Annotated in this window: 290 protein-coding genes, 2 tRNA genes, 12 pseudogenes and 2 riboswitches (1 of these 306 cut by a window edge); of the genes and pseudogenes, 152 read left to right on the forward strand and 152 right to left on the reverse strand. The window is 58.0% G+C overall.

Features of this window, described 5'->3' with window-relative positions; all coding sequences use genetic code 11:
* From KW848_RS12850 to KW848_RS32435, 3 genes and pseudogenes are all read left to right on the forward strand, one after another.
* Positions 1-733: the 3' portion of a GTP-binding protein gene (locus tag KW848_RS12850; protein WP_218537046.1), read on the forward strand. Its footprint begins 491 nt before the window's first position; the window shows 733 of its 1,224 coding nt (coding positions 492-1,224); its start codon lies beyond the left edge, outside the window; it ends in the stop codon at positions 731-733.
* Between the two features lie 470 nt (positions 734-1,203).
* A pseudogene (locus tag KW848_RS32430) lies at positions 1,204-1,824 on the forward strand (PAS domain-containing protein); the annotation flags it as partial.
* Positions 1,825-1,854: 30 nt separating this feature from the next.
* Positions 1,855-2,109: pseudogene (locus KW848_RS32435) on the forward strand (methyl-accepting chemotaxis protein); the annotation flags it as partial.
* Between the two features lie 169 nt (positions 2,110-2,278).
* Here KW848_RS32435 and KW848_RS12860 read toward each other — a convergent pair.
* The 5 genes from KW848_RS12860 to KW848_RS12880 form a co-directional block, all read right to left on the reverse strand.
* Positions 2,279-3,598, reverse strand: a complete 1,320-nt coding sequence (locus KW848_RS12860) for an outer membrane protein transport protein (RefSeq protein WP_218537048.1) — start codon at positions 3,596-3,598, stop codon at positions 2,279-2,281.
* A gap of 157 nt (positions 3,599-3,755) precedes the next feature.
* Positions 3,756-5,657: an acyl-CoA synthetase gene (locus KW848_RS12865; RefSeq protein WP_218537049.1), complete on the reverse strand. Its 1,902-nt coding sequence runs from the start codon at positions 5,655-5,657 to the stop codon at positions 3,756-3,758.
* Positions 5,658-6,614 carry a fumarylacetoacetate hydrolase family protein gene (locus KW848_RS12870; protein WP_218537050.1) on the reverse strand — a complete coding sequence of 319 codons (957 nt, stop codon included), beginning with the start codon at positions 6,612-6,614 and terminating at the stop codon, positions 5,658-5,660. It lies immediately after the preceding gene.
* 175 nt (positions 6,615-6,789) lie between these two features.
* Positions 6,790-7,881, reverse strand: coding sequence for a VOC family protein (locus KW848_RS12875; RefSeq protein ID WP_218537051.1), 1,092 nt, complete (start codon positions 7,879-7,881; stop codon positions 6,790-6,792).
* 85 nt (positions 7,882-7,966) lie between these two features.
* Positions 7,967-8,581, reverse strand: coding sequence for a TetR/AcrR family transcriptional regulator (locus KW848_RS12880; protein ID WP_218537052.1), 615 nt, complete (start codon positions 8,579-8,581; stop codon positions 7,967-7,969).
* A gap of 227 nt (positions 8,582-8,808) precedes the next feature.
* Between KW848_RS12880 and KW848_RS12885 the strand changes: the two are divergent.
* Positions 8,809-9,030: pseudogene (locus KW848_RS12885) on the forward strand (2,4-dienoyl-CoA reductase); the annotation flags it as partial.
* A gap of 100 nt (positions 9,031-9,130) precedes the next feature.
* Here KW848_RS12885 and KW848_RS12890 read toward each other — a convergent pair.
* Both KW848_RS12890 and KW848_RS12895 read right to left on the reverse strand, forming a co-directional pair.
* Entirely contained in the window at positions 9,131-9,775 is a 645-nt protein-coding gene (locus KW848_RS12890; protein ID WP_111449593.1) for a TetR/AcrR family transcriptional regulator, read from the reverse strand.
* 2 nt (positions 9,776-9,777) lie between these two features.
* The gene (locus tag KW848_RS12895; protein WP_218537053.1) at positions 9,778-11,436 is read right to left on the reverse strand and encodes a bifunctional 3-(3-hydroxy-phenyl)propionate/3-hydroxycinnamic acid hydroxylase; all 1,659 of its coding nucleotides are present in this window, start codon (positions 11,434-11,436) and stop codon (positions 9,778-9,780) included.
* Positions 11,437-11,829: 393 nt separating this feature from the next.
* Between KW848_RS12895 and KW848_RS12900 the strand changes: the two genes are divergently transcribed.
* From KW848_RS12900 to KW848_RS12920, 5 genes are all read left to right on the forward strand, one after another.
* A complete protein-coding gene (locus KW848_RS12900; RefSeq protein ID WP_218537054.1) occupies positions 11,830-14,727 on the forward strand; it encodes an AAA family ATPase in 2,898 nt (965 codons plus the stop codon).
* 217 nt (positions 14,728-14,944) lie between these two features.
* Complete coding sequence (locus KW848_RS12905; RefSeq protein ID WP_134104383.1) at positions 14,945-15,160, forward strand: hypothetical protein; 216 nt, start codon at positions 14,945-14,947, stop codon at positions 15,158-15,160.
* Between the two features lie 117 nt (positions 15,161-15,277).
* The gene (locus tag KW848_RS12910; RefSeq protein WP_218537244.1) at positions 15,278-16,792 is read left to right on the forward strand and encodes an efflux transporter outer membrane subunit; all 1,515 of its coding nucleotides are present in this window, start codon (positions 15,278-15,280) and stop codon (positions 16,790-16,792) included.
* A 30-nt stretch (positions 16,793-16,822) separates the two neighbouring features.
* Complete coding sequence (locus KW848_RS12915) at positions 16,823-17,935, forward strand: efflux RND transporter periplasmic adaptor subunit (protein ID WP_218537055.1); 1,113 nt, start codon at positions 16,823-16,825, stop codon at positions 17,933-17,935.
* Positions 17,932-21,030: an efflux RND transporter permease subunit gene (locus tag KW848_RS12920; protein WP_218537056.1), complete on the forward strand. Its 3,099-nt coding sequence runs from the start codon at positions 17,932-17,934 to the stop codon at positions 21,028-21,030. The genes KW848_RS12915 and KW848_RS12920 overlap by 4 nt, the downstream gene beginning before the upstream one ends.
* Before the next feature lie 71 nt (positions 21,031-21,101).
* Here KW848_RS12920 and KW848_RS12925 read toward each other — a convergent pair whose 3' ends face one another.
* Together KW848_RS12925 and KW848_RS12930 are read right to left on the reverse strand one after the other, a co-directional pair.
* Positions 21,102-21,974, reverse strand: coding sequence for a DNA/RNA non-specific endonuclease (locus KW848_RS12925; RefSeq protein ID WP_218537057.1), 873 nt, complete (start codon positions 21,972-21,974; stop codon positions 21,102-21,104).
* Between the two features lie 238 nt (positions 21,975-22,212).
* Positions 22,213-22,446: pseudogene (locus tag KW848_RS12930) on the reverse strand (helix-turn-helix domain-containing protein); the annotation flags it as partial.
* 49 nt (positions 22,447-22,495) lie between these two features.
* On the opposite strand from KW848_RS12930, the pseudogene KW848_RS12935 reads away from it, so the two are divergent.
* Positions 22,496-22,600: pseudogene (locus tag KW848_RS12935) on the forward strand (CoA ester lyase); the annotation flags it as partial.
* Between the two features lie 84 nt (positions 22,601-22,684).
* Here KW848_RS12935 and KW848_RS12940 read toward each other — a convergent pair.
* Entirely contained in the window at positions 22,685-23,116 is a 432-nt protein-coding gene (locus tag KW848_RS12940) for a general stress protein (protein ID WP_218537058.1), read from the reverse strand.
* Between the two features lie 264 nt (positions 23,117-23,380).
* Here KW848_RS12940 and KW848_RS12945 point away from each other — a divergent pair, with 264 nt between their 5' ends.
* Complete coding sequence (locus tag KW848_RS12945; protein WP_111449600.1) at positions 23,381-23,938, forward strand: ATP-dependent Clp protease proteolytic subunit; 558 nt, start codon at positions 23,381-23,383, stop codon at positions 23,936-23,938.
* Positions 23,939-24,336: 398 nt separating this feature from the next.
* Positions 24,337-24,585, forward strand: a complete 249-nt coding sequence (locus KW848_RS12950; protein ID WP_008154408.1) for a DUF6555 family protein — start codon at positions 24,337-24,339, stop codon at positions 24,583-24,585.
* Positions 24,586-24,770: 185 nt separating this feature from the next.
* On the opposite strand, the pseudogene KW848_RS12955 reads toward KW848_RS12950, so the two are convergent.
* The 3 genes and pseudogenes from KW848_RS12955 to gabP all read right to left on the reverse strand — a co-directional run.
* A pseudogene (locus tag KW848_RS12955) lies at positions 24,771-25,064 on the reverse strand (PLP-dependent transferase); the annotation flags it as partial.
* A 217-nt stretch (positions 25,065-25,281) separates the two neighbouring features.
* Positions 25,282-26,373: a GlxA family transcriptional regulator gene (locus tag KW848_RS12960; RefSeq protein ID WP_218537059.1), complete on the reverse strand. Its 1,092-nt coding sequence runs from the start codon at positions 26,371-26,373 to the stop codon at positions 25,282-25,284.
* Between the two features lie 111 nt (positions 26,374-26,484).
* On the reverse strand, positions 26,485-27,891 hold the full coding sequence (gabP, locus tag KW848_RS12965) for a GABA permease (protein ID WP_192408174.1): 1,407 nt from the start codon (positions 27,889-27,891) through the stop codon (positions 26,485-26,487).
* 478 nt (positions 27,892-28,369) lie between these two features.
* On the opposite strand from gabP, the gene KW848_RS12970 reads away from it, so the two are divergent.
* Positions 28,370-29,875: a methyl-accepting chemotaxis protein gene (locus tag KW848_RS12970; RefSeq protein ID WP_375154716.1), complete on the forward strand. Its 1,506-nt coding sequence runs from the start codon at positions 28,370-28,372 to the stop codon at positions 29,873-29,875.
* 119 nt (positions 29,876-29,994) lie between these two features.
* On the opposite strand, the gene KW848_RS12975 is transcribed toward KW848_RS12970, so the two are convergent.
* Entirely contained in the window at positions 29,995-30,759 is a 765-nt protein-coding gene (locus KW848_RS12975; RefSeq protein WP_192408170.1) for an SDR family NAD(P)-dependent oxidoreductase, read from the reverse strand.
* Between the two features lie 215 nt (positions 30,760-30,974).
* Here KW848_RS12975 and KW848_RS12980 point away from each other — a divergent pair, with 215 nt between their 5' ends.
* Positions 30,975-31,919 carry a helix-turn-helix domain-containing protein gene (locus KW848_RS12980; protein WP_218537060.1) on the forward strand — a complete coding sequence of 315 codons (945 nt, stop codon included), beginning with the start codon at positions 30,975-30,977 and terminating at the stop codon, positions 31,917-31,919.
* Between the two features lie 56 nt (positions 31,920-31,975).
* Here KW848_RS12980 and KW848_RS12985 read toward each other — a convergent pair whose 3' ends face one another.
* Positions 31,976-32,884: a LysR family transcriptional regulator gene (locus tag KW848_RS12985; RefSeq protein ID WP_218537061.1), complete on the reverse strand. Its 909-nt coding sequence runs from the start codon at positions 32,882-32,884 to the stop codon at positions 31,976-31,978.
* Between the two features lie 144 nt (positions 32,885-33,028).
* On the opposite strand from KW848_RS12985, the gene KW848_RS12990 reads away from it, so the two are divergent.
* From KW848_RS12990 to KW848_RS13000, 3 genes are all read left to right on the forward strand, one after another.
* Positions 33,029-33,598, forward strand: coding sequence for an NADPH-dependent FMN reductase (locus KW848_RS12990; RefSeq protein ID WP_218537062.1), 570 nt, complete (start codon positions 33,029-33,031; stop codon positions 33,596-33,598).
* A 130-nt stretch (positions 33,599-33,728) separates the two neighbouring features.
* Complete coding sequence (locus KW848_RS12995; RefSeq protein ID WP_111449634.1) at positions 33,729-34,466, forward strand: SDR family oxidoreductase; 738 nt, start codon at positions 33,729-33,731, stop codon at positions 34,464-34,466.
* A gap of 121 nt (positions 34,467-34,587) precedes the next feature.
* Positions 34,588-34,860 carry an Atu4866 domain-containing protein gene (locus tag KW848_RS13000; protein ID WP_218537063.1) on the forward strand — a complete coding sequence of 91 codons (273 nt, stop codon included), beginning with the start codon at positions 34,588-34,590 and terminating at the stop codon, positions 34,858-34,860.
* 128 nt (positions 34,861-34,988) lie between these two features.
* Here KW848_RS13000 and KW848_RS13005 read toward each other — a convergent pair whose 3' ends face one another.
* The gene (locus KW848_RS13005; RefSeq protein ID WP_218537064.1) at positions 34,989-35,921 is read right to left on the reverse strand and encodes an AraC family transcriptional regulator; all 933 of its coding nucleotides are present in this window, start codon (positions 35,919-35,921) and stop codon (positions 34,989-34,991) included.
* A gap of 585 nt (positions 35,922-36,506) precedes the next feature.
* Between KW848_RS13005 and KW848_RS13010 the strand changes: the two genes are divergently transcribed.
* The 4 genes from KW848_RS13010 (at position 36,507) to KW848_RS13025 (ending at position 40,438) form a co-directional block, all read left to right on the forward strand.
* Positions 36,507-37,856, forward strand: coding sequence for an MFS transporter (locus KW848_RS13010; protein WP_218537065.1), 1,350 nt, complete (start codon positions 36,507-36,509; stop codon positions 37,854-37,856).
* Positions 37,857-37,954: 98 nt separating this feature from the next.
* On the forward strand, positions 37,955-38,647 hold the full coding sequence (locus KW848_RS13015; RefSeq protein ID WP_192408156.1) for a fumarylacetoacetate hydrolase family protein: 693 nt from the start codon (positions 37,955-37,957) through the stop codon (positions 38,645-38,647).
* A 42-nt stretch (positions 38,648-38,689) separates the two neighbouring features.
* On the forward strand, positions 38,690-39,448 hold the full coding sequence (locus tag KW848_RS13020; protein ID WP_218537066.1) for an SDR family oxidoreductase: 759 nt from the start codon (positions 38,690-38,692) through the stop codon (positions 39,446-39,448).
* 33 nt (positions 39,449-39,481) lie between these two features.
* The gene (locus KW848_RS13025; RefSeq protein ID WP_111449640.1) at positions 39,482-40,438 is read left to right on the forward strand and encodes a 2-hydroxyacid dehydrogenase; all 957 of its coding nucleotides are present in this window, start codon (positions 39,482-39,484) and stop codon (positions 40,436-40,438) included.
* A gap of 246 nt (positions 40,439-40,684) precedes the next feature.
* Here the strand turns inward: KW848_RS13025 and KW848_RS13030 are convergent, their stop codons facing one another.
* The 7 genes from KW848_RS13030 to KW848_RS13055 form a co-directional block, all read right to left on the reverse strand.
* Positions 40,685-41,818 carry a diguanylate cyclase gene (locus tag KW848_RS13030; protein WP_218537067.1) on the reverse strand — a complete coding sequence of 378 codons (1,134 nt, stop codon included), beginning with the start codon at positions 41,816-41,818 and terminating at the stop codon, positions 40,685-40,687.
* A 188-nt stretch (positions 41,819-42,006) separates the two neighbouring features.
* The gene (locus KW848_RS13035; protein WP_218537068.1) at positions 42,007-42,339 is read right to left on the reverse strand and encodes a hypothetical protein; all 333 of its coding nucleotides are present in this window, start codon (positions 42,337-42,339) and stop codon (positions 42,007-42,009) included.
* Between the two features lie 642 nt (positions 42,340-42,981).
* Positions 42,982-44,448: a glycosyltransferase family 39 protein gene (locus KW848_RS13040; protein WP_256365152.1), complete on the reverse strand. Its 1,467-nt coding sequence runs from the start codon at positions 44,446-44,448 to the stop codon at positions 42,982-42,984.
* Between the two features lie 236 nt (positions 44,449-44,684).
* Positions 44,685-44,978, reverse strand: a complete 294-nt coding sequence (locus KW848_RS13045) for a lipid-A-disaccharide synthase N-terminal domain-containing protein (RefSeq protein ID WP_218537069.1) — start codon at positions 44,976-44,978, stop codon at positions 44,685-44,687.
* A 1-nt stretch (position 44,979) separates the two neighbouring features.
* Entirely contained in the window at positions 44,980-45,723 is a 744-nt protein-coding gene (locus KW848_RS13050) for a glycosyltransferase family 2 protein (RefSeq protein ID WP_218537070.1), read from the reverse strand.
* A gap of 34 nt (positions 45,724-45,757) precedes the next feature.
* Positions 45,758-45,901: a hypothetical protein gene (locus KW848_RS32440; protein WP_256365153.1), complete on the reverse strand. Its 144-nt coding sequence runs from the start codon at positions 45,899-45,901 to the stop codon at positions 45,758-45,760.
* A 62-nt stretch (positions 45,902-45,963) separates the two neighbouring features.
* Positions 45,964-46,347 carry a GDP-mannose 4,6-dehydratase gene (locus KW848_RS13055; protein ID WP_256365154.1) on the reverse strand — a complete coding sequence of 128 codons (384 nt, stop codon included), beginning with the start codon at positions 46,345-46,347 and terminating at the stop codon, positions 45,964-45,966.
* Positions 46,348-46,783: 436 nt separating this feature from the next.
* Between KW848_RS13055 and KW848_RS13060 the strand changes: the two genes are divergently transcribed.
* The 4 genes from KW848_RS13060 (at position 46,784) to KW848_RS13075 (ending at position 50,106) form a co-directional block, all read left to right on the forward strand.
* Entirely contained in the window at positions 46,784-47,548 is a 765-nt protein-coding gene (locus KW848_RS13060; protein WP_218537071.1) for a hypothetical protein, read from the forward strand.
* A gap of 28 nt (positions 47,549-47,576) precedes the next feature.
* The gene (locus tag KW848_RS13065; RefSeq protein WP_218537072.1) at positions 47,577-48,014 is read left to right on the forward strand and encodes a hypothetical protein; all 438 of its coding nucleotides are present in this window, start codon (positions 47,577-47,579) and stop codon (positions 48,012-48,014) included.
* A gap of 95 nt (positions 48,015-48,109) precedes the next feature.
* Positions 48,110-48,775, forward strand: coding sequence for a response regulator (locus tag KW848_RS13070; protein ID WP_218537073.1), 666 nt, complete (start codon positions 48,110-48,112; stop codon positions 48,773-48,775).
* Positions 48,751-50,106, forward strand: coding sequence for an ATP-binding protein (locus KW848_RS13075; protein WP_218537074.1), 1,356 nt, complete (start codon positions 48,751-48,753; stop codon positions 50,104-50,106). The genes KW848_RS13070 and KW848_RS13075 overlap by 25 nt, the downstream gene beginning before the upstream one ends.
* A gap of 261 nt (positions 50,107-50,367) precedes the next feature.
* Here KW848_RS13075 and KW848_RS13080 read toward each other — a convergent pair whose 3' ends face one another.
* The 3 genes from KW848_RS13080 to KW848_RS13090 all read right to left on the reverse strand — a co-directional run bounded on the left by KW848_RS13080 (position 50,368) and on the right by KW848_RS13090 (position 52,441).
* The gene (locus tag KW848_RS13080) at positions 50,368-50,583 is read right to left on the reverse strand and encodes a hypothetical protein (RefSeq protein ID WP_008154187.1); all 216 of its coding nucleotides are present in this window, start codon (positions 50,581-50,583) and stop codon (positions 50,368-50,370) included.
* 246 nt (positions 50,584-50,829) lie between these two features.
* Positions 50,830-51,867, reverse strand: coding sequence for a polysaccharide deacetylase family protein (locus KW848_RS13085; protein ID WP_218537075.1), 1,038 nt, complete (start codon positions 51,865-51,867; stop codon positions 50,830-50,832).
* A 13-nt stretch (positions 51,868-51,880) separates the two neighbouring features.
* Entirely contained in the window at positions 51,881-52,441 is a 561-nt protein-coding gene (locus KW848_RS13090; protein WP_218537076.1) for an ester cyclase, read from the reverse strand.
* A gap of 306 nt (positions 52,442-52,747) precedes the next feature.
* On the opposite strand from KW848_RS13090, the gene KW848_RS13095 reads away from it, so the two are divergent.
* Positions 52,748-53,671 (forward strand): LysR family transcriptional regulator, encoded by a 924-nt coding sequence (locus KW848_RS13095; RefSeq protein ID WP_218537077.1) that lies wholly within the window; start codon positions 52,748-52,750, stop codon positions 53,669-53,671.
* Positions 53,672-53,997: 326 nt separating this feature from the next.
* Here KW848_RS13095 and KW848_RS13100 read toward each other — a convergent pair whose 3' ends face one another.
* From KW848_RS13100 to KW848_RS13110, 3 genes are all read right to left on the reverse strand, one after another.
* Positions 53,998-55,224 (reverse strand): carbohydrate porin, encoded by a 1,227-nt coding sequence (locus KW848_RS13100; protein WP_218537078.1) that lies wholly within the window; start codon positions 55,222-55,224, stop codon positions 53,998-54,000.
* A 229-nt stretch (positions 55,225-55,453) separates the two neighbouring features.
* Positions 55,454-57,118: a glucose-6-phosphate isomerase gene (gene pgi, locus KW848_RS13105; RefSeq protein WP_218537079.1), complete on the reverse strand. Its 1,665-nt coding sequence runs from the start codon at positions 57,116-57,118 to the stop codon at positions 55,454-55,456.
* A 412-nt stretch (positions 57,119-57,530) separates the two neighbouring features.
* Positions 57,531-58,541, reverse strand: coding sequence for a LacI family DNA-binding transcriptional regulator (locus tag KW848_RS13110; protein WP_008006387.1), 1,011 nt, complete (start codon positions 58,539-58,541; stop codon positions 57,531-57,533).
* Positions 58,542-59,058: 517 nt separating this feature from the next.
* Between KW848_RS13110 and KW848_RS13115 the strand changes: the two genes are divergently transcribed.
* The 5 genes from KW848_RS13115 to KW848_RS13135 all read left to right on the forward strand — a co-directional run bounded on the left by KW848_RS13115 (position 59,059) and on the right by KW848_RS13135 (position 64,471).
* Positions 59,059-60,618, forward strand: coding sequence for a sugar ABC transporter ATP-binding protein (locus KW848_RS13115; protein WP_218537080.1), 1,560 nt, complete (start codon positions 59,059-59,061; stop codon positions 60,616-60,618).
* Positions 60,615-61,637, forward strand: coding sequence for a ribose ABC transporter permease (locus tag KW848_RS13120; protein ID WP_111449654.1), 1,023 nt, complete (start codon positions 60,615-60,617; stop codon positions 61,635-61,637). The genes KW848_RS13115 and KW848_RS13120 overlap by 4 nt, the downstream gene beginning before the upstream one ends.
* A gap of 43 nt (positions 61,638-61,680) precedes the next feature.
* Positions 61,681-62,607, forward strand: a complete 927-nt coding sequence (locus KW848_RS13125) for an ABC transporter substrate-binding protein (RefSeq protein ID WP_218537081.1) — start codon at positions 61,681-61,683, stop codon at positions 62,605-62,607.
* Positions 62,608-62,763: 156 nt separating this feature from the next.
* On the forward strand, positions 62,764-63,402 hold the full coding sequence (locus KW848_RS13130) for a nucleoside triphosphate hydrolase (RefSeq protein ID WP_008145810.1): 639 nt from the start codon (positions 62,764-62,766) through the stop codon (positions 63,400-63,402).
* A 130-nt stretch (positions 63,403-63,532) separates the two neighbouring features.
* A complete protein-coding gene (locus KW848_RS13135; RefSeq protein ID WP_218537082.1) occupies positions 63,533-64,471 on the forward strand; it encodes a carbohydrate kinase in 939 nt (312 codons plus the stop codon).
* 518 nt (positions 64,472-64,989) lie between these two features.
* Here KW848_RS13135 and KW848_RS13140 read toward each other — a convergent pair.
* The 3 genes from KW848_RS13140 to KW848_RS13150 form a co-directional block, all read right to left on the reverse strand.
* A complete protein-coding gene (locus KW848_RS13140) occupies positions 64,990-66,360 on the reverse strand; it encodes an MFS family transporter (RefSeq protein ID WP_218537083.1) in 1,371 nt (456 codons plus the stop codon).
* Between the two features lie 214 nt (positions 66,361-66,574).
* Entirely contained in the window at positions 66,575-67,414 is an 840-nt protein-coding gene (locus KW848_RS13145; protein ID WP_218537084.1) for a MaoC family dehydratase N-terminal domain-containing protein, read from the reverse strand.
* Positions 67,411-68,577: a CaiB/BaiF CoA-transferase family protein gene (locus KW848_RS13150; protein ID WP_218537085.1), complete on the reverse strand. Its 1,167-nt coding sequence runs from the start codon at positions 68,575-68,577 to the stop codon at positions 67,411-67,413. The genes KW848_RS13145 and KW848_RS13150 overlap by 4 nt, the downstream gene beginning before the upstream one ends.
* A 162-nt stretch (positions 68,578-68,739) precedes the next feature.
* Between KW848_RS13150 and KW848_RS13155 the strand changes: the two genes are divergently transcribed.
* Positions 68,740-69,636, forward strand: coding sequence for a LysR substrate-binding domain-containing protein (locus tag KW848_RS13155; protein ID WP_218537086.1), 897 nt, complete (start codon positions 68,740-68,742; stop codon positions 69,634-69,636).
* 25 nt (positions 69,637-69,661) lie between these two features.
* Here KW848_RS13155 and ripC read toward each other — a convergent pair whose 3' ends face one another.
* Entirely contained in the window at positions 69,662-70,498 is an 837-nt protein-coding gene (gene ripC / locus KW848_RS13160) for an itaconate degradation C-C-lyase RipC (RefSeq protein WP_218537087.1), read from the reverse strand.
* A gap of 130 nt (positions 70,499-70,628) precedes the next feature.
* Between ripC and KW848_RS13165 the strand changes: the two genes are divergently transcribed.
* Positions 70,629-71,510, forward strand: a complete 882-nt coding sequence (locus KW848_RS13165) for a LysR family transcriptional regulator (protein WP_218537088.1) — start codon at positions 70,629-70,631, stop codon at positions 71,508-71,510.
* A 315-nt stretch (positions 71,511-71,825) separates the two neighbouring features.
* On the opposite strand, the pseudogene KW848_RS13170 reads toward KW848_RS13165, so the two are convergent.
* Positions 71,826-71,942: pseudogene (locus KW848_RS13170) on the reverse strand (AraC family transcriptional regulator); the annotation flags it as partial.
* 249 nt (positions 71,943-72,191) lie between these two features.
* Between KW848_RS13170 and KW848_RS13175 the strand changes: the two are divergent.
* Positions 72,192-73,325 carry a lactonase family protein gene (locus KW848_RS13175; RefSeq protein WP_218537089.1) on the forward strand — a complete coding sequence of 378 codons (1,134 nt, stop codon included), beginning with the start codon at positions 72,192-72,194 and terminating at the stop codon, positions 73,323-73,325.
* A gap of 33 nt (positions 73,326-73,358) precedes the next feature.
* Here KW848_RS13175 and KW848_RS31815 read toward each other — a convergent pair.
* Positions 73,359-73,529 (reverse strand): annotated as a pseudogene (locus KW848_RS31815) (alkene reductase); the annotation flags it as partial.
* Between the two features lie 101 nt (positions 73,530-73,630).
* Here KW848_RS31815 and KW848_RS32445 point away from each other — a divergent pair.
* The gene (locus tag KW848_RS32445) at positions 73,631-73,948 is read left to right on the forward strand and encodes an SDR family NAD(P)-dependent oxidoreductase (protein WP_218537090.1); all 318 of its coding nucleotides are present in this window, start codon (positions 73,631-73,633) and stop codon (positions 73,946-73,948) included.
* 256 nt (positions 73,949-74,204) lie between these two features.
* Here KW848_RS32445 and KW848_RS13185 read toward each other — a convergent pair whose 3' ends face one another.
* Entirely contained in the window at positions 74,205-75,323 is a 1,119-nt protein-coding gene (locus tag KW848_RS13185) for an NADH:flavin oxidoreductase (protein WP_218537091.1), read from the reverse strand.
* A gap of 102 nt (positions 75,324-75,425) precedes the next feature.
* Here KW848_RS13185 and KW848_RS13190 point away from each other — a divergent pair, with 102 nt between their 5' ends.
* A complete protein-coding gene (locus tag KW848_RS13190; protein WP_218537092.1) occupies positions 75,426-75,809 on the forward strand; it encodes a helix-turn-helix domain-containing protein in 384 nt (127 codons plus the stop codon).
* 197 nt (positions 75,810-76,006) lie between these two features.
* Here KW848_RS13190 and KW848_RS13195 read toward each other — a convergent pair whose 3' ends face one another.
* The 6 genes from KW848_RS13195 to KW848_RS13220 form a co-directional block, all read right to left on the reverse strand.
* On the reverse strand, positions 76,007-77,302 hold the full coding sequence (locus KW848_RS13195) for an OprD family porin (protein ID WP_218537093.1): 1,296 nt from the start codon (positions 77,300-77,302) through the stop codon (positions 76,007-76,009).
* A 285-nt stretch (positions 77,303-77,587) separates the two neighbouring features.
* Positions 77,588-78,283: a DUF4286 family protein gene (locus tag KW848_RS13200; RefSeq protein ID WP_086946326.1), complete on the reverse strand. Its 696-nt coding sequence runs from the start codon at positions 78,281-78,283 to the stop codon at positions 77,588-77,590.
* 21 nt (positions 78,284-78,304) lie between these two features.
* Positions 78,305-79,198 carry a fumarylacetoacetate hydrolase family protein gene (locus KW848_RS13205; RefSeq protein ID WP_218537094.1) on the reverse strand — a complete coding sequence of 298 codons (894 nt, stop codon included), beginning with the start codon at positions 79,196-79,198 and terminating at the stop codon, positions 78,305-78,307.
* 3 nt (positions 79,199-79,201) lie between these two features.
* Complete coding sequence (locus tag KW848_RS13210) at positions 79,202-80,002, reverse strand: 2-keto-4-pentenoate hydratase (RefSeq protein ID WP_218537095.1); 801 nt, start codon at positions 80,000-80,002, stop codon at positions 79,202-79,204.
* Positions 79,999-80,805: an IclR family transcriptional regulator gene (locus tag KW848_RS13215; RefSeq protein WP_218537096.1), complete on the reverse strand. Its 807-nt coding sequence runs from the start codon at positions 80,803-80,805 to the stop codon at positions 79,999-80,001. The genes KW848_RS13210 and KW848_RS13215 overlap by 4 nt, the downstream gene beginning before the upstream one ends.
* A 280-nt stretch (positions 80,806-81,085) precedes the next feature.
* A complete protein-coding gene (locus tag KW848_RS13220) occupies positions 81,086-82,264 on the reverse strand; it encodes a fumarylacetoacetate hydrolase family protein (protein ID WP_218537097.1) in 1,179 nt (392 codons plus the stop codon).
* Between the two features lie 120 nt (positions 82,265-82,384).
* On the opposite strand from KW848_RS13220, the gene KW848_RS13225 reads away from it, so the two are divergent.
* The 7 genes from KW848_RS13225 (at position 82,385) to KW848_RS13255 (ending at position 91,527) form a co-directional block, all read left to right on the forward strand.
* Positions 82,385-83,371, forward strand: a complete 987-nt coding sequence (locus KW848_RS13225) for a LysR family transcriptional regulator (RefSeq protein ID WP_218537098.1) — start codon at positions 82,385-82,387, stop codon at positions 83,369-83,371.
* Between the two features lie 123 nt (positions 83,372-83,494).
* On the forward strand, positions 83,495-85,042 hold the full coding sequence (locus KW848_RS13230) for a UxaA family hydrolase (protein ID WP_218537099.1): 1,548 nt from the start codon (positions 83,495-83,497) through the stop codon (positions 85,040-85,042).
* Positions 85,043-85,101: 59 nt separating this feature from the next.
* Positions 85,102-86,682: an aldehyde dehydrogenase (NADP(+)) gene (locus KW848_RS13235; protein ID WP_218537100.1), complete on the forward strand. Its 1,581-nt coding sequence runs from the start codon at positions 85,102-85,104 to the stop codon at positions 86,680-86,682.
* 274 nt (positions 86,683-86,956) lie between these two features.
* Positions 86,957-88,384, forward strand: a complete 1,428-nt coding sequence (locus KW848_RS13240) for an MFS transporter (protein WP_218537101.1) — start codon at positions 86,957-86,959, stop codon at positions 88,382-88,384.
* 151 nt (positions 88,385-88,535) lie between these two features.
* Entirely contained in the window at positions 88,536-89,360 is an 825-nt protein-coding gene (locus KW848_RS13245; protein ID WP_134104523.1) for a shikimate dehydrogenase, read from the forward strand.
* A 307-nt stretch (positions 89,361-89,667) separates the two neighbouring features.
* On the forward strand, positions 89,668-90,675 hold the full coding sequence (locus KW848_RS13250) for a Gfo/Idh/MocA family protein (protein WP_218537102.1): 1,008 nt from the start codon (positions 89,668-89,670) through the stop codon (positions 90,673-90,675).
* A gap of 45 nt (positions 90,676-90,720) precedes the next feature.
* Entirely contained in the window at positions 90,721-91,527 is an 807-nt protein-coding gene (locus KW848_RS13255) for an IclR family transcriptional regulator (RefSeq protein ID WP_134104519.1), read from the forward strand.
* 172 nt (positions 91,528-91,699) lie between these two features.
* Here KW848_RS13255 and KW848_RS13260 read toward each other — a convergent pair whose 3' ends face one another.
* Entirely contained in the window at positions 91,700-92,509 is an 810-nt protein-coding gene (locus tag KW848_RS13260) for a sugar phosphate isomerase/epimerase (protein ID WP_134104517.1), read from the reverse strand.
* A gap of 274 nt (positions 92,510-92,783) precedes the next feature.
* Between KW848_RS13260 and KW848_RS13265 the strand changes: the two genes are divergently transcribed.
* Positions 92,784-93,575: an SDR family NAD(P)-dependent oxidoreductase gene (locus KW848_RS13265; protein ID WP_057400026.1), complete on the forward strand. Its 792-nt coding sequence runs from the start codon at positions 92,784-92,786 to the stop codon at positions 93,573-93,575.
* 625 nt (positions 93,576-94,200) lie between these two features.
* On the opposite strand, the gene KW848_RS13270 is transcribed toward KW848_RS13265, so the two are convergent.
* From KW848_RS13270 to KW848_RS13300, 7 genes are all read right to left on the reverse strand, one after another.
* Positions 94,201-94,455 carry a hypothetical protein gene (locus KW848_RS13270; RefSeq protein WP_218537103.1) on the reverse strand — a complete coding sequence of 85 codons (255 nt, stop codon included), beginning with the start codon at positions 94,453-94,455 and terminating at the stop codon, positions 94,201-94,203.
* A gap of 331 nt (positions 94,456-94,786) precedes the next feature.
* Positions 94,787-96,115 carry an LLM class flavin-dependent oxidoreductase gene (locus tag KW848_RS13275; protein ID WP_134104513.1) on the reverse strand — a complete coding sequence of 443 codons (1,329 nt, stop codon included), beginning with the start codon at positions 96,113-96,115 and terminating at the stop codon, positions 94,787-94,789.
* Positions 96,116-96,151: 36 nt separating this feature from the next.
* Positions 96,152-97,057 carry an ABC transporter substrate-binding protein gene (locus KW848_RS13280; protein ID WP_218537104.1) on the reverse strand — a complete coding sequence of 302 codons (906 nt, stop codon included), beginning with the start codon at positions 97,055-97,057 and terminating at the stop codon, positions 96,152-96,154.
* Positions 97,058-97,106: 49 nt separating this feature from the next.
* On the reverse strand, positions 97,107-97,790 hold the full coding sequence (locus KW848_RS13285) for an ABC transporter permease (protein WP_218537105.1): 684 nt from the start codon (positions 97,788-97,790) through the stop codon (positions 97,107-97,109).
* The gene (locus tag KW848_RS13290) at positions 97,790-98,419 is read right to left on the reverse strand and encodes an ABC transporter permease (protein ID WP_218537106.1); all 630 of its coding nucleotides are present in this window, start codon (positions 98,417-98,419) and stop codon (positions 97,790-97,792) included. The genes KW848_RS13285 and KW848_RS13290 overlap by 1 nt, the downstream gene beginning before the upstream one ends.
* Positions 98,416-99,447, reverse strand: coding sequence for an ABC transporter ATP-binding protein (locus KW848_RS13295; RefSeq protein WP_218537107.1), 1,032 nt, complete (start codon positions 99,445-99,447; stop codon positions 98,416-98,418). The genes KW848_RS13290 and KW848_RS13295 overlap by 4 nt, the downstream gene beginning before the upstream one ends.
* Before the next feature lie 30 nt (positions 99,448-99,477).
* Complete coding sequence (locus KW848_RS13300) at positions 99,478-100,422, reverse strand: fatty acid desaturase (protein WP_218537108.1); 945 nt, start codon at positions 100,420-100,422, stop codon at positions 99,478-99,480.
* A 617-nt stretch (positions 100,423-101,039) separates the two neighbouring features.
* Here KW848_RS13300 and KW848_RS13305 point away from each other — a divergent pair.
* From KW848_RS13305 to KW848_RS13315, 4 genes and pseudogenes are all read left to right on the forward strand, one after another.
* Positions 101,040-102,458, forward strand: a complete 1,419-nt coding sequence (locus KW848_RS13305) for a sugar porter family MFS transporter (RefSeq protein WP_218537109.1) — start codon at positions 101,040-101,042, stop codon at positions 102,456-102,458.
* A 320-nt stretch (positions 102,459-102,778) separates the two neighbouring features.
* On the forward strand, positions 102,779-103,687 hold the full coding sequence (locus tag KW848_RS13310) for an AraC family transcriptional regulator (RefSeq protein WP_256365156.1): 909 nt from the start codon (positions 102,779-102,781) through the stop codon (positions 103,685-103,687).
* A complete protein-coding gene (locus KW848_RS31820; RefSeq protein ID WP_309140069.1) occupies positions 103,688-103,795 on the forward strand; it encodes a helix-turn-helix domain-containing protein in 108 nt (35 codons plus the stop codon).
* A 199-nt stretch (positions 103,796-103,994) separates the two neighbouring features.
* A pseudogene (locus KW848_RS13315) lies at positions 103,995-104,335 on the forward strand (TetR/AcrR family transcriptional regulator); the annotation flags it as partial.
* A 141-nt stretch (positions 104,336-104,476) separates the two neighbouring features.
* Here the strand turns inward: KW848_RS13315 and KW848_RS13320 are convergent.
* The 3 genes from KW848_RS13320 to KW848_RS13330 form a co-directional block, all read right to left on the reverse strand.
* Positions 104,477-104,818: a hypothetical protein gene (locus tag KW848_RS13320; protein ID WP_218537110.1), complete on the reverse strand. Its 342-nt coding sequence runs from the start codon at positions 104,816-104,818 to the stop codon at positions 104,477-104,479.
* A gap of 217 nt (positions 104,819-105,035) precedes the next feature.
* Positions 105,036-105,326, reverse strand: a complete 291-nt coding sequence (locus KW848_RS13325; RefSeq protein ID WP_218537111.1) for a hypothetical protein — start codon at positions 105,324-105,326, stop codon at positions 105,036-105,038.
* Between the two features lie 673 nt (positions 105,327-105,999).
* Positions 106,000-106,914 (reverse strand): AraC family transcriptional regulator N-terminal domain-containing protein, encoded by a 915-nt coding sequence (locus tag KW848_RS13330; RefSeq protein WP_375154714.1) that lies wholly within the window; start codon positions 106,912-106,914, stop codon positions 106,000-106,002.
* Between the two features lie 160 nt (positions 106,915-107,074).
* On the opposite strand from KW848_RS13330, the gene KW848_RS13335 reads away from it, so the two are divergent.
* The 3 genes from KW848_RS13335 to KW848_RS13345 all read left to right on the forward strand — a co-directional run bounded on the left by KW848_RS13335 (position 107,075) and on the right by KW848_RS13345 (position 110,489).
* Entirely contained in the window at positions 107,075-108,145 is a 1,071-nt protein-coding gene (locus KW848_RS13335; protein WP_218537112.1) for an NAD(P)-dependent alcohol dehydrogenase, read from the forward strand.
* Between the two features lie 75 nt (positions 108,146-108,220).
* Positions 108,221-109,192, forward strand: coding sequence for an alpha/beta hydrolase (locus KW848_RS13340; RefSeq protein WP_256365169.1), 972 nt, complete (start codon positions 108,221-108,223; stop codon positions 109,190-109,192).
* An 88-nt stretch (positions 109,193-109,280) separates the two neighbouring features.
* A complete protein-coding gene (locus KW848_RS13345; RefSeq protein ID WP_218537114.1) occupies positions 109,281-110,489 on the forward strand; it encodes an MFS transporter in 1,209 nt (402 codons plus the stop codon).
* A 235-nt stretch (positions 110,490-110,724) separates the two neighbouring features.
* Here KW848_RS13345 and KW848_RS13350 read toward each other — a convergent pair whose 3' ends face one another.
* A complete protein-coding gene (locus KW848_RS13350; RefSeq protein ID WP_218537115.1) occupies positions 110,725-111,165 on the reverse strand; it encodes a hotdog fold domain-containing protein in 441 nt (146 codons plus the stop codon).
* A 144-nt stretch (positions 111,166-111,309) separates the two neighbouring features.
* On the opposite strand from KW848_RS13350, the gene KW848_RS13355 reads away from it, so the two are divergent.
* Positions 111,310-111,930, forward strand: a complete 621-nt coding sequence (locus tag KW848_RS13355; protein ID WP_218537116.1) for a TetR/AcrR family transcriptional regulator — start codon at positions 111,310-111,312, stop codon at positions 111,928-111,930.
* Positions 111,931-112,203: 273 nt separating this feature from the next.
* On the opposite strand, the gene KW848_RS13360 is transcribed toward KW848_RS13355, so the two are convergent.
* The gene (locus KW848_RS13360) at positions 112,204-112,953 is read right to left on the reverse strand and encodes an SDR family oxidoreductase (RefSeq protein WP_134099886.1); all 750 of its coding nucleotides are present in this window, start codon (positions 112,951-112,953) and stop codon (positions 112,204-112,206) included.
* 103 nt (positions 112,954-113,056) lie between these two features.
* Positions 113,057-114,055 carry an NAD(P)-dependent alcohol dehydrogenase gene (locus tag KW848_RS13365; RefSeq protein ID WP_218537117.1) on the reverse strand — a complete coding sequence of 333 codons (999 nt, stop codon included), beginning with the start codon at positions 114,053-114,055 and terminating at the stop codon, positions 113,057-113,059.
* A 27-nt stretch (positions 114,056-114,082) separates the two neighbouring features.
* Here KW848_RS13365 and KW848_RS13370 point away from each other — a divergent pair, with 27 nt between their 5' ends.
* Entirely contained in the window at positions 114,083-115,117 is a 1,035-nt protein-coding gene (locus KW848_RS13370) for an AraC family transcriptional regulator (RefSeq protein ID WP_218537118.1), read from the forward strand.
* 439 nt (positions 115,118-115,556) lie between these two features.
* On the opposite strand, the pseudogene KW848_RS13375 reads toward KW848_RS13370, so the two are convergent.
* From KW848_RS13375 to KW848_RS13405, 7 genes and pseudogenes are all read right to left on the reverse strand, one after another.
* A pseudogene (locus KW848_RS13375) lies at positions 115,557-115,823 on the reverse strand (Arm DNA-binding domain-containing protein); the annotation flags it as partial.
* Between the two features lie 118 nt (positions 115,824-115,941).
* Positions 115,942-116,017 (reverse strand) — tRNA-Gly (locus KW848_RS13380).
* 62 nt (positions 116,018-116,079) lie between these two features.
* Entirely contained in the window at positions 116,080-116,640 is a 561-nt protein-coding gene (gene pgsA / locus KW848_RS13385) for a CDP-diacylglycerol--glycerol-3-phosphate 3-phosphatidyltransferase (protein ID WP_008150904.1), read from the reverse strand.
* A 32-nt stretch (positions 116,641-116,672) separates the two neighbouring features.
* Positions 116,673-118,496, reverse strand: a complete 1,824-nt coding sequence (gene uvrC / locus KW848_RS13390) for an excinuclease ABC subunit UvrC (RefSeq protein ID WP_218537119.1) — start codon at positions 118,494-118,496, stop codon at positions 116,673-116,675.
* A 2-nt stretch (positions 118,497-118,498) separates the two neighbouring features.
* Complete coding sequence (gene uvrY / locus KW848_RS13395; protein ID WP_008015884.1) at positions 118,499-119,140, reverse strand: UvrY/SirA/GacA family response regulator transcription factor; 642 nt, start codon at positions 119,138-119,140, stop codon at positions 118,499-118,501.
* 126 nt (positions 119,141-119,266) lie between these two features.
* A complete protein-coding gene (locus tag KW848_RS13400; RefSeq protein ID WP_218537120.1) occupies positions 119,267-119,710 on the reverse strand; it encodes an N-acetyltransferase in 444 nt (147 codons plus the stop codon).
* Complete coding sequence (locus tag KW848_RS13405) at positions 119,710-120,468, reverse strand: carbon-nitrogen hydrolase family protein (protein WP_218537121.1); 759 nt, start codon at positions 120,466-120,468, stop codon at positions 119,710-119,712. The genes KW848_RS13400 and KW848_RS13405 overlap by 1 nt, the downstream gene beginning before the upstream one ends.
* A 624-nt stretch (positions 120,469-121,092) precedes the next feature.
* On the opposite strand from KW848_RS13405, the gene KW848_RS13410 reads away from it, so the two are divergent.
* The 11 genes from KW848_RS13410 (at position 121,093) to KW848_RS13460 (ending at position 135,509) form a co-directional block, all read left to right on the forward strand.
* Positions 121,093-122,181, forward strand: a complete 1,089-nt coding sequence (locus tag KW848_RS13410; protein ID WP_218537122.1) for a 3-deoxy-7-phosphoheptulonate synthase — start codon at positions 121,093-121,095, stop codon at positions 122,179-122,181.
* A gap of 288 nt (positions 122,182-122,469) precedes the next feature.
* Complete coding sequence (locus KW848_RS13415) at positions 122,470-123,351, forward strand: triacylglycerol lipase (RefSeq protein ID WP_218537123.1); 882 nt, start codon at positions 122,470-122,472, stop codon at positions 123,349-123,351.
* 109 nt (positions 123,352-123,460) lie between these two features.
* On the forward strand, positions 123,461-123,742 hold the full coding sequence (locus KW848_RS13420; protein WP_008150918.1) for a peptidylprolyl isomerase: 282 nt from the start codon (positions 123,461-123,463) through the stop codon (positions 123,740-123,742).
* A 135-nt stretch (positions 123,743-123,877) separates the two neighbouring features.
* Positions 123,878-125,746: an extracellular solute-binding protein gene (locus tag KW848_RS13425; protein ID WP_218537124.1), complete on the forward strand. Its 1,869-nt coding sequence runs from the start codon at positions 123,878-123,880 to the stop codon at positions 125,744-125,746.
* Complete coding sequence (locus tag KW848_RS13430; protein ID WP_111449803.1) at positions 125,746-126,807, forward strand: microcin C ABC transporter permease YejB; 1,062 nt, start codon at positions 125,746-125,748, stop codon at positions 126,805-126,807. The genes KW848_RS13425 and KW848_RS13430 overlap by 1 nt, the downstream gene beginning before the upstream one ends.
* Positions 126,807-127,829 (forward strand): ABC transporter permease, encoded by a 1,023-nt coding sequence (locus KW848_RS13435; RefSeq protein WP_218537125.1) that lies wholly within the window; start codon positions 126,807-126,809, stop codon positions 127,827-127,829. Before KW848_RS13430 ends, KW848_RS13435 begins: the two co-directional genes overlap by 1 nt.
* Before the next feature lie 14 nt (positions 127,830-127,843).
* On the forward strand, positions 127,844-129,418 hold the full coding sequence (locus KW848_RS13440) for an ABC transporter ATP-binding protein (RefSeq protein WP_218537126.1): 1,575 nt from the start codon (positions 127,844-127,846) through the stop codon (positions 129,416-129,418).
* Positions 129,419-129,474: 56 nt separating this feature from the next.
* On the forward strand, positions 129,475-130,890 hold the full coding sequence (locus KW848_RS13445) for a sigma-54-dependent Fis family transcriptional regulator (protein ID WP_218537127.1): 1,416 nt from the start codon (positions 129,475-129,477) through the stop codon (positions 130,888-130,890).
* 305 nt (positions 130,891-131,195) lie between these two features.
* Positions 131,196-132,587 (forward strand): GntP family permease, encoded by a 1,392-nt coding sequence (locus KW848_RS13450; protein ID WP_192408005.1) that lies wholly within the window; start codon positions 131,196-131,198, stop codon positions 132,585-132,587.
* Between the two features lie 7 nt (positions 132,588-132,594).
* Entirely contained in the window at positions 132,595-133,368 is a 774-nt protein-coding gene (locus KW848_RS13455) for a 3-hydroxybutyrate dehydrogenase (RefSeq protein ID WP_218537128.1), read from the forward strand.
* Positions 133,369-133,553: 185 nt separating this feature from the next.
* Positions 133,554-135,509, forward strand: a complete 1,956-nt coding sequence (locus tag KW848_RS13460; RefSeq protein ID WP_218537129.1) for an acetoacetate--CoA ligase — start codon at positions 133,554-133,556, stop codon at positions 135,507-135,509.
* Between the two features lie 107 nt (positions 135,510-135,616).
* Here the strand turns inward: KW848_RS13460 and KW848_RS13465 are convergent, their stop codons facing one another.
* Positions 135,617-136,726: a PilT/PilU family type 4a pilus ATPase gene (locus tag KW848_RS13465; protein WP_218537130.1), complete on the reverse strand. Its 1,110-nt coding sequence runs from the start codon at positions 136,724-136,726 to the stop codon at positions 135,617-135,619.
* A 119-nt stretch (positions 136,727-136,845) separates the two neighbouring features.
* Between KW848_RS13465 and KW848_RS13470 the strand changes: the two genes are divergently transcribed.
* Positions 136,846-139,383 carry a PAS domain S-box protein gene (locus tag KW848_RS13470; RefSeq protein WP_218537131.1) on the forward strand — a complete coding sequence of 846 codons (2,538 nt, stop codon included), beginning with the start codon at positions 136,846-136,848 and terminating at the stop codon, positions 139,381-139,383.
* Between the two features lie 66 nt (positions 139,384-139,449).
* Entirely contained in the window at positions 139,450-139,725 is a 276-nt protein-coding gene (locus KW848_RS13475; protein WP_007898282.1) for a peptidylprolyl isomerase, read from the forward strand.
* Positions 139,726-139,857: 132 nt separating this feature from the next.
* Here the strand turns inward: KW848_RS13475 and KW848_RS13480 are convergent, their stop codons facing one another.
* From KW848_RS13480 to KW848_RS13515, 8 genes are all read right to left on the reverse strand, one after another.
* Positions 139,858-140,790 carry a sugar kinase gene (locus KW848_RS13480; protein ID WP_218537132.1) on the reverse strand — a complete coding sequence of 311 codons (933 nt, stop codon included), beginning with the start codon at positions 140,788-140,790 and terminating at the stop codon, positions 139,858-139,860.
* Positions 140,791-140,931: 141 nt separating this feature from the next.
* Positions 140,932-142,149 carry an amino acid deaminase gene (locus KW848_RS13485; protein WP_218537133.1) on the reverse strand — a complete coding sequence of 406 codons (1,218 nt, stop codon included), beginning with the start codon at positions 142,147-142,149 and terminating at the stop codon, positions 140,932-140,934.
* A 39-nt stretch (positions 142,150-142,188) separates the two neighbouring features.
* Positions 142,189-142,953 carry an IclR family transcriptional regulator gene (locus KW848_RS13490; RefSeq protein ID WP_218537134.1) on the reverse strand — a complete coding sequence of 255 codons (765 nt, stop codon included), beginning with the start codon at positions 142,951-142,953 and terminating at the stop codon, positions 142,189-142,191.
* Positions 142,954-143,096: 143 nt separating this feature from the next.
* Positions 143,097-143,486, reverse strand: a complete 390-nt coding sequence (locus KW848_RS13495; RefSeq protein ID WP_007898265.1) for a RidA family protein — start codon at positions 143,484-143,486, stop codon at positions 143,097-143,099.
* A 45-nt stretch (positions 143,487-143,531) separates the two neighbouring features.
* Positions 143,532-144,344, reverse strand: a complete 813-nt coding sequence (locus KW848_RS13500; RefSeq protein ID WP_008150948.1) for an amino acid ABC transporter ATP-binding protein — start codon at positions 144,342-144,344, stop codon at positions 143,532-143,534.
* Positions 144,341-145,003 (reverse strand): amino acid ABC transporter permease, encoded by a 663-nt coding sequence (locus KW848_RS13505; RefSeq protein ID WP_008033040.1) that lies wholly within the window; start codon positions 145,001-145,003, stop codon positions 144,341-144,343. Before KW848_RS13505 ends, KW848_RS13500 begins: the two co-directional genes overlap by 4 nt.
* Before the next feature lie 9 nt (positions 145,004-145,012).
* Complete coding sequence (locus KW848_RS13510) at positions 145,013-145,675, reverse strand: amino acid ABC transporter permease (RefSeq protein WP_007941741.1); 663 nt, start codon at positions 145,673-145,675, stop codon at positions 145,013-145,015.
* 52 nt (positions 145,676-145,727) lie between these two features.
* Positions 145,728-146,576 carry a transporter substrate-binding domain-containing protein gene (locus KW848_RS13515; protein WP_111449818.1) on the reverse strand — a complete coding sequence of 283 codons (849 nt, stop codon included), beginning with the start codon at positions 146,574-146,576 and terminating at the stop codon, positions 145,728-145,730.
* A gap of 443 nt (positions 146,577-147,019) precedes the next feature.
* Between KW848_RS13515 and KW848_RS13520 the strand changes: the two genes are divergently transcribed.
* Positions 147,020-147,433 (forward strand): hypothetical protein, encoded by a 414-nt coding sequence (locus KW848_RS13520; protein ID WP_218537135.1) that lies wholly within the window; start codon positions 147,020-147,022, stop codon positions 147,431-147,433.
* A gap of 84 nt (positions 147,434-147,517) precedes the next feature.
* Positions 147,518-147,961, forward strand: a complete 444-nt coding sequence (locus tag KW848_RS13525; RefSeq protein WP_218537136.1) for a co-chaperone YbbN — start codon at positions 147,518-147,520, stop codon at positions 147,959-147,961.
* Positions 147,962-148,056: 95 nt separating this feature from the next.
* Here KW848_RS13525 and KW848_RS13530 read toward each other — a convergent pair whose 3' ends face one another.
* Positions 148,057-148,923 carry a LysR family transcriptional regulator gene (locus KW848_RS13530; protein ID WP_008150958.1) on the reverse strand — a complete coding sequence of 289 codons (867 nt, stop codon included), beginning with the start codon at positions 148,921-148,923 and terminating at the stop codon, positions 148,057-148,059.
* Between the two features lie 103 nt (positions 148,924-149,026).
* Here KW848_RS13530 and KW848_RS13535 point away from each other — a divergent pair, with 103 nt between their 5' ends.
* A complete protein-coding gene (locus KW848_RS13535; RefSeq protein WP_218537137.1) occupies positions 149,027-150,577 on the forward strand; it encodes an MFS transporter in 1,551 nt (516 codons plus the stop codon).
* On the opposite strand, the gene KW848_RS13540 is transcribed toward KW848_RS13535, so the two are convergent.
* Positions 150,567-150,971, reverse strand: a complete 405-nt coding sequence (locus tag KW848_RS13540; protein WP_192407978.1) for a MerR family transcriptional regulator — start codon at positions 150,969-150,971, stop codon at positions 150,567-150,569. The two genes, KW848_RS13535 and KW848_RS13540, sit on opposite strands and share 11 nt — an antisense overlap.
* A 77-nt stretch (positions 150,972-151,048) precedes the next feature.
* Here KW848_RS13540 and KW848_RS13545 point away from each other — a divergent pair, with 77 nt between their 5' ends.
* Positions 151,049-152,275: an NADH:flavin oxidoreductase/NADH oxidase family protein gene (locus tag KW848_RS13545; RefSeq protein WP_218537138.1), complete on the forward strand. Its 1,227-nt coding sequence runs from the start codon at positions 151,049-151,051 to the stop codon at positions 152,273-152,275.
* 105 nt (positions 152,276-152,380) lie between these two features.
* Here the strand turns inward: KW848_RS13545 and KW848_RS13550 are convergent, their stop codons facing one another.
* The 5 genes from KW848_RS13550 to cobW all read right to left on the reverse strand — a co-directional run bounded on the left by KW848_RS13550 (position 152,381) and on the right by cobW (position 160,788).
* Entirely contained in the window at positions 152,381-154,027 is a 1,647-nt protein-coding gene (locus KW848_RS13550) for a phospholipase D-like domain-containing protein (RefSeq protein WP_218537139.1), read from the reverse strand.
* A gap of 25 nt (positions 154,028-154,052) precedes the next feature.
* Positions 154,053-154,709: a VWA domain-containing protein gene (locus tag KW848_RS13555; protein ID WP_309140070.1), complete on the reverse strand. Its 657-nt coding sequence runs from the start codon at positions 154,707-154,709 to the stop codon at positions 154,053-154,055.
* Positions 154,710-154,711: 2 nt separating this feature from the next.
* The gene (locus tag KW848_RS13560; protein ID WP_218537140.1) at positions 154,712-155,710 is read right to left on the reverse strand and encodes an ATP-binding protein; all 999 of its coding nucleotides are present in this window, start codon (positions 155,708-155,710) and stop codon (positions 154,712-154,714) included.
* A 149-nt stretch (positions 155,711-155,859) separates the two neighbouring features.
* A complete protein-coding gene (gene cobN, locus KW848_RS13565; protein ID WP_218537141.1) occupies positions 155,860-159,723 on the reverse strand; it encodes a cobaltochelatase subunit CobN in 3,864 nt (1,287 codons plus the stop codon).
* 3 nt (positions 159,724-159,726) lie between these two features.
* Positions 159,727-160,788 (reverse strand): cobalamin biosynthesis protein CobW, encoded by a 1,062-nt coding sequence (cobW, locus tag KW848_RS13570; RefSeq protein WP_218537142.1) that lies wholly within the window; start codon positions 160,786-160,788, stop codon positions 159,727-159,729.
* A gap of 98 nt (positions 160,789-160,886) precedes the next feature.
* Positions 160,887-161,102: riboswitch (cobalamin riboswitch) on the reverse strand.
* 255 nt (positions 161,103-161,357) lie between these two features.
* Positions 161,358-161,587: riboswitch (cobalamin riboswitch) on the forward strand.
* Positions 161,588-161,707: 120 nt separating this feature from the next.
* On the opposite strand from cobW, the gene KW848_RS13575 reads away from it, so the two are divergent.
* The 4 genes from KW848_RS13575 to cobM all read left to right on the forward strand — a co-directional run bounded on the left by KW848_RS13575 (position 161,708) and on the right by cobM (position 163,870).
* Positions 161,708-161,911 (forward strand): CbtB domain-containing protein, encoded by a 204-nt coding sequence (locus KW848_RS13575; RefSeq protein WP_218537143.1) that lies wholly within the window; start codon positions 161,708-161,710, stop codon positions 161,909-161,911.
* Between the two features lie 11 nt (positions 161,912-161,922).
* Positions 161,923-162,630, forward strand: a complete 708-nt coding sequence (locus KW848_RS13580) for a CbtA family protein (protein ID WP_192407966.1) — start codon at positions 161,923-161,925, stop codon at positions 162,628-162,630.
* Positions 162,627-163,040, forward strand: a complete 414-nt coding sequence (locus tag KW848_RS13585) for a cobalamin biosynthesis protein (protein ID WP_218537144.1) — start codon at positions 162,627-162,629, stop codon at positions 163,038-163,040. Before KW848_RS13580 ends, KW848_RS13585 begins: the two co-directional genes overlap by 4 nt.
* An 83-nt stretch (positions 163,041-163,123) precedes the next feature.
* Positions 163,124-163,870 carry a precorrin-4 C(11)-methyltransferase gene (gene cobM / locus KW848_RS13590; RefSeq protein ID WP_008150987.1) on the forward strand — a complete coding sequence of 249 codons (747 nt, stop codon included), beginning with the start codon at positions 163,124-163,126 and terminating at the stop codon, positions 163,868-163,870.
* Positions 163,871-164,152: 282 nt separating this feature from the next.
* On the opposite strand, the gene nfuA is transcribed toward cobM, so the two are convergent.
* The gene (nfuA, locus tag KW848_RS13595) at positions 164,153-164,737 is read right to left on the reverse strand and encodes a Fe-S biogenesis protein NfuA (protein WP_046048486.1); all 585 of its coding nucleotides are present in this window, start codon (positions 164,735-164,737) and stop codon (positions 164,153-164,155) included.
* A 98-nt stretch (positions 164,738-164,835) separates the two neighbouring features.
* A complete protein-coding gene (locus tag KW848_RS13600) occupies positions 164,836-167,130 on the reverse strand; it encodes a fatty acid cis/trans isomerase (RefSeq protein ID WP_218537145.1) in 2,295 nt (764 codons plus the stop codon).
* A 155-nt stretch (positions 167,131-167,285) separates the two neighbouring features.
* Here KW848_RS13600 and metH point away from each other — a divergent pair, with 155 nt between their 5' ends.
* Together metH and KW848_RS13610 are read left to right on the forward strand one after the other, a co-directional pair.
* Entirely contained in the window at positions 167,286-170,996 is a 3,711-nt protein-coding gene (gene metH, locus KW848_RS13605; protein WP_218537146.1) for a methionine synthase, read from the forward strand.
* A 151-nt stretch (positions 170,997-171,147) separates the two neighbouring features.
* Positions 171,148-171,366 (forward strand): DUF2970 domain-containing protein, encoded by a 219-nt coding sequence (locus KW848_RS13610; RefSeq protein ID WP_111449834.1) that lies wholly within the window; start codon positions 171,148-171,150, stop codon positions 171,364-171,366.
* Here KW848_RS13610 and KW848_RS13615 read toward each other — a convergent pair.
* Complete coding sequence (locus KW848_RS13615; RefSeq protein ID WP_218537147.1) at positions 171,363-172,436, reverse strand: ABC transporter substrate-binding protein; 1,074 nt, start codon at positions 172,434-172,436, stop codon at positions 171,363-171,365. The two genes, KW848_RS13610 and KW848_RS13615, sit on opposite strands and share 4 nt — an antisense overlap.
* A 523-nt stretch (positions 172,437-172,959) precedes the next feature.
* On the opposite strand from KW848_RS13615, the gene KW848_RS13620 reads away from it, so the two are divergent.
* On the forward strand, positions 172,960-174,618 hold the full coding sequence (locus tag KW848_RS13620) for a nitrite/sulfite reductase (protein WP_218537148.1): 1,659 nt from the start codon (positions 172,960-172,962) through the stop codon (positions 174,616-174,618).
* Positions 174,602-175,096 carry a DUF934 domain-containing protein gene (locus tag KW848_RS13625; RefSeq protein ID WP_111449837.1) on the forward strand — a complete coding sequence of 165 codons (495 nt, stop codon included), beginning with the start codon at positions 174,602-174,604 and terminating at the stop codon, positions 175,094-175,096. Before KW848_RS13620 ends, KW848_RS13625 begins: the two co-directional genes overlap by 17 nt.
* 73 nt (positions 175,097-175,169) lie before the next feature.
* On the opposite strand, the gene KW848_RS13630 is transcribed toward KW848_RS13625, so the two are convergent.
* On the reverse strand, positions 175,170-179,006 hold the full coding sequence (locus KW848_RS13630; protein ID WP_218537149.1) for a dermonecrotic toxin domain-containing protein: 3,837 nt from the start codon (positions 179,004-179,006) through the stop codon (positions 175,170-175,172).
* 200 nt (positions 179,007-179,206) lie between these two features.
* On the reverse strand, positions 179,207-180,229 hold the full coding sequence (gene sohB, locus KW848_RS13635; protein ID WP_008154971.1) for a protease SohB: 1,023 nt from the start codon (positions 180,227-180,229) through the stop codon (positions 179,207-179,209).
* 203 nt (positions 180,230-180,432) lie between these two features.
* Between sohB and KW848_RS13640 the strand changes: the two genes are divergently transcribed.
* From KW848_RS13640 to KW848_RS13665, 6 genes are all read left to right on the forward strand, one after another.
* On the forward strand, positions 180,433-181,143 hold the full coding sequence (locus tag KW848_RS13640) for a histidine phosphatase family protein (protein WP_218537150.1): 711 nt from the start codon (positions 180,433-180,435) through the stop codon (positions 181,141-181,143).
* Between the two features lie 64 nt (positions 181,144-181,207).
* Positions 181,208-181,522, forward strand: coding sequence for an SCP2 sterol-binding domain-containing protein (locus tag KW848_RS13645; RefSeq protein ID WP_008154977.1), 315 nt, complete (start codon positions 181,208-181,210; stop codon positions 181,520-181,522).
* Positions 181,523-181,830: 308 nt separating this feature from the next.
* Positions 181,831-183,678 (forward strand): amidohydrolase, encoded by a 1,848-nt coding sequence (locus tag KW848_RS13650; protein WP_218537248.1) that lies wholly within the window; start codon positions 181,831-181,833, stop codon positions 183,676-183,678.
* A 206-nt stretch (positions 183,679-183,884) separates the two neighbouring features.
* A complete protein-coding gene (locus KW848_RS13655; protein ID WP_218537151.1) occupies positions 183,885-184,748 on the forward strand; it encodes a LysR family transcriptional regulator in 864 nt (287 codons plus the stop codon).
* A gap of 106 nt (positions 184,749-184,854) precedes the next feature.
* Positions 184,855-186,000, forward strand: a complete 1,146-nt coding sequence (locus tag KW848_RS13660) for an SRPBCC family protein (RefSeq protein ID WP_218537152.1) — start codon at positions 184,855-184,857, stop codon at positions 185,998-186,000.
* Positions 185,997-187,088: an SMP-30/gluconolactonase/LRE family protein gene (locus tag KW848_RS13665; protein WP_218537153.1), complete on the forward strand. Its 1,092-nt coding sequence runs from the start codon at positions 185,997-185,999 to the stop codon at positions 187,086-187,088. The genes KW848_RS13660 and KW848_RS13665 overlap by 4 nt, the downstream gene beginning before the upstream one ends.
* Before the next feature lie 111 nt (positions 187,089-187,199).
* On the opposite strand, the gene KW848_RS13670 is transcribed toward KW848_RS13665, so the two are convergent.
* On the reverse strand, positions 187,200-187,439 hold the full coding sequence (locus KW848_RS13670) for a hypothetical protein (protein WP_218537154.1): 240 nt from the start codon (positions 187,437-187,439) through the stop codon (positions 187,200-187,202).
* A 110-nt stretch (positions 187,440-187,549) separates the two neighbouring features.
* Positions 187,550-187,792 (reverse strand): hypothetical protein, encoded by a 243-nt coding sequence (locus KW848_RS13675; protein ID WP_192407933.1) that lies wholly within the window; start codon positions 187,790-187,792, stop codon positions 187,550-187,552.
* Positions 187,793-188,009: 217 nt separating this feature from the next.
* Here KW848_RS13675 and KW848_RS13680 point away from each other — a divergent pair, with 217 nt between their 5' ends.
* Complete coding sequence (locus KW848_RS13680) at positions 188,010-188,531, forward strand: DUF4142 domain-containing protein (RefSeq protein WP_218537155.1); 522 nt, start codon at positions 188,010-188,012, stop codon at positions 188,529-188,531.
* Positions 188,532-188,651: 120 nt separating this feature from the next.
* Here the strand turns inward: KW848_RS13680 and KW848_RS13685 are convergent, their stop codons facing one another.
* The 3 genes from KW848_RS13685 to KW848_RS13695 form a co-directional block, all read right to left on the reverse strand.
* A complete protein-coding gene (locus KW848_RS13685) occupies positions 188,652-191,288 on the reverse strand; it encodes an excinuclease ABC subunit UvrA (protein WP_218537156.1) in 2,637 nt (878 codons plus the stop codon).
* A 126-nt stretch (positions 191,289-191,414) separates the two neighbouring features.
* The gene (locus KW848_RS13690; RefSeq protein WP_218537157.1) at positions 191,415-193,526 is read right to left on the reverse strand and encodes a PAS domain-containing sensor histidine kinase; all 2,112 of its coding nucleotides are present in this window, start codon (positions 193,524-193,526) and stop codon (positions 191,415-191,417) included.
* A gap of 191 nt (positions 193,527-193,717) precedes the next feature.
* Positions 193,718-194,407, reverse strand: a complete 690-nt coding sequence (locus KW848_RS13695; protein ID WP_129443602.1) for a GntR family transcriptional regulator — start codon at positions 194,405-194,407, stop codon at positions 193,718-193,720.
* A gap of 140 nt (positions 194,408-194,547) precedes the next feature.
* Here KW848_RS13695 and KW848_RS13700 point away from each other — a divergent pair, with 140 nt between their 5' ends.
* The 7 genes from KW848_RS13700 (at position 194,548) to KW848_RS13730 (ending at position 201,910) form a co-directional block, all read left to right on the forward strand.
* Entirely contained in the window at positions 194,548-195,633 is a 1,086-nt protein-coding gene (locus tag KW848_RS13700; RefSeq protein ID WP_218537158.1) for an ABC transporter ATP-binding protein, read from the forward strand.
* A 1-nt stretch (position 195,634) separates the two neighbouring features.
* A complete protein-coding gene (locus KW848_RS13705) occupies positions 195,635-196,552 on the forward strand; it encodes an ABC transporter permease (RefSeq protein WP_218537159.1) in 918 nt (305 codons plus the stop codon).
* Positions 196,549-197,337 (forward strand): ABC transporter permease, encoded by a 789-nt coding sequence (locus tag KW848_RS13710; RefSeq protein WP_008154998.1) that lies wholly within the window; start codon positions 196,549-196,551, stop codon positions 197,335-197,337. The genes KW848_RS13705 and KW848_RS13710 overlap by 4 nt, the downstream gene beginning before the upstream one ends.
* A 32-nt stretch (positions 197,338-197,369) precedes the next feature.
* Complete coding sequence (locus tag KW848_RS13715; RefSeq protein WP_218537249.1) at positions 197,370-198,422, forward strand: extracellular solute-binding protein; 1,053 nt, start codon at positions 197,370-197,372, stop codon at positions 198,420-198,422.
* A gap of 132 nt (positions 198,423-198,554) precedes the next feature.
* Positions 198,555-199,751 carry an amidohydrolase family protein gene (locus KW848_RS13720; protein WP_218537160.1) on the forward strand — a complete coding sequence of 399 codons (1,197 nt, stop codon included), beginning with the start codon at positions 198,555-198,557 and terminating at the stop codon, positions 199,749-199,751.
* Positions 199,748-201,235, forward strand: coding sequence for an amidohydrolase family protein (locus tag KW848_RS13725; protein ID WP_218537161.1), 1,488 nt, complete (start codon positions 199,748-199,750; stop codon positions 201,233-201,235). Before KW848_RS13720 ends, KW848_RS13725 begins: the two co-directional genes overlap by 4 nt.
* A 12-nt stretch (positions 201,236-201,247) precedes the next feature.
* Positions 201,248-201,910 (forward strand): flavin reductase family protein, encoded by a 663-nt coding sequence (locus KW848_RS13730; protein WP_218537162.1) that lies wholly within the window; start codon positions 201,248-201,250, stop codon positions 201,908-201,910.
* A gap of 138 nt (positions 201,911-202,048) precedes the next feature.
* On the opposite strand, the gene KW848_RS13735 is transcribed toward KW848_RS13730, so the two are convergent.
* The 6 genes from KW848_RS13735 to KW848_RS13760 all read right to left on the reverse strand — a co-directional run bounded on the left by KW848_RS13735 (position 202,049) and on the right by KW848_RS13760 (position 209,727).
* On the reverse strand, positions 202,049-205,147 hold the full coding sequence (locus tag KW848_RS13735; protein WP_218537163.1) for an error-prone DNA polymerase: 3,099 nt from the start codon (positions 205,145-205,147) through the stop codon (positions 202,049-202,051).
* Positions 205,123-206,538, reverse strand: coding sequence for a DNA polymerase Y family protein (locus KW848_RS13740; RefSeq protein WP_218537164.1), 1,416 nt, complete (start codon positions 206,536-206,538; stop codon positions 205,123-205,125). Before KW848_RS13740 ends, KW848_RS13735 begins: the two co-directional genes overlap by 25 nt.
* A gap of 7 nt (positions 206,539-206,545) precedes the next feature.
* Complete coding sequence (gene imuA / locus KW848_RS13745) at positions 206,546-207,163, reverse strand: translesion DNA synthesis-associated protein ImuA (RefSeq protein ID WP_033061610.1); 618 nt, start codon at positions 207,161-207,163, stop codon at positions 206,546-206,548.
* On the reverse strand, positions 207,163-207,780 hold the full coding sequence (gene lexA, locus KW848_RS13750) for a transcriptional repressor LexA (RefSeq protein ID WP_111449853.1): 618 nt from the start codon (positions 207,778-207,780) through the stop codon (positions 207,163-207,165). The genes imuA and lexA overlap by 1 nt, the downstream gene beginning before the upstream one ends.
* Before the next feature lie 74 nt (positions 207,781-207,854).
* The gene (locus KW848_RS13755; protein ID WP_218537165.1) at positions 207,855-208,823 is read right to left on the reverse strand and encodes a Gfo/Idh/MocA family protein; all 969 of its coding nucleotides are present in this window, start codon (positions 208,821-208,823) and stop codon (positions 207,855-207,857) included.
* Positions 208,824-208,839: 16 nt separating this feature from the next.
* Positions 208,840-209,727: a Dyp-type peroxidase gene (locus KW848_RS13760; RefSeq protein ID WP_218537166.1), complete on the reverse strand. Its 888-nt coding sequence runs from the start codon at positions 209,725-209,727 to the stop codon at positions 208,840-208,842.
* 212 nt (positions 209,728-209,939) lie between these two features.
* On the opposite strand from KW848_RS13760, the gene KW848_RS13765 reads away from it, so the two are divergent.
* Positions 209,940-211,565, forward strand: coding sequence for an NADP-dependent glyceraldehyde-3-phosphate dehydrogenase (locus KW848_RS13765; RefSeq protein WP_192407916.1), 1,626 nt, complete (start codon positions 209,940-209,942; stop codon positions 211,563-211,565).
* 68 nt (positions 211,566-211,633) lie between these two features.
* Positions 211,634-212,653 (forward strand): FUSC family protein, encoded by a 1,020-nt coding sequence (locus tag KW848_RS13770; protein WP_111449857.1) that lies wholly within the window; start codon positions 211,634-211,636, stop codon positions 212,651-212,653.
* 14 nt (positions 212,654-212,667) lie between these two features.
* Here the strand turns inward: KW848_RS13770 and KW848_RS13775 are convergent, their stop codons facing one another.
* On the reverse strand, positions 212,668-213,564 hold the full coding sequence (locus KW848_RS13775; protein ID WP_218537167.1) for a DMT family transporter: 897 nt from the start codon (positions 213,562-213,564) through the stop codon (positions 212,668-212,670).
* Between the two features lie 135 nt (positions 213,565-213,699).
* Between KW848_RS13775 and KW848_RS13780 the strand changes: the two genes are divergently transcribed.
* Entirely contained in the window at positions 213,700-214,137 is a 438-nt protein-coding gene (locus tag KW848_RS13780) for an Lrp/AsnC family transcriptional regulator (RefSeq protein ID WP_008155029.1), read from the forward strand.
* Positions 214,138-214,202: 65 nt separating this feature from the next.
* On the opposite strand, the gene KW848_RS13785 is transcribed toward KW848_RS13780, so the two are convergent.
* Positions 214,203-214,874, reverse strand: a complete 672-nt coding sequence (locus KW848_RS13785; RefSeq protein ID WP_046048530.1) for a Bax inhibitor-1/YccA family protein — start codon at positions 214,872-214,874, stop codon at positions 214,203-214,205.
* 123 nt (positions 214,875-214,997) lie between these two features.
* Between KW848_RS13785 and KW848_RS13790 the strand changes: the two genes are divergently transcribed.
* Positions 214,998-215,085 (forward strand) — tRNA-Ser (locus tag KW848_RS13790).
* A gap of 174 nt (positions 215,086-215,259) precedes the next feature.
* On the opposite strand, the gene KW848_RS13795 is transcribed toward KW848_RS13790, so the two are convergent.
* The 5 genes from KW848_RS13795 to KW848_RS13815 all read right to left on the reverse strand — a co-directional run bounded on the left by KW848_RS13795 (position 215,260) and on the right by KW848_RS13815 (position 219,778).
* Complete coding sequence (locus KW848_RS13795; RefSeq protein ID WP_223527097.1) at positions 215,260-215,760, reverse strand: NAD(P)-dependent oxidoreductase; 501 nt, start codon at positions 215,758-215,760, stop codon at positions 215,260-215,262.
* A gap of 22 nt (positions 215,761-215,782) precedes the next feature.
* Complete coding sequence (locus tag KW848_RS13800; RefSeq protein WP_192407910.1) at positions 215,783-216,763, reverse strand: isopenicillin N synthase family oxygenase; 981 nt, start codon at positions 216,761-216,763, stop codon at positions 215,783-215,785.
* Positions 216,764-217,051: 288 nt separating this feature from the next.
* The gene (locus KW848_RS13805) at positions 217,052-217,951 is read right to left on the reverse strand and encodes a glycine betaine ABC transporter substrate-binding protein (protein WP_192407908.1); all 900 of its coding nucleotides are present in this window, start codon (positions 217,949-217,951) and stop codon (positions 217,052-217,054) included.
* 142 nt (positions 217,952-218,093) lie between these two features.
* On the reverse strand, positions 218,094-219,029 hold the full coding sequence (locus KW848_RS13810) for an electron transfer flavoprotein subunit alpha/FixB family protein (RefSeq protein WP_218537168.1): 936 nt from the start codon (positions 219,027-219,029) through the stop codon (positions 218,094-218,096).
* Positions 219,029-219,778 (reverse strand): electron transfer flavoprotein subunit beta/FixA family protein, encoded by a 750-nt coding sequence (locus KW848_RS13815; RefSeq protein WP_192407904.1) that lies wholly within the window; start codon positions 219,776-219,778, stop codon positions 219,029-219,031. The genes KW848_RS13810 and KW848_RS13815 overlap by 1 nt, the downstream gene beginning before the upstream one ends.
* Before the next feature lie 205 nt (positions 219,779-219,983).
* Between KW848_RS13815 and KW848_RS13820 the strand changes: the two genes are divergently transcribed.
* The 3 genes from KW848_RS13820 (at position 219,984) to KW848_RS13830 (ending at position 223,647) form a co-directional block, all read left to right on the forward strand.
* Complete coding sequence (locus KW848_RS13820) at positions 219,984-222,020, forward strand: NADH:flavin oxidoreductase (RefSeq protein WP_218537169.1); 2,037 nt, start codon at positions 219,984-219,986, stop codon at positions 222,018-222,020.
* 55 nt (positions 222,021-222,075) lie between these two features.
* A complete protein-coding gene (locus KW848_RS13825) occupies positions 222,076-223,200 on the forward strand; it encodes an S-(hydroxymethyl)glutathione dehydrogenase/class III alcohol dehydrogenase (protein ID WP_218537250.1) in 1,125 nt (374 codons plus the stop codon).
* Between the two features lie 63 nt (positions 223,201-223,263).
* A complete protein-coding gene (locus tag KW848_RS13830) occupies positions 223,264-223,647 on the forward strand; it encodes a VOC family protein (RefSeq protein ID WP_218537170.1) in 384 nt (127 codons plus the stop codon).
* 70 nt (positions 223,648-223,717) lie between these two features.
* On the opposite strand, the gene KW848_RS13835 is transcribed toward KW848_RS13830, so the two are convergent.
* Positions 223,718-224,494, reverse strand: coding sequence for a pyrroline-5-carboxylate reductase (locus KW848_RS13835; RefSeq protein ID WP_218537171.1), 777 nt, complete (start codon positions 224,492-224,494; stop codon positions 223,718-223,720).
* Positions 224,484-225,191: a TetR/AcrR family transcriptional regulator gene (locus KW848_RS13840; RefSeq protein ID WP_033061698.1), complete on the reverse strand. Its 708-nt coding sequence runs from the start codon at positions 225,189-225,191 to the stop codon at positions 224,484-224,486. The genes KW848_RS13835 and KW848_RS13840 overlap by 11 nt, the downstream gene beginning before the upstream one ends.
* A gap of 239 nt (positions 225,192-225,430) precedes the next feature.
* Here KW848_RS13840 and KW848_RS13845 point away from each other — a divergent pair, with 239 nt between their 5' ends.
* From KW848_RS13845 to fdhA, 3 genes are all read left to right on the forward strand, one after another.
* Positions 225,431-226,198, forward strand: a complete 768-nt coding sequence (locus KW848_RS13845; RefSeq protein WP_218537172.1) for an SDR family NAD(P)-dependent oxidoreductase — start codon at positions 225,431-225,433, stop codon at positions 226,196-226,198.
* A gap of 12 nt (positions 226,199-226,210) precedes the next feature.
* A complete protein-coding gene (locus KW848_RS13850; RefSeq protein WP_192407896.1) occupies positions 226,211-226,966 on the forward strand; it encodes an SDR family NAD(P)-dependent oxidoreductase in 756 nt (251 codons plus the stop codon).
* Between the two features lie 287 nt (positions 226,967-227,253).
* Positions 227,254-228,453, forward strand: coding sequence for a formaldehyde dehydrogenase, glutathione-independent (gene fdhA / locus KW848_RS13855; protein WP_218537173.1), 1,200 nt, complete (start codon positions 227,254-227,256; stop codon positions 228,451-228,453).
* A 103-nt stretch (positions 228,454-228,556) separates the two neighbouring features.
* Here fdhA and KW848_RS13860 read toward each other — a convergent pair whose 3' ends face one another.
* The 4 genes from KW848_RS13860 to KW848_RS13875 form a co-directional block, all read right to left on the reverse strand.
* Positions 228,557-229,474 (reverse strand): DMT family transporter, encoded by a 918-nt coding sequence (locus tag KW848_RS13860; RefSeq protein WP_218537174.1) that lies wholly within the window; start codon positions 229,472-229,474, stop codon positions 228,557-228,559.
* Between the two features lie 108 nt (positions 229,475-229,582).
* On the reverse strand, positions 229,583-230,929 hold the full coding sequence (locus KW848_RS13865) for an FAD-binding oxidoreductase (protein WP_218537175.1): 1,347 nt from the start codon (positions 230,927-230,929) through the stop codon (positions 229,583-229,585).
* A complete protein-coding gene (locus KW848_RS13870; protein ID WP_218537176.1) occupies positions 230,926-232,443 on the reverse strand; it encodes an aldehyde dehydrogenase in 1,518 nt (505 codons plus the stop codon). Before KW848_RS13870 ends, KW848_RS13865 begins: the two co-directional genes overlap by 4 nt.
* Positions 232,436-233,347 carry a dihydrodipicolinate synthase family protein gene (locus KW848_RS13875; protein ID WP_218537177.1) on the reverse strand — a complete coding sequence of 304 codons (912 nt, stop codon included), beginning with the start codon at positions 233,345-233,347 and terminating at the stop codon, positions 232,436-232,438. Before KW848_RS13875 ends, KW848_RS13870 begins: the two co-directional genes overlap by 8 nt.
* Before the next feature lie 790 nt (positions 233,348-234,137).
* Here KW848_RS13875 and KW848_RS13880 point away from each other — a divergent pair.
* Positions 234,138-235,373, forward strand: a complete 1,236-nt coding sequence (locus KW848_RS13880) for an aromatic ring-hydroxylating dioxygenase subunit alpha (RefSeq protein WP_218537178.1) — start codon at positions 234,138-234,140, stop codon at positions 235,371-235,373.
* Positions 235,374-235,511: 138 nt separating this feature from the next.
* Here KW848_RS13880 and KW848_RS13885 read toward each other — a convergent pair whose 3' ends face one another.
* Positions 235,512-236,474, reverse strand: coding sequence for a LysR family transcriptional regulator (locus tag KW848_RS13885; protein WP_218537179.1), 963 nt, complete (start codon positions 236,472-236,474; stop codon positions 235,512-235,514).
* Positions 236,475-236,922: 448 nt separating this feature from the next.
* Here KW848_RS13885 and KW848_RS13890 point away from each other — a divergent pair, with 448 nt between their 5' ends.
* The 9 genes from KW848_RS13890 (at position 236,923) to KW848_RS13930 (ending at position 249,532) form a co-directional block, all read left to right on the forward strand.
* Positions 236,923-237,960, forward strand: a complete 1,038-nt coding sequence (locus tag KW848_RS13890) for a glycine betaine/L-proline ABC transporter ATP-binding protein (RefSeq protein WP_192407880.1) — start codon at positions 236,923-236,925, stop codon at positions 237,958-237,960.
* Between the two features lie 8 nt (positions 237,961-237,968).
* Positions 237,969-238,973: a glycine betaine/L-proline ABC transporter permease ProW gene (gene proW / locus KW848_RS13895; RefSeq protein ID WP_309140071.1), complete on the forward strand. Its 1,005-nt coding sequence runs from the start codon at positions 237,969-237,971 to the stop codon at positions 238,971-238,973.
* A gap of 69 nt (positions 238,974-239,042) precedes the next feature.
* On the forward strand, positions 239,043-240,086 hold the full coding sequence (gene proX, locus KW848_RS13900) for a glycine betaine/L-proline ABC transporter substrate-binding protein ProX (RefSeq protein WP_218537181.1): 1,044 nt from the start codon (positions 239,043-239,045) through the stop codon (positions 240,084-240,086).
* Positions 240,087-240,172: 86 nt separating this feature from the next.
* Entirely contained in the window at positions 240,173-241,522 is a 1,350-nt protein-coding gene (locus KW848_RS13905; RefSeq protein ID WP_218537182.1) for an MmgE/PrpD family protein, read from the forward strand.
* A 47-nt stretch (positions 241,523-241,569) separates the two neighbouring features.
* Complete coding sequence (locus KW848_RS13910; RefSeq protein ID WP_192407876.1) at positions 241,570-242,604, forward strand: GlxA family transcriptional regulator; 1,035 nt, start codon at positions 241,570-241,572, stop codon at positions 242,602-242,604.
* Between the two features lie 100 nt (positions 242,605-242,704).
* Positions 242,705-243,856 (forward strand): MFS transporter, encoded by a 1,152-nt coding sequence (locus tag KW848_RS13915; protein ID WP_218537183.1) that lies wholly within the window; start codon positions 242,705-242,707, stop codon positions 243,854-243,856.
* Positions 243,857-245,017: 1,161 nt separating this feature from the next.
* Positions 245,018-245,566 (forward strand): Hsp20/alpha crystallin family protein, encoded by a 549-nt coding sequence (locus KW848_RS13920; protein WP_192407872.1) that lies wholly within the window; start codon positions 245,018-245,020, stop codon positions 245,564-245,566.
* A 160-nt stretch (positions 245,567-245,726) separates the two neighbouring features.
* Positions 245,727-247,550 carry an ATP-dependent zinc metalloprotease FtsH gene (ftsH, locus tag KW848_RS13925; RefSeq protein ID WP_218537184.1) on the forward strand — a complete coding sequence of 608 codons (1,824 nt, stop codon included), beginning with the start codon at positions 245,727-245,729 and terminating at the stop codon, positions 247,548-247,550.
* Positions 247,551-247,723: 173 nt separating this feature from the next.
* Positions 247,724-249,532, forward strand: a complete 1,809-nt coding sequence (locus tag KW848_RS13930; protein WP_218537185.1) for a DAHL domain-containing protein — start codon at positions 247,724-247,726, stop codon at positions 249,530-249,532.
* A 106-nt stretch (positions 249,533-249,638) separates the two neighbouring features.
* Here the strand turns inward: KW848_RS13930 and KW848_RS13935 are convergent.
* Positions 249,639-249,827: pseudogene (locus KW848_RS13935) on the reverse strand (arginine-ornithine antiporter); the annotation flags it as partial.
* A 387-nt stretch (positions 249,828-250,214) separates the two neighbouring features.
* Between KW848_RS13935 and arcD the strand changes: the two are divergent.
* The 14 genes and pseudogenes from arcD (at position 250,215) to KW848_RS14005 (ending at position 267,182) form a co-directional block, all read left to right on the forward strand.
* Positions 250,215-251,642, forward strand: a complete 1,428-nt coding sequence (arcD, locus tag KW848_RS13940; RefSeq protein ID WP_218537186.1) for an arginine-ornithine antiporter — start codon at positions 250,215-250,217, stop codon at positions 251,640-251,642.
* Between the two features lie 35 nt (positions 251,643-251,677).
* Positions 251,678-252,934 carry an arginine deiminase gene (arcA, locus tag KW848_RS13945; RefSeq protein ID WP_192407865.1) on the forward strand — a complete coding sequence of 419 codons (1,257 nt, stop codon included), beginning with the start codon at positions 251,678-251,680 and terminating at the stop codon, positions 252,932-252,934.
* Between the two features lie 82 nt (positions 252,935-253,016).
* Positions 253,017-254,027 carry an ornithine carbamoyltransferase gene (locus KW848_RS13950; protein WP_111449876.1) on the forward strand — a complete coding sequence of 337 codons (1,011 nt, stop codon included), beginning with the start codon at positions 253,017-253,019 and terminating at the stop codon, positions 254,025-254,027.
* A gap of 179 nt (positions 254,028-254,206) precedes the next feature.
* Positions 254,207-255,136, forward strand: coding sequence for a carbamate kinase (arcC, locus tag KW848_RS13955; RefSeq protein WP_111449877.1), 930 nt, complete (start codon positions 254,207-254,209; stop codon positions 255,134-255,136).
* 63 nt (positions 255,137-255,199) lie between these two features.
* The gene (locus KW848_RS13960; protein WP_218537187.1) at positions 255,200-255,562 is read left to right on the forward strand and encodes a DUF5064 family protein; all 363 of its coding nucleotides are present in this window, start codon (positions 255,200-255,202) and stop codon (positions 255,560-255,562) included.
* 84 nt (positions 255,563-255,646) lie between these two features.
* Positions 255,647-256,837: a sodium:proton antiporter gene (locus KW848_RS13965; protein ID WP_218537188.1), complete on the forward strand. Its 1,191-nt coding sequence runs from the start codon at positions 255,647-255,649 to the stop codon at positions 256,835-256,837.
* Between the two features lie 225 nt (positions 256,838-257,062).
* Positions 257,063-258,151, forward strand: coding sequence for an efflux RND transporter periplasmic adaptor subunit (locus tag KW848_RS13970; protein WP_309140072.1), 1,089 nt, complete (start codon positions 257,063-257,065; stop codon positions 258,149-258,151).
* A complete protein-coding gene (locus KW848_RS13975; protein ID WP_218537190.1) occupies positions 258,148-261,357 on the forward strand; it encodes an efflux RND transporter permease subunit in 3,210 nt (1,069 codons plus the stop codon). Before KW848_RS13970 ends, KW848_RS13975 begins: the two co-directional genes overlap by 4 nt.
* Before the next feature lies 1 nt (position 261,358).
* Positions 261,359-262,792 (forward strand): efflux transporter outer membrane subunit, encoded by a 1,434-nt coding sequence (locus tag KW848_RS13980; RefSeq protein WP_218537191.1) that lies wholly within the window; start codon positions 261,359-261,361, stop codon positions 262,790-262,792.
* 246 nt (positions 262,793-263,038) lie between these two features.
* A complete protein-coding gene (locus KW848_RS13985) occupies positions 263,039-263,287 on the forward strand; it encodes a hypothetical protein (RefSeq protein ID WP_218537192.1) in 249 nt (82 codons plus the stop codon).
* Positions 263,288-263,446: 159 nt separating this feature from the next.
* Positions 263,447-263,941, forward strand: a pseudogene (locus KW848_RS13990) (Orn/Lys/Arg decarboxylase N-terminal domain-containing protein); the annotation flags it as partial.
* Between the two features lie 36 nt (positions 263,942-263,977).
* On the forward strand, positions 263,978-264,868 hold the full coding sequence (locus KW848_RS13995) for a hypothetical protein (protein WP_256365159.1): 891 nt from the start codon (positions 263,978-263,980) through the stop codon (positions 264,866-264,868).
* Positions 264,869-264,887: 19 nt separating this feature from the next.
* Positions 264,888-266,228: a putrescine-ornithine antiporter gene (gene potE, locus KW848_RS14000; protein ID WP_218537194.1), complete on the forward strand. Its 1,341-nt coding sequence runs from the start codon at positions 264,888-264,890 to the stop codon at positions 266,226-266,228.
* 48 nt (positions 266,229-266,276) lie between these two features.
* Positions 266,277-267,182 carry an amino acid ABC transporter substrate-binding protein gene (locus KW848_RS14005; RefSeq protein ID WP_218537195.1) on the forward strand — a complete coding sequence of 302 codons (906 nt, stop codon included), beginning with the start codon at positions 266,277-266,279 and terminating at the stop codon, positions 267,180-267,182.
* Positions 267,183-267,446: 264 nt separating this feature from the next.
* On the opposite strand, the gene KW848_RS14010 is transcribed toward KW848_RS14005, so the two are convergent.
* The 7 genes from KW848_RS14010 to KW848_RS14040 form a co-directional block, all read right to left on the reverse strand.
* Positions 267,447-269,090 (reverse strand): fatty acid--CoA ligase, encoded by a 1,644-nt coding sequence (locus tag KW848_RS14010; RefSeq protein WP_218537196.1) that lies wholly within the window; start codon positions 269,088-269,090, stop codon positions 267,447-267,449.
* A 31-nt stretch (positions 269,091-269,121) separates the two neighbouring features.
* Positions 269,122-270,900 (reverse strand): acyl-CoA dehydrogenase C-terminal domain-containing protein, encoded by a 1,779-nt coding sequence (locus tag KW848_RS14015; RefSeq protein ID WP_218537197.1) that lies wholly within the window; start codon positions 270,898-270,900, stop codon positions 269,122-269,124.
* Between the two features lie 7 nt (positions 270,901-270,907).
* Positions 270,908-273,424, reverse strand: coding sequence for an RND family transporter (locus KW848_RS14020; protein ID WP_218537198.1), 2,517 nt, complete (start codon positions 273,422-273,424; stop codon positions 270,908-270,910).
* 31 nt (positions 273,425-273,455) lie between these two features.
* A complete protein-coding gene (locus KW848_RS14025) occupies positions 273,456-274,529 on the reverse strand; it encodes a YCF48-related protein (protein WP_218537199.1) in 1,074 nt (357 codons plus the stop codon).
* A gap of 149 nt (positions 274,530-274,678) precedes the next feature.
* On the reverse strand, positions 274,679-276,037 hold the full coding sequence (locus KW848_RS14030; RefSeq protein ID WP_218537200.1) for a DUF1329 domain-containing protein: 1,359 nt from the start codon (positions 276,035-276,037) through the stop codon (positions 274,679-274,681).
* A 41-nt stretch (positions 276,038-276,078) separates the two neighbouring features.
* The gene (locus KW848_RS14035; RefSeq protein ID WP_218537201.1) at positions 276,079-278,091 is read right to left on the reverse strand and encodes a DUF1302 domain-containing protein; all 2,013 of its coding nucleotides are present in this window, start codon (positions 278,089-278,091) and stop codon (positions 276,079-276,081) included.
* 127 nt (positions 278,092-278,218) lie between these two features.
* Positions 278,219-278,785 carry an alpha/beta hydrolase gene (locus KW848_RS14040; protein ID WP_218537202.1) on the reverse strand — a complete coding sequence of 189 codons (567 nt, stop codon included), beginning with the start codon at positions 278,783-278,785 and terminating at the stop codon, positions 278,219-278,221.
* Between the two features lie 355 nt (positions 278,786-279,140).
* Between KW848_RS14040 and KW848_RS14045 the strand changes: the two genes are divergently transcribed.
* Complete coding sequence (locus tag KW848_RS14045) at positions 279,141-280,199, forward strand: AraC family transcriptional regulator (protein ID WP_192407850.1); 1,059 nt, start codon at positions 279,141-279,143, stop codon at positions 280,197-280,199.
* Positions 280,200-280,348: 149 nt separating this feature from the next.
* Here KW848_RS14045 and KW848_RS14050 read toward each other — a convergent pair whose 3' ends face one another.
* From KW848_RS14050 to KW848_RS14085, 8 genes are all read right to left on the reverse strand, one after another.
* Positions 280,349-281,359: a YeiH family protein gene (locus tag KW848_RS14050; protein WP_192407849.1), complete on the reverse strand. Its 1,011-nt coding sequence runs from the start codon at positions 281,357-281,359 to the stop codon at positions 280,349-280,351.
* The gene (locus tag KW848_RS14055) at positions 281,356-281,682 is read right to left on the reverse strand and encodes a Rieske 2Fe-2S domain-containing protein (RefSeq protein WP_218537203.1); all 327 of its coding nucleotides are present in this window, start codon (positions 281,680-281,682) and stop codon (positions 281,356-281,358) included. Before KW848_RS14055 ends, KW848_RS14050 begins: the two co-directional genes overlap by 4 nt.
* The gene (locus KW848_RS14060) at positions 281,679-282,341 is read right to left on the reverse strand and encodes a DsbA family protein (RefSeq protein WP_218537204.1); all 663 of its coding nucleotides are present in this window, start codon (positions 282,339-282,341) and stop codon (positions 281,679-281,681) included. Before KW848_RS14060 ends, KW848_RS14055 begins: the two co-directional genes overlap by 4 nt.
* Positions 282,338-283,666, reverse strand: coding sequence for an MFS transporter (locus tag KW848_RS14065; RefSeq protein ID WP_218537205.1), 1,329 nt, complete (start codon positions 283,664-283,666; stop codon positions 282,338-282,340). Before KW848_RS14065 ends, KW848_RS14060 begins: the two co-directional genes overlap by 4 nt.
* A gap of 92 nt (positions 283,667-283,758) precedes the next feature.
* Complete coding sequence (locus tag KW848_RS14070) at positions 283,759-284,811, reverse strand: 3-keto-5-aminohexanoate cleavage protein (protein ID WP_008155072.1); 1,053 nt, start codon at positions 284,809-284,811, stop codon at positions 283,759-283,761.
* Positions 284,812-284,898: 87 nt separating this feature from the next.
* Positions 284,899-285,747, reverse strand: coding sequence for a TauD/TfdA family dioxygenase (locus tag KW848_RS14075; protein WP_192407845.1), 849 nt, complete (start codon positions 285,745-285,747; stop codon positions 284,899-284,901).
* A 14-nt stretch (positions 285,748-285,761) separates the two neighbouring features.
* On the reverse strand, positions 285,762-286,742 hold the full coding sequence (locus tag KW848_RS14080; RefSeq protein ID WP_056740523.1) for a quinone oxidoreductase: 981 nt from the start codon (positions 286,740-286,742) through the stop codon (positions 285,762-285,764).
* A gap of 863 nt (positions 286,743-287,605) precedes the next feature.
* Entirely contained in the window at positions 287,606-288,007 is a 402-nt protein-coding gene (locus tag KW848_RS14085) for a DUF5329 domain-containing protein (RefSeq protein WP_218537206.1), read from the reverse strand.
* 564 nt (positions 288,008-288,571) lie between these two features.
* Here KW848_RS14085 and KW848_RS14090 point away from each other — a divergent pair.
* Complete coding sequence (locus KW848_RS14090) at positions 288,572-288,769, forward strand: hypothetical protein (protein ID WP_218537207.1); 198 nt, start codon at positions 288,572-288,574, stop codon at positions 288,767-288,769.
* Positions 288,770-288,884: 115 nt separating this feature from the next.
* Entirely contained in the window at positions 288,885-289,598 is a 714-nt protein-coding gene (locus tag KW848_RS14095; RefSeq protein ID WP_218537208.1) for a metallophosphoesterase, read from the forward strand.
* An 89-nt stretch (positions 289,599-289,687) separates the two neighbouring features.
* On the opposite strand, the gene KW848_RS14100 is transcribed toward KW848_RS14095, so the two are convergent.
* Together KW848_RS14100 and KW848_RS14105 are read right to left on the reverse strand one after the other, a co-directional pair.
* Complete coding sequence (locus KW848_RS14100; protein WP_046049791.1) at positions 289,688-289,885, reverse strand: YbdD/YjiX family protein; 198 nt, start codon at positions 289,883-289,885, stop codon at positions 289,688-289,690.
* A 14-nt stretch (positions 289,886-289,899) separates the two neighbouring features.
* Positions 289,900-291,957, reverse strand: coding sequence for a carbon starvation CstA family protein (locus tag KW848_RS14105; protein ID WP_218537209.1), 2,058 nt, complete (start codon positions 291,955-291,957; stop codon positions 289,900-289,902).
* A 691-nt stretch (positions 291,958-292,648) separates the two neighbouring features.
* Here KW848_RS14105 and KW848_RS14110 point away from each other — a divergent pair.
* Both KW848_RS14110 and KW848_RS14115 read left to right on the forward strand, forming a co-directional pair.
* Entirely contained in the window at positions 292,649-294,016 is a 1,368-nt protein-coding gene (locus KW848_RS14110; RefSeq protein WP_111452180.1) for a cache domain-containing protein, read from the forward strand.
* Between the two features lie 33 nt (positions 294,017-294,049).
* Positions 294,050-294,682, forward strand: coding sequence for a response regulator transcription factor (locus KW848_RS14115; protein WP_218537210.1), 633 nt, complete (start codon positions 294,050-294,052; stop codon positions 294,680-294,682).
* Positions 294,683-294,902: 220 nt separating this feature from the next.
* Here the strand turns inward: KW848_RS14115 and KW848_RS14120 are convergent, their stop codons facing one another.
* The 3 genes from KW848_RS14120 to KW848_RS14130 are packed head-to-tail and all read right to left on the reverse strand — an operon-like array spanning position 294,903 to position 298,143.
* Positions 294,903-296,249 (reverse strand): glutamine synthetase family protein, encoded by a 1,347-nt coding sequence (locus tag KW848_RS14120; protein WP_218537211.1) that lies wholly within the window; start codon positions 296,247-296,249, stop codon positions 294,903-294,905.
* A gap of 24 nt (positions 296,250-296,273) precedes the next feature.
* The gene (locus KW848_RS14125) at positions 296,274-296,828 is read right to left on the reverse strand and encodes a helix-turn-helix domain-containing protein (RefSeq protein WP_218537212.1); all 555 of its coding nucleotides are present in this window, start codon (positions 296,826-296,828) and stop codon (positions 296,274-296,276) included.
* Positions 296,829-296,853: 25 nt separating this feature from the next.
* The gene (locus KW848_RS14130; protein ID WP_218537213.1) at positions 296,854-298,143 is read right to left on the reverse strand and encodes an FAD-binding oxidoreductase; all 1,290 of its coding nucleotides are present in this window, start codon (positions 298,141-298,143) and stop codon (positions 296,854-296,856) included.
* Positions 298,144-298,151: 8 nt separating this feature from the next.
* Between KW848_RS14130 and KW848_RS14135 the strand changes: the two genes are divergently transcribed.
* Positions 298,152-298,343: a hypothetical protein gene (locus KW848_RS14135; protein ID WP_218537214.1), complete on the forward strand. Its 192-nt coding sequence runs from the start codon at positions 298,152-298,154 to the stop codon at positions 298,341-298,343.
* 152 nt (positions 298,344-298,495) lie between these two features.
* Here KW848_RS14135 and KW848_RS14140 read toward each other — a convergent pair whose 3' ends face one another.
* Positions 298,496-298,714, reverse strand: a complete 219-nt coding sequence (locus tag KW848_RS14140; protein ID WP_008154569.1) for a hypothetical protein — start codon at positions 298,712-298,714, stop codon at positions 298,496-298,498.
* A gap of 169 nt (positions 298,715-298,883) precedes the next feature.
* On the opposite strand from KW848_RS14140, the gene KW848_RS14145 reads away from it, so the two are divergent.
* Both KW848_RS14145 and osmE read left to right on the forward strand, forming a co-directional pair.
* Positions 298,884-299,123 carry a hypothetical protein gene (locus tag KW848_RS14145; RefSeq protein ID WP_033057722.1) on the forward strand — a complete coding sequence of 80 codons (240 nt, stop codon included), beginning with the start codon at positions 298,884-298,886 and terminating at the stop codon, positions 299,121-299,123.
* A gap of 13 nt (positions 299,124-299,136) precedes the next feature.
* Positions 299,137-299,493 carry an osmotically-inducible lipoprotein OsmE gene (gene osmE / locus KW848_RS14150; RefSeq protein ID WP_218537215.1) on the forward strand — a complete coding sequence of 119 codons (357 nt, stop codon included), beginning with the start codon at positions 299,137-299,139 and terminating at the stop codon, positions 299,491-299,493.
* Positions 299,494-299,550: 57 nt separating this feature from the next.
* Here the strand turns inward: osmE and KW848_RS14155 are convergent, their stop codons facing one another.
* Positions 299,551-299,754, reverse strand: coding sequence for a DUF2188 domain-containing protein (locus KW848_RS14155; RefSeq protein ID WP_111452175.1), 204 nt, complete (start codon positions 299,752-299,754; stop codon positions 299,551-299,553).
* Positions 299,755-299,965: 211 nt separating this feature from the next.
* On the opposite strand from KW848_RS14155, the gene KW848_RS14160 reads away from it, so the two are divergent.
* A complete protein-coding gene (locus KW848_RS14160; RefSeq protein WP_134099629.1) occupies positions 299,966-300,328 on the forward strand; it encodes an NUDIX hydrolase in 363 nt (120 codons plus the stop codon).
* A 6-nt stretch (positions 300,329-300,334) separates the two neighbouring features.
* Here KW848_RS14160 and KW848_RS14165 read toward each other — a convergent pair whose 3' ends face one another.
* From KW848_RS14165 to benA, 5 genes are read right to left on the reverse strand one after another with little or no spacing between them, the layout of a single operon-like run.
* Positions 300,335-301,033: an alpha/beta hydrolase gene (locus KW848_RS14165; RefSeq protein WP_218537216.1), complete on the reverse strand. Its 699-nt coding sequence runs from the start codon at positions 301,031-301,033 to the stop codon at positions 300,335-300,337.
* Positions 301,034-301,075: 42 nt separating this feature from the next.
* Complete coding sequence (locus KW848_RS14170; RefSeq protein WP_218537217.1) at positions 301,076-301,849, reverse strand: 1,6-dihydroxycyclohexa-2,4-diene-1-carboxylate dehydrogenase; 774 nt, start codon at positions 301,847-301,849, stop codon at positions 301,076-301,078.
* 24 nt (positions 301,850-301,873) lie between these two features.
* Positions 301,874-302,887, reverse strand: a complete 1,014-nt coding sequence (benC, locus tag KW848_RS14175) for a benzoate 1,2-dioxygenase electron transfer component BenC (protein ID WP_033057713.1) — start codon at positions 302,885-302,887, stop codon at positions 301,874-301,876.
* 10 nt (positions 302,888-302,897) lie between these two features.
* Positions 302,898-303,386, reverse strand: coding sequence for a benzoate 1,2-dioxygenase small subunit (gene benB, locus KW848_RS14180; protein WP_218537218.1), 489 nt, complete (start codon positions 303,384-303,386; stop codon positions 302,898-302,900).
* Entirely contained in the window at positions 303,383-304,747 is a 1,365-nt protein-coding gene (gene benA / locus KW848_RS14185; protein WP_218537219.1) for a benzoate 1,2-dioxygenase large subunit, read from the reverse strand. The genes benB and benA overlap by 4 nt, the downstream gene beginning before the upstream one ends.
* 182 nt (positions 304,748-304,929) lie before the next feature.
* On the opposite strand from benA, the gene KW848_RS14190 reads away from it, so the two are divergent.
* From KW848_RS14190 to KW848_RS14210, 5 genes are all read left to right on the forward strand, one after another.
* Complete coding sequence (locus KW848_RS14190; RefSeq protein WP_192407826.1) at positions 304,930-305,415, forward strand: Hcp family type VI secretion system effector; 486 nt, start codon at positions 304,930-304,932, stop codon at positions 305,413-305,415.
* Positions 305,412-306,884 carry a hypothetical protein gene (locus tag KW848_RS14195; protein ID WP_218537220.1) on the forward strand — a complete coding sequence of 491 codons (1,473 nt, stop codon included), beginning with the start codon at positions 305,412-305,414 and terminating at the stop codon, positions 306,882-306,884. Before KW848_RS14190 ends, KW848_RS14195 begins: the two co-directional genes overlap by 4 nt.
* Positions 306,881-307,267, forward strand: a complete 387-nt coding sequence (locus KW848_RS14200; RefSeq protein ID WP_218537221.1) for a hypothetical protein — start codon at positions 306,881-306,883, stop codon at positions 307,265-307,267. The genes KW848_RS14195 and KW848_RS14200 overlap by 4 nt, the downstream gene beginning before the upstream one ends.
* 157 nt (positions 307,268-307,424) lie before the next feature.
* The gene (locus KW848_RS14205; RefSeq protein ID WP_218537222.1) at positions 307,425-307,832 is read left to right on the forward strand and encodes a hypothetical protein; all 408 of its coding nucleotides are present in this window, start codon (positions 307,425-307,427) and stop codon (positions 307,830-307,832) included.
* A gap of 21 nt (positions 307,833-307,853) precedes the next feature.
* Positions 307,854-308,240: a hypothetical protein gene (locus KW848_RS14210; protein ID WP_218537223.1), complete on the forward strand. Its 387-nt coding sequence runs from the start codon at positions 307,854-307,856 to the stop codon at positions 308,238-308,240.
* An 88-nt stretch (positions 308,241-308,328) separates the two neighbouring features.
* Here the strand turns inward: KW848_RS14210 and KW848_RS14215 are convergent, their stop codons facing one another.
* The 4 genes from KW848_RS14215 to KW848_RS14230 form a co-directional block, all read right to left on the reverse strand.
* Positions 308,329-309,288: an AraC family transcriptional regulator gene (locus KW848_RS14215; protein ID WP_305729600.1), complete on the reverse strand. Its 960-nt coding sequence runs from the start codon at positions 309,286-309,288 to the stop codon at positions 308,329-308,331.
* Between the two features lie 267 nt (positions 309,289-309,555).
* Positions 309,556-310,485, reverse strand: a complete 930-nt coding sequence (gene catA / locus KW848_RS14220) for a catechol 1,2-dioxygenase (protein ID WP_111452163.1) — start codon at positions 310,483-310,485, stop codon at positions 309,556-309,558.
* A 55-nt stretch (positions 310,486-310,540) separates the two neighbouring features.
* Positions 310,541-310,831, reverse strand: coding sequence for a muconolactone Delta-isomerase (catC, locus tag KW848_RS14225; protein ID WP_046047438.1), 291 nt, complete (start codon positions 310,829-310,831; stop codon positions 310,541-310,543).
* Positions 310,832-310,841: 10 nt separating this feature from the next.
* A complete protein-coding gene (locus KW848_RS14230) occupies positions 310,842-311,990 on the reverse strand; it encodes a muconate cycloisomerase family protein (RefSeq protein WP_218537224.1) in 1,149 nt (382 codons plus the stop codon).
* Positions 311,991-312,117: 127 nt separating this feature from the next.
* On the opposite strand from KW848_RS14230, the gene KW848_RS14235 reads away from it, so the two are divergent.
* Entirely contained in the window at positions 312,118-313,002 is an 885-nt protein-coding gene (locus KW848_RS14235) for a LysR family transcriptional regulator (RefSeq protein WP_008154539.1), read from the forward strand.
* 18 nt (positions 313,003-313,020) lie between these two features.
* Here the strand turns inward: KW848_RS14235 and KW848_RS14240 are convergent, their stop codons facing one another.
* The 6 genes from KW848_RS14240 to KW848_RS14265 all read right to left on the reverse strand — a co-directional run bounded on the left by KW848_RS14240 (position 313,021) and on the right by KW848_RS14265 (position 316,835).
* Entirely contained in the window at positions 313,021-313,263 is a 243-nt protein-coding gene (locus KW848_RS14240; protein ID WP_111452160.1) for a DUF1652 domain-containing protein, read from the reverse strand.
* 119 nt (positions 313,264-313,382) lie between these two features.
* Positions 313,383-314,282, reverse strand: a complete 900-nt coding sequence (locus KW848_RS14245) for a polysaccharide deacetylase family protein (protein ID WP_218537225.1) — start codon at positions 314,280-314,282, stop codon at positions 313,383-313,385.
* Positions 314,283-314,382: 100 nt separating this feature from the next.
* Positions 314,383-315,330 carry an ABC transporter substrate-binding protein gene (locus KW848_RS14250; protein ID WP_218537226.1) on the reverse strand — a complete coding sequence of 316 codons (948 nt, stop codon included), beginning with the start codon at positions 315,328-315,330 and terminating at the stop codon, positions 314,383-314,385.
* Positions 315,331-315,603: 273 nt separating this feature from the next.
* The gene (locus KW848_RS14255; protein ID WP_008157331.1) at positions 315,604-315,765 is read right to left on the reverse strand and encodes a hypothetical protein; all 162 of its coding nucleotides are present in this window, start codon (positions 315,763-315,765) and stop codon (positions 315,604-315,606) included.
* Between the two features lie 60 nt (positions 315,766-315,825).
* The gene (locus KW848_RS14260) at positions 315,826-316,137 is read right to left on the reverse strand and encodes an AzlD domain-containing protein (RefSeq protein ID WP_165353329.1); all 312 of its coding nucleotides are present in this window, start codon (positions 316,135-316,137) and stop codon (positions 315,826-315,828) included.
* Positions 316,137-316,835 carry an AzlC family ABC transporter permease gene (locus KW848_RS14265; RefSeq protein WP_111452156.1) on the reverse strand — a complete coding sequence of 233 codons (699 nt, stop codon included), beginning with the start codon at positions 316,833-316,835 and terminating at the stop codon, positions 316,137-316,139. The genes KW848_RS14260 and KW848_RS14265 overlap by 1 nt, the downstream gene beginning before the upstream one ends.
* Positions 316,836-317,025: 190 nt before the next feature.
* Here KW848_RS14265 and KW848_RS14270 point away from each other — a divergent pair, with 190 nt between their 5' ends.
* Both KW848_RS14270 and KW848_RS14275 read left to right on the forward strand, forming a co-directional pair.
* Positions 317,026-317,967, forward strand: coding sequence for a sensor domain-containing diguanylate cyclase (locus KW848_RS14270; RefSeq protein WP_218537227.1), 942 nt, complete (start codon positions 317,026-317,028; stop codon positions 317,965-317,967).
* 100 nt (positions 317,968-318,067) lie between these two features.
* Entirely contained in the window at positions 318,068-318,442 is a 375-nt protein-coding gene (locus KW848_RS14275; protein WP_192407804.1) for a DUF2784 domain-containing protein, read from the forward strand.
* 87 nt (positions 318,443-318,529) lie between these two features.
* On the opposite strand, the gene KW848_RS14280 is transcribed toward KW848_RS14275, so the two are convergent.
* Complete coding sequence (locus KW848_RS14280; protein ID WP_218537228.1) at positions 318,530-320,107, reverse strand: sensor domain-containing diguanylate cyclase; 1,578 nt, start codon at positions 320,105-320,107, stop codon at positions 318,530-318,532.
* Between the two features lie 215 nt (positions 320,108-320,322).
* Between KW848_RS14280 and KW848_RS14285 the strand changes: the two genes are divergently transcribed.
* Complete coding sequence (locus tag KW848_RS14285) at positions 320,323-320,529, forward strand: hypothetical protein (protein WP_218537229.1); 207 nt, start codon at positions 320,323-320,325, stop codon at positions 320,527-320,529.
* Positions 320,530-320,942: 413 nt separating this feature from the next.
* Here the strand turns inward: KW848_RS14285 and KW848_RS14290 are convergent, their stop codons facing one another.
* The 4 genes from KW848_RS14290 to KW848_RS14305 all read right to left on the reverse strand — a co-directional run bounded on the left by KW848_RS14290 (position 320,943) and on the right by KW848_RS14305 (position 324,623).
* Positions 320,943-321,341 carry a putative zinc-binding protein gene (locus KW848_RS14290; RefSeq protein ID WP_192408287.1) on the reverse strand — a complete coding sequence of 133 codons (399 nt, stop codon included), beginning with the start codon at positions 321,339-321,341 and terminating at the stop codon, positions 320,943-320,945.
* Between the two features lie 74 nt (positions 321,342-321,415).
* Positions 321,416-322,090 carry a Crp/Fnr family transcriptional regulator gene (locus KW848_RS14295; protein WP_218537230.1) on the reverse strand — a complete coding sequence of 225 codons (675 nt, stop codon included), beginning with the start codon at positions 322,088-322,090 and terminating at the stop codon, positions 321,416-321,418.
* An 86-nt stretch (positions 322,091-322,176) separates the two neighbouring features.
* Positions 322,177-322,824: a two-component system response regulator NarL gene (narL, locus tag KW848_RS14300; RefSeq protein ID WP_218537231.1), complete on the reverse strand. Its 648-nt coding sequence runs from the start codon at positions 322,822-322,824 to the stop codon at positions 322,177-322,179.
* Positions 322,821-324,623, reverse strand: coding sequence for a HAMP domain-containing protein (locus KW848_RS14305; protein ID WP_218537232.1), 1,803 nt, complete (start codon positions 324,621-324,623; stop codon positions 322,821-322,823). The genes narL and KW848_RS14305 overlap by 4 nt, the downstream gene beginning before the upstream one ends.
* Positions 324,624-324,928: 305 nt before the next feature.
* On the opposite strand from KW848_RS14305, the gene KW848_RS14310 reads away from it, so the two are divergent.
* From KW848_RS14310 to moaA, 8 genes are all read left to right on the forward strand, one after another.
* The gene (locus KW848_RS14310; protein ID WP_218537233.1) at positions 324,929-326,233 is read left to right on the forward strand and encodes a nitrate/nitrite transporter; all 1,305 of its coding nucleotides are present in this window, start codon (positions 324,929-324,931) and stop codon (positions 326,231-326,233) included.
* Positions 326,211-327,608, forward strand: coding sequence for a NarK family nitrate/nitrite MFS transporter (locus KW848_RS14315; RefSeq protein WP_218537234.1), 1,398 nt, complete (start codon positions 326,211-326,213; stop codon positions 327,606-327,608). Before KW848_RS14310 ends, KW848_RS14315 begins: the two co-directional genes overlap by 23 nt.
* Positions 327,609-327,677: 69 nt before the next feature.
* Positions 327,678-331,451 (forward strand): nitrate reductase subunit alpha, encoded by a 3,774-nt coding sequence (locus KW848_RS14320; protein ID WP_218537235.1) that lies wholly within the window; start codon positions 327,678-327,680, stop codon positions 331,449-331,451.
* A gap of 1 nt (position 331,452) precedes the next feature.
* Positions 331,453-332,991 carry a nitrate reductase subunit beta gene (gene narH / locus KW848_RS14325; RefSeq protein ID WP_033059086.1) on the forward strand — a complete coding sequence of 513 codons (1,539 nt, stop codon included), beginning with the start codon at positions 331,453-331,455 and terminating at the stop codon, positions 332,989-332,991.
* Positions 332,992-332,993: 2 nt separating this feature from the next.
* On the forward strand, positions 332,994-333,749 hold the full coding sequence (narJ, locus tag KW848_RS14330) for a nitrate reductase molybdenum cofactor assembly chaperone (protein WP_218537236.1): 756 nt from the start codon (positions 332,994-332,996) through the stop codon (positions 333,747-333,749).
* Positions 333,742-334,422 carry a respiratory nitrate reductase subunit gamma gene (gene narI, locus KW848_RS14335; protein ID WP_111450193.1) on the forward strand — a complete coding sequence of 227 codons (681 nt, stop codon included), beginning with the start codon at positions 333,742-333,744 and terminating at the stop codon, positions 334,420-334,422. Before narJ ends, narI begins: the two co-directional genes overlap by 8 nt.
* Positions 334,423-334,432: 10 nt before the next feature.
* A complete protein-coding gene (locus KW848_RS14340) occupies positions 334,433-335,392 on the forward strand; it encodes a peptidylprolyl isomerase (RefSeq protein ID WP_218537237.1) in 960 nt (319 codons plus the stop codon).
* Between the two features lie 25 nt (positions 335,393-335,417).
* Complete coding sequence (moaA, locus tag KW848_RS14345) at positions 335,418-336,410, forward strand: GTP 3',8-cyclase MoaA (protein WP_218537238.1); 993 nt, start codon at positions 335,418-335,420, stop codon at positions 336,408-336,410.
* Positions 336,411-336,498: the final 88 nt, after the last annotated feature.

A 336,498-nucleotide genomic window follows, 5' to 3' on the forward strand; every position in this document is an offset into this window, starting at 1 on the left:
GCCATTACGCCACTTGTCCGATCTGCTGATCGAACAGGTGGAGTACGCCAACGTCATCCTCGTCAGTCGGCTGGACCTGATTGGCGAGAAAGGCTTTCTGGAACTGAGCGCCCTCCTCGCGGGCCTCAATCCGAAGGCGGAAATCCTGCCCATGACCCACGGTGCCGTCGATCTGTCGAAGATCCTCGACACCGGCCGCTTCGATTTGCCGAGTCTGGTGCAGTCACCCGGCTGGATGAAAAATCTGGAAGCCAGTGACGAGCATCCTCCCGAGTCGGACACCTATGGAATTGCTTCTTGGGTGTATCAAGAGCGTGCGCCATTCCATCCGCAACGGCTGCTGGAGTTCCTGCAGCGCCCTTGGCAAAACGGGCGGCTACTGCGTTGCAAAGGCTACTTCTGGGTTGCCAGCCGACATCTGGACATCGGCATGCTGGTGCAAAGTGGTGGGCAATTTCGTTGGGACTATGTCGGGCGCTGGTGGACATTCATCTCGCAATCGCAATGGCCCCAGGACGATTATCGCCGACAGGGGATTCTGGCCAAATGGGACGACATCACCGGTGATTGCCGACAGGAAATCGTCTTCATCGGTCAGGGTCTCGACCTGGATATGTTGAAGCGGCAACTGGACGCCTGCCTGTTGACCCCGGAAGAGATCATGGACGGTCCACAGATGTGGCCAACCTTGCCGGGCGCAACATCCTTCGACCTCCAGGCATTGTCACACTGACGGCTCGGCGAGCAGCCTTTCAATACACCCACTTTAGCGAGGCCGGGCAAGCCTCGTTATGACCTTTGACTTTAATTTCACGGACTGAGAGGCGCTGTATGTTGTTCTTCAGCAGAACTACTCATCGGACACTGGCTTCACTCGCCGACAGGTTGGATCGACCCGAGATCACTGACGCATCGATCACGTCGGCCGATCCGCTGTTGCGGCGGATTCTGACAAGGGTGGAGAGCCTTCTCAGCGAGCGGCGAGATCTGCGGGCGCGAGAAGAGAAGCTGAGCCAAAACCTTGAGCAAATCACCTCACGCCTCGCCGAGCGGGACGTTCAGTTGCAACAGCTGGAGACTCGCTGGGAGCTCGCCGTTCAAGGGTCGGGTGACCTGTTCTGGGAATTGGAGCTCGGCGCAACCACACAACCAGATACCGATAGCGCACTGCGGTGGTCGGGGTCCTGGCCGATCCAGACACCGATGCCCGACCAGCTCAATCTCTGGAGCGAGCGGCTGCACCCGGGTGACCGTCAGCGCAACCACGATGCGTTGTCGAAGCATCTTGCAGATCGCAGCGGCCGAACATCCTATGTCCTGGACGTTCGAATGGCCTTCGAAGGTGAATATCGCTGGTGCTGCATCAGCGGAAAATCCCGCCGCGATGCCCAAGGCATGCCCGTGACCATCGCCGGAGTGTTGCGCGACATCCATGCACAACGCTTGCAGGACGAGGCGCTTTCACTGGCTGCCACCCGTTTCGAGATTGCCCGGGAAATGCTTCACGACGGGCTCTGGGACATCGAGGTGGTAGCTGGTGATCCGGCCAATCCGAAGAACGCCATCTGGTGGTCTTCACAGATGCGTCGCTTGCTCGGCCATGCAACGGCCGAAGAGTTTCCCAACACGTTGGAAGCCTGGTCGTCACGCCTGCATCCCGAGGACAGCCAGCGCGCTATAGGCGCCTTCGTCGCACACGTCGATGATCGCAGCGGCAAGACTCCCTTCGACGTCGACTACCGGCTCAGGCACAAGAACGGTGAATACCGTTGGTTCCGCGGCCGCGGCCAGACCCGGCGTGCGGCTGACGGTTCGCCGTTGCGAGTCGTAGGCGCGATCACCGATATCCACGCGAGTCACGAGGAGAGACAGTTGCGCGAGACCCAGGAACGACAACACCAGGCCATGCAGGAAAACCTCACCAAACTGACGCAGATCGTTGCCGCCATTCAGGGCATCGCCAACCAGACCAACCTGTTGGCGCTTAACGCAGCGATCGAGGCCGCCCGCGCAGGCGAGGCCGGACGCGGCTTCGCCGTGGTTGCCGACGAAGTCCGCAAACTCGCCACTCGCACCAGCCAGGCGACTCAACAGGCTGCCGACATGATAGAGGGCTACTGACCCGCCACCGTGAATGAAGCACCCCATCGGTTGCGTAATTCGGTGGCGCCGTCCCGAACTCGCGGAGTGCGAGTTCGAGCCCCATGACAAGTTCAGTAATGGGTGCTGGAAAAACTACTTAATCAATTTGTAATGGAAATGCTCTGGGTTAGGCTGATTAGTACCGATAGGTTGCCTGCACTGAAACTCCATTAGCACTATTGTCGTAACTTGCACTGTATTGCGGTTGAAGACCTGAGTTGTTCGCCTGCTTTACCGAGACTTTGGAATCCCAGAGATAACCATAAGCAAAGTCAATCGTCAGGTCGGCATTCGGCGAATAAGCACCGCCCAAAGTCACCGCTTGGCGATTCCCAACCGGAATGCGCACGCTGCGATCGGCATTTCTCACGGGCGATGGATCATAGGCGTAGCCTGCGCGTAGCAGCCATTGTTGGTTCAATTGATAGGAGGCGCCCACTGCGGTGCTCCAAGTGTCACGCCAGTTCATTTCTTCGGTCACACTTCCAAGGCCAGCCGCCTGGCCCACGGGGGTAAGACCGCTGTTGACTGCCTCGACCTTCTGGATCCGGCTCCAACGTTTCCAGGTGGTCCCCAGATAGCCCGTCCAGCGACTATTGAAATGATGGGTGATAGAAGTGTCCACGGATTCGGGCATCGTGAGGTCTATCTTGTTGTCATACGTTCCGTCCAGCGGGATAACGCTCGGGGAGCCAGAAACCTCAGTATGCCCTTCGAGTTCATAGTCCACCTTCGAGTGATAGTTAATCCCCCAACGGGTTGCCTCAGTAAAGTCGACCAGGATGCCTACGTTGTAGCCAAGTGCAGTGTCATCGCCTTTGATGGTGACCAGTGTATCCTCGCCATTGTTCAGGGCGCCGGTGGCCAGGTAATTCTTAAGCTTTGCATTAAAACGGTTGATGGTCGGTCCACCACCAATGGACACGTAATCATTGATCCGATAGGCAATGGTGGGCTGCAGGGTTATTTCCTTGGTCGTGCTATAGGAACCATGGTAACGGCCCTGAAAGCTGCTCTCATAATCATTGATCAAACCACTCGGAGCATAGAGGCCCAGACCAATCGAAAAGCGATCATCAAGTGGCGTCGACATATAAGCGAAGGGCACGACGCCCAAAGGTACCGAGTCCCCTTTATTGGTGCCCGGGACATTGCTTTGCGCATCACTGATGTCGTCGCTCACCGAGACGACCGCGGCCCCGCCGGAAATCTCACTACGCTTCAACTTGGTCAAGCCTGCTGGATTTCCAAAGATGGTGCTGGCGTCCAGCGCGGATGACGACCTTCCCGCATAAGCAGTTCCCGCACTGCTTGCACTTTGTTCGTTCAGGGCAATGCCATTGGCGCCCGCAGTTGTTGAAGCGCCGAGTATGGCTACGGCGCCGGTTAACTTGATCCAGGAAGCAAATGCTTGCTGAACAGAGAAACACGGGGTCGCACGGTTATTCACTTTCATTGTCCACCTCTTATTCTTTTTGTTGGTTGCACGCAGGCAAGGCTTGGCCTTCCCGTGCACATGTCAGTGCCGGTTGGAGTTGATCGAAGTTGTGAAAAAGGCCCTGGCTGATGAGTACCAGGGCATGTTTGTTTAACTTATGAAGGCGAACTCACACTCATTTAAGCCACTCCACTTGAAAGCTATAGCGCCCTAGAAGAAGGGCCAGCGACTCTTGGTTTCCTCCCGCCCGGATGCATGCGACTAGCCCGCGTCGTCCATCCTGTACCACCTCTACCTCAACTTCCTGCAGACACATACGCTCCACTTCCTGTTGGACTACTCTGGCAATTTCCCGCTGCTGCAAGGCGGGCTTGAATATCTTGCCCACGGCAGTCAGTGGCAACGCTTCGAGGATTTCAATGCGCTTGGGAACGGCTGCCCGCTCGCTGATATTGAGATGCGCGAACGCCTCAAGTTCTTCCGCGTTGCAAACTTGCCCGGGGCGCAGTTGAACGTAGGCGATCGGCACCTCGCCTGAGTAGGCATCGGGGCTGCCGATTGCAGCGGCCAAGGCGACAGCAGGATGCGCCTGAAGAGCCTCCTCGATTTGCTTGGGATCGATGTTGTGACCGCCACGGATGATCAACTCCTTCTTGCGTCCGGTCAGCCAGAAATAACCCTGCGCATCCTGGCGACCCAAATCACCCGTATTCAGCCAGCGCTGACCGTCGATATCGATCCAGAGGCCCTGGTTATGACGCTCCTCCAGATAGCCATTGAAGAGATTCGGACCACTGATCGTGATGAGGCCAATCTCATCCACGTGGGCGTCGCGCAGGTACTCTCCCGAATCGTTGAGCAAGACCGCGCGCATATTCTGGTAGGCGATCCGTATCCCGATGGAGCCTATATGGCGCTCGCCATGGGGCGGATTGATAGAGGAGACGCAGGCGCCCTCGGTGAGGCCATAACCTTCAAGGATCTTTACCCCGGTCCGGCGCTCGAACTCTCGGAAAAGCTCAGCCGGCATGGGTGCGGCGCCACACATGGCAAAACGAAGACTGGATAGGTCGCGGCCCTGCCATTCATTTTGCAGAAGTGCAGCATAAACAGTAGGCACGCCGGAAAAGAGGTTGATACCGAAGTGCTCGACCATCTCCCAGAATCGTGAAATCACCCCCTCGCCACGATACCCCTGAGGCGTCCCGAGGATCACATGGTCGCCTTGAGTCCAAGGCATCAGTCCAGTCACCAGCTGGCCATTGACATGAAACAGCGGCAGGCCACAAAAGATAACCTGGCCACCACTGCGTGGCTGTAAGTGAGCAGTCACGGCCCATGCGTTGAAGACTTCCGAGCCATGGGTACGCGCCGCGATCTTGGGCAGCCCGGTGGTGCCGCCCGTACAGATGTAGGAGGAGCACTCCTCCTGACGGATTTGCCGACCGCTCTTGAGGTGTGTGTGCGGCTGAGTCTTCATCAGCGATTGCAGATCGTGAATCGCAATACCGTTGTGTAAGTCTCGCTCCTTCAGTGCCGCGACTTTGAGAGCCTCACGCACAGGTTCGGCGACATAGGGTTCCATGCTGACCCAAACGACAGACCTGACCGTGGGTAACTGATCCAGCTGCGAAGCCAGTTTGGGCCACAGATCGCTGCCGGGAGTCGGCGCGAGTGTCACCACCACAGATGCCTTCGCGGCATTCAGCAAGCCAGCCATCTGCTTGGCCTCGAGCAGAGGATTGATCGCCATGACGATCCCCGCCGCCTCCCCGCCCCAGATAGTGAAATGGGTTTCCGGCAGGTTGGGCAGGATGAAGGCCAGCACCTCACCCGGTTTTATACCCAGGTCGTGGAAGGCATTGGCCGCTCGGGTGATCTCCGCAAAGAGCTGGGAGTAGCTCCACTCGCACGTGCGCTTGAAATCGGCGGCATCGGCAAAGAAACTCAGCGCTGGTGCCTCGGGGGTACGCTCGGCCCCCTGACGCAGCGCTTCATAAGTGCTGCAAGCCAGGCCACGCTCCGACAAGGGGACTCGTTCAAGACTTTCGATGTCGTTCAAGGTCTGCACAACCATTCAGGCTTCCCCCACGACGCGGTTGCGTTGCACACCGAGGTCGACCACACCATCGGTGCTGCGAATGCGTGCCTCGACCACGTCACCTGCCTTGAGATACTGCGTCCGGCCTTCCTGCGCCTTGAGGAAAAGCTTCCATTTGGTGGCTTCCGGCATCAGGGCCGCAATGCGCTGTTTCGCAGGCGAAGGGATCGTTAGCGCACATCCCGCTGGAGTGCCGGTGGCGATGAGGTCTCCAACAGCGAGATCTTGCAAGGCGGAGAGTTCGGTCAGGGTTTCAGCGGGGCCGTAAACCAGGTTGGCCGTGCTGTCGTTCTGTCGCACCTGGTCGTTGACCGTCAGGCGCAGCTGCAGGTCTTTCAGGTAATGAATGTTCGAGGCATCCAGAAGGCAGAGGTACGGGCCGACCGGGCCGAAAGTGCGGTAGCTCTTGCCTTTGTAGAACTGCATCTGGGGAATCTGAATGTCACGCGCCGAGTAGTCATTGACGATGACGGCGCCTGCAATGAACTCATGCAGATTGGCGTCAGTGACAGACATTGAACCGGTGATCGCGCGTTTCATCACAAGCCCCAGTTCAATTTCGTAGTCAAGGAAGCGCACGTGGCGCGGCTTGATCAGGTCGCTGTCAGCCGCCACCAGGCAACTCGTCGCCTTGGTGAAGATCATGTTGAATTTCTTCGCATCCGGGTCCATGCCCGACTCGATCATGTGCTGACGGTAATTGGCGCCCTGGCAAACGAACTGCTGGTTACGGGTCACCGGCGACAGTAGTTTTACTTCGCCCTCCGCAAGCTCCGGGCCTTTCAGTTGAGCGAGGTCGTCGATACTGTTCTGGCGAACGAAGTCACCGGTGGTTTCAAAAACACCGGGGACAATCGTGATACGGCCCTGGCGAAGCACGCCCCAGTGGATACCGTTCTGAAATTCAAAGCGGACTACGTGTACAGCAGACATTGAAGGTACTCCTGGAGCGGCGTTTGTCCCGCGTTCGGTTGCGCGAGAACTGAGGTGTTGTTCTGAAGGCGGACTGACAACGGTGTAGACCCACGCACCGCCAGCAATCAAAGCGCCGGTTTTAAGCACGTCCCGCCGGCCAAACCGGGTTGAGTTGTCCGACATGGCGGCAGCTCTACCCGAACATCCGCATGAGTGTTATCAGCTTGCGTATGGTCAGGTCCGGGCTGCGTCGCAGGTTGCGGATCAGCAGAAGCACGTTGGTCAGGTTCATCTTGGGTTTGGTAAAACTCTTGGGCATGCGCTGCCCCCACTGCGCCATTGCCTCGGGACTCACCGGATGAATGCCCGTAGGCCGAGTGGCCGTGAAAATATCCCCGTCGCAGTAATGCTCGTGCTTATCGCCCCAAGGGTCTTGCCAGTAATCGAAGATCTGACTGCCCAGAATGTGCCGGCCGATACCCCATGAGTGCGCCCAACCGCGCTCGCGCAGGACGCGCTGCCCCATACCCACGGCGTCTGCATCGACGACTTCATAGGCGCTATGGCTGTAGGTGGCCATGAACCCTTGCGCAATCGCGAGCGTATGGTGATCCGCGGGAATGTCACCGAGATCAAGGCGCATGAAAGTGACGATAGGCGTGCCGTCGGGGAGCACCTGCACATCGCTGGGAATAAACCCGAAATGCTGCGTATACCAGGCACAGGTCGCTTGGTAGTCGGCCACTTCAATGACGATGTGACCGAGTTTGAGTACTTCAGGGGGAGCAATCGGCGGGCGCTGCGTGGCGTTGATCCGTGGTTGCTCGTGCACTAGGTTCCAGTGGAGAGGAGCTCTATGTGCCAGCGTCTTGCCTGGCGTCTGGTCGCAAACGGCTTCCACAATGAAACCGGACGGATCCGTCAGCCTGACGTAATACCCTTTACCCGGATGTTCCGATTTCTCGACCGATGACGCACCCGGGATTCGAGTGAGCCTTTTCAGATCTTCCAGGGACCGCACTGCAAGTCCGAATCCGATAAAACGTGCATGTTCGGCACGTTGGACACGGTAACAATACGCAGTGGCTTCGGTGGCCCGCAGATAGAGCGTATCGGCCTCCTGCCGACTTACCGTCAGGCCGAAGTCAGTCAGGAAACGCGCCGCCTCATTCAAGTCCGGTCGTTGGAAGATCAGGTGAGTCAGATCCTGGGCCTTCACCGTCGGCTGCGGATGCCGCGCGGGGTGTGGTGTCGCCAACCGATGCAATTCGTTTTTGTTGTTCATTGTTCTTGTTTTCCGGGTTTTTAGGGCAAAGCTGTCCCGAACCCCTGAAAACTCAGGGGTTTATTCAGTCAAATCAATTACGAGTTCAGTCGAGAGATGGAAGTGCCGGCAACTCTTTGGTCGCTAATGCACGAGCCTCCTCTGACGGCACACCCAATGCCCGCAGTACCAGCTCGGCGGTGTCAGAGCCCGATTCGCGCCACGTCCTGTGACCTTCCAGTACCAGGAAAATCGAGCCGAGCACGCTGCTCGATATCAGCGTCAGTACTGAAAGCAATTGCTCCTGCGCAAACGTGTAGCGCCCAGTGGCAAGCCCGCTCAGAAGATCCTTGGTCGCTTGGCTGCTGAACATTTCGCGCAACGCAGAATTGCTCATGGCGAATTTATGGATGAACGCGCCCCACTGGGAGTCTTCGTGGGCTCGGCGAATGAAGAACCGAATGCCATTGGCAAGGCGCTGAGCTGGATCCGAGAGGGAATTGAAGCTCTTATTGACGCGCTCATGCATCTCCCTCGCGAGATGGCTGGCGACCGCCTCGAACAGGTTTTCCATGCTGTCGATGTTGCTATAAACCGTTCCGCGCGCCACGCCTGCCTCTTGCGCGAGGTCAAGGATGTTCACTTGTGAGGTGCCTCTCTCGGCGAACAGGCGAAAGGCAGCTTGATGAATGCGGCGTTGTGTTGGATTCAGGGATTCCACGGTTCTCTCTCCAGGATTACCTCATGAGTCGATTGAACACTCGTGTTCATTTTACGTCAACCCTATTTTTAAACCTGTAGGTCTTTCTGTCGGAAAACAGGCCTACAACCTAGTAATCTGGATGCTGCGATCGATGTCTTCTGGTCAACAAAAGTCCTGCGCATTGACATAATTGAACACGCATGTTCAGTTATGTTGGCGAACTTTTATTAGCTGAAGGACAGAACATGACCGGCTCAAAGCTCTTCAAACCGCTTCGATTGCCTAACGGCACGGTGATTCCAAACCGAATTGCCAAGGCTGCCATGGAGGAGAACCTTGCCAATGAGGATCACGCTCCAGGGGAAGCGCTAATTAAGCTCTATCGGCGTTGGGCGGAAGGTGGGGCCGGTCTGATCATCACTGGCAACGTCATGGTTGATCGCCACGCCTTGACCGGACCGGCTGGCACTTATGGCATTGATCGGCAAGCAGCTGAAGTCTCGTCGCCAGGCAAAGAGCTATCGGCGATGGATTGATCAAGACTGGCCGATCAAGGATGACATCGGCTCAGGCAGGTAGCGGCTTGCCGGCGATTCTCTTGGCTCTGGCAGGTGTTACGCCCAGAGCCCGGAGAATCATTTCGGCGACCCGCAGATCGTGCTCTGCCACTGCACGTCCCTCGACAACCGAGCGCATTGCTCCGGTTGTGCACGATACAACCATGTCCAGGGCAATGCCTTCGTCCTCGTAAGCGAAAGTGCCCTCGCGCAGACCTTCACGCAGGTCGCCAAGCACATGGGCAGCCAAACGCGAGCGCATGGCCTGATCGAAATGGATGATGCGCAGCAGTGCATTGGCCCATTCGTGATCGTCGGCGGCCCGGCATACAAACATGCGCACGCCAATCGAAAGCCGCTGTGCGCCGCAGTGCACGTCCGTGCTCAGGACGGAAATGGCATCGGAGAACTCGGCGGCCATGGCAATGCCCACCGCCTCCAGTACTTCGTCGCGAGTTCGAAAATAGTTGTAGATGGTACCGTTGGATACCTCTGCTTCCGCGGCAACCTCGAGCAGCGCGATCTCCCCCACCTCCTTACGTGCGACAAGACGCAATGCCGCGTCCACTAGGCCGCGACGGGTGCGCTCACGCTTCTTGTGGCCTCTCGTGAGAGGTTCTGGCGCAGCTTCTAAAGGAAGAATGGGGGAATGCATTATCAAGCTCGCAATCTAGTGGGCTCATTGATGGTAACGGAAACGCTGTCAGGAGTGGCGTGTTCGCTAACCAGCAGGCCCCGGCAGTCACGAAGGAGACTGTCTGCCTCTGCGCCTGGGGCGTGGTGCATGATGATACGGTCAGGACGAACCACGACCAGCGTTCCTTTAGGGGCCAGCGGCAGGATGTCATGGTTCATGTCTTCGATGAAGTCACAGCTGCCGCCGGAGCGTTGGCCGCGTGTTCTGACCTCTAAGAAATGGCCTCCCATTTTTTCCCAGGAAACGATCTGATCAGTGGTTAGCAGTGACAACGGGTCAACACCCAATCCAACCAGGGTCAGGTTGTCTCCAAGAGCATCGTCGCTCAGCTTGATCTGCTTTTGCATGTTACGAACCCAGGCTTGGGGAAACAGGCTGCCACGTACCAGTTTGTCGCCCCGACGATGCGGCACGAACAGGCCGAGCTTGAAGGTGTTCTTAGGCTTGATGTCCAACTGTTCGAAGTACCTCCTGGTAGCGGGAGTCAACGCCAGCGTGCGCATCAAGCCGTGGATAAAGAAAGCTGCGATCTTGTTTTTGGGCATCACCAGGCGGCCCATGAGTTTCGCTAGATTGATCATCGCCTGGGCATGGGGGCGGCGCTCTACGTCATAGGTATCGAGTATTGCAGGCGCGGCATGGCCGCGAAGGACCCAAGCCAGTTTCCAGGCAAGGTTGGCGCCATCCCGAAGTCCCGCTACGAGGCCCTGCCCGACAAAGGGAGGGGTGATATGCGCTGCGTCGCCAGCGAGGAAGATGCGTCCCTTGCTGAATCTGTTGCAGCAGCGCGCGTGGAATCGATACACCGCCTTGCGCTCGATTTGCAACTCTCGCGGGTTGATCCATGGCGCGATTAGCCGGGCTATGCTTTCCGGGCTTTCCAGCTCTTCGCGCGATTCACCGGGTTGCAGCATGAACTCCCAACGCTCCCTTCCACCGGGTGCGGGCATGTGCGGCGTCGGCCGCCGCGGATTACAGAGAAACTCAATGTGATCAATCGCTGACTTATGCCGGTTCATGACATCGACAATCAGCCAATCCTCCGCATAGGTCTGCCCTTCGAACTCCTGGCCAATCAGTGCCCTGACCCTGGAGCTTGCGCCATCCGCACCGACCAGGTACTGGGCGCGAACGGAATGCGATTGCCCATTCTGATCCCGTACGGAGGCGACGACGCCATCCGACTCCTCGACCAGACTTTCAAGCTCGAAGCCACCAAGACTGGTCACTGACTTCAGTCGGGAGACCTGGCTACGCATCGCGTGTTCAAGGTCGGGTTGATAGAAAGTCACTAGTTTCGGATGGCCGTCGATGCACCCCTCAGTATTGGCACGACCAAATTGCCCGAGTACCGGGGAGTGCATCCTCACTTCAGGGATAACGATCTTCTCGAACGCGTCTTCCGACAAACCGGCGAGTTGCAGGATGCGCAGCGCCTCGTTGTCCAGAGCAATGGCACGAGGCATCAGTACGACCTCATGGGCCTTGTCCAGTACCAGGGTCGTGACCCCATAGCGGCCGAGCAGCGCCGCGATTGTCGCACCTACCGGACCGTTACCGATGACCAACACGTCGACAGCGGAAGGAGGCAATTCGGAAACTTTCTTGTTGTTGTTCATCTTGAGCCCTTGTTGTGATTGAAGTCGTGAGGCGCGCAGGTCTCATCGTCAGGCACGATGAAGGTATTCAATATTGAGATATATTTCAATATTGATGTTTTTGTCATTGTTTTTTTGGGATCATGCTCAAGCCGCGATGAGGCCTAGGGGCGAGCCGAAGTGCGCGGTTTGAACCGAGTTTGCGCGAGTGCCAGTTTCCGACCGGCGACGCTTGGCTTCAGAGCCGATCAGCGTTGTCATTGGAACAATGGCTCAAGACTGCCGAGGCTGGAGAGCAGTTGATTCAAAAGGCTGGTCGATAGGACCAGGAAGCCGGACACACCGGTTTTCAGTATCGAACCCTTTGTGAAGCTTCGCGGTGCACAACCCTGTTTTAGTCTTTAGGAATTAACCGTGGCACGTCCGCAGCCCCATCCGAACCCAGTATTGCTCTGCTTCGTCGAATTCGAGCTCGACGAGTCCAACGCCTGCTTGTTACGTAATGGGGAAGCCGTTGCAGTGGCGCCGACGCCTTTCACGTTGTTATGCGTGCTGGCACGCCAGCCAGGGTCGTTGGTGACCAAGGATGCCTTGCTTGATGCCGTGTGGGGGCATCGGTTTGTCAGCGATTCGGTGCTGAAGACGGCCATCAGCGATCTGCGCAAAGTGCTGGGCGACGACCCCAAACGGCCCCGCTATATCGAGACCGTGTCGAGGCGCGGCTATCGCTTCATCGCTCCGCCCTCCTCCGCACCTTCGAGGCCGCCTATATCCGCGACGGTGCCGGCGGCCGGCGCGCACTCGTCACCGCCATTCATCGGTCGCACCGACGAGGTCTCAAGACTGCAACGAGCGTGGGAGCGAGCGGATGGCGGCCAGCGCGCCGTGGTTTGGCTCGCCGGCGAGCCGGGGATCGGCAAGACCACGTTGATCGAACATTTCCTCACTGGCCTTGGCGACATCGCCTGCGCACGCGGCCATTGCGTGGAGCACTACGGCGCCGGCGAGCCGTATCTACCGGTGCTGGAGGCCTTAGCCGATCTGTGCCGCAACGACCCTACCCTGCCGGCCCTGATGCGCGCCGTGGCACCGACCTGGCTGCTGCAACTCCCGTGGCTAAGTACCACGCAGGAGAAAGACGCGTTGCGGCGTGAGCTTGCCGGCATCGGCCCGGACCGCATGCTCCGGGAAATGGGCGAATTGCTGGACCGCTACACCGAGCAGCGACCGCTGTTGCTGGTGACCGAAGACCTGCATTGGAGCGATCGCGCGACGGTCCAGCTCATCAACTATGTGGCGCGGCGACGTGGCCGCACGCGGCTGATGTGGCTGTCAAGCTTCCGCCTCGCCGAGGTGGTTGCGCTCGATCATCCCCTCAGCTCGTTGCGCCACGAACTGCGCCTGCAACGTCTGAGCGAGGAAGTGGTGCTCGACCCGTTCTCGGAAACCGAGGTCGCTGACTATGTTGCGCTGCGTTCGACCTCGCTGGCACGCGATGAAGCCTTCGTGCGTGCCCTGCACGAGCGGACCGATGGTGTGCCGTTGTTTGTTTCGTCAATCACCAGTGAAGTGATGGACCCAAAGGACGACAAAGCCACAATCGAGGCTCGGCTTGCGAATCTGGCGGTTCCCGAAAACCTTGCAGCCATCATTGATCACTACATCGCCAAGCTTGGTCCGGAGCAACGTACACTCCTCTCGGCCGCAGCGGTGTGCGGGGTCGAATTCCGAATCGAGACGGTTTCACTGACCCTCGAGCGCGACCTCGCTTCGGTGGCCCACGCCTGTGAAGAGCTGATACGCGAACAGGTATGGCTCATACGATCACGGGCCACAGAAGTTGAAGAGACGGAAGAGCTACCCCACTCCTTCCGACATGCGCTCTTCCGCCAGGTGCTGTACGACCGCACGCCGCGCTCATTGCGCACCCAACTCCATCGCCAGGTTGGCGCTGCCCTCGAACGCGAGCGCACGGCCGGCGTGCCGGTTGCTGCCTCGGAGCTGGCGATGCACTTCGACCGCGCTCGGCAGCCGATGATTGCGCTGCGCTACTACGCCGAGGCCGCAGAAGCTGCGCTGCTGCACTTCAGTCCGGACTTGTGCACTGGCCTCACTGAGCGCGCCTTGGTCCTGTTGATGCAGACTCCCGAAGGGACGGAGCGCAATGCCCTCGAAATTACCCTGGCCACGCTGCAGGGGGTTTCGGCTTTCCACATGCTCGGTGTCGGCAGCGAAGCCAAGAGCGCCTTCGAACGTGCATACAGGCTGTTGACGGATGTACCTGAGCACCCCATGCGTGGTCGCCTCCTGCACGGATTCGGCTATCTGCTTGGTCTGCGCGGCGACTATGCGTTGGCGCTCGAAGTGGCGGAGCGTGCCGAAGCCCTCTCCTGCGACGCAAATGATCAAGAGCTCATGCTGGCGGCGTGCATCGTCCAGGGCGAGGTGCATCACCTCCAGGGACGCACGAAAACGACTCGCCGCTGGCTGGAACGTGCCCTCGCGATCGCCGAACCGCTGGACATCGGGACGAACGAGATCTTTGCGGCTGATCCCCAAGTCATGCTGCACGGCATGCTGGCTATAGAACTCGTGCGTTCTGGTCTGGTCGAGCAAGCCCGAATCCACCTGCAGCAGGCACGGGCACGCGCGCAGGCGTTGCGCCAGCCCATGACCTGGCTGGTCGCCGCCTGGCAGGAGGTGTTGATCGAGGTGAGGATGGGAAACCACATGCGTGTGGCTGCGCTGGCCGACGACATGCAGGCGCTGGTCGATGAATATTCGCTCGCACTTGGGCGAACGGCTTGCCGCTGGTGGCGCGGCTGGGCCGACGCGCGCAACGGTGCACCGCGCGACGGCTACCGTCGCATCCGTGAGGCCTATGAAGAACACACCGGGCTTGGAATGCGCTCCGGTGCCAGCGAGATACTCGGCTACGCCACCGAGGCGCTGCTGCTCGCAGGTGATTGCAATGCAGCGCAAGTCGAGCTACAGGAAGCATTTCGGGTGGGCGAAGAACTGGGCGAGCGCGTCTACCTGCCGCAACTATTGCTGCTGGAGGCAGCGATCTCGCGAGCGCAGGGTCAGCCCGACGCCGGCATCGCTGCGGCGCGGCGCGCGATTGAGGAGGCTCGCGCCCAGGAAGCACCGTGGCTGGAGCTGCTCGCGCGGGTCGAACTGTGCGAGCATCATGACGCTACGCCCGAGGACCAACAGGCATTGGCCACGCTCGTTGATCAGTCGCCCGAAACGGACGGAACCGAGCTGGCGAAACGTGCGCGCTCGCTTCTTCAGGCTGCACAGTCGACTTGAAGCGTTAAGGACGAAAACTTGTGGGAGCGAGCCTGCTCGCGATGACGGCGGGACATTCACCGCCGCTATCGCGAGCAAGCTCGCTCCTACAGGGGCTGCGGGTGTTCAACGCCTTAACTTAAGGTGTTGTCCCGACCGAAGTCTGACCTTTCGCTTACGACTCGCCCCAGGGGGCCGCTTACGCTGTCGTCGAACTTTCCTGCCCCCCTGGTCTGCGATGATCCTGAACCCTGAATCCAAATACCCGAGCCGCCGCTCCTACGTAGTGAAGCTGCGCAGCGACGCCGCGCCGGGGGCCCTGGTGGGCCGCCTCGAAAACCTGGTCACCGGACGACAGCGCGAGTTTTCCTCCGCCGAAGAGCTGCTGGAGTCGATTGCCTCGGACCTCGCGTTGTCAGCCGGCGAACACACGGCCGATGCCGGCGATGAGTGACGCCTCCACCACGAATGAGCGCTCGATATGGCGACCGAACGGCGACCCTTCGCTGACGACTTCCCGCACACCGAGCCCTACGCTGATGCCACCTCGAATCTTCACGAGTCCAATCCGATGCCGCGACTTCCAACTTTCCATCTGTTGACCCGCAACGGGCAGACGCCCCTGCACTATGCCGAGCGCGTGGTCAGCATCGTCATGGGGGCAGCGCTCGCCGCGTCTGTTGCCATTGTCTTGACAGGGTGCTCCACGGAGGTGCTCACGCCGTCGGTAGACCTGCCGAGCAACTTCTCCGCGAGCACGGCTTCCGAAATGGAACCCGAGGCGGCATGGTGGGAGGTTTACCACGACCCGGTGCTGACGGATCTGGTGCGCCGAGCAGCGCGCGAGAATCGCGACGTCAAGATTGCCGCCGAGCGCCTGCACGCCGCGCGCGCTGGCGAAACGGTCAGCCGTTCATGGCTGTTCCCGAGTGTCGGCGCATCGGCCTCCGGCAGCGATCGCAGCAGCGGCTACAACTCGGCCACGAAACAGGGTTATCCGGATACCAAGACCACCAGTGCCGGCCTGGACGTCTCGTGGGAGCTCGACCTGAGCGGCCGCCTGCGCGCCGGCGCAGCGGCGGCCGACGCCGATGCGCTGGCCGCCGAACACAGCATGCGTGGAGTGCGCCTGCTGGTGATGAGCGACGTCGTTAGCAACTACTTCACACTGGTCGGTGCGCAACGCCAGGTCGCGACGCTTCGCGCAATCTCGGCGATGCAGGATGAGACGCTGCGTCTGGTCACTGCGCGCCAGCAGGCAGGGCTGGCATCAGCCTTCGACGTCGAACGCGCGCAGACCGACGCCTTGTCGGCGCGGGCGCAGATTCCGCCGCTGGAAACGCAGGTGGCGGTGTCGCGCCATCGTATCGCGGTGCTGATTGCCGACCAGGCCTTCAATACCGCGAACGTCCAGACTTCGATTAGCGATGTGACAGTGGTGCCCGAGGCCAAGCCGGGCCAGCCCGCCGAGCTGCTGCAACGCCGACCTGACGTGCTGGCGCTGATGGCGCAACTCGATGCAGCCAATGCGCGCCGCAAGCAAGCCGCGGCCGAGTGGTTTCCGCGGCTGTTCCTCGATGCCTCCTTCGGCCGCCAGGGCTTGAGCCTGAACGGCGCCGATCTCGGCGTTGCACGCTTCACCAACGTGGCGGGCCTGCTGGCGATGCCGCTCTTTAACGCCGGGCGCACGCAAGCAATCAACGATGCTGCCGAAAGCGCTCAAAAAGAGGCGTTGCTGCGCGCCGAAGACGGCATCGTACGGGCGCTCGAGGATGTGGAGAACGCCCTCGTCACGCTAGCGCAGGAGCGGCGCCGCGCCGGGTCGCTGCAATTGGCCGCCGCGTCCGCCGAGGCTGCGCAGAACCGCGCCCAATCGCTCTATAACCGCGGGCAGATCGACCTGTTGCCACTGCTGGATTCGCAGCGGGCGCGCCTGGCGGCACGCCTGAACTCCAATGAAAGCAACACCCGCCTGCTGATCGATAGCGTGCAGCTTTATAAGGCACTGGGCGGGGGCTGGCAGGTGTTCGAACAACCCTCAAACCCGACTGCAACCGCCAAAGCCGACCGGCCACCACTTTCCTAAGAATCTGTCGATTTTCAAAGAGGAACTGTCTTGAAGAATTCCCTTACTACGGCCGGCGTTTTGGCCGTCGCCGCTCTGCTTTGCGCGTGCAGCCCAGACAAGCCGTCCGTGCAGGCGCCACGACCAGTGCGCACCGTTGAAATCAGCTACGACAATGCCCACGAAAGCAGTCGCTACGTGGGCACCGTACAGTCGCGGCGTGAAGTCGACCAAGCCTTCCGCGTGGGCGGCAAGGTAGCCCAACGCAAGGTCGACGTAGGTCAGTTTGTGCGTGAAGGCGACGTATTGGCTGTGCTGGATGACAGCGACTACCGCCTCGCTGAGGAAGCATCGCGACAACAGTGGACGGTTTCCGTCGAGCAGACTCGCCAGGCCGATTCTGATCGCCAGCGCCTGACCGCGCTGAAGACTGACGGCTCGGTCAGTGCGGCCGACGACGAGCGCGCACATACGAATGCCCAAACCGCGCATGCGACCGCCGAGGCTGAAGCGCGAAAGCTTGATCTCGCACGCAACCGGCTCAAGTACACCGTTCTACGCGCTTCCCGTAACGGTGTTGTCACAGCTGTGCGCGTCGAGGCAGGCCAGGTCGTGGCGGAGGGCCAACCGGTAGTCTCGATTGCGAATCCGGATGAATCGGAGATCGTCATCGACGTGCCCGAAGATCAGTTGTCCGCCTTCAAGAACGCGCAGTTCAAGGCATCGCTGGCCAGTGCGCCGAACGAGGTATTCGATGTCACGCTGCGCGAGCTGTCGCCGCAGGCTGCGGCGCAGACACGTACCTATCGCGCGCGGCTTAAGCCTGTACAGGCGCTGCCTCTGGGCGCCACCGCCACAGTCATGGCCGAGCGCGAAATGACAAGTGTCTCGGTAGCGGCGGTACCCGCCACGGCACTGACGCAAAGCAGCGGCCAGCCGGCGCTGTGGGTGGTCACGCCCGAGGGCAAAGACCCGGTAGGCATCGTCGAACTGGAGCGTGTGGCCGTTTGGGGCTACCGCAAAGATGAGGTGCTCGTCTCTGGGCCCAAGGCTGGCGTATTGGTCGTCACCGCCGGCGTCCAGAAAATGACTTCCGGACTGAAGGTCGCGCTACCCGTGACGACAATCGTTGACGCGAACACCACGCAGCAGGCCGCCCGATGAACAATTTCAACCTTACCGACTGGGCGCTGCGTCATCGCGCCATCGTCCTGTTCATGCTCCTCCTTGTCGCGGTGGCCGGCGTCTTCAGCTTCGTCAAGTTGGGTCAGCTCGAGGATCCGAACTTTTCCGTGCCCTCCATGACTACCATGGTCATCTGGCCGGGCGCCACCGCCCAGCAGATGCAGGACCAGGTCCTGAACCGCATGGAGAAGAAATTCGAGCAGATCGACAACTTCGAGAAAGTGGTCACTTACGCGCGGCAAGGCTACGCGGGTATGACACTCACCGTGCGCGGCGGCACCTCCAAGGCCGATCAGCGCGAGGCCTGGTATCAGGCACGCAAGAAACTCAATGACCTGAGCCTTGAGCTGCCTGACGGGGTGATCGGCCCGATCGTAAACGACGAATACGGCGACGTGTATGGCCTGATGTACGCGGTCAAGGGCGATGGTATTGACCATGCTGACTTGTCGGATGCCGCCGAGGACATCAAGCGCCGCATGCTGAAGGTGCCGATGGTCAAGAAGATCGATGTGATCGGCAAGCAGGCCAAGCGTGTCTACGTCGAGTTCTCGCACGAGCGCCTGGCAGCGCTGGGCATTACACCGCTGGCCATCGCCGAAAGCCTCAAGAGCCAGAACGCCATGTTGCCCGCAGGCCAGATCGACACCAACGGCGACCGCGTCATGGTGCGCGTGAGCGGCCAGTTCACCAGCGAAGAGGCTATCCGCAACGTTCCCATCGCCGCAGGCGGCCGGCAGATCAAGCTCGGCGACGTTGCGACCGTTACACGTGGCTTTGAGGATCCGCCAACCTACACGGTTCGCCACAACGGCCAGCCAGTGCTGATGCTAGGCATCACGATGACCAGCGACGGCAACATCGTGGACCTCGGCAACGCGATGGAGACGGCGGTCGACAAGATCCAGTCCGAGCTGCCGCACGGCGTGGAGCTGGAACGCGTAGCCGACCAGCCCTCCACTGTGAAAGACGCGATCTGGGACTTCGAGCGGTCACTGATGGAGGCGCTGATCATCGTCATCGCGGTGAGCCTGGCCAGCCTGGGTTGGCGCACTGGCATTGTGGTCGCGACCTCGGTGCCGCTGGTGCTGGGTGGTGTGGCGCTGGTGATGCTGGCGATGGGTTGGAACCTCGAGCGCATCTCGCTCGGCTCACTGATCATCGCGCTCGGCCTGCTGGTCGATGACGCGATCATCGCTATCGAAATGATGGTGGTGAAGATGGAGGCCGGCATGGACCGCGTGAAGGCGGCCGCCTTCTCCTATCAGTCCACCGCCATGCCGCGCCTGACCGGGGCACTCATCACCGTCGTGGGCTTCCTGCCCATCGGCCTTTCGAAGTCCACCACCGGCGAGTACGCGGGTGGCATTTTCTGGATCGTCGGCGCCGCAGTGCTGTTCTCGTGGATTTGCTCGGGTATCTTCACACCGTACCTGGCGGTCAAGATGCTGCCCAAAGACTTCGGCAAGCACCAGCATGCCGGTGATCCGTATGACACGAAGCCCTACCGCAGGCTGCGTGGCCTGATCGATACCGCCATTGAGCGCCGCTGGGTTGTCATCGGAGCAACGTTTGGAGCCCTGGCACTTGCACTGGCCGGCATGAAGTTTGTGCCGCAGCAATTCTTCCCCAACAGTTCGCGCCCTGAGTTGGTCATCGACCTGCGCTTGAAAGAGGGCTCGTCCATCGCGGCGACCACCGAGCAGGTGAAACGGATGGAGGCGTTGCTGTCAAAGGACGAAGAGGTCAAGTACTTCACCGCCTACACCGGCGCCGGCGCACCGCGCTTCTACCTCTCTCTCAACCCCGAGCTGCCGAACCCGGGCTTTTCCCAGTTCGTTGTGATGACCAAGGACCTGGATGCTCGCGAGCGGGTACGTGCGCGACTGGTGGCCTCGGCCGACCAACAATTCCCGCAGGCATGGGTGCGTGTAACCCGGCTTGAGCTGGGTCCACCCGTCGGCTACCCCGTGCAATTCCGCGTCGTGGGGCCCGATACCCAGGTTGTACGCCAAATTGCCCGCCAGGTGGAGAAGGTGGTCGGGTCCAACTCGAAGGTGCGTGATCTCCAGCTCGACTGGAACGACCCGGTTCGCACGCTGAAGGTCGAGCTTGATCAGGACAAGGCGAGCGCGCTCGGCCTCACGCCGGCCGACGTGTCGCTGGCGACCCAGACCGTGATGAACGGCGCTACCTTGTCGCAGCTACGTGAGCACGAGGACCTGATCGACATCGTCGCTCGTGCCGTGCCCGCTGAGCGCCTGAGCCTCGACACACTGAAAGACATCAACCTCTATACGCGTCAGGGCACGGTGGTGCCGCTGTCGCAAGTCGCACAGGTGCGCGCTGAACTGGAAGAGCCGGTACTGTGGCGTCGTAATCGCGAAATGGCGATCACTGTGCGTGCCGATGTGAAGGACGGTGAACAGGGTGTATCCGTGACGCAGGAAATCCAGCCATTGCTTAAGGACCTCGAAGCCAAGCTGCCGACCGGTTACCGCATCGATGTGGGCGGAGCGGTTGAGGAAAGTGACAAGGCCAACAAAGCGCTACTCGCGGTGGCCCCGCTGATGCTGGTCACTATCCTTCTGTTGCTTATGCTGCAACTGCAGAACTTTTCCCGCATGTGGATGGTGGTGCTGACCGCACCGCTGGGCTTGATCGGAGTGGTGCCAGCGCTGCTGGTGTTCCAGTCGCCGCTGGGCTTTGTTGCGATCCTGGGGATCATCGCACTGGGTGGCATGATCATGCGCAACGCGGTGATCCTGATCGATCAAGTGCAAATCGAGATCGCTGAAGGGCGCGACCCGTGGAATGCTGTGCTGGATGCCGCCATCCACCGAGCCCGTCCAGTGATGCTGACGGCGCTGGCCACCGTGCTTGCAATGATCCCGTTAACGCGCAGTGTGTTCTGGGGCCCCATGGCAATCGCGATCATGGGCGGCCTTACCGTGGCAACACTGCTGACGATTTTCTTCGTCCCGGCGTTGTACGCAGCATGGTTCAAGGTGGGTCGCCAGGCGGCCGATGACACCCAACAGGTCCGGGGGGACGCCGCGCTCGCATCTGAGTGAGCCGCTATATATCCGTGAATGAAACACCCCATCGGTTGCATCCAGCCTTTGGGGTGCAATTCATCAAGCCATCAAGAGCGTCCTACGGAACCTGTGACCGGAAGATTCCCCAGCAAGTGGAGCCCGGTACTCTTCACGAAAGCGTCATAGTCCATCGGTCTCTCGATACGGGTTTCAGCGTTGGGCAGTACGTAGGCCCAGGCACGCTTGGACGATGCGTCATAAACCAGCTTGAACAGGCGGGTCGGCACCCAGACCTTGTTGTCGCCGATGGTGGTGTGGCCTGAGTCAAAGAGCGGGCCGGTAAAGACAAAAACATTGCCATCGGCGCGCTTGGCAAATTTTCTGACATCCGCCTCGACCTTGCTCCAGATCTTTCGATTGTTGGTCGGGTCTTGCGGCACCATGTTCGACAGCGCAAAGGATTGGGCCATTGCATTGGGGTTCGGTGCATCGGCTGCCGGGGATTGATGGCCACGGTCCACGGCCGGATGTTGGCTACGGTAGTCGCTCAACTCTGCCCGTCCACTCTTGGGGATGCGTGGGTCCGGGTAGAACTGGTTGGTGCGCTCCTCCCCTTTGGCATCCTGCAACTGGGCGGCATTAAGGCGTTCGACCACTACCAGCGGCGTCTTGCTGGTTTGCGAGTACAGCACCGCAAAGTTGTCGGAACACAGGGCCAGGGGTTTCATGGTTGCAGGCACAGTGGCCATGTTGATCGGTTTGGCTGCCGGGAACAGATCTGTGCAGCCGTCAAACGATGCCAGTTTCTGTTTGTTTGAATAAAGCTCCAGGGCCGCGTTCTGGTTGATCGAACCCGAGTGGGACGCTTGTTCCTGATGCTGGGTGGGCGGTTTGAGGAGATCCAGCAGACTGCGGGCTTCTGCCCCGGTCGAGAGCAAAACAAGGGCCGACAGCCCAACTGCAATTTTGCGTAGGTGCATGCTTTTAATCTTCGAATTGGATTGAGGGGTAAACGTACAGCGAGTCCCGATACACGGAACCAGGTAGAGGCGGTTGCTGATTATCTTGCGGCGAGCATGCTTTCACTGTCCTTGATCAAAATGCCGATACGGATCCGGTCGGCTCCGAGCAGTACGACCGCTGACGGTCGTGCGGGATTTATTGACCATGACAAGTCACTTTAGTGCTGAGCAGCGCTTACATTCTACTGGCCAATGTCTAAGCGGACTCCTTAACTGGCGCGAAGCGTTGCGCGTACTCCTTTGGACTCACCCCCATGCGTCGCACGAAGGCTTTTCTGAGCACGTCGACACTGTGATAGCCGCATCGGCGCGCAACCCCTTCCATCGACCGCCTTCCCAGCTCTATTTGCCGACAGGCCGCTTCGACCCGGACGTCCTCGACGTACTTCGCAGGCGTTGTCTTGAATTCCCGCTGAAACATGCGAATCACGCAGACCAATGCGAGCACAAGATCGATTCCCGCCCAGATGCCTGCCGAGATGGAAGCCGCGAGCTCAGGTGACGGCGTTTTTGTGCTGGATGGGCAAATGGTCGATGCGCCGGTCATTGGACGCGCGCAAGCCATTCTGATGCGCGCGATTTGACTCTGACAGCTCATCTGCTGCGTGCACCCGGAAGTAGAAATCAAGCCCCGAAAAAACACGGGGCTTGATGTGAATCACACCTCATCAGAATTTACGTCCGCTTCCAGGGCCTTGTTCACCTCCTTTGCGACCTGCTTCTGAGGCTTTATCTCTGTCGTCGGCAAAGTTACCGCCGCGACCACTTCCCTGGCCGCCGCTGGTCGAGCGATCCGCATCGGTGGATTGCCGACCGCCCGAAGCCTGGCCACCTTTCTGGCCCGACTGCGAGGCTTTGTCGCTGTCGTCGGTAAAGCTGCCTCCGCGTCCTGCGCCCTGACCACCGCCGGACATACGGTCAGCATCTTTTGACTGCTGTCCGCCTGAAGCCATGCCACCTTTTTGGCCAGCCTCAGAAGCCCGTTGAGGATCGTTGGCAAAATTACCGCTTGATGCCTCTCCGCCTTTCTTGCCGGCTTCTGAGGCTTTGTCCCGGTCTTTGCCAAAGTTTCCGGGGTTGTTGTTTCCAGTGTTAGCCATTTTTGTTCACCTCTTTCTCAAGGACGAGCGCGTGTGCTCGCCTTCAATTACGAGGTCATCAAAAATCGAAAGTTTGAACGAAAATGCTCCTCTCGGGACGGGCGGAATGGACAAGATAGTTCCCGAAAAATCTGTCCTGAGCGACTGGCGGCACAGTCACCGCCGATCACCCTGCGATTGGATTATTTTTCAAAAGAGTTCAGATTTTTACTAGGTTATAAAGGCTTTTGAATCCCGCGAACGTCGTGCTTGGGAGGTCAGTCGATGACCGAACACATCGTCCATTTTCACTGCCAGATCGATCAGGGAACGACCGAGCGCTTCAGGGATTGTTGTCTTGAAGCCATCGATCAAGGTGCCACGTCGCTGCTGTTGAACCTGTCCACGTGTGGTGGCAGCACCAATTTCGGCTTCACGCTCTATACCTTCCTGAAGTCATTGCCGGTGCCGCTGTGCGCGATTAATGCGGGCAACATCGAATCGATGGGCATTATCATGTTTTTAGCAGCAAGCCGACGCATCACGTCGCCGCATGCGCGCTTCCTGATTCACCCCATGAACTGGTACTTCAGTCAAAAATCGGTCGACCATCAACGCTTGCGCGAATACCTGTCGAGCCTCGACAACGACCTCGCCCGCTATGTACAGATTTTCAACCTCGAAACCGCTGAAGCAGAAACCAAACTCGATATTTTCCATTGCCTTTCAGCGGAAGAGAAAGTCATCGCAGCCCACGAATCCCTGGCCTACGGCATCGCTCATGAGATGCAGCAGATGGTCTTCGCCGACGATGTCAAACACTGGAAAGTCAGCGGTGGTTGAGGTCAGCGCGCTCAGTCAAGCCACCCCGATCCGTGTAGCAGCTGCGTTGTGGCGAGGGGATTTATCCCCGTTCGGCTGCGCAGCAGTCGTGAATTCAGACAACACGGTGCATCAGATAGATCGTGCGTTCAGGTTTTACGACTGCTTCGCAGCCGAACGGGGATAAATCCCCTCGCCACAACGCAGCTGCTACAGGGTAGGCATCGCTATTGATCACAAGGCTATTGCGCCGTTTCCATCAGCAACTTGCGAGTAGGTTGTTCCATGGCGTAGGCGACCAGTAATCGGCGCTGCACGGAAAAAAATACCCGATTCAAACGCTTCAGAGGGGCTGCCAAACACTTTGAATTTTTCTTGACGCGCTCACTCCTTTGTCTATGAACATAAGGAGGGGTCTCATGAACCGCACCGATCTCTTCATCATCGAGTACAAGCTCCATGGAGAGCCGAGGTCCTTCATCATCAGGGCAAAGACAATGTGCAATGCGGATGCCTGGCATTGGGCGAGTTGTGATGCCGGATTGGCACCTATTCCCAGACCCGGGAAACCGCCGCTTAAAGTCGTATCCAAACCCCAGGCTGAGCGATACGGGGTCACTGATGTGAAATGGCGCGAGTCCGCAGCGCTGGATTGGACGGATATTTAGTCTTTATGAACGGTCAGCGGTCATCGCGATGACCGTAATAAGAACAGATAAAAAAACGGGAGGTCAGTTCAGACCTCCCGTCTTTCATTCGACCTTTTACGAAGTGCCTAATCCTCGAGATAGATCGGCAGGCGAATCGGATGCTGGACGGCGCTCGCCATCCGGTCTGATTTGCGTGCCCGAATGATTGCGGCCATCCCGGTACTGAACGCGACAGCCGACTCTGCGCTTTCAAGCTCGCAGAGTTTGTCTTCCAGGACAGAGACCGTAGGGTTGCTCATGCGGCTGTAAATGAAGCCCGGTTCTTTACCCAATGCCACGTCATACCATTCATCGATGTCTTGGTAACCGTAGGCGGCACTGACTACGATGGGAGTTTGGGTAGCGTTGTAGGGATGCTGAACTTGCTCCCCTCCCCAAACCACTCGCGTCCCCAAACCAGCACCCTGGCTATGGCCGGGTTTTGTCTTGTCATCCATAAATCTATCTCGCATCGATGAAACACAGATGTGTTCCGATTGGGCTTGCGATGACTATAGGGAAGGCTTGAGCGTGTGAAAAATCATGTTATCTGGGGCTAAGGGGTGGTTTTTTTAATGGATGATCGATATGAAAGAGCTTTTGAAGGGGTCGCCAGATACAGTCGCGCCACGCTGAATCGGCGGTCCCGAAGTCGAAAAGATCACCCCGTATTATTCAGGATTTCAAAATTTTGATACTTGCGAAGGTTGACTCATCACGTGCCTGATCCAGCAAGCTCATCGGCCTTGCCAATGGCAATGCCTGCGCAATCGTTCTTGCTGTCACTAGCGGTTGCGATTCCGCCACCAGGCGCTCGTCGCTGGGTGGAATGCCGAAACACTCGCGATAGCACTTGGAAAAATGGGGCGTGGACACAAAGCCACACACCACCGACAACTCTACGATGGAGATCGGCGTTTGCTTGAGCAACTGACGTGCGCGAATCAGGCGCAGTTTGAGGTAATACCGCGAAGGCGAGGAATGTAGGTATTTCTGAAACAACCGCTCAAGCTGTCGACGTGACAAGCCGACATAATTTGCCAGCTCGTCCAGATCAATCGGCTCTTCCAGATTGGCCTCCATCAAGGCGACGACTTCCTGCAACTTTGGTTGATGGGTACCGAGCATGTGCTTGAGGGGCACTCGTTGGTGATCCTGCTCGTTGCGGATTCGCTCGTAGACGAACATTTCGGAGATGGCCGCTGATAGCTCATGACCGTGATCACGACTGATCAGGTGCAGCATCATGTCCATTGGCGCGGTTCCACCAGAGCTGGTGAAGCGATCTCGGTCGAGGGTGAATAAACTGGAGCTGAGGTTCACTAGCGGGAAAGCTTCCTGCATGGCGGCCAGAAATTCCCAGTGCACACTGCAATCAAAGCCATCGAGCAGGCCCGCCTTGGCCAAGGCCCAACTGCCAGTGCACACGCCGCCGATCCGCTTCGAACGTCGCGCCAGGGCTCGCAACCAGGTTACGTGCTCCCGGGTCACAGCGCTTTGAATGCCAATGCCACCGCAGACGATCACGGTATCAAGCATCGGTGCGTTAATGATCGAGGTGTCCGGAGTGATCGGCATGCCGTCGCTTGCCCAGACCTGCTCTCCCCCCAAACTCAAGGTATGCCAACGATAGAGCTCTTGACCGGTCAACTGATTGGCCATGCGTAGAGGCTCTACTGCAGACGCCAGCGAGATCAACGTGAATTGGTCCAGCAGCAAGAAACCGATAGTTTGAGGAGGAGCGGCCTTGGAGGTGTCGTATGCCATCGAAGATTATTCTCGCAGTGACGGTAGTGGCCCGTGGCGCAGGCGGCTTTTGCCGCCTCGCCACTGCTCGAGCACTGATGAGGTCGCCAGCAGGTTTACGCTGGATGGCTGCTATGCACTTTCCGCCGACACCGCCCGCTGCGGCTGACCATGGTGACGCGTAGTCACAAGGCCGATAAAGGAAATCACCAGCGCCAGGCCGATGGTCGAAGAAACCTCCATACGGTGCTCGGGGGTCACCATCATCACCGCCAACGCAGCGCAGATGAACACGATGACCAACCAGGTGAGCCAGGGAAACAGCCACATCTTGAAGGTTAACGTGACGTTCTGCCGACGCAGAATCTTGCGCATGCGCAATTGCGACACGGCGATAACCAGGTACACCAGCAAGGCGATGGCGCCGGAACTGGCGAGCAGAAACTGGAACAGTCCGGCAGGCATGAAATAGCTGAACAAAGTCACGCCGGCACCCAGTATGGTGCTGGCGATCACCGCAGCTCTCGGCACGCCCGCCGACGACGTCACCTTCAGCGGCTCCGGTGCATCACCGCGCTTGCCCAGCGAGAACAGCATGCGCGAGGAAATATAGATCGACGAGTTCATGCAACTGGCCACGGCAATCAATACCACCACATCCACCAGTAACTTGGCGTGGGGAATGTTCATCAGTTCCAGCGCTCGCTGGTACGAGCCCACCGACGCCAGCAATGGATCATTCCAGGGCACCACGGAAATGACCACGAAAATGGACAGCAGGTAGAACACCCCAATGCGCCAGATCACCGAACGTGTGGCTTTGGCAATGTTCTGCGCAGGATTGCTGGATTCGGCGGCAGCAATGGTTACCGCTTCTGTACCGATGAAGCTGAACATGATGGTGATGAAAGCACCTACGACCGCTGACAAGCCATTGGGCGCAAACCCGCCATGTTCCTCCATGAGTCGACTCAACCCGCTGGCTTCCCGCTCGGGAATCCAACCCATCAACACCGCAAAACCAAGACCGATAAAGCCGATGATCGCCACGACCTTGGCCATCGCAAACCAGAATTCGAACTCGCCGTATTTGGACACGCTGAACAGGTTGGTCACGACCAACAGGATGATCGACAGCAAGGCAAACAACCAGGTGTCGATCTGCGGGAACCATTGATTCATGACATGCCCGGCTGCGAGCGCCTCGATGGGTATCACCAGCACCCAGAACCACCAATAGAGCCAGCCGATGGTGAAGCCGGCCCAACGCCCGATCGCCTGATCGGCATAGGTTGAGAAAGAACCGGTGTCCGGGTTGGCCACTGCCATTTCGCCCAGCATGCGCATGACCAATACGACCAACAGGCCGGAGCACAGATAAGCCAGCAATACCGCCGGACCGGCAGCAGCGATGGCATGTCCCGACCCAACAAACAAGCCTGCGCCGATAATCCCCGCGATGGAAAGCATGGTGACGTGTCGCGGCTTGAAACCCTGTGCCAACTGACCGTTCGAATCTTTGGAGTTCAGGCTATTCATTGTTTTTTTTTGTTCTCTGGTGATCGACGTTAGCGCGTGCTGACTGAGGGTCAGGCGATCATCATTTCTTCCTGTTGCCCCTTATCGAAAGCGGCGAACCTCAGCGCTTTGGAGCATTCCCCATCAGTCAACGCAACTGCACACTGACATGAAATGACACGCCACCTTACGCGCCCACTCATCCACGCAAGTAGCCTGAGCGCGCCACGTGCGAGTCTGATTTCGACATGCATCAGTGCGTAGGGTCTCTGGCCTTCAAGAAGAGATCCCTCATCCAACCGATAAATTGACCGCCGGAAGTAGACTTTAAGGCCCCACATCTTCTTTTCCGACGTACAACCTGTCCTTTGGGAATTACTTCTTAATCTTTCACTCATTGCTGCCGATGCCTCTAGATTAGGGCATAGGAGCAATACAGATGAGAAACAACCAACCGGTTACGCAGCGCGAGGTTGCCCTTGGACCTCAACAAAAACTCATCTCGACAACGGATGCACGAGGTGTCATCACGTACTGCAATGACGCCTTTGTTGATATCAGCGGTTTCAACAAGTCCGACCTGATCGGCGCGCCTCAAAACATCGTTCGTCACCCCGACGTACCCTCCGCCATCTTTGCCCATATGTGGGGCGCGCTGAAGCAAGGCAAGCCGTGGATGGGCATCGTCAAGAACCGCTCCAAAAACGGCGACCACTACTGGGTCAACGCCTACGTCACGCCGATTTTCGAAGGTCGTGAGGTCGTTGGCTATGAATCGGTCAGGGTCAAGCCGACGGCCGAGCAGATCCGCCGCGCCGAAGCTCTCTATAAACGCATCACTCTTGGAAAATCAGCCGTCCCCGGCAGCGATCAATGGCAACCCGCCCTACTCGCCTGGTTGCCTGTTGTGACGATCGGATTGGTGGGGACGCTGGGCGGCATGTTCCTCAGCGCGCCTGAGGCTTTCATTTTGGCCGTCGGGGTATCGATTCCCATCGGGTTGCTTGTGTCCCGCAGACAAAACCGAGGGGCGCTGCATCTATTGGAAATGGCTGAGGCCTCAACCTCCGACTCGTTGCTGGCCAAAATGTACAGCGATGAACGCGGTCCTCAGGCACGCCTTGAAACGGCATTTGTCAGTCAGGCGTCTCGGCTCAAGACCTGCCTCACTCGGCTGCAAGACACGGCAGAGCAACTGACCAGTCTGGCGGGGAGATCCGATGGCCTCGCCGCCGATAGCTCTCGTGGACTGGACCGCCAACGGGTCGAGACCGAGCAGGTGTCGGCCGCAGTCAATCAAATGGCGGCCACCACCCAGGAAGTCGCCAGCCACGTCCAGCGTACTGCCGACGCCACTCAAGAAGCCAATGTGCTGACCGGACGTGGACGCGAGGTGGCCCGAGACACTCGAGAAGCCATTCAGCGCCTCTCCGTCGTGGTGGGCGAGACAGGGCTGACAGTGGCGCAGTTAGCCAAGGACAGCCATGAAATCGGGACGGTGGTGGATGTCATCAAAGGCATTGCCGATCAGACTAACCTGCTCGCGCTGAACGCAGCCATCGAAGCCGCGCGCGCGGGCGACATGGGTCGAGGCTTCGCGGTCGTCGCTGATGAAGTGCGTCAGCTGGCCCAGCGCACGACTCAGTCCACGATCCAAATCCATAACCTGATTTCCAAGTTGCAGGTCTCATCCAGCAACGCGGTTAAAACCATGGAAAACGGACAGCGACAGGCCGAAGAAGGCGTGGCGTGGGTGCTTGAGGCAGACAAGGCATTAGTCGGTATCAGTGAGGCCGTCGCGAACATCACAGACATGACGACCCAGATTGCCGCTGCGACCGAAGAGCAAACCGCCGTGGCCGAGGAAATCAGTCGCAATATCACGACCATTGCTAATCTGGCGGACCAAACATCTGAACAAGCCAGGCATTCGGCGGAGCTGAGCAAGGAATTAACCCAGACCGCTCAAACCCAGTATTCATTGGTCGAGCGATTTAACCGATAACCCATCAACTTTCTTAAAAAAAGCCCGCTCCTGCGGGCTTTACAGTTCAGGCGCCTGATCAACTACTTTCCAATAAGTTTTGGCAAGGCGCTCAAAACGCTAAATGCCGGGTCAGTTGATCAACCGGCGGTGACGGTCATGCCGCCGTCGGCCATGACCACGGAGCCGACGATGAAGCTCGCGCGGTCCGAGGCGAGAAATGCCACAACTTCGGCGATTTCCTCGGGCTGCGCGGCACGACCAATGGGGGCTGCTTCACCGTGCTGGGCCAAAAAGCCAGGGCCGTCGTCAACCACGTCGTTGAGGATGTTGGTCACCACGTCGCCGACGCCGATAGCATTGACTCGAATGCCATGCTCAATCGCCTCGAGCGCCAGCGTGCGGGTCAACTGGGCCAATGCCCCTTTGGAAGCGGTGTAAGCGGCAATGGTTGGGAATGCGAAATAGGATGCGTAAGAGGCTATGTTGACGATAGCTCCCGATTTGTTGGGCATCATCGCCTTGACCGCTTCGCGGCAATGCAGGAAGGCCGCGGTTACGTTGACCGCCTGGATGCGCTCCCAGTCTGCGCGGGTCATGTCGATGACTAACTTATTGATGATGATCCCGGCGTTGTTGACCAGTATGTCCAGCCGACCGAACTTCTCGACGGCCAAACCGACTGCGCGCTCGGCGACGCCGTCTTCGGTGATATCGGCCACCAGTGGCACTAACCCGGGGCGGGCGAGTTCTTCGACGCAGGGATTGCGGTCTTCAGCAATGACCTTGGCGCCACGCGCGTGCAGCAACAATGCGATAGCCTTGCCGATGCCACTGGCGGCGCCGGTGACCAGCGCGACCTTGCCTTCGACTTCGTTGGGAATGCTGTGATTGATCTCAGTCATGGTGCTCTCCTGCCTTGCAAGCCGACGAGATATTCGGCGGCTCAGCGCCTGTGAGGCGCCGTCGTTATCGACGGCTTCACTGTCTCGCAATGGGGAGGGTTGGGCTTTCGCAGGCTTGCCGAAGCTGTCGGAGTTTTGCGCCAACGTTAAAGCGTCTGATGGAAGCCGAGGCTACGGTATTCTATTGATGCCAGCCCCCATCTGAGGGTGTTTCAATGGAGCCTCCTGTGCCCCAGCCCGAAAATGAAGTCCTGAAACCGATCGATGCTCAGCGCATCACGGCCGAATCGATGCCGCATCATCTGCCGGGCACACCGCAAGTGTTGCCGCTGCTCACGCAGATGCAGGATGTGATGGTGCAGGTGTTCAGCCATCACAGCACCGTCGAGCCGATACTGGTGCCCGCCGTGGTGGAGCCTCTGCTGGTATTGGTCCTGGCAGGAACGGCCAGGGTCGAGGAACGCTCGCTCGATGGGGCATGGAAAGCCGTCAATGTGCAGGCTGGCGACTTCTTTCTCACCAACACAAGCGAGCCCTATGAGATGCGTTGGCAGACGATGGGGTGCGACACCTTCGAAGTGATGCATCTGTATCTCGGCCTTCCACTGATCGACCAGGCTGTCCGTGACCTTCTGGGCGAGCACACCGTTGCGGTGAACTTCCTCGATATCTCCGGTGCCCAGGATGAGCGGGTAAATTTCATGCTTAATCAGCTGCGCTTCGAGCTGATCGAGGAGCGTAATCCCAGCCTGTTGTTCATACACAGCCTGGCTCAGGCGCTGACCGTTCATCTGATACGCCGTTATCTCGATCCGCACACCACTACCCGGCGCAGCAACGTACTACAAGCGTACAAGCTGCGCCGCGTCATCGATGCGATGAACGAGCACCTGGCCGATGACTTCCGCCTTGCGCATTTGGCTCAAATCGCCGATTTGAGCGAGTATCACTTCAGCCGGATGTTTAAGCGTGCCACGGGACTGTCACCATCGCAGTATTTCATCCGCCTGCGCATGAGTCGCGCCCGGCATCTACTGCTTGAGACCAATCGCAGCATTATTGATGTCGGATTGGAAGTTGGTTATGCCAGTCCCAGCCATTTCTCCCAGGTTTTTCGTCGCGAGGTGGGTGTCACGCCCAGCGCCTACCGCCAAGCGTGACATGCCCTACAGTTTCTGCGAGGCGCTCGCTCTAATCGAGTATCGCCCCTGCGCGATTAGTGGATCTTGAGGTTCGCCGCCAGAAAGTCCATGAAGGCTCTGACGCGTGTGGGCAACTTTCCTCCTTGCCCTACGTAAACCGCATGCACTTCAGTCTTTGCGATGGGCATGAAGTCCGCTAAAACCGGGAGAAGGCGGCCGTCCGCCAGATCGTGCTCGACCTGGCAAAACCCTACGCGCGCGAGGCCCAGGCCGAGGATTGCAAGTTCTCGTATTCCATTGCCGTCACTGGCCCGTGCGTTGCCGGTAACGGACACCGGTGTTAGCTGGCCGTTTGCGCCGACGAAGCTCCACTCCATCATCGGTGGGCTGAAGGTGCCCCCCAGACAGTTGTGATCTACAAGATCGGCTGGAGTTTTGGGTATGCCGCGTGCTGCAAGGTAGGCCGGCGATGCCACGATAAGACCTCTCGTCTCGCCCAATCGCCTGGCCACCAGATTGGAGCTTTTGAGCGGTCCGCTGCGGATGGCCACGTCAGCTCGTGCGCTGATCAGGTCGACGACTTCATCGCTGAGGAAAACCTCCACCGATACTCCAGGGTGGTGTTGCAAGAATGTCTTCAATAGGGGCAGCAGATACAAACGCCCGATATCGACGTTGCAGTTGACCCGCACTATTCCCTGAGGCGCGGAGCTGGCTGCTGCCTCCTGCTCGGCCTCATCGAGCGCCGCCAGGATAGTCAGGCTGCGCTCATAGAACGCGGCCCCTTCAGGCGTGAGCAACTGCCGCCTTGTTGAGCGATTGAGCAAACGCGTTCCCAAGCGGTTTTCCAGCCTTGAGACAAGCTTGCTGACCGCTGATGGGGTCATCGCACAGTTCTTGGCGGCAGCCGTGTAGCCGCCATCTTCAACGACCCTGACGAACACGTTCATTTCAGCGAAGCAGTTTATGTCCAACCGTCTCATATGAATTCAAGTCACAAGTTGTATGCCCCAGAACCGGCTATATCTGCCGCGTTGCCACTCATACTCTAATCCAGAGCCTGAAAGGCGGACGTGAAATTCAGCAAATGACGAGCCACCACTTGGATACCAAGTTTGGAGGGTGAGATGAATAGCGAGATAAAACTGGTCCTGATTCACGGTGCTCAGGATGAAGAAGGACTGAACACTGCACTGCTGAAATGGGTTTCTGATGTTTTAGCGCAACGTGCTGAGTTCGAGCCTTGGTTTATAGAACCTGCCAACCTCATAGCCAAGTCAGACAATGTGGCAGCTATACAGCGACAGGAAAGTCTTCGCCATTTGGCCGAAGCTGATGCATTCCTGATCATTACATCGGAACGGGCCAATGTTTATCACTCCGAGCTGAAAGCATTCATTGAGCAAGTTTCAATTCGTTGGCAGGCAAAACCGGTGGCATTCATCGGCTACGGCGGAGCGTCGGGTGGACGTTACGCGATTGATCAGCTTCGCCAGGTATTGGCCGAGCAACACGCGGTACCCATCTGCAATTTCGTGTCCTTCCCTAATCCTTGGGCGCTAATCGATGAGGCCGGGGGTATACGTCAGCCTGATCAAGCCAGGCTTCCAATGGCTCGAATGCTGGTACAGCTGAACTGGTGGGCGAGAGCCCTGAAGGCTGCGCGACAACAGATGCCCTATGAACGGGTGAGCTAAGCCTCAGTGCAAAAGCGCCGCCGCAGAAATGGGCAAAGGTTACGCAGTATCCGACTAACAGAAACTTGTTGCCCGTCCCTAACCTTGTTTCCAGACCCGCTTCCTGGGCGAACAGAAGAGGAAACCGATCATGTTGAACATCAAAGACAAAGTCATCGCAATCACCGGCGCAAGCAGCGGTATCGGTGAGGCTACCGCGCGACTGCTGGCTAGCCAAGGCGCGAAAGTAGTGCTTGGCGCTCGTCGTACCGACCGACTGGAAAGGATTGCAGGCGATATCAACGCCTCCTGCGGCAGGGCTGAATTCCGTGCTCTGGACGTCACAGACCGAAAGGATGTCCAGGACTTTATCGACTTCGCCGTTACCCGGTTCGATCGTGTTGATGTGCTGGTGAATAACGCTGGCGTGATGCCTCTTTCCAAACTTGAGGCACTCAAGGTGGATGAGTGGGACCGTATGATTGACGTGAACATTCGCGGAGTTCTGCACGGTATCGCTGCCACGTTGCCGCTGATGCAGCGCCAACGGGCTGGGCAGATCATCAATATTGCCTCTATTGGTGCCTATGCAGTGAGTCCCACTGCGGCCGTTTACTGCGCCACCAAGTACGCTGTCCGGGCCATTTCCGAAGGCCTTCGTCAAGAGGTTGGAGGCGATATTCGGGTTACCGTCATCGCTCCTGGTGTTACTGAGTCCGAGCTAGCCGAGAGCATCTCTGATGAGGGCGGCCGCGCAGAGATGAAAGAGTTTCGCAAGATCGCGATTTCGGCCGACGCCGTAGCAAGAGCAATTGCCTATGCCATTGAACAACCTGCGGATGTGGATGTAAGCGAGCTGATCGTTCGGCCCACGGCGAGCCCTTTCTGACGGAGTGCGCAATTACGGCGCTGGTCTTGCTGCCTGGCGCCTCAGCTTTCCAATTCGACTAGATGCCATTCCGAACGCCATGCGAGGCGATCAGCGAATAAGCCAATCAAGGAGCAACGATATGACTCATTCCTCAAGCGATCAAAACAGGTATGTCGGTATGTGGGTTACTGTGGATGGCCGCATACGTCATGAACTGCTTGCCGGTGGCCGCTATGACGAGGCCCGTGGCGCTAAGAAAAGTGCCTACCAAGGGCGTTACTGGCTCGAAGGAAACCACATCGAGCATGTAGACGACACAGGGTTCACCGCCGACGGTGAGTTCCGTGATGGGGTTCTCTATCACGCCGGCATGGTTCTGTATAAGGAACAGGAAAATAGAGCTGGCAACTAGCACCGAAACGGCGGCAGCTGTAGTCCGGACCGGGGTTGCTTTTTCTTCCTGTCGCCACTGTCAACGATGGGCTGTGGATTCAACCGGATCGACCTCGTCTCTACCGCCACATCACCTACAGCTGTCGATCAGGTGTTGGACGGTGATTGCGGCGTATCGGGATTGAGTTGCTGACGTCTGAATTGCCCAGGTGGCTGGCCATGTATCTGGCGAAAGCGTCGGGAGAAATAAGCCTCGTCAGCGAAACCGCACAACCTCGCCACCTCCCCCACCGGCCGGGTTCCATTGAGCAAGTAATTGCGCGCCGCGTGCATCCTGCGCTCGAGCACCAGCTCAGTGAAGGTCTTGCCGATTTCCTTGCGCAACCAGTGCGTCAGATACGTCGGTGACAGGTAGGTCGCAGCAGCCACCTTGATCAGGTTGAGATCGGGGTCGGCGATATTTTTGCGCAAGTATTCGGACATCCTGCTCAGCGCATCGCGGCGGCTGACTTCGGCGGCATTCTCTTCGGCCAATCGTTTGAGCGGCTCGGCATACAAGGCACAAACGCTCCCCACCAATTGCAGCAGCAACCCCTTGAGCATCTCGCGGGTGCCAAACTGACGGTTCTCATCCAGGACTCGCATCTGTTCGATCAAGGCACAGACTTTGCGGAAGTCCTCATCGTCCAGAATGAAATCCAGATGTTCCTGAAAGCGGAATGGCGACAACTCCGGCGCCAGGAGAATCGAGACTTCCTCCAGATCCATCGGGTCACACTGCAAGTGCGGTAGCAGGAAGGTCTGGGAAAAATTGATCACCATGAAATTGCTGTCGGCCGGATGCGGAATCACGTGCACGCGATGCGGCAGGATAAAGGCCAGCGTATTACGCGGAAACGGACGTTCGACATTACCGATGTGCTGCACGGTATCGCCACCGAGGTTGACCTGGATTTGGAAATACTCATGGCGATGCGGACTGGTTTCGGCGCTCCGACCCTTTTTGTCGCGGATGTAAAAGTCCGTCAATTCGCTGCGTTGCTGCATGACGTAAGTGGGCACTCGACTCGGTGACAACATCGCCTGAGGATCCTCGACAGGTACATGGACAGGTTGTCGTCGCGCCGCAATCTCGGCGGCGACTGCGGTGATTGTGAAGGCAGACCCCGTCGGCTTCAACATGTCATAGGATGACAGCGAAATGCAGAGAATTAATTGTATCCGTGTGTGATGTGTCGCCTGTCCAAAAAAGCTACTTGCACACAAAGATAATTAATCGTTTAAAAACACCGACTTATGAAACAAATGAAGCATAAACAAGGAAATGCGCTGATTTGTTTTTTCTTGGACAGCTGCATTCATCGCCTTTTTCAGAAGAAAAAACGATCTAACGCCTACGTTGATTTTGGGATGTTGTACGACCACTGTGATAGCCAATGCAGCCCGAACCTTCCAAAAACAATCAAAAGGTGCGCACGTGATGAACCTGTTTTTCCCCCTCGCCAACCCTCCCCCGATCGAGCCAGTCCGAAGGCGTATCTGAGCGCCTGACAGCGGCTGTCCGCGCCTCTCATCCAAGTAGCGATTGCTCTGCCCCGGTACTGCGGGCACGGCTTCGGCTGCGCGCGAACATCTCGATTCTTCTAACAATAAAAAGGTCTACTCATGTCGAACTCGCAAACCTCCCCGTCCACCGCGCCGTCGGTGAGCGCCGGCGCCCGGGACGCCCTGTTGCCTCAACGACTGCCGACACGTCGGCGCTGGTTCATGCTGTCATTGCTGCTGATTGCGACCATCATCAATTACATCGACCGCGTAAACATCTCGATTGCCGCACCGTTCATGGCCAAGGATCTGGGCCTGGACAAGATCGAAATGGGCCTGATTTTTTCCGCGTTTGCCTGGACCTACGCACTCGCCTTGGTCCCCGCCGGGTTCATTGCCGATCGCTTCGGTTCCCGGTTCACTTACGGGGTGTCGCTGATCAGTTGGTCGACGGTCACGGTGTGCCAGGGCTTTGCCACAGGATTCGCTTCGCTGTTCGGGCTGCGCCTGGCCGTCGGTGCCATGGAAGCTCCAGCGTTTCCGGCCAACAGCCGTGCGGTGACGGTATGGTTCCCGGCCCGCGAACGGGGCCTGGCCAGCAGCATTTACGTGTGTGGCCAATATCTGGGCACGGCTCTGTTTACCGGCGCGCTGTTATGGCTGGCCACGACCTATGACTGGCGCCATGTGTTCTACAGCACCGGAATACTCGGCATTGTGTTCGGTGTGATCTGGCTCTACGTGTACCGCGATCCGCTGAACTGCAAGAACGTCAGCCAGGAAGAGCTGAAGTACATCGAAGCCGGGGGCGGACTGGTCAAGAGCAGTCAGGAACGCACCCGGTTCAACTGGCGGCAGATCGCCGAGCTGTTCAGCTATCGGCAGATCTGGGCGATTTGCATCGGCAAGTTCGCCAGCACCTCGGCGTTGTACTTCTTCCTGACCTGGTTCCCGACGTACCTGATCGAAGAACGCAAGCTGACCATGATCAAGGCCGGGATCTTCGCGGTGCTGCCGTTCGTGGGTGCAACGGTCGGCATTCTGCTGGCCGGCATCGTCTCCGACTTGCTGATACGCCGTGGTTACTCAATGTCCTTCGCTCGCAAGTTGCCATTGGTGGTCGGATCGATGCTGGGCATGTCGATTGTGCTGGTGAATTTCACCGACTCGAATGTGATCTGCATTGCCGTGCTGACCATAGCCTTCTTCGCCCAGGGAATCGCTTCGTCGTCGTGGGCGGCCGTATCGGAAGTCGCGCCCAAGGAACTGATCGGCCTGACCGGCGGAGTCACCAGCCTGGCCGCCAACATCGGCGGGATCGTCACCCCGATCGTGATTGGCGGCATCGTCCACGCCACCGGCTCGTTTGCCTACGCCTTCTGGTTCATTGGCGGCGTGGCGTTGATCGGGACCTTGTCCTATTCGTTGCTGCTCGGTCGCTTGTATCGCATCGAACTCAAGGCGCGCTGAGCCAAGAAACCGTTTTTCTCCAACACGAGGCGGCTTTCGTCCAACTTTGCAAAAGATTGCCGCCGTACGCTGACGCTTCAAACAGGACGACTACCAAAATGACGATGACCGAGTACGTGTTTACCCCGGATCTGCCCGTGACCTTGCCGGTTGCCGGCAGCCAGCAGCGCTTTCCCGTTGGCAGGGTATTTTGCGTCGGCCGCAACTACCCTTGGCCAGACACCCAAGGCCAGTCCCGCCAGCCGCCAGTGTTCTTCATGAAACCGGCGAGCAACGTGGTGGATGCGGCGGGTGAAGTGACTTTCCCGCCGTTGACCGAAGAGTTTGTCCACGAAATCGAATTGGTCGTGGCCATCGGTGAAGGCGGCGCCAATATTCCGCAGAGTCAGGCGCTGGCCTATGTCTGGGGCTATGCCGCCGGTCTTGATCTGACCCGTCGTGATGTCCAGCGCGCGGCCAAAAGCAATGGTTTGCCGTGGGAAGGTGCCAAGGTGTTCGACGGCGCCGCGCCGATGACCGCCATCGTGCCGGTGACTCGCGCCGGGCACCCGGATGGCGATGTGTGGCTGAACGTCAACGGCGAAGAGCGCCAGCGCGACAGCCTCGACAGCCAGATCTGGTCGGTCAGTGAAATCATCAGCCGCATCTCGCAATCGGTAGCGCTGCGGGCCGGTGACTTGATCATGACCGGCAGCCCGGCAGGCGTCGATGTTCTGCAACCAGGGGACATCATCAACGCCGGGATCGACGGCATCGGCCAACTGGAAATGCGCGTCGGTCCACGACCTTGAACCCGGCACACGCTCTCGTGAATTGAAAAAGGAGATAACAACATGAACAGTCCTTTGAAAGTGGCCCTGGTCACCGGCGCCGGTAGCGGAATCGGCCGCGCCGTGGCCCTGGCTCTGATGGCCGACGGATTCACCCTCGTAGTCGCCGGACGTCGGCCAGAGCCATTGCAGGCATTGGTCGACTTAGCGCTCAGCGAAGGACACGAAGCGTTGGCGGTGCCCACTGATGTGCGTGATCCGGCCAGTGTCGATGCGCTGTTTGCCACCATCACCGAGGTATACGGACGCCTCGACGTGGTGTTCAACAACGCAGGGGTCAACGCCCCCGCCGTGCCGCTCGATGAGCTGACATTCGAGCAGTGGCGAAACGTGATCGACACCAACCTCAACGGCGTTTTCCTCTGCGCCCGTGGTGCCTTCGGGCTGATGCGCCGGCAACAGCCACAGGGCGGACGCATCATCAACAATGGTTCGATCTCGGCGCATACCCCACGCCCCTTCAGCAGCGCCTACACCGCCAGCAAACACGCGGTGCTGGGGCTGACCAAATCCCTGGCCCTGGACGGGCGAGAATTCAACATCGCCTGCAGCCAGATCGACATCGGCAACGCCCTGACCGAAATGTCGGTGCGCATGACCAAAGGCGTGCGCCAGGCCAACGGCACCATCGCCGTGGAGCCGATGGTGGACGTCAAGCATGTGGCCGATGCGGTGCGCTACATCGCCGGTCTGCCACTGGAGGCGAACGTCCTGAACATGACCGTCATGGCCACTGCCATGCCGTTTGCCGGTCGCGGTTAAACCGGCCTTTTTATTCCGTTACGCGAGGTTTACATGAAGCCAGAAGTCTTGCAGCTCAGCCCGATCCTGATCCCTGAAATCAACGCGCGGCTCGATGAGTTGTTTACTGTCAGACGTTACTTCCAGCAGGCCGACAAGCAGGCTTATTTACAGGAACACGGCGCGAACATTCGCGCAGTGATCACCGGCGGGCATACCGGTATCAGCCAAGGACTGATGGCGCAATTACCGAAACTGGAAGTGGTGGCGGTCAACGGCGTGGGTACCGATGCGGTGGATCTGGCGTACGCCCGGGATCGCGGAATTCGCGTGACCGCAACCATCGGCGCGCTGACCGAAGACGTCGCCGACCTGGCCATCGGCTTGTTGATTGCCGTGTGCCGGGGTCTGTGCACCAGTGATCGTTATGTGCGTTCAGGGCAATGGCCCCATAGCCCGACACCGTTGGCCCCGTTGCCGTTGGCGCGTCAGGTGTCGGGCATGCGCATCGGCATCGTCGGCATGGGCCGGGTCGGCCGTGCAGTGGCGACCCGGGCCGCAGCGTTCGGCTGCCCGATCAGTTACACCGATCTGCAGCCGATGAACGATGTGAACCACACGTTCATCGCCGATCTGAAGCAGCTGGCCAGCAACAGTGATGCGCTGATTCTCGCGGCCGCTGCCGACAAGGCTGAAGCCATCATCAATGCCGAGGTGCTGCAGGCGCTGGGCAAGGACGGGTATCTGATCAACGTGGCGCGCGGCAAGCTGGTCAACGAGGTCGATCTGGTGGCGGCGCTTGCCGCTGGTGAGATCGCGGGTGCAGCGCTGGATGTGTTTGTCGATGAACCGAACGTTCCCGAGGCACTGTTTGCCAACGAAAAAGTGGTTCTGCAGCCTCATCGCGCCAGTGCGACACTGCAAACCCGCACGCGGATGGGGGAAATGGTGGTGGCGAGCCTGGTGGACAGTTTCGCCGGGAGAATACCGCAGGGTTCCGTGACTGACTGAAGGTTGGCCGCCGAGGAGATGTTGCGTCCCCTCGGCGGCTCGGTGTCAGGTAAACAGATCGACGCCCAATCCGAGCTGCGACGATTCCGGTGAATACCCGATCTGCAGGCGCGGAGGGTTGAACCACCGCGATGCGCACCAAGGGAATTTGGAGGCGAGGATCTGGAGGCGAAGCGCTCAGTCGGGGAGAGACCCTCAACATTGATAGCCTGTTCAACAGCCGCACCGATTTCCGACAGACAATTTCTACAAATAGCCAGCAACTGCGACTTGATTACGTCCCAGCGCCTTGGCTCGATACAGTGCTTTATCAGCATTGTTCATCAAGCTGTGCAGATCTTTATCTCCGGCATCCGTCGACGCTACGCCGAGGCTGGCTGTTATGCAGTGAACAGGCTCGATCATCAATCCAGCAATAGTCTGGATGAGCTGTTCTGCAATCTCGACGGCGGCCTCAATGGAGGTGTCCGGGAGCAGAACTGCGAATTCTTCTCCACCTAGCCGGCCGTGGATATCCGTTGCACGAAAGGATGAACTGATGACCTCACCCATTTGGCGCAAAACCTGATCCCCAACCTGATGGCCGTAGGTGTCGTTGATATGCTTGAAGTGATCCATGTCCAACATTACGACGCACAACCCTAACCGGTTGGTTTCGCATTCGTTGTAAAGCTGCTGGGCATGCTCGAAAAAAGCTCGTCGACTCTTCAGGCCGGTCAGTTCATCAGTTTGTGCTGCACGGGTTGAAATGCTGTTCGCCTGTTCCATTTCACGGGTTAGTCGAAAGGCGGTTTCCAGTGCTTCGGACATTTTCCGTGTAGCGCGGGCAACAAATGACGCGAACACCAAAACCGAGAGTGCCATGCCGACTTGAATCATGGACGATTGAAACAGCAGCCAGGCGGTGCATGGCAACAGAACCAGTCCAATGGACACGAGTGTCATATAGAGGTAGGCCGAGTAGCAGGACACCGCGCTGACAGACATCCCGACAGCAAAGAGCATGACCAACGCCTGCGACAAAAGATCGTCTGCGGGCATGACAACGAATGCACCTCCCCCCCAGATACTGGCGGACAGCACGAGCGTGCTCCAGTATTTGCGCTCCCAGCGTTGAGGCGTACGCTCACTTTCGTCACTGCGAAAGTAGACAACAAACATCGAGATGCGCAACAGCGTCGATCCGGTCAGTATGGCCAGCCACCAAAGAACAACGCTGTGTTCAAAACGATCCCAACACAGCCAACACAACATGATGGCAGCGAGGTAGCTACCAAAAACCGCAGAAACTGATTGGCGAAATAGTTGATGCAATCGGTCAGTTCGCACCTGCTCGGCTATGAAAAACTCTTGGTCATTCCGAGATCCTGGGCAGTCCATGTGATCCACCTGATCGTGACTCAACTAAAAAAAGCGATTGTGGCACCCTGCCACTAACGCAAACAACCGAATTACGCTCGTGGCCGTCCGCAAAGTTCCTGGAGAATGCCCCCATCTCGTAACCAAGCCCGAACGCCGACACGTTCAATGAGCTGCGCTCCTGTCGACCCATGAGGAAGAGTGCCCACTTACATCGACTTGACCGACACCACTTCCACAAACCTGAATTTTGTTCTGGCCGCCTTAGTCGCTTCTTGCTCTGCAACCAGTGAGCTCAGCGTATCGGCCTCATGTACCATCTCGTGCATCTTGCCTTCAAATTCATTTCCCACCCGCAGCGTGACTCTCAACCTGGGCGTGAAGCCTTTTGAGACTATCTTTTTCTTCGCTGCCTTTACCGGTTGCACGATCACGACATCCGGGACGGAGTCTTGCACGTGTGAGGTAATTGCCGGCGCAAGGGACTCCGAATCACCGAACAGTGCCCGGCGCATCTCTTCTTCCGTCAATTGTGTATTCATATCATTTCTCAGAAGGGTGTTATCTATAACCTGACGGATTCTATCAGCATGACCGGACTCTGTAGTAAAGCGTCGCAGGGGCAGGCCTGAAGCGGTAAAGGGCCAGCAGATACCGGCGAGCGTCAGCGTCTGTCGGAACAGGCGTACCAATCGGCAGATCTGAATAAGGAACTGACTTTTGCCTGCGCTTTCGTATCCGCCCTGTCATGCCTTCGTCACATCCACCCAGCACAATGCCGTCAGCCAAAGGGATTTGGCCCTATCGACAAAAAGCCCGGCCAAGTGCCGGGTTTTTTCGTTCCATCGACATGCTTTTCACGAAGTGCTCACAGAACGGAGCGCAGATTGAACGGACAAAAGGATTTGACCCCATACAGAGAGCCCGCCATGCGCGGGCTTTTTGTTGTCAGACTTGCAGCGATATCGCTACAAGGCAAAAACCGTAATCGAAGCTCTATCCTCGGAAGCTCGAATTACCGGCTAGCAAACTGTTATGCCCTCCCCCATCAGAAATCGACGGTGGGGCGAAAGCGTTTTCACTGTTGAGGCGCGCAGACTGGATCAAGCCCATGTTGCCGATCCGTTGGGCACAAGATCAAGCTGGGCCAACATCCAGTCATGCAGAGCTTCAATGACGCAGATTCAAGGCTTGATCTGGCCCTGATTAGCGCAAAAAGAGCCTAGTCCGAGCAACACGGCCGAACGTTTGGGTTTCAGGTACGACTCGATCCGCGTCAGGGTGCAAGGCGCCAGGGCTTGCAATGCCGCAGGAAGCGGTTCCTGGACAAACAGCAGGCCCGGCGTATGGGCTACGCTGCTGACTTGCGACTCGGTGATCGAACTGACGGGCCGCCCCATGTAATAGACCAGGCGAATGTCCGCAGCTCCCAAGCTATAGGCCGGGACGTTTGGGTACGCATCGGTGGCGGCTTTTATCTGCGCAAATCCGTCGATCCGATGGGCAAATACCCGCCCTTCAAGACCCAAGTAGAACAGCGTGTATCCCGCCAGTACCACGGCCGGAACAATGCGCAGACTCCAGCGCTGCCAGGGGTGCCGGGCCTGGGTCAGCAGTTGGCTCCAGCGCCAGGCCAACAACAGGGCGATGGCCGGATAGATAGGCAACAGGTATTTGGCGTGCTTCTCGGTGAACAGCGAGAACAGCAGCAGCGGCACCAGAATGCAGCACAGCAACAGGGTCAGCTGCGGGCTCAGGCGGATGGCGTGCCAGAGTTGCCGCGGCCGCACCAGAAGTATCAGCCAGAAGGGAAAGAAATCCCCACTCAGATACAACAGATAGGCGTACCAGGCTTCTGCCCCCTGGCCATTGATTTTCTTGACGATGTCTTCGTTGACGATGGCCGACCAGACGCTCCAGCCCTCCTGCATGGACACCGCCAGATACCAGGATATCCCGACCAGCACCGCAAGCATCCAGCCCCAGCCGTCACACAGAAAAGCTCGGGCCAAACGATCGCGACAGATCAACGCATAGACCAGTATCGGCGCGGTCACCCACAACAGGCAGACCGGCCCCTTGGTCAGCAAGGCACAGCCGAGCAGCCCGTAACTGAGCCAGACCCAGCTGCGACCGCCTTGCGCGAACAGAAAGCGCCATGCACAAAACAGCGCCAGCAGACACAGGCCGGTCAAAGGCATTTCTATTTCCGCCCGGCGGGCAAACAGGCTGAACCCGGCATTCGCCGCCAGGAACACCACAGCCAGCAACGCCACCTGTCGCCCGGCGAATGCATAAGCCTGGCGATACAAGGTCAGACAACACAGCGTCGCAAACAGCGCCGAAGGCAGGCGCACGCTCCATTCGGAGAGGCTGCCCAGCAGTGACGTGCTGACCAGGGCCAGCCAATAGAACAGCGGTGGTTTGGACAGGTACAGCTCGCCGTTCATGTACGGCAACAGCCATTGGCCAGCCTCGTGCATTTCCCGTGTCGTCACGGCGCGACGGGCTTCATTGACGCTCAGGAACGGCAAACTTCCCAGCCCCCAGTAAAACAGCAGCAGGAGCAACACTGCCACGCCCAGGGTTGGCCAATCCAGCGCGCGCCGCGCGGCTTGCATCGGCCGCAATACCTCGCCTTCTGTTCTCATACGCGCCTCACTCCTTTTCCAAGATGCACGAGAATGCGTGAGTCCGCTCAACGGGCTCATCGTGTTTTCGTGAACTAATAACAACAGCACTCGCCAATAGCGCGGGCAAGTACAGGGCTACTTTTGGCAGATGGGCAAGTTGCACGAATAGCGCCACCGCCCACATGAAAAGCGGAGGTTTGTCTGCGTAAGCCAATCGCTCTAACCGCGAAGTAAATAGTCGTATCCGCACCGATTCAGTCCTTTTTTTCCAGCTCGTAGCTTTCCTGCTCACGATGTTTTGCAATCAATTGCAAATTGCGCAAGTACACAATAAAACCGAAGGACTGGCCGACGATAAAAACCGGGTCTTCGCGGTAGATTGCGTACGCCAACAACAGCGCACTGCCGACGATACTCAGGTACCAGAATCCAACAGGTATCATGCTGCGTTTTTTGTATTCGCTGTATAGCCACTGCAGGACAAAACGCCCGGTAAAAGCCAACTGGCCAACGAAGCCAACGGCCAACCACAAAGTTTCTCTGCCCATGTCAGACCTCGATTTCCTGGGCGTTGACTTCCAGGCGAGTGCGTTTTATCAACCACCACACCCCGAACAAATCAACTATGCCCACAAGGGCTCGGTCGAGGTTTCCGTAATTGGAAACTCCTGCACCGCGCTCACGGTGGTTCACTGGTTGAATCAACATTCGGCCGTTGTGACGACGGATCAGCGCAGGAATAAAACGGTGCATGTGATCGAAATACGGCAAGCGCAGAAACGCCTCGCGTTCAATCAATTTGATACCGCAACCGGTATCGGGCGTTTGGTCTTTCAGCAGACGACTGCGCAGGTTGTTGGCAAATCGCGAAGCCCAGCGTTTGCTCGCCGTGTCCCGGCGGTTCACGCGGTGACCCGCCACCAGTTTGACCCCGCCGGGTTTGCCCTCCGAACCACGGACCAAATCGAGCATTTTCGTTAGATCGGCTGGATCGTTCTGACCATCACCATCAAGGGTTGCCAACCAATGCCCACGTGCCACTTCAGCAGCGTGGTAAATCGAGGTGCTCTGCCCAAGGGAACGAGCATGACTGAGTACCCGCAACTGACTGTAGCCATTAGCTTGTAATGTCCGTAATTCGGTGGCTGTGGCATCGGTGCTGCCATCGTCAACCACTATGACTTCAAAGGTCTCGTTGGCCAGCGCTACACGCACTTCCTCCAGAAGTGGGATGAGGTTACCGGCTTCGTTTTTTGCCGGAATCAGGACCGACACATAAGGCGTTTCTTGCATGACATTTCCGTAAAAAAAGCTGAGGGGTGAGCGGCTAGACGCTGTAATAGTTGCGGTACCAATCGACAGACGACTGCACGCCGCTGGACACCGTGATCTGTGGGCGAAAACCCACGCGGTCTACCAGCTCGCGAGTGTCCGCCCACGTGTTAACGACGTCGCCTGACGGCAGCGGCATGAAATTTTTTATTGCGCGGATTCCCAGTGCCTCTTCAATGCACTCGACAAACTCCAGAAGCTTCACCGGCGCGCCAAAGCCGATGTTGTAAACCTTGCTTTGCGCGCCGGTTTCGCACGGCAGGCTTCCCGCATGTTGAGGAACCCCACCAGATTGCTTTGCGCGTAGTTGTCCGGATGATCGATGGAATAGCGCACACCGGCTTGGGCTGCCGGGTGGACAACGTGTTCGAACTCATTTTCAGCAAACAAACCCAGCAGCGCTTCTTTGTCGACCACGTCCAGCAACTGGAACTCGAAATTGCGGCGGTCGACGTCAATGAATTCAGAAAGCACGACGGTGGCGTTTCCACCGACAACACGTCTAGCGTAAACATCCTTGCCGCACTTCCGACGACACACGTCTACCAAGCCGACATAGTCGTTACTAACAACGGTCACTTCCATAAATTACTCTGCATGTTTGCAAGGTTCTTCTGTACCTGCGGAGGCTTATAATCAAAACGAAATGAAAATTTTGTGAGCGGCAAAGGTGATAGCGAAAAAAACTTTAAATAATGCGTTTTAGAGGAGAACAGGTTTCAGGAGGCCACCTTAACGAACCCGTTTGATACCGTTTAAGTGCTGCTGGGTGCCACCACGCCAGTGCTGATGGCCTTGATCTCGAAAACCGCCGACAACTCGCAAACGGGCCACGCGTTGGGGAGTGATCGTGCTGGCACTGAGAACCCTCCCGCGCAGATCTTTCGGGCCTTTAGTCGAAACATTCGTGCGGCGCCAGATGAACTGGCGACCGATTTGCCGCCCTCAGGCTCAGCTAAGTTTCGTTACGTACCTTCTCCCCTGCGCACATTCCGCGCTACTCAGGAGAGGCTACGCGCCTATGAAATCCGCAATAGCCGGCTGGCTCAATAAAGTGCCCGAAGTGACGCTGTCATTCTGGGTGATCAAGATCTTGTCAACGACCGTGGGTGAAACTGGCGCTGACTTTCTTGCCGTCGATGCCGGCTTCGGCGCGGGCCCGACCAGTATCGGCATGGCGGTTTTACTGGCAATCGCGATGTTCTACCAATTGCGCACCAAAGCCTACACACCCTGGATTTACTGGTTGACCGTCGTATTGGTGAGCATCGTAGGGACACAAATCACCGACATTTTGACCGACGTACTGGACGTCAGTCTGTACACCAGCACGGCAGTATTTTCCGCCTTGTTGGCGATGAACTTCCTGGTCTGGTATCGGACCGAACACAACGTGTCGATCCGCGAAATTGTCACGCCGCGGCGAGAGTTGTTTTATTGGGCCACAGTGCTCTGCACCTTTGCCCTCGGTACCGCCGCCGGTGACCTGGCTACCGAAGCCTTGGGTCTGGGTTTCACCCTCGGTGCCGTCATCTTTGGTGCGCTGATCGCTGCCACCCTGGTGGCCTGGCGCATGGGCTGCAATATGGTGCTGACGTTCTGGATCGCCTACATCCTGACCCGTCCATTCGGCGCCTCCCTCGGCGACTTGTTGACCCAAGCCAAAACCTACGGCGGTCTCGGAATGGGTGCCACCTGGACCAGTGCCATCTTCCTGTGCGTCATCGTCATTCTGGTTGCGGTCGCGCAAATCAGCGTCGGCAATCGCAAAACCGTCACTCAGTAAACGCCCAAAAGTCATTTAAGGAATCTTCATGCGCCAGATTCAAAACATCATTCGCCACGTTGCCATCGTCTCGTCCATTTTTTTGCTCAGCGTCGCCGCCGGTTGCTCGAAACCTGCCGACAAGCCCAACGCGGGTACGACCTCAAGCTCGGTGAGCAGTCAATCCCAGTCGGGTTCAAAACTGGGGGATCTGTCCGAGTTCCGCAACATTGCCGCCGACGTTGCCGTGCTCGTCGGCAAAAATGATCTGCCCGGTGCGAAAGCCCGCATCAAGGATCTGGAAACCACTTGGGACTCGGCTGAAGCCGGGATCAAACCTCGCGCTGCCAGCGACTGGCATGTCGTGGACAAGGCGATCGACCGCGCACTCGATGCCTTGCGCGCCAGTAACCCGCAACAGAACGACTGCAAGGCTATGATGGATGAGCTGTTGAAGGCCTTCGATTCGATGAAGGACAAGTCCTGATTCCGAAGGTGATCCCACAGCGGACAAACATTTGTACAGATGCTTCAATACAGGCGCGACGGTCATGACGGTCGCGCCTTTTTCTGGAGCGGCAAATGCGGATATTGCTGGTTGAAGACGACCTGATGATTGGCGAAGCGACCCAGGGCGCCCTGAACGATGCGAGTTATGCCACTGACTGGGTGAAAAACGGTCTCACCGCGCTTGCAACGCTGGACACCCAACACTATGACCTGGTGCTACTGGATCTTGGGTTGCCCGGAAAAGATGGCCTGGATGTACTCGACAGCATTCGCACGCGCAACAACCCGGTGCCGTTGCTGATCATCACCGCACGGGACGACCTGGGTGATCGCTTGCGCGGCCTTGACGGTGGCGCTGACGACTACCTGCTCAAACCGTTCGATATGGCGGAGCTGCTGGCCCGTATACGAGCCGTGCTTCGCCGGAAAGGTGGCGCAGCCCTGTCCGTGCTGGACAATGGCTTAGTGTCGCTGGACTTGATCTCCAAACAAGCCACCACCTTAGAAAATAGCGACGTCCAATTGTCCAGTCGTGAGTTCGCCCTGCTGCAGGCATTGATGATTCGACCAGGTGCAATTCTCTCGCGCAGTGAACTCGAAGACCGCATCTATGGTTGGGGCAATGAAGTGGAAAGCAACGCGGTGGAGTTTTTGATTCACGCCCTGCGGCGCAAGCTAGGAAGCCATGTCATCAAGAACGTGAGGGGGATGGGATGGATGGTTTCAAAAAGCGTTTGAGGGACTCGGTACAGCTACGCCTGTCCGTGACGCTATCGCTGGCCATCCTGATCGTTGCGGTGCTGGCCGGGATTTTTGCGTTTGTCTCTGCGTTCGACGAGGCCCACGAAATGCAGGACGACACCTTGCGTCAGGTGGCCGTCTTGTTTGATCGCCAGCAGGTGTCCCTACACTATCCCGCGTCCCAGGAAGTCGATGGCGACAATGAAGAATCCAGGGTCATCGTGCAATACCTGGCCGATGGCAGTAAAGCCATCGGCAACGATGACACCCTGATACCACTGCCCTTCCCCACCACACTGGCCGATGGCTTCTCGACCTTGAATGTCACCGACGAAGACTTTCGTGTGCTGGTCAGAACCACAGCCCGCGGTGAGCGCATCGTCGTCGCTCAAGAAACCGGCGTCCGCGACAAAGAAGCCCGCGAGAGCGCCTGGCGAAGTTTGCTGCCGTTTCTCATTCTTTTTCCGGTGCTATTGCTGGCGGTGGGCGACCTGGTGCGCAAACTGTTCCGTCCGATTGCCGCCCTTTCGGCTGACATCGATCAACGCGATGAACAGGCACTGCACCCTATCGACGAGCACCATTTGCCGACCGAGATTCGGCCTTTCGTCGTGGCTATCAATCGCTTGCTCGCGCGTGTTGCGCAGTCCATGGAAAACCAGCGTCGTTTCGTTGCCGACGCTGCCCACGAACTGCGTTCGCCCATGGCAGCCCTTTCCCTGCAAGCTGAGCGACTGGCCGCCACTGAGATGCCGGGGCCGGCCCGTGAGCGCCTGTTGCCGTTGTCCCGGGGAATAGAGCGCGGTAGAAAGCTGATCGATCAACTGTTGTCCCTGGCGACCGCGCAAGCGAGCTCGGACCGACCACAGACAGCCGTTTCAATCCATGAAGTCTTTCGCCGTGTATTGGAAGATTTATTACCGCTGGCAGAACGTAAACGCATCGATATTGGCGTTGAAAGTATCGAGGACGTGCATGTCACCATCAACGAAATGGACCTGTTACTCCTGGTCAAGAATCTGGTGGACAATGCGATCCGTTACACGCCCCATGGTGGACGGATCGACCTTTCGGTCGAGCTGACGCAAGAGACTGCAATCCTGCAGGTCAAGGACTCAGGCCCAGGCATCTCGGTAGAGGAACAATCGCGAGTGTTCGATCCGTTTTATCGATGCCTGGGAACGGATGAAGCAGGCTCTGGGTTGGGCTTGTCGATCGTCGAAGCGATAGCCGATCGTACGGGAGCTCGCGTTCGATTGAGTTACTCGGACGAGATGAAAAAAAGCGGATTATGTGTCTCGGTATGGTTGAAATCAGGCAATCACTGACGCGCCGTTCAAGCCTGATTTCAAGTCGCATACCCACGATATTTACCAGAACAATGACGACTTCTTTTTGACGTTTTTTACCAAACTGCCTCGTAGAGTGACCTATCCGGTCCTACAGGTAGTTGTCAATGAAACCTCCTAATCGGCCCCTATGTGCATCGGGCCGGCTGCGATACCCGGGATAACTGATTTTTGCATCAGTTGGATAACGGCCATTTTCTGCCGGTCGGGACCGGCTGCATTGGGCTCGCCGGTGGCCGGTCACGCTAATTTGATAGCGCCGCCCTGAATGTCATCGCGCGCCAATCGCAAGTCATTGGCGTCCTGATTGAGCCGGTGAATCAGGTTGAGCAGCCGCTGGCGCAACAACTCGTCCTTGATCTGCTCAGTTGCGCGCATTACATCAAGCGCCGCCATCTCGTTGTTGGTGGCGACTGAGTCGAGCAACTTGCGCATGCTTCGTGATGGCCGATTCATCTCTTACACCTTTATTCCATTGCCGCGAATTGTATTGCCCGAATATTACGTCCGTGTTTCAGCTCCTCAAATTCGGTCGAATTCACGGACTCACAAAAAAAATAGCCGTAGAGCGTCAGCGACTCTGGTTCATAACCATCGGTCAGTGTCAGATGACGAACCTGCATCCGACCGACATGCCACAGCTGATCGTTACAGATAGCGTCAAACGAAAAGCGCCATGACGGCCGCAATTCGCGGCCGTTTTTATAGTGTTTCAGCTTCGCGCAAAGTCAGCGGGCTGTTCTGGATGTAGCGTGCAATCTCGTCCTTGCGCATGAATGCGACCCCCGGCCGGCTTTTGGCGTAACGCAGAAACTCGTCCCAGACCCTCACCATCTGCGGCGAGCCGCTGATGCGGTCATGAGCGCTGACCGACATCATGCGGCGGCGTGTGCCGGCTTCTTCGTAGAGTTGATCGAAATCCAGCTTGATCTGCTCCAGGAACTGGGTCGGCGAATAGTTGCGGCCTTCGATCAGCAGGATGTCGTTGTTGCGCAGCGTATATGGCACCACGACGAAGTCCTTGCCGTTGACCTGTTCAATGAAAGGCTCATCGCGACTCAGATCATCGATGTGGTAGACGTAGCCCAACTCTTGTAGCAACGACAACGTGTTCGGGCCACGCCGCAGCCAGTTGCAGTTGTAGCCTATCGGTCGCTGGCCCGTGACTTCTTCGACCATGCTGGCTGCCTGGATGAGGAACTGCTTCTCCTCCTCACGGCTCATCGCATACTGGGAACTCCAGCGAGGACCGTGTCCGGCCGCTTCATGGCCGCGCGCAACGATCTCTCTTGCCATTTCGGGATGCCGCCGAGCGGCCTCGCCGATCATGTGCGAGGTCACCTTGACATGGTGGCGATCCCACAGATCGAGCATGCGTGGAATTCCCTCGCGATAGCCGTAGGCGAACCAGGTATTGGCTGCTGGATCTGATGGAATGTCCGGCGGAAAATCTACCTTGGGGAAAGGACTGTCCGTACCTTTGGACGGCTGTCCACCCGCCTCAAATTGCATGGAAATGGAAATGACCAGCCGAATGCCGTCAGGCCAGAACTGACCATGGCGTGGCGTAGTCACGAGCTTTGACGTGGAGGGCGCAGCTTGCGCGGCTGCGACGGTAGGGAACACCGCACTCGCAGCAAGGACGCCCGCTGCCGCCCCGGCTCGATTGAGAAACGTCCGGCGGCTGACTTGCTCCAATGTATTCGGGCCGTCAGCAATGGGTTCATGGTCAATGTTCATCAGTGCAATCTCCTTACTTGGCAATCAAGCCGAGCTGTTGCAGCAGGGTCAGATTGTCTTCGAGATGCCAGTTCTCAGCGATGCGACCTTCGACGACGCGATAAATATCGGTCGCGATGAAGTCAATCGGCTGCCCTTTGCCCTGGACGCTCTTGAACTGGCCGGTAAAGTGGCCGGTGAAATGCAAATGAGCGATGACTCGGTCGCCAACCACCATCATCTGCTCCACTTCACACTGGATATCGGGAATAGCCGCATGCATCGTTTTCGAGGCCGCGATCGGCCCGGCAATGCCCTGGGGGCGACCTGGCGGCAGTGTTGAATCCTTGAAGTCGGATGCCAGGGCGGCGCGCGCGAGAGCTTCGTCGCCGGTGGTCCAGAACGTGCCATAGCGGCGTGCGGCCAGTATCTGCGCCTCGACCTGTGTTTTCGCAAGACTATGATCGACGATCACAGTGCGGGGCTGGACGAGCGAATCGGTCGCGGCGAAGACGGGGGTCAGCGCGACGGTGACCAGGGAAGTGAGTAACCAACAACTTGTGCGGGTCAGGCGCGCAACAGGCAAAAGCGACATGAGGATTCTCCAATCGATAGGTAATGAGGGATACACGGTCGAACTGCAGTTTGATAAAGGCTCGGCTGCTCAGGGGATGACTGATTGCTGATTGGGGACCAGTTCGATGACGACGCCCGATGCCATTGCGACGAACAACTGGCGTTCGCCCGCAAGCGGCACTTCATTGAGCCCCTAGTGAATGCCGCTGAGTCGAATCCGATCGAGCAACTGCGACTGTTTGTTCATGCCGCTATTTTGCGTAGCCCTCCTCAATTTGATAATTGACGTATTATTTGAATAACTTTCAAAAAATTTCGAAATATCATGGACTACCTAGGCGACATCAGGCTGTTTGTCGAAGCAGCAAATCTCGGTGGATTGTCGGCTGCAGGTCGCAAGCTCGGGCTATCCCCCGCTGCCGCGAGTGCGCGCCTGGTTAAGCTCGAATCTGTGTTGCATACGCGCCTGTTCGAGCGCACGACACGCCATCTGCGCTTGACGGATGAAGGGCGGACGTATTTGTCCTATTGCCAGCAGGCACTCCAGGCACTCGACGATGGCAATGCCTTTCTCCAGGCTGGGAAAAGCGTCGTGGGTGGCAAGATGCGAATATCCGCTACCTCGGATTTCGGTCGCAACGTGTTAAAGAACTGGCTTGACCAGTTCAACACGCAATACCCTGAGGTGAGGTTCGCGCTGGTGCTGTCGGATTCGCTGTCGAATTTGTTGCAAGACGATATTGATCTCGCCATCCGATTTGGCGTGCCGCCGGACAGTTCCTTCGTTGCCCGCCCCTTGGCACCCAATCGGCGCGTGCTGTGTGCATCGCCTCGATATCTGGCAAAACACGGCGCCCCCGAACATCCACGGGATTTGGAACGTTTCGACTGCATTGTCCTTAACTCTGTCGCCGGGCCTGCAAACGACTGGCGCTTCATCCGAAATGACAAAGTCGAAAGTTATAGGGTCCCGCTTGCAAACGCTCGCGAGACGAATGATGGCGCGGTCGCTCGAGAGTGGGCGGTTCACGGTTACGGCATTGCAATGAAATCGATGTGGGATATTGGCGCAGACCTACGAGCAGGACGCTTGAAGATTCTATTGCCGCAGTGGCGGTCTGAGGACGCGCCGGTACATGCCCTATATCAACGCAACCGGTATATGGCACCTCGCGTACGCGCCCTTCTCGAATTTCTGATCGACCGCTTTGCAGAAGAATCCAGCAACCTGGACGAATATTTGGGCTGATACTTTCGAATGCAGCTGCAAGAAGCGACGAAGCGGCGGCATAGGTGACTTTCGCGCCGGTGCATCAGTGCGCAATTACAAACCCGATCACTGGATAAAAGGATGGTGACGTTGTCTCTCACTCTGAGTGATGACTCGCCTGAAAAAACCTCAACAATGTTCGATCGACTAGGGTGCTGAACGTCACAACGTTCAGCACCCTCTGACTCGCTCACTTCCTCTCGCGGTTCACCACTTCCTGTTTGAGAGGAAGCGTTGGGTTGCCCTCGCTATCCGCAGTTGTCGAAGCGGATCCGGGCTTATTGTCAGCCCTGTCATTTCAGGATTTATTTCCACCAATACTCGACCTGAACACCTACGTTGGAACCTTGCAGGTCTGTACCAAACGCACCGGTATCAGACAGCGCCGATCCCGGAGATTGCAAGCTGGCGGCGCGTTGCGCAGCCTTGTTCCAGGTAGCGTAGGTGTAATACAGACGAAATTCCGGCCTGTCCCAGAATCCGGGGCCCTTCGGTGACCAGGTAGGCGCGATGGTGTACTTAGTGAGTTTTCGGGTACCGTCTGCAGCTTCAACCTGGTCGCGCCCAACTTCGGTGATCAACTTGAACTGGTCCGTGAACGCATAAATTGGCCGAACACCAATGGATAACCAGTTCTGATCATCACCATCAGGGCGCGTGTCTTTTTGATAGACCAATTCAACTTGACCACTAAAAGCATGGGTCATTTGCCAGTCGAAAAACTCCACGAGCCGCCAGCTCTTGTTGCTCTCATCCAACGTGGTATCACCGGTGTAGCCCAATGCGGTGCCCGGCCCTCGGCCGTATTGAACAGCGAACTTGTTGACTCCGCCAAGAAACGCGACCTGCTTGTGCTGGGCAACCACCGACCAGCCCTGATGAGCATTCTCGCGGCTCGGCTTGTCCAGATAACTGACGCCCAGTTGAACCTCACCACCGGGATTTGTGTTGAATCCGCTGACGGTCACATCATGACGGGTAACAAAATCCTTTTGGAAGACGTTGTCCTTGCGTGAGAGCACATAGCTGTATTTCAGATCGCCCAATGCGACCTGGTCGAACCCAAAGCCTGTTGAGCTTTGGTTCCAGTAGAAGTAGTCGGAAATATTGATGTCGTTTCGGTTGTAGTAACGACGGCCCGCCCAGAAAGAACCGCCATTCAATGCCGGCATCTTGCTCCACTCAGCGTAGAGCTGGCTCATCCGCGTATAGCCGTGCTCCCCGTCAAATTTTGGTTCATGGCCATATTCGTTATAAAACTGTGCCATGCCTTCCACGCTGACCACCGAGCCGTCGTCCAGTGAAAGCAGATCCTGGCGCAAATCCAGCTCCAGATATTGCTCACATTCGTTGCCAAGACGGTATTTGGATTGCGCGCCCGGTAGCTGAAAACACGACTGTTTCCCTCCTTGAGTCGAATCTCCAACTCCGGTTCTGAAATAACCACTGAAGTCTGTTGAATACGCGTCAACGGGCAAAAAGCCGACAGCAAAGGACGCACCCAGAACTACGCTGAGAGTTTTAACGTTCATTCATAACACCTTTTGTTTGTTATATTTATTGGATAAGGCCAACGCGAACAGCACGCTTTTAATCAAAGTACGGGGTTAACTCCCACGCACCTGTTTCAGAAAGGGAAATACCAAGTTAAATCGAATAGAAAAGGCACCGCTGAACCAATGAGAAAAATCCAGGCATTGCCGGTGCAAAGTGACCAGACGAGCTAACGATAAGGCATTACCCGTCCAATCTTATGAGGCTCTACCCCCGATGGCGTCCTCGGAAGAAATCTATAAGACCCTGCGTAGATGAATCATCAGCCGGTTGCGCGTCATAGCGAGTCAGGAGGTTATGGACGTTGTTACTTAGCTCCTTGCCCAGTTCCACGCCCCATTGATCAAACGAATTGATTCCCCAAATTACACCTTGGACAAAGACCTTGTGTTCATATAGGGCGATCAGCGCACCAAGGCTATGTGGATTGATGATCTCAAGAGCAACTGTATTGCTTGGCCGGTTACCGGGGATCACTTTATGCGGTGCCAGTCGTTCAATCTCACTGGATGAAAGGCCTTTGGCTTTTAGCTCTGCCTCAGCTTCACTGCGGGTTTTGCCCCACATCAGCGCTTGGCTTTGAGACAAGCAATTGGCATACAGCCATTCCTGATGATCAGCCACTGGATTGTGGCTGACCACAGGCACAATGAAGTCAGCTGGAATCAGAGGCGTTCCCTGATGCAGCAACTGGTGGTAAGCGTGCTGTCCGTTACACCCCACGCCGCCCCAGATTACCGGGCCCGTGGTGCAAGACACTGACGTGCCGTCATGACGAACACTTTTGCCATTTGACTCCATGTCCATCTGCTGCAGATGCTTAACGAAGTTGCGCAGGTAATGGTCATAGGGCAAGAAAGCATAGCTTTGCGCACCCCAAAAATTGTGATACCAAACGCCGAGTACCGCTAAAAGAACAGGAAGGTTCTGTTCCAATGGTTCGTTCAGGAAATGCTGATCCATAGCGTATGCGCCGGATAGCAGTTCCTTGAAGTTAGCGATACCAATGGCCAGCGCAATCGGCAGGCCAATTGCAGACCATAGTGAGTAACGGCCACCGACCCAGTCCCACATAGGAAATATGTTTACTTCACGGATGCCGAAATCCAGCGCTGCCTGGCGATTACTGGTCACAGCAATGAAATGGCGATATAGCTTCTCTTCCGTCCCGCCCTTAGCCAAGTACCAGCTACGAGAAGCTTGTGCATTCTTCAAGGTTTCAAGAGTACCGAAGGTTTTACTGGAGATGATGAACAGCGTTGTTTCTACGTTCAGTTCGGCTGTAACCTCTCGGAACTCACTGCCGTCGATATTAGCTAGATAATGGCACCGCACCCCATGCCGAGCAAAAGGCGCCAGCGCCTCAGAGACAAGCTCCGGGCCCAGAAATGAGCCACCAATACCAATGTTTACGACATCGGTGATGACCTTGTCGTTGTAACCACGCCACAGATGGTTATGGATACGACTCACAACGTCAGTCATCTGCGCCAAGGCTCCATGCACATCGCGCATCAAGTTGCGACCATCGACCATCAAAGCGTCTCCCACTGGTCGCCGCAGCGCCGTATGCAGCACTGGACGCCCCTCGGAGCAATTGATTTTCTCTCCACTGAACATGGCACGCGCGGCCTGTTCCACGCCTGCCTCGCGAGCAAGGTTTACAAGCAATGAACGCGTTTCGTGAGTGATCAGGTTTTTGGAGTAATCCAAAAACAGCCCGCAGCCCGCCAAGGAAAAGTCTTGAAAGCGTTTACTGTTATCTCGAAAGGCATCGCGCATACTAAAATTTTTCATGCTCTCTCGATGATCGAGCAGATTGCGCCATGCCGGCAGTGCAGTCACATCATTCGTTTTGTTGTAGTTATTCATGCTCAGCCCTTCTTCGCCAATACGGCTTGTGCCGTCTCAATCAACTCTTTTCTTGCCATTCAAATGCGGGCGTTTTGTAACTCTACAAACGCAGAAGCGCCATCACAGGAATAAGCCCTGCATTGTGCAGTTACGACCCATTATCGGATTTAGTTCCGCGAGGCCAGCGTTCTCCATCGCGATTAAAATAAATGTTTATCTCTATAACGAAATCATTGAAACCTGACGAAAACAAAACCGAACGCGGGACACTCAAGCAGAAAACACTGCAAACATGCATATCCGTGCACGACAAATGGAAACCAGGTACTAGTCATTTAGTTTCAAAGTCATTCAGGCGGCGAGACGTGGACTAGCATCAACTAATTCACGTCTGCACCGCTAAATCCTCAGGACGAAACCCTGAGTACCGTCATTTGGGAGCGCCGCAAGAATCTCGCTGGATTAAAGAGGGTTTCAATCTAATAGTCTGACGTCTACCCTCAGGTTGCTTGATACGCTTCAATAAAAGCTTCACAGCCTGGGCCCCGAGCTCCTCGAGAGGTTGCGCTACAACTGTCAGTCTTGGGCTAAAAGCATCCGCCCAGTCGAAATCGTCAAAGCCAACCAGCGCGATATCCTTTGGCACCTCAAGCCCCGCTTCACGAAGAGCCTGCATTGCACCAATGGTCATCAAGTTGTTTGCAGTCATTATTGCGGTGGGCGGGTGCTCTAGCGATAGCAAATGGCGAGTGGCTTCCATTGCCGGCGCAATCGCCGATTCACCACAGCAAACCAATTGATCTTCGTACTCAATTCCAGCGTCAGCTAAAGCCGCACGGTAGCCGTCAATTCGCTCATGAGAAGAAGACTGGGTCAATCGTCCGGATACCATCCCGATACGCCGATGACCAAGCTTAATCAAATGTGCAATCAACTCTTGAGAGGAGTGCTTATTCTCTACCCCCACCTGATCAAAAGACGTCGAGAGAAGTCGATCAATGAGAACCGTGGGTATCTTGTTGGCTTTTAAGTAATTAAATACTCGATTTTCCGGATCATATTCCGAAGCGAGTACAATCCCGTCAACACGTCGCTCATGCAGTGCCTTGACCGCTTTGAGTTCCTGTTCCGGATCTCTTTGCGTATTGACCAGTATCATCATCAAACCGCTTTTCGCGCATGCCGCTTCGATGGCACGTACTGTTTCACTGAAGTAATAGTTTGAAAGCGTAGCAATCGCCACGCCGATAGCACCTGAACCCGAAGAGGAGCGAGCCAGAGACCGAGCGAGTGAGTTTCGAATATAGCCTACGGACTCTACCGCCTGATTCACACTACGGACGGTGTCAGGATGTACTTTACGAGTACCGTTGAGTACATGAGATACCGTAGACATTGATACGTTCGCGGCTCTCGCGACGTCGCTCATCTTTGCGCCCACTGTGTATCACTCCTTTCTCACGTGATTTGATGGATAGCGCTGAACTCATGTCCAGTTGCTACCTATTGTAAAGCTCACGGCGAGAAAATGCGTCGATGGCTCTCGGAATTGATGCCGGGGCGAGCCCGCAATTTCGTGAAAGACCCAGCGAGATGCACAGCGCATCTGAAATCTGTAAATCGAGATGGTGGAATCCGCTATGCAGCATAGCCGGGCACTCCTTTTTATTATCGTAGCGATCATCCTGCGAACCAATTGATGGACGCAGCAGCGCTTGTTGAAAAAAGCATAGCCGAGACGAAAGCGCTTGCGCAAGCGCTTTCCTAACATCCTATTCACCTCCTCTTTGATCGGGGCTTCCCTAGGGGATGGACATGGAAGTGCTTTTTGGAGAATTCCTCGAACGAAAAGGAAAGCGCTTGCGCAAGCGCTTTCCTTTCGACTATGTTGCTCGAACAAGAACACCGATGAGAGGTTTCAACTGCTTCTCAAATCGGTAGATAAGGAGTTAACAGCTATGCTGAGCACTGGATCTGAAAGCCCCCCTCCTGCCCTATTGGAAATGCATTCCATCTCGAAGTCATTCAATGGGGTGCGCGTCCTGCATGACATTGACCTCAGTATTTTCCCAGGACAAATCCACGCGCTAATGGGCGAAAACGGCGCCGGAAAATCCACTCTGATGAAAATACTATCGGGGGCCTATGTCGCCGACAGTGGCACTATTCGAATCGACGGATGTGAGATTCGAAACTATGGCGTGAACGATGCGAAGCGCCATGGCATATCCGTCATCTATCAAGAGCTCAGCTTGTGCGTGAATATGAGCGTGGTGGAGAACATCTACCTGGGTAGAGAGATCCGACGATGTGGCGTTATAAACCGCAAGGCAATGACCGAAGGTGCGCTCGTAGTACTAAAGCGACTTGGCGTTACATTTGATCCGCACGCACTGGTCGGTACTTTGTCGATTGCGGACCAACAACTTGTTGAAATCGCGCGTGCAATTCATGCCGATACGCGAATCCTGGTGATGGACGAGCCTACAACGCCGCTATCCACAAAAGAGACCGAAAGTCTTTTTACATTGATTCGCCAGCTACGTGATGATGGCGTCGCGATCATCTATATCAGCCATCGTATGGCCGAGATATACGCATTGTCCGATTGTGTTTCGGTGCTCCGGGACGGTCATTACGTTGGTTCGCTGGATCGCGTCACGCTGTCAGCTGAAACCCTGGTCCGGATGATGGTTGGCCGCGATGTTTCCGGCTTCTACGCCCATGAGCGTCCTTTGTGCTCTTACGAGCAACCGATACTACGTGTTCGCAATCTTACAGATGACTTCAAAATTCAGGATTGCAGTTTCGATCTGTATGCCGGCGAAATTCTCGGGATTGCAGGACTGGTGGGTTCTGGAAGAACCGAACTTGCCCGATTAATCGCAGGCGTCGACGCGTACTCAGGCGGAAAGATTGAAATGGACGGCGAAGTTGTAGTCATACGCTCTCCTCGCGATGCAGGTAACGCAGGCATCGTCTATCTGACAGAAGACCGCAAAGCACTGGGCCTTTTTCTCGACATGAGTGTCCACGACAATATCAATGTATGTGTTGTGGGAAGTGATGCTCGATATGCGGGGTTCGTGGACCGAGCCGCCGGAACTGGACGTACCGAACAAGCAATCCAGGCACTCAATATCAAAGCGTCCTCCGATATCAATGTTGGAGCGCTGTCCGGAGGCAACCAGCAAAAAGTTTTGCTGGCTCGTCTGCTGGAGATGAAGCCCAGAGTATTGTTCCTCGACGAGCCTACATCGGGTGTCGACATTGGGGCTAAATCAGAAATATATAAAATCATCAATGCATTAGCAGCATCCGGCGTTTGCGTAGTGATAATTTCAAGTGAACTACCAGAAATCGTTGGAATTGCCGACCGTGTATTGGTCATGTGTGAAGGTAAACTTGTCACCGAACTCGGTGGCCACAGCGGTCTTGATATCACACCTGAAGCCATTATCGCGTCTGCCACAGGCAGCGACAGGTTGACTCTAGCCAACGGAGACTTAGTCCAATGACTTCCCCACTGCAAAACAAAGTAGCAAGTGACTTCACCACGCCTGGTGTACGAAGCATCGCCGGAGTTTCCACCCAGGATAAAATGCGCCAACTGATGAGAGTGGCGGGCATGCTGCCCGTACTCTTACTCCTTTGCGTGGGCTTTGGCCTGATGAGCGAGAGCTTTTTCTCGGTTCAGAATTTCTCGATCATCAGTCAGCAAGCCTCTATCAATGTGGTATTGGCGTCAGGTCTAACTTTCGTGATTTTGACAGGTGGAATCGACCTTTCGGTTGGTTCGATTCTGGCTGTTTCCGCAGTAGTGTCGCTATTGGTATCGCAAGTTCCGGGGTTTGCTCCCCTGGCCATCGCTGCGGGGCTTGGAGTCGGACTGTTACTAGGGCTCGTCAATGGTGTATTGGTCGCGTTTGGAAAGCTACCGGCGTTTATCGTCACGCTAGGCGGATTGACTGCGATGCGTGGAATCGCACGCCTTATCGGCGAAGACAAAACGGTTTTCAATCCCGACCTGTCCTTTGCTTACATTGGAAACGATACGTTGTTCGGGGTGCCATGGCTGGTTGTAATCGCGGTAGTCGTGGTTACTCTTTCGTGGGTTATTCTTCGACGTACGGTGTTAGGCGTACAGATTTACGCAGTGGGCGGTAATCCTGAGGCCGCACGGTTGTCGGGAATCAAAGTCTGGAAAGTCCTGTTATTTACTTATGCTCTGTCCGGTTTATTGGCGGGCGTGGGGGCCATCATGACTTCCGCTCGACTGATGGCTGCTAATGGACTGCAAATGGGACAGTCTTATGAACTCGACGCTATCGCCGCCGTTATTCTGGGAGGCACGCGCTTTACAGGAGGCGTCGGCACTATCGTCGGCACGCTAATTGGCGCCCTGATTATCGCTACTCTTTCCAATGGCCTGATATTGCTGGGAGTCTCGGATATCTGGCAATACATTATCAAAGGTGTTGTCATCATCGGAGCGGTAGCCCTCGATCGCTTTCGGCAGTCAGGTGCACGAACCTGAATCATATATACCCCCCACACTCCAATAACAAGAGACAGTACTCATGAAAAAAATAATATTTACCGCTGTTTGTACACTACTGGCATTTAGCAGCGCTCAAGCGCGAGAGTTGAAATCCGTCGGGATAACTGTTGGCTCGCTGGGTAATCCTTACTTTGTAGCGATGGTAGATGGCGCCAAAGCCGAGGCACTGCATATCAATCCCGCCGCAAAATTTATCTCAGTGTCGGCAGATTACGATTTGAATAAGCAGTTCACTCAAATCGATAACTTTATTTCTTCGGGCGTAGACTTGATTCTTGTCAACGCCGTCGACCCTGTCGCAATCGCGCCTGCGATTGCGAAAGCAAGGAAGGCAGGCATAGTGGTTGTGGGCGTAGATGTCATGGTGCAAGGTGCCAACGCTACGGTACAGACCGATAACGTCGAAGCCGGCAGGATTGTATGTCAGTACATCGCTGAGAAACTGGGTGGCAAGGGTAACGTTATTATCCAGAATGGTACGCAAACGTCAGCAGTCTTGGACCGAGTCAATGGCTGTAAGAGTGTTTTCGCGCAGGCGCCCGATATCAAAGTACTGTCTGATAATCAGGATGCCAAAGGCTCGCGCGAAGGTGGCTACAGCGTGATGCAAGGCGACTTGACTCGCTTTGCAAAAGTCGACGCGGTGTTCGCGATCAATGACCCCCAGGCCATAGGTGCAGACCTGGCAGCAAAACAACTCAAGCGCAAAGGCATCATTATCGCATCGGTGGATGGAGCTCCCGATATAGAGACTGCGCTCAAAAGCGATACACAGATCCAGGCATCCGCCTCCCAATCCCCTTGGGGCCAGGCACAACAGGCCGTAACGATGGGTTATGACCTGTTGAATGGCAAATCTTTGGAAAGCACAACGGTACTGCTTCAACCCTCACTGGTAACACGAGCCAACGTCATGGAGTACAAAGGCTGGCAAGCTGACCACTGACCACTGAGCGATTGAGTCAAATGACATAGGGGTCCCACCTCTGTCATGCGGGAAATGGCTGCTGCGAGGTGCTCGCAGCGGCCGAACGGCATGAAAATCCCTAGAGGGGCGAACCTACGGGAAACCTGAGCGACGGCTGCTGAGGAGAGATTTGGCATGTTTACCAAAACAAACACAATAGTAAGCACAGAGCTACTCAACTACGTTAAGGCTCTGTCTGGTAATCGAATTGTCGTTGCGCTAGCGGGGCCGCCTGGGGCCGGTAAGTCCACCGTTTCTCAGGCCTTGGTAGAGGCTCTTAATAGCGTTATGCCGGGGAGCGCAGTTGTCGTTCCCGGGGATGGCTTTCATTACGATGACGCGGTTCTTGGATCCTTGAACCTTTTGGATCGTAAGGGCTCACCTGATACGTTCGATGTGGGTGGCTTCAGGAGTCTGCTGCTGCGGCTTCGTGCGAACAACGAACCAGTGATTGCCGTTCCGGTATTCGATCGAATCCTGGAGATATCCCGTGCTGCAGGACAGTTGATTCCCTCTGACGTGAAATATCTCATCGTGGAAGGAAACTACCTTCTATTAGACCTCGCCCCATGGTCGTCCTTAAGAGACTGTTTTGACGCCACCATAATGCTGCAGGCTGACCGCAGAACCCTGGAAGCGCGCCTGCTTGATCGATGGCGATCATTGGGTTTCGATGAGGCTACTTCCTATGAAAAAGTTCATCGCAACGACCTTCCGAATGCCGACATTGTGATTTCGGCCAGCAATATCGCTGACTTCACGATCACAAATTAAGATCCCACTCCCTCTCTTTTGAGAAAGAATCACGCGTTAACCAACAGCTTTGCTTGGCTAGCTTTTTAACGCTAACAGGCCTACGAACGCTATCAACAACTTGTAGCGAACCTTTAAAGAGCGAATGACTATGTATCTGGTATGTGGTGAAGCGCTGTTCGACTTCTTCAGTGAAAACGACGTCAACGCTCAAGCTTCAAAAGTGAACTACAAAGCGATTGCCGGTGGTTCGCCGTTCAACGTCGCCGTCGGCTTGCGCCGCCTGGGCATCGACGTCGCGCTGTTCGCCGGGCTGTCCAGCGACTACCTCGGCCGGCGTTTACAGCAAGTGCTGCAGGAGGAAGGCGTGCGCCCGGACTACCTGCAGGACTTCGATGCACCGACCACTCTGGCGATGGTCGCCGTCGGTGCCGACGGCTCGCCGCATTACAGCTTCCGAGGCGAAGGCTGTGCCGATCGCCAGCTGTTGCCGGGGCATTTACCTGAGTTAGGCGCTGAGGTGCGTGGGTTGCATATCGGCTCGTTCTCGCTGGTGGTGCAGCCGATTGCCGACACCCTGCTGGCCCTGGTCCGCCGGGAAAGCGGCAAACGCCTGATCAGCCTCGACCCCAACGTGCGACTGAACCCGGAACCGAATATCGAACTGTGGCGCGAGCGCATCAACACTCTGGTCGAGCATGCCGACCTGATCAAGGTCAGCGACGAGGACCTGAACCTGCTCTACCCCGAGCGTGATCCGCAGAGCGTGATCCATGGCTGGCTGGAACACCGCTGCCAGCTGGTATTCCTCACCCGTGGTGGCCAGGGAGCAACGGTATTCAGCCGCCGCCATGGCAGTTGGTCGGCGCCGGCCTGCGCGGTGGTGATGGCTGATACCGTGGGCGCCGGCGACACCTTCCAAGCGGCGTTGATCGCCTGGCTGACCGAACAGCAGCTGGATTCGGTGGAGGGTTTGCAGCGCTTGAGTCGCGAACAGATCGACGCGATGCTCACCTTCGCCGTCAGCGCCGCCGCCCTGACCTGCGGCAAGACCGGGCCGGACTTGCCTTATCGGCATCAGTTGGATTGATATCTGGTCGGGGTCTGCATCGCGGGCATTGCAGTTTTCGCGAGCAAGTGGGGTCCCCCCACCACCGCTTGACTTGGGCTGTGGCGAAGACTGGCTGTTGCGGGCGCTGGCTGAACGGACTATCAAGGTGATCGGCGTAGATGGCGACGCGACCTAGGCGAGACAGCGCGAGGACAACCCCGGTCTCGTATGGATGGAGGTGATTTGTCGAATGCAAGGTCAGGTAGGCGGTGGGCGATACCTCTTTGAGGTTGCGCAATGTTTCGGGAAAACCCTGGGCGCAGGCAACTCGTTCATATGGAAAAAGGGATTGTGTGGGGGGGGAGGCTTGGGAAGCGCTACCACATCAAGGTCCGACGCGGAAGCCGATCGTTGATAACAGATCGCCAAGGCATAAAAAACCACTACCTCATGTATGCGTGGTACATGAGGCAGTGGTAAAAGCGCAGTAGTTAGCTCAAGTTATTTCAGCAATTGATTGTTCAAACCAGTGTTATCAATTGCTCTATCAATCTCATTTAAGAATGTGCGCCACGACTGTATCCAGACGACCCCGAAAAATTCTCCTCAACACTTCCAGTGCCATCCAAGTACCCATGCTTACGCAAATCAGGCATTAACAACGAAGCAATGAACGTCACGCACACCAATGCAGCTACGTAATAGAAGAAGTAACTTTCAATTCCCATCGACTTGAGCATCAATGCCACATACTCCGCGGTACCACCACACAATGCATTGCCGATTGCATAAGGCAGGCCAACGCCCAGTGCCCTGACCGAGGCCGGATAAAGATCCGCTTTAAGTACGCCAGTCACGGGCGTGTAGAAGGCAGCGACAAGGAGCCCTGACATAACAAGTGCAAAGGCCGCATACGGGCTCGAAACAGTCTTTAACGTGGTTAAAATCGGCACAACCAACAATGTTGCCAAACCACCAAATATCATCATGCTTTTTTTCACGCCAATACGGTCTGCCAGCATGCCGAAAAATGGCTGGCAAATCATGAAGCACACCAAGGCAGACGTCATGATGAAACTGACCGTCCCCGCATCCATCCCCACTGACAGCACCAAGTATTTCTGCATATACGATGTGAACGTATAGTAGTACAGCGAACATCCTATGGTGATAGCCACTGTTAAAATGACGGCCCGCTTATGCTTTAACAACGCTCGAATAGACCCGGCCTCCTTACTCTTCATTTCTTTTACTGAAGCCGTTTCGGTCATGGATCGACGTAGAAATACGACCACAATGGCGCTAATCGCTCCGATGAGAAATGGAATTCTCCAACCCCAGGCTTTCAAATCTTCCGGAAGCAATACGTGCTGAAGAACAGCAACCGTCAGCAGCGCAAGCAGCTGACCTGCAATGATTGTGGTGTATTGGAATGAACCGAAAAATGATCGGCGCCCGGCAGTCGACATTTCACTGATGTAAGTGGCGCCTGTTCCGTATTCCGCGCCCACTGAAAGGCCCTGCATCAACCTGGCTATAACCAACAGGATGGGGGCCGCGACACCAATCGATTCATACGTTGGCATGATCGCGATCATCAAAGACCCACCGCACATCATGAAAATCGAAATGATCATTGATATTTTTCGACCACGCGTATCGGCAATATAACCAAATATCCAACCGCCAAGTGGGCGCATGAAAAAGCCCACGGCAAAAATCCCCGCCGTTGCTAACAGTTGACTGTTTTGATCTCCTGCCGGAAAAAACAGCGAAGCAAAATAGATAGACGTATAGGCATAGATAAAAAAATCATACCATTCAACCAAATTGCCAGAGCAAGCTCCGAGTATCGCTCGAACCCGTGTTTTATTTGTGAGGGGAGGACATTTGACAGCACTTTTATCAGCATTACTTATTATTATCATTTCAATCTCCACGAGCGGAAATAATCTGTTGACGCACTTACGCGCCAAACCACCAGCCCAACAACAGTCAGTGCGAAGACAAAAGCCACTCGCACAGACTGCCTGCTTGATCATCTAATCAATTAACAAAACCATTTAGGATAAAGTCTATTTCAACTGAAACGGCAAACACCTTGATGTGACTTCATCTCGTATTTCTCACCGTAATGCAGACTCAAAAACTGGCGCGCGCCTGCATCGAAACTGCGCCGTCAGGCAAGCTGACCCATAACAGCAAGTCGCCACCTTCATGGACGGCATTTAATGTCAGCGTCGCACCCAGCAAGGCAGGACGAACACCTCGATAATTAAATAGTTTTACGGGTTTCCCCGCGATACGTTCGGCATAGCCTGCCAGCAGAGTCGCGTTCAGCGGACCATGTATTACTTGACTCGCGTAATGTTCAACTTCTCGGCAGTAATCAGCGTCATAGTGAATACGATGACCATTGAAAGTCAGTGCTGAATAGCGAAACAACGTGGTTGAGGTAGGCAGCCATTCATAAGAATGAGTGGCTTGCGGCATCGCGGCGAAAGGTTTGTTTGAGTCGACTGGAGTTGCCTCTTTGTAGACGATGTCGTGATGTTCAGAAATGGCAACTTCGCCGGCATGCAAAATCTCATGCAATACGGTGACAAACACCAGCTCGCCACTACGACCTTGTTTGTGCTCGATCGAAACAATACTGGAGCGTTTCTCTACGCTTCCATCCAGCGGCAACGCTTTCTTGAATTCAAGCTGTCCACCGGCCCACATACGATTCGGCAGCGGCACGGGAGGCAAGAAGCCACCTCGCGCCGGGTGACCGTCACGCCCCAACTCTTCCGGTGCCAGCCCGTCAAGAAAATACAACCAGTGCCACAAGGGCGGCAATGGATGACCCGAGACCAAATCGCTTTGCGGAATGCCCAGCGTTGCAGCCATCAAACGCGCATGGCGTGAAGACAGGACATCGTGGTCGACATGGGTCTTGCCGATCCATTGGCGCAGGTGTTGAAGATCAATAGTGCTCATGCAGGGACCTCCTCTTGTGTGTTCTGTGTTGCTGTCGCCTGGAACTCTTCGCGCAAGCGCTCACTGTGTTCGCCCAGGAGCGGAGCTTTTTCGAATCGTTGTTCGTCCCAAGGAGCGCGTACCGGAGGAGCAATCATCTCGACGTCACCGGTCTCGACTGCCATCGGCCATTTACGAAGGCCCGGATGTTCTGCCATCTCGGCGACGGAGCGCACCTGACCAAACGCGGTATTGGCCTGACCCAGTTTGTGAATCGCCTGTTCGGCGCTCAGGCTGGCGAAGGACGCACTGATTAGCGCATCCAGAGCGTCTCGGTTACGGACGCGTTCTGTGTTGGACGCAAAACGAGGATCAGTAGAGGCGCCAGTGCCTTCAAGGAACAGGTTAGAAAACTGCTGCCATTCGCGTTCGTTCTGGATGCTGATCACGATGTCTCGCTGATCGCCAGTGGTATAAACGCCGTATGGAGCAATTGAGGGGTGGCGCAGACCCTGGCGTGTGGGAGCGCCATTGCCATAAATCTCGTGCAGGTAGGGAATTGTCATCCAGTCCGCAGCACCATCGAACAACGAAACGGAAATCCCGGAGCCCTGCCCGGTTCGTTCTCGTAACTGCAACGCCGAAAGCACGCCAATCGCAGCATTCAAACCTGCCCCGATATCGCATATCGACACGCCGATGCGGCCATAGCCCTCAGGTGAACCGCTGATGCCGGCCAGACCGCTTTCGCATTGGACCAACAGGTCATACGCTTTCAAACCACTGGCGGGCCCCTCTGTACCGTAACCACTGATGTCGCAAGTGATCAATTGTGGATTCAGTGCACGCAGCTCCGCACTGTCAAACCCCGCGCGAGTAAGGGCTCCGGGCGCCAGGTTTTGCACGAATACATCAGCGCTGGCGATGATCCGTTTCAATAGCATCGCGTCGTCGGCATTCTTGAAATCCAGTACGAGCGATTCCTTGCCTCGGTTGGTCCACAAAAAATACGAAGAATGTCCTTTGGCGGCATCGTCATATCCGCGTGCAAAGTCCCCTTCTGCTCGCTCTACCTTAATGACCCTTGCGCCCATTTCCGCCAAACGACAGGTACACAAAGGCGCCGCCAACGCCTGTTCGATGGAAACGACGGTAATGCCTTTTAAAGGTTTTGTAGTGGACATCAGGTACTCCCATTGACAGTTTGCGTGCACAAGTATGGGCAAATCACGGTCAGGGGAGCAGCGAGCTTTTACGAAGACAACGTTTGTAAAATACAAACGCTGTGAGACTTGCGAAAGGTTAAATTAGACCAAACCCTCACGGTTTCGCCGGAGACTAACGCAATGTTGTACGACTTGATCGACCTGAAGGTCTTCTTGGCCGTCGCCGAGGAAAGCAATCTGTCGCGCGGCGCCGAGCGCTGCAACCTCGCTCCCTCCTCAGTCAGTTTGCGCATAAAAGGGCTTGAAGCCAGCCTCGGGACACCCTTGCTGCTGCGTCAGGCCAGGGGTGTGGGTTTGACCCCGGCGGGTCATGTGCTGGTCGAACATGCAAGACGCTGCATGGCACAGCTGGAGCAGATGACCTCTGACTTGCAACCGTTCGCCAATGGCTTGATCGGCCACGTGACCTTTTTTGCCAACAACAATGCCATCAGCTCATATTTACCGGATGACCTGGCGCGCTTTTTCTCCAAGTACCCTAATGTCCGCATCACCCTTGAGGAGCGATTGAGCCATGACATTATTTCAGCCGTGTCCGCAGGCCGTGCCGACATTGGAGTCGTAGCCCTGGAGTCCGATCATCCAGATCTGGAATTTCTGCCCTACCGGCAGGACCAATTAGTCCTGTTAGCGCCGTTAGACGGTCGATTCATCAACCAGCATTCGGTCAGCTTTACCGAATGCCTGGGGCTCCCATTCATCAGCCTTCAATCGGGCGCGGCACTGCATACCTTTTTGATGAATCACGCCAGCGCCCTTGGCGGGCGATTAGATGTGCGTGTCCAGGTCTCCGGATTTCGGGCGATTGCTCGCCTGGTCTCATCGGGCGCCGGTATCGGCATCGCCCCACGCTCAGCGTTAGAGCCAGCAGACCTGGATCGCCTTCAGGTTATCGATCTTGTAGAGGGATGGGCCAAGCGTGATTTACGAGTGTGCGTACAGCGCAACCCGCGTGAAAAGAATGTGTTGCGAGATCACCTGATAGAGATTCTTTGTCAGCCAGGAAATACTCGATAGTGCATGAGATCAGGTTTCCCAGTCCTTACACTTCAGCGGATTGACCTGCGCGGGCCAGCACTCGGCGGGCTTGGCGAGCGACGGCCTCATCGACCATGACCCCGTTCACTTGCCCCACGCCCTGACAGTTTTCGATCAGAATGGCCCGCGCTACGGCGATTTCATCGGAGGTCGGTGTAAACGCGAGATTGATTGCCGCCACCTGACTTGGGTGGATCGCCGCTTTACCGGCAAACCCCATGTCGGCAGCCTGGAGCGCTGCCCGCTCAAGCCCGGCCAAGTCGCGAATATCGAAAAAAGGAGAATCGATAGCAGCGATAGCCGCTGTCGCGCACGCGCTTACAAGCGATACACGTGCGAACGTGAGATTCGCTGCAAAGGGTCCACAGCCTAGATCCGCCGCCAGATCCGCCGCTCCGAACATGAGTGCGGCGAGCCGGGGCGTTGCATGAGCGATGTCTGATACCGCCTTGAGTCCGACCGCACTTTCGATCAAGCCGATCAACTTGGTGCTGAGTCCCTTTTCGCAGAGCAGACGGTCCACTATCTGCAAATGTGCAGCAGACTCCGTTTTGGGAAGCAGCAGAAATTCAGGCTGGGCCTGGCTTTCCAATAACTCAAGAACGTCACTAAGCCCGGCCGCGGTATCCAGCCCGTTGATACGAATAATTGTAGGGAACGGCATTTTTTCGGCTGCATTGAGTGTGGCGAACGCGGTTGCACGAGCATCTGTTTTGTCCTTGGGCGCTATGGCGTCCTCCAGATCAATGATCAAAAGATCGGCCCCGACCTCCATGGCCTTGGAGAATCGTTCGGGATAGGTTGCTGGCGTAAAAAGTGCGCTGCGCATACGAAAGGTCATTTTGTATCCTTGGGTTCGTGAATGTACTGCCAGGGTTGCTGTGAATCTTGCCTTGTTAGCACCATAGCTAGACGAACTCCGATGGACTATTGTATAGCGCTATCGATCTTCATATGTTTTACATATACCTATGGAACTACGCCACATTCGCTACTTCCTGGCCGTCGCCCAAGAGCAAAACTTCACGCGCGCGGCTCAGAAAATCGGTATCGGACAACCTCCATTAAGCCTGCAAATTCGCGATTTGGAGCGTGAGGTGGGTACTCGGCTATTCCACCGAATTCCGCAAGGGGCTGAATTGACCGCCGCTGGTCAGGCGTTTCATGATTTGGTTCGAAACATACCGGCTCAGGTAGAGCGCGCAACGCATGCAGCTCAACGGGCGGCTCGGGGAGAGTTGGGAGCATTGCGCATTGGCTTCACGGCCTCAGCTAGTTTCAATCCGGTAGTCGCGACGGCGATTCGCAATTTTCGGCGAGCCTTCCCTGATGTCGATTTAACCCTGGAAGAAAGCAATACCCTTCGATTAATGGCAGGCCTCGAAGAAGGTGATCTGGATGCGGTATTTATTCGCCCAGGAATGGCTGAGTCTGGTCATTTGACGATGCGAGTTTTGTCCGAGGAACCTTTGCTCGCTGTTCTGCCCAAAGATCATGCAGCTGCAAGCCAAAAAAAGTTGAACTTGAAGGATTTGAGCAAAGACCCGTTCATTCTCTATCCTCGGGAAGTAGGACCTACCTTGTTCGACACCATTATCGCCGCTTGCCGAGACTCAGGCTTTGAACCGATTTTGGGACAAAGCGCTCCACAACTTGCCTCTGTCGTTCATTTGGTTGCAGCGGAGCTGGGTGTTTCGCTTGTACCGACCTCGATGCAACAAGTGCATGCCGCAGGGGTTTTTTTCAAAGAAATAGATGATATTTCGGCTATCGCCAGGCTTACGCTGGCTTGGCGGCGTAGTGACAACTCGGCATTCCTTCAAAACTTTATAAACTGTGCCGTCAATCAATGACTCTAACGCCATGATGTTGCTGGTAGCCTCACCGAACCGTTCTCATTCGTCTACGGCTCAACGATGTTCATCCTGGGTTGTGGGGAAAGCGACAGTACTAAACGGCGCTGCCGGCCCCTCCTCCATGTAAGTCCGGTGGCAGTTTTTTCCTCCTCAAGCAATCGAGTCACTCACTCCAACCGGCAGACATTCATAAGATAAGCAAACCGCCAATGCCGCCCCTTTTGGCCAGTTAACACAGAGTCTGTTTTGGGCAGCAAAAATGAAATCAGGTTGCACATCACCTTCGACCACTGCCAGCACATCCTCGGCCGTCCTGCGCTCGAGCACCCGCTCAGTGAAGGTCTTGCCGATTTCCTTGTGCAACCAGTGCGTCAGATACGTCGGTGACAGGTAAGTCGCCGCAGCCACCTTGATCTGGCCACGGCGCGGCCGACTCCGGCACCGGTGACCAGGTGCCATCCGGGTGTCCTGCGCGAGTCACCGGCACGATGGCGGTCATCGGCGCGGGAAATGTTTCAAACTCGCAGTTGTGTGAATGGCATCGAACCGGGCCAAGGTCACGCAAACACTGCGCCTGAGCCGCGTCGTCTCTTTCCAACCTGAGAAAAACAGCGATTGATGTCGCCCAAGCACAGTCATAGGATGACCGACCACAACCATAAAAATAAGGGATCACCTGTGAGAATTTGCCTCCTCTCGGCCGCTGCCGTTGTCTACGGCCTCAGCCAGCAAGCCAATGCCGCCACTTTTGCCTATATCTCGAGCCCGGGAGACGGTTTGATTTCCCAGTATCGCCTCGACCAAAACAATGGCGCGCTGAGCCTGATTGAACAGGTCAACGCCGGTGATCAGGTCAACCCCATGGCCATCACCCCTGACGGCAAAGTGTTGTTTGCCGCCTTGCGGGTCAAGCCGTTTCAGGTGCTGGGCTACCGCATAGATCCCAAGAGCGGACATCTGACTCCGCGGTACAAAGCGCCCCTGGCAGAAAGCATGGCTTACCTGTCTACCGATAGAAAAGGACACTATCTGCTCGGCGCATCCTATGGTGCCGACACCATCAGTGTTCAGGCCATCGACAAGGCCTATCAGCCTTCTGCCAGCATCCTGAGCTACAAGACAGGCCCGCATGCGCATTCGATTCGTACCGACCCGAGCAACCGTTTTGCCTACGCGGGCAATCTTGGCGCGGACCAGGTGCTGCAATATCGCCTTGATGCCAAAACGGGCGTGCTCACCCCCATAGGCAGCGGCTACATCAGTGTCCCGGACAATACCGGGCCTCGGCACCTGGCCTTTTCCCCGAACGGCAAATACCTGTACGTGGTCGGTGAAATGAGCGGCACGGTCACAGCGTTTTCTATCAACGACACCACCGGCGCATTGACTCAGATTGCCGTTGCCAATGGGATTCCCGAGCGTTTGAAACTGGCTCACGGCGAAGTGCGTGATGCACGTAACAACGACTTGAAGGACGACCCCACACCACGTATCTGGGCAGCGGACCTGCGGATCTCGCCCGACGGCACGCTACTGTTGATGACCGAGCGCACCAGCAGTTCGGTATCGGCACTCGCGGTTGACCCTTCAACAGGCGGCTTGAGCTTTCTCGAGAACTATCCGGTAGAAGAGAAGCAGCCACGCAATATCGCTTTTTCACCCAACGGGCGCTGGTTGCTAGTGACGGGCGAGAAAAGCGAAAAAGTCGGCACTTACGCAGTCAGCAACAACGGCGCCTTGAAACGTGTCGGTGAAGCGACGTCGGGCAAAGGTGCGTTATGGATTGAGGTACTGCAAACGTCGGCGGAGTAATCTTCGGGCGGAAAAAGACGCGGCGCATGGAGGCGCGATAGCGTTTGCCGCGGCCTGGCGGAAATCATTGACGATTCCCGGCAGTTCATCGGTCTCCAGGGCCCGAGTCTCGGAGACGTCCACAAAGTTGTTGTTGACGAACGTCTTGGTCGCGGCTCGGATGGCCGAGGGAGACACCGGAGCGGTGCCGTTTTCTTGCAGGTTGTCCGCTGATCCCCCGCTGCCGCCGGAGCTCATCGGTGTTGATCTGACACAATTGCCCGAAGACGCGCTGAAGCAATTCGTGCGCGCCACGATGTATCGACGTGCTGGTCAACAACGCTGGCGTGGGTGCGTTTTGCGACGTCGAGCGTACGAGCTCGGAGCAGTGGCGGCACGCCCTGGTTTGCAACCTAGACAGCGTGTTCCTAGGTACACAGTTGGCTATCGAGCGGATGAAGCAGCGCAGTGGCTCGATCATTAACGTAGCCTCCCTTGAACATACCTTCTCTGGCCGATCGCCAGCCTTCGCCAGATCGGCACGTCACTTACGTTGCGGCATGGGCGTAGTAATAAGCCTCAGCAATTGGCTCAGCCGACCATCGATCAATACGGGCGTACTGGTGAGTGCTTCGCGTACATAACCGTCGGCATTACCATGGCGACGCTGTATTACTCGGCCAACGGACATCTACGATTCGCACGTAGATGTCCGGGGCCCATTGTAATTCAATCCGATTTTGGCGGAGGTTGAGTGGCCGTAACATGGCCAGTCACTGAGACAGTCAAGCCGCACTCAACAACGGATTGCGACACGGCGCCCCAAAATCTGAGGAGGGCGTTTATTTCTTCAGGCTAAAACCTTTGCGGCACCAAACTCTGCATACCTTGCAATACCGCTCAAACCAATTCGGCTAAAGATGCCGGATTGAAGCCCTTTAGGTCTGCGTAATCGCCTTTTTCAACTTTGGCGGCCCAATCCTTGTCACTCAGCAGAACACGCCCTACAGCGATCAGATCAAACTCTTCGCGCTCCATGCGCTCGACGAGCCGATCCAAACTCGCAGGGGTTGATCCCTTGCCGGCGAAGGCATTAGTAACATCATTTCCTAGCCCAACCGAACCAACACTGATAGTCGCGGCCCCGGTTACTTTCTTCGCCCAGCCCGCGCAGTTCAGGCCATTCTCACCGTCAATCTCGGGGAACTCAGGTTCCCAGAAGCGGCGTTGTGAGCAGTGCAGGACGTCGACACCAGCCTCGACCAATGGCAACAGCCAGTCTTCCATCACAGCTGGCGTTTCAGCGACGCGTACTCCGTAATCCTGTTGCTTCCACTGGCTGACACGCATGATGATCGGGAATTCAGGGCCAACAGCATGACGAACAGCAGATACGATCTCGCTGGCAAAGCGCGAGCGTTCCTTGATTGTCGGGCCGCCGTAGCGGTCGGTGCGCAGATTGGTACCAGACCAGAAAAACTGATCGATCAAATAACCATGGGCTCCGTGGATCTCAACGGTATCGAAGCCCAGTCGTTTGGCATCCGCTGCGGCCTTGGCGAACGCTGCTACCGTGTCGGCAATGTCCTCTTCACTCATCGCCACACCACGCAGGTCGCCTGGCGAATCAAGGCCCGACGGGCTTTCCACTGGCGCATCTGGCTCCCAGTCGTTGATGTAACGCGTGGCACCGGTGTGCCAGATCTGCGGTGCCATGCGCCCGCCAGCGTTGTGGACCGCATCGATCACGTTTTTCCACCCAGCCAGCGCCGCTTCGCCGTGAAAAAAAGGAATGCCGGAATCATTGCGTGATGCTGGGCGATCAATCACGGTGCCTTCCGACAAAATGAGCCCGACACGTCCCTCTGCCCGCCGTCGGTAGTAGGCAGTGCTCGCTTCACCCGGGATGCCTTCAGGTGAGAACAGACGCGTCATTGGCGCCATGACAATCCGGTTTTTCAGTTCAAGCGACCGGATGGAAAAAGGACGAAATAAAATGCTGGTATCAGGGTTTGACATCGGATGGACTCCATTTGCTTTCGGAAGCCATATAAGTATATTTTATAAACTAAATGTCAATTAGGCACCTAGAGTCGCCTAGGTATACATGAGGAAACTTCGATGCTGGAATTAAAGCCGCAATGTTTTTCGTCGGAGTGCCCAAGCCGGGCGCTGTTCGACCAAATCGCAGATAAGTGGTCAATGATGGTTCTGGCGGTGCTTGATGACGGACCGCATCGCTTTAATGCCATCAGACGCCGCCTGGAGGGCGTCACTCAGAAGGCACTGACACAGTGCCTGCGACGGCTGGAACGAAATGGTCTTGTCTCGCGCAAGGTCATTTCGTTCTCGCCTGTGGCAGTCCAGTATGAGATCACCCAACTGGGGCGAACATTGCAGCAGCCATTTCGCGAATTGCATAAATGGACGCTCGATAAATTGCCCGAGGTTGAAGCGGCCCGGTTGAAGTTTGACGAGACGGCGCAGGTAAGCCTGACGGAATGATTTTTTAATGACTCGCCGCCACTGCCCATCTGCAACGCATTACTTCGTAGGTTTATCCGCGGTTTCCCTAAACCTACCAACGCTACATTGAGTGCCTAATTGACTCTAGGTTTATCTGCAACCGCCTGATGAGGTTATTGCTGGCTCAGGCGATCGCAGACACAACACTGCCAAGTATTGAGCGTGCAGAATATTCGTCACAATAACGATATAGGATAATTAATAAAAATCCGGTTTTCATCAAACTCATTGGCGCTGAAATCCCTGCGAACACTCGAATTTCGCCATTTAACGCTGAGATTTTTCAGCACGCCGGACTGCACGACGTAGACCAATTCTGATTCTCGGCCCCATTCTTTACCATCTGTGATCGAACCTGTATGGACATTATCACCGCTGATATATCGGTTCATTAATGTCAGTCCCGGGATACCGAGCACAACGAAGTTAAAGTCATGGCGTACCTGCCATGAGCGCTCCTGAGCGTTATCAAAACTGGCGTTATAACTATCGTTGGCCAACGTTCCGCCACTGGTGCCGTTGACCCGCATCCACGCGCTGTCGCCGGTGAGTTTTTGCAGGCCCACGTAAAAGGTGTTGCCGCCGTATTTGGCCGAGAGCAGGGCGAATGTGGTTTTATTGTCGAGGTCACCGGCCAAGGCGCTGCCGTCTTCCTTGCCGTTGAAGAAACCGAGGTTGGCCCCCAGGGTCCAGTCGCCCACGGGCTGGCTGTGGGTGAGGTTGACGTATTGTTGCTGGTAGATGTCGGTGAGCTCGGCGTACCACAGGCCGACCTGGGTGCGCTTGTCGTTGAAGCTGTATTCGCCACCGCCGAAGTTGAAACGGTCGGAGGTGAACGCGGCCCTGCCGTTCATGAACATATCTTCCATGCTCGCGTCGTTACGTGGGCTGTTGGCACGGAACTGGCCGCCGTAGAGGGTCAGGCCGGCGATTTCACTGGAGGTCACCTGGCCGCCACGAAAGGTCTGCGGCAGAGAACGGCCATCGTCAGAGCGCAGGATCGGCAGCACGGGCATCCATTCACCCACCTTCAACTCGGTTTTTGACAGTTTGGTTTTCAGAGCCACCCCGAGGCGGCCGAAATTATCGGCTGGTCGGCCGTCATCGTGGATTGGCAACAGTTGGGTACCGCCGGTGCCTTTGCCACCATCAAGCTTTTGAGAATAAAGACCCAATACATCAACACCGAATCCTATCGGCCCGGTGGTATAACCAGAGCGAGCGTCAAGGATGAAGCTCTGTGTCCACTCCTCGGCTTTGTTCTGTGGTGCAGCGCTGTTGGGATAGGAAGGATTGATGAAGTTACGATTGATGTAAGCGTTGCGCAAATTGAGGGTGGCCGTAGCGCCATCGACAAAGCCGCTACTCTGATCGGCTTGAACAGCCACTGATGACCCTGCGCAGACCACAAGAGTCAGACTGATCAGAGATTGGTGTGCAGGCACGCTGCGGGAAATAACAGGGTAGCGCATGATGATTTCTCACAATGAGTTATTATTGTTTTTGTTGCGACTTTTATCTCGTCATTCAACTTATGCACGCAGCTAGAAAAGCTAACTACCGAGCGACTGCGAAAACCCCTTATCTATCTTGTAATAGTCCGTTATTGAGCAACTTGAAAATTGCTTAATATTCACTTCAAACAAAACCCGAGCGTGCGCAGACGCGAGCCTGACTCTATGCCTGTATTGGCACGCTCATGGGGAATTGCGTAATAATAATGACTGGAAGTTAAAACGTGCTCGAACGCTCGGCGATCAACCCGCACTCCCCGGCGTTTTGCAACGTGTGTATTCCAATTGATAAAGCGTGGTTTCTGGTCCCATCGATTGCCCCTCCAACAGTCGTTGCAGCTCAGCCACGAAAGACTCGCCGGCGACACGAACGTAGTCAGGCGCACAACCTTCGATCATGACGATCCAGGCCGGTATCTGGGTCCCTTCGGAGCGGGCCTTTTTCTCTGCGGTTTCAACTTTGCTCACGGCCTCATCAGCCACACACAAATGCACGCCCGTAATACCCTGTTTATCAGCAAGGGGAGGAAGCACGCGTTGGCGCAATGCGTCTGACACCGATTTATGCCGCCCTTCGATAACATCGAAACGGACCGTTAACAAATACGCGCCCTGCCCTACACCGCTGGTGTAAGTGACCTCGCAAATGGATCGCGCGACGTTGCGATAGGACTGCACCGACTGCTGGGTCCATGCCGTCGGACTGTTGAGACGCGACAAGTAATCCTGCCCTCCCAGTACCTGCACGGTGTCAGCCTCATAGAGGTTGAAATAGGTCGGCCCTGCATCCAAAGCGATGTATCGGCGCCCCCGCAAAAACCCCGGAATTCCTGCCCGCTCAGGCATGTGTTCACGGTTATGCCACTCATAGAACTCATCCCGCGCTTCGGGCAAAAGATCATGCCAGATCGCGACTACACCTGTTCCTGCAAAGCTCATAGCGTTTTCCTCTAGCGATAGTCAGTCAACGTTGGGATGGCGACCGGCGACCCACGCAGCCCCCATTTCAGCAACGTAAGGAACCACGGTCTGAAATTGTTCACCCAGGCCTTGGCCACCAACACGCATGGTGTCACCCGCCTTGAGGAATACCGGCGGCTTCTGCCCGAGCCCCACACCTGGTGGCGTACCGGTAATGATGACGTCACCCGGCATTAGCGGCATGAAGCGACTGAGGTACGCGACAATATGTGCAACGCTGAAAATCATCGTACGGGTATTGCCGGTCTGGAGACGTTTGCCGTTCACGTCGAGCCAGAGGTCAATTGCCTGCGGGTCGGAAATTTCGTCACGGGTGACCAGCCAAGGTCCCAGAGGAGCGAAAGAAAAACCGCTTTTCCCCTTGGCCCACTGGCCTTCGTACTCAAGCTGATAAGCCCGCTCGGAAACATCATTGGCCAGGCAATAACCGGCAATGTGATTCAATGCCTGCGACTCATCGATCTGCCAGGCAGGCGTACCGATGACGATGGCCAGTTCGACTTCCCAATCCAGCTTCTGAGCGCCCGTTGGTAAAATGACCGGGTCATTGGGTCCGCTGATGGACGCGGTGTGTTTGTTGAAAACCACCGGCTGGCTCGGGATAGGTGTATTTGTTTCAGCCGCGTGATCGGAGTAGTTCAGGCCGATGCAAATCAGGTTCGGTACGCTGCCTACGCATGGACCAAGACGTGTGCCAGGCGCCACCGCCGGCAGCTTTTCAACGTCAACAGCACGCAGTTTTTCCAGCACTGTCGGGCTCAGGGCCGACGCATCAATGTCGTCGACAATGCCCGAAAGGTCTCGCACGACCCCTTGCGAATCCAAAACTCCCGGCTGTTCCTGCCCCGGTAAACCAAAACGAACTAAGCGCATTTGTTACTCCTCCAGCGTTGAGAAATGGACAGACAATGAGCCTGCTTCGCCGAACTGGACATGCAGTGGCTGGTTAACGGGCACATCGAGAACACCTGCATAGGACCCGGTGATAATCACCTGCCCTGCTTGCAGCCCTATCCCTTGTGTAGACAGAAAATTGGCCAGCCATACGATCGGCAACAACGGATCCCCGTCCGGATGGCGGCCCTTGATATTCAGAAGCTCTGCCGTTGCATCGCTCAGGGTGATATCCAGTTCAGAGGGCATGCTGGCAGGGTTCGACAGCGTGATTGGCGCCCCAAGTACCAGGCCGTGATTGAATAGACCATCCGCGAGCAATTGCTCGAACGGCAGAGTGTGTGGATCGGTATATCGGCAGTCGATCACTTCCAATGCCAAGTGCACGTCGCTGATCGCAACAACGATCTGTTCAGCGGTATAAGGCTCGACACGAGCAGGCAAATCATGGGCCAGGACGCACGCCAGTTCAGGCTCGATGCGCGCCTTATCGGCGTCGGCGGCCAGTCGGTAACGTTCGCCTTTTACAATGCTGTCGCTGTAGATCGGGGCTACGATCCACTTGCCAGCCGGGGGTAACGCACACTTCCACCCCCCCACGGTTTTTCCAGCCAATGGCCCCACATGCTGCTGGATGGCAAAACCTTGTGCGAGGCTGCTTGGCAGGTTCGGGCCTGGCAAGGATGCCAGCCGAACACCCTCTAGCCGTGCACGGACCAGAGCGGCAGCGGCGACTTCCAACCCTGGCCCCGCCTCGGTCCATGCAGGTGCAAGCTGGCTCATACGTTCTCCGCATGCACGCTGTTCTGGCGCGGCCAAACCGTACCCAGCTTGTTGGCTGCATCTTCCAGCAGAGCATGCAATTCGTCATAACGTTCAGGCTGCATGCGCAACACCGGGCCAGCGATACTCATCGTGCCGACCACAGTGCCGGACGGAATCAGCTTGACCGGTACGGCAATCGCCCAAACACCCGCCTCGGCTTCTTCAATGACCAAGCCATACCCGCGCTTTCGGGTCAGTGCCAGCTCGGCCAACAAACCTTCGATGCTGTTGATCGCTTTCGGCCCCTGCCCCATCCCGGCGTCAGCTTTCCCCAGTCCGCTACGCAGCGCATGCTCAATGGCCAGTTCATCAGACATTGTTGCCAGCCAGGCTTTGCCATTGGCGGTTGCATAGAGATTGATCGGCTTATCCATGGCCGGCGAATACATGAGCCCCGGCGCGGCGCCTTGGGCCGAAGACAACCAGGACAAGGTGCCCTCGTTGACCACCGTCAACCGCACCAACTCATGACATTGAACAGCCACTTGCTCGATGATCGGCTGGACCAATTCAGGCAAGCCAATCCCATGTAAATAGCGCTGCCCCAACAGTGCCAGCTTGAGAGTCAAGCGGTATTGCGAGGTGGCTTCATCCTGCTCTGCCCACCCTTGCTCAACTAACTGAGCAAGCACTCGATGAGCGGGCCCCTTTTCCAAGCCCAGCTCGGCTGCGATATCAGACATCCGCATCCAGCGAGCTTCACGTGCCAGCAGCTCAATAGCCTCCAGACAACGGTCAACAGCACCTTTGACGACTCTCATATTTTTCTCGACTTATCTTTGACAATGAGGTGATTGTGAGCAACATTGTTCGTACTGGAACGATGTTCCAATAGTATGCAGGCGTCACCCGATAAGTCAAACCTGCTTGTACCTGGTTGGCCTTATCGAGACGGAGCTGGCCACGCAGCGGGTTCTCCAGGATGCGGGAACGCCTGACGGATAAAAAAACCGAACTCTTCGGATTCGTCAAAAGACGTGCACCTGTGTTTGTTCAATCTTTGCGGAAGAACGCCCAATGCATCTCACTCCCCTGCCTTACTTACAAAAGCCCGCGGGCAGCAAGATTGTGCATCATCGCTCGCAAGCCGAAAGTCCAAGGCGCAGCCTCGTGGCTGTAGGTGACTGTGTTGCGCAGCGTGCCCAGCAACGGGCTACTTATGCTGACCTCATCCCCCTGCTTATGCGTAAAGCCGCTTCCCGGCGCCTCACGATCTTGGGTAGGCGCAAACAAGGTCCCGAGAAAAAGCATGAAGCCATCAGGGTATTGGTGGTCGCCGCCGACAGTCTGGGTCACGAGATCCAACGGGTCACGGCTGATCAGTGCCATGGAGCTGCTGCCTTTAAGGATGAAGCCGTCGGCGCCCTGAACTTGCAAATCCACGACGCAGTTGCGCACGTCATCGAGGGTAAACGTTTCATCGAACAGACGAATGAACGGGCCGATCGCACAGGACGCATTGTTGTCCTTGGCCTTGCTCAACAGCAGTGCGCTGCGGCCTTCAAAATCACGCAAATTGACGTCATTGCCCAAGGTGACGCCATGCACTTGGCCTCGACTGTTTACCGCGAGCACGATTTCCGGCTCTGGATTGTTCCATTCAGACTTGTGATGGATTCCGATTTCGCTGCCGCTGCCCACTGCGGCCAGAACCGGTGCCTTCGTGAAGATCTCCGCGTCCGGGCCGATACCGACCTCCAGGTATTGCGACCACATGCCCTGCTTGATCAACACAGCTTTAAGGCGCATCGCTTCTGGCGAGCCCGGTTTGATTGCCCGCAAGTTATCGCCTATCGCTTCTTGCACCAAGCGGCGAACACTTTCAGCTTTGGCAGCGTCACCTCGGGCCTGCTCCTCGATTACCCGCTCAATCATGCTGGACGCGAACGTCACCCCAGCCGCCTTGATGACTTGCAAATCTGCAGGGGGCAACAGAGAAGCCTTGCCGGGATCGGAATGGATGCCGGTGTTCCCAAGCAACTCCTCGACAGTCCCGATGTACCTGCCAGGCGTCTGACGAACCGCCAACAACGGCGAGGCGTGTTCCAGCAGTTCGCTTATTGTCGAAAAGACTTCAGAAAGATCAAACACACCGTCCTCACGCAGCAGCACCGGCGAGGGGCCTGCAATCGCACCCGGAATCCAGGCGCGGCCGATCAGCGTTCCGGCCAAGCCATCCGATGGCAGTGTGTTTTCGCGCGTCAGTTTCAGATTCGACATAGAGCTTCCAGATCAGTCAGCCATCAGAGCCGTAAAAGTAATGGACCGCCCCCGTAAATCCCAATGAAAGAATCTCACCAGTCAATGCTGTTTCGTTATCGACAGACAAGGCCTTATCCGATGGAAAACGATCAAATTACTTTTGGCAGTGTCACCCGATGGCTGAAGATCAAACATTTGGTACTGGTCAATAGCCTGGCCAAGACCCGCAATATGCACACGACCGCAGAACAGATGAATGTTACGCAACCGGCCATCAGTAAATTGCTTCGCGATCTGGAAGTACTCTTGGGTTTCCCACTGTTTGAGCGTCAAACGCGCAACCTGGTCCTTACTGAACTAGGAGAGTTCGTGGCCCGTTATGCGCGTATTACCTTGGAAGACGCGGAATCGTTCGTCGACCAAGTCAACAAGCTGCGAAAAGGCGGGCATGGCCATTTAAAAATCGGCACCATTTTCGCCGCAACATCAGTGGTGCTGCCTGAAGCGATCGCCAGCATAAAACGCGATCGCCCCCTACTTTCTATTGAGGTGATCGAACAAACCAGTAACCAACTGCTGGAAATGCTCGAACAAAAAAAACTTGATTTGATCATCGCGCGCTTCACGGATGAGGATTGTCAGCCTTTCGAATTTACATCGCTGGGACCTGAACCCTTTTGTCTTGTCGCGAACAGCACGCACCCTCTGTGCCGACTTGAGGAGGTCCCCACCGAAGCACTCAGCGAATGGCCATGGGTCATGTATCCCTTTAATACGCCGATCCGACAACGCATGGAGCGCGCGTTCACACTGTTCAAGATCGCCCCGCCAACCAACACCGTTGAGACCATTTCGATGCAAACCTTCCTGCAGTTGCTGCAGTCTGGGCCAATGCTCGCCATGCTCCCCGAGTCCATGGTCCAGTCACAACTGCAAAATGGGCAGCTTCAAATCCTCAATACGCCCTTCAAAGTTGAATCTCAGGATTACGGGGTTATCACGCGCAAGGATGAGCCCCTGTCAGAGCCAACGCGGATGTTTGTTGCGACCTTATTAGAGTTCGCCAGACTGCGGCAAACGGCTACAGAGAAGAGGCACTGCAGCGATCCCAGTAAAAGTCGATGAGGCAAAGTTATCGAGCAATCGAAAGCTCTCATTAGGCAGCCATTTCTATGAATCCTATAGTGCCGGCACACAAGTGCAGCGCTATTAGCGACCGCGCACCACCCAGCAGCCCGTGAGGATGCGATGGAACTGATCATGAAAACCGGCGCAGCAGCTGTGCTGCGTTTGAATCCGCTGGACGATGTGCTGATTGCACGCCGACCCCTACTCGCTGGCGAAATCCTTGAGCAAGAAGGCGTGACCATCCGGCAAGCGATTGTCCCGGGCCATAAAGTTGCCTCCCGACGTATCGAAACCGGTCAACCGGTAAGGCGCTATGGGCAAATCATTGGTTTTGCAGTTGTCGACATAGAAGCAGGCGAGCATGTCCATGTGCACAACCTGGGTATGGGGGAATTCACTCGAGATTATGCTTTCAGCGTCGATGCGAAACCCAACGTCAAACCGAGTGAAGCGCCGTCGTTCATGGGCATCGTACGCCCGGATGGACGAGTGGCGACGCGCAACTACATCGGCATTCTTACATCAGTGAATTGCTCTGCCACAGTAGCCCGGGCCATCGCAGACCATTTTCGTCGGGACATCAATCCCGCCGCACTGCAAGCGTATCCAAACGTCGACGGTGTTGTTGCTCTGACGCATTCCGCCGGCTGCGCCGTTGATCCTGCGGGCGACGGTTTGAGCATGTTGCGCCGGACACTGGCCGGATATGCAACCCACGCCAACTTTGCGGCCGTGCTGGTGATCGGGTTGGGTTGCGAGACGAACCAAATCGACTCATTACTCACGACACAAGGACTCACCCGTAGTAATACGCTGCGCACATTCAACATTCAGGACAGTGGCGGTACGTCCAAGGCCATTGCCAGTGGCATTGACCACGTGAAGCAATTGCTTGGCGAGGCCAATCAGATTCAGCGTGAACCGGTTAGTGCTCGTCATCTGACCGTCGGGCTTCAGTGCGGTGGTTCGGATGGCTACTCCGGTATTACCGCCAACCCTGCGCTGGGTAATGCGGTGGATCGCCTGGTCGCCTGCGGCGGTACCGCGATTCTTTCCGAAACCCCTGAAATATACGGTGCCGAACACTTGCTGACACGACGGGCTGTGAGCCGTGAAGTCGGCGAAAAACTTATCGCTCGAATTCATTGGTGGGAACGCTACTGCGAGCGTATGGGGGCCGAGTTGAACAATAACCCCTCTGCCGGCAACAAGGCAGGTGGCTTGACCACCATTCTGGAAAAGTCGCTGGGCGCTGTAGCAAAGGCTGGCTCGAGCAACCTGATGGATGTCTACGAATACGCCCAGACCGTCACGGTCAACGGGCTGGTTTTTATGGACACCCCTGGCTATGACCCCGTCTCCGCAACCGGTCAGGTCGCCGGTGGTGCGAACCTGATTGCGTTTACCACCGGTCGCGGATCGGCCTATGGCTGCGCCCCTGCCCCATCAATCAAGCTGGCGACCAATAGCGCCTTATGGGCTCGTCAACGAGAAGACATGGACATCAACTGCGGCGAAATAGCCGAAGACACTTTGACCATCGAGGCGTGCGGTGCAGCGATCTTTGAAACCATGCTGCGCATTGCCTCGGGCGAACGCAGCATGAGCGAACAACACGGATACGGACAAAATGAGTTCGTGCCGTGGCAGATCGGCGCCGTCACCTGATTCCAATCCTGGGAATGCCCCGCCCATCTATCACTTGCACATTCAACCTGGAGACAACCATGTCCCTCATCACAGGCCAAAACTTTATCGGCGGCCAGCGCAGCGCCGCCGGCAGTATCATCGTCAAGAGTGTGGATGCCAGCACCGGGGAGACCTTACCCTATGCCTTCCACCAGGCGACTACGCAAGAAATCGAGGACGCTGCCCATGCAGCCAACAACGCCTTTTCCAGCTACCGCACCCTTAGCGCGAGCAAACGGGCCGAATTTCTCGATGCAATTGCTGAAGAGCTAGAGGCTTTGGACGATGAGTTTATTGCGCTGGTTTGCCGTGAAACAGCATTGCCTGCAGCTCGCATCCAGGGCGAACGCGCACGTACCAGCGGCCAAATGCGCTTGTTTGCAAACGTATTGCGGCGTGGTGACTTCTATGGAGCTCGCATCGATCAAGCGTTACCCCTTCGCAAACCGTTGCCGCGCCCTGACCTTCGCCAGTACCGCACCGCAATCGGTCCGGTTGCTGTGTTTGGTGCCAGTAATTTTCCGTTGGCTTTCTCCACGGCCGGCGGCGATACGGCCTCGGCACTCGCGGCGGGTTGTCCGGTGATATTCAAAGCCCACAGCGGCCACATGGCCACTGCAGAACAGGTCGCCAACGCGATCATCCGGGCGGCCGAGCGCAGCGGCATGCCCGCAGGTGTCTTCAACATGATTTATGGCAGTGGCGTAGGCGAAGCCTTGGTAAAACACCCGCTCATCAAGGGAGTTGGTTTTACCGGTTCGCTCAAAGGTGGTCGAGCATTGTGCGACATGGCCGCCGCTCGCCCCGAGCCCATTCCAGTCTTCGCCGAGATGTCGAGCATCAACCCGGTTGTGATCCTGCCTCAGGCACTCTCGCGTCGAGCTGACAGTATCGCTCGGGATCTTGCCGCCTCGGTGGTTCAAGGCTGTGGGCAGTTTTGCACTAATCCCGGACTGGTGGTTGGCATTCGTTCGGATGCTTTCAGTGCTTTTCAGAATAGCGTGGCCGCGTTGATCAGCGACCAACCTGCACAAACAATGCTCAACGCAGGCACCCTGCGCAGCTATGCGGCTGGCTTGCAGAACCTGCACACGCACCCCGGCATCGTGCACCTGGCTGGCAGCAACCAACAGGGTCACCAAGCCCAGCCACAGTTGTTCAAGGCCGACATAGAGTTGTTGCTTAATGGCGACAAAGTTCTTCAAGAAGAAATCTTCGGCCCCACGTCTATCTTCATTGAGGTCGCTGACCAGGCGCAACTCAACGCTGGCATCAATGCCCTTCACGGCCAATTGACCGCGACCTTGATTGGTGAACCAGAAGACCTTACCCAATTCGCAGAGTTGACTGCTCTGTTGGAAATGAAGGTTGGCCGTATCCTCATCAATGGCTACCCAACGGGTGTCGAGGTCTGCGATTCAATGGTGCACGGCGGCCCTTATCCTGCGACGTCTGACAGTCGCGGCACCTCGGTCGGCACTTTGGCCATCGATCGCTTCCTGAGACCAGTCTGCTTTCAAAACTACCATGATGCATTGCTGCCCGATGCTCTCAAGAACGGCAATCCTCTGAACATTTTCAGACTGGTCGACGGGCGTCTTTCCCGAGACAGCTTGTAAGCCCACAGGCTTGATAAAAGACCTGTAGACAACTTCAAAGGCACTTGACGGGCGGACGAGCTTTGTCCTCCCGTCAGGTTGCTGTGCACGGCTGATACCCACTGCTTTCGCACCGTGGCGAAGCCAGCATTGAGAATTTCGTCGCATAAATCATGGCCGAATTTATCACTGGCTGATCCAGTCAACTGCCCCTTGACAATCGCTTCTCAAAAGTAACAACATTACTAATGGAACACAGTTACAACAATAAAAATCCAAAAGACGGAGACACGTCATGAATCAAAGCACACTGGTTGAGTCTCATTCAAAACGACAGTCAAGGAAGGCCGCTGCCAGCGGCTGGATCGGTTCGGCTTTGGAGTATTACGACTTTTTCATCTACGCCACTGCGGCGGCCTTGCTTTTCCCGCAGCTGTTTTTCCCGACAGACAATCCGACCGTAGGCATCATCGTTTCGCTGGCCAGCTTCGGCGTAGGGTACATCGCTCGGCCAATCGGAGCCGTGGTATTAGGGCACCTGGGCGACCGACATGGACGCAAGACCGTACTGGTCTACTGCATGTTCTTGATGGGCTTTTCGACCGTGAGCATCGGACTGCTTCCTACCTACCAGCAGATCGGTGTGTGGGCTCCTGCACTGTTGATTTTTTTGCGTCTGATTCAAGGATTTGCAGTCGCTGGAGAGGTGTCATGTGCCAGCTCCATGACCCTGGAACACGCGCCCGATGGACGTCGAGGTTATTTCGCAAGCTTTACGCTTCAAGGCGTACAAGCCGGACAACTACTAGCGGCTGGGGTTTTCCTGCCTCTCGCCCAGTTCATGCCAGCTGATCAATTTGCTGCTTGGGGCTGGCGAATTCCATTTCTGCTCAGCGCCCTGGTGCTAGTCGCCGGATGGGTCATTCGGCGTGAAGTTCATGAAGCTCCAGTATTCACCGAGGCGCAGACCGAAGGCGAGACACGCAAATTACCTGTGGTCGAAGTGTTCACGCAGAGCTGGCGAGATGTGTTACGAGTGATTTGCATGGCGCTGTCTGCGGTCCTTGCAATCGTCGCCTCCGTATTCGGAGCAACCTATGCAGTCCAACCGGCCTACGGCATTGGCTTTCCTTCCGGCGTGTTCATGTGGATACCGGTGTTAGGCAATCTGTGCGCCGTGATACTTATCCCCTTCGTAGGCAAGCTCTCTGACAGGATTGGTCGCCGGCCTCCGGTAATTGTGGGTGTTCTTAGCGGCGGACTTCTGTCATTTGCGTATCTCTATGCGATCAGCATCCACAACCTATGGCTTTCGTTGATTCTCTCGCTCCTCATGTGGGGTGTGGCTTACCAGGGTTTCAATGGCGTCTTCCCAAGCCTGTTCCCAGAACTGTTCCGTACACGCGTACGTGTTACCGGCATGGCTATTGGTCAGAATATCGGCGTAGCATGCACAGCATTTCTGCCAGCCCTTTTCGTATCGATTGCGCCTCCCGGGACCGAGAATATCCCGCTGAAAATCGGAGCGTTGACTTTTGGCATCTGCGTAATCTCTGCGATCGCGGCTTTTACTACCCGCGAAACATACCGGATTCGCCTGAAGGACCTCGGTGACCCTAATGCGGTCCCGATGTCCAAAGAGGAATACGAACGGGTTCAGGAACAGTCCAATTCCAAATCGCAACCCAATGCAGTCCCATCAGTGCCAGCGACACGCTCCTGACAGCCTGTTCTGTTACCACCACCACGCTGTTCAATTTCTCTGCACAGCGCTTAGAGTAATACGGCAGTGATAATGCACACGTTGTCAGTAGTCGGTTCCGACATCCCCCTACTGACAATTGGCGTGCCACTGCCAACGCCAGTAGGTTGACATGCATCCACGTATTACCGGCAGCACTCGTATATATGGATTAATTGGTGCCCCCCTCAAGAGCGCCAAGTCCCCAATGCTGTTGAACAAGTTATTTGCCGAAGCGCAGTCCAACGCCGTCTGCATTCCACTGGAGGTCGGTCCCGGCGACCTGGCTGACTTTGTGAGAGGCATACGAGCCGTGAGCAACCTTGCCGGGCTTCTGGTCACCATGCCGCACAAGCAGAGCATGCTTGACGTTGTGGACGTTCTTCACCCTACCGCGCGTCAGATCGGCGCAATCAATGTCATTCGTTGTGATAACGACGGGCGCTGGGTGGGAGCCGTGTTCGACGGGCTTGGCTGCGTGCTGGGCATGCAGCGCGAAGGCATTACCCTGCTGGGGAAATCCGTTCTGCTCATCGGTGCGGGCGGCTCGGGAAGGGCAATCGCGTTTGCCGTTGCCGCCGCTGGCGCCCGTTCGTTGATCATTTCAGACCTAGATCCGCACCGCGCCCTGGACCTAGCGCAATGTGTTGCCAAAGAGGGTCCGTGCGCTGTGCATGTAGGCCCAGCAGATGCAGCAGGCCATGACATCGTGATCAATGCCACCCCGCTCGGCATGAACCCTAATGACCCGATGCCGATAGACGCAAAGCAGTTGGCCCCAACTACGGTGGTGGTCGACATCATCACCAGGTCCGAGCCGACCGCCTTGCTGCTCGAAGCGCAATCGCGTGGCTGCCGAACCCTTGATGGCCACCCTATGCACGTAGGCCAAGCCCTGCTGGCATTAAGCTTTCTAGGTTTCGAAGATATAGAGCATCGCTACTCGAGCGGATTGTAACGATCCCGCCCCCCCCCCCGACTGTCACCCTACCCCACCTCTTCATAACCTCTATCGAACCAGTAAGGATGTGCACATACCCCCGTATGTGCACATTTTTGTGTGCCTGTTGAAATTGCATCTCAGCTTAGCTGTCACGCACTGCTCGGCAGCAAAACGAAACTGACTTCCGTTCATAATCGGCTCGTGCTAGCCTATTGTGCAACCTCGCAATCGTGGCTCGCGCGCTGTTATTTTTGTACCTAACCCGCAATCCCGAGGGCACCGGCAAGTTCGTCAAACACACTTGTTTATAAGGAATGAATGTTTGAAAGTCGTTCTTCTGGAAGTAAGCCACTGGCACACCCCGCTCTACCTTGACGCCCTTGAGCGTTTGCCTGATGTGACCGTCACGGCGGTATCCGACGCCACGGGATCGCGTGCTCCTGCCCTCGCTCAGCGCTTTGGAGCGCAGCGCTACGATCACTGGAAAAACCTACTGGATAACGAAGAAGCTGATTTTGCGTTCGCTTTTGGTCCGCACGATGAGCTGTATGCCATGGGCAAAGCATTGATCGAACGCAACATTCCGTTCGCGATGGAGAAGCCCTGCGGGCTTACCCAGCATGAAGTACTGGACCTGCACCGACGCGCCGAAGCCGCCGGCGTGTTCGCGGCGGTGCCGTTGGTTTGGAGGCACAGTGAATTACTGAACCGCGTCAAGCATGCGGCGTTGCAGAGTGGCGCCAGATGGAGAACCCAGTCGTTTCGATTCAACGCCGGCCCGCCCGGACGCTACTTGACGAACAGTTGCTCCTGGATGCTTGATCCGAAACGCTCGGGTGGCGGATGCACGATCAACCTTGCCCCTCATTTCGTCGATCTGGCGCAGGAAATGTCCGGAGAGCGCATATACAGCGTGTCCGCCGTAATGCATCGCGACCCGCAGCTGACCGCCGTAGAGATCGCCTCAATGATGACCCTGGTGACCGAGAGCGGCTGCATCTGCACCATCGAAACTGGCTACAATTACCCGGCTAATACGCCAGAGCAACGGGAGTACTCGTTTTCATTGTCAACCGATCAGTTCTACGTGCGCTCGACCCCGGATGGCTTGCGGCTGATCGATGCGGTTGGAGGGGCAAGTGACCTGACCATGAGCCTGAACTCTGACGTGTATTACGACAACTTCGTAACCGATGTCCTCTCCCCTGACCGAGAGACAGCCTACACCGGTGCCGGACTTGCAACCATGCACCACGTCATGCGCATCATCGAGGCGGCCTATGAGTCAGACCGCCTCGGTGGCATTCCCATCACGCTCCAGCACCCCTGACACGACGTTGGCTGGCCATTGCCGGCAAAAAAGAGGACTTAAAAATTGTCACACATTGGCCGCTACTTCAACACCTTGGAACTGCTGCTGTCCCATCCGGACGGTCTCTCCCTGTCTGAAATCGGCGAGCAGACCCAAGTTGCCATGGCCACGGCCCACCGCATATTGAGCGCGCTGCGAGAAAGAGGCTACGTTTACCAGGACGAACAGGATCATTACCGCCTGACGCTAAAAATCCCCAGCATGGGCGTGAACTTCATCTCTGAAACGGGCTTCGCCAGGATCATGCAACCCTTGCTCAACGAGCTGGCCAGCGAAACCGGTGAGCACGTCCGGTTGGCGGCAGTTGCAGAAGATCATCTGACCTGGGTGCTGCAAGCCACGCAAAACACCAGAGGGCTTCAGTACCGCCGAGCCCTGGATGAAAAAATCATTCCCCACACAACAGCGGCGGGCAAAGTATGGCTTTCCACTATGCGCGATGAACGCGCCATGCGAATTCTCGCCGCATGGAACATCGAGAACAGCCGAGACTACGCGGGGCCCAATGCGCGCGTTTCGATTCGCGACATCTTTGATGACCTCGCTCAGATCCGCAAAGAGGGGCACGCGTTAGTTCGAGAAGAAGGTGAAGTGGGTGTGTGCGTCGTGGCGGTTGCTGTATTCGATACCTCGCGGCCAGATAACTCCGGCCCGGTCGCCACCCTGAGCGTCGCCGGTCCCATCGCACGCATGCGGGAGGAAACCCTGAGTGCTCATATCGAACATTTGAAGCGCTCGGCGATCAGGGTAGGCGAATGCTGGTCGCTCTGGACTTCGGTCAGTGGTGATGATTCGCTACCTCTGCGGTAGTACCGCGCACACCGTCGCGATCATGACTGGCTCCAGCAGGCCGAAGCCTGCGAAACCCCTATGATCGCGAGCGTGTATTGCTGGTGTAAACGCTGTCACCTGGACCCGTTGCGTGCCTCAAGGCTCCTTGACATCCGGTCGCAGGCGGTAGCGACAAGCGACCGGTAGCCGATTACGGAATTTTCCAGCCCTTCGCACGCAGATCCTGCACGCCCTTGTTCAGCTCATACAAAGCATTTTCTTCGCGGATGATTTCCAGTACGCAATTTCCAATACCGCAGGTCGCGTGAACGGCCTCGCCCAACCCGATAAAGTCCACTACACCGGTGCCGACTGGATCATGCCCCCACACGTCCGTACCCGTATCGGACACATGCACAAAGTCGATGCTGGCGTGATAAGCCAGCAGACTCGCCACCGGATCTTCACCGATGTAAGCGGCATTGGCGATGTCGTAGACGACCCTGACCACATCGTCGTTGAGGGTGCTTACAACCTCCGCCAGTTCCGGCATGGTGGGGGTAAAGCAGTACGGGGTGTTTTCCAGCAGTAAGCGCACGCCCGCCTGTTTGGCCATTGGAATCAGGACCGCCAGACTCTCGTACATCCAATCATAGGTTTTCTCGAGCGGCGGGGAAATCATGGGACGCCTGGTGCCGGGGGATATCACCACTTCCTGGGTACCCCAAACTGCAGCCAGGTCAATCACCGATTTGATGTGCTCAATGCTCTTGTGACGCATATTTGCGGCGGGACTGGCCAGATTGATGTCATAGCCGCCGGCGTTGAGAGACCTGATCTTTGCGCCGTACTCATGAAGACGCAGGCTTACGGCAGAACGTTCCGCCGTCGAGATTTCTACCGGCCAGCAATGTGGCGAGCTGACGGGCACCTCAAACACACGATGCCCGTGCTCGGCCAGTTGCGCAATTGCATCAATTGCCGTGGATGACCATAGATAGGAGAACGTGCTGATGATCATATCGAAACATCCTTTCAGTTGAGTATTCGCTGGAGTGAAAAGGGCCATTCGTATTGTGGATTTTGTACCTGGAGCACTATCGATAGCGGGAAGACGCGACGATGGATGGATAGATCTGGGTAGCGATAGCCACTGCACTGGCAAGGGTATCCGACCGCGAAAAAAACGATATCGGAATCAATTTCCATTGTCAATTTGATTGCAAATCAAATCCAATTTTTGTATTTTACAAACCTCTTTTACCTCAATGTCTAACTATAAAAAGGAGTGTCCAATGAGAGCTTTGGTCAGTGGTGGTAGTAGCGGTATCGGTGCGTCTACATGCCTGAGGATCGCGGAGGCGGCCCTTGCCCGGGGCTCGCAGCCGAAAATTGCGGTATGCGGACACACACTCACTACTACGCAGGAAGAAGTCGTTCAATCCATCAAGGCCATGGGCGGTATCGCCATCGCATTGTCCGGAGATCTCGGCAACCCTGAGGTGCCGAGCCAGCTGGTGGCGGCTGCAGTGGCGGAGTTCGGCGGGCTCGACGCGTTGGTGGCGAATGCCGGCATCGCCAGTCCTGGCGCAATCTGTGATTTGTCCATCGAGGACTGGGACGATATGTTCTCGGTCAATCTTCGCGGCGCCTGGTTGCTTGCCAAAGCCAGCTACCCGTATTTACGCGAGAGCAGAGGCTCGGCGTGCTTTACCTCGTCGATGTCTGGCCAGCTTCCGCATGCCGGCTCAGGCGCGTACAGCCCCACTAAAGCGGCATTGACAATGCTCGCCCAGACACTCGCGCTGGAGTGGGCACCTGACGGAGTCCGTGTAAACGTGGTGTCTCCGGGCATGACCCACACGCCGATGTCCGAAAAAATGTACGCCGATCCCCAGATCAAGAAAGCACGGGAAGCAATCATCCCGCTGGCGAGAATCGGCGAGCCCGTGGATATCGCGAACGTGATCGAATTTCTCGTTAGCCCTTTATCCGGATATGTCACGGGACAGGATATCTGTGTCGATGGTGGCTTCTCCAAATCGATACTGAGTCATATCCCGGGCCGACCAAGCTCCAAATCCTAAGCACGATTGCTTTACCGTGGGTTCAGCACTCAGGTCGGAAGGTGTGTCAATGGCACAGCATGAGACACACTGCCTTGAGTGTAGGCGAGGCCGTACGGGCTTGGTGTTACGTGCGGCTTCGACCTACATTGTGTGTTTTACGCGTTATCGCTGGAGCTCACACCTGAAGTACATCTGGTCATTGGCCGCCGCACTTCGAATCATCCAAGAACAGCCGAATAGCTTTGCCTCCCTCTTCTACAGACGTTCCGCCGGGCTCATACCCTGCGTTTCGGAGACTCGAATTGTCTGAGAGTCAAAATCTAAAAAACCTTTTAATAATATTAATTTATCGCTGAAACACATCCTCGCCTCTCATCTGACTGCGGTAAATTCCAAAGCGCTCCAGGGCAAATTTCGGTTACTAAAAAACCACGCCACCATCGATACCCCAGTTTCAAGCGAGGTGACACTGATTTCGATACCCGCGATTAATCAAGGCAAATGGCCGCTGTTTGCGTTCATCTATACAGTCAAACCTTGCTACTCGCGCTTACAGCGGTAGGGAGGACGCACGCATTGATAGCCAGTACGAGATCCATTTGATCCGTTCAGGACACAAAGAGGTACTCCGCGTATCGCGTCGTTACATGTCAGAACTTGAGGCACTGTTATCTCTCGCAAGATAGTCGTAGGTGACGCTGTCGATGGAAGCCAAATCACCCTCGCCCTCTTTCAGCCTTCGCATGTTCTCCCTGTGGGATCCGGTGAAGGTGAGTTTCGAGAAAAAACCTCGGTCGCTGATCCTGGCCAGCGTGCGGCGCAATGAATTCATTCCCGAGTTGGAATCCCGGGCATTGATCAGCCCATGGCTGCCCTGGAAACCCACCAGATCAGTCACGGCCGAATCAGCTCTGCAGAGCAGCAAACTGCAATGGTCCCCCCCGAGCTATGGGCAAGCTCATAGCTCGGGCGCCCTATCAGCCTCACCTTTCCCCGCAGTACGTGACGAATGGATAGCCGCAGGTCTGGGATAACAACAGATCAGGGCAAAGCCACTGTGATGCGGAATCAACGACCTGTTTTTGCGCACGGCGCTCGCGCAGAATATCCAGGATGCACTCAAGCCAAACGTGCTACGCCTGTAAAACCCTGGCAGGAGCGAGGTACATGGATAGATCACTGGTCATATGGAATCCAGTCAGGGGAGGTGTTTAGCGCTTGGCCCCAGATCACAGCAAGAAGCTGTTAACAGGCTTTTTCAAGCCCAACCGGTCCCTCAGCGTCCCAGGTTCATATTCCTTGCGGAAAACCCCTTTGGCTTGCAGCAAAGGCACCACGCCGCGTGTGAATGCTTCAAAGTCCGTTGGCAAAAACGGAAACATGAGGTTATAGCCATCAACGGCATTCGACTCGTACAGCGCTGAAAGCTTATCGGCAATATGCTCCGCCGTTCCGATCAGTAGCCAGGTACTGGAACTCTTGACCAACCGGCGCCCTATTTCGCGGATGGACAAGGAGGTGTCGTACTTCTTGAGCAGGGCCAGCTCAGTTCGAATGCCATCAAACTCAGACTCATCCGGCAACGCTGGCAACGGGCTGTCCGGCGAAAGTCCTGTCAAGTCGAGACGGGTGTAACTGGAGACCAGATCGATCGCCACGGCATCGATGATGAGGCTGTCCTCCAGTTGCCGGCGTCGCTCCTCCTCAGACTCACCCTCAAGCACCACCGGAAGCACACCGGTGATGATTTTCAGATCACTGGAGTGCCTGCCCTTCAACTCGAGTCGGCGATTCAAATCGGCCCTATACGCCAGTCCCTCTTCGACCGAATTGATGAAACAGAAGTGCACGTCCGCATGCGCAGCGGCCAGATTCTTGCCCGCTTCAGAAGACCCCGCCTGGGCAAGGACCGGATGTCCCTGAGGTGGACGCGGCACATTAAGCGGCCCACGTACGCTGAAATGTGCGCCTTTGTGATTGATCGGGTGAATTTTCGATGGATCGGCAAAGTCGCCGGTGCCCTTGTCAAATTCAAGCGCACCGTCTTCCCAGGAGTCCCAAAGCTGCTTGACGACATGGATGAATTCCTCGGCCCGCAGATAACGATCGCCGTGCTTCGTCACGCCTGACAATCCGAAATTCGAAGCCTCTTCTTCCAGCCAGGAAGTCACGATATTCCAGCTGGCTCGCCCTGCGCTGAGATAGTCCAACGAAGCAAAATATCGCGCGAGGTTGAACGGCTCGTTATAGGAAGTTGAAGCGGTGCCCATCAGACCAATGTGATCAGTCACGGCAGCCAGTGCGGACAAGAGCGTAATAGGTTCAAGGCGGGCGTTGGCATAGTGCCTCAACCCACTGGCCACGGAGTCCCAGACCGCGACGTGATCCGCTACAAAAACCGCATCGAACTTCGCCGCCTCCGCCGCCTGCACCAGTTTTATGTAGTACTTGAGCGTGAATATTTCCTGGGTCGGTGACAGCGGGTGGCGCCAGGAAAAACGATGATCTCCTTGGGGGTTAAAAAAGAACAAATTCAAAATCATACTTTTATTGGACATAACGCCTCCACGACCTTACCAACGTCGCATTCATTTTCACTGGGCCGTCTTGACGGTATGTTCGGCGACCCACTGCGCCGCGACTTTTGCGGGATCCTTGTGATCGATATCAACAAGGCGATTGAGTTGCTTGAGGTCGTCATCGGTCAGTTTTGCAGAGACCTCGTTGAGCACCTGGGTGACTTCCGGGGTTAGCAACGCCTTGCGACCCAGTGGCGTGATGTTTTGCAGGGGCTGTTGGTGCTTGTCGTCCTCGAGGACAACCCAAGGCTCCTTAGCCAGGATGCCTTGCGTGGAGACCACCGTGGCGACGTCGATAGCGCCTGAGTTCAACGCCAGCCGCGACAAGGGCCCGCCCATGTCCAGCGATTTGATGCTCTTGAAGTTGATGCCGTAGACCGCCTTCAACCCAGGCAGGCCTAAGGCAGCAGTGGCGACTTCGGGAGGCCCGCCCAACGTGAAATCACCCGAGACGGGCGCCAGGTCGGACAAGGTGTGCAAGTTGTACTTTTCTGCGGTTTTTCGGGTGACGGCCCAAGCGGTAATGGAGCCCGCGGACGAAGGCTCAAGCAGCTGGAGGTCCGCCGGCAACTTCTGTTGCAAAGCGCTGAGGATCTCCTTTTGGGTGGTCAGGGCGGTCTTGTCGTCATAGAAACTCAACAGTGATCCTATGTATTCGGGTACGACGTCTATATCCCCGTTTTCCAGCGCCTGGGCAATGATCTGGCGGTTCCCCAGATTGAGTCGGGTCTTGACGTCTATCCCTTCATTTTTCAAGGCTGACGCATAGATGTTGGCGAGAATCGTCTGCTCGGAAAAATTGGCCCCTCCAATGGTGATGGACTGAGCATTGGCAAACGTGCTGCCAATCAGCAAGCCTAACCCCAGCAACAATGAAACCGAGTGCACTGAGCGAGCCTTCGAACGTTGTTTGTTTTTCATTTGGGTCTGCACCTCTGCAAAGTTAATACGTACTTTCAAATGCCCCTGGTCATGTAGCGCTTAGTTCAACATTCCCCGCCCGCCATTTTCTAACCATGAGTGTTTCTATCATCGAGCACACCCACTCGCTGACAATCGCAAGTGCCGACACCATCAGTGCGCCGCCAATAATTTGCGGCGTATCATTCCGGCCCAGTCCATCAATAAGAAACCTGCCCAGCCCGCCGAACCCTGCATACGCAGCGATGGTGGCTGTTGCGATAAGTTGCACCAGGGCTGATCGGAATCCAGAAAAGATCAGCGGAAAAGCCAGCGGCAACTCGAGCTGAATAAACATCTGCCATCTGCGCATCCCCATCGATCTGGCAGCCTGCTTCAGAGACGAATCCACTTGATCGATTCCAACATAGGTATTGGTTAATATCGGCGGGATGCTCATAGTCACCAATGCGATAATCACCGTGCTGGTTTCATAGCCAATGAGCATGATTGCAAGTATCACAATACCCAGAGAAGGTAATGCTCGCCCAACATTGAACAACCCTATCGCCACCTGCGCGCCTTTGCGGTAGTTAGCCAGAAGTACGCCGAGCGGAAACGCTATTGCACAAGCAATAGCCAGGCTCAAAGACACATAATAAATATGCTCTGCCAGCCGAGTCAGTATCCCGTTTTCACCCAACCAGTTTTCAGGAAGCGAAAACCAAAGGTAGACACCTGCGTTCATATTCATTAGCGCACCCAAGGGACCAGCCATTTATCTATTGAATAAAATAGAAAATCAAAACATAACGCCAACATCACCGTCAGGATCAGGCTGACCGCCACAGGCGTAGTAAAACTTTGCGCCAACCCGGTAATAAAGAGTTGCCCCAGCCCACCTTGACCAATTAACGCAGTAACAGTCACTAGCCCGACCAAGGTAACCGAGGTCGTTCGCAGCCCTGCCAATAACGAAGGCAACGCCAGTGGAAGTTCAACCCCAAAAAATCGCTGCATGCGCGTATACCCTAGCGCACGGGCTTCCTCCAATACGTCCGGGGGATTACTCGCAAGCCCCGCCAAGGTGTTCTGCAATACAATAAGCAAGGAATACAGACTCAAACCAATCACCGCCGTCGTCTTGGATAAACCGGTAAAAGGCATTATCAAAATAAACAGCGCCAGAGACGGAATGGTAAAGAGTATGCCGCTGACATAAATCATGGGGCGCGCCAATCCTGGCTGCCACAACGTCAAGAGCACCATTGCGCCCGCTAATAGCATCCCTATACACAGGCCCAAGGTCACCAGCTGAATATGATCAAATAACAGCTGGCCGATCTGCTGCCAGTTTTCAACGATCCAGGACCAGTCAATCATTGCGCACTTCCGAAGCGGCGCTCATTGAGTGCGCTGTGAAGGCTGGCAATCGAGAGGCAACCTTCGTAACCGCCCGCCTCGTCCACGCGAACAACCACACCGATAGGAGCCGTTAGAATTTTAACCAGTGCGTGATGCAACGAGTCGTTACTCGACACCGTTGTCAGCTCGGGAACAGGCACATCCGATTCACTGACCCACTTCAACGGGTTGGACTTATCATCCAGCAGAAGTTTGAATTCGCAATTGACTTCATCCGCTGGAAGATCAGAAACCCTCATCAGCGAAAGTCTTTTTAAAAGCGGATCTTTGCCGATAAAGTTCTTCACAAACTCGCTCGCAGGATGGGCAAGGATATTGTGAGGCGTATCGAACTGAACAAGCTTTCCTTCGCCCTCGAAGATGGCAATCCGGTCACCAATCTTGATGGCCTCCTCCATATCGTGGGTCACCAAAATAATGGTTTTATGCAAGCGTCTCTGAAGCGCAACCAGTTCATCCTGCAGCCGCTCGCGTATCACCGGATCAAGTGCGGCAAAGGGTTCGTCCATCAATACAACCGGTGGGTCCGAGGCCAATGCCCTCGCCAGAGCGACACGACTCTTTTGGCCGCCCGACAGCTGATTAGGGTATCGATCGAGAAATTCCGGCTGAAGTCCAACCAGTGAAATAAGCTCGCTCACGCGCTGGCGGATTTTGTGCTTGCTCCAGCCCAAGAGCCGCGGCACGGCGCCAATATTCTCTGCAACCGTCTGGTGAGGAAATAGGGCCGAGCTCTGCATCATGAAGCCAATGCCGCGGCGTAGCGTAACGACGTCAAGCTCATCGGTCGCTACTCCATTAACACAGATGCGACCACTGTCCTGGGTATCCAGCCTATTGATCATTCGCAAAATGGTTGTTTTGCCACATCCACTGGGCCCGACAAATACACAGATCTCACCCTTCCGGACGTGGAGCGTCAAATCACTCACGGCCATTCGCGGGCTGCCTTTATGAGTTTTCTTGATGGCTTCAAAACGTATCATTTTCCGACACCCAGATTAGCTTTCATATTTCTATTGCTCGGCAGGATGGCGAGGACAATCCACGGGACTGACCAGATGTCTCTGCAATAACTGGAAGTAGCCATGAATGACATAGCCATTGTTTCGCGCGATCCATTGTTCACGCCTGGCTCTATACACCCGGGGTAAGTAAAACCAGGGCAAACCAGGGAGATCGTGATGAACCAAGTGAAGATTGAGGTTAAGAAACAGCCAACTCAACAGCCCTGACGATTCGTTGATAACCGTGCGGTGTTCCGGAAGCGTCGACGGGCGATGTTCGTAAAACGACCTGATCATGGCAATGGATAAAGCCGGCAGCGAAACTAAGAATACGTACTGTATGGCACTGATGGCGCTGTATTGCTCAACCAGAGCCAGCACTACGCCAACACTTAGTATATGAGCGGCCCACATCCGCCAAGAAATTTGCCCGGTGTGAAATAGTCCTCCAATCTCGCTACACACGAGGGTTATCACCGCCAATGGCGCGCCCATAAGCAAACGACCGCCCAAGGTCTTGTTTACCCATAACAGCGTTCTGATACAACGAGGCGAGCGCAACCAAAAAGCACCGGTGACATAACGACTTTCCGGATCTTGACCCGGCACCGTCAACACCTCGTCGCGGTGATGCGCCAAATGTGTGTCCCTATAAATGTCGTAGGGGTACCACACGGTAAATGGCAGAAATCCCAAGGCTTTATTTATGCCAGGCCAACGCGTCGGATGACCGTGGATAAGCTCATGCTGAATCGACATCCAGAGCACGACCAATGGAATAAACAGAACAATGGTGAATACTTCGCCAAATGCTTGCCCATAAAAAACAATAACGGCCCAGGCCAGATAAAAACCAACCAACAAAAGCCAGGTGGGCCATTCGGTTTGACTGGTAAATGTAGTGCTCAGCTTAACGATTTCAGCTCGATGAGCTTCATCCAAATAGTTTGGCATTGTTGTTAGTCATGATAGATCTTGCTCGGAACAAGCGTCCAATCACTCACACTTCAAGCTGCAACCCCACACACCGGGCATTATCTGAAGATGATTGGCTGGACTAACGGTATGGAAGTACCCAACAGCGATGATTCACATGGCGTAGAGCAGAAATGCCAAGCCTTCGCTGATTGCACTGCAGGCTTCGCTGTTGGCCTGACAAGGGAGAGGTTTGCCGGTAACGAATGGAACGGCAATGGAGGCACAAGGACTGATGCGGATACTGCCGGCGTGAGAAATCGCGACATGAGCTCTGTCATAAGACAGAGCCTCAAGGCTGATTTGGAAGATTCGGGCGCCGGACATAGTCGTACCATAAGAATAGGATTGAACATATCCGGCGGTCCGGTGACAGCAAGGTAGCATGGTGACCACTGTGATCAAGGAATATATTTTATTATGCTTATTCCATAAAGGAATAAGCTTGCGATCATCGACACTGAGGTGCCGGGTTGGTATGAAGCTTCGACGACCTGGCGTTTAAATACGGTTGGGAAGTTCGGGCGGCGACCGTGGCGACGAGCGGGAGCTGTATCCAAGATAGTGTCCATTAAAAAATGATCAGGAATATCACAATGACAATTAATTCCTACGGAAATACGGCAGACACTTCAGCCGCCTATGTAAGTCCTGAAAAACACCAGACACAGCGCTACCTGCAAAAAATCACTTGGATTGCCACGTTTGGCGGCCTGCTATTCGGCTTCGATACCGGCGTCATCAATGGCGCCCTGCTCTACATGAAAGATGACTTGGGCCTGACGCCATTTACGGAAGGCTTGGTCGCCAGTGCCTTATTGATCGGCGCAATGATGGGGGCGCTGTGCAGCGGTCGCTTATCAGACCTCAAGGGTCGCCGCCGTATCATTCTTTTCCTCGCTGTGGTGTTTTTTCTTGGAGCGTTGGCTTGTGCACTGGCGCCCACCCTCAACGTCATGGTGGCCGCCCGCTTCACGCTAGGGTTAGCGGTGGGCGGCGCATCGGTCGTCGTGCCGGCGTATCTTGCAGAGATGGCTCCATCCAGCATCCGCGGTCGCATCATTACCCGCAACGAGTTGATGATCGTTACCGGGCAATTCCTGGCCTTCACCACTAACGCCACACTGGGCAATTTGTTTAGCGATCTCGATGGTGTTTGGAGATGGATGCTTGCCTTGGCAACCCTGCCAGCAGTGGCACTCTGGTTGGGAATGCTCTACATGCCGGAAAGCCCGCGCTGGCTGGCAACCAAAGGGCGCTTCAGAGAGGGCCTGGAGGTACTGAAACTGGTACGGGAAGAGTACTATGCCAAGGCTGAAATGGAGGCCATCACCCAGCAGATCAGCAACGAACGATTCATCAAAAAAGGCGGCTGGCGCGACCTGTCTCGAAAAGGCGCGCGACGAATCTTTTTGGTTGGCATCGGTATCGCTGTTACATCGCAGCTGACCGGAGTCAATTCAATCATGTACTTCGGCACGCAGATCCTCACAGAAGCGGGCCTGGAACAACGTAGTGCACTGATCGCCAATGTCTTCAACGGCATTATCTCGATTGGCGCAACGTTCGTGGGCATTGCTCTGCTGGACCGCGTGGGCCGTCGCCCAATGATGCTGCTCGGTTTCACTGGCACCACATTGGCTTTACTGTTGATTGGCCTGGTTTCAGTTTTTGTCGATCCCTCCGTCACCCGCGCCATGCTCATCCTCGGAGCCATGGCGATGTTCCTTGCCTCCATGCAAGGGCTGATCGGACCTGCTTTCTGGGTGCTTTTGGCGGAAATTTTCCCAATGCGAATCCGCGGCGGATGCATGGGTATGGCGATCGCGGCCTTCTGGTTGACCAACGTGATGATAGGCATGTTCTTTCCATCTCTGGTTGCGACGATCGGGATCGGCCAGACCTTCTTTGTGTTCGTGGCAGCGGGACTTCTGTCTCTGACCTTCGTCGCTGTGTGGGTACCGGAGACACGAGGCAGCACGCTCGAAGAGATTGAACAGCGGTTGTATGGTTAGACGGGGATGAAGTCTCCCCTTAACTGCCGTTCCTCCGCTTCCTATTTCGTCGCATGTTTTTTTGGGAAGCGGCTCTTCTCCGCTGATGGCCGTGCCCGAGTTCAGGCTATTTGAAAATCCGACTGTCATCGGAAGATGCGGGTCGCTTTTTGAGGAACCCACCGCAGCTGACAGCCCCCTCTGTTTATCGGGCGGCTGCGCGTCAGCCGCTTTCGAATGGCCTCAGCGACTTTCTATTGAGCCGAGAAGCGGCTCGTCGCGCTGGCGGTGAATCTACGTTAGCCCTACATTAGGGCCAACCTCACCTGCGCGGAATATCCATGACGCCCATCCAGGACAAAGGCACCACGTCAATTGCCTTGGTGCATGAGGCATTGTATAGCGCCAGACAGCGGAGCCTGGATCTGACGATTGCGTTAGCCAATGCCGACATCGACCCTCAACTGCTCGACGCCCCAAAAGCCAGGGTCTCAGCGACCTCCTTTGCCCGACTGTGGGTGGAGATAGCCGACCTGCTAGACGATGAGTTTTTTGGCATCGACAGCCATCCTATGCGTCGCGGCAGCTTCAAACTGATGTGTCATGCGCTCCTGGACTGCAGTACTTTGGGCCAGGCGTTGCGGAGAATGCTGTCATTCCTGCGGCTAGTACTGGATGACATTCATGGCGAGTTGCAGGTCAAGGACGATTTTGCATTTATCGTGGTACAGGACCGAGGCGTCTTGCGTCGCCTGTTTGCCTATGGCACCTGGTTTATCCTCGTACACGGGCTGTCATGCTGGCTGGTCAATCAGCGTATCCCCCTGCACAAGCTCAGTTTTCGGGCGTCCAGGCCTGAGGATCAGAGCGACTACCGCATGCGCTTCTGTGAGGACATCGAGTACGACGCGCCCACGACCCAGATCAATTTCGACAAAAAATTCCTCGACATGAAAATCGCGCAGTCACCGGCCACGGTGGGTACCTTCCTCAAAGAATCCCCCGGCAGCCTGCTGGTGAAATACCGCAACGACGACAGCCTTAGCGCACAGATAAGACGTTACTTGCGTGGATCAAGCCCGGAAAAATGGCCCGAACGTGATGACTTGGTTGTGATACTTCACATGTCCAACTCGACGTTGCAACGCCGCTTGCAAGCAGAGGGCACGCATTATCAAAACCTCAGGGACGACCTTCGCCGCGACATGGCGATTGACCTGCTGTCACGTGGCGATATGACGGTGACGTAAGTGGCGGCCGCCACCGGTTTCCTGGAAACCAGTGCATTTCATCGAGCCTTCAAGAAATGGACAGGCGTCAGCCCCGGCGCCTATCGACGCGGCCACCTGGAGGAATAAGCCTCCTACTACGCCCCGCCCCGCCCCACCCCGTTCAGTTCGGTGCACTGTGTTGCACACATGCCCAAACAGCTCACACAAATTGGTGCCACCCGACATGGGCGGCACCTCATCGCCTTCCTAGAATGTCGCGAAGTGCACTTCACCAACAACAATAAGACTGAAGGAGACACATCATGCAATCAGTGAACGTCTATACGCGCTACGCCAGTCGGCGCGCACATGCAGTGTGAGGACAGTCATCCCAAGGGCTGCATGGTGACCCTCGGTGTGATGAGCGCACCCAGCCCGGAGAATGCTCGGGTGGTCGATGCCCTGACCCCATCTCGCGCCCGGACGCGCGCGGGGATTTTGGCTTGTGTCGAGCGGGGAGTCAGTGCCGGTCAGTTGCCGGGCAATACTCACGCGCCCGCGATGGCTGCGGTGTTCGACAGTTTCTTGCAGGGCATTTCCATCCTCGCTCGTGATAACACGCCGCATGAGGTCATTGATGCGGCCATTACCCAGATAATGTTGACGTGGGACATTGCAGCCTCCTGATAGAAGCCAGCAGGTGTACACCTTAATCAGGATGAGGCAGCAGACGAAAAAAAGCCCCGCCACCGAATCCGGTGCGGGGCAAAAAACTGGTTGGTTGCTGCCAACCAAAGGAGCACGGTGAGAAGCGTTTACGGGCCAGGATCAGATGCAATCCTGCGCGGCGCGTTCAAAACTTGAAGGCAGGAAGTTCGAAGCCAGCAAATGTCGTTCGTAGATGAACACCTTGCCGCCGTTCCCGGCCTTGTAGGCTTCCAGCACGTTATCTGCCGAGACTTTGCTCGACACGATGATCCGGTAGCTGCGCTGGGTCTGCGAGACAGTCGGATTCAACGCACTGCCCTGCAATTTCGGTACGACGCAGTCGGCGTATTGGGCCGGGGTCTTGCTGGTCTGCAAGGTCAGGGTCGGATCGTTCGGCGTAGAGGCACAACCGGAGAGCAGCAAAAAGGCAAACACCATGGCGGGCACGAATAAAGGGCGCATCGGTCTCATAGCCGTCTTGCCCGATTTCCGAGACCGGGTGGCCGAGTACTTGACCCAATACGAAACCGTACTGTTGTGCGAAAAAACGCCCGACCCGGCGCGCCCTCTTTGGACTCGAAATCCAGGTGATGAATCGGTAATCGCATGTGCAGCAGCATTCTTATCACCGCGGTAGCGAACAGGCAGGCAAAAACGATGGCGCCGATAATGACGGAGCTCAATGCGTGACCTTCCTCGTCATTGCACGTATCAAAAGTACCGTCATCACTGCGTGCAAGATGACCACTGGCCACAAGAGACCCCCTCTCGCGTCGCCGCAGAAGCCAACGTAGGTGAGATACAGCGCAACGGCTGCGTTATAGATCAACATGCCGAGCATGGGTGGGCCGGGCCAGCAGGCGACCGCCAAGGCGATGAGAGCGATGCCGGCCACGCGGACGATGACACCGGTCAGTTCGATGCCAAGTAGCAGATGCCCGACCAGAGAGGGGACAAACAGCAGCCCCACGCTATCGCATTGGCAGCCACGAGCGTGCTTTCAGGAGGAACTCGGCAAAGAAAGACTTTTCTTTGGACGAAAAAAAATGGACCTCTTTTCAGAGATCCATTTTTTAATGCTTGGAGCGGGAAACGAGACTCGCACCTGGCGTCCGCCCCATTGAAATCTAAGGGTTTACTTTTCTTGCCTGAGCAGGAAAAGACTCAATTCTGGACTTGTTTTTGGGGTGTTTAAAGAGCGAAAAAAGGGGTAATTCTAAGCAAGGCTATTGGATTCTACCCATAGCCAATGGACGAATGATCATCAAGCTGGCAGTGTCACTTTCACAGGATCAATAGGGTATGAGCCCCCCGAAAAGACGTCCCAACCTCCCCCGCTCACCAGTCAACTCACAACCGACGAATATCGGCCACCGCAGGCAACTCTTCGGGCTGGTAGACCATGAGCAGATGTTCTGGAGCCCTCTCCCGCTCAGGATCGATGGCCGCTCGGAAGGATTGGATTAAATACTTGGCGATAGGGGCGTGGACGTTAAAAATCGTTACTGCAGTCCGGCTCTTTTACGACATAAAAGCCCGACAGTTAATGGCTTTTTTCCGTTTGATGAATAGCGCTCCCCACATCTTTGGCGGAGTTATCGCCCATGAATCAACGACCATTTTTGAATGACCTCACCATATCGCTAGCCTGCCCCTCGCAACACTGCAATATCTCGTTTAGGCGCGACTCCGAACAGTCGGCTGTATTCGCGGCTGAACTGCGAAGGGCTTTCATAGCCGACTTTGAACGCCGCGCTCGATACATCCTGATGCTCGTTGAGCATCAAGCGCCTCGCTTCGTTTAGCCGTAGCCATTTTTGGTACTGCAACGGGCTCATCGCGGTGAGCTGGCGGAAATGGTGGTGAAAGGTCGGCGTGCTCATCTGTACCCGAGCCGCAAGTTCATCGACGCGAAGCGCTGAGGTGTAATTCAACTTCAGCCAATCGATGGCTTTGGCGATCCGATAGCCCTGGCCATCGACAGAAATGATTCGTCGCAACCTACCTGCCTGATCACTCTTCAAGAGACGGTAGTGAATTTCACGCTGGATCAAAGGGGCGAGAACAGGAATGGCTTCCGGCTCATTGAGTAGCGCCAATAATCGCCCGAACGGCGCCAACATGGCTGCGGTCACTGTACTGATGCCGACTCCTTTCGCGATCGAGCGTTCACGGGTGGGCGGCAGATCACTTTGCGCTATCAGCTCCGCCAGCATGCGCAGATCGAGCTTGAACGTCAGCCCAAGGCACGGCTGCTCCGGGCTTGCAGCCAGCACCTCTGAATTAGCGGGCAAGTCGAATGAGGTGACTAGAAAGCGCGACGTGTCATACGGATAACCTTCGCCGCCGACCCATAGCTGTTTCTCGCCTTGGGCGACGAGAATGATGCTCGGTTCGACCATGCAGACGACGGGCGCAGACGGTTGCTCACGCCGAAAGAAACCGAGGCCCTCGATCGCGGTGCCGTAGTCACCGGGCTTCAAAGCCCGCGAACCAATGACCTGGGCCAGTGCTTTCTGGGGCGATGGGTTGATGTCGTATTGAGTCGTCATGTTCATTGTCTTAGCTCTTTGGTGAACTCTAAACCGACACGCGCTCAACGGTCTCGCAAAAAAACGCTGACTCATAGGATCAGGCAAGTAATCCAGCGTAATCCACTGTTTATAGCCTGGACAGAGCGGGAAAATGCTCACTCGACACACCATCGAGGATTCTCCCATGCTTGTACACGCCTATGGTGCTCATGCGGGCGACAAACCCCTTGAGCCTTTGCAGATCAAACGCCGCCTCCCCGCCGCACATGACGTTCAGATCGATATCGCCTTCTGCGGCATCTGCCATTCGGACCTGCATCAAGTGCGCGCCGAGTGGGCGGGCACGCAGTTTCCCTGCGTACCGGGGCACGAAATTGTGGGTCGTGTATCGGCGGTCGGCGCGCATGTTGCGGATTTCAAAGTCGGCGATCTGGTTGGTGTCGGTTGCATCGTCGACAGCTGCAAACATTGTGACGACTGCGAAACCGGCCTGGAAAACTATTGCGACGGCATGATCGGCACCTACAACTTCCCGACCCCGGACGCACCTGGCTGGACGCTCGGCGGCTACTCGCAAAACATCGTGGTGCATGAACGTTACGTCCTGCGCATCCGCCATCCCGAGCAACAACTGGCCGCCGTCGCGCCGCTGCTGTGTGCGGGTATCACCACGTATTCCCCACTGCGACACTGGAACGCCGGGCCGGGTAAGAAAATCGGCGTGGTCGGCATCGGTGGGCTGGGTCACATGGGCATCAAACTGGCCCATGCGATGGGCGCCCACGTTGTGGCGTTCACCACGTCCGAATCCAAGCGCGAAGCGGCGAAGGAGTTGGGCGCTGACAAAGTTGTGGTTTCGCGCAACGCTGAGGAGATGGCCGCGCATGCCAAGAGCTTCGACTTCATCCTCAACACCGTCGCCGCGCCCCACGATCTGGATGCTTTTCTGGTGTTGCTCAAGCGCGACGGTGCGCTGACGCTGGTCGGTGCGCCCGCGTCGCCGCATCCATCACCCAACGTGTTCAACCTGATCATGAAGCGCCGAACGATTGCCGGCTCGATGATCGGCGGCATCCCCGAGACCCAAGAGATGCTGGACTTCTGCGCCGAGCACGGCATCGTCGCCGACATCGAACTGGTTCGAGCCGATCAGATCAACGATGCCTACGAACGGATGCTCAAGGGTGACGTCAAGTATCGCTTCGTGATCGACAACGCCACATTGGCTGGCCAAGCGAAAGACTCCAGCCAATAACGACTCAACCGAAAGGACGATCCAGTGAAAGGTATTTTTCTCGCCTTCGGGCTACTTGTTGCCTCTTTTTCTTCAATGGGAGCCGAGATGTCAAACGGCGCAGACAACTTCTACAAAAGCGGCAAGGTGACGGTGGACAAGATCACCTTCAACAATCAGTACGGAATGAAAGTCGCGGGCAACTTGTTCACCCCGAAAGACCTCGACCCGAAAACGAAAAACGCCGCCATCATCGTTGGCCACCCCATGGGCGCGGTAAAGGAGCAAAGCGCAAACCTGTACGCCAGTAAAATGGCCGAGGAGGGATTTGTCACGCTGTCGCTCGACTTATCCTTCTGGGGCGAAAGTGAGGGCATACCTCGCCAAACGGTCTCGCCTGATATCTACGCCGAAGACTTCAGTGCCGCCGTAGACTTTCTCGGTACTCGACCGATAGTTGATCGTGAGCGTATCGGTGTGATCGGCATCTGTGGCAGTGGCAGTTTCGCCATCAGTGCGGCCAAGATTGATCCGCGTCTCAAGGCCATCGCCACCGTCAGCATGTACGACATGGGCGCGGCTAATCGTAATGGTCTCAAACACGCAGTGACTGCGGAACAACGCCAGCAGATCATTCGCGAAGCGGCGCAACAGCGCGATGTGGAGTTCCAGGGTGGGCAGACCCGCTATACCAGCGGCTCACCACTCAAGCTGACCGGCAACGCCGTGGGTGACGAGTTCTACGACTTCTACCGCACTCCGCGAGGAGAGGTCACGCCTGCCGGAGCATCGGCGCAGACAACCACGATGCCGACGCTTTCCAGCAACGTGAAATTCATGAATTTCTATCCGTTCAATGACATCGAGACCATCTCCCCTCGCCCACTGCTATTCATTGCTGGCGCCCAGGCACACTCACTCGAGTTCAGTGAGGACGCGTACAAACGGGCGGCCGAACCTAAAGAGCTGCTGATCATTCCAGATGCCGGGCATGTGGATCTTTACGACCGGGTCAACCTCATTCCATTCGCCAAGTTGACCTCGTTCTTCAAAAGCAACCTGAAGTAGCCTGAACGGTGCCCTGGCCGGGCATCCGTTCTCACGCACGGCCCCGTTCCCGGGGCCGCGACGCTTCGCGCATTACAGGATTCAATCAATGATCCAACACACGCTCTCAGCCCCGCGAAAACCTGAACAATCATGGGGCGCCGTGTTCGCCATGTCGCTTGCCGCCTTCGTTCTGGTGGCGTCGGAGTTCATGCCCGTCAGCCTGCTGACACCCATTGCCGCAGATCTGCATATCACCGAAGGGCAAGCGGGCCAGGGCATTTCGATCTCTGGGTTGTTTGCGCTGTTTGCCAGCCTCATGACCGCAGCGGTGGCGGCACGAGTCGACCGCAAACCGCTGCTGTTGTCCCTGACGTTGCTGATGATTGTTTCAGGAACCGTAGTTGCGTTTGCCCCGACCTATTGGGTGTTCATGATTGGTCGTGCGCTGATCGGCGTGGCCATTGGGGGCTTCTGGTCATTGTCGGCGGCAACCGCCATGCGCTTGGTGCCAAACGATCAGATCGCTCGTGCCATGGCGGTCGTCAATGGCGGTAATGCTTTAGCAACTGTTATTGCAGCGCCTTTAGGCAGTTTTCTGGGATCCCTGATTGGATGGCGCGGTGCGTTTATGTGCGTTATCCCGGTCGCGGTGGCCGCCAGTATTTGGCTTTTGATTAGCCTTCCTCCGATGAAATCGCAAAGCAATCCAGGCACTGGAAATGTATTCAGGTTAATGAAAAGCCTGCCGGTCGCACTGGGCATGGCGGCGGTCAGCGTCTTTTTCATGGGCCAGTTCATGCTGTTCACCTATCTGCGCCCGTTCCTGGAAACGGTCACGCACGTCAGCGTTTCAATGCTCTCGCTGATGTTGCTCGTTCTCGGTCTGGCAGGCTTGGCGGGCACCTTCCTGATTGAAGCATTCTTGAAAAATGACCTGCATCGCCCTCTTATCTTCATCCCGATATTGATGGCGGTGATCGCACTGGCGCTCGTCTCATTCGGGAGCTCTGTGGCCACCACCACCGTCTTGTTGGGTCTCTGGGGGCTGGTTGCGACCGCGGCACCGGTGGGATGGTGGACATGGCTGGCCAGGACATTGCCAGAGGATGCTGAAGCCGGAGGCGGCTTAATGGTGGCGATCATCCAACTGGCAATTGCATCCGGCGCAACCGTTGGCGGGCTGGTATTTGACTCGAACGGCTATCGAGCGACTTTCGAGTTGAGCGCCACGTTGCTAGGCGTGGCGGCAGTACTTGCCTTCGTCGCTGCACGCGCAGCGTCACGTGAGCCTAGCGCGTCGGTGAAGATCGCTTGAAAACCATAAATTCCGAATCGAGCGCGAGTGCGTTGCTCGGTGCGGAGACTCGTAGTGATCGTTTTTCCAAGCTGGATTAATTCGGGGTTCAGACGTCTATGCAGTGGCTTAGTAACTCCAGTTAACAAGCCGAAAAATTGAGTGGTGCTCATTCCGACTACTGAACAGCCGACTGACCGCGTGAATGCTCAACAACCAGCCGCCCGAAATTGAAGCGGCTGGCTAACTAAGCGACTTAGCCGACTTTAACGTTCATGGTGATGCGCGCCGTAAATACCTTCACGCCACCCTCATCGAAGATTTCGACCGGAACAATCTTGTCCCCCGACGTTTCCCAGTCGATCTCGCTACCGTCAGCGATTGCATGAATTGAGCTCTTGGCTTTGGCCAAGTATTCGACGGTCATGCCTTTCGGAATCCAACGAGCTCCGCTCGGAATAGACACCTCAGTCATTATGCCGCCAGCGAGTTCTGCCGCGTTACACAACGCGATAGCGTGAACGGAAGCCAGGTGATTGGTGATTTCTTTGCGAAATGGCACCTTCACTTCACCCCGGCCGGGGGTCAACACAGAAATTTCCGGATTGATCGTGCCGAAGTACGGCGCCATTTGACAGGCCATATTGCTAAAAGCGGACGGACCAACGCTTTGGTACATGCTGAGAGTCTGGCTCATTAGAATTCCTCGGGCATTAGATGGGTGAAGCCAACGAAACAGAATATTATTCTGTTAAAGAACATTATTCTGTTTTTGCTCGCCAGTCAATCTCGTGCCGGGCAGCCGTTTCAATTACCATTGCGCTTTTGCCTGGACTGAAGAATGGAACCTGTTGACCTCCTTGAGCGCTGCTATCCGGGCCGTCGCGCCGAGTCCAAGCGCCACATCCTCAAGTGCGCTCTCGCATTGTTCAATCAACAAGGCATTGAAGCGACGACCATCGACGTAATCCGTGCCGAAAGCGAGATGAGCGTTGGGGCTATCTATCACCATTTCAATAACAAGGAGGGGCTGGTCGCCGCGTTGTACATGACGGCTTTAGATGACCAGGCACGGCTGAGGAATAGCTACCTCAGCAATGTCAAGTCGACCAAGGAATGGGTTTATGCGCTGGTTTATAGCTACGTGGACTGGGTCGTCCGTCAACCAGACTGGGCGCGCTTCCAGTACCAGGCTCGCTTTGCCGTGGCACGAAGCAGCTTTAATGATCAGCTCCAAGAGGCCAATCTCGCCCGAAACGCTCAATTAAAAGATTGGTTCAGCGATCCTGCTCATCGCAAAGACCTACAAGAACTTCCTTTTGAATTACTGCCATCACTTCTTATCGGTTCGGCAGAAAGCTACTGTCGCGCCTGGCTCTCTGCCAGAGTCAAGCGCAGCCCTGAACTCTACAGGCAGCAGCTCGCTGAGGCGGCATGGCGCTCAGTTGGATGTCAGGACTAAAGAATTTGCCGCTCGTACGAAAGCTCGCACTACCTGGACCAACTCGGTCGATCCCTCCCCTAGCCTTGAAAGCTAGCGGCTCTCGTAATGCCGACTTCCAGAAGCGCAAAATTTTCACCTGTCATTCTCTGAGACAGATGACCGCCTGATACGCTCAAAATCCAGAAAACGACTATTCGTTTGAGTTAATGGCAAAGGGTTTGAGGTACGCCTGACGCAAAGGGGATGAAACCACTTGCGCCCGGCGGCGGACCCAATCCTTATGCTTTACACCTATACCTGACCCAGACCGCCATCGACCGGAAGATCAATGCCGGTCACGAACGAACTGTCATCGCTTGCCAGAAACAGTGCAACCGTTGCCGCTTCTTCCACGCGCCCGACCCGCCCCATCGGCATGGCCGTAAGCAGAGCAGGCATTGCTTCCTGGAGAACCTCTAGCGGTACACCCAGTTTTCCGAAGATCGGCGTTTCGATCAAACCGGGACTAATCGAATTGACGCGGATGTTCCGGTCCTTGAGGTCCGTTGTCCAGCTACGTGCAAAGGACCGAGTCGCCGCCTTCGTTGCCGCGTAAACCGAGTGCAACGGGGAGCCCTTTTTGTGCGCAACCGAAGCATTGAGGATCACCGATGCCCCGTCGCTCAGTAATGGCAGCGCCTTCTGTACAGTGAAGAACAGGCCGCGTACGTTGGAGTTGAACTGCCTGTCGAAATCCTCAGGCGTCACCGCCTCGAACGGCGCAAGATTGTTGACCCCTGCGTTGGCGAACAAAACATCGATCCTGCCGAAACGCGCGCCGACCTCTACGTAGAGTGCGTCAAGTGCGGCCAGATCAGAAACGTCCGCGACGATGGCCACGGCACTATCACCCAGCTCGGTCACGGCTTCATCAAGGGACGATTTGGTGCGGCCGACAATGACAACTTTTGCGCCTTCCAAAGCGAACAGCTTCGCCGACGCGAGTCCGATACCGCTACCGCCGCCGGTGATTAAGGCGACTTTGCCGTTGAGCTTTCCCATTTCATATACCTCTAGCATTGATAGGTGCGTAAAAGCGCGTCGCACCAGCACGTGGACAACAGTCTTTCTGTGACACATAAAACGGCCCTGATGAGCCGACCTATTAGGCTTCGTTGATGATGACGACCTTGCCGAACACGTTGCGTTTGCCAAAATGCTCAAACGCGGCCACACCATCATCGAAGGTGAATCGACTATCGATAACCGGCCGAATGCCATTCTGCGCAACGGCAGTGATCACTTCCTCCAGATCCTGGCGGTTGCCGGTCGCAATCGTCTGGAATCTCGCGAAGGTCAGGAACATATCCAGATAGCCCGGCATCTCGCCCTCTGCCAGCACGCCGACCATAGAAATCTGGCCACTCAACGCAACCGCTTTCAGCGATTGGGCAAACGTGCCGGGACCACCCACCTCGACGACGCGGTCGACGCCACGGCCACCGCTAAGAGCCTTGGCCTGCTCGCCCCAGTTGGGATTCTCCGCATAGTTGATGACATGGTCGGCGCCCAGCGTGATCAGCCGCAGCGCCTTATCGTTCGATGATGTCGTCGCAATAACCTTTGCACCCCGGGCCTTGGCAAACTGGAACGCGAACAGAGAGACACCACCAGTACCCTGTATCAGTACCTGGTGATTCGGGCCGATACCGGCGACCGCGTTCCAAGCCGTGACCGCAGCGCATGGCAAAGTGGCTGCGTCCTCAAAGCTGATCGAATCGGGAATGGCGACCAGCTCGTTCTGATCGATCGCACGGTATTCAGCCATCCAACCATCCAGCTGCGTACCGTACTGAGAGGTGAACTCGCGAAATGGTCCAGCATGCCAGCCAGGCATAAAGTTACTCGCCACCCGGTCGCCGACCGTGAAGCGAGTGACCCCGGCGCCGACCGCCTCAACGATGCCTGCGGCGTCGGACAACTGGACACGGCCCTCTTCGAGGGGAAAGGGTGACCAGCCATTTATGATGGTCAGGTCACGAAAATTAAGCGAGGTTGCCTTGATATTAACCAGCACTTCGCCTGGGCCAGGCTGCGGTGTGGGCTCCTCGAACAATACCAGGCCGTCGATTGAACCGATTGTCTGCAAACGATAGATCTTCATCAGTAGCCCCCAAATTGAGTGAAAAGTATGTTGGAGGTTGACTGGATGATCCATTGCCTGAAGTATGCGATTTATAATCCATCGTCCGAGATTACCATGCACCCTTTTGACTCAGTGCTCAGCGCCATGCAGCTCGAAAGTTCGCTCTTCGTTCGAATGCGTGCCCACGCACCTTGGGCGATATCATTCGACAGTGGCGGGCAGGCCCGGCTTGTCGTCATCGCCAAAGGGCGGGGCTGGTTCACCCAGGCGGACTACCCGGCGGTCGAGATCCAGGAAGGTGATTGCCTCATCATCAAGCAAGGGGTCATGGGGATATTGGGCGACACGCCGGACAGAGTTGCCGTTCCCTGCTGGCAAATCGCAGATCATGTGACCGGCGAGACAATCTCCTTCGGCGGGAGTGGTGAAGCGTGTGAGTTCTTCTCGACTTTGTTCACGTTCGACCATGCCGCAGGCGAGCCCTTGTCGGCGCTACTGCCTGATGTCGTCCATATTGCGCTGCCGAAGTCAGACGCAGGGCGAATGGTCTCGATTCTTGAACAGATCGGTGCGGAGGAAGCGCAAACGTCTCTTGGCGGATCCTATGTCATCGGTCGGCTGCTCGACGTGCTGTTTATCCAAGCGATCCGAACTTGGGCCAGTTCCGAAGGCAATTTGCCCGAGGGCTGGCTTGCCGGGCTAACTCACCGCCAACTGGCTCAAACGCTACAGAGGATTCACTCCGATCTGACGCACCCCTGGACGCTGGACCAGCTCGCCCGCGATGCCGGGATGTCGCGCTCTACGTTCGCGGCTTTGTTCAGATCAGTCGTTGGAGTTCCTCCCCTAACCTACATCGCAACGTGGCGGATCTATCGTGCCAAGCTCATCCTCGCAGCCGGCCATTCGATCGCAGTCGCGGCGGAGCAGGCTGGATACGGCAGCGACGTCGCGCTCAGCCGCGCGTTCAAAGCCGCTACAGGTGTGTCACCTGGACAATGGCGGCGCGAGCGCCGGACTTCCGGCAGGAACGAGCCTCGGCAAGTAAAATTGGCAGCGATTGGCTTAACCCGGATTTAAGGTTGATTGCCCGCCCACGCCCCTTTCGCGAGGTTCGCGAGGTTCGCGACAAGATAGCATTGCCATTGTTCGAGCTACTGATAGGAAGGATCGGACTGCGCGCAGTCGGCTGGGACTCGCTGGAGATCAAGCCATGTCGTGTTCTATCGCATGGCAAACGACGACGTGATCGAGGTCGTCAGACTCCTTCATGACGCCATGGAGCTGCAGCTGCACCTGCCCAACGACCGATCACCGACCTGGCCCAACGGTTTAACTGACCATGAACAGCGAAGGTAAGGCGCCCCCCTCTAAATCTCAACCTGAGCGCCCTCGCTGCCAGCCGACTCGGCGGCCAATTGAAGCGCGAGGTTCTGGGTCCGACCGGACTATCGAGAACCACGCCCAGAAATACGATGTTCAACTTTGCGTACCACTTTCAATGCTGAACAACCGCTTCCTAGGCGTTTTCCGTGGCCAGGCGCCTGGCATTACGCTCCAGCTGCCGATGGACACGCGGATCGATGCCCCTAGCGACCAGTGCCCTCGCAACATCACGCAGAGCGCGAGCATCTCGTAAGCTAATTTCAGGATAGGTACCGAGAGAAATACGGGGTTGCTTATCCGCCCAGGAAAAGCGGAAGTGCCAGCACTTGGCGCCTTTCGTATTCACGAAAAGGGCGAGGCCGTTGTAGTCAGGGAGGGTGTAGTCCTTGGCACGGGGGTTGGCGTTTCGGACTCAGGTATCGGTGAGAGTCGGGGCCGAAGCCTCTCTTTTCAACGCCGAACGTAAATGTCACGCACAAAAAAAACGCCACTCATTGAGTGGCGTTTTTTGTGAATCTTGGAGCGGGAAACGAGACTCGAACTCGCGACCCCGACCTTGGCAAGGTCGTGCTCTACCAACTGAGCTATTCCCGCGTCTTGGTGAGGCGCATTCTATAGAATCCAGAAGCCCCGTCAACCCCTTGATTCAAAAAAGTTTATTTCTTTTCCACGTCGGTCTTCAGATGCGGCCAGGCAGCCCGTAAATACTGGACCATGGACCACAACGTCAGGCCCGCGGATATCAGCAGCAAGGCGTAACCCAGCAGCACCCAGAACGTGAAATCCGACGGATTGGCCAGCAGGATCACCAGCGCCAGCATTTGCGCGGCGGTCTTCCATTTGCCCAGGTTCGACACCGCGACGTGAGCGCGGGCGCCGAGTTCGGCCATCCATTCGCGAAGTGCCGAGACGACAATCTCGCGACCGATGATCACGGCGGCCGGCAGTGTGAGCCACAGGTTGCCATGTTCTTGCACCAGCAATACCAGCGCAACAGCGACCATCAGCTTGTCAGCCACAGGATCGAGGAAAGCCCCGAACGGTGTGCTTTGTTCCAGTCGGCGGGCCAGATACCCGTCCAGCCAGTCTGTGGCGGCGGCAAATGCGAACACCGAGGCGGACGCCAGGTAGCTCCATTGATACGGCAGGTAGAACAGTAAAATGAAGATCGGAATGAGCAGGACGCGTAGTACGGTAATCAGATTAGGGATATTCATCGGCACAACTGGCTACGAGGTGAGGGGGCATTCTACTCGCTGTGCAGATTGGCATAAATCAACTCTGCGAGCTTTTTACTGATCCCGGGTGCTTTGGCGATCTCTTCGATGCTGGCACGAGACAGCTCCTGCAATCCACCAAAATGTTTCAACAAATCGCGGCGACGTGTCGGTCCGACGCCAGCAACGCCTTCAAGTGTAGACGTGCGGCGAGTTTTCCCACGACGGGCGCGGTGGCCGGTAATCGCGAAACGGTGAGCTTCGTCGCGTATCTGCTGGATCAAATGCAGCGCGGGGGAATCACCGCGCAAGGTGAATTCGTGGGCAGCATCATTCAGGTACAAGGTTTCGAAACCGGCCTTGCGCGTGGCGCCCTTGGCGACGCCCAGCAGAATCAGATCAGGCACGGCCAATTCATTGAGTACGTCGCGGGCCATGGACAGCTGCCCCTTGCCACCGTCCACCAGCAAAATGTCCGGCAGCTTGCCCTCCCCGTCCTTCAGTTTGCTGAAGCGTCGGGTCAGGGCCTGATGCATCGCGGCGTAGTCATCGCCCGGGGTGACGCCTTCAATGTTGTAGCGACGGTAGTCTGACTTGATCGGGCCTTCGGGACCGAACACCACGCAGGATGCCACGGTCGCTTCGCCGCTGGAGTGACTGATGTCATAACACTCCAGGCGCTGTGGTGGCTCATCCAGATTCAACACTTCCGCCAAGGCATCGAAACGTGCAGCAACGTGTTGACGGTTAGCCAGTCGCGCTCCCAGGGCCTGCTCGGCATTGGTGACCGCCAACTGTTGCCAGCGTGCTCGCGTACCACGAACCCTGTGACTGATGGTCAGTTCGCGACCGCGCAGCTCATCGATGGCCGCGATCAGGGTCGGAAAGTCTTCGTGAACCACGTTGACGATCAGTTCGCTGGGCAAGTCGCGCTCGGGACTGCTGATGAAGTACTGGCCGAGAAACGCCGCCATGACTTCAGAAACGTCCTCTTCAATACCCACCTGCGGAAAGAAGTTCTTGCTCCCCAACACCCGCCCGCCACGCACACTGATCAAATGAACGCAGGCACCACCCGGATTGACGTACGCTGCGATCACGTCGACATCGCCCGTCCCGCCTTCCATGCTTTGCTGGTCCTGGACCCGGCGCAGTAATGAAATCTGATCCCGCAGCTCGGCCGCACGCTCGAACTCGAGGTTGATCGCCGCCTCTTCCATTCCTGCGGACAACTCATCCGTCAGCGCATTGCTGCGCCCCTCAAGGAACATCACCGAGTGTCGTACGTCTTCGGCATACACCTCGGGCTCCACCAGCCCGACACAGGGTGCCTTGCAGCGTTTGATCTGGTATTGCAGGCAAGGACGCGTGCGGTTCTTGTAATAGCTGTCTTCGCACTGACGAACGAAAAACGTCTTCTGCAGCAGGCTCAGGCTTTCGCGAATCGCACCGGCGCTGGGATAAGGGCCGAAATACTTGCCCTTGGCCTTTTTTGCACCGCGATGGATGCTCAAGCGAGGGAACTGACCATCCGAGAGAAAGACGTAAGGGTAGGATTTATCGTCGCGCAACAGGATGTTGTAGGGCGGGCGCCACTCCTTGATCAGCGTCTGCTCAAGCAACAAGGCTTCGGTTTCATTGGCCGTAATCGTCGTTTCGACCTGAGCGATACGCGCGACCAGCGCCGCGGTCTTGGGCGCAAGACCGGATTTGCGGAAGTAACTCGACAGGCGATTCTTGAGGTTCTTGGCCTTGCCGACGTAGAGCAGGCGTGCCTCGCTGTCGAACATGCGATACACACCGGGACGCCCACTGACCGTCGACAGAAAGGCGCTTGGATCGAAGACTTCAGTCATTTTCAGAGGCTGGCATCGACCATGCCGTGACGAACCGCCAACAGCGTCAACTCGACATCACTGCTGATCGAAAGCTTTTCGAAAATGCGGTAACGGTAAGTGTTCACGGTTTTTGGCGAAAGACACAGTTTGTCGGAAATGATCTGGACCTTCTGACAGCCGACAATCATCAGCGCGATCTGGATTTCCCGCTCCGACAAGGCGTCGAAAGGCGAATCATTGGTCGGCTGGAAGGATTTGATCGCCAGTTGCTGTGCAATTTGCGGGCTGATGTAGCGCTGCCCGGCAAACACCAGGCGGATGGCCTGGACCATTTCCGGCAACCCGGCACCCTTGGTCAGATAGCCCGCGGCCCCTGCCTGCAACAACCGCGTCGGAAACGGATCTTCTTCGCACACGGTGACCGCGACGACTTTGATATCCGGATGACTGCGCAATAATTTGCGTGTGGCTTCAAGACCGCCGATGCCGGGCATCTTGACGTCCATCAGCACCACATCGGGTTTCAACTCACGCGCCTTGAGCAGGGATTCTTCGCCTGACTCAGCCTGGCCGACTACTTGCAGGCCATCGATGTCAGCCAGCATTCGTGTTATGCCTGTACGAACGAGATCATGATCATCGACTACTAGCACCCTAATCAAGCAGACACCTCGCGAAATGGTCTTATTGGGTTGCCGACACCTTAGCAAAAAGCAACTGGCAGACCTAGCGGCAAGCATCATATAAAAAGTTTCAATACATCTTGAAAGGCTTGTCGTATGCGTGTTTCAGCCGGGCGAGGCATCGATATCACGCTGCATTCTCAGGAAACACGCGTCTGTGCCGACCACCTTCAACCCCTTTCTCTCATACAACACTTGCGCGGGATTATTTTCAAATACCGTCAAACGCAATGCCGGACGCCGTTCCTTGCACGCCATGGCGAAGACCTGATCAATCGCCCAGGAACCGGCGCCCTGCCCTCGAAACGCTTCGAGGACATGCAATTCGCGGATGTACAGGGCTTTAGCGTCACGACTCAGACTGAAAAAGCCCAGCACCGTACTGCCACTCACAATCAACCAGTTCTCGCGCCCGGTCCAGCCCACGTCGAACCCTTCGTCCTGCCACAGCAGATCGTGCTGTATGTAATAGCGGAGCATGTTGTTGCGGGTCAGTTCACGAGCGAAGTCGAGGTCCCGGGATGTCGCCGGGCGTAAATTAAATACCATCACCCCTGCGCAACCTCCACTGTTTGCCCTTTCCAGCCGTCAGCGTTGCGTCGAGCGACGACCATCAGGTTACCCGTACCCGGTGCGGCCGCAATCAGCGAACCGTCCGACGCCCAGATCGCGCTGCGTCCTGCCGACTCCCAGCCACCCGTTGCACCGCCATGGTTGGCCATCAGGACCGTCATCGAATGAGCGCTGGCGTAGCCTTGCAACAACGCGGTATCCGGGGCGTAGCCGTTTTCCGTGATCAGCACGCCCGCCGCATAGAGATCGGCGCCTTGCTGCGCCGCTGCGGCGGCATGACTGGCGTGAGAGAAGTCCGCGCACACCGCCAATGCGACCGTATCGGCACCTACGGTCAGGGTCGAACCGCCGGTTCCCGGTGCAAATGCCACTTCCTCGCCCGGATGCAGATGTTGCTTGCTGTAGATCTCGAGCGATCCATCAGCGCCCAACACCAGCGCCCCAATCAATACGGGCGAATCCTCCGACAGGCGAATCGGCATCCCGACGACTGTCGTCACACCGACTTCCCGCGCGAAATCCCGTAGCGGTTGCAGGACCTCGGCATCTGGCGCAATGGCCAATTCAGCCGCAAGCCCACGCTCGTACCCGGTCAGCGATAACTCCGGGAACACCAACAATTGCACGCCCTGCTCTGCGGCAACTTGCATGAAGCGCTGATGCCACACAATGTTTGCGGCAAGGTCACCGGCGATGGAGATCGATTGAGCAGCGGCGATGATCAGTGGCGTCATGGTTCGTCCTTATGACGTTCATGAATGTGAAGCACAAAGTGTGTCACAACCGGCGACGCACTCAAGCGATAGAAAATGCCGTCGGCGATCGATAGCATTTTCTGATTGAAACCACGTACCGGCCTCGCGTAAGCTCGGCGCACTTATCGGAGAAAGACCATGTCCAGCACCCTCTCACAGCTTCGTACCGTCAGCGCCCTGCGCTCGATGGCGGCTGCCCGGGTGAATGACGTTTGTGCTCCGGTCAGCTTTTATTTTGGGTATTGGTTTAGCCACTGGCGCGCCTGATACCCACACGGCGCCCACTTTAAACGGGTCGCCACCAGAGAATTCTCAACCCCCGGTCGGCTTCCCGACCGGGGGTTTTGTTTTTTCAGCCCCGCACATTTTTAGCGACACACCAGACAATCAGAGGATTCAACAATGAACTACGCCACTTATTACCGTTACGACAGTTTTACCGCCTGGCGATTTAGCAGCCTCCGCTCGGGACAGCCTGCCGCCTCCGATCGGTCACCCACAGGTGGCAAGCACACACACGCAGCCAATCCGGCCAATTGTCGAACACCCCAGTAGGGCCGAGCGCGCGGGAACGAACCCGCCGCCAGCCCAGGAAGCCCGAATATGAACTCGTCCGTCTCTGCTCTGCCGCTGTCCACCTTGAGCCCTGCCAATGAAGCGCTGACCCTGCGCCTGCCCAGCTCATTGCAACTCAAACAGCAACTGCCACTCAGCAACGCCCTGAGCCAGCAAGTCGCCGCCCACCGCCAGGCGGTTCGCGCGATCCTCAACGGTGAAGACTCCCGTCTGCTGGTCATCGTCGGTCCCTGCTCGATCCACGATCCTCAGTCCGCCCTAGAATACGCCGGCAACCTCGCCCGCCTCGCCGCCGACGTCAGTGATGAAATGCTGCTGGTAATGCGCGCCTACGTCGAAAAACCCCGCACCACGGTCGGCTGGAAAGGCCTGGCCTACGATCCCCATCTGGATGGCAGCGATGACATGGCCGGCGGCTTGACGCTGTCCCGCGAGTTGATGCGCGAAATGCTCCGCCTGGGACTGCCGATTGCCACCGAACTGCTGCAACCGATGGCTGCCGGCTACTTCGACGATCTGCTGAGCTGGGTCGCCATTGGCGCTCGCACCACCGAATCGCAGATCCACCGTGAAATGGCCAGCGGCCTGAACATGCCGGTCGGCTTCAAGAACGGCACCGATGGTGGTGTCGGTGTGGCCAGCGACGCCATGCGCTCTGCCGCCCATCCGCATCGCCATTTCGGTGTCGACAGCCAGGGTCATCCGGCAATCATTCAAACGCCGGGCAACTCCGACACCCACCTGGTGCTGCGTGGCGGACACCGCGGGCCGAACTACAACCGCGACAGCATCGCCCAGGTGAACAGCGATTTGACCCAACTGAAGATCCCGGCCCGGATCATGGTCGACTGCAGCCATGCCAACAGCGGCAAAGACCCGTTGCGTCAGCCAGCGGTGTTTAACGATGTGCTTGAACAGCGCCTGCAAGGTGATCGATCACTGATCGGCATGATGATCGAGAGTCACCTGTTCGAAGGCTGCCAACCGCTGAGCCCGTCCATGCGTTACGGCGTGTCCGTCACGGACGGCTGCCTTGGCTGGAGCGGGACGGAGTCATTGTTGCGCCAGGCAGCCGACCGGCTCAGAGCCCAGAACAGGGATCAACAATCGGCGTGAGCCACACCCTCGTCCAGTCCTCCTATCGAGGACTGGACGTCGGAATTGAGACACGACCCACAGGCAAAGGATGTTCCCGAAGTAGGCTATCGCAGAAAAGCGCTCTGTTACAGATCAAAAGATGTCCAAATATTCCGAACAAGACCTCATCTACTTTCGAACTTTCGTACATTTTCTATTCCGTTTTCATCAGGTTGCAGCGGCTTTTTCATACAACGCCGAACAGCGGGTGTGCTTTAGAGTGAGCCCATCAACACACCTCTGAACGACTGCGAAAAAGGAAAGAACATGCTACGGAATGCAACTACTCAGTATCCGATCCTATTGGTCCACGGGCTCTTCGGCTTCGACCGCATCGGCAAGATCGAACTCTTTCGTGACGTCAAGCAGGCACTCAGGAGTGCAGGCGCAAGAGTGTTTATCCCGCACTTGTCGGCTACCCATAGCAACGAAGCTCGCGGCGACCAGCTTCTGGCGCAGATCGAACGTGTACTGGACGGAACCGGTGCGAACAAAGTCAACCTGATCGGCCACAGCCAGGGCGCACTCGCTGCACGTTATGCGGCGGCGACGGCGCCGCAAATAATTGCTTCGGTAACCTCCGTCAGCGGACCGAATCACGGCTCGGAACTGGCCGACTTCTTGCGCAAGGCGCTGACGCCCGGGCGCCTGCCGGAACACGTCGCCTCGACAGTTGCAACGTTGTTTGCAGACTTTCTATCGTTGCTTAGCGGCCACCGTCACCTGCCACAGAACGCCATCGCCGCGCTGAATGCCCTGACCACCGAAGGTGTAGGCGCGTTCAACGACAAATACCCGCAGGGCTTGCCGAAAACCTGGGGGGGCAAGGGTCGCGAACTGGTCGACGGCGTACGTTATTACTCCTGGAGCGGCACCCTGCAGGGCGATCTCCTCGACAAAGGGCTTGATGCCCTGAGTCCGCTGCACGGGTTCCTCCGCGCCTTTTCCCACTACTTCACCACCGAACCCGAGCAGAACGATGGCCTGGTTGGCCGCTACAGCTCCCATTTGGGCAAAGTCATCCGCTCCGACTACCCGCTGGATCATCTGGACAGCCTCAGCCAGACCACCGGTCCGTTGCGCAAGGGCATCGACCCGATTGCCCTGTATGTGCAGCATGCCGAGCGCCTGAGAAATGCCGGCCTATAAAGGAACACCGTACCGGCCCTGCATAGTCTGTACGGAATTTTGAGAAGAAATAGACCACTGAATCCGGTAGGCTCCGCACTTTACTGAACATTGAAAGGAGTATTTCACCATGGCTAAAGCCACTGCCCGTCACATCCTCGTTGCCAGCGAAGCCAAGTGCAACGAATTGAAAGCCCAAATCGAAGGCGGCGCTGATTTCGCCGAAGTCGCCAAAGCCAACTCCACTTGCCCGTCCAGCCGCCAGGGCGGTGATCTGGGTTCGTTCGGTCCAGGCCAGATGGTCAAGGAATTCGACACCGTGGTCTTCAGCGCACCGATCAACGTGGTGCAAGGCCCGGTCAAGACCCAGTTCGGTTACCACCTGCTGGAAGTGACCAGCCGTCAGGACTGATCAAGCCTGAAGTTTTCTGCTCAACGGCCCGCCTTTTGGCGGGCCGTTGTGTTTCGGATACGTGATACGGGTGGCGAGGGACGCGCCGCTAGCGTACAAATTGCGGTTATTGACCACCCGGCTCTAAGGCTGACAATGCGACTGGCGTTCCCTACTTTATTGTTCACTGCCGTGGCTCTGTTGTTGAGCGTCACCGGCGTGACTGCAGCACCGCAACATGCGTTGACCGTGTACGGTGAACCGGCGAAGTATCCTGCCGGCTTTAGTCATTTTGCCTACACAAACCCGCAAGCCCCCAAGGGTGGCACGATGCGCCGCTCGGCCGTCGAAATCGGTCATTTCGATCATATGTTGCCCTACATCGATAAAGGCATTGGCGTCACACAGATCGACGGCCTGCTTTACTCGCCCCTCGCCCAGCGTTCACTGGACGAGCCTTACACCGTGTACGGCCTGGTGGCTCAGAAGATGGAGCGCTCGGACGACGGTTTGTTCCTGCGCTTCTACCTCAACCCCAAGGCCCGTTTCGCCGACGGCAAACCGATTACGGCCGAAGACGTGCGCTACACCTTCAACCTGTTGATGACCCAGGGCAGCCTGCGTTATCGCACTCAATTTGCCGACGTCAAAGGCGTCGAAGTGGAATCACCTCTGACGGTTCGATTCGACTTTAAAAGCAATGAAAACCGTACCCTGCCCCTCGATATCGCGACCTTGCCGGTGCTTCCCGAGCATTGGTGGAAGACTCGCGACTTCGCCAATGGGGGCGGTTACGAGCCCCCGTTGGGCAGCGGCCCCTACAGGGTAGGCAAGGTCGACTCCGGTCGCAGCATCACCTTCGAGCGCAACGCCGATTGGTGGGGCAAGGATTTACCGGTCAGCCGAGGCCTCTACAATTTCGATCGATTCAGCATCGAGTACTTCGGCGATACCGACGTCGCCCGCCAGGTTCTGCGCGGCGGTGCCTACGACTACAACCGAGAATTCTCCGCCACCGCTTACTCCATCGGCTACGACGGCCCGGCCCTCAGTGACGGGCGCCTGCAAAAGGCGCACCTGGCAACCCAAGCCCCGCAACCGGCTCAGGGTTTTGTGTTCAATTTGCAAAACCCGCTGTTCCAGGACCGTCGAGTGCGTCAGGCGCTGGTCATGCTCTGGGATTTCGAGTGGAGCAACCGGCAGATGATGCGCGACATGTACATCCGCCAGCAGAGTTACTTTTCCAACACCGACCTCGCCGCCCGACACCTGCCGGACGCCGGCGAACTGGCGATTCTCGAACCGCTGCGCGGGCAGATCCCCGACGAGGTGTTCACCCAGGTTTTCCAGGCACCGAAAACCGACGGCAGTGGCGTGATACGCGACAAACAGTTGCAGGCACTCGATTTGCTCAAACAGGCCGGCTGGAAACCCGATGGCGATCAACTGGTCAACGCAGAAGGCCAGTCGTTGAGTTTCACTTTCCTGGTCAGCCAGAACGGCATGGACCGATTGCTGCTGCCTTATAAGCGCACCCTGAAACAGATCGGCATCGACATGAACATCCGCCGCATCGACTCCTCCCAATACGTGAATCGCCTGATGAGCCGCGACTACGACATGATCGTCACCGGCTACCCGGTCACGACGTCGCCCGGGGGTGAACTGCTCAATTACTTCGGCTCGGTCTCGGCCAACGACCCAGGCGCCAATAACTACATGGTGTTGAAAAATCCGGCGGTCGACACACTGATCGCCGGACTGATTCGCGCCACCACCCAACCCGAAATGATGCACTACGCCCACGCGCTGGACCGGGTGCTGCAATGGAACTACTACTGGATTCCCAACTATTACCCGCCGGGCAGCTCCACCGTGTGGTGGAATCGTTTCGGCAGGCCGAACGAGCAAGCGAGCAATGACGAAGCCATCGAGAGCTGGTGGGAAATCAGCACCACGCCGCTGACCAACCAACAGATGACCGCTGAGCAAATCAGCCGTGGCAAACCCGGAGGGCCGCACTGATGTGGGCTTACATACTGCGGCGTCTGCTGCTGATCATTCCGACGCTGGTGATCATTCTTCTGGTCAACTTCATCATCGTCCAGGCCGCGCCGGGCGGCCCGGTGGAACAGGCCATCGCGCACTTGCAAGGCATCGGCGGCGCGAGTGTCGGCGGCGGTTCCAGCGAACGCATGTCCGGCACCTCCCGATCCAGTCGAGGCCTTGATCCGCAGCTGATCAAGGACATCGAAAAGCAATACGGCTTCGATAAACCGGCGCACGAACGCCTGTGGCTGATGCTCACCAGTTATGCGCGCCTGGACTTCGGCAAGAGTTTTTTCCGCGGCGCGACCGTCACCGACCTGATCCTGGAAAAAATGCCGGTGACCATTTCCCTCGGGCTCTGGGCAACGCTGATCACCTACCTGGTGTCGATCCCTTTGGGCATCCGCAAGGCCGTGCATCACGGCAGCCATTTCGATATCTGGAGCAGCACCGCGATCGTCATCGGCTACGCCATGCCAGCGTTCCTGTTCGCGATGTTCCTGATCGTGGTCTTCGCCGGCGGTACCTCGCTGAACTGGTTCCCGGTGCGCGGGCTGGTCTCGGACAACTTCGAATCGCTGTCGACCGTGGGCAAAATCGCCGATTACTTCTGGCACCTGGTACTGCCGGTGACAGCGCTGGTGGTCGGCGGGTTCGCCACGCTGACCATTCTGACCAAGAACTCCTTCCTCAATGAAATCACGCGCCAGTACGTGGTCACCGCCCGCGCCAAGGGCCTGAGCGAACGCCGAGTGCTTTACGGTCATGTGTTTCGCAACGCCATGCTGCTGGTGGTCTCGGGGATTCCCCAGGCGTTCATCAGCGTATTTTTCGCCGGCTCCCTGCTAATCGAAGTGATCTTCTCGCTCGACGGACTGGGTCGCATGAGTTACGAAGCCGCGGTTTCCCGGGACTATCCGGTGGTGTTCGGTTCGCTGTTCATCTTCACGCTGTTCGGTCTCTTGATAAAACTGGTCGGCGATCTCTGCTACACCCTCGTCGACCCGCGTATCGACTTCGCCGCGAGGAACGCCTGATGTTCAAGCTCTCGCCGTTAGGTCGTCGTCGCTTCGAGCGCTTCAAGAAAAACCGTCGCGGCTGGTGGTCGCTGTGGCTGTTTGTCGGCCTGTTCCTCTTGACTCTGGGTGGTGAGCTGATCGCCAACGACAAACCGCTGATCGTCAGCTATCAGGGCTCGCTCTACTTCCCGGTCCTGAAGCGTCATACCGAGCAGGAGTTTGGCGGGCAGCTGCCGTTCCAGGCGGACTACCGCAGCGATTATGTACAGAGGCTGATTAACAAGGACGGTGGCTGGATGCTGTTCCCGCCAATCCCCTTCAGCGACGACACGCCGAACTATGACCTCAATCAACCGGCGCCCAGCCCTCCGACGAAGGTCAACTGGCTGGGCACCGACGATCAGGCGCGGGACGTGTTGGCCCGAGTGATTTTCGGTGCTCGGGTGTCAATCCTGTTTGCCTTGATGCTGACCTTTGTCAGCGCACTGATCGGCATCGCTGCCGGCGCCCTGCAAGGCTATTACGGCGGCTGGGTCGACCTGATCGGTCAACGGTTGCTGGAGGTTTGGTCGGGACTGCCGGTGCTGTACCTGCTGATCATCCTGTCGGGGTTCGTCGAGCCTAATTTCTGGTGGCTGCTGGGGATCATGGCGCTGTTTTCCTGGCTGGCCCTGGTGGACGTGGTGCGCGCCGAGTTTCTGCGCGGACGCAACCTGGAATACGTTAAAGCCGCCCGGGCGTTGGGCCTGACCGACCGCAAGGTTATCGTCCGGCACATCCTGCCCAACGCAATGAACGCGACCCTGAGTTATCTGCCGTTCATTCTGACCGGAGCGATCTCGACCCTCACGGCGTTGGACTTCCTCGGTTTCGGCATGCCCGCCGGCAGTGCATCGCTGGGCGAGTTGATCGGTCAAGGCAAGCAGAACCTGCAAGCGCCGTGGCTGGGATTGACGGCGTTTTTCACCTTGGCGTTGATTCTTTCTTTACTGGTGTTTATCGGGGAGGCATTGCGAGATGCCTTTGATCCCCGGTCATGACGCGGACTGTTGATATGAGTAACAACCTGATCGAAATCCGTGACCTCAACGTGGCCTTCAGCGGCCAGACCGTGGTGCGCAACCTGTGCCTGGACATCCGCCCCGGCGAATGCCTGGCGCTGGTGGGCGAGTCGGGCTGCGGCAAGTCGGTGACCGCTCACTCGATCCTGCAACTGCTGCCCGAGACCGGCACCGAAACCACGGGCAGTATTCGCTATCGCGGCCAGGAGCTGGTCGGCGCTCCGGCCAAGGTGTTGCGAGAACTGCGGGGTGACCGCATCGCGATGATCTTCCAGGAACCCATGACCTCGCTCAACCCATTGCACAGCATCGAAAAGCAGATCGGCGAAACCCTGCTGTTGCACAAGGGCCTGGCCGGTAAAGCGGCGCAGGCGCGGATTCTCGAGTTGCTGCATCTGGTGGGCATTCAGAAGCCCAAAGAGCGGCTCAAGGCCTATCCCCATCAATTGTCCGGTGGCCAACGGCAACGGGTGATGATCGCCATGGCCCTGGCCTGCGAACCGGAGTTGCTGATCGCCGACGAACCGACCACCGCGTTGGACGTGACAGTGCAGCGCAAGATCCTGCTGCTGCTCAAATCCCTACAGAAGCGACTCGGCATGTCGCTGCTGCTGATTAGCCACGACCTCAATCTGGTGCGCAGCATTGCCCAACGAGTCTGCGTGATGAAGGCCGGGGAAATCGTCGAGCAGGCACCTTGCGAAACACTGTTTACCGAACCGAAACATCCTTACAGCTGCGTCTTGCTGAACGCGGAACCGGAAGGTGAAGCGCTGCCCCGGGACGAGCGCGAGAACGTGCTTGAGGTAGATGACTTGCGGGTGCAGTTTGCCCTGAGTGGCGGGCTGTTTCAGCGCAAGACTTACCTGAAGGCCGTGGACGGCATCAGCCTCAACATTCAACGCGGCAAGACGCTGGGCATTGTGGGCGAATCCGGTTCCGGCAAGTCAACGCTGGGTCAGGCGATCCTGCGCTTGCTCGATTCCGAAGGCAGCATTCGCTTTCAGGGTGCAGCGCTGGACGGCCTGACGCAGAAGCAGTTGCGGCCGTGGCGCAAGAAAATGCAGGTGGTGTTCCAGGACCCATTCGGTAGCCTCAGCCCGCGAATGTCCGTGGCGCAGATCATCAGTGAAGGCCTTGAGGTGCATAGACAGTTGACGGCTGACGAATGCAAAGCCGAAGTGATTCGGGCACTGGTGGAAGTCGGCCTCGATCCGCAAAGCCGTCATCGCTACCCGCACGAGTTTTCCGGCGGCCAACGCCAACGCATCGCCATCGCCCGGGCGCTGGTGCTGAAACCGGCGCTGATCCTGCTCGACGAACCGACCTCGGCGCTGGATCGCACGGTGCAAAAACAAGTGGTCGCCCTGCTCCGCCAACTTCAGGAAAAACATGGCCTGACGTATCTGTTTATCAGCCACGATCTGGCGGTGGTGCGCGCCCTGGCTCATGACATGATCGTGATCAAGGACGGCAAAGTAGTGGAAAGCGGTGCCAGCCACGACGTGTTTGAATCGCCGCAGCATCCGTATACCAAGGAGCTGTTGGCGGCGGCGCATCCGGGTTAAGACTTGAAACCGCGATTAGGCCTGCACAGACACTACACATTTTGGACATGACGCCCATGAACACCACCGAAAGCCTCAAGGACTACCAGCGCGTTCGCCTGCTGGCCATCCGTTCGCTGTTCGAGATCATCGAGCAGTCCAGCGAAGGCACGGTGATTGTCGACCGCGATGCGAACATCGTCTGGATGAACGAGCGCTATGCCCGGCGCTTCGGTCTTGAATCGGCAGAAGTGGCGATCGGCAAGGCCTGCGAAAGTGTGATCCCCGGCAGTCTGTTGCGCGAGGTGGTGCGCACCGGTCGGCCGATCCTGCTCGATATGCAGGACACCCCCAAAGAACCGCTGGTAGTGATGCGCCTACCGATTCATGACGATGCCGGCGTGGTGATCGGCGCCATCGGGTTTGCACTGTTCGACGAATTGCGCAGCCTCTCGCCGATGCTCAAGCGTTACATGAGCATGCAGGAAGAACTGGCATCCACCCGTTCGCTGTTGCGGGCGCGGCAGACCAAGTACAACTTCGCGCACTTTATCGGCACCAGCGCCGCCAGCCTCGAAGTCAAACGCCGTGCCCGACGCAGTGCGAGCGCCGAGTCCCCGGTGTTGCTGCTGGGTGAAACCGGCACCGGCAAAGAGCTGCTGGCTCAGGCGATCCACGGCGCTTCGCCGCGCGCGCACAAAGCCTTTGTCAGCATCAACAGCGCGGCGATTCCCGAATCGTTGCTGGAAGCGGAATTCTTCGGCACCGCACCCGGTGCGTTTACCGGCGCTGATCGCAAGGGCCGTGTCGGCAAGTTGCAGATCGCCCAAGGCGGCACCCTGTTTCTCGATGAAATCGGCGACATGCCGTTGCCACTGCAAAGCAAACTGCTGCGAGTACTGCAGGAAAAGGAATTCGAACCGGTGGGGTCCAACGAAGTGATCCAGAGCGATGTGCGGGTGATTGCCGCGACCTCCACGGATCTGGAAGCTGCGATCAAACGCGGCGAATTTCGCGCCGACCTGTATTACCGCCTCAACGTGCTGCCGATCCAGGTCCCGCCGCTGCGTGATCGACTCGATGACCTGCCAGCCCTCAGTGAAGCGATTCTGGAGGAGTTGCGCAGTCAGCACGAATTGAACCGCGAAGCCCTGGAACTGCTGGGTCAACATGCCTGGCCGGGGAACATTCGCGAGCTGCGCAACGTGCTGGAGCGTGCGGCGCTGCTCAGTGATAACTTGATGCTGACTGCCGCGGATATCCGCGCGGCGATTGGGACGTTCACACCGGTAGAGCGCGTGGCGCCTGTCACGATTGAGCCGGTTGCGCATGAGACGTTCAGTGCAGCTCGGGAGCGGTTTGATCGCCAGTTGATTGAAGCGGCCCTCGCGCAATGCGGCGGGAAAGTTGTTGAAGCGGCGGCGCGGTTGGGGTTGGGGCGGTCGACGTTGTACAAGAAGATGGTGGCGTTGGGGATTGCAGAGTCTCTATAAAGAGACATAAGTCTCTATTGTTAGACATGACCTCGTGAGCGCTGCGCGCTCTTCGCGAGCAAGCCCACTCCCACATTTCTATCGAGTCGTTCAAAAGAATGCAGTCAAATGTGGGAGCGGGCTTGCTCGCGAAAGGGCCTGCCCAGTCAGAAAAAGTCTCAAAATAGAGATAAACAATCCAGAACCGATGCCTCGCTCAAAAAATATCCTTATATTTCAATGTGTTGCATGCATGGCACGAAACTCGCTAAAGCCCTCTCCCACCAAGATCCACCCTAAAAAAATAACAATCCAGGAGACACACCATGAGTGTGATCATTGCCTTGGCAGCCCTCACGCTGCTAATGCTCGCGGCCTACCGTGGCTACAGCGTTATCCTCTTTGCCCCGATTGCCGCCCTCGGCGCCGTTCTGCTCACCGACCCTTCCGCCGTCGCCCCCGCTTTCACCGGGGTGTTCATGGAGAAAATGGTCGGCTTCATCAAACTGTATTTCCCGGTGTTCCTGCTCGGTGCCGTGTTCGGCAAGCTGATCGAGTTGTCGGGCTTCTCGCGCTCCATCGTCGCCGCGGCGATTCGCCTCCTCGGCACGCGTCAGGCGATGCTGGTGATCGTACTGGTCTGCGCCCTGCTGACTTACGGCGGCGTGTCGCTGTTCGTGGTGGTATTCGCGGTCTACCCGTTTGCTGCTGAAATGTTCCGCCAGAGCAATATTCCCAAGCGTCTCATCCCGGCGACCATCGCCCTCGGCGCATTCTCGTTCACCATGGACGCTCTGCCCGGCACCCCGCAAATCCAGAACATCATCCCCAGCACCTTCTTCAACACCACCGCCTGGGCCGCGCCCTGGCTGGGCCTGATCGGCGCGATCTTCGTGGTCTGCGTCGGCATGCTGTTTCTGCAGCGCCAGCGCAACAAGGCCCAGCGTGCCGGTGAGGGTTATGGTACCGAGCTGCGCAACGAGCCGGAAACCGCTGCCGACATCAAACTGCCAAATCCATGGGTTGCACTGTCGCCGCTGCTGGCGGTGGGCATCATGAACCTGCTGTTTACCCAATGGATTCCACAGTGGTACGGCAAAACCCACAGCCTCGCGCTGCCGGGCATGGCCGCGCCGGTGACCACCGACATCGCCAAACTCACAGCGATCTGGGCCGTTCAAGCTGCGTTGCTGGTGGGCATCATCATGGTGCTGGTGTTCGGCTTCCAGGCGATTCGCGGCAAGTTGGCTGAAGGCAGTCGAAGCGCGGTCAGCGGTTCGTTGCTGGCGGCGATGAACACCGCATCGGAATACGGCTTTGGTGCGGTAATCGCCTCCTTGCCGGGCTTCCTGGTATTGGCCGACTGGCTCAAAAGCATTCCCAATCCGCTGGTCAACGAAGCGATCACCGTGACCCTGCTGGCCGGCATCACCGGTTCTGCATCGGGTGGTATGAGCATTGCGCTGGCGGCCATGGCCAATGACTTCATCGCAGCGGCCCACGCCGCCAACATCCCACTGGAAGTGCTGCACCGGGTGGCCGCGATGGCCAGTGGCGGCATGGACACTCTGCCGCACAACGGCGCGGTGATTACCTTGCTGGCGGTCACCGGCCTGACCCACCGTGAAGCCTACAAAGACATTTTCTGTATTACGCTGATCAAGACCCTGGCGGTTTTTGTGGTGATCGGTACTTTCTACGCCACTGGCATTGTGTGAGGTATTCATGACGACTCTTTCGGGCAAGACTGCACTGGTCACCGGTTCCACCAGCGGCATCGGCTTAGGGATAGCCCTCAGCCTGGCCAAGGCTGGCGCCAATCTGATCCTCAACGGTTTCGGTGATGCGTCCAAGGTGATTGCCGAGGTTGAGCAATTCGGTGGCAAGGTCGGCCATCACCCGGCTGATGTGAGCAACCCTGAGCAAATCGCCGACATGATTGCCTACGCCGAGCGAGAGTTCGGCGGCGTGGACATCCTGGTCAACAATGCCGGCATCCAGTATGTGGCGCCGGTGGAAGAGTTCCCGGTGGAGCGCTGGGATTCGATCATTTCGATCAACCTGTCGTCGGTGTTCCACAGCACCCGTTTGAGCCTGCCAGGCATGCGCGCCAAGGGTTGGGGAAGGATCATCAACATCGCTTCGGTGCACGGCCAGGTTGGGTCGGTGGGCAAGGCGGCTTACGTGGCAGCCAAGCATGGGGTGATCGGTTTGACCAAGGTGGTCGGGCTGGAAACCGCCACCACCAATGTCACCTGCAACGCCATCTGCCCAGGTTGGGTGCTGACGCCACTGGTGCAGAAGCAGATTGATGACCGCATCGCCAAAGGGATCGACCCGCAACAGGCGCAACATGATTTGCTGGCCGAGAAGCAGCCTTCCCTGGAGTTTGTGACGCCGCCACAACTGGGCGAACTGGTGCTGTTTTTGTGCAGTGAGGCCGGTAGCCAGGTACGTGGCGCGGCGTGGAACATTGATGGTGGGTGGTTGGCGCAGTGATCAACCAGTAACCCTGTGGCGAGGGGATTTATCCCCGTTGGGTGGCGAAGCCGCCCCAAACCCGGCACCTCCGCTATGACTGACATTCCGAGAGCGCAGGATTTACGACTGCTTCGCAGCCGAACGGGGATAAATCCCCTCGCCACAAAAGGCCGACTGAATGCATTAACAAGAAGAGGCAAGCCATGTCCGACATCCTCTGGCAACCCAGCGCCGAGCGCATCAGCAAGACCCGCATGGAAGCCTTCCGGCGCTTCATCTCCACGCGTCATCACATCCACCTCGACGACTACCCTGCCCTGCATCAATGGTCCATCGATCAGCGCGAAGCGTTCTGGCAGGCTATCGTCGATTTCTTCGACATCCGTTTCCACGATCAACCGGACGCTGTACTGGTCGAGGGCGCGCACATGCCCAGCGCCCAATGGTTTCCCGGCGCCACCCTGAACTTCGCCGAACACCTGATGCGCCGTCGCGATGATGCCGTGGCGGTCATTGCCATCGGCGAGAACGGCCAGCGTGAACACCTGACCTGGGCAGAACTGGCGGAGCATGTCGCCGGCTTTCAACAGAGCTTGATCGCCGCTGGCGTCGTCGTTGGCGACCGAGTGGCCGCGTGCATGCCCAATACCTGGCAAACCCTGGTGGCGATGCTCGCCACCACTAGCCTGGGGGCGATCTGGTCCTGCTCCTCACCGGACTTCGGCACCCAGGGCGTAATCGACCGTTTTGGCCAGATCGAGCCGACAGTGCTGATCACCTGCGCCGGTTACCGCTATGCCGGCAAGGACATCGACCAGACGGCCAAGGTCAATGAAATCCTCGAACGCTTGCCGTCCTTGCAGCAGTTGATTGTCGTGCCTTACGCCCGACCGCAAACGCGCATCGAACATTTCCACACCCGGGCCAACGTGACGCTCTGGGATGATTTCTACGACGTGGGTGGCGAGCCGGATTTCGTCCCCGTGCCCTTTGCGCATCCGCTGTACATCCTCTATTCCAGCGGCACCACCGGCGTGCCGAAATGCATTATTCACAGCACCGGCGGCGTGTTGCTGCAACACGTCAAGGAGCATGGATTGCATTGCGACCTCGGCCCCGGCGACCGCTTGTTCTACTACACCACCTGCGGCTGGATGATGTGGAACTGGCTGGTCTCGGCGCTGGCCGTGGACAGCACGGTGGTGCTGTACGACGGCTCGCCATTTCATCCAGGTCCCGAGCGTCTGGTCGACCTGATCGACGACGAACGCATCAGTGTCTTCGGCACCAGCCCCAAGTACCTCGCGACCCTGGAAAGCAGCGGCATCAAACCTCGCGAAAGCCACGACCTGAGCAGCCTCAAAACCCTGCTGTGCACCGGCTCCGCGTTGTCGCCGCAGAGTTACGACTACGTCTACCGCGACCTCAAGCCTGACCTGTGCCTGGCCTCGATGTCCGGCGGCACCGACATCGTTTCGTGTTTTGTGAACGGTAATCCGTTGCAATCGGTACGCCGTGGCGAGATACAAGGCAAAAGCCTGGGCATGGCGGTGGAAGTCTGGAACGACAATGGCCAGCCGGTGATTGGCGAAAAAGGTGAGCTGGTGTGCACCCGGCACTTTCCGGCAATCCCCATCGGGTTCTGGAATGACCCTCGGCAGGAAAAGCTTCGCGCCTCGTATTTCAGTCAGTTCCCCGGTGTCTGGGCCCAAGGCGATTACGCGGAACAATTGCCCCACGGCGGGATGATGATCCACGGACGCTCCGACGCCGTGCTCAACCCCGGCGGCGTGCGCATTGGCACCGCGGAAATCTACCGTCAGGTGGAGAAAATCCCACAGGTTCTGGACAGCGTGGCCATCGGTCAGCAATGGCAGGATGACGTGCGGGTGGTGCTGTTCGTGCGATTGCGCGAGGGCGTCGAACTGGACGAGGCGCTGCAACAACAGATTCGACAGGTCATCCGCGCCAACACCACACCGAGGCATGTGCCGGCGAAGATTGTCGCGGTGACCGATATACCGCGCACCATCAGCGGCAAGGTCGTTGAACTGGCGGTGAGGAATGTGGTGCATGGGCAGAAGGTCAAAAACACCGATGCCCTGGCTAATCCCGAGGCGCTTGAGCAATTCCGAAACCGCCCCGAACTCCTTGATTGACCCAAGTGTGGGAACGGGCTTGCTCGCGAAAACGGTTTAACAATCAACGTAGATGTCGACTGACACACCGCTTTCGCGAGCAAGCCCGCTCCCACAGGAGTTATACATCAGTCCATGAGTCCCCATTCACCCGGTGGTGCGTGGGATTGCGGTGACGCTTCGGCGTGCAACTTCAGCCGCAGACGCAAATTGTTCACAGAATCCGCATGCTTCACCGCTTCCTCCTCATTGATCGCCCCCTCGACGACCAATGCGTAAAGCGCTCCATCGAACGTCTGCATCCCCAGCTCTACAGACTTCTCCATGATCCCCTTGAGTTCGGATAACTCATTGCGCCGGATCAGATCGCCAATAGTCGGCGTCCCGATCATCACTTCCACCGCTGCCCGTCGCTGACCATCCCGGGTGTGCACCAACCGTTGGGACACGAACGCCTTGAGGTTGTTGCCCAGGTCGTGAAGCAGCTGCGTCCGCCGTTCCTCGGGGAAGAAGTTGATGATGCGGTCCAGCGCCTGATGGGCGTTGTGGGCATGCAGGGTGGAAATAACCAGATGACCGGTATCGGCAAACGCCAGTGCGTGCTCCATCGTTTCGCGGTCACGGATTTCGCCGATCAGCACCACGTCCGGTGCCTGGCGCAGGGTGTTCTTCAATGCGGCGTGAAAACTGCGGGTATCGACGCCGACCTCGCGCTGGTTGATGATCGACTTCTTGTGCCGATGGATGTACTCGACCGGGTCTTCAATGGTGATGATGTGGCCACTGCTGTGGCGATTGCGGTAGTCGATCAATGCCGCCAGCGAGGTAGACTTGCCCGAGTCGGTAGCGCCGACGAACAGCATCAGTCCTTGTTTGAGCATCACCGTTTCGAGCAGCACCGGCGGCAGTTTTAAGTTTTCGAAACGCGGAATGTCGAGCTTGATGTTGCGCGCCACGATTGACACATCATTGCGTTGTTTGAAGATATTGACCCGAAAGCGCCCGACACCTGTCAAAGAAATGGCCAGGTTCATCTCCAGCTCCCGGTCGAACTCCAGACGCTGTTCGGCGTCCATGATGGACGCGGCAATGGCCGCGACTTCTCCCGGCTTGAACGGCTGATCAGCCAAGGGTTTAAGCACACCCTCGAAGCGTGCGCTGGGTGGCGCACCGGTGGACAGATAAAGATCGGAGCCATTCTGGCTGGCCAGGAGCCCTAACAGTGCATCGATTTCCATGGCAAAAAGCACCCGCGAAGCATTCAATGAATAAAAACGACCCAAACGGGTCTTCCAGCCTCTACTGCGGTACAAGGATAGTCGACACCGCCACACCGACTTAAGTGCAGGACATCTTGATGAACGCAACACCGACCGGCAGCGATGCCCAGGCCTTGATTGCCCGACTGGACTGGAGACTCAGCCCACTGGGCGCTGCCAGTACCTGGCCGCAAAGCCTGCGAACCGCCGTGGATATCGTGATTCATTCGCCGATGCCCATGCTGTTGCTGTGGGGGCCGCAGCTCACGCAGATCTACAACGACGGCTTCGCCCTGCTGTCCGGCAGCAAACATCCACATGCTTTCGGACAACCGACACACCTGATCTGGCCAGAGTTAAAAGACTTCACCGACCCGATTTACAGCGCCGTCCTACAAGGACAGGTACGAACCTACAGCGAACAGCGCTTCACCTTGCAGCGTAATGGCCAGGATTCCGACTTCTGGCTGGACCTGACCTACAGCCCCATCCGCGATGAAAGCGCCCAGGTCGCCGGGATTCTGGTGACCGCCATCGAAACCAACGAACGCCGACGCATCGCCCTCGAACTCGAGCAGCGTTCGGCTGCCAGCCTCAAGGCCCAGCACGAAACCGAGGAACGCCTGCAACTGGCCCTCGCGGCCACCGACGCCGTGGGCACCTGGGACTGGGACATCAACGAAGACCGTTTCATTGCCGACGCCCACTTCGCCCAGTTACACGGTATCGACCCGCTGCTCGCCAATCAGTTGCCCATCAGCGCCTACCTTCAGGGCGTGCACCCGCAAGATCGCGCCATGGTCGCCCGCAGCATCAAGCACTCCATCACCCACGGCACCGAGTACGCCGAGGAATATCGCCTGCTGCAAGCCGACGGTCAGTTGCGCTGGGTGTTCGCCCGGGGTCGTTGCTACAAGGACCACCATGGCCGGCCGATCCGCTTCCTCGGCGCCGCCCTGGACCTGACCGAGCGCAAACACACAGAACAAGCCTTGCGGCAAAGTCAGACCGAGCTGCAACTGATCATCAACGCCATGCCGATCCTGATCAGCTACGTGGACAGCGAAGAACGCTTTCGCCTGAACAATGCGGCTTACCTCGACTGGTACGGGCTGACGCCTCAGGAGCTCTTTGGCAAAACCATCCGTGAAGTACTGGGTGAAGAAGCCTATGCATTGCGCGCCGAATACATCGCCCAAGCGCTGTCCGGCAAGCCTTGTTGTTTCAGCATTAGCACCCCGCACCGTGACGGCAGCATCCGCCATGCGCTGATGAACTACTTACCGCGCCACGGCGCGGATGGTGCGGTCAATGGTTTCTATATCTTTGTGATTGACGAAACCGAGCGCAAACAGACCGAAGAAGCCCTGCGCAATCTCAACGAAACGCTTGAGGAGCGAGTCGCCGCCCGCACCCAACAATTGGCGCAAGCCAACCAGCGACTGCAGAACGAGATGTTCGAACGCGAACGCGCCGAAGAAGCGTTGCGCCATGCGCAGAAGATGGAAGCGCTCGGCCAGCTCACCGGCGGCATCGCCCATGACTTCAACAATATGCTCACCGGGATCATCGGCAGCCTCGACTTGATGCAGCGCTACATCGCCGACGGGCGCGCCGCCGAGGTAGGGCGTTTCAGCGAGGCGGCAGTGTCCTCGGCCAACCGCGCCGCCGCCCTGACCCATCGCCTGCTGGCGTTTTCCCGGCGTCAGTCACTGGACCGCAAGCCGCTGAACGCCAATGATCTGATCCATTCCCTGGAAGACCTGCTCAGCCGGACCAAGGGCGACCACATCGAGCTCAAACTGCAACTGGCCGATGACGTGTGGCCGGTCAGCACCGACGTCAGCCAGCTGGAAAATGCCCTGCTCAATCTGGTGATCAACGCCCGGGACGCCATGCCCGACGGCGGCGAGTTGCGGATCGAAACCGCCAACGTGTACCTCGACAGCAGTGACATCAACACCCTGGAACCGGTCAAGGCCGGGGATTATCTGATGATTGCCGTCAGCGACAACGGTACCGGGATGACCCCGTCGGTGCTGGCCAAGGCTTTCGACCCATTCTTCACCACCAAACCCATCGGCCAGGGCACCGGTCTTGGGCTGTCGATGATTTATGGTTTTGCCCAGCAGTCGGGCGGGCATGTCAGCCTGTTCAGCTTGCCGGGCCAGGGCACCAGCGTTCGTCTGTACCTGCCGCGGCTGCACGACGCAGAGCCCGAAAACATCTTGATGCCGGTCACCAGCGAAGCCCCGGCGGCGATTGCCGGCGAAACCGTGGTGTTGGTGGAGGACGACCCGGCGGTGCGCATGCTGGTGCTCGACCTGCTCAACGAGCTGGGTTATCACGCCCATGAAGCCGAAGACGCGAAGACCGCCCTGCCCCTGCTGGAGTCCGACCTGCGGGTCGATTTGCTGGTCACCGATGTCGGGCTGCCGGGGATGAACGGCCGGCAACTGGCGGAGATTGCGCGCCAGCACCGCCCCGAGCTCAAAGTGCTGTTCATGACCGGTTATGCGGAAAAAGCCACCGAGCGCCAGGGTTTCCTGGAAGACGGCATGGACATGGTGGCCAAGCCCTTTTCCATGGACCTGTTGGCCAACAAGATTCGCGCGATGATCGGTCAACCGGACTGAGTTAAGGCATAATCGCGCGCCCCACGCTGGCACCCACATAGCCACCACCGTTGCAAGGTACTGCCCATGAAAGCTCAAGCCCGCCATATTCTGGTGAAAACATCGGAAGAAGCCGAACAGCTCAAACAACGCATCGCCAAGGGCGAAGCCTTCGATGTGCTGGCCAAGAAGTATTCCACCTGCCCGTCCGGCAAGCGCGGCGGCGACCTGGGCGAAGTGCGGCCCGGACAGATGGTCGGCGTCATCGATGCAGTGATTTTCAAAAAACCGTTGCGCGTGGTGCACGGACCGATCAAGAGCAAGTTCGGCTATCACCTGGTGCAAGTGTTTTACCGGGATTAATGGGTTGGTTTAAGGCCCCCTTCGCGAGCAAGCCCGCTCCCACATTTGATCTCCATTGCCTGATAGTGCGCAGACAAATGTGGGAGCGGGCTTGCTCGCGAACCGATTGCGCAGCAAGCGGCCATCCTCCACTTATCGGGGAATGAGCGCCCCCGGCACCTGAATCACCCGACTCGCCAACCGATGCCCCGCTTCAGCCGCCTCAACCGGGCTGCCTCCTTTCAGGCGACTGGCCAAATACGCCGCACTGAAAGAATCCCCCGCCGCCGTGGTGTCCACCACCCGTTCGACCACCTGCGCCGGCACTTCAAACGACTCGCCATCACAACGAATCAAACACGCCTCTGCCCCACGCTTGAGTACCACTTCAGGCGTGCCCATCTGCTCGTAAGCGGCAAACACCGCCTCGCAATCGGAAAAATCAAACAGCGCCTGCTCGTCATCAACGGTCAGCAACGCGAGGTCGACATAGGGCAGAACGCTGCGATAGGCCGCTCGCGCGTCCTCGATCGACGTCCACAAACGTGGCCGGTAGTTGTTGTCGAACACGATCCGCGCATCCCGCTGCCGGGCTTCGATCAGGGTTTCCAGTAACTTTTCCCTACCTTGCGCGCCGAGCACCGCCAGGGTGATGCCGCTGAAATACAGCACATCGTAATCCGGCAGTGCCGCCAGGATCGGCGCGGCGGCCGGGGTGGTGAAACAATCGCGGACTGCCGCTTCGTTGCGCCAGTAGAGAAAGCGCCGCTCGCCGGCAGCGTCAGTCTGGATGCAATACAAGCCGGGCAATCGGCCGGGCAAGCGCTGGACCATGCCCAGCCCGATGTTTTCGTCGGCCCAGCTCTGGCACATCGCATCGCTGAAACTGTCGTCACCCAGGGCGGTGACGTAATCCACCAAGCCGCCCTCGCCCAACTCCCGGGACAGGTAGACCGCCGTGTTCAAGGTATCGCCACCGAAACTCTGTTGCAGGCTGCCGTCGGCGCGTTGCTGCAACTCGATCATGCATTCGCCGATCAGGGCAATGCGCGGGGTGTTGGGGCCGAGGGTGTTGATGGTGTTCATTGATGTGGTGTCTCTGGTGTTTCGGTGGTGTCTGGACGGACGTCTTCGCGAGCAAGCCCGCTCCCACAGGGGTCTTGTGAACACCGGAGATCCAGTGTGGGAGCGGGCTTGCTCGCGAAGGCCGCGACGCGGTCTCAAGCCTTAGAAACAGGTTTCCATGGTTTCGATGACATTCAGCTGCTCATCCACCAGACACCCGATGCGCCACTTGTCGAACGTCAGGCACGGGTGCGAAGTCCCAAAGGAAATAATGTCCCCCACCCGCAACTCGACTCCCGGCGCCACGGTCATGAACGCATGCTGGTCCATCACTGCCGTCACCTTGCAGGCGCTGACGTCGTCGCCCGTCGCCGGCACCACGCCCGCCTTGTAACGCAACAGCGGCACCGGCAACCCGGCGTCGTAGGCCACGTCGCGTTTACCCAGGGCGATCACCGCAAAACCCGGCTCCGGCAACGACTGCACGTGAGCCCAGACTTCCAGCGCCGGGCGCAGGCCTTCGTGCAGGTCGCTGCGGCGGTCGAGCACGCAGCATTGCGCTTCTTTGTAGATGCCATGGTCGTGAGCTACGTAGCTGCCGGGACGCAGCACGCTGAGGAAACGCCCGCCGGCGTTCTGCGTTTCGAAGGATTCAGCGATCAGGTCATACCAGGCCGAACCCGACGCAGTGATGATCGGCTTGGGAATGGCGAACGCGCCGCTGTCCTGCAATTGCACGGCCAGGCGCACCAGAGAATCAGCGAACGCACGGATGCCGCTCACCGCGTGATCGCCGTGAATCACCCCTTCGTAGCCTTCGATCCCGGTCAGCGCCAGGGCCGGTTGTGCCGCAATGGCTTTGGCCAGCGCGACCACTTCGTCTTCCGTGCGGCAACCGCAACGACCGCCGACCACGCCGTACTCGATCATCACGTTCAAGCGCACACCGCGGGAGGCGAAATACGCGCCCAGGTCAGCGACGTTGTCCGGGTGATCGACCATGCAATGGAAGTCGAAAGCCGGGTCCGTCAGCAGATCGGCGATCAACGCCATGTTCGGCGTGCCGACCAATTGGTTCGCCATCAGCACCCGATGCACGCCATGGGCGTAAGCCGCGCGGGTTTGCGTGGCGCTGGCCAGGGTAATGCCCCAGGCACCGGCGTCCAGTTGGCGGCGAAACAGCGCCGGGGTCATGCTGGTTTTACCGTGGGGCGCCAGTTCCGCGCCGCTGTTGCTGACAAAGTCCTGCATCCAGCGAATGTTGTGTTCCAGCGCATCGCGGTGCAGCACCAGCGCTGGCAGGCTGACGTCACGCACCAGATTGGCGCCTGTGTGGGCAAAGCCCTTTTCCACGGTGGCAGTAGTTTTGGCAGAAAACATGGTCGAACTCCTCACATTCGCGGCCGCAGGCAGCCGCTGTTATTCGTTGATGCGACGGGCCAGGCTGTTGGCACTGTCAATCAGCACCCGGCGGTAGTCGTTGTAATTGGTCTTGGCATCGGCCCGTGGGGCGACGATACACAGGGTCGCAATGGCCACGCCGTTCGGGTCTTTGACCGGGGCGGCGAAGCAATGGGTAAAGGTGTCGGCAACGCTATCGAAAGAGAAGAAGCCATCGATAGCAGCCTGACGGATTTCTCCGAGAAACTGCTCCAGCGGCAAACGCTCGCCATTGGGCAGGATGAAGTCGTCGTGGTCGATCAGGTCGACGATTTCCTGGTCGCTCAAGTGCGCCAGCAACAGGCGCCCGGAAGCGGTCCAGGGGATCGGCGCGTTCTCGCCGATGTCCGAGGAAATGCGGAAATGCCGCTCGCCCTCTTTCATCAAGGCCACGGTGTATTTTCGTCCGTTGAGCAGGCACATCTGCGCGGTTTCGCGGGTCTGGCTGACGATCTCCTGCAAGGCATGATCGGCCTCGCGGGTCAGGTCGAAATGGCGTAAATGTGCCTGCCCAAGGAAGTACAGCTGACGGCCGAGGTAGACGTGACCGTCCTTGCCCACGGCCTCCAGAATCCGTCGCTCCAGCAGCGAGGCAACCAATTCGTAGACCGTGGATTTCGGGCTGCCGATGCCGCTGGCGATTTCGTTCGGGCGCAGGGGTTTGCCGACTTCCTTGAGGAAATCGAGGATATCGAACGCCCGGTCCAGACCGCGAGCCCGGCGCTTGATGGTGTCTTCGGTCATGTCATTGGTTCCCATAAAAGTGCCGGGAGTTTAACCAGAGTGCAGCGGCGACCGTTAGGCCGCCATCGCTAGCAGGCTAGCTCCCACATTTGGAATGCGTTTCCCTGTGGGAGCTAGCCTGCTAGCGATGAAGTCACCTCGGTTCAGGCCTTTTTCTTGTACGCGATGCAATCGATCTCGACCTTGCAATCGACCATCATGTTCGCCTGCACACAGGCTCGGGCCGGGGCGTGTTCGCTTTTGAAGTATTCGGAGAACACCTTGTTGAAACTCCAGAAATCCCGCGGGTCTTCCAGCCACACACCGGTGCGCACTACATCTTCGAGGCCATAACCCGCCTCTTCGAGAATTGCGATCAGGTTCTTCATGGTCTGGTGAGTCTGTTCGACGATGCCACCCACAATGATTTCGCCATCCAGCGCCGGTACTTGCCCGGACACATGCAGCCAGCCATCGGCTTCAACGGCGCGGGCGAAAGGACGGGGCTGGCCGCCACCGGCGGTGCTGCCGGTGCCGTAACGAGTAATGCTCATGAGTGTTTCTCCTGATTGAAAAGTGAAAATGCTTTTGAAAAAAAATCAGAACCGCGTGTTCTTGAGAAACTCCGCCAGACGCGGTGATTGCGGGCGTTCGAACAGTTCCTTGGGTGGCCCCTGCTCTTCGATCCGCCCCTGATTCATGAAGACGATCTTGTCCGAGACTTCAAACGCAAACCGCATTTCGTGGGTCACCAACAGCATGGTCATGCCGTCCTCGGCCAGGCCTTTGATCACGCTCAGCACTTCGCCCACCAGTTCCGGGTCGAGGGCCGAAGTGACTTCGTCGAACAGCATCAGGCTCGGGTTCATCGCAATCGCCCGGGCAATCGCCACACGCTGCTGCTGACCACCGGACAACTGACCGGGGAAGTGATCGCGGCGTTCCAGCAAGCCGACCCGTTCCAGCCATTTTTCCGCCAGGGCCACCGCTTCATCCTTGTGCAGCTTTTTGACCTTGAGCAAACCGAGGGTGACGTTCTGCAACGCCGTGAGGTGAGGAAACAGGTTGAACTGCTGGAACGCCATGCCGGTCATGGCCCGATGCCGGGCGATGACTTTTTCCGGGTGACGCACGCGCTTGCCGTTGACCTCGTCATAACCGATGGACTCGCCATCGAGCATGATCTGCCCGCCCTGGAACTCTTCGAGCATGTTCACGCAGCGCAGCAGCGTGGTCTTGCCCGAACCGCTGGAACCGATCAACGTCACGACGTTGCCGCGCTGCATTGTCAGGTCGACGCCCTTGAGCACTTCGAGCTGGCCGTACTTTTTGTGCAACCCGCGAATGTCCAGCAAGGGCTGATCGTTTTGAGCGTTGGCGTCTTTTGCGTTAGAGAGCTGAGGTTGAGTCATGGCAAGGCCACCCGCTTTTCAATGTGCCGGCCGAGTAATTCGATGGCGTAGTTGATGACGAAAAACAGAAATCCGGCGAACAGGTAAAACTCGAGGGTCATGAAGGTCCGGGCGATAATCTGCTGCGTGCTGAGCAACAACTCGGCGACACCGATCACCGACAACAGCGTCGAAGCCTTGACGATCTCGGTGGACGAGTTGACCCAGGTCGGCAAGATCTGCCGCAGCGCCTGAGGCAACAACACGTAACCGAGTGCTTGATAAAACGTCAGGCCGATCGCCTTGCTCGCTTCCATCTGACCACTGGGCAACGCTTGCAACGCGCCGCGCACGATCTCGGCGACATGGGAGCCGCAAAACAGCGTCAGCCCCAACGCACCAGCCTGAAACGCACTGATCTGCCAGCCCAGCGCCGGCGCCATATAGAAGCAGGCCAGCACCAATACAAACACCGGCGTGCCGCGAATGATGTCGACATAAAACCGGAAAGGCGCGCGCATCCAGAACTTGCCGTAGGTCAGCACCAGGCCGGCGACGATGCCGACCATCGTGCCCAGCAGAATCGCCAGGGCCGAGACCTGCACACTGGTCAAAAAGCCTTGCCACAGCACTTCTCGGGCAACCCACAACTCATGCAACCAACTGGGGGATTCGTACATGTGGGCCTCCTATCGGCGAATCGCCAGACGCTGCTCGAGGTAACGCAGCATCATGGCAATGAGGTAACAGGCCGCCACATAGAGCGCTGTGGTCACCAGCCAGGTTTCAATCACCCGGTAGCTCTCGACATTGATCTTGCGCGCGTAATAGGTCAGCTCCGGCACGGCAATCGCCGCGGCCAGCGAGGTGTCCTTGAACAGCGAAATGAAGTTGTTCGACAAGGCCGGCAGCACATTGCGCAGCATCACCGGCACGGTGACGTACGCCTTGACCTGCCACTCACCCAGACCGATCGCCAACCCCGCTTCGCGCTGCCCCTTGGGAATGCTCAACAGCCCACCGCGGAACACTTCGGTCAGATAGGCCCCGGCATACAGCGACAGAGTGATGATGAACGACGGGATCTTGTCCAGACGAATCCCCAGGCTCGGCAAGGCGAAGTAGATCAACAGAATCAACACCAGAATCGGCGTGTTACGGATCACCGTCACATACACCGACGCCAGCACCCGCAACGCGCGGTGCTTTGACAGCAAAGCAAACGCCATCAGCAGGCCGATCACGCAGCCGATGGCGATCGACACCAGCGCCAGTTCGAGGCCCAGACCGAGCCCCGCCAGCAAGGTGTCGAAATCGCGCCACACGGCGGCAAAATTCAACTGATAGTTCATGGTCAGCGGTACCTTGAACGGGGCGATTGATGACCGCCCCGCTCTCACGGGATCATTTGAATTCGACGGGGAAACCGATGGCTGGCGTCGGCAGATCGACACCGAACCACTGCTTGAAGGAGGCCGCGTAGGTCGGGAATTCAACGCCGGTCATGCCTTCATGCAAGACGGTATTGACGAAGTTCAGCCAGTCCTGGTCGCCGCGTTTGACAGCGCACGCGTAGGTTTGCGGGCTCCAGGCATAAGCCGGGCTGCGATAGCGCCCCTGGTTCTGCACCATCAGGTATTTCACCGACGACTGATCGGTCGCAGCGGCGTCGGCACGGCCGGAGTTCACTGCCTGATACATCAGGTCCACGCTGTCGTACTGATCGACCTTGGCTTTGGGCAAGGCCTGATGCACCAGTTCTTCGGCGTACACGTTCTGCAGCACCGCCACGGTGACGCTGTCGCCGGCGGCTTTCAGGTCTTCAATTTCCTTGTACTTGCTGTTGGCCGGCAACAGCAGGCCGACACCTTCGCGGTAGTACGGCAGCGTGAATGCCACTTGCTGGGCACGGCTGGCCGTCACGGTGATGAACTGACAGCTCATGTCGACCTTGTCCGTCAGCAGGTTGGGAATCCGCGCATCGGACGACTGCACCACGAACTCGACTTTGCTTGGGTCGTTGAACAACCCTTTCGCCACCATCCGCGCGATATCGATATCAAAACCCTGCAACTTGCCGTCCGCTCCCTGGAAGTGCCACGGCGCATTGGTACTGCCCGTGCCCACAATCAGTTTCCCGCGGGCCAGCACGCTATCGAGCTTGCTGTCCGCTGCCTGGGCCACGCCCATGACAGCAGCCGAAGCCGCGAAAACAAAAACACACGCTTTAAACAAGAAAGGTCGGCGATGCATGGCAAGCACTCCAGGGTGATGTTTATTCCGCTATACCGGATATTGGTATGTAACAACGGAATAGACAGCAGAAAGTGTGCCACAGGATTGACGGAAAATCTTCGTGGATCCGAAAAGGCTATTAATTCAAGAGGATAGAAAAATACGAGCGAATACTGCACACCATCGACCGCGGCGAGGCTGCTACCGGGGGCTACACCCATGGGTAGCAAGGCCACAAAAAGGTGCGTGGAGCGCCATAAACACTTGGCGCATGCCTGCCCGTTCGCACTGATGCGCCAAGTTAACAGTGACCGTTCATCGGTTTTCAGAGGTGACCTGTCAGATCTGACAGTTGTGGACCGCAGGTTATGAGCGCTCAATTCGTACAACAGCTCAGACCTTCCCTCACACGCGATTAGCTGGGATTGCGGTTTTGACAAACCACTTACAGGAGTTTTCACATGTCTCAACAATCCTCAACCACCAATTTGCTGCTCAATGGTGAGTTCACGCAGGAAGACCAGTACTGGACGACCCATACAGCAGAGAAAACCCGCTATGAAAACGGTTATTGTGTCTTGCAGGCTCCTGGCCTGATCACTCAGGACGTTACGATCACCAGCGCGGGCGAATACCGGTTTTCCGTGAAAATGAAAACAGAGCGAGGCTGCGCCTGCACAGCACAAGTTTTACTGTATCCATCATGGACGGTGCGACGCCTCGATATCAGCAGTGGCACCCCCTGGAGCGCGCACTTCGTAGACTTCATTGCACCAGCAGGCACCCACAAAGTGACGATCAAGCTGGAAGCAAACGATGGTCCATTCGACACTTTTGGATCGTATTTCGATGATGTGCGGCTCGAACGCGGTTGAAGTCTGACCAACTGGTAGCCAGCCATTTGGCTGCCAGCCCCTTTACTACTACAACACGTGCCCATATTGAAGACGGAGATTTCAATGAGCTCGACAACCACTTCTACAGCATTGGCCCCGGTCTATCGCAAGGCGCTGAAAACCTGGCGCCCGGTGATCCTGTACTTCGGCAGTGAACACTGTCCCGCCTGCGAAATGGCCGGACCGGTGTTTCGCCAGATCGCCGAGCCGTATCGGCATCACGCGCAGATCTACATGCTCAGTACCAGCGAATCCCCCCGCCACCCGGACGTCACCGGCACACCCACCGTGCTGTTTTACAAGGAGGGGAAGTTGCTGAAGAAGCTCAAGGGAATCGGCACTGAGCAAACCTTGCAGGAGGACTTCGCCAGGCACATTGGCAAGGTGAAACCGGCAACGCTGAAGCGCAAACCGGTCCACGATCTGGCGTGGTTGCGCCAGACCCTGCGAAGGTTGTGCACTGTGCCTCGCGCAACCCGGCAGTTGAGTCGGCGGGGTTGCTGTTAGATCGCTTTCGCGAGCAGACTCGCACACAGATAACCGTGTCTGTTTGGGTAACTCGGTCAATTGTGGGAGCGAGCCTGCTCGCGAAGCGTTTGCGCTTAGCGATTTTTGACCTGTTCGATGTACCGGATTACCGCCGCGGACTTCTCGAATCGCCGATAAATCAACGACAACCACGAACTCGCCTCGCAACCTTTGATTGCCCGGTACACCACGCCGGGCAAACCCACATGACCCACCACTGATTCGGGCACAACTGCAACGCCCTGCCCCAACGACACCAATGCAATGACCGCCACCAACCCACCCGGTTGCGCCCCCAGTTTCGGCGCGAATCCGCCCTCGGCGGCGACTTGCAAGGTGCCGCTGATTTGCTCCGGCAGGATGAACGTCTCGTTCTGCAAATGTTCCGGACCAATCTCTGGCAGGCGGCACAGCCAGGACTCGGTCGGCAGCGCCAGCACAAAGCCTTCTGCGTCCAGGCGAATGGCTTCCAGGCCTTCAGGCAGGGTCATGGGTGAGCGGACATAGCCAATATCGAAACGCCCCTCGACCACCATCATCGGCAATGACGCCATGGGACTTTCCCGTACGTTCAGGCTGACGTCAGGACACTCGCGGCTGAAGGCTTGCACCTGTTTCTGCAGCAAGCCCGAATACACCGCCGACGCCACGTAACCCAGTTCGATATGGCCAATATCCCCGCGCCCGGCACGCTGGGCGTTGTACTGAGCGTATTCGAATTGCCGCACCGTCGCCTCGGCTTCGATCAACAGCGCGGCGCCGGCCTCGGTCAGGCTGACTTCACGTGTCTGGCGCACGAACAATCGCGTGCCGAGTTCGTTCTCCATGTCCTGGATCTGTCGGGTCAAGGTCGGCGGTGCGATACCGAGTTGTTCGGCGGCGCGGGTGAAGTTGCCTTGCCGGGCAACGGCGAGGAAATAGCGAAAATGGCGAATATCCATCGTTGCGTTAGCTCAAAGGTAATGAAGTGACAAGGCGTACCTAACAAGGAAAGTAGCGACCGGCGATAAGCTGCACCGACTTTTACAGTAGAGAAACGCTGCCATGCCCGTCAAACCCAAGGTGAGCCCGCGCCTGACATTACTCACAGCCTCAGGCGTTTGCTCGCTGATCGTCCTCGACACCAACATTGTCGCCGTCACCCTGCCTACGATCGCCCGCGACCTGGGCGCAAACTTTGCCGACATCGAATGGGTGGTCAGCGCTTACATGCTGGCCTTCGCCGCTCTGTTGTTGCCGGCTGGCAGCATCGCCGACCGCTTCGGCCGGCAGAAAACCTTGCTCTGCGGGCTGGCCATTTTCATCCTCGCGTCCATCGGTTGCGGTGCCGCGCCCACTGCACTGTTCCTCGACATCGCCCGGGCAATCAAGGGTGTCGGCGCGGCCTTGCTGCTGACTTCGGCCCTCGCCTCCATTGGCCACACGTTTCACGATGAAGTGGAACGGGCCAAGGCCTGGGCGTTCTGGGGCGCGTGCATGGGGGTGGCGATGACCGCCGCGCCGACGGTCGGCGGGCTGATCACCGAATACATGGGCTGGCGCTGGATTTTCTACCTGAACCTGCCCGTCGGATTGTTCCTGATAGTGATGGTCTGGCGCGCCGTGCCGGAGTCCCGCGACACTCAGTCTGCACGCCTCGACCCCTGGGGCAGCCTGGCGTTCAGTGCGAGTTTGCTGTGCCTGATCTGGGGCCTGATCGAGGCGAACCGGATTGGCTGGAGCAACCCGCTGACCTACGCTCGGCTGATCGGTGGCGCCTTTTTGCTGGGGCTGTTCGTGGTGATTGAACGGATGCAGCGGCGGCCGATGGTCGACCTGCAACTGTTCAAGCATCCGCGCTTCATCGGCGCACTATTGGGCATGTTTGCCTACGCCGGTTGCGCCCAGGTGATGATGACCCTGCTGCCGTTCTACCTGCAAAACGGCCTGGGTTTCTCGGCCATCGCTTCAGGTCTGGGAATGTTGCCGTTTGCCCTGACCATGCTGATTTGCCCGCGCATCGGCGTACGTCTGGCGAGTCGATTTACCCCCGCCACGTTGATGGCCGCCGGTTTGACCCTGGTCGGCAGCGGCAATCTGCTCAGCGCCTGGGCGGTGAGCAGCGGCGGTTACCTGCCCTTCGCCCTGGCGATTGCCGTGACCGGCGCCGGTGCCGGGCTGCTCAACGGTGATACGCAAAAGAACATCATGGCCTGCGTGCCACGGGAGCGCACCGGCATGGCTTCAGGCATGAGCACCACCATGCGCTTCAGCGCAATCGTACTGGCCATCGGCGTGTTCGGCGCGTTGCTGTCCAGTCATACGGAGCTGTTGTTGCGTACGAGCCTGACGGCACAAGGTGCGCAATGGCTCGGCCAAACCCAGGGCATCGCCTCGCGGGTGGTGGCCGGAGACATGACGGCGGCGATGGGCCTGTTGCCGGAAACCGCGCGCACGGTGGTCGAACCGTTGGCCCGGCAAGCCTTTGTCGGTGGTTTCAGTCTGTTGCTGTGGGTCGCGGGGTTGTTGGCATTACTGGGTGCGCTGGTGGTGGGCACGCTGATGCGCAATCCGATCCCTGCCCCCTCGACTGCAGCCCTCGGCGCTAAGGCTTGAACGACGCCAATACCCGCTGGGCATTCGCTTCGCAGCCCATGCCCTCGGGTCGCGCCTGAATGTTGTCGATCACCTCCAACAGCTGCGCCTTGCTCTGCGCCAGGTGCAGCTGCATCTCTTCGATCTGTTCGACTTTGCGCGTAAGACCCGCGAGCAATTCGTCTTGCTTGAACTCACCGGTCGCACTGTCCGGTAACAACTGTTTCAACTCTTCCAGGCTGAACCCGGCCTGCTGGGCGCAAAGGATGATTTTCAGGGTTTGCAACGCTTGGTCGGGGTAATGCCGGTAACCGTTGGCCCGGCGTTCCACCTGCCGAATCAAACCCTGAGCCTCGTAAAACCGAATGCGCGACGCGTTCAATCCGCTTAACTGCGCCAATTCACCAATCTTCATCTCAGCCTCATTTGCCTGCTTGACATTAAAGTTAACTTTAAGCTTAGCCTTTACTCATCACTGATGAGGAGTCAAGTATGTCGCCCTTCCAAGCGTTGAATTTGCCCAACGGCCAGACCATCGGCAACCGCATCGCCAAAGCTGCGATGGAAGAGAACCTCGCTGACAGCGGGCAGGCACCTGCAGAGGCCTTGTTCCGGCTGTATCAGGCGTGGGCCGAAGGCGAAACCGGCCTGTTGCTGACCGGCAACGTGATGATCGACCGCCGCGCCATGACCGGCCCCGGTGGCGTGGTGCTCGAAGATGAGCGGCACCTTGAACGCTTTCGCCAGTGGGCCAGCATCGGTCGGGCTGGTGGCGCGCAGTTCTGGATGCAGCTCAATCATCCTGGCCGTCAGACCATGGCCAACCTCGGCCAGCAAGCGTTGGCGCCTTCGGCAGTGGCGCTGGACCTGGGCGCATTCTCGAAGATGTTTGCCGAGCCCAAGCCCATGAGCGAGCACGACATCGAAGACGTCATCCAACGCTTCGCCACCAGCGCGGCCCTGGCGGAAAAGGCCGGTTTCACCGGGGTGCAGATTCATGCTGCGCACGGTTATCTGATCAGCCAGTTCCTCTCGCCCTTGACCAACCGCCGAACCGACCGTTGGGGTGGTTCTCTGGAAAATCGCGCGCGCTTGTTGTTGGCGGTGGTCAGCGCCGTGCGCAAATCTGTATCGCCGCAGTTTTGCGTGGCGGTGAAGCTCAACTCCGCGGATTTCCAGCGCGGCGGCTTCGATGCCGACGATGCCCGGCAAGTGATTCAGTGGTTCAATGACCAATCGATCGATCTGCTGGAACTCTCCGGCGGCAGCTACGAAGCCCCGGCCATGCAAGGCGAGGCCCGGGATGGTCGGACCCTGGCGCGTGAAGCGTACTTTCTGGAAATGGCCGGTGAGCTGGCCAGTGTGGCGAACATGCCGGTGATGGTGACCGGCGGGATTCGACGCCTGGCGATCGTCGAACAGGTGCTCGACAGCGGCATCGCCATGGCTGGAATCGGCACAGCACTGGCGATTGAACCTCAACTGGTCAAACGCTGGCGCGAAGGTCAGAACAGTCACCCGCAACTGCCGCCGATTCGCTGGAAACGCAAACCTTTGGCAGCACTGGCGAGCATGGCCGTCGTGAAATTCCAGCTCAATCGCCTGAGCCGTGGGCGCAAGACCCGTCCCGACGTATCGGCGCTATGGGCGTTGATTCTCGACCGCGTGTACATCGCCCGGCGGACTCGCCAGTATCGGCAGGCGATGGGAATGAAGTGATCCAATGTGGGAGCGGGCTTGCTCGCGAAAGCGGAGTGCCAGACAACATTATTGTTGACTGTAAGGCCGCCTTCGCGAGCAAGCCCGCTCCCACAAGGGGGGTGTTTACCGTCCGGAGAAACGCAATCTGGATAGCTGGCGCAAATCCCCGTCGAGGTAATAGTCATCGGTCCAGCTGTCATCCGCCGCCAACGGCTGGACCTGCTTGAGCGCGAGTTTCCGGGCGAAGTAGCGAAAGCGGTAATGCTCGTAGAACCGCAGCAGTTCAAGACCATAACGGTCTGCCAGATCGGTATCACCGCGAATGATCAGGTAGTTTTCGTCATTGCCATTGCTGGCCGCGGCACTGAGGTTGTGGCTGCCGCTGATGATCGTCGGCGCATCGCTGGTGAAGTCCGTCACCACGGCTTTGGTGTGCACCAGCAGGTTGCCCTTCTGGCCTTTCATGTTCTCTCGAAGCCAGCCTTCCAGCCCGGTGTTGAGCAGCGCGGTGGCGGCGAATTCGGCGGTACGGTCGGCGTGGAAACCGGTGATACGGCTGGCGGTGTTTTGCAGGCCGTAACGCAAAATGTCGTCGTGGGGCAAGCCGAGCAAGGCGTTCAGGATGTCGTCGGGCAAAGCGAATGCGGTGACGAACAGCACGTCTTTTTTCGCCGCGTTGATGATCTCGACAAACGCTTGCAGATCCCCTTGGCCCGAGCGGGGTGAGAAGCCGGCGAACATCGGTTGCAGCGAATCCATCGGGTTGTTTTGCGTGAGCCAGTTTCGGGTGGCATCGACATCCGCCGGGTGAGCCCAGACCTGCTCGAAGGTGTGCAGATAGCTGGCGCTGATGCGCGTGTCGTCCAGCACATGCACCACGTTGGCCTGGCGGTAAACGCCGTTGGGCGTGAAATTGGTGCTGCCGCACAGCACCGCTTCCGGCTGACGCTGCCCTGCCGCGTCGAGCCGGCTCAGCACCATGAACTTGTTGTGGAAGATGTTATGGGTGACTCGCCCGCGCTTGTTCTCTGCCGGGATTTTTTCCAGGCTGGCCTCGTTCATGGTGGTGTCTTCATCGCCCGGCTGGGCGTGATAAAGCACGCGAACGTTTACCCCACGTTCGAACGCGGCATTGACCGCATCGACAATGGCCTGCAATTCATACTCGTAAATGGCAATGTCCAGCGCCCACTGGTCATCCACCGCACGCTCGATAAACCCCAGCAAATGTCCGAGCAAACCGTTTTCCAACCATTGCCGCGGGATATCCGGCCAGGCTTCGATGGGCAGGTTCTTGTTGGCGCTGATCAGCGCGTCGAGCTCGGGAAACTTGCGCTGGAACGCCTGACTGGCCGCGACTGCGCGATTGAAGATCACGCTTTGATTATTCGGCTGCCCATTGTCGGAGGTGACCGTCACTTCCAGGAACTCACCCAGTTGCGGCGCATCAACGCTGCCGTAGGCCAGGTGGATTCGGTAATGGATCGTCATCCCCGGATTGACCGCGTAATCGGCCCAGCGAAATTTCTGTAATGGCGCAATATCGCTGGGGGTGGCGTGAAACTGGGGAAAGGTATGCACCTTGCCGGGGAAGGTCAGGCTGTTGAACAGGAACAGCCAGGGCTTTGGGCCTTGCTGCTTTTCGATGGCGAAACCCAAGAGGCCTTTGCGCCGGTGTTCGGCCAGGTCCATAGCCAACAGCACGCCATTGGTGCCGGCGTAGGCTTTGACGCGGAAATCGTCCTGAAGGTTGGCGGCTAGAACGCGCATGACTCACTCCTGTGATTTTTTCGGCTCACTCCATATCATCGATATGTCGATACTCGGCCTGCAACTCGGTAGCCAAGACTTTAGACCGTCCAAGCCGAATCGGCCCCCGTTCGATGTCGATCAGCAGCCCCGGACAATCAAGCGCCGGCAACATCGACCAGTCCTTCAATCGGCCATCGGTCACCAGCAACAAGCGCTGCCGTTCCGCCGGAAAACGCTTTTGCCTGACCGCCAGCCAACGCCGCGCTTCACCCAGCGCGGCCAGCAACGGCGTACCCCCGCCCGCTCCCAGCCCATCAAGCCAGTCGCGCAAACCCGCGGAGGCTTTCAACCCTTGCACTTGCCATTTCGGCACATGACCACTGGCCGTAAGCAACGCCAGGCGTGCACGCTGGCGATAGGCATCGTCGAACAGTTGCGCGAGCAAGCCCTTGGCATCGCTCAACGCCTGATGGCGACGCGTCGAAGCCGAGGCGTCGACGATCACCAGCCACAGTTCGTGGGGCGAGCGGGTGCGCAGGTGAAACAACACATCGTCGCGTTGACGCGGACGGCCGTTCAGCAAGGTGCCGGGCCAATTGATCGAGCCGCTGCGTGCCGCGTGACGTTTACCCTGTTTGCCGTTATCCAGTCGTCCGGCGCGGGGTCTGGCATTCGCCCCCGCGTCAAATCGAGGGCGAATGCCTAGGGCTTTTTTGGCCAGCTCGGCACGTCACGTCGTGCGCCGACCGGGAGCGCTTGAGCGGGCATTTCACCCCATTGGCCCTGGCCTTCGCTCGGGTTGGCATTTTGCGTAGAGGGCGGCTGGCTCTGTTGCGGCGCTGGTGGCGATGGCTCGCGGCGGCGATGGCGCAAGGCAAACTCGGCGACGGCGTCGATGTCTTCCAAGGCGATTGCATTCACCCCACGCCATGCCGCGTGGGCACGCGCGGCACGCAACCAGACCAGGTCGGCCCGCAAGCCGTCGACACCGGCAGCAAAGCAGCGCTCGGTAATCTGCGCCAGCGCATGATCGTCGAGTGGGATGCTGGCCAGTGCGCTGCGTGCTTTCTGGCAACGTTCGCGCAGCGACTGCTGCTGGCCTTCCCATTCGGCGCAGAAGCTGTGGGGATCGCTGTCGAAATCCAGCCGGCGCCGGATGATCTGGCCGCGTTCGGTCGGTGCAGTGTGACCACTGAGGGCGACGTTCAGGCCAAAGCGGTCGAGCAGTTGCGGACGCAGCTCACCCTCTTCCGGGTTCATGGTGCCGATCAGCACGAACTTCGCCGAATGCCGATGGGAAATGCCGTCCCGCTCGATCAGGTTGGTGCCGCTGGCGGCCACATCCAGCAGCAGGTCCACCAGGTGATCGGGCAGCAGGTTGACTTCATCAACGTAGAGCACGCCGCCGTCAGCCTTGGCCAGTACACCGGGGGAAAACTGTGCGCGCCCCTCGCTCAGGGCGGCGTCCAGGTCGAGGGTGCCGACCAGCCGTTCTTCGGTGGCGCCGAGCGGCAAGGTGACGAATTGGCCGCTGGCGAGCAAGTCCGCCAGGCCACGGGCCAGCGTTGACTTGGCCATGCCGCGGGGGCCTTCGATGAGTACGCCGCCGATTTTCGGGTCGATGGCGGTCAGGTAGAGGGCGAGTTTGAGATCGTCGGCGCCGACCACGGCGGAGAGCGGGAAATGGGGGGTGTCAGTCATCTTAAATACTCGGTCATGGTCGGTAGCAGGCACACTTTGTACCTTGCGGGAGTGAGCCTGCTCGCGATAGCGGTGGATCAATCGACATCAATATTGATTGGTCGACCGATATCGCGAGCAGGCTCGCTCCCACAGGATTCTGCGGCGCATTAGCTGTCTTCTTCGATGTCCAGCAACAAATTCTCCAACGCCTCGCGATACTCGCCCGGCGCCTTCCACATCCCCCGCTGTTGCGCCTCAAGCATCCGCTCGGTCATGTCGCGCAACGCATGCGGATTATGCTCACGAACAAAATCCCGGGTCGCCGAATCCAGCAAATAGGCATCCGCCAGTAATGCGTACTGGTGATCGTCGATCAACTGCGTTGTAGCGTCGAAGGCAAACAGGTTATCGACCGTCGCCGCCAGTTCAAACGCGCCTTTATAGCCGTGGCGCTTCACGCCGTCGATCCACTTCGGATTGGCTGCCCGCGAGCGAATCACCCGGTTCAGCTCTTCCTTCAACGTGCGGATCTTCGGCAGATCCGGCTGACTGTGATCGCCATGGTAACTGGCCGCCGCTTCACCACTGAGGCTTTCCACGGCGGCGAGCATGCCGCCCTGGAACTGGTAATAATCGTTGGAATCGAGCAAGTCGTGCTCACGGTTGTCCTGGTTTTGCAGCACCGCCTGCACCTGGCTCAGGCGCTGAGCGAACTGTTCTCGCGCCGCAGTGCCTTCGTCAGAACCGCCATAAGCGTAGCCGCCCCAGTTCAGATAAACCTCGGCCAGATCGTCACGGCTTTGCCACAGACGACCATCGATGGCGCCCTGCACGCCCGCGCCGTAAGCCCCGGGTTTGGCGCCGAAAATTCTCCAACCGGCCTGACGCTTGGCCGCGTCTTCATCCAGCCCCGATTGCATTAACGCTTCGCGCTCGGCACGCACCTTGGCGGCCAGGGGGTTGAGGTCGTCTGGCTCATCGAGCGCGGCGACCGCTTGCACGGCGGCGTCGAACAGACGGATCAAATTAGCAAAGGCATCGCGGAAGAATCCGGAGACGCGCAAGGTCACGTCCACACGCGGACGGTCCAGCAGACTCAGCGGCAGAATCTCGAAGTCGTCGACCCGCTGACTGCCCGTGGCCCAGACCGGGCGCACGCCCATCAACGCCATGGCCTGGGCAATGTCGTCGCCGCCGGTGCGCATGGTCGCAGTGCCCCACACCGACAAGCCGAGCTGACGCAGGTGATCGCCGTGGTCTTGCAGGTGTCGCTCAAGAATCAGGTTGGCCGACTGGAAACCGATACGCCACGCGGTGGTGGTCGGCAGGTTACGCACGTCCACCGAGTAGAAGTTGCGCCCGGTCGGCAGCACGTCAAGCCGTCCGCGACTCGGCGCACCGCTGGGGCCGGCCGGCACGAAGCGGCCGCTGAGGGCATCGAGCAGACCGCGCATTTCCGCCGGGCCGCAGGCGTCCAGCCGTGGCGCGACAACTTCGCGCAGACTGTCGATGATGGCGCTCACTTCGGTCCAACCCGCCTCCTGTGGGAGCGGGCTTGCTCGCGAAAGCGGTGGATCAGGCAAATCAATGTCGACTGACACTCCGCGTTCGCGAGCAAGCCCGCTCCCACAGGGGCCGGGCTCGACCTCGGTATTCAACGTCTGCGAGATCAGTTGAGCGGCGAACAGTTCCAGGCGTTCACGGGTATCACCGGCTGTGCGCCAGGCTTCATCGGTGAGGGTTTGCAGTTCAATCGGACGTGGCCCGGTCCAAGGTTCGGCGAGCGCGCAATCCAGCGGATCGAAGCCCAACGAGAACGCCTTGGCCAAGGCCCGCAGCAGACTCGATTGCGCACCGCGCCCATCGCCCCGCGGAATGCGCAACAACGCCAGCAAGGTATCGATGCGCAAGCGCCCGGTCGGCGACTCGCCAAACACATGCAGGCCGTCGCGGATCTGCGACTCTTTCAGGTCGCACAAATAGGTGTCCAGACGCGGCAGCCAGATCGCCGCATCGGCATCACTGTCGAGTTTTTCGTCCAGTTGCAGTTCGCGGTCGATCTGCGTCTCGCGCACCAGTTGCAGGATGTCGCGCTGCAATTCCCGGGCACGGCGCGGATCGAGCAATTGCGCTTCGTAATACTCGTCGGCGAGTAGTTCGAGGTTGCGCAACGGGCCGTACGTTTCGGCGCGGGTCAGCGGCGGCATCAGGTGATCGATGATCACCGCCTGCGTGCGGCGCTTGGCCTGGGCGCCCTCGCCCGGATCGTTGACGATGAACGGATAGATGTTCGGCAGCGGTCCAAGCAGCGCATCCGGCCAACAATGCTCGGACAGACCGACGCCTTTGCCCGGCAACCATTCGAGGTTGCCGTGCTTGCCGACGTGGATCACGCCGTGGGCGCCGTAGGTGTTACGCAACCAGAAATAGAACGCCAGGTAACCGTGAGGCGGCACCAGGTCCGGGTCGTGATACACCGCGCTCGGATCGACCTGATAACCCCGCGCCGGTTGAATGCCGACGAAGGTCAGGCCAAAGCGCAGCCCGGCGATCATCATCCGCCCGCCACGGAACATCGGATCGTTTTCGGGCGAGCCCCAACGTTCCAGCACGGCTTGGCGATTGGATTCGGGCAAGGCGCTGAACATCAGGTTGTAGTCGTCCAGCGCGAGGCTTTGCATACACGGGCGCTGGTCGAGGGTGTCGAGGTCGTTGCTGACGCCACCGAGTAATTGCTGGATCAACGCGGTGCCTGTGTCGGGCAATTCGGCGGGTAGCGGATAACCTTCTTTATGCAGCGCACGCAGGATGTTCAGCGCCGCGGCTGGAGTGTCGAGGCCGACACCATTGCCGATGCGCCCGTCGCGGGTCGGGTAGTTGGCGAGGATCAGGGCGATGCGTTTTTCAGCGTTGGGCACCCGCGCCAGATCGATCCAGCGTCGCGCCAGTTCAGCGACAAAATCCATGCGCGCAGGTGCAGGCCGATAGCAGACCACATCGGATTGGCTGCGCTCGCTGCGCCAGGCCAGGTCTTTGAAGCTGATCGGTCGGCTGATGATCCGCCCATCCAGTTCCGGCAGCGCGATGTGCATCGCCAGATCACGCGGGCCGAGGCCTTGTTCGCTGGCGCGCCATCCGGGCTCGTTGTCCTGGGCGCAGATCGCCTGGATCACCGGGATGTTGCGGCGAAACGGTCGCAAATGCGGCGCTTCGGGGCTGGATTGGGCGAAGCCGGTGGTGTTGAGAATCACGCCGGCCTCGACTTCATCCAGCCAGTCCTCGACCACCGTCAGGCAGCCGGGCTCTTTCAGACTGGCCACAGCAATCGGCAACGGGTTCAGCCCCGCGGCCTGCAAACGCTGGCAGAAAACATCGATAAAACCGGTGTTGGCCGCCTGCAAATGCGAGCGGTAGAACAGCACCGCCGCCACCGGTTGACCGGCCTGCCAGTCGGCTTGCCAATCCTTCAGTTCAGCGGGGCTTTTGTGCGGGTGGTAGATCGCCGTGCGCGGCAGGGTTTGCGGCTCGGCCCAGGCGTAGTCGCGATCCAGCCAACGATTGGCAAGGCAGCGGAAAAAATCCAGGGCATTGCTCATGCCGCCCTGACGCAGAAACTGCCAGAGCCGATCGCGGTCTTGCGCGTCCACCGTACTCAGGTCGCTGAGTTCCGGGTCCGGGCGGTCATCGCCCGGCACCAGAATCAGCTGCACACCACGCTCCGACAGTTGCACCAGACGCTCGACGCCGTAACGCCAATAGGCGATACCGCCGTGCAGCGAGATCAGAATCACCTTGGCGTGGCGCAGCACTTCGTCGACATACAGGTCGACCGAGGCGTGATTCTGCACCTGCATCGGATTGGCCAGGCGCACGCTGGGGTAATCGTCGGGCAACTGCTGCGCCGCCTCGGCGAGCAGTGCCAGGCTGGAGTCGCCGCTGCACAGGATCACCAGCTCGGCGGGGGTTTGTCCAAGGTCGGCAATGTTGTCATCCGACACGAAACCGCCGGGCTGGGTCCTGAGCAGGTGCATGGCTTAAACGCTGAGCGCAGCGCGCAATTGCGCTTCAAGCAGAGTGGCGTCCAGCTCCTGACCGATCAACACCAGGCGCGTGGTACGCGCTTCGTCGGCGCCCCACTGCCGGTCGAAGTGCTTGTCGAAACGTGTGCCCACGCCCTGGATCAGCAAGCGCATCGGCTTGTTCGGAATTGCCGCGAAGCCTTTGACCCGCAGGATGCCGTGCTTGACCACCAGTTGGGTCAGCACGTCCAGCAGCAGGCTTTCGTCGGCTTGCGGCAGGTCAATCGAAATGGAATCGAAGGCGTCGTGGTCGTGATCTTCCTCGCCTTCATGGTGATGGTCGTGGTGGCTGTGACGGCTGTCGATGTGCTCTTCGGAACCGGCGCCGAGGCCGATCAGCACGTCCAGTGGTACGCGACCGCTGCTGGCTTCGATGATTTTCACTGCTGGCGGCAGTTCTTCGGCGACTTCCAGGCGCACGCGAGCCAGGTCTTCAGGGCTGATCAGGTCGGCCTTGTTGAGGATCACCAGGTCGGCGCTGGCCAGTTGGTCGGCGAACAGTTCGTGCAGCGGCGATTCGTGGTCCAGGTTCGGGTCGAGTTTGCGCTGGGCATCGACCTGGTCCGGGAAAGCCGCGAAGGTGCCGGCGGCGACCGCTGGGCTGTCGACCACGGTGATCACCGCATCAACGGTGCAGGCGCTGCGGATTTCCGGCCACTGGAAGGCTTGTACCAGCGGTTTTGGCAGGGCCAGGCCCGAGGTTTCGATGAGGATGTGGTCGAGCTCGCCGCGACGGGCGACCAGTTCGCGCATCACCGGGAAGAACTCTTCCTGAACGGTGCAGCACAGGCAGCCGTTGGCCAGTTCGTAGACGCGGCCGTTGGCTTCCTCTTCAGTGCAACCGATGGAGCACTGCTTGAGGATTTCGCCGTCGATGCCCAGCTCGCCGAACTCGTTGACGATCACCGCAATGCGACGGCCCTGAGCGTTGTCGAGCATGTGCCGCAGCAAGGTGGTTTTGCCCGAGCCGAGGAAGCCGGTAACGATGGTGACGGGGAGTTTGGCCAGTGTTTTCATCGGATGCCCTTTGGCAAGGTGGCGGGCATACGGGACGACAATCGCTGCGACGGAGGCGCGCGCAAGAGTTCCGCCACCGGATCACCCCGCCCGGTTGTAGTGAGAATCTGTGTCGAGGCAGGTCTCCTGGCTGACGGTGTGCCGGGCTGGTGGGCCTGGCATTCGCTGCGCCTTCCCGCGAACCCGTTGCACAGGGTTTGCAGTGGCGTGGCAGCGAACATCACCGTTCACAGTTGCGGGGGCAGCCGCGGCATCGACCGCGTTCCCTTCTTAGCTTCGGCAGACGCCGAAGAACCTCGAAAGCGCAAGGCTACGCATCGTGTGGGGGCGGGTCAATGTCCTTGGGCTGATCGCGGTCCCTGTGGTGAGGGGGGTTATCTGTGGCGAGGGGATTTATCCCCGTTGGGCTGCGAAGCGGCCCCCTGCATGTCCTCAGGCATACCCCGCAAGCAGGTCTTGCGACGGCTTCGTCGCCGGACGGGGATAAATCCCCTCACCACAGATAATTCCCTCACCACAGCTCAAACGAGAACCCTTGCCAATTGACGCCCAACCCCCGCCCATGCTCTCCTACACGCCTTGTTATGGGTGCCCTTCACAGGGTGAAACGGGAAACCGGTGAATCATGTGCTTTACTCTAAAGCCATGTCAGTCCGGTGCTGCCCCCGCAACGGTAAGCGAGCGAAGCGTCAGATCCACTGTGCCAGCAGTTCGGCATGGGAAGGTGATGCTTGCAGGTCAAGGCGAAAGCCAGCGCCCCTCGTGAGCCCGGAGACCGGCCCGCAACACAAAGTGACCATTACGATCACTAAATAACAAACCCGCGGTGGGCGGGCGCTGTTTGAACCTCTGCGTGCCCGACTCGCAGGGGTCTTCCATGCGCTCTATATCACCCGCTGACAGACCAGAGGGAAGCGCCATGTCGATCATCAGCAGCACCGGCAGCAACACCGATAAGAGCACCGCCAGCACTACCAATACCCTGACTCAACGCCTGACCGCCGCCGTGTGTGCGTCGATCCTGGGTGCCAGCCTTGTGTATTTCGCCGGTTTCTCGCACATAGAAGCGGTGCACAACGCCGCTCACGATACCCGCCACAGCTCTGCATTCCCGTGTCATTGAGACCAGCCAACATGATCAAGCGTATCGCGCAAACCGCAGGGTTCACCGGGCTGCTGGCCGCCCTGTTGCTGACCTTGCTGCAAAGCTTCTGGGTGGCTCCGCTGATCCTGCAGGCCGAGACTTACGAAAAATCCGAGCCCGCCGCGGTTGAAGTTCACGAACACGCCGCAGGTGCTGTCGCCGCTCACACCCACGATGCTGAGGCCTGGGAGCCGGAAGACGGCTGGCAGCGCGTGCTGTCCACCACCGGCGGTAACCTGGTGGTAGCGGTCGGTTTCGCCCTGATGCTGGCCGGTCTTTACACCTTGCGCGCACCGACCAAAACCTCCCAGGGCCTGCTTTGGGGACTGGCTGGTTACGCGACGTTCGTGCTGGCACCGACCCTCGGTCTGCCGCCTGAGCTGCCAGGCACTGCCGCCGCTGATTTGGCACAACGGCAGATCTGGTGGATCGGCACGGCTGCCTCCACCGCGGTCGGCATCGCATTGATCGTGTTCAGCCGTCACTGGCTGATGAAAGTGCTCGGGGTGGCCATCCTGGCCGTTCCTCATGTGATCGGCGCACCACAACCGGAAGTCCACTCGATGCTGGCTCCGCAAGCCCTGGAAGCTCAGTTCAAAATCGCTTCGCAGTTGACCAACGCGGCATTCTGGCTGGCCCTGGGCCTGATCAGTGCCTGGTTGTTCCGCCGCAAAAGCGATGGTCAATACCACGCATGACCGAGATCAGCACAGCGCCGACCTTAGTGGTCGGCCTGGGCTGCCAGCGCGGCTGCCCCGTCAGCACGCTGCGGGCGCTGCTCGATCAGGCGTTACAGGCTCATAAAATCGAACTTCACCAGATCAAGGCCCTGGCCAGCATCGACCTGAAGCGCGAAGAACCTGGCTTGATCGAACTGGCCGAACAGCTTGAGTTACCGTTGATGTACTTCAGCAGCGAACAACTGGCCGGCTATCAACCGCAACTCAGTCACCGCTCGGACATCGCGTTCGAGCGCACCGGCTGCTACGGCGTAGCGGAAAGTGCCGCCCTGGCCCTGGCCGAACAACTGGCCCAGGCACCGGCAAAATTGCTGATTCCACGACAAAAATATGCCCAGGCCACCTTGGCATTGGCCTGCGCTGCATAAAATCCTCGATAATCCCCGCCATCGATCATGAGCAATCTTCATCTGAAGCCTTGCCCTGCCCCTTTTTCTCACAGGAACCGACGATGACCGTCTACTTCATTGGCGCAGGTCCCGGCGACCCGGAACTGATCACCGTCAAAGGCCAACGGCTGATTCGCAGCTGCCCGGTGATCATCTATGCCGGCTCTCTGGTGCCCGCCGCCGTGCTGGAAGGCCATCGCGCCGAACAGGTGGTCAATAGCGCCGAACTGCACCTGGAACAGATCATCGAGCTGATCAAATCCGCCCATGCCAAGGGCCAGGACGTGGCCCGGGTGCACTCCGGCGATCCGAGTCTTTATGGTGCGATTGGCGAGCAGATCCGCTACCTGCGCGAACTCGACATCCCGTTTGAAATCATTCCCGGCGTCACGGCCACGGCGGCCTGCGCGGCCCTGTTGGGCGCGGAACTGACGCTACCCGACGTGTCGCAAAGCGTGATCCTGACTCGCTATGCCGACAAAACCGCGATGCCCGCCGGCGAAGAGCTTGGCAGCCTGGCGCAGCACGGGGCGACGATGGCGATTCATCTGGGGGTCAATCATCTGGAGAAGATCCTGGCCGAACTGCTGCCGCATTACGGCGCGGATTGCCCGATCGCGGTGATTCACCGGGCGACCTGGCCGGATCAGGATTGGGTGGTGGGGACGCTTGAAGACATTGCCGCGAAGGTTGAAGCCAAGGGGTTTCGGCGCACGGCGTTGATTTTGGTGGGGCGGGTGTTGGGTAGCGATCACTTCAGCGAGTCGTCGCTGTATCGCGCGGGGCATGCGCATCTGTATCGGCCCTGAGCCAAGCACAACCCTGTGAGTGAAGGGATTTACTGTGGTGAGGGGGTTTATCCCCGTTCGGCGGCGAAGCCGTCGCTAAACCTGCTTGCTAGGTCCGCCTGAAAGAATGCAGGGGTCCGCTTCGCGGCCCAACGGGGATAAATCCCCTCGCCACAGATAAATCCCCTCACCACAGTAAATCCCTTCACCACGGTAAATCCCGTCATTCACAGGCTATTTATCGCCCATAAAAAAACGGCGCTCACGGGGCGCCGTTTTTTATGTCTGCAGCGAACACCTTACTTAGTAGTAGGCGTTTTCTTTCTGCGTATGGTCGGTGACGTCACGAACACCCTTGAGCTCGGGAATGCGCTCGAGCAAGGTGCGCTCGATGCCTTCGCGAAGGGTGACGTCTGCCTGGCCGCAGCCCTGGCAACCGCCGCCGAACTTAAGCACGGCGATGCCGTCTTCGACCACATCGATCAGGCTGACCTGACCGCCGTGGCTGGCCAGCCCCGGGTTGATCTCGGTTTGCAGGTAATAGTTGATACGCTCGTTGATCGGGCTGTCGGCGTTGACCATCGGTACTTTGGCGTTTGGCGCCTTGATGGTGAGCTGGCCGCCCATACGGTCGGTGGCGTAGTCGACAACCGCATCGTCCAGGAACGCTTCGCTGAACGAGTCGATGTAAGCGGTGAAGCTTTTGAGCCCCAGCGCCGTGTCTTCAGGTTTTTCTTCGCCCGGCTTGCAATAAGCAATGCAGGTTTCGGCGTACTGGGTGCCAGGCTGGGTGATAAAGACGCGGATGCCGATGCCTGGGGTGTTCTGCTTGGAGAGCAGATCAGCCAGATAATCGTGGGCGGCGTCGGTAATGGTAATAGCGGTCATGGAAACTCCTCGCAGGCTTGGGCGCAGTTTACGCCAATCATCGCGCCGTACAAAGTCCTAGTATTTTTGTCGGGAAAGCACACTGAATCACAGGCACCTCAGAGGTTCTGATATCGGTTCATGTCCAGCACGCCCTCTTCCACCGGGTCGGTCTCGTGGACATACCGGTTCAAGTCATGAAAGTAGAACCAGAACTGCGGATGGCTGCGGCGAATCCCCCAGCGCTCGACGATTTTCTCGAATCGATTGGCGTCCTTGGCGTTTTCCATCTCGTCCACGAACTCAGGCACTTGCCCGGCCGGAATGTTGAACATGAAGTTCGGATAGCTGCTGAGCACGCCCGGATAAATAGTCAATGTGTCGAGCCCCGGCTGATACCGCAGGGATTCACCGAGCAGGAATGCAACGTTACTGTGTGCCCGGTTGCGCAGCAGGCTGTAGACCTCGCGCTTGCCGCTTTGGGTTTCGATGCGCAACAGGGTCGCTTCCGGCAACTGATCGATAACCTTCAGCCCGGCCGCCGGACGCGAAGTCAGGCGACTCAACGCCTGTTCGGCGCTCTGCAAGGCCAGGTCGATGTTCGGCCGCGAGCAATAAGCGCCGTCACAACGATTGATCGGATCCGGCTTGGCGTTGAGGTCGCCGTAACGGACCAGCAATTGCTGGGCGAAATCGCGTTTCGGGTCCTTTTTGTCCAGCACCAGCGCCGTCTCTTTATCGTTATCGATGGCTTCGTAATTCAGCCACATCTTGAATTTGCCGCCGCTCTGGTACCAGTCGTCGAGGTAGTCGTCACGCGAATCGGCAGGCATCAGGCGCAGAAAGTTCTGCTCCGCACCGTTGCGGATCAGGTCGAAATACAGGCGGGTCTGGGCTTGATGGGAGACGTTGCCGAACACGTCGAAGTTAACTGCCAATTGATAATACGTGCGCTCCAGCAGCGGGAAGTCAAACAGCCACATCGTTTGCGGCACGTCACCGATCAGGCCTTTGTTCACCGAGGCACTGTCGAAATGCCGGAAGATCGTCAACAAGGCGTTATCGTTACCCGCCCACAAGGTCGACCAACTCGGCGCCGGCGCATCGGCGTAACTGTCACGGCGTAGCGCCTCGTACTCGTTACGCTTGTCGCGGTAGTCACGCCACAGGCTCAGGATGCTGCCGACATCGTCGTTCTGCCCCGGCATCGCCAACAACGGCGTGGCCTGGCCGCGATACTTCGGATCGATGATGTAAAGGTCATGCTCAGGCGCCTGGAACAGTGCCCAGAAGTTATCGCGGATCACGTCGGTGGCGATCTGGCCGCGGCAGACCGGGCCGCGAATAAACGTACGGACGAAGTATTCGGCGTTATCGAGCATGAATTGATAACGCGCCTGGGCCGGGATCGCCTCGAACGTGGTGAACGGATTGGCCCGACGCTCCGGCCCGTATCCCGGCAAGGCGTCGACTTGCCAGTTGCCGTTATAGAAAAGGCTTTTGATCCGGGCCATCTTCGCCGGACTCAGCGGGTAAGTGATGTGGGTCTTCTGCACGATCACACCTTGCACCGGCCACAGGCGGTAATACACCTGAGTGCCTGGATCGTCATTCGGGCGGCGGGTGTTGATCAGGTCGATCGGCTGGCCGGTCGGCGTGCGCGAACGTACCCACTGAAAGAAATGCCCTGGCTCGCCGTCCTTGAAATACAGGTGAGCGAGAAACCAATGCTCGAACAACCAGCGCCCCACCAGGCTTTGCCGTGCGCCCGGGGCGTTGAGCAGGTTTTCCCACAGAACCACCTGCAACGCCTCCTTGGCGCTCGGCACAAGGCCTTGCTCGTCAATCGGCGCGCCGGACGCCAGCCAGCGTTGCAGCGTCTGGTATTGCTGATCGGTCAGGCCGGTAACCGCCAGCGGCATGCCTTCTTTGGGGTGAGAACGGGCATAGCCGTCGAACTCCGCAGGCATTGCGCACTGGGTTTCCCGATTCAGTCCCAGAACGATCTCTTCCGGTAGTTTGGCATTGGGTTGCAACGGCGTTTGGTGGCCCAGCTCGAGCATGCGCGCCATCAGCGCCGCCTGGTTGCCTTGGGCGTCGAGCACCGAATAAAAGCCTTTTTGCTGCCAGGCGCGTTTGCCAAAAGCGTCATAAAACAGCCGGGTCGGCGCTGCGGCTTGGCGGCGTTCGCCGTCGTAGACCAGGGTCTTGGTCGCACCGCGGCCCGCCCCTTCCCCACTGCCCAGATTGAGCTGACAGGCGGCGTCATAGCAGGCATGGCAGGCCACACACTTTTCAGTGAAGATCGGTTGTATGTCGCGGCTGTAGGAAATGGCAGTAGAAATGACCGAATCCTGCGCGGCAGCGCTCCAGCTTAAAAACAGCAAAACCATGCTGATGACGCGATAAGACATATCCCTGGTCCCGATCATGAAAAAACGCCGCGATTCTACCGGTCCGCACCCCACTCCAACATGAGCGATATTCATGCAAAACCGGGACATGCTCTAAAACCGCACAGGTTTGCTATTATCCCGCCCCTTCGTCATGGTCTTTCCGAGTAGTCCAAATGTCCGATCGCAGTGTTCGCCTTCAAGCTCTCAAGCACGCCCTCAAAGAGCGCATCCTGATTCTCGATGGCGGCATGGGCACGATGATCCAGAGCTACAAGCTTGAAGAGCAGGATTACCGCGGCAAACGCTTCGCCGACTGGCCAAGTGACGTCAAGGGCAACAACGACCTGTTGATCCTGACGCGTCCGGACGTGATTGGTGCCATCGAGAAAGCCTACCTGGATGCTGGCGCCGACATTCTGGAAACCAACACCTTCAACGCCACCCAGGTGTCCCAGGCCGACTACGGCATGCAAGGCCTAGCGTACGAGCTAAACGTAGAAGGCGCGCGTCTGGCGCGCAAGGTCGCAGACGCCAAAACCCTGGAAACCCCGGACAAGCCGCGTTTCGTCGCTGGCGTGCTCGGCCCGACCAGCCGCACCTGCTCGCTGTCGCCTGACGTGAACAACCCCGGCTATCGCAACGTGACCTTCGATGAACTGGTGGAAAACTACACCGAGGCTACCAAAGGCCTGATCGAAGGCGGCGCCGACCTGATTCTGATCGAGACCATTTTCGACACCCTGAACGCCAAAGCGGCGATCTTCGCGGTGCAAGGCGTGTACGAAGAACTCGGCGTCGAGTTGCCGATCATGATCTCCGGCACCATCACCGACGCCTCCGGCCGTACGCTCTCCGGCCAGACTACCGAAGCGTTCTGGAACTCCGTGGCCCACGCCAAGCCGATCTCGGTCGGCCTGAACTGCGCCCTCGGCGCCAGCGAATTGCGCCCGTACCTGGAAGAGCTGTCGAACAAGGCCAGCACCCACGTTTCTGCGCACCCGAACGCCGGCCTGCCGAACGAATTCGGCGAGTACGACGAACTGCCGGCGCAAACCGCAAAAGTCATCGAAGAATTCGCCCAAAGCGGCTTCCTCAACATCGTCGGCGGTTGCTGCGGCACCACGCCGGGCCACATCGAAGCCATCGCCAAGGCCGTGGCCGGTTATGCGCCGCGTGAAATTCCGGACATCCCAAAGGCCTGCCGCCTGTCGGGCCTGGAACCGTTCACCATCGATCGCAACTCGTTGTTCATCAACGTCGGCGAGCGGACCAACATCACTGGTTCAGCCAAGTTCGCCCGTCTGATCCGTGAAGATAACTACACCGAAGCCCTGGAAGTCGCCCTGCAACAGGTCGAAGCCGGCGCCCAGGTGATCGACATCAACATGGACGAAGGGATGCTCGATTCGAAGAAGGCCATGGTGACCTTCCTCAACCTGATTGCCGGTGAACCGGACATCTCCCGCGTACCGATCATGATCGACTCCTCCAAGTGGGAAGTGATCGAAGCCGGCCTCAAGTGCATCCAGGGCAAGGGCATCGTCAACTCCATCAGCATGAAGGAAGGCGTCGAGCAGTTCATTCATCACGCCAAACTGTGCAAACGCTACGGCGCCGCAGTCGTGGTGATGGCCTTCGACGAAGCCGGCCAGGCCGACACCGAAGCGCGCAAGAAAGAAATCTGCAAACGCTCCTACGACATTCTGGTCAACGAAGTCGGCTTCCCGCCGGAAGACATCATCTTCGACCCGAACATCTTCGCCATCGCCACCGGTATCGAAGAACACAACAACTACGCTGTGGATTTCATCAACGCCTGTGCCTACATCCGTGACGAACTGCCCTACGCGCTGACCTCGGGCGGCGTGTCCAACGTGTCGTTCTCGTTCCGTGGCAACAACCCGGTGCGCGAGGCGATTCACTCGGTGTTCCTGCTGTATGCAATCCGCAACGGCCTGACCATGGGTATCGTCAACGCCGGCCAGCTGGAGATCTACGACCAGATCCCGGCTGAGCTGCGTGACGCCGTTGAAGACGTAGTGCTCAATCGCACCCAGGAAGGCACTGACGCCCTGCTCGCCATTGCCGACAAGTACAAGGGCGACGGCAGCGTCAAGGAAGCCGAGACCGAAGAATGGCGCGGCTGGCCCGTCAACAAGCGTCTGGAGCATGCCCTGGTCAAGGGCATCACCACGCACATTGTTGAAGACACCGAAGAATCCCGTCAGTCGTTCGCCCGCCCGATTGAAGTGATCGAAGGCCCACTGATGTCCGGCATGAACATCGTCGGCGACCTGTTCGGCGCCGGCAAAATGTTCCTGCCGCAGGTGGTGAAGTCCGCCCGCGTGATGAAGCAGGCCGTGGCCCACTTGATCCCGTTCATCGAACTGGAAAAAGGCGACAAACCGGAAGCCAAGGGCAAAATCCTGATGGCCACGGTAAAAGGCGACGTGCACGACATCGGCAAGAACATCGTTGGCGTTGTGCTGGGTTGTAACGGCTACGACATCGTCGACCTCGGCGTGATGGTCCCGGCGGAGAAAATCCTGCAAGTGGCCAAGGAGCAGAAGTGCGACATCATCGGCCTGTCCGGCCTCATCACCCCTTCGCTGGATGAAATGGTCCATGTGGCCCGCGAGATGCAGCGCCAGGACTTCCATCTGCCGCTGATGATCGGTGGCGCGACCACCTCGAAAGCGCACACGGCGGTGAAGATCGAGCCGAAATACAGCAACGATGCAGTGATCTACGTCACCGACGCTTCCCGCGCCGTGGGCGTGGCGACGCAATTGCTGTCCAAGGAATTGAAGCCGGCGTTCATCGAGAAGACCCGCCTGGAATACATCGAAGTCCGCGAGCGTACCGCCAACCGCAGCGCCCGCACCGAGCGCCTGAGCTACCCGGCGGCCATCGCCAAGAAGCCGCAGTTCGACTGGAGCACTTACGAGCCGGTCAAACCGACGTTTACCGGCGCCAAGGTGCTGGACAACATCGACCTGAAAGTCCTGGCCGAATACATCGACTGGACGCCGTTCTTTATCTCCTGGGACCTGGCCGGCAAATTCCCGCGCATCCTCACGGATGAAGTGGTCGGTGAAGCCGCCACGGCGTTGTACGCCGACGCCCGGGAAATGCTTGCCAAACTGATCGACGAGAAACTCATCAGCGCCCGTGCGGTGTTCGGTTTCTGGCCGGCCAACCAGGTGCGTGAGGATGACATTGAAGTCTACGGCGATGACGGCAAGCCGATTGCCAAGCTGCATCACTTGCGTCAGCAGATCATCAAGACCGACGGCAAACCGAACTTCTCCCTGGCTGACTTCGTTGCACCGAAGGACAGCGAAGTAACCGACTACGTGGGTGGTTTCATCACCACGGCTGGTATCGGTGCCGAAGAAGTGGCCAAGGCCTATCAGGATGCCGGCGACGACTACAACTCGATCATGGTCAAGGCACTGGCCGACCGCCTGGCCGAGGCGTGCGCCGAGTGGCTGCACCAGCAGGTCCGTAAAGACTACTGGGGTTACGCCAAGGACGAGACGCTCGACAACGAGGCGCTGATCAAAGAGCAATACACCGGTATCCGCCCTGCCCCAGGCTATCCGGCCTGCCCGGATCACACCGAGAAATCCACGCTGTTCAAGTTGCTGGACCCTGAGGCCTCGGAAATGAAAGCCGGCCGCAGCGGCGTGTTCCTTACCGAGCACTACGCCATGTTCCCGGCAGCAGCGGTCAGCGGTTGGTACTTCGCTCACCCGCAGGCGCAGTATTTTGCCGTGGGCAAGATCGACAAGGATCAGGTGCAGAGCTACACGTCGCGCAAGGGCCAGGAATTGAGCGTGACCGAGCGCTGGCTGGCGCCGAACCTGGGTTACGACAACTAGCCCCCCACTGTGGGAGCGTGGCTTGCCCGCGATGAACGATGACGCGGTTTCCCTGTGAGACCGCGGCGCTTCCATCGCGGGCAAGCCACGCTCCCACAGGTTTTTGGGGATTGTCTATGCTTAGCTCTCACACATTGGTGACGAGGGGTTTATGGACGATCCAGCCGACAACAAGCCGCCCACTTTCTGGCAGATGCTGCACAGCGTCCTGGCGGCGGCGTTCGGGGTGCAGAGCGGGAAGAACCGGGCCCGAGACTTCACTCACGGCAAGCCCAGTCATTTCGTGATTCTGGGGATTTTGTTCACCGCGGTGTTTGCGTTGACGCTGTATGGCATCGTGCAGCTGGTGGTGCATCTGGCTGGGGTTTAGCGCATCAAGGTTTGCAGACTGAACGGATAGCGATACGACGTCGACCGGCCCTTGGCTGAAAGGCGGCGGAAGTTCACACCGTAATCCGGTGATTCACCCATGGCCAGCAAACGCCTGGCCTGTGCCTTGTCGATCAGTTGCAACAACGGGATTTGCCGGTCTCGGCCGCCGTAATGGCTGAGATCCACTCCCTGATCAAGATCATGCAACGCCACCAGTGCCCAGCCGCCCAACGTGAAGTGCCCGCCCAACAGCACGCTGATGCGTCCGTCAACTGTCGCCTGTAACGCCGCCGGCGAGGTATTGACCGCACTGAACAACGCATCCTTGCCGGGTATCCCGCCCGCCTCCGAATACGCCTGCATGGCGCCAAACGCCATTTCGTCATTGGCTGACCACACCAGCGAGACCTTCGGGTAACGCCGGAACAACAGTTTGGCTTGTTCATAGGCCCGTTCCCGGGTCCAGCCGCTGTAAACCAGTTGGCGCAAGCGCACTTCAGGGTGCTCGGCCAAGGCACGCATCATGCCTTGCTCGCGCAATTGCGCCGAAGGGGTGATCTTCAGGCCGGAAAACGCCAACAACTCGATGACCTGACCGGGCGCCACGGGCGGATGTTGGCGAATCAGTTCCTTGAGCATCAGGTAGCCACCCTCCTCGTCGTTGGGCACCAGGCTGCCCAGTCGATCAGAGCGATCCCCCAGCAGACTCTGCTGATTGGCCGTCAGCGAAGCGTTGACCATAAACAGCTTCACCCCGCTGCCTTCGGCCAGGCGAATGATCTGCGGAGCGACGTACTGTTCGTTGGCGAACATCAGATAGTCCGGACGATCAGGGCCTTGCAGCGCCTGACGGGCCTGCGCCAGCGTGAGCTCCGGCATGCGCCGGGAATAGAGAATTCGCAGATCAATGCCCAGATCCGTGGCTGCCGCCTGCATGAATTGCGAATAGCTGACCCAGAAGGCTTCGTCAGTCTGTCCAGGGCTGAGGAACAATACCGATTCCGCGCGCGCAACAGGGCCGTAAACCGCGCCAAGCATCAGCAGGAATGAGTAGAAAAACTTCAACATTGATCGTCCGAGCCCCCCGGCAATTCGCCGCGCATTATAGCCAGCGAAGTCCCGGAAAACGGCGCTTATTCCGGTTATTGTCCGACAATCGTCGGAATGAGGCCCGGACGGGGTCGGTTATTGATGACTGACCCAAAATACCGCGGTGCCCACGACCAGGATGATCAGGAACAGAATGGCCCAAGCATCGACCGTGCTATCGGGTTTTGACGTTTTGGTAGGGTTGCTCATTGCATCGCCTCTTGTCGGTTTTATCGGTGATTGCATAAAGACTCGAGCACAGTTAAGACGATGATTGCCCGCACCACAAATGTGGGTTTTACGTCATTGGATCTCATTAGTCGTTTTGGTTCTTTACATATACTCAAACATCACTTTTGCGCATAACTGCAAACTGGTATCTTGCCCCGGCTCCGTTGGGAGTGCGCGGCCGTGCGCGCAGAATTGCCGAGGCAGTATCGGAGACTTCCAAGCGAAAAACGCAACTGGATCCGACCGGCCCAAGCCTGAGAACAGGACTTATATGTACGTATATGACGAGTACGATCAGCGGATCATCGAGGACCGCGTCAAGCAGTTCCGTGATCAGACCCGACGCTATCTGGCAGGCGAGCTGAGCGAAGAAGAATTCCGCCCTCTGCGCCTGCAAAATGGCCTTTACATTCAGCGCTTCGCGCCGATGTTGCGGGTGGCGGTGCCTTACGGCCAACTGACTTCGCGCCAGACGCGAATGATGGCCAAGATTGCCCGTGACTACGACAAGGGCTATGCCCACATCAGCACCCGGCAGAACGTACAGTTCAACTGGCCGGCGCTGGAAGACATCCCGGACATCCTTGCCGAACTGGCGACCGTGCAAATGCACGCGATCCAGACCAGCGGCAACTGCTTGCGCAACGTCACCACCGACCAGTTCGCCGGTGTCGCTGCCGACGAGCTGATCGATCCGCGCCCGTGGTGCGAGATCGTCCGCCAATGGACCACGTTCCACCCTGAATTCGCTTACTTGCCGCGCAAGTTCAAGATCGCCATCAACGGTTCGACTTCCGACCGTGCGGCCATCGAAGTCCATGACATCGGCCTTGAGCCGGTGCACAACGCCGCTGGCGAGCTGGGCTTCCGTGTGCTGGTGGGTGGTGGTCTGGGCCGTACCCCGGTGGTGGGCGCGTTCATCAATGAATTCCTGCCGTGGCAAGACCTGTTGAGCTACCTCGACGCCATCCTGCGGGTCTACAACCGCTACGGCCGTCGTGACAACAAGTACAAGGCGCGGATCAAGATTCTGGTCAAGGCCTTGACCCCAGAAGTCTTCGCACAAAAAGTCGACGCAGAGATGGAGCACCTTCGCGGTGGCCAGACCACGTTGACCGACGCCGAAGTGCATCGTGTGGCCAAACACTTCGTCGACCCCGAGTACAAGGTTCTGGACAACCAGGCCCAGGCGTTGGCCGAACTCGACAAAGAACACCCGGGCTTCGCGCGCTGGCGCACCCGCAATACCCTGGCCCACAAAAAGCCGGGTTATGTCGCCGTGACCCTGTCCCTGAAGCCGACCGGTGTTGCACCGGGCGACATCACCGACAAGCAGCTCGATGCCGTTGCCGACCTGGCCGATCGTTACAGCTTCGGTCAACTGCGCACGTCCCACGAGCAGAACATCATTCTGGCCGACGTTGAGCAGACTCAACTGTTCGCGATGTGGGGCGAGTTGCGCGAGCAAGGCTTCGCCACGCCGAACATCGGCTTGCTGACCGACATCATCTGCTGCCCGGGTGGCGACTTCTGCTCGCTGGCCAACGCCAAGTCGATCCCGATCGCCGAATCGATCCAGCGTCGCTTCGAAGACCTGGATTACCTGTTCGATATCGGCGAACTGGACCTGAACATCTCCGGTTGCATGAACGCCTGTGGTCATCACCACGTCGGCCACATCGGCATCCTCGGGGTGGACAAGAAAGGCGAAGAGTTCTACCAGGTGTCCCTGGGTGGCAGCGCAAGCCGCGACGCCAGCCTGGGTAAAATCCTCGGCCCGTCTTTCGCCCAGGAAGCCATGCCTGACGTGATCGAAAAGCTGATCGACGTGTACATCGAACAACGTACCGAAGACGAGCGTTTCATTGACACCTATCAGCGTATTGGCATCGACCTCTTCAAGGAGCGCGTCTATGCAGCGAATAATTAAGAACAACGAAGTCGTCGACGAAACCTGGCACTTGCTGCCCAAGGACTTCAACATCGACGAGATCAGCAACTGCGACGACTACATCGTCCCGTTGCAACTGTGGCGCGAACACAGCCGTATGCTCAAGGCCCGCGATGGCGGCCTGGGCGTGTGGCTGGATGCCGATGAAGAAGCGGAAGAAATCGGGGACGACGTGGAAAATTTCCAGGTCATCGCCCTGAACTTTCCGGCCTTCACCGACGGTCGCAACTACTCCAACGCCCGCCTGCTGCGTGACCGTTATGGTTTCAAAGGCGAATTGCGGGCAATTGGCGATGTGCTGCGCGACCAGCTGTTCTACCTGCACCGCTGCGGTTTCGACGCCTTTGCGATCCGCGCCGATAAAGACCCGTACGAAGCCTTGGAAGGTCTCAAGGACTTCTCGGTGACCTATCAGGCTGCTACCGACGAACCGCTGCCGCTGTTCCGTCGCCGCTGATCGTTCAACCTTGAACCCCTTGGCAGGGGTTCAAGGCCTCCCTCCTTGTCAGTCACGACACGAACAAATCCGTTCAAAAACCTGCGCGTTGTTCCAATGCCCTGAACGCCACCCATGGGTTTTCAAGCCGGCCAAGCACTGCGCTCAATCGACTCAATACTTCGTCTGAAGCATCTGCCGCCTCCAAAAGCCGCCAGACTCGCGCCTGAAGCGACTGATAACTGACCTGAAAGTCGGCGGTCAGGCTCAGCCTGTCGATTGCGCTTAAAAACCGCGTACCGGAGGGTTTGCCCGCCAGCCTCTGCCAAAGGGCTTGTCGGGACTGTTGCAGCGGTTCATCGCAGTCCCGAAGCCACACAATCGGCTGTCCATAGTCAGCACCTGGTGCGCTCAGCCATAAATTGATTCCGGTTTGCTCACGATGACTGATCAGTCGGCGGAGCGTGTCCTCGTCTGTCAGTGGATTGCTCCAAAGCAGCAGACGATCCACCGAGACGGCCTGATTTATCACTGCGGGCGGAACCCGGGTGATCCGGTTATGACTCAAGTCCAAAGAGGTCATATAGGGCTCATCCCTGATGCCGATCGGGCACCGGGTAATCTGGGTGTCGCAGAGGTTCAGCCGACGCAAGTCATTCATCCCGAGCAACATGGGGGGCACGCCCAAGGGGTTTTCACTCAGGTCCAGCGATTGAAGCCTGGCCATCCCGCTCAGCTGTGACGCCGTCTCTTCGGTGAAGACCAGGCCGGTAGCCTTGAGATTCAGCGACGTGAGATGAGTCAGGCTGAACATGGCCGTCGGCAGAACAGACTGCGCCTCACCCTCGAGGTCGAATTGGGTCAACTCGACACCCTCAAGATTCAGGGTCTGCAGATTCGGAAAACACTCGAGGAACCCATTCAAGGTTTCACGCTCGGTCACATGGAAGTGCGGCATCGACAACTCGACGACGTCGTGGAACCTGACGTTCATGATCGGCAATCGATGATAGTCCTCGCCCGCCATGTCGAGCTTGAACCCCACAAGCTGTTCGCCTGAATAGACGCGCTGATCTTGCGATGCCCGCTTTCGCCAGAGGGTGATCAGCTCGTCAGCCAGCTCGATCCTGGATTCACGCTCGTAGTACATGGCGCTCTGAACCAGGTTCTCGTTATGCACTTCAATCTGCTCTTCAGTCAGCCCCTGTGCCTCGTTGTCAGCTTCATTCAGGAAAGGAACGTCCATTTCCACAATGTCTTGCGCTACCTGATCGATCCAGCCGCTCAGGTCGATGTGCAATTGTTGAAACGCCTGCTTCAGCGCGTCGATATGAGCCTGGGCCCTGCCACCGGTACGCTGTAGGACTTCATCGGCCTCGGCATCCGAGAAGTCCGGATAAAGCTCCTTGAGCTGCAACCTCATCATCTCGTGCGTCAGCTCTTCGGCCTGAGGCGTACCGGGGAAGCCGCCGCCACGCAGCCCTTGCGCCTCGAAGGGCAGGCCGGAATCCATCCTGCCCAAACCAAGCACTAACTCGGATCGGGGCATTGCCCGCTCGCCGACTTTCAGCCGTAACTCGCGGGCCGGATCGAGCGTTAAAAGTTGCAGGGCCGAGCGCTCGTCTTCGGTCAAGACTTCAAGCACAGCCTCATAGAAGTCCGTTTGCACATCGCGACTCAGGTAACGACTCCCCACCTTGATCAACCGTCGAAGATGGGTGGCGTCAAACGCACCGCTACGGTCCAGAACGCGGCTTGCGACGGAACCGTCCTGGACTTCGATTCGAAGGTTTTTTGGCCATCCGGGCAGATTTTTGAGGGAATGCAGGGCCAGCGTGTCGGACTCCGGGTTGACCACCGAAGGAAGGTACACCCCCTCATACGCACGATTAAGCCGTACATGCTGTTGGTATTGCCGGGCCTTGCTGTCGAGACGATTGAACATCTGCCGGAGCTGGACCGCGTCAGAAGGGCTCTGGATATCCACGCCATAACGGTCGAGCATTTGCTCAATGGCGCTTTTGGGCAGGTCGGGGTATTGGCGTTGAAACAATCGGACCCCTGCATGTTCCGAGTGTTGAAGCGCTTCGTAACGGCTGTTGAACAGTTCGACTCGCTCGCCCTGTGCCACAGCGGCTTGCTCGAGTTCCTGATCGATCCTGAAACGGCTGATGGTATCGGCCAGCAAAGGCGTCGGCGGGCGCCCGGCCTGCATCAACCGCAGCATGTCGTCATCGACTGTACTGACCTTGGCGATCTGCGCCAGCATTTCATCGCTGAAAGACGCCACCGACGGGCCAATTCCGCGCAGAAGTTCCACGCGGGTCGGCGGCGCCAGGTTTGGTGGTCCGGGAATCGGGGCAACGGCCTGATCCGGCGTCGGCCTGGCAGACTCGTCCTTCGGTGCTGCACCAGGTTCGCGCGCACTCTCGGCAAGGGCACCGGCCTCGGCCTCGGCAGCTTCACCCTTGAGTGCCGCGCCTGCGCCTGCCAGCGGCAGCGCATTAAGCAAGCCAAACACCGTGCGTGTCACACCCGCTGCTCGATCGCTCGATGTCGCACCGTTGACAACCTGATCAAGGCCATACCCGGCATCGATGATACCGGCCAGCACCAGCAACCCTTCACCACCGGGCACGAACAACGCCAAAGGACCGAAACGGTTGATCCACTCCACAACCGGTTCGACGAAAGCACTCAAGTTATCCCGGTTGACCTGCGCATCGTCACGAATGGTGTTGACCCCGGCCAGGGAGGCCTCCTTCATGGTCAGGACCAACTGGGCAAACGGATCGGTGCCCGATGGCGAGTCATCGAAGCCGATGTATCGGGCAGGCTCCCAAAAACCGTCATCGTTGAAGAAGCCCGCCTCTTTGGTCAGCCGGTGTTCCCTCGGGTAGACCGCCATGCCGTCCAGCGCCGTCAACACACCGGCATGGAAAGTGCCGTCCTTGCGATCATCCTCGGCGAAGTGAGCGGCCAAGGCCTGTTTCGTATCATCACGCCTGCCCTGCTCTACAATCCACTGGTGCAATTTCCCGGAATCCTCAAACGCATGCAGGGGCGACGAGTTGCCGGGGATGTACAACACAATCCTGCCGCCAGGTTCACGCAAACCCCAGATGTCTTTCGAGGTGTAGCGATAAAGCTTCAAGCGTCCCGTAGCGAGCATCGCGGGCACGCTGGTGGGTGCCTGTAATTGTTCGAATGTGAGCGTTGCCCATGCCTGATCCGACGGCAGCCCTGCCGCCTGCAGGGCCAGTGCGAGCCCTTCCGGGTCCAGACTGCTCTCACCCCGCTGCAATAAAGCGGCCATGACGAAGGCGGCTTTGACCGAGGTTTTCAGTGCGTGGGGGGCAGGTGCGACGATGATTTCGTCCGATGGCCAGGCTTGATCAAGATAGGCCTGATACAGATCCTTGAGAGCCAGCTCCCAGACCCACTTTTTGAAGTCCGCCGGTCGCACGGCGATCTGGTTGGCTGGCCCGAAGACTTGCCCGGCGTCTCGGCGATAGAGGCCTTCATAGCTGTCGTGGTTACCGTCGCCACTATCGGCAAACTCATCGACGTGTTCCACGATCTGTATGGATGGCCCAATGTCAGGCGGGGTATACAACCCAAACGCTGTTTCACCGAAGCGCCCGTCACCCACGGTTTGATAGTTGGAAATCAGCACCTGCACCAGCGACATGGCACTCGCCACCCGTCCCTGGTGGATGCCGTTCTGCGCGGGATGCCCCTTGTAGTCGTAATCGAGGGTCACCAGCTGTGCGGTGGCGGGATCAATATCATGACCCCACTTTTCTTTGATCAGGTGTTCGCCAAACTGACTGGGAGTTAGCGGCAGCGCAGCATCCATGGCGGACTTCAGCACTTGGCGCATGCCGGGAGAGGTCGGTACATCGTCGGCTTTTTTAGGGTGGTCGATCATGGTGCATTCCATTGCAAGCATTTCAGGAACACCAGCCTAACTGACCACGGATCAACCGGAAGCGGGAGCGATCGACACAGATCTCAGGAAAATTCTCAAACACCGTAAGGAAAATGGATGGACTTGAAACCCGCCCAAAAAAAAATGAAACCGGGGAAGAATCCACGGTTTCATTTTTTAACGATGATGCTTGTCGAGTATTACCAGAAGCGTTGCTGGGTCAACCGGCTCCACCAGCTCAGCAGCACACGATCGACCGAACCGCTGGCCGCCATGCCGATGCGCTCCTGCAGGCTTTTGCGTTCGGCGTAGTGCAAGTGGTACAGCTCGGACTTCTTGGCACGCTCGGAGAGGTATTCATCGCTGGTCTTGAGTTCGTCCACCAGTTGCTTGTCCAGCGCAGCAACACCGAGCCAGATTTCGCCGGTGGCCACTTCGTCGATGGCCAGTTGCGGGCGATAGCGCGAAACGAAGTTCTTGAACAACTGGTGAGTGATGTCCAGGTCTTCCTGGAACTTCTCGCGGCCCTTCTCGGTGTTTTCGCCAAACACCGTCAGGGTGCGCTTGTACTCGCCCGCGGTCAGCACTTCGAAGTCGATGTCGTGCTTTTTCAGCAGGCGGTTGACGTTAGGCAACTGCGCCACGACACCGATCGAGCCAAGGATCGCGAACGGCGCGCTGATGATCTTCTCGCCGATGCAGGCCATCATGTAGCCGCCGCTGGCCGCGACCTTGTCGATGCACACGGTCAACGGCACACCGGCATCACGGATACGCGCCAGTTGCGAGGACGCCAGGCCGTAGCTATGAACCATGCCGCCGCCGCTTTCCAGACGCAGCACCACTTCATCCTTGGGCGTGGCGAGGGTCAGCAGCGCGGTGATTTCATGGCGCAGGCTTTCAGTGGCCGAGGCCTTGATGTCGCCGTCGAAATCGAGCACAAACACCCGTGGCTTGGCTTCGGTTTTCTTCTTTTGCTTTTTCTCGGATTTAGCTTCGACCTTGCGCAAGGCCTTGAGCTGGTCCTTGTCGAGCAAGGTTTGCTCCAGGCGTTCGCGCAGCCCTTTGTAGAAATCATTGAGTTTGCTGACTTGCAACTGGCCGACCGACTTGCGTCGACCTTTGCTGCGCAACGCCGCGAAACTGGCCAGGACCACCAGAATGGCGATCACCAGTGTCACGGTCTTAGCCAGAAAAACTGCGTACTCGGCAAAAAACTCCACAGGGACTCCTTTAATACGATGCGCTGCATGAACGCGCGCGGGATGCCTCCAGCATACCCATGCGCCGCCCCGGCGGCCAGCCGTGAAACCTCTGGCAACAGCCCTGTAACGGGCATTTCAAACAAGCGTATGTTTTTTCATTGACAGCTCACCGTCATCCTCATAACCTCGCCGAACCTTCAACGTACCGGGATGACGCGGACGTGGGCAGTATCTATTTGATTCGACATGGCCAGGCCTCCTTTGGTGCAGACGACTATGACGTCCTGTCGCCGACCGGTGTTCGCCAGGCAGAAGTCCTCGGCCAGCACCTCGCCGAGCTGGGCATCAGCTTCGATCGCTGCCTCTCGGGCGACCTGCGCCGCCAGCAGCACACGGCCAATAGCGCACTGCAACAGTTCGCTGCGGCAGGCCTGCCGGTTCCCGTCCTGGAAATCGATTCCGCTTTCAATGAGTTCGACGCCGACGCGGTGATCCGCGCGCTGTTGCCAGCCATGTTACCGGACGAACCCGAAGCGCTGCACATCCTGCGCAATGCCGCGCAAAACCGCGGCGAGTTCCAGCGAATCTTCGCCCTGATCATCGAACGCTGGCTCGCCGGCACCTATGACACACCGGGCCTGGAAAGCTGGCTGGGGTTTGTCGATCGGGTGCAAGCCGGTCTGCAGCGAATCCTCGAAAGCGCCGACAATTCCCAGAAAATCGCCGTGTTCACCTCCGGCGGCACTATCACGGCGCTGCTCCATCTCATTACGCAAATGCCGGCAAAGCAGGCGTTTGAACTGAACTGGCAAATCGTCAACACCTCGCTCAACCTGCTGAAGTTTCGCGGTCGCGAGGTGGCTCTGTCTTCTTTCAACAGTCATGCGCACTTGCAGCTGTTGAAGACCCCGGAACTCATCACGTTTCGCTGAGTCCGGACTGTTGTGACCCTGGCTGTATTCACCCAGCTCCAATTACCCAAGAAAGGATCGAACCATGACCTCCGTAGCTGATGCCGTACAAGCAATGAAAGCCAAGTTCAACCCAGCCGCTGCTGCCGGTCTGGACCTGGTATTCGGTTTCCGCATCGACGACACCAAAAACTTCTCGCTGATCGTCAAGGACAGCACCTGCGAGCTCCAGGAAGGCGAGAACCCGGACGCACAGGTGACTCTGGTGATGGACGGCGAAACCCTGGAAGGCATCGTCAGCGGCGAAACCGACGGCATGCAAGCCTTCATGGGCGGCAAACTGCGCGCCGAAGGCGACATGATGCTGGCCATGAAACTGTCCGAGCTGTTCCCGGCCTAAGCGCGCCGCTCCCGACCTTCGGGAGCACGCCTGGCTGCAAACGAATCCCGCCCCTCGAGGCGGGATTCGTCGTTTTTCGCCATCGGAAAACGGCCACCTGTGGATTTGCCGTCTATATTCTTTCTGGCCGCATGCGTCAGACATCGGCTGTTTGCCCTCGCTTTCTTTATCAAAAGCTTTTGCGCGGAGCACTGCCCATGAGCCCACCTGACGACCACGACGGATTTAACCGCCGCCGTGTACTGCAAGGCCTTTCGGCAGGCGCCGTCGGTGCCTGGATCAGCCCGCTAATCGCAGGGAGTAAAACCATGCCCGACGCCCCCGCCGACCTCATTCTGTACAACGGACGCCTGCACACCGTCGACCGCAAAAAACCTCAGGCCAGCGCCGTCGCGATCAAGGACGGACGCTTCGTGGTGGTCGGCAGCGATGCCCAAGCCATGGCCCTGCAAGGTCCCGGCACACAAATTATCGACCTGCACGGTCGCACGGTGATTCCCGGTCTCAACGACTCACACTTGCACCTGATCCGTGGTGGCCTCAACTACAACCTCGAACTGCGCTGGGAAGGCGTCCCTTCACTGGTCGACGCGCTGCGCATGCTCAAGGATCAGGCCGACCGCACACCCACGCCGCAATGGGTGCGGGTGGTCGGTGGCTGGACCGAGTTCCAGTTCGCCGAAAAACGCCTGCCGACGATTGATGAACTGAACAAGGCCGCGCCGGATACCCCGGTGTTCGTCCTGCACCTCTACGACCGCGCCCTGCTCAACCGCGCCGCGTTGAAGGTGGTCGGCTATACCCGCGATACGCCAAATCCGCCGGGTGGCGAAATCCAGCGCGATGCCAATGGCGACCCGACAGGCATGCTGATCGCCCGCCCCAACGCGATGATTCTCTACTCGACCCTGGCCAAGGGGCCGAAACTGCCGCTGGAATACCAGGTCAACTCCACCCGCCAATTCATGCGCGAACTCAATCGCCTCGGCGTCACCAGCGCCATCGATGCCGGCGGCGGTTATCAGAATTATCCGGACGACTATCAAGTCATCCAGCAACTGGCCAAAGACCAGCAACTCACGGTGCGCATTGCCTACAACCTGTTCACCCAGAAACCCAAGGAAGAGCTGACCGACTTCAAGAACTGGACCAGCACCTCCCACTACGGTCAGGGCGACGATTTTCTACGGCACAACGGTGCGGGGGAAATGCTGGTGTTCTCGGCGGCCGACTTCGAGGACTTTCTCGAACCCCGCCCCGACCTGCCGCAAACCATGGAGCAGGAGCTGGAACCGGTGGTCCGCCATCTGGTGGAGCAGCGCTGGCCGTTCCGTTTGCACGCCACGTACAACGAATCCATCAGCCGCATGCTCGACGTGTTCGAGAAGGTTAATCGCGACATTCCGTTCGACGGCTTGCCATGGTTCTTCGACCACGCCGAAACCATCACCCCGCAGAACATCGAACGGGTCAAAGCCTTGGGTGGCGGCATCGCGATCCAGGACCGCATGGCCTTCCAGGGCGAATACTTCGTCGACCGTTACGGCGCCAAGGCTGCCGAAGCCACGCCACCCATCACTCGCATGCTGGCCGAAGGCATTCCGGTCGGCGCCGGCACCGATGCCACGCGCGTCTCCAGTTACAACCCCTGGACTTCGCTGTACTGGCTGATCAGCGGTCGCACCGTCGGTGGTCTGGCGCTGTACCCGCAAGGCTTGAGCCGCGATACCGCGCTGGAACTCTTTACCCACGGCAGCGCCTGGTTTTCCTCCGAGCAAGGCAAAAAAGGCCAGATCAAGGTTGGGCAGCTGGCCGACTTGATTGCGTTGTCGGCGGACTATTTCCACATCGAGGATGAAGCGGTCAAATGGATCGAATCGGTACTGACCATCGTTGACGGCAAAATCGTCTACGGCAGCGTCGAGTTTGAAAAACTCGGGCCGCCTCCCGTCCCGGTGGTGCCTGAGTGGTCGCCCGTTGCCAAAGTACCCGGCCATTGGAAACCCCTGGCACCGCTGACGGCGCAGGTTCATCAATGTGTCGGGGCTTGCGCGGTGCATGCCCATAGCCACGAACGGGCACGGTTGTCCTCGGCGCCGGTCAGTGATTTCGCCGGTTTCTGGGGGGCCTTTGGTTGTTCGTGTTTCGCGTTTTGAACGAATAGCCAAGTGAAAGGGGAAACTGTGGCGAGGGAGCTTGCTCCCGTTCGGATGTGCAGCAGCCGTAAACTATCCGACGGGAGCGTATCTGGAAAATCGCGGCGACAGGTTTTGGGGCCGCTTCGCGCCCCAGCGGGAGCAAGCTCCCTCGCCACAGGTGAGCGGTGCTCTTACAATGGCGCACCTCCCGCATCGGCCTCCCCATGGACATCGATCTAGCCCGCACCTTTCTGGAAATCGTCCGCCACGGCAGCCTTGCCGCGGCGGCTGAAAAACTCCACGTTACCCAGACCGCGATCACTGCGCGGGTACAGAAACTCGAAAGCCAGCTAGGAAGTACGTTGTTCGTACGCAACCGCGCCGGTGCGCGCCTGACGCCGAATGGTGAAGCCTTCGTGGTCTACGCCAATCAACTGGTCGAAACCTGGGAAGCGGCGCGCCGGGATTTGCCGTTGCCCGAGGGTTATCGCGACGTATTGCACATCGGTGGCGAGGTCAGTCTGTGCAACCCGCTGATGCTCAGCTGGGCGGGCGCACTGCGCGAGAAGATTCCCAGCCACGCCCTGCGCATGGAAATCCGTGACGGTGAAAACCTGCTGCGCCAACTGGAACTGGGGGTTCTGGATGCGGCGCTGGTTTACCAGCCCGAGTATTGGCCACGCCTGCAAGTCGAACAGGTGCTGGAAGAAAAACTGGTCCTTATCCGCCTGGCCGCACGACCCGATCCCTACGTGTATATCGACTGGGGCCCGGACTTCCGCCGTCAGCACGATGCGGCCCTGCCGGAAAAAGCCAAAGCTGCGTTGAGCTTTAACCTCGGCCCACTGGGCTTGCAGTACATTCTGGAAAACGGCGGCAGTGGCTATTTCCGCACCCGGGTGGTCCAAAGTTATCTAGAAAGCGGTGTACTGGAGCAAGTGCCCAAAGCCCCCGAATTCAGCTACCCGACCTATCTGGTTTACTCCCGAGACCGCGACTCGGCGACCCTGCAACACGCCTTCGACCTGCTGCGCGAAGTGATCAAATCCGACGATGACTGGTCGCAACGCTGGAACCCGCTGACCTGAGCCCGGTTTGCACCGAAGCATGGCGGTTGCGTTCTCAAGGTTGGGCCAGCCAAAACGCCGGGATCGTCTAATCTGCTGGAGATAACAATAACGACAGGTGATTGCAGTGAGGCAGACCACCGAAGCATTCCGCGCCCGCTACCGCGCTGCGATTCATCCGCTCTACAACCCATGGCTGCACGGCGCTTTTGTGCTGCTGTTCGGGGTGCTGGCCATCGGCGGATTCTGGAGCACCGTGCACCGGGTACAGCCACTGGAATGGCTGGCGGTGCCGTTGACGTTGTTGTTTTTCAACTTCGGCGTGTACAGGATCCATCGGCATTTGGGGCATCACAAAAAGAGCTTCGCACGACTGTTCTACGCCCGCCATGCCGGCGACCATCACAGCTTTTTCGCCCCCGGCCACATGAGCTACGACACGGCCCGGGACTGGCGGGTGATTCTGTTTCCAGCCTGGCTGATCGTGTTGCACACGGTCGTCATCACCCTGCCCGTCTGGTGGTTGCTTGAGCAGTTCGATGCCAACGTCGCCGGGTTGTTCGGCGGCTGCCTGGTCCTCGGCTACCTGACCTATGAAGTGTTCCATGCCTGCGAGCACCTGCCACCCGAGAACCCCGTCACACGGTTGCCGTGGATCCGCCAGATGCGCCGCCTGCATGAGCTGCATCACCGTCGTGAGCTGATGCAGGAACGCAATTTCAATATCGTTTTTCCGCTGATGGACTACCTGTTCGGCACCCTCTATTGGGAACCCGAGCCGATCGACCTGCACCCGACGAGAACGCCCATGACCTGCATGCAGCATCAGATCGACATTGCTGGAGACCCGATTGACGTGCTCGCCTATGCCAGCACCGTGACCCGTTGGCCTGAGTGGCATCCTTCGTCCCTCAAGGTCGATGGCCAGAGCGGTCCGCTGCATGCCGGGGGGCGGTTCGAGGAAGACATCAAGGCGGGCGGGCGTGAGGGACACTTGCACTGGGAGGTTAACGAATACCTGCCGGGACGCCGCTGGAGTGCCTGGGCCCATGACGATCACGGGTTGTCTTTGGTGGTGACTTACGAGTGCGAGGCCCAGGGCGATGGAACACGCTTTGTCCGCACCCTGGAGTATCGGTTCAGCGGCCTTGCGATGCGCATTGCCAATCGACTGCTGCTCAAGCGCAGCATCGATCGTGAGTCGGCAGCGTCGATGCTGGCATTGCGCGAAATGGCGCAAAAACAATGGGCCCCGGCAGGAGTCAGCGCGTGAGTCGAACCGTCAAGTTTCGCCATGTGGTGTTGCTGGTGGTCGTTGCCATCGGCGCCTTTCTGCTGCTGATGCCGACCAAGGTTCAACCGGTGGCCTGGACACCGTCACCCGCGCCCTCCCTCACCAGCGGCCTCTACGCCGACAATCAGCGCCTCAAAGGCATGGAGCGCGTCGGCGCCGCGGATATCGACGGCCCGGAAGCGTTGCTGCTGGAGGAAAACGTCCTCATCACGGGTTTGCATGACGGCCGATTGATCCGTACCAGCCTCGACGGCAAGGTCACCAGGATTCTGGCTGATACGGGCGGCAGACCCTTGGGCCTGGCCCGTCATCCCAACGGTCTGCTGGTGATTGCCGATGGGGTCAAGGGCTTGCTGTCACTGGATGCCCAGGGCCGGTTGATTCCATTGACCACGGCGGCCAACGGCGTGCCCTTCGGTTTCACCGACGACGTGGCGATCGACAAATCCGGGCACTACGCCTATTTCAGTGATGCCTCCAGCCGCTTTGGCTACGGCAGTGACGGCGACGCGATTATCGAGCACGGCGGCGATGGCCGCTTGCTGCGTTATGACTTCCAGACCGGCAAGACCGAGGTCCTGCTGGATAAGCTGGAATTCGCCAACGGCGTGACCCTGGGCCCGGACGATGCCTTTGTGTTGGTCAACGAAACGGGAGCCTATCGCATCAGTCGCTACTGGCTGAGCGGGCCGAAAGCCGGCACCCGTGATCTATTCATCGACAACTTGCCAGGGTTGCCGGACAACCTCGCGTTCAATGGCCACGACCGCTTCTGGGTGGCGCTCTATGCACCGCGCAACGCATTGCTCGATGCCACCGCGCCGCATCCCTTCGTGCGCAAGATGATCGTGCGGGCCATGACTTTCCTGCCCAAACCGGTGGAGAAACGCGCCTTCGCGCTGGGCCTGGATCTAGACGGCAAAGTGATCGCCAACCTGCAGGACGGTAGCAGCGACAACTATTCGCCGATCACCACCGTTCGCGAGTATGGGGATTGGTTGTATTTCGGATCGTTGAAGGCCAGACACATGGCGCGGTTACCGTTGAGCACTGCGCTGCAAAAGTAACGCAAATCAAATGTGGGAGCGGGCTTGCTCGCGAAAGCGGAGAGTCAGGCGACCTCTTTATCGACTGGAAGATCGCTTTCGCGAGCAAGCCCGCTCCCACATTGATTGTGATCAACGCGGATCCATCTCTCTGTCGCGCACCGCATTATCCGTTTCCTCAAGCACCCTTTCCGGGTCCATGGCGGTGGAGTCATCCTCGTCCAGCGGGCGCACGCCTTCATTGTCGGGCAGTTCGTCGATGCCTGGTTCATCTTCGGGATTGAGGGTGGTGCGTCCTGGACTCAGGGGTTCGGGATGGGTCGGGATGGGATCGTAGCCGCCCTGCTCTTCGCTGGGGAATTTTGGACTCATGGGGCACCTCGCATGGAGCCGTCAATTCGGACTCTGAACATTCGAGGTGCCGGTATTTATCACCGTTCCAATTTTTCAATCACCGATCGTCGGTGACCAGACAGAACGCGTCAGGACGGCATCAGGAGCCGATCAACAATCTTTTGCTTAACCTGCACGCGCTTCTCCTTGAGTTTCTTCAATGCGTCATCGCTGGGCGCATCCGATTGGGCGGATTCAGCCTTTAAGACCTCAGCATCCGCCTGCAAATACTTGTTGATCAGTGAATCCAGTAACGGATCCTTGGTGCGTTTTTGCTGGATATCTTCCTTTGAAATTTTGAGATCCTGTAAAAGGTCGTGTATCACCGGCATGGAACACCTCCGTTTGTTGATCGGAGGCAAACGCGATCAATGGCGTTCACCAAGTACCAGAATGGCCTCGGTTAGCCCGTTCTGTCGACCGCCTATCAGACCAGCGGTGCCCGTTCGTCGCCCTGCCCCAAACGCAATAAAACCTTTGCCCGCTCGTCGGCCTCCACACGTTAACGATCACTCGATCGCCCATGAAAACCTGTGTGGAGAATAACCAATGGACGGATTTACCCTGCGCCACCTCAGTTTGGCTGTTGCCTTGAGCACCAGCATGGGCACGGCGCTCGCTGCTACTTCCAAAGACTTCGTCGACAGCGCGGCCGCGGGCGGTATCGCGGAAGTCGAAACGAGCCGATTGGCCCTGGAAAAAAGCTCATCGGCGGACATCAAGGCATTCGCCAACATGATGATCACCGACCATTCCAAGGCCAACGATGAACTGGCGGCGCTGGCGAAAAAGCATGACATCAAGGTGCCGGACAGCACGACGCTGGTCAAACAAGCGAAAGAGAAAATCCTCGACTTGCGCGATGAATCTTTCGATGCGGCCTACGCCAACAATCAGGTGAAGGCCCATGAAGACACCCTTTCGCTGTTCAAGAAAGAAGCCAACACCGTGACGGACGACAGAAGCAAAGGCGCCACGGAGCTGAAAGGTTTCGCGCAAAAAATGCTGCCGACGCTGGAGAAGCATCTGCAAATGGCGAAAAAGCTCCAGGCTGCTCACCCAGACAAATAACCTTGTCGAGTCCTTTGCGGTCCTCATCGCGGGCAAGCCCGCCCCCACAGGAACCGAGTCGTTCACAAATCATGTGGGAGCGGGCTTGCCCGCGATGAGGACCGCAAGAACACCACGAATTCAAGCCGAGCCAAGAACTCTGGCCAAAAACGGCGCCGTCCGGCTCTTTTTGCTTTTAGCCACTTTCTGCGGTGTGCCTGCAATAACAATCTTCCCGCCCTGATCCCCCGCCCCCGGGCCGATGTCGATCACCCAGTCACTCTGGGCCACCACGCGCATTTCATGTTCGACGACGATCACCGTATGCCCCGCCGTCACCAGCGTATTCAACTGTTCGAGCAAGCGATCGACATCCCTTGGGTGCAAACCGGTGGTGGGCTCGTCGAGCACATACAACGTTGCCCCGCGCTGGTTGCGTTGCAGTTCGGTGGCCAGTTTGATCCGCTGGGCTTCACCGCCCGACAGCTCGGTCGCCGGCTGGCCGAGGCGCAGGTAACCCAGGCCGATATCGCGCAGCACCTCCAGCGAGCGGCGAATACCCGGTTGCTCGGCAAACACCGTGACCGCCTCGTCCACCGTCAGTTGCAGCACCTGGGCGATGTTCAACCCTTGCCAGATGATTGCCAGCGTCTCGGGGTTGTAGCGCGCGCCGTGGCAGGTCGAGCACGGGGCATAGACGCTGGGCATGAACAGTAACTCGACGCTGACAAAGCCTTCACCTTCGCACGTCGGGCAACGGCCCTTGGCGACGTTGAAGGAAAACTGGCCTGCGTCGTAACCCTTGGCCCGGGCTTCAGGCGTGGCGGCGTACAGTTTGCGCACGTTGTCGAAAAGCCCGGTGTAGGTCGCCAGGTTCGAGCGCGGTGTGCGGCCGATGGGTTTCTGATCGACTTGCACCAGGCGCTTGATCGACGCCAGCCCCGCCGTGACCTGACCGCCGCTGACCTGCGGTGCGTCGTCCTCAAGGCTCAACTCCTCGGGCTCGCTATCACTCACCGCCCGCCCTAGATGGGCGCCTATCAGCTCGAGCAACGCCTGACTGACCAGGCTGGATTTACCGGAGCCCGAGACACCGGTCACCGAGGTGAAACAGCCCAGTGGAAACTCGGCACTGAGGTTGTTCAGGTTGTTGCGGGTGATGCCTTCGAGCCGCAACCAATCGGTCGGCTTTCGGCTGACACGCGATTGGGTGACCTGCTCGGCGAACAGATAAGCACGCGTCTGCGAGTTCGTTATCTCGGCCAGCCCTGGCGGTGGCCCGCTGTACAGAATCCGGCCACCCTGCTCGCCGGCCGCCGGGCCTACGTCGATCAACCAATCGGCGCGGCGCATGGTTTCCAGATCATGCTCGACCACAAACAGGGTGTTGCCGGCAATTTTCAAGCGTTGCAGGGCTTCGAACAGCGCTTCGCCATCCGCCGGGTGCAGGCCGGCCGACGGTTCATCCAGCACGTAAATCACCCCGAACAACTGCGAACCCAATTGCGTCGCCAGACGCAGACGCTGCAACTCGCCGGACGACAGCGTCGGCGTGCTGCGTTCCAGCGCCAGGTAACCGAGCCCCAGATCGGTCAACGTACTGACCCGCTCCAACAAATCCTGAGCTATCCGTTGCGCGGCCAGGCGTTTCTCCACCGACAGGTTCGGTGTGTGGCGTACATCCGGCGCGTTGGCGTGACCACTGGCACCGTGGGCCACTCGTTGCTCGCGGGCTTCGCGGGTCTGGTCGTGTGTCAATACCTCACCCGCCGCCTCGGCCTGTTCGAGGTAGCTGTGAGCGGCGACTGGTTTCAAGACTTCGGCCACTTGCAGCAACGGCATCTGCGACAGTTCGCCGATATCGTAACCGGCAAAGGTTACCGACAACGCCTCGCGCTTGAGCCGTTTGCCGTCGCACAACGGGCACGGGCTGCCGAGCATGAATTGCGAGACGCGCTTCTTCATCAGCGCGCTTTGGGAATGGCTGAAGGTGTGCAGGATGTAGCGCCGGGCGCCGGTGAACGTGCCCTGGTAACTCGGTTCCATTTTGCGTTTGAGCGCGACTCTGGTTTCTTCGGGGGTGAGCCCGGCATACACCGGCACCGTGGGGGTTTCTTCGGTGAAGAGAATCCAGTCACGCAGTTTTTTCGGCAGATCGCGCCAGGGTTTATCGACGTCGTAACCCATCGTCACCAGAATGTCGCGCAGGTTCTGTCCCTGCCAGGCGGTGGGCCAGGAGGCGACGGCGCGCTGGCGAATGGTCAGGCTCGGGTCCGGTACCATCAACGCTTCGGTGACTTCATACACCCGCCCCAACCCATGACATTCAGGGCACGCGCCCTGGGGCGTGTTGGGCGAAAAGTCTTCCGCATAAAGCATCGGTTGCCCCGATGGATAACTGCCGGCCCGGGAGTACAGCATGCGGATCAGGCTCGATAACGTCGTCACGCTGCCCACCGAAGAGCGCGTGCTTGGTGTGCCCCGTTGTTGCTGGAGCGCCACCGCCGGTGGCAAGCCTTCGATGGAGTCGACGTCCGGCACGCCGACCTGATCGATCAGACGCCGCGCATAAGGCGCCACGGACTCGAAATAGCGGCGTTGCGCTTCGGCGTAGAGGGTCGAGAACGCTAACGACGATTTCCCCGAACCGGACACGCCAGTGAACACCACCAAGGCATCCCGGGGGATATCGACATCGACGTTTTTGAGATTGTGTTCCCGGGCGCCGCGCACCCTGACCATGCCGGAAGGAGGATTGGAAGTGCGCTTGGACGTCATGAGCAGCCTTGATTGGAAGGTTCAAAGAAATGCGGTTCACCTGTAGGAGCTGAGCTTGCTCGCGATAGCGGTGTGTCTGACGCACCGCCATCGCGAGCAAGCTCAGCTCCTACAGGGGTTGATCGTTCAGCCGTTGAGAACGGTGCGCACCATATGGGTCAGCGCCTGGGGACCATAGGGTTTGCTCAGCAAATAAGTATCAGGGCTGAGCTGGTGATTGCGCGAGATAATGTCACGGGTGTGGCCCGAGGTGAACAGCACGGCCACCGGCGGCGTCTGCACCTTGGCCCAGGCGGCCAGGTCCGCGCTTTTGATCAGGCCGGGCATGACCACGTCGGTGAAAATCAGGTCTACCACGGCGCCCTCCAGCAACATCTGCATCGCGACGTCACCGTTAGCCGCCGTCAGCACTCGATAACCTTCTTCACTCAGCAACTCCACCGCTGAGCTGCGCACCGCCTCGTTGTCCTCGACCACCAGAATGGTTTCGTGTCCGCCTCGCTGTTGCGGGTCATGACGTGTCGTTTCGTCGAGCATCGGGCGCAGGCTGCGAGGGAAATACAGCTGCACCCGCGTGCCCTGCCCGACCACACTGGAAATCTCGATATGCCCGTCACTCTGCTTGACGAAACCGAACACCATGCTCAGGCCCAGCCCCGTGCCCTGGCCATCGGCCTTGGTGGTAAAAAACGGCTCGAAAGCCTGTGCGAGTACTTGCGGCGACATGCCGACACCCTTGTCAGCCACCGCTACACAGACATAGTCGCCGGCGACGATGCCCTTGCCTGCACAAAACTTGCTATCAAGGGCAATGTTCTTGGCGCTCAGGTCAATGGTCCCCTCGCCGTTCATGGCGTCACGGGCATTGATCGCCAGATTGAGGATGGCGTTTTCCAGTTGATTGCGGTCCACGTAGATGCGCCAAAGGGCTTCGGCCGCGCTGACGTTGATCTGGATGGTTTCCCCCAGCGCCCGCTGCAACAATTCCCCGAGCCCATCGAAGACCTGCCGCAGATCGCAGACCGCTGGCGACAAGGGCTGACGACGGGCGAACGCGAGCAATTGCGAAGACAGTTTGGCGCCACGTTCGACCGCGGCAATCGAAGCGCTGACCCGGCGCTGCACATTGGCGTTGTCCGGTTCATGCCGCGCCAGCAAGTGCAGGTTGCCAGCGATCACCTGCAGCAGGTTGTTGAAGTCATGGGCCACGCCGCCGGTGAGGCCGCCGATGGCTTCGAGTTTCTGCGATTGACGCAATTGTTCTTCAGCAGCCAGTCGCGCTTCGACTTCGTCGGCAACACGTTGCTCCAGGTTGCGGGTGAACTTGAGCAGGGATTCTTCGGCGCTCTTGCGTTCGTGGATATCGATCAACACCCCGGGAAAACGGAACGGTTCGCCCTGCTCGTTGAACTCGCAGCCACCACTCGCCAGCACCCACAGATAACTGCCATCCGGGCGCAGGACTCGATACTCGGCGTTAAACGGTTCGCCGGTTTCCACGGATTGATCGATCTGCTCCTGCACCCAGCTGCGGTCATCGGGATGGATCCGAGCTGCGGCGATGTCCATTGGCAGGTCGGCCAGGTTTTGCTCCGGCGGGTAGGAAAAGGTGCGGGCAAAACGCTCATCACCGGAGAGCACATTGTCCTTGATGTCCCAGACGAACGAGCCGAGCAAAGCCCCGGCATTGAGCGCCAGGCGCACCCGCTCGTTGTCGGCGTGATAGGCATCCTCGGCGGCCTGACGACGGCGTTCGGAAATCACATGCTCGGTGGTCTCGACCACCATCGCCATGACCCCGGCCGGTTTCCCGTCATCATCCGCCACGGGGCTGTAATAGAGGTCCAGCCAGACGTCTTCGGGTATGCCGTCCCTCAAAAGCACAAGCTCTTTGTTGCGATAGGACAAGGTGCCGCCGGCCAGGCAGGTGTCGACCACATGCCGATTGAATTCGGCGACTTCCGGCCAGCCCAGCTCCACCGGGGCACCCAACAGGTAAGGATGGCGGCCACCGGCGAATTTCGAGTACGCATCGTTATAGATCATGTAACCGGGTCGGCCCCACAGCATCACCATCGGCAATGGGGACGCGAGCATCAACTGCACCGCGCTGCACAAGCTTCTGGGCCAGGTGTCCATGTTCCCAAGCTCAGTCAGGCTCCAGTCGAACGCGCGGATGCGCCCGGCCATTTCACCGTTCCAGCCTGCACACCCATGGCTATCGTCTAAAAACTGCATCGACTGATTCTGTATCCCTGTAGATGACTGGCTTAAGGGATCGCAACGGCATGAGGACGGCGCGTGCCCGTTTGTTTCGAGCATCGCCGTCGCCAATGGTTTCATAGAGGTTAGCTGATTCACATCATCCAGGCTTTTGTGGCAATGGAGCTCTACAGACGAACCATGTAGCAGCTACCTTGTGGCGAGCATCAGACCTCGATCAGGTGCTTGAGCGGGTGGTAGCCAGTCTTCAGTGTCGCGGCGACGTCGAGAATCGCCTTCTCGATGCCATTCAAATGCATGCAGGTCAGTTCGATCGCGGCGCTCTGATTTCCCGCTTCGATGAACTCGATCAGCCGCAGGTGTTCGTCGTCGCGGCAGGCTTCGTGACTGTCGTCATCCAGCGCGGCGGCGTACAGCGAGGCGCGGGAAATCAGCTTGCGGAACCAGTCCAGCAACACCGGGTTGTTCAGGCTTTGCGCGAGTTTGATGTGGAACTCACCCAGCAGATGAATCAGCCGTTCATGGTCGCCACTGCGGTGCGCTTCATCTTCCAGCAACAGGTGATCACGCAGGTCCTGGGTGACGGCAGTATCACGACGACGACAGAGCTCGGTGACGATGCCGATCTCGATCAGGCGCCTCGTTTCAAACAACGAGCGAATCTCCTCATCACTGGGCAACGATACCGACGCCCCTTTGTTGGGCTCGGTGGTGACCAGGCCATCGGCCTCCAACTGTTTGAGCGCGGCACGAACCGACGTCCGGCTGACATTAAAAAGTTCGGCCAATGACGCTTCGCCGAGCTTCATCCCGGGACGCAATGAACGTTTGCTGATCGCCTCGTAAACCCCTTGGTAGACGCGGTCGACCGTGGTTTCGAGTTTTTTCTCGGTCATCTGAACACTCCTTTAGCGCTAAACAACCGGCCCCAGGCGATGAGCAGCCTTTGAAAAAGGGGGTTGCACGAGCAGATTAATCCGGTTATTTCTAGATTGCATCCAGATATTGCATACAATAATTAGAGGAATGCACCAATATGGGTCATCCAACAGCGATTGAAGTGCGTAACGTCTCCAAGCGGTATTCCGACGATCCTGGGCTGGCGCCAGCCCTCGACAACGTTTCAGTCGACATTGCCGACAATGAATTCTTCACCCTGCTCGGCCCTTCCGGCTGTGGCAAAACCACCCTGCTGCGCACCATCGCCGGCTTCGAACAGGTCAGCGAAGGCGAGATTCGTCTGGCGGGCGAACCGGTCAATGATTTGCCACCGTTCAAGCGCCGGGTCAACACCGTATTCCAGAGCTACGCGCTATTTCCACACATGAGCGTCGCGCAGAATATCGCCTTCGGCCTCGAGATGCAGGGCCTTGATCGCAAGCTCATCCCGCAACGTGTCGATGAAATGCTCGCGCTGGTGCAAATGCAACACCTGGCCCAGCGCAAACCGGCCGAGTTGTCCGGTGGCCAACAGCAGCGCGTGGCCCTGGCCCGGGCCCTGGCGCCGAAACCCAAAGTGCTGTTGCTCGACGAACCGCTGTCGGCGCTGGACTTGAAGCTGCGCAAGGAAATGCAGGTCGAACTCAAGCGCGTACAGAAGGAAGCCGGGATCACCTTCATTTTCGTCACCCACGATCAGGAAGAAGCCCTGACCCTGTCCGACCGAATCGCCGTGATGTCAGCCGGCAAGATCCTGCAAATCGGCACACCGAACGATATCTACGAACGACCCAAACATCAGTTTGTCGCCCAGTTTATCGGCGACATCAATTTCCTCCCCGGCCACATCAAACGCGGCCAGCAAAACGAAAAACTGTTCGTGCCGAACGGCATGCCAGTAGAAATCCCCTGCCCGGCCCAAGGCTTCGACGGTGCTGCCGTTCAATTGGCCTTCCGCCCGGAGCGTTCGCAACTGGTCGACCTGGCGCAACCGCATCACCTGCGCGGTGTGATCGAAGCGGTGTTGTATGTCGGCACTGCCACGCTCTATCAGTGCCGGTTGAACAACGACGTCAAGGTCATGCTGCGCGAGAACAACGAAGGCCTGAATCGTGGCCGGGTGGTCGGTGATCGTATCGCGGTCAACCTGCCGCCCCACGCCTGTCTGTTGATGGAGGCCTGAGATGAGCGTCAGCAGCACTTCTCCCGCCCTCAACCGAGCGCTGTTGCTCAGCCCGGTGGTTCTGACTTTGCTGGCGTTGATCGCCATTCCGCTCGGCATCATGGGCTACATCAGCCTGTTGCCGCGCAATGTGTATGGCGGCGTCGACTGGCAGGCCAACTGGCAATTGCAAAGCTACGTGCAACTGTTTTTCCAGGAAGGTTTCGACGGTGAACTGGAACTGAACTGGGTCTACGCCCAGGCGCTGTTGCGCTCGGTGTTCCAGGCCGGCGGCACCACGTTGCTGTGTTTCCTGTTCGGCTTCCCGGTGGCGTTGTGGATGTCGAGCCTGACACCGCAGCGGCGCAACCTCATGGTGTTGCTGATCACCATTCCGTTCTGGACCAACCTGCTGATCCGCAACTACGCCTGGCTGATCATCCTGCGCGAGCACGGCTGGGTCGCCCAGAGCCTCAACGCGCTGTTCCCGCAGGCCGGCGGCATCACCCTGCTCTATAACGACTTCGCCGTCAGCGTCGGGCTGGTCTACAGCTTCCTGCCGTTCATGATTTTGCCGATCTACTCGACCCTGGAAAAACTCGATTGGCGCCTGGTGGAAGCGGCTTACGACCTCGGCGCCAATCGCTGGCATGCGTTGCGGCGGATCATCCTGCCGCTGTCGATGCCCGGCGTGATTGCTGGTGCGCTGCTGGTGTTTGTGCCGAGTCTCGGTGCCTTCATCACCCCGGCAATTCTCGGCGGCGGCAAGACGCTGATGATCGGCAACCTGATCCAGCAACAGTTCGGTACCGCGCGCAACTGGCCGCTGGGCAGTTCGTTGTCGTTCCTGTTGCTGGGGATTCTGCTGCTGTCCCTGGTGCTTTACGCCCTTTATAGCCGCAGCACCGCCAAAACCCTGCGTCGGGGAGCCACCGCATGATCGCCCTGCACCTGAAAAAACTGCCCCTGACCCGCGAAGTCAGCCTGTTGATCCTGGCGTATCTGTACGTGCCGATCTTTGTGCTGATCGCCTACAGCTTCAACGCCAACCGTTCGGCCACGGTGTGGACCGAGTTCTCCTTTGCCTGGTACGGCAGGATTCTGGCCAACCCGTCGATCCAGACGGCGGCGCTGAACTCGATCATCGTCGCCAGCATCGCCACGGTGTGTGCCACGGCCATTGCGTTGCTCGCAGCGCTGGCGACTTACCGGCCGTTCTATGGACAGAAAATGGTCGAGGGCGGGATCAACCTGCCGCTGATCCTGCCGGAGATCGTCACCGCCGTGGCCACGCTGCTGCTGTTCATGGCGCTGGGGATCAAGCTCGGTTTACTGACGGTGATCGTCGCGCACATCGGCTTCTGCATTCCGTTCGCGTACCTGCCGATCCGTGCCCGGCTCAATGACCTGGACAAGAGTTTGCTGGAGGCGGCGAACGATTTGTACGCCAACCCGTGGCAGGTATTTCGTCGAGTGACGCTGCCGCTGCTGTGGCCGGCGGTGTTGTCAGGCTCGGTGCTGGCATTCGTGGTCAGCCTCGACGACTTCATCATGACCTTCTTCGTGGCCGGCCCCGGTTCGACGACGTTGCCGGTGTACATCTTCTCGGCGATCAAGTCCGGCGTCACGCCGGAGATCAACGCGATCTCGACCCTGATGCTGGTGATTTCCATCGTGCTGGTGGTGCTGGCCTTCTGGCTGGGACAGCGCGGCAAAAACCAATGAGCCTGGAGCCTGCTGTTATGAATAAAAAGCCAATGAAAACAAAAAGCATGCGTTTCGCTGTCGCCGGTCTGGCCCTGAGTTGCTTCGCGGCGTTCAGCGCCCAGGCCGCCGAACCCAAAGAACTATTCTTCTACAACTGGACCGACTACTACCCGGTCGATCTGCTGGCCAAGTTCGAAAAGGAGACCGGGATCAAAGTCACCATGGACGGCTACGACAGCAACGAAACCCTGCTGGCCAAGTTGCAGGCCGGTGGCGCGGCGTATGACGTGATCGTGCCGTCGCAGTCGATCATGCGCACGTTGATCAACCAGGACTTGCTGCTGAAAATCGACGCGTCGACCCTGCCCAACTTCCAATACGTCAAACCGGCGTTCCGCGACCCGAGTTTCGACCCCGGCCGCAAGTTCTCCGCCCCGTACCTGTGGGGCACCACCGGGTTTTCCTATGACAGCGCACGGGTGCCCGGCGGCAAACTGGACGATTCGTGGAAAGAGTTCTTCGAACCGCGCAAGGAACTCGAAGGCCAACTCGCCGCCCTCGACACTTCCAGCAGTGTGATCAACGCCGCCAGCCATTACCTGAACGTCGACGAATGCAGCGAAAACCCGCAGGACGCCAAGCGCATTCTGGAGCTGCTGCAAAAACAGAAACCGCACTTGAAGATGTACAGCTCGGACAACACCGTCGACCGCATGGCCTCCGGTGAAGTGATCATGATGCAAAACTGGAACGGCTCCACCGCCCGGGCCACGTTGCAAAAAAGCACCATCAAGTACGTGTACCCGCGCGAAGGCCTGGCGATGTTCCAGGACAACTTCGCCGTACCGAAAAGCGCCCCGCACCCTGGCAACGCGAAGATCTTCATCGACTGGATGATGAAGCCGGAAAACGCTGCCGCCGTGTCCAACGCCATCGCCTACGCCAACGGCATCCAGAGCGACAAGCTGATCGACGCCAAATGGCGGGTGATGGACGCGATCAACATGCCCGACGAGTTCGCCTCGCGCCTGCGCCCGGAAAAAGAGTGCAGCAACAAGGCGCGGGAGCTGCAGGACCGGATCTGGTCGAAGCTCAAGGGTTGATCCAAGACCGAGGTGCCGCCTTCGCGAGCAAGCCCGCTCCCACATTTGATCTTCAGTGGTCACGCGGACAATGTGGGAGCGGGCTTGCTCGCGATGAGGCCCGCCCAAACACCACAAAATTTGAGGTATGCAATGACCCAACCCCGCTGGCTACGTAATGTGCGGCCTTATGGTGGCGCCGCCGAAGACCTGCTTCTTGAAAACGGCCTGTTTAAAGATCGACGCCCCGCGTCCAACGCGCCGTTGGACGCCACCGACATCGACGGCCAAAACCAGCTCCTCACCCCCGCCCTGGTCGAAAGCCACGTCCACCTCGACAAAACCCTCTGGGGTCAACCCTGGCGCCCGAACAGCGCCGGCCCGACGCTCAAGGACTACATCGCCAACGAGCGCCGCGTGCTGCGTGACGTCCAGGCACCGATTGCCCAGCGTGCCGGCGCCCTGCTGGAAAACTGCATCGCCCGTGGCTCGCTGACGATGCGTTGTCACGTCGACATTGACCCGGAATTCGGCCTGCGCCACGTCGAGGCCATGCAGCAACTGCGCGAAGGCTACCGCGACCTGATCGACCTGCAACTGGTGGTGTTCCCGCAAACCGGCCTGATCAGCCGCCCCGGCACCGCCGAACTGATGCGCGAAGCCATGGCCCTGGGCGTGGAAAACGTCGGCGGCCTCGACCCCTGCGGCATCGACAACGACCCCATCGCCCAACTCGACTTCGTGTTTAAGCTGGCCAGTGAATTCGAGCGAGGCGTCGACATTCACCTGCACGACAAGGGCGAACTGGGCCTGTGGCAGATCGCGCTGATCGCCGACTACACCGAGCGCTTCGGGTGTCAGGGTCGGGTGATGATCAGCCACGCGTACTGCCTTGGGATGTTGCCGTGGAGCCAGGTCAAACCGGTGGCCGAACGCCTCGCGGCGCTGGGCATTTCCCTGATGAGTTCGGCACCGGCCGATTGCGCGGTGCCGCCGTTCCTCGCGTTGCGCGAGACCGGGGTGAACGTGTGCCTGGGTTCGGACGGCATTCGCGACGCCTGGTCGCCCATGGGCAACGGCGACATGCTCGAACGGGCGATGCTGCTGGCGTTTCGTTTCGACTTGAACAAGGACGATGAACTGGCAGCGGCGTTCGAAGCCGCCACGGTGAATGGCGCTCGGGCGTTGGGCTGTGAAGGTTATGGAGTGGAGATCGGTGCACCGGCGGACTTTTTGCTGATGCCGGTGCAGACGCTGGGTGAGGCGGTGGTGTCGCGTCCAGTGCGGCAGGTTTATCGCGGCGGTGAGTTGATCGCCTCCGGTGGCCGACTGCTGGAAAGTCGTTTGTGAAAAGGATCGGATTGAAAGCCAGTTGCGTGGTCGGGTTCGACGGTACGCAGCATGTGCTGTGGCGCGACGGCGAAGTGGTGTTCGAAGGTTCGCGCATTGTGTTTGTCGGGCGGGGTTATTCGGGGCCGGTGGATCAGTGGATTGATTATGGCAACGCGTTGATCGGTCCGGGCTTTATCGATCTGGATGCACTCGGAGACCTTGATTCGACGGTGCTGACGCTGGACAACGGCGATGAGCGCGACATGGGTCGGATGTGGTCCGAGGACTACCTGGCGAGCGGTCCGCGGGAGAGTTACAGCCCGGATGAACAAGTCTTCAAATACCGCTACGCCTTCACTCAGCTGATCCGCAACGGCATCACCACCGCCATGCCGATCACCTCGATGTACTACCGCGAATGGGCCGAGACGTACGACGAGTTTTCTGCGGTAGCCGGTGTCGCTGCCGAGTTGGGGCTGCGGACTTACCTCGGCCCCTGCTACATGAGCGGCATGAGTTATTGGCGCGCCGATGGAAGCCTCGGGCATCACTGGGATGAAGCCCGGGGCATGGCCGGGCTCGATGCGGCTGTGCGGTTTTTCCATGATTTCGACGGTGCGCACGAGGGTTTGATTCGCGGCGCGCTGCTGCCGGACCGCATCCAGACCTGCACCCCGGCCCTGCTGCAACGCACTGCCGCGCTGAGTCAGGAACTGAACGCGCCGATGCGTTTGCATTGCTGCCAAGGGCTCGGTGAGGTGGCGATGGTCGAACAACTGCGCGGCACTTCGCCGCTGGGTTGGTTGCAGCAATTGAATCTGCTGACCCCACGCAGTCTGCTGCCCCACGGCATCTACACCTGCGGCGATGACGATCTGCAACGCGTGGTGGATGGCGGCGCGAGTCTGGTGCATTGCCCGGTGGTGTTTGCCCGTGACGGTGAGGCGCTGAACTCCTTCGGTCGCTATCGGGCCAAGGGCATTAACTTCGCCTTGGGCACCGACACCTGGCCGGCGGATTTGCTGGAAAACATGCGCCACGGTCTGAACATCGCGCGATTGATGGAGGGTGGAAACTTGCTCACCAGCACCCTGGATTTGTACAACGCCGCCACCCTCGGCGGCGCCAAGGCCTTGGGTCGCGATGATCTGGGCCGCTTGGCACCGGGCGCAAAGGCTGACATCACGGTGTTCAGCCTTCGCGGCCTGCACCTGGGACCGCTGTTCGATCCACTGAAAAACCTGATGCTGGCCGGGCGCGGTGACGACTGCATCGCCAGTTACATCGACGGCCGCTGCGTGATGCAGGACGGTCAGGTTCAAGGTGTCGACTACCCCGCCCTGCAACGCCAGGCCCAACAACAATTCGAAAAACTGATGCGCAGCCACAGCGACCGGGCCTTCGGCCAACCGGACTGGAAAGACCTGTTCAAACCGGCCATCCCGTTCGCTGACGACTACAGCGCAGACGCGCCGCTGAGCACGATTGATCCCCTTCGTTAGAGAATTCTGCCCATGCAAAGCTTCGACTTCAGCCAATTGAGCCCGCGAGACAAGTACAAGATTCTGATCGGCAGCGTGGTGCCACGGCCGATTGCCCTGGTCACTACCATCGACGGCGAAGGTCGGATCAATGCCGCGCCCTTCAGCTTCTTCAACGCCCTCTCGGCCGACCCGCCGATCCTCGCGTTGGGCGTGGAAAACTACGGTGACCAAAGCCCCAAGGACACCACGCGCAATATCCAGTTCAACCAGGAATTCACCGTGAACATCGTCAGCGATGCCCTGGTGGAAGCCATGAACGTCTGCGCCGTGCCGTTCGCCCCCGGTTTCGACGAACTGACTGCTGCGGGCCTCACTGCCATTCCCGGCACCACGGTCAAATGCCCACGAATCGGCGAAGCCCCGGTGGCGCTGGAATGTCGACGGATGATGGCGCTGTCCATCGGTCAGTCACGGGAGATCATCTTTGGCGAAGTGTTGATGGCGCATGTACGGGATGAATTGATCGACCCGAAAACCTTGTATATCGATCAACTCGGGCTCGATGCGATTGGGCGGATGGGTGGGCATGGGTATGCACGTACGCGCGATTATTTTGACTTGCCGACACGCTCGCTGCAGGCGTGGACGGATGCGCCGGGGGGTGGCGAAAGGTTTTGGCCTGTCACCAAATAGAGCAAGCTTACACATAACCTGTGGGAGCGGGCTTGCTCGCGAAAGCGGTGTATCAGGCAACATAAAGTTGAATGATGAACCGCTTTCGCGAGCAAGCCCGCTCCCACATGAGATCTGTGACAGCCATAAGTTTCGAGGTCAACGGAAATCCCGGCTGCGTACGCTGATGCCGTCGAGCAATGGGCTCAGGTCGCTCAACCGTCCGGCAATCAAATGCCGCACTTCGCCTTCCTTTTCCCAGCGCCCGTCGACCTTGAGCAATTGCGAGCCCACCAACACCTGGCGCTGCCGGTCGGCCAGGTCGCGCCAGACAATGACGTTGACGTTGCCGAACTCATCTTCAAGGGTGACAAAAGTCACACCACTGGCGGTGCCCGGGCGTTGTCGGCCGGTCACCAGCCCGGCGACGCTGACCGGTCGTCCATGCTCGACCTCCATCAGTTCCTTCGAACTGCGGCAGCGCCGGGCTTTCAATTCACCCCGCAATAGAGCCAGCGGATGCGGCCCGAGCGTGGTGCCGACACTGTTGTAATCGGCCAGCAGGTCCTCGCCGACGGTGGGTTTTGGCAACGACACCGCGCCCTCCTCCTGACTCGGCAGACCGGCAAACAAGCCGAGCTGTTTCTGCACTCCCGCCACTTCCCAGCGCGCCCGATGACGGTCACCCGCCAAGCCACGCAGCGCACCGGCATCGGCCAGTTGCTCCTGGGCGCGGGCGTCGAGTCGCGCCCGTTCGCCGAGGTCGGCAATATCGATAAACGCCCCCTTCGACCGTGCGGCTTCGATGCGTCGGGCATCGTCCTCGCGAAAGCCTTTGATCATCCGCAACCCCATGCGAATCGCCGGCTGGGCACCGGTGATCGGTTCGAGGCTGCAATCCCAGTCACTGGCGCGCACGTCCACCGGGCGAATCTGCAAATGATGCCGGCGCGCGTCCTGCAGAATCTGGTCCGGGCTGTAGAAACCCATGGGCCAGCTGTTGATCAGCGCACAGGCGAAGGCCGCCGGCTCGTGGCATTTCAACCAGCAACTGGCGTAGGTCAACAAGGCGAAACTGGCGGCGTGGGACTCGGGAAAACCATAACTGCCAAAGCCTTTGATCTGCTCGAAGATTTGCGCGGCAAACTCGGCCGTGTAGCCGTTTTTCTTCATCCCGGCGGCCAGGCGATCCTTGTGCGGCTCCAGCCCGCCGTGGCGTTTCCAGGCGGCCATGGAGCGGCGCAACTGATCGGCCTCGCCGGGGCTGTAGTCGGCGGCGACGATGGCAATCTGCATCACCTGCTCCTGGAACAGCGGCACGCCCAACGTACGCTTGAGCACGGTTTCCAGTGCCGGGGACGGATAGACCTCGGGTTCTTCCTTGTTTCGGCGTCGCAGGTACGGATGCACCATCCCGCCCTGAATCGGCCCCGGACGGACAATCGCCACCTCGATCACCAGGTCATAGAAGGTCCGGGGTTTGAGCCTCGGCAGCATCGACATCTGCGCCCGGGACTCGATCTGGAACACGCCGATGGTGTCGGCACGACCGATCATGTCGTAGGTCTGCGAGTCTTCGGCCGGGATCGTCGCCAGGCTCAGGTCCCGATGGCGATGACGGCGCAACAGATCGAAACAGCGGCGGATCGCACTGAGCATGCCCAACGCCAGGATATCGACCTTGAGCAGCCCGACGGCATCGAGGTCGTCCTTGTCCCACTGGATGATGGTGCGCTCGGCCATGGCGGCGTTTTCCACCGGGACCAGGCTGTCCAGAGGCTGCTCGGAAATCACGAAACCACCGGGGTGCTGGGACAGGTGTCGGGGGAAACCGATCAGTTGCCCCGTCAGACTCAGCACCCGGCGCAGCACCGGGCTCTCGGGATCGAACCCGCCTTCAAGCAGGCGTTCCACGGGCGGTGTTTCATCACTCCAGTGGCCACAGCAATCGGCCAGGGCGTTGATCTGATCCGGCGGCAAACCCAAGGCCTTGGCCACATCACGCACCGCGCCAGCCGCGTGATACGTGCTGACCACCGCCGTCAACGCCGCGCGGCTCCGGCCATAACGCTGGAACACGTACTGCAAGACTTCTTCGCGGCGTTCATGCTCGAAATCGACGTCGATATCCGGCGGTTCGTTGCGCTCTTTGGAGAGAAAGCGCTCGAACAACAGCGTGGTGCGATCCGGATCGATTTCCGTGATGCCCAAGGCAAAGCACACCGCCGAGTTGGCCGCCGAACCACGGCCCTGACACAGGATTTTTTGCTCACGGGCGAATCGCACAATGTCGTGAACCGTCAGGAAATAGCTTTCGTAGCCCAGCTCGGCGATCAGCTCCAGCTCCTTGTCGATCTGCGTCAGCACCTGGGCTTGCGGGCCTTTTGGCCAGCGCCACGCGATGCCCTCCTCGGTCAAATGACGCAGCCAGGACGTGGCTGTCTGGCCTTCAGGGACCAACTCCCGGGGATATTGATAACGCAACTGACCAAGGTCGAAGGTGCAGCGCCGGGCGATGTTCAGCGTTTCGTCGAGCAGTGTTTGCGGGTAGATCGATTGCAGAGCCTCGAGACTGCGCACATGCCGCTCGCCATTGGGATGAAGACGCAACCCGGCCTCCGCCACCGGCACGTGATGACGGATCGCTGTCATGGTGTCCTGCAAAGCGCGTCGCCCACGAGCGTGCATGTGCACATCACCGCTGGCCACTGCCGGGATTCGCAGTTCGCCCGCCAGGGTCAGCAGCGCAGCCAGCCGTCGGGTATCGTCCTGGCCGCGATGCAGCTGGACGGCCAGCCACAGGCAATCGACGAAGGTCTGTTTCAGCCAGTGGCCCTGTTCGACGTCATCGACCGCGTCCGGTACCCACAACGCCAACAGCCCCGGTAAGGGTTCACTGAAGTCCTCGCGCAGGACTTGATACTGGCCTTTCTGCGTGCGGCGCCGCGCTCGGGTAATCAGTCGGCACAGGGTCTGGTAACCCTCGAGGTTTTCCACCAGCAACACCAGTTTCGGACCGTTCTCGATGCGCACTTCGCTGCCGATAATCAGCGGAAGCTCCACGGATTTGGCCGCTTGCCAGGCGCGGACGATACCGGCCAGCGTGCATTCATCGGTGATCGCCAAGGCCTGATAGCCCTGCTTTTTCGCCCGCTCAAAGAGTTCGAGGGCACTGGAAGCACCGCGCTGGAAACTGAAGTTCGACAGGCAGTGCAGCTCGACATAGTCGACACTCATGCGAACCAGCCTTGCAGCCACAACGGGCCGTCCTCGCCGACCGCACGATAGGCCCAGCCCTGCTGGCCGGAACGGGTTTCGATCAGGAAGTAATCGCGGCGCACATCGGCACCGTCCCACCAACCGGACTCAATGCGTTCCGGCCCCATCAGGATGCGCGCCGAACCTTCATGCACCGCCAGCGGTTCAGTCAGCAGCCAACCCGGACGTTGCACCGCAGGCAGCCCTGCACAGCGCTGACTGTCGACACTGGCCTGCCACGCGCATTCCGGCCGGTGATCGGCCTGGAACCGCAAGCCCTGCACCGCGTCATCCCCCAACCGCGCACGCAAGCGTTCGCGCAGTTGCTCCCAGGGCAAGGACTGCTGCGGGCGGTCGTCGAACAGTTCCTGATACTGGGGAACGAAGGCCGGCAAGTCTTCGGCGCGCAGGCGAAAACCGCGCACCGGGGCCTCGACCTGGACTTGCTCCAACCGGCCCCGGGCCAGTTCAAAGAGCATCGCCGGATCACGTTCGGCGCTGAGCAGGCCGACCTTGATGACGGTGTCCGGCAAGCCGGCGTGCTCCAGGTGCAGGTCGAAACGCTGCACGCCGCTGTCCCGACCGCAAAGAAACGCCGACAGGTCACCGGTCAACCGGCGTAACGGAAACAGCAGCGCCTGATGGGACTGCACGTCGAAGTTGAGCTCGATGCGCACATCGAACCGGTCCGGCGGCAAGTAGAACGCCAGCGCCAGCCGCCGTAACCCGAGCAAGGCGTCCAGATGCTTGAGCACCTGGGCCTCGAAACGCCGGGCCAGACTATGGCGAGGCAACGCCTGAACCTGGCTCAAGGTGCGCAACCCCATGCGCGACAATGCGCTGGCAACGCTGGTTTCCAGCCCGATCCGGTCGATGGGCAACTGCCCTAGGTGATGTTGCAAGGCTTGATCGTCGGGTACCACCAGACCGTCATAAGCGTTGGCCAGCACCCGTGCCGCCACCGGGTTGGGCGCGGCAACAATCCGATGGCGAAACCCCAACTCGCCGAGCTCGGCCCGTAACCGCGCCTCGAATTGTGGCCAGGCGCCGAACAACCCCAGGCTGGACTCGATTTCAAACACCACCGCACGCGGGTAATGCACGCTGACTTGTGAACTGAATCGATAAGCCCAGGCGGCCAGAAACTGCTGCCAGTGCTCGATCTCGGCAGCGTCGTATTCAGCCGTGACAAAACCTTTGCTCAAGGCTTGGGCGGCGGTCATCGACTGGCCCGGACGCAAGCCCAGCGCCCGGGCCGAAGCGTTGACCGCTTGCAATACCCGACGCTGGGCCGGGCCGGTCAGCAGCGCCAGCGGCTCATCGGGATCGGCGCGCTGACGCAGTACCGCGTCCAGCGCCAATTGCGGGAAGAGAATGCACACCCAGCGCATGGCAACCTCAATGTCCCACGGGGAAGGCAATCGGCGCCGAACGCGCCAACCCGCCCCGGCACTTGAGCACGCGCAATTGCGCAGGCCTGGCATCGATGGCGATGCGCAGTGCCGCGGGCGAAGGGTTGATCGCCTCATTGATCGAGCGGTAGGCAAACGCCAGGGTCGAGCCGGTTTCCGCCGCCACCTGCAAACGCCGCAACGCCCGGTCATCGGCCTTGTGCGGCCAGCACAGCACTGCGCCGCAACTGCCCGAACGCAGGCATTGTTCCGCTGCCCACAAGGCATCGCGCTCGCTGGCCTGGATGATCGACAATTGACGCAGATCGACTCCGGCGTTCTGCCAGGCCTGGGGATAGGGCACGTAAGGCGGCGCCACCAGCACGATGCGCTCGCCCGCGGCGGACAACCGCGCCAGCGCTGGCCACACCAGTTGCAACTCGCCAACACCCTGCCCGGCCAAAAGGATTTCGGTCAGCGCCGCTTCCGGCCAGCCACCGGTGGGCAACGCCGCATCCAGCGCGGCATGCCCGGTGGGTTGCGGGCTGACAGCCGGTGGCGCAGGCCGGCCCTTCCAGACCTGGCCGCCATTGAACAGCGTATCCAGCGCAACGACGGCGCCCATCACCCTTGCCTCACCAGACCGCAGAACACCCCTTCGATGGCCAGGTCCTGACTGGCTTCGACGATGATCGGCTGGTAGGCCGGATTGCGTGGCAGCAATCGGACACTCTCCCCGACCCGCTCGAAACGTTTGATGGTGACTTCCCCGTCGAGTCGCGCAACGACGATCTGGCCGTTGACCGCCTCGGGATTGCGGTGCACGCCCACCAGGTCGCCGTCGAGAATGCCGTCCTCGATCATCGAGTCACCCTGGACCCGCAGCATGTAATCCGGCACCCGCGAGAAGATCGACGGGTCGAGCAGCAAGCGGCTGTGAACCTCGGCATCGGCACCGATCGGCGCCCCCGCCGCCACCCGACCGAGTACCGGAATGTCCAGCAATTCGGGCCGCGCCGGTTGCCCGAGCAAACGAATGCCCCGGGCCTGATGCGCATTGACCTCGATAAAACCGGCCTCGGTCAGCGCCAGCACATGCTTGCGCGCCACGCTGCGGGAGGCGAAACCGAACGCCTCGCTGATTTCAGCGAGGCTCGGGGACTGGCCCTGCTCGGCGATTCGATCGCGGATAAAGGTCAGGATGGCGGTACGGCGGGGAGTTAAAGTCGTCATGGAGTACATTTGTACTCTTTTGGCTTTTTTCTGGCAAGGACTAGCTGACGAGTGAAACGAGGCTGCGATCTTTTGATCTTTTATCAACCGCGCTTGAGGATCTGGTCCATCACCCAATCGGTTTTCAGCGCCTGTTCGGCAACCGCTGGATGCTGCGCTTCTCCACGGATATGGGCGTTCATACCCAGTACGTGATGCCATTGAATGTGGTCGTGATTATCAATGTGCAGGCTGAGGCTTTCATCGGCTTCAAGCTGAACCGGATGCTCATCGAATACGGAAAAGCTGATCCGGCCTTTGCTACCGATCAGTTCGACCCGGTCCTCGCGACGATCCGCCACAAAGTTCCAGCAGCCCATGCCCAAGGCGCCCGAAGCAAACCGCCAACTGGCGCTGACGGCATCCTCGGCGGCATATAAACCGGCCTGGTGCGCGGTAAACCCGGCGACTTCGACGATGTCACCCAGCAGGTACTGGAACAGGTCGAAGCCATGACTGGCCAGGTCGGCGAAATAACCACCGCCAGCAATAGCCGGGTCGGTGCGCCAGTTATCTGTACCGCCAAGATCGGTCGGAGATGGCGCTTTGGTCAGGGTCCAGGTCAGGTGCCGGACCTCGCCGATCCGCCCTTCCTCCAGCCATTGCCGCACTTGCTGGAAGCGCGGCAGCGAACGTCGGTAGTAGGAAACAAACAGGTGCAGCCCGGCGTCGGCAAAGACCTTTTGCATCTCACGGCTTTGCCCGGCATTCAGCGACATGGGTTTTTCGACGCAGCAATGTTTGCCGGCGGCGGCCACCCTCAAGGCGTAAGCGTGATGACTGTCAGGTGGCGTGGCGATGTACACCGCGTCGACCTCGGGATCATTGATCAACGCTTCCACGTCGGTGTAGACCCGAGCGATGCCGTGGCGCGCCGCGTAATCCGTCACCGCTTCCAGACGCCGGCCCATCACCGCCACCAGCGCCGAGCCGGGCGCCTTGTAGAAGGCCGGCCCGCTCTTGCGTTCAGCGACGCTGCCACACCCGATCATGCCCCAGCGCACCACGTTCATACTCACTCCCTGATGTTTAGCCGACGCGCAGTGCGCGCAGGTCCAGATGACCGTCCTTGAGCGGCGGGCACCAGTAATAGCCGCCGGTGATCGGCCGGCTGATGCGGTACAAACCGTCGGTGATGCCGTCTTCCAGACCGCTCATGCGGCGCAGTTGGGCTTCGAAAGCGTCGAGGGAGAAACCGAAGGCCAGGAACATCAGGCCGGCGCGATCGCCTTCGATCCAGGGCATGGAGCGGCGCACCACAAAAGCCTCGGGGGCGAAGCTCTCCTGGGCGGTGCGTTTGACGTGAGCGGAGATCGGCGCGTCGTCGAGTTCTTCGTTGTCGCTCAAACGACGGCCCATGATGTTGTCCTTCTCATGGGACGGCATCGCGTGAAAGCCTTTCAGATCATGCTGCCACTGCTGGATCGCGGCGAAACTGCCGCCGACCATTCCGTCAGCGCCGTCACTCACCAGCGCAGCAGCAACGGCGGCTTCGTCGTGAGGGTTTTCGGTGCCGTCTTCGTAACCGGTCAGATCGTGGCCGGAGAGGTGGCGGAAGGTTTCGTTCATCTGCACCAGGCGCAGGGCCGGGGCCAGCGCGGCTTCAATGGCGTTGCTGCGGTTGAGCAATTCGCCACGGTCGACACCGTGCAGCCAGCACCAGAGCGCGTGCTGGGTCGACGGGTTATCGACGCCGACACCGGTCAACGCTGGAAAGGTGCGCAGGCCATCGATTTGCCCCTTGAGCGCCTTGACCAGGGACTCACCGAAACCGACCACGGCCGACTTCCCGTCCACCAGTCCCTTGAGATTCTCCAGCGCGGCCGGCAAGGCAGCGGCGGATTCGAGTGCGAAGAACATATGACGAGCTTGAGGCGGAACTGGGGTGGCGAGAATGCCCGGCTGGTAGTAACTCATATGAACTCCTTCAGAAAGAGCGCGAAGTTTAACCGCAGGATCGGCACTTGTGTGTTTTCAGGGCAAAAGGTCGCAGCCCCGTAACCCTATAGCCGCTACGACGATCCGCAACGTCAAGCCAAAAGAATCCTAAGATGAGCCATGACAAGCGAGTCCGAGGTCTGCTAAAACGATTCATCAATTGCATCACCCAATCCAGACGGGGTAGCGACATGACCACAGCACACATCCTTGGCAACCTGTTTCCCGACGCCAGCGACATCCCGGAAAAATATCGCCTCGATGGCCAGACCGAGCAGCGTGAATACCTGGTCGACGGCGAGCTGAAAACCTGGTCCGGGCCCCTCGCCCAAGTCCGCAGCCCGGTGTACCTGACGGGTGAAAATGGCGATGAACAAGTGATCCTCGGCAGCACGCCACTGCTCGATGCCGACACCGCATTGACCGCCCTCGACGCCGCCGTCCGCGCCTATGACCGGGGCCAGGGTCTGTGGCCGACAATGCGTGTGGCCGAACGCATCCAGCACGTCGAAACCTTTCTCGGACGCATGCGCGAACAGCGCGAGGCCGTGGTCAAGTTGCTGATGTGGGAAATCGGCAAGAACCTCAAGGACTCGGAGAAAGAGTTCGACCGCACCTGCGATTACATCGTCGACACGATCAATGCGCTCAAGGAACTCGACCGTCGCTCCAGCCGCTTCGAACTGGAACAGGACACCCTTGGCCAGATCCGCCGCGTCCCGCTGGGTGTGGCGTTGTGCATGGGGCCTTACAACTACCCGCTGAACGAAACCTTCACCACGCTGATTCCGGCGCTGATCATGGGCAACACCGTGGTGTTCAAACCGGCCAAGCTCGGCGTACTGCTGATTCGTCCGTTGCTGGAAGCATTCCGCGACAGCTTCCCGGCCGGGGTGATCAACGTGATCTACGGCAGCGGCCGCGAGACCGTCAGCGCGCTGATGGCCAGCGGCAAGATCGACATCTTCGCGTTTATCGGCACCAACAAAGCCGCCAGCGACCTGAAAAAACTCCATCCAAAACCGCACCGCTTGCGTGCGGCGTTGGGCCTGGACGCGAAAAACCCCGGCATCGTGCTGCCCGAGGTGGATCTGGATAACGCAGTCAGCGAAGCGCTCACCGGCTCTCTGTCATTCAATGGTCAGCGCTGCACCGCGTTGAAAATCCTCTTCGTCCATGAAGACGTGGTCGACTCTTTCATCGAGAAATTCAACGCCAAACTTGCCAGCCTCAAACCCGGCATGCCGTGGGACAGCGGCGTGGCACTGACGCCGTTGCCGGAAGCGAGCAAGGTCGATTACCTGCATTCGCTGGTGGCGGATGCCGTCGGCAAAGGCGCCACCGTGGTCAACCCCAACGGCGGTGAAGCCCGCGCTTCGTTCTTCTACCCCGCCGTGCTGTACCCGGTGACGCCACAGATGCGCGTCTATCAGGAAGAACAGTTCGGCCCGGTCGTGCCAATCGTGCCTTACCGGCATCTGGACACAGTGATCGATTACGTTCTGGAATCGGACTTCGGCCAGCAGCTGAGTATTTTCGGCACCAACCCGGTGGCGGTCGGCCGGCTGGTCGACACCTTCGCCAACCAGGTCGGCCGGATCAACCTCAACGCCCAGTGCCAGCGCGGCCCGGACACCTTCCCGTTCAACGGCCGCAAGAACTCCGCCGAAGGCACGCTGTCGGTGCATGATGCGTTGCGGGTGTTTTCGATTCGCACCCTGGTGGCGACCAAGTTCCAGGAAACCAACAAAGAACTCATCAGCGAAATCATCAGCGGACGCAGTTCGAGTTTCCTGACCACCGATTACATCTTCTGAGGAGACCGAGCCTGAGCACATTCAGAGACAGCCGACTGCCACTGCTACTGCGCCGACTGCTGCGTCCGTTGCTGGACCCGTATCGGCGCTATCGCCACGCCAGGGTGATCCACGCGGTGCGCGTGTCGCTGGGGTTGCTGGCAACGATCCTGCTGACCACCGGCATCCATCTGCCCCACGGTGAGTGGGCGTCGGTGACGATGCTGGTGGTGATCGGCGGCTTGCAGCATCACGGCAACATCGGCAAAAAAGCCGCCGAACGCGCCATCGGCACCTTGATCGGTGCCGGCGTCGGCTTGCTGCTGGTGGCGCAACAGGCGTGGCTCGGGATGCCGTGGCTGACCTATTTCGCGATGGCCGTGGTTTGTGGGTTCTTCTCGTACCACGCCATCGGCAAGGGCGGTTACACCGCGTTGCTCTCGGCGATAACCGTGTTTATCGTCGCGGGGCATGGCGACAATCCGATCACCGACGGGTTGTGGCGTGGGGTGGACATCCTGATCGGCATCGCCCTGGCCCTGGCATTTTCTTTCGCCTTGCCGCTCTACGCGGTTTATTCCTGGCGCTACAACCTGGCCGATGCCTTGCGCGACTGCGCGACGATCTACGGACGCATCATCAATGGCCAATCGGTCACCGATGACGAACACCATAAACTCGTGGGGCGCCTGAACACGGTGATGGTGCAACTGCGCTCGTTGATGCCGTCGGTGTCCAAGGAAGTACGGATCTCCATGACCGAACTCGATGCCATTCAGCGCCACTTGCGGATGTGTGTCAGCACCCTGGAAATTCTCGGCAACACCCGACCTGACGCCAGTGACCCCGATGCCATGGCCCATCTGCAATCGTCCTTGAAAGCCGAGCATCGACTGATTCGGGTGCAACTGATCGGTATGGCCCGGGCGCTGAAATCCGGTGCGTCCCAGCGGCTCAACCGGCCCGTCGAATTGCCGTCGGATTCAAGCCTGACCGCGCCGGTTTACAATCCGCTGGACGGCTACCGGTTATTGGTCCGGCAATTAGCCGCCAACATCGGCGAGATGCGCCAGCGCCTGGCCAAGACGGCACCGCGCTGGAACATCTGACGTTTCTTTACGGCTTACTGCGTCGTCACCGTCCGACGAAACTTCAGGGTCCAGCCCTGTTGCATGCCGGCAGCGGCCAACAGAATCGCGGCAACACCGATCCATTGCAGCGGCTCCAGGCGATGGCCGAAGGCAAACCAGTCAACGAAAATCGCCGCAATCGGGTAGATGAAAGACAGCGCACCGGTCAGCGCCGTCGGCAGTTTTTGAATGGCGCCGTAGAGCAGCACGTACATCACGCCGGTGTGGACAATGCCCAGGGTTACCAGACTGGCCCATGCGCTCGGCGCTTGCGGCAGTGCCGAAAAGTGCGCGAATGGCGCGAGTAACAACACGCCGGTGGTGACCTGAACCAAGGCGATCAGATGCGGCGGTGTGCCGGTCAGGCGCTTGATGATCAACGCAGCAATCGCGTAAAGAAATGCCGCCCCCAGCGCCAGCGCGATACCCATCAGGTAATCATTACCGCTCTCGCCCTGCCCGCCATGTGCGCTGACAATCGCCAGCATCCCGAGAAACGAAATGCCCAGCCAGAATAGTTTCTGCAGGGTAATTTTCTCGTTGAGGAACAACGCGGCCAACCCCACCAGCATGAACGGCTGAACGTTGTATACCGCGGTACCGATGGCAATCGAGGCGCGGGAGTAAGAAGCAAACAACAGCACCCAGTTGCCGACAATCGCCACGCCGCTGAGCACGGCCAGCAGGAACGTGGTGCGGGTCAGAATGCCGGGGCGCAGGAAGCCGAATGCCGCGCAGATCAGCAACAACGTGCCGGCGCCGAACACACAACGCCAGAACACTACGTCCAGCACCGGTTGCCCGGACACCAGCACGAACCAGCCGATGGTCCCGGAAATCAGCATGGCGGCGGTCATTTCAAATGACCCGTGACGTATTGATTTGTCCATCATCAGACTCCTGTGTTTGAGCCCAAAGTATGCCAATCCGCTGGGGGGCTTCTCCAGCGCAAAAAGCAGGCTAAACTCGGAATCTGCCTTTTTTATCAAGGCGGTTTGAGTTAATTGCCTAATAGGGGTTTCGCCATGACCGACGATATCGACCAAGTGCTGATCACGGCATTGATGGAAGACTCACGCCGCTCGCTCAAGGCGCTGGCGCAAATCAGCGGCCTGTCTTCGCCCAGCGTCGCCGAGCGTTTGCGTCGTCTCGAAGAGCGTGGCGTGCTCAAGGGGTACACCGTCGAGATCGACCCCAAATGCTTTGGCTATCAACTCCAGGCCATCGTCCGTATTCGTCCGCTGCCGGGCCAGTTGCAGGAAGTGGAACGGCAGATCCAGGCCATTCCCGAATTTACCGAGTGCGACAAAGTCACCGGCGACGACTGTTTCATCGCACGCCTGCATGTGCGTTCGATGGAACAACTGGACACCCTGCTCGACCGCCTCAACACCCACGCCGAAACCAACACTGCAATCGTCAAGAAAACCCCGGTCAAACGCCGTTTGCCACCGATGGCGTGACCCTTCACTCAAATCCCAGGCAAGAAAAAACCCGCCGAAGCGGGTTTTTTCCTCAAGGCTGACGATTAGTCATCGCGGCTCATGATGCCGAAGATCTGCAACAAGCTGATGAACAGGTTGTAGATCGATACATACAGGCTGATGGTCGCCATGATGTAGTTGCGCTCGCCGCCGTGAATGATGGCGCTGGTCTGGAACAGAATGCAGACCGAGGAGAACAGCACGAAACCTGCGCTGATCGCCAGTTGCAGACCGCTGATCTGGAAGAACAGGCTCGCCAGCGTCGCACCCAGCAGCACGAAGAAGCCTGCGGTGATGAAACCACCCAGGAAGCTCATGTCCTTGCGGGTAATCAGCACGTAGGCCGACAGACCGCCGAATACCAGCGCAGTCATCGCGAAGGCCGAACTGACCACCTCGGCGCCGCCCTGCATACCCAGGTAACGGTTGAGGATCGGGCCGAGCAGGAAACCCATGAAACCGGTCAGGGCAAATGCCGACACCAGGCCCCAGGCCGAATCACGGAGTTTGTTGGTAAGGAAGAAAAGGCCGTAGAAACCGATCAGCACCACGAAAACGTTCGGGTAGCCGACACGCATCTGCTGAGCGACAAACGCCATCACGCCGCTGAATGCGAGGGTGAGAGCGAGTAAGCCGTAAGTGTTGCGCAGGACGCGGCTAACCTCTAGCTGCTCAGCCTGCACGCTGTTATTAACTGCGTAATCCTGTTCGCGCATGGCGACACTCCTGTTGGTTTGAAACGTTCAGTCGCAAAGATCATAACAGACGCTCTGTAACAAGCTATGCAGAGAGTTTGACAGTGTGTTTCATTCAGGTATTATGGCGCCCGCAACGCAAACGGAGGTGTGGCCGAGTGGTTTAAGGCAACGGTCTTGAAAACCGTCGACTGTAACAGGTCCATGAGTTCGAATCCCATCGCCTCCGCCATCTATATACGACAAAGCCCTGATTATTCAGGGCTTTGTCGTTTCTGGCTTTTGGAAAAATCGTCGAGCCCACACCTCAGCCCACACCCTGGATGAAGTATTGCTTTTCGACCAGCGGCTAATTTTTCGAATGGTCTCTTGCCTTTATCTGCAGCCGTGAAGAACGGGGTTTGAATCAGCGTCCGCAGGAAGCGCCGGAACGAAAACAGAGGTTGTGATCTCTTTTCGACACAGGCTGAAGGCGATCAAGCGCGGCGCGTCCGAGATTACCAACCCCCATGACACCAACACGCCGCTGTGAAGCGTGCACGATTGGTCGAGGTTGCCAGCGACCCCTGCGCTGATCCTCTTGGTAAGCGAGGATGTCTCGATGCAAGGCAAGAACACCAAACAGAACATACTCAGCCATGATGTCCGCCATCGAGCTATCTACCAGCCGTATGAGCGACACGTGAGCAGGCAAACGGGCCAAATCGAACTGATCAACTCCAGCCCCCGCAGCGTAGAGGAGCCGAAGATTACCAAACTGCTCCGCAAGGCTGGCAAGAGGCTCCCAAGCCAGGATGTAGTGCACCTCTGCCGGGTTACCGATATCAGGCCATTGGCGGAACTCTAGTTGAGGAGCGAGCGTTGACAGGCCATCTCGCCATTTCTGCGCATCGGCGGGATTGGCCATGTATAGGATGCACATTGCCCCCCTATTCGCCTTTCAAATGCGCATAGCTATCAACGAATCGCTTAAATTTGTGTTGGCCACACGTGTACGCTTCATACTTCGCGGGTAGAGCCTCACTCACGCAGGTTGGCACAGGTTCAACCACCGCATCGAAATCCAAATCAATAAAGAAAGGTATTGAATAGCGTTCTAGACCGCTGGCATTTATGACGCGATGCATTGTCGAGGTGTAGCGATCATTGGTGAGGGTTTGAACCAGATCACCAATATTGACGATAAAAGTGCCTTCAACTGGAGGGGCAGTAACCCACTCCCCTGCACGGTTCCTGACTTGCAAACCGCCAACTGCATCTTGGGATAGGACCGTCAAGAAACCATAGTCCGTGTGCGCCCCAATACCAATCTCCTCTTGGGAAATTCTTCCGATCTGGGGCGGGTAACGCAAAATCCGCTGAATCGTGATGGGCTTACGCTGAAGGTGTTCAAAGTAATTTTGTGGTAGACCCAAGCTCAGCGCGATCCCACCAATAAGCATTCGCGCGAGTGCCAATACAGAGGAATGGTAATCTTCGGCGACCTTCTCAAATTGCGGCAGTGCCGACGGCATTTGATTAGGACCAAAAAATGGAGAGACCTCATCGTAATGAGCTCCGCAATCAAAACATTCTTTGAAATCGCGGGTATTAGCAGGATCGACGTTTTCCGCGTACATCGGTATATAACCACGTAGCGTGGGCCCGGAATTTACGACATTGAGCTTGTTCTTCTCATCAAAAGGAAGCTTGAAAAAGCTTTTGGTAAGCGCATACATCTCATCTATTAACTGCTGGTCAATACCATGATTTTTTATATAAAAAAAACCCACCTTTTCGCATGCGTCACCTATTTGGCTTGCCACCTCCAGTGGATTTTCGCCGTTTATGAGCGACGATATATCTATGACTGGAATTTCAGTGAAAGCTGTTTGCTTGCTAGCCAGACGAATATCAAATAACTCTGTCATGCATGTTCTCCTTTCAAGAATGTCAATTAGGCAGAAGATTTAGAAAGCACGGCGACGCCCTCTTCAATCTCACTGAGTCACATGATTCAACAGCGTGCCCGTATGCTACTGCTCGTTTATTTTTCTCAAACTAATGTTCAAGAACCACTCATCATATAACGCCGCAAGGCAATACAATGGCCTGTGTCCGGCATTTATAAAAATCCGATCCAAAGATAAACACTCAATACCCTTCACTCACTGCAAAGGGCATCGAACTGCAAAATAGTGACAAGACAGTGTCTGTCGTCACTGGCCCGCTGTTGTTGCAGCAGTCGTGCCGTCAAACATTGCTGCAAAGCGGGGCTTGTTGGCTGAGTAGTATTCTGCAACTACCTTATCTGCCGAGCTATCACGCGCAGTAGCCATCATTTTCTCAAGGTCAGCTTTAGGGATTTTGAAGTTGGCGAAGAATCGAGCAACATCGGGGTGTTCTGCGCTAAAACCTTTGCGTGCGACCGCGTGGATTTGCTCAGAGCCTCCGAAAATCTGCTTCGGATCATCCAAATATCGCAGTGACCACTTGGAGAACATCCAGTGCGGGCTCCATGCGTTAATCAAAGACCACTTGTCACGTTTCAGATTACGATCCAACTCGCTCAACATTCCAGACTCTGAAGAAGCGACCATCTTATAACCATCAAGACGATATTCTTTAATGGCCTTTTCGGTAAGTTTGTACTGACCATTACCCACTTCGGAAGTCAAAATCTTGCCGCCGAGTTTTTCCCTTACCTCTGGCTTGTTAAGGTCTTCGACACTGGCGATTTCACTGACAGGAATAGAAGTGGGTACCGCCATGCCAATCCGCCCCTCATAAAGCACCCCCAAGTCTTCGAGCTTGTCGCGGTATTTGTCATAAAAGGACTTGTGAGTGCTTGGCAGCCAAACCATAGGAATCAGGTCGATATTACCGTTAGCCAGCGCCTGGAACTGAATACCAATATCGGCCAGAACCAATTTAACCGGTTGCTTCAGGTGATCTCGCAACGCTGTGTCTGCCAGCTTTACAGCGATCTCCGTATCCGACCAATTCACCCAACCAATACGGATAGGCGCGGGCTCCTCGGCTTGAGCTATCAGGCTGCTGGAGATCATAACCAAACCTGCAAGCCAGCCGGTACAAGTTTTACTGGATAACGTAATCATGTGCATCTCCGCGTGCTGTATTAATAGTTATTGGCAGGACAGCAGAAGCATCAACTTCCCTCATAAAAATGCGAAGCTAATATTAAACTTTCAAATATAAAATTTCGCACATTGTTCTGCCATGGAATCATTATCAACTCACTCACAATGCCTGTTCGAGCGCCGGTAATGCCTCAAACAAATCCGCAACCAACATGTAATCTGCAACTTGGGCGATCGGCGCCTCAGCGTCCTGGTTGATCGCGACGATTACCTTTGATCCACTCATACCGGCCAGGTGTTGAATGGCGCCACTGATACCTGCGGCGATGTAGAGATCCGGTGCCACTATTTTCCCCGTCTGCCCGACTTGCAAGTCGTTGGGGGCAAAACCTGCGTCCACTGCAGCGCGTGATGCACCTACGGCGCCACCGAGCTTGTCTGCAACACGTTCGATCAATGCAAAATTCGCTTTGCTCTGCATCCCGCGACCACCGGAAACGACGACACGAGCACTCGACAGGTCAGGCCTTTCGCTCACCGTCAGCTGTTCGCTTACAAAGCTGACAGTGCTTGCACTGCGCCCCCCATTAACGGCCATGACTTCGCAGCGATCCTGATGGGACGAGGCTTGGGCAAAAGCCGAGGCACGGAGGGTCAACAACTTGACTGAATCGATGGACTGAACGGTGGCGATCGCATTACCCGCATAAATGGGTCGCTCGAAAGTGTCTGCCGACACAATTTTGATGACGTCCGAAAGCATTCCGACATCCAGGCTGGCCGCTACCCGTGGCAACACATTGCGACCCATGCTGCTCGCATCGGCCATTACATGGGTATAAGTGTCGCCCACTAGCGAAGTGATCAGTGGCTGGACATTTTCGGCCAGCGTCTTCTCGAACATCTCATCCTGCGCGAGCAGCACTCGATGCAGGCCCTTGGTAAGCGCGGCCTGTTCCGCAACGTCTGATGCCTCCGCCCCCCCCATCACAAGCAAATCCGTTTCGAAGCCCAGATCGATAGCAGCAGTAATTGCACTCAACGTGCCTGCCGTGAGTTGACTACCTGTGTGCTCGGCTATAACCAATGTGCGCATCAAACTAACCCCGCCACGTTTCTCAGTTTTTCCACCAGTTCAGATACCGAACTGACGTTGATACCTGCTTTTCGCACTGGAGGTGGCGTCACCTTGAGCAGCCGGGTGTGCTCCCTCACGCTCGCGCCCAAGCCATCAGCGGCAATCACCTCGAGCGGTTTTTTCTTGGCCTTCATGATGTTCGGTAACGAGGCGTAGCGCGGTTCATTAAGGCGCAGATCACAGGTAACAACTGCGGGTGCCGTAAGGGCCACAACCTGGCTGCCACCATCGACTTCACGCTCAACAACCCATCGGCCATCGGCATAGCTGATGGCTGAGGCAAAGGTGGCCTGACCACTACCTATTAATTGCGCAACCATCTGCCCGGTCTGGTTGTTCTCCTGGTCGATAGCCTGTTTACCAAAAAGGATCAATTGCGGCTTTTCGGTATCGATCACTTGGCTTAGGTATTTGGCCACGTTGAGCGGCTCGAGCATCGCGTTCGTTTCAACCAGGAGTGCTCGATCTGCGCCAAGCGCTAATGCCGTGCGTAATTGTTCTTGCGCAGCAGAAGTGCCAACTGAAACGACCACCACCTCGCAAACCACGCCTTTTTCCTTAAGGCGAATAGCTTCTTCCACTGCGATCTCGCAGAAAGGATTCAAGGCCATTTTTACGCCATTCAGGTCGACGCCTGAACCATCACCTTTAACACGAACTTTCACGTTCGGGTCGATGGCGCGTTTTACCGCTACGAGCACTTTCATAATTTCCTCGGGCACTCATCAATCGATGCAATGGATGACAGGCGTGGATGAGCCAGTTCAGTCCTTGTTTTGACGGATGTTAATCCTGGATTTTTTGTTGCGCAAGCAAAATGTACACTTGTGTCACCAACCATTGACACAGGTGTACATTTATCCTAATTTCAAGTCACCAAGCCTGATGAAGCCCACTTTGGAGCGCACCACGATGTCCAGCGATCCCTTGCTGCAACCCTATAAAATCAAGAATCTGACCCTCAGAAACCGGATCATGACCACCTCCCATGAACCGGCCTACCCTGTGGATGGCATGCCCAAGGATCTCTATCGCGCCTACCACGTGGAGCGCGCAAAGGCCGGTGTCGCCCTGACCATGACTGCCGGTTCCGCAGCCGTCTCCCGAGACAGCCCGCCGGTATTCAACAATGTGCTCGCCTACAAGGATGAAGTGGTCGGATGGTTGAAGGACCTGACCGATGAATGCCACGAACACGGTGCGGCAGTGATGATCCAGTTGACTCACCTGGGCCGCCGCACCCGCTGGGACAAGGCCGACTGGTTGCCGGTGGTGTCGCCGTCACACCGTCGCGAGGCTTCACACCGCTCCTTCCCGAAGAAAATGGAAGAATGGGACATCGAGCGGATCATCAAGGACTATGTAGACGCGGCGGAGCGCATGAAGGCGGCAGGTCTCGATGGTCTGGAGCTTCAGGCTTACGGGCATTTGATGGACCAGTTCTGGTCGCCGTTGACCAATGACCTCGACGGCCCTTATGGCGGCTCGCTGGAAAACCGCATGCGCTTTACCTTCGACATCCTGCGTGGCATCCGCCAACGGGTCGGCGAAGACTTTCTGCTCGGGGTTCGCTACACCGGTGATGAAGAACTGCCCGGTGGCTTCAATGCCAGCGAGGGCATGCAGATATCCCACATGCTCAAGGACAGCGGACTGGTCGATTTCCTGAACGTGGTACGCGGCCACATCGATACGGACGCCGGCCTGACCGATGTCATCCCGATTCAGGGTATGCGCAACTCACCCCACCTCGACTTCGCTGGCGAGATCCGTTCGGCAACAGGCTTCCCGACCTTCCACGCGGCGAAGATTCCCGATGTTGCCACGGCGCGCTACGCGATCGCTTCGGGCAAAGTGGACATGGTGGGCATGACCCGCGCGCACATGACCGATCCGCACATCGTGCGCAAAATCATCGAGAAGCGCGAAGAAGATATTCGCCCGTGCGTCGGCGCCAACTATTGTCTGGATCGCATCTATCAGGGTGGCGCGGCCTACTGCATCCACAACGCAGCGACGGGGCGGGAAACCACTATGCCTCATGACATTCCCAAAGCCGCGGTCAAGCGCAAGGTGCTGGTGGTCGGTACGGGCCCTGCCGGGCTGGAAGCGGCGCGGGTCGCCGGTGAGCGCGGCCATGATGTAACGGTACTTGAGGCGGCTGACCAACCTGGCGGGCAGATTCGTCTGACGGCATTGAGCGAGCGTCGTCGCGAGATGATCAGCATCATTGATTGGCGCATGGCGCAATGCGAACGACTGGGGGTGAAGTTTCATTTCAACACCTGGGCCGAAGCCGACGCCGTGCAAGCCTTCGAGCCTGACGTGGTCATCGTCGCGACCGGCGGTCTACCGGATACCGAGGTGCTCCGCAAAGGCAACGAACTCGTGGTTTCAACCTGGGACATCATTTCCGGTGACATCAAGCCCGGTCGCAACGTACTGATCTTCGACGATGCCGGGGATCATGCTGCTCTACAGGCAGCCGAAGTCATCGCCAATAGCGGCGCGAAAGTAGAAATCGTGACCCCTGACCGCTCGTTTGCACCTGAAGTCATGGCCATGAACCTGGTGCCCTACATGCGCAGCCTGCAGGACCTGGACGTCACCTTCACCGTCACCTATCGGGTCGACACAGTGGAAAAACGTGATGACGGGCTCGTTGCAACCTTTGGCAGCGATTACGGGCAGGTCCACAAGCAGCGCGTGGTCGATCAGGTGGTCGTCAACCACGGCACTCTTCCTCTGGACGACTTGTACTTCGACCTGCGTCCTCTCTCCACCAATGGCGGCGCGGTAGAGCAGCATGACCTGATAGCCGGCACGGCACAGAACATCGTCACCAATCCCGAAGGACGTTTCCAGCTGTTCCGGATCGGCGACGCCGTGTCTGCTCGCAACACCCACGCGGCCATCTACGACGCGTTGCGCCTGGTGAAAGAAATCTGAATCCGAACCTCCATTCCTGTTGGAACGGAGGCTCGCCATGAACAAGAGGGAAACCATGTCAGCAGTGACCATTAAATCGAAGGCGGCAGTCGCTTTTGGCCCAGGACAGCCGTTGCAGCTGGTGGACATCGATGTCGCACCACCCAAGGCTGGCGAAGTAAGGGTACGAATCGTGGCAACCGGTGTCTGCCACACGGATGCGTTTACCCTGTCGGGCGACGATCCCGAGGGGATCTTTCCTGCCGTGTTGGGTCATGAGGGCGGTGGGATCGTCGAGTCGATCGGCGAAGGCGTTACGTCATTGTCGGTCGGCGACCATGTGATTCCGCTGTACACGGCCGAGTGCCGACAATGCAAATTCTGTCTGTCGGGCAAGACCAACTTGTGCCAGGCAGTCAGAGTGACGCAGGGCAAGGGCCTGATGCCTGACGGAACATCGCGTTTCTCCTTTCAGGGCCAGCCAGTGTTCCACTACATGGGCTGCTCGACCTTCTCCGAGTACACGGTATTGCCGGAGATCTCCCTGGCCAAAATCCCCAAGGATGCGCCTCTAGAGCAGGTGTGCCTGCTGGGCTGTGGCGTGACCACAGGCATAGGTGCCGTACTCAACACTGCCAAGGTCGAGGCCGGGGCATGCGTTGCGATATTCGGGCTCGGCGGGATCGGGCTGGCAGCCATCATCGGCGCGAAAATGGCCAACGCCGGGCGAGTCATCGCCATTGATATCAACCCGGCCAAGCGGGACGTCGCCCTATCGCTTGGCGCCACCGATTTCATAAACCCCATGGACTATGACAAGCCCATCCAGGACGTGATTGTCGAGCTCACCGACGGTGGCGTGGACTATTCGTTTGAATGTGTCGGCAACGTCAAATTGATGCGAGCTGCTCTGGAGTGCTGCCACAAGGGCTGGGGTGAATCGATCATTATCGGTGTTGCCGGTGCGGGCCAGGAAATCAGTACCCGCCCTTTTCAACTGGTAACCGGGCGCGTCTGGCGTGGCAGCGCGTTTGGTGGAGTCAAGGGCCGCACGGAGCTTCCCAGCTACGTCGAGAAAGCGAGCACCGGCGAAATTCCGCTGGAAACCTTCATCACTCATAACCTTGGCCTTTCAGACATCAACAAGGCTTTCGAATTGATGCATGCAGGTCAAAGCATTCGCACCGTCATTCATTTCTGACCAAGGCACTGCCGTGATACCGGCCAGCGCTCACACCCGCATCACAACCCAAAGGAAATCAAAATGTCTGTTTTTACCCATGTCTCTGTCGGTACCAATGACCTTGCCAAAGCACGGACCTTCTATGATGGTGTTCTCAAAGAAATTGGTCTTAACCGTGTTGCCGACCTTGATGAATCCGGCTCCATTTGGGGCGTGGATAAACCGTCGTTCTTCGTGCTAAAACCCGCCAATGGCAATCCTGCCAACGTTGGCAATGGCGTGACTGTGAGCTTCGAAGCGCCGAATCGCGCTGCAGTACATGCATTCCACGAAACCGCACTCGCTGCTGGTGGCACCTGTGAAGGCCAACCGGGTTCGCGTAGCTGGGCTGAAAATGCCTATGCCGCTTACGCTCGGGACCTTGATGGCAACAAACTGGCTGTCTATTGCTTCAAGGCCGAATAATCGCAATCGGTTGACGCTTTCTACAGTGAAGGCCCTTCAGCGGGCCTTCACTGTCTATCCCCTGCCCTGGCTACATTCCCCGACGCGCAACTTCAGCGCCGGCCTTTACCGCCGCCCCCACAATGGACTCGATGTTCTGATCGGCCATCGACTGCAGTGCTGCCGCCGTCACGCCACGGTAAGCCATCAACGACTCAATCATTTGCCGCGGATCGCGGCTGGCTAGCATCTGGCCGCCCCCCACCACCACGCCTTGTGCAGCGCGCTGCGCGATGGCTAGGGGAATTCCTGCAGCCACCGCCTGATTAGTCAGCGCCATTTGCAACATCGCCGGGAAGGCCGGCCCAGTCCCGGACAATGCACTGAGATAATCAATACAGTCTTCCTCAGGCACTTCGTCCGCCGAACCTACGCACTCGAACAGTCGCTGCACCCACTGGCGGTCGCGCTCAACAAGGTTTCCGGCACAGTACCAGGGCGTGAACGACTGCCTGATTTCCACGGCCGCATTCGGCATGGCCCGCACGATTACATCCGCACCGGTTGCCGCGCTGATGGCTGCCGCCGGAACTCCGGCCATCAGAGAAATCACTACCTTGCCGCGGGCGTTGATCCGCAGTTCGCGAAACTGCTCCGGCCGGATGGACAGCACGACAATATCGCTGAGATCCACTAACTGCTGGTTGTCGGCCAGCAGCCTCACGCCTGGCTCGAAAGTACTGACGCCGGAGCGGTTCGAGATCAACAAATGGTCAGGCTTGATGAAGCCGCTTTCAAGGAGCGCCTGCGCGATTGCGCGGCCGAGCCAGCCGGTGCCCCCAATGATGCCCAGGGTTCTATTCTCCATCGGCAGGAGACTCCTCGAATGTATCGACCAAGGGAACGAAAACACCGGGCTCTTTTTCTGCGTAGCCGAACTTTCCATAAAAGCGGTCCAGCTCGCGCCTCTTCGGTACTTTGCCGGTAAACACGCTCACGTACTGAGGAATCCGTCGAAATCGCACGACAATATCTTCATCGGTTTTCATCGAGATGTAGCCGATCTGTGTGAGGTAGATCGTCCTGGCCCGAACGTCAGCCCCCTCGACGTCGTAACCAAACCGTCGGAACATCGCGGCCAGGGCATTCATCCGCGCTTCATCGGCTAAAGCGATTTCAGCTTTGACCTCGTCCGATTGCAGCGCCCAACTGCGCACGGCAAATTCAAACTGCGAATCGAACAGCTCAGGGTTCAGCCAGCACTCGAAGACGTTGAGAATCGCTTCGGAAATACTTTCTGCATAACTCTCACATTGGCTGACCATACCGCCGGTGTTCTTGTCCCGCCATCGAGCCAGGAGCGCCGCTAGCAGCTGTTCCCGATCTTCATAGAACCAGTAGAAGCTGGTACGAGACAAATTCAAACGCTTGGCCAGCGGCATCACCCGCACAGCATCCACACCCGACTCTTTAAGAGCATCGTAGGCGGCATCCAGCCAACCATCGACGGAGCCTCGCCAACCTGCGTCCTGCGCTTTGGTTTTCGCCCTTCCTGTCTGTGACATTCGGGTTGACCTTTCTTTGAAAATTCCTCGTCACTGTACACCCCAGAATCTGTGGCGTACACGGCATGTACATCGGCGTACATTTTTTAGACATATGTTCGCCATGCCAAGAGGATGTTGCGCGCGCGATTTTTTGGATAACGCCACGTCATCCTTTGGCCCAGTAAAAAAGTTGTTGGACGCTGCGATCCATTGAAACCAAATAATGGCTGCGCCAAAAACTTCAGGCAGGTTGCCCTATGAAATTCAATAATAAAGTGGTGGTCATTACCGGCGCTGCCGGCGGTGTCGGACAGGCGTTAGCATTATTGTTCGCCCGAGAAGGCGCAAAGCTTGTTTTGTCTGATCTTGATGAAGCCGGTTGCAAATCAATTTCCGCAAAAGTCCGTGATCTGGGAGCCGAAGTGCACTACGTGGCAGGCGATTTACGCCGAAAAGAATATTGCGAAGCGATTGTCCAAACGGCTATCGATGTTTTTTCGGGGATCGACATCGTATTGAACAATGCGGGCATCATTCCCCGCGGCACGATTGAGGAAACCACTGACGACATGTGGTTCGACGCCATGGGCGTAAACCTGAATGCGGTGTTCTTCATTTGCCGTGCCGCGATACCGCACATGAAAAATCGCCCGGGCGCCGCAATCGTCAACACATCATCTGTCTGGGGCATTTATCCCGGCCCCGCCCACGTGGCGTATTGCACAAGCAAAGGGGCCGTCGCGGCGTTAACCAAGAACCTGGGCCGCGATTGCGCCCCTTTGGGCATCCGCGTCAACGCCGTGTGCCCGCACGAAATCAATACCCCAATGATACGCAGCGGCTTTGAGCGTCGTGGCCTGGATCCGGATAAGGCCGTGCAAGAACTGAACAAAAGCGTGCCATTAGGCCGTATCGCCGAGCCTGAAGACATTGCGGATGTCATCGCATTTCTGGCGTCCGACGAGGCCAGGTACATCGCCGGTGAAACGGTGGAAGTCACAGGCGCTAAGCCGGTATCCGGCTAAGGAGAGGTAGCGATGCTCAATGGTAAGAATGTAGTGGTGACCGGGGGCGGCAGAGGGATTGGCCGAGGCATCACCGAACAATTGCTTGAGGCGGGAGCTTCTGTGTTGATCGCTCAGCGTCAGGCACTGGACGCCGACTTGCAAAATCACCCTCAAGTCTATTTCGTCGAAGCTGATCTCGCCTCGATGGAGTCACCCAATTTGATTGCCCAGTTCGCCCAGGAGCAGCTTGGCGGAATCGATGTCCTGGTTAACAACGCCGGGTTCATGTTCGAGAAATCCATTGATGATATGACCGAGCAGGACTGGGATCGCATGATGGCAGTCAATCTGCGGGCGCCAGCATTCTTGTGCAAGGCGTTGGTGCCACAGATGCGTCTGCGAGGCGGCGGCAGCATTATCAATATCGGGTCGATCGAAGGGATAGGCGCCAACCCTGAACATGCCGCGTACTGTGCCTCCAAGGCCGGCATCCATGGGCTGACCCGAGCCTTGGCAATCGATCTCGGCCGGGACGGGATCCGCTGCAATGCCATTGCTCCAGGGTGGATCAATTCCGAGTTGAGTGATGCGTACCTCGCCGCTCAAACTGATCCGCGTGCGGCGCGCCAGGCACTCCTGCGCCTTCATCCGGTCGGGCGTACCGGATTGCCGGCGGATGTTGGCGGGACAGTCGTTTTCCTGGCCTCCGAATCATCGGCCTTTATCACCGGGCAAGTGCTTGTGGTGGATGGGGGGCGCACGGCGAAACTGCCACTGCCGTTTTGATCGAATTCGCCCAACTCGGTCGGAACTGACGATGCCGCGAGAGTTCGCGTATGCACAGTTGAGAGTCCTGAAACTGGTGGTGATTGGGTGCTAAATGCTCTCGCCGGGTACTGATACCAGGCGTAGGATCGATATGATGACGGCTAATCACGCGTCGTTGGAAGGTGACTTCCAACCAATCTGCATTCACGCGCAAACGCAAGACATATACCGCCGCACTGTAAGGCCACGCGACCCTTCCTAGTACAAGGGCCGTGTTCTCACAACAACAAAAGCGAGGTGAAATCATGTCTGGTAATCGTGGTGTCGTGTATCTCGGCGCAGGCAAGGTCGAGGTGCAGACCATCCCCTATCCGAAAATGCAAGACCCGCGCGGCAAGCGCGTTGACCATGGCGTGATCCTGCGCGTGGTCTCGACCAATATCTGCGGCTCCGACCAGCATATGGTGCGTGGCCGGACCACGGCTCAGGTCGGGCTGGTGCTTGGCCATGAAATTACTGGTGAGGTGATCGAGAAGGGCCGCGACGTTGAAAACGTGCAAATCGGTGACTTGGTCTCGGTGCCGTTCAATGTCGCCTGCGGCCGTTGTCGCAGTTGCAAGGAGCAGCACACCGGCGTCTGCCTGACGGTCAACCCGGCGCGCCCCGGCGGTGCCTATGGCTATGTGGACATGGGCGACTGGGTTGGCGGCCAGGCCGAATACGTGCTGGTGCCGTATGCCGACTTCAACCTGCTGAAGCTGCCCGACCGCGACAAGGCAATGGAGAAAATCCGCGACCTGACCTGCCTCTCCGATATCCTGCCGACCGGCTACCACGGCGCGGTGACCGCCGGTGTCGGCCCTGGCAGCACGGTGTATATCGCCGGCGCCGGTCCGGTCGGACTGGCTGCCGCCGCCTCCGCCCGTCTGCTGGGTGCGGCGGTAGTGATCGTCGGCGACGTCAATCCGCTGCGTCTGGCGCATGCCAAGGCTCAGGGCTTTGAGATCGCCGACCTGACCAAGGACACTCCACTGCACGAGCAAATCGCCGACCTGCTCGGTGAGCCGGAAGTCGATTGTGCGGTCGATGCGGTCGGCTTCGAAGCCCGTGGCCACGGCCATGACGGCGCACAGCACGAGGCCCCGGCCGAAGTGCTCAACGCGCTGATGGGCGTGGTGCGGGTCGCCGGCAATATCGGTATCCCCGGTCTGTATGTCACCGAAGACCCGGGTGCGGTCAACAAAGCCGCCAAGCATGGCAGCCTGAACATCCGTTTCGGCCTCGGCTGGGCCAAGTCCCACAGCTTTCACACCGGCCAGACCCCGACGATGAAGTACAACCGCCAGCTGATGCAGGCGATCATGTGGGACCGCATTCACATTGCCGAGGTCGTCGGCGTGCAGGTGATCAGCCTGGACGACGCGCCGCGCGGTTACCACGAGTTCGATGCCGGAGTGCCGAAGAAATTTGTCATGGATCCGCACAAGCTGTTTAGCGCGGCCTAAGGAGTAGGTTGGGGAAAGGGCAGCTTTGAGCTGCCCTTTTTTATCGCCGTGTCTCGCCCTGAAAACCAACCACGCATTGATTACTTCATACACTCAGGTACGTTCACGCCTTTGCCTTAATCGCATACAGCCCCCCAATAATCACCAACGCTGCACCGACAACCACCCAGGTGTCCGGGCGCTCGGCAAACACGATCACACCAATCAACGTGGCGAACACCAGAAGCGCATAGTTGAACGGCTGCAGAGAAGAAGCGGTCGCGTATTTCAGTGCTTGAATGAAGAGAATCTGTGCGACTACTCCGGTCAATGCCAGGATCCCCATCAAGAGGCCCTGGACTGGAGTCGGAGTCACCCATGCAGGCAGCCCCGCAAATGTGACCGTCAGGGCACCCACACTTGCCATGTAGAGCATGTTCGTAGCAAAGGAGTCGTGTTGGCTAATCCGGCGCGTCAGTACGTTGAACACCGCGAACGCCAAAGCAGCCAGCAGGGGGATCAGCGCCGCGAGTTCAAAGACGCCCGCGCCTGGTCGGAGAATGATCAGTGTGCCGGTGAACCCTATCGCCGCAGCAACCCAGCGCCGCAGCCCTATGAACTCCCCAAGCACCGACCCCGCCAATGCCAATGTCATCAGCGGAAATACGGCATAGAGTGCATGCATTTCGGCCAGGCCCAAATATCGTAGCCCCACTGCAAACAGTACGGTTTCACCCACAGCCAGCAACGCTCGAATGATTTGCAGCCAGGGGTGCTTACTGCGAAACGACGCTTTTGCCCTACCGTGGCAGGCGGCATATCCGAGTACAAAAACGACAAACACCCAATAACGCATCATGACCAGTTGGGCAACCGGGAAGTCTTTGACAAGCACCTTGGTTATTCCGTCCTGGCTCGCAAAGATAAGCATTGAAAGCAAGCATAGAAAGATCCCGAATTGGGGCTTCGCGACCCCAGGATTAGCGGCAACAGTGGGCGCAGTATTTCTTGTTCGGTCGCTCTTCAATTGCACTTCGGTCATGCCCTTCCCCTTTGCAGGATGCCTTCCAGATATTTCTCATGGATTATTCCGTTCTTATTAGTGACTTGTTAAACGGCCTTTATTGGAAAAGCCGACAACTTAAATTTGTTAACCTTCTCGCCCGGCCCAAAACTCATGCCAGCGAATAACCGAACTGACGCCCAGTTTCGTTATTATCTTGGGGGGTAGCTTGCTGGGGCCTGGCGCGTGACTGAAGCTATCGAGAAACTCCGAACGCGTACCCGATGCCAATTCCGCAACCATCACACCTGCCAGGGTGCTTTTCACAGTACCCAGTCCATTTTCGCAGCAAGCCGAGTACAGGTTTTCTTCAATCTCGCCAAATGCCGCAGCACTGTTACGACTTAGGCACAGGCGGCCGGCCCAACTGAATTCCAGCGCCGTGGATTTCAGCTCGGGAAAGCGCGCATCCAGGGAGTGACGCTGCTCCTTAGCCACCGCAGCTACCTGCTCTGGAGTGACTTGGATGCTTGGTTCATAGGTGAACTTTGTCCGAATGACAATTCGCGAGAGACCGTCTGAACAGATCTTGCGAACGGTCGCGCCCATTGGATCCGCTGGCAGTAAGGCCCACTTGGCTTTACCCGGCACCTCTTTCCTGAATTCATCATCACTGTACGCCGCCGTCATGGACGCGTAAGTGAAGACGTGCAGTAGGCGTCCTTGATAATGGCCGAAGTTTTCAATGTGCCCGTTAACCCCCAGGATGACCTTGGGTGCGTGCACCGTACCGTTATGAGATCGAGCGCTCCAACCGCTTCCCTGTTTGGTCAACTCAATAATCGGAGAGCGCTCGAACAGCGTGATTTTCCCGTCGAGCCCTGCTGCCAGGTCTCTAATGTATTGCGCGGGTTGAATCATCACCGCGCCGGGAGTGTAGATCCCACCGTGGTAATAGGTGGACCCGGTGATTTCACGCATTTGCGCGGCATCAAACATCTCGAACTTTTCGCCAATGCGCTCAAGGGATTGAGCGTAATTGACGTTCAGCTTCAATCCCCGCTCAGTGGCGGCCGCGTTGATCTTCCCTGAAGGGTCGAAGGTGTCGGCGGACATGCCGTACTCCCGCGCAGCTTCAGCAGCAAATGCAATCGCAAAACGATTTTGCGTGATTTCCAGGGCCGTTGCAGACTCACTCGCCACGGAATATTCCCCGGACGACAGACTGTGCGGCACATCGATCATGAAACCAGAGTTTCTGCCCGCAGGCCCCTTGGCGACTTCATGAGCATCGACCACAACAATGCTGTCACCCGGGTGTAACTGTGAAAGTCTGCGAGCGGCGGACAGGCCGGCAAAACCGGCACCGATAATCAGCCAATCCGCCGTCACGTTTCCATCAAGCATGCGGACAGGCGCAGTGCGTGCGGAAATCGCCTCCCAACCTGAAACCCCGGTGTCTACCGGCAGGCGCTTGATGGTATGGCTGCTCATTTTTCGGTCTCTTCGTCCGACCGATCAGACACATCGATCCAGATGGTTTTGATTTCGGTGTACTGGTCATGGGCGAAAATGGATTTGTCCCGACCACCGAAGCCTGACTCCTTGTAGCCACCGAATGGTGTCGATGCGTCACCCTCGCCAAAGCAGTTGACGGTGACGATGCCGGCACGAATTTCCCGCGACAACTTGATCGCCCGGCGCAAGCTGGCGGTGTAAACCGAGGCCGCCAAGCCGTACACCGTGTCATTGGCCAGGGCAATGGCTTCGGAGATCGTGTTGAACGTGGTGACTGAAAGAATCGGGCCGAAGATCTCTTCCTGGAACAGCCGGTCGTCTCGACCAACACCGTCAATCACCGTCGGTTCTACGAAGGCACCGTCTTTGGTCGCGCCACCGTAAACAACTTGAAGCTTTCCGGCGGTGGCGTGCTCAAGGTACGACTTCACTTTTGCGAAATGCTCTGGGCTGACCAGCGACCCTACGCGGTTCTGCGGATCGAGTGGGTCACCCATCTTCCATTCGCGGATGTAGGCGCCCATGCGCTCCAGCAGTTCGTCTTTAACCGACGCATGGACGATCAGACGTGAAGTCGCGGAGCAGTTTTCGCCCATGTTCCAGAACGCGCCGTTGACGACATGCTGAGCCACGAGATCCAGGTCCTGGGCATCGTCCATCACCACGGCCGGATTTTTTCCGCCGCACTCAAGAACGATGCGTTTCAGGTTCGAATCGGCGGCGTAATGCAGGAAGCGGCGGCCGGTCGCGGTGGAGCCCGTGAAGCTCACCATGTCGACATCGTTGTGCAAACCAATGGGCTCACCGACGTCTTTGCCCGTGCCGGTCACAATGTTGAGTACACCAGCGGGTATACCGGCTTCAAACGCCAGCTGAGCGACACGCAACGTGGTCAGCGAGGTTTGTTCAGCAGGTTTGACGATGACCGAGCAGCCCGCAGCGAGCGCCGGGCCGATTTTCCAGGCCAGCATCAGCAGTGGAAAGTTCCAGGGCAATACGCAGCCCACCACGCCGATCGGCTCCCGGACCACCATAGTCAGCGCGTCGCTGCCAACCGGTGCTGTGTTGTCATAAATCTTGTCAATCAGTTCTGCGTGCCAGCGGATCGTGTGGATGGTGTCCGGGATGTCGACCAACTGACATTCACTGACCGGTTTGCCGCTATCGAGGCTTTCGAGGACGGCCAGTTCGTATTGATGGCTTTCAAGCAGGTTTGCAAACTTCAACAGAACCGCTTTGCGCTCCCGAGGAGAAATAGATCTCCAGCGTCCATCCTCAAAGGCCTCCTTGGCATTGCTCACCGCGAAGTCCACATCTTCGGACGAACACGCAGCGACGTCAGTCAGAAACTCCCCCGTCGCCGGATTATTCGTGGCGAAGGTTTTGCCAGAGATCGCGGGTTTAAACGCGCCATTGATGAACGCCTTGGATGGCAACGAAATGTCTTTGGCCAGAGCGGCATAGTCGGCCTTGCTCAGAAGATCACCCATGGCTGGCTCCCGAAGAAATGTTGGCTACGTTACGTTTGAGTTCAGTAATGACCGACGCGAAACTCTGCTTTTCGTCCGCTTCAAGTGGCTGCAATGGCAGGCGCACGTTACCGACGTTCAATCCGGCAATTTCGCAGCCGTACTTGATCGACTGCACGAACTTGCCGCCGTCCAAAGCATTCATCAGCGGCATCATCGCTGACATTATTTGACGGCCTTTGTCGAAGTTCTTTTCGATCACGCAGGCTTCATAAAGCGCAACGTGTTCCTTGGGCAGGAAGTTGGAACCTGCGCACACCCAACTGCGAGCGCCCCAGGCAAAAAACTCGAGGGCCTGGTCGTCCCATCCGCAGGACAAGGCGATGTTGGGGAACTGCAGGGCCAGCCTATGCACCTGGCCCATGTCGCCGGAACTTTCCTTGATGGCGACAACGTTTTTCGATTGGCTGACACGGGTGAAATACTCTTCATCCATCGAAACGCACATGCGCCCCGGATAGTTGTAAAGCATGATCGGCAAGTCCGCTGCGCGATCGATAGTGAGCGCGTGAATCGCGTTTTCCTGTGAGGTTGGCAACGCGTAAGGCGGGGACGTAACAAGAATGGCGTCCGCTTTGATCGATTTGGCATCCTTGGCGTACTGAACCGCATCTTCGGTACGAATCGCCCCGGTACTGACGATTAGTTGCACCCGAGTGCCGATCACATCTTTGGCGTAGGCCGCCAACTCGGTGCGTTCTTCAAAGGTCTGCGCATAATACTCGCCGGTCGACCCGCCGATAATAATGCCGTGCACCTTCGCCTCAATCAGCGACTCCAAAACTTGCGAGTACACATTCCAGTCAATCTCCCCGTCCGAGTTATAAGGAGTTACTGCTGGCGTATAAATACCTTCAAATTTCAAGATAAATGCTCCGAATGCGAGTCAGGTGGAAGATAAACGAGCGCGTCAGCGTTGATGCCTTGAGGCGCAATAAAAAACTCCATGTTTCACGGGACACAGGCCCTGACGTTTAAAGTCTCTGTAAAGAGCAGATTTCTGCTTTCACAAATGACCTGCAGAGGCTGTGTTACCAACTAGTGCGGTGGACTGCTGAATCCAGACTCGCATGCGCCAAGAAGGTGGTCAATAGAGTGTATTGCTGCCGCATACCTTTCTGAAAGGGTAAATTCTTCAGCCAATAAAATTAATTCTTCTTAACAATCAACAACATAAAAAATCATCACCGAAGCGGCGGCATCAATCGATAACATTTGTTTATGCATTGATAAGAGTAAATGTTTCTTGTTGACGCACGATTACCGTCGTAGCCTTACAACAGCGATATTCTACCGACACATTGGATAAACGTTTTTCTCGTACAGTCGTCTCATTAATTAAGATCTGGTTTCCCAGGCTCGAATTAAGGTGATGTAGAAATATAGCTATTGATGCAAACATTGGCATTCCAGAAATGTCTGCATGAGTAAGGACTTGAACGAAATGAGTGCACGGATGGCCCCCCCATCCAAGAAGGCACATTTTTCGTAAGGCGCTTTCTGGACGTCGCAAAACGTACCGGTTCGCGGATAGAAGCAGCACAGTTTGATGGGCTTGCATCCTCAGGCGGTACTGCGAACTCAAGACCGTTTGGCCTCACCTCGCTGAGCAGGCTGAACGTTTCGCCCCCTTGGTATTTTGGAGTGTGTTGACCGTGAGCACTAAATCGGCAGTTTCAAATCTTATCGCGCAGCGCAAGCCTGACCACGCGCTGCCAGGTGCCCTTTATAGCGATCCAGACGTTTACAGGCAGGATCTGCAACAGATCTGGCACAAAAGCTGGATCTTCGCAGGGCACACATTTGAGCTGGAGAAGTCAGGTCAGTACCTGTCGCTGCAAATCGGCGACTACCCTGTCGCTATCGTGCGCGGCGCAGACAAGCAGATTCGTGCATTCCACAACGCCTGCCGCCATCGCGGCTCCAAGGTGTGCCCGGAAGCCAGCGGCAAAGTTGCCAAACTGGTGTGCCCTTACCACAAATGGACATTCGAGCTGGACGGCAAACTGCTTTTCGCCGGGAACATGGGGGATGATTTCGACAAGTCTCAGCATGGGTTGAAGTCGGTGCATTGTGAGGTCGTCGAAACGTACATCTATGTGTGCGTTGCAGAGGTCGCCCCAGACTTTTCGTCGTTCAGAAAATCCGTCACCCCTTTCGTTGCGCCTCATAACCTGGAGGACTGCAAAGTCGCGTTTGAGTCGAACATCATTGAGAAAGGCAACTGGAAACTGGTTTTCGAGAACAACCGTGAGTGCTACCACTGCGATTGTACTCACCCGGAATTGATGCACTCATTCGTGGACAACCCATCGGTGGGTGGCGCCGGCGGCGATGAAGATCCCGAACTCAAAGAGCACTGGGATCGCTGCGAGGCGGCAGGTCTGCCTAGCCGATTGGTCATGGATGATAAAGGTCGTTTCCGAATGACGCGCATCCCCCTGTTTTCCGGGGCCGTCAGCTACACAATGGATGGCAAGCCTGCGGTCGCTGGCCGGTTGGACACCACCGGAGAAGCCAACATCGGTGCGCTGCTGTATTTCAACTACCCATCAACCTGGAACCACTTTCTGGGCGATCACGCGCTGAGCTTCCGCGTACTGCCCATTGGTCCGGGCGAGACGTTGGTCACCACAAAATGGATCGTCAAGAAGGACGCGCAGGAAGGTGTCGACTACGACATCGATCGCCTGACCAAGGTTTGGCTTGCAACCAATGACCAGGATCGCACCTTGGTTGAAGGGGCACAGGTCGGGGTCAGCTCCCCTGCTTACGAGCCAGGCCCGTTGTCGGTGGCCAGCGAAATTGGTGTGTGTCAATTTGATGATTGGTACTGCAAAACGATGCTTGATCAGCTCAATGACACCATCCCGTTAAGATCTGTCGGCTAAGTGCAACACTGCCGGTGGTGAGAATCATGAATGATCACCACCGGCATCCCCTTCAGTTCTGCCTTGAGCAATACCTGTTGGCGGTGGAGCTCCCCCGCACCTCGAGTGATTGCTCAATCACGGCCGCCTTCCTTTCCTCTAAACGGCTCTGGAAAACTGGGCCAGAATCCAGTCGCGTAGCCGACAACAGGCGTCGTCATTGATCCGGTCTTCACGAAATGTCAGATAGTGCTGGCTTTCATGGAGAACCACTTCCTCGTCGATCGGCCGAATCAGCGTGCCGTTTTCGATCAGGTTTTCGACCAGGTGATTCCAGCCCAGCGCTACACCTTGGTGGGTCAACACCATGCTAATCACCAGGTTGTAGTCATTCGCGTTGAAAACGTGAGGACTGTCGTGGGGGCGTTTCTCGATATCAACATCGTGATAAGCCAGCCAAACGCCCCAGTCAACATGCTCCGCTACTTGGGATCTGCCATAGGGGCTGAGGTTTAGCAAAACCCCGTCGCGTAATCCTTCCAGGCTGGATAGCTCAGGGTGCTCCGCTTTGTAACGAGGCGTGCACACCGGGTAGATGACGTCATGGAACAACGGATAGCTACGATACCCATCCTGAATCCTGGCCATCTTGGTGATGAAGATGTCCGGAGTTACACCCGGCTCCATCGACAAAAAGTTTTGAGTGGTTACCAGATTGAGGTCGATGTCTGCGTTCTTGGTAAAAAACCCCGGCAGCTTCGCTGCGAGCCAGAGGGCTGAAAACGCGGGAGAACAGCAAAGCGTCAGCGTGCGTTTGCCTGCATTGTTGGTGCGAATGCGCTCCGCCGCTTGGGAAATATTGACGAAAGATAGCTGTGCCGCATCAAAAAAGATGGACCCGGCTTCCGTCAACTCGACCGCTCGCCCCACCCTCTTGAAAAGATCCACCCCAAGGTACGCCTCAAGCTCCCGAATCTGACGGCTGATTGCCGCTTGGGTAACGCACAGCGCTTCAGCCGCACGCGTAAAGCTCTGATATTTGGCGGCGGCTACGAATGACTTCACTGCTTTCAGAGACGGCATTTTCAGCAGCGTCATGTCTGGATCGATGTGCTTAACCATAACCTAGAGTATTGAATATCCGGTTTGGGGCCTTTCGGAGGGCCGTTAGGGATGAGATCGGCCGAAGGGTTCCACCTAGAGCCTACACTGGAGCGTAGCTGAAACAGTGGGTCTAAGACAGGCCCAGCGGCAGTCGTCTTCGCAACTAGCACTGCCGCAGTCGCAAATTGACCTATTTAAATGATTGATAACATCACGTTATTGATTGGCGGGAAGAAATGTTGTTAGACGCTGACCCTATTAGGTAATAACTTGGTTCTCAAGGAACTGCTTAATTCAGCGCCGATAAAACAAAAATAATAAACATCACATAATAAAGAGGATGGTCACAATGACTAATTCCCAATCTGTCTCCCATTTTGACTGCCCCCACAAGCACCGTCTTAACTGATCAAGACACGTACACCTAAGTTTTTGATCTTATGTCGTAATTGCAGCAGGAGGGGTTATGAGTCTTGGTGACGAGATACTCTCGGTAAAAAACATTTACAAAGTCTTTGGTGCTCAGCCAAAGCTCGCGATGGAGATGCTGGCTCGCGGTGCTGACAAGAATGAAATTTTCAGCAAAACCGGTCAAGTCGTTGGCGTTTTTGATGCCAGTTTCTCCGTAAAACGCGGTGAGATTTTCGTCATCATGGGACTTTCCGGCTCTGGAAAGTCGACGATGGTTCGGTTGTTCAACCGACTGATCGAACCGACCTCGGGCACCATCCATCTCAACGGCCAGGAAATCACCGGTCTGTCAGATGCTGATCTCCTCAGCGTTCGTCGCAAAGACATGAGCATGGTGTTTCAGTCATTCGCCCTGATGCCCCACATGAGTGTGATCGACAACGTCGCTTTCGGCCTGGAAATCTCGGGTGTCGAGGAAAGTGAACGGCATAAACGTGCAATCGAGGCACTCAAACAGGTGGGGCTCGATGGCCACGCCTACAGCTATCCGCATCAACTGTCCGGCGGCATGCAACAGCGGGTAGGCCTGGCCCGAGCGCTGGCCAACGACCCTGCCATCCTGCTGATGGACGAAGCCTTCTCGGCACTCGACCCGTTGATTCGCCACGAAATGCAGGGCGAGCTGATCCGCCTGCAGGCAGAACAGCATCGCACCATCATCTTCATCTCCCATGACATTGACGAGGCTATTCGCATCGGCCATCGCATCGCGATCATGGAGGGTGGTCAGGTCGTTCAGATCGGTACCCCGCAAGAGCTGCTTTGCAACCCAGCGAACGATTACGTCAGAGCTTTCTTCAAAGGCTTTGATGCCTCGAAGATCCTCAAGGCGGGTGATGTCGCCAAAATTTGCGCAGAGCATCCGTACGCCATGGATCACTCCACTCCTACGCTGCGCGACGATGTACTTCTGCAGGACGTCTTTCACATCGTTGCTGATGCCGTTAATCCAGTTGCCGTGCTCGATCGCCAGGGTGTGTTCAAAGGCACGATCTCCAAGAGCCTACTGCTTCAAACAATGAGCCGACACTAACAGGCTCTATTTGCTGGCTTGCCAGGCTCGGACATTCAGGTGATGACATGAACGAATTCAATTTCCTAGACCCCTTTCAATCCATCAACGTCCCTTTGGGCCAATGGGTAGAAGTTGCCCTGAACTTTCTGGTTCATAATTTCCGCGAGGTTTTCCGATCGATAAGATGGCCAATCGACCAAGTACTTAATGGTATTCAGTTCGGATTACTGGCTATTCCTCCGTCAATATTCATTATTATTGCAACGCTCTTCGGCTGGCAGATAGGAGGGAAAAAGATAGGCATACTTTGTTTCGTCACCCTCACCCTCTTAGGAGTGATCGGCGTATGGAATGACGCCATGATCACCCTTGCCCTGGTGCTCACTTCACTGTTTTTCTGTGCAGTTATTGGCATTCCGCTGGGCGTCCTGTGTGCCCGAAGTGACCGACTGGAGATGCTTCTGCGCCCGGTACTCGATGCAATGCAAACACTGCCTGCATTTGTTTATCTGGTGCCCGTGGTGATGCTGTTTGGCATCGGTAACGTACCGGGAGTACTGGTCACGATCATCTTTTCGGTCGCACCACTGGTCAGGCTCACCAATCTGGGCATTCGCCAGGTACCGGAAGACAAGGTTGAAGCTGCACGGGCTTTCGGATGCACCCCACGCCAGATGCTGAGGCGGGTTCAACTTCCCTTAGCTGCACCGACGATCATGGCGGGTCTGAATCAGGCATTGATGTTGTCACTGTCCATGGTGGTGATCGCTTCAATGATATCGGTTGGTGGACTGGGGATGATGGTACTTCGAGGGATTGGCCGCCTCGATATGGGCTTGGCAACCGTCGGTGGATTGGGTCTGGTATTGCTGGCGATTTTCCTCGACCGACTGACCCAGGCAATGGGCGAACGCAGTAACAGGGCAACCAAAGGTGAACACTGGTACCAGACAGGACCGGCGGGCGTCATTTATCGCCTGAAAAGAAAAAACACTGTCATGAAAATAGAAATCAGTCCTAAACAAAGCTAACTCCGCTAAGCGGCGCGTCGTGAACCAAAAGAAATGCCAACTTCTTTAATCCAGCCAAGGCAAACGATAATGAACTTCACAACCTTCGGAATAAAACAGAAATTCATTCACTCTGTGGCGCTTTTAGTACTAGCGGTCGCCCCTGTTTTCGCATCAGCCGCCACGGCGCAGGAGCCCGGAAAAGGGGTATCAATCACCCCGATTTTCCCGTCAATTGCCGAAGAGCGATTTCGCGGAGAGATCGCAATGGCGGGGCTCAAGGAATTGGGCTACGACGTTCAGACGCCTAAGGAAACCGAATACTCCACCATGATGATTGCACTTGCCAATGGTGACGCTGATTTCTCGGTACATCTGTGGGAGGAACTGCACAAATCGTTCTACGCGAAGGCCGGCGGCGATGAAGCGATGGTGAAAACCGGCAATATTATGCCGGGCGTACTGCAGGGCTACATGATCGATAAGAAAACGGCTGACCAGTATCACATCACCTCTCTCGATGATTTGAAAAAGCCAGAGATTGCCAAGCTGTTCGATAGTAACGGCGACGGTAAAGCGGACATGACTGGTTGCAACCCCGGCTGGGGCTGTGAGCTGATCATTGCCCACCATATGAAAGCCTATGGCCTGGATAAGACTGTCACAAATAACCAGGGCTCCTATTTTGCCCTGATGGCCGACACCATTGCTCGTTACAAAGAAGGCAAGCCGATTCTCTATTACACCTGGGTACCTCAGTGGATCTCCGGTGTTCTGATCGAAGGTAAAGATGTTGTTTGGTTAACCGTGCCACGTACGGATCTTCCAGGTGGTAAAAACGATGTCAACACTACCTTCAATGGTAAAAACCTTGGTTTCGCGGTCGACAGTGTCAGAGCGGTCATCAACAAAGAGTTCGCCGAGAAAAATCCGGCTGCCGTGAAGTTCCTGTCTGAAATGCAGATCTCTACTGACGATGAAAGCGCGCAAAATCTCAAAATGCACAATGGTGAAAAAAGTGCAGCTGACATTACTCGTCACGCCAAAGAATGGATCGCGGCCCATCACGCGAAATACGACAGCTGGCTGGTAGACGCACGAGCCGCGGCTAATACCGCCACCGCAAAAAATTAATCCCTTCATTTAAATCTGCATAAAAGGTTGCTCTTCCCCGGGCAACTTTTTATCCGTTTCGGCGTTCATCATTCAGGAATCATGAAATGCAGTTGTATTCATTCGTCCAGAATTTCAGTTACAAGGACGCGCCCCTGCATACACGCGAGTTGGTTAAAACTTGCCTGCTCGACATCATTGGTGTGGCCGCCGGTGCTCGCGACAATCAAACCAGCGTGATGCTCAAAACCTACGCTGACACCCACTACTCTGCCAACAAGCTGTCCAGCCGCCTTTGGTTCGACGGCAGAGCCGTGCATCCATTGGGCGCTGCGTATGCAGGCGGTTTCTGCGTTGATAGCCTGGATGCACATGAAGGTCACTTCACCTCCAAGGGACATGCGGGTGCAACCGTTGTCCCGGCCCTTGTTGCATTGGTTGACGCGTATCGCAGCCAGGGCAAAGACATCAGCGGCGAGGAATTCCTCAGCGCACTGTGCATCGGTTATGAGACCGCCCTGCGTGCGGGCCAGGCATTGATGGCCACTGCTCCTGAATATCATGCCTCAGGCGCCTTTTCCGGAATCGGGGTCGTTTGCGCCGGTGCCCGTCTGCTGAAGCTTGATGAAGCGACATTCCGTCATGCGTTGGGTATCGCAGAATACTTCGGCCCGAGATGCCCGATGATGCGCCTGGTGAGCTTTCCGACAATGTTGCGTGATGCCCACGGCGCCGGGGCGTATGCCGGACTGAACGCACTACTGATGGCGCAGCTCGGTGTCACTGGCGCCCCAGCCGCCACCGTTGAACCGTTGGAGATTTCCACTTTCTGGCAGGACATCGGAACCCGTTGGGAGATCGACGAGCAATATTTCAAGCCTTGGCCGGTATGTCGCTGGGCGCAACCGGCACTCACCGCCATGACCGATTTGATGCGAGCACATCCGGTCATCACTGCAGAGTTGATCGAGACTATAGATGTCGAAACATTCCATGAGTCTGTGTGCTTGCAGGGGCATTTTCCGAAGAACGCGGACGAGGCCCAGTATGCGCTGGCGTTCCCGCTGGCGGCCTTGATCGTTCGCGGGAAGCTGGGGCCAAAAGAGGTCACCGGTGATTCCATTCATGCACCAGACATCTTGAGCATCAGCGAGAAAATCACCCTTCATGAGGCGCCTGACCTGTCGGCCAGGTTCCCGGAGGAAATACTGTCCCGCGTCACGGTTACCCTGAAAGACGGCACGCGTCTTACGAGCCCTACCGCGACGGCCAAGGGCGACCCCGGCAACCCTATGTCGAGTGACGAATTCGCTGCTAAATACCATTTACTGGCAAATGACAGTTTGGGAACCACCCTCAGCAATGCCATCAAGAACAGTGTTGAAGCATTGCCCGGTAGTGAAGACTGCCAATCATTCTTTGATTTGTTGCTGTCTGCTCCAAAAACCGCTGCGTAGATCCGCAACGGTTTCTTGGCTATTCGTTCAGGTGTCCATGAGGATTTATGCCATTCGTATTCGAGAGCGTGCTCAAAGACAAGAACATGGGGTACTCCTATACGGCGCAGAAACCAGTAAGGCCGCAGGCAGTGACTCGTGTGGCTTTCGTGCTTTTGAACAATTTCTCGATGATGTCGTTCACTGGCGCTATCGATGCGCTGGTGACCGCCAACCTGATTAGCGAGACACCGGCGTTCGATGTGTTGACTGTCGGCATCAAAAACCGTCTGGTAATGAGCGATTTGGGCATTGCGATTTCAGCAGACCTGGAGCTGTCACAACTACCGGATCGTATCGACGTTCTCATTGTCGCCGGTGGTTTACGAGTGAAGCTGGTCAGCGATCCACTATTACGACGCAAGCTGCGTAACGTCGCCTCTCTTGGCGCGACGATGGGAGGTTTGTGGAACGGTGCATTTTTCCTGGCGGAAGCTCAGCTAATGGACGGTGTCGAGTGCGCCTTCCATCCCGATGGACGAGCGATGATGGAGGATGTTTTCCCCAAAGTCCTGGTCTCTTGTCGAACTCACGTAATAGACAAAAACCGTATCACGTGCGCTGGCGCCAGCAGCTCGTTACGCATGATGCTCGAGCTCATCACTACTAAACAAAGCGTCTCGCTGACCCATGCTGTCGAGGAAATACTCAGTTGTGATCAAACCGCTGAAGTGTCTGGGATATCGACGGTCATCGTTGACTCTGACCCCACCTTGCCTCAAACCCTGAAGCTTGCTTTAGAACTGATGCAAAAGAACATTGAAGAGCCGTTATCCATCGACGAAGTCGCTGAGTGTGTGAACATTTCCCGACGACAATTAGAGCGTCGCTTCTGCCGTTTCGTGGGCGCCACGCCCACGCGTTACTACCTTGAGCTGCGCTTGACACGAGCGCGGCAGCTTATTCTGCAGAGCAATCGGCCCATCACCGATATCGCGATTGCGACCGGCTTCTGTAGTTTCGCCAATTTCCATATGCGTTTTCGTGACTTCTTTGGCGTCGCGCCAAGCAGTTATAGAGCAACGTATGAGCGCAGGCGCTAGGTTTTCCGAAACCTCGGCGCGCCAAACACACACAAGAAACCCGTACTGTCTAAGCCGAACAAACGATGGCTAGCATCATCGATAAGGATTACCGAGAACTATGAATGCTCCATCGCCCGTGTTGGTACCCACGGCTAACCACAGCGAGCGGATGTCTACACGCATCGCCTTCCTTATCGCGGGTTTACTCATGTCCGCATGGGCGCCTCTGGTCCCATTGGTTAAAGCCCGCGCTGGCCTGGACGATGGTGGCCTGGGGTTGTTGCTGCTTGGCCTGGGCGGTGGATCTATCGTGGCCATGCCCTTCGCTGGTTATCTCACTGCACACTATGGATGCCGACCGGTCGTAATCTGGGCGACGATTGTCTTGTGTGCCCTTCTTCCGCTATTAAGCACCGTGGCGTGGTTGCCGGGCCTGGTGATCGCGGTCATTCTCTTCGGCGCCAGCATGGGCATGCTGGATTGCGCCATGAACATTCAGTCCGTCATTGTCGAAAAAAACAGCGGCCAGGCACTTCAGTCCGGCTTCCATGGCCTGTACAGCGTCGGAGGCATAGTGGGCGCCGGGGCGATGACTGCTTTATTGACCTTCGGGCTGGATCCATTGGTTGCGGCGCTTTGTATCGTTGCCGCCGTTCTGGGATCGCTTTACAAGGCAGCGCCGGCTTTGCTGGCTTACGGCACTGAACGGGGTGGACCCATGTTCGCGGTGCCCAGGGGTATCGTGCTGTTTTTAGGGGCGCTCTGTTTCATCGTCTTCCTCACTGAAGGTGCAATCCTCGACTGGAGCGCGGTTTTCCTTGTCTCGAACCGAGGGTTAGAGCCAAGCATCGCCGGCTTGGGCTACGCATCCTTCGCCGCAGCGATGACGGTGGGCCGCCTGACAGGCGATGCCATCGTCAGCAAACTAGGCGGCGTGCGCGTCGTTGCGCTTGGCGGACTCTGCGCAGCCGCTGGCATGATCGTGTCGCTTGGAATCGACGGCTGGGCCGCATCCTTGATTGGCTACGCTCTGGTCGGTGCCGGCTGCTCAAACATTGTCCCGGTGCTCTTTACTGCCGTAGGCCGTCAGCAACGTATGCCACAGGCCGTCGCTATCCCCGCTGTCATCTCGATGGGCTACACGGGGATTCTGATAGGACCCGTATTTATCGGGGCGGTCGCCCATCTGAGTACCTTGTCATTTGCTCTGGGCTGCGTGAGTGTTTTGCTGGTTTTTGTCAGTGCGACAGCTCGATTACTTCGCAATTAACCGGATCTTTTCAGAGGTAAAGGTCATGCTGTCACCCCGAACAGAACGGGACTTCAAGATTCTCGGACACGCTGCCAGACATCAATAGAACTCGAAATACGTCAAATTAGCGGACATTGCCTCCGCCATATTTGTACCGATAGAGCCCTGATTATTCGGGGCTTTGTCGTTTCTGGGGTTTGGCGAAATATCCGCCGATCTGTATGTATTCCATAGCTTTTCTGGAAGCGTTCCATAACTCGGCCCGTTTTCGACCTCTTCCGGCGCCCTGCCGATCGAACACCCTCCAAGATCCCACAGCTCGTCGTCGCACCCTCGCCCGACCGTCTCGCCTCGATTGCTGCCTATATAAACAGTCCCAACAAGACATGACCGTGGCCCCTCTCGACATCGAAGACACCAGTGACTGGCTTGGATGCCCGACTGAACCTGAAGCCTGCCGCCATTACCTGCGCATGCTGGAGAATGAAGTGCAGGAACTGACCCTGCAATTACACCAGGCCCGGGGCGGATCGAAGTACGAAGATCTATTCCGAAGTGATCGATTTCCTCGAACGACTCGACAAGCTTCCAGATCGCTCATTGGTGGCGCGGCGCAATAAGGAAACATTGTAATCGTAGGTCGATATCAACGGCATTGGCCCCTCGTTCCGAGCCATCTCAAGCCATTGCCTTGTTCGCTCAACATCAAAGAATTCGTTCTTGAACTTCATCTTCGCGACAAGGTTCGCTGAGACCCTGAAGTGTCCACATCCAGCCGAGCATTTGACCTCCGACCAGCATCCTGTCGCGTGAACAATTTTAGCCGCAGCCTGGCAAATCAAGCATTGCATGTCCGATCTCCATTTCGATGACTTACCTACTGTAGCCGAACATCGGCCAAGGCTCTCCCCATTCTCACTGGAACAGTTTTAACTGGTGATCAGACAGGCTGGACTCCTGCAGATTGGGTTACGCAGAAGATGCGAAACTTTCCCCGCCTTCGCACTTCGGTGCGCGCAAGTTCTCGAAAAAAGACGGCTCGCCGTCAGCAACCGACTGTTGGTCGGTCTGGCGGTCGCAGGAATACTAACCTTTTAAGGTAAGGCCTGAATTTGTCGTGGTGGACCGGCCTCCGAGTTGTTCCCGGCCCACCGCAGTACTCGAGAGGAGGTATGAAAAATGGCCAATTTCGAGAAGAAAATGCCGGTGCAGACCGACGATGAAAAAACCAATCAGCAACCGACGGCTACATCAGACCCTTGGCGTCCTCTGGAAAAACTGCGCCAGCAGGTCGATCACCTGTTCGAAGACTTCAATCGTGGCTCGGGTCTAACGCCTTTCCGGCGAGGACTGTTCGATGTCGAACCGTTCTGGAGTCGGGAATTTATCGGGCGCAGCCTGCCTGCGGTGGACATTACCGAGAAAGATGAAAGCTTCGAAATCACCGCCGAATTGCCAGGCATGGATCAGGAGAATATCGACATCCAATTGTCTAACGGCAATTTGATCATCAAGGGTGAAAAGAAAGAGGACAAGGAAGAAAAAAGAAAAGGCTATCACGTGTCAGAGCGTCATTATGGCGCCTTCGAGCGGGCGTTCAGCCTGCCAAAAGGTGTCGATACCGACAAGATCGAAGCAAATTTCAGCAAAGGCGTGCTGAGTATTTCACTGCCGAAAAAACCCGAAGCCATGAAAGCGGACAAAAAGGTGCAAATCAAATCCAGCTGAATCCAAGACAGCCCTTCACGCCAGAAAAGCCCTTTGTCGGGAAGCCGGCACGGGGCTTTTTTGGCGTAGTCTAAAAGTAACCGGGCGGGCGCGGTTAATGCCAGGCGGCGCGGCTCGTTTTGAACGACCTGCGTTCTCATGCTGATGCTGAGCCAAGGCCATGAAAAAGAATGACCAGTGGAATCTGTCCTACTTCGCGATCGTTTTTATCGTGCTGAGTCTCATGCAGATATTCTTTGGCGAGCGCCAGACGGTGCAGCCCCTCCCGTACAGCCAGTTTCTGCAATTGTTGAACGAGCAGAAAGTCAGTGATTTGCAGGTCGATAAGGACCAGATCAGCGGCAAGTTGCAAGAGCCCATCAACGGACACGATCGATTCTCCACCGTGCGGGTCGATCCGGCGCTGGCGACAGAACTCTCTCAATCGGGCGCCAGTTTTACCGGAGTTACCGAAAACACTTTTATGAACAGCCTGTTGGGCTGGCTATTGCCGTTTGTCCTGATTATGGCCTTCTGGAATTTCCTGTTTCGCAGGATGGCGGACAAACAAGGCCTTGGCGGTTTGATGAATGTCGGCAAATCCCGGGCCAGGGTGTTTGTCGAACGCGACACCGGAGTGACCTTCGCCGATGTCGCCGGCATCGACGAAGCCAAGGCCGAGCTGGTGGAAATCGTCTCGTTTCTCAAAGACAAGGAACGATACGCACGCTTGGGTGCGCACATTCCCAAGGGCACCTTGCTGGTCGGCCCGCCCGGCACCGGCAAGACGCTGGTGGCCAAAGCCATCGCCGGTGAAGCCGGTGTGCCGTTTTTCTCGATCTCCGGCTCCGAGTTCGTCGAGATGTTCGTCGGGGTCGGTGCAGCACGGGTCCGCGACCTCTTCGAACAGGCACGGCAGGCAGCACCCTGCATCATCTTCATCGATGAACTCGATGCGCTGGGCAAGATGCGCGGCGTCGGAACGTTGGGCGGCAATGACGAAAAAGAACAGACCCTCAACCAGCTACTGGCCGATCTGGATGGCTTCGATCCCCGCGAGGGCGTGGTGTTGCTGGCCGCGACCAACCGCCCGGAGGTCCTTGACCCGGCGTTGTTGCGGGCCGGGCGCTTTGATCGGCAGATTCTGATCGACCGCCCCGACCGCAAAGGTCGGGAAGCAATCCTCAGCGTTCATCTCAAGAAAGTCACCGTGGAGCCAGGGCTTGATGGCGCACGTATCGCCGAGATCACCACCGGTTTCACCGGCGCCGACCTGGCCAATCTGGTTAACGAAGCGGCCATCGTCGCCACCCGACGCGGCGCCGAGGCGGTCGGTCTGAATGATTTCACCGCAGCGGTAGAGCGCCTCATCGCGGGGCTCGAGCGCAAGAGCAGCCTGCTCGATCCTGACGAGCGTCGGGTGGTGGCCTATCACGAGATGGGGCATGCCCTGGCCGCCAGCACGCTGCCGGCGATGGACCCGGTGCATAAAGTGTCGATCGTGCCCCGCGCCATCGGCTCGCTCGGCTATACCCTGCAACGACCGACCGAGGATCACTTCCTGATCAGTTGCCAGACGCTCAAGGACCGGATTGTCGTGCTAATGGCCGGGCGTGCCGCCGAAGACCTGATCTATGGCCAGATCTCCACCGGTGCCGCCGATGATCTTGTCCGCGCGACCGATATCGCCCGGCAACTGATCACCCGGTTCGGCATGAGCGCCGAACTCGGACAATCAGTGCTGGAGCGGCAAAACGCAACGTACCTGGGAGACCGCATGGCCACGGTGGGCGAGAAGGATTACTCGGAGCAGACCGCCCGCGAAATCGACCTGGGTATCCGCGCCCTGCTCGATGAAGCCTACCAACGGGCCAAGGCATTGCTGGAGAGTCGTCGGGCCGACCTGGATGAGGGGGCCCGCCTGTTGCTGGAAAAGGAAACCCTCACACCGGAGGAATTCCCGCCTCTGCTACCCGCTGCAGCAAAGCGCGACGGGCCTGATTGATGCGATAGCGGCGCTGATAGCGCATTCGGTGTTTTTTTCAACGGTGTCCGCCAACAACGCTAGGCTTACAAACAATGTGGTGATGATCGCCATTTTGCAGGGAGCGCAAAAATGGAAATTATTAACCGTCGGCAAATCCTCTCTCTCAAGATGGCCCAGGGAGGAATGCCGCAATGACGCTTTCCAATCATTACAAATGGACGGCCTTGGGCGCCATTGCGCTGACCCTTTTCAGCGTACTTGTATTTTTGCTGATCAAATCCTATTCCTATGACACATCGACCTACTTCGAGTCGCGCGACTTCGTTCGCCAACTCAAGCAGTTCGATGCCAATTGGAACGTGAAAATTCTTAGAGCAAAAATCGGTATAAACAACAATCTGCTTCTGGTGCCACATCCTGAAGCAGAGCAACGATGGCAGCATCTCGATGACCTTAACGCTGCCGGCCCGCTTTCGACACTTTGGCAATCCCGGCGCCAGGGTTATCTGGATGCGGTGGAAAACAAAACCCGATTGGTCGAGCAATTCAAACAGCACAACACGGCATTGCGAACCTCACTGGATGCCCTGCCTGAACAAGAAAATGACATTCAGGCATTACTGGACAATAACAACAATCAGGATTTAACCACCGCCTCAAACGTATTCAATCTCATGCTGGCAACCGTCGAGTACGCCCTCTATGTATCCCATGACAAAGCCGACGAGATCGCCCATCAACTGAACAAGCTCAACGAACACATCGATCAAATGCCATTGGATCGGCGCCAGCCTTTTACTGCATTTGTCGAGCATGTAAACGCCATCGTTCGAGAGCAGCCCATTGTCAATGACCTGCTTGATCGCATCAGTGTGATTCCGGTCGCACAGCAACTGGACAGCCTCAACGAATTATTGAACGAGACACAACGGCGCACTGGCGCAACAGACCACCAATATCACCTTTATCTCGGAATATGCGCCGGCATCATGGCGTTGCTGTTGTTGTACCTGGCGGCCCGGCTGGTTCGCAGTTATGCCGTGATCAACAAGATGAACAACGAGTTACAGACGGCAAACGAGCGGTTGGAGCAACGCGTCGAGGAACGCACCCGCGAGTTGATCGAAGCCGAGCGCGAACTGGTCGATGCCGCGCGAATGGCCGGCATGGCAGAGATCGCAACCAATGTGTTGCATAACGTCGGCAATGTGCTGAACAGCGTTAATGTCTCGGCAGATTTGATCACGCGCAAATTAGCGGTCAGCAAAACCCTGGGCCTGGGTAAAGCGGTAAACATGATGAACGAGCATGCCGAAGACCTGGGGCAGTTCATGACCTTCGATGAAAAAGGCAAACTGCTGCGCGGTTACCTCAATCAACTGGTCGATTCCATTGCGGCTGAGCAATCGAGCATCGTTGAGGAACTGTCACAACTCAGCAAAAGCATCGATCACATCAAGGACATCGTTTCCACTCAGCAGGCTTATGCCGGCGCCGCCAGGCTGGTCGAGCCGTTGAACGTCGTCGATCTGTTCGAGGATGCGTTACGCATGAATTCCGGTGCGCTGAGTCGCCACCATGTCGTCGTCACCAAGGACTACCAGGACACGCCGACGATCATCGGCGACAAACACCGACTGCTGTTGATCCTGATCAACCTGATCAGCAATGCCAAATATGCAATGTCCAAGGTCAGCGATCATCAGCGCCATATGACGCTGGGCGTCAAGATTGTCGATAACGCAACACTGCGCCTCAGCGTAGAAGATCAGGGCGAAGGGATCGCTGCCGAGAACATCACCCGCATCTTTAATCACGGTTTCACCACGCGCAAGGAAGGCCACGGTTTTGGCCTGCACAGTTGTGCACTCGCAGCGGTAGAGATGAACGGGCATCTTTGCGTGCATAGCGACGGACCAGGCCACGGAGCGGTTTTTACGCTGGAGATTCCGCTGGAGACGGCGCATGCATTGCCGACCGCCGGAATGCCAGTCAGTTAAGCGCAGTACTTGTGGGAGCGGGCTTGCTCGCGAAGAGGGTGTGTCAGCCGACATCAATGTTGCCTGATACACCGCCTTCGCGAGCAAGCCCGCTCCCACAGGGATTAAGCGTCTGAAAGACGAAGGCCAGGGTCAGCATGCCAACGGCCGTGATTGCCCAGCCGATCAATATCGCGCCAGCATCGGCTTTCTCGGCCATATTCTGCGGCAAGGAAAAGATCCCACCGCCAATCATCGACCCCACCACTAAGGCAATCAGCGCATTCAAACGAAGTTTTTGCGTCGGCTGGGACATTTTTTGCGCCTCACTTCAATTCATAGTCGATATTAACCGACCAACAAAGCGTAATAGCGGTTACCCATTAACACCAGGCAGTGTCTTTTTTATAACTTATCGCGATGAAAACGAGTGACAACATAGTAATTTCATCCTTAATTGTTAACACTTAATCTGCCTCTCCCAAAACATAAAATTAAATTTGCCAAAACCCTGAAACCAACTAGCGTCAAGTCACCAATTATTTTTTTCTGCCTGATTTAAAACGCTTATAGCAACAACATCGAGCACAGCCTTACAACCATAAGTCTTTAAATAACAACAAACTATGAGAATGCATTACACCCACGTAAACATTGGCTAACAAAACTAAGTGTTGTCTCTCCCTCGAAATGGAGTCATGCAATGTCTGAATCCCCCGGAAAACTGAAACTCGGCGCTCTGGTTGCTTTGGTCGTCGGCTCAATGATCGGTGGCGGGATCTTTTCCCTGCCGCAGAACATGGCCGCCAGTGCTGACGTCGGCGCCGTTCTGATCGGTTGGGCCATTACGGCCGTCGGCATGCTGACCCTGGCCTTTGTCTTCCAGACCCTGGCCAACCGCAAGCCGGATCTGGACGGCGGTGTTTACGCCTACGCCAAGGCGGGTTTCGGCGACTACATGGGTTTCTCGTCTGCCTGGGGATACTGGATCAGTGCCTGGCTGGGAAACGTCGGCTACTTTGTTTTGCTGTTCAGCACCCTCGGTTACTTCTTCCCGATCTTCGGTGAAGGCAACACGGTGGCGGCGATAATCGGTGCGTCGGTGCTGCTCTGGGCCGTGCACTTTCTCGTGCTGCGTGGAATCAAGGAAGCCGCATTCATCAACCTGGTGACCACGGTCGCCAAAATCGTACCGCTGCTGCTGTTTGTCCTGATCGCGATTTTCGCCTTCAAGCTGGATATCTTCACCGCCGATATCTGGGGCCTCAAAAACCCGGACCTGGGCAGCGTGATGAACCAAGTGCGCAAGATGATGCTGGTCACCGTCTGGGTATTCATCGGCATTGAAGGCGCGAGTATCTTCTCGGCCCGGGCGGAAACACGCAGCGACGTCGGTAAAGCCACCGTGATCGGTTTCATCACTGTGCTGCTGTTTCTGGTGCTGGTGAACGTGCTGTCGCTGGGCATCATGACCCAGCCGGAACTGGCCAAACTGCAGAACCCGTCGATGGCCGCGGTGCTGGAACATGTGGTCGGGCCGTGGGGGGCAGTGCTGATCAGCGTCGGTCTGATCATCTCCTTGCTGGGGGCCCTGCTGTCCTGGGTGCTGCTGTGTGCGGAAATCATGTTCGCTGCCGCCAGGGACCACACCATGCCGGCGTTTTTGCGCAAGGAAAATGCCAACCAGGTGCCAGTCAATGCCTTGTGGCTGACCAACGCGATGGTGCAGCTGTTCCTGATCATCACCCTGTTCTCGGCCAGCACTTACCTGTCGCTGATCTACCTCGCCACCTCGATGATTCTGGTGCCGTATCTGTGGTCCGCGGCTTATGCCTTTCTGCTGGCAGTGCGCGGCGAAACCTATGAAAAAGCCGTGGCAGAACGCAAGAAAGACCTGTTCATCGGCGCCGTTGCATTGATTTACGCGGTTTGGCTGATCTATGCCGGCGGCGTCAAATATTTGCTGCTCTCCGCCCTGCTCTATGCCCCCGGCGCGATTCTTTTTGCCAAGGCTAAACTTGAAGTCAATAAACCGGTTTTCACCAACGTCGAGAAGTTGATTTTCGCAGCAGTCGTCGTGGGTGCCCTGGTCGCAGCCTACGGACTGTATGACGGCTTCCTGACCCTGTAACACCTGAGTGTTTTGTCATCTGGAGGATCACTGTAATGACCACCGAAAAAGTTAAGTACGGCGTCCATTCCGAAGCCGGCAAACTGCGTAAAGTCATGGTTTGCTCTCCAGGCCTGGCTCACCAGCGGCTGACCCCGAACAACTGTGACGAACTGCTGTTCGACGATGTGTTGTGGGTCGCCCAAGCCAAGCGCGACCATTTCGACTTCGTCACCAAAATGCGCGAGCGCAACGTCGACGTGCTGGAAATGCACAACCTGCTGACCGATATCGTCGCCATCCCGGAAGCGTTGGACTGGATTCTGGAACGCAAGATCACCGCCGACTCGGTTGGGTTGGGATTGATCAACGAAACCGGTTCCTGGCTGCGCAGCCTCGAGCCGCGCAAGATTGCCGAGTTCCTGATTGGCGGGGTGTCTGCTGACGACCTGCCGGACAGCTTCGGCGGCAAGACCATCCAGATGTTCCGCGATTTTCTCGGGCACTCCAGCTTCATCCTCCCGCCGCTGCCCAACACCCAGTTCACCCGCGATACCACGTGCTGGATTTACGGCGGTGTGACGCTGAACCCGATGTACTGGCCGGCCCGCCGTCAGGAAACCCTGCTGGCGACGGCCATCTACAAGTTCCATCCGCAGTTCACCAACGCCGACTTCCAGATCTGGTATGGCGATCCGGACAAGGAGCACGGCAGTTCCACCCTGGAAGGGGGTGATGTCATGCCGATTGGTAACGGGGTGGTTTTGATCGGTATGGGCGAACGCTCGTCTCGTCAGGCTATCGGCCAACTGGCAGTCAATTTGTTCAAGAACAAAGCCGTCGAGAAAGTGATTGTCGCCGGCCTGCCGAAATCCCGGGCTGCGATGCACCTGGACACGGTGTTCAGTTTCTGCGACCGCGATGTGGTGACCATCTTCCCGGAAGTGGTGAACCAGATTGTGGCCTTCACCCTTCGCCCTGACGAAAGCAAACCGGGGAACATCGACATCCGTCGCGAAGAGACCAACTTCCTCGACACCGTGGCCAAGGCCCTTAACCTCAAAGCATTGCGCGTGGTGGAAACCGGCGGCAACAGCTTCGCCGCCGAACGCGAGCAGTGGGATGACGGCAACAACGTGGTGGCCGTGGAACCAGGCGTGGTCATCGGTTATGACCGCAACACCTACACCAACACCCTGCTGCGCAAGGCCGGTGTGGAAGTCATCACCATCAGCGCCGGCGAATTGGGCCGCGGCCGTGGCGGCGGCCACTGCATGACGTGCCCGATCATTCGTGACCCTATCGACTATTAAAATGGCCCACCTCGACTCGCGCTGCCTTCTACACCAAGGCATGCGCGGCCAAGGGGATAACCGACACCTAAGGAGATCCAAAATGGCTTTCAACATGCGCAACCGTAGCCTGCTCTCGCTGATGCACCATACGACTCGCGAGCTGCACTATTTGCTGGACCTTTCCCGCGACCTCAAACGCGCCAAGTACACCGGCACCGAGCGTCCGCACCTGCAAGGCAAGAACATTGCACTGATCTTCGAGAAAACCTCGACGCGCACCCGTTGTGCCTTCGAAGTCGCGGCCCATGATCAGGGTGCCCACGTCACCTACATCGACCCCGTGTCGTCGCAGATCGGCCACAAGGAAAGCATGAAAGACACCGCCCGCGTGCTGGGGCGTATGTTCGATGCCATCGAGTACCGTGGCTTTGAACAGGAAATCGTCGAGGAGTTGGCCAAGTTTGCCGGCGTGCCGGTGTTCAACGGCCTGACCGCTGAATTCCACCCGACCCAAATGATCGCCGACACCCTGACCATGCGCGAACACAGCGACAAACCGCTGCACGACATCAGCTACGCTTACCTCGGTGACGCCCGCTACAACATGGGCAACTCGCTGCTGATGATCGGCGCCAAACTCGGCATGGACGTGCGAATCGGCGCGCCGAAAGCCCTGTGGCCACACGCTGACTTCATTGCCCAGTGCAAAGCCTTCGCCAAAGAAAGCGGCGCGCGCATTACCATCACCGAAGACCCGAAAGAAGCGGTCAAGGGCGTGGACTTCATCCACACCGACATTTGGGTGTCGATGGGTGAGCCGGTGGAGGCATGGGACGAACGCATCGAGCAACTGTTGCCGTACCAGGTCAACGCCGAGATGATGAAGGCCGCCGGCAACCCGCGCGTGAAATTCATGCATTGTTTGCCGGCGTTCCACAACAGCGAAACCAAGGTCGGCAAGGACATCGCCGCGCGCTATCCGCACCTGGCCAATGGCGTCGAGGTGACCGAAGAAGTCTTCGAATCGCCGGCCAACATCGCCTTCGAGCAAGCGGAAAATCGCATGCACACTATTAAGGCGATCCTGGTGTCGGCGTTGGCGGATATCTAAGGACCCATGCGGCTCCTCCTGCAGGAATACAAACCTTGTGGGAGCGAGCCTGCTCGCGAAGACGGACTTACATTCACCATTAATGTCGACTGATACACCGCTTTCGCGAGCAGGCTCGCTCCCACATTGACCGGGTTTCGACAGGGAGACCGAGTCACCTCATTTAGAAGGACTGCATTATGCGTATCGTCGTTGCTCTGGGCGGTAACGCCCTGCTCCGCCGTGGTGAGCCCATGACCGCGGATAACCAGCGCGCCAACATCCGCGTCGCCACCGAACAGATCGCCAAGATTTATGCCGGCAATGAACTGGTCATCGCCCACGGTAATGGCCCGCAAGTGGGCCTGTTGTCGCTGCAAGCCGCCGCCTACACCTCGGTTTCGCCGTACCCGCTGGACGTACTCGGCGCCGAAACCGAAGGCATGATCGGCTACATCATTGAACAGGAACTGGGCAATCTGCTGGACTTCGAAGTGCCCTTCGCCACCCTGCTCACTCAAGTCGAAGTCGATGCCAATGACCCGGCCTTCCAGAACCCCACCAAACCCATCGGCCCGGTCTACGCTAAAGCAGAGGCAGAAAAACTCGCGGCAGAGAAAGGCTGGGCGATTGCCCCGGATGGTGACAAGTTCCGCCGCGTAGTCGCCAGCCCGAGACCGAAACGCATCTTCGAAATACGCCCGATCAAATGGCTGCTGGAAAAAGGCAGCATCGTGATTTGCGCCGGCGGTGGCGGCATCCCGACGATGTACGGCGCCAGCGGCAAACTGCAGGGCGTGGAAGCGGTGATCGATAAAGACCTGTGCTCGGCGCTGCTGGCCGAACAGCTGGAAAGCGATCTGTTGGTGATCGCCACCGACGTCAACGCCGCCTACATCGACTTCGGCAAACCGACCCAAAAGGCCATCGCTCAGGCACACCCCGACGAAATGGAAAAACTCGGCTTCGCAGCAGGCTCCATGGGACCGAAGGTTCAGGCCGCCTGCGAGTTCGCCCGCCATACCGGAAAAGTCGCGGTGATCGGCTCACTCTCGGACATCGAGGCCATCGTTCAGGGCACGGCCGGCACCCGCATCAGCACAGCGAAACCTGGCATTAGCTACCAATAAAAGAACTCCGGGGACGGCCTGAAACCCGCCCTGATTCAATGCCTTTTTGAAGGAGAGACAACAATGGCTACCTTTGAGCCCGGTCATCTGCACATCGAGCGCCACGCGCTGAACAAGGACGATGTCAGTTACAACATATGCATCGACTATGAAGTCCACCAGGATCCCAAGGAAGGTAAAGGCATGCTGTTCACGATGCACGGCAGTATCCAGGGCCGGGAGATGGAAGAAAAATTCTTCCTGCCCAAGGACCAGGCCTACAACTTTGGTCGCAACGTCACGCAAATTGCAGAGAAGTACGGCATACCCAAGATGTACAGCGCCATCGGTTCAATGCATAAAAACTACGACTTGATGTTCGAAGATGTCAGGGTGCAGCTGGATATGAAGTCGGGGGACACGGTCAAACCCGAGCATCTGGAATAACCTGACTTTTCTGCGTTTTAAGCGCCGAGTCAGAAGGGCAATGATGCCATTGCCGTAGCATCAACCTGGACAAGCAGGTCATCGATGTATCAGAACTTAGCCCTGCTTGCCGCTTTCCTCCTGACCTACAGCCTATTTGCGGGGCGTTTCGAGTCACGTCTGCTCAATGGTCCGCTCATGTTCATGCTTGCCGGTCTGATTCTCGGCCCGGCGTTTCTGGGGATTCTCCAACCCCGGATTGACAAGGACGGCCTCAAGATCCTCGCAGAACTGACATTGGCGATTGTTCTCTTCAGCGATGCAGCCAACGCCGACCTCAAGGTTCTAAGAGCGCACGAAGGATTGCCGCTGCGCTTATTGATGATAGGGCTGCCACTGACCATGCTAAGTGGTTGGTTGGTCGGCATTTGGCTGTTCCCGCAGGTGCCCCTGGTGGAATTGGCAATACTGGCGACCCTTCTGGCGCCCACCGATGCTGCGCTGGGTAAGGCCGTTGTGAGCAATCCCAAGGTTTCGGCGTCCGTGCGTGAAGGGTTAAACGTGGAGAGCGGTTTGAATGATGGCATCTGCGTTCCAGTACTGTTGATGTTCCTGGCCCTGCTGGTCGAACAGCAGACGCAGTCACCCCTCTCGCTGGCCGTGGAGTTGATTGTCGAGGAGTTGGGCATCGGTGCAGTCATCGGTATCGCCCTTACGCTTATCGCCTGGCTGTTGCAGCGTCACTCCGAAAAACACCATTGGCAAACTCCCATGTGGTCACAACTGACACTGCCCGGGTTAGCCATTCTTTGCTTCGCCACAGCGCAAGCATTAGGCGGTAGCGGGTTTATCGCCGCGTTCGTCGGCGGGTTGTTCGCAAGCTATTTGTTTACCGAGCAAAAACATCACCTGCTTAAGGCCAGCGAAGAATTCGCCAGCCTGTTATCGGTCATTACCTGGGTCGTATTTGGCGCGCTGGTCATCCCTCGGGCCTGGAGCAGTCTTACCCTGAACATCTGGCTCTACGCAGTGCTCAGTCTGACCGTGATTCGCATACTGCCTGTGCTCATCAGCCTGGCAGGGACTCGTTTCGATTTCGAAACCCGCCTGTTCATCGGTTGGTTTGGCCCGCGAGGTCTGGCAAGTATCGTCTTTGCCGTGATGATATTGGACTTCCCTCTACAAGCCAGTCGTACCTTGGTGGCTACCGCTGTCTGTACCGTTTTACTCAGCGTGCTACTACATGGTTTGAGTGCCAATCCATGGGTTGCTCGGCTGGCTCGTCGTGATCATTGATTTCAGTGAAATTTTCCTCGGTTTATTAGTTCGCATTGTGAAGACATAGTGGCTACGCTTTTGTTCGAGTGACCTTTATGGAGTATGGGCATGGGCGCAAACATGAACGTTGTCAGACAGCTCGTCGGTTTGCCCATCGCCATTATGGTAGGGGTCTTAAGCCTGGTTGCAGGTTGCGGCAAAGAGCCCACTACGCTTGCCCGTCAAGCCCCCGATGTAACGGTCATGACGGTCACCGCGCGCAACACCCCGGTGACGTTCGAATTCGTTGCCCAAACACAGAGTTCCCGAGAGGTGGAGATCCGCGCCCGGGTTGCCGGCTTCCTGGAAAAGCGGCTGTACACCGAAGGCGATTTGGTGAAAAGCGGGCAAACGCTGTTCCAGATGGACCGTAAACCTTTTGAAGCCTCGTTGCTGTCGGCGCAGGGCCAATTGGCGCAACAACAGGCACGCTGGGAAGTGGCCAAGGCCACACTGGCCCGTGTCCGTCCCTTGGCGGCGCAGAATGCGGTCAGCAAGATGGATCTGGACAATGCGGTCGGCGATGAGCGTCAGACCCGGGCCGCCGTGCTTGCCGCCGAGGGCACGGTTCGAACCGAGCAGTTGAACCTCAGTTACACCACCATCGCCTCTCCCCTCACCGGCCTTTCAAGCTTTGCCAAAAAGCAGGAAGGCAGTTACGTCACACCAGGTGAGTCCGGGCTGCTGACCACCGTCTCACAGATGGACCCGATCTACGTCAACTTCAGTCTTTCGGAAAACGAGACGCTCAAGTACCGCGACGAGATTGCCTCTGGGCACCTCATATTCCCTTTGCGCAGTGAGTTTGTCGTTGAAGTGGTGCTGGCCGACGGGTCAGTGGTACCTGACCGTGGTCGCCTGAATTTTGCCGCACCCTCTTATAGCCAGGACACTGGCACCTTTCTGGTCCGCGCCGTGGTGGCCAACCCCAACGGCCAACTGCGTCCCGGCCAATTCGTACGGGCGCGGGCAATCGGAGCTTCCAGGCCGAACGCCATTGTGGTGCCGCAAAAGGCAGTTCTGGAGGGTTCCAAGAGCCACTTCGTCTGGGTGATCAATGCAGAGGGCAAGCCCGAACAACGCGTTGTCGAAGTGGGTGACTGGCATGGCGATGACTGGTTCATTACCCAAGGCTTGCAAGCGGGCGAACGCATAGTGGTCGACGGAGCGATCAGAGTGACGCCCGGAGGGCCGCTGAATATCATCGCCCCCGCTCCCCCCGCGCAGGCAGGCGAGACAACGGCGAAACCGACAGCTGCCAAATCGGCGCAAGACACTGGGCGCAGCCCATGAGCATTTCACACTATTGCATTGATCGCCCCATCTTCGCGTCGGTGATCTCGATCATCATCACCTTGGCTGGCGCAGTGGCGATGGCTAAATTGCCGGTCGCCCAGTACCCGGATATTACGCCACCGCAAATTACGGTTTCAGCAACCTACCCGGGGGCAGATGCACAGGTCGTGGCCAATAACGTGGCAGCGCCAATCGAGCAGCAGGTCAACGGCGCCGACAACATGATCTACATGAACTCGTCGAGCTCCGCGACGGGCAACATGACCCTCAACGTCTTCTTCGAGATTGGCACCGACCCTTCTCTTGCCCAGGTGGACGTGCAAAACCGGGTCAATCTGGCCCTGCCGCAATTGCCCTCCGCGGTTCAGAGCCAGGGTATTCAGGTACAGAAAAAATCCTCGGCGTTCATGATGGTTCTTGCCGTGTATTCTGCCGGCGACCGCTATGACAGCACCTATGTCGCCAACTACGCCAACCTCTACATTCTGGATGCGATCAAGCGTATTCCGGGCGCCAACCAAGCCAGTATTTTTGGCACACCGGACTACGCCATGCGGATCTGGCTCAAACCCGATCGAATGGCCCAGTTGGGGATTACTGCCGCTGACGTGCAGAAAGCGGTCACCAACCAGAACCAGCAATTCGCCGTAGGCCGTGTGGGTCAATCCCCGACGGGCCAGGCCGTGGAACAGTCTTTTGCCGTGACCACCAAGGGACGCCTGACTGAACCTGCGGAGTTCGAGAACATCATCTTGCGCGCGAGCAATGACGGGGCTGCCATTGTTCGTCTGAAGGACATTGGTCGAGCCGAGCTCGGGCAAAAAGACTACTCCCTGCGCAGCACCTATCAGGGACGTCCCGCCACATTGATCGCGGTGTACCAACAACCGGGGGCAAACGCGCTGGACGTCTCGGCGGCCGTGACGTCAACCCTGGCGCAAATGAAGACGACCTTTCCCGAAGGGATCGAATACAAAATCGTGATGGACACCACCGCGTTTACCCGCGCGTCGATTTCCGAGGTGATACACACCTTTTTCGAAGCGTTGGTGTTGGTGGTCGTGGTGGTTTTCATCTTCCTGCAGAGCCTGCGCGCCACACTGATCCCGGTGCTCGCCGTGCCGGTGTCGATTGTTGGCACCTTTATCGGCATGTCGGCCCTTGGGTTTTCGGTGAACATGCTGACGCTGTTTGGCATGGTGCTGGCCATCGGCATCGTGGTGGACGACGCCATCGTGGTGATTGAAAACGTCGAACGCAATATGCACGTGCACAAGATGAACCCCAAGGAGGCGGCCAAACGCGCCATGGATGAAGTGGCCGGTCCCGTGGTGGCCATCGTGCTGGTGCTGTGCGCGGTGTTCATCCCGGTGGCATTCATGGGGGGAATCACCGGCCAACTCTACAAACAGTTTGCGATTACCATCGCCATCTCCGTGGTGATCTCCGGCCTCGTGGCCTTGACACTTTCGCCGGCCTTGGCGGCCCTGCTGCTCAAGCCCCAACACGGCGAAAAAAACGCTTTTTTCCGCTGGTTCGAGCGCAGCTTCGAACGCATGACCGAGGGCTACTCACGCTCGGTGGCGTTTATGATCAAGCGCTTTGTCCTGGCGTTGTTACTCTTTGCCGGCATGATCGCTCTGATTCTGGTGATGGCGCAGCGCATTCCCAGTGCCTTCCTGCCACCGGAAGACCAGGGTTATCTGCTGGGGGCCGTGATCATGCCTGATGCCGCGAGTCTGGATCGCACCGGCGAGGTGGGCAAAGTAGCCAGTGACTTCTTCATGAACGATGAGGCCGTCGAGGGCGTCGCCATCGTTAACGGCTACAGCCTGCTCGACGGCCAGAACAAGAACAATGCCGGCGCCTTTTTCGTCGGGTTCAAGGATTTCGAGGAGCGCTACAAGGACTCGGAAACAATCAAGGCACAAAGTGCCCCTGCGGTGATTCAGAAAGCTGCCCGCGCCTTTTCCACGGTACAGGGCGGGATCATTCTTCCGGTCAATCCGCCATCCATTCCCGGCCTGGGCACTACAGGCGGCATGGAGGTATGGGTTCAAAGCAAGGGGGACGCCACCGTCGACCAATTGGCTGAGATGGTCGGCACCCTTGTCGCAAAAGCCAAACAGCGCCCGGAACTCGGCGCGATCACCTCCACCTTCAACGTGTTTTCCCGGCAATTGCTGGTCGACGTAGACCGAGAAAAGGCAGAGACGCTGGGGGTACCGGTGGAAGACGTCTACAGCACCATGCAAACCATGTTCGGCTCTCTCTATGTGTCTCAATTCAATAAATTCAGCCGCCTGTGGCAGGTGATTCTGCAGGCTGAACCGAGCTATCGGCTCAAGGCCGAAGACTTGCAGCAGATTTTCGTGCGCAGCAAAAACCTTGGGATGGTGCCGCTCAAGGCCCTGCTGACCACCCGCTACGTCACCGGTCCCGACCTGCTGACCCGTTTCAACAACTTCCCGGCGGTCAAACTCACTGCCAACGCGGCACCCGGCTACAGTTCCGGCCAAGCGCTCAAGGCCCTGGAAGAAATCAGCGCTGAAATCATGACCAACGACTACGCCCTGGCCTTGAGTGGCGAAGCCTTCGAGGAGAAAAAAAGCGGGGGAGCCTCCTCTCAGGTGTTCATCTTCGGCCTGATCATGGTGTTCCTGATCCTGGCGGCTCAGTACGAGAAATGGTCCCTGCCCGTCGGCGTATTGCTGGCGGTGCCCTTCGCATTGTTCGGTGCACTGCTTGCCGTTCTGATCCGGGGGTTAAGCAATGACGTTTACTTCCAGATCGGCTTGACCATGCTGGTGGCCCTGGCCGCCAAGAACGCCATCCTTATTTTCGAGTTCGCGGTACTGAACCGTGAAAACGGCATGTCCGCCTATGATGCTGCAATGACTGCCGCCAAGGAGCGCTTGCGGCCTATCGTGATGACGTCCCTGGCGTTCATTTTGGGTTGCGTTCCGCTGGCCATTGCCGTCGGGGCCTCCGAAAACAGTCGACACTCCATCGGTACAGGTGTGATCGGCGGGATGCTGGCGGCGACCGTCATCGCCATCTTCTTTATCCCTCTCTTCTACTACCTCGTTGAACGTTTGACTGAGAAAAAAGGCGCGGTCAAACAGACAACCCCGCCGCCTTCGTTAACGTCGCCCGGGGAGATTCCCGGCGGCGCCCCCCTGCACAGACATGAGGGGGATTGAGATGCGCACACGCCATCTCCCGTTGTTGATTTGCCTGGGCCTGACGGGCTGTATGCTCGGCCCGGATTATCAGCGCCCTGCCACAGACAGCCCTGCTGCCTATCGCTATGCGGAGCAGGAGGCCAACAATCTGTCCAACACCCTGTGGTGGGAACAGTTCAAGGATCCGGTCCTGAATGACTTGATCCGCAGTGCGCTGGTCGAGAATAAAGACATCAAGATTGCCGCCGCCCGGGTCGAGGAATTCCAGGGTCGTTACGGTGTGGTGCGCTCGCAGATGTTTCCGCAAATCGGCGCCGCCGCGCAAGGCAGTCGCGCCAGGGCACCGCGCGACAACGGCCCGGTGCCATTGGATTCCAGCGTCGACCCGATTTACAAAAACTACCAGACGACCCTCAATGTGAGCTGGGAGTTGGACGTCTGGGGTCGTTTACGGCGGCTCAATGAGTCGGCGCGGGCTGACTTGCTGGCCTCGGAGGAAGGTCGGCGTTCGGTCATTCTGAGCCTGGTATCGTCGGTGGCATCCAGCTACATAGCGCTACGCGATCTTGACCGGCAGCTGGAAATCGCCCGCACCACCGCCAAGGCCCGTGGCGACTCCTACGGAATTTTTAAACTGCGCTTTGGCGCCGGCACCATTTCCGAAATGGAACTGGCGCAAAACCTCTCCGAATTCCAGCGCACCCAAGCGTCTGTATCGCTACTCGAGTACCAGGTGGCGCAACAGGAAAACAATTTGGCGGTGCTGCTTGGACGCAATCCGGGCCCCATCATCAGAGGCCGTGATCTGACGCAACTGACCCTGCCATCGGTCCCCGCCGGGTTGCCTTCGGACTTGCTGGAGCGACGCCCCGATCTACGTCAAGCCGAACTGGACCTGATCTCCGCCAATGCCCGTATCGGTGCCGCCAAGGCGCTGTACTTCCCGACGATATCCCTGACCGGGCTGTTGGGCTCAGTCAGTAACCAACTCTCGGGTTTGTTCACCGGGCCGGCCGCCACCTGGTCCTATGGTGTCGGCGCGAGCATGCCCATTTTCACCGCTGGCGGGATCGCCGGTCAGGTCCAACAGACCGAGGCCTTTCAACAACAAACCTTGCTGGTCTATCAGCAGTCGATTCAATCAGCCTTCAGGGATGTTGAAAACGCGTTGGTGGCGGCGAGCAAATCCCGCGAGCAAATGGCTTCCCAAGCCAGTCAGGTCGAGGCGCTGCGTACTTACACCAGGTTTGCGCGATTGCGCTACGACAATGGATACACCAGCTACATAGAAGTCCTGGATGCCGAACGCAGCTTGTTCGATGCCGAGTTGAATTACACCCAAACCCGGGGTTCGGTGTTCACCGCCATGATCGATGTTTACAAGGCAACAGGCGGCGGTTGGGTGAGCGAAGCGGACAAGCTGACGGCAACCGTCAGCGAAAAAAGCCCCTGATCAGATAGCCGCCCGCCAATATTCAATTGACGCGGCACAAGTGCAGGAATCCGACACGCGGCATCAGGCTATTGGGAAATAGGCCAGAAGGGTTGATTTTTATCAACAGCTTGCCGGTTATTCGAGTACAGGCTAACAAGCAGGAAGATCAACAGCATGAATGGCAACTGTCATCGTACTTAGAGAACAAAGGATGACTCTGCACAGGTCAGGATGATTGAAACCCTGTATCGCCGAGCGCCGTAAATGAACATTTATATTGAAAAAGATCCTGTACAGAATCTCTGGTGGGTTCACATGGATCTGTGGGGTGCAAGTTTCCGCAGCCTTGCTGGAGCTGAGTCATTTGTTGAGCGATTGAGTTCGAGAATTAATGCACCTCATTCTCTGGGAGCGATTGCGAATAATTCTCTGTCGCCAGAAACGTTTCCGAATAGTCAGCCGCTCGATCAGCACGCTGTGTCTGACTCGGTAAAGACTCTTTCTCACGCTTGATACGCAAGGATCAGCAGGGTACTGGAGAAAAAAAATACCGACTGATCAAGATGGTCTATACCCAACATTACCAGTTATTTTAATCAGGGTTTTTTGAAGTAACCCGCATATTTACCGCCCTTAAAAGCAGGTGCCCGTGCACCAGCTGGAGGTAATGTTGTGAACGACTTAAAGATCGCCGCCAGCAACTCGACTCGTGATTGTTTCCGCAATTCCAGAGCGATTGTCGCTCTCGATCAAACCGACTTTACGGATGTTGCTGGCGCCGTCTTTTCCCGGGACGATTTGCTCGCCGGCGCATTGGAAACCATTAAACGTACCGGTTTCGATATCCCGATTTTTCTGGTCACGTCACAGGAGGGTGGCAATCGTGCATTGGACATCTACAAGCAACTGCAAGACGTTTTGTTGCAGGTAAATGACGTTTTCGACCTCTCGCGCAACAACGTCGAATACTACGGTCACCCGCTCGAGACTGCTGCGAAGTCTTATGAAGACACCCTCCTCCCGCCATTCTTTAATACGCTTACGCAGTTTTTCGATTTCTTCGCAGAGACACTGTTTCGCGCCGACTTGTGCAACGCCGACAAGACCTCCTTCGCACTCAATGGCACCTCGGCCTCCAATAAGGTCGCTGCCTATGTCCTCAAAACCTGAGGTATCTCCTGCCACGTTCTAAAGGAGACGCCCATGAGTCGCTCGCAAACGCAGTTACCCGCAGACCTGGCGCAGCGCTATCCCGTGTTGATCGTGGCCAATGCCCCGGAAACCGACGACAACATCCAGGTGCGCAGTGTCAAGTCCATTGCAAGCGTGCTGCATGAGCATGAAGTGGAAGTTGAATGGGTGGTGCTGACGCCTGGCCAGACGCTCAACGGTCAAATGGAGAACAGCGGCATCCCCGCGCCGCTGGTGTCGTCCTTCCTCTCCAGTCGCGGCATCGTGGTTGAGAAGACTGAGCCGTATTCCATTCTCGTGCTGTTCAGCCTTGGCGTGACCAAAGGCAAATGGGGCTCTCTGATCGCCGGCCTGATGGAGTTCAAGAAACATTACGAGAGCAATTCACCGCTGAAGCAGGTCCTGCCCGATCTGGTCGACAACCATGCCGAGCGCTATAGCGGCATGGGACTCAAGGACCTCGCCGAAGCCATGCACCAGGACATGATCAGCTCGCAAATGCTACACAACATGGATGCGGCCTTCACCTTGCTGCCGGACCCAGTCGCTTCGCCTCGGGCCACCTACGCCAGGCTGGTGAAAGGCGAGATTGAGCAAATCGCCGTGCGAGACATGATTGATCGCACCGTGGCCGTGCAGATCGTTCCTTATCCGCCGGGCATTCCATTGATGATGCCCGGAGAAAAAGCCGGCGCCGATAAAAAGGCCATCGTCGACGACTTGTTGGCGATGGAACTGTTCGATGGCCACTTCCCGGGTTTCGAGCATGACAATCATGGCGTGGAAATTGAGCGTAACAGCCAGGGCCGGCCAATCTACAAGGTCTATGTGGTCAAAAACCAGGATTTAGCCCCTTGCCCGACGACAAGTAATCAGGCGCCGGATTCAGGGTCAATGCGTTGAGCAGATCAAGGAGTTTCCGATGGCCGACTCAAGCAAGAAAATGAGCCTCATGGGGCTCACCACACTGGTCACAGTGAACATGATGGGCTCAGGCATCATCATGTTGCCGACGAGCATGGCCCAACTCGGGGCCGTTTCATTGTTGTCATGGATCGTCACTGCCGTCGGTTCCATGGCCATCGCGTACTGCTTTTCCCAGTGTGGCATCTACTGTCCGCGCTCAGGCGGGTTATCCGCCTACACCGAAGAGGCGCACGCAAAATCAGGATTTTTTCTCTGCTCGTATCTGTACTTTCTTTCGCTGGCCATCGCCAACGTGGCGGTCGCCATCTCCGCAGTGGGGTACATGACATCGTTCGTGCCCTGGCTGGGAAGTGGCGCCATTCCGCTGTTCATAGGAACGGTCGGCTTGCTCTGGTTAACCACCGTGGCCAACTTTGGCGGCCCCGGCATCACCGGCAAGATCGGTGCGATAACCGTGTGGGGTGTGATTATCCCGGTGGCCGGCTTGAGCATCATCGGCTGGTTCTGGTTCAAGCCCGATGTGCTGGCTGCCGCCTGGAACCCGAACAACCTGCCAATCTCCGAAGCCATCAGCAAGGCGATTCCCCTGACCCTGTGGGCCTTCCTCGGCATGGAGTCGGCGGCGCAGGCCTCCGATGCAGTGGAAGATCCCAAGCGCACCGTGCCGCTGGCCTGCCTGTTCGGCACGCTCGGTGCGGCAGTGGTCTATGTGCTATCGACTACGGTTATTCAGGGCATCATACCCAATGCCGAACTGGCCAACTCATCGGCGCCTTTTGCGCTCGTCTACGCACACATGTTTAACCCCACGGTCGGCAACATCATTATGGCGCTGGCGGTGATGGCCTGTGTCGGTTCGCTGCTGGGCTGGCAGTTCACCCTGGCGCAAACCGCCAAGATGACGGCTGACCAAGGGATGTTCCTGAAACTGTTCAGCAAGGTCAGCACACGGAATGCCCCCATAGTCGGGATGCTGGTCTGTGGTGTGTTGCAGACCTTGTTGGCGCTATCGACCATTTCGCCCAATGCCAGCGCCCAATTCGGAAAGCTCGTCAGCCTCGCGGCAGTGACCAACCTGATCCCCTATGTGACGGCGGCCACCGGCCTGCTGGTCATGATGTACAAAGCCAAAGTCAGTGCCGGCGTATACACCCGCAACACAGTGCTATTACTGTTTGCCGTGGCCTATTCCTTGTACGCCCTGTATGCCTGCGGCAAAGACGCCGTGTTCGGCGGCACCCTTGTCCTGGTGTTCGGCTACCTGCTCTACAGTTTCCTCGCCAAACGTTTTGTCGACCCATCTCCAACCGCTCAGACCCGGGCCGACAACCCTTGACCGTTGTCTTCAGGACTGCACAAACCTCTGAATTCGGGGAACCAGGATATGAACGTGAAACTGACCAAAGCCAACAACCTGCTGCTCGTTTGCCTGCTCACGCTGGCACCGGTACTGGCTGATGCCAATACGCTTGAACGCGTGCGGGCGAGCAACACCTTTACCCTCGGCTACCTGCCGGACTTCGCACCTTTTAGCGTCCAGGCAGCCGATAAAGCCGGCGGTTATGCCATCGATCTCTGTCTGAAAATCGCCGACAAGGTCAAGACCAAGTTGGGTTTGCCCGGTTTGCAAATACGTTACCAGCCCGTCACGGTCACCGACGAGATAAGCGCCGTCAGCTCGGGGAAGATCGACATTCTTTGTACGCCGACGCCCCCCACACTGGAGCGACGCGAGGCTGTGAGCTACTCGGTACCGATCTACACGGCCGGACTCTCGGCCGTGGTGCGCCAGGATGCATCAGAGGCGTTGCTCAATGTGCTTAATGGCAAGGTGGCTCATACCGGGCCAACGTGGCGAGCGACTGTCAATCATGGACTGTCCAACCAAACCTATGCCACCATCGTTGGCGGCGTCACCGAGACGTGGATCCGTCAGCAGATGCAATTACTCGGAGTGGTAGCCACTCTGGTCACAGTAGAGAACACTGACGCAGGCCTTAAACTGGTTGCCGAAGGCAAAGCCGATGCCTTCTTCGCTGAACGCATGATGCTCAAGAACCTCCTCAGTACAAATTACTCTGCAGGAAACCTGGTTCTACTGGAGCGTATTTTTGAGTACGCACCGACTGCAATGGCGGTGGATCGAGACGATGAAAACTTCCGTTTGCTGGTCGACACCACGCTGAGTGAAATGTACCGCTCCGGCGAGATTGAGCAGGCATTCGACAAATACCTGGGTGGCGCCAGCGACATGGCCAAAAAGCTGTTCAAGGTCTATGCGATACCGTAGTGATACGCCAATTGCGTCTTTCCGCGCCAACCCGACCCTGATTATTTTCTCTACGGTTTTTGTCGTCAGTGATGCCATCAGTCACCTCCAATCGAGGCGTCGGTGAGCCGTGCTTCCGAACACGATATTCGCGCATTGACCCGCACCGTGGTCCGCCGCGCAGCTCACCGACAAGTCATCAGTTCCTTAAAGCAGCTGATCCGAAAGAGAACACCTGGCGACGTGTGATCAGGGTTGACGCAGCCCCCCCAAACCGCACCTTTTTCAGCCCAATTCACTTTCCCGGATGAGCTTCTTGTTAATCTTCCCGACGCTGGTTTTAGGGATTTCGGCGACGAACTTGAACTGCTTGGGGATCGCCCATTTGTTGATGCGGCCACGCTCGACGAACCCTTGCAGGTGCGTCTCCAGGATCTTGCGATCGAGATACTGCCCGGGCTCGCACACCACCAGCGCCATCGGCCGTTCGCCCCATTGTTCATCGGCGATGCCCACGACTGCGACCGACATGACGGCCGAGTGTTCGCTGATCAGGCTCTCCAGTTCCAGCGAGCTGATCCACTCCCCGCCCGTCTTGATCACATCCTTGATGCGATCCTTGATTTCCACTCCACCCAACGGGTCGATAGAGGCCATGTCGCCGGTGTGCAGCCAGCCGTTGTGCCACAACTCGGCGCCCTTTTCGGGCTCCTTCAAATAGCCTTGGGTCAGCCAGGGCGCGCGCACCACGATCTCGCCCAGAGACTCGCCGTCATGGGCAACCTCATTGCCACTGGCATCGATGATTTTCAGGTCGACCATCGGCACCGGTGTGCCGGTCTTGATGCGGGTGGCCAGTTGGGCTTGCGTGGATTGAGCAAGGTCTTCGTCGCGCAGGTAAGTCAGGCACAGCAACGGACAGGTTTCCGACATGCCGTAGCCGCTGTGCACCTGAATACCTTTGGCGCTCGCTTCGCTGGCAATACCTAATGTCAGCGCGCTGCCGCCCAAGAGCATTTTCCAGCCATCGAAACGTGTCTGTGCCGCTTCCTCGCAGTTCAGGATCATTTGCAGAATGGTCGGCACACAGTGGGAGAACGTCACCTTCTCCTCTCGATACAGCCTGACCAGGCTGTTGGGCTCGTAGCGCCCGGGGTAGACCTGCTTGATCCCCATCAGGGTGGCGACATAGGGCACACCCCAGGCATGCACGTGAAACATCGGTGTGATCGGCATGTAGACATCATCGGAACGCAGCAACGGCAACCCCTGATAGACGCCCAAAGTGCCCACCGCATTCAAGGTATGCAAGACCAGCTGGCGGTGGGTGAAATACACGCCTTTAGGGTCGCCAGTGGTGCCCGTGGTGTAGAACAGGGTCGCGACGGAGTTTTCATCGAAATCGGGAAAGTCGTACTGATCTGCCGACCCGGCCAACAGGTTTTCATATTCGCCCAGCACCGGTAACGACGTGTGAGTGGCTGTGTCGTCCGTGAGCTGCAGGTAGCCTTTGACGGTTTCAAGCCGTCCGTGAATCTGTTCTACCAGCGGCAGGAAATCATCATGTACCAGCACCAGGTCATCCTCGGCATGGTTCATGGTGAAGAGCACTTGATCCGGCGAAAGACGGATGTTCACGGTATGCAGCACCGCGCCGATCATCGGTACGGCAAAGAAGCATTCCAGGTAGCGATGGCTGTCCCAGTCGAGCAGGGCCACGGTATCACCCGCCTTGACGCCGGCAGCGGTCAAGGCGTTGGCCAGCCGACGGATCCGCTGATTGAGGGTCTGGTAGCTGTAGCGCAGTTTGTCGGCGTAGACGATTTCCCTGCCCGGCTCGTAGCGCACGCCGGACAGCAGCAATTGCTTGATCAGCAAGGGATAGGCATAGGCGCCGTCGGCGGGCGGAATTATTTTTGTCGCCATCATGGTTGTGGTTCCCGGTCCTTTTTACGTGGGCTCAGAACTGCGCTGCGTCCAATTGATAGAGGCATTCGCTGCCAGCCTTGGCCGATGCACTCAACGAGTGGATGCGTGGCAACAGACGGGCGAAGTAGAAGCGCGCGGTGGCCAGTTTGCTGGCGTAGAAATCGTCTTTGGAATGCGTGCTCATGGCAGCTTTGGCCATTCGCGCCCACATATAGGCGTACGCGGTGTAGCCGAACACGTGCAGGTACTCGACCGAAGCCGCGCCGATTTCATTCGGGTTGTTCTGGGCTCGGTCCAGCAGCCATGCGGTCAGTTCGTCGAGGGTGTCGACGGCGGCGTTCAACGGTTGGGTGAACTCGCGGAGGTCAGCGCAGGCATTGGCGGTAAAGTTGCGGATTTCTGAAGCGAACAGCCGGTACAGCGCCCCGCCGCTGCCGACGATTTTGCGCCCGGCCAGGTCCAGTGACTGGATACCGTTGGTGCCTTCGTAGATCTGGGTGATGCGCACATCGCGTACCAGTTGCTCCTGGCCCCATTCGCGGATGTAACCGTGGCCGCCGAAGATCTGCTGGCCATGCACCGTGGTTTCCAGCCCCATGTCGGTGAGGAACGCCTTGGCCACCGGGGTCAGCAGCGACACCAGTTCCTGGGCACGGCTGCGGGTTGCCGCGTCATCGCTGTACTTGGCGGTGTCCAGTTGCAGAGCCACGTAGCTGGAGAACGCCCGCCCGCCTTCGTTCAAGGCCTTCATGGTCAACAGCATCCGCCGCACATCCGGGTGCACGATGATCGGATCGGCCGCTTTGTCCTTGTTCTGCGCGCCCGTCGGCGAACGGCTTTGCAGGCGGTCACGGGCGTATTCGACGGCGTTCTGGTACGAACGCTCACCCAACGCCAGGCCCTGGATACCCACGCCCAAACGTTCGTAGTTCATCATGGTGAACATCGCCGCCAGGCCCTTGTTCGGCGCATCGATGATCCAGCCGGTCGCCCCGTCAAAGTTCATCACGCACGTAGCGGAGGCCTTGATGCCCATCTTGTGCTCGATGGAACCGCAGGACAGCGCGTTGCGCTCGCCCAGCGAGCCGTCGGCATTGACCAGCACCTTGGGCACCAGAAACAGCGAAATCCCCTTGGGACCAGCCGGTGCATCCGGCAACCGGGCCAGCACCAAATGAATGATGTTTTCGGTCAGGTCGTGCTCGCCGCCGGTGATGAAGATCTTGCTGCCGCTGATCTTGAAACTGCCATCGGCCTGAGGTTCGGCACGGGTGCGTATCAGCCCCAGGTCCGTGCCGGCATGCGCCTCGGTCAGGCACATGGAACCGGTCCAGGTGCCGGCGTACATGCTCGGCAGATAGCGTTCCTTGAGTTCCTGACTGGCGTGGGCATTGATCGACAGGCACGCGCCGGCGGTCAGCATTGGGTACAGGCCGAACGACAGGCTTGCCGAGTTGACCATCTCCTCGACCTGAGCCGAAATGGCCTTGGGCATGCCCATGCCGCCGAACTGCGGATCGCCGCCAACACCCACCCAACCGCCGGCGGCGAATGCCTGGTAGGCCGCGACAAAACCGTCCGGCGCCTGGACCGCGCCGTTACTCCAGGTGCAGCCCTGCTCGTCGCTGCTGCGGTTCAGCGGTGCGATAACTTCACCGCTGATTTTGCCGGCCTCTTCAAGGATCGCAGCGGCTGTTTCTTCATCGATCACCTCGGCCAGGCCAGGCAATTGGGCCCATAGCCGGGACACCTGGAAGACTTCGTTGAGTACGAAGCGCATATCGCGCAAAGGAGCTTTGTAATCAGACATGGTTGGCTTACTCGGAAGTGGTCAGGGCATGCGGCATGCCCTGGCGTTGAGAGGTATCGGTTTCAGCGGCTTGCGCCACTTGGGCTTGCGCAACGGGGTGACGCAGCAGGAAGTACGACAGGGCAGGAATCAGCACCAGCGCGCCAAGCATGTTCCACAGAAACATGAAGGTCAGCAGGATGCCCATGTCGGCCTGGAACTTGATCGGCGACCAGACCCAGCACACCACGCCGGCTGCCAGGGTGATGCCCACCAGGCCCACGACCCGGCCGGTAAACGACACCGCGTTGCGGTAAGCCTGAGACAGCGGCAAGCCCTGGCGCTGGTAATGCAATTGCACGCTGAGCAGGTACAACGCGTAATCCACGCCGATGCCTACGCCCAATGCGATCACCGGCAGGGTCGCGACTTTCACGCCAATGCCCATGGCCACCATCAATGCCTCGCAAAGGATCGAGGTCAGCACCAGTGGCAACAGGGCGACCAGGGTTGCGCGCCAACTGCGGAAGGTGATCAGGCAGAACAACGTCACCGCGGCATAGACGTAAAGCAGCATGGTGCGATTGGCCTCACGCACCACGATGTTGGTCGCTGCCTCAATCCCGGCCGACCCTGCCGCCAGCAGGAACTGGCGATCTTCGCTGTTGTTCTCCCGGGCAAATTTCTCGGCGATCCCCACCACGGCATCCAGGGTCTCGGCCTTGTGGTCCTTGAGGAAGGTGATCACCGGCATCAGCGAACAATCGGTGTTGAACAACTCCGGAGAGTTGACCGAAGCTTGTTGCGCGGCGTAGTTCAGCACGTCCTGATTGCGCTGGATGCTGTTGAGCTTGGGGTTGCCTTCGTAGGTGCCGGCGGTGATTTGGCGCACCGCGTTGACCAACGAAGCCGTGGCCTGTACGCCCGGATACTGCTGTAGTTCCCAGGCCAGACGGTCGGCGAGGACCAGCGTCTTGTAGTTCAAGCAGCCTTCCGGCGCAGTCTTGATCATCACCGCGAACAGGTCGCTGGACAGCGCGTAGTGGCTGGTGATGTAGGCGTTGTCACGGTTATAACGCGAGTCGGCACGCAACTCCGGTGCGCCACTTTCCAGATCGCCGATCTTCAGTTGCAGGCTGACAATGAAGCCGCCGATGCCCATCAGCACTGCGACCAATACCGCCCCCGTGGCCCACTTGCGCGTGGTGAAACGGTCGAGCAAGTCCCACAGTTTGCCGAAGCCTTTGTGCCCTTCTGCGCGGGTGTCGATTTTCAGCGCACGCTCGGCCGCCTTGGTGCCGACGCCGACATAAGACAGCGCCACCGGCATCAGCAATAGCGAGGTAAAAATCAGCACCGCCACACCGATACTGGCGGTGATCGCCAGGTCGCGGATCACCGGAATATCGATCAGCATCAGCACCGCGAATCCGACGGCGTCGGCCAGCAGCGCGGTGACGCCAGCGATGAACAGACGGCGGAAGGTGTAGCGTGCGGCGATGAGTTTGTGGGTGCCACGGGCGATGTCTTGCATGATCCCGTTCATCTTCTGCGCCGCGTGGGACACGCCGATGGCGAAGATCAGGAAAGGCACCAGCACCGAATACGGGTCGATGGCATAGCCGAGCCAGGCGACGATGCCGAGTTGCCAGACCACCGCGATCAACGAGCAGCCGACCACCAGCAAGGTGCTGCGAACGCATCGGGTGTAAGCGTAAATGATGATCAGCGAAGTGACCACGGCCAGGCCGAAGAACATCATCACCTGAATCAGCCCGTCGATCAGGTCGCCCATCAGTTTGGCGAAACCGATCACCCGGACTTTGTACTGGCCCTTACCCTCCTCCCCGGCCTTGCGTGCAGCGCTGTCGCCGGCGAATTCGATCTTGTCGCGCAACTGCTCCTCGAGCATCTGCGAAAAGGCGTGGTAGTCGATGCGCTGACCGCTGGCCGTGGCCTTGTCCAGCAGCGGCACGATCAGCATGCTCGATTTGTAGTCGCTGGCCACCAGGCTGCCGACGATGCCGGCACGGGAAATGTTCTGGCGCAGCTGTTCTATCTGCTCAGGCTTGCCCTCATAGGTATCGGGCATCACCGGGCCACCCTGGAACCCTTCCTCGGTGACTTCAGTCCAGCGTACCGCCGGGCTCCACAACGACTTCATCCAGGCGCGATCGACGCCTTCGGTGAGGAACAATTTGTCATTGACCTGCTTGAGCACATCCAGATAGCCAGGGTCGAAAATATCGCCCTGAGTGTTCTCCACCACCACCCGCACCGAGTTGCCCAAACCGCGCAGCGACTGGCGGTTTTCCAGGAAGTTCTGGATGTACGGCTGGCTCTGCGGAATCATTTTCTCGAAGCTTGGACGCAGCTCCAGGCGAGTCGCGGCCATGTAGCCCAACACCACGGTGGCCAGCGCCATCAGCAGCATGAACAGCGGACGGTAGTTGAACACCAGCCGCTCCAGCCGATTGCCGGATTGGCGGTCGAAGTCCCGCAGATCGCGGATCACCGGCATGGTTTCTTGTTTGATATGGCCCATGTCTGGGTTCTCGCTCTAAGGGTTCGAGGGCTTATTCAACGGACAGCGTCCGTGCACCACGGCTGCCAACCACCACCAGCGCACCGTTGGCGGCGCGCATGACGCCCGTCACCGGAACCGGTTCGGCTTGCTGCAACCAGTGCAGTTGCGCACCGGCGCCCTGGCTCACCAGCATCTGCCCGCCCTGAGTGAACAAGCGGTAATCACCTTGCGCATCGACGATGCCGGCGGTGATGCTGACGTGCAGGCCAGTGTCCTGCGGGGTCCAGCTGAGACCGCCATCGGTGCTGCGCAGCACATTGCCGCGCAAGCCGTAGACGAGCGCTTCCCCGGGTTTGCCGAGCACACCGAAAAAACTGCCTTGATAAGGTGTCTGCACAGCGGCGAAGCGCTGTTGGGCGTCATTCCATTTCAGCAACAAGCCCTGCTCACCGGCGATGTACAGCGCATCGCCGGTGGAGGCGATGGCGTTGAGGTGAAAGCCCTGCGGGTTGTCGGTGCGGTCCTGGAACGGGGTCCAGCTCTGGCCGCCGTCTTCGGTGCGCAGGATCAGGTTGAACACCCCGACCACATAGCCGAGGCGGTCGTTGGCGAACCAGACATCGAGCAAGGGTTTGTCGGCGCCCTGCACCACCAGGCGCTCACCTTCGGCGACCAGCAGTGGCCATTGTTCGTTGTCAGGTTCGGCACTGGCCAACGCACCGTAATGCTTGACCAACAAGGCCCCGATCTCGCGGCCGTCCAGTTGCTTGCGCCAGGTCGCACCTGCATCGTTGCTGTGCAACACCACACCGTCGCCGCCCACTGCCCAGCCCTGGGTGGCGGATGGAAAGCTGACGGCATTGAGGTCGGCACTGACCGGCACCGCGGCCTGCTGCCAGTGCTGACCGGCATCATCGGAAAACAGAATATGGCCACGCTGGCCGACGGCGATCACGCGCTCACCGGCGCGGGCCATGCCGGACAACGGACTGTTGATGGCCAAGGCACTGACCCTGGCGGGCAGGTCCAGCACATCGACGTAATCGGCCGCGTGGGTGGCGCCCTGCAACAGGCCGAGCACAACCCCAAACGCCACCTGCAAATAATTCTTATACGAACACATACCGCGTCCTCTTCGGAAAACCGCGCCGGGACACACATCCGTGTGTCTGACGTTCACACCTGGCGCCCGCGACGATCGGCGTGCACCGACCGCCGCACGGTCCACGCCTTGTGAGCCGTGGACTTTGCGGACGCTTTTTTGCGTTTGGCTTAGCGAATGCCGCTGCCGGCCAGGGATTCCGACGACCATTGCGCCTTGGAGAGCGGATCGATGTACTTGATGCCGCCGTAAGGCCCGACCACGCCGTTGATGTTGTAGGAGCCCCCCACCAGGTCGTAGATCATGAAGGGCGTGGAATCCGGGATCTGCTTGTCGTAGCTCTGGCTGAGGAACGCGAAGGAGCCACGGTACAGCTGACCACGGGCGTCGTATTGGTCAGAGGCCAGAGCGGTCCAGCTGTCTTCATCGAGGTAGAAGCGACGCTTCTGATAGATGTGTCGGGCGCCGGCCTTGAGGTTGCCCTCCACCACCCAGACGCGGTGTTTTTCCCAACGCACGTAATCGGGAGCCAGGTGATTGGCGGTGGTCAGCGACTTGGGATCCTGGGCGTAGGTCAGCTTGTAGGTGTTGTACGGCACGATCATTTCCTGCTTGCCCACCAGCTTCCAGTCGTAGCGATCCAGTGCACCGTTGAACACGAAAACATCGTCGTAGGTGCCCGCGCCAGCGGTGCCGGGGTTAGGCGTGTCGTAGGCCAGGTTCGGTGCCAGTTTGACCCGACGCTGGCCAGGCAAGTACTGCCAGGCGCGGCGCGGTTGCTGCAGCGGGTTGGCGGCGTCCTTGAGCATCACCGCTTCACCGGCCCGGCGCGCTGGGCCGGTATAGGACAGCTTCATCTGGTAGTACACGTCGGCGCTGCTGATCGGCTGCGCGAGGTTTTCGTAGATCGGATAGGAAATGAACGCCTGGCCGGTAGTCGCCAGGCTCGGCACGCCGGCGGAGTCAACGTTCCAGGAGTCGTACTTGGAATTGATGCTCACGCCTTGATAGCGCAGCAGGAAGTTCCACATCGCTTCGTTGCCCGACTGCGGGATCGGGAACGGCACGCCCGGCAGCACGTTATCGATGGCCAAACCGCCTTCGAGGGACTTGGCGCCGCTGGCATTCTTCACGCCGTTGTCGAGGATGGCTTTGGGCAGCGAAACGGTGCGGTGGGTCGGGTAGACATTGACGTGGAAGCTCGGGAAACGTTTGGCCAGTTCCGCCGTGGTTGCACTGAGCAAGCCCTTGTACTGATCGACGTTTTTACCGTCGATCACCAGCAACGGTTTTTCGTTGGCGAAGGGATCCGGACGCATGCTGTCACCGGATTTGAAACTGGCCGGCGGCGTGGTCAGGCCACCTTCATAGGCGGGGATGGAACCATCAGCGTTCCCAGCCTTTTCGGCGCCCACCAGGGTCAGGCTGCTGCCCAATTTGGCAGCGTCCTGAGTTGAAACAGCGGCCTGTGCCTGGGCGGCAAGGACCATGGCCAGCGACGCGGCCAACACGGTTTTTGCGAATTTCATCTTGTTATTCTCCTGCTTGCATTGAGCAAATCAGTGGTGCATCAAAAAGTGGTTTTCATCGTCAGGTAAACGGCGCCACGGTCCTCAGTCGTGGCCCCCCCACCGGAGAAGGCTGAGTAGCCACCGCCGTAACAGGCGTAGTTTTCATTGCCGCTAAAGGCATTGGGTGTGGAGCCGTCGCCGCTGCCGGCATTGGCCGCGCCGGTACTCAGACCGCTGGTGTCGCACTTGTCGGTCTTGCCGAAGGAGTCCACGTACTTCAGATCAACGAAGTATTTGTTGTACACAACGGCACCCACGCCCACGGCATAGTTACCGGTGTCTTTGGCGCCGCCACCGGACACGGGCGACACGCCGGCAAGGCCCACGTTGACGGACATCGGTGCGTTGAGGTCGACGCCGGGAAACACCTGGTACCAGGTCGGCGTGAAGTTGACCGCGACGCCCCAGTTGTCCCGGGTCGGCTGGTCGATGCCGCGATAGGTGTCCTTGCCCTTGTAGAGCGCCTCGTTCTTGCTATCGAGCTTGAGCAGGTTGCTGTAATACAGCTCGCCCAGCAGGGTTGCCGAATCGAACACCGGCGTTTTGGCAATGGTCATCAGACCGTTGAGCGTCCAGTGCAAGGTGTCGCCGGTGGCGGCCATGCTGTCGCCCCTCTCCGGGGTGTCATACACCACACCGGTGGCAGCCGTACGCGCCGGCAACAGGCCAAGACCCGCACCCAGGCCCAGCGGACTGTTAGTGCTGACAATCGCCGGAATACTGGCCAGCGGCATGTTGTGACGAATGTTCAGGTCCGAACCCACACTCACCCCGCCCACATCCTTGGACAGGCTCAGGCCAACGATCTTGATGTTGTCGGCGTAGGCCATTTGATAGGTGGCGGTGCTCAGCGAGTTGAGCGTATTGACCACCGCAGGCACTTGCCCAGCCGGCCGGGTGCCGTTGGGGTTGGCCGAACTCAGGCCTCTGGCATCCAGCCACGCTTGCGGCAGGATTTCCGAGGTTTCGCGGTAGTAAACGCCAAGGGTGCCATCCAGCCAGGCCGGCGACCACTTGGCCATAACGCCCCAGTCACCGCGCTTGTCCGGCGTCAGGTCGTGACCGCGACGCACATTGGTCAGCCCGTTGCAGGGCGCCAGACCACACCCCAGCGGACTGCCCGGCACCACGCCATTGGTGTTGCCCAGCAGGAAAGATTGCGCACCGAAACCGACCAGATCGGAACCGCCGTAATAAGTGCCGGCTTCCGGCAGGCGCGCGGCATCCCAATCGAGGAAATACTGAGCGCCCACGGTCAACTCGGGATTGACGGTGAACGACATCGACAACTGGTTACGCGGAACGAACAGTTCTTTGGCTTCGGTACCGGGCGAGGCAGCCAGTTTGGCCAGGTCCAGGCCCGATTGGCCGTAACTGATCGAGTGCACCGGGTTGAGAATGGTCTCGCCCCAGAACACGTTGTGCTGACCGGCCTTGACGCTCAGCAGTGACTCCTCGCCTACTTCGGTGCTGTAGAACACGAAGGCGTCGAGAATTTCACCGGACGGACCGGTGTAGTAACGCTGGGCATAGTTGCTCAGGTGCGGGCTGCCGTTGCCGACGTTGTCACCGGTGACCGCGGCCAGACGTGGGTCGTTGGCGACCAGCCCCGACCTTGCGTCGTTGCCGTTGACGAACGGGTTGGAATTGGAACCGGTGTTCTCGTAGGCCTTGTCGTACCAACCGGCGGCGCTGACACGAAAACCCATGTGGTTCTGGTAGACCACATCCATCTCGGTCAACAGGTCGACACGGTTGGTGATGTTGGTCCCGGCCTTGCGGAAGTTGTAGTCGCCGTCGTTGTTGTTCGGCGTTGCCAGCATGCGTTTGTCAGCACTTTCGGTGCGTACGCCGTAGTTGTACTTCACGGTGTTATCAAGACGTACGGTCCAGTCCGGGTTACCTGTGTCGAGCTCGACCGCCTGCGCGACCGGCACGGCTGCGGCCAGAATGGCCGAGGCCAACAAGGTGTAACGCGAGGGTGCGAACCCGTGACTCTTATTGTTGTGCATTGCGTTGTCTCCGCCTTTTTGTATTTGTTTTAAGCGCAGCCGCCCTCGCGCAACCCCTTGTTCCAGGGGTTTACGGTTTCAGGAATGAGGGCAAATGCCGGATGGCGCGGGCCAACCGGCGCCTGAACTAGCGATCCAGCTCGAGGATGAGGGCTTCGGCGTGTGGCCAGTGCCCATACCCGGCAGCAGGATTGAGATGACCGACTTCGCCGAGATTGAGCAGCTCGCTGCCCCAGCCTTCGGCCATGCGCGTGGCGGCGTCCAGGCTGGCGAGGTGGTCGTTGGTACTGGCGGCCAGCAGACTGCGGAACGGCAACCGGCCTTTGGGTAGAGGGTCCCAACCCTGGGTACGCAGGGTTTCAGCGGAGGGATAGCCCTGCGGCCATTGGGCATCAAGGTCCGGCGGAGCGGCCAGCAGCGCGCCCTTGATCGGCCGACTGTGCCGCGCAGCCCAGTGCGCAACCATCAACACGCCGGCGCTGTGAGCGACCAGAATCACCGGCCCGTCGATCTGTGCCAGTGTGTGCTGGATCGCTTCGACCCGCTTGCTGCAATCAAGCTTGTCGGTGTCCAGCGGCGGCACACTGCGTACCTTGCACAGCCTGGTTTCAAGCAGCGTTTGCCAATGCTCGGCAACGTGCTCGCGCAGACCCGGTACGATCAGAACGGTTGCTGCAGTTTGCAGTTTGTTCACTTCAACACCTTCGCTTTCTCGATGACTCGACTGGCTCTATTCGCCAGGGGCTTTTTGTAGGACTGACATTAAAGAGCGCCCGCCCGAGGCGCTTTTCATTAGACGTCAGGCACTTTTCTTTTCATGACAAATTTCCAGCTGTTGGCACATGGCGACCATTGGTCGAATATCCCCGCAGGTTCTCTACAGCTCACTGTAATCAATGGGTGAGCGTCGATTGCTGCACAACGACGGTGTGATTTTGGACAGCATTGGGCGAGCGCCCTCGCCAACCTCACAACTGTTCAATTGTTGATGTGCTGGATATAGTCGCCACGCAAATTTGAATCGCAACTGGCCCAGGAAAGACCTTCGCATGCCCAAGCTTGTTCGCGCCGCCGTCTTGACCAACTACCTGGAGGTTACTCAGTACCTGGGGTTCAACCCACGCGATGTACTGGCCGGCGTCGGCTTGAGCAAAGCCAAGCTGCAAGCCCCTGAACATCGCATCCCCATCGATGCCGCCGTGCGTCTGCTGGAGGATTCGGCCGTCGCCAGTGGCTGCCAGAGTTTCGGCCTGAGCATGGCCGAGTCGCGTCAGCTCTCGGACTTCGGCGTGGTCAGTCTGCTGCTCAGTCACCAGCGTACGCTGCGTGACACCTTGCAAGTGTTGGTGCACTACCGTCACCTGATGAACGATTCGCTGGCCCTCTTCATCGAGGAGGCGGGCAAGATGGTGATCATTCGCGAAGAGGTGGTCACCGAATCGCCAATGCCCTGCCGACAAGCCAATGAACTGGCCATCGGCGTGATGTTCCGCCTGTGCGCCGCCCTGCTCGGCGCACACTGGCAACCCTACAGCGTCAACTTCACGCACCAGCCTCCCGACAACCTGCAACTGCATCGCCGTCTGTTCGGCTGCAAACTGGAGTTCGGCAGCGAGTTCAATGGCATCGTCTGTCCCAATGCCAGCCTCGACATGACCAACCCCCATGCCGACCCGGCCATGGCGCGCTATGCCCAGAGTTACCTCGACTCACTGCTGAACCACGAAGGCCCTTCGATGTTGTTCGAGGTGCGCAAAGCCATCTACCTGCTGCTGCCGATGGGACGCGCCACCATCGAGCAGATTGCCCAGACCCAGGGCATGAACGTACGCACCCTGCAACGTCGCCTCAAAGACGACGGCTGCGCCTTCAACGACCTGATCAACGACGTGCGCCGTGACCTGGTGTTGCGCTACCTGGAAAACCCGAATTACTCGTTGGGCCGGATCGCCGACATGCTCGGCTACTCCATGGCGAGTTCCTTCACACGCTGGTTCATCACCCAGTTCGGCATGCCGCCGGCGGCTTGGCGCAGCGCGCAAAAACAACCCAAGGCACCCAGCGAGCCGAGCGCCCTTCCCGGCCCCACGCAACCCTGGGACGACTGAAAAGGCCCCAGGGCCTTACACAAAAAAAACGGCGACTGTTGATACAGTCGCCGCAAAAAAACCGGCGTTTGTGACACCGGTCGGGAGCCCCACTGCGACTAGGAGTCGACCGCAGTGCAGCCCTGCCATAAAACGTATCGCGTCAGAATCTAAAGCCCCCAACGCAGCAACAACAGCACCAGCACGACGAGGAACACCGTTTCCCCTACCATCAGCAGGATCGGTTTGATGCCCACCGCTGCCAGCTCCTTGAGCTGGGTTTTCATGCCCAGGGCGCTGATGGAAACCACCAGGCACCAGCGCGACAGTTCATTGACCGAACCCTGCACTACCGGAGCCACCCAGCCGGTGCTGTTGATACAGGCCAGAATCAGAAACCCGACGGCGAACCATGGCAGCAGCGGCGGTCGTTTGCCGGTTGGGTCGGCACCCTGCATGCGGGTGATCATGGCGGCACAGACGATTACCGGCAGCAGCATGGCAACCCGCATCAGCTTGACCACCGTGGCCGTATCGCCGGTCTCGGTCGACATGCTGTAACCGGCACCGACGACCTGGGCGACATCGTGAATGGTCGCCCCCAGGAACACGCCCGCCACTTGTGGCGACAACGACAGCCAGTTGGCAATCATCGGGTACACGATCATCGCCAGGGTCGACAGCGCCGACACCCCGATCACCGTGAACAACGTCGCGCGTTCTTTCTGCGGATGGTTCGGCAATGCCGCCGCCAGCGCCAACGCGGCCGATGCACCACAAATCGCCGTGGCGCCACCGGTGAGCATGCCGAACAAACGCTGAAAGCCCAGCGCCTTGGCTGCGATCACTGAAACGCCGATGGTCACCACCACCAGAATCACCACCAGCGCCACAGGCTTCCAGCCCAGCGCAGCCATCTGTTCGAGGGTGATGCGCATGCCCAGCAGCGCCACACCGATGCGCAACACCGTACGTGCCGTGAACTCGATGCCAGCCTTGCAGGCACCGTCACCGGCCAGGAAGTTCACCGCCATGCCCAGCAACAAAGCGAACAGCATCACCGGCGCGCCGTAGTGCTCGGACAAAAAGGACGCAGCCGCTGCAACGATCAGACTGACGATAAAGCCCGGCGCCAATTCGCGCGTTCGGCTGTGGATACGGGTGAGAGCGATGGCGCTCATGGCGCGGCCTCCTGGGGAACGATGACGATGAATGCCTGGCCGTCGATGATCTCGACCGGGTAGTTGGCGACTTTGACTGCGGTGGAATTGAGCAAGTAACCGCTGCGCAAATCGAAGCGCAGGCCATGGGCGCAGCACTGAATCACCCGCCCCTCAAGACGCCCGCCACACAGCGAGGCGCCCTGGTGCGGGCAACTGTCGTCGATGGCGAACACATCACCTTCGACGTTGAATAACGCCAGGCTTTTGTCATCGAATTCGAACAGTGCACGACCGCCCGCCTGTGGGAGTTTTCCGGCAGGCACGGGGATACGCCGGATCATGCAGGTTGCCGCTTGTGATCACTTTCTTTTAGTGCCTGGCTCATGGCCCCGAGCAATGCCTGAGCAGGTTGTGCACCGATCACCGTCATGCGACGGTCGAACTGAAAGCTCGGCACGCCACTGGTCGCGCCAGGGAAGCCTTCGAACGGCGTGGCGTCGCCCTTCAGGCAATCGAGCACCCCGTCCGTATCGACGCCGCAGGAGCGGGCAATGGCGAGCAAGGTCTCTCGGCACCCCAGGTTTTCGCGTTTGCGGAAATAAGCGCTGAACAGCCGTTCGAGCAACATTTCACGCTGAGCAGCATTGCCCAGTACGCTGACTCGTTCGAACAAACGGTGGGCGTCTGCGGTGTTGGGCATCGTCTCGATGTGGCTGAGGTCGATGGTCAGTCCAACAGCCGCGGCAGCCTGCTGAACCTGGGCCTGGCGCATGGTCATAGCGTCGGCGTTGCCCAGACGTTTGCGGTAGAAATCGGCGAAGGGCTCACCCTGTACCGGCAACTGAGGCAGCAACTGCACGCCATGCCACACCGTGGTGATCTGCACATCCGGGTGGCGACTGCGAAACTGTACCTGTGCATGCTCCAGTTGACGCTTGCCGATCAGGCACCAGGGGCAGATGAAATCGAAGAACACATCAATACGTAAACGACTACTCACAACTTCACCTCTAACACGGATTCGCCCACCAGATCGTTGACCCGCTCGCCCTTAAGCCGGGCAATGTCCTTGTGGTAATGACACTTGGCATAAAAGAACACCGCCGCTGCCGCGATGCTGACCAGTGGCACCAGCTGAAAAGCAGCCTGCAAGCCAATCAGGTCGGACACCCTGCCCGTGATGAACGGCCCAGGCGCCAGCCCCAGCATGTTGTTGGCCAGGGTCAACGTGGCGAAGGCCGTGCCGTGGACCGAGTAATGGGTCAGGTTGGCAACCATCGCTCCGCAAGGGCCGGTCGTGCCGGCGGCAATCAACATACCCAGGCAGATCAGCGCCAATTGCCCAGGCCCCGCCGGCAGGGCGAACGCCGCCGACAGCAACAGGCAACTGCCCAGGCAATAGGTGATGGCCAAAGTGACTTTGCGCTCCGGCGAATGGCGCGACAGTCGATCGCTGAGCATGCCGCACAGGATCATCCCCGCACCGCTGCACAGCACGATGATCGCCGCGACACCGCCCGCCTTGTCCGTGGCCATGTCGTAATAACGATTGAGGTAACTGGGCATCCACACAATCACGGTGCCGCCGACGAACAGTTGCAAGCCACTGCCGATGTAGGCAGCGATCACCGAACGGCTGGAAAACAGCGTACGCAACGGACGCTTGACCGCTGCCGCCGCCTTGTTCGCCGCCAGGGAGGCGCGTTGCGGCGCAATGCGCGCTTCCTTGACGATGATCGGGTAAAGCACTGCCAGCAGCAGACCGAACAGCGCCATGCCGGCAAACGACCAGCGCCAGCCAAGCTTGGCGGCGATTGCACCGCCCAGCGCCATCCCTAATACCGAACCGAACATGCCACCCGCCATGAAGGCACTGGCCAGCGTTGCGCGCAGGTGTTTGGGAAATACCGAAATCACCACCGCGATGCCGACGCTGCCGTACGCCGCTTCGCCGACGCCGACCATGAATCGTGCAATGAACATCTGCTGATAGTCCTGCGCCACTGCGCAGCCCAGTGTCGCCAGACTCCACAGCAAAGCCATCAGCGCCAGGCTCTTGACCCGGCCGAAGCGATCCGCCAGCAATGACAGGGGAAACGTCAGCAGCCCCACCATCAGCGCGACAATGCCACTGAGCAGGCCGAGCTGGCCGTCGCTCAGGGCCCATTCGCCCTTGAGCATAGGGAACACCGCGTTCAGCACCTGGCGTGACATGTAATCGGAAATCAACAGCCCGAACGTCAGTGCAAAGACGATCCAGGCGTACGGTCGCGCAACACCGACAGCACAGTCGTCATCGTCTGCGGCGATTGGGTGAAAGGCCATGCAGCCTCCTCAAAGCTTTGTTTTATTGTTGTTATCAAGCGTGTTGCAGTGCAGCGAGCGGGAGGCCATTGACCACCCGCTTCGTCGGCCGATCAGCCGCGTTGCGGCACACCTTTCTGCCCAGCCTTGCGGTTGGGGGCCATGCCGTTGGCCAGCAACGTTTCTTCGATGCTCTGGTACTGCACGCCGATGCGGTAGATCTCACGGGCTTCTTTACCGGTGGCGATTTCGCGACCCAGCTCATGGGCGATACGCACGGTCTGCTTGATCTGCGCAACTGAGCCGAAACGATCGCCCTTGTGATCAATGATAGTGTCTTCATTGCCCACACGCGGGTGCATACCCATGGCCATCGACATGGTGTTGAACGGCATGACGTTCTTGAGCAGCGACTCGGAGGTCAGGGTGCAACCGTCCGGCGCGCGGTGGATGAAGTTGAAGAAGTTGAACGGATTAGGGCCATCGAAACCGCCGCCAATGCCGATCCAGGTCAGGTTCAACGGGCCCTTGTAGACGCCCCTGCGCACCAGACGCTCGAGGGTTTCCATGGCGTGCATGCCGGTCAGCTGGAAGTGCGGCTGGATGCCGTTGTCCATCAGACGCTTGAGGTGCTCGGCGACCCAGGCCGGGCCTGCCGGAACAGTCATTTCGCTGTAGGCGGCCTGATACAGGGGATTGGCCAGGGACGTGCCTTCCAGATATTCCGGATACAGCAGTTCCATGATGTTCATCTGGGTGGTGTTGATCGCCACCGTGACCTGATCCGGTTTTGGCGTCAGCTCGGCCAGCATGTGTCGCGTATCGTCCGACAGCCACTTGGCGGCTTCGCCATCGCTTTCCGGTGCGAAGGAAATCGAACCACCGACCTGGATGATCATGTCCGGCACGGCTTCACGCACGCCGGCGATCAATTCGTTGAACTTGGACAGACGCTTGGAACCCTTGCCGTCCAGCTCGCGCACGTGCAAGTGCAAGACGGTGGCACCGGCCTCATAACATTCGACCGCTTTTTGCACCTGTTCGTCCATGGTCAGCGGGATGTCTTCGGGGAAGTCTTCCGGCATCCATTCCGGGCCGTACGGGGCCACGGTGATGACCACCTTTTCCATGTTTTCCGGGTGCAGGGAATCGTCGAAGAATTGCATGAGTTACTCCTGTTTTTATGATTGTCGCGCCCACCCGGGATCGTGCCGGGCAGACGTGTTTACGAGTGCGAATGCAGTAGGGGTCGATCAGTAGGTCTTGTCGCCGATAATCCCGGCACGCTCCATCTTGCGATGGCACGGCGGGTAATCCATGACGGCGTAGTGCTGGGTGCTGCGGTTATCCCAGATGGCGATGCTGTTGGGTTTCCAGCGCCAGCGCACCTGATACTCGGGGATGTAGGCCTGGCTGATCAGGTAGCGCAGCAACTCGCTCGCGCCAGGGTTGGCGTCCTGGCCAAAGCGCACGCGATCGGGGGTGTGGTAGTTGCTCAAGTGCGTCGTGAAGGCGTTGACGAACAGCACCTTCTCTCCGGTTTCCGGATGAGTGCGCACCACCGGGTGCTCGGCATCCGGGTACATCGCCTTGAGCGCCAGACGTTTTTCGATCGGCATGGCGGCGCCAAAGCTTGCTTCGATGCTGTGGCGGGCGCGCAGGTCGGCAATCTTGACCTTTACGTCCTCCGGCAAACGCGCATAAGCCTCGACCATGTTGGCCCACATGGTATCGCCGCCCACCGGTGGGCACTCTACGCAGCGCAGTACGCAGCCCATCGGCGGCGCCTCGCGCCAGGTCGCGTCGGTGTGCCAGGCGTTTTCGTAGCGGTCCATTGGCTGGTCCGGGTTCTTGTAGATGCGCACCAGCCCGGGATGATCCGGATCGCTGCCGGCCACCGGATGATCTTCCAACTCACCGAAGCGGCGGGCGAAGGCCACGTGCTCGGCGCGAGTGATGTCCTGATCACGCAGGAACACCACCCGATGCTTGAGCAACTGAGCACGAATCTCGGCAAAAAGACCGTCGTCATGGACCGCGTCGGCGAGGTTGACGCCGATCAGTTCGGCGCCAATGCTGCAGGTCAATTGTTCGACTTTCATGGCAGACGACTCCCTTAAATGACGAAAATCGAAGAGCCCGTGGTCTTGCGTGATTCCAGGTCGCGATGGGCCTGCACGGCATCCTGCAAAGCATAGTGCTGGTTGATCTCGATCTTGATCCGACCGCTGCCAACGTGGTCGAACAATTCGCCGGCCAGGGCGGCTTTTTCCGCCGGGTCGGCGATGTAATCGGCCAGGGCCGGACGGGTCATGAACAGCGAGCCTTTCATTGCCAGCATCACCGGATCGAAGGCCGGGATCGGTCCTGATGCCGTGCCGACGCACACCATCAGGCCACGACGCTTGAGCGAATCCAGCGAACCCATGAAGGTGTTCTTGCCGACGCTGTCGAACACCACGTTGACACCGACGCCGTCCGTCAACTCGCGCACGCGCTGGGCGACGTCTTCGTGGCTGTAATTGATGACATGGTCGCAGCCATGGGCCCGGGCGATTTCGCCCTTGACCTCGGTGGACACGGTGCCGATGACGGTGAGGCCGAGCAGCTTGGCCCACTGTGAAACGATCAGGCCCACGCCACCAGCAGCGGCGTGCAGCAGAATGCTGTCGCCGGCCTTGAAATCGTAAATGCGCCGCATCAGGTATGAGGACGTCAAGCCGCGCATGGTCATGGCGGCGGCGGTCTCGAAACTGATGGTTTCCGGCAGCTTGATCAACGGCGCGGCCGGGATCAGACGCTCGGTGCTGTAGGCCCCCAAGGTATTGAGAAAACCGGTATAGGTGACGCGATCACCCACGCGGACATTGGTGACGCCCTCGCCGATGGCCTGGACCACACCGGAGGCTTCAACCCCCATGCCGTTGGGCATCGGGATCGGGTAGGTGCCATTGCGAAAGTAGGTATCGGCATAGTTCAGGCCGACCGCCACATGACGAAGACGAACCTGGCCTGGACCGGGGTCGCCAACTTCGACCTCCTCATAACGAAGGACTTCGGGACCACCGGTTTCGTAGAAGCGTACGGCTTTGGCCATTTTTTCTTATTCTCCAATCTGCAAGATGGGCGTGCTGCGTCGAATTGCGCTGATTGGACTGTAGGACGCCGTCTGGGGAGTCGCTTCTCATCAGACGACAATGGCTTTTCATTTCATGACAACGGTGTGCGTGTACGAATCCCGGAAATGTAAAAGCACGGCAAGTGGGGGCTGATGCCGGGGTACATATCCGTTTCTGCGGTCACGGCGGCTATTGGTTTCGCTTTTACAGCGAGTCACTTGGAAGAGCCCCAAGTAACCAAGGGCTCTTGCCCCTTTCGTTCGGTGCCTCGCTAAGGCTCGGCATGCCCTCGCTCCGGTCCTGCTCCGTGGGCCCGCCGCCATCGGCCATCCATGGCCGGGGGCGGCTAACCCGGCATCCATGCCGGGTTGCCCACTGCGCAGAACCGGAACGAAGCCTCCCGATATAGGGGGCGTACACCTCAAGATCAAAAGCTGGAGGCGAGCTAACGCTCGGCCTGTTGAGTGGTGAGAAGCAAAAGCTGTACGCCGATCTGCTTTATGTGGGAGCGGGCTTGCTCGCGAAGCTGTTGATCTTGCCGTTGCCGTTGCCGTTGCTTTGGCTTTTGATCTTGATCTGCTTGCCCCTTTCCCAGAGGCCGAACGCAGGCGTTGCGCAGGGGGCACCGCGGCAAGGATGCCGCGGTAGCCGCCCCCGGCCATGGATGGCCGATGGCGGCGGGCCCCCGGAGCAATGCCGGAGTGAGGGCATGCCGAGCCTAGGCGAGGCACCGAATGGAGGGGCAAAGCCTTTTGGTTCCTTTTTGGCGTTTGAAAAAGGGCTGGCTGTAAGAGCGAAACCGCCAGCCGCCGTTACCGCAGAAACGGATATGTACCCCCGCTCAATGGAGCTGACGTTGTCTCTGTAACTCCATCTTCAGCCAGGTGCTCGTAGGCTGGACGCCTGTCGGGCAACGCACTTCATAGGCTTTGCCACTCATGCTGCTTTTAGTGGCAGCAAGATCGATGAAATCTTCTGCGCTGCTTACCAGGTTCTTGCCTTCAAGATAATTCAGCTTCTTTTCGAGATGTGCCCGAGCCTGGGTCCCAGGGTACTCACTGCCGTTGCGCACGAACTTACACTCACTGCGCTCCACAAAATCCAGCAAGCCCTTTATCTCCTGGTTCGCCTGTGGCGAGGTTTGAGCCTGTACACCGCCCGCCACTGCAAAAAGACCGATAGAAACAGCGATCAGCCATCGGCGGATAATGGGTCGAATCACCACTACTTTCAAAATCCACATGATACTTCCCTGTCCTGAAAACGAAGACTGTAGCGCGGCATCGCCCGAGCAGCCAGCGCTCGGCCAGCCTGCACGCACTCCCCTGCGCGATGTTCTTTTGTTCGAAAGGATCAACCTGAGGAAGAGAAAGGGGATCAATGAGCCCAATGCCTCTGTGCGCGAGCAGTTGGCCAAAGTCGCAGTTACTTATCCCTGTATCGGCATCAGACTCATTGATCATTGCCCAGCTCAATGTTGGGCGATATCCATCTAACCGAATGGAGATGCATTGGTGCGTCAACAGCGACCATGCACTATTTTTTTAACAAAACAACTTCTGCACGTCTAATCACCTTTTCCCCAGCCGTACAGGCTCTTTATAGGCTCAGGAAATATCCCCTTAGCAGCCAGTAACCACCATTCGTCGCATCGGAAACGCTGCGCGATTTTTTTGACAGCGCCTGGCTCAAGGTTTGCACAAGACGCTCGTAGCAGCCCCAGAACGACATAATTCTGACGCGGCAGCACTTTAATTAACGCTTAGGACGCCAGCGATGCGCTTGGTCAGTCACCGGGAGATGTAACGTGTCAACTCTCAATGAAATCGCAGCGAACCACGCGAGAATGGCTAAAGCTCTTGTCGAAGAGTCGACCGGGCTGAGTGAGCGCCACACCCAGATTGTGGAAAGTTTCGAAGTGCCATCCACCGATGCGCAACACGTGCCTCTGCACCTTATCGCCGGCGTGCAGGACAAACACTATGGTCAGGCAACAAGTTACTGACTCTAACCGCGCTTGATCCGGGCAGCCTGTTGGGCAGGCGGTAACGGTCGAATACCACTTCTTGGCCTAAACTCAACTGACTAGCCCGTTGGGGAGCTGCCGGAGTGGCATTCCCATGCTCGAAAATTTAGAGATGTCACGTGTCAAGCACTTCGCCGCAAACGTTGCCGGTCGAGATTTCGCGGTCGGTGACATTCACGGCCATTTCACCCGGTTGCAGGACGCTCTGGACGCAGCCGGATTCAATCGCTTGGTCGATCGCCTGTTCAGTGTTGGCGATCTGATTGACCGTGGGCCCGAGTGTCACGATGCGCTCGATTGGCTGGACAAAGCATGGTTCCACCCGGTGCGAGGCAACCATGACGACTACGTGGTGTACTTCGATACCTGCGACGTCGACAGCTGGATCGACAACGGCGGCTCATGGTTCTTGGACCTGTCGCCGTTCGAGAAGCAAGCATTCGCGGCGCAGTTCGCCAAGCTCCCTATCGCGATCGAAGTCGAAACGGCCTACGGCCTGATCGGCATCGTGCACGCCGATTGTCCATTTCCATCATGGCAGCAACTGCGAAACGAACTGGAGTCGCCGGAAAGCAACAGGCGTCTGCAGGAGGTGCAGCACTACTGCATGTGGTCACGAAGACGGATCGATCAGCACGAGGCGCATGGCGTTGAAGGCCTGCGCGCACTGGTCGTAGGGCATACGCCGCTTTATATGCCCCTCAGCCTTGGCAATGTGATTCACATCGATACGGGTGGCTGGAGGCCGGACCGTGGTTATTTCACCCTGCTGGATCTCGAAACACTCGAAACCATCCCCGCAAGCTGACTCAACACAGTTCGGCCACTCAAAAAAAACCCGGCCTCATCAGCCGGGTTCTTTATTAGCTATTCAGGTGGCATCACTGCCACCGATCATCAACAGCACTTCGGCCCGGCCTTGCTTCCGTAACGAGCTTCCTGGCGTTCCCGAAAGAACACCTCATAACTCATCACCGGCTTGTCCGGGTGTTTGGTTTGCATGTGCTCGACGTAATTGTCGTAGTCGGGCATGCCGACCATCAGGCGCGCGGCCTGACCGAGGTATTTACCGAGACGACTCAGGTCATTGAACATGCTGCAATCCTCGATCAAGCGTCCGGCAGAGCCTGGAATGGCGCTTCTTTATCCGTACGTTCTTTAGTGCCCCAGGCGGCGATACCGACCTTGAGCGCAAAGAACAGGATGCTGAAGACCACCAGCAAGAACAGCGCCGTCAGCGTTGCGTTGGTGTAGGCGTTGTAGATCACGTGCTGCATCTGATCGATGCTCTTCGCCGGGGCGAGGATCTGACCGTTGGCCAGCGCATCGCTGTACTTCTTGGCCAGGGCCAGGAAACCGATCGCCGGGTTGGCATCGAACAGCTTGATGAAGCCGGCAGTGGTGGTGCAGATCAGCAGCCACACGGCGGGCAGCATGGTGACCCAGACGTAGCGCTGGCGTTTCATTTTGATCAGCACAACGGTCGCCAACATCAGCGCGATACCGGCCAGCATCTGGTTGGAGATACCGAACAGCGGCCACAAGGTGTTGATGCCACCCAGCGGATCGATCACGCCCTGGTACAACAAGTAACCCCACATCGCCACACACCCGGCGGTTGCGATCAGGTTGGCGGTCCAGGATTCGGTGCGTTTCAGCGCCGGCACGAAGGAGCCGAGCAAGTCCTGCAGCATGAAACGGCCAGCACGAGTACCGGCGTCGACTGCCGTCAGAATGAACAGCGCCTCAAACAGGATCGCGAAGTGGTACCAGAATGCCATGGTGTTCTCACCCGGCAGAAGGTGGTGCAGGATCTGCGCGATACCGACCGCCAGGGTCGGTGCGCCGCCGGCACGGGCCAGAATGGTGGTTTCACCGATGTCCTTGGCCACCGCTTGCAGGGCTTCCGGAGTAATCGCAAAGCCCCAGCTGCTGACGGTCTGAGCAACCGTAACAGCGTCAGAGCCGACAAGCGCCGCCGGGCTGTTCATGGCGAAGTACACGCCCGGCTCGATCACCGACGCAGCAACCATGGCCATGATGGCGACGAAGGATTCCATCAGCATGCCACCGTAACCGATGTAACGGGCATGGCCTTCGCTGGCCAACAACTTCGGCGTAGTGCCCGAAGCAATCAGCGCATGGAAACCGGAGACAGCGCCACAGGCGATGGTGATGAACAGGAACGGGAACAGACCGCCCTTCCACACCGGGCCGGTGCCATCGATAAACTGGGTCAACGCCGGCATTTTCAGCTCGGGCATGGTGATCAGGATGCCGATCGCCAAGGCCACGATGGTGCCGATTTTGAGGAAGGTCGACAGGTAGTCACGCGGCGCCAGAATCAGCCACACCGGCAATACCGCAGCGACGAAACCGTAGCCGATCAGCATCCAGGTAATCTGGATCCCGGTAAAAGTAAAGGCCTTGGCCCAGACCGGATCAGCAGCAATCTGCCCGCCCAGCCAGATCGAACCGAGCAGCAACAGCACGCCGACCACGGAGATTTCACCGATGCGGCCCGGACGGATGTAGCGCATGTAAATGCCCATGAACATCGCGATCGGGATGGTCGCCATCACCGTGAAAATCCCCCACGGGCTTTCGGCCAGGGCTTTCACAACGATCAGCGCCAGCACCGCGAGGATGATGATCATGATCAGGAAGCAGCCAAACAGCGCGATGGTCCCGGGGATGCGGCCCATTTCCTCACGAACCATGTCGCCGAGGGAACGGCCGTTGCGGCGGGTGGACATGAACAGGACCATGAAGTCCTGAACGGCACCGGCCAGCACCACGCCGGCAATCAGCCACAGCGTACCGGGCAGATAGCCCATCTGCGCCGCCAGGACCGGACCGACCAGCGGCCCCGCGCCAGCGATGGCCGCGAAGTGGTGACCGAAGAGGACGTGTTTATTGGTCGGCACGTAGTCCAGACCGTCATTGTTGACGACAGCGGGCGTGGCACGATTGGGGTCGAGTTGCATCACTTTGGTAGCGATGAACAGGCTGTAATAGCGGTAAGCGACGAGATAGATAGCGACTGCTGCGACTACGATCCAGAGGGCATTGATCGCTTCGCCGCGGCGCAGGGCCACGACACTTAGCGCAAACGCTCCCAGAACAGCCACGGCAAACCAGGCGAGGTGTTTAGCCAGACGGGGCATAGCGTGTCTCCTGCCGACAGCCAGTGGACTGCGGCGGTAATTTTTATAATTGTGTCCGCTGTGCGGAGCTGGCCCAATATCCCCGCATGCCGTCTACAAATAAATCCGCGTTACTACGTACGTGGCGCCTACGTAGTTCTACGTAGATGGCGGTGAGTTTCTTGTTGGAGCGACGGTTCAGCGATTCGACTGGGTCGCAAATGCAATTCGTCATTCAACGTTGATGTCGTCTGATATACCGCCTTCGCGAGCAAGCCCGCTCCCACAGGGGATCGGTATTCACCCGCCAGGATGGGCCGGTTGATAGACCGCCATCGCGAGCAAGCCCGCACAGGGGAATGGTGTACACCTGCGGGCGATTGGTCGGCTGTCAGGCCGCCATCGCGAGCAGGCTCACTCCCACAGGGGATCCGTGTTCGCTTTCGCTTCTCACCACTCAACAGGCCGAGCGTTAGCTCGCCTGCAGCTCTTGATCTTGATCCACCCGCCCCTTCACGCCCTGAGCCTCTCCGTCAACCTGTGGCTACCTCCATCGGCGCCTCTATCAACGTTGATCCGCGCCGCGTTAAAGCCTGCAAGTAAGCCTTTTCGTCATAGACGGTGCGGGTTTTCCAGCACCGCTACTGGACGCGCGTATCTTTGGCATATGATGCCGTGCCTTCGCCTTCCCTCGGTCCGGACAGGAGCAGAGATGCAGCTCAAACACAAAATCGTCGCGCTCGGGATTCTGCCGTTGGTATTGGCCATCGCCGTCATCTGCGCGCTGGTGATATCCATGAACCGCCAACTGGGTGAACAACAGGCGCAACTGATCGAAGACAGCATCCTGGCCAGCAAACGCGCAGAACTTAAAAACTACGTCGAAATGGCACAAAGCCTGATCGAGCCACTGTACGACGACGGCCACGGTGACGAACACGCACAGCAACAAGTGCTGGAAGAACTGCGCAAACTCAGCTTTGGCATCAATGGCTACTTCTTCGTCTACGACCACGAAGGACGCAGCCTGATGCACGCGCGCCAGTCGGAGCTGGTGGGCAAATACCTGTGGGACATGAAAGACCCTCACGGTTTGCCCGTGATCCAGGCGTTGCTCAAAAGTGCGCAATCAGGCGAAGGCTTTCAGCGCTACGCCTGGAACAAACCCTCCTCCGGCCAAGTGACCGACAAGCTCGCCTATGTGGTGATGCTGGATCGTTGGGGCTGGATGCTCGGCACCGGCATCTACCTTGAAGACGTTGAACGCGCGACCCAGCAGGCGCGTGACGAAGTGGCCCAGGGCATTCGTAAAACCATGCTGGCGATTGCCGCAGTGGCCCTCGTAGCGGTGCTGTTTGTCTTCGCCAGCGGCATGACGCTCAACGTCAGCGAGCATCGTCTGGCCGACAAAAAACTGCAGCGCCTGACCCAGCGTATCGTCAGCTTGCAAGAGGAAGAGCGCTCACGGGTTTCCCGCGAACTGCACGACGGCATCAGCCAGCTACTGGTCTCGATCAAGTTTCAGTTCGAGCTAGCCAGCCACCTGCTCGAAAATGGGCAAGCACACGACAAGGGATTGAGTACGCTGAGAGACGCTACGGAACGCCTGGGGGAAGCGATTGGCGAGGTTCGCAGCCTCTCCCACGACCTGCGTTCCTCGCTGCTCGACACCCTGGGCCTGCCGGCCGCAATCGGTCAACTCGCCGCAGAATTCGAGCAACGCAGCGGCCTGGTGGTGACTTTTAACGACAACGAATTCGACTGTCACCTGGTCGATGGGGCAGCGGTCTCGCTGTTTCGCATCGTGCAAGAAGGCCTGACTAATATTGAACGACACGCCCAGGCTAAAAACGTCTCCATTACCCTGCACGGGTCCGAAGATTCCATACGGTTGACGGTGGTCGATGACGGTATCGGTTTCAACGTCGCCCAGGTCGAACGTCGTCATGCGGGCATTGGCCTGCGTAACATCCGCGAGCGTGTCGAGCATTTTGGTGGACGATTCGACCTGATCTCGATGCCGGGAAGAAGCGAGCTGGACGTTTGGCTGCCAATGAAAATGCCCGGTACAACACGCTGACTCACCCCCTGACAACAAGAGTGAATACCCGCGATGAACCTGCCCTACCCGATCCGCGTCGCCCTGATCGACGATCACGCCCTGGTCCGCGACGGGATCAAAGCGCTGCTGGCGGTCATGGCCCCCCTGGAAGTGGTGGGCGAAGCCGAGAGTGGCGCGGATGCCATTGAAATGGTCGGACGCTGCCAGCCGGACCTGTTGCTGGTCGACATCAGCCTGCGGGACATGAACGGGCTCGAGCTGACCCGGGTGTTGCGCAGCCAGTACCCGTCGCTCAAGGTGCTGGTGCTCAGCATGTACGACAATAATGAATACGTGAGTGAGTCCGTGCGCGCGGGGGCCAGCGGCTATGTACTGAAGAACTCACCGTCGCGGGAAATCATCGCCGCAATCGAAGCCATCGCCAGTGGCGGCACGTTCTACAGCGCAGAGATCGCCCAGCGGCTCATCGCCGATAAAAACACCGACAACGAGCTGACACCGCGCGAGAGCCAGGTGTTGTACAAGATGGCTCAAGGGCTGAACAACAAGGAGATGGCCCGCGAACTGGACATCAGCGTTCGCACGGTAGAAACCCATCGACTGAGCATCCGTCGCAAACTCAACATCGACAAACCGGCCGCCCTGGTCAAATACGCGATCGATCACGGGATCATCTCGCGGTAGCGGATATACAGTTGTCGCGAATTTCAGGCAAAAAAAATCCCAGGCAGCTGATGGACGCCTGGGACTCAAAATGCATAAACCGTGGTGGTGAACGCGGGGCGAATATTACTTAATATTTCCGCCTGTAACAAGATATTTGGACTCACTATCCAGTTACTAAAGCTTCTAACTCATTCAATATCCACACATTTTTTATGGACGAGTAGCGACAAGGACTGATTTAGAGGTACCAGCGATACTCCCGCGCACTGATGTCCTGCAGGAATGCCAAATGGTCCTGGCGCTTGTTTTCGCAGTAGACATCTACAAACTCTGCCCCCAAACCCTCGCGCAGCTGCACGTTGTTTTGCATCGAACGCACGGCCTCCAGCATCTCAAGCGGGAAGTCGATTCCGCTGCCACGATCTTCGTTGAGGGATGCAATCGGTTCACGCCCCACTTCCAGCCCTTGCTCCAGTCCGACCAGAATCGCCGCCAACACCAGATATGGATTGGCATCCGCGCCCGCCAGGCGATGTTCGATGCGCAGATTCTTTGCGTCCGACTCCGGCACCCGCAGACAGGCGTCACGATCTTCAAAGCCCCAACTGGCGCGCGTCGCGACATTCACCGTGCCGCTCAAGCGCCGCATTGCGTTGTGATTCGGTGCAAAGATCGGCATGCAATGCGGCAACACTTCAAGGCAACCGGCCACCGCATGGCGCAGCGCCTGCTGATTGTTAGCCGCCAACAGGTTGGTGCCCGCCTCGTCGTAAAGGCTCACATGCACATGCATGCCGCTACCGGGATGCTGCAAGTAGGGTTTTGCCATGAAGCTGGCGCGGTGGTTGTGCTTGAGGGCCACCCCCCGTGTGCTACGGCAGAACAGGGCTGCCCAGTCGGCCGCCCGCAGGCCGTCGTCAAGGTGACCGAAATTGATCTCGAACTGGCCAGGGCCCAACTCCGCAGTGATCACCGTGGCATCGATGCCTTGCGCCCGCGCTGTCTCGACCATGTCATCGAGTACCGGTGAAAATCTCGACAGCCGTTCGATGTGCATATTCGGCTGATCATCGGCATCGTCCGTCAGCTGATCGCGAGGGAACTGTGGCAAGCCGTCACGCAGCTGGCGATCGAACAGATAGAACTCCAGTTCGAACGCGACCACGGGGAAAATCCCTTTTCGGCCGAGGCGCTCAAGCACCTGCGCCAACACTTCACGCGGCTCGAAAACAATAGGCTTTTCAGTACCGCTTGAGGTAATCAGCATCTGCCCCAGCAGTTGTTTTTCCCAACTCACGGGCTTGAGCGTGCCGGGCACCAGGCGGCGTGGAGCATCCGGGTCGCCGTCGTTGAAACAGTAGTCGCCGATTTTGAACAGACCGCCCTGCGTACCCAGCAACACACAGTTTTGCGGCAGCTTGAGCGCGCTGCCGGCGGCGACCTTCTCGAGCATTTCTATCGGGTAGCGTTTGCCGTAAAAATGCCCGGGAATATCCAGGGAAATCAGGTCAACGTAACGCACCTGCGGGAAGCGCTGGCGAAACGCGCGAACCTCGGCAACCAGATCAGAGCAGACAGCATCCATCGTTAGTGTTCCTTGTTGTTTTTATCAGGTGTAAACCCAAAGTACCCGGGCGAGCTGATCCGAGAGGTTGCCGTAGCGACAATGCGTATGACTGGCCAGTTGAAAACTGTCGCCGGTGCGCAATGTCACCGGTTTATCGTCATCCAGCCACAGCGTCAGCTCCCCCTCGAGGACATAGCCACCTTGCTCCGAGCTGTCGTTCATGTGCCGATCACCACTGCTGGCGCCGGGCTCCAGTTGGCTTTCAAGCATTGAGAAGGACGCCCTCATCTTCGGAGAGACGAGGATGTCGGTGATCCCGTCGGCGTAATACAGCGTGCGTCGCTCATTCGGACGGGTCACCCAAGGCAACGCCATGGGCTTGGGCAAGCTGTAGAAATAGGTGGTCGGCACGCCGAGTGTTTCGCTGATGGCGGTCAAGTCCGCCACCGTGGGACGTGACAACCCCCGCTCGACTTGCGAGAGAAACCCGACCGAACGACCGATTTTGTCCGCCAGCTCTTTGAGCGTGTATTTTTTGTGTTTGCGCAAGTCCTGGATCAGGATCGCCAGCGCCGAGATTTCTTCTTGCATGTCCATCTGAAGGTTTCCAGAAATTGATGTTTCAAAGGCTGTCGCGCAGCCGATACCAGGCCTTGCCGATGGCTTCCAGTGGGGCGGCCAAATACTTTCCACCGGGAAAACTGCCGTTGGTCAAACCCTGGTACAACGCCAGCTCATCCGGCTGACCGAGGATCGCGTCGGACACGGCGCGCGCCCCGGCCAATGTCGGCAGCACGCCATGCCCTGAGTAACCCTGTAACCAGTAGAGATCGCCACGTCGACCGATGTCAGGTGTGCGCTTGAGGGTCAGATCGATGTGTCCTCCCCAGGCAAAGTCCAGTTCGACGCCCCTGAGCTGGGGAAACACGCGTTCCAGATAGGGCCGTGTCGCAGCAGCGATGTCCTTCGGCATGCCGCCCAGATAAGTGCAACCACCGCCGAACAGCAGGCGGTTGTCCGGCGTACGGCGGAAATAATCGAGGACAAACTGGTTGTCGGTGACGCACACATTGCTCGGTAGCAGCGCGGTCGCCTGTTGCACCGAAAGTGGCGCGGTGGCCACCTGATAAGTGCCAACCGGTAACACACAACTCGACAGCTTCGGATCAAGCCGATCAAGGTAGGCGTTGCACGCCAGCACCAGCACATCGGCGCGAATGCGACCACGTTCAGTGGTGACCACGTAACGATCGCCGTCTTCGCGATAACTCAATGCCTTGCTCTGTTCATGAATACGTCCACCGGCCTGTTCAATCGCGGCGGCCAGGCCGAGCGCCAGTTTCAGCGGATTCAAATGCCCGCCTTCAGGATCGAACAGGCCTGCCTGGTAACGCTCACTGGCGACCCAATCAGGCAGCGCCTCGCGCGCGATGAACTGCAAACCATCGTGACCCCACTTGTGGCTGGCCTCGTGTTGCCATTCTGTCAGCAGACTCACCCGACGCGGCATCACCGACGTCCAGAGGTGGCCGGGCCGATAGTCACAATCGAAACCATGGCGGCCAGGCAAGTCTCGCAACTCCCGGGCAGCCCAACGCATGCTGTCCCATAACCGGCGCGCACGCTCATAACCCAGCGCCGCCTCCAACGGCGGCATGTCACACGACCAACCGAGAATGGCCTGACCGCCATTGCGCCCCGAGGCAGCCCAGGCCACCCGACTGGCTTCCAGCAACGTCACACGCTTACCGGCCAGGGCCAGACGCAACGCCGTATGCAACCCACTGAAGCCGGCCCCGATGATCAACACCTCGGTGTCCTGCTCGCCCTCAAGGACAGCTCGATCCACCAAGCGATCCGCGCAGGTGTGGGCGTAATAGCTGGCAACGTGCTGGGTAGATTGCTGGAACATACGGCCTCATGAAATTTTATATTTATAATTTCATGAAAAAATACACGTTAAATTTCACGACGACAACCGCTCAAGGCACAAAAAAATCCCGCCCAGGAAACCCTGGCGGGATTTTTTCTCAGCGGCAGCGTTATCAAAGCAGCACTACCTGGGTTTCAGGCGACAGGAATCATCGGGCCGGACGAAAAGCGCCAGCGTAATTATGCGCAGGTGGACAACTGGATAAGCGATCGTAGGGAAAAGAAAATCAGTGCGAGCACGCCCCCAATCAATTTGCGCATAACGCTTCCTTATCCCGAAAAAAGGGGAAGGTAGCGTGTCGCTGCCCCGACATCCATCCGTCGCACTGAACTCAGCAAGGGGCGTTTTGATCGCCGGGATTGGGATACGACCTCTCGTTCAGATAAGTCATCCATCTTTCGTACGCTTCATGCTGCCATTGAGTGACCCGCTCCCATTCCGGGCCGCTCAACTGATGTGCAGAAATCAGTTTCATCATTTCCGTGGTGGCCGCGTCCAGATCAACGATCAGCTCATGGGCATGAAATCTAAAGTCATCAGTCGCCGTCATTTGAAGTTGCCTCGCCCTAGCAAAAATTCACTACCTCACTACGACATCAAATCTGCGGGTTCGCGTTCATTTTCCCGACAAAAGGTTGCGTCAACGGTCAGACGAACAAAACGCCCTGGCCCGGGAAATGGGACTAAAATTTCGTAGCGGAGATTGGCAGGAGGTCATCATGTGGCTTAACGAATCTGAAAATGAACTTCGGCGTGACCTGCAAGGTCTTGCGTCGGATTTGAGATGGTCAGCCGTAGAACTTTTACGCATCGCAGAGCAACTACGCCTGGCTGGCAATGACGTGGATGCGCAAGCGACCCTGAAGCTGTGCGAGTTGTTTCAGGGAGATGAAGAACGACTGAAGGGGTATGCCGAGGAAGTGAAAGCCAAAATCATCACTCGAACGAAAGCTCAATAGCAGGAGCATTGCCATGCACAAGCCTCTATGCGCGCTGGTCGTTGTACTGGCCGCGTCGGGTGGCTGCAGCACCGAATCGCGTGTCTATAGGGATCAGCCGCTGGTCGCAAAGGTCGAGACCGGCATGACCAAGGATCAAGTCCAGCAGATTGGCGGCCAGCCTTTATCCATAACGGATCGCACCGTTGAGCCTGGCACTTGCTTTGATTACAAGCTGAAACAGGCCGGCCATCAGCAAACGTACAACGTCAGTTTCGATGGCAGGGGCAAGGTCGACCATAAAAGCTTCATGACCTGCGCGGAATGGAGTAACGCGCAGCAAAAAGCCCGAGAACCCTCCCGCAGCACCGGTGGTGGCGGCGGTTATTAGCCTGGGACCTCAGCGCCCAGCAAAGAAAAGCCCCGGCGAACCGGGGCTTCAAGCGCGTTATTTATCTGATTTCTGGCTGCGTGCAGGCCGACTTGCCCTGGCCTTGTAGCCGGGAAGCGCAGCCGCAAAAGCCAGTGCTTCCTCTCTACTGCCAAAGGCTCCAAGCCGGTCACCTTTGGTGCACACCCGCCACGGGCCGTTGTTCACGCTGAGTACGTCATAACCATTCATGTGCATTTTGGTCAGCATCGGAACGCTCATAGTCACCTCCATTTCGGCAGTGATGATCCTGAATTCACTTGAATACCTTACACCCGACCTTCCATGAAGTGCCAACCAGACGTCGCGCCAGGATTTCGGCACCCGGTTGCACTTTCAGCCTCGTCCACCACTCCAACCATTGAGACAGACATCTCGGCGCGAATATTGCATTTTTATGACTGTTTTATGACAAACAGCAATCAGGTAACACATGAAAGTACGCGCGACCGTCATTTGCGAGCAGGACCGGCACATTCTCCTGGTGCGCAAGCCTAGGAGTCGCTGGATGCTGCCCGGCGGAAAGGTTGAGCGAGGTGAAGCCATTGCCGACGCCGCCACGCGAGAGCTTGAGGAAGAGACTGGGCTTGGGGTCGACGGGATGCTGTACCTGATGGAGTTGCAAACGGGCAGCACCCGACACCATGTGTACGAGGCCTCAGTGGCGAACGCGGATGAGGCCCGCCCGCAAAACGAAATTTTCGATTGCATCTGGTATCCGCTGGATGCGGTCCAGAACCTGAACACAAGCGACGCGACGCTCAGAATCATCAAAGCGTTTCAGCGTCGCCTGTAAGGTTCTCTATCCTGCGGCCAACGCCGTCGCGGCCTTATCGATGAACGCTGCAATCTCGACCGGCATCGAAGCCAGGGACGCATGGCTGGCGTTCAGGGTCAGGATCTCCCTGGCGTTCAGCCGCCCCGCCATCCATTGCTGATTTTGCGGTGCGATCATCCTGTCATCCGCAGAAACCTGATACCACGACGGCTTCTTCTTCCACGCCACCGTGGTAATGGTGTCGCCGAAGGTGGTAGCCAGCGGCGCTTTCTGGGTGATGCCCATCACCAACCCTTCGGTCGCGGGCAGGTCCTGGCAGAAGCTTTCGTGATAGAGCTCAGGTTTGACCCACAAATAACCGTCGCTGTCGGGAGCCAGGTTGGCCGCCGCAGCGGGTGGATGCCGTTGCGTGATGCCGCCGGGACTTTCACCGGCGTCCGGCGCGAAGGCAGCGATGTACACCAGCCCCACCACGTTCGGCTGATCGCCGGCCTCGGTGATCACCGCGCCGCCATAGGAATGCCCCACCAACAACACAGGTCCCGACACTTGAGCGACCATCTTGCGCGTGCGCTCTGCATCGTCTGCCAATGAAGTCAGCGGCATCTCCACCGCGCGGATGTTCGTAATGCCCTTGTGAATCAACTCGGCGATGACCTTGTTCCAGTGGGCAGCGCCGCCCCAAAAACCATGGACCAGCACGATCGTGGGTTTGTCGCTCATTGCGATGACTCCGATTGAGGATGGGGTTGTTGGCAAGTCGCGTCAGCCCTGGTCGCCGCCACCGACCGGCATGATCATGCCGGTGATATAAGACGCTTCGTCGCTGGCCAGAAACAGGATAGCGCTTGCCTGCTCATCCAGCGTGCCATAGCGCTTCATCAAACTGCTGTCGAGCGTCTGGTCGACAATCTGCTGATACCAGACCTTCTCTTGCTCGCTCTGATCGGCGCTGTTGCGTGGAATGACCCGCGGCGGCGCTTCGGTACCACCGGGCGCGGTGGCATTGACCCGAATCCCGCGACCGGCGGTTTCGAAGGCCAGGCACGCGGTCAGCGCGTTGACCCCACCCTTCGCCGCACCGTACGGCACACGATTGACACTGCGCGTGGCGATGGACGAAACATTGACGATGGCGCCACTGCCCTGCTCAAGCATGAACGGCAGCGCGGCATGACAGCACCACAGCGTCGGGAACAGCGAACGGCGCACTTCGGCCTCGATCTGCGACGTTTCGTAATGCTCAAAAGGCTTGGTCCAGATCGTCCCGCCGACATTATTGACCAGCACATCCAGACGCCCGAAACGCTCGACGGCGGTTTGCATGACGCGGCTGCACTCGCTGTATTGCTCAAGATCGGCGGTCAGCGCGAGCACCTGGCTGCCCTGCCCCAATTGCTGCTGAACTTCGAACACCCGCTCGGAGCAATCGACCAGAATCAACCGCGCCCCTTCCGCCGCCATGCGCTCGGCAACGCGCCGACCGATGCCTTGGGCTGCGCCGGTGATCAGCGCGACTTTTTCGTGGAACCTGTTCATGTCTCTCTCCCACAACAGCGCGGCTCAGGCCGCGCTGGCGGCAAATTTCTCGTAGTAAAAGTTTGTCGGTGCGATGCCTTTTTCGCGGATGAACTGGCTGACCGCTTCGACCATCGGCGGCGGGCCGCACAGGTAGACATCGACGTCACCTTCGTTCAAATGCTGCGGCTCGATGTGCTGGGTCACGTAGCCCTTGAGCGGGTGCTGACTATCCGGGTTGGCGACGCAGGCACTGAAGCTGAAGTTCGGGATTCGCGCGGCAAAGGCTTCGAGTCGATCCATTTCCACCAGATCGAAATCGTTGGTCACGCCGTAGATCAAATGCAGCGGATGTTCACTGCCCTGCTCGGCGATTTTTTCCAGCATCGCGGTGAACGGTGCCAGCCCCGTACCGCCGGCCAGCAGCAACAACGGACGGCGAATGTCGCGCAGGTAGAAACTGCCCAACGGCCCGGCCAGGCTCATGCTGTCGCCGGCTTTGGCCATGCCGGTGAGGAAGCTGCTCATCAAGCCACCGGGCACGTTGCGGATCAGGAAACTGACCTCGCCATCGCGCTGCAACGAGCTGAACGAATAGGCGCGGGTCTGCTCGCTGCCGGGAATCCCCAGGTTCACGTATTGCCCCGGCAGGAACGCCAGTTTGCTCAGGGCTTCGCCCTTGATCGACAGCGCGATGGTGCTGTCGGACAACTGCCGCACGGCACTGATGGTCGCGTCGTAGCTGGCCTGACGGGTGCGGCACACCTCGGATGAGGTCGGCACGCGCACCACGCAATCGCTCTGGGCGCGCATCTGGCAGGTCAGGACAAAACCTTGCTCGGCCTCTTCCGCGCTGAGCGCATCTTCGATGTACTCTTCGCCCAAATCATAACGGCCGGCCTCGGCGAAGCACTTGCAGGTACCGCAGGCGCCGTCGCGGCAATCCAGTGGAATATTGATGCCCTGGCGATACGCGGCATCGGCCACGGTTTCGCCGACATTGGCGTCGATGAATCGGGTGACGCCGTCTTCGAAATTGAATGCGATGGAATGAGTCATGACCGCTGCCTCACAGGTGGTAGACATCGATGACCTGGCGAACGTAATCGTTCTTCAGGATCACTTTCTTGGCCTTGATCAGCGGGTTTTCACCGCGCACATCGAGGGTGTAGAAACTGCTGCCGAAATAGCTGTCGACGGTCTTGTAGCGAAAGCTCAGGGTGTGCCAGTTGAAGCGCACGTTGCACAAGCCATCGGCCTGTTCAAGCAGCTCGATGTTGCTGATGTTGTGCGAGGTGCGGGTGTCCGGCATGGTGGCGCTGGAACGCTCGGTCTTGATGCGGAAGACGCGGTCTTCCAGGCCGGTGCGGTTGCCGTACCAGATCAGCGAGATTTCCCGTTGCGGGTCTTCGGTCAACTCGTCGTTGTCGTCCCAGGATGGCATCCAGTACGTCGCGTCCGGGGCGTACAACTCCAGCCAATCGTCCCACTGCCGGTCGTCGAGGTAGCGCGCTTCGCGGTAGAGAAAATCACGCACGGCGTCATAGGTGATGGTCATTGCACGGCCTCCACAGGAATCAGTTCGGACTGCTCGGCGGCCAAGGCCTTGAGCATGGTCTGCTGCCAATACTTGTGTTGCAGCACGAACAGGCCTTCGTCTTCGGTGCGCACTCCGCTGAGCAGCGGATGCAGGTCTATTTCCTTGGCCGCCTCATCAGCGCCTTCGATCCAGTGTTCAGCGCCACGGGACATGTCGTTCCACGTCGTGACGCTGCCCTGATAACTGGTCTGGCAGGAACGAAACTCTTCCAAATCATCCGGGGTAGCCATGCCGCTGACGTTGAAGAAGTCTTCGTACTGACGAATCCGGCTCGAACGGGCGTGGTCGCTTTCGCCTTTGGGGGCGATGCAGTAAATGGTGATTTCCGTGCGGTTGACCGAGATTGGCCTGGCGATACGGATCTGCGAACTGAACTGGTCCATCAGGTACACGTTCGGGTACAGGCACAGGTTGCGCGAGTTCTCGATCATCCAGTCGGCGCGAGCCTTGCCGAAGTCCTGGGCCAATTCATCACGACGCTCGTACAGCGGGCGATCTTCAGGGTTGGCCCAACGGGTCCAGAGCAGCATATGGCCCTTGTCGAAGGAGTAGAAACCACCGCCCTGCTTGGCCCAACTGCCGGCACTCATGGTCGGGTTGCAATCGCCGGCTTCGCGCTGCTTGCGCTGGTTCTGGGTGGCGGCGTAGTTCCAGTGCACGGAGCTGACGTGATAACCGTCGGCGCCGTTTTCGGCGGTGAGCTTCCAGTTGCCTTCGTAGATGTAGCTGGAGGAACCGCGCAGCACGTCCAGGCCATCGACGGACTGGTCGACGATCATGTCGATGATCTTCGCCGACTCGCCCAGGTGTTCAACCAATGGCACGACATCGGCCTTGAGGCTACCAAACAGGAAACCGCGATATGACTCGAAACGCGCGACTTTGGTCAGGTCGTGGGAGCCTTCGCAGTTGAAGCTCGCCGGGTAGCCCGCTTCGGCCGGATCCTTGACCTTGAGCAGCTTGCCGGAGTTGTTGAAGGTCCAGCCGTGGAATGGGCAGGTGTACGAACTTTTGTTGCCGGACTTGTGCCGGCACAGCGTCGCGCCGCGATGGCTGCAGGCGTTGAGGAACGCATTGAGCTCACCGTCCTTGTTGCGCGCGATGAAAATCGACTGGCGCCCCATGGTGGTGGTGTAGAAGTCGTTTTTGTTGGGGATCTGGCTTTCGTGGGCCAGGTACAGCCAGTTGCCTTCGAAGATGTGCTGCATCTCGAGATCGAACAGCCGCGGGTCGGTGAACATCTCGCGCTTGCAGCGGTAGATGCCTTGTTCTGGATCGTCCTCAAGCAGGGATTGAAGATATTCGGGTCGCAGGGTCATGGCCGCCGCCTCCATTGTTATTGTTCAGGCAAGGCTCATGCTAGGACGGGGCAATGGGGTGGACTATCCGCTGGGTGCAGACCTTTATCCGTTTAGTGCAGAACGCATTTTCGGAATCGGACTACATAACTGCTTACAACTTCTGCCATAGACTGCCCGCCTGACTACAAGGAGTGGTTTCTATGGCTAATCACGGTTACATGACCCTAAACGGAAAAGCCCAAGGATTGATTTCAGCGGGTTGCTCAACCCAAGACTCTATCGGCAACAAGTATCAGGTAGCGCACACCGATGAAATCATGGTGCTGTCCTACAGCCACAACATCACTAATATCGGGAACATCAAAAAGTCGACGCATAGCCCGATCATCATCACAAAGGCCGTCGATAAATCATCACCGCTGCTTGCTCAAGCGCTTTCAAACAGAGAAGAAATCAACTGCACGATCAGTTTCTATCGCGTGTCGGCTTTTGGCATGCAGGAAAAGTTTTATACCGTGTCGATCAATGGCGGAGTTATTGCCGACCTGACGCTTGAAATGCCTCATGCCATTTTTCAAAACGACGCCGAGCCTCAGGAACAGGTGGCTATTCGTTACCGCGACATTACCTGGACCCACCACCTGGCAAAAACCGCGGGTTACAGTTCGTGGGGCGATGAAGGATGAGTCCGAATCGTCATGAGTATTGGGACGTCAACAGTGCCGCGGGCAAACTGGTGGGGCAAGCTCGCACTCTTGCTACTCGTCATCTTGCGCAAGGTATGTTGCGTGAGCGGTTCAATCGGGAAGTCGCCTTCTATGCAAAACGCGTTGCGGACGATGTTGCGCAGGGCAACAAAACGCCGGAGCAAGGCTTGCAGGCGCTTGTGCAAGAACAACGAGACCTGCTTAGCCAATCGCAAGCCGTTAGGCGAAAAGCTCAGGGCGCGATCAATGAACGGGTTAAAAGAATCCCGAACTCAACGCTCACACAGCCTTCATTAAAACCTGACCCGGAACGCTTATTGCGCTTTGTCCATGCTCAAAGCCTCGAGTCGACGACCGCGAATTCGCCCGACGCATTGAGGGCAACCTCCTCGCCACATCCAGTCTCGGACTTGAAGTTTTTTCCTCAAGAGCAATGGCCTGCGGCCGTCCCACAAGAAGAACCAGGGTTCTACGTCGTCCCCAGGAGCACGACCGCTGACAAACTGGAAGCTCAGCTTTTCACTTCAGCCTCCCCCGCCGTCATCGCCAAATTCAAGGCCCTGAATCCGAATCTGGATCAGGTGAAAGCCGGGACGATGATTGTTCTCAGCGATCCGAACAATCATCTATGTACCTTCGAAGAAGCGCAGTTGATGCAAGCGGCGGGTAATGTAAATAAAGCCCTGGAGCCTCTCAGTTCAGAGGAAGCCGATTTCATGGCGCGTCACTATGACGAAATAGCCTTCTTTCTTTCCAAGGGTTCAGTCGGTGCCAGCTTCGGACTGTCCATGTTCGCGAAGAACCTGGACGACGTGAAGGTCATTCTGCGTGACATCGAGAGTTTGCATACACGAACTTTTCAAGCCAATGGCCACCTCAACTCCGCCGAGTTTTATGCGGAACGCAAACGCCTGCTGGCTCAGTTGAATACCCAACTCACCAAACTGACAAAAAAGAGCATTGGTTTTCCGGATCATCCCAATCTGAATGCCGTATTGGGTATATCGACTAAAAGTCTTGTTCATCGCTGGAGAAAAGCCGGGGCTGTTGGACAGATTCCTGGTTATGCCACGCATATTGAAGGCGTTTCTAAAGCGGCGAAGTATGTCAAGTATGGCGGTTGGATTGGTACTGCGGTGGGTGGTGGAGCGTCAGTTATCAAGGTTCAGGGAGTTTGTGCGGAAGGGAATGCAGAGGCATGTAAGAAGGTGAAATTTACCGAAGCTGGTGGTTTTTCCGGCGGAGTGGCAGGCGGAGCCATGGCTTCAGCAGCAATTACCGGCTCGACTATAGGTTGGGTCTGCGCAGCACTTTCCGTACCGACTGGCGGGACAGCTGCTCTTGTATGCGGTCTAGTGGTAGTCGGTGTCGGTTCTATTGTCGGAGGCGTCGGTGGAGGCAAAGGGGGAGAGTTAATTGGAGAGAAAATTTATGAGATCACTAAATGAGCGCCGAGACCGTTGATTTATTAATTGCCTGCATCGGACTAATCTATTTTGCAGCTGCATTAGTTTGGATAGGCGTCGCATTACACATGGCCTACACAAAGATGGATATGATGCTAGATCTTTATAAAAACTGTAAGGCGATCATGGTCCGAGCACCTCTCAGACACGGTGGCCCATGGGGAAATTTAATGCTCATAGGAGGTATTTCTGGAATTGTAACCTTCCCCAACTTTTATCTAAAAAGAGGAGAGTTAAGTTTAGAAGACTTGAAAAACACTCCGACTAGCTTGAGGCGTAAACTGGCCATTTTGCAGTGGAGCGTATGGGGCCTTTTATTAGTAATGTCGGGATTCGCGATCATAGCTATATTCGACCTTGCTTGAACATACGATTGGGTCTGCGCGGGCTTAGCAATCCCGACTGGAGGAACGGCCACTCTCGCATGCGGCCTGATAGTAGTCGGGGCAGGTTCTTTTGCAGGTGGGTTTTTAGGGGGGGATAGGGGAGAAGCATTAGGCGAATTAATATATGAGAATACAAATGGACAGCATTGAAATAGTTATCGGTTATTCATCCGGGGTGGTGATTATCGCGATGTTTATTTGGATCGTCGTAATGCTACATGTGGCATACACAAAAATGGATTTTATCCTGGATCATTTGAAAAACTGCTCAGCCATCACGGTTCGTACTCCGCTCAGGCACGGTGGTCCGTGGGGGAACTTGATGCTTGTAGGAGGAATTTCAGGAATTATCACGTTCCCCGGATTCTATCTCAAAAGGGGCGAACTAAGCCCAGAAGACTTGCAAGCCTTCCCTCGCGTACTAAAACGTAAGTTAATAATTATGCACTGGAGCGCACTGGGGCTTCTCGCAGCACTAGTTTTACTTGTACTGATTGGAAACTCCGGACTGCTCTATTGTTCGGCGAGTCTATTTTGTAGATAAAAAAATCCACGAGATCATTAAATGAGCATAAGCACCGCTGACAAAATATTTCTTTGTGTCGGTTTAATTGACTTTGTGGGCATATTCATAATAATCGGCATATCACTCCACCTTGCCTATACAAAAATGGATGTGATGCTAAATCACCTGCAAAATTGCCCCGCAGTTATGATTCGAGCACCGCTCAGGAACGGCGGACCTTGGGGGAATATGTTTTTACTGGGCGCCATAATGGGAGTAATGACTACACCTCGCCTTTACCTACGCGATGGAGGTGCCAGCGCGGAGGACTTGAAGAACTTCCCTGCTGTCTTAAGGCGAAAGCTGATTGTTTTACAGTGGACCGGCTGGGGATTTTTACTCGTAATGTTTGGCCTTGTCGCAGCCGCTGAGCTTGAACTAGTCTGAAAAAATCTTTATCCCTTTTGCAGGCAAATCAGTTTGGATAACCGGTGGATGGGCTAACTTCGAGAGGCCCGTGAAGCCTCCCTGCATCTCAATCCCGCCGCTTCAGCGTATCCGACGGCAACTCCCCAAACTGCTTACGGTAGTTATCGGAAAACCGTCCCAAATGCAGAAATCCATAATCCATCGCCACTTCCGTGACATTACGCACGTTGCACGTCGGGTCACTCAGGCAGGCGTTGATGCGCTCAAGGCGTTTTTGCCGGATGTAGTTTTTCGGTGTGGTGCCGGCGTTGCGTTCGAACAATCCATACAGCGACCGCAGACTCATCCGCGCCTGACGCGCCAGTTCTTCGCTGTCGATGTCCTGTTTGAGGTGGCCCGCGATGTAGTCGGCAATCACCTCGAACGTGGCCGTCTGTGAGCCGAGACTGATCCGGCTGACGTTGGTCTTCATCAGGCTGAGCATCTTGCTGACGATGATCTGCGCGTAGTGCTCCTGCACCTTGGGAATCTGTTCGGTGGCCTCGGCCTCCTGGCAAATCATCGCCAGCAGAGCGACAAAGCCTTCCAGTTCATTGAGTTGATATCGGTTTTCCAGAAACCGCACGCCCTGCCCCGGATACCGCCAGCGCTGTTCATCGCATACGGATTCCAGCAACTGGGTGGGGACTTTGAGGATGAATTTTTCGCAATCGTCGGAATACGTCAGGTCCACCGGATCATCGGGATTGATCAGCAGCAACTCGCCGGGTGCGAAGTAGTGTTCCTGGCCATGGCCGCGCCACAGGCAGTTGCCGCGCAGCAGCACTTGCAGGTGATAGATGCTTTCCAGCGCACCGGAAGTGACGCGCACGCTGCCGCCGTAACTGATGCGGCACAGGTCGAGGCTGGCAAACTTGCGGTGATTGAGGCTGGCCAACGGTCGCCCGGCCCGGGGCATCAGAATGCAATGGTTACCGACATGCTGATTGACGTACCCCGACACCGCGTAAGGGTCGGCGTGGTCGAATACGGTGCTGCGCTGACTCAACAGTTGCGCTTGCATCATCGGGTCACTCTCATTGTTGTTATAGGTTGCGTCGGGGCATTCTAGAACAGTGTGCGCAACGGTGTGTCAGTAGGCCGACGTGCTGCCAGCCGGTTAACCGAAACCCGTGTGGGAGCGGGCTGTGGCGAGGGGATTTAGCGAAACGTCGCACCGCCCCGTTGGGTGGCGCAGCCGCCCCAAAATCTTGGGCCTGCTTCGCAGTCCAGCGGGGATAAATCCCCTCGCCACAGCCGCTCCCACAAGGTCGGGTTCGATCACATCACTCTGTCAGTCCTCGAGCGCGCGGACCCGCTCGTGGCGTTGCTGCTCGTCGGGTTGCGCGGAAGTCTGCAAGGTGAAATCGAAGTCGATTTCGGCAAAACGACCGCTGACACCGTGCGCCGCTGCGCGCTGTGGATCGTCGCTGAAGGTGATTTTGGCAATCAACTCGTCACGGGTGGCATAGGCGAAATCGTCGTGCAGGTATTGATCGCCATCGAGGTTGATCTGGGTGGTCAGGTGACGATGATCCGGCGCGGAAATGAAGAAGTGAATGTGCGCCGGCCGTTGACCATGACGGCCCAGTTGATCGAGCAGTTGCTGGGTCGGACCGTCCGGCGGGCAGCCATAGCCCGACGGCACGATGCTGCGAAAGCGATAACGACCCTCGGCATCGGTGACGATACGGCGACGCAGGTTGAACTCCGATTGAGCGGTATCGAAGTAGGAGTAAGTGCCGCCGGTGTTGGCGTGCCAGACATCCACCACCGCACCGGCCAACGGTTCGCCGGCGGTGTTCTTGACCTGGCCCTGCATGAACAGCACCACACCCGGATCGATGCCGTCATCCAGTCGCGCTTCGCCTTCCGACAGCGGCGCACCCGCCACGTACAGCGGGCCTTCGATGGTCCGCGGTGTGCCGCCAGCCTTGCCTGCCTGTTCATCTTCAGCGTCCATCAACAGGTCGAGATAATGTTCGAGACCGAGCCCGGCCACCACCAACCCGGCCTCTTGACGCGCACCCAGCACGTTGAGGTAGTTGACGGCTTTCCAGAACTCTTCCGGGGTCACGGCCAGGTCTTCGATGATGTTCACCGAATCGCGCAGGATGCGGTAAACCAGGGCCTTGACCCGCGGGTCGCCGGCGTCGTTGTGCAGGCCGCTGGCCTCTTCGAGAAACTTCTGGACGCTGGCAGTGTGGGAAATCTTGACGTTCATTTTGGTGGGTTCCTCATCTTGTAATTATTAGCGTAGCGAACTGAACAGGCTGGGTTCAGCGGTCATCTTCGCGAATGGAAGAAGGATGCCGGCACATCGCATCGACCTCGATCGCCATGTATGGAAACAGCGGTAATTGCATGAGTAAGTCGTGCAGTTCCTGCACGCTGTCGACGTCGAAAACGCTGTAATTGGCATAGTGCCCGGCGATGCGCCACAGGTGACGCCACTTGCCTTGCTCTTGCAGGCGCTGGGCCAGGGCTTTTTCGTCAGCCTTCAGCTTCGCGGCTGCTTCGGGATTCATATCGACCGGCAGGTTCACGGTCATTTTTACGTGGAACAGCATAATGCTCTCCTCAGGCTTGATGAATGGCAGTGGACGTTTTGTCACGACGGAAGAACGCCAGACGTTCTTCATCGAGGTTCAGGCCCAGCCCCGGTGTTTTCGGCACGTGCAGCTCAAAATCGCGATAGACCAGCGGCTCGCTGAGAATGTCTTCAGTCAGCAGCAATGGACCGAACAACTCGGTATCCCACGCCAGCTTATTCAGCGTGACAAACGCATGGGCCGAGGCCAGGGTGCCGATGCCACCTTCGAGCATGGTGCCGCCATACAGGCCGATACCGGCCGCTTCGGCAATCGCAGCGGTTCGCAACACGGCGCGCGGGCCGCCGTTCTTGGCGATTTTCAGGGCGAACACCGAGGCTGCACCTTCACGAGCCAGGTTGAAGGCGTCTTCCACGCACTCGATGGATTCGTCGGCCATGATTGGCGCCGGGCTCATGGCATTCAGGCGCGCCATGCCGGAGCGGTTGTTGCGCGAGATCGGCTGTTCGATCAGGTCGATGCCGTTGGTTCCCAGGATCCGACAGGCGCGCAGCGCGACCGCTTCATCCCAGGCCTGATTGACATCGACCCGCACACTGGCGCGGTCGCCCAAGGCTTTCTTGATTGCAATGACGTGAGCCAGGTCGCGGTTGACTTCGCCGGCACCGATTTTCAGTTTGAAGATCCGATGGCGGCGCAGGTCGAGCATTTTTTCCGCTTCGGCGATGTCCTTGCCGGTGTCGCCACTGGCCAGGGTCCACGCCACTGGCAGGGCATCGCGAACGCGGCCGCCCAGCAACTCGCTGACCGGCAGCCCAAGGCGTTTGCCCTGAGCGTCGAGCAAAGCGGTTTCGATACCTGATTTAGCGAACGTGTTGCCCCGGATGCTGCGCTCCAGGCGCAACATCGCGGCATTCACGTTGGCGCTGTCCTGGCCCAGCAGCAGCGGCGCGAAGTGTTTGTCGATGTTGGTCTTGATGCTGTCAGGGCTTTCGTTGCCGTAGGCCAGGCCACCGATGGTGGTGGATTCGCCAATACCTTCAATGCCGTCGGCACAGCGCACGCGAATGATCACCAGGGTCTGGTTCTGCATGGTGTGCATCGCCAGCTTGTGCGGGCGGATGGTCGGCAGATCGACGATGATCGTCTCGATCGATTCAATGGCTGTTGCAAGCATGTCGATACCTGTCAGGTTCTTAAAGTTCTGGAACCGATTCTGGTACGGCTTTTTTCGGGAAGCCAATATAGAATTGGTCTGACTTGATACCTTTAAGGTATGCAACCGATTTGCGACTGGAGGCCCCATGGAACTGCGTCACCTGCGGTATTTTCAGGTGTTGGCTCAAACCCTCAATTTCACCCGTGCCGCCGAACTGCTGCACATCGCCCAGCCGCCACTGAGCCGGCAGATGCAGCAACTGGAGGATGAACTCGGGGTGTTGTTGCTGGAACGCGGGCGGCCGCTGAAGCTGACCGATGCCGGGCGGTTTTTCCATGAGCACTCCACCGCCCTGCTCGAGCAATTGAGCAAGGTGTGCGACAACACGCGACGGATCGGTCTGGGCGAAAAGACCTGGCTGGGCATCGGTTTTGCCCCGTCGACGCTCTACGGCGTGCTGCCGGAACTGATTCGCCGTTTGCGCAGCGGCGAGCCCCTGGAGCTTGAACTGGGGCTCTCGGAAATGACCACGCTGCAACAAGTGCAGGCGCTCAAGGCCGGGCGCATCGATATCGGTTTCGGCCGAATTCGCATCGACGACCCGGCGATCATCCAGACTGTATTGACCGAAGACCGACTGGTCGCCGCCCTGCCCGCCGGTCACCCATTACTGGCCGGGCCGATCAGCCTTCGCGAATTGGCAAAAGAACCCTTCGTGCTGTACCCCGGCAACCCGCGCCCGAGCTACGCCGACCATGTGATCGCGTTGTTCGAGTCCTATGGCGTGAGCATCCATGTGGCGCAATGGACCAACGAGCTGCAAACAGCCATCGGTCTGGTGGGAGCGGGAATCGGCGTCACCCTGGTGCCGGCCTCGGTGCAGTTGCTGCACCGCGACGACATTGGTTTCACGCCGTTGCTGGAAGACAACGCGACCTCGCCGATCATTCTCAGCAGACGCGTGGGCGACGTATCGCCGGGGTTGAATCATTGTTTGCAGATGATTGATGAACTGCAACCGCGGGCCTGATCCGCAATGCGACCTGCTTCAGCCGGCAAAGGCCCGGCGACCGGCGCGCATCTCGATGCGCAACTCGCCAATCAGATTGGCGATAGCGCGAATGCTGGTCAGCCGTTCGGGTGATACACCGGTAATCAACAGAACAATGCGCCCGGTGGCGGGTTCGTAGACTTTGATCCGTAACGTTCCGTCGGGATTCACTGTGCAGGCGCAGGAAAGCGGTTGAAAACCGGACTCGACAATGCGGCAAAGCTCAGGAACTGAAACCATGACTGGCGCCTCCGTGGCTGGTAATCGGATCCAACTTGCTCAGCATAGATGGGCTTTTCCCATCCTGCGCCCGCCAATGCTCAAAATAAGTGTTAGCTGTTTCTCACTTTGGCGACCTTTCAGTGAGAATCCGCACCCCAGATCCAATTCCAGAGCCCCGGTAACTCAACCGGCTGCGAACTGTCGCGAACAGTACGCGCCATGGCGGCCCGTTGCAGCGCTGCCGTGTCGTCGTAAAACGGCTTTTCCGCGGTTTTCACACCGGTCGCCTGTGCGCTGTCGAGGAGGATTTGAAGGTACTCCCGCGTATGCCGGGCGGTATAGCGATTGAGATCGTGGAACGTCACCACCACCGGAATCACCCCGTCCACCACCGGTAACTCGCCACGGGCGATGCGCTCACGCACTTCGGACATTGTGCGCAAGAAGTGGGCCCGCCGCCGGGGGCTGGCGTTGAAGCCCCAGATCTTGCCGTCATTGGCGCTCAAGTCGGTCAGCAGCACATGCAGGCCGTGTTGCTGATAGGCCGCGAAGGTGCGCTTGTCGTAGTTCCAGAATGGCGGGCGCACCAGGGTCGGTGGCGCACCAGTGATCGCAGCGATGTCGGCGCTGCCGTTGGTGAGGGACTGTTCCAGTTCTTGCGGATCCAGGGATCGATGATTGGTGTGCCCGGGCGTGGCCGTGTGGAAGCCCAGGATCTGACCTTCGGCCTGTTCGCGATGCATGACCTGGCGCCCTATTTCACTGCCGCCCGCCCGTGAGGCACGGGTCTGCACGAAGAACACCGCTTTGAGGTTCGGCTGCACCGGGTTCGTCGTCAGACTGTCGAGCACCGTCATCGTCGGATTCCAGAAACTCGAGGCGCTGGGACCGTCGTCGAAGGTCAGCAGAAAACGGATCGGTGGTTGCGCGCTCAGACGCTGTTCGGTCTGCGGCGTCATTTCGATGGGTGAAGCGATGCACCCCACCAGCCCTGTGGCGATGATGAGTGCAGAGAGAACCTTGACCAGCCGTTTCATGTTTTGCCCATTTATCCTTCGTCGGCCCCGCAGGTCGCTGCGGGCCGAGGTTGGATCAGGGTACACAGGGTTTGGTTCCAGTGCTGCCCGGCATCGTGGGTTACTGGGCAAACGCCTGCTGAAACGAGCTGTCGATAATTGGCGCAGTCGCCAACGCAGCCGGTAGCGCTTTTACCTTGAACAGGAAGTCCGCGGTGCTTTGCAGATCCTTTGCTGCCAGCGCATCCACCGGGCCAACGGTCATGTGAGCCTGGCGCAACCAATGGCGCGAAACGTTCTGGTCAAGGTTGGCTTTCTTCGCCCAGAGATCGGCGTACTCGTCGGTGTGGTTGTCGACCCAGGCCCGGGCCTTTTTCAGTCGCACCAGAAAGTCGGCAATGGCTTCGCGTTTGCTGTCGATCGACGGCGTCGAGGCGGCGATGGCGCTCAGGCCGGGCATCAGGTTCTTGGCGGTGAGGATCGGCCTGGCGCCGGAGAACAGAATCTGCTGGGAGATGTAAGGTTCCCAGACCGGGAAAGCGTCGATGCTGCCCTGAGGCAACGCGGCGGCAGCATCGATCGGCATCAGTTTGATGAGGTCGACATAGTCTTCCGGCAGGTCGGCTTTTTCCAGGGCGCGCAGGGTCAGTTGCTGGCTCCAGGCACCGGGCCAGTAAGCGACTTTCTTACCCTTCAGATCGGCGATGGTTTTGACCGGCGAATCCTTGGGCACCAGCAAGGCGATGGTGTCGGGGTTCTGTCGCGACACACCGATCAGTTTCACCGGCGCCTGTTTGGCGGCGAGGAACAGAAACCCCGAATCGCCGAGAAAACCCAGATCCAGCGCACCGGTATTCAGCGCTTCAGCCAGCGGCGCGGCGGCCTGAAAGTGCTTCCAGTCGACGGTATACGGCGCGTCTTTCAGCACGCCCGATGCCTCCACCGAAGCGCGAACGTTGTAGTAGTTCTGATCACCGACATGCAAAACAACGGGCTCGGCGGCGTACGCCAATGGGGCGGCGAACAGTGCGCTGGTCAGCAGACTACGCACGAATCGGGACAGGTTCATCGGAGGCTCCTTGAGGGTTATTGCGATAGACCATAACGCTCTTACAAGAAGCTTTTTAAATTCGATTAATGCATAAGCTCATGACCCGCAGCGAACAGTGTTTGCCTGGTAACAGGGACTGAACAGACTGTTTCCTCCTGAACAGAGCTGCGCGCATCAAAGCGCAGCAATTGGGTATTACACACATTCGTTGGAATGCGATCTGATTTAATAATCGCCCAATGAAAAAGCCCCACATTGATAGCGCGGGGCTTTTTTGTATGTGCAGCGCGGTCAAGGTTTCAGCGGACGTTCCTGGTCGCGATCTGACAGCTCTTTACCGTCGTCGGGGTGCTTCCAGTCCGGCGTCGAACGCCGTTGCCGCTCAATCTCTTCTTCCGTGGGTTCGTCATCCACATCTTCATCCGGATACGGACGCTTTGGATCATTAGCCATGCTCACCTCTCTTCCTGTAGGGGTCCTCTTTAAGCGTAGAACAATTTCGACGGAAACGACTTAGAGCCACCAACGCAGCAAAAAGAAGAACCCCATGCTCAACAACATGCTGAGCAACGTATTACGGGTGTAAAGCACCAGCCCCACCGCCACCAGCGAACTGATCAGGTACGGATTGTCCCACTGCAGATTCAGCTGTTTATCCGGCATGAACACGATCGGCCCACAGATCGCCGTCAGCATGCCCGGCACCGCAAACCCCAGGAACTGCCGCGCATTGCTGCTCAAGCGCACGGGCAGCCGCGGCTCCAGAAACACATAGCGGTTGAGGAATACCAATAGCCCCATGCCGAAAATCACCGCCCAGACCATCATGTGCGTCCACCGTAGAATTTGTTGCAGATAAAGCCTGCGGTCATGCCCGCCAACCCCGACAGCACCAGCGCCGAGCCCCATTGCCAGTAGCTGAACAGCACCGAGCAGAACAACGACACCGCCACGCACACCACGGTCGGCACGTTTCGCACCACCGGGGTGATCAGGGCGATAAAGGTCGCCGCGATGGAGAAGTCCAGTCCCAGATGTTCCAGCCCCGGAATGCTGCTGCCCAGCACGATGCCGGCCAGGGTGAAGAGGTTCCAGGCGATGTAGAACGTCAGGCCGACACCCAGCGCGTACCAGCGGTTGAACTGTTGTTTGTCATGCGCACTGGTCAGGGCGAACAGCTCGTCGGTGAGCAAAAAACCGAGCCCCACACGCCAGCGCCCCGGCAATGGCGAAATCACCGAACGCATGCTCATCCCGTAGAGCAAATGCTGGGAGGTCAGCAGCAGCGTGGTCAGCAGAATCGAAAAGATCCCCGCACCGCCCTTGAGCATGCCGATCGCCACCAGTTGCGCGGCTCCGGCGAATACGATGCTCGACAACCCCTGGCCTTGCAGGGGCGTGAGATTGGCCTCGATGGCCATGGAACCGGCCAGAAGTCCCCAGGGCGCGGTCGCCAGGGACAACGGCATGATCGCCACAGCGCCGCGAAGAAAGGCATTGCGCGGCATGAGTGAATTGGACATAACGCTCTACAACCAGGGAAAGACCTCAGACTGTGCCAGCAGTCATGGTCGCTGGCTTGAACAATCTTGCGCACTTGTGCCGCGAATTTGTTCCGCGAACTTGTTCCACTCATCGGCTGCACGCTTGATTCACTACAGTAGTAGCAACATGATGGCGCAGTTTTTTCATCTTTGAGATCCGGCCCCCCTCATGAGCGCAATCGAAAGCGACAGCGACAGCGACGTCTACAAAACCCTGCTTGAGTCGACCAAAGCAATCCCATGGCGGATCGACTGGAAGACCATGACCTTCAGCTACATCGGTCCGCAGATCGAGCGCTTGCTGGGCTGGAAGCAGGACAGTTGGGTGGGGGTCAATGACTGGGTCGAGCGCATGCACCCGGATGATCGCGACTACGTGGTGGAGTTCTGCGTCTCGCAATCGCGGGCGGGTGTGGATCACGAGGCGGACTATCGAGCGCTGACCCGCGACGGCGACTACGTGTGGATCCGCGATGTGGTGCACGTGGTGCGCAAGGACGGTGAAGTGGAAGCGCTGGTGGGTTTCATGTTCGACATCAGTGAGCGCAAGAAAACCGAAGAACACTTGAGTCGCCTGCAAAAGCAACTCGAAGAGTATTCGTTCCAGGACGGACTGACCGGCATCGCCAACCGGCGCATGTTCGACACCGTACTGGAACGGGAATGGAGCAACGCTCAACGCACAGGATCACCGTTGTCGCTGCTGATCCTGGATATTGATTACTTCAAACAGTTCAACGACCACTACGGGCACATCAAGGGTGATGAATGCTTGCGGCGTGTCGCTCAGACCTTGTCCCTGGCGGCCAACCGGCCACGGGATTTCATCGCGCGGATCGGCGGTGAAGAGTTCGTCTGGCTGCTGCCGGAAACCGACGCCGAATCCGCAAGGCTGGTGGCAAATAAATGCCTGCACCTGGTTCGCCAGCAGCACATCCCCCACGAGTTTTCTGCGGTATCGAAGCGGCTGAGCCTGAGCCTGGGTGTCGGCACCACCACGGCATCGCTGCACGCGACGGCGCTGGAATTCGTCGAACAGGTGGACAAGTTGCTCTACAAGGCCAAGCACAACGGCAGGATGCGTGCGGAGCTCGCTGATTTTCGCGATTGACGAAAGGCGTGTCGCAGCGCCGAACAGCAGCAATCGATAGAGCACCAGCGGCCCGCCCGAGTACCATGGAGCCATTCGCATAACGCGTCAGGGAGTCGACATGCTTTACCGAATCGCCGCCGACGGGCTGGTCCTGTTCCACCTGTTGTTCATTCTGTTCGTGCTGTTCGGCGGGCTGCTGGTGCTCAAATGGCGCCCCCTGATCTGGTGGCACCTGCCTGCGGCTGTGTGGGGCGTGTCGGTGGAAGTCTTCCACCTGAACTGCCCGCTGACACAGTGGGAAAACCTCATGCGCGACGCGGCCGGGCAAACCGGTTACAGCGGCGGTTTCATCGAACATTACGTGTGGCCGGTCATTTACCCGGCAGGCCTGACACCGGCAATTCAGCTGGGACTGGGCAGCGTGGTGCTGGCGATCAACGTGCTGGTCTACTTTAGATTGATCAGGCTGTGGAGGTTACGTCGGGCCACCTGAACCCGATTCAAGGATTGCGCCCATGTTATCGATTAAAGGTCTCACCTGGCTGGAAGCCATCCGGGCAGTTGGCAGCCTTGTTTGAATTCAATTGGCAATGACGCTCATGTTCCGGCCACTGGCCTTGGCCACGTAGAGCGCCTTGTCGGCGGCGCCCACCAGGTCGTTGGGCTGGGCTTGTGACGCCGGATTGTAAGCGGCGACCCCCAGGCTGACCGTCACCGTGCCTTCAGCCCCTTCACTGTGCCGGATGCCGGCCAGCTGAACCGCGCGACGGATTTTTTCCGCCACCAGAAACGCTCCCACGTAGTCGGTCCCCGGCAGTACCACCGCAAACTCTTCGCCGCCATAGCGGGCAGCCAGGTCGCCGGGGCGCTTGATGTTGTCCCTGATGATCGTGCTGATGTTGCGTAAACACTCATCGCCGGCCACATGGCCGTAAAGATCATTGAAGCTTTTGAAGTGATCGACATCGATCATCAGTAGCGCGAGGTGGGTCTGGTTGCGCCTGGCGCGGCCCATTTCGGCGAGGATGAACAGATCGAACTGACGCCGGTTGGACAGCCCGGTCAGTGCGTCCTCCAGCGCCAGCAACTCAAGACTGCGGTTGACCTCGATGAGTTTTTCCTGCGCATCCAGCAATACGCCCTGCACGTGATTTTGCTGCTTCATGAGGCGAATGAGGCGATAACCGAGGACGCCCAGAAACCCCAGGAACAACGCGACGATCCCGGCACTCAGCAGTACCTCCTTACGCCAGGCGGCCAGGACTTCATCTTTATTCAGCGCCGCAAAGATGATCAGCGGATAACCGTCGACCCTGCGAAAACCGACCACCCGCTCGACCCCATCCACATAGGACGGGACCGTTGCCGTGCCTGAATCGCCCTTGGGCAACAGTTGCGTAAACAGCGGCCCCTTGGCGACGCTGGTGCCGATTTCAGTTTCTTTGAACGGCCGGCGAACGACGATGGTGGCGTCGTCGGCGATCAGGTTGATCACGCCGTTATGGCCCATGTCGATGCTGTCGTAGAGCCCGAGGAAATGGTTGAGATAAATCGTTGCCAACGCCACACCGGCAAACCGGCCATCCGGATGATTGACGCGACGGGACACCGTCATGATCCATTCACCGCTCGAACGGCTCTTGATCGAAGGGCCGATGTGGGGACCGCGGTCGGGATGATCGCGATGGAAGATGAAATATTCACGATCGGAGTTGTTGGCATCGGGCACCACGGCGCCGTTGGAATTGGCAACCCAGCGCCCTTCTTCGTCAAAGATAAACAAGCCATGGAGCTGGCTCAACTCACTGCGCTGGGTCTTGAGCAACCGCTCCAGCCGGGGTACCCGGGACGGATCGATGCCGTCGTTTTCGAGACGATCCACCAGGGTCAACAGCAACGTATCGGCTTGCTTGATCGACGCCTGCGCTTGCGAGGCCAGCGTCTGAGCCAGGTTGGCCATCGCCACTTCTTTGTCGTGCAGATGGTACTGGCGCGAGTTCCAGGCTTCCCAAATCACGATAGCCGTCATGGACAGGCACACCGCGACCAGCAGAATCACCGCAGAACGAACCTTGAGTGTGACCCCGGTTTGCTCGGCGACCCAAGACACGCCATGGCGGGATTGTTCGATTTGGTTGTTAACGGACGGATGACCCATGACGCTCCCTGAATATTGATCACAGGGCGAATCTTCCCGTTCGCCCTTTTTATGACCCCTGACGGGTACGAGCCGCCTGGTGGAGGCGACTATGCCTCATCAAACACCGGATAGGTTGATCTACGCGAGAAGTATTCGCACGATTGTCTCGACAAACGGCGTAATGCTGTTCACTTGGGGGTGTTGGGGGTAGCCATTTCATTAGCGACTCCCTTTTGCAGACGCCCAAAAGGAAGAAAAACGCTTTGCCCCTCCATTCGGTGCCTCGCCTAGGCTCGGCATGCCGTAACGAAGGCATTGCTCCGGGAAAGGGGCAGCAGATCAAAATCAAAAGCCAAAGCAACGGCAACGGCAACGGCAACGGCAACGGCAACGGCAACGGCAAGATCAACAGCTTCGCGAGCAAGCCCGCTCCCACATAAAGCAGATCGGCGTACAGCTTTTGCTTCTCACCACTCATCAGGCCGAGCGTTAGCTCGCCTTCAGCTTTTGATCTTGAGGTGTACGCCCCCTCGAGAGGCCGAGTGGAGGTTCTGCGCAGTGGGCAACCCGGCATGGATGCCGGGTTAGCCGCCCCCGGCCATGGATGGCCGATGGCGGCGGGCCCACGGAGCAGGACCGGAGCGAGGGCATGCCGAGCCACAGCGAGGCACCGAACGACAGGGGCAAGAGTCCTTGGTTACTTGGGGCTTTTCCAAGTGACCCGCCGTAAGGGCGGAACCCTAAGCCGCCGTTACCGCAACAATGGATATGTACTCCGACCAAAATCATAGGTCAGCGGTCAGTGCGCTTTCGCGAGCAAGCCCGCTCCCACAGTTTTGATTTTCGTTGGCCTTCAGGCCATCGTTTCCTGCCGGCTTTCATGCTGCCGAGCATCACTGGCAATCAACTGCCTGATCTGTTCAAACAACTCATCACTCTCTGCCTCAGTGCAATCCTCGCCATAACGCTTACGCAACCCATAATGGCTAAGAATCAAATGCACATCCGCATGCAGATCATGCTGCTTCAGGCAATTTTCAACACATTGCAACGGACACCCATCCAGCGCAAAAATCCGCCGCCCCGAGCGTGCCTTGTTGACTAGCGCCGCCACATGCCCGCCGACCCCGACGATGCAGGACATTTCCGCCAGGCCGCTGCGATCCAGTCGCACGGCCAGGGTGTTGGCCAGTTGGGCGACGTTGGAGCAGCCTGAGCAGGAGTAAATCAGGGGCAAGGTTGAATGGGACATGAGCGCTCTCCATGGGTGGACTTCTTCAGTGTGCAAGGCTGGTGGCATTGCGCATTGACTGCGGTCAATTCCGTCTATTGGAAGGCCGCGAGATCCTCTTCGGCGAGGATGCTGATGTTGCGCCGCTCCATCGCGATCAGGCCGCTGTCCACCAGGCGGTGCAAGATCCGCGAAAAGGTTTCCGGCTGGATACCCAGCTTCGAGGCCACCAGGCGTTTGGACACCTGCAACACAATCAGACCGCTGACCGGGTTGCGTTCCTGGAACAGAAAATTGATCACCCGCCGGCTCGCACTGGCCATGGTCAAGGTGTCGATGTCCCGCAGACGCAGGTGCAAGTGGACGCTCATGCTCGCGAGGATCGCCAGGCAGACTTTCGGCTGGTCCTCCAGGGCGTTGCGGTAATGGCTGCCCTCGATACTCACCAGCACGCTGTCCTTCAGCGCCGTGGCGCTCACCGGGTAGAGACGGGCCTGGCTGAACAGCAAGGCTTCGGCAAAGGTTTGGCCCGGCTGGATGATCTCCACCAGGTTTTCCTGACCTTCGCCGGTCAGCCGGTACAACTTGATCTGGCCGCTGACCAGCAGGAAAAAACGCTTGGCCGGATCGCCTTGGTGCATGAGTGTGCTGTGACAGGCCAGGCGCTTGAGCATCGCCAGGCCGCAGACTTCCTCGAAGATTTTCTCCGGTAACTGGCTGAACAGATGGTGACGACGCAACGATAAAACGATGGAAGGGTGGGTCAGCATGGCGTACCTCCGCTGACGCTCATAGTAGAGAGCGCCGGCCCGATGACCTATGCCTCTGCCGGCCTACCTCCAAAGAGGCATGCCCGTCATCCGGCATTGCGCAGATGCTCCATGGCCCACACCGCCGCCTCGACCCGCGAGCGCAAGCCGAGTTTGTGCAGCAGGTTTTTCACGTGAACCTTGACCGTGCCTTCGGTGATGCCCAGCTTGTGCCCGATGACCTTGTTGCTGAAACCGCTGGCGATGGTTTTCAGCACCTGGCGTTCACGCTCGGTCAGTTCCACCTCCGTCTGGCGCTGCGGTGAGCGCAGTGCCTGGGCCATGACCTGGGTCAGACCGGGGCTGATCACCAATTCGCCGTTCAAGGCATTGCGGATGTACTGAATCAACAGCTCGGGCTCCATGTCCTTGAGCAGATAGCCGTCGGCATCCAGACGCAGTGCGTCGCGAATATCGTCTTCGGCGTCCGAGACCGTAAACAGCAGCACCTTGCCGGTGTAGTGCATCGCGCGTAATTGGCGCAGGGTTTCAATGCCATTCATCAGCGGCATGTTGTTGTCGAGCAACACCAGGTCCGGTTGCAGCGGCTCGATCAGAGCGAGTGCTTCTTCACCGTTATTGGCTTCGCCGACGATCAGGAAATCATCTTCGAGTTCGAGCATCTGGCGGATGCCGTGACGCATCATCGGGTGGTCGTCGACCAGCAGGATGGTGTGTTGCAGGGACGGGTTCATGTGACGCTACCTTCTGTTTTCTGCCCGAGAAACTCCGGTTGGAATTCCAGTTGGACGCGGGTGCCTTGCGGCTCCCTGGAGACTATTTCGAGTTGACCGCTCAAGCTGCGGGCGCGCTCATCCATGATTTTCAGGCCGTGGTGTTCGCGTTGGTCGATGTTGCCGCTGAAGCCACGCCCGTCGTCTTCGACGATGAGCCTGACGGTTTCACCGGCCTGACGCAGTTGCAGCCAGGCGTTCTGCGCGTGGGCATGGCGCAGGCAGTTGGAGAGCGCCTCGCGGGTGATCTGCAAAATGTGGATTTGCTCGCTGGCCGATAACTGAAAGGCCAGCGCGTCGACGTGCAGGTGCACCTGGAATTCGCCGCGACGGGAGAATTCCTCGGCGGTGTCCTTGAGTTCCTGCACCAGTCCCGCATCGTGGATCTGCAAGCGAAAGGTGGTCAGCAATTCGCGTAACTGGCGGTAGGCATTATTCAACCCTTCGCGCAGTTCTGCGGTGACGTTTTCCAGGGTTTCCACCGGTTCGCCACGGCGCATCAAAGTCTGCAGGCGGCTGACTTGCAGTTTCATATAGGACAAGGCCTGGGCCAGTGAGTCGTGCAGCTCGCGGGCAATGATCGTGCGTTCGTCAAGCAGCAGCAGGCGATGATCCTGCTCCCGTTGGCGTTTGAGCGACAGCGAGGTGCCGATCAGGTTGGCCAGGGCCTGGATCAGTTGGGTTTCCCAGGCTTGCGTCGGGTGCCCGTCGACGAAGTGCGCCTTGAGTTCACCCAGTTCGCTGCCCTGATTGCTGATGCTGAAGGTTTGTGGACTGGCTTTATGGTGCTTCTGGCACGTGGCGCAATCGCTGCTGGCGCAGACTTCGCGGATGTTCGCGCCATGCAGGGCGAGCAACTGCTGGGCCGGTGCCTGCATTTGTCCTTGCAGGCACAGCGAAAGACGCAAGCCGGGCAGGCGTTGCTGGAAGCGCCGGATCAACTCATCCAGGCCTTCGGCATTGGCCAGGCGTGTGGCCAGGCTTCGACTGCTTTGGTACAGCAACTCGAGGGCGGCATTGGCTTGTTGCAGGTTCAGGGTTTTTTGCTGAACCTGACTCTCAAGGGTGCGATGGGAGTCTTCGATCGTCTCGGCCATGGCGTTGAAACTCGTGGCCAACTGGCCCAGTTCGTCCTGGGACTGATGATTGACCCGCACCTTGAAATCGCCGCGACGAAAGCGCTGGGTCGCATCCACCAACTCTTTCAAGGGCATGACGACCCCGTACTGCAATTCGTAGAGCCCAATCAGCAGGACGAACAGGGTGGTGAACAAGGCCAGACCCTGAATCACCTGTTGCCAGCCTTGCTTCTGTTCGCTTTGGCGTTGCAACAGGTTGACGAACTGGTTCAGTTGTTCAATGAAGGGCAGGGCCTGGACCTGAAAATAGGCGGCATCGCCGCGCTCCAGTGCCGGGCGCAAATCCTCGTTCCATTGCTGCTGTATTTGTCCGTAGCTGATTTGCAGCGCAGTGCTCGGGCCATCTTCCAGCACCGCTTTGAGTGACTGGCTGGTGAGACGGGTTTGCAGGCTGTCGCTGATGGCGATGATTTCTGAGGGCGTTGCACCCGCCGCCAGTTTCCAGCTCAGGTGGTAGGTCTCCATGCGCACCGAGCCTGCGGTGTTGATGGCGGCCGCATCGCCCTGGCTGAACCAGGCGATCAACCCGGCGCTCAACGAACTGGCGAGGGCGAGTACGGCGATCAGGATCACCGCCAGCCCGGCGCGAGCGGGCAGGGAGCTGCGCAACCAGCGGATCATCAGCGCAGGTCCCGGAAGAAATCAGCAAAACAGAACACGTGGAGCTCCAGGAAGGGGTTTTGCCGCCGATCCCGGGCGCGCTACCTCTAAAGAGTTGTCGACTGATCCTTGTCAGCAAAAACCTTGGCAGAAAACCTCAAGACGCTGATAAACCAACGGTTTCAGGGTTTTCCTGTACTACCTCCTTAGAGGTAGACCGCGCAAGCATAGGCCTATGCCCCCTTGGGCTTCGTTGACATGGATCAAGTTTTTGCGGGGTTGGCCTCTCTAGTCTGCCGCCATGGCTAACTGACTGGAGAGCATTTGTGAACCAACCCCGTGTACGACAAGGCCTGGTGCTGGGCATGAGCACATTGGCCTTCACTGTCTGTTTCATGGTCTGGATGATGTTTGCCGTGCTCGGGGTGCCGATCAAGGACCTTCTCCAGCTCAACGAAACCCAGTTCGGCCTGCTGGCCGCGACCCCGGTCCTGACCGGTTCGCTGGTGCGGTTGCCGCTGGGCCTGCTGACCGACCGCTTTGGCGGGCGTAGCGTGTTCTTCCTGTTGATGCTGGCCTGCGTGACGCCGCTGTACCTGATCAGTCACGCCACCGCCTACTGGCAGTTCCTGGTGCTGGGCTTGTTCGTCGGCCTGGCCGGCGGCTCGTTCTCGGTCGGGATTGCCTACGTCGCCAAATGGTTCGACAAAGAGAATCAGGGCTTTGCGATGGGCATCTTCGGCGCCGGTAACGCCGGGGCCGCGGTCACCAAGTTTCTCGCCCCGGCACTGATCGCTGCCGGCAGCTGGCAGCTGGTGCCGAAAGTCTTCAGCGCGATCCTCTTTATTACGGCGCTGTTGTTCTGGTTCCTCAGCGCTGAAAACAAGGACCACCGCAGTGCCACCGGCGCCACCTTGCGTGAGCAATTGAGCTCGCTGAAAGACCCGGCGGTGTGGCGCTACTGCCAGTACTACTCGATCGTCTTCGGTGGTTATGTCGCCCTCGCACTGTGGATGACCAAGTACTACGTGCAGGAATACGGCTTCAGCCTGCAAAGCGCGGCGCTGCTGGCGGCCTGTTTTTCCCTGCCCGGTGGCGTGCTGCGTGCGGTCGGCGGCTGGATGTCGGATCGCTGGGGTGCGCAAAGCGTGACCTGGTGGGTGTTGTGGGTCAGCTGGATCTGCCTGTTCCTGCTTTCGTATCCCCAGACTCAACTGCAAGTGCAAACGATCGACGGCCCGGTGGATTTCCACATCGGCCTCAACCCCGCTTTGTTCACCGTGCTGCTGTTCGTCATGGGCATCGCCTTCGCATTCGGCAAGGCCTCGGTCTTCAAATACATCGCCAACGACTACCCGAAAAACATGGGCGCGGTGTCCGGCATCGTCGGCCTCGCCGGTGGCCTGGGCGGTTTCGTGCTGCCGATCCTGTTCGGCGCCCTGGTGGACCTCACCGGCGTGCGCTCTTCCTGCTTCATGTTGATGTACGGCGTGGTCTGGGTCTCCCTCACCTGGATGTACTTCAGCGAAATACGCAAAAGCACGGTGCTGGGTAAAGCGCCGCGGCTGACCCCGTCCCCGATTTCCAGCATTGCCCTAGGAGAAGAACATGTCCGTTCTGCAAAAGCCTGACAAAGGCCCGGTCATTCATGACTGGCGCCCCGAGGACCCCGCATTCTGGGGAAGTAGCGGCAAACAGACCGCCACGCGCAACTTGTGGATTTCCATTCCTGCGCTGCTGCTGGCCTTTGCGGTGTGGATGGTCTGGAGCACGGTGATCGTGCGTCTGAACGCCATCGGTTTCACCTTCACCACCGACCAGCTGTTCTGGCTGGCGGCGTTGCCAGGCCTGTCCGGGGCGACCTTGCGCGTCTTCTATTCCTTTATGGTGCCGATCTTCGGTGGCCGTCGCTGGACGGCCCTGAGCACCGCATCGCTGTTGTTGCCCTCGATCTGGATGGGCTTCGCCGTGCAGGACCCTAGCACCTCCTACAGCGTGTTCGTGTTGATTGCCTTGCTCTGCGGTTTTGGTGGCGGCAACTTCGCCTCGAGCATGTCCAACATCAGCTTCTTCTACCCCAAGTCGCAGCAGGGCACGGCCCTTGGCCTCAACGCCGGGCTGGGTAACCTGGGCGTTTCGGTGATGCAGTTCTGTGTGCCGCTGGTGATTACCTTCGGTGTGTTCGGTTTCATGGGTGGCTCGCCGCAAGCACTGCCGGACGGCGGTCAATTGTGGTTGCAGAACGCCGGCTTCATCTGGGTGCCGTTTATTGTCCTGGTGACGGTGCTGGCCTGGTTCGGCATGAATGACCTGTCCAGTGCCCGCGCTTCTTTCAGCGAGCAGGCCGTCATCTTCAAACGCAAACACAACTGGCTGATGTGCTGGTTGTACCTGGCGACTTTCGGTTCGTTCATCGGTTTCTCCGCCGCGTTTCCGCTGCTGATCAAAACCTCGTTCCCGGATGTCATCGCCTTGAAATTCGCCTTCCTCGGCCCGTTGGTGGGTGCGCTGGTGCGTCCATTGGGCGGCTGGCTGGCGGACAAGCTCGGCGGCGCGAAAGTGACCTTGTGGAACTTCGTGCTGATGATCGTGATGGTCTTCGGTGTTCTGCACTTTCTGCCGCAAAGCGGCCAGGGCGGCAACTTCTACGGCTTCCTCGGCATGTTCATGCTGCTGTTCATTACCACTGGCATCGGCAACGGCTCCACCTTCCGCATGATCCCGGTGATCTTCCGCACCCAGCACGAAAAAGCTTCCGCCGGAAAACCACCCGCCGTGCGTGAACAAGCGCTGAAAAATGCCGGCAAAGAGTCAGCCGCCGTCCTGGGCTTCAGTTCGGCCATGGGCGCCTTCGGTGCGTTCTTCATTCCCAAATCCTTCGGCTCTTCGATGGCCCTGACCGGCGGCCCGGAGATGGCCTTCTACATGTTCGTCGTCTTTTACCTGAGCTGCATCGTGGTGACCTGGTGGTGGTACGCGCGCAAAGGCGCCGCGACACCCTGCTGAGACGACCCGAATCCAACCATTGCGTGGGCGGGGCACAGACTCCGCGACAAAGCCTGAGAGGACTACACCGTGAGTCATTTACTGGATCAATTGCGGTTTTTCAACCGCAAGCAAAACGAGTTTTCCGACGGTCATGGAGAGACCCGCAAAGAGTCTCGCGACTGGGAGAACGTCTACCGTTCGCGCTGGCAGTACGACAAGATCGTGCGTTCCACCCACGGGGTGAACTGCACCGGGTCCTGCTCGTGGAAGATCTACGTCAAGAACGGCCTGATCACCTGGGAAACCCAGCAGACCGACTATCCGCGTACCCGTAATGATCTGCCGAACCATGAGCCCCGTGGCTGCCCGCGTGGTGCCAGTTACAGCTGGTACATCTACAGCGCCAACCGGCTCAAGTACCCGAAAATCCGCAAGCCATTGCTCAAGCTCTGGCGCGATGCGCGGCAAACCATGGCGCCGGTGGAAGCCTGGGCCAGCATCGTCGAGGACAAGGTCAAGGCCGACTCCTATAAAAGCAAGCGCGGTATGGGTGGCTTTATTCGTTCCAACTGGGAAGAGGTCAACGAGATCATTGCGGCGGCCAACGTCTATACGATCAAGCAATACGGCCCTGACCGGATCGTCGGTTTCTCGCCGATCCCGGCCATGTCAATGGTCAGCTACGCCGCAGGCTCGCGTTACCTGTCGCTGATCGGCGGCGCCTGCCTGAGTTTCTACGATTGGTACTGCGACCTGCCACCGGCCTCGCCGATGGTCTGGGGCGAGCAGACCGACGTGCCGGAATCGGCCGACTGGTACAACTCCAACTACATCATTGCCTGGGGCTCCAACGTCCCGCAGACCCGTACCCCCGACGCGCACTTCTTTACCGAAGTCCGTTACAAGGGCACCAAGACCGTCGCGATCACTCCGGATTACTCGGAAGTCGCCAAGCTCACTGACCTGTGGCTGAACCCTAAGCAAGGCACCGATGCGGCGCTGGCCCAGGCGTTCAACCATGTGATCTTCAAAGAGTTCCACCTGGACAAACCGAGCGCCTATTTCACCGACTACGCCAAGCGCTTCACCGATTTGCCGGTGCTGGTGCTGCTCAAGCAAATGGTCGACAAGGCACCGGGCGCCGGTTACCAGCCAGACCGCTTCCTGCGCGCCAGTGACCTGACCGACAACCTCGGCCAGGAAAACAACCCGGAATGGAAAACCATCGCCCTGGATGTCAGCGGCGAACTGGTGTCCCCTCAGGGTTCCATCGGTTATCGCTGGGGCGAGAAGGGCAAGTGGAACATCCTGCCTCGTGAAGGCGGCGAAGGCCGTGAGATCGATCTGAAGCTGAGCCTGATCGGTGATGACGTGGCCGAAGTGGCCTTCCCGTATTTTGCCGGCGAGTCCCACGAGCACTTCCAGCACGTGGCCGGCGATGCCGTGCAATACCGCCGCGTGCCGGTGCACAACGTGGTGCTGGCAGACGGCAGCGTGGCCAAAGTCGCCACCGTGTTCGACCTGTCGGCCGCCAACCTGGCGATCGATCGCGGCCTCGGTGGCGAAAACGTGGCCAAGGATTACGACGACGCCTCGGTGCCTGGCACCCCGGCATGGCAAGAGCAGATCACCGGCGTCAGCCGTGAGAAAGCCATCCAGATTGCCCGTGAGTTCGCCGACAACGCCGACAAGACCAAGGGCCGCTCGATGATCATCGTCGGCGCGGCGATGAACCACTGGTACCACATGGACATGAACTACCGCGGGCTGATCAACATGCTCATGCTTTGCGGGTGTGTCGGTCAGACCGGTGGCGGTTGGGCGCACTATGTCGGTCAGGAAAAACTCCGTCCGCAGTGCGGCTGGCTGCCCCTGGCATTCGGCCTGGACTGGAACCGTCCGCCTCGCCAAATGAACGGCACCAGCTTCTTCTACGCCCACAGTTCGCAGTGGCGCCACGAGAAGATGAGCATGCACGACGTGCTCTCGCCATTGGCCGATAAATCGCAATTCCCTGAGCATGCCCTGGACTACAACATCCGCGCCGAACGCGCCGGCTGGTTGCCCAGCGCACCGCAACTCAACACTAACCCTTTGCACATTTGCCGCGACGCCGCTGCTGCGGGCATGGACCCGAAAGACTACGTGGTCAAGTCGCTGCAGGACGGTTCGCTGCGTTTCTCCTGCGAACAGCCGGACAGCCCGGTCAACTTCCCGCGCAACATGTTCATCTGGCGTTCTAACCTGCTGGGCTCCTCGGGCAAGGGCCACGAGTACATGCTCAAGTACCTGCTCGGCACCAAAAACGGTGTGATGAACGAAGACATCGGCCAGGTCGGCGATTGCAAACCCGAAGAAGCCGAATGGGTGGACGAGGGCGCCATCGGCAAGCTCGATCTGGTCACCACGCTGGACTTCCGCATGTCTTCGACCTGCGTCTATTCCGACATCGTGTTGCCGACGGCAACGTGGTACGAAAAAGACGACATGAACACCTCGGACATGCACCCGTTCATTCACCCGTTGTCGGCCGCCATCGACCCGGCGTGGGAATCGCGTTCCGACTGGGAAATCTACAAAGGCATCGCCAAGGCGTTTTCCAGCATGTCCGAAGGGCACCTGGGCGTTGAGAAGGACCTGGTGACCATCCCGTTGATGCACGACAGCGTCGGCGAACTGGCCCAACCGTTTGGCGGCACCGACTGGAAAAGCGCTGGTGTGGCACCGGAACCGGGCAAGAACGCGCCGAACCTGCACGTGGTGGAGCGTGACTACCCGAACATCTACAAGCAGTTCTCGTCCCTGGGGCCATTGCTGGAGAAAAACGGCAACGGCGGCAAAGGCATCAACTGGAACACCGAAGACGAAGTGAAATTCCTCGGTGAACTCAATCACAAAGAAGGCGATGCCGGTATCAGCCAGGGTCGGCCGAAAATCGACACGGCGATCGACGCCGCGGAAGTGATTCTGTCGCTTGCACCGGAAACCAACGGCCAGGTCGCCGTCAAGGCCTGGGCCGCGCTGTCGGAATTCACCGGCATCGACCACAGCCACCTGGCGCTGTCCAAGGCCCACGAGGCCATCCGTTTCCGCGACATTCAGGCACAGCCGCGCAAGATCATTTCCAGCCCGACCTGGTCGGGGCTCGAAGACGATCACGTCAGCTACAACGCCGGCTACACCAACGTTCACGAAGGCATCCCATGGCGCACCATCACCGGTCGCCAGCAGTTCTACCAGGATCACCCGTGGATGCAGGCGTTCGGCGAGCAACTGATGAGTTATCGGCCGCCGGTCAACACCCGCACCATCGAAGGGGTGAAAGGCAAGCGCAGTAACGGCCACAAGGAAATCGTCCTGAACTGGATCACCCCGCACCAGAAGTGGGGCATCCACAGCACCTACAGCGATAACCTGCTGATGCTCACCCTCAGCCGCGGCGGGCCGATTGTCTGGCTCTCGGAGAACGACGCGAAAAGCGCCGGCATCGAGGACAACGACTGGATCGAGTGCTTCAACGTCAACGGTGCGCTGACCGCCCGTGCGGTGGTCAGCCAACGGGTCAAGGACGGTATGGTGATGATGTATCACGCACAGGAACGGATCGTGAACGTGCCCGGTTCGGAAACCACCAAGACCCGTGGCGGCCATCACAACTCGGTCACCCGCGTCGTGCTCAAGCCGACCCACATGATCGGCGGCTATGCCCAGCAAGCCTACGGTTTCAACTATTACGGCACGGTCGGTTGCAACCGCGACGAATTCGTCGTGGTGCGCAAAATGTCCAAAGTCGACTGGCTCGATGGTTCAAGTGGCGATGACCTGCCACGTCCGCTGCCGACCGATATTGAGGAGAACTGAGATGAAGATTCGCTCACAAATCGGCATGGTTCTGAACCTGGACAAATGCATCGGTTGCCACACCTGCTCGATCACCTGCAAAAACGTCTGGACCAGCCGTGAAGGCATGGAATACGCCTGGTTCAACAACGTCGAATCGAAACCCGGGATCGGCTACCCGAAAGAATGGGAAAACCAGGACAAATGGAAGGGCGGCTGGATCCGCAACGCCAACGGCACGATCAACCCGCGCATCGGCGGTAAATTCCGCGTGTTGGCGAACATTTTCGCCAACCCGGACCTGCCGAGTCTCGACGACTACTACGAACCGTTCGACTTCGATTATCAGCACCTGCACACCGCGCCGCTGGGCGAGCATCAGCCCACCGCGCGCCCGCGTTCGCTGATTTCCGGCAAACGCATGGAAAAAATCGAGTGGGGCCCGAACTGGGAAGAGATCCTCGGCACCGAATTCGCCAAGCGTCGCAAGGACAAGAACTTCGACAAGATTCAGGCGGACATTTACGGCGAGTACGAAAACACCTTCATGATGTATTTGCCGCGCCTGTGCGAGCACTGCCTCAACCCGACGTGCGCAGCGGCGTGCCCGAGCGGGGCAATCTACAAGCGTGAAGAAGACGGCATCGTCCTGATCGACCAGGAGAAATGCCGTGGCTGGCGAATGTGCATCAGCGGCTGCCCGTACAAGAAGATCTATTTCAACTGGAAGAGCGGCAAGTCCGAGAAATGCATCTTCTGCTACCCGCGTATCGAAGCCGGGATGCCGACCGTTTGCGCGGAAACCTGCGTCGGGCGCATCCGTTACCTCGGTGTGCTGCTGTATGACGCCGATCGCATCAGCGAAGTGGCGAGCACCGCCAATGAGCAGGACCTGTACGAGAAACAACTGGAGATCTTCCTCGATCCGAACGACCCGGCGGTGATCCGTCAGGCCCTGGCCGATGGCGTACCGCAGTCGGTGATCGATTCAGCCCAGCGTTCGCCGGTCTACAAAATGGCCGTGGACTGGAAGCTGGCACTGCCGCTGCACCCGGAATACCGCACCTTGCCAATGGTCTGGTACGTACCGCCGCTGTCGCCGATCCAGAACGCCGCGACTGCCGGCACCGTCGGCATGAACGGGGTGATCCCGGACGTCGACAGCCTGCGTATTCCACTGAAGTATCTGGCCAACCTGCTGACGGCGGGCGATGAAAAACCGGTCAAGCGTGCGCTTAAGCGCTTGCTGGCGATGCGCGCCTACAAACGTTCCGAGCAAGTCGACGGGGTTCAGGACCTGCAAGTACTCAAGGATGTTGGCTTGAGCGTGGCCCAGGTCGAGGAGATGTATCGCTACCTGGCGATCGCCAACTATGAAGACCGCTTTGTGGTACCGAGCGCGCACCGTGAAGACGCCATGAGCGACGCCTTCGCCGAGCGCTCGGGCTGCGGTTTCAGTTTCGGCAGCGGCTGTAGTGGCAGCTCCGACACCAACATGTTCGGTGCGAAGAAAGCCAATCGCCGCGACATCCTGAAAACCGTCCAGTTGTGGGAGGAATGAGCATGCAAATTCTCAAAGTGATTTCGCTGCTGCTCGATTACCCGACCGAGACGCTGATTGGCGGTCGCGATGAACTGGAGCAGGCGATTATCCAATCACGGGAAATCAGCCCTAAACAGCGCGGTGCGTTGTTCGAATTGCTCGAGCTGATCTGCGCCAATGACCTGATGGACGGGCAGGAGCACTACGGTGCGCTGTTCGGTCGGGGCCGCTCGCTGTCGCTGCTGCTGTTCGAGCACGTGCACGGTGAATCCCGCGACCGTGGCCAGGCCATGGTCGACATGATGGCGCAATACGAAGAAGCCGGTTTTGCCATCGGCGTCAAAGAGCTGCCCGATTACATCCCGCTGTACCTGGAGTTCCTCTCCACCCGCGAAGACCTCGAGGCCCGCGAGGGCCTGGCGGATGTTTCGCACTTGCTGGCCTTGCTCGCGGCACGTCTGGAAGAGCGCGAAAGCGCCTATGCCAGCTGCTTCCGGGCATTGCTGCAAATTGCCGGGGCCGAGCCGCATCAGGCAGTCGCCGACCTGCGGGCGCAGGTCGCGGCGGAACCGCGCGACGACTCCCTCGAAGCCCTCGACAAGATCTGGGAAGAGGAGGCCGTGGACTTCCTCCAGGCCGAACAGCAGGACCGTTGCAGTTCACTGCCTAGCGCACCGGGCAAGGCCCGTGAGGAAAGCGCAGTGCCATTGCACTGGGTGGATTTTCAGCATGAAGGGCTGGCCGCCGTGCCAGCCAAGGAGGTAGGCAATGTCTAAATGGAACCTGTTGTTGTTCGGGGTCTATCCCTATGTCGCCCTGGCGATTTGCCTGATTGGCAGCTGGGCGCGCTTCGATCTGTCGCAGTACACCTGGAAAGCGGGCTCCAGCCAGATGCTCAATCAGCGCGGCATGCGCGTGGCGAGCAACTTCTTCCACATCGGTGTGCTGTTCGTACTGGCCGGACACTTTGTCGGCCTGCTGACCCCTGCGTCGATTTATCACCATGTGATCAGCACTGAGAACAAGCAGTTGTTGGCAATGGTTTCCGGCGGGCTCTTCGGTCTGCTGTGCCTGATCGGCCTGCTGATGCTGGTTAACCGCCGGCTCAGTGATCCTCGGGTCCGTGCCACTTCCAGTCCTTCGGACATCCTGGTGCTGCTGGTGCTGCTGGCGCAGTTGCTGCTCGGTCTGCTGACCATCGTCGCGTCCACCAGCCACATGGACGGCTCGGTGATGGTGATGCTCGCCGATTGGGCGCAGAACACCGTGCTGTTGCGTCCGGTGGAAGCAGCGGCGGCCATCGCGCCGGTCGGGTTGATCTACAAATTGCATGTGTTTCTCGGCTTGACCCTGTTTGTGCTGTTCCCCTTCACCCGTCTCGTACACATGATCAGCGCACCGATCTGGTACTTGGGGCGTCGTTATCAAATCGTTCGTCAGAAGTACTGAGGAGACAATCATGTCAGGTGGATGTGGATGTGGTGGCGGTAACGGGGGCAGCGGTGGCTGCGGTTCTTCAAAAAAAGCCGAGGTTGTTCTGGACATTGCGCCGGTCGCACAGGCGCAGTTTGAAGCGCTGCCGGTTGAGCCTGCGGGGGCCGATGACGCCCCGGCGCAGTTGATCGCCAGCAGTGAACAGGAATGGCCGATCATCAGCGTCAACGAGGTGTCGATCACCCCGGAGGCGATGGCCCAGGAGCTGCAATATCACCCGGCCGAAAGCCGCGAGGAGGCGGTCTTCCTGGCCGCCCGCGCGCTGGTGATCCGCGAGTTGTTGCAGCAGCGCATCACCGAACTCGGGGTGTCGCTGGAGATCGGCGCCGGTGAGAACGAAGAAGAAGCGGCCACGCGTTTGTTGCTTGAGCGTGAGGTGAAAGTGCCGCAGTGCGACGAGGAATCGAGCCTGCGTTACTACGAAAACAATCGCGGGCGCTTCCACAGCGCGCCGTTGTTGGCGGTGCGGCACATCTTGCTGGAGTGCGCGCCGGACGATGTCGAGGCCCGCGAACTGGCGCTTGGTCAGGCCGAAGTTCTGCTGCAGCAGCTGGATGAATTCCCCGGCAGTTTCGCCGAGCTGGCCGTGAAATATTCGGCCTGCCCGTCGAAGGCTCAAGGCGGTTCTTTGGGACAGATCAGCAAGGGCCAGACCGTGCCCGAGCTGGAGCGTCAGCTGTTCACTCTGGCACCAGGCCTGGCCAGCAAACCGCTGGAAAGTCGCTACGGCTGGCATGTGGTCAGCGTCGATCAGCGGATCGAAGGCATGCCGTTGCCCTATGAAGTGGTGTCGACGGCAATCCGCACGCAGTTGCAGCAAGGCGTCTGGCAGAAAGCCCTGGTGCAGTACCTGCAAACCCTGATCGGTGCAGCCGATATTCGTGGCATCCACTTGCAGGGCGCCGACTCACCGCTGGTGCAGTGAGCCTCGAGGCAAACCGGGAGAAGTGATGAACGCTGTGATGCAGGATGGTTTTGGGCGGCAGATCGACTATCTGCGGATGTCGGTGACGGACCGCTGTGATTTTCGCTGTGTGTATTGCATGGCGAAAAACATGACGTTCCTGCCGCGTCAGCAGGTGCTCACGCTGGAGGAATTGCAGCGCTTGGCGACGCTGTTCGTCGGCCTGGGGGTACGCAAAATCCGGTTGACCGGTGGCGAGCCGCTGATCCGCCCTGGCATTGTCGGACTGTGCCGCAACATCGCCGCGTTGCCCGGCTTGCGTGAGCTGGTGATGACCAGCAACGGCTCGCAACTGGGCCGTCTGGCCCGGCCGTTGGTCGACGCCGGGGTCAAGCGGATGAACATCAGCCTCGATAGCCTGGACGGGCAGAAGTTTCGGGCGATCACCCGCATCGGCGATCTCGACCAGGTGCTCAACGGCATCGAAGCGGCGCGGGACGCAGGGTTTGAGCGGATCAAGCTCAACTGCGTGGTGATGAAGGGGCGCAACTTCGATGAAGTCCCGGCGTTGGTGCAGTACGCGATTGATCAGCGCATCGATATCAGCTTCATCGAAGAAATGCCCTTGGGCGACGTCGGTCGTTCCCGAGGCGAATCGTTCTGTTCCAGCGACGAAGTGCGCACGCTGATCGCCAGCCAGCATCGCTTGCTCGACAGCACCGAAAACAGCGGCGGACCGGCGCGCTATGTGCGTCTGGAGCGCCATCCCGGGACGCGGATCGGTTTTATTTCGCCCAATAGCCATAACTTTTGTGGCAGCTGTAATCGGGTGCGGATGACTGTTGAAGGGAAGCTGTTGCTGTGTCTGGGGCAGGATGATGCGCTGGATTTGCGTGGATTGTTGCGGCGTTATCCGCTGGATGACCAACCCCTGATCAACGCGGTGCAGAAGGCCTTGCGCGGCAAGCCACTGCGCCATGATTTCAGTCCAGACGGGGAGGTACAGATTGTGCGGTTTATGAACATGAGTGGTGGTTGAACTGATCTGTAAAACACAGCAAATCCAATGTGGGAGCGGGCTTGCTCGCGAAGGCGGAGTGTCAGTCGACATCAATGTTGACTGACAC

Source organism: Pseudomonas sp. PDM25 (assembly GCF_019219045.1).
GTDB lineage: Bacteria > Pseudomonadota > Gammaproteobacteria > Pseudomonadales > Pseudomonadaceae > Aquipseudomonas.

Coding starts and splice junctions, on each gene's coding strand:
- KW848_RS12860 (WP_218537048.1), bottom strand. CDS start 3,598: ATGAAAGTGAATAACCGTGCGACCCCGTGTTTCTCTGTTCAGCAAGCA.
- KW848_RS12865 (WP_218537049.1), bottom strand. CDS start 5,657: ATGGTTGTGCAGACCTTGAACGACATCGAAAGTCTTGAACGAGTCCCC.
- KW848_RS12870 (WP_218537050.1), bottom strand. CDS start 6,614: ATGTCTGCTGTACACGTAGTCCGCTTTGAATTTCAGAACGGTATCCAC.
- KW848_RS12875 (WP_218537051.1), bottom strand. CDS start 7,881: ATGAACAACAAAAACGAATTGCATCGGTTGGCGACACCACACCCCGCG.
- KW848_RS12890 (WP_111449593.1), bottom strand. CDS start 9,775: ATGCATTCCCCCATTCTTCCTTTAGAAGCTGCGCCAGAACCTCTCACG.
- KW848_RS12895 (WP_218537053.1), bottom strand. CDS start 11,436: ATGAACAACAACAAGAAAGTTTCCGAATTGCCTCCTTCCGCTGTCGAC.
- KW848_RS12905 (WP_134104383.1), top strand. CDS start 14,945: ATGATCCTGAACCCTGAATCCAAATACCCGAGCCGCCGCTCCTACGTA.
- KW848_RS12910 (WP_218537244.1), top strand. CDS start 15,278: ATGCCGCGACTTCCAACTTTCCATCTGTTGACCCGCAACGGGCAGACG.
- KW848_RS12920 (WP_218537056.1), top strand. CDS start 17,932: ATGAACAATTTCAACCTTACCGACTGGGCGCTGCGTCATCGCGCCATC.
- KW848_RS12925 (WP_218537057.1), bottom strand. CDS start 21,974: ATGCACCTACGCAAAATTGCAGTTGGGCTGTCGGCCCTTGTTTTGCTC.
- KW848_RS12940 (WP_218537058.1), bottom strand. CDS start 23,116: ATGGCTAACACTGGAAACAACAACCCCGGAAACTTTGGCAAAGACCGG.
- KW848_RS12945 (WP_111449600.1), top strand. CDS start 23,381: ATGACCGAACACATCGTCCATTTTCACTGCCAGATCGATCAGGGAACG.
- KW848_RS12950 (WP_008154408.1), top strand. CDS start 24,337: ATGAACCGCACCGATCTCTTCATCATCGAGTACAAGCTCCATGGAGAG.
- KW848_RS12960 (WP_218537059.1), bottom strand. CDS start 26,373: ATGGCATACGACACCTCCAAGGCCGCTCCTCCTCAAACTATCGGTTTC.
- gabP (WP_192408174.1), bottom strand. CDS start 27,891: ATGAATAGCCTGAACTCCAAAGATTCGAACGGTCAGTTGGCACAGGGT.
- KW848_RS12975 (WP_192408170.1), bottom strand. CDS start 30,759: ATGACTGAGATCAATCACAGCATTCCCAACGAAGTCGAAGGCAAGGTC.
- KW848_RS12980 (WP_218537060.1), top strand. CDS start 30,975: ATGGAGCCTCCTGTGCCCCAGCCCGAAAATGAAGTCCTGAAACCGATC.
- KW848_RS12985 (WP_218537061.1), bottom strand. CDS start 32,884: ATGAGACGGTTGGACATAAACTGCTTCGCTGAAATGAACGTGTTCGTC.
- KW848_RS12990 (WP_218537062.1), top strand. CDS start 33,029: ATGAATAGCGAGATAAAACTGGTCCTGATTCACGGTGCTCAGGATGAA.
- KW848_RS12995 (WP_111449634.1), top strand. CDS start 33,729: ATGTTGAACATCAAAGACAAAGTCATCGCAATCACCGGCGCAAGCAGC.
- KW848_RS13000 (WP_218537063.1), top strand. CDS start 34,588: ATGACTCATTCCTCAAGCGATCAAAACAGGTATGTCGGTATGTGGGTT.
- KW848_RS13005 (WP_218537064.1), bottom strand. CDS start 35,921: ATGTTGTCACCGAGTCGAGTGCCCACTTACGTCATGCAGCAACGCAGC.
- KW848_RS13010 (WP_218537065.1), top strand. CDS start 36,507: ATGTCGAACTCGCAAACCTCCCCGTCCACCGCGCCGTCGGTGAGCGCC.
- KW848_RS13015 (WP_192408156.1), top strand. CDS start 37,955: ATGACGATGACCGAGTACGTGTTTACCCCGGATCTGCCCGTGACCTTG.
- KW848_RS13020 (WP_218537066.1), top strand. CDS start 38,690: ATGAACAGTCCTTTGAAAGTGGCCCTGGTCACCGGCGCCGGTAGCGGA.
- KW848_RS13025 (WP_111449640.1), top strand. CDS start 39,482: ATGAAGCCAGAAGTCTTGCAGCTCAGCCCGATCCTGATCCCTGAAATC.
- KW848_RS13030 (WP_218537067.1), bottom strand. CDS start 41,818: ATGGACTGCCCAGGATCTCGGAATGACCAAGAGTTTTTCATAGCCGAG.
- KW848_RS13035 (WP_218537068.1), bottom strand. CDS start 42,339: ATGAATACACAATTGACGGAAGAAGAGATGCGCCGGGCACTGTTCGGT.
- KW848_RS13040 (WP_256365152.1), bottom strand. CDS start 44,448: ATGAGAACAGAAGGCGAGGTATTGCGGCCGATGCAAGCCGCGCGGCGC.
- KW848_RS13045 (WP_218537069.1), bottom strand. CDS start 44,978: ATGGGCAGAGAAACTTTGTGGTTGGCCGTTGGCTTCGTTGGCCAGTTG.
- KW848_RS13050 (WP_218537070.1), bottom strand. CDS start 45,723: ATGCAAGAAACGCCTTATGTGTCGGTCCTGATTCCGGCAAAAAACGAA.
- KW848_RS32440 (WP_256365153.1), bottom strand. CDS start 45,901: ATGCCGCTGCCGTCAGGCGACGTCGTTAACACGTGGGCGGACACTCGC.
- KW848_RS13055 (WP_256365154.1), bottom strand. CDS start 46,347: ATGGAAGTGACCGTTGTTAGTAACGACTATGTCGGCTTGGTAGACGTG.
- KW848_RS13060 (WP_218537071.1), top strand. CDS start 46,784: ATGAAATCCGCAATAGCCGGCTGGCTCAATAAAGTGCCCGAAGTGACG.
- KW848_RS13065 (WP_218537072.1), top strand. CDS start 47,577: ATGCGCCAGATTCAAAACATCATTCGCCACGTTGCCATCGTCTCGTCC.
- KW848_RS13070 (WP_218537073.1), top strand. CDS start 48,110: ATGCGGATATTGCTGGTTGAAGACGACCTGATGATTGGCGAAGCGACC.
- KW848_RS13075 (WP_218537074.1), top strand. CDS start 48,751: ATGGATGGTTTCAAAAAGCGTTTGAGGGACTCGGTACAGCTACGCCTG.
- KW848_RS13080 (WP_008154187.1), bottom strand. CDS start 50,583: ATGAATCGGCCATCACGAAGCATGCGCAAGTTGCTCGACTCAGTCGCC.
- KW848_RS13085 (WP_218537075.1), bottom strand. CDS start 51,867: ATGAACATTGACCATGAACCCATTGCTGACGGCCCGAATACATTGGAG.
- KW848_RS13090 (WP_218537076.1), bottom strand. CDS start 52,441: ATGTCGCTTTTGCCTGTTGCGCGCCTGACCCGCACAAGTTGTTGGTTA.
- KW848_RS13095 (WP_218537077.1), top strand. CDS start 52,748: ATGGACTACCTAGGCGACATCAGGCTGTTTGTCGAAGCAGCAAATCTC.
- KW848_RS13100 (WP_218537078.1), bottom strand. CDS start 55,224: ATGAACGTTAAAACTCTCAGCGTAGTTCTGGGTGCGTCCTTTGCTGTC.
- pgi (WP_218537079.1), bottom strand. CDS start 57,118: ATGAATAACTACAACAAAACGAATGATGTGACTGCACTGCCGGCATGG.
- KW848_RS13115 (WP_218537080.1), top strand. CDS start 59,059: ATGCTGAGCACTGGATCTGAAAGCCCCCCTCCTGCCCTATTGGAAATG.
- KW848_RS13120 (WP_111449654.1), top strand. CDS start 60,615: ATGACTTCCCCACTGCAAAACAAAGTAGCAAGTGACTTCACCACGCCT.
- KW848_RS13125 (WP_218537081.1), top strand. CDS start 61,681: ATGAAAAAAATAATATTTACCGCTGTTTGTACACTACTGGCATTTAGC.
- KW848_RS13130 (WP_008145810.1), top strand. CDS start 62,764: ATGTTTACCAAAACAAACACAATAGTAAGCACAGAGCTACTCAACTAC.
- KW848_RS13135 (WP_218537082.1), top strand. CDS start 63,533: ATGTATCTGGTATGTGGTGAAGCGCTGTTCGACTTCTTCAGTGAAAAC.
- KW848_RS13140 (WP_218537083.1), bottom strand. CDS start 66,360: ATGATAATAATAAGTAATGCTGATAAAAGTGCTGTCAAATGTCCTCCC.
- KW848_RS13145 (WP_218537084.1), bottom strand. CDS start 67,414: ATGAGCACTATTGATCTTCAACACCTGCGCCAATGGATCGGCAAGACC.
- KW848_RS13150 (WP_218537085.1), bottom strand. CDS start 68,577: ATGTCCACTACAAAACCTTTAAAAGGCATTACCGTCGTTTCCATCGAA.
- KW848_RS13155 (WP_218537086.1), top strand. CDS start 68,740: ATGTTGTACGACTTGATCGACCTGAAGGTCTTCTTGGCCGTCGCCGAG.
- ripC (WP_218537087.1), bottom strand. CDS start 70,498: ATGACCTTTCGTATGCGCAGCGCACTTTTTACGCCAGCAACCTATCCC.
- KW848_RS13165 (WP_218537088.1), top strand. CDS start 70,629: ATGGAACTACGCCACATTCGCTACTTCCTGGCCGTCGCCCAAGAGCAA.
- KW848_RS13185 (WP_218537091.1), bottom strand. CDS start 75,323: ATGTCAAACCCTGATACCAGCATTTTATTTCGTCCTTTTTCCATCCGG.
- KW848_RS13190 (WP_218537092.1), top strand. CDS start 75,426: ATGCTGGAATTAAAGCCGCAATGTTTTTCGTCGGAGTGCCCAAGCCGG.
- KW848_RS13195 (WP_218537093.1), bottom strand. CDS start 77,302: ATGCGCTACCCTGTTATTTCCCGCAGCGTGCCTGCACACCAATCTCTG.
- KW848_RS13200 (WP_086946326.1), bottom strand. CDS start 78,283: ATGAGCTTTGCAGGAACAGGTGTAGTCGCGATCTGGCATGATCTTTTG.
- KW848_RS13205 (WP_218537094.1), bottom strand. CDS start 79,198: ATGCGCTTAGTTCGTTTTGGTTTACCGGGGCAGGAACAGCCGGGAGTT.
- KW848_RS13210 (WP_218537095.1), bottom strand. CDS start 80,002: ATGAGCCAGCTTGCACCTGCATGGACCGAGGCGGGGCCAGGGTTGGAA.
- KW848_RS13215 (WP_218537096.1), bottom strand. CDS start 80,805: ATGAGAGTCGTCAAAGGTGCTGTTGACCGTTGTCTGGAGGCTATTGAG.
- KW848_RS13220 (WP_218537097.1), bottom strand. CDS start 82,264: ATGTCGAATCTGAAACTGACGCGCGAAAACACACTGCCATCGGATGGC.
- KW848_RS13225 (WP_218537098.1), top strand. CDS start 82,385: ATGGAAAACGATCAAATTACTTTTGGCAGTGTCACCCGATGGCTGAAG.
- KW848_RS13230 (WP_218537099.1), top strand. CDS start 83,495: ATGGAACTGATCATGAAAACCGGCGCAGCAGCTGTGCTGCGTTTGAAT.
- KW848_RS13235 (WP_218537100.1), top strand. CDS start 85,102: ATGTCCCTCATCACAGGCCAAAACTTTATCGGCGGCCAGCGCAGCGCC.
- KW848_RS13240 (WP_218537101.1), top strand. CDS start 86,957: ATGAATCAAAGCACACTGGTTGAGTCTCATTCAAAACGACAGTCAAGG.
- KW848_RS13245 (WP_134104523.1), top strand. CDS start 88,536: ATGCATCCACGTATTACCGGCAGCACTCGTATATATGGATTAATTGGT.
- KW848_RS13260 (WP_134104517.1), bottom strand. CDS start 92,509: ATGATCATCAGCACGTTCTCCTATCTATGGTCATCCACGGCAATTGAT.
- KW848_RS13265 (WP_057400026.1), top strand. CDS start 92,784: ATGAGAGCTTTGGTCAGTGGTGGTAGTAGCGGTATCGGTGCGTCTACA.
- KW848_RS13275 (WP_134104513.1), bottom strand. CDS start 96,115: ATGTCCAATAAAAGTATGATTTTGAATTTGTTCTTTTTTAACCCCCAA.
- KW848_RS13280 (WP_218537104.1), bottom strand. CDS start 97,057: ATGAAAAACAAACAACGTTCGAAGGCTCGCTCAGTGCACTCGGTTTCA.
- KW848_RS13285 (WP_218537105.1), bottom strand. CDS start 97,790: ATGAATATGAACGCAGGTGTCTACCTTTGGTTTTCGCTTCCTGAAAAC.
- KW848_RS13290 (WP_218537106.1), bottom strand. CDS start 98,419: ATGATTGACTGGTCCTGGATCGTTGAAAACTGGCAGCAGATCGGCCAG.
- KW848_RS13295 (WP_218537107.1), bottom strand. CDS start 99,447: ATGATACGTTTTGAAGCCATCAAGAAAACTCATAAAGGCAGCCCGCGA.
- KW848_RS13300 (WP_218537108.1), bottom strand. CDS start 100,422: ATGCCAAACTATTTGGATGAAGCTCATCGAGCTGAAATCGTTAAGCTG.
- KW848_RS13305 (WP_218537109.1), top strand. CDS start 101,040: ATGACAATTAATTCCTACGGAAATACGGCAGACACTTCAGCCGCCTAT.
- KW848_RS13310 (WP_256365156.1), top strand. CDS start 102,779: ATGACGCCCATCCAGGACAAAGGCACCACGTCAATTGCCTTGGTGCAT.
- KW848_RS13320 (WP_218537110.1), bottom strand. CDS start 104,818: ATGCGCCCTTTATTCGTGCCCGCCATGGTGTTTGCCTTTTTGCTGCTC.
- KW848_RS13330 (WP_375154714.1), bottom strand. CDS start 106,914: ATGAACATGACGACTCAATACGACATCAACCCATCGCCCCAGAAAGCA.
- KW848_RS13335 (WP_218537112.1), top strand. CDS start 107,075: ATGCTTGTACACGCCTATGGTGCTCATGCGGGCGACAAACCCCTTGAG.
- KW848_RS13340 (WP_256365169.1), top strand. CDS start 108,221: ATGGGAGCCGAGATGTCAAACGGCGCAGACAACTTCTACAAAAGCGGC.
- KW848_RS13345 (WP_218537114.1), top strand. CDS start 109,281: ATGATCCAACACACGCTCTCAGCCCCGCGAAAACCTGAACAATCATGG.
- KW848_RS13350 (WP_218537115.1), bottom strand. CDS start 111,165: ATGAGCCAGACTCTCAGCATGTACCAAAGCGTTGGTCCGTCCGCTTTT.
- KW848_RS13355 (WP_218537116.1), top strand. CDS start 111,310: ATGGAACCTGTTGACCTCCTTGAGCGCTGCTATCCGGGCCGTCGCGCC.
- KW848_RS13360 (WP_134099886.1), bottom strand. CDS start 112,953: ATGGGAAAGCTCAACGGCAAAGTCGCCTTAATCACCGGCGGCGGTAGC.
- KW848_RS13365 (WP_218537117.1), bottom strand. CDS start 114,055: ATGAAGATCTATCGTTTGCAGACAATCGGTTCAATCGACGGCCTGGTA.
- KW848_RS13370 (WP_218537118.1), top strand. CDS start 114,083: ATGTTGGAGGTTGACTGGATGATCCATTGCCTGAAGTATGCGATTTAT.
- pgsA (WP_008150904.1), bottom strand. CDS start 116,640: ATGAATATCCCTAATCTGATTACCGTACTACGCGTCCTGCTCATTCCG.
- uvrC (WP_218537119.1), bottom strand. CDS start 118,496: ATGACTGAAGTCTTCGATCCAAGCGCCTTTCTGTCGACGGTCAGTGGG.
- KW848_RS13400 (WP_218537120.1), bottom strand. CDS start 119,710: ATGGTATTTAATTTACGCCCGGCGACATCCCGGGACCTCGACTTCGCT.
- KW848_RS13405 (WP_218537121.1), bottom strand. CDS start 120,468: ATGACGCCACTGATCATCGCCGCTGCTCAATCGATCTCCATCGCCGGT.
- KW848_RS13410 (WP_218537122.1), top strand. CDS start 121,093: ATGAACTCGTCCGTCTCTGCTCTGCCGCTGTCCACCTTGAGCCCTGCC.
- KW848_RS13415 (WP_218537123.1), top strand. CDS start 122,470: ATGCTACGGAATGCAACTACTCAGTATCCGATCCTATTGGTCCACGGG.
- KW848_RS13420 (WP_008150918.1), top strand. CDS start 123,461: ATGGCTAAAGCCACTGCCCGTCACATCCTCGTTGCCAGCGAAGCCAAG.
- KW848_RS13425 (WP_218537124.1), top strand. CDS start 123,878: ATGCGACTGGCGTTCCCTACTTTATTGTTCACTGCCGTGGCTCTGTTG.
- KW848_RS13430 (WP_111449803.1), top strand. CDS start 125,746: ATGTGGGCTTACATACTGCGGCGTCTGCTGCTGATCATTCCGACGCTG.
- KW848_RS13435 (WP_218537125.1), top strand. CDS start 126,807: ATGTTCAAGCTCTCGCCGTTAGGTCGTCGTCGCTTCGAGCGCTTCAAG.
- KW848_RS13440 (WP_218537126.1), top strand. CDS start 127,844: ATGAGTAACAACCTGATCGAAATCCGTGACCTCAACGTGGCCTTCAGC.
- KW848_RS13445 (WP_218537127.1), top strand. CDS start 129,475: ATGAACACCACCGAAAGCCTCAAGGACTACCAGCGCGTTCGCCTGCTG.
- KW848_RS13450 (WP_192408005.1), top strand. CDS start 131,196: ATGAGTGTGATCATTGCCTTGGCAGCCCTCACGCTGCTAATGCTCGCG.
- KW848_RS13455 (WP_218537128.1), top strand. CDS start 132,595: ATGACGACTCTTTCGGGCAAGACTGCACTGGTCACCGGTTCCACCAGC.
- KW848_RS13460 (WP_218537129.1), top strand. CDS start 133,554: ATGTCCGACATCCTCTGGCAACCCAGCGCCGAGCGCATCAGCAAGACC.
- KW848_RS13465 (WP_218537130.1), bottom strand. CDS start 136,726: ATGGAAATCGATGCACTGTTAGGGCTCCTGGCCAGCCAGAATGGCTCC.
- KW848_RS13470 (WP_218537131.1), top strand. CDS start 136,846: ATGAACGCAACACCGACCGGCAGCGATGCCCAGGCCTTGATTGCCCGA.
- KW848_RS13475 (WP_007898282.1), top strand. CDS start 139,450: ATGAAAGCTCAAGCCCGCCATATTCTGGTGAAAACATCGGAAGAAGCC.
- KW848_RS13480 (WP_218537132.1), bottom strand. CDS start 140,790: ATGAACACCATCAACACCCTCGGCCCCAACACCCCGCGCATTGCCCTG.
- KW848_RS13485 (WP_218537133.1), bottom strand. CDS start 142,149: ATGTTTTCTGCCAAAACTACTGCCACCGTGGAAAAGGGCTTTGCCCAC.
- KW848_RS13490 (WP_218537134.1), bottom strand. CDS start 142,953: ATGACCGAAGACACCATCAAGCGCCGGGCTCGCGGTCTGGACCGGGCG.
- KW848_RS13495 (WP_007898265.1), bottom strand. CDS start 143,486: ATGAGCATTACTCGTTACGGCACCGGCAGCACCGCCGGTGGCGGCCAG.
- KW848_RS13500 (WP_008150948.1), bottom strand. CDS start 144,344: ATGACTCAACCTCAGCTCTCTAACGCAAAAGACGCCAACGCTCAAAAC.
- KW848_RS13505 (WP_008033040.1), bottom strand. CDS start 145,003: ATGTACGAATCCCCCAGTTGGTTGCATGAGTTGTGGGTTGCCCGAGAA.
- KW848_RS13510 (WP_007941741.1), bottom strand. CDS start 145,675: ATGAACTATCAGTTGAATTTTGCCGCCGTGTGGCGCGATTTCGACACC.
- KW848_RS13515 (WP_111449818.1), bottom strand. CDS start 146,576: ATGCATCGCCGACCTTTCTTGTTTAAAGCGTGTGTTTTTGTTTTCGCG.
- KW848_RS13520 (WP_218537135.1), top strand. CDS start 147,020: ATGTCTCAACAATCCTCAACCACCAATTTGCTGCTCAATGGTGAGTTC.
- KW848_RS13525 (WP_218537136.1), top strand. CDS start 147,518: ATGAGCTCGACAACCACTTCTACAGCATTGGCCCCGGTCTATCGCAAG.
- KW848_RS13530 (WP_008150958.1), bottom strand. CDS start 148,923: ATGGATATTCGCCATTTTCGCTATTTCCTCGCCGTTGCCCGGCAAGGC.
- KW848_RS13535 (WP_218537137.1), top strand. CDS start 149,027: ATGCCCGTCAAACCCAAGGTGAGCCCGCGCCTGACATTACTCACAGCC.
- KW848_RS13540 (WP_192407978.1), bottom strand. CDS start 150,971: ATGAAGATTGGTGAATTGGCGCAGTTAAGCGGATTGAACGCGTCGCGC.
- KW848_RS13545 (WP_218537138.1), top strand. CDS start 151,049: ATGTCGCCCTTCCAAGCGTTGAATTTGCCCAACGGCCAGACCATCGGC.
- KW848_RS13550 (WP_218537139.1), bottom strand. CDS start 154,027: ATGCGCGTTCTAGCCGCCAACCTTCAGGACGATTTCCGCGTCAAAGCC.
- KW848_RS13560 (WP_218537140.1), bottom strand. CDS start 155,710: ATGACTGACACCCCCCATTTCCCGCTCTCCGCCGTGGTCGGCGCCGAC.
- cobN (WP_218537141.1), bottom strand. CDS start 159,723: ATGCACCTGCTCAGGACCCAGCCCGGCGGTTTCGTGTCGGATGACAAC.
- cobW (WP_218537142.1), bottom strand. CDS start 160,788: ATGAAAACACTGGCCAAACTCCCCGTCACCATCGTTACCGGCTTCCTC.
- KW848_RS13575 (WP_218537143.1), top strand. CDS start 161,708: ATGTCGATCATCAGCAGCACCGGCAGCAACACCGATAAGAGCACCGCC.
- KW848_RS13580 (WP_192407966.1), top strand. CDS start 161,923: ATGATCAAGCGTATCGCGCAAACCGCAGGGTTCACCGGGCTGCTGGCC.
- KW848_RS13585 (WP_218537144.1), top strand. CDS start 162,627: ATGACCGAGATCAGCACAGCGCCGACCTTAGTGGTCGGCCTGGGCTGC.
- cobM (WP_008150987.1), top strand. CDS start 163,124: ATGACCGTCTACTTCATTGGCGCAGGTCCCGGCGACCCGGAACTGATC.
- nfuA (WP_046048486.1), bottom strand. CDS start 164,737: ATGACCGCTATTACCATTACCGACGCCGCCCACGATTATCTGGCTGAT.
- KW848_RS13600 (WP_218537145.1), bottom strand. CDS start 167,130: ATGTCTTATCGCGTCATCAGCATGGTTTTGCTGTTTTTAAGCTGGAGC.
- metH (WP_218537146.1), top strand. CDS start 167,286: ATGTCCGATCGCAGTGTTCGCCTTCAAGCTCTCAAGCACGCCCTCAAA.
- KW848_RS13610 (WP_111449834.1), top strand. CDS start 171,148: ATGGACGATCCAGCCGACAACAAGCCGCCCACTTTCTGGCAGATGCTG.
- KW848_RS13615 (WP_218537147.1), bottom strand. CDS start 172,436: ATGTTGAAGTTTTTCTACTCATTCCTGCTGATGCTTGGCGCGGTTTAC.
- KW848_RS13620 (WP_218537148.1), top strand. CDS start 172,960: ATGTACGTATATGACGAGTACGATCAGCGGATCATCGAGGACCGCGTC.
- KW848_RS13625 (WP_111449837.1), top strand. CDS start 174,602: ATGCAGCGAATAATTAAGAACAACGAAGTCGTCGACGAAACCTGGCAC.
- KW848_RS13630 (WP_218537149.1), bottom strand. CDS start 179,006: ATGATCGACCACCCTAAAAAAGCCGACGATGTACCGACCTCTCCCGGC.
- KW848_RS13645 (WP_008154977.1), top strand. CDS start 181,208: ATGACCTCCGTAGCTGATGCCGTACAAGCAATGAAAGCCAAGTTCAAC.
- KW848_RS13650 (WP_218537248.1), top strand. CDS start 181,831: ATGCCCGACGCCCCCGCCGACCTCATTCTGTACAACGGACGCCTGCAC.
- KW848_RS13655 (WP_218537151.1), top strand. CDS start 183,885: ATGGACATCGATCTAGCCCGCACCTTTCTGGAAATCGTCCGCCACGGC.
- KW848_RS13670 (WP_218537154.1), bottom strand. CDS start 187,439: ATGAGTCCAAAATTCCCCAGCGAAGAGCAGGGCGGCTACGATCCCATC.
- KW848_RS13675 (WP_192407933.1), bottom strand. CDS start 187,792: ATGCCGGTGATACACGACCTTTTACAGGATCTCAAAATTTCAAAGGAA.
- KW848_RS13680 (WP_218537155.1), top strand. CDS start 188,010: ATGGACGGATTTACCCTGCGCCACCTCAGTTTGGCTGTTGCCTTGAGC.
- KW848_RS13685 (WP_218537156.1), bottom strand. CDS start 191,288: ATGACGTCCAAGCGCACTTCCAATCCTCCTTCCGGCATGGTCAGGGTG.
- KW848_RS13690 (WP_218537157.1), bottom strand. CDS start 193,526: ATGCAGTTTTTAGACGATAGCCATGGGTGTGCAGGCTGGAACGGTGAA.
- KW848_RS13695 (WP_129443602.1), bottom strand. CDS start 194,407: ATGACCGAGAAAAAACTCGAAACCACGGTCGACCGCGTCTACCAAGGG.
- KW848_RS13700 (WP_218537158.1), top strand. CDS start 194,548: ATGGGTCATCCAACAGCGATTGAAGTGCGTAACGTCTCCAAGCGGTAT.
- KW848_RS13705 (WP_218537159.1), top strand. CDS start 195,635: ATGAGCGTCAGCAGCACTTCTCCCGCCCTCAACCGAGCGCTGTTGCTC.
- KW848_RS13710 (WP_008154998.1), top strand. CDS start 196,549: ATGATCGCCCTGCACCTGAAAAAACTGCCCCTGACCCGCGAAGTCAGC.
- KW848_RS13715 (WP_218537249.1), top strand. CDS start 197,370: ATGAAAACAAAAAGCATGCGTTTCGCTGTCGCCGGTCTGGCCCTGAGT.
- KW848_RS13720 (WP_218537160.1), top strand. CDS start 198,555: ATGACCCAACCCCGCTGGCTACGTAATGTGCGGCCTTATGGTGGCGCC.
- KW848_RS13730 (WP_218537162.1), top strand. CDS start 201,248: ATGCAAAGCTTCGACTTCAGCCAATTGAGCCCGCGAGACAAGTACAAG.
- KW848_RS13740 (WP_218537164.1), bottom strand. CDS start 206,538: ATGCGCTGGGTGTGCATTCTCTTCCCGCAATTGGCGCTGGACGCGGTA.
- imuA (WP_033061610.1), bottom strand. CDS start 207,163: ATGGGCGCCGTCGTTGCGCTGGATACGCTGTTCAATGGCGGCCAGGTC.
- lexA (WP_111449853.1), bottom strand. CDS start 207,780: ATGTACTCCATGACGACTTTAACTCCCCGCCGTACCGCCATCCTGACC.
- KW848_RS13755 (WP_218537165.1), bottom strand. CDS start 208,823: ATGAACGTGGTGCGCTGGGGCATGATCGGGTGTGGCAGCGTCGCTGAA.
- KW848_RS13760 (WP_218537166.1), bottom strand. CDS start 209,727: ATGAGTTACTACCAGCCGGGCATTCTCGCCACCCCAGTTCCGCCTCAA.
- KW848_RS13765 (WP_192407916.1), top strand. CDS start 209,940: ATGACCACAGCACACATCCTTGGCAACCTGTTTCCCGACGCCAGCGAC.
- KW848_RS13775 (WP_218537167.1), bottom strand. CDS start 213,564: ATGGACAAATCAATACGTCACGGGTCATTTGAAATGACCGCCGCCATG.
- KW848_RS13780 (WP_008155029.1), top strand. CDS start 213,700: ATGACCGACGATATCGACCAAGTGCTGATCACGGCATTGATGGAAGAC.
- KW848_RS13785 (WP_046048530.1), bottom strand. CDS start 214,874: ATGCGCGAACAGGATTACGCAGTTAATAACAGCGTGCAGGCTGAGCAG.
- KW848_RS13795 (WP_223527097.1), bottom strand. CDS start 215,760: ATGGCCAATCCCGCCGATGCGCAGAAATGGCGAGATGGCCTGTCAACG.
- KW848_RS13800 (WP_192407910.1), bottom strand. CDS start 216,763: ATGACAGAGTTATTTGATATTCGTCTGGCTAGCAAGCAAACAGCTTTC.
- KW848_RS13805 (WP_192407908.1), bottom strand. CDS start 217,951: ATGATTACGTTATCCAGTAAAACTTGTACCGGCTGGCTTGCAGGTTTG.
- KW848_RS13810 (WP_218537168.1), bottom strand. CDS start 219,029: ATGCGCACATTGGTTATAGCCGAGCACACAGGTAGTCAACTCACGGCA.
- KW848_RS13815 (WP_192407904.1), bottom strand. CDS start 219,778: ATGAAAGTGCTCGTAGCGGTAAAACGCGCCATCGACCCGAACGTGAAA.
- KW848_RS13820 (WP_218537169.1), top strand. CDS start 219,984: ATGTCCAGCGATCCCTTGCTGCAACCCTATAAAATCAAGAATCTGACC.
- KW848_RS13825 (WP_218537250.1), top strand. CDS start 222,076: ATGTCAGCAGTGACCATTAAATCGAAGGCGGCAGTCGCTTTTGGCCCA.
- KW848_RS13830 (WP_218537170.1), top strand. CDS start 223,264: ATGTCTGTTTTTACCCATGTCTCTGTCGGTACCAATGACCTTGCCAAA.
- KW848_RS13835 (WP_218537171.1), bottom strand. CDS start 224,494: ATGGAGAATAGAACCCTGGGCATCATTGGGGGCACCGGCTGGCTCGGC.
- KW848_RS13840 (WP_033061698.1), bottom strand. CDS start 225,191: ATGTCACAGACAGGAAGGGCGAAAACCAAAGCGCAGGACGCAGGTTGG.
- KW848_RS13845 (WP_218537172.1), top strand. CDS start 225,431: ATGAAATTCAATAATAAAGTGGTGGTCATTACCGGCGCTGCCGGCGGT.
- KW848_RS13850 (WP_192407896.1), top strand. CDS start 226,211: ATGCTCAATGGTAAGAATGTAGTGGTGACCGGGGGCGGCAGAGGGATT.
- fdhA (WP_218537173.1), top strand. CDS start 227,254: ATGTCTGGTAATCGTGGTGTCGTGTATCTCGGCGCAGGCAAGGTCGAG.
- KW848_RS13860 (WP_218537174.1), bottom strand. CDS start 229,474: ATGACCGAAGTGCAATTGAAGAGCGACCGAACAAGAAATACTGCGCCC.
- KW848_RS13865 (WP_218537175.1), bottom strand. CDS start 230,929: ATGAGCAGCCATACCATCAAGCGCCTGCCGGTAGACACCGGGGTTTCA.
- KW848_RS13870 (WP_218537176.1), bottom strand. CDS start 232,443: ATGGGTGATCTTCTGAGCAAGGCCGACTATGCCGCTCTGGCCAAAGAC.
- KW848_RS13885 (WP_218537179.1), bottom strand. CDS start 236,474: ATGGTTAAGCACATCGATCCAGACATGACGCTGCTGAAAATGCCGTCT.
- KW848_RS13890 (WP_192407880.1), top strand. CDS start 236,923: ATGAGTCTTGGTGACGAGATACTCTCGGTAAAAAACATTTACAAAGTC.
- proX (WP_218537181.1), top strand. CDS start 239,043: ATGAACTTCACAACCTTCGGAATAAAACAGAAATTCATTCACTCTGTG.
- KW848_RS13905 (WP_218537182.1), top strand. CDS start 240,173: ATGCAGTTGTATTCATTCGTCCAGAATTTCAGTTACAAGGACGCGCCC.
- KW848_RS13910 (WP_192407876.1), top strand. CDS start 241,570: ATGCCATTCGTATTCGAGAGCGTGCTCAAAGACAAGAACATGGGGTAC.
- KW848_RS13915 (WP_218537183.1), top strand. CDS start 242,705: ATGAATGCTCCATCGCCCGTGTTGGTACCCACGGCTAACCACAGCGAG.
- KW848_RS13920 (WP_192407872.1), top strand. CDS start 245,018: ATGGCCAATTTCGAGAAGAAAATGCCGGTGCAGACCGACGATGAAAAA.
- ftsH (WP_218537184.1), top strand. CDS start 245,727: ATGAAAAAGAATGACCAGTGGAATCTGTCCTACTTCGCGATCGTTTTT.
- KW848_RS13930 (WP_218537185.1), top strand. CDS start 247,724: ATGACGCTTTCCAATCATTACAAATGGACGGCCTTGGGCGCCATTGCG.
- arcD (WP_218537186.1), top strand. CDS start 250,215: ATGTCTGAATCCCCCGGAAAACTGAAACTCGGCGCTCTGGTTGCTTTG.
- arcA (WP_192407865.1), top strand. CDS start 251,678: ATGACCACCGAAAAAGTTAAGTACGGCGTCCATTCCGAAGCCGGCAAA.
- KW848_RS13950 (WP_111449876.1), top strand. CDS start 253,017: ATGGCTTTCAACATGCGCAACCGTAGCCTGCTCTCGCTGATGCACCAT.
- arcC (WP_111449877.1), top strand. CDS start 254,207: ATGCGTATCGTCGTTGCTCTGGGCGGTAACGCCCTGCTCCGCCGTGGT.
- KW848_RS13960 (WP_218537187.1), top strand. CDS start 255,200: ATGGCTACCTTTGAGCCCGGTCATCTGCACATCGAGCGCCACGCGCTG.
- KW848_RS13965 (WP_218537188.1), top strand. CDS start 255,647: ATGTATCAGAACTTAGCCCTGCTTGCCGCTTTCCTCCTGACCTACAGC.
- KW848_RS13970 (WP_309140072.1), top strand. CDS start 257,063: ATGACGGTCACCGCGCGCAACACCCCGGTGACGTTCGAATTCGTTGCC.
- KW848_RS13975 (WP_218537190.1), top strand. CDS start 258,148: ATGAGCATTTCACACTATTGCATTGATCGCCCCATCTTCGCGTCGGTG.
- KW848_RS13980 (WP_218537191.1), top strand. CDS start 261,359: ATGCGCACACGCCATCTCCCGTTGTTGATTTGCCTGGGCCTGACGGGC.
- KW848_RS13985 (WP_218537192.1), top strand. CDS start 263,039: ATGAACATTTATATTGAAAAAGATCCTGTACAGAATCTCTGGTGGGTT.
- KW848_RS13995 (WP_256365159.1), top strand. CDS start 263,978: ATGAGTCGCTCGCAAACGCAGTTACCCGCAGACCTGGCGCAGCGCTAT.
- potE (WP_218537194.1), top strand. CDS start 264,888: ATGGCCGACTCAAGCAAGAAAATGAGCCTCATGGGGCTCACCACACTG.
- KW848_RS14005 (WP_218537195.1), top strand. CDS start 266,277: ATGAACGTGAAACTGACCAAAGCCAACAACCTGCTGCTCGTTTGCCTG.
- KW848_RS14010 (WP_218537196.1), bottom strand. CDS start 269,090: ATGATGGCGACAAAAATAATTCCGCCCGCCGACGGCGCCTATGCCTAT.
- KW848_RS14015 (WP_218537197.1), bottom strand. CDS start 270,900: ATGTCTGATTACAAAGCTCCTTTGCGCGATATGCGCTTCGTACTCAAC.
- KW848_RS14020 (WP_218537198.1), bottom strand. CDS start 273,424: ATGGGCCATATCAAACAAGAAACCATGCCGGTGATCCGCGATCTGCGG.
- KW848_RS14025 (WP_218537199.1), bottom strand. CDS start 274,529: ATGTGTTCGTATAAGAATTATTTGCAGGTGGCGTTTGGGGTTGTGCTC.
- KW848_RS14030 (WP_218537200.1), bottom strand. CDS start 276,037: ATGAAATTCGCAAAAACCGTGTTGGCCGCGTCGCTGGCCATGGTCCTT.
- KW848_RS14035 (WP_218537201.1), bottom strand. CDS start 278,091: ATGCACAACAATAAGAGTCACGGGTTCGCACCCTCGCGTTACACCTTG.
- KW848_RS14045 (WP_192407850.1), top strand. CDS start 279,141: ATGCCCAAGCTTGTTCGCGCCGCCGTCTTGACCAACTACCTGGAGGTT.
- KW848_RS14050 (WP_192407849.1), bottom strand. CDS start 281,359: ATGAGCGCCATCGCTCTCACCCGTATCCACAGCCGAACGCGCGAATTG.
- KW848_RS14055 (WP_218537203.1), bottom strand. CDS start 281,682: ATGATCCGGCGTATCCCCGTGCCTGCCGGAAAACTCCCACAGGCGGGC.
- KW848_RS14065 (WP_218537205.1), bottom strand. CDS start 283,666: ATGGCCTTTCACCCAATCGCCGCAGACGATGACGACTGTGCTGTCGGT.
- KW848_RS14070 (WP_008155072.1), bottom strand. CDS start 284,811: ATGCAATTCTTCGACGATTCCCTGCACCCGGAAAACATGGAAAAGGTG.
- KW848_RS14075 (WP_192407845.1), bottom strand. CDS start 285,747: ATGAAAGTCGAACAATTGACCTGCAGCATTGGCGCCGAACTGATCGGC.
- KW848_RS14080 (WP_056740523.1), bottom strand. CDS start 286,742: ATGGCCAAAGCCGTACGCTTCTACGAAACCGGTGGTCCCGAAGTCCTT.
- KW848_RS14085 (WP_218537206.1), bottom strand. CDS start 288,007: ATGTGGATTTTGAAAGTAGTGGTGATTCGACCCATTATCCGCCGATGG.
- KW848_RS14095 (WP_218537208.1), top strand. CDS start 288,885: ATGCTCGAAAATTTAGAGATGTCACGTGTCAAGCACTTCGCCGCAAAC.
- KW848_RS14100 (WP_046049791.1), bottom strand. CDS start 289,885: ATGTTCAATGACCTGAGTCGTCTCGGTAAATACCTCGGTCAGGCCGCG.
- KW848_RS14105 (WP_218537209.1), bottom strand. CDS start 291,957: ATGCCCCGTCTGGCTAAACACCTCGCCTGGTTTGCCGTGGCTGTTCTG.
- KW848_RS14110 (WP_111452180.1), top strand. CDS start 292,649: ATGCAGCTCAAACACAAAATCGTCGCGCTCGGGATTCTGCCGTTGGTA.
- KW848_RS14115 (WP_218537210.1), top strand. CDS start 294,050: ATGAACCTGCCCTACCCGATCCGCGTCGCCCTGATCGACGATCACGCC.
- KW848_RS14120 (WP_218537211.1), bottom strand. CDS start 296,249: ATGGATGCTGTCTGCTCTGATCTGGTTGCCGAGGTTCGCGCGTTTCGC.
- KW848_RS14125 (WP_218537212.1), bottom strand. CDS start 296,828: ATGGACATGCAAGAAGAAATCTCGGCGCTGGCGATCCTGATCCAGGAC.
- KW848_RS14130 (WP_218537213.1), bottom strand. CDS start 298,143: ATGTTCCAGCAATCTACCCAGCACGTTGCCAGCTATTACGCCCACACC.
- KW848_RS14135 (WP_218537214.1), top strand. CDS start 298,152: ATGAAATTTTATATTTATAATTTCATGAAAAAATACACGTTAAATTTC.
- KW848_RS14140 (WP_008154569.1), bottom strand. CDS start 298,714: ATGACGGCGACTGATGACTTTAGATTTCATGCCCATGAGCTGATCGTT.
- KW848_RS14145 (WP_033057722.1), top strand. CDS start 298,884: ATGTGGCTTAACGAATCTGAAAATGAACTTCGGCGTGACCTGCAAGGT.
- osmE (WP_218537215.1), top strand. CDS start 299,137: ATGCACAAGCCTCTATGCGCGCTGGTCGTTGTACTGGCCGCGTCGGGT.
- KW848_RS14155 (WP_111452175.1), bottom strand. CDS start 299,754: ATGAGCGTTCCGATGCTGACCAAAATGCACATGAATGGTTATGACGTA.
- KW848_RS14160 (WP_134099629.1), top strand. CDS start 299,966: ATGAAAGTACGCGCGACCGTCATTTGCGAGCAGGACCGGCACATTCTC.
- KW848_RS14165 (WP_218537216.1), bottom strand. CDS start 301,033: ATGAGCGACAAACCCACGATCGTGCTGGTCCATGGTTTTTGGGGCGGC.
- KW848_RS14170 (WP_218537217.1), bottom strand. CDS start 301,849: ATGAACAGGTTCCACGAAAAAGTCGCGCTGATCACCGGCGCAGCCCAA.
- benC (WP_033057713.1), bottom strand. CDS start 302,887: ATGACTCATTCCATCGCATTCAATTTCGAAGACGGCGTCACCCGATTC.
- benB (WP_218537218.1), bottom strand. CDS start 303,386: ATGACCATCACCTATGACGCCGTGCGTGATTTTCTCTACCGCGAAGCG.
- benA (WP_218537219.1), bottom strand. CDS start 304,747: ATGACCCTGCGACCCGAATATCTTCAATCCCTGCTTGAGGACGATCCA.
- KW848_RS14190 (WP_192407826.1), top strand. CDS start 304,930: ATGGCTAATCACGGTTACATGACCCTAAACGGAAAAGCCCAAGGATTG.
- KW848_RS14195 (WP_218537220.1), top strand. CDS start 305,412: ATGAGTCCGAATCGTCATGAGTATTGGGACGTCAACAGTGCCGCGGGC.
- KW848_RS14200 (WP_218537221.1), top strand. CDS start 306,881: ATGAGCGCCGAGACCGTTGATTTATTAATTGCCTGCATCGGACTAATC.
- KW848_RS14205 (WP_218537222.1), top strand. CDS start 307,425: ATGGACAGCATTGAAATAGTTATCGGTTATTCATCCGGGGTGGTGATT.
- KW848_RS14210 (WP_218537223.1), top strand. CDS start 307,854: ATGAGCATAAGCACCGCTGACAAAATATTTCTTTGTGTCGGTTTAATT.
- KW848_RS14215 (WP_305729600.1), bottom strand. CDS start 309,288: ATGATGCAAGCGCAACTGTTGAGTCAGCGCAGCACCGTATTCGACCAC.
- catA (WP_111452163.1), bottom strand. CDS start 310,485: ATGAACGTCAAGATTTCCCACACTGCCAGCGTCCAGAAGTTTCTCGAA.
- catC (WP_046047438.1), bottom strand. CDS start 310,831: ATGCTGTTCCACGTAAAAATGACCGTGAACCTGCCGGTCGATATGAAT.
- KW848_RS14230 (WP_218537224.1), bottom strand. CDS start 311,990: ATGCTTGCAACAGCCATTGAATCGATCGAGACGATCATCGTCGATCTG.
- KW848_RS14235 (WP_008154539.1), top strand. CDS start 312,118: ATGGAACTGCGTCACCTGCGGTATTTTCAGGTGTTGGCTCAAACCCTC.
- KW848_RS14240 (WP_111452160.1), bottom strand. CDS start 313,263: ATGGTTTCAGTTCCTGAGCTTTGCCGCATTGTCGAGTCCGGTTTTCAA.
- KW848_RS14245 (WP_218537225.1), bottom strand. CDS start 314,282: ATGAAACGGCTGGTCAAGGTTCTCTCTGCACTCATCATCGCCACAGGG.
- KW848_RS14250 (WP_218537226.1), bottom strand. CDS start 315,330: ATGAACCTGTCCCGATTCGTGCGTAGTCTGCTGACCAGCGCACTGTTC.
- KW848_RS14255 (WP_008157331.1), bottom strand. CDS start 315,765: ATGGCTAATGATCCAAAGCGTCCGTATCCGGATGAAGATGTGGATGAC.
- KW848_RS14260 (WP_165353329.1), bottom strand. CDS start 316,137: ATGGTCTGGGCGGTGATTTTCGGCATGGGGCTATTGGTATTCCTCAAC.
- KW848_RS14265 (WP_111452156.1), bottom strand. CDS start 316,835: ATGTCCAATTCACTCATGCCGCGCAATGCCTTTCTTCGCGGCGCTGTG.
- KW848_RS14270 (WP_218537227.1), top strand. CDS start 317,026: ATGAGCGCAATCGAAAGCGACAGCGACAGCGACGTCTACAAAACCCTG.
- KW848_RS14275 (WP_192407804.1), top strand. CDS start 318,068: ATGCTTTACCGAATCGCCGCCGACGGGCTGGTCCTGTTCCACCTGTTG.
- KW848_RS14280 (WP_218537228.1), bottom strand. CDS start 320,107: ATGGGTCATCCGTCCGTTAACAACCAAATCGAACAATCCCGCCATGGC.
- KW848_RS14290 (WP_192408287.1), bottom strand. CDS start 321,341: ATGTCCCATTCAACCTTGCCCCTGATTTACTCCTGCTCAGGCTGCTCC.
- KW848_RS14295 (WP_218537230.1), bottom strand. CDS start 322,090: ATGCTGACCCACCCTTCCATCGTTTTATCGTTGCGTCGTCACCATCTG.
- narL (WP_218537231.1), bottom strand. CDS start 322,824: ATGAACCCGTCCCTGCAACACACCATCCTGCTGGTCGACGACCACCCG.
- KW848_RS14305 (WP_218537232.1), bottom strand. CDS start 324,623: ATGATCCGCTGGTTGCGCAGCTCCCTGCCCGCTCGCGCCGGGCTGGCG.
- KW848_RS14315 (WP_218537234.1), top strand. CDS start 326,211: ATGTCCGTTCTGCAAAAGCCTGACAAAGGCCCGGTCATTCATGACTGG.
- narH (WP_033059086.1), top strand. CDS start 331,453: ATGAAGATTCGCTCACAAATCGGCATGGTTCTGAACCTGGACAAATGC.
- narJ (WP_218537236.1), top strand. CDS start 332,994: ATGCAAATTCTCAAAGTGATTTCGCTGCTGCTCGATTACCCGACCGAG.
- narI (WP_111450193.1), top strand. CDS start 333,742: ATGTCTAAATGGAACCTGTTGTTGTTCGGGGTCTATCCCTATGTCGCC.
- KW848_RS14340 (WP_218537237.1), top strand. CDS start 334,433: ATGTCAGGTGGATGTGGATGTGGTGGCGGTAACGGGGGCAGCGGTGGC.
- moaA (WP_218537238.1), top strand. CDS start 335,418: ATGAACGCTGTGATGCAGGATGGTTTTGGGCGGCAGATCGACTATCTG.